Source organism: Chitinophaga sp., from assembly GCF_039596135.1.
GTDB lineage: Bacteria > Bacteroidota > Bacteroidia > Chitinophagales > Chitinophagaceae > Chitinophaga.
In genome coordinates, this window is record NZ_JBCNKH010000001.1 from 115344 (window position 1) to 462613 (window position 347270).

General features: G+C 45.7%; 289 protein-coding genes, 4 tRNA genes and 1 riboswitch. Of the genes, 148 read left to right on the forward strand and 145 right to left on the reverse strand.

The features are described 5' to 3' along the window. Positions 1–21 precede the first annotated feature (21 nt). The 8 genes from ABDW16_RS00515 to ABDW16_RS00550 form a co-directional block, all read right to left on the reverse strand. Positions 22–1857 carry a cbb3-type cytochrome c oxidase subunit I gene (locus ABDW16_RS00515; protein WP_343667155.1) on the reverse strand — a complete coding sequence of 612 codons (1836 nt, stop codon included), beginning with the start codon at positions 1855–1857 and terminating at the stop codon, positions 22–24. Positions 1858–1974: 117 nt separating this feature from the next. After that, entirely contained in the window at positions 1975–3009 is a 1035-nt protein-coding gene (locus tag ABDW16_RS00520) for a cytochrome c oxidase subunit II (RefSeq protein WP_343667156.1), read from the reverse strand. 73 nt (positions 3010–3082) lie between these two features. Next, positions 3083–4291 (reverse strand): quinol:cytochrome C oxidoreductase, encoded by a 1209-nt coding sequence (locus ABDW16_RS00525; protein WP_343667157.1) that lies wholly within the window; start codon positions 4289–4291, stop codon positions 3083–3085. A 41-nt stretch (positions 4292–4332) separates the two neighbouring features. Further along, on the reverse strand, positions 4333–4995 hold the full coding sequence (locus ABDW16_RS00530; RefSeq protein ID WP_343667158.1) for a cytochrome c: 663 nt from the start codon (positions 4993–4995) through the stop codon (positions 4333–4335). 78 nt (positions 4996–5073) lie between these two features. After that, positions 5074–5676 carry a DUF3341 domain-containing protein gene (locus ABDW16_RS00535; protein ID WP_343667159.1) on the reverse strand — a complete coding sequence of 201 codons (603 nt, stop codon included), beginning with the start codon at positions 5674–5676 and terminating at the stop codon, positions 5074–5076. A 59-nt stretch (positions 5677–5735) separates the two neighbouring features. Beyond that, complete coding sequence (gene nrfD, locus ABDW16_RS00540; protein ID WP_343667160.1) at positions 5736–7223, reverse strand: NrfD/PsrC family molybdoenzyme membrane anchor subunit; 1488 nt, start codon at positions 7221–7223, stop codon at positions 5736–5738. A 129-nt stretch (positions 7224–7352) separates the two neighbouring features. Further along, positions 7353–10451, reverse strand: a complete 3099-nt coding sequence (locus ABDW16_RS00545) for a TAT-variant-translocated molybdopterin oxidoreductase (protein WP_343667161.1) — start codon at positions 10449–10451, stop codon at positions 7353–7355. A 127-nt stretch (positions 10452–10578) separates the two neighbouring features. Further along, positions 10579–11853, reverse strand: a complete 1275-nt coding sequence (locus tag ABDW16_RS00550) for a c-type cytochrome (protein WP_343667162.1) — start codon at positions 11851–11853, stop codon at positions 10579–10581. Between the two features lie 424 nt (positions 11854–12277). Here ABDW16_RS00550 and purN point away from each other — a divergent pair, with 424 nt between their 5' ends. Then, a complete protein-coding gene (gene purN / locus ABDW16_RS00555; RefSeq protein WP_343667163.1) occupies positions 12278–12844 on the forward strand; it encodes a phosphoribosylglycinamide formyltransferase in 567 nt (188 codons plus the stop codon). Positions 12845–12884: 40 nt separating this feature from the next. After that, on the forward strand, positions 12885–13550 hold the full coding sequence (locus ABDW16_RS00560; protein ID WP_343667164.1) for a hypothetical protein: 666 nt from the start codon (positions 12885–12887) through the stop codon (positions 13548–13550). On the opposite strand, the gene ABDW16_RS00565 is transcribed toward ABDW16_RS00560, so the two are convergent. Next, positions 13528–15633: a TonB-dependent receptor gene (locus tag ABDW16_RS00565; RefSeq protein WP_343667165.1), complete on the reverse strand. Its 2106-nt coding sequence runs from the start codon at positions 15631–15633 to the stop codon at positions 13528–13530. The genes ABDW16_RS00560 and ABDW16_RS00565 overlap by 23 nt on opposite strands. Positions 15634–15764: 131 nt before the next feature. Between ABDW16_RS00565 and ABDW16_RS00570 the strand changes: the two genes are divergently transcribed. After that, entirely contained in the window at positions 15765–16394 is a 630-nt protein-coding gene (locus tag ABDW16_RS00570; protein WP_343667166.1) for an SCO family protein, read from the forward strand. Positions 16395–16396: 2 nt separating this feature from the next. Next, positions 16397–16825 (forward strand): transcriptional repressor, encoded by a 429-nt coding sequence (locus ABDW16_RS00575; protein WP_343667167.1) that lies wholly within the window; start codon positions 16397–16399, stop codon positions 16823–16825. Between the two features lie 63 nt (positions 16826–16888). Here ABDW16_RS00575 and ABDW16_RS00580 read toward each other — a convergent pair whose 3' ends face one another. The 3 genes from ABDW16_RS00580 to ABDW16_RS00590 all read right to left on the reverse strand — a co-directional run bounded on the left by ABDW16_RS00580 (position 16889) and on the right by ABDW16_RS00590 (position 21107). Beyond that, positions 16889–18610, reverse strand: coding sequence for a M3 family oligoendopeptidase (locus ABDW16_RS00580; RefSeq protein ID WP_343667168.1), 1722 nt, complete (start codon positions 18608–18610; stop codon positions 16889–16891). 324 nt (positions 18611–18934) lie between these two features. Beyond that, the gene (locus ABDW16_RS00585) at positions 18935–19585 is read right to left on the reverse strand and encodes a DUF5606 domain-containing protein (RefSeq protein ID WP_343667169.1); all 651 of its coding nucleotides are present in this window, start codon (positions 19583–19585) and stop codon (positions 18935–18937) included. Between the two features lie 154 nt (positions 19586–19739). Beyond that, complete coding sequence (locus ABDW16_RS00590) at positions 19740–21107, reverse strand: lamin tail domain-containing protein (protein ID WP_343667170.1); 1368 nt, start codon at positions 21105–21107, stop codon at positions 19740–19742. Positions 21108–21318: 211 nt separating this feature from the next. Here ABDW16_RS00590 and ABDW16_RS00595 point away from each other — a divergent pair, with 211 nt between their 5' ends. Together ABDW16_RS00595 and ABDW16_RS00600 are read left to right on the forward strand one after the other, a co-directional pair. After that, positions 21319–22308, forward strand: coding sequence for an aspartate-semialdehyde dehydrogenase (locus ABDW16_RS00595; RefSeq protein WP_343667171.1), 990 nt, complete (start codon positions 21319–21321; stop codon positions 22306–22308). A gap of 288 nt (positions 22309–22596) precedes the next feature. Beyond that, on the forward strand, positions 22597–22848 hold the full coding sequence (locus ABDW16_RS00600) for a hypothetical protein (protein WP_143708839.1): 252 nt from the start codon (positions 22597–22599) through the stop codon (positions 22846–22848). A 318-nt stretch (positions 22849–23166) separates the two neighbouring features. Here ABDW16_RS00600 and ABDW16_RS00605 read toward each other — a convergent pair whose 3' ends face one another. From ABDW16_RS00605 to uvrB, 4 genes are all read right to left on the reverse strand, one after another. Then, complete coding sequence (locus ABDW16_RS00605; RefSeq protein WP_343667172.1) at positions 23167–23832, reverse strand: DUF2461 domain-containing protein; 666 nt, start codon at positions 23830–23832, stop codon at positions 23167–23169. A 35-nt stretch (positions 23833–23867) separates the two neighbouring features. After that, positions 23868–24947 (reverse strand): porin, encoded by a 1080-nt coding sequence (locus ABDW16_RS00610; protein ID WP_343667173.1) that lies wholly within the window; start codon positions 24945–24947, stop codon positions 23868–23870. 253 nt (positions 24948–25200) lie between these two features. Continuing rightward, entirely contained in the window at positions 25201–26583 is a 1383-nt protein-coding gene (locus ABDW16_RS00615; RefSeq protein WP_343667174.1) for an ammonium transporter, read from the reverse strand. 577 nt (positions 26584–27160) lie between these two features. Continuing rightward, positions 27161–29215 (reverse strand): excinuclease ABC subunit UvrB, encoded by a 2055-nt coding sequence (gene uvrB, locus ABDW16_RS00620; RefSeq protein WP_343667175.1) that lies wholly within the window; start codon positions 29213–29215, stop codon positions 27161–27163. On the opposite strand from uvrB, the gene ABDW16_RS00625 reads away from it, so the two are divergent. Together ABDW16_RS00625 and ABDW16_RS00630 are read left to right on the forward strand one after the other, a co-directional pair. Next, a complete protein-coding gene (locus tag ABDW16_RS00625; RefSeq protein WP_343667176.1) occupies positions 29209–29349 on the forward strand; it encodes a hypothetical protein in 141 nt (46 codons plus the stop codon). The genes uvrB and ABDW16_RS00625 overlap by 7 nt on opposite strands. 94 nt (positions 29350–29443) lie before the next feature. Continuing rightward, positions 29444–30241, forward strand: a complete 798-nt coding sequence (locus ABDW16_RS00630) for a S1/P1 nuclease (RefSeq protein ID WP_343667177.1) — start codon at positions 29444–29446, stop codon at positions 30239–30241. Between the two features lie 54 nt (positions 30242–30295). Here ABDW16_RS00630 and ABDW16_RS00635 read toward each other — a convergent pair whose 3' ends face one another. The 5 genes from ABDW16_RS00635 to ABDW16_RS00655 all read right to left on the reverse strand — a co-directional run bounded on the left by ABDW16_RS00635 (position 30296) and on the right by ABDW16_RS00655 (position 47910). Next, the gene (locus ABDW16_RS00635; protein ID WP_343667178.1) at positions 30296–31219 is read right to left on the reverse strand and encodes a PfkB family carbohydrate kinase; all 924 of its coding nucleotides are present in this window, start codon (positions 31217–31219) and stop codon (positions 30296–30298) included. A 56-nt stretch (positions 31220–31275) separates the two neighbouring features. Continuing rightward, positions 31276–32685 (reverse strand): MATE family efflux transporter, encoded by a 1410-nt coding sequence (locus ABDW16_RS00640; protein ID WP_343667179.1) that lies wholly within the window; start codon positions 32683–32685, stop codon positions 31276–31278. A gap of 416 nt (positions 32686–33101) precedes the next feature. Continuing rightward, positions 33102–35111 carry an OmpA family protein gene (locus ABDW16_RS00645; protein WP_343667180.1) on the reverse strand — a complete coding sequence of 670 codons (2010 nt, stop codon included), beginning with the start codon at positions 35109–35111 and terminating at the stop codon, positions 33102–33104. A gap of 16 nt (positions 35112–35127) precedes the next feature. Next, the gene (locus tag ABDW16_RS00650) at positions 35128–36138 is read right to left on the reverse strand and encodes a PorP/SprF family type IX secretion system membrane protein (protein ID WP_343667181.1); all 1011 of its coding nucleotides are present in this window, start codon (positions 36136–36138) and stop codon (positions 35128–35130) included. Between the two features lie 69 nt (positions 36139–36207). Then, positions 36208–47910: a gliding motility-associated C-terminal domain-containing protein gene (locus ABDW16_RS00655; protein WP_343667182.1), complete on the reverse strand. Its 11703-nt coding sequence runs from the start codon at positions 47908–47910 to the stop codon at positions 36208–36210. 748 nt (positions 47911–48658) lie between these two features. Between ABDW16_RS00655 and ABDW16_RS00660 the strand changes: the two genes are divergently transcribed. The 5 genes from ABDW16_RS00660 to ABDW16_RS00680 all read left to right on the forward strand — a co-directional run bounded on the left by ABDW16_RS00660 (position 48659) and on the right by ABDW16_RS00680 (position 56558). Continuing rightward, positions 48659–51223, forward strand: coding sequence for a hypothetical protein (locus ABDW16_RS00660; RefSeq protein ID WP_343667183.1), 2565 nt, complete (start codon positions 48659–48661; stop codon positions 51221–51223). After that, positions 51211–52209 carry a transglutaminase-like domain-containing protein gene (locus tag ABDW16_RS00665; RefSeq protein ID WP_343667184.1) on the forward strand — a complete coding sequence of 333 codons (999 nt, stop codon included), beginning with the start codon at positions 51211–51213 and terminating at the stop codon, positions 52207–52209. The genes ABDW16_RS00660 and ABDW16_RS00665 overlap by 13 nt, the downstream gene beginning before the upstream one ends. Positions 52210–52292: 83 nt before the next feature. Beyond that, entirely contained in the window at positions 52293–54077 is a 1785-nt protein-coding gene (locus tag ABDW16_RS00670) for a chloride channel protein (protein ID WP_343667185.1), read from the forward strand. A 73-nt stretch (positions 54078–54150) separates the two neighbouring features. After that, a complete protein-coding gene (locus tag ABDW16_RS00675) occupies positions 54151–54684 on the forward strand; it encodes an NAD(P)H-dependent oxidoreductase (RefSeq protein WP_343667186.1) in 534 nt (177 codons plus the stop codon). 29 nt (positions 54685–54713) lie between these two features. Next, on the forward strand, positions 54714–56558 hold the full coding sequence (locus ABDW16_RS00680; RefSeq protein ID WP_343667187.1) for a monovalent cation:proton antiporter-2 (CPA2) family protein: 1845 nt from the start codon (positions 54714–54716) through the stop codon (positions 56556–56558). Between the two features lie 7 nt (positions 56559–56565). On the opposite strand, the gene ABDW16_RS00685 is transcribed toward ABDW16_RS00680, so the two are convergent. The 6 genes from ABDW16_RS00685 to ABDW16_RS00710 all read right to left on the reverse strand — a co-directional run bounded on the left by ABDW16_RS00685 (position 56566) and on the right by ABDW16_RS00710 (position 62305). Then, a complete protein-coding gene (locus ABDW16_RS00685) occupies positions 56566–56814 on the reverse strand; it encodes a hypothetical protein (protein WP_343667188.1) in 249 nt (82 codons plus the stop codon). Between the two features lie 55 nt (positions 56815–56869). After that, complete coding sequence (locus ABDW16_RS00690) at positions 56870–57112, reverse strand: hypothetical protein (RefSeq protein ID WP_343667189.1); 243 nt, start codon at positions 57110–57112, stop codon at positions 56870–56872. Positions 57113–57456: 344 nt separating this feature from the next. Beyond that, entirely contained in the window at positions 57457–59034 is a 1578-nt protein-coding gene (locus ABDW16_RS00695; RefSeq protein ID WP_343667190.1) for a DHA2 family efflux MFS transporter permease subunit, read from the reverse strand. A gap of 136 nt (positions 59035–59170) precedes the next feature. Then, complete coding sequence (locus tag ABDW16_RS00700; RefSeq protein ID WP_343667191.1) at positions 59171–60268, reverse strand: HlyD family secretion protein; 1098 nt, start codon at positions 60266–60268, stop codon at positions 59171–59173. Between the two features lie 41 nt (positions 60269–60309). Beyond that, positions 60310–61689, reverse strand: a complete 1380-nt coding sequence (locus ABDW16_RS00705) for a TolC family protein (RefSeq protein ID WP_343667192.1) — start codon at positions 61687–61689, stop codon at positions 60310–60312. After that, positions 61679–62305, reverse strand: a complete 627-nt coding sequence (locus ABDW16_RS00710) for a TetR family transcriptional regulator (protein ID WP_343667193.1) — start codon at positions 62303–62305, stop codon at positions 61679–61681. Before ABDW16_RS00710 ends, ABDW16_RS00705 begins: the two co-directional genes overlap by 11 nt. Positions 62306–62658: 353 nt before the next feature. Here ABDW16_RS00710 and ABDW16_RS00715 point away from each other — a divergent pair, with 353 nt between their 5' ends. The 4 genes from ABDW16_RS00715 to ABDW16_RS00730 all read left to right on the forward strand — a co-directional run bounded on the left by ABDW16_RS00715 (position 62659) and on the right by ABDW16_RS00730 (position 66727). Next, positions 62659–63543, forward strand: coding sequence for a carbohydrate kinase (locus tag ABDW16_RS00715; RefSeq protein WP_343667194.1), 885 nt, complete (start codon positions 62659–62661; stop codon positions 63541–63543). Between the two features lie 90 nt (positions 63544–63633). Further along, positions 63634–64737, forward strand: coding sequence for a carbohydrate-binding family 9-like protein (locus ABDW16_RS00720; RefSeq protein WP_343667195.1), 1104 nt, complete (start codon positions 63634–63636; stop codon positions 64735–64737). Positions 64738–64761: 24 nt separating this feature from the next. Beyond that, positions 64762–65847 carry a family 10 glycosylhydrolase gene (locus tag ABDW16_RS00725; protein ID WP_343667196.1) on the forward strand — a complete coding sequence of 362 codons (1086 nt, stop codon included), beginning with the start codon at positions 64762–64764 and terminating at the stop codon, positions 65845–65847. A gap of 646 nt (positions 65848–66493) precedes the next feature. After that, the gene (locus ABDW16_RS00730; RefSeq protein ID WP_343667197.1) at positions 66494–66727 is read left to right on the forward strand and encodes a hypothetical protein; all 234 of its coding nucleotides are present in this window, start codon (positions 66494–66496) and stop codon (positions 66725–66727) included. A gap of 377 nt (positions 66728–67104) precedes the next feature. On the opposite strand, the gene ABDW16_RS00735 is transcribed toward ABDW16_RS00730, so the two are convergent. From ABDW16_RS00735 to ABDW16_RS00755, 5 genes are all read right to left on the reverse strand, one after another. Continuing rightward, positions 67105–69555 carry a TIM-barrel domain-containing protein gene (locus ABDW16_RS00735; protein ID WP_343667198.1) on the reverse strand — a complete coding sequence of 817 codons (2451 nt, stop codon included), beginning with the start codon at positions 69553–69555 and terminating at the stop codon, positions 67105–67107. Positions 69556–69613: 58 nt separating this feature from the next. Continuing rightward, positions 69614–71158: a RagB/SusD family nutrient uptake outer membrane protein gene (locus tag ABDW16_RS00740; protein WP_343667199.1), complete on the reverse strand. Its 1545-nt coding sequence runs from the start codon at positions 71156–71158 to the stop codon at positions 69614–69616. Between the two features lie 23 nt (positions 71159–71181). Beyond that, positions 71182–74136, reverse strand: a complete 2955-nt coding sequence (locus ABDW16_RS00745; RefSeq protein ID WP_343667200.1) for a SusC/RagA family TonB-linked outer membrane protein — start codon at positions 74134–74136, stop codon at positions 71182–71184. Between the two features lie 378 nt (positions 74137–74514). Further along, on the reverse strand, positions 74515–76119 hold the full coding sequence (locus ABDW16_RS00750; RefSeq protein WP_343667201.1) for a DUF6377 domain-containing protein: 1605 nt from the start codon (positions 76117–76119) through the stop codon (positions 74515–74517). Between the two features lie 59 nt (positions 76120–76178). Further along, positions 76179–77219: a WYL domain-containing protein gene (locus ABDW16_RS00755; RefSeq protein ID WP_343667202.1), complete on the reverse strand. Its 1041-nt coding sequence runs from the start codon at positions 77217–77219 to the stop codon at positions 76179–76181. A 291-nt stretch (positions 77220–77510) separates the two neighbouring features. On the opposite strand from ABDW16_RS00755, the gene ABDW16_RS00760 reads away from it, so the two are divergent. After that, positions 77511–78062 (forward strand): hypothetical protein, encoded by a 552-nt coding sequence (locus tag ABDW16_RS00760; RefSeq protein WP_343667203.1) that lies wholly within the window; start codon positions 77511–77513, stop codon positions 78060–78062. Positions 78063–78193: 131 nt separating this feature from the next. Here the strand turns inward: ABDW16_RS00760 and ABDW16_RS00765 are convergent, their stop codons facing one another. The 4 genes from ABDW16_RS00765 to ABDW16_RS00780 are packed head-to-tail and all read right to left on the reverse strand — an operon-like array spanning position 78194 to position 80715. After that, positions 78194–78694 (reverse strand): phytanoyl-CoA dioxygenase family protein, encoded by a 501-nt coding sequence (locus ABDW16_RS00765; RefSeq protein WP_343667434.1) that lies wholly within the window; start codon positions 78692–78694, stop codon positions 78194–78196. Beyond that, a complete protein-coding gene (locus ABDW16_RS00770; protein WP_343667204.1) occupies positions 78691–78906 on the reverse strand; it encodes a hypothetical protein in 216 nt (71 codons plus the stop codon). Before ABDW16_RS00770 ends, ABDW16_RS00765 begins: the two co-directional genes overlap by 4 nt. After that, entirely contained in the window at positions 78906–79961 is a 1056-nt protein-coding gene (locus ABDW16_RS00775) for a nucleotidyltransferase domain-containing protein (protein ID WP_343667205.1), read from the reverse strand. Before ABDW16_RS00775 ends, ABDW16_RS00770 begins: the two co-directional genes overlap by 1 nt. Beyond that, positions 79951–80715, reverse strand: coding sequence for a nucleotidyltransferase domain-containing protein (locus ABDW16_RS00780; RefSeq protein ID WP_343667206.1), 765 nt, complete (start codon positions 80713–80715; stop codon positions 79951–79953). Before ABDW16_RS00780 ends, ABDW16_RS00775 begins: the two co-directional genes overlap by 11 nt. A gap of 324 nt (positions 80716–81039) precedes the next feature. On the opposite strand from ABDW16_RS00780, the gene ABDW16_RS00785 reads away from it, so the two are divergent. The 5 genes from ABDW16_RS00785 to ABDW16_RS00805 all read left to right on the forward strand — a co-directional run bounded on the left by ABDW16_RS00785 (position 81040) and on the right by ABDW16_RS00805 (position 84967). Further along, the gene (locus ABDW16_RS00785) at positions 81040–81231 is read left to right on the forward strand and encodes a hypothetical protein (RefSeq protein WP_343667207.1); all 192 of its coding nucleotides are present in this window, start codon (positions 81040–81042) and stop codon (positions 81229–81231) included. 60 nt (positions 81232–81291) lie between these two features. After that, positions 81292–81364 (forward strand) — tRNA-Ile (locus ABDW16_RS00790). A gap of 40 nt (positions 81365–81404) precedes the next feature. Beyond that, positions 81405–81890: a ribonuclease H-like YkuK family protein gene (locus tag ABDW16_RS00795; RefSeq protein ID WP_343667208.1), complete on the forward strand. Its 486-nt coding sequence runs from the start codon at positions 81405–81407 to the stop codon at positions 81888–81890. A gap of 494 nt (positions 81891–82384) precedes the next feature. Then, complete coding sequence (locus tag ABDW16_RS00800) at positions 82385–84019, forward strand: carboxylesterase family protein (RefSeq protein WP_343667209.1); 1635 nt, start codon at positions 82385–82387, stop codon at positions 84017–84019. A 198-nt stretch (positions 84020–84217) separates the two neighbouring features. Further along, positions 84218–84967, forward strand: coding sequence for a hypothetical protein (locus ABDW16_RS00805; RefSeq protein WP_343667210.1), 750 nt, complete (start codon positions 84218–84220; stop codon positions 84965–84967). A gap of 69 nt (positions 84968–85036) precedes the next feature. On the opposite strand, the gene ABDW16_RS00810 is transcribed toward ABDW16_RS00805, so the two are convergent. Together ABDW16_RS00810 and ABDW16_RS00815 are read right to left on the reverse strand one after the other, a co-directional pair. Continuing rightward, entirely contained in the window at positions 85037–85696 is a 660-nt protein-coding gene (locus ABDW16_RS00810) for a hypothetical protein (RefSeq protein ID WP_343667211.1), read from the reverse strand. A gap of 232 nt (positions 85697–85928) precedes the next feature. Beyond that, positions 85929–86753, reverse strand: a complete 825-nt coding sequence (locus ABDW16_RS00815) for an alpha/beta hydrolase (protein WP_343667212.1) — start codon at positions 86751–86753, stop codon at positions 85929–85931. A gap of 310 nt (positions 86754–87063) precedes the next feature. On the opposite strand from ABDW16_RS00815, the gene ABDW16_RS00820 reads away from it, so the two are divergent. Further along, the gene (locus ABDW16_RS00820) at positions 87064–87753 is read left to right on the forward strand and encodes a hypothetical protein (protein WP_343667213.1); all 690 of its coding nucleotides are present in this window, start codon (positions 87064–87066) and stop codon (positions 87751–87753) included. 89 nt (positions 87754–87842) lie between these two features. On the opposite strand, the gene ABDW16_RS00825 is transcribed toward ABDW16_RS00820, so the two are convergent. The 7 genes from ABDW16_RS00825 to hflX all read right to left on the reverse strand — a co-directional run bounded on the left by ABDW16_RS00825 (position 87843) and on the right by hflX (position 93985). Next, positions 87843–88526: a dihydrofolate reductase family protein gene (locus ABDW16_RS00825; protein WP_343667214.1), complete on the reverse strand. Its 684-nt coding sequence runs from the start codon at positions 88524–88526 to the stop codon at positions 87843–87845. A gap of 299 nt (positions 88527–88825) precedes the next feature. Continuing rightward, on the reverse strand, positions 88826–89308 hold the full coding sequence (locus tag ABDW16_RS00830; RefSeq protein ID WP_343667215.1) for a glycine-rich domain-containing protein-like: 483 nt from the start codon (positions 89306–89308) through the stop codon (positions 88826–88828). Positions 89309–89615: 307 nt separating this feature from the next. Continuing rightward, positions 89616–90215 carry a nucleotidyl transferase AbiEii/AbiGii toxin family protein gene (locus ABDW16_RS00835; protein ID WP_343667216.1) on the reverse strand — a complete coding sequence of 200 codons (600 nt, stop codon included), beginning with the start codon at positions 90213–90215 and terminating at the stop codon, positions 89616–89618. Between the two features lie 436 nt (positions 90216–90651). After that, a tRNA-Asn gene (locus ABDW16_RS00840) sits at positions 90652–90725 on the reverse strand. A 66-nt stretch (positions 90726–90791) separates the two neighbouring features. Then, positions 90792–92369: a glycosyltransferase family 39 protein gene (locus ABDW16_RS00845; RefSeq protein WP_343667217.1), complete on the reverse strand. Its 1578-nt coding sequence runs from the start codon at positions 92367–92369 to the stop codon at positions 90792–90794. Positions 92370–92428: 59 nt separating this feature from the next. Further along, complete coding sequence (locus tag ABDW16_RS00850; protein WP_343667218.1) at positions 92429–92767, reverse strand: Rieske 2Fe-2S domain-containing protein; 339 nt, start codon at positions 92765–92767, stop codon at positions 92429–92431. Positions 92768–92773: 6 nt separating this feature from the next. Beyond that, entirely contained in the window at positions 92774–93985 is a 1212-nt protein-coding gene (hflX, locus tag ABDW16_RS00855) for a GTPase HflX (protein WP_343667219.1), read from the reverse strand. Positions 93986–94047: 62 nt separating this feature from the next. Between hflX and ABDW16_RS00860 the strand changes: the two genes are divergently transcribed. Together ABDW16_RS00860 and ABDW16_RS00865 are read left to right on the forward strand one after the other, a co-directional pair. Further along, positions 94048–96054 (forward strand): S9 family peptidase, encoded by a 2007-nt coding sequence (locus tag ABDW16_RS00860; RefSeq protein ID WP_343667220.1) that lies wholly within the window; start codon positions 94048–94050, stop codon positions 96052–96054. A gap of 58 nt (positions 96055–96112) precedes the next feature. Beyond that, entirely contained in the window at positions 96113–96889 is a 777-nt protein-coding gene (locus tag ABDW16_RS00865; RefSeq protein ID WP_343667221.1) for an enoyl-CoA hydratase-related protein, read from the forward strand. Between the two features lie 59 nt (positions 96890–96948). On the opposite strand, the gene ABDW16_RS00870 is transcribed toward ABDW16_RS00865, so the two are convergent. Next, positions 96949–97650 carry an outer membrane beta-barrel protein gene (locus tag ABDW16_RS00870; protein ID WP_343667222.1) on the reverse strand — a complete coding sequence of 234 codons (702 nt, stop codon included), beginning with the start codon at positions 97648–97650 and terminating at the stop codon, positions 96949–96951. A 163-nt stretch (positions 97651–97813) separates the two neighbouring features. Here ABDW16_RS00870 and ABDW16_RS00875 point away from each other — a divergent pair, with 163 nt between their 5' ends. Beyond that, a complete protein-coding gene (locus tag ABDW16_RS00875; protein ID WP_343667223.1) occupies positions 97814–98551 on the forward strand; it encodes a tetratricopeptide repeat protein in 738 nt (245 codons plus the stop codon). Between the two features lie 3 nt (positions 98552–98554). Further along, positions 98555–99100 carry a metalloprotease family protein gene (locus ABDW16_RS00880; protein ID WP_343667224.1) on the forward strand — a complete coding sequence of 182 codons (546 nt, stop codon included), beginning with the start codon at positions 98555–98557 and terminating at the stop codon, positions 99098–99100. On the opposite strand, the gene ABDW16_RS00885 is transcribed toward ABDW16_RS00880, so the two are convergent. From ABDW16_RS00885 to gcvT, 4 genes are all read right to left on the reverse strand, one after another. Beyond that, positions 99097–102840, reverse strand: coding sequence for an SNF2-related protein (locus tag ABDW16_RS00885; RefSeq protein ID WP_343667225.1), 3744 nt, complete (start codon positions 102838–102840; stop codon positions 99097–99099). The genes ABDW16_RS00880 and ABDW16_RS00885 overlap by 4 nt on opposite strands. Positions 102841–103072: 232 nt before the next feature. After that, positions 103073–103804, reverse strand: a complete 732-nt coding sequence (locus ABDW16_RS00890) for a 2-phosphosulfolactate phosphatase (protein WP_343667226.1) — start codon at positions 103802–103804, stop codon at positions 103073–103075. Between the two features lie 2 nt (positions 103805–103806). Beyond that, positions 103807–104280 carry an SRPBCC family protein gene (locus ABDW16_RS00895; protein WP_343667227.1) on the reverse strand — a complete coding sequence of 158 codons (474 nt, stop codon included), beginning with the start codon at positions 104278–104280 and terminating at the stop codon, positions 103807–103809. Between the two features lie 25 nt (positions 104281–104305). Further along, positions 104306–105394, reverse strand: coding sequence for a glycine cleavage system aminomethyltransferase GcvT (gene gcvT, locus ABDW16_RS00900; protein ID WP_343667228.1), 1089 nt, complete (start codon positions 105392–105394; stop codon positions 104306–104308). A gap of 280 nt (positions 105395–105674) precedes the next feature. Between gcvT and ABDW16_RS00905 the strand changes: the two genes are divergently transcribed. The 6 genes from ABDW16_RS00905 to ABDW16_RS00930 all read left to right on the forward strand — a co-directional run bounded on the left by ABDW16_RS00905 (position 105675) and on the right by ABDW16_RS00930 (position 112894). Next, positions 105675–107300: a M20/M25/M40 family metallo-hydrolase gene (locus ABDW16_RS00905; protein WP_343667229.1), complete on the forward strand. Its 1626-nt coding sequence runs from the start codon at positions 105675–105677 to the stop codon at positions 107298–107300. A gap of 108 nt (positions 107301–107408) precedes the next feature. After that, a complete protein-coding gene (locus ABDW16_RS00910; protein ID WP_343667230.1) occupies positions 107409–107810 on the forward strand; it encodes a hypothetical protein in 402 nt (133 codons plus the stop codon). Between the two features lie 14 nt (positions 107811–107824). After that, the gene (locus tag ABDW16_RS00915; protein ID WP_343667231.1) at positions 107825–108511 is read left to right on the forward strand and encodes an NUDIX domain-containing protein; all 687 of its coding nucleotides are present in this window, start codon (positions 107825–107827) and stop codon (positions 108509–108511) included. 197 nt (positions 108512–108708) lie between these two features. Beyond that, the gene (locus ABDW16_RS00920) at positions 108709–109620 is read left to right on the forward strand and encodes an NUDIX domain-containing protein (RefSeq protein WP_343667232.1); all 912 of its coding nucleotides are present in this window, start codon (positions 108709–108711) and stop codon (positions 109618–109620) included. 11 nt (positions 109621–109631) lie between these two features. Then, a complete protein-coding gene (locus ABDW16_RS00925; protein ID WP_343667233.1) occupies positions 109632–111047 on the forward strand; it encodes a nicotinate phosphoribosyltransferase in 1416 nt (471 codons plus the stop codon). Between the two features lie 263 nt (positions 111048–111310). Continuing rightward, positions 111311–112894: a transferase gene (locus tag ABDW16_RS00930; RefSeq protein WP_343667234.1), complete on the forward strand. Its 1584-nt coding sequence runs from the start codon at positions 111311–111313 to the stop codon at positions 112892–112894. A 171-nt stretch (positions 112895–113065) separates the two neighbouring features. Here the strand turns inward: ABDW16_RS00930 and ABDW16_RS00935 are convergent, their stop codons facing one another. From ABDW16_RS00935 to ABDW16_RS00955, 5 genes are read right to left on the reverse strand one after another with little or no spacing between them, the layout of a single operon-like run. Then, positions 113066–116245, reverse strand: a complete 3180-nt coding sequence (locus ABDW16_RS00935; protein ID WP_343667235.1) for an efflux RND transporter permease subunit — start codon at positions 116243–116245, stop codon at positions 113066–113068. Between the two features lie 30 nt (positions 116246–116275). Further along, positions 116276–117349: an efflux RND transporter periplasmic adaptor subunit gene (locus tag ABDW16_RS00940; RefSeq protein WP_343667236.1), complete on the reverse strand. Its 1074-nt coding sequence runs from the start codon at positions 117347–117349 to the stop codon at positions 116276–116278. A 37-nt stretch (positions 117350–117386) separates the two neighbouring features. Next, on the reverse strand, positions 117387–118730 hold the full coding sequence (locus tag ABDW16_RS00945; protein ID WP_343667237.1) for a TolC family protein: 1344 nt from the start codon (positions 118728–118730) through the stop codon (positions 117387–117389). A 56-nt stretch (positions 118731–118786) separates the two neighbouring features. After that, a complete protein-coding gene (locus ABDW16_RS00950) occupies positions 118787–119398 on the reverse strand; it encodes a TetR/AcrR family transcriptional regulator (RefSeq protein ID WP_343667238.1) in 612 nt (203 codons plus the stop codon). A 28-nt stretch (positions 119399–119426) separates the two neighbouring features. Next, entirely contained in the window at positions 119427–120032 is a 606-nt protein-coding gene (locus ABDW16_RS00955) for a TetR/AcrR family transcriptional regulator (RefSeq protein ID WP_343667239.1), read from the reverse strand. A gap of 299 nt (positions 120033–120331) precedes the next feature. On the opposite strand from ABDW16_RS00955, the gene ABDW16_RS00960 reads away from it, so the two are divergent. Beyond that, a complete protein-coding gene (locus ABDW16_RS00960) occupies positions 120332–120829 on the forward strand; it encodes a hypothetical protein (RefSeq protein WP_343667240.1) in 498 nt (165 codons plus the stop codon). A 153-nt stretch (positions 120830–120982) separates the two neighbouring features. Here ABDW16_RS00960 and ABDW16_RS00965 read toward each other — a convergent pair whose 3' ends face one another. Next, on the reverse strand, positions 120983–122242 hold the full coding sequence (locus ABDW16_RS00965; protein WP_343667241.1) for a pyridoxal phosphate-dependent aminotransferase: 1260 nt from the start codon (positions 122240–122242) through the stop codon (positions 120983–120985). A gap of 390 nt (positions 122243–122632) precedes the next feature. On the opposite strand from ABDW16_RS00965, the gene dnaN reads away from it, so the two are divergent. The 3 genes from dnaN to ABDW16_RS00980 all read left to right on the forward strand — a co-directional run bounded on the left by dnaN (position 122633) and on the right by ABDW16_RS00980 (position 125058). Then, positions 122633–123751 carry a DNA polymerase III subunit beta gene (gene dnaN, locus ABDW16_RS00970; RefSeq protein WP_343667242.1) on the forward strand — a complete coding sequence of 373 codons (1119 nt, stop codon included), beginning with the start codon at positions 122633–122635 and terminating at the stop codon, positions 123749–123751. A gap of 235 nt (positions 123752–123986) precedes the next feature. After that, positions 123987–124793, forward strand: coding sequence for a sterol desaturase family protein (locus tag ABDW16_RS00975; protein ID WP_343667243.1), 807 nt, complete (start codon positions 123987–123989; stop codon positions 124791–124793). A 4-nt stretch (positions 124794–124797) separates the two neighbouring features. Then, entirely contained in the window at positions 124798–125058 is a 261-nt protein-coding gene (locus ABDW16_RS00980) for a hypothetical protein (protein ID WP_343667244.1), read from the forward strand. A 26-nt stretch (positions 125059–125084) separates the two neighbouring features. On the opposite strand, the gene ABDW16_RS00985 is transcribed toward ABDW16_RS00980, so the two are convergent. After that, a complete protein-coding gene (locus ABDW16_RS00985; RefSeq protein ID WP_343667245.1) occupies positions 125085–125600 on the reverse strand; it encodes a lipocalin family protein in 516 nt (171 codons plus the stop codon). A 35-nt stretch (positions 125601–125635) separates the two neighbouring features. Next, a riboswitch (TPP riboswitch) is annotated at positions 125636–125743 on the forward strand. An 83-nt stretch (positions 125744–125826) separates the two neighbouring features. On the opposite strand from ABDW16_RS00985, the gene thiS reads away from it, so the two are divergent. The 6 genes from thiS to thiH all read left to right on the forward strand — a co-directional run bounded on the left by thiS (position 125827) and on the right by thiH (position 130878). After that, positions 125827–126030, forward strand: a complete 204-nt coding sequence (gene thiS / locus ABDW16_RS00990) for a sulfur carrier protein ThiS (RefSeq protein WP_116852954.1) — start codon at positions 125827–125829, stop codon at positions 126028–126030. A gap of 84 nt (positions 126031–126114) precedes the next feature. Next, positions 126115–127716 (forward strand): phosphomethylpyrimidine synthase ThiC, encoded by a 1602-nt coding sequence (gene thiC, locus ABDW16_RS00995; protein WP_343667246.1) that lies wholly within the window; start codon positions 126115–126117, stop codon positions 127714–127716. A 58-nt stretch (positions 127717–127774) separates the two neighbouring features. Continuing rightward, on the forward strand, positions 127775–128392 hold the full coding sequence (locus ABDW16_RS01000) for a thiamine phosphate synthase (RefSeq protein ID WP_343667247.1): 618 nt from the start codon (positions 127775–127777) through the stop codon (positions 128390–128392). Next, on the forward strand, positions 128389–129021 hold the full coding sequence (locus tag ABDW16_RS01005) for a thiamine phosphate synthase (protein WP_343667248.1): 633 nt from the start codon (positions 128389–128391) through the stop codon (positions 129019–129021). Before ABDW16_RS01000 ends, ABDW16_RS01005 begins: the two co-directional genes overlap by 4 nt. Continuing rightward, positions 128999–129766, forward strand: a complete 768-nt coding sequence (locus ABDW16_RS01010; RefSeq protein ID WP_343667249.1) for a thiazole synthase — start codon at positions 128999–129001, stop codon at positions 129764–129766. Before ABDW16_RS01005 ends, ABDW16_RS01010 begins: the two co-directional genes overlap by 23 nt. A gap of 2 nt (positions 129767–129768) precedes the next feature. Then, positions 129769–130878, forward strand: a complete 1110-nt coding sequence (gene thiH / locus ABDW16_RS01015; RefSeq protein WP_343667250.1) for a 2-iminoacetate synthase ThiH — start codon at positions 129769–129771, stop codon at positions 130876–130878. A 278-nt stretch (positions 130879–131156) separates the two neighbouring features. On the opposite strand, the gene ABDW16_RS01020 is transcribed toward thiH, so the two are convergent. Then, the gene (locus tag ABDW16_RS01020) at positions 131157–131618 is read right to left on the reverse strand and encodes a PA2169 family four-helix-bundle protein (RefSeq protein ID WP_343667251.1); all 462 of its coding nucleotides are present in this window, start codon (positions 131616–131618) and stop codon (positions 131157–131159) included. Between the two features lie 315 nt (positions 131619–131933). Here ABDW16_RS01020 and ABDW16_RS01025 point away from each other — a divergent pair, with 315 nt between their 5' ends. Then, on the forward strand, positions 131934–132086 hold the full coding sequence (locus ABDW16_RS01025) for a lmo0937 family membrane protein (RefSeq protein WP_343667252.1): 153 nt from the start codon (positions 131934–131936) through the stop codon (positions 132084–132086). 19 nt (positions 132087–132105) lie between these two features. Continuing rightward, on the forward strand, positions 132106–133215 hold the full coding sequence (locus tag ABDW16_RS01030; RefSeq protein ID WP_343667253.1) for an esterase-like activity of phytase family protein: 1110 nt from the start codon (positions 132106–132108) through the stop codon (positions 133213–133215). 134 nt (positions 133216–133349) lie between these two features. Here the strand turns inward: ABDW16_RS01030 and map are convergent, their stop codons facing one another. Both map and tmk read right to left on the reverse strand, forming a co-directional pair. Next, the gene (map, locus tag ABDW16_RS01035) at positions 133350–134108 is read right to left on the reverse strand and encodes a type I methionyl aminopeptidase (protein ID WP_343667254.1); all 759 of its coding nucleotides are present in this window, start codon (positions 134106–134108) and stop codon (positions 133350–133352) included. 12 nt (positions 134109–134120) lie between these two features. Continuing rightward, positions 134121–134813, reverse strand: a complete 693-nt coding sequence (gene tmk / locus ABDW16_RS01040) for a dTMP kinase (protein WP_343667255.1) — start codon at positions 134811–134813, stop codon at positions 134121–134123. A 294-nt stretch (positions 134814–135107) separates the two neighbouring features. On the opposite strand from tmk, the gene ABDW16_RS01045 reads away from it, so the two are divergent. Further along, positions 135108–136316, forward strand: a complete 1209-nt coding sequence (locus ABDW16_RS01045; protein WP_343667256.1) for a hypothetical protein — start codon at positions 135108–135110, stop codon at positions 136314–136316. A 44-nt stretch (positions 136317–136360) separates the two neighbouring features. Here the strand turns inward: ABDW16_RS01045 and ABDW16_RS01050 are convergent, their stop codons facing one another. Both ABDW16_RS01050 and ABDW16_RS01055 read right to left on the reverse strand, forming a co-directional pair. Further along, positions 136361–136798, reverse strand: coding sequence for a phosphohydrolase (locus ABDW16_RS01050; RefSeq protein WP_343667257.1), 438 nt, complete (start codon positions 136796–136798; stop codon positions 136361–136363). 44 nt (positions 136799–136842) lie between these two features. Further along, on the reverse strand, positions 136843–138183 hold the full coding sequence (locus ABDW16_RS01055) for an MFS transporter (protein ID WP_343667258.1): 1341 nt from the start codon (positions 138181–138183) through the stop codon (positions 136843–136845). 145 nt (positions 138184–138328) lie between these two features. Here ABDW16_RS01055 and ABDW16_RS01060 point away from each other — a divergent pair, with 145 nt between their 5' ends. Then, positions 138329–138622 (forward strand): helix-turn-helix domain-containing protein, encoded by a 294-nt coding sequence (locus ABDW16_RS01060; protein ID WP_343667435.1) that lies wholly within the window; start codon positions 138329–138331, stop codon positions 138620–138622. Between the two features lie 32 nt (positions 138623–138654). Here ABDW16_RS01060 and ABDW16_RS01065 read toward each other — a convergent pair. From ABDW16_RS01065 to ABDW16_RS01075, 3 genes are all read right to left on the reverse strand, one after another. Continuing rightward, a tRNA-Ile gene (locus ABDW16_RS01065) sits at positions 138655–138728 on the reverse strand. Between the two features lie 108 nt (positions 138729–138836). Beyond that, positions 138837–141251 carry a M1 family metallopeptidase gene (locus ABDW16_RS01070; RefSeq protein WP_343667259.1) on the reverse strand — a complete coding sequence of 805 codons (2415 nt, stop codon included), beginning with the start codon at positions 141249–141251 and terminating at the stop codon, positions 138837–138839. Beyond that, positions 141248–142351, reverse strand: a complete 1104-nt coding sequence (locus ABDW16_RS01075; protein ID WP_343667260.1) for an AraC family transcriptional regulator — start codon at positions 142349–142351, stop codon at positions 141248–141250. Before ABDW16_RS01075 ends, ABDW16_RS01070 begins: the two co-directional genes overlap by 4 nt. Before the next feature lie 85 nt (positions 142352–142436). Here ABDW16_RS01075 and ABDW16_RS01080 point away from each other — a divergent pair, with 85 nt between their 5' ends. Then, entirely contained in the window at positions 142437–143051 is a 615-nt protein-coding gene (locus tag ABDW16_RS01080; RefSeq protein ID WP_343667261.1) for an HAD family phosphatase, read from the forward strand. A gap of 3 nt (positions 143052–143054) precedes the next feature. Here ABDW16_RS01080 and ABDW16_RS01085 read toward each other — a convergent pair whose 3' ends face one another. The 3 genes from ABDW16_RS01085 to ABDW16_RS01095 all read right to left on the reverse strand — a co-directional run bounded on the left by ABDW16_RS01085 (position 143055) and on the right by ABDW16_RS01095 (position 144081). Next, on the reverse strand, positions 143055–143309 hold the full coding sequence (locus ABDW16_RS01085; protein WP_343667262.1) for a DUF4834 family protein: 255 nt from the start codon (positions 143307–143309) through the stop codon (positions 143055–143057). Positions 143310–143425: 116 nt separating this feature from the next. Further along, entirely contained in the window at positions 143426–143779 is a 354-nt protein-coding gene (locus ABDW16_RS01090) for a TM2 domain-containing protein (protein WP_343667263.1), read from the reverse strand. Next, a complete protein-coding gene (locus ABDW16_RS01095; protein WP_343667264.1) occupies positions 143776–144081 on the reverse strand; it encodes a DUF2752 domain-containing protein in 306 nt (101 codons plus the stop codon). Before ABDW16_RS01095 ends, ABDW16_RS01090 begins: the two co-directional genes overlap by 4 nt. Before the next feature lie 181 nt (positions 144082–144262). Between ABDW16_RS01095 and ABDW16_RS01100 the strand changes: the two genes are divergently transcribed. From ABDW16_RS01100 to ABDW16_RS01125, 6 genes are all read left to right on the forward strand, one after another. Beyond that, positions 144263–144727 (forward strand): ribosome maturation factor, encoded by a 465-nt coding sequence (locus ABDW16_RS01100; protein ID WP_343667265.1) that lies wholly within the window; start codon positions 144263–144265, stop codon positions 144725–144727. Between the two features lie 21 nt (positions 144728–144748). Then, entirely contained in the window at positions 144749–145996 is a 1248-nt protein-coding gene (nusA, locus tag ABDW16_RS01105) for a transcription termination factor NusA (protein WP_072358818.1), read from the forward strand. A gap of 123 nt (positions 145997–146119) precedes the next feature. Continuing rightward, positions 146120–149728, forward strand: coding sequence for a translation initiation factor IF-2 (infB, locus tag ABDW16_RS01110; protein WP_343667266.1), 3609 nt, complete (start codon positions 146120–146122; stop codon positions 149726–149728). 110 nt (positions 149729–149838) lie between these two features. Next, positions 149839–151221 (forward strand): peptidylprolyl isomerase, encoded by a 1383-nt coding sequence (locus ABDW16_RS01115; RefSeq protein WP_343667267.1) that lies wholly within the window; start codon positions 149839–149841, stop codon positions 151219–151221. Positions 151222–151303: 82 nt separating this feature from the next. Further along, positions 151304–153151, forward strand: a complete 1848-nt coding sequence (locus tag ABDW16_RS01120; RefSeq protein WP_343667268.1) for an amidophosphoribosyltransferase — start codon at positions 151304–151306, stop codon at positions 153149–153151. Between the two features lie 160 nt (positions 153152–153311). Then, positions 153312–153812 carry a histidine phosphatase family protein gene (locus ABDW16_RS01125; RefSeq protein WP_343667269.1) on the forward strand — a complete coding sequence of 167 codons (501 nt, stop codon included), beginning with the start codon at positions 153312–153314 and terminating at the stop codon, positions 153810–153812. A gap of 23 nt (positions 153813–153835) precedes the next feature. Here the strand turns inward: ABDW16_RS01125 and proC are convergent, their stop codons facing one another. Further along, on the reverse strand, positions 153836–154636 hold the full coding sequence (gene proC / locus ABDW16_RS01130; RefSeq protein ID WP_343667270.1) for a pyrroline-5-carboxylate reductase: 801 nt from the start codon (positions 154634–154636) through the stop codon (positions 153836–153838). 128 nt (positions 154637–154764) lie between these two features. Between proC and ABDW16_RS01135 the strand changes: the two genes are divergently transcribed. Together ABDW16_RS01135 and ABDW16_RS01140 are read left to right on the forward strand one after the other, a co-directional pair. Then, the gene (locus tag ABDW16_RS01135) at positions 154765–155277 is read left to right on the forward strand and encodes a thermonuclease family protein (protein WP_343667271.1); all 513 of its coding nucleotides are present in this window, start codon (positions 154765–154767) and stop codon (positions 155275–155277) included. A 31-nt stretch (positions 155278–155308) separates the two neighbouring features. Further along, a complete protein-coding gene (locus ABDW16_RS01140) occupies positions 155309–158605 on the forward strand; it encodes an AAA domain-containing protein (protein WP_343667272.1) in 3297 nt (1098 codons plus the stop codon). Between the two features lie 77 nt (positions 158606–158682). Here the strand turns inward: ABDW16_RS01140 and ABDW16_RS01145 are convergent, their stop codons facing one another. Next, on the reverse strand, positions 158683–159252 hold the full coding sequence (locus ABDW16_RS01145) for an NUMOD4 domain-containing protein (protein ID WP_116852986.1): 570 nt from the start codon (positions 159250–159252) through the stop codon (positions 158683–158685). 32 nt (positions 159253–159284) lie between these two features. Further along, positions 159285–160355, reverse strand: a complete 1071-nt coding sequence (gene dusB, locus ABDW16_RS01150; protein WP_343667273.1) for a tRNA dihydrouridine synthase DusB — start codon at positions 160353–160355, stop codon at positions 159285–159287. Positions 160356–160700: 345 nt separating this feature from the next. Here dusB and ABDW16_RS01155 point away from each other — a divergent pair, with 345 nt between their 5' ends. The 4 genes from ABDW16_RS01155 to ABDW16_RS01170 all read left to right on the forward strand — a co-directional run bounded on the left by ABDW16_RS01155 (position 160701) and on the right by ABDW16_RS01170 (position 163307). Further along, the gene (locus ABDW16_RS01155; protein ID WP_343667274.1) at positions 160701–161345 is read left to right on the forward strand and encodes a CPBP family intramembrane glutamic endopeptidase; all 645 of its coding nucleotides are present in this window, start codon (positions 160701–160703) and stop codon (positions 161343–161345) included. A gap of 103 nt (positions 161346–161448) precedes the next feature. Further along, positions 161449–162339 carry a phosphatidate cytidylyltransferase gene (locus tag ABDW16_RS01160; RefSeq protein ID WP_343667275.1) on the forward strand — a complete coding sequence of 297 codons (891 nt, stop codon included), beginning with the start codon at positions 161449–161451 and terminating at the stop codon, positions 162337–162339. 45 nt (positions 162340–162384) lie between these two features. Continuing rightward, positions 162385–163038 (forward strand): phosphatidylserine decarboxylase family protein, encoded by a 654-nt coding sequence (locus ABDW16_RS01165; RefSeq protein ID WP_343667276.1) that lies wholly within the window; start codon positions 162385–162387, stop codon positions 163036–163038. Between the two features lie 44 nt (positions 163039–163082). Continuing rightward, positions 163083–163307 carry a hypothetical protein gene (locus tag ABDW16_RS01170; RefSeq protein ID WP_343667277.1) on the forward strand — a complete coding sequence of 75 codons (225 nt, stop codon included), beginning with the start codon at positions 163083–163085 and terminating at the stop codon, positions 163305–163307. A 49-nt stretch (positions 163308–163356) separates the two neighbouring features. Here ABDW16_RS01170 and ABDW16_RS01175 read toward each other — a convergent pair whose 3' ends face one another. Then, the gene (locus ABDW16_RS01175; RefSeq protein WP_343667278.1) at positions 163357–164055 is read right to left on the reverse strand and encodes a YjjG family noncanonical pyrimidine nucleotidase; all 699 of its coding nucleotides are present in this window, start codon (positions 164053–164055) and stop codon (positions 163357–163359) included. Between the two features lie 59 nt (positions 164056–164114). Between ABDW16_RS01175 and ABDW16_RS01180 the strand changes: the two genes are divergently transcribed. The 3 genes from ABDW16_RS01180 to ABDW16_RS01190 all read left to right on the forward strand — a co-directional run bounded on the left by ABDW16_RS01180 (position 164115) and on the right by ABDW16_RS01190 (position 167698). After that, a complete protein-coding gene (locus ABDW16_RS01180; RefSeq protein WP_343667279.1) occupies positions 164115–164819 on the forward strand; it encodes an SDR family oxidoreductase in 705 nt (234 codons plus the stop codon). 108 nt (positions 164820–164927) lie between these two features. Next, positions 164928–166916, forward strand: a complete 1989-nt coding sequence (locus tag ABDW16_RS01185; protein ID WP_343667280.1) for a BatD family protein — start codon at positions 164928–164930, stop codon at positions 166914–166916. Between the two features lie 17 nt (positions 166917–166933). Next, positions 166934–167698 carry an SH3 domain-containing protein gene (locus tag ABDW16_RS01190; RefSeq protein ID WP_343667281.1) on the forward strand — a complete coding sequence of 255 codons (765 nt, stop codon included), beginning with the start codon at positions 166934–166936 and terminating at the stop codon, positions 167696–167698. Here the strand turns inward: ABDW16_RS01190 and ABDW16_RS01195 are convergent. The 7 genes from ABDW16_RS01195 to ABDW16_RS01225 all read right to left on the reverse strand — a co-directional run bounded on the left by ABDW16_RS01195 (position 167693) and on the right by ABDW16_RS01225 (position 173423). After that, the gene (locus ABDW16_RS01195) at positions 167693–168448 is read right to left on the reverse strand and encodes a LytTR family DNA-binding domain-containing protein (RefSeq protein WP_343667282.1); all 756 of its coding nucleotides are present in this window, start codon (positions 168446–168448) and stop codon (positions 167693–167695) included. The genes ABDW16_RS01190 and ABDW16_RS01195 overlap by 6 nt on opposite strands. 138 nt (positions 168449–168586) lie before the next feature. After that, complete coding sequence (locus ABDW16_RS01200) at positions 168587–169381, reverse strand: histidine kinase (RefSeq protein ID WP_343667283.1); 795 nt, start codon at positions 169379–169381, stop codon at positions 168587–168589. 236 nt (positions 169382–169617) lie between these two features. Further along, entirely contained in the window at positions 169618–170325 is a 708-nt protein-coding gene (locus ABDW16_RS01205) for a response regulator transcription factor (RefSeq protein ID WP_072358857.1), read from the reverse strand. Positions 170326–170365: 40 nt separating this feature from the next. Next, positions 170366–171382, reverse strand: coding sequence for an ATP-binding protein (locus tag ABDW16_RS01210; protein ID WP_343667284.1), 1017 nt, complete (start codon positions 171380–171382; stop codon positions 170366–170368). Further along, positions 171363–171851 (reverse strand): gliding motility lipoprotein GldH, encoded by a 489-nt coding sequence (locus ABDW16_RS01215; RefSeq protein WP_343667285.1) that lies wholly within the window; start codon positions 171849–171851, stop codon positions 171363–171365. Before ABDW16_RS01215 ends, ABDW16_RS01210 begins: the two co-directional genes overlap by 20 nt. Positions 171852–171893: 42 nt before the next feature. Beyond that, positions 171894–172769, reverse strand: a complete 876-nt coding sequence (locus tag ABDW16_RS01220; protein WP_343667286.1) for a YicC/YloC family endoribonuclease — start codon at positions 172767–172769, stop codon at positions 171894–171896. A 63-nt stretch (positions 172770–172832) separates the two neighbouring features. Beyond that, a complete protein-coding gene (locus ABDW16_RS01225; RefSeq protein WP_343667287.1) occupies positions 172833–173423 on the reverse strand; it encodes a pseudouridine synthase in 591 nt (196 codons plus the stop codon). A 102-nt stretch (positions 173424–173525) separates the two neighbouring features. On the opposite strand from ABDW16_RS01225, the gene ABDW16_RS01230 reads away from it, so the two are divergent. The 12 genes from ABDW16_RS01230 (at position 173526) to ABDW16_RS01285 (ending at position 186711) form a co-directional block, all read left to right on the forward strand. Then, positions 173526–174206 (forward strand): Crp/Fnr family transcriptional regulator, encoded by a 681-nt coding sequence (locus ABDW16_RS01230; protein WP_233525546.1) that lies wholly within the window; start codon positions 173526–173528, stop codon positions 174204–174206. 112 nt (positions 174207–174318) lie between these two features. Beyond that, positions 174319–176718 carry a heavy metal translocating P-type ATPase metal-binding domain-containing protein gene (locus tag ABDW16_RS01235; RefSeq protein ID WP_343667288.1) on the forward strand — a complete coding sequence of 800 codons (2400 nt, stop codon included), beginning with the start codon at positions 174319–174321 and terminating at the stop codon, positions 176716–176718. A gap of 202 nt (positions 176719–176920) precedes the next feature. Further along, the gene (gene ccoS / locus ABDW16_RS01240) at positions 176921–177142 is read left to right on the forward strand and encodes a cbb3-type cytochrome oxidase assembly protein CcoS (protein WP_343667289.1); all 222 of its coding nucleotides are present in this window, start codon (positions 176921–176923) and stop codon (positions 177140–177142) included. 64 nt (positions 177143–177206) lie between these two features. After that, positions 177207–179315: a cytochrome-c oxidase, cbb3-type subunit I gene (ccoN, locus tag ABDW16_RS01245; protein ID WP_343667290.1), complete on the forward strand. Its 2109-nt coding sequence runs from the start codon at positions 177207–177209 to the stop codon at positions 179313–179315. Positions 179316–179326: 11 nt separating this feature from the next. Beyond that, positions 179327–179491 carry a CcoQ/FixQ family Cbb3-type cytochrome c oxidase assembly chaperone gene (locus tag ABDW16_RS01250; RefSeq protein ID WP_343667291.1) on the forward strand — a complete coding sequence of 55 codons (165 nt, stop codon included), beginning with the start codon at positions 179327–179329 and terminating at the stop codon, positions 179489–179491. A gap of 13 nt (positions 179492–179504) precedes the next feature. Beyond that, positions 179505–180608, forward strand: a complete 1104-nt coding sequence (locus ABDW16_RS01255; RefSeq protein WP_343667292.1) for a cbb3-type cytochrome c oxidase N-terminal domain-containing protein — start codon at positions 179505–179507, stop codon at positions 180606–180608. A gap of 66 nt (positions 180609–180674) precedes the next feature. Then, positions 180675–182057, forward strand: coding sequence for a cytochrome c oxidase accessory protein CcoG (ccoG, locus tag ABDW16_RS01260; protein ID WP_343667293.1), 1383 nt, complete (start codon positions 180675–180677; stop codon positions 182055–182057). A gap of 19 nt (positions 182058–182076) precedes the next feature. Next, on the forward strand, positions 182077–182514 hold the full coding sequence (locus ABDW16_RS01265) for a FixH family protein (RefSeq protein WP_343667294.1): 438 nt from the start codon (positions 182077–182079) through the stop codon (positions 182512–182514). 18 nt (positions 182515–182532) lie between these two features. Continuing rightward, positions 182533–183246, forward strand: coding sequence for a sulfite exporter TauE/SafE family protein (locus tag ABDW16_RS01270; protein ID WP_343667295.1), 714 nt, complete (start codon positions 182533–182535; stop codon positions 183244–183246). A 5-nt stretch (positions 183247–183251) separates the two neighbouring features. Further along, a complete protein-coding gene (gene hemN, locus ABDW16_RS01275) occupies positions 183252–184610 on the forward strand; it encodes an oxygen-independent coproporphyrinogen III oxidase (protein ID WP_343667296.1) in 1359 nt (452 codons plus the stop codon). Between the two features lie 435 nt (positions 184611–185045). Next, positions 185046–185990, forward strand: coding sequence for a UDP-3-O-(3-hydroxymyristoyl)glucosamine N-acyltransferase (locus tag ABDW16_RS01280; RefSeq protein WP_343667297.1), 945 nt, complete (start codon positions 185046–185048; stop codon positions 185988–185990). A 58-nt stretch (positions 185991–186048) separates the two neighbouring features. Further along, on the forward strand, positions 186049–186711 hold the full coding sequence (locus tag ABDW16_RS01285; protein ID WP_343667298.1) for a hypothetical protein: 663 nt from the start codon (positions 186049–186051) through the stop codon (positions 186709–186711). On the opposite strand, the gene ABDW16_RS01290 is transcribed toward ABDW16_RS01285, so the two are convergent. From ABDW16_RS01290 to ABDW16_RS01310, 5 genes are all read right to left on the reverse strand, one after another. Beyond that, positions 186697–187689, reverse strand: a complete 993-nt coding sequence (locus ABDW16_RS01290; RefSeq protein WP_343667299.1) for an SDR family NAD(P)-dependent oxidoreductase — start codon at positions 187687–187689, stop codon at positions 186697–186699. The genes ABDW16_RS01285 and ABDW16_RS01290 overlap by 15 nt on opposite strands. A gap of 19 nt (positions 187690–187708) precedes the next feature. Next, positions 187709–188551 (reverse strand): 3-hydroxyacyl-CoA dehydrogenase NAD-binding domain-containing protein, encoded by an 843-nt coding sequence (locus tag ABDW16_RS01295; RefSeq protein ID WP_343667300.1) that lies wholly within the window; start codon positions 188549–188551, stop codon positions 187709–187711. Between the two features lie 120 nt (positions 188552–188671). Then, entirely contained in the window at positions 188672–189700 is a 1029-nt protein-coding gene (gene pheS, locus ABDW16_RS01300) for a phenylalanine--tRNA ligase subunit alpha (protein WP_343667301.1), read from the reverse strand. A 24-nt stretch (positions 189701–189724) separates the two neighbouring features. Beyond that, positions 189725–190414, reverse strand: coding sequence for a response regulator transcription factor (locus ABDW16_RS01305; RefSeq protein ID WP_343667302.1), 690 nt, complete (start codon positions 190412–190414; stop codon positions 189725–189727). 16 nt (positions 190415–190430) lie between these two features. Further along, on the reverse strand, positions 190431–191813 hold the full coding sequence (locus tag ABDW16_RS01310; protein ID WP_343667303.1) for a HAMP domain-containing sensor histidine kinase: 1383 nt from the start codon (positions 191811–191813) through the stop codon (positions 190431–190433). 239 nt (positions 191814–192052) lie between these two features. Here ABDW16_RS01310 and ABDW16_RS01315 point away from each other — a divergent pair, with 239 nt between their 5' ends. Together ABDW16_RS01315 and ABDW16_RS01320 are read left to right on the forward strand one after the other, a co-directional pair. Further along, the gene (locus ABDW16_RS01315) at positions 192053–192844 is read left to right on the forward strand and encodes a GLPGLI family protein (RefSeq protein ID WP_343667304.1); all 792 of its coding nucleotides are present in this window, start codon (positions 192053–192055) and stop codon (positions 192842–192844) included. A gap of 31 nt (positions 192845–192875) precedes the next feature. After that, positions 192876–195767, forward strand: coding sequence for an outer membrane beta-barrel family protein (locus ABDW16_RS01320; protein ID WP_343667305.1), 2892 nt, complete (start codon positions 192876–192878; stop codon positions 195765–195767). A gap of 185 nt (positions 195768–195952) precedes the next feature. Here ABDW16_RS01320 and ABDW16_RS01325 read toward each other — a convergent pair whose 3' ends face one another. Beyond that, positions 195953–196267, reverse strand: a complete 315-nt coding sequence (locus tag ABDW16_RS01325; RefSeq protein WP_343667306.1) for a hypothetical protein — start codon at positions 196265–196267, stop codon at positions 195953–195955. Between the two features lie 319 nt (positions 196268–196586). On the opposite strand from ABDW16_RS01325, the gene ABDW16_RS01330 reads away from it, so the two are divergent. Continuing rightward, a complete protein-coding gene (locus ABDW16_RS01330; RefSeq protein ID WP_343667307.1) occupies positions 196587–197369 on the forward strand; it encodes a TIM barrel protein in 783 nt (260 codons plus the stop codon). A 12-nt stretch (positions 197370–197381) separates the two neighbouring features. Here the strand turns inward: ABDW16_RS01330 and ABDW16_RS01335 are convergent, their stop codons facing one another. From ABDW16_RS01335 to mqnC, 3 genes are all read right to left on the reverse strand, one after another. Further along, positions 197382–197924, reverse strand: a complete 543-nt coding sequence (locus tag ABDW16_RS01335) for a GNAT family protein (protein ID WP_343667308.1) — start codon at positions 197922–197924, stop codon at positions 197382–197384. Positions 197925–197989: 65 nt separating this feature from the next. Continuing rightward, positions 197990–198598, reverse strand: a complete 609-nt coding sequence (locus ABDW16_RS01340; RefSeq protein WP_343667309.1) for a hypothetical protein — start codon at positions 198596–198598, stop codon at positions 197990–197992. Positions 198599–198719: 121 nt separating this feature from the next. After that, on the reverse strand, positions 198720–199844 hold the full coding sequence (mqnC, locus tag ABDW16_RS01345) for a cyclic dehypoxanthinyl futalosine synthase (protein ID WP_343667310.1): 1125 nt from the start codon (positions 199842–199844) through the stop codon (positions 198720–198722). Positions 199845–199953: 109 nt separating this feature from the next. Here mqnC and ABDW16_RS01350 point away from each other — a divergent pair, with 109 nt between their 5' ends. From ABDW16_RS01350 to ABDW16_RS01370, 5 genes are all read left to right on the forward strand, one after another. Continuing rightward, the gene (locus ABDW16_RS01350) at positions 199954–201174 is read left to right on the forward strand and encodes an aspartyl protease family protein (RefSeq protein WP_343667311.1); all 1221 of its coding nucleotides are present in this window, start codon (positions 199954–199956) and stop codon (positions 201172–201174) included. Positions 201175–201206: 32 nt separating this feature from the next. Continuing rightward, a complete protein-coding gene (locus ABDW16_RS01355) occupies positions 201207–202115 on the forward strand; it encodes an aspartyl protease family protein (protein WP_343667312.1) in 909 nt (302 codons plus the stop codon). Positions 202116–202201: 86 nt separating this feature from the next. Then, on the forward strand, positions 202202–203437 hold the full coding sequence (locus ABDW16_RS01360; protein ID WP_343667313.1) for a pitrilysin family protein: 1236 nt from the start codon (positions 202202–202204) through the stop codon (positions 203435–203437). A 15-nt stretch (positions 203438–203452) separates the two neighbouring features. Then, positions 203453–204736, forward strand: coding sequence for a pitrilysin family protein (locus ABDW16_RS01365; protein WP_343667314.1), 1284 nt, complete (start codon positions 203453–203455; stop codon positions 204734–204736). A gap of 128 nt (positions 204737–204864) precedes the next feature. Beyond that, a complete protein-coding gene (locus ABDW16_RS01370) occupies positions 204865–205275 on the forward strand; it encodes a lysozyme inhibitor LprI family protein (RefSeq protein WP_343667315.1) in 411 nt (136 codons plus the stop codon). Here the strand turns inward: ABDW16_RS01370 and ABDW16_RS01375 are convergent, their stop codons facing one another. The 3 genes from ABDW16_RS01375 to ABDW16_RS01385 all read right to left on the reverse strand — a co-directional run bounded on the left by ABDW16_RS01375 (position 205276) and on the right by ABDW16_RS01385 (position 207758). After that, on the reverse strand, positions 205276–206166 hold the full coding sequence (locus tag ABDW16_RS01375) for a YitT family protein (protein ID WP_343667316.1): 891 nt from the start codon (positions 206164–206166) through the stop codon (positions 205276–205278). A 47-nt stretch (positions 206167–206213) separates the two neighbouring features. After that, positions 206214–207353 carry a formimidoylglutamase gene (locus ABDW16_RS01380; RefSeq protein ID WP_343667317.1) on the reverse strand — a complete coding sequence of 380 codons (1140 nt, stop codon included), beginning with the start codon at positions 207351–207353 and terminating at the stop codon, positions 206214–206216. Between the two features lie 156 nt (positions 207354–207509). Beyond that, on the reverse strand, positions 207510–207758 hold the full coding sequence (locus tag ABDW16_RS01385; RefSeq protein WP_343667318.1) for a hypothetical protein: 249 nt from the start codon (positions 207756–207758) through the stop codon (positions 207510–207512). Positions 207759–208136: 378 nt separating this feature from the next. Here ABDW16_RS01385 and ABDW16_RS01390 point away from each other — a divergent pair, with 378 nt between their 5' ends. After that, positions 208137–209231, forward strand: coding sequence for a glycosyltransferase (locus ABDW16_RS01390; protein ID WP_343667319.1), 1095 nt, complete (start codon positions 208137–208139; stop codon positions 209229–209231). A gap of 91 nt (positions 209232–209322) precedes the next feature. Here ABDW16_RS01390 and ABDW16_RS01395 read toward each other — a convergent pair whose 3' ends face one another. Next, positions 209323–209679: an ArsC/Spx/MgsR family protein gene (locus tag ABDW16_RS01395; RefSeq protein ID WP_343667320.1), complete on the reverse strand. Its 357-nt coding sequence runs from the start codon at positions 209677–209679 to the stop codon at positions 209323–209325. A gap of 71 nt (positions 209680–209750) precedes the next feature. On the opposite strand from ABDW16_RS01395, the gene polA reads away from it, so the two are divergent. The 3 genes from polA (at position 209751) to ABDW16_RS01410 (ending at position 214487) form a co-directional block, all read left to right on the forward strand. Beyond that, positions 209751–212567, forward strand: a complete 2817-nt coding sequence (gene polA, locus ABDW16_RS01400) for a DNA polymerase I (protein ID WP_343667321.1) — start codon at positions 209751–209753, stop codon at positions 212565–212567. Positions 212568–212729: 162 nt separating this feature from the next. Further along, entirely contained in the window at positions 212730–213251 is a 522-nt protein-coding gene (locus ABDW16_RS01405) for a GNAT family N-acetyltransferase (RefSeq protein WP_343667322.1), read from the forward strand. Between the two features lie 87 nt (positions 213252–213338). Further along, positions 213339–214487 (forward strand): C1 family peptidase, encoded by a 1149-nt coding sequence (locus tag ABDW16_RS01410; protein ID WP_343667323.1) that lies wholly within the window; start codon positions 213339–213341, stop codon positions 214485–214487. A gap of 175 nt (positions 214488–214662) precedes the next feature. Here ABDW16_RS01410 and ABDW16_RS01415 read toward each other — a convergent pair whose 3' ends face one another. Both ABDW16_RS01415 and ABDW16_RS01420 read right to left on the reverse strand, forming a co-directional pair. Then, positions 214663–214971, reverse strand: coding sequence for a hypothetical protein (locus ABDW16_RS01415; RefSeq protein ID WP_343667324.1), 309 nt, complete (start codon positions 214969–214971; stop codon positions 214663–214665). 11 nt (positions 214972–214982) lie between these two features. Then, positions 214983–215600, reverse strand: coding sequence for an L-threonylcarbamoyladenylate synthase (locus ABDW16_RS01420; RefSeq protein WP_343667325.1), 618 nt, complete (start codon positions 215598–215600; stop codon positions 214983–214985). Positions 215601–215757: 157 nt separating this feature from the next. On the opposite strand from ABDW16_RS01420, the gene mtgA reads away from it, so the two are divergent. Continuing rightward, entirely contained in the window at positions 215758–216471 is a 714-nt protein-coding gene (gene mtgA, locus ABDW16_RS01425) for a monofunctional biosynthetic peptidoglycan transglycosylase (protein ID WP_343667326.1), read from the forward strand. Here the strand turns inward: mtgA and ABDW16_RS01430 are convergent. The 4 genes from ABDW16_RS01430 to ABDW16_RS01445 form a co-directional block, all read right to left on the reverse strand. Further along, positions 216448–216987 carry an ATP-binding protein gene (locus tag ABDW16_RS01430; RefSeq protein WP_343667327.1) on the reverse strand — a complete coding sequence of 180 codons (540 nt, stop codon included), beginning with the start codon at positions 216985–216987 and terminating at the stop codon, positions 216448–216450. The two genes, mtgA and ABDW16_RS01430, sit on opposite strands and share 24 nt — an antisense overlap. Continuing rightward, positions 216966–217586 carry a nicotinamide riboside transporter PnuC gene (pnuC, locus tag ABDW16_RS01435; RefSeq protein WP_343667328.1) on the reverse strand — a complete coding sequence of 207 codons (621 nt, stop codon included), beginning with the start codon at positions 217584–217586 and terminating at the stop codon, positions 216966–216968. Before pnuC ends, ABDW16_RS01430 begins: the two co-directional genes overlap by 22 nt. A 242-nt stretch (positions 217587–217828) precedes the next feature. Further along, positions 217829–219490, reverse strand: coding sequence for a PNGase F N-terminal domain-containing protein (locus ABDW16_RS01440; protein ID WP_343667329.1), 1662 nt, complete (start codon positions 219488–219490; stop codon positions 217829–217831). 115 nt (positions 219491–219605) lie between these two features. Then, on the reverse strand, positions 219606–220199 hold the full coding sequence (locus ABDW16_RS01445) for a NifU family protein (protein ID WP_343667330.1): 594 nt from the start codon (positions 220197–220199) through the stop codon (positions 219606–219608). 258 nt (positions 220200–220457) lie between these two features. Between ABDW16_RS01445 and ABDW16_RS01450 the strand changes: the two genes are divergently transcribed. Both ABDW16_RS01450 and ABDW16_RS01455 read left to right on the forward strand, forming a co-directional pair. After that, on the forward strand, positions 220458–220910 hold the full coding sequence (locus ABDW16_RS01450) for a methylglyoxal synthase (RefSeq protein WP_343667331.1): 453 nt from the start codon (positions 220458–220460) through the stop codon (positions 220908–220910). A 179-nt stretch (positions 220911–221089) separates the two neighbouring features. After that, positions 221090–222637 (forward strand): family 10 glycosylhydrolase, encoded by a 1548-nt coding sequence (locus ABDW16_RS01455; protein WP_343667332.1) that lies wholly within the window; start codon positions 221090–221092, stop codon positions 222635–222637. A gap of 72 nt (positions 222638–222709) precedes the next feature. Here the strand turns inward: ABDW16_RS01455 and pafA are convergent, their stop codons facing one another. After that, a complete protein-coding gene (gene pafA / locus ABDW16_RS01460) occupies positions 222710–224353 on the reverse strand; it encodes an alkaline phosphatase PafA (RefSeq protein ID WP_343667333.1) in 1644 nt (547 codons plus the stop codon). A gap of 140 nt (positions 224354–224493) precedes the next feature. After that, positions 224494–225381, reverse strand: coding sequence for a glycerophosphodiester phosphodiesterase family protein (locus ABDW16_RS01465; protein WP_343667334.1), 888 nt, complete (start codon positions 225379–225381; stop codon positions 224494–224496). Positions 225382–225647: 266 nt separating this feature from the next. Here ABDW16_RS01465 and ABDW16_RS01470 point away from each other — a divergent pair, with 266 nt between their 5' ends. From ABDW16_RS01470 to ABDW16_RS01500, 7 genes are all read left to right on the forward strand, one after another. After that, positions 225648–226418, forward strand: coding sequence for a DeoR/GlpR family DNA-binding transcription regulator (locus ABDW16_RS01470; protein ID WP_083721900.1), 771 nt, complete (start codon positions 225648–225650; stop codon positions 226416–226418). 332 nt (positions 226419–226750) lie between these two features. Then, a complete protein-coding gene (gene gltB / locus ABDW16_RS01475; protein WP_343667335.1) occupies positions 226751–231277 on the forward strand; it encodes a glutamate synthase large subunit in 4527 nt (1508 codons plus the stop codon). A gap of 29 nt (positions 231278–231306) precedes the next feature. Beyond that, on the forward strand, positions 231307–232782 hold the full coding sequence (locus ABDW16_RS01480; protein ID WP_343667336.1) for a glutamate synthase subunit beta: 1476 nt from the start codon (positions 231307–231309) through the stop codon (positions 232780–232782). Between the two features lie 158 nt (positions 232783–232940). Next, positions 232941–233552 carry a hypothetical protein gene (locus tag ABDW16_RS01485; protein WP_343667337.1) on the forward strand — a complete coding sequence of 204 codons (612 nt, stop codon included), beginning with the start codon at positions 232941–232943 and terminating at the stop codon, positions 233550–233552. Positions 233553–233713: 161 nt separating this feature from the next. Beyond that, entirely contained in the window at positions 233714–238777 is a 5064-nt protein-coding gene (locus ABDW16_RS01490) for a translocation/assembly module TamB domain-containing protein (protein ID WP_343667338.1), read from the forward strand. A 1-nt stretch (position 238778) separates the two neighbouring features. Next, entirely contained in the window at positions 238779–241076 is a 2298-nt protein-coding gene (locus ABDW16_RS01495) for a BamA/TamA family outer membrane protein (RefSeq protein ID WP_343667339.1), read from the forward strand. Between the two features lie 21 nt (positions 241077–241097). Then, positions 241098–241481, forward strand: coding sequence for a septal ring lytic transglycosylase RlpA family protein (locus ABDW16_RS01500; protein WP_343667340.1), 384 nt, complete (start codon positions 241098–241100; stop codon positions 241479–241481). Between the two features lie 64 nt (positions 241482–241545). Here the strand turns inward: ABDW16_RS01500 and ABDW16_RS01505 are convergent, their stop codons facing one another. Continuing rightward, entirely contained in the window at positions 241546–242097 is a 552-nt protein-coding gene (locus tag ABDW16_RS01505; RefSeq protein WP_343667341.1) for a type 1 glutamine amidotransferase domain-containing protein, read from the reverse strand. Between the two features lie 562 nt (positions 242098–242659). Between ABDW16_RS01505 and corA the strand changes: the two genes are divergently transcribed. Continuing rightward, a complete protein-coding gene (gene corA / locus ABDW16_RS01510; protein ID WP_343667342.1) occupies positions 242660–243766 on the forward strand; it encodes a magnesium/cobalt transporter CorA in 1107 nt (368 codons plus the stop codon). Here corA and ABDW16_RS01515 read toward each other — a convergent pair whose 3' ends face one another. After that, positions 243767–244270, reverse strand: coding sequence for a DUF2480 family protein (locus ABDW16_RS01515; RefSeq protein ID WP_343667343.1), 504 nt, complete (start codon positions 244268–244270; stop codon positions 243767–243769). A 130-nt stretch (positions 244271–244400) separates the two neighbouring features. Further along, positions 244401–246524, reverse strand: a complete 2124-nt coding sequence (locus ABDW16_RS01520; protein WP_343667344.1) for a SurA N-terminal domain-containing protein — start codon at positions 246522–246524, stop codon at positions 244401–244403. A gap of 767 nt (positions 246525–247291) precedes the next feature. Between ABDW16_RS01520 and nadA the strand changes: the two genes are divergently transcribed. After that, a complete protein-coding gene (gene nadA, locus ABDW16_RS01525) occupies positions 247292–248299 on the forward strand; it encodes a quinolinate synthase NadA (RefSeq protein WP_343667345.1) in 1008 nt (335 codons plus the stop codon). A 938-nt stretch (positions 248300–249237) separates the two neighbouring features. Here nadA and ABDW16_RS01530 read toward each other — a convergent pair. From ABDW16_RS01530 to ABDW16_RS01540, 3 genes are all read right to left on the reverse strand, one after another. Then, the gene (locus ABDW16_RS01530) at positions 249238–249936 is read right to left on the reverse strand and encodes an SDR family oxidoreductase (protein WP_343667346.1); all 699 of its coding nucleotides are present in this window, start codon (positions 249934–249936) and stop codon (positions 249238–249240) included. 81 nt (positions 249937–250017) lie between these two features. Beyond that, complete coding sequence (locus ABDW16_RS01535; protein WP_343667347.1) at positions 250018–250935, reverse strand: AraC family transcriptional regulator; 918 nt, start codon at positions 250933–250935, stop codon at positions 250018–250020. Between the two features lie 30 nt (positions 250936–250965). After that, positions 250966–251205: a FeoA family protein gene (locus ABDW16_RS01540; RefSeq protein ID WP_343667348.1), complete on the reverse strand. Its 240-nt coding sequence runs from the start codon at positions 251203–251205 to the stop codon at positions 250966–250968. A gap of 130 nt (positions 251206–251335) precedes the next feature. Here ABDW16_RS01540 and ybeY point away from each other — a divergent pair, with 130 nt between their 5' ends. The 4 genes from ybeY (at position 251336) to ABDW16_RS01560 (ending at position 256118) form a co-directional block, all read left to right on the forward strand. Beyond that, entirely contained in the window at positions 251336–251767 is a 432-nt protein-coding gene (ybeY, locus tag ABDW16_RS01545; protein WP_343667349.1) for an rRNA maturation RNase YbeY, read from the forward strand. A 293-nt stretch (positions 251768–252060) separates the two neighbouring features. Then, positions 252061–253929, forward strand: coding sequence for a tRNA uridine-5-carboxymethylaminomethyl(34) synthesis enzyme MnmG (gene mnmG / locus ABDW16_RS01550; protein ID WP_343667350.1), 1869 nt, complete (start codon positions 252061–252063; stop codon positions 253927–253929). A 625-nt stretch (positions 253930–254554) separates the two neighbouring features. Beyond that, positions 254555–255697, forward strand: a complete 1143-nt coding sequence (locus ABDW16_RS01555) for a lactonase family protein (protein ID WP_343667351.1) — start codon at positions 254555–254557, stop codon at positions 255695–255697. Between the two features lie 46 nt (positions 255698–255743). Beyond that, complete coding sequence (locus ABDW16_RS01560) at positions 255744–256118, forward strand: hypothetical protein (protein ID WP_343667352.1); 375 nt, start codon at positions 255744–255746, stop codon at positions 256116–256118. A 4-nt stretch (positions 256119–256122) separates the two neighbouring features. On the opposite strand, the gene cls is transcribed toward ABDW16_RS01560, so the two are convergent. Beyond that, positions 256123–257601 carry a cardiolipin synthase gene (cls, locus tag ABDW16_RS01565; RefSeq protein WP_343667353.1) on the reverse strand — a complete coding sequence of 493 codons (1479 nt, stop codon included), beginning with the start codon at positions 257599–257601 and terminating at the stop codon, positions 256123–256125. Between the two features lie 145 nt (positions 257602–257746). Here cls and ABDW16_RS01570 point away from each other — a divergent pair, with 145 nt between their 5' ends. Further along, a complete protein-coding gene (locus tag ABDW16_RS01570) occupies positions 257747–262516 on the forward strand; it encodes a DUF3320 domain-containing protein (RefSeq protein WP_343667354.1) in 4770 nt (1589 codons plus the stop codon). Positions 262517–262554: 38 nt separating this feature from the next. Here ABDW16_RS01570 and ABDW16_RS01575 read toward each other — a convergent pair whose 3' ends face one another. The 8 genes from ABDW16_RS01575 to ABDW16_RS01610 all read right to left on the reverse strand — a co-directional run bounded on the left by ABDW16_RS01575 (position 262555) and on the right by ABDW16_RS01610 (position 272571). After that, positions 262555–263685: a VWA domain-containing protein gene (locus ABDW16_RS01575; protein WP_343667355.1), complete on the reverse strand. Its 1131-nt coding sequence runs from the start codon at positions 263683–263685 to the stop codon at positions 262555–262557. A gap of 4 nt (positions 263686–263689) precedes the next feature. Beyond that, positions 263690–265915 carry a DUF5682 family protein gene (locus ABDW16_RS01580; protein WP_343667356.1) on the reverse strand — a complete coding sequence of 742 codons (2226 nt, stop codon included), beginning with the start codon at positions 265913–265915 and terminating at the stop codon, positions 263690–263692. 9 nt (positions 265916–265924) lie between these two features. Then, positions 265925–267001: an AAA family ATPase gene (locus ABDW16_RS01585; protein ID WP_343667357.1), complete on the reverse strand. Its 1077-nt coding sequence runs from the start codon at positions 266999–267001 to the stop codon at positions 265925–265927. Between the two features lie 23 nt (positions 267002–267024). After that, positions 267025–268500: a DUF5691 domain-containing protein gene (locus ABDW16_RS01590; protein WP_343667358.1), complete on the reverse strand. Its 1476-nt coding sequence runs from the start codon at positions 268498–268500 to the stop codon at positions 267025–267027. A 16-nt stretch (positions 268501–268516) separates the two neighbouring features. Further along, a complete protein-coding gene (locus ABDW16_RS01595) occupies positions 268517–269812 on the reverse strand; it encodes an SWIM zinc finger family protein (protein WP_343667359.1) in 1296 nt (431 codons plus the stop codon). Positions 269813–269828: 16 nt separating this feature from the next. Beyond that, positions 269829–270167 (reverse strand): hypothetical protein, encoded by a 339-nt coding sequence (locus tag ABDW16_RS01600; RefSeq protein WP_343667360.1) that lies wholly within the window; start codon positions 270165–270167, stop codon positions 269829–269831. 20 nt (positions 270168–270187) lie between these two features. Then, positions 270188–271102 (reverse strand): carotenoid biosynthesis protein, encoded by a 915-nt coding sequence (locus ABDW16_RS01605; RefSeq protein ID WP_343667361.1) that lies wholly within the window; start codon positions 271100–271102, stop codon positions 270188–270190. 155 nt (positions 271103–271257) lie between these two features. After that, positions 271258–272571 (reverse strand): MFS transporter, encoded by a 1314-nt coding sequence (locus ABDW16_RS01610; RefSeq protein ID WP_343667362.1) that lies wholly within the window; start codon positions 272569–272571, stop codon positions 271258–271260. Positions 272572–272649: 78 nt separating this feature from the next. On the opposite strand from ABDW16_RS01610, the gene rpiA reads away from it, so the two are divergent. Genes rpiA through ABDW16_RS01635 form a run of 5 tightly spaced genes read left to right on the forward strand, consistent with a single transcriptional unit; the run spans position 272650 to position 275869 of the window. Beyond that, positions 272650–273324 carry a ribose-5-phosphate isomerase RpiA gene (gene rpiA, locus ABDW16_RS01615; protein WP_343667363.1) on the forward strand — a complete coding sequence of 225 codons (675 nt, stop codon included), beginning with the start codon at positions 272650–272652 and terminating at the stop codon, positions 273322–273324. Positions 273325–273364: 40 nt separating this feature from the next. After that, the gene (locus ABDW16_RS01620; RefSeq protein WP_343667364.1) at positions 273365–273919 is read left to right on the forward strand and encodes an isoprenylcysteine carboxylmethyltransferase family protein; all 555 of its coding nucleotides are present in this window, start codon (positions 273365–273367) and stop codon (positions 273917–273919) included. A 14-nt stretch (positions 273920–273933) separates the two neighbouring features. Further along, entirely contained in the window at positions 273934–274767 is an 834-nt protein-coding gene (locus ABDW16_RS01625; RefSeq protein ID WP_343667365.1) for a sulfurtransferase, read from the forward strand. Between the two features lie 16 nt (positions 274768–274783). Continuing rightward, positions 274784–275146 carry a DUF1304 domain-containing protein gene (locus ABDW16_RS01630; RefSeq protein WP_343667366.1) on the forward strand — a complete coding sequence of 121 codons (363 nt, stop codon included), beginning with the start codon at positions 274784–274786 and terminating at the stop codon, positions 275144–275146. Between the two features lie 21 nt (positions 275147–275167). Beyond that, positions 275168–275869: a class I SAM-dependent methyltransferase gene (locus tag ABDW16_RS01635; RefSeq protein ID WP_343667367.1), complete on the forward strand. Its 702-nt coding sequence runs from the start codon at positions 275168–275170 to the stop codon at positions 275867–275869. Positions 275870–276024: 155 nt separating this feature from the next. Here the strand turns inward: ABDW16_RS01635 and ABDW16_RS01640 are convergent. From ABDW16_RS01640 to recQ, 3 genes are all read right to left on the reverse strand, one after another. Beyond that, positions 276025–276097, reverse strand: a tRNA-Phe gene (locus ABDW16_RS01640). A 75-nt stretch (positions 276098–276172) separates the two neighbouring features. Then, the gene (locus ABDW16_RS01645; RefSeq protein WP_343667368.1) at positions 276173–276946 is read right to left on the reverse strand and encodes a DUF3050 domain-containing protein; all 774 of its coding nucleotides are present in this window, start codon (positions 276944–276946) and stop codon (positions 276173–276175) included. 10 nt (positions 276947–276956) lie between these two features. Further along, a complete protein-coding gene (gene recQ, locus ABDW16_RS01650; protein ID WP_343667369.1) occupies positions 276957–279158 on the reverse strand; it encodes a DNA helicase RecQ in 2202 nt (733 codons plus the stop codon). A gap of 294 nt (positions 279159–279452) precedes the next feature. Between recQ and ABDW16_RS01655 the strand changes: the two genes are divergently transcribed. The 3 genes from ABDW16_RS01655 to ABDW16_RS01665 are packed head-to-tail and all read left to right on the forward strand — an operon-like array spanning position 279453 to position 282660. Further along, on the forward strand, positions 279453–280427 hold the full coding sequence (locus tag ABDW16_RS01655; RefSeq protein WP_343667370.1) for a KpsF/GutQ family sugar-phosphate isomerase: 975 nt from the start codon (positions 279453–279455) through the stop codon (positions 280425–280427). Positions 280428–280431: 4 nt separating this feature from the next. Further along, entirely contained in the window at positions 280432–281523 is a 1092-nt protein-coding gene (locus tag ABDW16_RS01660) for a mannose-1-phosphate guanylyltransferase (RefSeq protein WP_343667371.1), read from the forward strand. A 3-nt stretch (positions 281524–281526) separates the two neighbouring features. Next, positions 281527–282660 carry a methionine aminotransferase gene (locus ABDW16_RS01665; RefSeq protein WP_343667372.1) on the forward strand — a complete coding sequence of 378 codons (1134 nt, stop codon included), beginning with the start codon at positions 281527–281529 and terminating at the stop codon, positions 282658–282660. A gap of 38 nt (positions 282661–282698) precedes the next feature. On the opposite strand, the gene ABDW16_RS01670 is transcribed toward ABDW16_RS01665, so the two are convergent. From ABDW16_RS01670 to ABDW16_RS01680, 3 genes are all read right to left on the reverse strand, one after another. Next, positions 282699–283379 (reverse strand): carbonic anhydrase family protein, encoded by a 681-nt coding sequence (locus ABDW16_RS01670; RefSeq protein WP_343667373.1) that lies wholly within the window; start codon positions 283377–283379, stop codon positions 282699–282701. 47 nt (positions 283380–283426) lie between these two features. Beyond that, positions 283427–285076 (reverse strand): SulP family inorganic anion transporter, encoded by a 1650-nt coding sequence (locus ABDW16_RS01675; protein ID WP_343667374.1) that lies wholly within the window; start codon positions 285074–285076, stop codon positions 283427–283429. Between the two features lie 182 nt (positions 285077–285258). Further along, entirely contained in the window at positions 285259–285549 is a 291-nt protein-coding gene (locus ABDW16_RS01680) for a hypothetical protein (protein WP_343667375.1), read from the reverse strand. A gap of 288 nt (positions 285550–285837) precedes the next feature. On the opposite strand from ABDW16_RS01680, the gene ABDW16_RS01685 reads away from it, so the two are divergent. From ABDW16_RS01685 to ABDW16_RS01700, 4 genes are all read left to right on the forward strand, one after another. Further along, a complete protein-coding gene (locus ABDW16_RS01685) occupies positions 285838–286164 on the forward strand; it encodes a PadR family transcriptional regulator (protein WP_343667376.1) in 327 nt (108 codons plus the stop codon). A gap of 40 nt (positions 286165–286204) precedes the next feature. Then, on the forward strand, positions 286205–287980 hold the full coding sequence (locus ABDW16_RS01690) for a PspC domain-containing protein (RefSeq protein WP_343667377.1): 1776 nt from the start codon (positions 286205–286207) through the stop codon (positions 287978–287980). Between the two features lie 152 nt (positions 287981–288132). Beyond that, the gene (feoB, locus tag ABDW16_RS01695) at positions 288133–290268 is read left to right on the forward strand and encodes a ferrous iron transport protein B (protein ID WP_343667378.1); all 2136 of its coding nucleotides are present in this window, start codon (positions 288133–288135) and stop codon (positions 290266–290268) included. Positions 290269–290335: 67 nt separating this feature from the next. After that, positions 290336–291238 (forward strand): M28 family peptidase, encoded by a 903-nt coding sequence (locus ABDW16_RS01700; protein WP_343667379.1) that lies wholly within the window; start codon positions 290336–290338, stop codon positions 291236–291238. Here the strand turns inward: ABDW16_RS01700 and ABDW16_RS01705 are convergent. After that, positions 291233–291808 carry a hypothetical protein gene (locus ABDW16_RS01705; protein ID WP_343667380.1) on the reverse strand — a complete coding sequence of 192 codons (576 nt, stop codon included), beginning with the start codon at positions 291806–291808 and terminating at the stop codon, positions 291233–291235. The two genes, ABDW16_RS01700 and ABDW16_RS01705, sit on opposite strands and share 6 nt — an antisense overlap. A 51-nt stretch (positions 291809–291859) precedes the next feature. Between ABDW16_RS01705 and paaA the strand changes: the two genes are divergently transcribed. The 5 genes from paaA to nadD are packed head-to-tail and all read left to right on the forward strand — an operon-like array spanning position 291860 to position 295113. Next, the gene (paaA, locus tag ABDW16_RS01710; protein ID WP_343667381.1) at positions 291860–292861 is read left to right on the forward strand and encodes a 1,2-phenylacetyl-CoA epoxidase subunit PaaA; all 1002 of its coding nucleotides are present in this window, start codon (positions 291860–291862) and stop codon (positions 292859–292861) included. Positions 292862–292881: 20 nt separating this feature from the next. Beyond that, positions 292882–293247 carry a 1,2-phenylacetyl-CoA epoxidase subunit B gene (locus ABDW16_RS01715; RefSeq protein WP_146968425.1) on the forward strand — a complete coding sequence of 122 codons (366 nt, stop codon included), beginning with the start codon at positions 292882–292884 and terminating at the stop codon, positions 293245–293247. Positions 293248–293252: 5 nt separating this feature from the next. Next, positions 293253–293996: a 1,2-phenylacetyl-CoA epoxidase subunit PaaC gene (gene paaC / locus ABDW16_RS01720; RefSeq protein WP_343667382.1), complete on the forward strand. Its 744-nt coding sequence runs from the start codon at positions 293253–293255 to the stop codon at positions 293994–293996. 24 nt (positions 293997–294020) lie between these two features. Continuing rightward, positions 294021–294497, forward strand: coding sequence for a 1,2-phenylacetyl-CoA epoxidase subunit PaaD (gene paaD, locus ABDW16_RS01725; protein ID WP_343667383.1), 477 nt, complete (start codon positions 294021–294023; stop codon positions 294495–294497). 46 nt (positions 294498–294543) lie between these two features. Continuing rightward, a complete protein-coding gene (nadD, locus tag ABDW16_RS01730) occupies positions 294544–295113 on the forward strand; it encodes a nicotinate (nicotinamide) nucleotide adenylyltransferase (protein WP_343667384.1) in 570 nt (189 codons plus the stop codon). Here nadD and ABDW16_RS01735 read toward each other — a convergent pair whose 3' ends face one another. Then, positions 295114–296148: an AI-2E family transporter gene (locus tag ABDW16_RS01735; protein ID WP_343667385.1), complete on the reverse strand. Its 1035-nt coding sequence runs from the start codon at positions 296146–296148 to the stop codon at positions 295114–295116. A 241-nt stretch (positions 296149–296389) separates the two neighbouring features. Here ABDW16_RS01735 and ABDW16_RS01740 point away from each other — a divergent pair, with 241 nt between their 5' ends. Genes ABDW16_RS01740 through ABDW16_RS01750 form a run of 3 tightly spaced genes read left to right on the forward strand, consistent with a single transcriptional unit; the run spans position 296390 to position 297442 of the window. Beyond that, entirely contained in the window at positions 296390–296587 is a 198-nt protein-coding gene (locus tag ABDW16_RS01740) for a YtxH domain-containing protein (RefSeq protein WP_343667386.1), read from the forward strand. Positions 296588–296613: 26 nt separating this feature from the next. Then, a complete protein-coding gene (locus tag ABDW16_RS01745; RefSeq protein ID WP_343667387.1) occupies positions 296614–297042 on the forward strand; it encodes a hypothetical protein in 429 nt (142 codons plus the stop codon). Positions 297043–297070: 28 nt separating this feature from the next. After that, positions 297071–297442 carry a hypothetical protein gene (locus ABDW16_RS01750; RefSeq protein ID WP_343667388.1) on the forward strand — a complete coding sequence of 124 codons (372 nt, stop codon included), beginning with the start codon at positions 297071–297073 and terminating at the stop codon, positions 297440–297442. Here the strand turns inward: ABDW16_RS01750 and ABDW16_RS01755 are convergent. Continuing rightward, on the reverse strand, positions 297439–298464 hold the full coding sequence (locus ABDW16_RS01755; RefSeq protein ID WP_343667389.1) for an SPASM domain-containing protein: 1026 nt from the start codon (positions 298462–298464) through the stop codon (positions 297439–297441). The genes ABDW16_RS01750 and ABDW16_RS01755 overlap by 4 nt on opposite strands. A gap of 146 nt (positions 298465–298610) precedes the next feature. On the opposite strand from ABDW16_RS01755, the gene ABDW16_RS01760 reads away from it, so the two are divergent. Further along, entirely contained in the window at positions 298611–299390 is a 780-nt protein-coding gene (locus tag ABDW16_RS01760; protein WP_343667390.1) for a glycoside hydrolase family 25 protein, read from the forward strand. Further along, positions 299390–299671, forward strand: a complete 282-nt coding sequence (locus tag ABDW16_RS01765) for a hypothetical protein (RefSeq protein ID WP_343667391.1) — start codon at positions 299390–299392, stop codon at positions 299669–299671. Before ABDW16_RS01760 ends, ABDW16_RS01765 begins: the two co-directional genes overlap by 1 nt. Positions 299672–299732: 61 nt before the next feature. On the opposite strand, the gene ABDW16_RS01770 is transcribed toward ABDW16_RS01765, so the two are convergent. Beyond that, positions 299733–299942 (reverse strand): general stress protein CsbD, encoded by a 210-nt coding sequence (locus ABDW16_RS01770; RefSeq protein ID WP_343667392.1) that lies wholly within the window; start codon positions 299940–299942, stop codon positions 299733–299735. Positions 299943–300441: 499 nt separating this feature from the next. Between ABDW16_RS01770 and ABDW16_RS01775 the strand changes: the two genes are divergently transcribed. Further along, positions 300442–300639, forward strand: a complete 198-nt coding sequence (locus tag ABDW16_RS01775) for a hypothetical protein (protein ID WP_343667393.1) — start codon at positions 300442–300444, stop codon at positions 300637–300639. A 126-nt stretch (positions 300640–300765) separates the two neighbouring features. Here ABDW16_RS01775 and ABDW16_RS01780 read toward each other — a convergent pair whose 3' ends face one another. Next, on the reverse strand, positions 300766–301188 hold the full coding sequence (locus ABDW16_RS01780) for a nuclear transport factor 2 family protein (protein ID WP_343667394.1): 423 nt from the start codon (positions 301186–301188) through the stop codon (positions 300766–300768). An 81-nt stretch (positions 301189–301269) separates the two neighbouring features. On the opposite strand from ABDW16_RS01780, the gene ABDW16_RS01785 reads away from it, so the two are divergent. The 3 genes from ABDW16_RS01785 to ABDW16_RS01795 are packed head-to-tail and all read left to right on the forward strand — an operon-like array spanning position 301270 to position 304284. Continuing rightward, positions 301270–302460, forward strand: coding sequence for a DegT/DnrJ/EryC1/StrS family aminotransferase (locus ABDW16_RS01785; RefSeq protein WP_343667395.1), 1191 nt, complete (start codon positions 301270–301272; stop codon positions 302458–302460). Beyond that, entirely contained in the window at positions 302461–303189 is a 729-nt protein-coding gene (kdsB, locus tag ABDW16_RS01790) for a 3-deoxy-manno-octulosonate cytidylyltransferase (protein ID WP_343667396.1), read from the forward strand. A gap of 18 nt (positions 303190–303207) precedes the next feature. Beyond that, positions 303208–304284, forward strand: coding sequence for an iron-containing alcohol dehydrogenase family protein (locus ABDW16_RS01795; RefSeq protein ID WP_343667397.1), 1077 nt, complete (start codon positions 303208–303210; stop codon positions 304282–304284). A gap of 72 nt (positions 304285–304356) precedes the next feature. Here the strand turns inward: ABDW16_RS01795 and ABDW16_RS01800 are convergent, their stop codons facing one another. The 4 genes from ABDW16_RS01800 to ABDW16_RS01815 all read right to left on the reverse strand — a co-directional run bounded on the left by ABDW16_RS01800 (position 304357) and on the right by ABDW16_RS01815 (position 309141). Beyond that, a complete protein-coding gene (locus tag ABDW16_RS01800) occupies positions 304357–305583 on the reverse strand; it encodes an MFS transporter (protein ID WP_343667398.1) in 1227 nt (408 codons plus the stop codon). Positions 305584–305881: 298 nt separating this feature from the next. Further along, the gene (locus ABDW16_RS01805) at positions 305882–307843 is read right to left on the reverse strand and encodes a thiamine pyrophosphate-dependent enzyme (protein WP_343667399.1); all 1962 of its coding nucleotides are present in this window, start codon (positions 307841–307843) and stop codon (positions 305882–305884) included. Continuing rightward, positions 307843–308193 (reverse strand): phage holin family protein, encoded by a 351-nt coding sequence (locus tag ABDW16_RS01810; protein ID WP_343667400.1) that lies wholly within the window; start codon positions 308191–308193, stop codon positions 307843–307845. The genes ABDW16_RS01805 and ABDW16_RS01810 overlap by 1 nt, the downstream gene beginning before the upstream one ends. Before the next feature lie 30 nt (positions 308194–308223). After that, entirely contained in the window at positions 308224–309141 is a 918-nt protein-coding gene (locus tag ABDW16_RS01815; RefSeq protein ID WP_343667401.1) for a TIM barrel protein, read from the reverse strand. A gap of 99 nt (positions 309142–309240) precedes the next feature. Between ABDW16_RS01815 and ABDW16_RS01820 the strand changes: the two genes are divergently transcribed. From ABDW16_RS01820 to ABDW16_RS01830, 3 genes are all read left to right on the forward strand, one after another. After that, positions 309241–310209 (forward strand): formylglycine-generating enzyme family protein, encoded by a 969-nt coding sequence (locus tag ABDW16_RS01820; protein ID WP_343667402.1) that lies wholly within the window; start codon positions 309241–309243, stop codon positions 310207–310209. Positions 310210–310230: 21 nt separating this feature from the next. Beyond that, positions 310231–311553, forward strand: a complete 1323-nt coding sequence (locus ABDW16_RS01825) for a Gfo/Idh/MocA family oxidoreductase (protein WP_343667403.1) — start codon at positions 310231–310233, stop codon at positions 311551–311553. Positions 311554–311635: 82 nt separating this feature from the next. Further along, positions 311636–312904, forward strand: coding sequence for a D-alanyl-D-alanine carboxypeptidase (locus tag ABDW16_RS01830; RefSeq protein ID WP_343667404.1), 1269 nt, complete (start codon positions 311636–311638; stop codon positions 312902–312904). Here ABDW16_RS01830 and ABDW16_RS01835 read toward each other — a convergent pair. The 3 genes from ABDW16_RS01835 to ABDW16_RS01845 form a co-directional block, all read right to left on the reverse strand. Further along, positions 312901–313524, reverse strand: a complete 624-nt coding sequence (locus ABDW16_RS01835) for a hypothetical protein (RefSeq protein WP_343667405.1) — start codon at positions 313522–313524, stop codon at positions 312901–312903. The genes ABDW16_RS01830 and ABDW16_RS01835 overlap by 4 nt on opposite strands. 104 nt (positions 313525–313628) lie before the next feature. Continuing rightward, entirely contained in the window at positions 313629–314732 is a 1104-nt protein-coding gene (locus ABDW16_RS01840) for a carboxypeptidase-like regulatory domain-containing protein (protein ID WP_343667406.1), read from the reverse strand. Between the two features lie 117 nt (positions 314733–314849). Then, positions 314850–316298, reverse strand: a complete 1449-nt coding sequence (locus ABDW16_RS01845) for a Gfo/Idh/MocA family oxidoreductase (protein ID WP_343667407.1) — start codon at positions 316296–316298, stop codon at positions 314850–314852. A 117-nt stretch (positions 316299–316415) separates the two neighbouring features. Here ABDW16_RS01845 and ABDW16_RS01850 point away from each other — a divergent pair, with 117 nt between their 5' ends. Then, positions 316416–317873 (forward strand): gluconokinase, encoded by a 1458-nt coding sequence (locus ABDW16_RS01850; RefSeq protein ID WP_343667408.1) that lies wholly within the window; start codon positions 316416–316418, stop codon positions 317871–317873. A gap of 37 nt (positions 317874–317910) precedes the next feature. Here the strand turns inward: ABDW16_RS01850 and mutL are convergent, their stop codons facing one another. Beyond that, positions 317911–319794 carry a DNA mismatch repair endonuclease MutL gene (gene mutL, locus ABDW16_RS01855; protein WP_343667409.1) on the reverse strand — a complete coding sequence of 628 codons (1884 nt, stop codon included), beginning with the start codon at positions 319792–319794 and terminating at the stop codon, positions 317911–317913. A 281-nt stretch (positions 319795–320075) separates the two neighbouring features. Here mutL and msrB point away from each other — a divergent pair, with 281 nt between their 5' ends. After that, positions 320076–320516 carry a peptide-methionine (R)-S-oxide reductase MsrB gene (gene msrB / locus ABDW16_RS01860; RefSeq protein WP_343667410.1) on the forward strand — a complete coding sequence of 147 codons (441 nt, stop codon included), beginning with the start codon at positions 320076–320078 and terminating at the stop codon, positions 320514–320516. A 70-nt stretch (positions 320517–320586) separates the two neighbouring features. Here the strand turns inward: msrB and ABDW16_RS01865 are convergent, their stop codons facing one another. Then, the gene (locus ABDW16_RS01865) at positions 320587–320874 is read right to left on the reverse strand and encodes a YciI family protein (RefSeq protein ID WP_343667411.1); all 288 of its coding nucleotides are present in this window, start codon (positions 320872–320874) and stop codon (positions 320587–320589) included. 244 nt (positions 320875–321118) lie between these two features. On the opposite strand from ABDW16_RS01865, the gene ABDW16_RS01870 reads away from it, so the two are divergent. The 4 genes from ABDW16_RS01870 (at position 321119) to ABDW16_RS01885 (ending at position 325131) form a co-directional block, all read left to right on the forward strand. Then, on the forward strand, positions 321119–322858 hold the full coding sequence (locus ABDW16_RS01870; protein ID WP_343667412.1) for a DUF4836 family protein: 1740 nt from the start codon (positions 321119–321121) through the stop codon (positions 322856–322858). An 83-nt stretch (positions 322859–322941) separates the two neighbouring features. Beyond that, on the forward strand, positions 322942–323592 hold the full coding sequence (locus ABDW16_RS01875) for an ATP-binding cassette domain-containing protein (protein WP_343667413.1): 651 nt from the start codon (positions 322942–322944) through the stop codon (positions 323590–323592). Beyond that, positions 323589–324788 carry an FtsX-like permease family protein gene (locus ABDW16_RS01880; protein ID WP_343667414.1) on the forward strand — a complete coding sequence of 400 codons (1200 nt, stop codon included), beginning with the start codon at positions 323589–323591 and terminating at the stop codon, positions 324786–324788. The genes ABDW16_RS01875 and ABDW16_RS01880 overlap by 4 nt, the downstream gene beginning before the upstream one ends. Before the next feature lie 40 nt (positions 324789–324828). Continuing rightward, entirely contained in the window at positions 324829–325131 is a 303-nt protein-coding gene (locus ABDW16_RS01885; RefSeq protein WP_343667415.1) for a Dabb family protein, read from the forward strand. A 44-nt stretch (positions 325132–325175) separates the two neighbouring features. Here ABDW16_RS01885 and ABDW16_RS01890 read toward each other — a convergent pair whose 3' ends face one another. Genes ABDW16_RS01890 through ABDW16_RS01900 form a run of 3 tightly spaced genes read right to left on the reverse strand, consistent with a single transcriptional unit; the run spans position 325176 to position 330114 of the window. Beyond that, positions 325176–327746 carry a DUF3857 domain-containing protein gene (locus ABDW16_RS01890; RefSeq protein ID WP_343667416.1) on the reverse strand — a complete coding sequence of 857 codons (2571 nt, stop codon included), beginning with the start codon at positions 327744–327746 and terminating at the stop codon, positions 325176–325178. Between the two features lie 7 nt (positions 327747–327753). Further along, complete coding sequence (locus ABDW16_RS01895; RefSeq protein WP_343667417.1) at positions 327754–328860, reverse strand: DUF2891 domain-containing protein; 1107 nt, start codon at positions 328858–328860, stop codon at positions 327754–327756. Between the two features lie 3 nt (positions 328861–328863). Then, a complete protein-coding gene (locus ABDW16_RS01900) occupies positions 328864–330114 on the reverse strand; it encodes a geranylgeranyl reductase family protein (RefSeq protein WP_343667418.1) in 1251 nt (416 codons plus the stop codon). Positions 330115–330180: 66 nt separating this feature from the next. On the opposite strand from ABDW16_RS01900, the gene ABDW16_RS01905 reads away from it, so the two are divergent. Both ABDW16_RS01905 and ABDW16_RS01910 read left to right on the forward strand, forming a co-directional pair. Beyond that, the gene (locus ABDW16_RS01905; RefSeq protein WP_343667419.1) at positions 330181–330489 is read left to right on the forward strand and encodes a YbaB/EbfC family nucleoid-associated protein; all 309 of its coding nucleotides are present in this window, start codon (positions 330181–330183) and stop codon (positions 330487–330489) included. A 213-nt stretch (positions 330490–330702) separates the two neighbouring features. Continuing rightward, entirely contained in the window at positions 330703–331827 is a 1125-nt protein-coding gene (locus ABDW16_RS01910) for a hypothetical protein (RefSeq protein ID WP_343667420.1), read from the forward strand. On the opposite strand, the gene ABDW16_RS01915 is transcribed toward ABDW16_RS01910, so the two are convergent. Next, positions 331824–332486, reverse strand: a complete 663-nt coding sequence (locus ABDW16_RS01915) for a DUF2306 domain-containing protein (RefSeq protein ID WP_343667421.1) — start codon at positions 332484–332486, stop codon at positions 331824–331826. The genes ABDW16_RS01910 and ABDW16_RS01915 overlap by 4 nt on opposite strands. Beyond that, complete coding sequence (locus tag ABDW16_RS01920; RefSeq protein ID WP_343667422.1) at positions 332483–333223, reverse strand: hypothetical protein; 741 nt, start codon at positions 333221–333223, stop codon at positions 332483–332485. Before ABDW16_RS01920 ends, ABDW16_RS01915 begins: the two co-directional genes overlap by 4 nt. A gap of 132 nt (positions 333224–333355) precedes the next feature. Here ABDW16_RS01920 and ABDW16_RS01925 point away from each other — a divergent pair, with 132 nt between their 5' ends. Next, a complete protein-coding gene (locus tag ABDW16_RS01925) occupies positions 333356–333949 on the forward strand; it encodes a collagen-like protein (RefSeq protein WP_343667423.1) in 594 nt (197 codons plus the stop codon). Between the two features lie 40 nt (positions 333950–333989). On the opposite strand, the gene obgE is transcribed toward ABDW16_RS01925, so the two are convergent. Both obgE and ABDW16_RS01935 read right to left on the reverse strand, forming a co-directional pair. Next, entirely contained in the window at positions 333990–334997 is a 1008-nt protein-coding gene (gene obgE / locus ABDW16_RS01930; protein WP_343667424.1) for a GTPase ObgE, read from the reverse strand. A gap of 101 nt (positions 334998–335098) precedes the next feature. Further along, complete coding sequence (locus ABDW16_RS01935; protein ID WP_343667425.1) at positions 335099–335671, reverse strand: adenylate kinase; 573 nt, start codon at positions 335669–335671, stop codon at positions 335099–335101. Between the two features lie 405 nt (positions 335672–336076). Between ABDW16_RS01935 and ABDW16_RS01940 the strand changes: the two genes are divergently transcribed. Next, positions 336077–339049, forward strand: coding sequence for a glycoside hydrolase family 3 N-terminal domain-containing protein (locus ABDW16_RS01940; RefSeq protein WP_343667426.1), 2973 nt, complete (start codon positions 336077–336079; stop codon positions 339047–339049). A gap of 135 nt (positions 339050–339184) precedes the next feature. On the opposite strand, the gene ABDW16_RS01945 is transcribed toward ABDW16_RS01940, so the two are convergent. Next, complete coding sequence (locus ABDW16_RS01945; protein WP_343667427.1) at positions 339185–339607, reverse strand: hypothetical protein; 423 nt, start codon at positions 339605–339607, stop codon at positions 339185–339187. Between the two features lie 156 nt (positions 339608–339763). Between ABDW16_RS01945 and ABDW16_RS01950 the strand changes: the two genes are divergently transcribed. After that, positions 339764–340810, forward strand: coding sequence for a COX15/CtaA family protein (locus ABDW16_RS01950; protein WP_343667428.1), 1047 nt, complete (start codon positions 339764–339766; stop codon positions 340808–340810). A gap of 74 nt (positions 340811–340884) precedes the next feature. After that, positions 340885–343131 carry a patatin-like phospholipase family protein gene (locus tag ABDW16_RS01955; protein WP_343667429.1) on the forward strand — a complete coding sequence of 749 codons (2247 nt, stop codon included), beginning with the start codon at positions 340885–340887 and terminating at the stop codon, positions 343129–343131. Here ABDW16_RS01955 and ABDW16_RS01960 read toward each other — a convergent pair. Further along, positions 343094–344095 (reverse strand): alpha/beta hydrolase, encoded by a 1002-nt coding sequence (locus ABDW16_RS01960; protein ID WP_343667430.1) that lies wholly within the window; start codon positions 344093–344095, stop codon positions 343094–343096. The two genes, ABDW16_RS01955 and ABDW16_RS01960, sit on opposite strands and share 38 nt — an antisense overlap. A 177-nt stretch (positions 344096–344272) precedes the next feature. Here ABDW16_RS01960 and typA point away from each other — a divergent pair, with 177 nt between their 5' ends. Beyond that, complete coding sequence (typA, locus tag ABDW16_RS01965; RefSeq protein ID WP_343667431.1) at positions 344273–346087, forward strand: translational GTPase TypA; 1815 nt, start codon at positions 344273–344275, stop codon at positions 346085–346087. A 132-nt stretch (positions 346088–346219) separates the two neighbouring features. Then, positions 346220–346618 (forward strand): META domain-containing protein, encoded by a 399-nt coding sequence (locus ABDW16_RS01970; RefSeq protein ID WP_343667432.1) that lies wholly within the window; start codon positions 346220–346222, stop codon positions 346616–346618. Here ABDW16_RS01970 and ABDW16_RS01975 read toward each other — a convergent pair. Next, positions 346615–347040 carry a VOC family protein gene (locus tag ABDW16_RS01975; protein ID WP_343667433.1) on the reverse strand — a complete coding sequence of 142 codons (426 nt, stop codon included), beginning with the start codon at positions 347038–347040 and terminating at the stop codon, positions 346615–346617. The genes ABDW16_RS01970 and ABDW16_RS01975 overlap by 4 nt on opposite strands. Positions 347041–347270 lie beyond the last annotated feature (230 nt).

Consider the following 347270-nt stretch of genomic DNA (forward strand, 5'->3'; position numbering starts at 1 on the left):
AGGGCAACCGGCAGGTCAGGATTAGTGACCGCCCTGAGCTTGTTCTTCAGGAGACAGTGGAACGGTCTGAGGAATGAAGTCCTGACCATCCTTGCTGTAATCGTAAGGCCAACGATGAACTTCAGGGATTTCACCAGGCCAGTTACCGTGACCAGGATTGATCGGAGTAGTCCATTCCAGGGTAGTTGCATTCCATGGGTTGGTTGTAGTCACCTTACGACCTTTGAAAATGCTATAGAAGAAGTTAAATACAAACAGGAGCTGAGTAGCAAATACCAGGATCACCACGATAGAGATGAAGTGGTTCAGATCAGCGAACTGTTTGAATGACTCCCAGTTAGAGTAGTCGTAATACCTTCTTGGCATACCCACCAGACCTTCGTAGTGCATTGGCCAGAAGATCAGGTAAGCACCACACAGGGTGATCCAGAAGTGGATGTAAGAAAGGGTATTGTTCATGTAACGGCCAAACATTTTCGGGAACCAGTGGTATACACCGGCAAAAGTACCGAAGAAGGCAGATACACCCATTACTATATGGAAGTGCGCGATTACGAAGTATGTATCGTGCAGGTGAATATCGATAGAAGAGTTACCCAGCCAGATACCAGTCAGACCACCGGAGATGAATGTGCTCACGAAACCGATAGAGAACAGCATACCAGGAGTAAAACGGATGTTACCTCTCCAGATCGTAGTGATCCAGTTGAACACCTTGATAGCGGATGGTACCGCAATCAGCAATGTCAACAGTACGAAGAAGGCACCCAGGAATGGATTCAGACCAGTTACGAACATGTGGTGCGCCCATACCAGGAAGGCAAGGATAACGATCGCGAACATGGAACCCACCATCGCCAGGTAACCGAAGATAGGTTTGCGGGAGTTAACCGCCATTACTTCAGATACCATACCCATTGCAGGCAGGATGATGATGTATACCTCAGGGTGACCCAGGAACCAGAATAAGTGCTGGTACAGGATGGCAGAACCACCTTCGTTGCTCAGTGCTTTACCATTTACGAACAGTTCGCTCAGGTAGAAGCTGGTACCACCGTGGCGGTCGAACAGCAGCAGGATGAAACCTGACAGTAATACAGGGAAGGAAAGTACGCCCAGTACAGCGGTGAAGAAGAAGCCCCATATAGTCAGCGGCATCTTGGTCATAGCCATACCTTTGGTACGCATGTTCAGAATAGTAGAGATATAGTTCAGACCACCCAGCAGCTGAGACACTACGAACAGTGCCATAGCCGACAACCAGAGGTCCATACCTATTTTAGAACCGATAGAAGCATCGCCCAGCGCACTCAATGGCGGATAAGAAGTCCAACCACCGGATGCAGGACCAGTCTGCACGAACAGGGAGCTCATCATCACCACGCTGGCCAGGAAGAAGAACCAATAGCTCAGCATGTTCATGAATGGAGAAGCCATATCGCGGGCACCTACCTGCAAAGGAATCAGGAGGTTGGAGAAAGTACCACTCAAACCGGCAGTTAATACAAAGAATACGAGGATTGTACCGTGCATAGTTACCAATGCATAGTAAGCTTCGTCAGTAATACGGCCACCTTTAGCCCATTTTCCCAGTATGCTTTCCATCCAGGGGAAAGTAGCATCAGGGAAACCCAGTTGCAAACGGAACAGTACAGAGAAGAAAGCACCAATGATAGCCCAGATGATACCGGTTATCAGAAACTGCTTGGCGATAGTTTTGTGATCCATGCTGAAAACATACTTCGAAATGAAGCTGCCTTCATGGTGCGCATGATCGTCGTGACCGTGGCCATGATCGTGCCCATGGGCGCCGTGCATTACCTCCTGTTGACTGTGCAATGTTGCTTCGTTACTCATAATCGGTGCTATTTATATAAAACTGATGTGCGTTCAGTTTTTCTTACAATTATTAAATGTCCTGTGCGTCTTGTGTGCGTCTAAAAATTTTTCTCTGGCTACAAAGTTACTACTTCACTAGTTTTTAGCCACCGCTTTTTGAGTGCTGTCGGCAGCTGCAGCGGCAGGAGCGGGAGTCGCGCTCTCATGTGCAAGATCATATTGAGCTTTCTGTTTTGCAGCCCAGGCATCGAATTCTTCCTGAGTTTCTACCACGATATTCGCCTTCATAGAGTAGTGACCTTTACCGCACATCTGATCGCAGGAAAGTTCATACACATAATCAGGATTGTCCATCTTTTCTCTCATTTCCTTTGTGGTATACTTTGGAGTTACCCACAGGGTAGTAGGGATACCCGGAACAGCATCCATCTTCATACGGAAAGCAGACAGACCTACGTCATGGATTACATCGCGGGAACCAATGATGAATTTCACAGGCTTGTTTACCACCAGGTGAATTTCGGTAGCCATATAGTCATCCTTATTCAGCTGATCATCCCAATCCTGACCCACAGGGTTGTTGGCATCGTTGATGTTCTTGAAGAACTTACGGCCCAGCTGACCATCTTTACCAGGGTAACGAACCAGCCAGTTGAACTGCTTGCCAGTTACTTCTACCACCATTGCATCTTTCGGTGCATCGGAGGTAAGGCGGAACCAGTGTCTTAAGCCGATTGCTACCAGGATTGTAAGAGCAATAGCAGGAATTACGGTCCAGATTAATTCCAGTTTATTGTTGTGAGGAAAATAGAAGGCTTTCTGACCTTCTTTTTCCTGAAATTTAAATGCGAACCAGAAAAGGAGGATCTGGGTGATAACGAATACGATACCAGTGATAACCAGTGTCCACTTAATCATGTTGTCGATACCTTCACCCTGTACAGATGCTGACTCAACACCAATCTTACCTTTCAGTAACTCATTACAGTAGTAAACACCTATCAGGCCTACCACCAGGAACACGATCATCAGGAAGCCGTTCACCTTGTTAGATTGCTGGCGCGACTTCTTTTCTCCCTTTAATATCGACACATATTCGCTGGCCTTCGCAATCTGGAAGATGACTACGAATATGAGCACAACTACTAAGACTGCTAAATATCCTGACATTGCTATTTTGAATAATTAAGTTATCTAATGCTTTACGATTTTACCTAAATCTATCTCCCGGTACTATTACCAATTAGGTGTGGTGGATAATACTTTCTTTCAGATAAGGGTGGTTCTTAGGAACCAGCGGAGCTTTAGTGAGCTGTCTTGCTACGAGGAAGATGATCAGACCAACAAAACCTACGCCCAGCCCCAGCTCATACCATGGGAACACCAGGTGCTGATATGTACCAGGACCTACCATCTGCCAGAAATCCATCCAGTGACCAGCGATGATCAGCACAGTGATGAAAGTCATGGAAGACCAGTTACGTTTAGTATCCCTGCTCATCAGGAACAACAGCGGCGTGATGAAGTTGATGATCAGGTTCAGGAAGAAGATAGGTCTCCACTCTCCCCACAGACGAGGTTTGAAATAAATAATTTCTTCAGGCATGTTAGCATACCAGATCAGCATGTACTGGGAGAACCAGAGGTAAGTCCAGAAGATGCTGAAACCGAAAGCGAATTTACCCAGGTCATGCAGGTGCTCTTCATTCACCATAGGCAGGTAGCCCTGGCGTTTCAGATAAATAACCCACAGTGCGATCAGGGAAATACCAGATACCCAGCTGCTCACGAAGGTATACCAGCTATACATAGTAGAGTACCAGTGTGCATCGATACTCATTAACCATAACCAGGGAGTAGTAGAACCCACGCTGAGTGCGTAGATAACTACGAAACCACCGCACATTACAGTATTTCTCCAGAGAATGCGTTTACCGTTTTCTTTGGAAAGATCCCATCCATCTTCTTCGATGGACATGTTGCGGAGTTTAATAGTAAACAGAATCCAGAGACCGATAGTCAGGATAGCTGCCACTGTGAAGAAAGTTGGATTGAGGAACGCGGATTTCCAGCTCAGGATTGGATCGTGAGCTACATGTTCTTTGTCAAGCCAATGGTAAATATGACCTGCCTTACCATACACCAGGCACATCAGGATTACGAAAAAGATACCACCCAATACAGGAACAGCCATAGAGATGGCCTCCGGTACGCGACGGAAACCAACCTGCCATGCACCATGTGCCAGGGTAGTGGCACCAATAAAGAAGGTACTGGCTAATACTACAAGTAGAAAGAATGAGCTGTTCTGCAGGAGGCCAGCCCAGAAACGTGTGGAGCCATGCTCACCACTGAATGCGAAAAATCCGATCAACAAAGTCAGCAAGCCAATCCCCATTAACACGAAGCTGGTCGTCTTTAATCTTGCCGGTACTACAAATTGGTCCTTCATTACTGTATATTAAAATACTTGATTAATGCTATTTTATTCAATTACTTGGTTGCAGTGCTGTCCGAAGTAGGAGCGGCTGCTGCAGAAGCAGGTGCAGGAGCTGCAGCTGGTGTGGTTGCATCACCGTCCACCAGAGCAGGAGGATTAGCGCCACCATTCTGCACGCTGCGGATATATGCAGCTATTTTCCAACGCTGTGTTCTGTCCAGCTGGCTGGCATAGCTACCCATCACGTTGTAACCATAAGTCATTACGTGGAACAGGCGGCCTTCGCTGTAGCTGGCTTTTGCACCGCTGGCCAGGTTGGCAGGAGCTGCTACATAAGGACCAGTTCCGTCCTTATACAGTGGACCATTACCATCCAGCTTAGCACCATGGCAAATAGCGCAATAAATATTGAATAAACGTTTTCCTTCCTCCAGATCCGCTTTCGCCAGAATCAGTGGATTTTTAACACCGTTAGCTAACGCAGTATCTTCTGCTTTCAGATGGTAAGGCAATAACTCTCCTCTCTTCACGGTGCCATCCACAGGTTTCATAGATGATACCTTCTCATTATAGAACTCATATGCACGGGATTCATACATGTCGGGCATGTAAATCCTACCGGGCTTTCTGTTATGCTCTCCCCTGTTGCATGATACCGATACCAAAGCTCCACTTACCAAAGCAGCTGCGATCAATATGTTGGAAGTCCTTTTCATCTGTTTATTATAATTCAAGCTTATATTCTGTATACTTCCCTGTAAGTCTGCTTTACAGCGAAGTTTTAAAATCGTTGTTTACGCGTTTACAGGTGCAATCTGTGCGTTCTTGTACAGGGTAGCTTCATCATCCTGATCGAAGCGACCATACCACCATCCTGCTTCCGCACGCTGCTCGTTGATTTCCAGACCACCAGCTTTTGCCAGCAGGGCTTTCACTTCTTCAGCGTTTGTTTTAGCAGTTACCTCGATAGCCATTACAAACAGATCATCTGTCTGACGTGGATGGAAGATGTGTTTCTTCACACCTGGCATCAGGTTACACAGGTAGCAAAAGGTCATTACCATACCTACCGCAGCGAACAGTACTGTCAGCTCGAAGGTGATAGGAATGAACGCTGGCAATGGGAAGTGTGGCTTACCACCAATGTTCAGCGGCCAGTCTGATGTAAAGATCCAGCTCATGCAGGATAATGCTGTCGTAGTACCACAGATACCATATATGAAACCGGCAGTATGCAGGCTGGTTTCACGGAGACCCATTGCATGATCAAGACCATGCACAGGAAATGGTGTGTACACATCATGGATTTTGTAGCCCGCAGTTCTTACTTTCTTAACTGCCGGAAATAATACCGCCTCATCATCAAAACTTGCTACAACGAAATTTTTAACCGCCATATGTTTAAAAAAATTCTAAGTCTAAAATGTCTATGTCCAGATTTCTTACAGCTATCAAATTAATTGTGAGCTGCATGTGCTACGGCATGACCTGCATGTCCGTGGTCGTCATGATGGCCATGAGCTACGTGCTCAAATTCTTCAGCAGAAAGTGGCTCCAGTTTCTCCATGTTGTCTCTCTTGAAGCTCTCACCGGAAGTTTTCAGTACGAACTTGATTTCCGCTACCGCAATTACCGGGAAGTATTTAGCAAACAGGAAGAAGCAGGTGAAGAACAGACCGAAGGTACCCATGTAGAAACCAACTTCTGGCCAGGATGGACGATAGTAGCTCCAGCTGGATGGCAGATAGTCACGATACAGGGAAGTACAGATGATTACGAAACGCTCGAACCACATACCGATGTTTACAATGATAGACATCACGAAGGTAACTACGATGTTTCTTCTCATTTTACGGAACCAGAATACCTGCGGTGTGATTACGTTACAGGTCATCATGATCCAGTAAGACCAGCCCAGCGGACCAGCTGCACGATATTTATAGAATGTTGCAAACTCGTAAGGTACAGCTGCATACCATGCCATGAAGAGCTCAGTCAGGTAAGCACAACCTACTACAGAACCAGTCAGTACAATTACTTTGTTCATGGCTTCCATGTGGCCCATGGTAATGTAATCTTCCAGTCCTAATACTTTACGTACTATGATCAGTAGGGTATTTACCATCGCAAATCCGGAGAAGATCGCACCCGCTACGAAGTAGGGCGGGAAGATGGTAGTATGCCAACCAGGTATTACTGAAGTTGCAAAGTCAAAAGATACGATGGTGTGTACAGAAAGTACCAGTGGGGTAGACAGACCTGCCAGTACCAGGGACAGGGCCTCATGACGCTGCCAGTGTTTTGCAGAACCGGTCCAGCCGAAAGATGCTACACCATACAGCAGCTTGCGCAGTTTGGTCTTTGCCCTGTCACGTACAGTTGCAAAGTCAGGCAGCAAACCTGAATACCAGAACAGCAGAGATACTGTGAAGTAAGTAGAGATCGCAAATACGTCCCAGAGGAGTGGAGAGTTAAAGTTCACCCACAGTGGACCACGGGTGTTTGGATAAGGCAATACAAAGAAGGCCATCCATACACGACCCATGTGGAAGATCGGGAACTGACCGGCACACATTACCGCGAAGATCGTCATCGCTTCTGCAGCACGGTTTACCCCTGTACGCCATCCCTGGCGGAACAGCAGGAGGATCGCAGAGATCAGCGTACCCGCGTGACCAATACCTACCCACCATACGAAGTTGGTAATATCCCAACCCCATCCAATTGTTTTATTCAGGTTCCACACACCTGTTCCATAATAAACTTCCCAGGTCACGGAGAAAACACCCCATAACAACAACGCTACGGAAATGAAAAAGCCAGCATACCACAGTTTACCAGGCTTCCCTTCAATCGGGCCGATGATATCTTCTGTTACCTGGTGGTAATTCTTCTCCCCATCAACTAATGGTTCTCTTAGTGTGGATTCGTACTTTAAATGCATAATTCTTTAAGCTTTTACCCCTAACCTTGGCTCTCGCTTCAGAATAAGGAGCTTTTATTGTTCTAAACTTAAAACTTTATCTCTCTGTTTATCTTTCGTTCTCTTTAGCAAAAAGCCAGCTTACGCTGACTATGCTTCGTGATGAGCAGCTTCTTCCTTCTTACCTTCTGCCTTAGGCTCAGCATCTTTGTTTCTGATCTTAGCCAGGTAGTTGATGGAAGGCAGCACGTGCAGTTGTTCCAGTACATAGTACATTCTGCTCTTCTGCTCTTCGTTACGCACTTTATAGATACGGCTTTCTTTATCGTTCACGTTACCGAATACGATTGCATCTGCGGAACAAGCCAGCTGACAAGCTGTTCTGGCTTCACCATCCTTCATCGGACGACCAGCTTTCTTAGCAGTCAGTTTAGCATCCTGCAATTTCTGTACGCAGAAAGAACATTTTTCCATTACACCACGGCTACGAACCACTACGTCAGGGTTCAGTACCATACGTGTCAGATCATCGTTCATACCACCTACATCGTACAGGTTGTTCTCGAAGCTATCTGCACCATTCCAGTCTCTCCAGTTGAAGCGACGTACTTTGAACGGACAGTTGTTAGCACAATAACGGGTACCAATACAACGGTTATAAGCCATCTGGTTAATACCTTCAGAGCTGTGGTTGGTAGCTGCTACCGGACAAACGTTTTCACAAGGAGCGTTGTCACAGTGCTGGCACAGCATAGGCTGGAACACTACTTCCGGGTTGTTCTCATCACCGCTGAAGTAACGGTCGATGCGGATCCAGTGCATTTCGTGCGCCTTGATCACCTGTTCTTTACCAACTACAGATACGTTATTTTCAGCCTGGCAGGCAATGGTACAGGCACCACAACCAAAACAGGTGTTTAAGTCAATTGACATACCCCATTTGATACCATGATACTGGTGAACATCCGGGTAGAGAGTACCATTCTTAACGAAGTTGCTGGTAGTATCCTTTGGATTGGATGCATCATAACCAAACTGATCCAGCTCTTTCCTGTCTTCGTTTACTTCCTCTGGGTTCTTGATGAACTCTTCCAGGGTAGTTTCTTTTACGATAGGACGGCCTTCGTAGCTGTTGTGAGTCTGGGTTACACCAATCTCATAAGTCTGGTTTGTTTTCTCAACTGCAACTTCAGGAGAGAAATAATCGCGGGTTGTACCGTTGAAGCTTACGAAATTGTAAACATTCTTACCTACACCAGCAGCAGCTTTACCTGCATTAGCGTTACGGCCATAACCTACTGCGATAGCGATCACTTCAGGATGGATACCTGGCAGGATCAGCAATGGCAACAGTACTTCTTTGCCATTTGCTTTTATTTTCAGAACGGTCTTATCGTTGTTGATTTCGTAATCATCACCCAGCTCACTACCAAAAGTTTTAGCGAGGGTGTTGGAGATTACAGCGTAGTTATCCCAGGTAGAACGGGTGATTGGGTCAGGCATTTCCTGCAACCATGGGTTGTTGGCTTCCTTACCATTACCGATTGCTACTTTTTCGTACAGTACCAGTTCCAGTTTACCGCCTTTCTTCGCATTGCTGATTTTAGCAGCTGCATCAGCTACATTACCAGCAAAAGAAGCACCACCTAATGCAGGAGCAGTAGCTGGTTCGATAATACCATCCTGCAGCACTTTATCCCATGCTTCCTGGCTACCCAGTTTGGAGATCCACTCGTTTTTCAGGAAATCTTCCCAGGCAGTAGTGTTGCCACTCCATGCCAGGAGGGAGGCTTCGAATGCACGTGTTTTGAACAGCGGCGCAATGGTAGGCTGTATGAAGGAGAAATATCCGGTGCGGCCTTCAGCATCACCCCAGCTTTCGAGGAAGTGGTGAGCAGGAGCAGCGAACTTAACGTTCTCGGAAGTTTCGTCTTTGTGAGAGTTGAAAGAAACAGTCAGTTTGGTTTTCTTCAGACCTTCGGTGAAAGCCGGAGCATTGTAGTAATCGTAGCTTGGGTTCACACCGTAGATGAACAGACCGCCCACAGCACCTGCGTTCAGATCTTTCACCAGTTGTTCCATTTCGCTATCGATACCCTGACGGTAATTAACGGTAGTGTTCCAGTCGATAGTAGTACCGTTAGCGCCGATCTGGCTGTTGATCGCATTTACGATAACCTGTACGTTTACATCGTTGGAGCCTGCTACTACAATGGCTTTACCATTGTTTGCCAGCAGGGCTTTAGCAGCTTTCTGAATACCATCTGCCAGGCGCTTGTCAGCAATGGCAGGAGCGCTTACTGCACCACCTACTGCATTCAGCAGGGCGAGGGCAACAGCACCGGTTTCAGAAGGCTTGTGGGTATATCTTTCGTCAGCATTTGCACCGGTTACACTCATCATGCTCTCGAAGTGGAAATGTTTGCTCATTTCCGGCTTCTTCTCATCGATTTTACGTGTAGAACCGTATTGCTTGCTATACTCAACAGGGTTTAACCAGGTACCCAGGAAGTCTGCATTCAGGCTCACGATCACTTTGGCATTTTCAAAGTGGTAAGCAGGAAGTGCACGCTTGCCATAAGAGGCTTCGTTAGCCAGCAGCATACCGGAGTAAGAAACTGCATCGTAAGTGACGTGACGGAAGCTTGGATATTTAGCCTGGAAACCAGCGATTACTTTTTTAGTAGAAGGGCTGATGATAGTAGAAGTCAGCAGTACAATTGGTGCACCTGCCAGACCGGCGAGGGCAGCGCCTACCTGTTTGTCCAGTTCGGACCAGGTAGCCTCAGCGCCTGCGATAGTTGGGAAACGCAGACGGGCCGCATCGTACAGGCTCAACACTGAACCCTGTACTCTTGCAGTTGAGGAAGTACCGGTGATAGAAGACAGTTCGTTACCATCCACCTTAATTGGACGACCTTCGCGGGTTTTTACCACCAAAGGAACGAACTCACCATCAACAGCGTATGTAGAAGCGTAGTAGTTAGGTACACCTGGAGTGATTTCCTCAGGCTTATTTACATAAGGTATTGCTTTCTTCACAGGTATTTCACAACTGGCAGCGATGGTAGCCGCTGCAGTAGTGAACCCCAGATATTTCAGGAAGTCCCTGCGTGGGGTAGTAGCATTCAACAGGCTTTCACTCTCCTCAAAAGGCAGATCCTCTCTAAATTCGTTATTCACAATCTCCTGATGTTCCTTGGTATTGTGCAACTCCTCCAAGCCTTTCCAATACTTTTTTTGCTCCATGTTATTTATACTAACGAGTTACGGATTATAATTAGCACTATGAAGAATGATGTATGAAGCTGGTATAACGATCTGTTTTACGCTACTACTTTGCTTCCTCCACCAGATTTTATCTTCACTTCTTATATTAATAGTGACATTTCTGACATTCAGTACCACCGACCATTTCAACAGTTACGCTGTCGATCTTGCCATCTTTAACATCCTGGTGGAACTTCTCGAAAATGCTGTAGTATTTGTTGTCAGCAAACTGCACCTTGGTAGTACGGTGACAGTTGATACACCAACCCATTGACAGGTCCGCGAACTGATGAACTTCATCTTCTTCGGTGATAGGACCATGACATGTCTGACATTGTTGCTTACCAGCTACTACGTGTTGAGAGTGGTTGAAGTAAACGTGGTCTGGCAGGTTGTGGATCTTAGTCCATGGAATTGGTTTACCTGGTTTGGTGTAAGCTTTAGCTGTAGCATCCCAACCTACGTATTCATATAATTTGGCGATTTCGGCTGTACCGTTGATCTTCTTGCCTTCAGCATTGAACAGATCACCACCACTGTATTCGCTGATCACTTTGTGACAGTTCATACAAATATTCTCAGAAGGAATCATTGCGTGCTTACTCTTCTCAGCACCAGCGTGGCAGTACAGACAGTTGATCTGGTTCATACCAGGGTGAACTTTGTGAGAGAAGAAGATTGGCTGCTCAGGCATGTAATCTTTTTGACGACCCAGGTTGATCGCACCATTGATAGTGAAATAACCACCAACGATGAAGAGGAGCAGGATCACCAGTGCGATGTATGCTTTGTTCTTGTAGAAAGGAACAGGTTCTGGAACTGCTACGCCTTCTTTATCAGCAGCAAGTTTGTTCAGGTTGCTGTTGATCTGGAGGAGAATCAATGCTACTACTGCAAGGATCAGCGTGATGATACCAAAAAGGAGACTGTTGTTAGCACTGCCTTCTTCAGTAGTCCCGGTTTGCCCAGCTGGAGTTGCACCACCTGCTTTCGCAGTTGGATCATTCTTTTCCTCAACTGCGATCCAGGCGAGGATGTCATCAATATCAGCATCGGACAGACTTGGGAAAGCAGTCATCTGAATTTTGTACTCATTGAACAACGCATTAGCGTATTGGTCACCAGTGGCCAATACAGCCGCTGAGTTATGAATCCATTGGTGTAACAATTTCTTATCACTCCAACGGCCTTCAACACCCGCCAGGGCAGGACCAGTTAGTTTCTTATGGACATTGTGGCAAGATGCGCAGTTGCTCTGAAACAATGCTTTACCCTTGGAAGGATCGGCAGCCCTTACTGAGAAGGAAGCAATCATACCAACGCATAGGACAAGAACACTCACAAAATGCTTACGCATACGGATGGAAACACGACGATACACAGCCTATTTAGTTTAGATTTGACCTTAAGTTTCTTTAAAAAGTGCCAGCAAAAATAAGACACAATATTGACAATTTATCAACAATTATAAAAAAATCTTACTTGCTTCACTAATTCCTTTTTCCTATATATGGCGCGGCAAAGCGCGTAATGATCAGATACTTTTGCATAAGAAAAAACATGATAAATGTCATAAACTACATACCGGTTTCTGAGTTTCCTTGCAAACCTATATATTATCATGTATTATAATATGGTAGAGGGAGGGAAATATAACTCCAGAGTTGTGCTTCAACCTATTTAACCTCATTTCCCTGTGATTGGTTCAAATATACTCCGAAAATTCTGTGATCAAAACAGGCACTGCCAGACATCTGGCGATATTTATCTAATTTTGCACTTTATTTAAGTAAATAAACATCTTCTTGAAAAATATAGCCATCTTCGCTTCCGGTGCAGGTAGTAACGCGCAAAAGATCATAGACCACTTCAGAGGCTCCGACAAAGCCGCCATTACCCTCATCCTGTGCAATAAACCCGGGGCCGGAGTATTTACGATTGCTGAGAATGAACACATCCCTTCTATATTAATAGATAAAGAACGCTTTTTCAGAAGCGATGACTATATTCAGATATTAAAGGAGGCAAAGATAGACCTGATCGTATTAGCTGGTTTCCTTTGGAAAGTGCCGGGCAACCTGGTACAGGCATTTCCAGACCGTATTATTAATATACATCCGGCACTGCTACCTAAATATGGGGGTAAAGGTATGTATGGTCACTTTGTGCACGACGCTGTGATCACCGCCAAAGAATCTGAAAGCGGCATCACTATCCATTATGTCAATGAAAAATATGACGATGGCGCCACTATCTTACAGGAACGTTGTACCATCACCCCGGATGATACCCCGGAAACCCTCGCAAAGAAGGTACAGGTGCTGGAACACAAGTATTATCCATTAATTGTGGAACGATTATTGACTTTATAATCAGTCATACTTTCAGCTAAGAAGCTGGTAACTAAACTTTATGAAACAACCACTGCTTGTTACATGCCTGTTTCTCCTGGGCGCGCTTTCTGCCGTTGCCCAGGATAGCAAATTCCCCTTTCGCCGGTCTACCTACATCAAGGTAAACCCTACTACACTTATTAATGAACTGGATATATCCATCGAACAGGAACTGAGCGAAAAGCTGAGCCTCGAAATCGGTGTATCAGGTATCTATACAGATTATCCCGATTACATCCTGTCTAAAAAAATAGACATCGGACAAAAGAAGCCGGATATCAGCACCGAACAGTTTGTAGATGGACGAGGACTGGGGTTCAGGGCCGGCCTGCGGTGGTACCTGTTTTCTGCAAGAGATGGTTTATACAGGGCCATGGGTACCTACTTCGAACCTGTTTTATTATATAAGAAGGTATTTTACCCCAACCAGGATGTAGACATCAATGACAATAAATACAAACGCTCTGCCACCAAAGATGTATATGGTTTCCAGATCCTGCTGGGCCGGCAGATTACAAAAGATAAAATCATCTTTGATCCTTACGTAGGGCTGGGCATCCGTACCAAGGTCTATCGCTACCAGAACTTCACTGAAAATAATGGGGCCACCCAGTCGAATGATGGCAGACTCGTGAGTGTACTGCCAAGCATTCAGTTGGGTATTAAAATTGGACTGAAACTTTAATACTGCAATTCCGACCCATATTATAGATACCTGATCGCCCATTCGGCGAAGCAGTATAATACTCAAAATATTTTAAGCGGTTCATATTTGCCTGGTACGCAGTGTTCAGCACATTGTCTACCTGGAAGAACAGGTCAAACTTTTTGGCAATAGTGCCTCCCGCTCCCACATTCAATAATACATATCCATCTGTAGCCGTCTCGGTATTGTCTACTGCGTAAAAGTGATTTTGCTTTGCGTAGCCGTCTATTTCCACCCTGCCATACATTTTCGGGAACACCGCCTTCCACTCTGAACGCGCATGCAGCGGGGGGATGAAAGGAAGGTACTTTGCCTGATCGCCATGTTCCCTGATTAACGCTGAATTTTGATTTAACCCGGTTGTATACGCAACACTATTATTGATTTTTAGCCAGTTGATAGCACGGGGATGGAGGTTAATACTGAATTCTCCTCCATAGAGCCTTGCCTTTGACTGCTGGTATTGATAAGTCGCATTGCCTGGTACAATCACTACATCATTGAGACGGGCCTGGTAGATGTAGTTGGTAATATTATTATTGAACAACTCCACACTGATATCCACATCCTCCAGGTAGGCGAGGAAACCAATGTCTTCCTGCAAACTGAATTCAGGATTAAAACTGCGATTACCCAAATACACAATATGTGCACCGGGATCAAGACCATTTGATCCGATCTCTGTAATGTTGGGTGCCCGGTACCCCCTGGCAATATTAGCCTTCAGCAATAAGCGCTCGCTGAGGTTGTAAGTAGCGCCCAGGCTGCCGGAGATGCCATTATAACTATGGGCAAAGGCGGTAAACTGGCGAAAATCGTCCCAGTATATATGGCGATGATCATAGCGGATACCACCAGATAAATCTACAGGGCCAAATGATTTTCTCAGGAAATAAAAGGCCCCGATATCAAACAGGTTGTAATCGGGGATCGGGAAGTCAGTGGCATTTTGACTACGATTGGTTTGATACATCCCATTGGCACCCACTGTCATTTCTATATTATGTACGGTGGGGAGGTTGTAACGAAAGTCGTAGTTCAGGGTATTCAAAATTAAATCCAGCCCCGGCTGTTTAGGTTCAAGGGGATGATTGTACTCCTGGCGAACACTTTGTTGTAAAGCGATGGAAGAAAGGAAGTTACCTATCTTAGTGCGGTTATATAACCTGTAATGACGGATGTGCTGGTGAAGGTCCGCAATGGAATAGGTCTTTAATAAATGATCAGGCACTATAGGACGGTTTTTGATGTCGTCATTTTCACCTTCCGCCACCTGTATGGTGAATTTACGGGTGAGGGAGTCACGGCTGCCATCCGGAATTTCCTGTAGATTATTATATAAGGTGGTGGCGAGCAGGGAATAACCCCATTTTTTGTCTACACGCGCCATGGCAGTACCGTTTAATTCACGAAAGGCAGTGCCGTACACATAGCCATCCACGGCATTGCGGTAGTTGTGGGCTATCTTGCCACTAAGGCGAAAAGCATAATGCCAGTCATTTTTGTGATAGGAGAGGCCGAGAGAGGAGCCAATCATACCATTATTGGATTGGTACTCTGTCAGAAAATTGCCTTTGAGTTTTCCATCTTCGCCATTGGGCAGGTCCGGAATCATGTTAATCACACCGGCGAGGGCATCGGAGCCGTAAGTGAGACTAGCCGGGCCTTTTACAACTTCAGCACGGCCTATACCATATTGGTCTACTTCAATACCATGTTCATCTCCCCATTGCTGCCCTTCCTGCCGAACCCCATCATACAAGGTAAGTACCCTGTTATAGCCCAGCCCCCTGATAAAAGGCTTTGAGATGTTGGGGCCGGTGGTTACAGCAGACACCCCGGGAATGGATTTGGTAATAGCATCAATAAGATTGGTATTGAGATGGGTGATCATCTCTTTTTTTGTGATGATAGAGATAGGGACGGGATTCTTTCTTACGGTAGTGGCACGGGTCACACCGGTCACGATCACCTCATTGAGGTGGGTGGTCTGGAGCGAATCCGTTTGGGCAAAAGTAGCCATGCTACAGAGTATGAGCACTGCAGTTAGAAATCGAAACATGTAGCTTGAATTTTTTACGAAAGTATTTTTTTAATTTTTCATTGCAATAAATAATTTTTAGATAAGCCTAAATTATAGGGTAATAAAGAAAACCCCTACCTTTGCATTATACAAATAACAGATCGGCGATTATGTCTAAGAAGAACGTCTTTTTAATCACTTTTTTCGTGCTACTGGCCATAGCCTTCATGGGATATTCCGGCTATGTGATCAAAGGAGAACAGGGTGATTTCTTTGGCAGGGAAAAACTGCCAGTGCTGGGAACAAACGGTCATATTGTAGGGGGCTTTTCATTTACTAATCAGGAAGGGCGTACCATCACAGCCAAAGATGTGGAAGGCAAAATATATGTAGCAGAATACTTTTTCACCACCTGTACCGGCATCTGTCCTAAGATGAACAAGAACATGGAGAAAGTATATGCCAGATATAAAACCGAACCCAGGTTCAGAATCCTCTCCCACACCGTAGATCCTGAAACTGATAGCATCCCTGTATTAAAGAAATATGCTGAAGAGCATGGCGCAGACCCATCCAACTGGTGGTTCCTGACCGGTTCTAAAAAAGAATTATACAAACTGGCACGACAAGGTTATCTTGTAGATGACGGTACCTATGCCGGAGACGAAGACTTTGTGCATACCCAATGGTTCGCCCTCGTAGATGGGAATGGCCGTATCAGGGGATTATACGAAGGCACCAAAGCCGCTGACGTTGACAAGCTGATCACTGATATAGACAGGCTGCTAAAGGAGGAATAATTATGGACATCACACACAAAACACATATCACGGAATTGTTGAGAGCAAGCAAACTCAGCATAACAGATACGCGGTTAAAGATCCTGGAGCTGTTCATGGAGAGCAGTGGTGCACTGGAACATAGTAGTTTTGAAAAACTCGCCGGTCAGTCTTTTGACCGTGTGACCGTGTATCGCACATTACAAACTTTTCTTGATAAGGGACTGATTCATACCATTCCCACTACCGATACCAGTATCAGGTATGCCCTGTGCAAATCTGACTGTTCAGAACATGATCATCACGATCACCATATTCATTTCAGATGCGAGCATTGTGGCACCACGATTTGCCTGGATGAAACGGAGATTCCTGTGATACAGCTACCGAAAGGATATGCTGCACATAATATAGATGTAGTAGTAAGTGGAGTATGTAAAGAATGTAAATAATAATTACGCCCTGCAAAAAAGGATCGCTATGCGATCCTTTTTTGCAGGGCGTAATATCTATAATCAGATCTTGTCTATTTCGGCCTGTACAAAATCTGCCAGCTCCTTCACATAAGCAGGAGAGAAGTCGAACTTAATCCCCGCCGCTTTGTACAACTCCGGCAATGTGCGGGTACTACCCAGGCTCAATGCCTTTACATAGTTATCAAGTGCCTGCTGTTTATTTTCCTTGTATTGTTTCCACATCGCAATCGCACCCAGCTGCGCAATACCATATTCGATATAATAGAAAGGCACTTCAAACAGGTGCAACTGGCGCTGCCAGCTAGCCGCTCTTGACTCTTCCAGCCCGGTGAAGTCTACTACATTTGTTGAAAACTCCTCCAGTATAGATAGCCATGCAGCTGTACGCTCTTCCACTGTATGCTGTGGATGCTCATACACCCAGTGCTGGAACTTATCGATAGTGGCAATCCATGGGAAGATCACAATGGCCCTTTCCAGCTGTTGCAGTTTAGCACGACGCAGTTCTTCCGGATTACTGAAGAAGATATTCCAGTGATCCATGGTAAACAGCTCCATACTCATACTTGCTACCTCAGCAATCTCCATTGGATACTCCTTAAAGAAACTCAGTTTCAGGTTATGGCTCAGGAAGGAATGTACCGCATGGCCACCTTCGTGTACCATGGTTGTCAGGTCCTTCATCTGCCCCGCTGCATTCATGAAGATGAAAGGTACCCCGGTTTCGGCCAGCGGACAGTTATACCCACCCGGTGCTTTCCCTTTACGGCTTTCCAGGTCCAGCCGGCCCATTTTCTGCATTACGCGCAGGCAATTGCCAAAGAACGGTCCCAGCTCATCGAAAGTTTCGATGGCTTTGTTAATCAGTTCTTCCCCGGTATGGAAAGGTTCCAGTGGTTTCACACCTGCAGGTTCTGCCTCACCATCCCAGGGCCTCAATACGTCCAGCCCCAGTTTCTGACGTTGTTTTTCCTGGAAGTTCTTTACCAGCGGCAGGATGTGCTCCTTTACGGCTGCGTGGAACTGGAAACAGTCTTCTTTGGTATAATCGAATCTGCCCAGGTCTTCAAATTTATAATCCCGGTAGTTGGCAAAACCGGCATTCTTTGCTACCTGGTCGCGTTTTTGTACCAGGGTGGTATACAGCTGGTCCAGCTGATCCCTGTCCTGGAGGCGGCGGGCAGAGGTTTTGCGGTATACATCTTCCCTGAGGGCGCGGTCGCTGCTTTCCAGGAAGCGGGCAGCCTGCTGCAGGGTATACTCCTGGCCATTTACATTGATGGTCATTTTGCCTACAATCGGGCCATATTGCTGGGATTGTACGCTCAGTTCAGCCAGCAGGGGCACATTTTCCTCCCGGAACAGTTTTACCTGTTTCTTTACGCTGCGCAGGTAAGTAGCATACAGGTCCTGGTCCAGCTGGTTCAGGTATTCGCTTGCCAGCAATTTTTTGTTCAGCGCGTCTGTATAAGGCTGCAACTGGGGCTGTATTTCCATACAGAAGTAGGCGAATGCCTCTTCCAGGGATTTGTCGGTGGTATCGCAGGTCATGCGGATCTGGCGCCAGGCCACGTCTTCGCTGATCACTGCATCCAGTTCGCTGATGTCTTTCAGCCATTTTTCCAAAGTAGCCACACTATCTACCGGTCTTGCTAATAATTCGTCAAAATATGGCTTCAATGCGTCCCACGTAGTCACTTTAAAGTCTTCAGACAGAAGTGTACGTGGCTGTTTATCAATGTTTGCGTCTAATGTCTTCATAATACTAAAATAAGAAATTAATATCAGAGCCATACCTTACTCTTAGCATAGATAGTGCATCAAAAGATCACCAAAAGGGCACTTCAATATCCCCGGGGATAATGAGGTGCCCTTTTGGTGACCTTTTGGTGATCTGTTAGCAGTGAACCTATACTATAGCTTAGTCGAAGAAGCGTCGAAGAAGCGTCGAACAACAGTCGAAGGAGATTCGAACAACAGTCGAAGAAGCGTCGAACAAGACGTGGACCTATAACAATAAAAATGCCTGACGGAAAACGCGATTGCGCTTTCCGCCAGGCAACATTTTATTCCTGGAAGGAAATACTATTCCTCAGTCTTCTTTTTCTTAGGAGCAGCCTTCTTTTTAGGCGCTTCCTCGCCTTCAGCAGCAGGCGTTTCTTCCTTCTTAGCCTTAGTCGCTTTTTTAGGTTTAGCAGCTGGTGCTTCTTCACCTTCAGCAGCGGGTGCTTCTTCCTTAGCTGCAGCTTTCTTAGGCTTCGCCGCCTTCTTAGCAGGTTTGGCTGCTTCTTCTTCAACAACCGCAGTTTCGGCAGCTACTTCTTCAGCAACTGCTTCTTCCGGCTGTTCGTCGAATTTCAGCAGGTCATTGTTTTTGAGGATGGTATACCATTTTACCATCTTCTTCATATCACTCACATACACCCTTTCTTCATCGAATTCAGGGAATACGCTTTTGAAGTAAGCTTTGATCGCATTATTGTCGGCCTTAGCATCCACCAGGGCCGTTTTACCATCTTGCTCCTGCATAGCCTTGAATACTTCCGCCAGGTTTACATTTTCACCTGTTGTAAATACTTCAATGCTTTCCAGGGGGGTAAAATTATGGATGCGCGAACTCACAAAACGCGTACTCTTGTCTTCCAGAGATCTTACAATGGCACCATCCTGTTTGCTGGCGATCAACTGAAATAAACCGCCCAAACCGGTTACTGCAACTATTTCTCTATACTGCATGTTCAAATTTTTAAGAAGCGCAAATATAAAAAATCGTTTTTATCCGACAAATTGATCCTACTTATACTTTAATTTTCTTCCTAATGATCAACTTCCCTGACTATTAATATATTAAAAAAATATTTGCCATTAGCAACTATAAAAGTTGACAAAATCAGGCATTTTTTCTCTTTGCCAATACCAACGGGAGCTTCCAGCGCTGCACATCTCCTTCAGGATCAAGGAGGGAGGCAAATACAACATATAGGCCAGCTGGAGCTAAATTGTGTGCATCATCTGTCCCATCCCAGGTAAAAAATCCTTTTGGAGGGAGTAAAAAACTATTGCACACCGTTCTGACTAACCTGCCCGCAGCATTATATATAAATATATCTGCTACCGATCCGGCACCATTTAGTGCATAACTGATCAAGGCCACATCATCTATTCCATCATTATCGGGTGAAAACACTTCTGGGGTCAGGGTCAACTTGCCGGTCAAATCTACTGCGTTTAACTGCTGGGAATTTTCAATTCCCGGTGTCGCATATCCCACCGTTGCGGACGCAGAATGCCAATTAGAAATTTGTTGTGTCGGTGCATTTACATCGAGTCGTTCCAGAGATACCCCTTTTGTGCTTTTTGCCAAAGGAAAATGCATCGCATCTGAATAGTGTAATGCATCTATTGTATCCCCACTTTTGTCTGTTATAAATATATCCCCACTTTCATTTGTCAATGCAGGCAGTGACATCTTATATACATGCATGCTATGATACTGTTGATTCAATGCATCGGGGTCACTTGTGAATGCAGCATATGCACCCGGCTCCAATGTGCCCGAAGGAAATGCAACCGGGTCTGTCAACCCTCCATTTGTCTTTCTTCTGACAAAAGATAATTGTGAAAGTGACACGGGTGATACACCATTATTATATAACTCTATAAACTCAACGACTCCATCATATAATATTTCATTGATCACGACCTGCATTTTTCCGGGTGTACCCACGATCACGTCATCGAAAAAATGCTTGCCTGCAAAAGAAGCAGTGGATTGCCGTACTGCAAATCCCATCACAGTTGCAGCAGCGTACGTGCTATCTGTTGCATTACCTTCTATTACATCATTGACCTGTAGTGTCCATTCATATTGTTCATTGCATGTCACTTTTACATTTAATATATTAGTTGTATGGTCAGTGACCCCATCTCTGCCATCGATGAGTAGTACAGGCGTTGTATGCGGATCTTTCCGGTATAAACAGACTTCATCTTTCGTGTTACCTACCCTTACGAAATACCCGCTGAGTAAGGAATCCAGCAGGTCACGTTTATCGGCACACAAATATGCATCTACATAGTTTAAAGATGAAGTATTGAAGTTGAGCTGCATGTACCATTGCCAGGTATTACCTGCGGGTGGTGATGAAATAGTGGATATATAAAAATTACTATTAATCTGTTCGAAGTTACTTTTCAATTGTCCGTTTTGAATTGTCCACGCGGAGTCAGTGCCGTACCATCGCGAGGCATCTTTCATATCTTGATAATTAAAATATTCTTCGAATTGGGCATGAGCGGAAAGAGCATGCAAAAGCATGCAAACACAAACAATGGGAAACCTCATTTCTTAATAATTTACAAATGATTCAGGGCCAAAATTAGTGATTTTCTATGATTCATAGAGATACATTGAAAACCGATAAGGTTGTAGTAAATTTGCATCTCCAAAAATTTAAAATGTAAATACAATGAAAGTTGCCGTAGTAGGAGCTACCGGACTGGTAGGCTCAAAAATGTTACAAGTGTTAACGGAAAGGAATTTTCCGGTTACAGAACTCATACCCGTAGCGTCTGAGAAGTCAGTAGGTAAGGAAGTAACATTTAAGGGCAAGCAGTATAAGGTAGTCAGCGCAGATACGGCAATTGCCATGAAGCCAGCAGTAGCACTATTTTCTGCAGGTGGCAGCACTTCCCTGGAGTGGGCACCTAAATTTGCTGCAGCAGGTATTACTGTTATTGACAACTCTTCTGCATGGAGAATGGATCCTACCAAGAAACTGGTAGTACCTGAGATCAATGGTAAAACACTGACTCCTGAAGATAAGATCATTGCCAATCCAAACTGTTCTACTATCCAGATGGTACTGGCATTAAATCCACTGCATGAAAAGTATAAAATCAATCGTGTAGTAGTATCTACCTATCAGTCAGTAACCGGTACTGGTGTAAAAGCAGTAGAGCAGTTAATGAATGAGCGTAAAGGAGTAGAAGGCCCTAAAGCTTATGCACACCAGATAGATCTGAATGTGATTCCGCAGATCGATGTATTCCTCGACAACGGATATACGAAAGAAGAGATGAAGATGGTGAATGAGACTGTAAAGATCATGGGGGATAGTAACATTCGTGTCACTGCTACAACTGTTCGTATTCCTGTAGTGGGTGGTCACAGTGAATCTGTGAACGTTGCCTTCGATAATGAGTATGAATTGAGTGAAGTGCGCAGCATATTGGAGAAAACGCCGGGTATAATTGTAGTAGATGATCCTACCAATGCAAAATATCCAATGCCAAAAGATGCACATGAGAGAGATGAGGTGTTTGTAGGCCGCCTGCGTCGCGATGAGACCCAGGAAAAGACCTTAAACATGTGGATTGTCGCAGATAATTTGCGTAAAGGTGCAGCTACCAATGCAGTGCAAATAGCAGAATTTTTACATGCACAGAAATGGATCTGATTAATACGTCCATGATATTCGCTAACGTATATACGTTATAACATAAACTATTGAGAGCAAGTGACCTATCACTTGCTCTTTTTGTATCAATTAGTATTATTCTGATGAGAAATTTGTATCACCGAAACAAAAATTACACAGAAGTAGTATTGATTAATGAAGGATAAAATTCAATTTTGGTATCAATAATCCTATGCCAACTTACTTCTGCCAAAAAAGTTCAAACTTAAAGAAAGTAAGGTGCTGACAGAACTAAAATTCACAAATCCGTAAACACCCTTAAGTCCTATGAAAACCAACGCCAATCGTGAGCTTTTATTGATGCACAAATTTACTGAGGAGTGGAGCAACAACTTTTCTTCACAGGTATCACGCATCATGAACATTGTAGATCAACATGATACACTGGATGGCATTATCCCAATCATTGAGGTAGCCAACGTGTATAACCAACGTTTTGCGCATACTAAAACGGACAAAGAAAATCTGTTGAAGAATCGTAAGGCAAGGCCATTTGAGTTCCTGATCCACAAAAACTAGCCTGCAAAGTACTTGTCCCGTATTTATCTGTTGGCCGCTTTAACATGTGTATATGTCAGGTATACATATCCGGCAGATAGGACTACAGACGAGTTTATTTTGTAATGGGGATTGTCTAAGAAATCGAAGAGTGTATTGTAGATGAGCGTTAATTGCCTGTGCCCCGAGTATTGCACAGGATTAGAATTTTTTGTCCTAATGAAAATGGTGTTTTGAACGGAAAAGGGCTGACTAAAAAGCCAATACAGTGTCATTGCACAGTGAGTGCAGCAACCATAGCTCTTTAGTCAGCCCGGAGATTGGGTGAAAATGGAACCATTATTCCAGGTCCAGTGCCCGATCCATGAATTTTACAAAAGGCTGCATGACAGCAAAGATTTTCAGAATTTCTCTAACAAGTGCAGGCTGTAAGGTAGCATCGTCCTGGATGTGGTGCCATACGGTGAAACTTTTTAGTTTCAGGTAAGCTATAGCCGGATTGTCTGGCTGGTACCCCTGCGGCACGGTCTTAAGTGCTTCTCCCTCTATTTTCCCAAAGTAGCGGATGAATTCCTTATTGGATATAATCTGCTGGAATTCCTCAAAATTGTAGTCTATTTCCTGTCTTACTTTCTTTAATACCGAGGCTTCGGGCATCCAGAGGCCACCGCCTGCAAAGCTATTGCCCCCTGGCTCCAGGTGGAAATAATAACCCGGACGGGGTGTTTTGCGACCACCAGGAGCAAATGCTGCCCCCATATTCGTTTTGTAAGGGGTTTTGTCTTTTGAGAACCTTACATCTTTGTATATACGGAATGTACAGTCCTTTACCTGTAGCCCGATCAGCACAGGATCCTGTTTGCAAAGGCCATCCAGGATCTGCTGTACCACACTATCAAAGTCAGACTTTGCCTGCTGATAGTCCCCTTTATGGTCATCGAACCATGGTTTATTGTTATTCTTGCTAAGTGATTTCAAAAATTTCAACGTGGTGGGCTGTAACATGTATCAGATTTTGTACACAAAATATAAAATAGCTTCTAAAAATGATACGTTGCAGCCACTAAAACATTGGGCGATGTGCTCGCAGGCGCGCCATCGTGTTTGTTAAAAATATCTACAGATGCTTTATCGAGTCTGAATTCAGGGATAATAGTCAGGTTCCCTACTTTATAGTTCATAGAGACCGTACCTGCCATTACATGTCCACCACTGGTGCCGGCAAAGGTTTTGAGACCATCGGCATCGTCAAAGTATTCACCCCTCAGCGTTACACCCAGTCTCTTGTTGAAATCAATGTTCATATATATAGCTGATCCCCACCATTTGGCTGTGTTGTCGATCTCCTCTTTTTCACGGGTATTCTTGTAGGTGCTGATGGTACCATTGTAACCAAAGCCAATTACATCGCTCACGTTATAGAGCGCTACAAAGTCCAGCTGATGGTTCTGAATACCAGCCGTATCGCGTCCTTCCAGGTAGTTCAGGTACAGCTTGAGCGGCGTGGTATTGGCACTATACCCAACCTGTGCACCAATATATTTACTGTTCGACCACGAAGCAGATTTGAAATCGGTTGGATTGAATACCCCGATCATGGCAGACAGGTGATCATTGATCGTGATGTCGGCCTTTACACCTGTATTGAAGAACGGACCATTGCTGAACATATAGCTCATGCTGTAATTCCTGTTCTGATAGGCGTCTACAAGCTCATAACCTACGTGTGTGGCAAAACTACCCATGCTGATCTTCAGCTTATCCAGTACCTGGTAACTAAGGTAAAGTTGTTTGATGGCCATTTCCATACTTCCTTTATCATCAGGATGCTCATTGTACGAAAACTCCGCAGCTCTTCTGCCAAATCCAAGATCGGCTACGATGCTACCCTTCTGAAATGTATGCTCAGCCTTGAGCGAGAACATACCTAGTTCAAAACTATTTTGCGAATTAGTGAAACTTGTCTTATTGTCCGTGCTGTTACCATTGAAATTATACTTGTAATAAACATCTGCTGAACCAGAGATATTCACTAATGGGGCTTTGGTAGTATCTACCGTTTGAGAATAGGCAAAAGAAATCTGGCTGGCAGCAAAGGCTGCCAAAAAAAGTTTTTTCATGCAGTAAAATTTGGATGATAAAAGAGTGTGCTAAATCTACGTGGTAGCTGCTTCTAGCAATAGGAACAATAAGGCAATAAAAAAGAATAGCTAATAATTAACCTCGGGAAAGGAAAATTTTTCACACGAAACGAATAAGAAATTGGTTGATAAAAATACTTGGTTGATAAAATGATACTATCTACAATTTCCCGTGTTAATTATTAGCTATTCTAAATGTTTTGGGTATTTCAAACGCACTATATAATCTTCATTAGTCTACTATCGGCTCTTCCTTGAGCGTGCCGTTGTCGTATACGCTCATCATATTTGGATGGTAGCTTTCGTTGTGCTGTGTAGCATCCAGACCCAGTGCTTCTTCTTCTTCGCTTACACGGAGAGGATGGAATGCATCAATCAGTTTGAAGATACCGAAAGATACAACGAAGCTGTATGCCACTACGATTGCCAGACCGATGAACTGAGTTTTGAACAGGTCGAAGTTACCATAGAACCAACCATCTACTACGTTCACAGCTTTGGTAGCGAATACACCTGTCAGCAGCATACCTACCATACCACCGATACCGTGACAAGGGAATACATCCAGTGTATCGTCGATAGCGGTTTTAGATTTATAGTGAACCATCATGTTGGAAACGATCGCAGCAAGGAAGCCAATGAAAAGGCTCTGTGGGATACCTACGAAACCTGCAGCAGGCGTGATAGCTACCAGACCAACTACGGCACCGATACAGAAGCCCAGTGCAGAAGCTTTACGACCACGAACTACATCGAAGAAGATCCATGACAGACCAGCAGCAGCTGCAGCAGTATTAGTAGTAGCGAAAGCAGAAGCAGCCAGACCATTTGCAGCTACAGCAGAACCGGCGTTGAAACCGAACCAGCCGAACCACAGCAAACCAGTACCTAACAGTACAAATGGAATGTTTGCAGGTTGCAATTCTTTCTTTTCAATATGATCTTTACGGCGCTTAAGTACCAGGGCACCAGCAAGTGCAGCACAACCAGCAGAGATATGTACCACTGTACCACCTGCAAAGTCAACTACACCGAGCTTGAAGAGGAAGCCATCCGGATGCCATGTCCAGTGTGCAATAGGACAGTACACCAGTAAGCTAAAGAGCACCATGAATAATACATAAGATGTGAACCTGATCCTTTCAGCAGTAGCACCTACTACCAGGGCAGGTGTGATGATCGCAAATTTCAACTGGAAAAGCGCGAACAATAATAAAGGAATGGTTGGAGCGGCAGCCCATGGTGCGCTGGATGATACCCCCTTAAAGAAGAAGAAGGTAGACGGATCTCCGATGAAACCGTTAATAGATTTACCAAAGGCAAGGCTGAAACCTACAGCTATCCATAATACACTGATCAGGCCCGTAGCTATGAAGCTCTGCATCATGGTGGAGATCACGTTTTTACGGTTCACCATACCACCATAGAAAAATGACAAACCAGGTGTCATAAAAAATACCAGGCAGGTTGATACCAGAATCCATGCGATGTCACCATAATTGTATTTTCCCTCAGCATCTACAAAAAGCGGCTCATTTTTCATGAATAGACCAATAATTGCCACTAATCCCAGAAAAAGAAAGGGTAAATAGTCTTGGAATGATGTTTTCTTCATAGCAATGCGATTTTAAATTTCTTCAATAAAAGTATGAATAAATTTAAATCATCAAATAGAGCGGGTCAAAAATAGAAATGATCGAATAAATACCCGTGAATAACGGTCAAATACTAACTATATTATAAATAATAATAATATCAATATTAATTTTGGCTATTCTTTGAGTGGAAGATTGGTCTATAATAAACTATAAGTAACTGTAAATGAATAAATTGATTGGTACTTAAGTAGGAATTAACAATTTTCTAACACAGGGCTTTTGAGTATTACAGCAATTTAGCAACAAGGCTTATAACAATATAATAAACAGATAAATAGATATTAAGTCAATTTTTTTATATAGTCCAGGAAAGAGGAAAAGTTCATATCACATATAATTAAATTTAATATCAATTTCACTACTTAATGGTTTCCTGCAGGAAGTGACTTTCACTTTTGGGTTCATTTTTTAACCTTTTTTATGACAATGATCCTTAAAAAAAGGTTTTGCTGATAGCAAAACCTTTTTTTAGGAGCGAGAGATTCAAAAATTTAAACAATATCCTCAAGTAACTGTCGTATTAAAATAATTTAACTATGACTCTTTCATAGCATCCAGCTCACGCTGCAAAGCAAACATCTGGTCGCGGAGTCTGGCTGCTTCCATGAAGTCCAGGTCTCTTGCTGCCTTCTCCATATCCTTCCTGACTTTGACAATTGACTTCTCCATTTGAGGGATGGTCCTGGCCGCTGCTTCCTGCCTGGCGTAGTCCACGGCATTCTCTGCTACCAGGGTTACCTCATCGTGCACTGCAATCGGAGAGTTTTCATCAAAGTTCTTGATTTCCAATACGGAAGTCTGCCCCAGGATCTGTTCCTTACTCTTCAGCACCGTTCTTGGCGTAATGCCATGCAGGTGGTTGTAGGCAATCTGCTTCTCTCTACGGCGATTCGTTTCGTCTATAGTACGCTGCATACTGTCTGTAATCTTGTCGGCATAAAAGATTACCAGACCATCTACGTTACGCGCCGCCCTACCTGCTGTCTGGGTCAGGGAGCGCTCATCACGGAGGAAACCTTCCTTATCCGCATCCAGGATAGCGACCAATGTCACCTCAGGCAGGTCAAGCCCCTCACGCAGGAGGTTCACACCAACCAGTACATTAATATTACCTAAGCGCAGGTCGCGGAGGATTTCTATTCTTTCCAGGGTATCCACTTCGGAGTGGATATACCTTGACTTAATATTAATACGGTGCAGGTACTTGTCCATTTCCTCGGCCATACGCTTGGTGAGGGTGGTGACCAGTACGCGGCCGCCATTCAGTACACGTTTGTCAATTTCCTCCAGCAGGTCGTCTACCTGGTTCATACTAGGCCTTACTTCGATAGGGGGCTCCAGCAAACCGGTGGGTCTTACCACCTGTTCTACCACCACACCTTCTGTCTGGCGCAGTTCGTAATCACCCGGGGTGGCACTTACAAAGATGGCCTGGTTCACCAGGTTCTCAAATTCGAAGAAGTTCAGCGGCCGGTTGTCCAACGCAGAGGGGAGGCGGAAGCCGTAATCTACAAGGGTGAGTTTACGGGAGCGGTCGCCACCATACATACCGCCAATCTGGGGAATGGTCACATGGCTCTCGTCTATCACCAGCAGGTAGTCTTTCGGGAAGTAATCCAGCAGGCAGAATGGGCGGGTGCCAGGTGTACGTCTGTCCAGGAAGCGGGAATAGTTTTCAATACCACTGCAATAACCCAGTTCCCTGATCATCTCCAGGTCATAATTAACCCTTTCTGAGAGGCGCTGGGCCTCAATATGTTTGCCTTCTGCCCTGAAATAATCTACCTGGGCTTTCAGTTCATCCTGTATTTCGAATATGATCTGCTGCATCATATCCTTAGGCGCCAGGTAGAGGTTGGCGGGAAAGATAGCGGCATTTTCCATGGTGCCGATCCTTTTCCCATTCTGTACATCGAAACTTTCGATTTCTTCTATTTCATCACCAAAGAAGGTAATTCTGTAGGCATAATCTACATAAGGCAGGTTGATGTCGACCGTATCTCCTTTTACGCGGAAATTACCACGGTTGAAATCGCCGGTGGTACGGGTATATAGTGAGTTGACCAGGCCATGTAAAACAGTATTACGACTAATCGTCTGACCTTTGTGCAGGCGGATGATACCGTTTTCGTAATCAGTAGGGTTACCCATACCATATATACAGGATACACTTGCTACCACGATAATGTCTCTGCGACCGGAGAGCAGGTTGGTAGTAGCTCTGAGGCGCAACTTATCCAGCTCTTCGTTGATAGCGAGATCCTTTTCTATGTAAGTATCACTTACCGGCATGTATGCTTCAGGCTGGTAATAGTCGTAATAAGAAACGAAATATTCAACAGCATTGTCGGGGAAGAACTGGCGGAATTCTCCGTAAAGCTGAGCTACCAGTGTTTTATTGTGTGTGAGCACGAGGGTAGGGCGCTGTACTTGTTGGATCACATTGGCGACGGTGAAGGTTTTTCCGGAACCGGTTACACCCAGCAGGGTCTGGTAAGGAGCTCCATCCTGCACGCCTTCCACCAGTTGTTTGATTGCTCCCGGCTGATCGCCGGAGGGAGCGTAAGGTGAATGAATTTTAAATGGCATATTCAAATTTACTAAGAAATGTACAAACGATCGCTACCGCCTTCGGCATCAGCGATCGTTTGTATGGCGGGGCCTGTGGCCGGCTGGAGATGGGAAATGGATCACTGGCTGTGGGTAGCATAAAATGGTTTTGAGGGTCGCTGATGAGAATTGGATGACTGGTCGGTAGTATCAGTGATAAGTCATTACCTTTATCCTTTAGTGACTTAACCAGCTCATTTATTTTTTATGCTTAAGAAGTTATACCTGCTAGGTCTGGGCCTGATATTACCGCTCATTCCGTTATCTGTTTTTGCCTGGGGCGTGACGGGACATCGCATTGTTGCTGAAATTGCTTACAGACACCTTACACCTAAAGCTTTAAAAGCCGTACAGGCGATTCTTGGAAAGGAAAGTATGGCAATGGTATCTACATGGCCTGATTATATCAAGAGCGATACAACACATACTTATGATCATCGCTATAGCTGGCACTTTGTAGATTTTCCTGCACATGTAGATAAAGCAGGGATGGAAGCGACTTTGAAAACAGTGAAGAAAGAGAATTTGTATGATGAGACAGAAGCGTTGATCAGCGAGTTGAAATCCCGTAAGGGCACGAAAGAAGAACAGTGGCTGGCCATGACTTACCTGATTCATATGATAGGCGATATGCATCAGCCTTTACATGTGGGCAGAGATGAAGACCAGGGAGGAAATAAGATCCAGGTGATGTGGTTTGGGAACCCCTCTAATTTACATAAGGTGTGGGATGAGCAGCTGATAGATTTTCAACAGCTGAGTTATACAGAATATACAGCAGCGCTGGATACAGCGGATGCAGGACAGATAAAGGTGATGCAGGGTGGAAGTGTGAAGGATTGGTTGTTTGAGTCTAATCAGTTAGCAGATAAGATTTATGATAAGACACCAGCAGGGGAGAAGTTGAGTTATAAGTATAATTATCTTTTTGTGAGGGATTTGAATAGCCAACTTTTAAAAGGAGGTTTAAGATTAGCAGCTATCCTGAATGAGATTTATAAATAGCAAAAAAAGCTGGTCACTACGTGACCGGCTTTTTTTTGAGATGCCTGTGGCAGACTATACTAAATCGATGTCGAAGTTTACTAATTCTACAAACTGATCCAGTCTGGCTGCAATATCCTCCTGCGTAATTGTTTTCAAACGATCTGCCCCGAACTTCTCCACACAGAAAGAAGCCATTGCAGAACCTACAATAATTGCAGTCTTCATATTTTCAAAAGAGATATCTTTTGTTCTTGCCAGATGGCCAATGAAGCCCCCGGCAAATGTATCGCCAGCACCGGTTGGATCATATACATCTTCCAGTGGCAATGCAGGTGCAAAGAATACATGGTTCTCATGGAACAGCAATGCACCATGCTCACCCTTCTTGATGATCAGGTAACGAGGTCCCATTGTCAGGATCTTACGCGCAGCTTTCACCAATGAATATTCACCAGACAGTTGACGAGCTTCACCATCATTCACCAACAGTACATCTACTTGTTTCAGTACTTTTTTCAGATCATCCAGCGCCACTTCCATCCAGAAGTTCATTGTATCCATTACAATCAGCTTAGGCCGGGTCTTCATCTGGTTGATTACAGACATCTGGACCTGTGGTGTCAGGTTACCCAGGATCAGGAACTCACTACCCTGGTAGCTATCCGGAATCACAGGGTTGAAATCGCCCAGTACATTCAGCTCAGTGATCAGGGTATCGCGGGTATTCATATCCATATGATACTTACCGGACCAGTAGAAGGATTTATCATCTTTTTTTACCTGAACACCTTCCAGTGCTACACCCTTGGCTTTCAGGGATTCCAGTTCTGCTTCAGGGAAATCCCCACCTATCACAGATACCTGGTTAATAGGTTGTACGAAGTTGGATGCCGCCCATGCAATATAGGTAGCAGAACCACCTACAATTCTTCCGGACTTTCCAAATGGGGTTTCTATATCGTCAAATGCCATAGTGCCTACAACTGTGAGCGACATGCGTAAATCGTTTTTAAATGAGTTTAGTTAGATATTTTGAACAGGCGCAAAGGTAATTAAACTTTTACCCGCTTCCACCATCCTTTCCGGAATATGATGATTGACGCTACCGCCATCACGGATTCCGCGGCTGCTATGGCTGTGAAAACCCCGGCCGGGCCCCATTCCAGGTGTACTGACAATACCCACGCCAGTGGCATCTGCAGCATCCAGAAGCCAAAAATATTGATGATAGTAGGCGTACGGGTATCGCCTGCACCATTAAATGCCTGCGACAGTACCATGCCATAGGCATAGAAAATATAGCCCAGGCTTACTACCTGCAAGGTCTGGGCACCGTAAGCCACAACCGCCGCTTCGTGCGTGAACAACAGGATGATCTGCCTGGCTGCCAGTATGAAAAAGAGCGATACACAACCTAAAAAGATCATATTGAAATACGCCGCTCTCCATACAGAACGCTCTGCCCGCTCAGGCTGCCCTGCACCCAGGTTCTGCCCCACCAGCGCAGCAGCGGCATTCGCCATACCGCTCGCCGGCAGCAGGGTAAAAATTACCACCCTGATGGCGATGGTGTACCCCGCCACCGCCTCCTCGCCAAAACGTGCGATCAGGCGTACCAGGAAAATCCAGCTGGTGGTATTAATCAACAACTGGGCAGTACTACCCGTGGCTATTTTCAGCAACCTGCCGATCAAAGGAAAATCCAGTTTCAAATGATGGGCAGATATCTTTATCAATCCCTTGCCACCAAAAAGGTTATATAATTGATAACATACCCCCACACCACGGCCTATACAAATAGCCAGTGCCGCGCCCATTAATCCCATAGCCGGTATTGGGCCAAAACCATTGATGAATAACGGACATAAAATGATGTTCACAATATTGGCAATCCAAAGGGAACGCATTGCCATAGCGGCATCACCCACACCTCTGAAAATACCATTGATCAGGAACAATAATACGATCACCAGGTTGCTACCCATGATCATACGGGTATAAATATTACCATGCTCCGCCACTTCAGCAGGAGCGCCCATCAGTGTGAGTAAATCCTTTGCAAATACGACACCTGCGATACTAATCAGCACGGAAAAACCCAGGGCAATGTACAATGACTGCACCGCGCTATGCGCTGCCGCATCCGGGTCCTTTTCACCCGTACGCCGCGCCACCACTGCCGTGGCCGCCATACTCATACCAAACGCAATGGTGTATACCAGTGTCAATATAGATTCAGTTAACCCTACTGTTGTGATAGCATGGGTACCCAGTTTGCTCACAAAAAATATGTCTACTACTGCCAATAGTGATTCCATCACCATTTCCAGTATCATGGGTACCGATAATAAAAAGATGGCCCGGTTTATACTACCGGTCGTAAATTCAGTCTCTGTGCCGGATACTGCCGATATAAATAACCGGAATACCCTGCGCAGACGATTGTCAGCTGCCTGCTGCATTGTCAGATTGTTAAAAAAGTTAGCAATGAAAGTTGGTACGGCTGTACCGCAAAATTTGGAGGTCGAAAGAGGGATCACGGACGTACCGGATCGGGAATTACATTTTCATAGTTCGTAGATTGAAGACTGCGAAGGTAGTTTTTTTCTTCTAAAGCTGATAAGAAGACTATCATATTTAAAAACAAGATAATCTTGTGATACTGTAACTTTTTATTCCTGTATTCGTTTTACTGATACTTTACGGAACCATTTAACCTATATTTTTTTCTCTCTAACCCTGACATAAGTGCGGGAATCATGCTTTACACTTTATATAAAAACAATGGCCGGTCTTACAACCGGCCATTATTATGATGGTCCTCTTATCTTTAGGATATGGCTCCCACCTCGTGATGGGTTTAACCGTCTTTATAAGATTACTGCGATAACTGGGTTACGCGCAATACCTTGAATTCTGTTCTTCTGTTCAGCTGTCTTCCTTCCGGATTATCCTTACCATTAGGCAGGGTATTCGGTGCAATCGGCCTGGATTCACCATAACCTTTCGCGATCATACGGGAAGACGGGATACCTCTGCTGATCAGGTAATCAACACAGGATTGTGCCCTGCGCTGGGACAACTTCATGTTATATTCATCCTTACCCTTACTATCTGTATGGGCGCTCATTTCTATGATAATATTCGGATTATCCTGCATAATAGATACTACTGTATCGAGTACAATCAGTGATTGCGGACGCAGGGTCGCCTTATCAAAGTCATAATAGATATCCTTCAGGATAATTGGCTTTCCTATTTCGTAACGTTTCAGGCAGATGGTGGCACTTTCCATGGAATCCACCTTCTCCAGCTGGTCTGTATTGATATAGATTGCTTTGGAGAAGTAATTTTCTTTCTCTGCCATGATCTTATAATTCATTTTCGGCTCTACCTCAAAGCGATAACGGCCTGTTTCATCCAGGGTTACCTGTTGTAGTACTTTTTGCTGAATGGTATCGATCAGGGTGATCTTTGCACCTGACAATGGCAGGTTATTATCACAATCCATCACCATACCATGTATAGACTTGGATATTCTCCTTACGTTAAACAGTTCCAGGCAGCATACTGATTCCCTGTCAGAGCTGATGTAGCCGCTATTCATAGGATGTGCCCAGTCAGAAGTTGCATAGTAGATATCATCCTTTGGAGAGTTCAGCGGGGCACCTAAGTTTTTAGGCACTGCCCAACTGCTAAAATCACCTTCGCTGGAATAGAAATCCAGCCCACCCAAACCTACTCTGCCATCTGAACTGAAGATCAGCATATGCCTGTCTCCATCGTAAAAAGGGGACTGTTCTTCATCGCGGGTATTGATACCGGTGCCCATATTTCTGGCAGGACCCGGATTATTTCTATCCAGCATGCTATACCAAAGGTCATTCTTACCCATACCGCCTGGCCTGTTGGAAGCGAACAGCAGGTACTTGCCATCTGCAGTTACAAAGGGCTGCATAGAGCTATAACCATCTACGTTTATATTTGGGCCTAATGTCTTTGGCTCTGACCATGCAGTGCCGGTACGGGTACTTGAATAGATCGCCGCTGCTTTCACCCCATTTTTATTCGTCCAGCGAGTCAGGAAAATGGTATTGCCATCTGGCGTAATCGCAGCCACACCCTGATCTACACCCTTTACTTCGGGTATTGCCAGGGGTCGGCTATTGCTGAATGCAGCATCCTTTCCATCGGCCTGAAATAAGCTGTTGATATAAGGATTCTCCTTTTTCTTCTTTTCCAGTACAGTAGTATCGGGGCGGGAAGAAGTATACAGCAGCACATTTTTCCCCAGCAGGGCAGGGGCATAGTTAGCACCACCTACGTTTACATCACCATTCAGTTTGGTGACGATGTAACCTGGTGCATGGCTGGCTTCTGAGATCGCAAATTCACAGCTGGCTATTTCCAGCGCTACACGTGCACTGATATCGTCCACCTTGGTATACTTGTCTTTAAATTGTTTGAACTGTTCAATAGCTTCGGGATACTTACCATTTGCACGCAAACATACTCCATACCAGAAGCGGGCAAGTGGAAACAACTCATTGTTGTTATAGCTCACTACCTCTTCATAATACTTTGCTGCATTGCCAAAGTCATTGTACATGCGGTAAGACTCTGCCAACCTGTACTGAACTGTTTCATAATCTTTGATCTTTCCGGTCTCTTTGCTTTTGGTTCCCGGCTGATAGGGCAGAATTTCATTAGCATTTATCTTAAACGTACCCAGTGCTCTGTTGTAATACTGCGCAGCAGAATAATAGTCTTTGGCTTCATAATACACATCGCCTGTTCGCTTATAATCGTAAACGTACTGTGCTTTTAAAGAGTTAACTGTAAATAAGCAGCAAACGATGGCCAGCCAATAGTGTGCAATTTTTTTCATCCGTTATTTTTTTGTTTTACAACCGTGGGCATATGAAGTATTCCTCTCCATACACTTTCTTCTTACGGCTGATGAAAGACAAAGAGATTTCGAAACTGTTGCTGCCATTTACCAGTCTTCTGAGATTGGAGGTGTTGATATCGTAACTGAGGCCCAGTACGAAATTTTTGAAGTGAAACCCGGCAAATGGAATAGCAGAATCATGCCAGCGGTAGTTGCCTCCTATAAGAAAATCGAAGTCTTCATTTACCAGGACGGTTCCATATACACCTGCTACTTTTTCTTCGGCATTGCCCTGTCGCAGGTACATTCCATTTGGGGTAAGGCTAAACACATCATTCACTTTGATACGGGTACCACCATGAGCCAGGTAGCGGACAGGCAATTTGCTGTTAGCCCCTGTCACGAATGGATCTGTCGGCTGTGTAAGGTGGGCCGCAGAAACCCCTACGAATGGGTTGAACTGGTGATTGGGATTACCATCAAAGAACATTGCACCGGCTGCCGCATCAAATACATTGGAAGAAGTAGTATTGATATTTTCGCCGCTGACTTTGGAAGGGTCGAAGCCAATCACAGGATCATACTGGCTACCCAGCTGCCACTTGGAAGGATCAATACGACGATTGATCATACCTGCCTGCACACCGAATACCAGCTGGCTGGTACCGGTAGCGCCAAAACGTACGCCCCTGTAGGAGAAACTGGCCATTCCATTAAAGTAATTGTAACCGGCATCACCTGCTTTCATGTTCGTCACATTGATACCAATCCCTACATTGTTCGCAGCTGCTGCATCAATTGAGAAGCCCATAGTAGAGAAAGGTTTACCAACAGTCACCCATTGGTTACGATAATTGGCACTGGCTCTGTAGTCTCCGTCTATTACACCTGTCAGTGCAGGGTTCAGCCACAACGGATAGGCATAGTATTGAGAAAAATGGGGATCCACCTGCGCCCTGGTTACTCCTGGCAGGAACGCTGCAGCCGCCATTAATACAATAGCGAGTATATTCTTATTCTTCATGGGAAGAGGTTTATCATTTGGTATTAATAACCGGGATAGTGTCTGCCACTATCCCGGTATCTGTATTAGTTATCGTACAATGGTTACGGTACCTTTCCTGTTAACAACTGTACCATCCCGCAGGGTAGCTTTCAGTACATAGATGTACACGCCTACCGGCTGCATACGGCCACTCATCGTACCATCCCATCCTCTTGCCTGATCCTTGGTTTCAAAGATCAGCTGACCATATTGGTTATAGTACATCATTACAATAGAGGCGATCGTATTGCCATACACATAGTGGATATCGTTGACGCCATCTCCATTCGGTGTGAACACATTCGGAACGAAGATCTTGTTGCCTTGCGGGTTCTCCGATTCACCGGTTACAGCATTGGAAAGTGCACTTGTTTCACAACCTTCAAGGCCCAGCGCTCTTACCTGTATAGTCACTGTCTGAGCAGGAGCAAGGCCAGATATTGTATGTGTAGTACCTGCACTGCCGGAGCTTGGTGCGGTGTAAGTTGTACCATTGTCAGTGGTCACTTCATAACCGGTAGCACCAGGTATAGGATCCCATGTGAATGTCACAGCATTGGCAGTGGTGAGTGCAGTATCAACACTTACTACCGGTGCATCCAGCGGTTGTATTACAGTTACTGTAGCTGCCACCCTGGTACCGCTTGTACAACCACCTGAAGAAGCTACTTCCACATAGTAAGCAGTGGTCGCGCTGAGGGCAGGAGTGATGAATACGCTGCCGGTTGCTATAGCTGTACCGCCGGTAGCCGTGGTATACCAGCTAAAGGTTGCACCTGTTGTAGTAGATGTCGCAGTCAGCGTTGCAGCCGAACCAGGGCATATACCCACTTCTTTGCCGGTGACTACTGCATCGTTACCAGGTGCGCCAACGGATACTGTCACTGCCGTACGTGTATTGCTTGCACAACCGTTCGGATTCTGTGCTTCTACATAGTACATGGTAGTACCTGTGATAGCAGGTGTAGTGAAAGTAGATCCTGTGCCCACAGCAGTTCCACCTGTGTTGGTAGTGAACCACTGGTAGGTAAGACTTGCATCCGGATTTTCTACCTGCAGTGTTGCAGTAGCATTTGCGCAGGTTACGACTGCGGAATTTACTACTACTGGTGCCGCAGGTGTAGTATTCACCGTTACCTGTACTATCGTGCGGCTTACGCTTACACAACCACCGGTTGCTGCTTCCACATAATAGGTTGTATTAGCGGTGAGCTGCGGTGTGGTGAAGTTTGCACCAGTGAATACTGGTGTGCCACCGGTAGCGGTTGTATACCATTTATAAGAGTAACCTGATACAGGAGTAGTCACAGCGAGTACCACAGAGTTGCCGGAGCATACTGTAGCACCACCTGCCACCGGTGCATCGATCGTATTCACGATTGTCACCGTTACACCTCTGCGAGCCAGGCTGCTACAGCCGGAGCTATTCAGCGCTTCTACATAGAAGGTAGTATTGGTGCTGAGTGCAGCCGTTGTATAATCAGGACCTGTAGAGAGCAGGTTACCACCGGATGGTGCATCGTACCAGCGATAGGTGAGAGATGCATCCGGATTCTGTACAGAGAGGGTAGCAGTACCACCTACACAGGTTGTTACATTGGCAGATACCACATCAGGAGTTGTAGCAGAGTTGTCTACTACAATGCTGCCTGCTGTACGGGTGGCGCTTACACAGCTTGTACCGATCAGGGTCTGTACATAGTAAGTCGCATTTGCAGTCACTGCCGTTACATTGAATACAGGACCGGTGAATACCAGGGTACCGCCAGTAGCAGCGTCATACCATTGGTAAGTAACACCTGTCTGTGGATTGAGTACAGACAATGTACCGTCGTTGCCAGCACATACTTTCACACTGCCAGACACCAGGGTTGGTGCATCTGGTGACGTGCCGACTGTTACAGTAGCACTTACCCTTGCACTACCGCTGCCACAACCCGCAGTGTTCACCGCTTCTACATAGTAAGTAGTAGTTGCTGTGAGCTGTGGTGTGGTAAAGGCAGGTCCGGTGAATACAGGTGTTCCACCAGTTGCTGCTGTATACCAGTTATAATCTACGCCGGTAGTAGTAGATGTTACACGCAGGGTAACGGACGTACCGGAGCAGGTAGATACATTATTTGATTCGAGGGTCGGAGTCGGTGGCGGTGTTGCCACGAGCACACTTACTCTTGCTCTTACTGCACTGCTGCAGTTACCATTGCTGGCTTCTACATAGAAATCAGTATCAGTGTTGATGGCTGATGTAGTGAATGTAGTGCCGGTACCCAGCGATGTACCACCGGTAGCGGTGCTGTACCAGCGATAAGTGAATGCTGCATTCGGATTCTGTACAGAGAGCGATGCGGTGCTACCCTGACATACGCTTACTGAAGCAGCGGTCACAGTTGGTGTACCCGGAGATGCGATGGCTACTACGCTCACTTTTGTACGACCACCGGTGTTCACACATCCGCCGGTATTTACAGCTTCTACATAGTAGTCAGCGCTGGCTGTTACATTTCTGATAGTGATAGCCGCGCCTGAACCAACCAGGGTGCCTGCTGTAGCAGCATCATACCATTGGTAGGTCACTCCGCTCTGTGGTGTAGATACAGACAATACTGCATCCTGACCTGTACATACATCCACGCTTGTAGCGGAAACTACCGGTGCTGTCGGGTTCAGCGACACATTTGCCGTAGCAGCTACTCTTGCAGAGCCTGTAGTACAGCCTGATGCTGTGTTCACAGCTTCTACATAATATACTGTAGATGTAGTGAGAGCGCCGGTGGTGTAAGTTGCACCTGTGAATACAGGAGTACCACCGGTAAGGGCAGTATACCAGTTATATGTAATACCAGTTGTGCTGGATGTTACGGTAAATGTAGCCTGCTGGCCGGAACAGATATTTACATTGTTTGCCTGCAGGGTTGGAGTAGGAGCACCTCCACCAACAGTTACAGTCGCCTTCACTCTTGTAGCAAGTGTACAGCTGCTGTTGCTGGTTTCTACATAGAAAGCAGTATCTGCTGTCAATGCATTGGTCACATATGTAGTACCGGTGAACAGCAGGGTACCTCCTACAGGAGCGCTATACCACTTAGTTGTGATATTGGAACCTGTCACTGTAGCAGTGAGGGTGGCTGTTTTGCCGGAACAGATATTGGCGCTGGTAACTGTAGGCACGGTCAGCGCCGGTACTACATTCACAGCTACGGATACCCTGTTTGGATTCGCGCAACCATTGGATGTACGTACTGCCTGGGCATAATAAGTGGTATTGGCAGTCAGTGCCGGTGTAGTGAAGGTTGGACCATCGCCTACCTTAGTGCCGGCAGCATTGTACCATTCTATAGATGCTACCGCGCTGGCTGTAGCAGTAAGGGTAGCAGTAGCTCCACTACAGATAGTCATGCTTCTGACAGCAACCACTGGTGCAGATACCTGGCGGGAAGCATAGTAAACGCGGAGGTTCACCAGTGCGGAGATCGCACCACCTTTTACTTTCACCTGTACGCGGTCGTAAGTTGCACCTGGCGCAAAAGCTACGGTGAACTTATTGCTGCCGCTCAGCATGGATACATGCAGGTTGCTGCTGTTGAGCAGGAGTGCATCATTGTTTGCAGTAGCCCCATTGTAGCTGGATACTTCTATCGCACCCAGCAAGGAAGCGTCTAACACCTGTGCAGGCAGTTCCAGCACCAGTCTTACGCTATCGCCCGCAGCAGCAGTGGCCGGGAAGATGAGGGATTGCTGTACGCTTCCTCCACCAGCAGCCAGTGGCACTGACAAAAGGGAATAATTATCAGTATTTGCATCTGTCGTATTTGCAGCATCCTGTACAGAACACAGTACGCAGATAGCAGTTGTGCTATTAGTTTGTGCATTTGCAAAGTCGCACGCAGTATTTGGTACTACTGTCACTGTGAGCGGTACAGCGGTACGCTGGCTACCACAGGTAGCAGAATCTGCTACGGCTTCTACATAATAAGTGACATCACTGGTCAGTGCCGGTATAGTGAATACATTGCCTGTGAATACAGGAGTACCACCAGCAGCATCTGTATACCAGTTGTAAGTAACACCTGTAGCTGCAGGAGATACTGTCAGCGTAGCTGTCTGGCCGGATACAACCTGGCCGCCGGCTGGTGATACATTCACAGTTGGTGCAGCCGGAATTGCATTCACTTTTACAGTGGCTGCTGTTCTGGTAGCACTTGCACACGCACCTGCTGCCGCTTCTACATAATAGGTAGTAGTGGTATTCAGTACCGGTGTAGTGAATGTAGGACCTTCAAATACAGCTGTGCCACCTGTTGCAGTGGTGTACCAGCGGAATACTACGCCACTGGTAGCAGCAGAAGCCTCGAGTTGTACAGAGCTACCTGCGCACACCTCAACAGATCCTGGCGTTACAGTCACCACTGCTGGTTGTGCAATGACATTTGCAGTCACCATGGTGCGGGTAGTATTGGAGCAACCTGCGGAATTAGAAGCTTCTACATAGTATACTGTAGTTGCGTTTAAAGCAGGAGTAGTAAATGAATTGCCTGTAGCAATAGCCGTACCACCTGACAATGTGGTATACCAGCGATAGGTTACGCCTGTTACCGGTTTCACATTGAAGGTAGCTGTACTGCCGCTGCAAACGGTGATGCTGGTTGTATCCAGTGCCGGTGCATCCGGAACTGGCTCTACCACAGCAGTAACTGGTACTCTTACAGGATTAGGACAGGTCAGGCTTGTCTTCACTGCCTCTACATAATAAGTAGTGGTGGTATTCAGCGCTGGTGTCTGGTAGCTGGTGCCAGTGAAGATGGCTGTACCGCCTACAGCTGTTGTATACCAGCGGAAGCTTACGTTCGAAGGACCGGCTGCCATAAGGGTAGCACGGTTGCCAGCGCAGATCGTATCTCCCGTTACCACTGGCAAGCCTACCAGGCGGCTGGCGTAGTGAATATTCACTGCGCTCAGGGCGGTGACCAGACCAGAGTTGAGGCGTACTACGATCCTGTCGAAGAGCGCTTTAGGCTTGAAGCCTACCCGCGCCTGTGAGTTGCCACTGAGCAGACTTACATTCACCCCGGCAGCATTCAGCGCTACAAAATCATTGTTGGAAGTAGCTCCGTTATAAGAGCCGATCTGTATAGTTCCCAGCAAACCTGCATCTGCCAGTGAACTAGGGAAGGACAGGCTAATCTGTACGCTGTCATTCAGTTCACTCACCTGCGGGAAGATCAGGGTCTGCTGTACATAGCCACCAGTCAGGCCCAGTATCACATGCAGGGTTGAGCTGGTGCTGGTACTGTTGTCTACAGACAGGGCCGGGTTTTCTACATAGCAACCTATGCAGATACCATTGGCCGTGTTGGTTTCTGATGTAGCGGCATCACAAGGAACGTCGTTATTACCAGGAATCACGGTAGCGGTAACAGACACGCGGGATGGGGTCTTACAACCAGCAGCATTTACTGCTTCTACAGTGTAGGTAGCTGTTGCCGTGAGGGCGCCGGTATTGAATACGGCACCGGTGAAGATAGAATCACCAGCGGCATTATACCATTTATAAACCAGGTTAGTTCCGGTAGCATGCGCAGTGAAGGTTGCACTCTGACCACTGCTGATGGAGGTACCCATCGGTGTTACAGTGAGCCCGGTTGGTGCTGCATTCACTGTCACAGCTACACGGGTCCTTGTTGTGCTGACACAACCGTTATTATCTGCTCCCACATAGAAAGCAGTATCAGCTGTCAGTGCATTCGTCGTATAGTTTGGAGTAGATGCCAGCAGGGTGCCACCTGTAGCAGCAGTATACCAGCGGAAGGTAGCTCCGGATGGTGCTGTAGCCAGCAAGGTTACCTGATCGCCTGCGCAAATGCTCTTAGCTGCAGCAGTGGGCGCCACAGGTGTATTACCTACGCTCACCATCACAGGTACCCTGGTTGGGTTTGCACAACCAAAGCGACTGGCTTCTGCATAGTAAGTTACCGATGCATTGAGGGCTGCTGTAGTAAAGGTGTCGCTGGTAGCTACAGCTGTACCACCCACTGCACTGGTGAACCAGGCAATGTCCGCATCATTGGCAGATGTTGCGATGAGGGTAGCGGTATTACCACTACATACATTCATGGCAGATGCAGATACATCCGGTCTTGGTGTCACTACGGCTGCCACGTAAACATTCACAGAGGTGAGTGCTGTGAGCAGACCATTGATACTTACCAATACACCATTGAAGGATTTAGTGGTAGGTATGGTTACCCTGAACTTATTGCCGGTGTTCAGCATGATGAAGCGAATCGGGTTATCACCGAGATAACGCGCATCACCATTTGCAGTAGCACCATTATATGTTTCTACCCTGATACCACCCAGCAGCGTAGCATCCACTACTTTGCCAGGGACTTCCAGATCCAGCGTGATGCTGTCACCGGCAGGGTAAGTATTGTTATACCTCAACAGCTGACCGATGTAACCGGCAGCACTTAAGGTAGCATTGATAGTGGATGCAGAGTTCGCATTCTGATCTACTGCCAGTGCAGGATTGCTCACAGAGCACAACAGACATACACCGCTGATAATAGGACTTTGCTGTGAAGTAGCATAGCTACAAGGTGTTGGCTCTGTAGGCAGATTGATATCTACCCTCACTGCTGTGCGGGCAGAGCTGGTACAATTATTCACCGGATCTTTTACTTCTACGTAATAGATAGCGGCTGCAGTGAGTGCACCTGTAGTGTAAGTGGTAGCATTTGCTTTCACAAGATTACCACCTGCCGGTGCATCGTACCAGTTATATTCGTATGCGGGGTTAGGGCTGACTACCGTGAAAGTAGCCGTCTGACCGGAGTTGATAGTTTGAGTTGCCGGGTTCACCAATGGCTGTGGCAGACCAACTATTACGTAAACTGCTTTACGTACAGGGTTTGCACAACCACTGCTGGATACGCCTTCTACATAATAGATCGCATTGGTAGTTGGTGTTACAGTATAAGTAGCACCGTTAGCCAGGGCTGTACCACCCGTAGGCTGGCTATACCAGCGGAAGGTAGTACCAGGGCCTGTCGCTTTCAGTGTAGCTGCAGAACCAGCACATACATACACCGTATCTTTTTCAACAGTAGGCGTGCCTGCAAATATTTCGGCAGAATATACTTTCAGTGCTGTGAGTGCAGTAGCTGCCCCATTCAGCCTGATATTCACCCTGTCGAAGGCGGCACCTGGAGCGAATGTATAAACCAGGTCCCTGTTTCCATTCATCCATTGCAGGTTCACGAGACTACTGTTCAGGGTTACCGCATCATTATTCGCAGTTGCATTGTTGGAAGAGGATATCTGGATACCAGATAATGCGCTCAGATCTGTCAGGCCTGTAGTGAAGCCCAGCTTGATCCTTACACTGTCGCCCTTCACACCAGGTGCAGGGAAAATAAGGGATTGCTGTACATAAGAACCTACACCCAGGATGGTGTGGATCACAGAAGCTGTGGCAGTACTATTGTCCACCGCAGAATCCTGTTTCTCTACATAGCAACCTACGCAGATACCACTGGTAGTAGATACCTGTGAGGTAGCACCACCACAATCAATATCACCCGGAGGCGTTGGGCCACCGGTGCCATTCAGTGTGATAGCAACTGGTGTACGCAGGCTCTTACAGTTTGCATCGCTGAGGGATACTGCTTCTACATAATAAGTAACATTAGCAGATACCGGAGGCGTTGTGAACTGAGGCCCTACATATACAGGAGTACCGCCGGTGGGCACTGTATACCAGTTATACTGATAAGCAGCATTTGGCGATACGACATTGAAGGTAGGAGTAGCACTTTCTGCTACAATAGCAGAAGATGGTGTTACATCTACACCTGGCAGACCTACTTTTACCTGTACAGGGGTACGTTTTTCACTGCCACAACTATCGGCGCCCACGGTACCTACGAAATAAGTAGTGTCTTTGGTGATAACCGGTGTGGTAAAGGTGGCACCATAACCGACAGGAGTACCACCGGCGTAGGATGTATACCAACGATAGGCATAACCAGTAGGACCAACAGCTGTTAGTGTAGCAGATGTACCACTACATGCATATACGGTTGGTGCCGCCACCTGCGCAACCGGAGTTACCACCTGTGCATAGTAAACATTGATAGTAGAGAGAGCGGCCAGTAAGCCATTCAGGCGAATTTCGACACGATCAAAATCTTTGGTAGCCACAAAGGTGAAGGCAGATTGCTGCACCCCGCTGAACCAGCGGAGCGTCAACATATCAGGAGTCAATGATACCATATCTGCATCGGCAGGACGTGCACCATTACCCGTACCTACGCTTAAACCAGCCAGCAGTGAAGCATCCAGCAGACCAGTGGTAGTACCAAGGCCGATGCGGATTGAGTCGCCCGCTTTACCTGATGTAGGGAATATCAGGTCCTGGTAAATACCGGCAGCCAGGCCAACATTGACACGCAAACTGGAAGCCGTAGTCGGAGAAGCATCTACAGCATTGGCTGCATTGGTTACACCGCACAACAGACAGAGCAGGCCAGTGACGCCATTGTTCTGAGTAGTAGCACCGCTACAACTCAGGGCACCATTGGCGGTAGTATCCGTTACATTGACCGTAACAGCTGTGCGCTCAATGCTGACCAGTCCATCAGAAGGCGATAGTGCTTCTACATAGTAAGTCTTGCCGGCATACATGGGTGGTGTAGTGAACGAGCTACCTGTATGTACAGGAGCACCACCGGTAGGTACATCGTACCAGTTGAATACTGCATCAGGAATAGCAGGAATGCTTGCATTGAGCGTAGCCGTTTCACCTGCATATACGTTGGCAGGGCTTGGAGTGACCGTTACCGGTATCATCGCTGCAGCCTCATATATATATAATGCATTATCAGCCGCCACCAGGCTGCTGAGGTCTATTGTAGCTGCATCGAAGGTGGTGGTAACAGGGATTGCCACGCGCACCTTGCTGATCGTATCAGTTGACAGGACATTATATGCAAACAACGAAGAATTCAATGTTCTGCGGTCATTGTTGCTCACATTGTTCAGGGAAGTAGTGACACCAATATTTCCCAGCAGAGATGCATTGGCTATCGGATCACCTTTCACACCCAGTACCAGGATAATACTGTCACCAGGATGATATATACCAGGGAAGGTGATCTTCTGACCTACAGAAGTAGCAACGCCCAGTGGCAGAGACAAACGGGAAGCTGTAGTCGTATCACCGTCTACTGCCAACTGTGGGTTCTGTACATAACACAGTGCACAGGCTACCCCGGAAGTAATAGGAGAAGTCTGATCGGTGCCATAAGTCCATAATGGGCCATTACCACCACCTATGGTTACAGGAACTGCTGTACGCACAAAACTAGTGGTACCGGCAGGGTCCTGTGCTTCTACATAGTAGGTTGTATTGCGAATGAGAGCAGGACTTGTGAATGCACCGGCACCGCTATAAACCGGAGAACCACCCGTAGGGGTAGTGTACCAGTTATAAGTAGGGTTTGAAATTCTGATAGCAGGTGTTAAAGTAATGCCCGTGTTGTAAGCAGTTTTTGCCGGGTTAGGCGTTACTGATACAGGGATCATGGCAGCTACTTCGTACAGCTTGAGCGAGCCGGATACTCCCAGCAATCCGCCAAAGTCGACCTTCACACCATCAAAGGTATTGGTAGCAGGAATGGTAACCCGGAATTTGCGGGCGTTATTCAATCCGCCGCCAAGCAGTTGTAGTTTCACGGCTGCATTGTCCAGTGTTCTGGCATCATTATTAGACGTAGCAGGACCCGCAATGCTGTTCTGGTAAGTGGTCACTGTAACACGTGGCAATGCCACACCCGCTATATCTTCGGTAGGCACTTCCAGGAACAGAACAATACTATCGCCTGCCTGGTATACGCCTGGCAGTTTTACCAGCTGTCCTACAGTAGACAATACACCTAATGGTACAGTCAGTGTAGAAGCAGTAGTGGTATCACCATCCGAAGCGAAAGCAGCATCTGTCACAGTACAGGCAGCGCAGGCAATACCACCGGTAATGGGGCTTTCCTGGTCCTGACCATAGCTCCAGAGCGTACCCGGGCCACCCGCAACCTTGATAGTGACAGGAGTTCTGACATAGCTGCTCAGGTTATTAGCAGGATCATAAGCTTCTGCATAATAAGTAGTTGTTCTGGACAGCGCTGGCGTTGTAAACGGGTTACCTGTAGATATCGGAGATCCGCCCGTTGGGGTGGTATACCATTTAAATGTTGGGGTGCTCACTCTTGCATCGATGCTGGCAGTCAGGGTCGCTGTATTGCCGGCAGTAATAGTAGGTGCTGCCGGAGAAACAGTTACAGGAATCATGGCTGCAGCTTCATAAATGCGCAAAGCACCATAGGCAGCAAATGCGGTAGTAAGGTCTACTCTTACGCCATTAAAATCTTTAGTAACGGGAATCGTTACCCTGACCTTTTGTGTACCGCCCAGTCCAAGGCCGGAGGCCTGCATACGTACCAGGCTGTTATTGAGAAAAACAGGATCATTATTAGAATTGGTGCCAGAATAAGTAGATACCTGGATGGCTGATAAAGCAGTTCCGGATATTATCTGGCCGGGTATATCCAGGTCCAGCACAATTTCATCGCCGGCTTTGTAATTGCCGGGGAATGCAATGTACTGACCTACGCTGGCAAGTGCACCCAGCGGCATGGATAGGGTAGAGGCGGTAGTTGTATCCGCATCTACGGCATTATCAGCATTGTCTACCACGCAAAGCGCACAGGCCACACCGCCCGTCAGGGTGCTTACCTGCTGGTCGCCATACATCCAGAGCTGGCCGGCGCCACCGCCTACCAGTACTTTAACCGGTGTACGTACAGGGCTTACCAGTCCATCGGCAGGATTGGTTGCTTCGACATAGAAAGTAGTAGTACGGTTTAAAACAGGAGAGGTGAAGTTAGCACCACTGCCAACAGCACTACCACCTTCTGGTGCAGTATACCACTGGAAGGTAGCTCCTGGAATACGGGGCAAAGACGCAGAGAGTGCAACTGTACCACCAGTGACTACTGCAGGAGAGGCAGGGGTCACTATTACAGGCTGAAAAGCCCGCACCTCATAAACACGGAGTGAGGCGAAGGTGCTTATTACAGCACTTAAGTTCAATTGTACCTGGTCGAAAGTATGGGAGACAGGAACCACCACTCTGAATTTTGGGGTGCTGCCCGTGCCCAGTCCCAGCATCTCGACTCTGGTTATACTATTATTCAGTGAGATCTGATCGTTGTTGCTCACCCCAGCATTGAAGGTGCTCATAGAGATAGCACTCAACATGGAGAGGGTTACATTCTGATCGGGGATTTCCAGGTCAAAGGCAATAGCGTCACCTGACTGGTAAGTGCCGGAGAATGTGAGCTGAAGCCCTACGCCGCCTATGGCGCCGGCAGGCAGATTCATTGTTGCAGCAGTACTCGTGTCACCATCTACAGCATTTGCTGCATTGCTTACACTACAGGCAGCACAGGCCAGACCGAAGGTGACTACATTCGGATTCCCTCCGGAGCTCCAGAGGGGACCATCTGCGAAATAAGTACCTGAGGTAAACCAGGTTTGCCAGAGCGATCGCTTTGGTGGTACAGGCGCATAGGGGTGTAGCGCGGTGTACGCCTGTAACCATGACAGGGCGTGGTTGTTTTTAATGTCGTTGCTAAAGTTGGCAGCAACCGGCGTAGAAGTTTTCTCCGCAAAGGAAACTCCTGCCGGTAACCCAACCATGCAGAGACATGAAAAAACAGTAAGAATAAAAGCTTTTAGGGAGCCTTTAAGAGTAGCGTTAAGATGCATAGAAATCAATTGGTTCGGGTTATAAAGCGTGTATATTTTTCACAGTTTTTGTTTTCATCTTTGTTGTTTCGGGAATTCAGGTTAGCTATGCATCATATTGAACCTGGCGGCCAATGGCCACCCAACAGGATACACAACACAATAGTTATCATATTAGTGTCTATGCATTGGCAGGGCTATGAAGGGGATAGCAATAAATGATGATATGGTTAAAACAGGGGTAGTCTGATTCGGTTGATATATTCACGAACACACATTATAAGCATCTTTTTTCGGTCAGAATACGATGCGAATTTATGTTGATAGGGTGGGAAACTAGCTGTTCTTTTCGTTCAGTATTTGAACGTTATTCATTCTATTCATTTCTTAAATCTGAAAATCTTTTTATTCAGTCCACTCAATTCGATGACAAAATTTATTATAGTAGTATGATTCACAACGCATTTAGTTGGCAGTACTAATATGAAATCAAACTGATAAAATAAAAATTATTTTTAATTACTCCTTGTCGTCCTATTGTACAACGCTACTTTACAGCAATTTTCAAATTATGTTCATTTATATATATCCTGTTCATTTTGTTCATTTTTGTAAGAAAAAATCTAAAGTAAAAATCACTACGTAAGTTTATTCTTGATTACCAAAATCCGTTTACAAAAATCCATTCCTTGTCCCCATTATGATAGATCTCTCCTATGACTTTATCGTTACTCTGCAGAAAGAAGTTTCGAGACGTTTTGGTGTTGACTCAGTAACAGCTAGTGACTGCAAACGATTGTCGCTAGCCATATCCGACGAGACAGGCAAATTGGTTAGTGAGACGACGCTTAAGAGAGTTTTTGGGTTTGCTGTGACACAGCATAGTTTTTCGCGCTATACATTGAACACCCTGGCGCAATATTGTAGTTATAAGGACTGGGAAGATTTCCAGACACGACATTTCACGCAGTCCACTCCCGGAGAAGTAGTCAAAGATGGTAAATGGGCAGAACTCAGGAGCAAAGGAGCTGCCGTATCTCATTATACCTTAGTAACCCTGAAGAACCGCTCTGGTATTCCTTTTCAAAATACAGTATCAAGGGCATTCGGCGTTGCCCACATAGAGCGATTCCTGGAAGGAACGTATCCTGCTACAGCCCTCATCGCGCCAAGCGGATGGGGTAAATCAACTACACTCGTACACCTGGTAGAACACTTCTGGTATAGTAAAGAAGCAAGATATCCGCACGACATCTGCTGGTTCATCCACGCACATGCCGCAGGCAGTTTATTTCTGCGTGGCCTCAATCTCAGCAACTGGCTGGATGATCAGCTTAGCCTGGGACAGCGGGAAAATTTCAGGGAATACTTCAAAACACATTTTGATAAAATAGGAGGTAGGCTCATTCTCATTATCGATGGATTTGATGAAATCACCATGTCCAGCGATAAACTGAAACTGATGTATACCAAGCTGGAAGAATTTGTCTACTCCAATGATGAATTCCCCTGGATAAAAGTGATTCTCTCCGTTCGTAGCAATACCTGGTCAGAAATTTTTCATAATGACCAACGCATGCCCCCATTCGGGCGCTATTGGTACCTGGGTCCTGAAATGGATGAAGAAACCAATATCAACATTCCCCGCATGACGGAACAGGAAGTGAAGTCCGTGCTTTACAATCATCGCATGGACCCGGCTGTGGTACGTACTTTCAGCGAAGTTTTTCTGCAAAAACTGCGGTACCCTTTTTACCTGCAACTTTTCTGTCAGCTCAATACTGGTGAAAATTCATTTATTAATGAACACCTGAGCCTTTATGAAATGGTCTCGCGATTCGTGCAAATGAAAGTATTCAGCACGAACAACAATAATTTTAAAATCAATATCATCAATAAGCTGCTGGAGCTGCTGGACTATGGCAAAAAGGGACAATATGCAGACAAGAGTGCCCTCCTCAATAAGAATACTGAATTATTCTCCGCTTATAAAGAACTCCTCTCTGATAATATACTGGTAGAAGAAAACCTGAGCCAGGACATCATGTTCTATGTGAAGGTGCGCTTTGCCCATCAGTTCCTGATGGAATATTTCATGGCGATGCACTTTGTAGCACAAGGCCAGCACCAGACAGGTGAAAGGGTGTTTATGGACGTGATTAACCATCTACCATCTTCAACTTTCCGTACTGGCATCTTTAAATGGATGTTGCGCTATGCCGTCAACAACGGGCAGCAGGAAAACATCCGGCAGATGTTCCACCTTTCGTTATCTGATATTGAGAAATCACAATTGCTGGAATACCTGGCAGTGCATTATCAGCAGGAAGAGAACAAGGAAATGTCGCTGAAATCTATCTTCCCGACTGGCTACTTCAAAAGATATCCGCTCAGCAAAATCCTGAATGACAATTTTATTCATTTTGGTAAACGGAAAGTACTGGTAGCCTTGTTAGACCTGGCAGAGCTGCCGGAAGATAAATTAAAGATCAGGAGCATCCTCTTCATCATGTCACTCCTGCAGCTGGATGCAGAGCAATGCGAACAGGAACTGCATTTCATCAAAAAGATCGTTCAACGCGAAATGACGGAAGAAGAGCTGTGGGTCACGCCATACGACCTCTTTCTCTTCATATATGAATACCTGAAATTTGGCATCGTCAACGAAAGTATCAAAGATAAGCTCTACAGTTACGCACGATACCTGAATGGTAGCACCAGGCAGGCCCCCTCTGTGTCGCATGAACTGGTATTCCGGTTTTCCGGATTTGCCTTTGCACTGCTGCAGGACTATGGCCATATGGCGAATTATTCCAGACGAATTTTTGAATGCTATCCGGCACTGGTATATCAAAAACATGATCCGGTCAGACTGTCGTTGCTGAGCTGGCAGGCGTATGCAGCCATTGGAATACAGGATCTGAAAACCGCTTTCAGGATCAGCCGGCATGCGGAGCTGTTGCTGAAAAGTTATTCATTTGATCATATCAATGGCAGACACCTGGAAGTATTGAATAAATTGATACAGGGATATGGCTATATGCTTGAAAATGAGCTGAACAAAGCGATCCGGCTGACGGAAACTGCCATGGAGATCTCCCAGAAAATGGATTTGAAATTGCTGATGCTGATGGCCCTGCAATTATTACAAAAGATCTATACAGCTCTCAAAGCTGAAAAACAGTTATATATTACGCGGCAACAGCTGCAATTAATAGGGACAAGTACTTCATTTAAGCAGCTGGATAAGCTGTGGGGACAATAAAAAGACGGGTAGTATTCTCTCCGCCCGTCACATCGGCTTTCATTATCTGGCATAATTTTGCGTTATTGCATACCGTAATGGCCATAGATGAAAGTAAATATTCTTCTTTCCAGCAATTTCTGCTCAACCTGCTGAGCCTTTTGACGATTATTCCGCTGGCACCATATCTGAACCGGTACATTCCCCCACTGGTTGAGGATGGCTGGCACCTGGACATGCTGCTGGCTGTACTCGCCGCCTTCCTGTTCACCCGCCTACTGCTCTGGGTCTTCAAGCCGCTCATCATTCCTGCCTTTGTGCTGGTTATAGGCATCTTGTCTTTCAATTACTTCGCAGACAATTATTCCTTCAGCAATGTGCTGAATGATTATAAAGGCATGGTACAGGGCAACTGGGGCGCCAAAAACTATAAACAACTGGATATCCTCAGTTTATATCCCCGCCGTGTAGAAACCTACAGGGATAAAACGGTGCGTGGTATCCGGGATAAGGTCAACTATAAAGATTCCCTGGTACGCAACTTCTCAATTTACCACTCTGTAGAAGACTTTGACGAATATTTCCCCAAGTACGGGAAAGTAGCCCGGTACCTGGCATTGTTCAAATACATCAACAAAAATTTCCGCTGGGTACCCGATACCCGTCGTGATGAATATTTTGCCACTCCACAGGAAACCATCCAGAATGGCATGGGCGGAGACTGTGATGACCATAGTATCCTGATGGTATCCTGCCTGCAGTCTATCGGAGCGCGTTGCCGCATTGTACTGATCCAGGGACATGCTTACCCTGAACTCTATTGTGGCAACAAAGAAGATTTTGAAGTCATCAAACAGGCGATTATTACCTTGTTTCCACATCCTCCAATTAAGGAGGTCCACTACCACGAGATGAAAGGAGAATATTGGATAAACCTTGACTATTCTGCGCGCCACCCCGGTGGACCGTATCTGAATGATAAGGTATATGCGTTGATAGAAATTTGATAAAAAAACTAATGAGTCAATTTAAAAATATAAAGAAGTTTCACTCATTTTTGCGGTTTAAACGCGATTTTGAGCGATACAGCATGCGAAGGGTTCGAAGTTATGAGATCATTATTCACTGGCTGCATAGCAAAATGAACAGAAACCAGTTTCTCGTGCTTTCGGGTATCCTGGTTGGTCTGGTCGCTGGTTTAGCCGGTGTAGTTTTGAAAACACTGGTTCACTATATTCACTACTTTATTACCTACAAGGTTCACTTTAGTACACAGGTCTTCTTTTACGCAGTATTCCCTTTTCTGGGTATTGTAATCACTACACTGGTCGTTATTATATTTTTTAAGGGCCAGTCCCGCAAGGGGGTAGGGCTCATTCTTTACGAGATTGCACAAAATTCCAGCCTGATACCACCTGTTAAAATGTATTCACAGATCCTGCAAAGTGCCCTGACAGTTGGGTTAGGAGGCTCTGCGGGCCTGGAAAGTCCCATCGCGGTGACAGGGGCGGCTATTGGTAGTAATTATGCCCGCAATTATCACCTGGGCTATAAAGAAAGAACGCTCTTACTGGCTGCCGGCGCTACTGCCGGTATTGCGGCCTCCTTTAATGCACCTATAGCAGGGGTCATGTTTGCATTTGAAATTCTGCTTACAGGAGTCGTGTTTTCAGATTTCCTGCCTTTGATATTGGCGGCGATCTGTGGCAGTTTGCTGTCAAAAATCATCCTGCAGGAAGACGTGCTGTTTCACTTCGAGTCCAGGCAGGCATTCAACTATCATAATGTTCCTTATTATATCATCCTGGGATTATTAAGTGCTTTTTATGCGCGTTATTATATTGTCATTTCTCAGAAAGTAGAACATTTTTTTCACGGTCTTAAATGGAGCGCGCTGCAAAAGGCCATACTTGGAGGCGTGATCATTTCTATTCTTTGCGTACTGATGCCACCATTGTTTGGAGAAGGCTATTCCAGCATCAAGCAAATGGCCAACGGGCAAGCAGATGAGATCATTGCTCATAGTTTCTTCCGGTATATTCCAGCCAAAAACTGGGTATTACTGGCTTTCCTGGGATGTACCTGCTTACTGAAAGTATTTGCATCCTCCATCACCATTCAAAGTGGTGGTAATGGCGGGAACTTTGCACCTTCTCTTTTTGCAGGTGGCGTATTGGGATTTTTCTTTGCTATGCTGTGTACACAACTGGGATTTCAGGATGTACCTGTTACCAACCTCGTAATTGTTGGCATGGCAGGTGTAATGAGTGGTGTGATGTATGCCCCGCTTACGGCTATCTTTCTGATCGCAGAGGCCAGCTCGGGATATGACCTGTTTATACCACTCATGATTGTATCTTCCACTTCATTCCTGCTGGCAAAATGGTTTTCACCTATCTCGCCAGAACTTAAACTACTGGCTGACGAAGGCAAGATCTTTACAAAAGAACATGACAGGAACATCCTCTCCCTGCTTCGTACAGAAGAACTGGTGGAAGACAACATTCACCGCATAGACATGAATGCCAGTCTGCGTCAGCTCATAGAACTGGTGAAAAAGAGTACACGCAATGTCATTGCTGTAGTAGGCCCTGAAGACAAACTGGAAGGTGTGGTGACCCTGGATCGTATACGCCCCATTATGTTCAATCAGTTGCTCTACGATACCGTGACCGTAAAAGAAGTGATGCAGCCAGCACCAGCACTGATAGGCCTTCACGACAATATGGTAGATGTAATTGCCAGGTTTGACGAAATAAAAGAATGGATTCTTCCGGTAGTGGAAAATGAAAAATTAATAGGATTTATTTCCAAATCAAATATCCTGAATCAGTACAGGCTGCTATTGCAGGAGTACTCCGGCGAGGAAGTATAGAGGGCCGAATTATGTTTTACAAATCATCGATGAAAATCAATTTGTAAAACGTAATTCGTAATTTCCATCTTCTATGTCTAGAATTCTGATTTTATTCGCGCACCCCGCCTTTGAAAAATCAAGGGTTCATAGTCAGCTGCTGGCCACTATCCGCGGTATGCAGGGCGTGACTGTGCACGATCTGTACGAAACATATCCTGATCTCAACATCGATGTCAGACAGGAGCAGGGACTATTGCTGCAACACGATGTTATTTTATTTCAACATCCTTTTTACTGGTACAGTGCTCCCGCCATGATTAAGCAATGGCAGGACCTCGTATTGGAGCATGGCTGGGCCTACGGGCATACGGGTACGGCTCTCCGGGGCAAGCGGATTACAAATGTAATTTCAGCAGGCACCATGGAAACGGCTTACCAGGAAGATGGCTGGCACCAGCATCCATTGACCGATTTCCTATTGCCATTCAGGCAGACAGCTGCACTCTGTAATATGCAATACCTGGACCCATTCGTAATATATGGCACACACCGGATGGATGCCACCGGCATCAGTGAACAGGCAATCAGTTACAAACAATTTCTGGAAAACTTAAGGGACCGATAACTATGGAGCATTCATACTTTTTTATAACCATGATCTATCTCGCAGCGGCAGTGGTATTTATTCCCATTGCCAGGAAGCTGGGCCTGGGCTCTGTACTGGGTTACCTGCTGGCAGGGGTGGTGATTGGTCCTTCTCTCATGGGGTTTATTGGTAGTGAAGGACAGGATCTCATGCATTTTGCAGAGTTCGGGGTGGTGATGATGCTGTTTCTGATCGGGATAGAGTTGGAACCAGCTTTACTCTGGAACCTGCGGGCGCCGATATTGGGATTAGGGGGATTGCAGGTGTTGATCACCACCGCAGCAGTAGCGGGTTTAGCGCTGTTGCTGGGGCAACCACTCAATGCTGCACTGGCCTTGGGAATGATCTTATCGCTTTCTTCCACGGCTATTGTGCTGCAAAGTCTGAAGGAAAAAGGGCAGTTATCATCTGCTGCCGGACAAAGCGCTTTTTCAGTATTACTGTTCCAGGACATTGCGGTCATTCCAATGCTGGCAATCTTTCCATTACTGGCAGGTACATCGCCGGAAAGTAGTCACCAGGAATCTTCCTTAAGAGATAATTTACCTGCATGGGGGCAAACGCTGGTGGTGCTGGGTGCTGTGGTTGTGATTGTGGTAGCAGGCCGGTACCTGTTAAGACCCTTACTGCGCATCATCGCTGCCACAAGGGTAAGAGAATTGTTCACGGCGTTTTCTTTATTACTGGTAGTGTCTATTTCTGTGTTGATGTCACTGGTGGGATTGAGTCCGGCACTGGGTGCTTTCTTAGGTGGCGTAGTGTTGGCAAACAGTGAGTACCGGCATGAACTGGAAAGTGATATTGAGCCATTCAAGGGACTATTGCTAGGGCTGTTTTTTATGGCCGTAGGCGCGTCTATTGACTTCAGGCTGATACTGAGTATGCCCTGGGTGATATTAGGTCTTGTAGTGGGCTTAATGGCCCTAAAAGCGCTGATACTGTTAGGATTAGGAAAGATCTTTAAGATCAGGATAGAGCAAAACCTGTTATTTGCCGTAGCCTTGTCGCAGGTAGGGGAGTTTGCATTCGTTTTGCTGTCTTTTTCCAACCAGAATAATATTCTGCCACAGTCTACCGTAAGCATACTTACAGCAGTGGTCGCGATCTCCATGGCGCTGACACCATTGCTGCTACTGGCATATGAAAGATTGATCCAACCCCGGTTCAATGTACAGCCAGCAAATACCCGGGAGGCAGATGAGATCCAGGAAAAACATCCTATCATCATAGCCGGCTTTGGCCGCTTTGGAAATATCGTAGGCCGTTTTCTCAGGGTAAATGGGGTGAAGGCCACCATCCTGGACCTTGATTCTGACAGGGTAGATGCCTTGCAAAACCTGGGTGTGAAGGTATACTATGGCGATGCCTCCCGCCGGGATATGCTGGAATCAGCAGGAGCTGCAGAGGCTAAGGTGATCATCGTAGCGATGGATACGGTAGAACAGACACTGGAGGTAGTACGTGTAGTGAGGAAACACTTCCCACACCTGCAAATGCTGGTGAAGGCAGAGAATATACCGGATACTTTTGAACTGATGGACCTGGGGGTACTGCACATTTACCGGGAGACACTGGATACTTCCCTGCGCATGGGGGCAGATGCCTTGCAAATGCTGGGTATCAGGGCGTACCACGCGTACAGGAATGCAGGTACTTTTCGCAGGCAGGACGAAAAGGCCATGAAAGGTCTATCCGCTATACGCGACGATAAAAAGCTGTATATCAATACTGTGAAGGAACGCATTGAGGAGTTGGAGAAACTGATGTCCGGCGAAAGAACAACCCGGTTTAATCCATCTGGTTTAGGCTGGGACGAGCAGTCATTAATAGATGAAGCCAGGCAGGAGGAGTAAGGAGCCCTTACCCTGCCAGCGCCTCTTCAATCTTTTCAGCAATGAAGGCAATGAGTCCGTGATCAATATCTTTGGAGGAGTGTGGTACATCACTGATAGCACGCAGCCGTCCTTCTTCATCCTGTTCGAACGTGATATCGTGTTCTTCTACTGTAACTTTAAATGCAACTTTATAAGTCTGTACCCATGGCCGCACTTCAAGTATGTGCGGCTTTCCTTTGTACTCAAATTTCAGAATAAAATTCAAATCCTCCATCGAACTATTTCCCGGTGTTTAATGATGGCGTCGGTTAACAAAGGCCAGCAGCCGATTACACATCTATGCTTCCATCTATGTCCATAGTACGGTTGCGCATTCTTACTTTTTCATCTCTGGAAAGCTGATGTATGAACATCAGGGAGAAGAAGGCAGCAGCACTAATGATCAGGATGTAGCCGATGAAGCCCAGGGTATGAAATACCCGGAACCAGGCCCAATCGTTAGTGATAGCATACTGGGCTAATACGGCGAATACTGTTCCTATTGTAGCAAACGCAAATGCAATTCTCTTCATAAAGGTAAATTTTGGGATCCGGTTTTTGATCTTTTTCCTTTGGATTTACAATACTGTTCTGATTCTGTTAAACAATGACAATGCTAATGTTTAATATTTGGGGCAAACCCAATGCCACGGCATTAGATAGCACAAAGGTACTATACCCCTGTATTTCTTCGAGTATATTTTTCCACATTTGTGGTAAATAGTGAAAATGTGGATAACTATTATTGGCAAAGTGTACACATATGCGTATAGAAATTAATATGTCAGATCGAAATAAAAAGCCGGAGTAAGAATACCCCGGCTCATTACCTAAACCTACAACTGTTACACTGTTAGTAACATATCTTTAATATCTTTTAGTGCATTGCACTGGCGTCTAGTTTACCTTGTTGTTTGTTCCCTCTTACCATCAGTACAAAGGGTACACAGATGAGGAACAGGATACCGAGGTACAGGAACACATCCATATAGGAGAGTACTGTTGCCTGCTTGATTATGCTGAATTCCAGCCCCTGATAAGCACTACCCATCGCCGTTTTTGTATCCATGCCTTTGCTTGCCCAGTTACTTGCAGCAGATTGGACCCTGTGGATGACATCCGGGTTGTTCACATCCAGTTTACTCACCAGGTCCATACGGTGGAGTTCATTACGTCTTGAAACGAAGGTCGTAATCAGTGCCACCCCGAAGGAACCTCCCAGCTGACGCATCATACCTGTGAATGCAGCACCCTGACCAATCTGTTGTCCTTTCAGGGTAGAAAGAGACAGCGCTGTGATCGGGATAAACAGCATACCCATACCAATACCACGTGCCATCAACATCCAGAAGAAGTCATCTGCACCTGTATCAGGCGTAATGATCTTGTAACCCCAGAAGCTGTATACAAAGAACACCACCATACCGCCGGCTACCAGGTACTGATTAGGTATACCTTTTTCAAGGAGCTTACCGATCAGCGGCATCATAACAGCGGTCATCAATGCTGCCGGGATCATGAGCATACCTGACTGAGTAGCGGTCCATCCAAGCAAACCCTGTGTGTACAGTGGGATGATGAAAGTAGAACCGTAGAGACCGAAGCCCAGGAGAAAGGAGAGTAATGTACCTACCCGGAGGTTTGGATTCTTTAATACTCTTAGTTCTACGATTGGATTTTTATATACCAGTTCTCTCCAGATAAAGAAGAAGAACCCTAAAGCTGCGGCAATACCCAATACGAGGATGGTAGTATCGTTGAACCAGTCATCTTCCTGTCCGCGTTCCAATACATATTGCAAAGAACCAACGGCCATTGCAAGGAAGCCAATACCCCACCAGTCAATTTCATTCACTGACTTCTTCTCTGCATATTTAGGGCTACGCACAAACTGCAGGGTGAGCAGTGTAGCAATCACACCGATTGGAATATTGATGTAGAAGATATATGGCCATGCGAAGTTATCTACGATATAACCACCCAGGGGAGGGCCGAGGGTAGGGCCAATGATCACTCCTAAACCGTAGATGGCCTGTGCCATACCACGTTTTTCAGGCGGGTAGCTTTCAGTGATGATAGTTTGAGAAGTCACCAACAGTGCTCCACCACCTACCCCCTGTATGAAGCGGAACAATACCAGTTCCCACAATGCGTTGGCGTTACCGCACAGGAAGGAGGAAACGGTAAAGATGATTATGGAAACTGCGAAGTAGTTACGTCTGCCAAATTGCTGTGACAACCAGCTGGTCATCGGAACCACGATTACGTTACCAATCGCATAAGCTGTGATCACCCAACCGATCTCACTCAGGGTAGCTCCCATATTTCCGCGCATGTCATTCAGGGCCACGTTCACAATGGTGGTATCCACGATCTCCAGCAAGGCGCAAAAAATGGCAGTGATTGTAATGATGACCCTGCGGGCACCATATTCTACCAGATTTTCTTGTTGCATGATGTTAATTATTTTATAGTGATCAATCCGCAGATGTTCAATTACGAATTACAGCCAAGCGAATTATATATCCAGTCTAAAGAATTATTGTGAGTCTTTTCCCGTAATTCGTAATTGATCACCGGCGATTGAAAAATTAGTCGAGGTGAACATCAACCACCACGTTCATACCGGGGCGGAGTTGCTTAACTTCTGGCTGTGAAGATGGATTTTCGAATTCGATCTTAACAGGCAGACGTTGTACCACTTTCACGAAGTTACCAGAAGCATTATCCGGAGGCAGCAGCGCGAAACGTGCACCGGTAGCAGGGGAGAAGGAAGTTACTTTCGCTTTCAGAGATTTACCCGGGAAAGCATCTACATGTACTTCTACTTCCTGGCCCAGTTTCATTTTATCCAGCTGAGTTTCCTTGAAGTTAGCCACTACCCATACATCGTTGGACAATACTACGCTGAACAGGGATTGACCCGCCTGAACCAGCTGACCTGGCTGTACATAAATTTTTGAGAGTTCACCATCTTCAGGAGCGAGGATGATAGTATAGCTCAGTTGCAGTTTTGCATTATCTACCTCTGCCTGACGTTCTTTGATGGTCGCTTTAGCAGCATTGATAGATTCAGCAGTAGCATTTGCCTGGGAACCAACAGCGCTGGTCTGGCGGGCAGCTACTTCTTTCTGCTCCTGCAGTACTTTCAGCTGGCGCTCAGCAGTTTGCTTGGTAGCAAGTGCCTGCTCATATTGTTGCTGAGTGATAGAGTGATCTTTGATCAGGTTGTTGTAACGCTCGTAGTCCTGGTTTGCACGCCATACGTTTACTTCGGCAGCTTTGATCTGTGCATCTACTGCACCGATGTTAGCAGAAGAAGAAGCGATGTTGGAGCGGGCAGCATTGGTATTGGCAGTAGCTACTGATACCTGAACTTCGGAGGCAGCCAGTGCAGCTTCAGCCTGTTCCAGTTTTATTTGCAGATCCCTGTCATCGAGGATAACGAGGGTATCACCTTTCTTTACTCTTTGGTTATCTTTTACACGTACTTCTTTCACATAACCGGTTACACGAGGGATAACAGGACTCACGTTTGCTTCTACCTGGGCGTTATCTGTTTCCTCATGATGTTGTGCGTGGATATATTTAGTGATACCAAATGCACCACCACCTATTACCAACACGGCCAGAACGATGATGAAAGTGGAGTTCTTTTTCTTAGGCGCTTGATTTGATTGCGTTTCCATATAATGCGATATATGATATTAATAAGTTGTTACTGTGATAATTATTTACCGGTTGTAGTTCCTTCTGAACCTGCTTCATTTAGCACGCCTGCTGTTTCCAGTAATTTGGAGTAGGCAACCATGGCATCTGCTTTTGCGAAGGCATAGTTCAGTTTTGCCTGGATATTAGCTACGTCAGCTTCGAGCAGATCGGTAGTGGTAGCGAGGTTATTTTCCTGCTTGTTCTTTACGATCTTGTAGTTTTCTTCAGCCTGATCGATCGCTTTCTGGTACATATCGATCTTCTTATTATTTACCAGGTAATCCTGGTAAGCTCTGTTGATGCTGATATGAATGTTATCCTGCAGCATCTCCTCATTTACACGTACCTGCGCCAGCTGAATTTTAGCATCATCAACTTTCGCGCTGTTTTTCCAGAGGGAGGCAATATTATATTTTACGCCTACACCTGCATTCACCGCATTCATTACAGAGAAAGCATTTGGAATGGTCAGTGCTACATAACCACCGGTGATTGCTACGGAAGGATAGTATCCACCTTTTGCAGCTTTCACACCTGCAGTAGCAGCTTTTTCACGAGCCTGCAGTGCAGCGTTATCTGTACGGTTGGTCATTGCTACCTGCTCCCATTCTGCTACACCCTTGCTACTTGCTGCCACACCCTGATCGTAAGTATCAGCTACTGCTTCGAGATCAGTGGATTCCGGAATACCCAGCAGCAGGTCCATGGTGATGTTTGCGATTTTCAGGTTGCTTTCTGCTTCCAGCAGGGAAACTTCTACATTCGATTGCTGCAGTTGCACTTTCAGCAGGTCGTTTCTTGCTACCAACCCGTTTTTTTCAAGGTTAGTGAAATCACCCACACGCTGTTCCTGTTGTCTCAGGTTTTCCTTTACCAGGGCTACAGCCTGCTGTGCTTTGTACAGGTTGCTGTAGGCATTGATAGTGTTCTGAATCACCGCTTCACGATCTTTTACTGCATCCAGTCTTGCCGCTTCTGCCAGATATTTGGCTGATTCTTTCTGGCTCTGGATCATAAAACCGGAGAAAACCGGGATAGATACGGAGGCCATAGCATAAGCGACAGAGTTTACATTGGAAAAAGAACTACCGCCGCCTGAGCTGTCACTACCACCACTTAAGAGTGGACCATATATGTTTGGTGAGTTAACTCTGAGGTAAGAACCGGATACACTGGCGTCGGGTAACTGTGCATTTTTAGCTTCTTTAACTGAAGACAACGCTGCATCTATCTTCGTCTGGCTGAGTTTTAATTCTTTGCTGTTCTGAATACTAAGCGATATGGCTTCCTTCAAAGACAGGGTTCTCTTTTCCTGCGCCTGACTGCCAAGGTATGGCAACGTCAACAAAACTCCCACTGCCAGAGACCATAACCGCCTGTATGTGCTATTAAGCTTCATGGATAAGAATGGCTTTTAACAAATTTTTTAAATGATTACTGATATGTATAACAAGGTGCTGCTGTAATTGCTCATCTGTAAGATGCTCAAGCCCGGATATTCTCGCAAAATGATGCCTGGTTGACATTATATGGTTGGTTGTACCTACCAGCGTATTGACCATCATCAATATATCGACGCCCTCATTGAACACCCCTTTTTCCTGCCCTGCCTTGATAAAGGCGCTGATGATTCCGTGCACTTCCAGTTTATTTTGGTGGATCAGATCGTTCACCCCAAGATCTGCCTGAATCTGCGCGCGCATCATCATCAGATTAAAACAGGGGTTATTGAAAATCCGTCCAACATATGTTTCCACCAGCCGGTCAAAGCGGGTTTCAAACGAAAGTGACTCATCCTTTAAAACAGTTTCCAAAACTGATTTCCACCCTACGATCCTTTTCAGAAATATTGCTTCAATCAATTTTTCCTTTGAACCGAAGTAATAAGAAATCATCGCGATGTTCACATCAGCGGCATGAGCAATATCTCTGACAGAGGTTCCGTGGAACCCCTGGGAGGCAAACAGCTGTTCTGCTGCATCCAGGATTGCTAATTGCTTGTGATTGTATTCCATCTTCTACCGAATTGTGAGCACAAAGTTAAACAAACATTTAATTTAATCAAACGATCGTTTAAATATTTAGAAAAAAAAGGTGTTTTTAAGCTGATTTTAAGGTTCCTAACGGGATTGTGGGTTAATATAATATGACTAGGCACGCGTGAACAAAGTGGTCGGCTGGAAATCAAAATGAACGGAATGATTTAGTTGAGCCTGGTTAACTTAGAAAAAAGAGCTTATTTGATCATATCCATGAAAGTTCATTTTTAGAACATCCATTGATTGAACGTACCAACTCCGGAGCATTGTCCAATGCTCTGGCTTTTTAACTTAAAATCATTAATATGCGCCAGCTTAACAGAATAATCATGAAACCATATCAGGTAGCCTGCTTTGGAGAAGTATTATGGGATATACTCCCCGATCAGAAATTGCCGGGTGGAGCCCCGATGAATGTGGCTTATCACCTGCAGAAACTGGGAGTACATGTCGCGATGATATCGGCGACAGGTAATGATGCAGATGGAGACAACCTGCGGCAGGTCATGCAACAGCTACAGCTGGATACCACCTTTGTGCAGAAAGATCCGGTACATGAAACAGGAAAGGTATATGCCCGCCTGGCAGCTACCAATGAAATGCAATACGAAATCGTACAACCAGTAGCCTGGGATTTTATACTACCCTCGGCTGCCCTGCAGGAAATAGCAAATACACCGGGGTACCTGGTATTCGGAAGTTTAGCTTCAAGAAATGAAGTAAGTAAAAGCACCCTGTTCTCCCTGCTGGAAGGAGGTCGTACACTGGTGCTGGATATCAACCTGCGTCCACCCCATTTCTCACAGGAATTGGTAGAATTACTATTACAACACTGCCAGATTCTGAAAATCAATGAGGCAGAACTGGAATTGATAGGCAACTGGTACCAGCTCCCGGCTAATATGGAAGAAAGAGTCCGTGCACTCAGCCAGAATTATAATATACCTACCATCATTGTGACATTGGGTGATAAAGGGGCGGCCTTGCTCATGGAAAATACCTTTTACCAACATCCCGGATACCAGGTAACGGTGGCAGATACTATTGGGAGTGGCGATGCATTTCTGGCAGGCTTTCTTTACAACAGAATTATCAATACACCACCAGCAGTAACACTGGCATATGCCTGTGCACTGGGGGCATTGATAGCGTCCTATCCTGGTGGCTGTCCGGAATATAATCCGGACGAGATCATCGCCCTGATAAACAGATAAAATGATAGAATTTTCTTAATTCATCAACAATTCCTACCATCCATTAAGTTTACCGGGAAAACCCCGGTTGACTTTTATTATATTTAACTCATGTCTCAACTTATCCGTCATGTGATTGCAGGATTGGGATTGGCCTGTCTGAGCCTCCCTTCTTATGCACAAAAGAAAGCCGCCTACCTGGCGCCAAGGCAATATCAAGTTTATCAGACCACCACACCCATTAAACTGGATGGGAAACCAGACGAAGCAGCCTGGCAAAAGGCTGAATGGAGTCAGGATTTTACAGACATAGAAGGAGATAAACAGCCAGCTCCCGCCATGCGTACCAGGCTCAAAATGCTGTGGGACCAGGACCATTTGTACATCCTGGCAGAACTGGAAGATGCCAACATCTGGGCTACCCTCCACCAGCATGATACCATCATTTATCATGACAATGATTTTGAAGTATTCGTAGATCCGGATGGTGACACCCACCAGTATTTTGAATTAGAAATCAATCCATATAATACCGTGATGGACCTGTTCATGCCCAAGCCCTACCGCGAAAACGGAGATGCCCTCATGAACTGGGATGCACAAGGCATGCGCACCGCCACATATATCGATGGTACACTCAATAAACCAGGCGATAAAGACAAAAAATGGACGGTAGAAATGTCTATTCCATTCAGTGCATTTGGTTTCTTCAACCAGCACATCAGGATCAAAGACAGTACCATGTGGAGAATTAACTTTTCCCGGGTTGAATGGGATACTGATATCGTGAACGGGAAATACGTAAAACGTAAAGACAAAGCTACCGGCAAACCATTACCAGAACATAACTGGGTATGGTCTCCACAGGGCATCATTAATATGCATGCACCGGAGAAATGGGGTTACCTGTTCTTTGTACAACGCCCCGCAGGCAGCACACCTGTTAAAATGTCTATCCCTGCTATTGAAGAAGCAAAAGAAAATCTTTGGGAAGTATATTACAGGCAAAATACTTACCGCCAGTCACATGGTCATTACGCTGCGTCTCTGGGTGAACTTGGTATCACTGAAACGACATTTACAGTCAATGATATTACTTATACATTGTCTATCGAAGCAATTTCCGGGCAATATACCGCTACAATCAGCGACAAGACAGGCGCGCACAAAGCCAGTATCGATCAGGAAGGGAAAGTAACAACCACAAAACACTAACAACATTATTACAGGTCCAACATTATGAACAAACGTAATTTCCTTAAATCAGTCGGCCTTGGCAGCGTAGCCATGATGGGCGCCGGACTACCTGCTATCGTGAAAGCAGAAAAAGCAGCAGCTACTGCTGCTACGAAAATCAAACACCGTGTCTGGATCAATCCTGATGAAAAGGATACGGATGCAGACATTCGTCAGCGCTATGCGGCTTACCAAAAAGCAGGCATCGGCGACATCATGTTTGAAGCAGACAGCGAAAGACATTTCAGAATTGCGAAAGAAAATGGCATCAAAGCACACCGCTGGATCTGGACTATGAACAGGGGAGAGAAGGAGTTGCTGGCGAGCCATCCGGAGTGGTATGCGCAAAATCGCAAAGGAGAAAGTTGTGCTACTCATCCTCCTTATGTAGATTACTATCGCTGGCTCTGTCCTAGCAAACCAGAGACAATAAATTACCTTAAAGAGCAGGCAGAGGCAACCTTGTCAAAAGATTATGTAGACGGATTACACCTGGACTACGTGAGATATTGTGATGTGATTCTGCCGGTAAACCTGTGGAGTAATTACGGTATTGATCAGTCTAAAGAATTGCCGGAATATGATTTCTGTTATTGTGAAACCTGCAGAAGTAAATACAAAGAGCTGCATGGCAAAGATCCGCTGGACCTGCAACATCCTGATCAGAGTCCTTCCTGGCGTAAGTTCAGGTATGACCGCATTACAAATGTAGTGACCAACCTGGCAGGTGTAGCTAAGAAGCATAAGAAACCTATTTCAGCAGCGGTATTCCCAACACCTGAAATTGCGAAACGCATTGTAAGACAGGATTGGACTAACTGGCCATTGAATGCAGTATGCCCCATGATTTATCATGGATTTTACCAGGAAGATGTAAGCTGGATAGGAGATGCGGTGGCAGAAGGTATAAGAGGATTGGACGGTAGGTTCCCACTGTATGCAGGCTTGTACCTGCCGGATTTTCATGATAACATGGCTGATCTGGAGAAGGGTATCCGACTGGCGATTCAAAATGGTGCAGCTGGCGTGTCGCTGTTTGGCGGTGTCACACCCGATGTATTGAAGGCATTGCAAAAGGCAACTGTGTAAATATTTCATCCTGCATTTGGTAAAAAAAAGAAAGGTATCAAAAATAAACTCATAAGAATTGCTTAAACGGCTACCTGTTTCCATCAGGTATCTAAATAAAAAGGGGACTCTTTGCAGAGCCCCTTTTTTTAATTACCATAGAAAAACGACCCGTAATTTCAAAGACCAGAACTAGTCTCCGCTGTGATTAAATATGAGCCTTTGTATGTAACAATTCCTTTTCTCTCATTGGATAAATTACCTTTCTCTCATTGGATAGATTAAAACAGGAACCAGGAATGGTCCCCGGTTATATGGTCCTCGATTTTGTTACTTTCTGTAAAATATAGACACTACCCTATACCAGGAATGGTGTAAGGACTTCCCTTATGAGATTATATATGTTCATCGAAATATTTTTTTGAATAGTATTTAAAATAGCCGGATACCAGGATTAGTACCCGATAGCATATGAATTATCCCCTAATTTTAATTGTATTACTACCCTCAAAACAAATATCATCATCGTTAGAATAAATATCATCGTCATTAGATCATCCATTCGACCGAATACAAATTAATAGGAGGCCAGGTTTCAGGAATGAAGCCCGGGTTATGATCCATTAAGCTGTTGTTAATAGTTATTGCTATTAATAACATGTTTGTTATGAAAACATCTGTGTATGAACCCAAAATAAAAATCTATGCAAAACATGCGGGCGACAATACCCATCCCGCACTTCAGCGCCCAAAAAAGTTAGCGGTAATAGTCGTTCCCCTCTTCAACGTCAAAAGAGCAAGAGACATCACTCATCCCTCTTCTCAGCCTCAAAGGCGACAAGCGGTAAATAGCCTCCCCGCTTCAACTTCAAAAGAGTTAAAGACCAGGCATCAGGAATAATCCCCGGGATTTATTTTTATACTATACCCTATGAGAAATCAACCGACTTGAAAAACATAACAATGATATCAACATTCTTTTAAAACGCTGTTTTGGCAAATAATGCGGAACCGGAAATTTTGTGTATAAATGAATAAGCTGTGTCATTTTTAACATAGGTTTGGTTAACATTAACAATTATCAATCTTACAATACGAATTTACATCCTACTTTTCGGTTTTCCTCACACCATTTCGTTCATTCCTCCATGTTAGTGTTCATTCTGTTCATTCCCAAACTCAAAAAAAGGCCAGCCGGTTCAAACCGGCCAGCCTGTAATCTTGCCTGATCCCGGTGGAGGTAACCAATACCTACCCCCAACCGGGCAACAGGCTGCATCAAAATTCCACCACAATCCTATCCGCACTATTTTTCATGCTCAGTGTCTGCACCTGGCAAACAGCTGTTGTGGCATACCCACCCTGTGGATCAAAACGGGAAATAGGAGAGAGGAAATTGATGCGGGAAGATTGTATAGGTCGTACCCCGCCATTGACTTTTACCTGCTGCAATGGCCCAAATCCATGCAGTATCAGGCTGATATTACCAAACTTTGATGTATAGCTGCCATCAACTTTGTCAAGGACCAGTTGATGATCATAATGTATGGTACGCTTGTAATAACCACCTTTTTCGTAATCGTATGTCTGTCCATCATCTTCATAATAAACAATTGCATTGGCAGTATCACCTTTATACACATGCAGGTACAATGTATCGTTCGGGCGTTCCGCAGTAGTTTGCACCAGCGATTGCATCGGTACTATACTGCCCGCTTTTACATATACTGGTAGCTCATGCATTCCCAATGTACTCATCTTTATCTGCTCACCTGCTATCTGCTCATCTGTATACAAATCATACCATCCTCCCCGCGGAAAATAAATTTCTCCATACTGCTGGTTGCTTTCAAACGGTGCGATCATAAACGCACTACCCAACTGGAACTGCTGCTGGAAGCGGGAATCATACACATGTACATCCTGTGTGTAATCGATAGCCAGTGACCGCATCACCGGCATGCCCGTCTCCATCGCTTCATAAAATACACTATAGATATAAGGCAATAACCGATACCGCAGGTTGATATAGTTCCTCGATATCTCCAGCGCCTCTTCGCCAAATGTCCATGGCTCTGCAGACCTGGTATTGACAGCCGTATGATTACGGAAATAAGGCAGGAAAGCACCCACCTGCATCCATCGTGTATAAAGACCAACAGTCGCATTGCCTGTAAACCCTCCGATATCCATCCCGGTAAACGGTACACCACTAATGCCAAGACTATTCATAATACGTATACCGGCCAGCATATGGTCATCTTCCGACCTGTTATCGCCAGTCCAGATTGCAGAATAGCGTTGTAAACCTGCATACCCCGCCCTTGTGAGGATGAAAGGCCGCTTATTCATAGCAGCCCGCGCACCCTCATAACTCGCCCTTACCATCTCTAATCCATATACATTATGCGCTTGTTTGTGTGTGGTGCCATGTCCATCAAAATCAAACAACACATTATCCGGCATCTTTTGTCCCCAGGTTGCGATCTCATTCATATCATTCCAAAATCCGGCTACGCCTACATCTGCATATGACTTCAATTGCTGCTTCCACCAGTTACGTCCTTTCTCGCTCGTAAAATCAGAGAAGTGGCACCAGCCAGGCCATACCTGTCCGGTATACAATTGCCCATCCGGATATTTAATGAACACATCCGCCTGCACACCACTTTCATAAGCGGCATAACCCTTCTCTACTTTGATACCCGGATCATTGATCACAGTCAGTTGAAAGCCCTGTTGTTTTAGTTTACTGATCAATCCTGCAGGATCTGGGAAACGGACTTTATCCCAGGTGAACAGTTTATAAGAATCCATATAATGGATATCCAGTGTAATCCCGTCTGCCGGAATCTTCTTTTCCCTCAATGTCTGTGCAATACGCAATACCTCCTGATCAGGATAATAGCTATACCTGTTTTGCTGATAGCCCAAACTCCACAGCGGCGGCATATGGATCCTCCCCGTCAGCCCTGTATAAGCCTGGATGATACCACCTACTGAAGGAGCATGAATAAAGTAATAATTCATTTCACCTCCTCTCGCCGCAAACGAAGAAAAGCGATTGTTACTGGCGCCGAAATTGAAATCTGACTGATAATTATTATCCAGGAAGATTCCATAATTCAACCCATGATGAATACCTATGTAAAAAGGAATGGTACTGTACAGCGGGTCCTGATCCGTTCTATAACCAAATACATCCGAGTTCCAGTTTGTATACGCAGTACCAACCCTATCCAGTGGTCCGTTCTTTTCTCCCAATCCAATGAAGCGTTCTTCTGATTGCATTTTTCTATACGCCGTCACCGTATTATCCACCCATGAAGTCGTCAATCCGTTTTCCTCTTCGTTAATGGACTGTCCGTCCTGGGTATAAAACGAAATGGAGAAAGGCCGTTTACTGATGCGGGCTTGAATGAGTGCGGTGGTAACAATGATCTGGTCATTGGTCGTTTTGATAGTAGCTGCCCCCGGAGATGGATGGGCGATCACTGCATAAGAAAAATCATCACCCAGCGGCTGCCGGTCCATTCTTACCCTGATCACGCTATCATTGTAAACGCTTATCTGTATATAAGCATGTGTGGTAGTAAGGTTCACTTCACCTTTGCCAATACGTACCTGTTTTACATCGCCCGCATTCACGACACCATTCTGGGCAATGGCCGCCCTGCCGCCTGATAGCGTCATTAACACTACCATAGCAATCCAAACTAATCTGTTCATATAATTACTTTAACAACATCAGCTGACGGGCTACAGATCCGTCAGCTGATGTATATAATTAATAACCTGTATTCTGAACCAGGTTCTTATTAACCGAAAGGTCGCTGGTGGGAATTGGGAATAATAAATATTTAGGATCGTCAGATGGTTTCAGCTGCCATGTATCAAGGAATTTACCAAAACGGATCAGGTCCTGTCTGCGCCAGCCTTCCCAGTACATTTCACGACCTCTTTCGTCAATCAGGTTATCCAGGGTCAATGTAGTAAAGGCCGAAGCTCCACGTTTTACACGCAGATTATTCACGATGACCAGTGCTCCGGCAGCATCACCTGTGCGCAACATGGCTTCTGCTTTCATGAGCAATACATCTGCATAACGCAGGAATACGTAGTCATTGCTTGCATTGTTACTATTCCTGGATTCTTTGGAAGTCAGGTCCGGCGGATATTTCACCACACGAATACCCGTTACCTCCAGGGTATTGGGATCTGTTTCCTGTAGTTTCAGTTCTCTTGTAAATATGAGTGCATTGCCTTTTCTATCTTTCAGTGCCACACCGCCAGCACCATATTGCTGCCCCAACAGGAACCCCACTTTCAGACCTGTTACATCTGTCACACCTGCATAACTGCCCCCTCTGCGGGTATCGCTGTCTTCAAACTTATCATAGAAATCAGAAATAGTGGTGAACCCATTCCATCCGCTTGGATCCTGGTTATAGTGCAGGGTGGGCGCCCAACGGCAGAAAGAAGAGTTCCCGCTCCTGGTAGTGCTATAGCCGGGTCCATTGCGCTGGGTGAAGATGTTTTCTGTACCAATTACGTCATTATTGTAAGCGAAATTGGCAAAGAAATTATTTGCCAGGCTATATTTACCTGAGGCGATAATCTGATCGGCCAATGTAATCACCTGTTGCATATCCGCCGCATCAAAGGTGGGTGATTGCCTGTTCAGAAAAGCCCCCCGGTTCAGATACGTTTTCATGAGCAGCGCTCTTGCGGCATTTTTATTGGCAGTATAAGCATGTGCACTATCAGATAGTGTTGGAATAATCGCTTCCAGCTCACTGATAATAAAATTAGTTGCCTCATCTGCCTTCAATACTTTAGGTGCATTCAGCAGGGTATCTCCCGGGTTACGGAAAGGGACCTGTCCCCATCCATCCAGGGTAGCGAACATAGAAAATGCGCGCAGAAAACGGGCTTCTGCCGCCTGGGCATCACTTGGATGAAAGTTCAACACGTTCGTAGCCAGGAATTGCAACTGAAGGATATTGGAAAACGAGTTGCCGATAAATGTATGGTCTGCATTCCAGTTGTGCAGTTTCAGCGCACGCCATACGCCATTGTCATCCCAGTCACCACCACGGGTTGGAGCTACTGCTTCGTCAGCCGTCATTTCGCATAAAGCCCAGTAGTTGGATTGGTCCTGAAAAGGCAATTGAAGTCCATCATAAGCCGTCACCAGTAGTGCAGCTACTTTGATCACAGAATCTGCCTGTGACTTGGTTAATGTGGAACCTAATTTCTCGTCCAGTTTTGTACAGGACGCCATTCCACCTATTACCAGTACTAATATGATATATGCTATTTTGGATCGCATGTCAGTAATTTTTGGTCAGTGATTTATAACGAGAAATTGATACCAGCGAGGAAGCTCCTGGCTGTTGGATAAGGTGAGTATTCAATACCCAGAGATGTAACCCCATTGATATTCTTATCGGTGTTTACTTCAGGGTCAAATCCGGTGTATTTGGTAATGATAAAGAGGTTCTGGCCTGTTAAGTACACAGAAGCGCCCTTGATCACCTTTCCGATGTTCCCGATCTTATAGCTGAGGGTGATGTTATCCATTTTCATAAAATTGCCTTTTTCCAGGTAACGGCTGGATACTGTGATGGGGTTGGACAATGCCTCTTTGGTACCCACCAGTTTTGCTGCAATGTTCCTTGAGCCCAGGTTCCCGATAGGCAATACTGTATTGGCTGTGTTATTATAGATATCGAATCCGAAAGCACCGTGCATATTTGCACCAAGTGTCCAGTTTTTATAATTCACGGAGGTTATGATACCCATCATGGTCTTGGGGTTAGGTTGGCCCAGGAAGTACATGCTGTTACCATTATCCTTGTACACACCCTGACCATTGTCGTCGAAGCCTTCGAACTGCCTTACATAAAAAGAGTTCAATGGCATGTTGTTCACCAGGCGCTGTGCATAGGCATTAGACACACCCTGTCCGCTGATGGAACCTGTCAGCACAGGAGGACCATCGTAGTTTTTCAGCTCGTTGGTCAGGAAGGTAGCATTCACTCCCAGATCCCAGGTAAAGTCTTTAGTAGCCACCACATCACCACGCAGTACGATTTCAAACCCTTTGTTGATCACATTGGCAGGCAGGTTGATCCAGTAATTGGATGCTGGTGCCGGCTGAATGGCAGGGAAGTTGAAGAGCAGGTTCGTAGTATTTTTATTGAAGTAGTCTATGCTACCATACAATCTGCCGTTGAAGAAAGCATAATCAATACCGGCATTCAGCTGTTTAGAGCTCTCCCATTTCAGATTAGGATTTGCCACATTGCTCAGACTGGCGCCTCCGTTGGAGTTGAGGGTATATTGTTCCTGTGCGGCACCGGCAGGAAATTCCTGGTTACCGGTAATGCCCCAACCCACACGCAATGCCAGTTGAGTGACTGTTTTATTATCTTTCAGGAAAGGTTCATTGGCGATATTCCATTTTGCAGCGAAAGAAGGGAAGTAACCATATTTATTGTTCTCACCGAACTTGCTGGAACCGTCTGCCCTCAGGGTAGCGGTCAGCAGGTATTTGTCAAAGAAGTTCAGGTTAACCCTGCCAAAGAAGGATTGCAGTTCTGACTTCGGATTTTTGAAGGAAGAAATGAATGTATTGGTCTGAGTAGGGTTCTGTAAAATATCTACATACTTCAGCTCATCGGTAGTGAAACCCAGGCCACCCATGCTACGCCCTTTGTAGTTAAACTGCTGGCTTTCATAACCTACCACTGCGCTGAGGAACAGGGCTTTGATCACCTGTTTATTATAATTCAGGGTATGGGTGAACAACTGGGAAGTAAGGGTATTCACACCATAATAAGCCTGTCCGTTATCCTGTACACCTGTAATGTTAATAAAGGAAGCGATCTGCGTTTCCCTTTCTCCCACCTGGTGATTAATGCTGTATACAAAGCGGTATTCCAGGTCATCGGTGATTTTGATATAAGGGGAGAGGTTTGCCAGAATGCTGTTGATATTTACATCGTCGTCATAAGCCGCAGACATTGCTTCCGGGTTGATGGCAGAACCAGCACCCAGTAAATTAAAGGAGCCATCTGCCTTGCGAAGCGCAAGGGTAGGGTTCCATTGCAATGCCTGGCCGATGAGGCTACCGGTAAAACCGGCGTCATTGGTAATAGGCGCTATCTGCTCTGTAGTATGTGCTGCCTGAATTGAGTAGTCAATCCCTATTCTTTGATTGTCCAGGAGTTTAAACTGGCCATTCAGGTTCGCAGTATACTTTTTCAGACCGGTTTTCTTCACGATACCCTGCTGATCCAGCATACCAAAGGAAGCGCGGTATACACCATTTTCATTCCCACCGCTGAGGCCCACATTCACATTGTGGGTGATACCTGTACGGAGAATGCTGTTCATGGCATCTACACTGCTGCCTTCATCGCCTGCTGTGAGGTTATATTGTTTCAGGGCCGACCTGTACCCTGCGGCATCCAGTACATCCAGTTTTTTCAGGATGCTGCTGGCACCAACCGAGTAATTGACATCCAGTTTTGGAGGACCTGATTGGCCTTTCTTGGTAGTAATGATCACCACGCCATTGGCACCCCGGGCACCATAGATAGCAGTAGCAGATGCATCTTTCAGTACATCCATAGACTGGATGTCAAAGGAGTTGATAAAATTGAGCGGGTTGGCATCCGGCGTCTGGCCTAAACCATTTGCATTTACAGATGGCTTGGCGGTACGGCCATCGAGCGGCATACCATCTACTACGTACAGTGGCTGGTTCCCGGTTCTTACAGAGGAGTTACCACGAATTCTTACGGTAGTGGCACCACCTGGAGCTCCACTATTATTCATGACCATGAGACCAGCTACCTTACCCTGGATCAGCTGGTCCGGGGCAGTAACAATTCCCTTGTTAAAATCGGCAGACTTGATCGAGACGACAGAACCAGTCAGGTCTTTTTTGCGGGTGGTACCATAACCTACTACCACCACATCGGTGAGGGTAGTGCTGGTAGGCACCAGTGAAATGGAGAATTCAGATTTTCCGGCGATGCTCACTTCCTGGTTTACATAACCGATGAAGGAGATAACAAGCGTGTTCGCGTTGGCAGGAACATTTAATTTAAAAGTACCATCTGCCGTGGCAGCAGTACCAGTGCTCGTACCTTTTACCTGGATAGTAGCACCTGGAACCGGGTTGCCATTCTCGTCTGTTATTTTACCGGTAACTGGCCGGTTCTGGGCGCTGGCTATACCTGCTACTAGCAGTAATAACGAGCATAATAGCCGCACCTTACAAAACAGAAGATTGTTCATAGATCAGTTTTTATTGGTTTGTGGAATATTGATGCCGAATAGAATGAAATAAATGGAAGTACGGTCAGGCACGCTGACGTACGTAGGTCCATTAAATAAAAGAGAAAGACTAGTTTCAGTCCGCTACAGGACTGTCATCACAACTTGTTCTTTCATAACTGGAATTTTAAAAATGCTGCGCGTCCGGGTCACTACAGGTTACAATAAACTACAACACAGGCTTTGGTTGATGATTCAAAATAGTACGGATTAAACAGGCCGGCAATTTATATGGCCCTGATATAGAAAATAAAGCCTAAAATAGGTTTCCCTGCATAACAAATAAGTTAATAGTCAATTACTTGCGAACGAATTATTAATTTCTATATATAATGGTTATTATAGCGCTTTTATGTCCATTAACCGCTCTTCGAACTCCTCTTTTGGAATGATTGCCTTGTTCTTGATCTTGGTTTTATAAGTGTAAATCGTGTTAACTGAGTATTCCAGAATCTGGGCAATTTTCACATTGTCATTAATACCTATCCTTATCAAGGCAAAAATACGAAGATCTGTATTGAGCAGTTCATCTTCTTTTAGTTTGATCTGGTCTTCTTCTTTGAAAAAGGAATTAAATACGGTGACAAAGTTGGGGAAGATGCGGAGGAAAATCCGGTCAAAGTTTCTGAACAGCTGTTCTCTTTCATCCTTCAGGTCTATATTATTAACCAGGTATTTGACCTCACTATATTTATTATCTGACAATTTCTGGTCGGCCAGCTTCTTGAATTTTTTGATTTTGTCCAGGTAGGCAGAGTTAATCTGGAAGCAATAACCAATATATTCTTCTTTGATTTTATTCGCCTCCATCAGTTTCTCGTTAATTTCCTGTTGGGCGGCATGTGCTGCTGTGATAGCCTGCTGGGCAGATTGTAACTTTCTATATTGCCTGAGGATAATGATACCCAGCCATACCAGGGCCAGCAGCAGCAGGGTCACAATGGCAGCATATACGAACAGCATTTTTTTCTGTCCTTCCACCGTGTTTATTTTTTCGCCTTCTATGATGGGGAGGATGGCGCTTAACTGCACTTTTCTGAGCCGGGCGCCGTAAAACGAGGCATCGGCAACAGCATATTCTATGTACCGCGAGGCATTCTTTACATCCTGTTCTTTAAAAAGAAGGCTCGCCAGTATAAACATGGCGGTGGTTTCCTTGGTACTGGATTTAATATCCGCCATGGCAGCAGTAGCCATCATAATAATGGCGCTATCCTTTTTGCCGGTACGAATGAAAATGTTTCCCAGGGAGGAAGTAGCAATTGCCGTTTGGTGTACGGTCAGGTCTGTATGGGCCACCGCTAACCGATAATAATAGGCAGCGCTATCCAGGTTACCCGCTTTCTGATACATCAATCCATAATTATAGTCATAACTGAAACTATGGGGTTTAAAAAGTATCAATGCTGAATCTATACAGGCGCCCCCCAATTGTGTATAACCAGGGGCAAAATATTGGTCACTACTATAATCAGTAAGGTCATAATAATACCTGCTCTTCAATGCATAATATTCCGCCCGGGCGCTGTCGGGCAGTTTGTGCACATCAATCACCGCCAGGTAATCGCCGGTTTCTTTAAACATGCCTGACGACAAAAGAACAAATCCCAGCTTGACACCCGCATAATTGATCCGGCTGGAATCCTTCATTTTTTCTGCCAGCGATTTTAGCTGCTGGGCATATGCAAATGCAGAATCGAATTTAAAAACTTTGAACTGCTCATACAGCTGTTGGCAAATATCGAACTGTTCTCTGAGGGAGAGGGAATGTGTGCTGACCAGTTCAGCTCTCAATGCATTGATCTGCCTAAGCTTGTCTGCATCATATACAGAAGCCTGTTCAATGGTATGGTTTAACCGTTCCAGCAGGCTGTCATTTTGGGGAAACGCGTGGAGCAGCCCATAATGCATGAGCAAAAACAGCAAGATGATCTTACACTTCATTCGTTCAATTTTGTGGAATCGGGTAGGGGAGTATGGTTACTCCAAGGCACTACAATTTTCTACGAAGCTGCGCCGGCTTCCTTATCTTCCTCATCATAACCGGATATTCCATTTTTAAACTTCCAATATATGCGCTTTCTGAGACCTTCAGGTGCTAACACCCTCATTCCATCTCCATAACCCAGTATTTCCCTTTCAAGTTCCAGGTTCAGCTGTACCTTGATTTTAATTACAATACCATCCGCTCTGTGTTCAAGAATTTCCTGGGAATGGTGCATGGGTTTAGTGGCAATATAAGGCGCGTGCTCCTGGCTAACAAATAGTTTTACGTTTCTGGCACTTTTTTCATTAGAAACCGTCACGCCGACTACGTCCTGGTAAAATTCTGCAGGAGATATACGGCCATTTTCAACATAGAGCGCTTCCGGGCAAAAGCAGATGGATTCAATTCTGTCCAGCGCCAGGTTCTGGATTTGTGCATTTTTGTTTTTCACACCTACTGCAAACCACCTGTTTTTAAATTCTTTCAGCCACCATACATGGAACTCAAAAGTACTCTCTGACCTGGCTTTGAATGACTGGTAGGTAATGGTGACAGCCTTTTGCTGAATGATGGATTGATATATTATTTCCAGGTGTTCCAACCCTTTCAGTCTTTCGTTTTTTTCAAAATCAATCACTGACTCTGTATGGTTAGCAGCAGAGTAAACGTGGTCTTCCAGTTTTTGTACTACTTCATTCAGGTTAGTAAAATGGGAGAAGCCTTTAAACTGTTTCAGAATTTCCACCGCTTCATTCATCCTTCCCAGGTCTTGTTCACTTAGCGGAATGTTTGTGATGCTATAGTCAGCATCCTCATATGTATAATATTTTTTACCAACTACTATAATCGGTGCATTGTATCCCAGTTTGTCACTGCGCATAGTTTGAATATCCGCCTGAACAGAGCGACGGCTGATACCTTTATCAATCCCTTCATAATCGTACAGCGCGTCAGATACCGCATTTATCAGGTCTTCCAGGGTCCACTTTCTGCGGCGGTTTCTTAAGCAGGCATCAATAGTTTTATATCGGATTAAAGCATTTTTATTAGCAGGCATTTCCGGGATTTTTTCAAAAAGTAGGAAAAATAATTTATTGCGCAAAAAAACTGCGCAGTAGCTATAGACATTTGTATTGTCGAATTAACAATAACGACAACACGAACTTTTACGGCTTTTCGTCCATTAGGACCACTTTTCAAATTTGTGTCTTTTGGTTTAGGAGTGGCTTTTTTAGGCCGCTCCAATTTAACCCCAATCATATTAATAATCAGCCACTTACATCTCAAAAAAACAAAACCCCTGTTTTCAGGGATTCTCAGGGATCGTATTCCGACCTACTTTTACATCATGATCAGGTACGGCAGTATAGCACTAGTAATCTTGGCCCTGGCCATCGGAGGCTATGTTTTACTTGCCTACAAGTTCGACACAATTATCGTATATGACAGGGAAGCAGCATACACTACTGTTGGCCAGCACCTGTCAGTACAGCCGGAATTCATGATCAATGCCAACCAGGAAGTGCGGGTGAATATCAACTTCGAAGATATACACGAATCTGCCTTGCTGAAAAACCTGGAGGTGAGTCTTACACCAGCGGGAGACACCACTAAAACCATTCCGCTACTTTCTGTCACAGTCAGCGACTGTAATCCTGGTAAAGGAGCTACTACATTCACTGAACTTTCAGAAAATTGTAAGCTGCTACAACCGGGGTACTCAACTCCAACCAAATCTTTCACATTCGCCTTTGATGCGAATACCGTGCGCCGAAATGCTTATCTCGTAAGGATACGGGGTGACATTAACACTGATGGCAGCAATGCTGCGACTCCTTTCACAAAGGAGATCAGTATCGAGAAGGAAACGGTGCTGCGGGAAAGAAGCTGGTTGTATTAAACAGGAACGATTCCTATGCCTATAAAAAACCCGATTTTGAAATTATTCCAATCTATCCTATGACAACTACGCAGGTATTCTCTACTTTTCCTTCAATATCTGATCGGCGCCCTGACCTGCCAGGTCGCCGGTCAGCCTGGTAGGTTCACTCTTTCTGACCAGTGCAAAGGCAGCGGTAACTCCAGGCTGCTGAATTCAATATGAATGACCCGGCGGGGATGCTGATTGGTAGTGCGGCTGGACGCATGTAATAATAATGGCCGCATAATCATCAAGCCCCCCTTCTGTACTGCACACGTTTCCTCCACTTCTTTTTCCCAGTCAATCGTTTCCGGTCTGTATATTCCTTTCAGATGAGAACCGGGTACCACCCGCAATGCACCATTGTTTTCATCTGTGTCATCCAGGTGAATCCTGATGGTAAAATTATTTTCCAGTATAGACAAAGGAGGTTGTACAGCATATTGCTCCTGCTTTACCGTCCATGGGGCATAACCTTCCACAACAGCTTTTTCCTTTACAGAAATAGTCAGGTCCTGGTGATAAGAAACAAACCAGTTTGATCCTCCCGGCTTGTCGAAGTAGATAGACTTTACTACATGGTAGTCTTTTCCAAACAAAGTATCAATCACCTCCTGCAATGCCGGTATGAATACCAGCGGCAGGGCAGCGGGTACTTCTTTGAAGAATTGCGGATAGCAAAAAGATCTTTCGTTCGGCGAAAAGTATCTTTTACACTATCTGCCTTTTCTATGCATGCAATCAATGCATCTACAGCAGCAGTATCAAATACATTATTAATAACCGTAAATCCTTTCTCTGCGATGGCTGTGCTATGATTCATTATTGATAGAATTGTGTTCTGATAGTAACCAATAGCTCGTTGGTCTTTACCTCATCCGGCATCTCCGGCAGGTCTGACTGTTGGTAAAGTTGCTCTATCCGATCCAGTTTTTCATCTACCATATCCAGGAGATCGTTGTATTCAAAACCCCCGCTTTTTATTTTTAGCAAAAACTCTCTGTCCGGCCTTTCTACAATAACCTTTTTATGTACAGCAATTTCCTCCGCCATATTCAGCAGGCGGAAAGTATGCATCATATTCTTTGCATCATAGTTCTTACCATGGGAAAGGGTATTTTGGAAACGCACATCGTTCCTGTTGTCTACCCATTCCTGATATTCCTTGTATTCCCGGCAGTAAACGGAGTAACCATCTTTATTAAACTGCATCACAGCAACTGGAGACAGGCCCTTCGGGATACTGCTCAGGCGAACGTCATTGGCATCTTCGCCGGATATAATACCTTTTAAAGTACCTCCCTGTTGATGATAAACCAGGTACACATCCCGAAAGTGCGGTACACTGGTCAATCCACAGTCTTCCTGTTTATAATGATACTTTTCTAACCATGTAGCAAGTGGAATGCTGCCATTTTCGTCAATAACATAACAGAATTCGGGCACCCCCTTTCTCACTTTTTCCGCTGGGCGGTTGATCATTTTATTTAGTCCCTTTGCTTTTTTGATCTGCGAAGCAGCATAACCGGCAAAAGTATCCTTGCATAATTTAGAAAGAAAATCTTCAGGTTTGATAAGTTCCATGAGCGGGTGCCGGAATAGCACACAGCTTTCCGGCGTACCCAATAATTCCAGGATATTGGGATTATTCTTTTGTAATAGCTCCAGGAATCTCCCTATTTCAAAATATACTTCGTCGTTCGTTGCATTGTAGACCTGTGGCGTATAGGTAAAACCATACAACTCATATTGAGGTAATACATAGATACCTTTCAGGTCTGTATCTGAAGTGGCAGAATGCAGTTGTTGGGAGCGACTGCCGCTAATGGCCTTCAACAACAGGTGTTGAGGCTCATTCATTAATTGCTCAAAAGTCATAGTTACGAATATATTTTCTGAACAACACATCCAGTTCAATCGTATCGTTCTTCAATGGTAGCAGGTTGGCTGCTTTTTCATTACAATATTGAATAGTATCGGCTATCCATTGTTGAAGGGGATGGACAGGTGAAATCAATGTTTTCTCATCAGCTGCCTGTTTTTGTACCAACAGTGCATCGATGGTTTCCTGCCATTGTGCATCGGTGATCAATGTTCTCAGTATATGAAATTCCATGGGAGGCACCTGTCTTTTTTCTACAATCCATTTTGCAGCCAGTAGTGGCCGCAGTGCATAAAAATACTTTTTGATCCTCACTTTGTCTCCCTGCAGGTCATTCTCAAAAGTATTTTTTGCCATGGAAATGTAGTGATGACAACCCGCTCTTTCTGAGAAATATTTATTCGCCAGCGCCAGTAATTCAGTTTTAAATTCTTCATTGGCGATATACAATATAGGTGATTGCATCCATTCATATAGCGGCGCGTTCGACTTCAAAAAGAGTTGCAATGCTTTGCGTAAATCCCAGCCGCCAATGTCCAGTACTTCATTTACCGGCAACTCTATTACATCTCTTCTGTCTGCTATGCTTAGGTAATCATTTAACGGACGAATGTAAATGAACCGAACATCATAGTCACTGTCAGGCGAAGCAAATCCCCATGCTCTACTTCCTGACTCACAGGCATATATGATTTTTACGCCTTGACTTTTTTCAATCATTGACAATTGTTCTGCGATGATTGTTCTCATTTTTTTTCTCCTATTTTAAGGTCAACAACAATTTAATTTTCTGTTAATTAGCTACAGGAAAGCAATTCAAGCTAAAAAAATCTTTTGAAATATTTGTGTAGAATGAAAAATTTATTTCATCTTTGCATCGACAAAATTATTTAAACAAATCACATATGCAGCACCTCGTATTAAAAAATATAGACACAGTCGGTCTGGAGATCGACACCGTGCGCGGGGTGTGTTATGTTACGAAGTAGTATAATCAACTAATTCAATATAACAAGAGCCCTGCAAGCAATTGCGGGGCTTTTTTCATTTTTAAACCGACAAAAACTAATGCGCATGCAAATGCAGTTGTTATCCATACAATTCAATATGCTGGCCGGTCTGCGAGGATCAGGCATAGGGGAGATGTGTGCGTATACACCAGCAGTTGGGAAAAGTGAAAGTATTGGATTTGATGCGCCAGTTGGTGATGATCGTAAAGACAATTATAGCGCGACATATAAACGACTTAGTTATATCTGGACATAATTAACAATTATGTGTTCAGTAAAAAAACCCGGTCGTTACCAAACGGCCGGGTTTTTTTATTGGCCTGTGGCGCAAGGGTTAGCGCAGTTGCCTTATACGCAAACGGTTACTGGTTCAAGTCCGGTCAGGCCAACAAACAAAAATTAATAAAAAGGAAAAAACATGACGTAGCCATGGAAACTGTAAGAAGCTGGAGAAGGCTCAATGGAATGGAAATCAAAAGCCCTATCGAAGATGAAATCGAGCACGTACTGTCTGCCGAAAGTGGCGATGGCAATACACTGAAAGTGTGCATAGGTACAGATAGTCAGAAGAAGGGAAGGATCGTGGAGTTCGCCACCGTGATCGTTTTCCTGCGGAAAGGTAAAGGCGGATTTATGTATATACTGCATGATACTTCTACCCGCAGGATGAGTATAAAGGAAAGAATGCTCGCAGAAGTAGGCAAGAGTATAGAAGTTGCTTACTCACTGTGTCACCTCTTTACTAAATACAGTGTAGATATGGAAGTACACGCTGACATTAATACGAATCCAGCTTTTAAAAGTAACGATGCGCTGAAAGAGGCAATGGGTTATATCACAGGAATGGGATTCACCTTCCGGGCTAAACCACATGCTTTTGCAAGTACAAGTTGTGCAAATAAAATTGTTCATTAATCAAATCAGTATAATGATCTACCTAACTAACTTTATTTATGTAGACCTGAGTTTCGCTGGGAACGAAACAGTTGATAAACTTACTGCCAGGACCGGATCCGACCCCAGATCAACTGATGGATCCAAGCTGGCGACAACAAGCACGCACTGGGGTGCAAGTCTTGTTGATAACGGTGGAGTACCAATACCTTCAGGGTATAGGACTCTACCTATCCCCAAGTGGTCTGGATAGTAGTTTATCAGGCAAGTAATGTTGCTTCACCTTTAAAATAAGTTTTACTTATATGGTGAATGGCCTGAATGCTGGTACCAATATCCTGTAATATATTGGGCCAGGATTCAGCGCCTTTGCCCCCAATTTATACTGCTGCCAATACAAGCTATTGGAGTAGAATTTTTTTTATCTCATAAAAAGCATATACGCCGGCAAGAAATTTTCATACAATCGCGTTCATTAATTACGTACATTAAGTCTACATTATAACCCAAGCAATATGAAAAGAGTTCTTTTGACACTAGGCGTACTGGTACAATTGGCCTCTCTGAATTCATTTAGTCAGATAAAAGATCAGATCACTACCAGCAATGGTATCGTTCAGGGAGTACGGGAACCGGGATCATCTATTTTAATCTTTAAAGGCATACCTTATGCCCAGCCACCTGTTGGCCCTCTCAGATGGAAAGAGCCACAACCCGCTAAAAACTGGAAAGGCATCCGCAAAGCAGACCACTTTGGGCACAATGCGATGCAAAAAAACCTCTTTGGCGATATGTCTTTCCGCTCCTCAGGCATGAGCGAAGATTGTCTCTATCTCAATGTCTGGACACCGACCAAAACAGGTAAGGAAAAACTGCCTGTATTAGTCTATTTCTATGGCGGAGGCCTCGCTGCCGGCGATGGTTCGGAACCACGTTACGATGGCGCCAGTATGGCCCAAAAAGGCATTGTATCCATTACAGTCAACTACCGCCTCGGTATCTTTGGCTTCTTCTCGCACCCAGACCTGACGAAGGAATCTCCGCATCATACTTCAGGCAACTATGGCTACCTCGATCAGCATGCCGCCCTGGAATGGGTACGTGACAATGTCGCTGCCTTTGGCGGTGATCCCAATAAAGTCACCATCGCAGGCGAATCAGCAGGTTCTATCTCCGTATCTGTACAAATGGCCTCTCCACTGTCCAAAGGGCTCATTGCCGGCGCAATAGGGGAGAGTGGCGCTGCCATCAACCCTACATTGTACCCTGTACCCCTGGCAGAAGCGGAAGCACATGGTACCACATTCGCAGAAAAGATGAATGCCAACACGCTGGACGAACTCAGGGCTATTCCCGCAGAAAAACTGCTGGACTCTGTATTCTCCGTAGCCACTCCTTACTCCACTGCTACCATCGACGGTTACCTCATTCCCCGCTCACTACCTGAAATTTTTGAAGCAGGCGAGCAGGCACATGTCCCTCTCCTGGTAGGATGGAACTCCGCCGAAGTACCTTTTCAGGCAATTATGAGAGCAGAAGCTCCTACACCTGAGAACTATAAAAAAGTAGTAGAACAAACCTTCGGCGACAGAACCTCCCGCATCCTGGAACTCTATCCGGCAGGTAGCGAGGAAGAAACCATTCGCTCTGCCACCGCATTAGCAAGCGATCGTTTTATTGTATACAGCACCTGGAAATGGGCTGATTTGCAAGCCAAAACCAGCGGACAGCCTGTATACCGGTACGTATTTTCACGTATCCGTCCGGCAATGACGCCTAAAATGGGTAATGCAACCCCTGGCCTGGCCGGAGGCGTACAAAAAGGCGACAATGCCAAACCGGTACCACCTAAATATCCAGCCGTAGGTGCATCTCACGCTTCTGAAATTGAATATGCCCTGGGTAACCTTTATAGCAATAAAGTATATGCCTGGACAGCGGATGATTACAAAGTATCCGCCACCATGCTGGATTACTTTGCCAATTTCATCAAGACCGGCAATCCCAATGGTAAGGGCTTACCTCAATGGGAGCCCATCACCAAAGACAGTAAGCGCATCAACTATATGGATATCAATGTAAAGAGTGAACAGAAAGAAGAAACAGACAGAGAAAGATATCTATTCCTGGATAAGATTTATATGAAATAAAAAAAGAGGCTGTATCATAAATACGATACAGCCTCTTTTTATTCGGGTACCCGATGGAAATAAACGAATCTCTGGATGTTATTTTATTTTTGCTATATCCTCTTTTTAATTCGGATACCTGATTGTAGGCAGGTCATCATTTGAGCGATTCTCAGGAGGTTCATTTATTTTCGAAACAATCTCTTTTATCTTCGCGCCATGAAATTCCGCTACCTGCTACCTTTCCTTGGAATCCTCATAGCTTGTGGACATACTTCCAATCCACCGGAGGAGGTGTTCGCCTTTGATTATGAACTGTTGGAAAATCTATACTATCGGGCTGATTCCGTTATTGTACATGGCGATACAGTAGAGACGATCAACTACTCCCTGGATACCACTGTCATTCAGACGGGGATCTTTGCTTATATGCAGCACGATTTTGAGCTCTTTGCCCCCCCGAAACTGATCATACTCACCAGGCGGGCGCAGGCCCTCAAAAACCAGGGGAAAGACGCCACAGATGCGTTCAGGGAAATAGCGGCCGCCTATCCGGCTGAATTGGAGGAACGGCTCTATGAAACCTCAGATATGAACGACGTCTGCCAGATTTCAGTCAATGCTGCTATGCTGGGGGCTTATGCCAATGAACAACTCAATGAAATTGATTCTGCCATCAACATATTAAAACCACAACTGGATAATGTGGAATCCTGGAGCTCGAGAATCCACGAAATGTATATCCGATTATGTGTACAACGCTATGGAAAGGAAAGAGTGATACAGGAGCTGGAAAACTGCAAAGCGACACTACAGCGTACCGATACGCAGCCAGAGGTTGCGGAATGGGCTGTGTCGGTATTCGGGGCAAGGATAGGAGATACGGGTATGAATGGGATGGGCCCTGAAGAAGCACAAGCATCTGTCGATGAAATAGTGATCAATGATATCTGTAAACTGGTGAACTGACCTATGAATTTTCATATCAATGCCCGTCAGTTATATCTAAACCAATAAACTTTCTTATTTGCAGGCAACTTATGAGCTTTCAAATATTGTTCCTTTCAGCCAGTAACTATAGCCATCAATCGCCATCAACATTTCCTTTTTCAACTGCAAAAATTCTGCTGTATCTATTTCGCCATTCAACCGTCTTTCCTCCAGCGCTTCCATATCCAATTTCTTTTGTCTGCGCTTTTTTGCATATCCATACAATTCTGCCTCTTTCTTTCTTCTTGTTATATACTCTTCATGCTGCAAATAATGATTGGGTTGATCTGTGATCCTTTCGAGCGTATAACCACCTCTTTCAATACCAATAAAATGCCTATATTGAAAAGTAGGCTGCTGCCGTACGAACTGTTCATAGCCCTCACTTACAAAAGATATATCTCCATTACGCGTAACAATAGTCCAGCGATCACCTGATCTTTCAATATAATCGATTTGAAACGCATCACTCCTCACCACATCCAGATCGAATCTCAGATTCCTGATTTGTTTAAACACAAGCGTACAGGGCGCTATCCAGAAAGTAAACATACATCCTTTTACCTCCGGTTCATTCCATTTGAAAATATAATCAATATCAAATTCCAGATCCCCCTTCATGGCCATCTCGTATATCTGCACATCATGCCAGTTCATTGTGTCAAAATCAGCCTCGGTCCAGATTGACTTTTCTAATGTATATTCCATGCTGTATATTACCACAAAAATTAACCCATTGGTAAAAAAATTACTTACCCGGCCTTATCGCCTGTTTCTATACTCCTTGTATACTGTTTCCATACTCATTCTATACTGTTTCTATACTATTTCTATACTCATTCTATACCGCTACAAGCCTGCTACAATACTCCTTCTATACTCAAAACAAAAAAAGGCAACCATTTCTGATTGCCTTCTTCTATTGAACTTGATTCTTCTATTATCCCTTAATAAATTCTAATATATCCTTATTAATAGTAGCCGCCTCTGTCGTTGGCATACCATGCGGGAAACCTGGATAAGTAATCAGCTTACCATTCTTCAACAGTTTAGCTGCCTTTAACGCAGTAGTCTGGTAAGGTACAATCTGATCATCTTCCCCATGCAATACCAGCACAGGCACTTCTACGCTCTTCAGATCTTCTGTAAAATCAGTCTCTGAAAAAGCTTTGATACAGTCATAATGAGCTTTAATACCACCCATCATACCCTGGCGCCACCAATTGTCTTTCACACCTTGCTTTACATCTGCTCCTTCGCGGTTGTAACCAAAAAATGGAGTAGGAAAATCATGAAAATACTGTGCTCTGTTAGTACCAGTACCTACACGAATTTCATCGAATACTGATAATGGAATACCATCAGGATTGTTTTCAGTCTTCACCATGATAGGAGTCACAGCACTGATCAATACAGCTTTCGCTACGCGACCGTTACCACCGTGTTTTGCAACATAACGGATTACTTCACCACCACCTGTAGAGTGACCAATGTGGATCGCATTTTTCAGGTCAAGCGCTTTAGTCAGTTCTGCCACGTCTGCTACGTAAGTATCCATTTCGTTACCGGTAGCTGTCTGTGTAGAACGGCCATGTCCTCTACGGTCATGCGCAATTACTCTGTAACCTTTTTCCAGGAAGAACATCATTTGTGCATCCCAGTCGTCAGATGATAAGGGCCAACCATGATGGAATACAATTGGCTGTCCGGTGCCCCAATCTTTGTAATAAATCTCTGTACCGTCTTTAACTATAATCTTACTCATATACCAGTTTTGTTTAGAGTTTTTGTGATAATTAAAGTTACTTCGATATTCGATTATGGAAAGACCAGGTTAAATGCCATATTATCGGTTTTCTTGTCCGATTCATGGCTTATCTTAAAATAAATAATATGTAGCACCTGTAGACTTCCAATAAAGAACTTTGTAATATTTAGCTTCCTAATCCAGACAGCACTCAATACCAAACAGCATCCGACTGCTTATTGTTTATTCATGAATAAAAAACAGGACGACAATCATGATCCATCACTCGTGCAAATAGGCTAAATTTAGGCCCCCTAATACCTATGCTATGTTTAAGATAAAGGAACCAGAACGTTTTGAACTCGTAAACATTGATCCAAACGACATCTCCCTTTTCATTCCGGAAATTGAGGCTTATTTCAGGATTAAATTTTATGATGAGGAATTGCGCAGGATATTTACATTCGGTAATCTCTGTGATCTTATTATCAATAAACTGGAGGAAAAGGAAACAAATGACTGTACAAAACAACAGGCATTTTATAGAATCCGGAAGGCTCTCATTGAGGGGCAACTTTTTGATAAAAATATGTTGAGTCCCAATACCAGCCTGGAAGATATATTCCCTCTCAAACAAAGGCACCAGCTGATTGAAAAATTTGAAACTCATTTAGGCTTTAAAGTACAGCTGCTTGAGCCAGGAAAAGGCTGGCCATTATTTATATTCCGGCTCACATTCCTGGTATCCCTTGTTACCCTATTCTGTTCAATACCAGTCGGACTTTCGGGCCTGGTACTTTCTGTGGCAGCCATCGAACTGGCAAAAATGCCCAGGAATGAACTGGCAATAAAAACTATCAGGGAACTGGCAGAAAAGATTACAAATGAAAACTATAATCATATAAGACAGGCTCCTTCCGCCGTTAATCAGAAGGCGGTAGTCCTTAAGGTGAAGGACCTCTTTAAGAAAAAATTTGACCTGGATGATGATGCGCTCAGAAGAGATACAGTATTTTAATCTGCAACCCTCATCCGTAGTTTTTGCTTAGATATCACCAATCGGTTTCGTTTTATCTCCAGGTCAGCAATTCGTCATTATTTTTTTATTTATCCATTTCTTCTCTCTACTTTTTCTTCTTCCTTCCATTTCTTCCTCCTTTTCATTTCCGCCTCACTCGCCTCATTGGATACATACGATCCCAACCTCACCTCACCATCCGGCTCATATTTCGCAACAATAACACCGGTTGTAGAAATCGCCGACTCCGTCATTTTCCATTGCTTTGCAGCAGTCCCGTCTGCAAACAATTTCTTCCCCTTTCCCAAAGTGATTGGATATATCCATGTACAAAGCACATCCACCAATTGATTTGCAAACAATGTCTGTGCCAGCCCACCACTACCATGCACCAGCAAATCAGGGCCTTCCTGTTCTTTCAACTTTTTCAACTCATTCACCACATCTTTACTGATCAGTGTCGTATGCGCCCATGAGGTATCTATTGGAGTGGTCGCCACTACATACTTATTGATTTGATTGAACTTCTCACCAATCGGGTTATCGCCATTATAAGGCCAGTACGCGGCAAATATTTCATAAGTCCGGCGTCCCAGTAACAGATCAAATGGCGCTGCCATTATCTTAGTCATTTCATTTCTTATCAGCTCATCCGAATACCCAAATTGCCAGCCTCCCCATTTGAATCCATTCGTAGTATCCTCTTCCGGCCCACCTGGGCTCTGCAGTACACCATCCATGGTCAGAAATGTGGTTACAATTATTTTACGCATAGCTTATATTTTTATTTACCCAAAGCTAACTTTCTTCAAGGAATGGAATAGGGTAGAAGTGCGACAATAATACTGGGGAGTTGCGACAGAACAGGGTTTTCTACTTCTTATTCCCTGCTAATGTATAGGACGATAATAAGGACAGATACAGAGAGGTCAACTTAACCCAATAAAAAAAGGCCACATCTCTGCAAGCCTTTCCTTTTCGCGCTCCAAATGAGACAATTATCTAACCAATTTCTTCCAGATTTACTTGAATTTAACTCCCTAATTATAAATGCGCTAACATGATTTTCCATCTATTTACACTTAACAGGCTTACACTGTGTTCTACATTTCGGAGCGAGACACCTTTTAGGTTTCGTTGGCTTGGCTAAATAATCCACATTGAAATTGTCAAAATAGAGCTGTTTAGTTTCTTCAAATGCATTCTTTAGGTTTTGTTCATCCTCAGGTCCATTCATTCCAAAATAAGGAAAATGGTGCAGGAAGAATCCGAAAATCGCCTCACAATCTTTTGCATATTTTTCTGTATCAAGAATATGCTGATGCCAAAAAATATCAACATCGAGGTGTGGTACTATATCCTTTTCTGGATATTTCCTTTTCAAGGCTAGAAATCTTTTATATTCGATTTCTGCTATATCGGTTTGCGATGCAGACCAACCATGTCCTTCATAAGGCGGTTCCTGTAATTTTAATTTTACCATGCTGAAATCAATCGCATTGATATCCTCCATAAACGGAGTTTTCTCTTGTTTTAAAGATACAACTGTTTCCATTTTGAATTTGGTTTAGGGTAAAAAACGGCACGTCATATCCCTAAATTAAATGAAAGCCAGATCAATAATCGAAAAGGGTATACAGGAAAAATCCTGTTTTTATAATGCATGTGCTTGTTAAATAATTAGTAAGGCAAGAAGCTGGATGATTAACCTCCAACATAGCAAAAGAATAGCCAGCATTTCGCTTGTAAAAGCATCAAAAATTATTGCTCCAAGGGAAAAGGCTCATTAGTATGCCGATGACATCTACTTATTGTTTCATTTATAAGTTGTTTATAAAAAAAAATAGTACCTACAGTTGGTATTATATAAAATTGCTAGCTACTTTACTCATTTCTAATTTTATCTCTTCCCAACTTTTATTCTTGTAACAAATCGGGTCTGGCATTTGGTCTGCAATCGTAAAATCTGAAAGTCCTTTTAATACATCTTCTATTTCAAACCAGGGATACTTGTTTTTGTAAACTTCTAATAGATCATGAAATCTATGCGTCTCCAAGATCTCAGATAAATCCCAAAAATCCTTTTTGCGTCCACCTCTTGAAATTGTATCAAGCTTCATTGCTGCAATATCTTCTATGGTCGCCAATCGTATCCTTTCTTCTTCTATAGGTGGAAATAAAAATGGTGCATCCCAATAAAGAATATCTGTCTTAATTGCACTCTCCTCATCCTGCCCAATAAATAAATTAAATCCCCGGTTATTTACCAGACCAATAAATGGACTCGTATCTTCTACATATCGAAATTGAAGTTTTAACACTTCCAGTATATGATCAAAAGGAATCTCTCCATAAGGGCCGTCGCAAAACAAATCTATATCCACAGACTCTCTGTGTCCTCTTAACAAACTCAAAGCCGTACCCCCAACTAATCTGAAATCAGATAGCTCAGGTAAACTCATTAACCGACTTAAAACATTGAATAATTCTTCGCTCGTTGTGTTCCGGTAGAGCATTTAAAATCACTATTGTGAAGGTGGAAAAGCCTGCGTGAAATTACTTGTGCCCTCGGTAAAAGGCGTTCAGAATTGATAAGAATTAATTTTACTTTATCCCTGCCATAATAACGAATAACCTCTCTGATATCACTTAGGGTTCCCCTTTCCATGGCTCTAACAACAGTAAATTCCGGATAGCGATCAAAATCTAATCGCTTCAGGTCCACATCCCAGAAAGCTCTACGGGACAAGGCTGGTTTTGCTATGTTAGAATCCGTTTGCACCAATCAAATATACTAAAAACAGCGCAGACTAATACTATAATACTAGTACTATAGCACTAGTTAATATCTAGTAAAAACAAAAAAGGCCTGCATCTCTGCAAGCCTTTCCCTTTCCGCTCCCCCTGCTGGACTTGAACCAGCGACCCTCTGATTAACAGTCAGATGCTCTAACCAACTGAGCTAAGGAGGAGTGTATTTCCCGTTTCGGGATTGCAAAGATAGACAATTCTTTATTCCTGCAAAATATTTTTTAAAATTATTTTACCAAAACCAACAACCGCTCTCCCACAGCCCCCCTCCGCGTAGAAAAATTCACAAACTCCCCATCCAGCTTCGTCACCGGAAAATGCGGAAACACCTTCACCACCTCACACACATGCCCCTCCAACCCCAACGAATCCACCTGCTCCCTCGTCGTATATACCAACACCGGCGGCTGCATCAACGTATCCGACCTCAACACCGGCGCATCCAGGTAAAAATTAAATGCATAAGAATTCACCTTATACATACAAACCGCCCCACCCCTCAAATGCTCATTCGTATAAAACGCCGCCGAACTCCCACTCTGATACCCCAACACATCCGGATAAAACAACCCATTCAAAAACAAATTCAACACCACCGACATCAAACACGTCCTGAAAAACACCTTCTCTACCTTCACCACAAAAAACAATACCACCACCGCCGCCATCAACCCCACAAACACATAATTGATCTGAGGCCGATATAAAGCCCATAATCCAACTATCGCCACCGCCATAATACTCATGATCACCCGCTGCGTAATCACGAAAAATTTCGGCTTATTTAACGAAAGTATATACTGCGCCGTGAGTATCGCAAAAAATGGGAAAATGATATTCAGATAATGCGGCAACTGAAACTTCGACAAACTAAACAATAAAAACGTCGACAACGCCCCGCTAATGCAATAAAACTCCACCGCTACCTTACGCCTCCTGATAAACTGTACCACCGCCGCATACAACATCACCGACCACGGCAAAAACGCCCACAACACCGTATGGAAAAAGAAAGAAGGATCACCCGAACCCTTTATAGGCCCCGTATTCATAAACCGCCCAAACTGACTATCCCAAAAGAAAAACCGGATTCCCGATACCCCCGTTCGCCCAAACACCACCTTCTCCGGATGCGCATCAAACTGTATATACAATGCATACAACTCCGGCGTAATAAACACCAATACCAACACCCCCACTATCAACCACCGATAATGAAACAACTCCTTCCACTGCTTTGTAAAAATATACTGCCCAGCTATCGCAAACCCCACCGGCACTAACGCAAACGGCCCCTTCGTCATCACCGCACATGCCGTAAACAAAGCCCCCAACAGTAACCGGCGTTTATAAAGAAAATACACCGCTCCAATGATCAGACCCGTCAGGTAAGGCTCCGCCCGCACATCCGTACTGGATATCACCAGGTGCTCCGCCGTCAGTAAGATACATACCGACCACCGGGCTACCTTCTCCCCATACAGGTCAAAGGCAAACCGATACGTAAAGTACACCCCCATCATCAAAAAGAGGAAGGCAGGCAACTTATAAGCAAATGTGTTAATCCCGAAAATCTGATAGCTAAAAGCCATCATCCAGAAAGGAAAGTGAGGTTTGTCCAGCCAATCCTGGCCATCCGCAAACAGGTTCAGATAATCATGATGCTGCACCATATACTTTGCAATACCAGCATACAATGCGCCATCGGGCTCCATAATTGTAACAGACAATCCTGTAATGTGCATGAAGATAAGCAGGCCAATGATCCACCAGCTTATCTTCTTCTCAGAGAAGTTATCAGACATGCGCAAAAATTACATCGCCGAATCTGAATAGCAAGGTCTTTAATAGAAATTTAACACCGCTACCAGCCAAACAACCCGGACTTTTCCAGTCCCAGGTACAACCCATCCTCCCGCTGTTCTATCGGGTAGGTCTTCAAAAAATACCCCTCTCCACTGGTATTCCGCCCATTCTTTACACTAAACCTATACCTATGCAGCGGACATACCACATTCCCATCCTCATCCACCCAGCCATCCGCCAATATGCCGCTGGCATGGGGACACTTATGCGCAAACGCATACAAAACACCTTCATACCTGGTAAAAGATATCTTTTTCCCCTCTATTTCCAATATAGTCAGGTCCTTCTCACCAATTCCCGGATCAACAAATCGGTGCCATGTATACGTCTTCGCCATAAAATATTAATAGAAGAATTCTGATTTGTAAGGGTAACGCTCCCGGTACAGCTCTACCACCTTCTCCATGATCGTCTTACGCAGCTCATCTATGTTCCTGCGCTCCAGCGCTGAAATGAACACACAATTACCATGGGTCCTGGTTTCCCAGTCAGTCTTCAGCTGGTTCAGGATATCCTGCTTTACATCGTCCGCCAGCCACTGGTCAAAGGTATTCTTCTCATACAGGTCCATCTTGTTAAAGATCATGATGGTCGGCTTGTCAAACGCTTTCAGCTCATGCAGGGTGCGGTTCACCACCTCTACCTGGTCTTCATACTGCGGGTGAGAGATATCTACTACATGCAGTAAGATATCGCTTTCCCTCACTTCATCCAGGGTAGACTTAAAGCTCTCTACCAGGTGGTGGGGGAGTTTACGGATAAACCCTACCGTATCACTCAGCAGGAAAGGCGTTTGCTCAAATACTACCTTACGGGTAGTCGTATCCAGGGTTGCAAACAACTTATTTTCTGCAAATACCTCACTCTTACTCAGCGTGTTCATGATGGTACTCTTGCCTACGTTGGTATACCCCACCAGTGCCACACGAATAAATTCCCCACGATCCTTACGCTGCGTAAGTGATTGTTTATCAATCTCCGCCAGCTTCTTCCTCAACAGGGAGATCTTATCCTTTACAATACGACGGTCCGTTTCTATTTCCGTTTCACCCGGACCACGGCTGCCTATACCACCACCCTGTCTTTCCAGGTGACTCCACATACCTCTCAGCCTTGGCAGAATGTACTGGTACTGGGCCAGTTCTACCTGCACCTTTGCCTGTGCTGTACGTGCCCTGCGGGCAAAGATATCCAGGATCAGGTCACTGCGGTCAATAACCTTTATTTTCAATACATCCTGTATATTAGATATCTGGGAACCTGTCAGCTCATCGTCGAAGATGACCAGGTTGATATTTCTTCCTGTAATAAAATCCCTGACTTCTTCCAGCTTGCCCTTTCCAATAAAAGTAGCCCTGTCAGGATGCTGCAGCTTTTGGGTAAACCTCTTCACAGTCGTAGCGCCGGCCGTCTCCGCCAGGAACACCAGCTCATCCAGGTACTCCTGCACCTGGCGCTCAGTCTGCTCCTTATGTATCAACCCCACTATAACCACCCGCTCTTCCTGCTCAACAATTTGTTTTTTCTCAATCAATGTCTGTAATAATTTCGGCAAAGGTAAGAAAAGCCATCAGACTAACATTTTTCCTAAATTTAGCGTCCAAACAAAATCTGAACATGCATAAACCTCTTTTGTTAACATCACTATTCATCACAACTATGGCAATGGCCCAGGAGAAAATGACACCTGAACGGCTCTGGCAACTGGGCAGAGTGAGCGGGGAATCGGTTACAACAGATGGGAAGTCTGTAATTTTTGGCGTGTCCAACTACAACATCGCCGAAAACAAAAGTGAAAAGAACCTCTGGTCCATCCCCGTGACCGGTGGCGCTGCCAAACAGCTGACCACCTCCCCGGGCGGAGAAGGAGACGTAAGTGCCCTGCCAGGCAACAAAATCGGCTACTCCCTCAAAGGACAATGGTGGGAAATGAATGCCGACGGCAGTGGCGCTACCCAGAAAACACACGGCGAAGAAGCACTGTCCAACATCCGCATCTCTCCCGATGGCAAATACATCCTCTTCTCCAAAGAAGTAAAATTGCAGAAAGTAAGCGGCGCAGACCACTATCCCGACCTGCCTAAATCAAATGTGCAGATCTACGATAACCTGAACTACCGCCACTGGGATTTCTGGGAAGATGGTAACTTTCAACACGTATTCTACGCCACCTACGAAGATGGAAAAATCGGCACCCCTGTCGATATTATGCCAAACGAACCTTACGATTGCCCTACCATGCCATTCGGCGGTGCAGAAGATATGATCTGGAGCCCCGACAGCAAGAGCATCATCTATGTTACCAAAAAGAAGGTCGGCAAGGAATACGCCCTCAGCACCAACACCGACATCTACGAATACAACCTCGCTGACAAAACCACCAAAAACCTTTCTGAAGGTAATAAGGGGTACGATGTGGCACCGGCTTTCAGCCCGGACGGTAAGTCCCTCGCATGGCTCTCCATGGCCCACGACGGTTATGAATCTGATAAAAACGACATCACCATCCTGGATCGCAGCACCGGCACCAAAACCAATCTGACCAAAGACTGGGACAACACCGTCGCTTCTTTCCACTGGAGCAACGATGGCAAACTGCTCTTCTTCCTCGCAGTGATCAAAGGCACTGAACAGCTACACGAGCTCACCCTGAGTTCAAAAGCGATCCGCCAGGTAACCACCGGCGACTTCGATATCTCCGCCATCGTAGGCCAGGCCGGCAATACCCTGGTAGTAGCCCGCACAGATATGAACCATGCTGCAGAACTCTTTACCGTAGCCCTGCCAAAAGGGACCATTACCCCGCTTACCAGCGTGAACAAAGCCATCTATGACAACACTGCTATGTGTAAAATAGAAAAGCGCTGGACCAAAACTACCGACAACAAGGATATGCTGAGCTGGGTGATCTATCCGCCCAACTTTGATCCAAACAAGAAATATCCAACCCTGCTGTATTGCCAGGGCGGCCCTCAGTCTGCCGTATCCCAATTCTATTCTTTCCGCTGGAACTTCCAGCTCATGGCTTCCCAGGGCTATATCATCGTAGCGCCTAACCGCCGTGGTATGCCTGGTCATGGTGTGGAGTGGAATGCAAGTATCAGTAAAGACTGGGGTGGTCAGCCGATCCGCGACTACCTGAGCGCGATCGACGATGTGAGCAAAGAACCATATGTAGACAAGAGCCGACTGGGTGCAGTAGGCGCCAGCTACGGTGGTTACTCTGTATACATGCTGGCAGGTGTACACGAAAACCGCTTCAAAACCTTCATTGCACATGATGGCCTCTTTGACCTGAAAAGCTGGTATGGCACTACCGAAGAACTGTTCTTCGCCAACTGGGATATAGGGGCATACTTCGATCCTGCAAATGCCAATGCGTACAAGCAATTCAATCCAAGCGAGTATGCGAATAAGTGGAATACCCCCATCCTCATTATCCAGGGTGGCGTTGACTTCCGCGTACCGATCGAACAGGGTTTACAAGCTTTTCAGCTCGCACAGCTGAAAGGTATTAAGAGCAAACTGCTCTACTTCCCTGAAGAAAATCACTGGGTACTGAAAGCGCAAAATGCCCTGGTATGGCAACGTGAATTCTTCAAATGGCTCACTGAAACTTTATAATACTATTAGCCCTCCCTACATGAAAAGGGGAGGGCTATTTTTTTAAAAAACCACCCCAATGAACACAATTCTTCTCCACGTACAAGACAGTATTGCAACCATCACACTCAATCGCCCCGACGTTTACAACGCATTTAATGACGAACAAAGCTATGAGCTGCAGGACGCCCTGAAGCAGGTAGAGAAAGACCCGCAGGTGAGGGCCGTTGTCCTCACTGGTGCAGGCAAGGCATTCTGCAGCGGACAAGACCTGAAAGCTGCCATGGAAGCCGGCGACCGAAAGCTGAGTGAATCATTGCATAAGCGGTACAACCCCATTATCCGGGCCATCCGCAATATGCCCAAACCCGTAATCTGCAAACTCAATGGCGTAGCCGCCGGCGCAGGATGCTCGCTGGCACTGGCCTGCGATCTGATTATTGCAAGCGAAACCGCTTCGCTGATCGAGATCTTTATCAATATCGCATTGGTGCTGGATTCGGGATCATCCTATTTTCTGCCCCGTACTGTAGGCTACCACAGGGCATTTGAGCTGGCCACCAAAGCGACTAAACTCTCTGCCACCGAAGCCATGGAACTGGGACTGGTCAATAAAGTTGTAAAAGGAGAGGAGCTGGATCAGGCTGTGGCAGTTGAAGCATCGTTTTACGCCAATGCACCTACCAAAGCCATCGCATTATTAAAGAAAATGCTGACCAAAGGAATGACTGAAGACCTGGATACCGTATTGGATTACGAAGCCTACTGCCAGGAAATCGCCGGTAAAACTGAGGATAATAAAGAGGGAATCAAGGCATTCATCGAGAAAAGAAAACCCGCCTTTAAAGGAGTATAAAAACGCATAGCGGTCTGACCAAAGGCCAGACCGCTACAAAATAAGATATAATTATACGACTAGAGACCGCTCACGCTGATACCAAAGGAATAAGCGTTCACCGCAAATGAACTGTTGTCTTTGAACATGCCATTCAGGGCATAAGTACCAAACAAAGCCCAGTTGCCATAACCGATTCTTGCTGTACCTACAAAACGGAAAGTATTGAACCAGTACTTACTGCTTTCTTTTTCAACTACTTTAAATCCACTTTGGCTACCTACTGTGCGGGTATGTGCATTTAGCAGATACCCTGCTTTCAGACCCACAGCAGCCTTGAAGCCCTTGTTAGCATTCTCAGGCACCTGGCGAAAGCGCAGTTCCAATGGAATCTCCAGGTAAGTGGTAGCCAGTTTGGACTTTTTATACGCATCTGTAGACGTCCTGGAAGGAGCACTCGTATTCGTAATGTCCAATGTCATATTATTGAAGATATAGTTATCAGACCCTATTCCTAAACCCGGAGCCAGACTGAAATTACTACCAGTCAGCGGAATGTCGTACATCAGGGCAACATTGAGGGTCCGGTTAAACTTGGTATCGAGGTTACCAGCACCAGTACCGGTCAGGCCAACATAACCCAGCTCGATCACCAGAAAATCCTTAGAATGCTGAGTAGCACTCTTTGCTTTTGTCGAAATGAGCGTGCCGGCAGTGTTGTCCTGGGCAAAAACTCCGTAAGAAAGGCCCAGTAATCCAAGCGTAAAGAATATTTTCTTCATGTTTAAGTATAAAGTCTTGAAAAAGAATATTAGGCAAATTTAATGGAATAGGAATAAAACAAAGGGTTAAAATATTCCCAAAAATCCGATTCCACCTCAGACCACCCTTTTGTAAAATGAATTTTAATATATAACTTTTGCAGTTTAATCTGCTTAGCTACCTATGATCGAGAATGCCCCTCATGAACAGGAGCAGGATTACCCGGATGCCTGCTTTCAATGTAATAGCCCGGATTATGAACCCGGCTATGCCGTCAGATTGTGCAAAACATGCCGAAAACGACTTAGCCGCTACCCGTTAAAGAAAAATATCGTACTGGGAGCCGTCGGCTTAGGTATCCTCTTCGCCTTTTCTTTATACAGGTTCAAGGATTATTATAAAGCTGCTATCTCTTACGAAAAAGGAATCTCTTATGCTGATAACCGGGACTTTGTGTCTGCCGAAAAAGCATTTAAATACATACTGGATCTTTACCCACAGCACGAAGCATCCAAAGTACATTTACTCACTGCCTGTTACTACAATAATAAACCAGGAGAGGCTTTGGCAATAGGAGAAGATTTAGATAAAAATCCATCTTACAGGTATAAAGACGCCCTGGCAGAAGAAGTAGCAACAATAAGAGATCTATGGGCAAAAAACCAGCAGCAAAATGAAGATCTGACCACTGCTTCAATATACCTCCGGGATAATCGCCTGCAGGAAGCAGATAGCTTATTAAATAAAATCGCCCGCGCTAACCCCACAAACTGGGAGGCTTCCCTACTGCTCTCCAGATGCCTGAGACAGGAAAAAAAATACGCCGAAGCACTATCCGTATGTAACCACATGCTGTCTTATAATCACCAACTACCAGCTGCGCTCGCAGAAAAAGCGATCCTGCTGAAAACAGTAAAATAACTTATGATCATTGTACCCGGTATATACATCATGCTCATCACCTTCCCAGGTGTAGTCGTTCACGAATTCGCCCACCAGTTATTCTGCCGGATCTTCGGCGTTGCAATATTTGAAGTAAAATATTTCCAGATGGCTAACCCCGCTGGCTATGTCAGCCATGAACCGGTACATAATCCCGTTCATCAGCTGTTCATCTGCATCGGGCCATTTCTGATCAATACCCTATTGGCCCTGGCAATCGCCTTTCCGGCAGCTGTTCCGGTTTTTATTCTTGGAGAAGGTAATTTCCTGGATTTCGTTATGCTGTACTTTGGGTTCTCTATCGCCATGCATGCTTTTCCCAGCATCGCAGACGCCAAAATAATATGGGAAACCGTCTGGAACGGTGAAAACACGCCTTTATGGCTCAAAGTCCTTACCGTTCCCATCGTAGCATTGATCTACCTGGGTGCAGCAGGATCTATGTTCATGCTGAATTTACTGTATGGAATGGGAATAGCGTTTGGCCTGCCAGTGCTGATTATGAAGTTCCTGGCTCATTACTACTAACTGAAAAGGTACAATACATCTTCTTTCGTCAGCTTCTTGATAAAGCCGGTATCGTCAGCAATGATTTCCTTTACCAGCGATTTTTTACGCTCCTGCAACTGAAGAATTTTTTCTTCTACGGTATCCTTACAGATCATGCGGTAAGCAAAGATGTTTTTCGTTTGCCCGATACGGTGCGTACGGTCTATCGCCTGTTGCTCTACAGCCGGGTTCCACCATGGATCTACGATATATACATAGTCTGCCGCAGTGAGGTTCAGACCCACACCACCCGCTTTGAGAGAGATGAGGAATACACGGCAGTCTTCATTGTTCTGGAAATTCTGGATCGCCCGCTCACGCTCGCTGGTAGAAGTGCTACCATCAAAATACTCAAATGGTACTTTCATGTGCTGCAGCTTTTCCCTGATCAGTCCCAGCATGCCGAGGAACTGGGAGAAAATCAGCACCTTGTGGTTACTGATGTTCTCTGACATTTCGCGGGTCAGCTCATGCAGCTTCACGGAATGATTAGGATATTGCTCTGCCTCATTGAGAATAGCAGGAGAGTCACAAATCTGGCGCAGCTTCATCAAACCTTGCAGGATGGTGAGCTGTGAGCGCTCCATACCCTGATCTTCTATCACACCCAGGATCTTGCTACGATAAGAGTTGCGGTAAGCATCATAAATATGCCTTTGCTCCGCATCCATTTCGCAGAAAATCACAGTCTCAATCTTCTCAGGCAGTTCCTTCGCTACCTGCTCCTTGGTACGGCGCAGTATGAAAGGATAGATCAGTTTACGCAGGTGATCCTTACGCTCCTCGTCCTGGAACTTGTCAATTGGCGTGGCAAATTCATTGCGGAAGAAATCCACACTACCCAGCATTCCCGGGTTCAGGAAGTTCATCTGGGCATAGATATCAAAGGTGTTGTTCTGCATCGGGGTACCACTCAATGCCAGCTTATTGCGGGTGTTGAGCAGTTGTGCAGCCTTGGTCACCTTACTCTGCGGGTTCTTGATAGCCTGCGATTCATCCAGTACTACATAGTCCAGCGCCAGTTTCATCAGCAGGGTGATGTCACTGCGCAAGGTACCGTAGGTAGTGATCAGGATATCGAATTGTTGTAACGTTTCTGCATCCTTCAGCCGGGCAGGGCCATGATGAATATGATATTTCATGGAAGGGGTAAACTTCCTGATTTCATTTTCCCAGTTATAGATCAGCGTGGTCGGACATACTACCAGCGCCAGGCATTTACTTTCGTTCTTATTTTTGTAGTGCTGTATAAAGGTCAGCGCCTGAATGGTTTTACCAAGCCCCATATCATCTGCCAGGATACCGCCCCACTTCACTTCGTCGAGGTAGTTCAGCCACTGAAAACCACTTTCCTGGTAAGGACGCAGGGTCGCATGCAGGTTGTGAGGCAGGTCGATGTTGCGGATCTCGTCGAACTGCAACAGCTTTCTACGCTTAGACTCCAGCTCCATCAGGATCGCTTCGTCATCAATAAACTCATAGAGCTCATCAATTACGCTAAAGTTGTACTTGCTTAGTTTCAGCGCTCCCCTGTCTTTTTCTTCCCCAATCTTGAAGAGCAGGGAATATTTTTTCAGCCATTCTTCCGGCAACAGTCCCAGGGAGCCATCTGCCAGTTGTACATAGTTCTGCTTGTTGTTCAGGGCTTGCTTGATGTCGCGAATGCTCACCTTCTGGTCGCCATACAATACCTCGATCTGCGCATCGAACCAGTCGATACCGGAGCTGATCTGCAGGTTGGTGACTGGTTTGTAGGCACTGAACTTAAAGTTCTTCAGGTTGTCAAACCCAAATACCCGCACATTCATTTCCTTCAGGGCATCGAAGAAGAGGAAGAACCAGTTGTTCTTCAATGCCTCTTTTGCTCTCAGGAAGAAGTAGTTGTTATTGGTAGGTGTGGAGAAACTGGTATGCAGGGAAGACAGCTTTTCTACGAATTGCTGTTCCGCCTCTTTGTTACGGTGAATGATCAGCACCTTGTTCCCTTCCTGTACCGTAATCTTCGCATCATCATTCCACTCTACTTCCTGCCCATGATAGGCAAAGCCCGGCTGGATAATGAAGGTTTCACCTACTTCCCGCAGGAACACCCTGGCCTCAGGCACCACATCGTCTACTTCGGCCAGCAGGGTATGATCAAATTGTATATTATACTGTTTGCTCAGTGGCAACAGGTAATCTTTCAGGTACATACTCCACTCTGCAGCCTGAATGCGCAGGCGGCCCTGTTCGCGGAACAGTTCTACATGCAGTGCATCCTGTGGATTTTCGAACAGGTACAGCACCCCGTTTTTCAGGAACAGGATAGGGCTGTCCCACTCATTTTCCGATACATTCATCAGTTCACCCTGTATAGACACATGGCAGGTAATTTCAATGAACTCTTTGCCTGCATGGGTCTTGAAAATAGGTTGCAACCTTTCACCTGCCAGTTGTATGGTCTGAAGGTTCTTGGTTTTGAACTGCTGCCGGTTAGGTAACAGGAACAGTAATCCATGGGCGGCTATCTGCGGAAACAGTTTGGCAAGCTTGGGATGCAGGTATTCCAGCATCAGCTCCTTGGTTTCCGTAGGCAGGGCCGACTCGTTATTGTCGTGGGTGATGTTTTCCCAGATGCCCGCAAAAGGGGAATTCTTGCTCAGGAACTTGCTCACTTCCGTACCCTGCACCTTGCGGATAGGGGTAATGAGGTCACGATCAGGTTCTTTATATTGGTAAAAATCAACGTACTTGGTCAGGTCCAGTTTATTCACCAGCGACACAAAGGCATCCCCCTCATCGTTCACTTCCCCGCTCACCAGGTCAATCCGGAAGAAAGGGTACAGCGGTTCGTTGGCATTGAATACGATGCCCAGTCTATGGGTGATCACAGCCGCGGTTTCAGTAGGAGATGGCGGTGCTGGCTGGCGGCCGGCATTCAGTCCATCCACTCTTTTGATGCTGGGATCCAGTACCCGCAGAAATGGTTTCCCTTCCATGTAAGAAAAGGTAAACTTACCATCCAGGTCGTCGCTCAGAGAGTATCCATACAGCGCCAGCAGTTTGTTCTTCTCCTTATCCCAGTTGCGCAGACTATCGAAATAGTAAGGGCCCTGGGTATTCAGCAGGTGCAAAAAGAGGGCTGTTTTGTGCTTACAAATGGCATGTTCCGACTCATCGCAGGTACAGCTGGTATCGAAGAATCGCTCTTCGTTTCGCTGCAGAATAACAGGATATTCAGTACCGTTGTCTTTAACAATCGCTTCTACCTTCTCATCTTTGGCTGCCTGAATTTTGATGGCTTTGCTTTGTTTAGCCAGTTTCTCCGCTTCCGTGAACAGGTCGTTGGAGGTAAGGAGCTTCAGGGCCTTTATATCAATCGACTTAATTTTTACCAGCGTATGCTGCTGGTTATATGTAGTATCGAAACTTTCGAACTGGTTTTTATCCAGCATTTCCTGCAACTGGAACATGGCAGCAGCCTCATGGCGGCAAATGTCTCCCAGGTTGTAGGGGCATTGGCAGCGCACAGACATGTTGCTGGTCTCATGATATTTGTTGATGGAAACGCGATAGTAGTTAGCGTGGGTATCGCTCTTTACACGAAAAGTAGCCGATTTCAGAATAGGGTCGGCCTCAATCAATTCCACACCTCCGGTAGCAAATATGCGTTTCCCCCTGCGGATCACCTCATCGGTTCCGTTATTGTACACATATTTGAGCAACTGGGGTAGCGACATAAGTATCAGCTTGCCTTATTTTATTCTGACCACTTGCGGGTTAAAAACTAAAATATTTAGCAGATGGCTAGAAGGCAATTCACAAAAGTACACAGAAAAATCGTAAAAAAGATAGGCGAAAGGGATGCAGTGAAGGGGCAATAAAGGTTCTTGCATTCAAACCCCTGAACAGAAGAGGGTTTCAATAAAATAAGGAGTCCCCGGCAGTAAAAATCACCGGGGACTTTAAGAATTATTTTGCAATTACCAGCTCTCCATTTTTATAAATCGGAAGCACATTTGCCCCGTCGGGAGTCAGGCAATACTGAATGTCTTTTTGCAGACCAAACTTCGCCAGCCGCTTATAGTGCGATGCCTGGGTCATCATTTCCTGAATGTTGTCCTTATTGGAGGTATACAGCAGTTCTGCAGCCAGGGCAGCGTCGTCATTAATATGGAAGTGCTCCCTGATACGGCTGATCACAGCCCCGGCAAAGAGGGTATCTTCCAGGTTCACCTTATCTTTCCAGGCAGCGCAACCCAGTATTACAGGGCGCTTTTGCGCCACCAGGTAATCGCACACCGCAGAGAGGTTAGGAAAGGAACCTGTAACGATCTGTTCCGCATCCTTAGCCATATGCAACAGCTTGGTACCATTGGTAGTAGTCAGCACCAATGTTTTGCCCCCTATAAACTCACGGGAGTATTCAAAAGGGGAGTTGCCATGTTCCAGCCCTTCGGCTACCTGCCCATCTCTTTCACCGGCAGTGATAGCGCCCAGTTCGGCACCGATCCGGATGCAATCCGGCACGGTGGCTACCGGTATTACCCTCGCAGCGCCATTATACAGGGCAGTACAAATGGTGGATGTGGCTCTCAAAACATCGATAATCACTACGATACTACCTTTTACCTCATGCAGGTGCAGTAAAGCAGGCGATAAACATACTTCTAAAGATGGTAACTGTATTTCTTCTTTGCTCATTATCAATCTAGTATTACTCTCCATTTTTCGGTCTCCGCATAGTCCTTGATGACGTCATTGCGCATTTTCAGCAATTGGGTCATGTACCTGTTCAGGTAAAGCTTCTCAAACCATCTGCCCAGCCGCCCGTAAGGGGTACCAAATTCAAATACATCAATAGCGATCGTAGCATTCTCGATTTGCTTAAAATGATGCTCATGCTTCATATAGGTAAAGTCTCCTTCTACCATCTCATCACAGAAATACTCCTTGGGGCGCATCTCCGTAATGCGGGTGGTCAGCTGCCTGATTTTACCCAAATGTTTAGCTTGCCAGGTTACTGTTTCGTCAGCTTCAATCAGACCGTTTACACGGCCTTTTATCGCGTCTTCCTGCAGGTGCGACATGCTGCGCTTGTGCAGGGTAATGCTCCGGCTCAGGTCAAAAACCCTGTCCATTGGAGCACGAATAACAGTAGTCAGATGAATGGTAGGCATAGCGATATGGTTTTAAAAAGGTGTATTAGCTTAAGAACGGTACTTTCACCACCTTGGCTTTCAATAGCTTATCCCTTACAGCAATAAAGATCTCGGAATCCAGCGCGGCAAAAGGTGTTTGAACATAGCCCAGACCTATCGCTTTCTGCATAGAAGGCGATTGTGTACCGGAGGTAACACGGCCTATGACCTGACCATTGGCATCCTTTATTTCATAATCATGACGTGGAATGCCCTTGTCAACCATTTCAAAACCAACCAGTTTCTGTTTCACACCGGCTGCCTTTTGCGCTTCAAAGATACTACGTGCCGTAAATTCTTTTGTAAATTTCGTGATCCAACCCAGCCCTGCTTCAAGCGGAGAAGTACGGTCGTCAATATCATTGCCGTACAGGCAGAAGCCCATTTCCAGTCGCAGGGTATCTCTTGCACCCAGACCAATGGGTTTCAGACCTTTAGGGCCGCCCACCGCGAAGATGGCATTCCAGATTTTGTCTGCGTTGTCATCTTTATCTTCAAAATAGATCTCAATACCACCCGCACCGGTATAACCTGTAGCACTGATAATTACATTGGATACCCCTGCAAATTCACCTTTGGCAAAGGTGTAGTATTTCTGGTTTACCAGGTCTACACTGGTCAGGGATTGCAGCATGCTCGCAGCGTTAGGGCCCTGAATAGCCAGCAGACAGGTACGGTCAGAAATATTCTGCATTTCCACACCCTGGGTATTGAATTTGCTGATCCAGTTCCAGTCCTTCTCAATATTGCTGGCATTCACCACCAGCATATAAACCTTGTTTTCCTCAAGGCAGTACACCAGGAGGTCATCCACAATACCACCTTCTTCATTAGGCAGACAGCTGTATTGCGCTTTGCCAGCCGTCAGTTTGGAGGCATCATTGCTGGTTACCCGTTGAATCAGGTCCAGCGCATGCTCCCCTTTTAACATGAACTCACCCATATGGCTCACGTCAAATACCCCTGCATTCGTACGCACTGCCTGATGCTCATCATTAATACCAGTGTAAGAGATAGGCATATTATAACCCGCGAACGGTGCCATCTTAGCGCCCAGCGCTATGTGTTTGTTTGTAAATGGTGTGTTCTTCATAATCTAATGATCGGTACTTGTTTTGGGTATGCTTTTAGTTTAGTTTTTGTTTAAGCCCCGCAAAAATAGGCTGATTTTCCAAATTCAGCGAAATTGGACCAATAATTGCCTTTTCCGTCACAATAGTTATGCTACAGCATCATAATTTTGAACCGGGAATCTAAACAACGTATTGGTTATGACTGTTATTATCCCACAGTATGTGATTTGCTAACCAACAACTTAGATACCGGGTTATCTCTTGCTTGGAATGACTATCGTCTCTTGACCTCTTAAAAATATGCATACAACTGTGAAGCACACCATCTGGCTGCTGGCGCTCGCTTTGCCATCTGCGCAACTGACCGCCCAAAAGAAAGCCGACCGAAAAACATTGGGAAACCTACAGGCCCACATTACCTACCTGGCCAGTGACAAACTGGAAGGACGCCTCACAGGCAGTCCCGGTGAACAATTAGCTGCTGGTTATATATCAGCACAAATGAAACAGGCCGGCCTGGCCCCAAAAGGAGACAATGGCTACCTCCAGACTTTCCCTGTCAATGAAGGCAAAACCATCGATCCTGCCAGCTCCCTGATCATCAATAACAATACGCTGACTCCCGCTGAGCAGTACATTCCATTGCCCTTCAGCGCCCAAAAGAGTGCAAAAGGCGAGGTAATGCCAGCGGTAAATGAGCCGGACAATATCTGGTTGCTGAATGTGAAAGACATTGAATCAGATCCACATACAGCTCCGTTAGAGATCTACCGCCAGGCAGCGGCCGATGCAGCCAAAGCCGGTGCTACCGGGGTTGTTTTCTACAATGGCCCCGAATCTGCTGCCGATGTACGCAAATGGCTGTCAGGCGAAACCACCCCACTCACCATCCCCGTAATGTGGGTAACAGACGGCATCAGCAAAACAATGGAAAATGCAGATGAAGTAAAGGTGAGCATGAACGTGGCTTTTGGCACCGGTAAACGTACAGGTACCAATGTGATTGGTTTTTTGGACAATAAAGCTCCTTCCACTATTATCATAGGCGCTCACTTTGACCACCTGGGCAAGGGAGAGGACCATAACTCACTGGCACCCAATGAAAAATCTATTCACAACGGTGCCGATGACAATGCAAGCGGTACTGCCGCCCTCATTGAACTGGCCCGCTTACTGAAAGGTGCACATTTCAATAAATACAATTTCCTGTTTGCCGCCTTCTCCGGCGAAGAACTGGGACTTTTTGGCTCCAAATACCTCGCAGATCATTTACCTGTAGACCTGGGAACTGTGGATTATATGGTCAATATGGATATGATAGGTCGCCTGGATACTGCCAAAGGCTTACAAATAGGAGGGGTGGGTACTTCCCCCGTATGGCCGGAGGTCGTAAAGGCCGTAGCCCCGGCAGGTCTCAAACTGACTTATGATTCTTCAGGCACAGGCCCTTCCGATCATACCTCCTTTTACCTGAAGAATGTACCCGTGCTGTTCTTCTTTACCGGCTCCCATGCAGATTATCACAAACCTTCTGATGATGCAGATAAGATTAACTATAATGGAGAAATCATGGTGATAAAAATGGTGTATGATATTGTAGAGAAGACGAATGGCATGACCAAACTGGCATTTACCAAAACCAGGGATAAGCAGATGGGTACCAGCGCCCGTTTCTCTGTTTCCCTGGGTATTATGCCTGATTATACCTGGCAGAAGAATGGAGTGCATGTAGATGCAGTAACCGAAGGTAAACCCGCATACAAAGCCGGTTTGGCAGTGAACGACATTATCATCCAGTTAGGTGCACATCACGTTACTAATCTTGAAGATTACATGCAGGCCCTGGCTGCCTTCAAAAAAGGCGACAAAACAACTGTATTAGTAAAGAGAGGTGCTGCCGAAAAGAAATTCGACGTCCAGTTTTAGCCGGCCACAGGCCATACACGCTCACAAAAAACGCTTTTGCTATATGGCAAAAGCGTTTTTTGTGATGTTTTTTTTAAAACCGGTATCTTGCAGTTTCAATATCGTGATATGAAGCCTGTTTTGTTGATATTAACGGTAGCCGCAACTTTCTTTTCGTGTAATCAGTCGCGTAACGACAACCGGGATGCCTCCGCGTACGACGTCGTGACCGAGAAAAGCTATGTCCTGCGCAATACCCAACCCGTGAGTAGCGACTCCCTTACTAATATCGTCTTACAACGTCAGGAAGAAATGGCCCGTATCCTGGAAAGACATGGGTTCAAAAAACACCTCGTCACCAACGACAGCCTTCTCTTTCGCCGTGCAAACGGGCTGGAAGTAATGCTCGAACTGCCGGCCCCCGAAGATGCCTGGCAGGCAAATGCCATCATCGCATTTGACCCGCAGAAAAGCCCGCTGTTCATCAACCTGAAAAAGGATAGCACGCAGGTGACCAATTATATTAAATAACCCTCTTTCATCATTTGGGAACTAGACAAGACATACGACTCTGTGTTGATGCAGTTGTATTTGGTTACACTGCCAAAGAAAGCATATCCGTATTGCTAATCAAACGGACTATTGAACCCTTTATACATGACTGGGCACTACCCGGTGGCTTCGTGCTGAATGGCGAAACACTGGAAGACGCCGTGACCCGCGAACTGCTCACCGAAGCCGGTGTACACATCAACTACCTGGAACAACTATATACCTTCGGCAAACCAGATCGCGATCCCCGGGGCAGGATCATTTCCATCGCCTACTTCGGCCTCGTCAATCCTACCAACTTCAAACTGGCGGCCAGCTCAGATGCTGAAGACGCCCGCTGGTTCGATATAAAACATCTGCCTGCACTGGCTTTTGACCACGGCGAAATCGTATCTACCGCTGTCAAAAGACTGCGTAATAAAATCCGGTACGAGCCTATCGGCTTCGAACTGCTGGATAGAAAGTTCCCCATCTCTGACCTGGAAAAACTGTATGAAACTGTACTGGACCGCCCGATAGACAGACGTAACTTCCAGAAAAAGATGAATCACTTTGGAATCTTAATGGAACATAATGAAAAACTAAAACACCCTTCCGCCGGCAGACCCGCCAAGTTGTATAGCTTCAATGAAGAACGGTATTTTCAGCTGAAACAGGAAGGAATCATGTTCGAGATATAATCTGCCCATCCCTTTAAATTTATTCCGAACCGCCTTCAAATGAGTGACTCATTTGAAGGCGGTTCGAATTTTTTTTAAAAATCAAATAACTGGTAATCAATACATAATTCATATTTGCGTATTTTTTACCAAAAATATTTTGTGTATATAAAATAACCCTTTTATATTTGTGTAGAAGTTACACAAAACACTGGTATATGACAACGCTAAAACCGACAGGAGTCATCATCGCCCGCTTTCAAACACCCAGCCTTCATGAAGGTCACCTGGAACTGATCCGGCAGGTAAAGCAAAAGCATAACCGCCTTATCATCGTTCTCGGCGTAAGCCCGGTGAAAGGCAGCCGCAAGAACCCATTGGATTATTATACCAGGGAGAGAATGATCAAACAACTCTTCCCCGATGTCATCATCCTTCCGGCGAGCGATCAGGCAGATGATAAAGTATGGTCCCACAAACTGGATGAATTGCTATCGACTAACTTTCCCCACGAATCGTTCGTGCTGTACGGCAGCCGGGATAGTTTCATCCCTTACTATCATGGCCGTTACCCCACCAATGACCTGCCGCCTGTAAAGGACTACAATGCCACCGCCCTGCGCGAAGCTGTGTCTGACAAGGTATTCGATACCGAAGAATTCAGAGCCGGCATCATCTACAATACATACAACCAGTTTCCCAAAGTATACCCAACCGTAGATATCGCCGTATTCAGGCACAATCGTACCGAGCTGCTGCTGGGTCGCAAACCTGCCGAAAACGCATGGCGCCTGCCAGGAGGCTTCTCTGATCCGACAGACGAAAGCTTCGACATCGCTGCCCGCCGCGAACTGCAGGAAGAATGTGGTCAACTGGAAACCAGCCCTATGCAATACGAACTTTCTATGCAGATGGACGACTGGCGCTACCGCTCCGAAGTAGACAAGATCATTACCACCCTGTTCAGCACTGACCTGGTATTCGGAGAGCCCCATGCTGCCGACGATATTGCCGCCCTGCGCTGGGTACCGGTCAACAAAATCAGGGAAATGATCACTAACGGTGAAATCGTACCCGTTCACATCCCATTGCTGGAAAAACTCGCTGATAAATATTCTACTAACGCCTAAATCAAAGAATCATGACAAAGGAAAACCTCATCCTCTTAGCCGATGCCTATAAATACTCCCACCACAAACTGTACATACCCGGTACTGAATATATCTACTCCTACCTTGAAAGCCGGGGCGGCAAGTTCAACGAAACTGTATTCTATGGTCTCCAATACCTGCTCATGGAATACCTGCAGGGCGTAGTGATCACAAAAGAAAAAATTGACGAAGCAGAAAACGAATTGAAAGAAGTATTTGGTCGCAACGATGTATTTGACCGCACCAAATTTGAATATATCATCGAAAAACACGGCGGTCGCCTGCCAGTGAGAATCAAAGCGGTTCCGGAAGGAACAGTCACCGCCACACACAATGTGCTGATGACGATCGAGAACACCGATCCAAACTGTTTCTGGCTTACCAACTTCCTCGAAACACTGCTCATGCAGGTCTGGTACCCAAGTACCGTAGCTACCATGAGCCGTGAAATCAAAAAAGTCGTAAAGAAATATTACGACGAAACCGCCAGCAGCGCATCTTTCGCCGGTATCGACTTCGTGCTGAACGACTTCGGTTTCCGGGGCGCCAGCTCTGTAGAAAGTGCAGGATGGGGCGGCAGCGCACACCTCATCAACTTTGCAGGTAGCGATACCCTGATCGGTTCTACATTTGCCAAAAGATATTATAATGCACCTACCGCTCCCGGCCTCTCTATTCCTGCTACTGAGCACTCTATCATGACCTTGTTAGGCGAACCGGGAGAAAAAGAGATCTTCAAACACGTACTGGACACCTTCCCAACCGGCACCATTGCCTGCGTATCTGATTCTTACAACATCATCAGGGCTTGCTGGGAATACTGGGGTACTGAACTGAAAGAACAGATCCTGAAAAGAGATGGTACACTTGTAATTCGCCCTGATAGCGGCGATGCTGTACAAACCCTGTTGAAAGTATTCGAAGTACTCACAGAAAAATTTGGCTATACTGTCAATGAAAAGGGCTACAAAGTATTGCCGCCACAGGTTCGCGTAATACAGGGTGACGGTATCAGTTACTCTTCTATCCCCACCATCTACGAAGCATTGAAAAATGCAGGTATCAGCGCCGAAAACCTCGCATTGGGAATGGGTGGTGCACTGTTACAAAGAGTGAACCGGGATACACAGGAATATGCCTTGAAATGTGCTTATGCAGTTGTAAATGGAAAAGGTATCAACGTACAGAAAAATCCACTTGAACTGGATGCTAATGGTAACACCCGTATATCTTTCAAGAAATCCAAATCCGGTAAACAGGCATTAGTGAAGCAGGATGGCGCCTTTGTAACCATTCCTGAAAGCGAAGCTGCCGGCCTTAAAGATGAGTTGATCACCGTGTTTGAAGATGGAGAAATAAAAACTTCATATACATTTAACGATATCAAAATCAGAGCACAGATCTGACCTTTCATTCATTGTTTGTCACTTCATCCGGCCTGCGGCAAATCCTGAAATGCCCGCCGCAGGCCTCGTCCTTAGCAAAAAGAAACGCTTCTATACAGAGCTGGTACAACATCGCTCCCCGGCCGGCTTTTCAAATAGTTACTCCAGCATGGAGGCGTTGCTGCAAAAAAAGCCGGCTGTTGACCTTATTCACACCCTCTCCCTTACCTGTGTAAGGGAGAGGGTGTCTTGTCTAAATACTCACTGTTTTGTAATTTCCCTCCATGTTTTTACTTATACCGGGTAGACATCACCTATTGTCCGACTTTCAGTTCAAATACCTGCACAGATTATTGCAAAACCAACTGGAAGGCGAACAGGATGTTCAGGGTCAACCCATGCCAGCTTCAGCTATCACAGCGGTTATCTTTGCCGTTACTTCCGCCAATCACCTGGGTACCAAGCGTAACCCGGTTCCATTCTATCTCCGCTCCATGATCATCCAGGAATTTTCCAGCTACCTGGACATCCCTGTGTTTGTATATGGAATAGACGATGTGGGCGAGATCAATGACTTTGCAGGCTATACACTCAAAAGCATCCGTCATAGCAGCGAAGGATTGCACCAACTCACCCCGGAAAACACCGTGGTCATTTGCAGTACAGCCGTGAAGGATATGTACACTTCCCTTGGCTACAAAGTACTGCCAGCGGAACTGGATATCACCACCGGCAACCTGGAACATCCGCTGCCCTGGGACATTGTTCGCCTCATTGCCCAATCTCCGGACTGGCAAAAGGATAAAACGGTATTAGATCTCATCCATCCCGCCTCTTTCAAAATCTGGAAGCAGTACAAAATAGGAGAGAAGGTGCAGCACATTCTTAAAGACCCTATTATCGGGGCCGATGGCGACCTGACCGCTACCCGCGATTACAATGCCTATGTAAAACAAATGGACGAAATAGCTGCCCTGAAATACCAGGAAACAGCGCCGTATATACAACCCGGAAACATCGGTGACATTGGTTGTGCCGCCGGGTCATGGATCAAAATGGGATGCGAAGACGATCGCCTGCATGAATGCGATTTCTATGGCATAGAAGTGTCGCGCCACCTTTTTGAAATATGCTACCAGCGTAAGCACAATGGCGATTTCGCAAATCCGTCTGTATTCTTTTCCCAGAAAAATGCAGTGACCAGCCTCGTATTCGACGCCAGCAGCATGAATACCATTCACACCTCTTCGCTCACCCACGAAATTGCCTCTTATGGCAGTGAGCAGGATCTGCGTGAGTTCATTGCCAACCGTTACCAGGAACTGGCTCCCGGCGGTGTATGGATCAACAGGGATGTGGTAGGACCTGAGAACAAAGAAGAGATCGTGTTGCTCTGGCTGGATCACACTGATGGTGAAAACAAACTTCCCCCACAGGGCATCACTGACAACCAGGAACTGGCAGCCGCCCTGGAAAAACTCTCTACCCGTGCCAGGTTCATTCGCTTTGCCCAGGATTTCCGCCACCAGGAGGGCTATAAACTGGCCTACGAATGGGTCACAATCGGCGGGCAAACCTATTGCCGACTGCGCATGCAGGATGCCTGTGAATTCCTTTTCACAAAAGATTATACTGACAACTGGTTGAGTGAAATGCACGAAACCTTCTGTTTCTGGAGCTTCGCCGACTGGCAAAAGGAACTGGAAAGTGCTGGCTTCAGGGTAGATAGGTTGTCTAAGCCATACAGGAATGAATGGATTGTAGAAAACAGGCTGGAAGGCAGGACAAAACTTTTCCGGCAGGAAGAAGATCACCTACAAGAAATACCATTTCCCGTATCACACATGCTCCTCTTAGCAAGAAAATAATTCAGCCGGCCGCAGGCCCAACCGCCGCCCGCGAAAAAATCGCTTTCGCCTACGGCGAAAGCGATTTTTTCGCAATAAAAAACAAAAAGGCCGGAGTACGACTACTCCGGCCACTTCTTAAACCTACAACTGTTACACTGTGTTTGTAACGTATCTTAAATATCTTTTAAACTAATTCAATGAAGCCTCTTCAATCTCCGCTGCATAAGGCGCCACCAATCTCTGCCTGATCAATCGCTTAGCAGAAGGCTTATTCCATCCAAACCTGTCCATAAACCCATCCACAATCTTGTATACCACCGGTACCACAATCAGCGTCAGGAACATAGAACTGATCAGACCACCAATGATCACCCACGCCAAACCATTCTTAGTCGCAGATACACCGCCCGTTGCCAACGCGATCGGCAACATACCAATCACCATCGCAATCGTCGTCATCAGGATCGGACGCAGACGGGCATTGTTCGCATGAATCAGTGCTTCGTTCGTACTCTGTCCCTGCTCTTTCATCTGGTTCGTAAAGTCGACCAGGATGATCGCATTCTTTGCCACCAGACCAATCAACATGATCATACCCAGGATGGTAAAAATGTTCAGCGTATTATTCGTCAGCGCCAGTGCCAGCAAGGCCCCGATAATCGCCAGCGGAATAGAGAACAATACCACGAAAGGATAAATGTAGTTGTCATACAGCGCCACCATGATCAGGTACACCATCACAATAGAAATCAGCAATGCTGCACCCATTGTTCCAAATGAATCTCCCTGGTTCTCCGCATCACCAGCCCACAGGTAACTTACACCCACTGGCTTACGCAGTGGCTCAATCTTCGCTGCAAACGTTGCCTGCACTGTACCTGATGGTACACCTATCACCTGAGATTTTACAGATACTGATGTATTTTTATCCCTTCTCTCCAGCTGACTTGGGCCGGAACCTTCAGAAATAGTGGCAAACTGCGATAACTTGATCAGCTGTCCTTTATTATTTACAAACTGAATGTTTGATACATCATTCAGATTCTTTCTGTCAAAATCATCAAAGCGGATGTTGATATCATACTCATAATCTCCCTGCCTGAACTTAATCTTACTATCATCCGCCGTACCGCTGAAAGCAGTCTGCATAGTACCACCCACATTTTCCAGCGTCAACCCCAATGCTGACATCTTATCGCGGTCTACCGCTACATTGATTTCAGGGTTACCTTCTTCTACAGAGAGCTTCACATCGCTGGTACCATCGATGGTTTTCAACACAGCCATTGCCTCTTTTGCAAACACCATGGCACTATCCAGCTCTGAACCCATTACCACCAGCTCAATCGGCGCCGCTTCTGCAGTACCCAGGATGCTCACATCCATGGTTTTTACTTTCACACCCGGTAGTACCTTACGTAACTCCACTTTCATTTTTGCCGCATAGATATCTGCACTCTCCGCACGCTTATCAGCATCTACCATCATCACGGTGATCTCTGATTTATAGGCGGTAGACTGAGAAGTACCAAAACCATCCTCACTGGTCTGACCTACTGTTGTAATCAAACGGGTCACTTCTTTCTGTTTGGAGAGTAAGGCTTCTGCCTTGCGGGTAGCCTGGTTACTCTGTTCTACAGATGCATCTTTTGGCATTTCCAACACCACGATAAACTGTCCGCGGTCACCTTTGGGTATAAACTCACCCCCGATATAACCTTTACCTACCAGCATGAAGGAAGCTATCAACAACACAATTGCAGCCAGGATCGTCCAGCGCTTATGCGTCAGCGCCCATTTCAATATACCTGTCATCCACGCTGTAAAATTTGCCAGCTGACCTTCAAACCACAGGATGAATTTTTCAAACCAGTTCTTACCAGTAATATGTTCCAGCTTACCAAAGCGGGAAGATAGCAACGGTACGATCATGAAGGATGATAATAAACTCAACATCGTAGAGATCATCACCACCACGCAGAACTGGCGTACAATCTGTGATACCATTTCATTCGTGAGCGAGATCGGCAGGAACACCACCACGATTACCAGGGTAATGGAGGTAACGGTAAACCCAATTTCTTTCACTCCATCAAATGCAGCTCTTACCCTGTTTTTACCCATCTCCATGTGACGGTAAATATTTTCAAGTACCACAATCGCATCATCCACCAGGATACCTACCACCAGCGATAAACCCAGCAGTGACATCAGGTTCAGGGAAAAGTCCATCAGTTTCATACCGATGAAGGTGGCTATCAGGGAAGCAGGAATGGAGATCATCACGAAGATGGCACTCCGGATGCTGTGCAGGAACAACAGCATCACCGCAGCCACCAGCAGGATCGCGATCATCAGGTCATGAATCACAGAGTCGGCAGATTCCAGTGTAAAGTCAGAAGAGTCGTTCGCAATAAAGATCTTCAGGTGATAAGGTGCATAATCCTTTTCGATACCGGCAATTGCTTTTTTCATCTCTTCACTCACCGTTACTGCATTCGCATCAGATTGCTTCTGCACCATCAAAGCTATCGCACTGGAACCATCCACACGTGCAATGCGGTCTACATCTTTCTGTGCATCCTGTACATCGGCCACATCTTTCAACCGGATCTGTGTACCATCATCAGTTGTAGTCAGTACGAGGTTACGCAGCTGATCTACATTTTTATATTTACCTGCCAGGCGGATCAGGATCTGCTGATCCAGCGTCTTTACTTTACCGGTAGGGAAGTCGAGGTTCGCATTCGTCACTACAGAACGTACAGTATTGATAGACATCTTATAAGCTTCCAGCTTATGAGGATCTACGTTGATCTGTATTTCTCTCTCCTGACCACCGATCAGTGATACCTGTGCCACACCACCCAGGCGGGAGAGTAATGGCTGGATCTTTTTATCTACCAGGTCGTAGAACTGTTTGCTATCCATATCAGCGGTAGCAGACAAGGTCATAATTGGCAGGTCATCGAGAGAGAACTTAGACAGTGACGGCGTTTTTGCATCAGAAGGCAAATCAGACAGGATCGCATTCACTTTACGCTGAGCATCCTGCAGCGCAATGTCCACATTCGCATCATTACTCAACTGTACAGTTACGGTAGATAAACTTTCATTGGATTTGGAAATGATCTTCTTGATCTTTTCCATAGAGGCCACCGCATCCTCAATTTTCTTGGTGATGGTGCTTTCCACCTCCTTAGGCGAAGCACCGGGATATACGGTAGCAATCGTTACCACCGGTTGACTAAACTTAGGCAACAACTCGTAGTTGAGTGACTGATAACTCATCACCCCCAGCAAGGTAAGGATGGTGAATACCACGACTACGATAGTAGGTCGCTTGATGGATATTTCTGTAATCTTCATTGTTTTCTTTTTTTACCCGGAATGTCCTGATTATCCTTTCGCCTGTTGTTGCACGGTTACCTTAGCACCATCTGTCAGGTTGATCTGACCGGCAGTGATCACCGTTTCACCTTCATTCAGTCCTTCCCTTATTTCTACCTTTTCGCCGAAAATGCGGCCTGCTACTACTTTGCGCAGTTTGGCAGTATTGTTATCCAGTACGTATACCTGGTTGCTGTTCACACCACCAACAAAGGAGGTACGTGGAACCAGGATCATTGGCTCTACATTTTTGATATCGAAATGAGCGGTACCATACATACCGGCACGCAGTTGCTTACCGCTGATGTTGGTCACTTCCATTTCTACAGGATAGTTCAGGGTATTATCACCTTTGGCAGCAATGAAGGTGATTTTACCTTCATAGTTTACTTCAGGGAAAACATTGGTCGTTACCTTTACTTTATCGCCTTCTTTCAGGGAGACTACCTGGATTTCCGGTACAGATACAGCCAGTTTCAGGCGGCTTACATCCACGATGTCGAACAGTTTGTTGCCAACGGAGAGGTAAGCACCCTGTTCTATATATTTCTTATTGATGATACCGGAGATCGGTGCTTTGATATAAGTATCGCTTACACGGCGGGTAGCAGCAGTGTAGCGGGTTTGTGCCAGTTCGTATTGCAGGGTGGCATCGTCCACCTGTTTCTTTGTCACACCACCGGTTTTGAAGGCAGCTTCATATCTTTCTTTATCTACCCGTAGTTGTTCCAGGTTCACTTTGGCTGATTGCAGATCCGTACCCAGAATTTCGCCATCTACATAGGCAAGTACCTGCCCTTGTTTCACCACGCTACCTTCGTCTACCAGCAGTTTGGTAATACGGCCGGAAGTTTCCGCCAGGTACTCCAGCTCACGTACCGGATCAAAGTTCCCGTTTGCGAGGAAACCCTGTGAAAAATCTTCTTTGCTCACCTTTTCAGTCAGTACTGGTATCTCGCCGGAGTTGCTTTCTTTTACAAAATTGGTTTTGGCTTCGTTGGCTTTTTTATTGGCACCCAGTTTCCACATGATCAATATCACAGCGGCGATGGTCACTAAGGTCCAGATAATAATTTTTTTCATATAGTTCCAGTATACGGTTTTAAAGAAGGTGATTGTGTTAGTTCAACAGGGATTTAAGATTCCCGTTGGATTTGATAATGTCCAGTTCAGCCAGTTTATATTGCAACAATGCTTCGTTGTAGTTATTCTGAGCTTCTGTCAGGGATGTTTCTGAATCCAGCAGATCTGTAAGGCTGGCCAGACCCAGGTTGTAGTTGTTCTGGGTAGAGGTGTATACCTCATTCGCCAGTTCCACGTTTTCCTTTTGTGCACGGATGGTGCTCAGGTTGTTCTGGGCCTGCAGTTTAGCATTTTCAAACTGTGTGTTCAGGGCCAGTGCAGTTTCTTCTTTCTGCTTGCTCAGCTCTTTCAGTGTCACATTTGCCTGGCTTACCCTTGAGCGGCGTGCAAAACCATCGAAGATGGGCACCTTCAGGGTGAGGCTTACAGAAGCCATATCGTACCAGCTGGCAGTAGAGCCACCTGATTTGGATTTTAGAAAGTCGAACTTATTGCTGATACCATTGTAAGAATAGTTGCCGCCCAACTGCAGGGTAGGGTAGAACTGCGCGATGTACGCTTTCTTCTGATAGTTTTGCAGTTCCTCCTGCTTGGTCAGCAGTTTATATTCAATCCTGTTGTCCAGGGATACGGTTCCGAAATCGGCAGCAGTCGCTGTTTTGCTTTCGATTTCCTTGAAAGAGGTCGCAGGCAGTTCCAGCGCAGTACTCATAGACATACCCATTTGCATTTTCAGCTGGTTGGCCTGGATCAGGAATTGGTTTTGCGCATTCACGCGCTGAGTTTTATAGTTGGTGAGGTTTACACGCATTCTGTCCAGGTCTATCTTGCGGGCAAGGCCGTTTTCCACCTGGGTAGCAGTAGTGTTTACCAGTTGTTGCAGTTTGTCAATATTTGCATCCAGTACAGTGGTTTTTTCACGGCTTACCAGTGCTGCATAGTAAAGGCTGGTCACGTTGTAGATCACGGTTTCTTCACTCTGCGCGGTTTGCATACGGTAATATTCTTCCCCTGCTTTCGCGGCTTTGAGGCCGGTGAATACTGACTGGTTGTACACTTCCTGTGTTACAGAGCCGGAAGCTGCCAGATTGTGGGTCACACCTGCAGTGAGCAGTACGGTTTTGCCTGGCTCGCCAATGAGTTCACCGGGGACAGGCAGTACCTGTTTCTTGATGTTGTTGGTATAACTTCCGGTGGCATTGACTTGCGGCAGTGCCTGACCTCTTACTTCACTGGTCTTGAACCTCCCCATATCTTCTTCAAGCCTGGTGCGGGCCAGGGCCTGATTGTTGGCGAGGGCATATTTCAGGCATTCCTGTAAAGTCAGTGCAGATTGCGCATAGGAAGCCCTGATCCCCGCCAGGAGGACAAGTGTTAACATGATTTTTTTCATCCGTATGTTCCTTTGAATTACTTTTTTAGGTAGCAGATTCGGTTTTAATGAATGATGCCGGTTGTAGATGCTTCGTTTATATTTAAATATTGTGCTGCCTGTTTTCTTCCTTCCAGGGTAGCTACCCCCAGAATAAAATGTTTCGTCAGCTGTTCCAGTACCTCATGCATATCGAACTGCATGACCGGGTACTGTTCAGGATCGAATACGGTTTCGAGCTGTAGCTGCCGCATACGGCTTATGATATTCATATTCAGATCGCTTCTGTACACCCCTTCTTCAATGCCACGCTGTAAATTTTCTGTGATTCCCTGCAGTACACAATCCTTCTTAAATTCTTCGATGCGCTTCCAGATAGCCGGATGGTATTTTTGTATTTCGTACAGCATGACGGGGTTGATTGTTTTGCCCATCATCTCCATGTATTCCACTTCTCTGATCAGCTGTTCAATGGCATTGGCAGATTGCTGGCGAAAGTTCTGGAAATGTTCGATGTGACTGTTCAGTACGAATTTCATGCCTTCCAGCACCAGGTCTTCCTTGTCTTCGAAATGCTCGTATACCGTCTTTTTGGATACGCCGGTTTCTTTTGAAATGTCAAACATCGTTACGCTTTTGATGCCGTATAGCCGGAACATCCTTAGCGCCGTCTCCATGATCCTTTCTTTTACGCCCATGTTATGCTCATTGCTTTATGCCTTTAACAAATATCTCGGTGAGTAACCGCTGTTTATCTATAATTTTTTCTACTTCTTCCGGATCCATATCATATTTAGGACTGACGCAATCTATTACAGAAAAGCGCAATCCCTCCATTGCCTGGCTATACAAGGCTGCTATGCCACTGATATTGTCTATTTTAAACTCGCCTGCTGCTACCCCTTTTTCCATGATGCGGGTCATCATGGCCAGTTCTCTTTCTTTTATGATAGTCATGGCACGAATGGTCTCTGCACTATTATCATTCAGGATCTTGAACATTTCCAGGCGACAGTATTTGAGTACAAACTGGCGTTTTATTTCGAGGAGGTTCAGGAGAATGCTGGTGGCAGGCAGGTCTTTCTCCGCCTCTGCTTCCTGCTCTGATATGAAATACTCCCCGATCTTTTCGAGCACGGCAAAATGCAGGCTCTTTTTGTCGGAAAAATAATAATATAACGAAGCCTTTGAACAATGCAGATCGTCCGCAATCTCATTCATGGTAGTCTTGGAAGCAGTGTAATTAGAGAATCTCTTTAACGCTGCATCCAGGATCTTATCCCGCATTTCATCCTTGGTTTCTGCGATCATTAACTTTTTGACTTTTTTAGTTTCGAAGTCAAAAGTAGAAAAGTTTACGCAAATAGAGAAGAAATGGTGTCTTTTAACAATTGATTAACTTTTCGAACTAAAAAGTCAAAAAGTTAGACCAGGGGTTATTCAACTACAATTCAACTAGTTATATGTATCATAATATGTAATTGTTACAGGAAGACAGTTTATCAGGAGAATTTCTGGTTTAGCCGACACATTTCGACTATACATCTCAATAAATGAGATTTGTGCGCTTAAGGCATTCCTTTTGCCTTACATCAGGCAAATCGATCTATATGAAAAAGTTAATGTTCCTTTTAGTAGCAGTGATAGGTTTCACTGTAGCCAGTAAAGCCCAGGTAAATGTTTCTATCAATATTGGTGCACAGCCGGCATGGGGTCCTACCGGTTATGACCACGTAGATTATTATTACCTGCCAGACATTGATTGTTATTATGATGTACCAAACAAGGTATATGTATATCCTAATGGCAACAGTTGGGTAAGAGCGAAAACCTTACCTGCCCGGTACCGCAATGTGGATCTGTATACTGCGCACAAGGTAGTGATCAATGGCGATAACAGACCTTATCAGAATGCTGCCAGATACCGCCAGGAATATGGTGGGTTCAAGGGTAAACACGACCAGACACCGATCCGTGACAGCAAGGAAGAAAAATATTTCGAGAGCAAGGGACATCCTCAGCACGCACAGTGGAAGAAGGATCATGGTAAGAAAGGGAATAACAACCGTAACGACAGAGACGACCGCCCAGGTCCCGATCGCCACTAAGGCTGCCTTTTATCCCCCTAAAAACAAAAGCTTCTGCCATAAGGCAGAAGCTTTTGTTTTATAAAGAAATATTATAAAGAAAGGCCGTCCCGCTGGGGTGCAGGACGGCCTTTTAATTTGTAATGCTTGCCATACAAAATATCTTCTAAAAACTTAGCTCAGTTTCTCGAGCGCTGCTTTCAGGGTAGCCAGCATAGCTGGAATTTCTTCTTTTACACAGGTACCTACGCTCAGGCGATACCAGGGTGACTGCTTGCTTGCACCGAATGCATAGAAAGGAACCAGGCCCAGTTTCGCTTCGTTCAGCAGGTAAGATGTTACAGCAGCCTGATCTTCCAGTACTTTACCATCAGCTGTTTTCTTGCCTTTCAGATCGATCTTCAGGGTCAGGTAAATAGCAGCCTGAGGAGCAATTGCTTCTACAGAATGACCCGCTTTTTTCAGCGCATCGAAACCTTCATAGATCTTTTCCAGCCTTTCTTCAACTTCAGCCTTGAAGCTCTTGAGGTAAGTGTTCACTTCATCTTTACGACGCAGGTAGCGGGCAGCAGCATTCTGTTCTGCCATAGGGCTCCATGCACCTACGTGAGACAGGATGGCTTTCATCTTGCCAATTACGTGTGCAGGTCCCAGTGCCCAGCCCACTCTTACACCGGTAGCGGCAAAAGCTTTACTCATACCATCTATGAAGATAGTGTAGTCTCTCAGTTCAGGACGCAGCCCAATAGGAGTGTGGTGGTGAGTCTGACCGAAAGTGAGTACCCAGTACATCTGGTCAAACAGTATGTACAGTGGTTTCTCGTCAGCGCCACGGCTCTTGTTTTCAGCAATGACCAGGTCGCAGATTTCTTCCAGCTGCTGCTTGCCAAAAGCGGTACCGGTTGGGTTCTGCGGAGAGCAGAGCGCCAGCAGGGTAGCACCTTTCAGCAAAGGTTTCAGTTCAGCTGCTGTTGGCATGAAGTCATTTTCCGGCTTGGTTTCCAGTACTACGTGTTCAGCCTCCAGGAAGTGAGTATAGTGATTATTGTTCCAGGATGGAGTAGCATAAACTACCTTTTCACCCCGGTCCAGGATTGTTCTAAAAGTGGCATAAATGATAGGACGACCTCCACAGGAAATCACGATCTCTTTGGTCGGATCGTAGGTCAGCTGCTCATGTTCGGCAATGAACTCGCTTACTGCCTTTCTTAGTTCCAGGATACCATCTGCTGGTGGGTAGTTAGTTAATCCTTCCTTGTAGGCAGCAATAATCTCTTGCTCAAACTCAGCCGGAATGGGGAATACTTTGGGGTCAAAATCCCCAATCGTAAAATTGTAGATTTTCTCACCCTTGGCCTGCTTCTCCTTTATCTCACCGGCCAGCTTAATAATTTCAGACCCGATCAACGTTTCGGCTAAATGAGACAGTTTCATAACCCAAAAGATTTTTTAGTGTTTAATAGATTTTTTGCGCCCGCAAAGCTAACGGATATGCAACTCATTTAAAACAAATGCCGGATTTTTTCATAACATTCCAAATTAGGTCCATTATTTTTAATTTAATTCAATAAAACAACCATTTTACCGCATGTTATCTAACATAACATTTTGTTATAATGTAGCATGGTTTATAGAAGAGTACACATTGACATAGGTCTTTTCCACATACCCATGCAGGTTTCATGTGGAAAAAAGCTATAGAATGCTTGATTCTAACGCTGTTCGTAGATTGACAATTCTTTCTATCTTTGTTTGCTCAGGTTGTATAACCTCACCGCCTTCACAGCGGCAATTCCTTAGTAAGCATAATAACAACATATCAACATGAAGTTTATCGTTTCTTCCTCTACTTTATTAAAACAATTGCAGCAGATCAGCGGGGTTATCAACTCCAATACGGTATTGCCTATATTGGAAGATTTCCTTTTCATCATTGACAGGAACGAACTAACAGTAGTTGCTACAGACCTGGAGACTGTTATGAAAGTGAAGCTGGAGGTAGAAGCCAAGGAAACCGGCCGTATCTGTATTCCGGCCAAAATCCTGATGGACTCCCTGAAAAATCTGCCTGATCAGCCACTGACTTTCCACATTGACCTGAACTCTTACGCGGTTGAAATCACATCCGACAATGGTAAGTACAAGGTGATGGGCGAAAATCCGGAAAACTTCCCGAAAGAGCCGGCAGCAGATGATACTACCTCCTTTACACTGACCTCTACCGCACTGGTAACAGCGATCAACAAAACCCTGTTTGCCGTGAGTAACGATGACCTGCGCCCTGCTATGACAGGTGTGTTCTTCGAACTGACGCCAACCAGCCTCACTTTTGTAGCTACCGATGCTCACCGCCTGGTGAAATATGTAAGAACTGGCGTGGAATGCCCTAAAGCAGAGACCTTCATCGTGCCTAAAAAGCCTTTGAACCTGCTGAAATCAGCCCTGCCAGACAATGATAGCGAAATCAAGATCGCTTATAGCCAGAATCACTTCTTTGTAACACACGATGGTGCACAGATGATCTGTCGCCTGATCGATGCCCGTTTCCCCGATTACAAAGTGGTTATTCCAAAGGATAATCCTTATCGCCTTACCCTGGTGAAAAGTGATTTCCAGAACGCACTGAAACGTGTAAGTGTATTTGCAAACAAGAGCACTAACCAGGTAGCCCTGAGCATTACCGGTAGTGAACTGCAACTCTCTGCGCAGGATGTGGATTTCTCTTTCGAAGGTAATGAGCGCATGAGCTGCTCCTACACCGGCGATGATATGCAGATTGCTTTCAATGCGAAGTTCCTCATTGAAATGCTGAACGCTGCAGAAGGTGATGAAATTACAATCGAGCTGTCTACACCAACCAAAGCAGGTATCCTGAAACCTTCTGAAAAAGAAGAAAATGAAGATCTGCTGATGCTGGTAATGCCGCTGATGCTAAATAACTAACTGTTTTTATTTCTTCCGGCTACCGCCGGAAGAAATAAAACAAATCGCGAAAAAGTCACTTCTGCCGAAGGCGGAAGTGACTTTTTCACTTGATGAATAATTTTCTTTTAATACATAACCCCATCACCCACATAAGTCTGCCTAAATTATTGTCCCACAGCCACTTTCAGCCTTTTTATTCCCCAAATATTTCGTAATTTAATATAGCCATTGACCCATAAATAAATTCCCGTATATGGAATCGTTCTTCAATAACATTCCTTCTTACTACCGCACCGCAATACTTGTGGGTGGCCTGGTCCTCCTCTGGCTCTTCGAAGGCGCTTTCCCCAGAATATATTTTAAATCCAACCGCTACCGCCACGCCGGCACCAACCTCTTCTTCACCCTTACCACCGCCGTCGTGAACTTTACCCTCGCCTTCCTGATCGTCAAAGCATGCACATTTACATCCAACAACCATTTTGGCCTTCTTTACCTTATACCGTTACCTAACTGGCTGCACGCCATTCTCGCCATCCTCATGATGGACCTGATCGGGGCTTACCTCGTTCACGTTATCCAGCACAAAATAGCCTGGATGTGGCACTTTCATAAAATCCACCACATCGACACCGCTGTAGATGCTACCACCGCCCTCCGGCACCATCCCATAGAAAGCATCTTCCGCGTCGTCGCGCTCTTTGTTGCTGTCATCACCATGGGTATTCCCATCTGGATGGTATTCCTGTACCAAACCATCTCTGTATTCATGTCCCAGTTCAACCATGCTAACATCCACCTTCCTAAATGGCTGGATAATGCCCTGAGCTGGATCATTGTATCACCAGACATGCATAAGGTACACCACAGCCATTTCCAACCGGAAACGGACACTAATTACGCTAATATATTTTCAATCTGGGACCGCCTCTTTGGCACGTTTAAGAAGGTAAATGATACCACTTCACTGAAGTATGGACTGGATGAATACCAGGACGAAAGGTATCAACAGATAGGGGCATTACTCAAAGCACCATTTGACAAACCTTTAAATCAATAAATATATGCAACAGCACACCACCTCTTCCACGTCCACTAAAGTTGCCTGCTTCATTTCCCTGTTCGCAGGCGTATCTTCCGCTGTATATGCATTCGTGGCAAGAAACCCCAAAACAGGTCTTGTCTTTGCTATTGCAGCCATCATCATGGGTGGACTGTCAGATATAAAAGCCCGTAAGAGTATTGACGATATGCAGGTCGCTACTGCCGGTATATTCATGGCCGTTGTAGCCCTCGCTGTCACCTTATGGCAAATGTATAGCTGATAAACTCCGGAGGGAGATTCGTGAACTTACTTACGTGACTTCACTTTTTTCCCTCCCTTTTCTTTCCTGTATTTTTCAAGATACCCCTCTGCGGCTTTCACAGGGAACAATACCAGCGAAGTATCTGTGAGATCCCTGATAATAGCAGTATCTATGGTTCTTGTACTATCCGATGATTTTACTCCTTCTGCATGATTCCACAATAACAACGTATCATGTTGTAACTTCCATTTTTCATACACCAGCGAATACATGTTGATCGCGATCGCTTTCCTGTTCTTCTTCAATTCCATACCCTGCCACTCATTATCCTTCCCGGTTACAGGCTGCAACCACTTACCAATCAGTTTTGCCGAGTCGATCACAATTGTATCGGCTATGACCGTAACCGTTGAGTCTTCTACAATCGCAGGCGTAGTATCCACAGCAGGCGCATATGCCGGCGTATCTACAACAGCCTCCTCCTTCGCAGATGTACGCGGCTGATGACAGGCAAATGAAAAGAAGGTGATCATACCCACCAGCAAAATGCTATTTTTCATATGCTCAAAGATATGGACTTTTTCCCCTACCTTTATGCTCACTTTAGGGGTGTTTTCCAGGCCATCATACCCGGAAAGCTGAGATGAGACCCTCAGGACCTGACGCAGCTCATACTGCCGTAGGGAAAAGTACCTTCACAGCCCATATTGCTGTAGGGAAAGTATCTGAATCCTCACATCTTCTACCATCCTTAAAGTTTATTGTTTCACCTTAATTCATGCATTCATGGAAGTGACTGTAAACAATAAACTTTATGCGGTGCAGCAGGGAACAACCATCGCTGCACTCTTACAGTTTATTCAATTACCATCTGACAAAGGACTGGCCGTTGCCATCAACAGGGAGGTAATCCCTAAGCCCGCATGGCCGCAACATGTGTTGCAAACCGCAGATAGTATTACTATCATCCGCGCTACACAGGGAGGTTAATTTTTCCATTCAAAAATTTATGTGCACTGCAGGGAATCCCCTCGCAGCAAGACTTCCCATTTCTTCACCTATCATTTTTGTTGTATGAAAATCGAAAACATTTCACGCAATCCACTACCCGCATCCAGGAAAATCTACATCAATGGCGTTGCCATGAGAGAGATAATGCTAACACCTACACGCCTGCATGGCAGTAAGGGAGAAACCACACCGAATGAACCTGTTATTGTATACGATACCAGTGGCCCCTATACCGATCCGGCTATTGAGATTGACGTACACAAAGGGCTGCCAAAACTACGCGCAGCATGGGCGCCGCAAAAAAATGCCACACAGCTTCACTATGCCCGCAAAGGCATCATCACCCCCGAAATGGAGTACATCGCCATCCGTGAAAACCAGGGCGCCGCACAACAACATATTACACCAGAATTCGTGAGGCAGGAAGTAGCCGCCGGCAGAGCCATCATCCCTGCCAATATTAATCACTTAGAATGTGAACCAATGATCATAGGACGCAACTTCCTCGTAAAAATCAATGCCAATATCGGCAACTCCGCCGTTACCTCCAGCATTGAAGAGGAAGTGGAAAAAGCAGTGTGGGCCTGCCGCTGGGGTGCTGATACCATCATGGACCTCAGCACCGGCAAAAACATTCATGAAACACGTGAATGGATCCTCCGCAATTCCCCCGTTCCTATCGGCACTGTTCCCATTTACCAGGCATTGGAAAAAGTAAATGGTAAAGCAGAAGACCTTACCTGGGAGATATTTCGTGACACCATTATCGAACAGGCAGAACAGGGTGTAGACTATTTCACCATTCACGCCGGTGTACTACTGCGCTACATTCCACTCACCGCCAATCGTATGACGGGCATCGTCTCCCGCGGCGGCTCCATCATGGCCAAATGGTGCCTGGCACATCACCAGGAAAACTTCCTGTACACCCACTTCGAAGAGATCTGCGAAATCATGAAAACCTATGATGTCTCTTTCTCATTAGGCGACGGTTTACGTCCCGGTAGTATTGCCGATGCGAATGATGCCGCACAATTCGCAGAACTGGAAACCCTGGGCGAACTCACTAAAATCGCCTGGAAACACGACGTACAGGTTATGATCGAAGGCCCCGGCCATGTGCCCATGCACCTGATCAAAGAAAACATGGACAAGCAGCTGGAACATTGCCACGAAGCACCTTTCTATACACTAGGCCCGTTGACGACTGATATTGCGCCTGGTTATGATCATATTACTTCCGCCATCGGCGCAGCCATGATTGGCTGGTTCGGCACAGCTATGCTCTGCTACGTTACCCCCAAAGAACACCTGGGGCTACCAAACAAAGAAGATGTACGACAAGGCGTAATTACCTACAAGATAGCCGCACATGCAGCCGATCTTGCCAAAGGCCATCCTGGTGCCCAACACAGGGACAATGCACTCAGCAAAGCCCGCTTTGAATTCCGCTGGGAAGACCAGTTTAATCTTGCCCTCGATCCGGACACAGCCAGGTCTTATCACGACGAAACCCTGCCTGCCGAAGGGGCTAAGGTGGCTCACTTCTGCTCCATGTGCGGACCACATTTCTGCTCCATGAAAATCACACAGGAAATAAGGGAAGCCGGCATGGCAGAAAAAGCAACGGCATTTCGCGAACAAGGCAGCACTATTTACTCATAATCTGACAGTTATATAATCGCGGTACAGTTTTGGGATATTTTAATCAAACACCATTACTTTGATACAGATCATCACACACACTGGCAAGATCAATCACGAAACAACGCTCTGGTCACAACTATTACAGGAAGGTGCAGACAGCATACTGGTACGTAAACCAGGCTGGGAAGAGGCGGATTATGAGATGCTGTTGCTCAGGGCCGATCCATCCTGTTATCCTCACCTCATCATAGCCGATCATCCAATTTTATGTGAGCGATATGGCCTGCTGGGGATACATTTTGGGGAGGCCATCAGGGGATCGGTATCGCAGGAAGAGCTGCTTCGGTTCCAACAGTTGGGTTGCATACTCAGTACGAGTATTCATAGTGTAATGACCCTGCCCCTGGTGAGTAATCTCTGGAATCAATTGTTGCTAAGTCCGGTGTTTGACAGTATTTCCAAAGCTGGATATAAATCCGCGTTTGATACCAACTTCCGGTTGAACAAAGATGGGTATACAGGCAATGTCATTGCGTTGGGTGGCATCAATCAGCATACTGCTGACAAAGCCCGGGCAATGCGATTTGATGGCATTGCACTGCATGGCGCCATCTGGCAACACCCGGAACGTGCATTACGGAACTTTATCAGTATCCGTGATGCATGGTCAGGTAATTCATTCAGCTCATCATGATTCCTATTCAGTACATTTCGCAACAGACAAACACCTGCTCACATATTGACAATATCCGGATGGCCTGTGCAGCAGGTTGTCAATGGATACAATTGCGCATGAAAAATGCGGATATTCCGACTCTTACAGCGACAGCAACGTTGGCAAAAGAAGTGTGTGACGCATATGGTGCCACACTTATCATCAACGATCATCCTGACATTGCAGCCATGGTGGACGCACACGGCACACACGTGGGTAAAGAAGATATGACAGTCGCAGCAGCGCGGCGTATAGTAGGCCCACATAAAATAGTAGGCGGCACAGCCAATACATTGGAAGATATTTTACGGCATGTGGCTGATGGCGCCGATTATGTAGGCCTGGGTCCTTATCGCTTTACAACCACCAAGCAAAACCTGAGTCCAATACTAGGGTTGGAAGGGATTCGTCGCATCCTGTCTCAATTGCCGGTCCGGATACCAGTTATAGCCATTGGCGGCATCATGCCCGAAGATGTTCCTGACTTGTTCAGTACAGGTATTCAGGGCATTGCCGTGAGCGGACTCATTACACATGCGCCCGATAAGCGACAGTTGTTATCTACACTTTATCAAACCATCACACATGCAGGCACTTCAAATAGCTGATCATACATTTAGTTCCCGGCTTTTTACGGGTACAGGAAAGTTTTCTTCTTTACAATTAATGGAACAGGCCCTGCTGGCTGCTGCAACGCAATTGGTGACTGTAGCGCTCAAGCGGGTAGACATCCATGATACCGGCGATAACATGCTTCGTCAGTTGCAGGCTTTTAAGCTGATGCCTAACACCTCAGGTGTGCGTACAGCCAGCGAAGCGGTATATGCTGCACAACTAGCCAGGGAAGCACTGGAAACAAACTGGGTCAAATTAGAAATACATCCTGATCCAAGATACCTGATGCCGGATCCAATTGAGACACTAAAAGCCGCAGAAGAACTGGTAAAACTGGGCTTTGTTGTTTTGCCTTACGTACATGCGGACCCAGTGTTGTGCAAACGCTTAGAACAGGTAGGCGTAGCGGCAGTCATGCCTTTGGGCGCTCCCATTGGCAGCAACAAAGGCTTGCGCACAGCAGATTTTCTTGAAATTATTATAGAGCAGAGTAATGTACCTGTCGTAGTAGATGCGGGCATTGGTAGCCCGTCAGATGCTGCAAAGGCGATGGAAATGGGGGCCGATGCCGTACTGGTTAATACAGCGATTGCAATAGCGCACGATCCGGTAGCAATGGCCCAGGCATTTGCAACGGCGGTGGTGGCAGGCAGACAGGCTTATGAAGCTGGACTGGCGCCGGTGTATAAGCAGGCAGTAGCTTCCAGTCCCCTTATTGGATTCTTAGATGAAGTATAAGTATGGCAGATTTTAAATCACTCTTTTCCCAATATGATTGGGAGCAGGTCAAATCAGGCATCTATGCTAAAACGGCTGCCGATGTCGAACAGGCTTTGCATAGCAGGCGGCGTACACTTGAAGACTTCAAGGCTTTGATATCGCCGGCGGCCATGCCTTATCTTGGAGATATGGCAGCTTTGAGTCAACAGCTCACCAGGCAGCGGTTTGGCAATACCATGCAGTTGTACATCCCGCTTTATCTGAGCAATGAATGCCAGAATATCTGTACCTATTGCGGGTTTAGCCTTGACAATAAGATTGCCCGCAAAACACTGAACAGGGCAGAGGTACTGGAAGAAGTAAAGGCGATAAAAAAAATGGGATATGACCATGTACTATTAGTAACAGGAGAGGCCCAGCAAACGGTAGGACTTGCATATTTTAAAGAAATGCTGGAACTGATCCGGCCTCACTTTGCCAATATCTCTATGGAGGTACAGCCTATGGATCAATCAGATTATGAGGCCCTCATCCCTTTGGGACTACATAGTGTATTGGTCTACCAGGAAACCTACCATGAAGCGGATTATAAATTACATCATCCCAAAGGCCGTAAGTCCAATTTCGATTATCGCCTGGGTACCCCTGATCGTTTAGGCAAAGCGGGTATTCATAAAATAGGGCTTGGGGTATTAATCGGGCTGGAAGACTGGCGGACGGATAGCTTCTTCACTGCTTTGCATTTGCAATATTTAGAAAAAACGTACTGGCAAACCCGGTACAGTCTATCTTTTCCACGCCTGCGCCCATGTGCCGGCGGCCTGGAGCCAAAGGTAGTGATGAATGACAGGGAACTGGTACAGCTCATTTGCGCTTACCGGTTGTTATCCCCTGAAGTTGAGTTAAGCCTCTCCACACGCGAGTCTCCGCGCTTCAGGGATCATGTGATTCAGCTGGGTATTACTACTATGAGTGCGGGATCGCGTACCAATCCGGGAGGGTATACAATTGATGCTGATTCATTGGAGCAGTTTGAAATTTCGGATGAACGTCATCCATCTGCAATCGAAAAAATGCTTAATGATAACGGGTATCAGGCAGTCTGGAAGGATTGGGACAAAGCCTATTGATTATGTTTTCCTTAGCCCGCCGCAAGCATTGCGCCCTCGCGGGAAACTGCTTCTGCCGAAGGCGGAAGTAGTTTCCCGCCAGTTCGCCCCTTAATACAACAGTCCCGCCAGCAGGCAGGACTGTTATTTTTACCTAAATCCATTACTGAAATTTGTTACTTATAAACATAAGTAGCCGCTTATTCTTTGAATTCAAATGTAAGTTGCCCATAATGAACAACAGCATTACGCTTCATTTTGAACAAAAAGAACAACCATGTTTATAATGAACAACCTGTTCAGTGAACAACTTTTTCCAGATCACGATAAGTCCGTACAGTATCATGCGCACTTTTCAGCGCCCTGCGCTGATTTGCCACTAACTCCCGGATACTATATGGCATAGAGATATTAGACCCCAGCACATCTTCATAAGTGCGTTGTGTTGCATTTTCCCCATACTCACAGGCAGACAAAATAGAATGTCTGTCATGCCCTGAAAAAGTAGCTTTCACATCCATCCAGGTCCTGTACAGCTTACCATAAATAGTAGTATCGTGGGTAGGTTCGGCGCCCCCATCCTGCAATGTGCTATTCAGTTGATTTATATATGCAATGCTTTCTTCTTTCATTCTCTGGAACAGTGCTTTCAGATCGGCATCCTCCGTCTGATCAATGGCCTTACGATATCCTTCTACTCTGTCGTTATTGATCCTGATCAGATCATTCAGGGCTTCTATCAGTTTCTCGTTCAATTGCATGTTGATAGTTTTAAATGAATGAAGAATGTGTGTTCTTTAGATTCAAAAATGCGACCAGCCTTTTTCAGATACCGTGGTTGATGAGCTGGTCCGCAATGAATATACTTACTGCCGACGGAAAGCACTTATCAGTAGCGTACATTTTACCTCCCTCCGGGGAATATGTTCTACAAAGCCTTTTGGCCGCAAATGCAGTATGTATAAGGATTCCGGGGCGCTAAAACGGTTTATTCCGCTGTCAGAAGCACTTCTCAAAGCAGAGCTGCTTAACTGGCACAAAGTTTCTATTCCTTAAGTTAACTAAATCTTTTTGATATGAGCGGCTTACTTTATTTGATTGCGGTTATTCTGATCATAGGGTGGATTTTGGGCGTGTTTGTTTACTCTGCAGGCAGCCTGATTCACGCCTTGCTGGTATTGGCGATTATTGCCATCCTCGTAAATATAATACGCGGCAGAGCTGTTTAAACAGACTACCTTTGCCCGCATGAGAAAATATCTTTTGTTTAGCCTGCTCTTAGCAGCCTGCAGTACCTCCCGTCAATCTGTGCATACTTCGGATGTATCTCAGCTCAACCTCCTTCACAAGCACGTTGTTCCTTACAATACACCCTTCAACGGTACGACAATAGGAGGGCTCTCAGGCATCGACTACGACAGCGCCCGCAATGTATATTACCTCATTTGCGACGACCGATCCGAACATGAAGCAGCCCGTTACTACACCGCACAGGTACCTGTAAACGGCGATAAGGTGATCTTCACCACTGTGAATACACTTCCTATGCGCGACGGCCATTCTTTTCCCGCTACAAAAGACCTGGCACCAGATCCGGAAGCCATGCGTTACAACCCACACACTGCTCACCTTATATGGAGCAGTGAAGGTGAGCGCATCGTGAACGCCAAAGACACTATACTAAAAGATCCGGCCATATATGAAATATCCCCCGATGGACATTTCATCGATACCTTTCCTATCCCCGTGCAAATGCACATGCAGGCGACCAACAATGGTCCCCGCAAAAACGGCACTTTCGAAGGGTTGGGCTTCACCCCCGATGGCAAATACATGTTCGTCAGCGTGGAAGAACCCCGTTATGAAGACGGCCCCCGCGCAGGGCTGAAAGATACCACCGCCTGGATCCGCATTATCAAATACAACCTGCAAACCAGGCAACCCATTGCTCAGTTTGCCTACAAACTGGCGCCTATTGCAGCCGCACCGGTGCCCGCCGATGCATTTTCCATCAATGGCATTCCTGATATCCTCGTCGTCTCAGAAAACCAATTGCTCATTATGGAACGTTCTTTTTCCACCGGGGTAAAGAACTGTACTATCCGCCTCTACAAGGCGGACCTTTCCCATGCTACAGATGTATCGTCTATTCAGTCTTTGCAAACAGATACGCACTTTACACCTGTAGTCAAAAAGCCTTTGTTCAATTTTGAAAGTCTGCATACCTATGTGGATAATGTAGAAGGCATGACTTTTGGCCCCCGGCTGCCAAACGGCCACAGAAGCCTTATTTGTGTAGCTGACAATAATTTCTCAGACAAAGAAGAAACGCAGTTCTACATCTTCGAAATAAAATAACAATAGTATTTTACCAATGAGTGATATCATCTGGTTGTATAGTTGGATATCCAATTATTGTCAGCTATATTAGAGAATCATTCTAATTTTTGAATGTATAATCTATGCCAATTTTTAGGCTATCCGTGAAGACCCTATATTCCATTTGACGCAGTCAAAATAATAGGCTCCCCACTCGTTACGAGCACAGTGTGCTCATGCTGAGCCACGAAACTACCATCTTTGGTCACCAGTGTCCAGCCATCCCCCAATGTTTCAGCATAGTTAGCCCCGGTAGAAATAAAGGTCTCAATCGCTACCACAGAATTGCTGCGGAAACGGGTTCTGTTGAACCGGTCATAGAAATTAGGGATCTCTCTTGGTGCCTCGTGCAGGCTTCTGCCTACGCCGTGGCCGACCAGGTTCCTGATGACCCTGAACCCTTTTTCCCTGGCGGCATCTTCTACAATGCGGCCGATGTGGGCAAGGCGGATGCCATCGCTGATATTGCTGATGGCTTTGTGCAGAATTTCGATAGAGGCTTTGACAAGATGTGCATGCTGATGAATATCTTCTCCTAAAACAAAAGAACCGCCATTGTCGGCATAGTATCCGGCCAGTTCTGCGGATACGTCAATATTCACCAGGTCGCCGGGTTGTAATATTTTTTGAGCAGAGGGTATGCCGTGGGCAACTTCATTGTTCACGCTGATGCAGGTAAAACCAGGGAATCCATAAGTGATTTTTGGTGCTGATCTGGCGCCCATTTGTTGTAACAGGGCCCCGCCATACTCATCCAGTTCTTTCGTAGACATGCCTGGGGTGGCATATTGGCGCATCTGCTGTAACACTTTGCCGGCTACTTCACTGATGGCCTGCATGCCGGTTAGTTCTGCTGTGGATGTAATGGACATAATTCCTTCTTTTTATATCAGTTGTTCAAGGCTGGCTATGATACTGGCGTGGATATCAGCAATGGGCCGCATCCGGTTTGCCTCATCATAGCACACTATTTTGGTAATGGCAGGGTCTGTATCTGCCAGGATTTCGTATTCTTTTTTTACCGCGAGCTGGAGGGAGAAATCCTTTTCATGGATGTCTTCCTTACCGTTCAGGTAGCTGCGGTCTTCATTTTTCCTTCTTTTGGTCAGGGCCTGCTCGGTGTGGGAGAAAGGCACATCCAGGAAAACAGAGAGATCCGGCTGGGGAATACGGTTGTACTCATATTCGAACATATTGATCCAGTCCCGTAATTCCTGTTTTTCGGCCTCTGTGCTCAGTTTAGCGCACTGAAAGGCGATATTGGACAACACATACCTGTCTACTAATACAGTATAGCCACTGGCCAGCCATTCATTGATGGTGCTGGCAAAGTCTTTCCTGTCTTCTGCAAAAATGAGGGCCACCAGCTGGGGGTGTACATTTTTCACGTCACCGAACTCACCGCGCAGGAATTTGGCTACCAGGTCGCCAAATACACCTCCGTTCTGACTTCTTGGGAAGTGTACGAAGCGGGTTTCTATGCCCTGCTGGTGATAGTAATTGGTCAATAAGTTAATCTGTGTCGATTTTCCTGCCCCATCTAATCCTTCGATGGCTATAAATCTGCTTTTCTGCATTGATCTGGTTTAGGGAGTAAAGATATTACATCCCGTTCAGGTATAGTGTATCTGGCCTGCAACTATTGAGGTAACCCCAGGGTAATTTGCATATAAGCCGTAGATATCCCGTATCTATATAGATACGGGATATCTACGGCTTATCTACGGTTTATATACGGCTTATATACGGGATACCTCCGGGAAAGCGCTATGGTTATGGTATAGAGACGATACAGTTATTTTCTCTATAGGCTTTAACATAACCTTAAGGGAGTTAAATATTACTTTTAATGTCAATAACCCAATGACTGTATGCCCTTTATAGAAAAAGAGATCATCCGCTTATTTGACTATACCATACACCCTTCATCCAGTGAACGGCTGTACCAGATCTTTTCCGGCCCGCGATTGTCGCTTTCTGCCGCTTTGGAACGACAGCAGCTATTACAGGCATTCCTGTTTTATTGGGAGCGGATACAAGGGTTTACCTATCATAAGGCCGACTTGCAGGAGGTGTACCAGTTCACCACCTACATTGAGCAGCCTGAGAGTTCTCTTTCTCAGTATTTCGGGAAGGATAAGTACCAGTTGCAGGGGAGGTGTTTACAAACGATTCGCCTGCTTAGGAATATTTATGGAAAGTACCTGCACCCATTGCACAGCACTCCATTACTGGAGGATTTTGCAGGGCCGGCAAAGGAATTGTATGAGGCATTGGAGATAGACAAACTGCCTAAGGAGCTCACCTTTCAACAGACATTCGCTTTTGCCCGTAAGCTGGTCGTGTGTAGGGAAAGGAACCTTACCGGCAGGTTCTGGGATTCGCTGTTCGAATATGAGGCATGGTGGTCGCTGGCGATGGGTACGCGCAAGCATGGGTTCACTATTCCGTCTTTTTCTGCTGATGATTTTGTAATAGCGCAATTCTGGCATCCATTGGTGACGAACCCGGTCAAAAATAACCTGCAAACGACCAGTAATATGATCGTATTGACAGGGCCAAATATGTCGGGAAAATCGACTACGCTGAAGGCAATAGGGCTTTGTGTGGTTTTGGGGCATTTAGGACTGGCAGTACCAGCAGAAAATTGCCGGATACCATTTTATGACCAGGTATTGGTGGCCATTAATGTGACAGATGATCTGAAGAATGGATTTAGTCATTTTATGCAGGAGATTGTACACCTTAAAAACACGGCGTTGCAGGCAAAGGCGGGGCAGCGGTGTTTTGCAATTTTTGATGAGATATTCAGAGGGACGAATATAGACGATGCGATGGAAGTAACGTTTACTACAATTAAAGGGTTGAGCCAGTTTAGGCAGTGTCAGTTTATCATTTCTACGCATTTGTACCAGCTTCAAGGCTTACTACCTTTGGATTTATATGAGCCGTACCAGTTACGGGCAGGGATAGAGGAGGGGGTGCCAGTGAATTCGTATCGGCTGGATAGGGGATGGTCTGATCTGAAGTTTGGCAGGGTTATTTTTGAGCGGGAAGGGTTGAGCGAGTTATTGGAGTAGTTGATTTTGTTTTTGCCTTCTATTAGGGTAATACAGTTGCATGCTCAATTACCAATTCTCTTGGCTGCTATTTTCCGGTAAGCTTTCAGGTATTTATTGAGCCTGGCTACATCTTTTTCAGTTACTTCCGGAATGCGTTTTATATCCATATTATCCGTGAGGTCGTTCATTTTCACGGCACATGACAGTGGGTTTTGCAAGGTACGATTTACGAAGTGATCATAGTCTTCATCTTCTGATAATTTGGTAACACCTCTTAATGCTTCAATTAGTACAGGCGATAATCCCTCAGCAGCGAGCATTTCAAAAGTCCAGTCTGTATCTTCAACTACATCATGCAGCACACCCACAATTTTTTCTTCGGGTGTAATGCCCATATTCATGACTCTTAATACATGTTCGATGTAAGGGGCTCCGTACTTGTCTTTCTGGCCTTGATGAGCTATTACAGCTATTTCAATGGCTTTTTCTAATGTCATCATAAAATAGTTTTTCAACAATCATTCAGGGGAAATACACCCTTAAGTTAGTGTAATTTGCTTAATAAGTAACTCACCAGCAGCAGGAAGAAAATATTCATGCCTGTAGCACATCTATAAGCATGTAACCATTGTTGCCAACCGGGCACATCACCTGATATTTGTAAAAATAAACCACCTGTAATACATACACCTAATGCGATAGATATTTGTTGAAAAGTGACATAAGTACCAGCAGCAGTACCTGCCAGGGACAATGGTATCTTTCTCAATGCCAATGTCAATAGCGATGGTAATACAGCTCCACATCCTAATCCATATAAAAATAAAATAGCTACAAATAAATAACCTGTAGTTTTTATGAACAGTATATGCATGCATAACATCACAATCATCAATAATACACCTGTTTGCAATACTCTTTTTCCATACAATGCGACTAATTTTATAGAATAAAGTGCTGCAATGACAAACCCGATTCCCTGTGCTACAAAATAATATCCTGTGATGATGGAACTCAGTCCCATTCCTGATTGTAGCATCAGGGTATTAATGAAAAAATAAGAATCCTGCACAATGAAATATGCAATGACTGTACCGAGGCCAATATTAAAATCTCTGTTACGAAATAGTTTTAAATCTATGAGGGTTCCCTTTTTACGCTGGCTATTTGTAAAAACTATCAACAATAAAAATGATACAGGAATTAATGCTATGCTCCACAGCGGCCAACCGGTTTCTCTTCCCCTGATAAGTGGATAGATCAATGCCATTAGTCCTCCACTGAGTAACAATATGCCGGTATAATCCGGTTTGCCTTTTACAGTTTGCTTTGGTTCTTTCAACCAATAGTTTGCTATAATAGCGGCTATCAATCCTATTGGCAAATTCACGATAAACAACCATCGCCAGTTAGCCACTGCCGGCAGTATTCCTCCTAATGATTGACCTATTACAGAAGCGATACCGCCAATAGCACCATAGATACCTAATGCTTTTGATCTTTCTTTTTGTTCTATGAATAACAATTGAATAAATGCAATACTCTGCGGTACCATAAAAGCAGCAAAAGCACCTTGTGCAAACCGGGCTATGTTTAACTGCATTGCATTTCCTGCAGCAGCACAACAACCGGATGCAATGGTAAACAGTAACATCGACCGGATAAAGATCTTTTTATGTCCATAGTAATCCCCCATTCTTCCGCCTGTAACAAGGAAGATTGCATGTCCTGATAAATACAGTGCCATTACCATCTGGCTATCTCCATTTGTGCCATGGATTCCTTCTCTTATCGATGGCAAGGCAACATTTACAATGAATAAATCAAGTACAGATAAAAAACTGGCAGTGCATACGATCAACAGCGACACCCAACGATACGACATAATGAGTTACTTTTAGGTTGACAAAATTGGGCTGGGCCTGATTGTTAATCAAGTAGTGTTGAAGAATGTATTAAGTATGAAAAAAGATACTATTACTAAGAGTCAGACAGTTATCCCCGGAAGAAATATTGATTTTGACAATCCAATGATGAATGCGTTGCAGGCGATAGGAGGAAAGTGGAAGTTGTTATTGTTGGATAGTATACGGAAGGAGTGTCCCAAACGGTTTGGCGTGTTGCGCAGGGAGCTGGAATATATCACTCATTCTACATTGACGGCGCAGTTGCGGGAGCTGGAACGGGATGGGATATTGGTGCGGGAGGTATTTCCGGAGGTGCCGCCGCGGGTGGAGTATAAATTGACGGAGTTGGGAAAGAAGTTGATACCTGTGATGGATGCGTTGTGTTTGTGGGGAGAGGAGTATAGGAGGGGGAAATAAAAAAAGCAATCCTTGCCAGATTGCTTTTTTTGTGCTCCCAACAGGGCATGATCCTGTGACCCCCTGATTATGAGTCAGGTGCTCTAACCAACTGAGCTATAGGAGCTGTTCTTTTCAGAACGAAATTATATATGTAAACTTTCTCGGGTCCCTTTGCGGGACGGCGAAATTACTTAAAATTTATTCAATTTACCCAAACCTAAGGTAAAAATTTTTATTCTACCTCCTCCGTTTCTATATAGAACTCCTCGTCATCTATGTCGAAATCCGCTGCTGTCTGATTTTGAAGGACCAGCGTTTTCCATTCAGGACCAGGATAAATAAATCCCAGTTTTTTTACTTTCACCGGCATCCGGAAATCTGGCACATCGGCTACCCAACGATATCGAACGGTGAGGGTAGTGCCTTTTTCGGAAAGGGAATATTGCAAAAGAGGGATGCGCGTATAATGGAGGTATTGATTGAATAAATAATGGTAATCTTTTCCTGTAAAATCACAGATAAACTGCACCAACTCATCAGCAGATAAGGTCTGGTAGCGAAAATGTTGCTGAATAGCCAATAGTAACCGCTGCCAGAGCGAGGCGTCATTGATTACGTTTTGTAAGGTGAACAATAGCAGACTTCCCTTTGTGTACATGTCACTGATATCATAAAAGATGTTGTTCACATTGTACACCCCGGTGACCGGCCGTTTGTTTTGTACCTGCTCCCGCTGATCGTATAAAAACTCACGGGCGGCAGTTTCGCCATCACGGCAACCATAATAGATACCTTCTGCATAGGTGGCAAAGGCTTCATGGATCCACATGTCTGCCATATCTTTGCAGCTGATGTTGTTGCCCCACCACTCATGCGCCGCCTCATGCCAGACTACGGAGGCAAATTCGGGATGAGGGTCATTGGGAATCCGGCCTACACAAACACCGCTTTGGTGTTCCATGGGGTAGAGACTTTCCACTAAAGTAAATCCGTCTCTGGCAAAAGGATAGGGACCAAAATGCTGCTCATAACAAGAGAGCATCGAAGGAATTTCTTTGAAGTATACTTTTGCCTGTTCCAGGTGGTAAGGCATGACGTAATAATTCACTCCCTGATCAGTGTAATGAGTATATTTTCCAATACTAAAGGTCACGTTATAATTATTAATAGGGTAGCTGACCGACCATTCAAACCTGGTTTTCTGATCTGAAAGAGAGACCTGGCGTAGTAATCTGCCATTGGAAACTTCGGAAAAACCTGTAGGCACCGTAATCCAGATCTGCATACTATCCGGTTCATCTGATAAGTGATCCTTGCATGGCCACCATAAGCTAGCCCCCGAACCCTGGCAGACTACCTGCGCCCAGGGATTGCCCAGATCATCTTTGTCCCATATGACACCGCCGTTCATACTGATGCTTTTATCCGGGATTTGAGGGGTACCTTCGTAATAGATAGTGATTTCCGCTATGGTTCCGGCAGGTTGTACTCCAGGAAATTTTATAAAGACAGCATTCGCTTCGCGGGTAAAGGTCAAAGACTGACCCCGGAACAGGATTTCCCTGATTTTCATATTTGCATACAGGTCTACCTGCATTATATCGAAGGGGGATATGACATTGTAGCGGATCTTATTGTTCCCGCTAATGAAATGGCGATCCAGGTCGATAGCTGCATCCAGGTGGTAGAAAGTAACATCATAGCAGGTGCGGAGGGGGGACAACATTCCCCTGAGTGTATCCGCCCGGGAAAAATTTTGCTGATGGATAGCAACAAGTGTATCCTTTTGTAAAGCCCTCGATTTTACTGATAAAGAAAAATCTGCTCGCCAGGGCGCATCTTTTAAATGCCGTTTGTTACTATTTATAACCGTTTCCCAATGCCGCTTCACCTCCTGCAAATAATACTTCCCATTTTCCTGCTGATAGGTAACCATCATCCGGATCTGCTCAAAATCCATAGACGCTTTTATAAACTTAGACATCAACGTATACCTGATGCCTCCTCTACCATGTTTATTTACATGCCTGATCCCCGCAGGACTGGCTACCAACTCACACCTCACCAGCGCCAGACTCGCGGTATCAATATATAACCGTCCACTCACAAGCCCTTTCCTGTTATTGTTTTTAGGCACCACTGCTATCACCAGCTGATTCCCCCGCAAAGAGTCTACATAGTAATTATAATATCGGAAATAACCGGGGTTCAATATGGAGTACCTGGTATTCACATGCTTAATGAGATCTTCCCTGAGCGCACCGGCAGGCGCATTGGCAATATTACTTATCCAGTTATAAAATTGAAAATCAGGGTTTGAAAACATCTTCTTTCGGCCATATTTCGTCACCTTCCACTGGTCACCCTTTACCTCTAACTCGGATTCATTGTAGTTGAGCGTGTCATCCGCCAGCCGGATGTATTCCTTGTAAAAAGCAGCCATTGTCACATTGCTGGTATCGTAATTCTGAGGAATAGCTGCGATCATTTTTTTGACTATCTCCAACCCCTGGCCAGGGTGAATGGCTACCTCTTTAAGGTTAACTACCTGGGCGAAAACGGATGTGGGGAATAGCAGGAGAAACAAATACTTCATAGCGTCTTTTTCCTGCAAAACAACCGGAATCTCCGCCACCAGTCTACTCAAATCCGGATTTGATCAGTCATTTTGATGTATTCTTTTGGGGTCATCCCCACCATATTTTTAAATGCCCGCTGAAAAGTAGGGAGGGAGTTAAACCCACATTCCAGTGCGAGGCCCATGATAGTAAGATGCTCAAAAGACGGATCTGATACCTTTTCTTTGAATGCTGCTATGCGGTAATTATTGATAAATTCATTGAAGCTTTTATTCAAATGCTGATTTAAAACTGCCGAAATAGTTTTGGAGGGGAGCCCGGTATGCGCTGACAATAACCCAAGGCTCAGAGATGGATTCAGAAACACCCGATCCTCTTCCATGGCTTTTAGCAGGAGAGGTACGGCTGTGGTAATTAATCGTTCTTCCAACGGGGCTGGGGTAGCCCTTACTTCCCGCCCGGGCATCAACAAACCTTTTATTCCTAAAAAGTACACCATCCCCACCATCGGAATATACACCGGGTACCAATCTACCGCATTCAACACAGTATCAGTCAGTTGCGGAATCGTATAAGGTATTAAATACAGCAACCACACTGCCTGAAACCCCAGGAACACTCCTGTAAACTGCTTCATCCACTGCAGCTGGTCTTTGTGGAGGTTGAACCCTTCCAGGTAACGATATGAACGAAACAGGTAAATAGTGATGGTCAGCCAGCGGGGAATATCAGCATACACATTGTAAGTATCAATAAAGATAGCCCAGGAGCGGTTATTGTTCACGAACAGTCCTGTCACCACACCTACTACAAAAATCAGTGCCGTCAACTGGGGCACCACATCCACCACCACTGGCCAGAAATGCAGGCGATCCCGCCGCGTCAACCGGAAATCCGGATCGGTAACTGATCGGACGTAGAAATATAATAATGGACCAATGGGCATGATAATGACCAGGGGCACAAAATTTAACAGGAACCGGATTGGAAAAGGCAACCAGGATACCCCGCCCAGGTACATATTCAAACATGCCAGGGTAATACACAAGATCAATCCGCCCAACAACCGGTTGGCGTACTTATTTTTAGAAGCGTAAAAAAGCAATCCGCACATGATGAACCCCTGCAGGGTTCCCAACAACATCAAGGTATTGAAAGCGAGGTGCATGGAATCAGGTTAAACAACCTGAAAATAAATAAATTTTTCCGGCATAGACATTAATTTGCAACTGCACAGCAATAGCATTCAAAGTATGAAAGGCATTAAAAACATTATTTTCGACCTCGGCGGCGTCATTCTGAATATCGACTATCAGGCAACGTACAAGGCATTTTCAGATCTGGGTGTGGCAGACTTTACCAGCCTATACAGTCAGTTCAAAGGAAATAGATTGTTTGACGATCTGGAAACTGGTCGGGTAAGTAACGAGGAGTTTTTGAGAGAAATGCTGAAGCATACCCCCGAGGGTACCACTGAGCAGCAGATTATTGATGCCTGGAATGCCATGTTGCTTGATTTTCCCCTGCGCAGACTACAGTTATTACAGCAACTGAGACAGCATTACAACTTGTACCTGCTGAGTAATACAAATGCCATTCACCTGGCAGCTTTCAATAAAATTCTGGAAGAGAGCAGGGGTATCCCATCGCTGGGTGCTTTTTTTGACAAAACATACTATTCCCACCTGATTGGCTACCGCAAACCAGATAAGGAATCATACCAGCTGGTGTTGGATGAGAACGGGTTGAAACCTGAAGAGACCTTATTTATCGATGACACCCTTCCTAATATAGAAGGAGCTACAGCGGTAGGTGTGCAAACCATTCACCTGCTTGCACCCAGAACCATCACAGACATTTTCAGATAGGAATTACTTGATTTCCTCAAAATCGAGGTAATCCCCCTTATCTACTTTAGGTTTAGCCTGTTGCTGGCCGCTGAAATTATTCGGCTGTTGTTGCTGATAATACTGTTGTTCCTGTTCATATTGCTGGCGCATACGGTCCTGGATGTCTCCCATCTGGCGGCGTACCTGCCTGGCTGTCTGGTACATTGGTAATACCAGGTTGAATACGAACTTGTAAAGTATATAGCAAATAAATAATAAAAATATAATCTTGAACATGGAACAAAGGTAGCCCTTAATCCGGTTCAGGGGCTGAAAAAGGGGGGTATTTTAAGATTCCTTTAACAGGGTTAAGGTAATATAATAGCGCCGGCAGGTGCCGGCGCTATTATATTTTAATACATTTTCAACAGACTGGCGGCTTCCATAGCAGCTCCTTTATTAAATTCCCACGCCAGTTTGCGGTGATTAACAGCATCTACAATGGTTCCAATCAGGCACAGTCCGCCTGTGAATAAGTACAGAATACCCATTCCCACCTGGTTAAGAATGAAGCGGTGTATACCCGATACGCATACTAATCCCAGCAGGCAGCAGATGAGTACTGTTTGGGGATCTTTGCGGCGGGATTGATATAGGGCAATAAACTTCCGTTTATTGTCCTCGCTATAATCTTTGGTAAGTTCCTGTAGCCACAGGATCTCTTCCTGGTCGACGCCAGGTAATACGGCAAAGGAGAAATCGGTCATGTATGATGGTTTTTAAGTCTCAACTGTGATCTTCCAAGCTGAAAAGTTCTATGCAACAATACTGCAACAGCAAAGGGGCTTAACAGGTGATGGTGGATTGCATTCTTCCAGTCCCCATGTAATAAATAATGAATGCCATGTCCCAATCCACATCCCGGGCACCAGGTAAATCCGAGCCATTTGAACGGGCAGAGGCTAAAGTTGCCATCTGCTGCCGGATTCATACAGTACAGTAAGATTAACGCTACCGGCCATATGATCAATTCTTTATTAATTCGTTGTATGTGGTGAATAATTGACATATAACAAACGGCCCCACGAAGTTATTAGATTTTGTCGTAATCTGTACAGATAGTGGATTTCCTTGTCTAAATTATTTTGTACAAGTTAAAGAAAATGTGCTTGGATAAAAATAAAATCCTAATTTTGCATAGGAAAATGATTCTAACGAAGGGGACTGGAAGTCCCCTTCTCGTTTTTTGTATGGCAAACGAACAAGTGATAACAAGCATCCGGGAGCATGCTGACGCTATGCTCGCTGAATATCCGGAATATTTTGTGGTCGACATCAGGATTAAGCCCACTAATAATGTAAAGCTATTTGTGGATGGTGACAATGGTGTACCTGTAGATAAGCTGGTCTCATTCAACCGCAATTTGTACGCAAGGCTGGAAGCCGCGGCATTATTTCCTGACAACGATTTCTCCCTGGAAGTCTCCTCTCCCGGACTGGACGAACCGCTGAAACTGCACCGTCAATTCGTAAAGAACATAGGAAGAAAGGTAGCTGTAACCCTGCTGGATGGTTCCGAGAAGGAAGGCACCCTGCTGGCGGCTACAGAGGAAGTACTGACGATAGAAGAGACGATCGGCAAGAAAAAAGAGAAAAAAACTACTGACATAAACCTTAACGAAATCAAGCACACCAAAGTGTGCATCGTGTTTTAAAATATATAATATAAGCAAAACATGGCTAGTATTAATCTGATTGAGTCATTCACGGAGTTTAAAGAAGCGGAAAACATTGACCGCCCTACGTTAATGAAGGTGTTAGAAGACGTGTTTAAAACGCTTCTCCGTAAAAAATATGGCTCTGATGAGAATTTTGACGTGATTGTAAATACTGAGAAGGGTGACCTGGAAATATTGCGCCGCCGTACCATAGTTAACGATGGTGAGGTAGAAGATGATAATGCACAGATCGCTTATTCTGAAGCCATTTTAGTAGAACCGGATTACCAGGTAGGTGAGGATTTGTACGAGGAAGTTGAGATCATGGATTTTGGCCGCAGGGCCATCCTGGCTGCGAAGCAGACCTTGTCTGCCCGTATCGGAGACCTGAAAAAGAACATTTTAGTTAAGAAATATGCGGATAGGGTAGGTGAAATTGTAACAGGTGAAGTTTACCAGGTTTGGAAAAAAGAAGTTTTATTGCTTGATGATGAAAGGAATGAGTTAATTTTACCTAAATCTGAACAGATTCCTACCGATTATTTCAAGAAAGGTGAAAATGTAAGGGCAGTAGTAAAAAAAGTGGAGATGAAGAACAATGCTCCGCTCATCATTCTCTCCCGCACCCATCCTACCTTCCTCGCTAAATTGCTGGAAATTGAAGTTCCGGAGATCTTTGACGGCCTGATTGTAATTAAGAAAATCGTTCGTGAGCCCGGAGAAAGAGCTAAAGTGGCAGTAGAATCTTATGACGACCGTATAGACCCTGTAGGCGCCTGTGTGGGTATGAAAGGAAGCCGTATCCATGGCATAGTACGTGAGCTGCGAAACGAAAATATTGATATCATTAACTACACTGCGAATATTCAATTGTTGATCCAACGTGCGTTGACACCTGCGCGTATCAGCCGTATGGAAATAGATAATGATAATAAATACGCATCCGTTTTTTTAAAGGCAGATCAGGTATCCCTGGCTATCGGTAAGAAAGGGGTAAATATCAAACTGGCCTGTGAATTGACGGGATATGAAATAGATGTATTCCGTGATGAGGAACAGGAGCAGGCTGAGTACGATATTGACCTTTCCGAATTCTCAGATGAGATCGAAGAATGGGTACTGGATGAACTCAAACGTATTGGTTGTGATACCGCCCGCAGCGTATTGGACCTGACTGTTGAGGAACTGGTACGTCGTTCTGATCTGGAAGAAGAAACCGTAAAGGACGTGAGAAGGATCCTGCAGGAAGAATTTGACAAAGAGTAAGACCGCACCACCACTTCCCCGGGATGTGGGCTTACTTGACAGGATTTTTTTTAAGTTATTGTTAATTGTTAAAAAGGAGTCCCGTTGATAAACGGGAAAAAAGGGGAGGCCCGAGATTACAATATGCCTGAAGTAACAAACAACACGCCGCGATTGCTGGCTGCAGCGAAAGAGTTTAATATTGGAAAGGAAACGTTGATCGACTTCCTTTCTAATAAAGGCTATGACATGGATGGATTCGGTTCACCCAATGCCCGCCTGACCTCTCAGATGTACACAGCTTTGCAATCTGAATTCCAACAGGACAAGGCTAACAAGCGCAAAAGCGATCAGATAGCCCTGCCCAAAGGAAGCGTGTTAGATGCAATGAAGAAGAAGGAAAAAGAAGAAGCAGAAGCAGCCGCTAAGAAAAAAGAAGCAGCTGCCAAGGAAGAGCAGCCCACAGCCCCGGTAGCAGAGGTACCAAAACCAGAAGCTAAACCAGAACCAAAGCCTGAGCCGAAGGTGGAACAACCTAAAGCCGAGCCCAAGCCCGAACCAAAACCGGAGCCAAAGCCTGAACCTAAACCAGAGCCTGTAAAGGCCCCTGTAGCTGAAGTTCCGCCAGTAGCGAAGGAGGAAGTGAAACCGCAGCAACCGCCTGTAGCCCCTGTCGCTGAAAAAGCGCCGGAAACAAAGCCACAGCCGGAACCGCAATCTGAAAAGAAACAAGATGCACCAAGGATCAATGGCCCTAAAATCATGGGTTCCATAGACCTCGATGCCCTGAACAGACATAATAAAAAACCTCAGCCTGCAGCGGCCAAAAAGCCTGAGCAGGAAGAGAAACCACCGGTTGCCAAACAACCGGAACCGGTAGCTAAGGCGCAAGAGCCTGTACAGGCACCTCCTGTACAACAGCAGACTACTCCTCCGGTTCAAACTCCTGTAGCGACAGAAAAAACTGCCGAACCAGAAGTAAAACCTACTCCGGTGCAACAACAACCAATAGAAAAAGAAAAAATTACAGCGCCTGCTGCTGAAAAAACTGCTCCAAAAGCTGTAGAAGAGAAACAGGCGCCAGCTACCGAAAAACCGGCAGCTGCTCAGGAAAAAACAAAAGAACCGGCTGCAAAAGAACCAATTAAGCCGGCCGCACAGCATATGGACGTAGTTGCAGCAGCAGATATTACATCTGAGCAAGATGACAACACCGGTTCTGCCGTGATTGAAAATATTCAGGCAGAAAAATTAACCGGTCCTAAAGTCATCGGTAAAATCGACCTCCCCGTTCATCAGGAGAGGAGAGATCGTGATAACAAAGGCAATAATAACTTCAACCGCGGTGGCAATAATAATAATGCCGACAACAACCGTAAACGTAAGCGTATAATTGTCGAAAAGAAACCTGAGCCAATCCAACCAGGTGATGAAGCCAACAAGGGTGGCGAAGGTAACCGTGGTAGTCAGGGTCACCAGGGTGGTAACCGTGATGGTAATCGCAACTTCAACAGAGATAACCGTGGCGGTGGCAACCGGGATCACGGCGGCCATAATAACAACAATAATAATAACCGTCCAGGCGGTGGTCCTAGCAGACCACATACCGCTCCTAACCGTGACAACCGCCCAGGTGGTGGTCAGGGACACCAGGGTGGCAACCGTGGTCCGGGTGGTCAGGGTCATCAGGGCGGCGGCAATCGTCCAGGTGGTCAGGGACACCAGGGTGGCAATCGCCCGGGTGGACAAGGCGGAGGATATAACCGCCAGGGAGGCGGCGGCCAATACGGCAATCGCCCAGGTGGACAAGGTGGAGGATATAACCGCAACGCTAAACCTGAAGAAAAGGAAATCGACAAAAACGAAATCCAGAACAAGATCAAGGAAACCATGGCCAAAATGGGCGGTGGTGGAGGCCGTGGCAAAAACATCAAAGCCAAACAACGCCGTGAGAAACGTCATGAGCTTGCTGAGCAAATGGCAAATCAGGCCGGCGAAAACAACAAGCTACAGGTGACTGAGTTCGTTTCTGTAAGCGAACTGGCCAACCTGATGGATGTAAGCTTTGCCGAGGTGATCTCAAAATGTATGGGACTGGGTATCATGGTATCCATCAACCAACGTCTGGATGCGGAAGTAATCGAACTGGTAGCTGGCGAGTTTGGCTATGAAGTGGAATTCATCGGTGTAGATGAATCCGACGACATGGAAGAAGAAGAAATTCATGATAATGAAGAAGATCTGGTACCAAGAGCACCGATCGTTACCATCATGGGTCACGTTGACCACGGTAAAACTTCATTACTTGACTATATCCGTAATGCAAACGTAGTATCCGGCGAGGCCGGCGGTATCACCCAGCATATTGGTGCTTACCAGGTGACTACTGCAGGTGGCAAGCGCGTTACCTTCCTCGATACCCCAGGTCACGAAGCGTTTACCGCGATGCGTGCCCGTGGTGCCAAGGTTGCGGATATTGCAATCATCGTGATCGCTGCGGACGATGCTATCATGCCTCAAACGCGTGAAGCAATCTCCCACTCACAAGCTGCTGGCCTGCCAATGATCTTTGCGATCAACAAGATCGATAAGGATGGTGCCAACCCTGAAAAAATCAAGGAACAACTGGCAGGTATGAACCTGTTGGTGGAAGATTGGGGTGGTAAATACCAAAGCCAGGAAATTTCAGCGAAAAGCGGTCTGAATATCGACATATTACTCGAAAAGATCCTGCTCGAAGCAGAACTGCTGGAACTGAAAGCTAACCCGAACAGGGAAGCTTCCGGTAGCGTGATCGAAGCCTCGCTCGATAAAGGTCGTGGCTATGTAGCTACCCTGCTCGTACAGAGCGGTACCCTGCGCCAGGGCGATACCATCGCTTCCGGCTCTAACTTCGGTAAGATCAAAGCAATGTTCAACGAACGCGGTCAGCGTGTGGATGCTGCCGGCCCATCTACTCCTGTACAGGTGCTGGGTCTGAACGGTGCACCACAGGCCGGTGAGAAATTCAGAATGTTTGAAAATGAATCTGAAGCGAAGGAAACTGCAAACCGCCGTGCACAGATTATACGTGAACAGGGTATCCGTACCAAGAAACATATTACACTGGATGAAATTGGCCGCCGTCTGGCACTGGGCAACTTCAAACAGCTGAACGTTATCATCAAGGGTGACTTCGATGGTTCTGTAGAAGCGCTGAGCGACTCCCTGCAGAAACTGTCTACCGAAGAAATCGTGGTGAGCGTGGTACACAAGGCCGTAGGTCAGATCACCGAATCCGACGTATTGCTGGCTACCGCATCCGATGCGATCATCCTTGGTTTCCAGGTTCGTCCTTCTTCTCAGGCTAGCAAACTGGCAGAGAAAGAAAACATCGAAATCCGTACTTACTCCATCATCTATGACGCTATCGATGAACTGAAGAGCGCGATGGAAGGTATGCTGGAACCGAAGATCGAGAAGAAAGTGGTGGCAAACGTGGAAATCCGCGAAACCTACCGTTTCGACAAGGTTACCGTTGCAGGTTGCTTTGTACTGGATGGTAAGATCACGCGTAACACCCGTGTCAACCTGGTACGTGAAGGTATTGTGATCTACACTGGCGAACTTGCCTCTCTGAAACGCTATAAGGACGATGTGAAGGAAGTTGCTTCCAATATGGAGTGCGGTCTGAGTATCAAGAATTACAGCGACCTGAAAGTGGGCGATATCGTGGAAGGTTTCGAAGAAGTAGAAGTTAAACGTACGCTCTAATGCAGCCTGCACAAGGCTTTTACAGCAATAAAATTTTGTTAAAAAAATAAGCCGCTCCTATGCGGCTTATTTTTTGGTTATTTTTGAGACTCACTGTGCTATTAAATAATATGAATAAATTTTTGGCTTTTTCTGCAGGTGTGATGCTGCTCGGTCAGGTTGCTTCGGCGCAGCAGCGAATGGTGGCGGACAAAATTGCCGCTATTGTGGGAGATAAGATCATCCTGAGCTCTGATGTAGAAGGGGAACTGGTGAATATGCAGCGCCAGATTCAGGACGGTAACCTGCCTCCTGATGCGGCCTGTACCATTATGGAACAGATCATTGCCCAGAAAGTAATGGTGATTCAGGCAGAAAGAGACAGCTTGCCAGTAAGTGAATCTGATGTAGATGGTCAGATCGACAATCGTATCCGTTACTTCGAACAGCTGTACGGTAGCCGTGAGAAAATGAAAGAAGTAACCGGTTATTCCGTATACCAGCTGCGTGAGCGCTTCCGCCAGCCTATCAAAGAAGGGCTGCTGGCCAAGGCTATGCAGGACAAGATTACCAACGCTGTGAAAGTAACACCTTCTGAGGTGAAAAGATATTTCGACGGGATTCCTAAAGACAGTCTCAAATTCTATGAGTCTGAACTGGAAATCGGTCAGCTGGTTATCATTCCAAAGGCAACCAAAGAGATGGAACAATACACCATCGACCGCCTGAACGGGTTCAAAAAAGATGTACAGGAAAAGAAAGCCGACTTCGGCCGCCTGGCTATCCTTTACTCTGAGGATCCAGGTACCAAGGAAAACAATGGTATCTACATCCTGAACCGTACGGACAAACAGTGGGATCCTGAGTTCCTCGCAGCTTCTTTCAGGCTCAAAGAAAATGAGATCTCTTCTCCTGTAAAAAGCCAGTTCGGTTATCACCTGATTCAATGTCTGAAACGCCAGGGTGATAACATCACCGTACAGCACATTCTGCTCAAACCAAACGTTGGCAAGGCAGACATTGCTGCAGCAAAGACTAAACTGGATAGCATCCGTCAAAATATCGTAAACGGTAAAATGAGCTTTGGCGACGCTGTAAACAAATACAGCGATGAGCCGATGTCTAAATTTACCGGTGGTATGCTGCAGAATAATGTAAGCGGCGGTACCCTGATCACCATGGACCAGCTGGACCAGCCTTCTGAAAGAGATATCGTGCTCATGCTCGATACCCTGAAACCAGGCGGTATATCAGCTCCTGTACAGTATGTAGACGACGAGAGTAAGGCTACCCAGCTGCGTATTGTATACCTGAAAACACGTACCAACCCGCACCGCGAAAACCTGAATGATGATTATGCACGTATTCAACAGCGTACACTGGCCATCAAACAGGCAGAAGCAAGAGATAAATGGCTGAGAGAAACCATCCCTACATATTACATTCATGTTGATAATGAGTATAAGAAATGTGGGCATATAGCCAGGTGGATGGGAGCAGTTGCACAGAAGTAATTACTGAAAAGGCGGATCGATTTGATCCGCCTTTTTTGTTTAGGTTTTTTCAACGTAACTTTGCGCCTTCAATTCTAATGGGATGAGCGAAGCCATAAAACATGAATGCGGATTAGCATTTATAAGACTTAGAAAGCCTTTTTCTTATTATCAGCAACAATATGGAACGGTTTTCTACGGCCTCAACAAATTGTACCTGCTGATGGAAAAGCAGCATAACCGTGGACAGGATGGTGCAGGTATAGCCACGGTGAAGTTGAACACCGAACCCGGGGTTCCCTTCATGCACAGACTCCGAAGCAGCGCTCCCCAAGCCATAGGAGACATCTTCGGCAAGGTAAGAGAAGAAATCGACGAGATCGAAAAGTACCAACCCGAAATCACCAAGTACCCCGGCCTCATGAAAGGCCACATGCGTTTCCTCGGAGAGCTCATGATGGGTCACCTCCGCTACGCCACCCAGGGTAAAAACAACGTAGAACTCTGCCACCCCTTCGTAAGATATAACACCATCCCTGCACGCAACCTCTCTATCGCAGGCAACTTCAACCTCGTAAATGCTGATGAACTGTTTAAGTTCGTAAATGTAGACCCGGGAGAAACTCACCGTAACAGTGACCTCGCGGCGATGCTGGAAGTAGTACATCACTTCCTGTGCAAAGAGGACGAAGTACGTCAGAACGGACTGGATGTGAAAAAAATCCTGAAGGATGCTTTTTCTATGTTCGACGGTGGTTATCATGTATGTGGTCTGCTGGGTAGTGGCGATTCTTTCGTGATCCGCGATGCGCACGGTATCCGTCCTTCTTATTACTATGTGAACGACGAGGTGATCGTAGCCGCTTCTGAGCGCGCTGCTATCCGTACCGCATTCAACGTAGGTGAAAATGAAGTACTGGAACTGATGCCAGGTAACGCCCTGATCGTAAAAGAAAATGGTGAATACAGCATAGAGCAGATCCTGGAACAGAAGGAACGTAAGGCTTGTAGCTTTGAGAGAATCTACTTCTCCCGTGGTAACGACGAAAAGATCTATAAAGAGCGTTCCCGCCTGGGTTATAACCTGGCAGAGCGCGTACTCGCTGATATTAATAACGACCTCAAGAATACCATTTTCTCCTTCATTCCTAACACCGCTGAAATTGCTTTCTATGGCATGATCAAGGGACTGGAAGATTACCTGAATAAGATCAAGGTAGAAAGGATCATATCATGGGGCAAAGACTTTGATGAGGAAAAGCTGACCGAAATGGTGAACCGCCGCATCCGCATCGATAAGATTGCCATCAAGGATGTGAAGATGCGTACGTTCATCACTGCCGATACCAGCCGTAATGAGATGGTGCAGCACGTGTATGACATTACTTATGGTACAGTTCGTCCGGGTGTGGATACACTGGTGGTGATCGACGACTCTATCGTAAGAGGAACTACGCTGCGTGAAAGCATCATTAAGATGCTGGACAGACTGGGGCCAAAACGTATTATTATCGTTTCTTCTGCTCCGCAGATCCGTTACCCTGACTGCTATGGTATAGACATGAGCAAAATGGGTGATTTTGTGGCCTTCCAGGCGGCTATAGCCTTGCTGAAAGATCACGGTAAGGAACATATACTACAGGAAGCGTATGGTTTGTGCAATGAATTACAGCGTACAAACACATTGCATGCACAGAATGTGGTGAGAAATATTTATAAACCATTTACTACTGAGCAGATTTCTGCAAAGATTGCAGAGATTATCACACCGAAGGGAATAGGAGCAAAGGTAGACGTGATTTACCAGTCTATCGAAAGCCTGCATCAGGCTTGTCCTAATAACTTAGGGGATTGGTACTTTACCGGCAATTATCCGACACCGGGAGGGAACAGGGTAGTGAATAAAGCGTTTATGAACTTCATGGAAGGAAAGAACGAAAGAGGATACTAAAAATAAAGAAATAGCCCGTCGCTTCGCGACGGGCTATTTCTTTTGATAGCATGTATTAAATTTCCTTTAATTCCGCACTTTGGCCACAGGCCGCACCACGTAGAGATTCAGTAAAATCAGTAAATTAGTAAGTAACTAAAAGTCAATTATCAATTTAAGGATGAAAACGTTACTGCTGATCCGCCATGCAAAATCAAGCTGGAATGATCCGGATGTAGATGATTTTGACAGGCCACTCAACAAACGGGGCAAACAAAACGCACCAGAAATGGCTACCCGGCTGCGTTCCAGGGGAATCGTACCCGAACTCCTCATCGCCAGCCCCGCCAAGCGTACTAAGAATACTGCCCGTCTCATGGCCAAAGAATGGCACTATGACAAAGATGCCATCCTGCTGGAAGACGAACTTTATCTTTGCTATGCCTCCACCTTTCTGAAAATGATTACCAAAATTGACGATGATATAGACACCGTCGCCATCTTCGCTCACAATCCTGGTATTACCGACTTCGCCAACTACATCACGCAGGAAATCAGGATAGACAATATCCCTACCTCCGGCGTTTTTGCTGTAAAAGCTAACATCGATTCATGGAAAGAGTTTGACAGTGCCACCAAGCACTTTCTATTCTTTGATTACCCCAAAGCGGAAGTAGTCTAAGCCCCGTCCTGTTTCTCCCTATTTTAGTCTTTCTGAATCTTATTGTAGGATACTGTAATCCCTTTGATCAGCGAAGAGCTGAATCCCTGGTGTTCCATCTCGTTAAGACCCGCAATTGTACATCCTTTAGGGGTAGTCACCTTGTCGATCTCTTCTTCCGGATGGCGTTTCTCACGGATCAGTAATTCTGCCGCACCCTTTACGGTTTGTGCCGCAATCAGGTTTGCTGTGCGTACGTCAAAGCCTATTTCGATACCACCCTGGATACTGGCCCTGATAAAGCGCAGTGCATATGCAATACCACAGGCACCCAGTACTGTGGCCGCATCCATCAGTTTTTCGTCGATAGCAACAGTTACCCCCAGCTGATCGAACATGTCTTTTACATAATCCTGCAGCGCAGGTGCCACATTTTTATAGCACACACAGGTCATTGATTCCTGGATGGCAATAGCTGTATTAGGCATAGCACGTACTACGGCAATACCAGCACCACCTACCTTTTCAAGGTCATCCATAGACACCCCTGTCATTACGCTGATCAGCACCTGCCTGGATGGATCGAATGCGGTCTGCACTTTGCTCAGTACATCTTTCCAGTTGTACGGCTTGAGGGCGATGACAACGATCTCCGCACTGCGGATAGCAACTTCGTTGTCAGCAGTTGTATTGACACCAGCTGCCTGAAACTCTTTCAGGGCTGTCACGTTTCTCCTGGTAATAGTCAGGTCTGCAGGTTGTGAAAACCCACTTTTCAGTAAACCTTGTGCAATAGCAGCACCAAGATTGCCACCACCGATGATAGCTATTTTTTTGCTTGACATGTTGTTCACTATATGCTTTAAATCAAGGGGAAGGTATAACAAGATATGCAGATGTGCAAATGAATCAGGCACAATGGTTAGGCTCTTCGGGGGAAAATTTGTTACTTCGCATCCCTAAATCCTATGCAATGCCTACATTTCTTTTTAGAGTGATCATGTGTATGCTCCTATGTCTGTATACGCAGACGATAGTTGCCAGCCCTCCGAAGAAAATAAAAGGAAAGGTAGTGCGAATCATAGATGGGGATACATTTGAAGTGCTGGTAAAAAAAGAGACGTTCCGCATCAGGCTTTCAGCGATCGATGCACCGGAAAAGGGACAGGACTACTACCAGAAAAGCAAACAGGCATTGGCTAATTTGTGTTTCAACAAGATCGTAACGGTCGAGTTGTTACGAAAAGACAGGTACCAGCGGTGGATAGGAGATGTCTATAGCAGCAAAGGTGAATATATTAATGGCTGGATGATAGCCGGAGGTCATGCCTGGCATTATACAGAATATTCTAAAAGTGCGCCATTGGCAGCAGCGCAGGCCACTGCCAAACGTAATAAACTAGGACTCTGGAAGCAGGCAAAACCTATTGCTCCATGGGAGTTCCGCTCAGCCAAAAACAAAAACAGGAAGAAAAAGGCTGCCTGACCATGGCAGATAAATAGTTAACCTTCCAATTATGTCAGTGAATACCAGCGATAAGGCCCTCACCGGCCATATGTTGTATATGCGCCTGCTGGAGGCCGGAGATGGGCACCAGCCGCTAGCCACCCTGCGATTTTTGCGGGGTGTACTCGAGCAGTTATTCCGGCATCTCACCAAAAATGAAGCCCGCAGCTTCAGCAACCTGTTTGCCCGAATGCAGTTCTACTTCGATAAGCATGGGGTAGCGGCTGATCAACGGCGACAACTGACCATTCTGCGCATTCTTACCACTAAGGCCATGACGGGCGGCCTGCGCGCCGATCGGCAGGATGCGCTGCTCTGTATTAGTACACTGGCCAATGTAATTGAACAATATTACGAGGTTCCGCAGCCGGAGGCACTGCTGGAACGCTGTGCTGCTGTGGCAGGAGAAACCCTGACACAAGGTCCGGTCGATGATAATCCACTGGTACCATTGCTCAAATGCCTGGTCACCGGTGTAGGTCCTTTGCAAAAAACACCTGATGGGGTGGAGTCGTTTGTGCTGCAAGGCAAAGATGATGAGGCGGGGGAGTTCCTGATCAATATCTCCTCTGTATACCAGCCACATACCAGTGCCCTGCACAAACAGGTACGGGTATATGATACCCTCCATATTCTGCATGCTGACCGGCATACCAGCACGGGTCAATACGAAGCAGTGAAAGCTACCCGTTTTATACTGGAACCTGACCTGCTGATTGATATCAGTGACCTGGCAGAATGCTTTGGCCGCAGTGGACCCAATCCGTATTTATATTTAGTTAAAAAACTGGTTCCGCAAACGACAGGGTTACCTGCTTTTAAGGGGAATATTGTCAATTCCCTGTTGGACAATGTGCTGCGTCATCCGGAAATGAAGCTCAGGGAATCCTTTGTGGAAGCGGTAGCCGAAAATGTACTACAGGCTGCCGGCTATGGCAGACAGGAACTGAACAGCATGTATGCTGACATCAGGGAAACCCATTGGCCGAATTTATTAGAAGCATCCAGGGAACTGAAAGACCGGCCTGTGAGAATAGAGCCCACGTTCTTCTCTGCCTTGTATGGTTTACAGGGGCGTCTGGATATTCTGGCAGAAGATGATACTGACCCCGCCCGTAAGGAAATATTTGAACTAAAAAGCGGCAGGGCCCCGGATTACGGCGCCTGGAAGAACCACGAAATGCAGGTAACCGGCTATAACCTGCTGCTGCAATCTACTTTTGGCGATGAGCGTTGTGGCAGTTCTGCTATTCTTTATTCTTCTGCGTCCAATAGCCCGTTGCGCAACGTGACGAATAACCGGCCTGCAGAAAATGAGCTGCTCGCCCTGCGTAACGAAATCGTCTCCCAGCTATTAAGACTCTCTGCCGGAGAGTATGACATACTTGAAAAAATCACAACTCCCGCTGCCGAAGGTTTACCATCCTTCAGCGCGGTGCACTTTTCCAACTTCGAAGAAACCTATGGCAAGGCCAGCCCACTGCTGAGGAGCTATTACCAGCAGTTCCTTTCTTTCCTGCTCAGAGAGTTCCTGCTGGCCAAGTGTGGCATGTATGCCTCCATGCACCGGGAAGAAGATGCAGAAGGCTTTGCCGCCCTGTGGTTACAACCGGAATCGGAAAAACTGTCCCGGTTTACAATCATTCCTGGTCTCTGTTTTCAGAATTTTGACGAAGCGCAGAGTAGTGTGGTATTCACCATCCAGGAGCCGGTGAATCACAACTTCCGCCCGGGCGATACTGCCATCATTTATCCGAGAGATACGACCGGACTGGCCCCATTGCAGCACCAGATCCTGAAAGGCAGGGTAGATGAACTGCAAAAAGACAGGCTGACTTTTTCACTGAACAACCGCCAGATCACGCACGATTTCTTTGCCCACCAGCAACAGTGGGTGATCGAACACGATATTTATGAATCCAACTTCTGGACCTCAGCCACAGCGCTGTTTCATGTACTGGAACCCCGTTTTGCCGGCAGGATGGAGTTGTTACTGGGTATGCGGGAACCTGTAAGGGCGCCTTTTCCGCTGCCTGCTCCCACTATGTTCAACAGCAACCAGCAAGAGATTTTGCAGGCTGCGCTGGATGCTAAAGATTATTATCTGGTACAGGGCCCTCCCGGTACGGGTAAGACATCGTCTTTGCTCACAGCCATGGTGACTTCGCTCGCTGCTGCAGGTACCCAGATGATGATCGTAGCCTTTACCAACAAGGCAGTAGACGAAATTTGTAAGAAGTTGGAAGGTAAAGGTGTACAATACCTGCGGTTGGGCGGACGTCGTTCGGCAGCCGAGAACCAGTTGCGCACCTATTGCCTGGAAGGTGATATTGCACAGGCCAGGGAATACATTGCCAATCAGCAGATTTTTGTAGCTACGGTGGCCACGATGGCGACCCGCTTACCCAACCTGCAATTGCTGGGGGTTAAAACGGATACACTTATTGTAGACGAAGCTTCACAGCTCACAGAGCCACAGCTTTTAGGGTTGGTGTTGCCTTTCCGGAAATTCATCCTCATCGGCGATCAGAACCAGCTACCACCAGTGGTAGCGCAGGCAGATAATTTCTGTCTCACAGCAGCAAGCCTCTTACACAGTGTCGGAATTACCGATCTACGCTGTACACTGTTCGAAAGACTGATTCAGGCCTGTAAGCAAAACGGCTGGCACCATGCCTGGGGCATGTTGAATACCCACTTCCGCATGCACAATGACATTGCAGACCTGATCAATCACTATTATGCTCACCAGTTATCACCGGGTCAACCTTTACAGGCAGCTCCTTTTAAAAAACCGGATATGGCCGATGGCAACTGGGGGCAAATTCTGGCGCAGGGCAGAACGATCTTCCTGCCCAGTCCTATGGAGCCAACTTCCAAAATGCACATGACGGAGGCACAGCAGGTAGTATCGCTGTTGACCTATTTACAGCAGAGCAGGGGAGCGGCTTTCAACAAAGAAACAGTGGGCGTAGTAACGCCATGGCGCACCCAAATCAGCCTGATCAGGGAACTGATAGGGGCCAATGAAGCACTACAGGCCATCAATATAGACACCGCAGAGCGCTTCCAGGGTGCAGAGAATGATATCATTATCATATCCCTGGCGGTATATCATCCTACCCAGTTGAATATGTTGCAAAGCCTGGGAACTTTCCGATGGGAGGAGCATACGATAGAGGTAGACAGAAAGCTGTTGGTCACGTTATCCCGGGCGCGGCAGCAGGTGATACTGATGGGATATGAGCCGGCACTACGGAGTAGTCTGCATTATGGGAAGGTGCTGGATAAGATCAGGGCACAATAAAAAATAAAGCCACCCGCCGTAAGGCAGATGGCTATATGTCAGACAACATCATATGATCATTCCTGACTAGTCAGGCTTTAATCCAGAGTAACATGGCTCCAGTTTTCACCGCTTTTGATACGGTATAACTGCATTTCGCTGATATCGAATTGTTCAGCGATCTGTTTCATGGTCTTGCGACCAGGTTTAGCCAGTAAGCGCTTGATGCTCTTTACTTTAGTAATGTTCAGTTTCAGCCCTTTGACGCGGTTACGTTGTTTTTCCTTGTAAGCGAGTTTGGCGGGGCTGAATTGCTGGTGGGCTTCCATTTCTTCTTTGGTGGCCCATTGAAGGTTTGTGGCTTTGTTGTTCTTCTTGTCGTAGTCGATGTGAATCACATACTTGTGAGAGCGACCGGGTTTCTTGTTGAATAATTTCGCTACTTCTCTGTGGAGGTACAGTGACTGGTAACTATCAGCGGGTTTTACATTTAGCACGGTATAACCTTCGACGGTAGAGCCTGAGAGCAGCTTGCCGTCTGTTATATCTTCGTAATAGCTAATCACTCTTCCCATGTTAGATACTGCATACTTTTTACGCAGGGCAGATTTGTTTTTGATCTGCAAGTCTTTCCAGACTTCATTTTTCAGATTTTTAATCGTGGCCATGTGAAAGAAAATTTAATAGTTGAACCTGGGGTTTATCCGTAAACGTTACAATCTGCTACTTCATTGTCTAAGTTTACTGGCAGGCTGGAATTATCAGGAAGGGGAGAGGCCCTTTCTATAATGTGACCTTTGTAATGTTCTGCTATTGTATCTAAAACTTCTTCTACTGCTGCCAGTGTACTGCAAGTTACTAATTGTTGCCTGAATTCTTTTATGTGCGGTAACCCTTTGAGATAATTCGTATAGTGACGACGCATTTCGAGGATACCTACCACATCGCCTTTCCAGCTAATAGACTGGTACAGGTGTTTTTTACAAACATCGACCCTTTCCTGAACGGAGGGAGGGGCCAGGTGTTTGCCTGTAGCCATAAAATGCTTGATCTCATTGAATATCCACGGATATCCTATTGCAGCGCGACCTATCATAACGCCATCTACGCCATACTTCTGCCGGGCAGCAATGACTTGTTCGGGCGTAGTGATATCTCCGTTGCCGAATATAGGTATGTGGATACGGGGGTTATTTTTGACTTTACCGATGAGGGTCCAGTCGGCATGGCCTTTATACATCTGGGTGCGGGTGCGCCCATGTATGGTGAGGGCCTGAATACCTACATCCTGTAGTCTTTCGGCTACTTCCTCAATGTTTTTGGTATCGTCGTCCCATCCCAGGCGGGTCTTTACTGTTACCGGCAGTTTAGTAGCTTTTACTACTGCGGCGGTCAGTCTAACCATTTTGGGAATATCTTTCAGGATACCGGAACCGGCTCCTTTGCAAACTACTTTTTTAACGGGACATCCAAAGTTGATATCCAGCAGGTCGGGGTTGGTAGCTTCCACGATCTGGGCGGCCATGGCCATAGGTTCTTCATCGCCACCAAAGATCTGGATACCTACCGGGCGTTCTTCGGGGAAGATGTCCAGCTTTTGCCGGCTCTTGATAGCGTCACGTATAAGACCCTCCGAAGAGATAAATTCTGAATACATCAGGTCAGCACCCTTATCTTTGCACACTGCACGAAAGGGCGGATCACTTACATCCTCCATGGGAGCAAGTAATAAAGGGAAATCGCCCAATTGTATGTTACCTATCTTTACCATCTTTTTCTGTTAAGGGCTGACCAAGGTGCCGGAATTTCCCGGATTGCAATTGCCAACTCAATTTCACGCTGTAAATTTACGCAAAATTAATCTAAGACAGGTTATATGAAGCAGTATCCACCGTCCTTTCAATTTGTAATATTCATTGGCTTTTTCATCGGTTTCTACCTGCTTTACTTTCTATTTTTAATTATCGTTTTTCCTTATATCAGCGGGTATACCATTTTCACGCTGCAAAGTCTGGATTCGTCAGTTCCTAAAGTTCTCGGCTATAGGAAATTAACGCAAATACTTTACACTTTAGTCGTTTATCTTTTGCCGGCCTTAATTTTTGCCAGATTAGCTATGCCAAAACCCATGGAATATCTTTCCATGAACCGTGCGCCAAAGGTGGTACCAGCTATATTAGCTATTTTGATAATCCTTGTAAGTCTGCCAATGGTGGACTTTTCCGCTCAATGGAATCAAACCTGGCCTGTTTCTGAAACGATGCGTATGCAGGAAGAGGTAGCTGAGAAGATGACCCGCGATCTACTCAAAATGGATTCATTTTCTACTCTATTAGTGAACATTTTGTTTTTTGCTGTGATGCCGGCTATCGCGGAAGAAGCATTTTTCAGAAGCATTGTACAGCGACTCATGATCAAAATGATGCCGATAAAAAATGGAGCATGGATCGGGATACTGATTACAGCGCTGCTATTCAGCGCTGTACACATGCAATGGTTATCTTTTGTACCAAGAGTAATACTAGGATTTCTGCTTGGGGTGATTTATTATCTCACCGGGAACCTGTGGTTGTCCATTCTGGCGCATACCATCAATAATGGGTTGCAGGTAGTGCTCATGTATCTGTTCCAGATGCACCTGATGCAAACCGACCCGATGGCAAGCGGGCAATCCAGCTGGCTGGCGGCCATGGCAAGCCTGGTAGTGACAGGCCTGTGGGTGTGGGTATTACAGCGCCGATCAAAACCAGCAGTTCAATAGCAACCTGTTGAGTATAAGACACATTTAATTGGTAATTTTACAGATACCATTTGCATGGACTGTTTATTTTACCCATTTTTGTACAAACTATTCTCATTCATAGATGAAAACATTCTTTACCCGTACAGCTTCGGCGTTAGTATTTGTAGCGATCATGCTGACCGGGATCTTATACAGTCCTTTTACCTTTTTTCTATTATTCTTCCTGGTTAATTTCTTTGCCTTAAAGGAATATTTCAAACTCATCAGGCATATTGATCCCGACTATGGTGCTGTTTCCGGATGGCACAAAAACGGGGTGCTGGTAGCCAGCTGTGCGCTGATTATGTCCTTTACAGGTGAGCACTTTGCTCCCGGCGGCATTTCCCTTGGTTTTCTGGGCTGGTGGACTGCCATTCTTTTCCTGATGGTATTGCCCATCGGCGAAATCCTGCTCAGCAATGAGTTTTCCCTGAAAAATATCGGTTATTCCGCCCTGGGCCTACTGTACATCACAGTCTCCCTGGGATTGCTCATTCACCTGTGCCTGAATTATGACACCATTCGCTTTAAACCCGGACCAGATGGTGTAGGAACCGGACCTGGCTGGCTTATTCCTTTGCTCCTGATCATTTTTATCTGGATCAACGATACCATGGCCTACATTGTAGGTTCCCTGATAGGCAGAACTCCTTTTTTCCCTTCCATTTCTCCTAAAAAGACCATTGAAGGTACTGTAGGTGGGATGATCCTTGCCATTGCCGCTGCTGGTGTATATGGTTACTATTGGGGTAGTCAGTGGCTGGCTCTGCAACATTGGATGGCGCTGGCAGGCCTGGCGGCAGTAGTTGGCACTGCCGGCGACCTCATGGAATCTAAACTCAAGCGGATGGCGGGGGTGAAAGACTCTGGCAACATTATGCCCGGGCATGGGGGATTCATGGACCGCTTCGATTCTCTCATTCTGGCGGCGCCTTTTGCATGGATCTACATCCATTTCTTCGCAATGATTTAACTTTGTATTCGCTTTAACCAAACTATATCATCTAACAATTACAGCATGAAGATTCATCGAGAAGGATTGGCCAGTATTCTGATCGCCTTTGTTGTACTTGCACTGATAAGCAGTGCAGTCATTTATTTCCTCCCCGGTATGCCGCTCGTAGGCAATATCGTAGCTGCCTTTTCCGTGGTTTTGTTCCTGTTCATCGTTTCTTTCTTCCGCATTCCAGCCAGAGAAATGAAACTGGGAGAGAACCTGGTTATGGCTCCCTGCGATGGTAAAGTAGTCGTAATCGAAGAAACGTACGAACCTGAGTACTTCAAAGACAAGCGCCTGCAGATATCTATCTTTATGAGCCCTGCGAATGTGCACGTAAACAGAAACCCAATCAGCGGAGAAGTGAAGCTGTCTCAATACCATTCAGGGAAATACCTGGTAGCATGGCACCCCAAGTCTTCTACCGAAAATGAACGTCATACCGTGGTAATCGGCAACGGAAAGGCGGAAATCCTGGTACGACAGATTGCCGGTGCACTTGCCCGTCGTATTGTAAACTATCTGAAACCAGGTATGCAGGTAAACCAGAATGAGGAGTTGGGCTTTATCAAGTTCGGTTCCCGTGTGGATCTGTACCTGCCTATCGGTACTAAAGTAGATGTACAGCTGGAACAGGTAGTTCGTTCCGGCCAGACAGTCATCGCTACTTTATAAGCAGAAAAAGGTTAACTTTAAAAGGTAACTAAAATCATCCAGCCATGAAGAAGATGTTATTCAGTGCAATGACCTTGCTTTTCCTGACAGGTGCCGCAATGGCACAGGACAAACAAAAGGCAAAAGCCAGCTGTAAGAAGGATGCTACCGGAAAAAGTGCCTGCTGCAAGCAACCAAGTAATACGGCCAGCCTGCGGATGAAGACGGCCAAACCCGCTCCAGCTACCGCACAGGCTACGCCCGCAGCAAAACCTGCCAACAAGAAATAATTAAAAAAAGCCGGCTAATGATAGCCGGCTTTTTTTATGGGGAAATACCCTATAAAATATCTTTCAGCTCATGCAATCCCTGGATCACATAAGTCGGTTTTAATGTTCCCGTCACCGGCACCAGGTTATTAAAGTACACCTGATCCATCCCAACATTTTGCGCCCCGACAATATCAATATCCAGTGCATCGCCAATCATGATACTACTTTCAGCGGTAGCGCCTGCCAGTTTAATTGCATAATCAAATATTTCGCGGTAAGGTTTGAGGCTGCCCGCTAATTCTGAAGTGACTACGTGGGTGAAAAAATGGTCTATCCCGGAGCTCTTCATCTTAATCAGCTGCGTTTCTTCAAAACCATTTGTGATCATATGCATCGGGTAGTTCTTTGCTGCCAGGTATTCCAGTACTTCTATGGCATTGGGAAATAAGGCGGTTTTGTAAGGCAATATTTCCAGGAACTGGGTTCCCATGGTATGCGACAATTTATCATCGCCAATCTTGAAATCCAGCAGGGTCATGCTGAATCGCTTGAACCGGAGATCATTGCGATTAATGAATCCTTTGCGGAAGCGATCCCACAACTTATCGTTATGGATCATATAGGTGCGGTGGAATACCTCAAATGAGGGAACTCCTCTGCTGGCCAGCGTATGTGTGTGGTACAATTCTTCTAAGACCTGGTAAGCATTGGTTTCAAAATCCCATAATGTGTGGTCCAGATCAAAAAATATATGCTTGTATTTCATGTGCTGCAAAGATACGAAATCCACATTTTTTACTATTTTCCAGCTTCTAAACAGGATTTATGAACGCAGTAGTCACAGGTGCCAGTAAAGGTATAGGGAAAGCCATCGCCGAAAAACTGGCCATGGAAGGATTTAATGTAGCTATTTGTTCCAGGGATGCAGCCAAACTGGCTGCTGCCGCTGCAGACATTAAAGCAAAAGCGCCACAGGCAGCCGTATTGACATTCCCTGCTGATATGAGCAAAAAAGAAGACGTACTGGCTTTTGCCAACAAAATAAAAGAGACATTCCAGACGGTAGACATCCTCGTAAACAACGCAGGACTATACATTCCCGGCGCCCTGCACGAACAGGAAGACGGACTGCTGGAATACCTGATGGCCGTAAATGTATTCAGCGCACATACCATCACCCGGCAATTATTACCCTCAATGATCGCACAACGTAAAGGACACATCTTTAACCTTTGCTCGACCGCCAGCTACAATGCCTATCCCAATGGGGGGGCTTATAGCATCACCAAATTTGCCCTGCTGGGCTTCTCCAAAAACCTGCGTGAAGAGCTCAAATCTCACAACGTGAAAGTAACCGCCCTTAGCCCCGGGCCAACCCTCACTGCATCCTGGGATGGATGGGATGGCCCTGCGGACCGAATGATGGAGCCTGCTGATATAGCGAACCTGCTATGGGCAGCCTACACGCTCTCTGCTCAGGCCGTTGTGGAAGAAGTGGTCATGCGCCCGATTTTGGGAGATATTGGCTAAAACCCTTACGAGCAAGCGTTTAAGCCCTCATATCACTATTTTTTTAACTAACTTTTAACCGCGACAGCCTCGTTAAGGGGCGCCGTTTGGTTAAATTTGTTACACATTATGAAGGTCATTACTGTTAGTATAAAGAGGTCGCTACTATCCCTGCTGTTTTTAGTGGGTATAGTATCCAGTCTGCGAGCGCAGGAATTTAAATTCACTACCACTGTATCAAGTAATAAAGTGGCATTGGATGAACCATTCCAGATCCAGTTTATGCTGGAAAATGGCACGAATGTAACCCAGTTCACACCACCGAATTTCAACGACTTTGAACTATTGCAAGGCCCTAACCAGATGCAGGGTACTTCGATCGTCAATGGCAGACGTTCGGATTATATCGCATTGATCTACCTGATCAGGGCAAAACGGGTAGGTAACTTTACCATTCCCGCCGCGGCTGCACGCGTAAATGGTGATGTTGTGAAATCCAATCCTGTCACCATCGAAGTCATGAAGGGCAACAGCAATGCAGCTACCCAACAGCAACAACCACAACGCCAGCAGGTACCAACAAATCCGTTTGCAGGCATGGGCCAGCGTAGTGCTCCCAGTCACCAGGCAGAAGAAATGGAAGGAGTGATTAAAAATGGAGAAGACATCAATGCCAAGCTAAAAAAGAACATTTTTGTAAAAGTGGATGTTGACAAAACGTCCCTCTACGAAGGTGAACAGCTGACCGCAACCTACAAGCTGTACACCCGCCTCCCGACTAATGCCAGTGTGACCAAGGTACCCGCCTTCAAAGGCTTTTCAGCTAAAGACATAGAACTGCCAAACCCGCCACAGGCCAGTGAAGAAATGGTGAATGGCATTCCCTACAGGGTATTCGTGATCCGTAAAACCATGTTGTTCCCCATGCAATCGGGAACGCTGGAACTGGATCCTGTAGAGGTAGATAACCATGTAAGACTTGTGAAACTGGTGAAGAATGGCAAACGCAGAGACCCATTTGCAGATATCTTCAATGACCCGGCTTTCAAAGACGCGTTCAATGATCCTTTCTTCGATGATGTCTTTAATCGTCCGGAAGTAGAATACCAGGATGTACCTTACAAGATACAGACGGCGCCTGTAAAAGTAACTGTAAAACCGCTGCCCCTCGATAGTCGCCCTGCGAGCTATAATGGAGCAGTAGGTAAATTCAATATGACCGCTACCGTAGATAAGAATAGCCTGTCTACTGATGACGCGCTCACCCTGAAGGTGACCATCTCCGGCCAGGGGAATGTGAACCTGCTGAATCCTCCCAAAGTTGACATACCTGCCAGCTTTGATAAATATGATCCAAAAGTGTCTGACAATATTGAAAAGAACAGCAACCCACTGTCTGGTAGCCGTACTTTTGAATATGTGCTGATGCCGGTAGAAGCCGGGGAACAAACCATTCCACCGGTGGAATTCTCTTACTTTGACGCCGCTTCCAAAACTTACAAAACCGTTAGCTCCAGGCCTTTCACCATCCATGTAACGGCTGGTAAGCAAACGAAGAGAGACAAGGAAGACTTTAGTCTCAACAAAAACGCTATCACTAACAATAGCAATAGTGTGCTGAATTGGGTAAAACACAATACTTTCTTCATTACGTCTGCCTGGTTCTACCTGCTCCTGGCATTGCCACTGCTGCTGCTGATAGGTGCATGGCTGTATCGCCGCCGACTGGATTACCAGCAGAATAATGCTGCCTTCCTGAAACACCGCTATGCTAACAAGGTGGCACTCAAACGCCTGGAACTGGCCGCCCGCTATCTGAAAGAAGGTAAAGACAAGGCATTCTACGAAGAGACTTCCCGCGCTGTATGGGGCTATCTGAGTAACAAACTGCATGTACCATTCGCTGACCTGAGTAAACAACTGATCCAGGATAAACTGGCGCAGCAACAGGTAAGTGAGCAATATACCTCCGACCTGTTTGACCTGCTGGATAATTGTGAAATGGCGCTGTATACGCCGAACCACAACAACACAAAAATGCAGGGTACCTATCAACAGGCCGTGCAGGTAATCAGTAAACTGGAAGATGAACTGACAAAGGCGAAGAGCGCCGTTTAATTAAAATCGTAGTCAAATTGAAAAAGATCGTAACCGCTATACTTTTATGCATACTGATGAGCAGTACCCGCCTGCTGGCGGCAGCCGCTCCCCAGCAGCAGGATTTTGAGAAAGCCAACGCCCTTTTCAGACAGAAACAATACACTGAAGCTGCGGGTATCTACCAGCGACTGGTAGATGAGGGCTTTGATCAGCCGGAACTACTCATCAATACCGGCAATGCCTGGTACAAAGCTAACCGGACCGGTCTGGCTGTGTATTGCTATGAGAAAGCCCTGCTTGCAGATCCTTTCAGCAAAGCGGCGCTGCACAATCTCTCCATTGCCAACCAACGGGTGGAGGGATATGTTAATGAATTGCCCCAGCTGTTTTTCCAGCAATGGTGGACGGCTATTAAATACATGCATACTCCTGATGGATGGGCTACCGGCGCCATTATCTTTTGCTGGCTTACGGTGGCAGGCGTCATCTTACTGCTGCTGCGGCCTATGCTGCTGCCAACCGTTGTGAAGAGTGCAACAGGGGTATTGGGCATACTGTTCGCCTTTTACCTGTTTATGGGTATCACCACTTATGTAAATGCTACTACGCATGACAATGGCATCATCATGGGTAGTGTGGTAAAAGTTAAATCCGCTCCCGACCAGGATAGCAAGGATCTGTTCGAACTACACGAAGGCGTAAAAGTGCAGATTATTGACGGTACCAGTGAGTTTTGTAAGATTGAGTTGCCAGACGGCAAAACCGGCTGGATGGCCTGTGGGGATATCAAAAAACTATAAGCGCCCGATTCGCTCCATGAAATCCTGTTTCCTGTGCCGGGAGACAGGAATACAGCTTCCATCGTTCATAATAATCTCACCACCATCTCCTTTCACGTAACGGTCCATGTAGTTCAGATTGACTACATAGCTGTGGTGCACCCTGAAGAATCCTTTGTTTCTCAGTATATTTTCTATTTCCTTGAGGGATCGGTATACGATGGCAGGTGCAGGTGCAGACAACAGGTGCATACGGGTATTGATTCCATCTGCCATGCAATAGAGAATGTCTTTTACCAATATCATTCGTAATCCTTCAGGGCTGGGCAGTCCCAGTCGCTCACCGGGATGCAGGTGCTGGTGCAGCAGTTCCATGGCATTGCCTGAGCGGGTAGGTGATTTCTCTGTACGATGTGCCTGCCGGACCATGGCTTTGTCCACCGCTTCCTGCAGCTCTTCTTTGAGAATAGGTTTCAGCAAAAAGTCGACTACATTGTGGCGGATTGCCTGTATAGCATAAGCTTCGTGAGAAGTGGTGATGATGATTGCTGTATTTATATGGCCGCAGGCTTTTATCACCTCAAAACCATTCAGACCGGGCATTTCCACATCCAGGAAAAGCAATTCAGGCCGATGTTTTTCTACGGCTTCAAGCGCAGAAAGGCCATCCGCACATACAGCAACGACGTTAACAGAGGGGCAATGTTTTTCTAGTAATAGCTTTAATACACTCCGGCTCAGCTTTTCGTCATCGACGATGATGGTACGCATGATCAATTAATAATTCTTGTCCCTATGTATTTCCTCTATTTAGTTCAGGGCCAGGTAGTATAACGACTGGTTATTATTCTGCGTTGAAAATACAAAATCTGGTGACATTGAAACTATTTTTAATTTAACAGCTAAGCGTTAACCCTCATGAGAAGATGGCATTATACGGCTATTGACATGGAGCATAGAAATTTTGATACGATGGCCGGATGGGTCTTCTTCTTCGGCTATCTGGGCCTGGATGTGATATTTTTCATTAATTGCCTGTAATCTTTCGCCGGCAATGATGATGCCTTTGGTCAGGTAGGACTGCTGGTCCGGGTCGGGTGCTTCCTGGGGTACGCCATTATCTTCTATATACACGGCAATAGTATCTCCATCGCGGCCAATGGTGATATTGAGCATACCACCTTTGCCCGGCCTTAACAGCAGACGGCGCCAGATGACATCCTGTACATATGGCTGGATAAGCAGGGGAGGCACAAAAGTAAGCTGTTGAGACACAGCAGGAAGTACTTCCAGCTGGTAATCGAACTGTGGGCCGAACCGAAGCTGTTCCAGCTGCAGATAAAGTTCCAGCGCCTCCACATCTTCTTCCAGGTTCACCCATTCTTTGTTACAATTACGGATGATGAGCCGCATTAAGCGGGCAAAACGTGTAAGGTACAGGGATGCAAGATCCGTACTGGTAGTAAGGATGTAGTGGTGTATAGCATTCAGGCTATTAAAAATAAAGTGAGGGTTCATCTGGGCCTGAAATGCATGCATTTCAAGATGGATGAGTGCCTGCTGCCTGCTTATCTCTTTTGCCACATCCTTTCTCAGCTTATTTTCCCTGCTTCGGAACAGAATCAATACCAGGGTCAGGCTCAACAAAAAAAACAGCCAATATTGCCAGCCCGCTGCATTGAATAAATCAAAGCAAAAACTCACGCCTTATCGGTTTACTATTCCAAGGATACAATTAAATGCAACTTTGTCTGACTATGATTAACAATATCCGTTAAATCTCCCGAAGGTGAAAGCAACACTTCTTACAAGGCAGTAATTATGCTAAAACCGGTGTGATTTGGCAGGTAAGTGGTAGGGGAAGTAGGGGTTATAAAATAAAAAATTGCGAAATACGTGATCCGCACTTCGCAATTAATATAATTGGCCAGCTGAGGGGGCTATTCTGTAAACTTATAGCCTACGCCTCTTACTGAATGGAAATACCTGGAGTTTCGGCTGTCTTCTTCAAAGTATTTGCGGAAGTTGAGGATAAAGTTGTCGATCGTACGGGTGGTAGGGTATACGTTGTAACCCCATACTACCTGGAGGATTTTTTCCCTGGTGACTACTTCTCCTTTATTCTCGATCAGGAGTTTCAGGAGCATGGTTTCTTTCTTGCTCAGCTCATAATGTTTACCATCTTTGCCAATACATTCCTGTGCAGCAAAATCGATCTGGTTGTCACCGAAACGATAAACGTTCGAGACACTGTCCTTGTCCTGGATCTTCTTATTTTTTAAGATCAGTTTTTCTACACGCAGCAGCAGCTCTTCGAGGTTGAAAGGCTTGGTCATGTAGTCATCGCCTCCTTTTTTCAGGCCCAGCACGCGGTCTGCACTGCTGTTCTTGGCACTGAGGAAGAGAATGGGCACTTCATTGTTCTGGATACGGATGTTTTCGCACACGGCGATACCATCCATTTCCGGCAACATTATATCCAGTATAATCAGGTCGAAATACTCGTTCTTCACCGCCTTTAAAGCAGCGGTTCCATTATCTACAGCTGTTACTTCATAGCCTTCCAGCTCCAGGTTCAGCTTGAGGGCTTCCTGAAGATTCTCTTCGTCTTCTACCAGTAGTATGGATGCTTTTGTAGCTTCCTTCATAGTTTAAATTTCGATAAGCTTAAATTACTGATAATGTAATTTACGCCGTTTGTACGGAATATACCGGCCATGTGATTTCAAAACATGCCCCGGCAGGTACATTATCCTTCACGATGATAGTGCCTCCATGTTGCTGTACGATCCTCCTGGTAAGGAATAGGCCCAGCCCGGAGCCTTTGGCTTTGCGGGTATTTTCGTTGCCAATGCGGTAAAATTTGAGGAAGATCCTTTCCCGTTCATCGACAGGGATGCCCGGCCCTTCATCTTTCACAATCAGTTTGAGCTGGCCGGCGGTTTCCTCTAACCGTACGTCTATGACCGTATTTCTGGGTGCATATTTAGCAGCATTCTCCACGAGGTTGTTCAGCGCGATCTGCAGCATGAACTTGTCACCATTCAGCCATACATCAGGCAAAATATGTGCCTGTATGGCGTGCGTGGCTATTCTGCTTTTGATTTCCTTTACGCCGGTGGCCACCAGTTCAGAGAAATTGAGGTCTTCGCGGAACAGCTTATAACGGTCTGATTCCATCTGGGATGCCAGCAGTATATTATTACAGAGCTGATCAAGACGATTGGTTTCGCGAATGGTATTGTCTAGTAGTTTGAGCCGCTTTTCCTCATCCAGTCTATGTTTACGAAGCGTTTCCAGATTGAGTTTGGCGGCAGCGATAGGAGATTTCAGTTCGTGTGTTACAGCCATCATGAAGTTCTGCTGCTGCAGTGAGAGTTTCATTTGCTTGTATATGGAGCGGTATACAAAGAACCCACCCATTAAAATGATGGCAAGAAAAATAATTCCTTCCCCGATAAACATGACAGTACGGCGGTATTCTGTCGTTTGTATCCGTGCCAGTTCCTGTTGATATTCTACCGGATGTGCAACACTGTCAGTTCTCAGTACCAGGTTCTGGATTTCGAAGCGGGAGATCTGTTCGCTTTGCATAAACAGGAGTACGCCCCACCATACGAGTGCCAGGATCGTGTATGCAAGTACAAACAGATAGATGACGGAAATGGCTTTTCCGTCCTGTAGTTTATTGAGTAGCTTTTTCATTGGTCCGTAAACCGGCTTTCTCCACCCGTAAGCCAACATTCATGATATCCGGAAGCGGATTTTGCCGCATGTTTTGTTCAAAAGTAAACTTGTAAACACCTGGTTTGTTCAATATTGCATGTTGCTGAATGGGAATCTGGTGTTCATAAATGTCGTCCAGTCCACTACCCAGCCATTTACCGGTCATATCAGCCAGGGGCAGTTCTACCCTTTGAGGTACTGGTTGTTCGCCCGGAAACTGGGTATTTATCAGCAGGTAAATATTACTATAGGGGTATGCATCTTTGTGGCGGATATTCACATAGATGTTATACAAATAAGCTGTATCTGCCGGTTGCAGGGTGACCTCAAATGCTGGCTTATAGTTGTAGGCCCATTCATGCCCCGGGATCTCCAGGTTCTTTTCATAGGTGTCCATCTTCATGGGCTCGCAGGAAGCTGCTACCAGCAACATTCCTATAGCCATCATCCGGAAGAATTTATTCATATACTATTGCGATACGGTTATTTATTACAACACATTCAGCACCTGCTCTTTCGCTTTCTCCAGTTCATCTTTCATGAGTACCACCCATTGCTGGATGTTGGCATCATTGGCTTTGGAACCGGTTGTATTGATTTCACGGCCTACTTCCTGTAACACGAATCCCAGTTTTTTACCTTTTGAAGGCTCTGCTTCTCTCAGAATTTCCTTGAAGTAACGGCAGTGGTTTTCCAGTCTTACCAGTTCTTCGGAGATGTCCAGTTTTTCTAAATAAAATATGAGTTCCTGTTCCAGTCTGTTTTCGTCTACGTTTTCTTTACCTACATATTCTGCCAGCAGGGATTCGAGCCTGGTTCTTACCCTGTCTTTACGCTGAGGATCCAGTTCTCTTACCTTGATGGTATAGTTTTCAATGTTCTCTATACGCGTGAGCAGGTCGGCAGCCAGTACCTGACCTTCGTCCAGGCGATGGGCGTCGAGGTCAGAAATAGCCTGCTGCAGCGCTTTTTCGACTTCCTGCCATTCTTCTTCTGAGATTTGCTCTGTAGCGGGGCTTACTACTTCCGGAAGCTTCATCAGCACGTTGAGCATATCTTCTTTAGGCAATTTCAGTTCATCGGCCAGGGTGGTAATGGACTGATGGTAGTACTTTGCCAGATCTGTATTAATGACCACCGGACGGCTTGCACCGTTTTGTCTGATATTAACACTGGCGTCCAGTGTACCACGTACTAACGTTTGTTGCAGCTGGTTGCGTATATCAAACTCGTAGGGCTTTAACAACGGGGAAATTTTCAGGTTGACTTCAAACTGTTTTCCATTCAGTGATTTTATTTCTACCACTATCGTTGTCTCTCCCCGGGTAATTTCAGCCCTTCCGAAGCCGGTCATTGATTTCAGCATAATAGAGATTTGTAAGCAACAAACCTACCTAAATTAGGCCAAAGCACAAAGAAACGTTCAAGATCAGGCTTTAAAGAGCAGGTCATAAAGTTCCTGCCTACTGTATTCTTTCATGTCGCCCGGCTGTAAACCGGCTATGGTAGCCTTACCTATCCGGTAACGTATAAGTCTCAACGTAGGGTTACCTACAGCAGCGGTCATTTTCCTTACCTGCCTGTTTTTCCCTTCCTTCAGCGACAATTTTATCCAGGGGGCAGGGATGCTCTTACGGAAACGGATAGGAGGGTTACGGTCAGGAACCAGGGGATCTTCCGTAAAAAGGGAGGCCTTACAGGGACGGGTTTTGTACATTTTGCCATCTATATTGATAGGCACGCCCTGGCTCAGCTGTTGGATAGCGGTATCAGTAACCGCACCATCCACCTGAACCCAGTATTCCCTTTCGTGTGCAAATTTCGGATCGAGGAGACGGTGATTGAGGGCTTTGTCATTCGTTAGCACCAAGAGCCCTTCACTGTCGTAATCTAAACGTCCCACCGGGTAAACATCCGGGGGAACTTTAAAAAAATCTCCCAGACTGGCTTTTCCTTCTTCTTTACCGAAGCGGGTAAGTACCTGAAATGGTTTATATATTATATAATAATTAAATGCCATAAAGAGCGCTCCCGGAATTGATTTTTTGCAGGTTTTAATTTACTAAATTAGTAATTTTGGGGATCGAATACTATGTGTACGACTTTCCATAATGCCTCGTGTATGAACTGTCAGGATCGTTTTGGGTCAATTTTATTCAAAGCGGAGAAGTGCAATCTGGAAGAGATAGACGCCGCCAAGGTCTGCTCCACCTATAAAAAAGGAGAAGTAGTATTCCAGGAAGGCACCTATCCCTTCGGCATTTACTGTGTAAATACCGGCAAAATAAAGCTCTCTCATTCCGGAGATGATGGCCGCGAACAAATTGTCAGGTTGGCTAAACCAGGTGACATTATCGGCTACAAGGCACTTCTATCTGCGGAAAGGTACACTGCTTCTGCCATCGCACTCGACGATTCTTCGGTGTGCTTTATTCCCAAAGATCTTTTCATGAGCATCCTGCAAAAAGACGCCAACCTCTCTTTTGAGATGATGCGCATCATTGCCAGCGAGCTCCGTAAGGCCGAAACCAAGATTACCCACCTGGCACAGAAACCTGTGCGGGAAAGGCTGGCCGAAACCCTTCTCTTCATCAAGGAAACTTACGGCGTAGAGCAGGATGGCACTACCCTCAATGTGCGCCTGAGCCGTGAAGAAATTGCCAACCTGGTAGGGACTGCCACCGAATCGGCCATTCGCCTGCTTTCCGAATTCAAAAAAGACGGACTGATTGAGCTGCAGGGCAAGAAAATCCGCCTGCTCAACCAGGAAGAAATCACCCGCACCGCCAACCTGCAGGACTAATTATCACCGTCCTGTCATTTCCTTTATTTCCTGATTGTTGTCACTCCCGCTCTTGACTCTTGTCATTTTTCCCCCTTTTCATTGCCGGTATTTTTGCACCAAATCCTTTATCATGGCTACATTTACCGCCGTCCCTGGTATAGAAGTAGAGTGTGAACATTGCGGAGAGGCCTGTGCTGATACTACGATCACTATTGGGGATAAGATTTTTTGTTGTCAGGGATGTAAACTGGTGTACGAACTGCTCAATGAGAATGACCTTTGCGAATACTATAATTTAAATAATAAACCCGGACTTGCTCAAAGGATTCCTGTGAGGAAGGACAAATTTGCCTTTCTTGACGATAACAAAATCCAGCAGCAGCTGATTCAATACCGGGATGACGATCATACACACATCACTTTTTACATTCCACATATTCACTGCAGCTCCTGCCTCTGGCTGCTGGAGAACCTGCACAAGCTGGATAAGGGAGTTGAAAGTGTGACAGTGACATTTACCCGCAAGGAAGCGCGGATTGTATATCAGCAGGCGGAAACCTCCCTGCGCCGCATTGCTGAAATACTGACCAGTATCGGGTACGAGCCCTATATCAGCCTGCAGGACATGCAGAAAAAGAAACCCCGCGTTCAGCGGGACCTGGTTTACCGGCTGGGAGTAGCCGGTTTTTGCTTTGGTAATATCATGTTGCTCAGCTTTCCTGAGTACTTTGGTAACTATGGCTATTCCGACGCGAAAATGAATGTGATGTTCAGAATGCTGAATGTGAGCCTTTCGCTGCCGGTGTTCTTTTACAGTGCACAGGTATTTTTCAAATCGGCGTGGAGCGGCATCAAGACTGGCTTCCTGAACATTGACGCCCCCATTGTATTGGCCATTGTAGTCACCTTTGTACGTAGCCTGGTCGATGTGATTTCAGGTACGGGCTCCGGTTATTTCGACTCCATGACCGGCATCGTGTTTTTCATGCTGATAGGCAGGATCCTGCAGGACAAGACTTACCAGGGATTATCATTTGACAGGGATTATACCTCTTATTTCCCGTTAGCCATTACAATTATAAAAGATGGAAAGGAAGTGCCTACTGCACTTCCTGACATCAAAGTAAACGATACCTTACTCATACACGACAATGAGCTGATACCTGCAGATGGTATCCTGGTACGCGGTACAGCCCTCGTAGACTACAGCTTTGTAACCGGGGAGTCGGTTCCAGTGAGCAAATCGATAGGCGAAATCGTGTATGCAGGTGGTAAACAATTAGAAGGGAACATCGAAATTCTGACCATCAAGGAAGTGGCGCAAAGCTACCTGACCAGTCTTTGGAACAGGGATGAACTGAAGCAGAAAGCTACCCGTCAGGAATCGTTCATTCACCTGGTGGCGCGCAATTTCACCTGGGTTTTGCTGGCGATCGCAGCGCTGTCTGCGCTGTACTGGTGGAAATTCGACCATACGAGGATCTGGCCGGCAGCCACGTCTATCCTGATTGTGGCCTGCCCGTGTACATTACTGTTAGCTGCTTCTTTCACCAATGGCCACATTCTCCGCATCCTGAGCAGGCATAAATTATACCTGCGTAATGCAGGCGCCATTGAAAGGCTGGCGGATATCACCGACATTGTATTTGACAAAACAGGCACGCTGACCGGCAACAAGGATATTCCTGTCACCTGGCATGGGCCTACGTTATCCAGGGCACAGATCATGAGCATCGCCTCTGTAGCCGCTCAATCTACCCATCCACTCAGTAAACTGATCAGCGCTTTTTATCACAACATTCCCAGGGTACCTGTAAGCGGGTTTAAAACTACTACAGGCATGGGCGTAAGCGGTTACATCCAGGAAGATGCAGTCCTGCTGGGCAATGCCGCCTTTACAGGCGCTCCAACAACCGTTCAGCACAACGATGGCAGCATCGTATACGTAGCTATCAACGGGCAACCACTGGGCTACTTCCTGATCGGCAACCAATACCGTGAGGGCATCAGCACCTTACTGCAAGGCCTGAGAACAAAAGGGTACAGGCTCTCCCTGCTCTCCGGCGATAATGACCGGGAAGCAGGCTATCTGAAATCATTGATGGGAGAAGATGCTACGCTGCGCTTTGCCCAGCAACCACAAGACAAACTAAACTACATACTGGACCTGCAAACAAAGGGCAGGCGCGTGTTGATGATCGGCGATGGTCTGAACGATGCAGGTGCACTGAAACAGAGTGATGTAGGTATTTCATTAACCGAAGACAGCAACAACTTTACACCCGCCAGTGACGGGATTTTAGAAGCAGGGCAACTGACGAGACTACCAAAGTTTATCAGGATCTGTATAGCGAACAAGCGGATCATAGTCATCAGCTTTGTCATTTCCCTGATCTATAACGTGATTGGGCTATCATTTGCAGTGCAGGGTATCTTATCACCACTCACAGCGGCGATTCTGATGCCGGCCAATTCTATCAGCATGATATTACTCTCATATGGCCTGAGCGAATGGGCCGACAGACGCTAAAAACAGGCCATCACCTTTTTCAAAAACCTGCTTTTGTCCTTTAGGGCAAAGGCGGGTTTTTGAAGGTTCTTCTAATCAATTTATTAAACAGGATACTGCTCAAGGGGTTCGCTGATTTATATCAGCGTATCGCTTGAGCGGCATCATCGTCCCCGCAAGCGTAGTAGGCTAGCTTTGTTCATGGAAATTAAAACAACTCACCATGAGCGTGATCATTTTATTACTAGGAGCCAGTCTACTGGTAGCGTTGTGCTTCCTGGCGGCCTTTATCTGGTCGGTACGAAGCGGACAATTTGAAGATCATTTCTCGCCGGCCCATCGCATTCTTTTTGAGCACAAGCCAACCGAACACGCCAGCGGATCTACACCACCAGCAACACCTTGTAACAACAGCACTGCCACTCCACCGAATTGTAAGCAATAAGTAATCAGCAACAGGAAGTTTAATTTTTTTCTACGATCAACTCGTCATCCGTAATCGCACAAATATGTCTCTTGAAAAATTTGCGTACGACAACCGTACCGTGAAATGGTTTGCATATGCCAGTATTGGCTGGGGGCTTATTGGTATGCTGGCAGGTCTTTGGGCTGCGCTGGCGCTGGTACTTCCAGACATTAATTTGGGGTTTGCACCCACGACCTTTGGCCGTATCCGGCCCGTTCACACCAATGCCGTCATCTTCGCTTTCGTAGGTAACGGCATTTTCATGGGTGTGTACTATTCGCTTCAACGCTTGTGTAAGGCGCGCATGTACAGCGACCTGCTGAGCAAAATTCACTTCTGGGGCTGGCAGACAATCATTGCCTGTGGTGCCCTTTCACTGTTCATGGGTTATACTACCGGTAAGGAATATGCCGAGCTGGAATGGCCACTGGATATTGCTATCACACTCATCTGGGTGGTATTTGGCGCCAATATGCTGGGTACGATTCTGAAAAGGAGAGAAGCCCACCTGTATGTAGCCATCTGGTTCTACATTGGTACATGGGTAGCTATCGCCATGCTGCACATCATCAACTCTTTTGAGTTACCGCTGAGCTTCATGAAGAGTTACTCCTGGTATGCCGGTGTGCAAGATGCACTGGTGCAGTGGTGGTATGGTCACAACGCAGTGGCGTTTTTCCTGACTACTCCTTACCTGGGCCTCATGTACTACTTTGTGCCTAAAGCTGCGAACAGACCTGTGTATTCCTATCGCTGGTCCATTATCCACTTCTGGGCGCTGATCTTTATTTACATCTGGGCTGGTCCGCACCACCTGTTATATACTGCTCTTCCTGAATGGGCACAATCACTGGGTACTGTATTTTCTATCATGCTGATCGCTCCATCATGGGGTGGTATGCTGAATGGTCTGCTCACCCTGCGTGGTGCCTGGGACAGGGTAAGGGAAGACGCGATACTGAAGTTCTTCGTAGTAGCACTGACCTGTTATGGTATGGCTACCTTCGAAGGTCCGATGCTCTCCCTGAAAAACGTAAACGCTATCAGCCACTATACCGATTGGACCATTGCCCACGTACACGTAGGTGCACTGGGTTGGAATGGCTTCCTGACCTTCGGTATCCTGTACTGGATGCTGCCACGTATTTTCAATACTGAACTGTACAACCGTAAATGGGCGAATACGCACTTCTGGCTGGGTACCCTGGGTATCATCTTCTATGTAATCCCAATGTATTGGGCTGCTTTCACCCAGAGCATGATGTGGAAAGAATTTACTGCCGAAGGACAGCTGAAATACCAGTTCCTGGAAACAGTGCATACTGTAGTTCCGATGTATGCGCTGCGTGCGGTGGGTGGTGTATTCTACATCTCCGGTGTGATACTGATGATCGTGAACCTGACCAAAACGGTAAGCCGTGGTACGTTCGTAGCTGACGAAGCTGCAGAAGCACCAGCACTGCCTAAAGTAATTGAGGTACATGGTAAAGCACACTGGCATAACTGGATCGAACGTCGTCCTATTCAACTGGCCGTATTCAGCCTGGTTGTAGTAGCGATTGGTGGTTTACTGGAACTGGTGCCTACCTTCCTGGTAAGAAGCAACATCCCTACTATCTCCAGCGTAAAACCTTATACTCCGCTTGAACTGCATGGCCGTGATATTTACATCCGCGAAGGTTGTTATACCTGTCACTCCCAGATGATCCGTCCTTTCCGTGATGAGGTAGCCCGTTACGGTGAGTATTCCAAAGCAGGTGAGTTCGTATACGATCACCCGTTCCAATGGGGTTCAAAACGTACAGGTCCTGATCTGGCCAGGATAGGTGGTAAGTATCCTGACTCATGGCACTACAACCACATGCTGGACCCAACCTCTATGTCTCCGGGTTCTATCATGCCTCAATACCCCTGGTTATTTGAAGACAGACTGGATAAGACCAAGACACCAGCCATGATTACAGTAATGCGTAAACTCGGTGTACCATACGCGCCAGGATATGAAAATCAGGCAAACGCAGACCTGGAAAAACAGGCAAATGAGATTGCCGGTTCCCTGGAAAAAGAAAAACTGCATGTAGGTAAAGACCGTGAAATCGTAGCGTTAATTGCTTACCTGCAGAGAATGGGTAAGGATATCAAAACGAAATAAACTGATTTATCATGAAGTTCATTAACTATCTGCAATCCATCGCCGGTGTAAGCATTTACCCGATGATATCGCTGGTCCTCTTCTCGCTGTTCTTTGTAGTAGCGGCCATCTGGGCTTTCAAAGCGCCCAAAGGCATGGTGAACCACATCAGTAATATCCCATTAGACGAAAGCTGAAACCTGACCAACAATGAAGAAAAGACTTTTTAATACAACACTGTTGTTCTCACTGCTGGCCAGCTTACCTGCGGCTGCGGAAGAATACACCTCCTACAAGCCAGATGGTCCATCAGAACTGGGCCACCCGGTAGCTATCGTACTCCTCACCGTAATCGTAGGCCTGTTCATCGCTATCTTAATATTGGGTAGTGCTGTTATCGGTGCCATGGACATCTATAAGGAGCGGCTGAAAAACAGTAAGGCACTCCTGATAGGGGGGTTACTGGTAGGTTGTCTCTTTTCAGCTTCTGGTGCTATGGCACAGGAAGCTGTGACATCAACAGCAACAACAAACACGATCAGCGGTCTGTCCAAATCCTCCTTTTACCTGCTGATTTCTGTAATCGGCCTTGAACTCCTCGTTATCATCGCTCTGCTGTATGCGCTTCGTATCCTGGTGGGTATTAAGAGCAGACGTAAAGTAAGAGCTGAGAAAGCTGAAAAAGAAGTAGCTGAAGGCAAAAAACGTATTCACTGGCTGGAAAAACTGAATGATACCAAGAGCCTGGATGCCGATTCTGAAGCAGAAGCAGACATGGGCCACGACTACGATGGTATCCATGAGCTGAACAATCCAACCCCGCCATGGTGGAGATACGGCTTCTACATTAGTATCGTCTTTGCAGCAGTATATCTCTGGCGATTCCAGGTTGCCCACTCAGCACCTTCACAGATAGAAGAACTGGCCATTGCCAATGCGAAAGCGGATGAAGCAAAAGCTGCCTATCTGAAAAATGCAGCGAACAACGTGGATGAGAATACAGTGAAGCAGCTGACCGATCCTGCCGACCTGGCTGCTGCCGCCAAGATCTTCGCGAGCTCCTGTGCTCCCTGCCATGGCCCTCAGGGTCAGGGTGTGGTAGGCCCGAACCTCACGGACGACTACTGGTTACACGGTGGCACTATTAATAAGGTATTCACTACCATCAAGTATGGGGTACCTGAAAAGGGGATGAAGTCATGGAAAGATGATTTCTCTCCTGTACAGCTGGCACAGCTGGCAAGTTATATAAAAAGTATCCATGGCTCCAATCCTCCTAATCCGAAGGAGCCACAGGGTACATTGGAAAAATAACCTTTCACGGGCCGGACTGACCGGTTAGACGGAAACCAGTCCCGGCCCACTTTTTAACGCGTTACAATGGATACAACGTTTCGAGACAGTTTGGCGACTGTGAATAAACAAGGGAAACGCAACTGGATCTATGCACAGAGACCTAAGGGTAAACTTTATAATGCGAGAAGTATTCTTAGCTATCTCTATTTCATTGCGTTTTTCGCCGGACCGTTTATTAAAATAAACGGCCGGCCCCTTTTTTTGATTAACGTAGTTGAAGGCCGTTTTATCCTCTTCGGCGCTATTTTCTGGCCCCAGGATTTCTTCATCTTTGGATTGGCAATGGTTGCCTTCATCCTCTTTATAGTCATCTTTACGATGGCCTTTGGCCGCCTTTTTTGCGGTTGGGCATGCCCCCAGACCATCTTTATGGAGATGCTGTTCCGAAAGATAGAGTACTGGGTAGAAGGTGATGCGGCTGCACAGCGGGTATTGAACCAGGCCCCCTGGAATACAGACAAGATTTTCAAAAAGACCAGTAAACACGTGTTATTTTATACGCTTTCATTCCTGATTGCCAACACCTTTCTGGCTTACATTATAGGTATAGACAACCTTTCGCGCATTATTACGGAACCTGTAACAGAACATATTGGTGGCCTTACAGCCATCCTCATTTTTGCAGGCATTTTTTATGGAGTCTTTGCCTTTTTCAGGGAGCAGGTATGTACTATTGTCTGTCCGTATGGCCGTTTACAAGGTGCATTGCTGGATAAAAACTCCGTTATCGTAGCGTACGATTACTCCCGGGGAGAACCCAGGAGTCACTTTAAAAAACAACAGGATGCCGCTTTCGGGGATTGTATTGACTGTGCACAGTGTGTGAAGGTGTGCCCCACAGGTATAGACATCCGCAATGGTACCCAGCTGGAATGTGTAGGCTGTACCGCCTGTATCGATGCCTGTAACTTTATGATGTCAAAGGTGAACAGACCTTTGAACCTGATCCGTTACGCATCTGAAGATGGTATTGCCAACAAAAAACCGCTAACCATCACTGCCCGTATGAAGGTGTACAGTACCATCCTGGTACTGATTATAGCAGCCATTACATTTATGCTGGCCAGCAGGCAGCCGGTAGGGGGCGACATTATCCGAACTGCAGGTATGCTGTACCAGGAGAGAGGGCAGGATAGCGTATCCAACCTGTACCGCATAAAACTGATCAACAAGACGACAAGCGAAATTCCGCTGACGTTGAGACTGGAAGGCACTGCAGGTCGTATACAATCAATTGGTGATCCTGTGATTAAGGTAAAAGCGGAAGCACAGGGAGAAGGTACCTTCTTTATCGTATTGCCCAGGAGTGCAATCGGGAAAAGAAAAACCGTACTGCATGTAGCACTATATGCAGGCGACAAGAAAACGGGTTCCATCAAAACTACTTTCCTGGGACCGATCCAATAACTATTACAAACTAATCATCATGAACTGGGGACATGGCATCATCGTAGTATTTGTTCTTTTTGCCGCCGGTATACTCACATTGGTTACCAAGAGTATGCATGCGCATGTGGAAATGGTGAATAATGACTATTACGCAGAAGAGCTGAAATACCAACAGGTGATAGATGGACGTAAAGAAGCAGCACTGCTGTCGGCACCGGTGAAGATCGATCAGGCCGGCGATCATATAGAAGTGACTTTCCCTCCTGAAATGCAGGGAACACCACTGAGCGGTAAGATCCTTTTCTACAAAGCAGCGGATTCACGCCAGGACGTAACAGTTCCTCTCCGCGCTGGTGTAGAAGGTACTGTAAGCATCAGCAAACAGAAACTGACAAAGGGCTACTACCAGGTTCAAATGGAATGGGATGCCAATGGCAAACACTACTTCCAGGAAGAGAATATATCGGTGAACTAAATTTAATCATCACACACCATGTTCCTGACATTTCTTTATGCGCTTTCGCTGGGTTTTATAGGCAGTTTTCACTGCATAGGTATGTGCGGGCCAATAGCGCTTACCCTGCCGGTTCAGCACCTGGAAGGTACGCGTAGGCTGGGAGGCATCTTACTGTACAATGCAGGACGTGTGAGCGCTTATACCGGCCTTGGCATCTTTTTCGGATGGCTGGGCAGGCAATTTTATCTGGGTGGCCTGCAGCAATGGCTTTCTATTACAGTAGGAGGGTTATTGCTGCTGGTCATTTTTTTTCAGTACGGATGGAGGTCCTTCCGTCTTCCTGAAATAGGAGGATTTTATACCAGGAGAATTAAATCGATTCTTGGCAACCTACTTCGCCAACGTCGTTTCAGTACACTTTATGCAATCGGTTTTTTCAACGGCTTACTGCCCTGTGGGTTGGTTTATTTTGCCATAGCAGGAACCATAGCTACCGGCGCTACCTGGCAGGGAGCACTGTTTATGACAGCTTTTGGAACAGGCACTTTGCCGGCGATGGTAGCGGTGAGCTGGTTCACAGAGCTGATCAGTCTGCGCTTCCGCAACCGCATCAGGCGCTTCATACCCGTTATAGCAGGCATTATGGCCATCCTGCTGATCATGCGTGGCCTGAACCTGGGCATTCCGTATATCAGCCCGGTTCTTTCTCCCCAGGAAGAGCGGGTTTCTTTACACTGTATTAAACCTTGACTACAATGACGCTTATTCAAAAATATAATACCGCTGCACCACGGTATACCAGTTATCCTACCGTTCCCTACTGGGATGAATCAACTTTTGAAGCTACGAGATGGAAACAATCCCTGCAGGAGTCTTTCAGGGCTACTAATTCAACCGAGGGTATCAGTATTTACATACATCTTCCTTACTGCGAAAAGTTGTGTACCTATTGTGGATGCAACAAGTATATAACCGTCAACCACGGGGTAGAAAAGCCCTATATGGACGCTATTTTACGGGAGTGGGGCCTCTACCTCAAACTGTTTGAAAAACGCCCGAGAATCCGCGAAATTCACCTGGGCGGAGGTACGCCTACTTTCTTCAGTCCGGACAACCTGGCGGTGCTCATCAGTGGCATTTATGAACATGCTGACCTGATCTCTGACGCCTCTCTGAGTTTTGAAGGACACCCCAACAATACGACTGTAGCACATATGCAAACCCTGTACAACCTGGGATTCAGGCGTATGAGCCTGGGTATACAGGATTTTGATCCTAAGGTGCAGGATATCATCAATCGTATACAACCTTATGAAACGGTAGAGCGGGTCACCAACGAAGCCAGGGAGATTGGATATACTTCCATCAACTATGACCTGGTTTATGGGTTGCCTTTACAAACCATGGCAAGTGTACAGGATACCATTAATAAGATTATCAACCTGGGGCCGGACAGGATCTCTTTCTATAGCTATGCGCATGTACCCTGGATCAAGGGGAATGGTCAGCGCAAATATTCTGAAGCAGATTTGCCTAAGGATGAAGAAAAGCGTGCCCTGTATGAGTTAGGCAAAACTATGTTTGCAGAAAATGGGTATACGGAAATAGGAATGGATCACTTTGCCCGTCCACATGATTCCCTGTACCGCTCAGCGCAGGAGGGTACCTTACACCGCAACTTTATGGGCTATACAGATCATCATACTTCCCTGATGATTGGTTTAGGTGCATCATCTATCGGCGATAGCTGGTATGCTTATACACAAAACGAGAAGACGATTGACCGCTGGATGGAACGGGTAAACAAAGATGAGTTTCCGGTAGTAAGAGGACATATTCTGAACAACGAAGACCTGTTACTGCGCCGCCATATTCAGGCACTGATGTGCAATTTTGAAACTACCTGGAACAAGGCAGATGTGCAGTGCGATGCGATTGTAGAAGGCTTGCAGCGACTGCAGGAACTTGAAAGGGATGGGTTGGTTGCTGTAAGACCCAGGAAGGTTTTTGTAACTGAAAAAGGACGTCCTTTTATCCGTAATATCTGTATGGCATTCGATGCTCGTTTATGGCGCAGACAACCACAATCACAGCTATTCAGTAGTGCTATCTAAATCTTATTGACTTCATTCTTACTGCTTTACGTTGAAAGCGCATCCGGAGATTGGAATTTTTTCCAAAATATGGAATAATCATAGTGTGATAAATTACCACATTATTGCGAGTTAATGATCAGCTGAAACATTGATGAATAAAGGGCTTTAGCGGGCATAAAAAAAGTCTGACCGTTTTTTACAATCAGACTTTCTTGTTATGTGAATGGGTTAGTAAGTACAGGGAACAAAAATTCCCTACACAATATTAAAAAGAATTTTATCACAAAAGAAAAAAAATGCAAACTTTTTTATTCACACCACTAAAAAAAGTGTGGATAACAACAGTTAAAAAGTACGGCTGAAAGATTTTTTGCACCGACAATCAAACCAAATTTACACAAACGATAATATCCCGATTCTCACCTACCTTTGTTGTACTAAACAGCAGAATATATGAAGTTCAATGCTCCGATCCCGGTAACCGAAATCGCCGCATACATAGGCGCAGCGCTGGAAGGCAACGATCAGCAAATGGCAACCGGCATTAACGAAATACATAAGGTTACTCCAGGTGATATTTCATTTGTAGACTTTGAAAAGTACTATGATAAGTGTCTGCGTTCCGCAGCAACAATTATTATCATCAATAAAAAAGTTGACTGCCCTCCCGGTAAAACACTGCTTGTGTTACCTGATCCTTTCAGTGCATATGTTAAAATTGTGAAAAGGTTCCGTCCTTTTGAACCAGCGACCAAACCCATCAGCGATACTGCGGTAATTGGGAAGGACACTATCATTCAGCCAAATGTATTTATTGGCAATCATGTTACCATCGGAGAGAACTGTCTTATTCATCCCAATGTTACGATCTACGATCACACTGTGATTGGCAACAACGTAATCATTCATGCCGGTACCGTGATTGGCGCAGATGCATTCTACTTTAAGAAAAGAGCGGACAGGGAAGTGATGTATGACAAGATGGAAAGCTGTGGTCGTGTGATCATTGAAGACGACGTGGAAATAGGCGCTGGTTGCACCATTGACAAGGGTGTAAGCGGGGATACCATCATTGGTCGGGGTAGTAAGTTTGACAACATGATCCATATCGGTCATGGTACCGTAATTGGTCGTAACTGTCTCTTTGCTGCACAGGTAGGAATCGGTGGTAAAGCACATATCGAAGACAACGTAATCCTGTGGGGTCAGGTAGGTGTATCCAAAGACCTGGTAATCGGTAAGGGAGCTGTAGTACTGGCACAAAGCGGTGTACCCAGTTCGCTGGAAGGAGGCAAGACGTACTTTGGCTATCCTGCCGAAGATGCACGACAGAAGATGAGAGAGGTAGCATGGATTAAACGCATTCCTGAAATATGGGAAAAACTGAAGGGTAAATAAACACTTTTGTAAATAGCTTCTGCCACCCGCAGAAGCTATTTTTTTATACATTTGGAACATGCTTTTCCGAACATTATTTCTCCTGTTTTCAACCCTGACTGCCGTAGCCCAGAAAGGGCTCACAGAAGTACCCGTCACTATCAAAGACGGCTGGTTTACCGCCAAAACGATTTCTTTCGATAAGTATACCACCAGCGATCGCAAAAATGGCATCGATCAACCTGCTTCTTTCTCCTTCATAAAGAACCCCATTGACGCCTTTAATTTCCTGCTCCTATGTGATACCTGCAAACACGATAGTAAGGCTCATATTCAGGCGCTATATACGCCTCGCATCGCTTTTTCAGATCGTTCGTTACCATCCGTGCTGGAACATGTTGATGCGAATAATAAACTGGCTTATATAGTCATCCAGGTTGCCGATTCTGCTTTGAATAACTGGGAAATGATTCTCCGGAATATGACTTACCTGGACCTGAACGACAACAAACAGGCAGGTATACTCCGCTCCTCACAGGGGGAGTTCAAAGTCACTGCCAATAACCATTTTGGTATCGTAAATTCTTATGAAAACATCCGGTATGAATTTGTGTACCGGAAGAGGGTAGTGGCGGCCGTCATACCCGGAAATAATCCCCGGGTATGGTTAGACCTGAGTAATTTAAAAGAGGAGCAACGCATTGTAGTTGCAGCAGCGATTGCTGCATTACTGCTGCGATGAGGGCTGCATCTTTTTCAGCCAGGCTTTACTCATGCGGGCAATCGTTTCTTTCATTGGGGTAAACGCAAAGTCTGGCAATGCTTTCCTGATCTTCTCGTTGTTGTAATATACCTTCAGCTGTGCGGTATGTGCTGTTTCTTTCGTTAACACCGCCTTTTTTCCTGTGACCTTACTCTTCAAGGTTTCTATGCGCCATATTATTTCTGCCTGCCACGGTTTCACCAGTTTATGCGGCGGCTTTTTGCCCAGCTGTACCGCCATTTCTGTAAACAGATCTACGTAGCTCCAGTTGTCTGCAGAGATTACAAAACGCTGCCCGGTTATATTGCTTTCCATCAGGCGGATCATTACTTCAACTACGTCTTCCACATCTGTAAAGCCAGTGATGCCTTCTGTATAATAAGGGAATTCTTTCCAGGCATTTTTGATGAGCAGACCGGAACCATCTTCCCAGAAATCTGGTCCCAGGATGATGGATGGATTTACGATTGCAGCAGGCAATCCTTCTGCAATACCTCTCCAGACTTCCATCTCTGCCCTGTACTTACTCACGGCATACTGTGAGTTGTGATGACTATCCTGCCATTCAGTATTTTCATCGATCATCTGCCCGGTCTTTGCACGACCCAGGGCAGCTACGGAGCTTACATGCACCAGTTTTTTCACACCGGCATCCAGCGCCAGGTTCACCACATTGGCAGTACCATCTATGTTCACTTTCATAATCTGCTCACGCGCTTCGGGGCGGAATGATACCACACCTGCACAGTGATAGACTTTCTCAACACCTTCCATGGCATCTTCCAGTGCACACACATCCAGTACATCTCCTTTGATCCAGGTGATTTTGTCGGCAATGTCTCTGAGCTGTTCAGGAATTTCCTTGCGGTATAATGCCCTTACAGGTATGCCTGTTTTCACCAGTTTCCGTAATAAATGACTGCCTAAAAATCCGGTTCCTCCTGTTACTAATATCATGTAATCTTGTTCCGTTTGTCTAAAGATAATTATAAAACCCTTTCCCGGTTTTCTTTCCTAAATCGCCGGCCTGCACACAGGCAATCTGTAATGGGCTCGGCGTAAAGCGGGGCGCCTTTTCAAATGCATCGTACAAGGATTGTGTCACTGCCAGGTTTACATCGTTGCCGATCAGGTCCATCAGGGTAAAAGGTCCCATTCGGAAACCTGCACTTTCCAACAGGCGATCTATTGTTTTGTACGGCGCGATTCCTGCTGCAGCTACCTGCATGGCTTCTAAATAATAATGCCTGGCCACCCTGTTTACAATAAACCCCGGGGTATCCCTGACCTGTACCGGCGTCTTACCCATTTTAGCGGCCAATGCATGCAACAGTTGTGCAACATTAGCCGATGTTTTTTCACCACTCACAATCTCCACCAGTTTCATCACCGGTGCAGGATTAAAAAAGTGCATGCCCGCTACCCGTTCCGGATGAGGCACTGCCGCTGCAATGGATGATATGGAGAGAGAAGAGGTGTTGGAGGCAAAGATCGTGTACTCATTATTCACAGCTGCTAATTCCCTAAATAATGCTGTTTTAATATCAGGTTTTTCTACGATGGCCTCTATGATCACCTCTGCCTTTACATCGCCGGTATGTGCCGTAAAATGCAGGCGCTGCATGATCCTGTCCGCCATTCCCTTCTCCAGCTTTCCCTTTTGCTCCAGGGTGGATAACTGACTACTGATCTGTTGTCTGGCTTTGTCCAGCATGGCTGGTTGTACATCGAACAATACTGTGTTGAAACCGCTTGCTGCGGCTACCTGTGCTATGCCGGCGCCCATTGTGCCAGCCCCGCATACAGCGATCGTTTGCATTTGTTCCAGGTTGATCATCTTCGTCTTTTGGGGTAGAAATGAAAACAGGAGAAAAGGCGTATGGATGATTCAGTTGCGCGCTTTTCTCCTGTCTGTAAATATATTCAAATATGCCTGTTACTAGACCGTTCCTTCAAATTGTTCCAGGAACCGAACATCATTTTCTGAGAACAACCGCAGGTCCTTCATCTGGTATTTCAGCATGGTGATACGTTCTATACCCATACCGAAGGCAAAACCGGTGTATTTTTCAGGATCGATGCCACAGTTTTCCAGCACTTTCGGATGCACCATACCACAGCCCAGGATTTCTACCCAACCGGTATGTTTACATACGTTACAGCCCTTACCGCCACAAATGAAGCAGGAAATATCCATTTCTGCACTTGGTTCGGTGAATGGGAAGTAGGAGGGGCGGAAGCGGATACGGGTATCTTCACCAAACAGCTCTTTCACGAAGTGATAGAGGGTTTGTTTCAGATCAGCGAATGAAACGTTTTCGTCGATGTACAATCCTTCTACCTGGTGGAAGAAGCAGTGTGCACGGGCAGAGATAGTTTCATTGCGGTATACCCGTCCCGGACAAATGATACGGATAGGCAGCTTACCCTTTTCCATCTCCCTTACCTGTACAGAAGAGGTATGGGTGCGCAGCAGCCAATCCGGTGCTTTGCTGATGTAGAAAGTGTCCTGCATATCCCTGGCCGGATGGTTTTCAGGCAGGTTCAGTGCGGTAAAGTTATGCCAGTCATCCTCAATTTCAGGCCCTTCTGCTATAGCAAAACCCAGGCGCTCAAATATGCTGATGATGTTATTTCTTACTATGCTGACAGGATGACGGGTACCCAGGCGGTGAGGTTCTGCCGGCAGGGTAAAATCGGCATCGGTAGCGGCAGCACCGGCACCATCTTTCAGGTGTTCAAATTGCGCATAGCGCTCCTCCACGAATTGCTTAAATCCATTGAGCAGTAAGCCGAATTCTCTTTTCTGCTCTTTGGGCACGTTCGCCATTTCTCCGGATATAGCTTTTACAATCCCTTTGGTTCCAAGGAATTTGATACGGAATGCCTCCAGGTCGGCAGCTGTGGCCGGTTCAATTGCCTCGATTTCCTGTTTGTAGGCAGCTATTTGCTGTTCTATGTGATCCATAAGACAGCAAAGATAATGATATACTCAGAAAATTAATTTATAACCCACGCCCCGGATGTTGACAATTTGCACCCTTGGGTCGTCTTTCAGGTAGCGGCGTAGTTTGGTGATGAAAACATCCATGCTGCGGGCGTTGAAAAAGCTGTCGTCGCCCCATAAGTCCAGCAGTACGACCTTCCTTTCTATCACCTGGTTCAGGTTTTCTGACAGGCGCCGCAGTATCTCTGCTTCCCGGTGGGAGAGGAAGGCGGTTTCCTGGTTGCGGGTCAGGGTTTGCTTGGTATAGTTAAACTGGTACTGACCGATCTGGATCACATCGGCACCAGAGGCTTCCTGCGCCGCCGGCTGATCAGCGAACCGCTGCAGCAGGGCTTTGATTCTTACAATCAGTTCATCCATACTGAACGGCTTTTTCAGGTAGTCGTTACCACCCAGTTCAAACCCTTTTACCACATCTGCGGTCTGGGATTTGGCCGTGAGAAAGATGATCGGGGTCACCTTGTCCTGTTTCCTGATTTCTGTAGTAACAGTAAACCCGTCCATGTTTGGCATCATGATATCCAGCACTACCACATCCGGTTTGTGCTGCTGGTACAAATCCAACCCTTCCTTTCCGTCTGACGCGTAGAGCATTTCAAAGCCACGCATTTCCAGGCTATCCTTTACGATTTGTCCCAGTTGCCATTCGTCTTCTATCAATAATACTTTAGCCATAGTAACAGATTTAGTCTCAAACAGGTATTTGGATGATAAATTCGCTGCCCTTGTCTGGTTCACTATGTACAGTGATACGACCACCGTGCAGTTCTACGATTTTTTTGACATAACTGAGTCCCAGTCCGAATCCTTTCACATTGTGCAGGTTCCCGGTCGGTACCCGGAAGAAAGTATCAAAAATACTTTCCTGGTATGTTTTAGGAATACCTATCCCATTATCTTTTACCCGAATGATTAAGTTACCGTTTTCTATGGAACTACGGATATGTACCACAGGCAATTCTCCCGAGTATTTGATGGCATTGTCCACGAGGTTGCTGATCGCATTTGACAGGTGAGTACGGTCTACATTCACAAGCCGGTCGCCAATCAGGTTATCATACCTGAACTGTACTGGCCTGTTGGTTTTGAGCTGATGATTGGTAATGATCGTATCCATGATCTCGTTCATATCAGTTTCCTCCCTGTACAGCTCTATTTCTTCTCTTTCTTCCGATGCTATGTGCAGTACCTTTTCTACCAGGTCTGACAGTCTTTGCAACTCCTGCTTGGAGATATCGAGATACGACTGCGTTTTGCGCTGGTCGTTGAGGGCGTTGAAATTCTGCATGGCTTCCACAGCTGCATATACAGTGGCGATAGGTGTTTTCAGCTCGTGCGTCATGTTGTTGATAAAATCATTCTTTACCTCTGACAGTTTCTTTTGCTTCAGGATGGTACGCAACATGTAGATAAAGCAGATGGTCGTCAACACAAGCAATACAAAAGAACCAACCAACGTCCAGACCATCTTGGCCAGGATATAAGGCATAGGAGATTCAAACACCGCCTGAACAAAAAGATTGCTCGCAGGGTTAAATGGTATCTTGCTTGTCTTTTGTGGGCCACGCCTGCGCAAGCTATCGCGGAAACTTTCCCTGGCAAAACCGTCAAAGTTGATGTGAAAAGTATCCAGGTGGAAGTCCGTTTTGATCTGGCGGCCGTGAAGTTCTGCACTGAAGATAGAATCCAGCTTTACCAGTTTGACACTGTCGCTGGTAATATTGTTCAGGAGCAGGAAATCAGAAATTTGCCTGGCCAGGGTATCGGCATATATACGATTGGGATTCTGACGCGGACCATTATGATCGTTCGAATTGATCATCATACGCTGGCGTCCTTCCCCTTCTTCAGGACCGGGAGGGGGAGGAATATCGCCACCAGGGCCTCTCAGGCTATCACCGTGCTCTCTGCCAAAGCGTCTAAAATAGCGGCGAACGTCGGCAAACTGTTTGTTGTAAACAGCAGTACGCAATGATTCGTTAATATCTTTACTGAACTGATCTAATTGTATGTGATAGGAGTTATATAACCAGTATCCCTGGAACATGTAGATGCCTAGAATGCATATACACATGAGTATCAGAATGTTTCGGATCCGCTGGCGCATTATTTCAATGAATTTATCATGCAAAGCTATTCGATTATGGGATTATCATGGCTATCCCCTTAACAGTAATTAACAGTAAATAAGGAACCTTAACCATTGCGCCCATATTATGTTCTTTCCTTAACAGTAATTAACAATAAATAAAGCTAATTAACCTGAATATGTGTGCTGAATAATGACTTTTGTGAGAGCAAAAAAATAAACACATGAACCATTTATCAAAAACCCTCTTTGGTGCCGCCCTGATAGCCTTCACTGGCTTTACGGCACAGGCACAGGACAAGAACAGCGGCGTGATCGACTATGAAGTGAGTCAAAAAATGCCTCCAAGAGGCGGTGATGGCGGCGATGAAGACGGACAGGTAATCACTATAAACCAACATTTCTTTTTCGCAGCCGGTCACGGTAAGCTGGAAACAGAACGTCCTAATTTTGGTGGCAACCGGGCCCCTCAGGGTCCTCCTCCAGGTGAAGGTGGTGAACAGGGACCTCCTCCGGGCGGCGGTCAGGGCGGCGGTGGCCGTTTTCGTGGTGGATTTGGAATGGGCATGATGGGTGGCGGATTTGTAGATCTGCAGAGCCATAAATACCTGCAAACATTTACCAAACCAGACGACTCTACTAAAACATTCTTTGCAGAAGAGGACTTCCGTCCTGCAAAAGATGTAAAGCCTGGTGATAAAACGAAGAAGGTTGCCGGCTACAATTGCAAAAAAGCAACTGTGACTGTAAGAGATGAAACTTACACTGTATGGTATACAACTGAGCTGCCTTTCAGCTACAGCCCTGTAAATGGCCTGCTGCCTGAACCCAATGGCGTAGTACTGGCAGCTGAAAGCAGTAACCGTTCTTTTACTGCAAAGAAAGTAGACTTTAAACCAGTACCTGCTGAAAAAGTTTCCCTGCCTGGTAATGCGGAGAAAGTGAGTGAAGAAGACCTGCGAAACATGCGGCGCGAAGCCATGCAGAAATTCCGTGACAGACAAAACAGGAATTAACAGACTACTTCTTTTAACTTACATCCTCCTCATGAAAAGGATCCCCCTTATGACTTTATGCCTGATCCTGGTTGCGCTTATATCCAAGGCGCAATCAGGTCAGGTTAAAGGACAACTGACTGATTCAACCGCTTCCCATCCCTTGGCTGACGCCACCGTTGCTTTGCTGAATGGCAAGGATTCTTCTCTTGCAGCGACTGCATTTACTGACAAAAAAGGAGGCTTCAGCTTTACCGGTCTCTCCGCTGGTGGTTACCGGGTATACATCACTTACCTGGGTTATAAGCCAGTCTTCAAAAGCATTACTATATCTGCTACACAACCTGTAGTGGATATGGGTACCATTCACCTCCGGGGCAAAGGTATCACCCTGGGTGAAGTAGAAATCATCCAGGAAGTACCACCTGTGGTAGTAAAAAAGGATACGCTCGAATTCAATGCAGATGCCTTCAAAACCCGCGAGAACGCAGTGGTGGAAGACCTGCTCAAAAAACTGCCCGGTGTTACTGTGGATAAAGATGGAGTGATCACGGCACAGGGCGAAACAGTGAAGAGAGTATTGGTAGATGGTAAGCCATTTTTTGGTGACGATCCCAAACTCGCTACTAAAAACCTGCCAGCCGAGGTAATTGATAAAATTCAGGTGATAGACCGTAAATCTGATCAGGCACAATTTACAGGTATCGATGATGGTAATACAGAAAAAGCCATCAATATCACAATCAAAAAAGATAAGAAAAAAGGTGTATTCGGAAGGGCTTCTGCCGGCTATGGTACTGATGATCGCTTTGCTGTAAATGCCAATGCAAACGCCTTTCGCGATAACCGTCAGCTCTCTTTCCTGGGTAGTGGTAATAACGTAAATAACATGGGCTTCACCATGCAGGATGTGTTCAACTTCTCCAGCAGCAACAACGGCAGTGGTGGTAGTAATGGTCGTAGTGGTGGCGGTGGCAGAGGTGCTGCTCAATCCACTATCAGCAACCTGGGTGGAAATAGTACCACAGGTATCACCACCAACTGGAATGCAGGTTTCAACTATAATCAGGACTTTGGAACGAAATTAAAAATCAATGGTAGTTACTTCATCAACGATGTAAAAACCGAAACTAAAAATCAGAACGCAAAGCAAACTTTTACATCTGATAGTTCTTACTATTACAACTCTACTACCGGTTCTCTTACTGAAAATAAGAACAACCGTCTCAACATGCGGATCGAGTATGAAATTGACTCTTTCCACTCTGTGGTTTTTACGCCCACATTCTCCTATACTGACGGTAGTACCAATTCAACCAGCTACTACCAACAGCAGGATATTAATAAAGTGACCTCTATCGATGGTTCCAATACGAACCGCAGCGGTGCTTCTTCTCCAAACTTTTCAGGCTCTGCATTGTACCGTCAGAAATTTCATAAAACCGGTCGTACCCTGAGCGCCAACTTCACGTTTGGATATAATACCACCGATCGTCAGAACTATTATAAATCGCTGGACACATACGTAGCTACAGACACTACAGATGCTTACAGCAGCGGGTATGACAGGAAGACGAATGCAAATAACCTCGGTAGAAATTATCAGGCAGCACTCACCTACACGGAGCCTTTGATGAAAGACAGGTACCTGGAACTGAACTATACATATAGCAATAATTACAGCTCTTCCAAAAACCTTACTTACGATGCGAATGCTTCCGGAAAATATGATGTGCCGAATGATAGTCTGAGTAACATTTTTGAGAACACATTTTCTACTAACCAGGCAGGTGTGAACATCCGTACGAACAAGTTTAAGTACGATTATACCTTCGGTATGAACGTGAAGTGGAATAGCCTTGTGAATGACAATGTGAGCAGAAATACACACATCTCTCAGTACACTGTGAACTACTTTCCATCTGCAAGTTTCAACTACAACTTTGAGCAGGGCAGAAGGTTCCGCTTCCGTTATAATGGAAGCACTACTCAGCCAACTATTTCACAGTTGCAGCCACTGCCGGATCTGACCAGTTCACTGTATGTGCAACAAGGTAACCCTAACCTGAAGCCCACGTTTACACATAGTCTGATGGCAGGTTACAACGCATTCAACAGAAGTTCTTTTCGTGGTATTTTTGTAAATGCAAATGCAACGTTTGCCAGCAACCAGATTGTAAATGCGAACCGCACTGATGACTCTACCGGTAAGCAATACACTAAACCGATCAATACGAATGGTGTGTATTCACTGAGTGGTAATATGGTGAATACTATTCCCATCAAAAATCATGTAACATCTCTGAACATAAGTACGAATGTTTCTTACAAAAGAGATGCAAGTTTTACCGGTGAGGATGAAAACTTTAGTGACATCAGGAAATACTATACCAGGAATTTCAGCCTGACTGAAGGCATTACATTCAACTACTTCTTCAAAGAATTATTTGATGTATCCACATCTGGTAGCGTACAGTATGCAGCAGCACGATACGACATCCTGCCAAGCAACAACACAAATTATTTCAACTATTCATTCTCCCTGGACTTCAACATCAATCTACCAGCAGGATTTCAGCTGGGCAGTGATATGACATATACATTGAATGCCGGCCGGGCTGCGGGTTACAACGTAGATTATACTTTACTGAATGGATATGTATCTAAATTTGTTGGGAAGAAAAAACAGGGGCAATTTAAATTTTATGCTTACGACCTGCTGAAACAAAATGTAAGCATCAGCCGTACTACGGGTGAGAACTACATTCAGGATACGCAGAACATGGTACTGCAACGTTACTTCATGATCAGCTTTACTTACTTCCTGCGTAAGTTCGGTACGAACAATAATAATAACCGCGAAGGTCCGCCACGCGAAATGCGATTTATGCGTCCTCCGGGTGGCGGTATGCCGGGAGGTCCTCCGGGTGGCGGCGGAATGTAAAACAGAAAAGGAGTGCGAAATGCACTCCTTTTTTTATGTATTATACATGTAAAATGACTCCGGATTTTTTGAAAGGTTGAAAGGAAATAAAGGTGACGGTGAAACATCTCCCCTCGTACCTTCAGCTTTATAACCTTACAACCTTAATAACTTTGTCGATTGACCATAAGGGTAGTACCATTGGATCATGCAACTTTATATTGCTGTACCTTTTGTGCCGGGGTTTTGCGATCTCTGACACCGTTAGTAATCCTGCGAACTATCCAGCTAAGTGTAAATGTCGGAATAAAGTCCAAACCGGGGAATAACTCCTCCATAAAGTTGAACACGCCTCCGAATGCGCCCATACTGCCACCAAACATCCTGTAAAATATGATAGCGGAAATGGGAGCCCAAATTACATCACTTACTTCGCCTAACACTGGTACCGCATAACTGGCACAGCCAATCAGGTCCATCAGTATACAAATCCATAAGGCAGGAGTAAATCTTTTTTCCATATTGACCTCCGCTTTAAATTGTGAACACAATAGTATAATCAAATAGCTTACCAATTTCAATTACGTGTGGTAGTATAGTAATTACGGAGTCGATGGTCGGGGTACTTTTTGGGAATAATGATTTGTGATACAATCCTTTAAAAAATGCTGATTTTTCCTCTACCTGGAATTACTCGTAATTTCTTCTTTAACTCAGGCGTAACTGTACTTCTTTAACGTTTGGTACTACTATAAAGTTACGAATTTCACCCCGGATTGGATGTACGCATTTCAAAAATGCGTAGTTCCACGCTATATTTATGAAAAATTCTATTGTTATATGTCCACTCCGCTCAAAGGTCGTATCCGTCATTCCGTGTGTGCCTGGCCTTATGAATCCATTCCACTGGAAACTTTTTGTAAAGGTGTTAAAGAAATAGGGCTTGAATCTATCGATCTTCTGTATCCTCATCAGTTTGATACGGCCAGGCAGTTCGGCCTCACCTGTGCAATGGTAGCATCTGTGAGCGACGAATGGAATATCACCAGGGGGTGGAACCGCGTGGAGCACCACGATGGCCTCATTACTTATTACCAGTACCTGATCGATGAAACTGCCAAAGCCGGCTTCCCATCCGTAGTCTGTTTCTCTGGCAACAGAGAAGGGCTGGACGACGAGCAGGGTATTGAAAACTGTGCCAAAGGATTACAGCGCTTACTGCCATATGCTGAGAAAAAGAAGGTGAATATCGTGATGGAACTACTGAACAGTAAGGTTGATCATCCTGATTATCAATGCGATCATACAAATTGGGGGGTGGCCCTGAGCCAAAAAATAGGCGCTGACCGTTTCAGCCTGCTCTATGATATTTACCATATGCAACTCATGGAAGGCGATATCATCCGTACTATCCGTGACAATCATACTTATTTCAGCCATTACCACACTGGCGGGGCACCGGGCAGAAATGAGATCAATGACAGCCAGGAATTATACTACCCGGCTATTATGAAAGCGATTTATGAAACAGGTTATAAAGGCTTTGTAGCACAGGAATTCATTCCTACCAGGACGGATAAACTTTCTTCGCTGAAAGAAGCGGTGCTGATATGTGATATCTGACCCTTACTTATATTAGTATTTCCAGTCATTGCGCAGCATGCCCATGACTACCATATCTACAAAATGTCCATGCAGCTTGGCATTGTGACGTAAGATACCCTCTTTCGTAAATCCCAGCCTGATAGGGATGCGGGCACTGCGATCATTTTCCAGCGCAAAGCGTATTTCTACTTTGTTGAGTTTCAGGTTTTCGAAAGCAAAAGAGATGAGCACCCTGCAACAGGCTACAGCAATGCCTTTGCCACGGCAATGTTCTGCCAGCCAATAGCCGATTTCAGCTTTTTGCAGCAGGTGATCCCAGCAATGTAAATCCAACACTCCGCACAGCTGCCCATCGTACCAGATACCAAAGGCAATGGCTTCCTGGTCTTCTGCTTTGCGCAGCATCATCTCTATAAAACGAAGGGAATGATCTTCATTTGTATTGTAATCCACCCATGGGAGGAACCGGCGCAGCGCCTTACGGGATGTATCGAGGGTGCGATAAAGCACCGGTGCATTTTCAGGTTGTAACTGCCTGAGTAAAATATGATCGTCTACGGCTAACTCCAGCATAAAAAATTAAGGTTTGGCCCTTATACCGGTTCTGGTATATTGGCCAAACCTCAAATATAGTAAACTTAACTTTTTGCAAACAACTGTTGCCGCTGCATATCCCGAACTATCTGGCGAGCGAACTGAGATGCCTGTTTGTAAGCCGTAGGCGGATCTATTGCTTCTGACTGGGCATTGTAGATCAGTTTTTTCTGTCCCAGGTCGTACAGGTTTGTATCCCATTCATACCGCACATTCGTGGTATAATATCCGGGAGTAAACATACCGCCGTACCATCCCCGGTAATAAGGGGTGTAAGGGTAGGGGGGCACATAACCCCTGGATTTTGTTTTATCTATCATGGCGATGGTGAGCACCTGGTCTACGTCACCATTCCTGAATTTATGCAGGGCAGCCTTCTCGTCGCCAGTTTTCGACAGGGCATCGTCCGGACCGTATTTGGCAAATGAAGATACTGCGTTGAACCCTTCCTTCTGTAGCTCATTTACCAACTCATTTTCCATTAAAATGCGCAGATTTTGATCCCTGGGGGGAACAAGGGCTATCACAATCATTTTTTTGCCGGTATCAAGCTTGGCATCCGGTGTTTTCCAGGACGAAGTTAGTTTGGTACTGGTGCAAGCTGTGATGGCCAACAGCCCTATACATAATAACAATACTCCTAGCCTTTTCATAATCTCCTCCTTTTAACTGTTGATTAGACGGGAAAAAAAGAGGAGAGTTACATTGACCTGTTAAAAATAATAGCGGCTTGCGACGATTAGTCGCAAGCCGCTATACATATATACATCAGTATTAATAATTAATCACCTGCTCCTGGATACCTGCCGGGATTTCCCTGAACTCGTACAACTGGGTTCTCAGTTGTGGCTCAAAGCCAGCTTCCCTGATCGCCTGCTGCATAGACCTGTAGGTAAACCTGTGCGGTGCACCGGCAGCACTTACCACATTTTCTTCAATCATAATAGATCCGAAATCGTTCGCACCGGCGTGGAGACAGATCTGAGCGACCTGCTTACCCACTGTAAGCCAGCTAGCCTGGATATTCTTAATATTAGGCAGCATGATACGGCTCAATGCGATCATACGGATATATTCTTCTGAGGTGGTCATATTGTGTACCCCCCTGATCCTGGACAACAGGGTATCTACATCCTGGAAAGTCCATGGAATGAAGGCAGTAAAGCCATAATGGCCTTCCGGCTTTTCGCTCTGCACCTGCCTGATGTCTGCCAGGTGTTCAAAACGCTCCAGTACAGTTTCCACGTGCCCGAACATCATGGTAGCGGAGGATGCGATATTCAGCTTATGCGCTGCACGCATTACATCCAGCCACTCCTGTGCACCACATTTCCCTTTGGAAATGAGCCTGCGCACGCGGTCGTTCAGGATTTCAGCCCCTGCACCTGGTAAGCTGGCCAGACCAGCTTCTTTCAGTGCCTTCAGGACTTCTATATGTGTACTTTTTTCCAGTTTTGTGATGTGTGCTACTTCCGGGGGGCCGAGGGCATGCAGCTTAAGGGTAGGATACAACTGTTTCAGCTGCTTAAAGGTATCCACATAAAAGGCCAGACCCAGATCCGGGTGGTGGCCACCCTGCAACAGTAACTGGTCACCGCCAAATTTCAGGGTCTCCTCGATCTTTACCTTGTACTCTTCAATTGACGTGATGTAAGCGTCTGCATGGCCCGGGATACGATAAAAATTACAGAATTTGCAGTTAGCCGTACACACGTTGGTGGTGTTTACGTTTCGATCTATCTGCCAGGTAACTTTCCCGTGTGGAACCTGCTGTTTACGAAGCTCATTTGCGATGTGCATCAGCTCCGTAAGTGGCGCTTTTTCAAACAGATATACCCCTTCCTCTGGTGTAAGCCACTCAAAATTTAATGCTTTCCTATATAGATCTTTCAGTTCCATGATAAACAAAGGTAGCAAAAAACAATATCCCGCCATTGGTGGATTTTTAAGCGGTAATCGGCTTTTTTAATCCTACATTTATGCAACTGTTATTCTGTCATTCTCTTGTATGCAAAAAGCAACATTGTCAAAGCACTGTTGTATCATTTTATTAGCGCTTTCTCTATTCCACGCCGCAACTGCTCAATCACAACTGCCCCAGGAAGAAGAAGGTACGCTGATCTGCCGCTTTCCGTTCAAACAATACTATGGAGGCGTAGTGGTGATACTCGCACAGATCAAAGGTTTTTCTGATACACTCCAGTTCATCCTCGATACCGGTAGTGCTGGCATTTCGCTGGACACCAGCACCTGTGTTCGTTTGGGTATTCCGCTCACCCCTACTGACAAAGTAGTGCGTGGGGTGGGAGGTTCCAAAAAAGTGGATTTTGCTATGGACCGGACACTGCTGCTCCCCGGGGTGGAAGTAGATAGCCTCAATTTCCATGTCAACAATTATGAGCTGATCAGCCAGGTCTATGGTTTACAGATAGACGGCATTATTGGCTATAGCCTGCTGAGCCGTTACAATGTACTGGTAGACTATAATACTGAAGAGATCCTGCTCTTTACCAAAGGGAAATTTAATTATCCTAAGGGAGGTTCGTTATTACATCCCACACTCACCCAGATACCTATCGTCACCGGCCAACTCCGTAATGGTTCAACCCAGCGTGGCAGCCGGTATTATTTCGATACAGGTGCCGGTATGTGCCTCCTCTTTTCCAAACAATTCGTGAGCGACAGTGCCGTACTTTCTACCCGGAAAAAAAAGCGGAAAGTGATTCAAACAGAAGCCCAGGGACTGGGAGGCAAAATGACCATGGATGTAACCACTATCGGAGAATTCAAAATCGGCAGTTTCAACTTCCGGAATGTGCCCGTATATGTATTTGATGATCAGACAAATATCACAGCTTATCCTTTTCTTGGCGGTATGATCGGCAATGATCTCCTGCGCCGTTTCAACATCTATCTCAATTATAGTAAAAAGGAGATCTATCTGCTGCCCAATAATCACTTCAGGGAACCTTTTGATTATTCCTATACCGGGCTGGTCATCTATATGATCGATGGAAAAATTGAAATCACAGACATTATCAAAGGATCCCCGGCAGAAAAAGCGGGTTTAAAAGCCGGAGATATCATCATAGCAATCAATAACCTCTTCACTAATAACATACAGGAGGTGAGAGAGCAGCTTAAAAATGTAGGTACCCGGCCCATGTTACTCATCAGCAGGAACAATGAGCTCATGCTGAAAAAAGTAGCCATCAAAAGTATTTTATAATACTTTGCACTATCTTTCGTTTGATGTGTAACGTGAAAAAGATACTGTTCTACATACTTACTGCTTTGCCGCTCCTGGCAGCCGCCCAGGCACCGCCTGTCACCGCCGAACCGGTAGTCGTTCTGCCATTCCGGGAATACAACCACTCTTTGATTATCAGTGCTTCGCTGAGTAGTACGGAGGATAGCCTGTATTTCATATTTGATACAGGTGCCGAAGCAACCACGCTGAGTAATGAAACAGCCAAAAAACTAAAACTGGAAACCAAAGAAGACGGAGGACTGAGTGGTACTGACGATATTGTGGTGCGGGTACCTACATCCACTATCAACCTGTTGTATTTTGGCAAAGCCCGGTTACCGCTGGTAAAAGTATATTTAGAGCCCCTACAGGAATTCAAAAAATCGCCTATTCATATCGACGGCATTATAGGAGTGGACCTGATCAAAACGTACATCGTCCAGATCGATTATACCCGCTCTCAGATTTTACTGTACCGTCAGGGCAAAACACCGATGAGCGTACCCGGCAAGCGCCTGGCCATGACCCTGAATTTTGATACCCCTGTTATAGAAGCTGTGATAGAGTTGCCGGATGGTCGCTCGCTAGGGAGCCGTTACCATTTCATTTCCGGTGGGGATTATGGTATCCTGTTCAACTGGCCTTTCGTTGAAAAGTATCACCTGAGAGAGATCCTGCCTATTGTTGGTACAGACAAGGTAGGGGATCTGTACCAGGAACTCACTTACCTCAATACCATCATTCCTTACCTGGCTTTTGGCACCGTCCGCATGGAAAAGGTCTCTGGTAGTTACTGCAAAGATGTGAATGATGTGGGCGGATTAACGGAAGTGGCCGGTTCTATTGGATCCTACATTTGGTCACAATTCCGCACTATTACCATCAACTATAAGCACCGGGAAATCTACCTCGATAAATAAGGGTTTAGCCTGCCTTTGGCAAAATCAATATGGACATTCCTCTTTATTTTTAATACCTTAACTTGCAGTTCTCATAAATAGGAATTATGATCCATTATAATAAATTCACTTTAGCCAATGGCCTGCGTGTAATTGTGCATGAAGACCATACCACGCCGATGGCAGTGTTAAATGTTATGTACGATGTGGGCTCCCGGGATGAAGATGCAGACAAGACAGGATTTGCGCACTTATTCGAACACCTGATGTTTGGCGGCTCTGTCAATATTCCGGACTATGATGAACCCCTTCAGATGGCCGGCGGCGAGAACAATGCCTACACAACCAGTGACCTGACCAACTACTATATTCAACTTCCCGCAGAAAATATAGAAACCGCCTTCTGGCTGGAAAGCGACCGTATGCTCTCCCTGGCGTTCAGCGAAAAAAGCCTGGATGTACAGCGCAAGGTTGTATGTGAAGAGTTCAAGGAACATTACATCAACAAACCTTACGGCGATATCTGGCACAAGATGCGTGACCTGGCTTACTCCGTGCATCCCTATAAATGGATGACTATTGGTAAGGAACTGGCGCATATTGAAGAGGCGAAGCTGGAAGATGTAAAAAACTTCTTCTTTAAATATTACCGCCCGGTAAATGCCATCCTGGTAGTAGCCGGCAAAGTGACCACCTCCCAGGTAAAAGCCCTGGCAGAAAAATGGTTCGGCGATATACCGGCAGGAGAACCTATTCAACGCAATATTCCGCAGGAACCTGCACAACAGGTGGCACACAAACTGGAGGTAAAAGCTAATGTACCGCTGGATGCCCTGTACAAATGCTACCATATGCCAGGCCGTGTGGACAAAGACTACTACGCAATCGATCTGATCTCTGATATCCTGGGTGGTGGCGCATCTTCCCGCCTGCACCAGGTGCTGGTAAAAGAGAAAAAACTCTTCAGCAATATAGATTGTTATCATTTCGGCACACTCGATGCGGGCTTGTTCACTATCGAAGGCAAGCTGGTAAAAGGCGTCAAAATGAAGGATGCCGAAAAAGCAGTACAGGAAGAGCTGGATAAAGTACAGCAGGAAATCATCCCTGAAAGAGAGCTGCAAAAAGTGAAAAACCGCGTGGAAAGCATGCTCGCTTTTGAAGACATGGGACTGTTGAACAGGGCGAACAACCTTGCTTTTTATGAGCTGATGGGCGATGCCTCTCTCATGAATGCGGAATTCAGCAACTACGAAGCTGTAACTGCTGAGCAAATGCACAAGCAGGCTGCAATACTCTTTGACGAGAAGAACTCAAATACTATTTACTATTACGCAGGCTAATATTCACTAAGATTAATGATAAATCGTAAACTCGCCCCTGAGATAAAAGATGCCGTTGATTTTGAAGTCACACTGAAGCCGTATGAGAAATTCACACTGGATAATGGCATCCCTGTCTACGTTATTGAATCGGACGAACAGGAAACCTTGCAGCTGGAAATGGTATTTCCTGCAGGTAGCTGGTACGAATCAGAAAACCTCATTGCATCTGCTTCCAACTTCCTGATGAAAAACGGAACCGGTAAGCATTCTGCATTGGAAATAAATGAAAGTATCGATTATTATGGGGCTTACCTGAACAGGAGCTGCCACCATGAATTTGGTACTTACACCCTCCACTGTCTGACCAAGAGCTTTAGCGCCCTGCTACCTACACTGCAGGAGGTGATCCTGGATCCTGCCTTTTCTGAAGAAGAATTGGCCATCTTCCAGCAGAACATGAAGCAAAGACTGGCGGTGAATCTGCAAAAATGTGATTTCGTAGCTAACAGGCATATTGACAAGTACCTGTTTGGAGAATTCCATCCTTATGGCCGCGTGAGCAGCATGGAGGCATACGATGCGCTGCAGACAGAGACACTGAAGGCTTTCTATCAGCAACACTACACTTACAATAACTGCCGCATTTTTGTAGCAGGTAAACTGCCGGATCAATTGATTCCTCAGCTGAACCAATACTTTGGCACCACCAAATGGAATGGAGAAGCAACAATCATCAAACCGGAAATATCTATCATGCCGGCGGAGGAAAAGAAATTCCGCATCTTCAATGATGAGAATGGAGTACAGGGTGCTGTGCGTGTGGCGCGTCATTTCCCTAATCGCTACCATCCTGATTATCCGAAAATGATGGTATTGAATACCATCTTTGGTGGTTACTTTGGTTCCCGCCTGATGAGTAATATCCGTGAGGAGAAAGGATATACCTATGGTATTTCTTCACAGGTATACAATTTCCGCCAGGCCAGTGCTATCAATATTCATACGGAAGCAGGCAGAGATGTGTGCGAGGCAACAATTGAAGAGATCTATAAGGAGATGCGCATTCTGCAAAATGAAGTAGTGGATGAAGAGGAAATGGCACTGGTACGGAACTTCATGATCGGGTCTATTTTGGGGGACCTGGATGGGGCTTTCCAGATTATACAGCGCTGGAAGAACCTGATCCTCAATGACCTGGATGAGAATTACTTCTATAATAATATCAGGACTATCAAGACGATTTCTGCTGAGGAGCTGCAGGTGTTAGCCAAGCAGTATTTCTCGCCGGAAGATTGGTATGAACTGGTCGTAATATAAATGGCTGGTCCTAAGGACCAGCCATTTTTTTGTGGGTGAATAGGAGATCATGCTGATGGTATGGCCTCCTATTCACATTTTAGTTATTATTGTTTTTTGCTATATTTGCGCACTTTAATCCATATCCTATGAAATTACTTTTACTATGCCTGCCATTGTGCATAAGTCTGACCGTGTTTGGACAAACTTCAAAAACTGCTGTAGACTCTATTGAAATGCGCTACCAGCAATGCCTGAGTCAGGGCGGAAGCTCTTACAACTGCGCGCTGGCCTACTACCAGCAGATGGACAGCCTCCTTGCCGCCGTTTACAACCAGATCTACAATAACCTGGACAATCCCCGCCGCGAAACATTAGAACTTGCTCAGGCTCAATGGACTGAAAAGAAAGAAGCCTATTTCAAAGACATCGAAGTCCGCGCTGAAAAGAAAAGACCTATGACCCTTGCTGGTCTGGACGACGATATGATCCTTACAGACAATAAAGCTGCCTACCTGAAACACAGGGTGATGGAGTTGCTCAAAAGCATTCACTCCTGATTAATGATGGGTGGCACGGCGCTTGATCATGCCTCCTTTTGTATCATTGATATTGTGTTGCACTATAAATGCTTTTTCATCTATTTTCTCTATTTCGTCAATGATTTTGTGCACTTCCAGGCGGGTGACAACGGTGTAGATAATGTCAATATCCTTATCCACGGCACCCCGCTTGCCATAACCGCTTTGCCCTTTGAATACGGTCACTCCTTTCTTCAGGGATAGCGTTAACGTTTTGCGTACCAGTTCACTTTCATTAGAGATTATCGTGAGCGCGATATATTCTTCAAAACCGGAGATCACATAATCTACCGTCTTTGATGCTGCCAGGTAAGTCAGTATCGCATACAGGGCGGTTTCAATATTAATGAGAATCGCCGCCACACTGAAGATAACCAGGTTGAAGTACATAATCACTTCGCCCATGGACAATACTGTCTTGCGGTTGATGTAAAGCGCCAGTACTTCCGTACCATCCAGTACGGCGCCACCTCTTACGGACATGCCTATGCCGGCACCCAGGAAAAAGCCGCCGAAAATAGCAATCAGCAGGCGGTCGCTGGTGATGGTCGGTACTTTGATAAAAACCAGCGCACAGGCCAATCCCACAATGGCACACATGGCCTTGATGGTAAATTCAACAGACAGCTGCCTGTAAGCAAGTAATATAAAAGGGATGTTTATGATGACCAGGAGTAAGGAGATATTCCAACCGGTCAACCTGTTGATAAGCAGGGAAATACCTGTCACCCCTCCGTCCAGAAATTCATTGGGCAGCAGGAATCCCTTTAGTCCAACGGCTGCCAGCAGTACCCCAATGGTAATCAGGGCGATATCCTGCAGGTTCTGGATCAGGTTAATTCGGGCGCGGGTCTCCTTTTTGTTCGGCATGATAGATACTATTTAATGACTGTTATATCCTTTGCCGTTCGTGGTGTTTACATCCGCTCCTGGTGGCGTAACCATCTCTCCGGGATCTCATTATTGCTCGCCAGCAGGTAATCGTTATAGGCACAGGGTAAGAATTCTTTCCCAGGCATCTGCATCCACCAGCGCCCGGTCTTTTTACTTTTCAGGAATACGGTTTCAATGTCCCCGCATACAATATTAAACTCCCAGAATGCTTCACGATCCTGTAACACGGCTTCCTTTTCCCGAATAGCCACGCCATCCATAAAGTACCACATCATCTGGGCGATCTGTTTAGCTGTCAGCTGGTTTCGATCCCTTTCAGGCCGGTAACCATAAATACCGAAGGAGCTCAGACGCGCGCTCATGCCTGCATAGCGGGAGAGCACACAGGCTTCATCGCCAGCCAGTCCGTTAGGGGAGAGGGTATTGGCAGGGGCATCTGAGTTTTTAATAATATTGATGTCCAGGCTCAGCATGTCTGTGTTCCGCAATACCGGTTCCATCTCATCCATGTTTTCTCTTACCTTGCCCAGGCGGTAGCAATCAAACCGGAGTTTATCTAATGTTTCCAGCATACGGGGATGTACAAAGAAACTCTGGAAACCAAGATGATTGTAATGGCGGATATAGTTGGGTTGTTCGGTGAACATTTCCATAAGGAAGCTGTCTGCCGGGATCGTTGAATCTTCTTTGAGGTCTATCAACGCATCTGCTACGGTGGCTTCAATCACATATTTCTGTGATGCGTAGGCCTTGTATTGTGCATAGGTCAGGTCGTGGGATCCTCCCAGTATAATAACCGTTTTATGAGAATTTACCAGTTCGGCCAGTACTGTTTTCAGGCCGGCATAGGTATCAGTAAGCGTAATACCAGGGCGAAGGTTGCCGATATCGGCAATCTTTACCTCTTTGTGCCAATAGAAAAGGTTAAAAAATTCGCGGCGGATGGCGTCTGCAGCATCGGGGCCTTTTTTGCCCGGGCCATATCCGCGCTCTTCTGAAGCTCCTAATAATATGATGTCAGCGGCGTCCAGATCAGGAATGTTTCCTTCTTCATAGCAATCACATAAGGCACCAACCTGGTATGCATCATATTCCTGTTCATTATTCAGGTCTGCTTTTGAGATGGGAATCAGGTAATCGTGAAGTTGCGCGAAGTCTGCCATCAATAGTAATTTGTTTGCTCGCAAACCTACGAATCAATTGTGAATTAACGACAAACGTGAATAAAGATAGTGGTCGGGTGTGCTACTGATAGGCGTAGCGATGCCTGACTGATAATATCAGGGAGTGTAGTGATGACCTGTCAGCCACCATATAAACTAGTTCTTATGTATGATGAATTCAAAAGGTTTGACATCCTTTCTTGACAACGCTTTTTGCAGTACCGGACGTTTGCTGCTGACTTTGTTCCTGTTACAATCAGCCACTTCCATTACATTACATAGATAGTCCATTTTTTCCACCACGGAAAGCATTTCGTTGATCTGTTTTACTGCATTTTGAATTTGTTTTTCGCTGTACCTGTCTTCATGCAGTACAAACAATAAATCCCTTTCAACCTGTTTCATTAGAATAAATTGATTGTTCCCCTAAATGTTGTTTAAAGGCGTTTTCAATAGGCGTAAGTGATTTGGTGTGCTCAACAACTGGATGTACAAGGTCTTTAAATTGCGCGGGAACGAATCCGGCTACTTTTCAATAAAGATCAGTGCATGCGTTTTTTATTCATAGTAGGACATCCGCAATCGTTTTTCTTTAAAACTTTACAGCTCTGTCCGATAATACTAATTGTGGCGCAAAGAAGAAAGATAGTCAGCCATTTATTTGATTTCATACTCTATGTTGTTTCCTCAAAGATGTTATTGATGCCAGTCTGTACGAGAGTTTACCTTTTCTTAACAGTGCGCATTTCTAAATTAAGCTAATTTCGTAAAAATTTCAAATATTTGCCTACAAAATCTGCGCGTAAAACAGTTCTGGTAGTCCCTCTGGACTGGGGGTTAGGTCATGCAACCAGGGATATCCCTATCATTCACGAATTATTAAACGCAGGCTGTAATGTAGTTATTGCAGCCGAAGGGAAACATGCTGCGCTGTTAGGCCAGGAGTTCCCACAGCTAACCATCCTGCCCCTTCCCGGATACCGCATCCAGTATGCTCAAAAAGGCTGGTTTTTTGGCCCTAAAATTATCCAGCAGATCCCTCAGATCATCAAGTCTATCAGGTATGAGCAACGATGGCTGAAACAGGTAGTGAAAGAACACAACATCGACGCTGTCATTTCCGACAACCGCTTCGGCCTCTATCACCGCGACATCCCTACTGTTATTATCTCTCACCAGTTATTGATCAAGACCCCGTTTGGCGGGATCATTGAAACAATTCTGCAAAAGATCAATTACAGCTACATCCGCAAGTATGGCGCCTGCTGGATACCGGACTATGCTGGTTCCAACAACCTTTCCGGCGTATTGGGTCATCCCAAAAAATTGCCTCCCAATACCACATATTTAGGTTGCCTCAGTCGTTTTGAGAACAGGCCAGATGTACCTAAAAAATACGACCTGCTGGTCCTGATTTCAGGCCCGGAACCACAGCGTTCCAACCTGGAAAAAATGGTGCTGGAACAGGTTGCGGAGTTGCCAATCAGCGCGCTGATTGTAAGTGGTAAACCCGGTACGCCTGAAACCAAACAGGTCACTGCACGTATCCAACAGGTAAACCACCTGAATGCAAAAGAATTGAATGAGGCCATGCTCGGTACTGATATGGTGTTAAGCCGTTCTGGTTATACCACCCTGATGGACCTTGTAAAGCTGAATAAGAAAGCGATATTAATTCCTACCCCAGGTCAGTCTGAACAGGAATACCTGGGTAAGTTCCTGATGAAAAAAGGGGTCTTCTATAATGTGAATCAGTCTGAATTCCGGCTGAAGCAGGCGTTGGAGGATATCAAAACATTCCCGTTCAAATCTTTTGAACATGAGGAAGATATGGAGCAATACAAACAGGTAGTAAGAGATTTTGCTGCCTCTTTATAAAATCAGGATTTGAGACGTTTGCCTTCGGCAAACGTCTCAAATCCTGAGGATCCGATAATTATTGCGACCGCTGGTCGCAATAATTATCGGGTTATTTTTTTGCAGCCGCTTCCAACCCCTCTACATTCTTCTTGTCACTGCCGATAAAAATCTCTTTCCCTACTATAGCCACCGGTCTCTTCAAAAAAGAGTACTCCTGCAGAATCAGATCACGATAATCTTTCTCTGTCAGCTCCTTTTCATGCAACCCCATAGGACGATACTTCTGTGATCTACGGCTAAACAATGCCTCATAACTTCCCGCCAGTTTATGCATCTCTTCCAGCTGCGCTGGTGTTATCTTCTCCGTCTTTATATCCTGCAACTCAAATCCATTCTCTTTTGCCTTTACCCCGTCAATAATCTTTTTGCAGGTATTACAGGTCGACAGATGATATATTTTTTTCATGTGCATTTTCTTTGATCGCAAAGATCCTAACTCAGGCGATAAATTTCACAATTCATAGTTATTTTTGGCAGATGCAAAAGAAACTTTTTTTACTGGATGCCATGGCTCTCATATATCGCGCTTACTATGGCCTGATCCGGAACCCTCGCCTCACCAGCACCGGGCGTAACACCAATGCCCAGTTTGGTTTTACCAACACGCTGATCGATCTGATCAAAAAAGAAAACCCCACACATATGGCGGTGGCATTCGATACACATGCCCCTACCGAAAGACATACCACCTTTGTCGATTATAAAGCGAACCGTGAAGACGCTCCTGAAGATCTGCTCGATGCTATTCCTGATATCAAACGCATCATCACCGCTCTCAATATTCCCTGTGTGGAATTGGACGGTTACGAAGCTGATGACGTGATTGGTACCCTTGCCTGGCAAGCCGCAGATGCTGGTTATACTGTATACATGGTAACCCCCGATAAGGACTACGGACAGCTCGTAAAAGAAAATGTATTCATCTATAAGCCACCTTACATGGGCAGCAAAGAAGAAATTCTCGGCCCTAAAGAAGTGTGTGAAAAATGGCAGATCAAAGATGTACACCAGGTGATTGACATCCTGGGTCTTATGGGAGACGCTGTCGACAACATTCCTGGTATACCCGGGGTAGGTGAGAAGACCGCTATGAAACTGTTAGCTGAGTACGATACTATAGAAAATGTACTGGCCAATGCTGATAAAATTGGCGGTAAAATGGGAGAGAAGATCAAAGCCGGTGCAGATAGCGCCATCCTCTCCAAACAACTCGCTACCATCATTACCGATGTTCCCGTGACTTTCCACGAAGAAGACTTTTGCCTGAAAGACCATAACAAGGAGGCACTTACAGAGGTATTCATCGAACTGGAATTCAAAACCCTGGGCAAACGTATCCTCGGCGATTCCTTCGGCGGCGGCAGTGAAACCGTTGCTACCGGCAAGGTACAACTGGACCTCTTTGGCAACGCTACCAGTGCTACCGTAGTTGTTACGCCTGAAGATAACCCGGAGCAGGTGGTAAGCATCCTCGTAGCTGAAAAAAATATCAACAATACACCACATACCTACCATCTGGCTGACACGGCTGAAAAAAGAGCAGAGCTGCTGGCCACCCTGCTCTCCAAACAGGAAATCTGCTTTGATACCGAAACAACCGGTACGGACGCAAATGCCGTAGACCTGGTAGGTATGAGCTTTGCATTTGCTGCCGGTGAGGCCTGGTATGTACCCGTACCTGCTGACAAAGCCGGTGCACAGGCCATTGTAGATGAATTCCGTCCCCTCTTCGAAACCACTCACATCGTATTCATCGGTCAGAACCTGAAATACGATATGCTGGTGCTCAAGTGGTATGGCGTAGAGATCAAAGCACCTGTTTTTGATACCATGCTGGCACACTACCTCATAGAACCGGAAGGCCGTCGCAGCATGGACCTGCTCAGCGCCCAATACCTGCAATATGAGCCGGTTTCCATCGAAACCCTTATTGGCAAAAAAGGCAAGGGCCAGGGCAACATGCGCGATGTGGAGATCGAAAAGATCAAGGATTATGCAGCAGAAGATGCCGACATCACCCTGCAGCTGAAAGAAAAGTTCGCCCCGTTGCTGCCAGCTAAGAATGTAGAAAAGGTATTTTACGAAGTGGAAAACCCACTTGTGAAAGTCCTCACAGATATGGAGTTCGAAGGGGTGGCCATCGATACCCAGGCCCTGGCAGACTACTCCCGCGAACTGGATGTCGAAATCAGAAGGGCGGAAGAAAGCGTATACACCCAGGCTGGTGTGCGTTTTAACCTCGCTTCTCCCAAACAACTGGGTGAAGTGCTCTTCGAAAAACTGGCACTCGATCCTAAGGCAAAAAAGACCCGTACCGGTCAATACGCCACAGGAGAAGATGTACTGGCAAAGCTGGCCAGCAAGCACCAGATCGTAGACGATATTCTCGTATTCAGGGAACTGAGCAAGCTGAAATCTACTTACGTAGACGCGCTGCCAACCATGCTCAATAAGCGTACAAACAGGGTACATACTTCCTACAACCAGGCGGTAGCGGTAACCGGTCGTTTGAGCAGCACTAACCCGAACCTGCAGAATATTCCAATCAGAACTGACAGGGGCCGGGAAATCCGCAAGGCATTCGTACCCCGCAGTGAAGAGTATACCCTGCTCTCTGCAGATTACTCACAGATAGAACTGCGCATCATTGCCGCCATCAGCGAAGATCAGGCCATGATAGACGCTTTCCGCCAGGGCATAGATATCCATGCTGCTACTGCCGCCAAGGTATACGGCATTCCGCTGGAAGAGGTGACCTCCGATATGCGTCGCAATGCCAAGAGCGTAAACTTCGGTATCATCTATGGGGTGAGTGCATTCGGCCTCTCCGAAAACCTGGGCATTGCGCGTAGTGAAGCCAAAACGCTGATCGACAACTACTTTGCGCAGTACCAGGCTATCAAGAATTACATGGATAAACAGATTCAGTTTGCACAGCAGAATGGCTATGTAGAAACCCTGCTGGGGCGTAAGCGCTGGCTAAAAGATATCAACAGCTCCAACGCAGTGGTAAGAGGCTATGCCGAGCGAAATGCTATCAACATGCCTATACAGGGTACTGCTGCCGACATGATCAAGCTGGCCATGATCTCTATTCACAAAACACTGAAGGAACAAAACCTGCGTTCAAAAATGATCCTGCAGGTACATGATGAATTGGTGTTTGATGTGTATAAGGATGAAATTGAAATTATCAAGCCCATCATCCTGGAAGGTATGCGCAACGCGCTGCCGCTGGCGGTTCCGGTAGAAGCTGAAATAGGCGTTGGTAGCAACTGGCTGGAAGCCCACTAATTACTAACAAAGTGTTAAAAATATACACAGCAGGGCCGGGCAATTGACCATTGTCCGGCCTTTGTTCATCATGGAGATTATAAGAAAAGACACTGCATTGCTGCCGCACTGGGTACTTACACCCCTCTTGTGTTTTCCAAATTCGTTTACTAGCTTTCGGCCATGATCCTGACCTCAAGGTTGCAAATATTGCCTTGTACCCTGCAGTACTTCGAAGCGCTATTACAAGGAAAAGAAACATTGGGCCATTTGTTGGATATTGATATACCTCTATTCTGGACAGAGTTTCCTGAAATTGTACTGGTATCGTACGACAAATTGCGCAACGACCCCTCAATGCTCGGCTGGTTTTTGTACCTGGTGATTCACCGGGAAGATAAGCGGCTAATAGGTACCGGTGGCTTCAAAGGCCGCCCGGACGCTGATGGCGTGGTGGAAATTGGCTATGAAATCACAACTGCCTACCGCGAACAGGGGTTTGGCACAGAGCTGACCCAGGCCCTGATCCGTTTCGCCTTTGGCCACTCCTACGTGACCCGGGTGGTTGCCCATACAGAAGAGGAATATACCGCTTCTGTAAAAGTGCTGCAAAAATCAGGAATGTCTTTTGCCGGCGAAAACCCCGACACGCAATTATGGCGCTGGGAAATATCCCGTGCACAATATGAACTCCCCCAGGACTAACAACCGTTTACCTCAACTTTCTTTCTGAGTATAATTGGTTTGGCTTACATTTGAAACCTCGTTTCCAAATCAAAACACCAAACCAAAATGAAGAAATGGATCTTATGCCTGGCCGTGTGCTATTCCACCACGACTGCCATGGCGCAAACCACTAACAAAGAAGGCAGCAAATACCAATTTACCGTAATCAGGAACTTAGATGCAGGTGATGTAGAGAACCAGGGTCGTACTGGTACCTGCTGGTCCTTCTCTGGTCTGTCCTTCTTTCAGGCCGAAGCTCTGCGCAATAACAAGGGCAAGGGCGTAAACCTGAGCGAAATGTTTGTGGTAAGGAGAATGTATCCTCTCAAGGCGGCGAACTACGTGCGCATGCATGGTAAAGCCAACTTTGGTGAGGGTGGAGGATTTCCTGACGATCTGCTCTGCCTGCGTGAATACGGCCTGGTCCCCCAGTCAGTATACGACGGCAACCGCGATAAAGTATATAACCACGCCGAAATGGTGTCTGTACTGGAAGGTCTGACCAAAACCATTGGCGCTGCTGAAGGTACCATCAATCCTAACTGGAAGAAAGCCGTTGATGGCGTGCTGAATGGCTACATGGGCGATGCTCCTGAAAAATTCGATTACCAGGGCAAATCCTACACTCCCCAATCCTTTGCAAAAGAACTGGGTCTGAATGCTGATGATTATGTACTGGTTTCTTCTTTCACTCACCATCCCTACTACCAGCAGTTTGTACTGGAAGTACCGGACAACTGGAACTGGGAAAGAGTATACAATGTACCGCTGAATGAATTTACTGCTATCGCAGAAAATGCGATCCAGACTGGTTATACCATCGCATGGGCATCTGACGTATCTGAAAAAGGTTTCAACTTCGGTGAAGGACTGGCTGTAGTTCCGGAAACTGACTGGAGCGATATGACCGCTGACGAGAAAAAGAAAGTATTCGAAGAACCAGTAAAAGAGAAAACCATCACTCCTGAACTGCGCCAGAAAGCCTTTGATAATTTCGAAACACAGGATGATCATGGTATGCATATCGTAGGTATGGCCAAAGACCAGAATGGTAAAGTATATTTCCGTGTGAAAAATTCATGGGGTACTACCAATCCGGGTAGTGGTTACTTCTATGCGTCTGAAAATTTCTTCGCTTATAAGACAACCTGCATCATGCTGAACAAAAAAGCACTGCCTGCCGATGTTGCTAAGAAACTGGGTATCAAACAATAGTCTTATATATCACCATAAAAAAACCTCTTTTCCCTTCGGGAAAAGAGGTTTTTTTATGGAATGATTTCTCATTAAAATTAATTGACAAAAGCAAACAATTTAATTGCTTTTGTCAATTAAAATTAGCTTGTTTCGCTATGAAAAAGGCTTTTCAGCCACAGAGAAAGTACACTTGTTATTTACCTTCAATACGTTGTGCCTCCTGGTAGGTCCCTAACCGGAACTTCAAAGGCAATTTTGTTCGCTGCTCAAATTGCCATTCCTTTTTGCAGAAATAACCGAAGCACTGATCATAATAGTCATGAGGAGTTAGGGGAGGAGTTGCTTTTGGAGTGAAAGCTACAACAGTAGCGGGTTTAGTAAAAGTAATTGACGGCGTCATCTTTTTTTGAAGCGGATATAACGGCGCTACAGAGAGCTTATTTTGCCCTTTCGCAACATTAAACCCTAAAAACAATAGCAGGAAAAAGCTACTTATTTTCATACTCAGAATGTTTAGATGATCTCTTCAAAGCTGCCAATGCCTTCTCTGATCAGTTCGGGTTCAGCGCCAGTGCAATCAATCACCGTAGAAAACTGCATACCACCAGGACCACCATCGACAACGATATCCACAATGTTTTCAAACTTCTCATGAATGATCTCCGGATCGGTATATTCTTCCACGTAAGTTTCAATCGGCAGCGACGTACTCAGGATAGGATTACCTAATTCCTTTACGATGGCTCTGCTGATATTATTATCGGGCACGCGTATACCGACCGTATCCTTCTTTTGCTTCAGCATTCTGGGTACCTGTCTGCTGGCGGGCAGAATAAACGTATAGGGTCCCGGCAATGCCTTCTTCAGCATCCGAAAGGTAGGTGTATCTACACTTCGTGCGTAGTCAGACAAATGACTGAGATCGTAACATATAAACGAAAACTGGGCCTTGGCAGGATTAATATGCTTGATGCGGCAAATGCGTTCTACAGCTTTGTGCTGGGAGATGTCACAGCCCATGCCGTAAACGGTATCGGTCGGATAGATAATCACGCCTCCATCTTTCAGACATTCCACGATCGTCTTTAAATGACGGGGATTCGGGTTGTCCGGGTGTAAAGTTAAAAGCATACTGTAAATTTACGATTATACCACCAATTACCAGACCAGCCCTTCTTATTTCCTTACAGCTAATGCACAATATTTGTGTTATTTTATTATACACAGCAAGGCGGACATTAAATAATCTTACTATCTTTCCGCCCAATTTCCAAAAACCATTTTCTGGATGAAGTTGAAAGGAATCGTTCCGAGAGTATGGCGGCGCCTGAAGAGAATTTTCCTGATTTTGTTTATCGCGCATCTGGTTTACCTCATCGCACTGAGATGGGTCAATCCCCCTATTACAGTCACGATGATTTCAAGCTGGATTGGCACATGGGGTAGTGATACAAAGTTTCACAAAACATGGGTAAACTATTCAGAGATCTCTGAATTCACCAAGCTGGCCGTGCTGGCCAGTGAGGACCAGTTATTTCCTGATCATAATGGCTTTGACTTTAAGTCAATCGAAAAAGCCATGAAGCATAACCAGAAGAGTAAGAAGATCCGTGGGGCCAGCACCATCAGCCAGCAGGTAGCGAAAAACGTATTCCTGTGGCAGGGGAGAAGCTGGTTCAGAAAAGGATTAGAAGTCTATTTCACCTTCATGATTGAGAAGCTGTGGGGCAAAGAGCGCATCCTGGAAGTCTACCTCAATGTAGCCCAGACAGGCGATGCCGTATTTGGCGTAGAAGCCGCTGCCCAGCAGTATTATCATAAAACAGCTGCGAGCCTCAATAGGGAGCAGTCTGCCATGATTGCCGCCTGCCTGCCTAACCCTGTTAAATATACGGTGGTTCCACCGGCAAGGCCTACCCTGTACAGGCAAAAGAAAATATTGGTGCAAATGCGCTTACTGGCCGGCGATCCGGATATATCAGAGCTGATTAGCGCCAAGTAACTGGTCTACTACCTTTACAGCTGTTTCCTGCCTTTCCTCAAATGTACCACGGATTTCTGCCCAGGGCACACCTGAAGATTGTACAATCTCTTTATAGACATTATAAAAGTATTCACGCATAACCGGGTCAGGGTGTTCCCTTTGTGGGTCATCTTCCCATGGAATATCAATATAGGTGAGCAGGTAAAGGTCGTATCTTCTCTCTGCAATAGCAGCCAAAATCCAGGGATCACATTCTCCATACTTATGTTCGCTCCATACTTTGATCACATGCAAATCGGTATCGCAAACCAGCAGGCGATTTGCCAGCTTAGCTCTTTCTGCTTCAAGTTCCAGCTGCCCCTTTGCAATAGCCAGCAGGTCGGATTGCTCATATGAACGCGGCAATTCTTCTATATACTGACGGGCAAACTCAGGCACCCACATCGTTTCATAATGCGACGCCAGGAACTCACTGAGCGTACTTTTGCCCGTGCTCTCCGGACCAATAACCACTACTTTGTATAGCTCTTCCATATCTTCTTCCAGGTGAAATAACCCATCACTGCTACAATAAACAGGAAGATGGTCAGTACCGCTGTCGCGACTAGTTTTTTATGAAATAATAATGGGACCGCTACCAGGTTGGATATATTCAGTAAGATCCAGTTTTCAATTTTCCGTTTGGCCAGCAACCACATACCTGCGCACGCTGTGGCGGATACAAAGGCATCTATCACCGGTACGTCTGAATTGGAGAAATGACTCAGCAGGTAATAAAACACTGCCCACCCAATCAATGCAATTGCCACTGTTATAACCCATTCCATCCTGGATGCCCAGGCAATCGGTACTTCGGGTTCAGCAGGTTTCTTCCTGGCCCAGTGATACCAACCGTAAACACTCATTATAAAATAATAAGCATTCAATGTCGCTTCCGCATAGAGCTTAAACTGCTCCCGGGATAACAGGTATACATAAATGCCGGTGCTGATCAGACCTGTAGGATACAACCAGATGCTGTTCTGTTTACTACATACCACGCTGATGGCCCCAAATATCGCTGCCAGGATTTCCAGCCAGCTCATGGCTTTTACTCCTTCTATCAGCGCCTGGTAAAATACATCCACATTCATGCCGCAAAGATAAGTGTACCAATCCCCTAAAAAAATCGGGGGGTAGCTGTTTGAAAATCAGTTTTTCGATTATAGAAGCGTCGAAGAAGCATCGAAGAAGCGTCGAACAACGATCGAAGAGCAGTCGAAGAACAGTCGAAGAAAGCTTATAGAATGGTGATGCAACATAATGACAACCAATCAATAAGTGTAGTTTAAATAAAAAAACGCCTATGCAAGAGGCATAAGCGTTTTTCAATACGTTATTTTTTCTCTCCCATTAATACCCCCGACACATTCCACGCACTGAACGCGGTTCCCTCTCTCTTTCCTAATGGGATCGCTACTTTAAATTCATGTACACCCGGTGCCAGATCTGGTAATGGGATATACACAGCCGGCGTCAGACTACCCGGGCACCAGTTGGACCTGCTAAGATCAGAAGATGATAACCCGTTTGAGAAATTGCCGGAAGATGGATTCAGCAGGCGGTAAGTACCACAATCCGTTCTCCATGGCACAAAGTGATATACACGCTTGCCATCTACGAATATTTCATTCAGCTTAGGCACAAATTCATCGCCATTGCCCCAGCCACCATGGCCAGTAGTGATATAGCGGAGCTGTAAGTTCGTAACCCCTTCCGGAATATTTACTTTCACCGTCAGGGAATCATGGTCGAACATAGTACCATATTCCTGCCCTGCCATCTCCATCACGTTAGTAGTATTGAAGATCGGCTGTAAATAGGCTGGCGCATGTAATCCTTCGTCCTCATTACCTTTAAAGTACTTCAGGCGCAGACTTACAATATGGCCCCCTTTATCATAGTTACCGATGAAGACCCCTAACCATACATCACCTTCCATTCCTGGCTGTAGCTCTGTAATCTCCTGGCGGAACACCGCAGAATCAGCCCAGTTATAACCGGCGATCTGGCTTCTTTCATTATAGTGATGAATGCCAAAAGGCGTAAAGAAACGGAGCAGCTCCATGGTAGGCAGGTAATCGTCAGTAGCGACTACGCCCTGGTATTTCTCCTTATAAACAGGTAGATCCTTCACTCCATTTTGCAGGCCATTCAGGAAAGAACGCTGTTTATTCATAGGAATCATAAATACAGAGCCGGTGCGGTCATAAGCATCCCCGTTTGAATACTGGGCCAGTTCTACAAACAGCTGGCGACCTGGTTCGTATTTAGGCAGTTTTACTTTTTTCAGAATTACGGTACCTCCGGCATAGTGATAGGTCACATCACCCTGATTCGCAGCTGGATTAGGTTTATCATATCCAAAGGATACCTGTTCTTTACTGAATACCGGGATGGTGGTATACCGGCTGTCTATTACCTCGCGGGTATAATTAGCCTGATCTACTAATTTACCCATGGTGCCGGCGTCGGGCCAGTTCAGGTCTTTTGGATTGATTTTGCCCTTTTTTACCTCGGTAGCCACTACCTCCATTTCTCCGTTTCTCACCGTCTTCAGCACAAGTCCCAGTCCGGGAGCCGTACCCAAACCCGGTGTGCCCTTTACATTCAGGGCATTGGTATACCATACTTCCACGGTATTGGAGCGGATGATTACTTTGGCTTTTTTGCAGAGATAGCCTGCGATAGTCGCTGTATCGGGCAATAGTTCAGGCTTTTCATAATCTTCGATTTTCTTTTTGAAGGTCACAGCGCTGCCATCCAGGCGTAGCACCTGCATGGTAACATTCTCTGAGTAGTCGATGTATTGCTGTTCTCTGGCATTCCGGTCCTCATCGTTGGTGATGTGAACTTTATTGCCATCAATGAACAATGTCGATGCATTCTTTTTTAGTTCTTCGCCATGATAGCGCACTTTGTAGTGAACCGTCAGGGCATTTTGTGCATGAATTTCCGTTGTAAACAGCAAGCTGGCTGCTATAATAAGATATTTCATAAGTAGGAGGCCTGATTTTGTAACGTTTGCAATATAGTCGCAAATAGAATAAATAAAAAAGCACAGTCAAAAAGACTGTGCTCATTTTTAACACTATCATTCTCTCAACTATGGCTTATTCCGCTTCAGCTACCACTTCCTTCACTTCCGGGATCATGCGCTTCATCATGCCTTCGATACCGGCTTTCAGTGTGATCATGGAAGAAGGGCAACCTGAACATGAGCCTTGCAGCATCAGTTTCACAGTTCCGTCTTCGTAGTCTTTGAACTGAATGGCACCGCCATCCATTTCAACTGCTGGCTTCACGTAGTTTTCAAGCAATTCTTTAATACGCTTTACCACATCAGTATCATCTGCACTTACTTCATTTCCGGCTACTGGTTTGTCAACGATTTCGTCTTCGTTAACTACCGGGCGGTTATCTTCCAGGTACTCTTTCAGAAAAGCTTTTATAGTAGGGATAATATCATTCCAATCAGTTTCAGGAGTCTTTGTCAGCGTGATAAAGTTCGCCATAATAAACACCCCCCTGATGAACGGGAAGCTGAACAGTTCAGCTGCCAGCGGAGACGGTTTTGCACTTGCTTCATCCGGGAAATCGATATGCTTACCTGGGTACAGGAGCTTGTTAGCAACAAACTTCATGGTTTCCGGATTCGGCGTCATTTCCGTATATATGCTGATAATGGGATTTCCTGTTTTAATCATGGTATTCTAAACTTTTGATGGAACAAAGGTAACTACTTTCAACTAGAATCTGAGGGAATTCAGCCCTTTTAACTATTACTATTTTCAATAGGGATATAGACAAAATCGTATTGATAAAAGTCGAATTATCAATGCCAAAAAGATACCGGTCCCGGCCGGTAATCAGGCCATGAGAGATTCTCTTTATTGTGTAAAAAAATATTACATGGCACATTATTCTATATATTAACTTTATGGAAAATAACGCCATCACTGAGTATGCCCACTATCAAAACATTGCATGCACGCAAAAGAATAGCACTGATCGCACACGATCACAAGAAAGCAGAGCTCATAGAATGGGCGCTCTACAACAAAGCCGTACTCTGCCGTCATGAACTATACGCTACCGGTACCACAGGCAAGCTCATTGAAGAAAACCTCGACGTACCTGTTAGAAAATTATTATCCGGACCGCTTGGTGGCGACCAGCAAATAGGCTCTTTGATCGCCGAAGGCAAAATCGATGTCGTGATCTTCTTTTGGGATCCAATGGAAGCGCTCCCGCATGACCCGGATATCAAAGCCCTGCTCCGCCTCGGTGTGGTATGGAATATCCCTATGGCCAGCAACCGGACCTCTGCAGACTTCCTACTTACATCTCCGCTCATGCACCAGGAATACGAAGTACGCTTACCTGACTATTCACAATATCTCGGTAGAAAAGTATAGTAATCATTTCGTCCTCATCTGACCTTATCTTTTCAATAATCTGTCTTTCTTAGAAAGATCGGCACCGTTTGTGCTGCAAAGTACTCCTTACTAACCAGTTAGGTGTTTTCACACACCTCGTTGGAGAGTAATCGGGTTTCCTTATTTTCGTAACTTTTCAGGTCTTAACGTATTGTAGAATGGTGAAACACTTATTAGTGGCCGCTTTCCTCCTGGCAGGCTTTTTCAAACCGGTTCAGGCACAGCTGCCACCCAAACGGGAATTGAGAGCGGTATGGATAGCAACAGTAGAGAACATCGATTGGCCTTCCCGCAGAGGGTTACCTGTTGAACAACAGAAACAGGAATTTATCAACCTTCTCAATACACAGCAGCGCAATGGCATGAATGCCGTGGTGGTACAAATCCGCCCGGTTGCAGACGCTTTTTATGCATCGCCCTTTGAACCCTGGTCCGAATACCTGACTGGCACACAGGGACAGGCCCCAAATCCTTATTATGACCCACTTCAGTTTATGATTGAAGAGACGCATAAAAGAGGGATGGAATTTCATGCCTGGTTAAATCCTTACCGCGCAGTATTCAATGCCAGCCGCAACAATGTGACGCCAAACCATATTTCCAGGATGCGCCCACAGTGGTTCCTCACTTATGATAACAAGAAGTACTTTGACCCCGGGGTACCCGAGGTGCGTGAGTATGTCACCCAGATCGTTCGCGACGTAGTACGTCGTTATGATATAGATGCTGTTCATTTTGACGACTACTTTTATCCATACCGGGTACCGGGCAAGGAGTTTCCTGACTATGCCTCTTACCGTCAGTATGGGCAGGGAATGGAAAAAGACGATTGGCGCAGGTATAATGTAGATACCATCATCCATATGGTGAGCATTGCTATCAAGCAGGAGAAAGCATGGGTGAAGTTTGGAATTAGTCCGTTCGGCATCTGGAGAAACAAGAATAAGGATCCGGAGGGGTCTTATACCAATGGCGGTACCACCAATTACGATGACCTGTATGCTGATGTGCTGAAATGGTTAAAGAATGGCTGGATTGATTATGTGGCGCCGCAGCTGTATTGGGAAAGAGGTCACCGGGTTGCAGACTATGAACTGTTGCTAAACTGGTGGGCACAGCATTCCTACGGACGTAATTTATACATCGGGCACGGGGCGTACCGGATTAATAGTAACGCGGCATGGAATAATCCGAATGAACTACCTGTGCAGATTACGGAAACACGGACCCTCAATACGGTGCAGGGCAGCATCTTCTACAGTGCTAAGTCCTTCAATGGTAATCCAAGAGGGATCGAAGATAGTTTGCGGAATCACTTCTATCATTATCCGGCTTTACGACCTGTGATGTCATGGCTGAATTTCAGCGCGCCGGAGTCGCCGTACTTTGCGGATGCTTTTGAAAGGGCCAATGGATTACATCTGCATTGGGTAGACGGAGATACTACCAGTCGTACCAATCAGTATGTGTTGTATCGTTTTGAAGGGCGGGAGGTGATCAACCTGAATAACCCGGAGAAGATCCTGACTATTCTGCCACAGAGTCCGGATCCGCAGTATGTGGATAGTACTTATCAGAAAGGGAAGGAGTATACCTATGTTCTGACCTCCCTGAATAGATTGCAGAATGAGAGCCTGGCGAGCGATCCGATGTATATTAGAATAGTAAAGGGGAAGACGAAATTTTATTTTGACCCTGAACCATAAAAGCTAACAGGGGGCGCCGTTGGCACCCCCTGTTAGCTTTGCAAAGAACATCCCCGGGGATGTTCTTTGCAATTATTTATAGACCTCCATCACCGCTCTTCCCACACAACCACTCGGCATCTGTATCTTCAACATTGCCGCCACTGTAGCCGCTATATCCGTCATACTCGTCTTCTCATTAGTATACCCATGCTTCACATGCCAGCCCATGAACACCATTGGAATATGTGTATCATAAGGCGCCCATGTACCATGCGTGGTTCCTTTCAGGTTACCTTCATACCATCCCGGATCGGGAATCATAATCACCGCACCATCGCGCTTAGGATAATATCCATTGATCGCCATTTGCTTAATTGGCTCAGGCAATGCACTGTTTCCAATATTGTCCAGGTCTGCGGCAAATTGAATACCCGGTACTGTTTGCAGGTAGTATACCGCTTCTTTTTTCACTGCATCATAATCCAGCTTCGCAGCTTTGATCTTCTGAACATCGAAGTCAACATGATAGTTGTTAGTACCTTTTACCAGGCTATCTGCACCGAATACATTTTTCAGATCTGCAGTCAGGCCGGATACTATCGCCTTGTCATTCACCAGTCCTGATGGAATATCATACTCTTTCAGGAAACCTACAGAATGAGAAGCACCATGATCTGCTGTCAGGAATACCAGGTAATTTCCCTTGCCTACTTTCTGATCGAGGAAGGTAAAGAATGCGGCCAGATCCTTGTCCAGGCGCAGGTAAGTATCTTCTACCTCAATAGAATTAGGCCCAAACTGGTGGCCTACATAATCGGTAGAAGCACAGTTGATAGTGAGGAAGTCGGTTACCGGACCACTACCCATGTTATACCCGTTCACAGCGGCTTTTGCAAAATCCAGTGTGAGGGTATTGCCACCTGGCGTAGAACGCAGGCTACCCTTGCTTACTTTATAGATAGCAGGCAAATCGTGGGGAAACTTAGGGCTGGTTTCGCCTTTGTAAGTATTCTCCCAGGTTACGTCGTCTTCAGAGCTCTGTACGTATGTATTGATAGGGTAGAGGGTTTCCCAGGGTTTGGACATCAGTGCTGCCGGTTCGTTTTTAGCATTGAACTGTTTTACCCACTCAGGGAGTTCTTTCATATAGTAACTGCTGGTCACGAAAGAAGCATTGCTGTCGTCCAGCCAGAAAGCACCGTTTGCAATATGGCCTGCAGGCAAGATGGAAGCGCGGTCTTTCAGGGATACGCCCACTACTTTAGAGCGGAAGTTAGTTGCCAGTCGCAGTTCGTCTGTGATCGTAGATGCAAGCAGACTGCGTGGAGACATTTTTCCTGCGTCGGTGGTAGTACCTACAGGGGTCACGGTAGAATCTTCTGTGCAATAGAATTCTCGGCCGGTGGCCTGGTCTGTCCAGCCATTGCCGGTGATGCCATGGATAGCAGGCACCGATCCGGTGAAAATAGTGCTATGACCTACGGCAGTGTAAGAGGGAAGGTGGGTAATGAATGCGTTTTCACAGGTGAAGCCTTCACCCAACAGTCTTTTAAAACCACCGGTTCCGTAGCGGTCAGCGTAACGGTATAGGTAGTCCCAGCGCATCTGGTCTACGACGATACCAACTACCAACTTAGGGCGGGCGACTGCTGGTTGTGTCTGTGCCATTACAGTATCTTTCTGGCCGAAGGTACAGGTGAGTACCACCGCCAGGGCGGATAATGTTTTGTTCATATTGCTCATAATATTGATAATTTCCTGATTGTCATCCGCAAAGATGTGTATTAATTAGGATAAACGACATCCATTCATCAAATGAACGAGGCGATCCTGTGGATCGCCTCGTTCATTTGAATTTCACAATAATGATTTATTTATATCTTATTGATCCTATCCGGATAATCCGTTATGATCCCATCTACTCCCATCGCCTTCAACCTTTTCATATCCTCTACATCTACCACGGTCCACGGCACAACTTTCATTCCTTTATTATGACAATAATCCAGCAAATCTTTCGTCACCAAAGAATAATGCGGGTTGTAGAACGTGGGCAAAAATCCCAGGCCATCCAGCTGCTGTGTAAATGTTACATTCTTATCGCCTGTCAGGAATCCCAGGGCCACCTTTGGATATTTTTTGTGCAGCACCTGCAATGGCCGCATGTCAAAAGACTGAATCAGTAACCTGTGCCCCAGTTTTTTCAGTTGTTTCACTTCCATCAGTTTCTGCACATATTCTTCCGGTGCAGGTTGTTCCTTGCCATCTGTCTTTTCAGAAGACTTGATTTCAAGTAAATAATATACTGGTTCCTTATGGTTTTTCTTATTATATGCTTCTACAGAATCAATCATTTCAGACAGTAATGGGGCATAAGTCCGCAGTCGTTGTTGCTGTGGAAATTTTGGATATGCCTTTTCTCCTATTCTGAAAGGTCTGATATCACTATAATTCATCTGGTAGAAAATATAGTTCCCTCTTTCGGAGGGCTGAATTTCGCTGCCATCGGGTTTAGTTGTATACGCCGGGTCAAATGAAGCATCGTGGTACACCACTACTTTTCCGTCTTTTGTAATGTGTACATCGAACTCTAAGGTATTGGCTTTATCTTCAATAGCTCTATACATGGCGGGAATCGTATTTTCCGGCATCATTCCCCTTGTACCTCTATGTCCTACCTTAAAAAACGTTGGCAGGGGCGAAGCAGCCATCACCGCGGGCATCACGGCTGCTGCCATCAACAATGTCTGTAAAGATCTCATCTTATTCATTTGATTTAATAACATTCTCTTTTCAAATCTTTCTTTTTATTTCGCCCTTTCTCCTGGTCCACTTTCGTTTCGACTTTCTATTCGGTGGCTGAAAATAATATTTTGTTAACTAGTTTTCAACACACTATGCCTCAAAAACGCTTTTATACATCAAAAAGCGCACTTTTTCCTAATATTTTTTTCTGTTAACATGTGTAAAATTCAACAACATGAAAGTAATTTTGTAACCAATTGAAGCAACAAAATCTTTTGCGCGTATGTCAATGATAAATATCGCTGAGCGACATAAATATATATTAGACCGGTTAGCGGAAAAAGGGTATGTAAATGTAATAGACCTGTGCAAAGAGCTTGATGTATCTGGAGTAACCATCCGGAAAGACCTCAAGTTACTGGAAGACAAGGCCTTACTGTTCCGTTCGCATGGCGGCGCTACAGTTAATAATCCTTATATCAACGACAAACCTGTAAATGAAAAAGAAAAACTGCGCCGGGATGAGAAGAATCTCATCGGTGCAGCTGCGGCAACCCTCATCGCACATAATGACGCTATAATTATTTCCTCTGGCACAACTGCCCTGGCCCTTGCCAGGAATATTCACCCCAAAGGCCATCTCACTGTCATCACCCCCGCACTCAACGTAGCACAGGAACTGCTACGCTATCCGGAAATAGAAGTATTACAACTGGGAGGCATTGTCCGCAACAGTTCTTCTTCCGTGACCGGTAACTATGCCGAACGCATCCTCGCCGATTTCTCCTGCAGTAAACTGTTCCTCGGCCTCGAAGGCATAGACATTGAATTCGGACTCACAACCACAAATCTAATGGAAGCGCAGCTAAATCAACGTATGGTGGCTGCTGCACAAAAAACAATCGTCATTGCCGACTCGTCTAAATTCGGTAGGAGGGGGTTTGGTAAGATATGTGGCCTGGAAGATATCGATGAAATTATCACCGATAGCGGTATCTCAGCCCATATTGTAAAAGCCGTAGAAGAAATGGGGATCAATGTGACTATCGTATAGTCCTGGTCACCCACTTAATATATTATATAACCCCATTCTATTGGTTGCTATAGCAACCAGTGCGGATTTTCTATGCATATATTAAACTAATTCTCAACACGATCTACTTCACTGAGGGTAAAATACGTACACTTTTACCGCCCGCACTTATTATATTCTAACAATTGCCTATACTTTTTTAATCTTTTCTAAATTTTTAGTGTTATACGAATGTTTTAATAAAAAATACCGGCTTCCTTTAGTATCTTTATACCGTTCCCGAAACAATTACGGTACCTCCACCGCGCCCTGAGAAGGGTGAAGTGTGTGCCAAGGTCAAAAAATCTAAACGAATGCAAGAAGTGAAGCAATTGCAAGGACTGTACCACCCGGATTTTGAACATGATGCATGCGGAACAGGCTTTACTGTCCATATTAAGGGCCGTAAATCGCATCAGATCATCCGGGATGCGCTTACCATGTTGGAAAATATGGAACACCGCGGTGCATGTGGCTGTGAACAAAACACCGGTGACGGGGCAGGGATTCTTATCCAGCTCCCGCACGAGTTTTTGTACGACGAATGTCTGAAAATAGGCATCAGTCTGCCGGAATTTGGTAAATATGGTGTGGGTATGGTCTTCTTTCCAAAAGAACCACGATGGAGAGAAGAATGCCGCGAGATCCTGGCCCGGGCGGCGGAAAAACTTGGCCTCGATATTCTTGGATATCGTAAAGTTCCCGTTCGTCCCGATGGCATTGGAGAAAGCGCCCTTTCAGTAGAACCTGAAATCGAACAGGTATTTATCGCCTGTCCTCATCATATTGCCGACAACGACGAGTTTGAACGTAAACTCTTCGTGCTCCGTAATTATGTGTCCAAAACCGTTAGGAATACTGTTCCTAAGGAAAAAGCACTATTTTACTTTGCCTCCCTCTCTACTAAAACGATTGTATATAAAGGCCAGCTCACTACCTACCAGGTACGTCATTATTATGCTGACCTGAGCGACGAGAAGATGGTATCTGCCTTTGCAGTGATCCACTCCCGTTTCGCTACCAATACTTTCCCAAGCTGGAGACTGGCTCACCCTTACCGCTACATCGCGCACAATGGTGAGATCAATACCCTGAAGGGTAACCTCAACTGGCTCCGCGCCGGCGAAAAGGACTTCGTGTCCAAATACTTCTCCCAGGAAGAAATGGACATGCTGCTGCCTATCGTGGAAGAAGGTCAGTCCGACTCCGCCAGCCTGGATAATGTTGTAGAACTCCTGCTGCTCACCGGCCGTTCCCTCCCTCATGTTATGATGATGCTCATTCCTGAAGCATGGGATGGTAACGAGGATATGGATCCGGTAAGAAAAGCATTCTACGAATACCACGCTTCTATGATGGAACCATGGGATGGACCTGCCTGTATCTCGTTTACAGACGGTAAAATCATTGGTGGTACCCTGGATCGTAACGGTCTCCGCCCTGCACGCTTCGTTGTTACTAAAGACGATCGCGTTATCATGGCGTCCGAAGCCGGCGTACTGCCCGTAGATCCTAAGAACATTAAAGAAAAAGGCCGTCTGCAACCAGGCAAAATGTTCATCGTGGACATGGAAGCCGGCAGAATTATCGGCGATGAGGAACTGAAACAGAACATCTGCTCTCAGCAACCTTACGGCGAATGGCTGAACAAATACAAAATCCGTCTCGAAGAGCTGCCTGAACCACGTGTTACTTTCAGTCACCTGGAACCAGAACAGATCTTTAAATACCAGCGCGCCTTCGGTTATACCACCGAAGATCTCAATACCATCATCGCTCCAATGGCCCTGGATGGTAAAGAGCCGATCGGCTCCATGGGTACAGATGCTCCCCTGGCTGTGCTGAGCGATCAACCACAGCACCTGACCAGCTACTTCAAGCAGCTGTTCGCACAGGTGACTAACCCACCAATCGATCCGATCCGCGAAAGACTCGTAATGTCACTGGCTACCTATGTAGGTAACAATGGCAACCTGCTGGACGAAAATCCCCTGCACTGTCATGGTGTGGCCCTGCGTCACCCCATCCTGAGCAACTATGAGCTGGAAAAGATCCGTAGCATAGATACAGGTCTGTTCCAGGCGAAGACCCTGCAAACTTACTTCCGTGCCGACGGCAAAGCCGGCTCCATGGAAAAAGGCCTGCAACGTCTGTGCCGCTATGCTGTAGATGCTGTAGAAGATGGTTACGAAGTAATCATCCTCTCTGACAGGGCGATCGACTCCGAACACGCTGCTATCCCGTCTATCCTCGCTGCATCTGCCGTACACCACCACCTCATCCGCAAAGGATACCGTGGCCAGGTAGGTATCATCGTGGAAGCCGGCGATGTGTGGGAAGTTCACCACTTTGCCTGCCTGTTAGGGTTTGGGGTAACTGCTATCAACCCTTACCTGGCACTCAGCACCATCCGTGATATGAAGCTGAACGGCAAACTGGAAACTGAATATGATGTTGACAAACTGAAGAAGAATTATGTCAAGGCTGTCTGCGATGGTCTGCTGAAAGTCTTCTCCAAAATGGGTATCTCTACCCTGCAATCTTACCAGGGTGCACAGATATTCGAAATATTAGGTATCAACCGCCAGGTAGTAGATAAATACTTTACCGGTGCAGTATCCCGTATCCAGGGTATGGGCCTCGACGAGATCGCCCGCGAAACCCTCGCTAAACACTGGATGGGTTATGGCCGTAAAGAGACTCCTGTATCCCGCCTGGGTGTAGGAGGTATCTACCAGTGGAAGAGAAAAGGGGAGTTCCACCTTTTCAACCCAACCACTATCCACCTGCTGCAGTTATCTACCCGTATGGGCGACTACAGCATCTTCAAGAAATATTCCAAAGCGGTAAACGACCAGAGTGAAAAAGCTGCTACGCTGCGTAGCACGTTCACCTTCAAGCGTAACCGTCCGTCTATTACGCTTGATGAAGTAGAATCTGCAGAAAGCATCATGAAACGCTTCGCTACAGGTGCGATGAGCTTTGGCTCTATCTCTCACGAAGCTCACTCTACACTGGCAATCGCTATGAACCGTATTGGTGCCAAGAGCAATACCGGTGAAGGTGGTGAAGATGAAATGCGCTACGAAAAACTGCCTAATGGCGATAGCATGCGCTCTGCTATCAAGCAGGTTGCAAGTGCACGTTTCGGCGTGACCAGCAACTACCTGAGCAATGCAGACGAATTACAGATCAAGATGGCACAGGGTGCTAAACCCGGAGAGGGTGGCCAGCTGCCCGGCCATAAAGTGGATGACTGGATCGCGAAAGTACGTCACTCTACACCTGGTGTAGGTCTGATTTCTCCGCCTCCGCACCACGATATCTACTCTATCGAGGATCTGGCTCAGCTGATCTTCGACCTGAAAAATGCTAACCGTGCTGCACGCATCAGCGTAAAACTGGTGTCTAAAGCAGGTGTTGGTACAATCGCTGCCGGCGTAGCCAAGGCAAAGGCAGATGTGATCCTCATCGCTGGCTTTGACGGCGGTACCGGTGCATCTCCGATCAGCTCTATCAAGCACGCTGGTCTGCCATGGGAACTGGGTCTGGCTGAAACTCACCAGACACTGGTAAAGAACAAGCTGCGTGGCCGCGTAGTCGTACAGGCAGATGGTCAGCTTAAGACAGGCCGCGACATCGCTATCGCTACCCTGCTGGGTGCGGAAGAATGGGGTGTAGCAACTGCTGCACTGGTGGCTGAAGGTTGTATCATGATGCGTAAATGTCACCTGAACACCTGCCCTGTAGGTGTGGCGACACAGGATCCTGAACTGCGCAAACGCTTCAACGGCGATCCTGAAAACGTAGTGAACCTGTTCAAATTCCTGGTAGAAGAGTTCCGTGAAATTATGGCTGAACTGGGCTTCCGTACTGTAAACGAAATGGTGGGTCAATCTGACTGCCTGCAGGTACGTGAGAACATCACCCACTGGAAATATAAAAACCTGGACGTATCCCAGATTCTGTACAAAGAACCTGCTGACGAAACAACAGCGCTGTTCAAGTCTGAAGAACAGGATCACGGTATCAGCGAAGTGATTGACTGGCAGCTGCTGAAAGCTGCACAGGCAGCCCTCGACAAAAAAACCAGGGTATTCCAGCAGTTCAATGTTAAAAATACTGACCGTTCCGTAGGTACAATTCTGAGCAATGAGATCTCTAAACGTTATCAGGGCCCAGGTTTACCAGAAGATACGATCCACTTTAAATTCGTTGGTTCTGCCGGCCAGAGCTTCGGGGCATTCAACACCAAAGGTGTAACTCTGGAACTGGAAGGTGAGGCAAATGACTACTTCGGTAAAGGTCTTTCCGGTGCTAAACTGGTTCTTTATCCAAATGCGGAAGCAGGCTTCAAAGCGGAAGAAAACATCATCGCTGGTAACGTAGCCTTCTATGGCGCTACCTCTGGTGAAGCTTACATCCGTGGTAAAGCAGGTGAACGTTTCTGTGTACGTAACTCAGGTGCTACCATCGTATCTGAAGGCGTGGGAGACCACGGCTGCGAATACATGACCGGTGGTAGAGCTGTCATCCTCGGTGAGACCGGCCGTAACTTCGGCGCTGGTATGAGTGGTGGTATTGCTTATGTATACGATGTGAAAGGCAATTTCGCCGGCCGTTGCAATAAGGAAATGATCGACCTCGATCCCCTAGATCAGGAAGATGCTACCGCACTGCACGACCTGATCACTAAGCACCACGCTTACACAAACAGTACTGTGGCTAAGTTCATCCTGAAAGATTGGGAAAACCAGCTGCGTCACTTTGTGAAAGTATTCCCGAAAGAATACAAAGCAGTGCTGACAGCCTCCCAGGCAAAGGAGAAGGTAGAGAAGTAGTAACATTAACAATCTAACGACAACCAAAAATGGGCAAACCAACAGGATTCCTGGAATTTACAAGAGAGCTGCCTGGAAAGAAAGCTCCTCGGGAAAGAGTCCAGAACTATAACGAATTCGTAGAAAGACTTTCAGATACCAAGCTGAATGAACAGTCTGCGCGCTGCATGAACTGTGGTGTTCCTTTCTGTCACAGCGGTTGCCCGCTGGGTAACGTAATTCCTGAATTCAACGATGCAGTCTATCACAAAGACTGGAAAGAAGCATATGAAATCTTAACCAGCACTAACAACTTCCCTGAGTTCACAGGCCGTATCTGTCCTGCGCCTTGCGAAAGTGCATGTGTGTTGGGTATTAATCAACCTCCTGTGGCGATCGAAGAAATTGAACGCCACATCATCGAAATCGCTTTCGACAAAGGACTGGTACAGGCTAAAACGCCTCGTGTACGCACCGGCAAGAAAGTAGCAGTAATCGGTTCCGGCCCTGCCGGCCTGGCTGCTGCCGCCCAGCTGAACTATGCGGGTCACCTGGTAACCGTGTTCGAAAGAGACGATGCTCCCGGAGGCCTGCTCCGCTACGGTATTCCTGACTTCAAACTGGAGAAATGGGTAATAGACCGCCGTGTGAAAGTAATGGAAGAAGAAGGCGTAACCTTCCAGTGCAATGCCAATGTAGGTGTAAACGTAAGCGTGAACGACCTGCTCCGTGAATACAATGCGATCGTACTGGCTGGTGGTTCCACCATCCCCCGCGACCTGAATATTCCCGGCCGTCAGCTGAAAGGTGTACACTATGCAATGGACTTCCTGAAACAGCAGAACAAACGCGTAAGCAACCGCGCAGTGAGCGGTGAAGATATTCTGGCTACCGGCAAGCACGTTGTAGTAATTGGTGGTGGTGATACTGGCTCTGACTGTGTAGGTACATCCAACCGTCATGGCGCTGCAACCATCACCCAGCTGGAACTGATGCCAAAGCCACCCGGAGAACGTACTCCTTATATGCCATGGCCTACTTATCCAATGTTGCTGAAAACAACTACTTCTCACGAAGAAGGTGCTGACCGCCACTGGGCTATTGGTACCAAAGAGTTTGTAGGTGATGGCAAGGGCAACCTGAAAGGACTGAAACTGGTAGATCTGCAATGGAGCCTGGGCGTAGATGGTCGTCCCGGTGGATTTACAGAAGTACCTGGTTCTGAAAGAGAGGTTGCCTGCGAACTGGCTTTCCTGGCCATGGGCTTCCTGCATCCGCAGCATACCGGATTGTTAGACGATCTGGGTGTTGAGAAAGATGAAAGAGGCAACGTGAAAGCAGGAGAGAAGGCATTCCAGACTTCTATACCTAAGGTGTTTGCAGCAGGCGATATGCGCCGTGGACAATCACTGGTGGTATGGGCTATCAGTGAAGGCCGTGAATGCGCGCGTAAAGTAGATGAGTTCCTGATGGGTACTTCCCAGCTGGAAAGCAAAGATGCTTCTTTACCGGCAATGGCAGTGTAAACACATAGTCTAGATGTGAATGTGCGTATCTTTTTTCAAACCTGCTGATCGATACAAACACACATTAGTAATAAAGATTCTCATAAGCAGGTTTAGATTTTGTTGTAACCTTCAGCCGGGCCGGGTCTTTACCCGGCCTTTTCTTATTTTTGTTCATCATGAAAAAGATATTCATTTTTCTCCTTGTTCTCGGAGCCACACATACCGCCTTCGCTCAGATAGGTCATACTATCTACGACACTCACAACTATAAAAAAGGCATTTACAAGTCCTTCGAGGAGTTCCGTAACAACGAACCTTCCGAGACAGGCAATATTGTAATAAAAGGTAAAACCACTGCCGCCCAGGTTTATCTCATGTCTGCCCCCACAGAACTGATCGCCATCGACAGCACCGGAAAGGAACATAAAATAAAAAAATACTGGGGCTACTGCGACGGTACTAACTTATATGTCAGGGACAATGGGCTTCAAAAAATTGAGGAAGTTGGCTATTACTGCTTATACCAGGTTCGCGCCATTTCCTCCGCCACTCCTAATCGCGCCACCGACGGCATGGTATTCAGTAATACCCCGCCGGCCGCTGTAAACAAAAAGGTTATCAACCTCGTCACTGGCAACTTCTACGACCTGACTTTATATAATATGAAGAAATTCATCCTTCCACAGGATACCGCTTTAACAAGGGAATTCTACCAGGATCCTAAAAACAAAGAACGCCTGGTCTACTACATCCAGAAATTTAATCAACGGAATACCCCTAATTGGTAATTCCACCTATAAATACTCATAAAAAGCGCTTTTATCGACGGTAAAAGCGCTTTTTTAATTAAACCCCTGCTGTAGGTATAAATTTTGTTTAATAACTCTATGTTTAAACAAGGGTCCGCCTAATGCGTTTTAACTCAGTATTTTCTATGTAATCCTTTTAAATGACAGCACCCGCAACTAACGACGAAAAACATCACGGCCGGCCCTGGTGGCGTTGGCTTATATGGGGAATTGTTATCCTGCTGATCATACCGGTAATGGCTGTACTTGTATTGCAGCTGGAATCTGTACAGGATTTCATCCGTCGGCAGGGAGAACAGTATCTCCGGAAAAAATTGCATACAACTGTTCGTATCGGCTATCTCCGTGTACGCGGATGGCAGTACCTGGAACTCCGTAATGTATATGTAGCAGATACTTCTAACCAGGCATTGTTCTATTCTGGAAATCTGAAGGTCCGCTACAATTTGTTGGCTTTTCTCAACAATGAACTGCGGGTGAACGGCCTTGAATGGGACTCCGTCACGGCCAACGTATACCGTAACCCCCAGGACACTGTTTTCAATTACCAGTTCATTGTAGACGCCTTTGTGACCAAAGACTCGATCCCAGACACAGTGAGCACAGAAACAGGAACTACACTTCAGTTCCTTATCAAAGATGTAACCCTGAAACATGTATCACTTCGCTATGCAGATGCGCCCGGAGGTATGACTGCCGTGGTCACCTTTCATGAACTCCATATAGACCCGGATGACCTGCTCGTCAACCAGGGATTGTACGCCGTTCGCGGATTGAAGATCGATGGGCTCAAAGGTTTCTTCAGGCAGGATTACCGGCCCAAAGTGCTGGCTGCAACGGCGCCACCACCAGCCAAAGATACTGCCAGCTCACCCTTCCATCTCATTCTCAAGAAATTAGAAATTGAAAATAGCTCCTTCCTCTACGCCGACCAGGGTAGTGGCCTCAGCACCGGTTGGAAAATAGGCAAGTTACAACTCCTCAATTCCAGCATCGACCTGGATTCCACACTTATACAGGTAAGTGAACTGTCCATTAAGAATGCGGGAGGTATGCTCACCATGAATACCCCTAAAGATACTTCCACACCGGCAGATAGCTCTGCTCCCAATACCTGGAAGGTGCTGGCTACCAAAACAGAGCTGGAACACATCAACCTGCGATATGATAACAATACCGCACCTGCTCCAAGAGGCGCCGGTAAAAATGATCCCGACTATAACCACCTGTTCCTCAAAAACTTCGTTGCCCACGTGGGCAACATTAGTTATAATCCAGACACCATCAGTGCCGTATTGCACAAACTGTCCGTTCAGGATAAATCAGGTTTTGGCATCAGACAGGGCCACTTCGATGTATTGTATACCCCAACTACTATCGCCCTGCACAACCTCCTGCTCGAAACAAACCGGAGTATTCTGCGTAAACAGATTGTACTGAACGCTCCTGACTGGTCTACCATCTCTGACAATCCTGATCTCTTACAACTCCAGGCCAACCTCGACTCTACCCACATCACCCTGGCTGAGTTTCTGCCTTTTGTACCGGACAGCCGTAAGAGCCCGTACATGAAACCCCTGTGGGACAAGGAAATCCTCCTGACGACTTCCCTCAAAGGCAGCCTGGGAAAACTGATGATCGAAACGCTCAATCTCACTGACAATAAAGGCAATCGTATCAACGCCAAAGGGGAAGTTGGCCATGTGACAGATGTAGATCACTTGTACGCTAACCTGCCTTCGCTCTACATCCTTTCTGGTAATAAGGCACTCCGTTCATGGCTACCTCCGGGCACTATGCCGGATACCCCCAGACTGCCGGAGCAGATGATTATCACTGGCAGCTTTCTTGGTGGCATGAAAGACATGCAGGCGAAGCTGGACCTAAAGAGTAATGCCGCCAATGCCAGTCTGACTGCTCACCTTATCAACATCACCGATAGTATCCATAGCAGTTATGACCTGAACCTTGCCTCCTTCCGCGTGCAGCCAGGTTATTTTCTCTATGATACGACCATCGGCTGGATCGGTGGCCGTATCGTGGCCTCGGGCAAGGGATATACCTTCCCGGGTATAGTTGCCAACGCAGATGCTCATATCAATGAAGCAACTTACAACAAGTATACCTACCACGATGTAACCGTCAAAGCCAATATTGACAACCAACAGCTGCATGCCGAAGGCCAGAGTAACGATTCCAGTATCAATCTCACCTTCAATGCTGACGGTACCCTGAATGATACAACCCTTCAGTCTCTGAAAGCCAATGCCCGGATTATACGGGCAGACCTGTATACCACACACCTGTACAGCGATCCGTTTGAGCTGAAAGGAAATATGGATATGGATTTCAGCAGTCTTACCCCCAATCGACTGGATGGCAATGCTTTCCTGACTGGATGGCAACTGGCGACCAACGGCCAGGTCTTCGTATTGGATACTATCTCTTTATTAGCTGAATACAAAGACCAACAATACCTGAACCTTACCGGCCCTTTTGGTTTTATTAATGCTAATGGCAATATCGATTATACCAAAATTGGCGCTGCCTTTGGGCAGATTATCAACAAGCCATTGAGCCCTTATGATAGCGCCAGGCTGGTACAGGTGCCTGCTGGCCAGCTGTTATCATGGAATGCTTCTTTGACTTTTCCACGTAGCCTGCAGGCAATGGCGCCGACCTTGCGCATGGAATATCCATTACTCATAAATGGCCGTCTGAATTCTGACAGTAGCCTGCTGGTGCTCAATGCCGCTCTGCCTAAGCTGAGTTACGATTCTCTCTTACTGGATAGCCTGGCTATCAGCGCCAATATCGTAGATACCTCGCTCAGGGCACAGGTATCCCTGGCAGATATTCATCATAAGGTTATGCCCCTGTATCATACCTCCCTGACCGCAGCTGCCACAGGGGGAAAAGTGAACTGGGACCTGCTGCTGGATGATGTAAAACGCCATCCGAAATATAAAGTAGGTGGCTTCGTGGAGTTCCTGCCGGACAGTGCCCTGGCACTTTCGCTAAAACCAGACCTGCTGCTGAACCGCCAGAAATGGCAGGTGGATGAGAACAACCGGATCCACATCCGCAATGGTGGCCCCGATACAGCACACATCCAGTTATCTTACAATGACCAGTCCATCACCATCCAGACAAGATCTGATAGTAGCAGTGCCAATGGCAAACTACCCACCCTTGAAACCAATATTAAGAACTTCAAGCTTTCTACCATTACCGCATTGCTGGCTGCCGACACCTTACTGGCCAATGGCGTTCTGAATGCCCAGGCCACTGTGCGCAACCTGGATCAATCCCCGCTGATCAGTTCAAAACTCACCGTCGATAGCCTGACCTTCCGCGCTTCCAGCCTGGGTACGCTCACAGCAGAGGTGACCACGCCACAGGCAAACCAGTATGACCTGGATATGAGCCTCAAAGGTAATGACAACGACCTGCAGGTAAAAGGTACCTACGACTCTACCATCAATGCCACTTTGGATATCAACCAGCTGAACATGAAATCGCTGGAGTCGTTCACCTTTGGCAATATGAGCCGCATGCATGGTACCGCCGATGGCCACTTCACCATCACAGGTACTACCGACCAGCCGAAAGCAACCGGTAACCTGCACTTCAATGATGCGGGTGGTACTATTACCTACATAGGCGCCAGTATGACCATGCCTGATGAGAACATCATCCTGGATGAAAAAGGTGTACAGTTCAACAAATTTGTAATAGCAGACAGTTTACAGAATGAGCTGGTACTCGATGGTCGTATCAACACAACAGACTACGCTAACTATAACTTCAACCTCAATATCAACGCAGACAACTTTATGATCCTGGGTAAGCAGGTAGACCCTCAGCAATTATATTATGGACCAGCCTTTGTAGATACCCGTATCAGGGTAAGGGGCAACCTGGATCTGCCAAGAGTAGATGCTTACGTGAAGCTGCGCGACAAATCGAATGTAACCGTAACACTGCCTTCAGAAGAACCGGGTGTAGCCAACAGGGAAGGGGTAATCATATTCGTAGACAAAGACAATCCGCTGGATTCCTCGCTGGTGAAAAAGGTAGATAGCACCCGGCTGGAAAACCCAAGATTAAAAGGCATCAACTTCTCCGGCAATGCTGAGATCACACCCGAATCTATCATCCGCATCATCATTGACCCGGTGAATGGAGACTTTGTAGAGGCGAAAGGTACGGCCAGCCTTAACGCTACCCTCGATGCCAGCAGCAAAATGAGTCTGACAGGCCGCTACGAAATCTCTGAAGGTAAGTACGAAATGTCCCTGAACCAGCTGATTAAACGCTCCTTCTCCATCGAAAAAGGAAGTGCCATTACATTCAGCGGAGACGCTACTGATGCTGACCTGGACATCACTGCAAGGTATACCGTGAATGCAGAAGCTGCAGACCTGGTGCAGGATCAGCTGACCAGTCTCTCCCAGACAGACAGGAACAAGTACAAACAGAAATTGCCATTTTATGTATACCTCCATATCAAAGGCAACCTGATGAAACCAGATATCTCCTTTGAACTGGATATGCCTGAGGCAGAACAAAATGCATTTAGTGGTAGTGTATATAACCGTATCAAACAGATTAACCAGATTCCTTCTGAACTGAACAAACAGGTAATGGGTCTGCTGGTACTAAATAGTTTTATTCCTGAAGATCCCCTGGCCGGCGAGGGAAGCAGTGACTATGGCGTGAGCAATATGGCCCGTCAGAGTGTGAGCAAGATCCTTTCTCAACAGCTGAACAACCTGGCAGGAAACCTGATCAAAGGTGTGGACCTCAATTTCGACCTGGAATCGAACGAAGATTATTCTACCGGTTCTGCGCAGCAAACCACCAATCTGAAAGTAGGAGCTTCCAAGAGCTTGTTCAACGATCGCCTTTCTGTATCCATTGGTTCCAATGTGATGCTGGAAGGAGAATCGCAGGCGAATCCCAGCACCCTTGTAGGCGACGTATCAGTAGAATACAAACTGACTCGTGATGGCCGCTATCGTGTAAGGGTGTACCAGCGCCAGGATAATACCACCGTGATCGAAGGTCAGGTAGTAGAAACCGGCGTCGCCTTTGCATTAATTATGGACTATGACAATTTCCGCGAGATATTCCAGAAAGCGAAAAAAGATAAGAAATCGGAAAAACTCCGTAACCGGAAGAAAACCAGTACTAAGAAATAAGATGGTTAAAAGCTATAGACATATAACATCCCCAATCCTGGCGGCATTGTTCGTTATGGGCTTTTATGCCTGTAGTACTACTAAGTCTGTACCCGAAGGCGATCGCCTGTATACCGGTACAAAAGTGAAGTGGGAGGGCAAAAAGCCCAGGGATTACAGTACGCTAAGTGCCAGGCTGGAAAGCAGTGTAAGGCCAAAGCCGAACAAGAAATTCCTGGGGATGCCCATCCGGCTCTGGCTCTATAACTTAGGGAAGAAACCAAAAGGCAAAGGTCTCAATTACCTGCTGCGCAATAAATGGGGAGAAGCTCCTGTACTGTTAAGCACTGTAAAAGCGGATTATACTGCCAATGTGCTGGAACAATACATGGTAGACAATGGGTTCTTCCAGGCGCAGGTCACTTCGGAAATAAAAACTTCAGGAAGTAAAAAAGCGTCGGGGGTATATACCGTGACACCCAATCATCGTTACCGCATTAAGAGTGTAACTTACGAAACCGATAGTAGTGAGCTGGGTAAAGCCATTGCAGCAGCTTATAAAGGAACATCCCTGAAGATCAATCGTCCTTACAGACTGGATAGTGTTAAAGCTGAAAGGGTGAGAATCAATAATATACTGAAAAACAAGGGCTACTATTACTTTACCGCCGATCACCTGCTGGTGGAAGTAGACAGTACCAACAATGGCATGGTAGATTTGTACCTGAAGGTGAAAGACGAAACGCCACCGCAGGCGAAACGGCCGTACACGATGAAGAACATCACGCTATACCCCGATTATTCACTGGACCAGGATTCGCTCGCCCGCAGGGGTACACCGGTGATATATAACGGTATCCGTATTATAGATTCCAGCAAAAAGTTCAGGCCGAGTGTATTTGACCGCATGGTGTTCCTGAAACCGGATAGTTTGTACAGGTTGCGTAATCATGACATTACCCTGCATCGCCTCACAGACCTTGGTACGTTCAAATTTGTGAAAGGACAGTTCCGGCAAGTGAGGGGAGACAGTACCCGGCTCAATGCCAGTTTCTTCCTCACACCGTATCCAAGACGCAGTTTATCTGCCGAATTGAGAGGTACTTCCAAATCCAACAACTTTGCTGGTTCTGAATTGAAAATCACTGCCAAGAACCGTAACTGGCTCCATTATGCAAATCTGCTGGAAATATCACTCTCTGGCGGCCTGGAATGGCAGGTAGGTGGTAAGGGTAATACCACTGCGGTAGGTGGCAACTCATATAACCTGAAGGCGGAAGCGGCGGTAACTATTCCCCGCTTCTACCAGCCATTCTGGAACCTGAATGTACACACCCCATATGTACCCCGCACCCGTATCAGTGTGAGTTACGAACTGTATAGTCGCAGTCAGTTATACAACCTGAATGCTTACAACTTCCAGTTCCAGTACATCTGGCGCAAGACCCAGTACCTGGAACATAAGTGGGCCCCGGTATCCATCACTTATGTACTGCCTACCAAAACGACAGCGGGGTATGACAGTATATTACGGAATGACCCGAGCCAGCGTGCAGCAATTGAGAAACAATTCATTCTGGGCGGCAATTACGACATTACCTACGATAATAAAGCGTCCAATAAGGTACATACCTTCTACATGAATGGCAACATTGATTACTCTGGTAACCTGGCAGGATTGATCATTCCCAGAAATGATACTGGTATGAAGACCATTTTCGGTAGTCCATTTGCACAATTCATTCGTTTATCTGCCGATGTACGCCATTACTGGAAACTAAACCGGGGACTGACCTGGGTGAATAGATTTTTTGCTGGTTATGGTATGCCTTATGGCAATTCTACAACCTTACCATTTGTGAAGCAATACTTCATTGGTGGTAGCAGCAGTTTGAGGGGGTTCCGCGCCAGAACCCTGGGTCCCGGAAGCTATCGTGACACCAGTAGTAAATACCTGGCTAATGAAGCGGGAGACGTGAAACTGGAATATAATTCCGAAATACGTGCCCATCTTACCGGTATATTCAATGCTGCCGTGTTCCTGGATGCAGGTAATATCTGGTTAAAAAAAGAAGTACCTGAGAAACCGGGTAGTCAGTTCAGCACCGGCAAATTTATAAGTCAGATTGCGGTAGATGCAGGTGCAGGTTTGCGCGTGGATGCGTCTATTCTTGTGGTGCGACTGGATCTGGCCTTCCCGTTGCGCAAACCATGGCTGCCGGAAGGAGAGCGATGGGTTATGAAAGATATCAAATTCGGAGATCCGGACTGGCGCAAGGAGAATCTGATACTGAACATTGCAATTGGTTATCCGTTTTAATTATTGGTTTAACTTAGCGATATGCCTATGATTACAAAGAAACAGACCAGACGGATGTTCGTGCTGTGTAGCGCGATGCTTATTTTATTTTCATCCTGTAGCAGGAAAATTACTGAAAGTGGAAAAGCATCTTATTATGCTGATAAATTCGAGGGAAGGAAGACCGCCAGTGGCAGTATCTTTCATCAGAACAAAATGACTGCTGCACACCGTACCTTACCATTTGGTACCAAGGTAAAAGTGGTGAACATTGCCAATGGCCGCAAGGCAAAAGTGACCATCACAGATAGGGGACCATTTGCAGAAGGAAGGGTAATAGATGTATCAAGGAAAGCCGCAAAGAAACTGGGAATGATCAGTACTGGCGTGGCGCCTGTAGAAATAAAATATAAAAAGAAGAAATAAAAAATGTGGGCAGTAACAAAGAGGAATCCCTCCCGTACTGCCCACATTCTTTTTACATGCCTGCTTAGGCGTGAACACCTTCTCCAATCTCCTCCACCATTTTCCTGCAAAAAGCAGGCAGATCATGTGGGTTACGACTGGTAACCAGCCCATTATCCACTACTACCTCCTCATCAACCCAGTTGGCACCAGCATTCACCAGGTCCGTTTTTAAAGAAGGATAGGAGGTGACCCTTCTACCTTTCAGTTCACCTGTTTCAATCAACGTCCACGGACCATGGCAGATAGCAGCTATTGGCTTGCTATCATCAAAAAAGCCGCTTACAAAGTTTACGGCCTCCTGATTTTCCCGTAAATGATCAGGATTCATCACTCCGCCTGGCAATACCAGGGCATCGTAGTTTTTTGCATTGGCACCACTTACAGTCACGTTAACGGGATAGCTATTACCCCAGTTTTTTTCTGCCCATGCTTTTACTTCTCCATCATGGAGAGATACAACATCTACTTCCGCACCAGCATTTTTTAATGCTTCCATGGGTTTGGTAAATTCTACTTCTTCAAAACCATCTGCCACCAGGATGGCCACTTTCTTATTACTGAGCTTGTTTTCCATAATTCATGTTTTAAAAATGATGGTGTTTAAGTACTAATTATGCCAATACAAAAACCCTTCCTTTTAGCTATCCGCTACCAGCCTGACTTCAAACGGATGATTTCCCCATTTGAGTTGTCCACATTTTTACTCACATGCAGGTATCGTTACTCATTTTTCTTACATTTTTGTAGTATTTATTCTATTTTTTTTGGAATTCTTATGACAGTATTGTTATTTGCAATACAATCAGTGTGACCATATACCTTCTGAGAATGACGAGAAATACCATCACAACAAAATGGATGTGAGTGTCATGGGATGTGTTTGAAACTGACTTTTAATTTTTACCCAATCTTTATTTGTAATTCCCTTTTTTGGTACTGACGTATTTGTTGTTCCGTAAATTTTACGGAAGCGGAAGTATTATATTACCTGGTCTCCATATCCTATCTTAATAACCAATCTTTTGCTGCCGGTGGAACGTTCGCCGGCAGTACCTTTTACAAAGGAAAGGCACAACCATTATCTTTAGAAGCGCTTTGCTATATAGCAGAGCGCTTTTTTTGTTTACATTTATAACATGCGCAAGTCTAAGTCCATCATACCCATTCCCATTCCAGATGTACTGAACCCTTTCAAGGTAAGGAAGCAACGGATTATGAACTATAACCCTGTGACAGGCCCTGCTTCACGCCCGCCGGGAAGATGTGAGAAAGTAACAATTTTTGATTATACGCCTGTTCATGTTACAGAGAGTTCCGGCGAAGACCATCGCATGATCTTCAAATATATTGATACACCCGAAACGACATGGATCAATGTAGATGGAATCAATAAGGAAACAGTGCATGAGATCTGTACTAAAATAGGCATTCACCTGCTGCTGGAAGAAGATATCATGAGTATCGGGCAGCGCGCTAAGATGGATGAGATAGGGGTACACCTGTTTGCCTTGCTGCCCATGGCGTATTACAATATAGAAGCAGCAGCGATAGAATATGAACAGGTAAGCATTGTAGTGGGAAAAAATTATGTCATTTCCTTCCAGGAGGAAGCCACCAGAGACGTATTCGATCATGTAAGAGAAAAACTGCGAATAGATAATTCAAGAATCCGCAATGCAGGGGCGGATTATTTATGTTATACCCTACTGGATGTGATTGTGGATAGTTACTTCCTGATTCTTGATAAACTGGGTGACCGTATAGAACTGATGGAAGACCTGGTGCAGCACCAGCCGAATACCCGCACGCTGGCGCGGATCAACTACCTGCGCCGGGAGTTATTATTGTTTAAAAGAGCGATCTCCCCGGTACGGGACCTGATCAATGGATTTATGAAAAGCGAAAGTCCGCTGCTGGATGAGCGGACTATGAAATATTTTAAAGACGTGTATGACCATATCATACAGGCCAACGACCTGGCGGAGAACTACCGCGAGGCACTCCTGAATGTGCAGGAACAGTACCATACCCAGATTAACCTGAAGATGAATGAGATCATGAAGGTACTAGCGGTAGTGACCACCCTGATGGCGCCATTGACCCTGGTAGCAGGAATTTACGGGATGAACTTTGAGTACATGCCAGAACTGCATACGCATAACGGGTATTATATTGTATTGGGCTCTATGACCTTCATGCTGGTGGGCATGATTATCTTCTTCAGAAAAAGAGGGTGGTTCTGATTATTTCTTTTTGAAGATGGGTACGGTAGAGCAGGGTTCTCCGTACATGATACTTTTTGCCACCGGGCGCAGCAGACGGGTGATTTCCACATAAGCAGCTTCACCTGCGCCTTTATCTCCACAACCTTTTACAACTACTCGTTTGTCTTCGTAGGCAGTCATGTCTATAGCATTCAGGCGCTTCATGAACTGGGTTTTGAAGACTTCTTCTTTAGAACCAAAGGCAGCGTAGTGTGCAATAGGCTCCAGGTAGGTCATGACCAGCATGTAGGCCCAGAAGGGAATTACGGCATCTGCGGAGCAAATGATGGCGACATTCTTATTTTTATATTGTTCCCAGTCTAATCCTTGAAGGGCGGCACGGAAATCTTTTTCTTTCAGGATCATCTCCATGAAAAGATATTGTTTCAGGTCGAATACAACAGTTTCTTCCTGAGGATAGTAGTCTTCCAGATCTAATGTGAGGAGTCCACTTTGCGCTACTTTGTTTACTATCTCTTCCATGAATCAAATTTACTAAAATAATCGCGATGCAAAGTTTCGACCCCGGCAGAGCCGGAATCGAAACTTTGTCCAAATAAAAAGCCCCCGGTAAATTACCGGGGGCTTAATATCTATCAGTTATTACTATTCCTTAAAAGAATTTAGCACGATTGTCTTCAATCTTATTCAGTTTCTTCAGCACTTCATACAGCTGACCACCCTGATCCAGTGTACCTTTCACAGTTTGCTCATACTGAGTTGCGATAGAAACAGGATCCAGACTCTGCGTATTTGGTACGAAGTTGTCAACCTTCACTACATACACACCCGCGTTACCTTCAATTGGTGCGGTTACTTTACCCACACCCCATGCTTTATTGAAGATAGCACCTACTACTCTTGGTTCAAAACCCATAGAAGCAATAAATGGAGTAGAGAAATTTACATTGTCAGCTTTCAGCTGAGGCTGATTTACAGCAGCGGCAGCAGCTTCCAGGGTAGCTGGAGATTTCAGCTTAGCAATCAGCTGCTCAGCTTTCTTCTCTTTCTTCACCAGTCCTTCTACTTCCGGTCTTACTTCATCCAGCGTTTTAGTACCTTCTGCACGGATACCAGTCAATACAGCTACTACATATTTACCATCGAAGGTGAACACAGTGCTCACATCACCTTTCTTAGCATCGTAAGCCCAGCGAACCAGTTCACGTGCCTGGCCAATACCTGGAATTACGAAATCCATCGGACGGAGATTATCAGCAATACGTTTGTTCAGACCTTTTTCCTGAACAGTCTTTTCGAAAGTCTTTGCATCGTGGTTCTGTGCAGCAAATTCATTGGCTGCAGCATAAGCTTTGCTATCAGTTTCATTGCTCGCTTCAACTGGTTTACCCAGGTAAGCTACTTTCAGCGCAGGGCCAAAGTTCTTCTGGCTCATAATCTGGATCAGGTGATAGCCAAACTGAGTTTTTACCACTTTCAGTTCGCCAGTTTTACCATCCAGCGCAAAGTTTTTGAATTCAGGAACGAAGGAAGAAGACGGAGTTACATCATATTCACCGCCATTTTCTTTGCTACCTGGATCATCAGAGTACTGAGAAACCAGGGCTTTGAAGTCTGCGCCGCCTTTTACAGCTGATTCGATGCTATCGATACGGATCTTAGCCAGGGAATCAGACAGACCACCAGGGTTCTGAGGATTAGCAGAAGCAATTAATATATGACGCACCTTTACGCTATCTGGTAAAGTTTTGCGATCCATCATCTTTGCGTATACGATCAGGTTGTTGTCGTAATAAGGTCCAAACGTGCTACCTACTGGCAGACTAGCGATGGTATCTTTCTGAGGAACCATCAGTGCGGATTTAGCAACATAACCATCAAAGTATGGAATATCGGAATTGCGTTTTACGAAGTTTTCGATGCCCGCAACACCGGTAGTATCCATTTCATCTTTTGCTTCGAGCAATACTTTCAGTGCAGCAGCAGTATCCTGTGCGGAAGGCAGTGCATTGAAAGAGATATAGTCTACACGACGACCTTCTTCTGATTTGAAGTTAGCCTTATGTTTATTAATATATGCATTCAGTTCGCCATCGGTTACCGCGATAGTAGAATCCGGGATAGATGCATATGGAACAGATACATAAGATACGTTTGCAAACTGTGAATTATCTTTTATCTGAGCTTCAGCCAGCCATTTAGGATAATATACGCCACCTTTAATGAGGGATACATATTTTTCCTGCATTCTCGACCTTACAATATAGCTTTCCATTTGTTTCAGCGCATTTCTCATTCTGCCGGTCTGATCCTGACCTACAGAAGACAGTGCCTGCTGTAAAGCAGCGCGGTCAAACTGACCAGTTTTTCTGTCTGTGAACTGCTGTAATACAATTGGGTTCGGTTCTTTACCATTGAACTGATCTACCAGTTCATTTTCAGTTACCTGAATACCCAGTTTATCATACTGGGCAGTCATGATTTGTTCGCTCACGAACTGGTTCCAGGCCTGCTCACGCGCATACTGCTGAACTTGTTCATTCAGGGTACCGGTTGGGCTTTGCTGACGTGCAGCAGCTTCGGCATCCTGGATCATTTGCTGATACTGGGTGAAATCTAACTCTTCACCATTTACTTTACCCACTGTAGTAGAGCGGCGCATGAGGGAGTTTCTGCCGAAAAAGGCATCCTGCAGCAGGAAACTGACAATAGCCACGCAGATCACTACTACGATCACCACGGCATATTTATCCCTGATCTTCTGAATAACTGACATATATTATATAGTCTAAATTTTTTAAGGAAAGCAAAAATAGAATAAAATAACTGTAACTACAAAACAGTTTTTTTTGGCTCAAACCCAATACAGTAAAGGGTTTCATCGAAAATTACGGTATAAGTATTTTATCTTTCATTCACAGGTTATCCACATTAAGGTTAAAAAAGACAGTATTGTATACACTCTAAACCAGCTCCCAGAGGTCCGCTACTGACGTTTATTTCGGGCTTAAACCACTTAACGATTTTAAGGGTTCAATATTCACATTTTAGATTGTCCAGATTCTTGATTCACATCTAAATGTGTACAAAAGTGAAAGTAAAACTAAAAATGGGAAATGCATAGAGAAATAATTTTTGAGCTCGTTTTATCCACATGACCTGTTAAAAAACCGGCCTTTTGTGTTCAATAACCTCTGAAAAACCCAGGTTCGATGACCGTAAAACTAAATTTGTTATTTCTTTAAATGTTGGTCTGAAGAAAAAATGGCTCGTTTTGTGAATTGTTATACCCTGTAGTTAACATTTTTTTAATACTGGATACTCAAACAAAATATTCACGCAATACGAAATCCACCGATGTGGATATAAGTAGCAAAAATCAATGCTATGGCCGAAATGGGCTGTTAATTTCATGTGAATAGAACAGGCAAAAAGAATAACAACTACATTTGTACACGGTGGCAAAAATTACTTTCCCCATATTCACAGCCCTAATAGTAGTGGGTTTTTCTTTTTTAAAAAGAATAAATTATAAATATAGATATGATAAGGGAGCTCGAAATCGCAAAAAAAGATTTGCAACGAAAAGGTTTTTTGGATTTGCCGGTCAATTCGCATTTAGATCTTTTTGAGGAAATCGAAAGATTGAAAAAAGAAAAAAATGCAATCGTCCTCGCGCACTATTATCAGGAACCAGATATTCAGGATGTAGCAGATTATATCGGTGACAGTCTCGGACTTAGTCAACAGGCTGCCAAAACCGATGCTGACATAATCGTTTTTGCCGGGGTGCACTTTATGGCCGAAACCGCAAAAATTCTGAGTCCGCAAAAAAAGGTGCTCTTACCCGACCTGAAAGCGGGTTGTTCACTGGCTGACAGCGCACCTCCGGAGCTGTTCCGCAAGTTCAAAGAAAAACATCCGGACCACCTGGTTATTTCCTACATCAACTGTTCTGCCGGGATTAAAGCACTCAGCGACATCATTTGTACCTCATCTAATGCCGAAAAGATCATCGAGAGCGTACCGAAGGACCAGCCGATCATTTTTGCCCCCGACAGGAATTTAGGGGCTTATTTGGCCAAAAAAACGGGTAGAAACATGTTGCTCTGGAATGGTGCCTGCATGGTTCACGAGATCTTCTCCCTGGAAAAGATCTCCCGACTCAAAATTCGCCATCCAAAGGCCAAGGTGCTGGCACATCCGGAATGTGAGGCAGCTGTACTGGAAGTAGCTGACTATATAGGCTCCACTACCGGTATCCTGAACTTTTCCAAAAAGGATGACGCCAGGGAATACATCGTGGTGACTGAAACAGGGATCCTTCATCAGATGCAGAAAGAAAATCCGGGCAAAACTTTTATACCGGCACCGCCCAACAATGCCTGTGCTTGTAATGACTGTCCGCACATGAAACTTAATACGCTGGAAAAGCTTTACCTGTGTATGGAATACGAACAGCCGGAAATCACTATGAACGAACAACTCCGTATAGCGGCCAAAAAGCCCATTGAAAGGATGCTGGAGATTAGTGCCCAGGCTGGTTTATAATTTAAAATATTGAAATTCAAATAGTTACGAAATAATTATTTGAATGGAAGACCCGGTTATTCATTTAACCGGGTTTTTTTGTGCCCATGAATGCCCTGTAGTTTTACTATACTATATATAATGGTGGGGATATCTATGGGATTAAATTGTGGAAGGCTTCCTGAATGAACCGCTTGAGAATTGAATAAAATTTCAATGCCTGGGGGTTGGTAGGGTATATTTAATTCTCAGGGCCTTCACAAATGCAGATTATATACCCCTTTATCCACAGTTCATTCACAGAATGTGAAAATTAAGACTGAAAATAAAAATGAAGGCGCTGAGAATCGCGTAGAATTATTCTGTTCCGCCCATTGTCGACTTCGCTTCATTCTAAAGCCCTTCAATTACAATTTTACTTTTCTTATTAACAAAATTCTTACACGTCCCCTATGTGTATAATGAAATCAATAGGTAATTGACATATGATGTGTATTACCCTATAATTAAATGTGAAAGTATTGTTGAATGAAGGCCCTGAGATTTTAATGGAAAACGCAAACAAGGGTAGGGTAGTGTTTGTTTAATTCTCAGGGGCTTTAAAAAAGAAGGCTTTATAGTTGCGATGAAATTTGACTATCTGGGGTGCAATAAATGTCATTAAATTCTCAGGGTGTTCGTGTATAAAGGGCGTGAGAATTATGTGGAAATGTTAATAATGGGAATTGAAGAGGTCTATTTAATTCTCAACGCCTTCATAAAAGCAGATATTTTCCACTATTATCCACATTAAATTAACAAAGCGCGAGAAATAAATTGAAAATAAAAATGAAGGCCCTGAGAGTTACGCACAGTATGATCAACTGGGTATAACCCGGACTATTTGATTCTCAGGGCTTTCAAATATGAAATTAGTCAGTGCCTTTTTCCACAAATGTGGGTAAATGCCTATTCACAATTCACAAAAGTCCACCGTTTACATTGAGCACTGTACCGTTTATGTATGAATTATGCACAACTGTTTCGATGAGGTTAGACACATCCTGTGGATTACCTATTCTGCCTACAGCGATACCCTGTGCGTAGTTTTCAAAGGCAGCGCTTTTCTCCTCCTTGTTCAGAAAATTCCACCAATCGGTGTCAATTACACCTGGTGAAACGGCATTGATGCGTAATGGTTTCAATTCCTTGGCGAGGATAGGTACCATCAATTCCAGGGCGCCGTTGATGGCTGCCAGACCGGCTGTACCTGGTAGTTTGGCTGTGGAAGATGCTGCTGTGATGATAGTAATGCTCCCATTTTTGTCTAGCCAGGGAAGTGCGGCCTGAATTGTTTGCAGGTGTGGCCAGAATTTGCCTTCAAACCCGGCACGCAGATCCTCCAGGTCTAATGTGGCGAATGGGCCGCCTCCTTTGGCACTGCTCAGGGTAAGGATCAGGTGATGAAATTGGCCATTCCGGGTAAAGAACTCTTTCAATGCAGTAACATTAGCACTATCTAAAGAGACAGCAGTGATACCGGGGGCTGCCGTTCTGGCTGCAGCTAGTTTTTCTTCACTACGACCGGTGACTGTTACTGATGCACCTTTATCGGCAAGCAATTTTGCGGTAGCAAGTCCAATTCCGGATGTACCACCGGCGATGATTATTTTTTCCATTTGTACGTATTGTTTGTTTCAACCGTACAAAGTTGCAAAAGGAAGGAGGGAAGAAATTGTTCGGATGATGCGGAAAATTGATCAGATCATGCTTCTGTAATGAAGTGGGGTATTCCCGGTCAGTTTGCGGAAGAAATGATTGAAGGCAGCTGGTTCGCTGAAGTCTAACTGATAAGCAATTTCTGAAATAGAGAGGGCGGTATTTTGTAATAATACTTTTGCTTCCTGTACCAGCATTTCCTGGATAGCATCTGAAGCGGTGCGGCTGGTAGTATTTTTTATCACCCGGTTTAGGTGGTTTGGAGTAACGTGAAGCATACGGGCATAATCGCTCACTTGCCGGTATTGTAAGAAGTGCTGGCTCACCAGTTTATAAAATCGGGTGACCATATGGGTAGTTGCCGGGCCATCATTAACAGGTAATTGTCTTTCATAAGATCTCCTGGCGGTCAAAAGCAGAAGGTAAGCGTACATTTTGATAGCGGTCAGTTTACCTGAGTGGTCCGCCTTTAGTTCAGCATCTATCTTATTTATAAAAGTTACTATTTCGTTGATTTCCTGTTCGTTGCATTTTAATAACTGGGAACCTGAATAGTTATAGAACGGAAATTCAGCACCCATTTGTACATGTGGGAGCAGATCCTGGAGAAAGGAGGGTTCGAATAATATATAATAGCCAAAGATATCGGCACTGGCATTGGATTTACTGTGTACCTGTCCTGGGATAGAGAAGGTTAGACTAAAAGGTTCCACATCGAAATGTTCCAGCCCTAGTTGCATATGGATATTTCCCTGCAGGATAATACCAACTCTGTAGAAAGTAGATTTTGCCGGACCATAATCCGGAATCATGCCTTCGGATGAGTACAATTCAAATCCAGGGATCTGCTGTTGTACTGGTAGGTTGTTATATCCAAAGATCACATTGGAGGAGGTGCGGTGACGTTCCTTATGGAATGGATCCAGGTGATGGGTGGGCAAGGAATTGGATGAGGGCATGGGTCGATATTTTTGAGAAGAAGGATATCTTTAGGAGAGTTCTTCTACCCAGATATAATCTGCTTCTGTTTTACGGAGGGAAAGATTATATCCAGCAACCATGATTGAGATGGGATCTCCAAGAGGTGCAATTTTTTCAATCTTTACTGTTTCACCGGGCACACATCCCATTTCCATTAATTTGATATGCAAGTCATCACTTTCGAAAGCAGTAATTACGGCACTTTTTCCTATGGCAAGGGTGGACAATTTAATCGCACTTTTTTTCATCTCATGTGGTGTTTAATCGATGGTGCAAAGGTACTGGCTACTGGGGAGACCCCCAAAGATAGTGTGCTGTTAATCAGAAATTTCACTATACTTTTACATATAGAATTACATTATAAAACAGCGGTGGTATATGGCGATCAATTTTACTTCCCATGAGGTAAAGGTAAACCTAAAAAATAAGACCAGGTTAAAGGCTTACATTAAGGAGAAGTTTGCAAGGGAGGGGCAACAACTTAAGAACTTGCAGTATGTGTTTTGTTCAGATGATTATCTTTTAGAGATCAATCAGCAGTTTTTGCAGCATGATACTTATACAGATATTGTAACTTTTGAATTGGGTACTGATCCAAAGGTTACAGAAGGGGAGATCTATATAAGCATAGATAGAGTAAAGGATAATGCAGAGAAATTTAAGGTACCTGTGGAACAAGAGTTGCACAGGGTGATTTTTCATGGTGCACTCCATTTATGTGGGTATAAGGATAAGTCAAAGGAGCAGTCGGCTACTATGAGGGCAAAGGAAAATGAATGTTTGACGGAATATTTGGGTGTGTTACTATAGATGTTCCACGTGGAACATTTTAAAATTTGTTAAGGGCTACCTCATAGAGGTAGCCTTTTTTATTGCAACTTCAACATAGCTATAGTCTGGTCTTAGTGCCGAAAGATCACCAATAGATCACCAAAAGGTCACCTCAATATCCCCGGGATATTGAGGTGACCTTTTGGTGATAGGTTAGTGCGCTAGTTATGGTAAGACTATGCTATAGTTAGCATATAGTTTTAAATGTTCCACGTGGAACATAATATGTGCGTCCTTGGTTGTACCTTTGCATTTCTATTATAAATAAAGTTATGTTTCCATCTTACGATGTTATAGTGGTAGGCGCAGGACATGCCGGTTGCGAAGCAGCGGCGGCTGCCGCGAATATGGGTTCAAAGGTTCTTTTGGTAACCATGAACATGCAGACTATTGCCCAAATGAGTTGCAACCCAGCTATGGGTGGTATAGCAAAAGGGCAAATAGTAAGAGAGATCGATGCTATGGGTGGATACTCTGGTATCGTGACTGACCAGTCCATGATCCAGTTCCGTATGTTGAACAGATCTAAGGGGCCTGCTATGTGGAGCCCTCGTACTCAAAATGATAGAATGCTCTTTGCTGCCAAGTGGAGAGAAGCATTGGAACAAACACCCAATGTAGATTTCTATCAGGATATGGTGAAAGGTCTTCTTGTAAAAGATGGCATTTGCTATGGTGTAGTGACAGGCCTTGGACATGAAATCAAATCAAAAAGTGTAGTGCTCACCAACGGAACTTTTCTGAATGGGGTAATGCACATAGGCGATAAACAATTTGGTGGAGGTAGGGTTGCTGAAAAAGCTGCAACCGGAATCACCGAACAGTTGGTTTCTCTTGGATTCGAAAGTGATCGCCTCAAAACTGGAACGCCTCCCCGCATAGATGCCCGAAGTTTAGATTATTCAAAGATGGAAGAGCAAAAGGGTGATGATGTCATCACCGGTTTCTCTTACTTGGATATTGAGAAGATTAAACCTGAGCAACAAAGAAGTTGCTTCATTACCTACACCAGCGATGAAGTACATGAAATGCTGAAGACGGGTTTCGACCGGTCACCAATGTTCCAGGGTAGAATACAGGGTAGGGGACCCCGCTATTGTCCAAGTATCGAAGACAAAATAAATAGGTTCGCCGAAAGAGACAGACACCAGTTGTTCGTAGAACCGGAAGGTTGGAACACCGTAGAAATTTATGTAAACGGATTTTCCACTTCCCTTCCTGAAGATGTACAATATAAAGCCCTGCAGTTAGTGCCGGGTTTTGAAAATGTCAAGATGTTCCGTCCGGGTTATGCCATCGAGTATGATTATTTTCCACCTACCCAATTGCAGTTTTCGCTGGAGACCAAACATATTCAAAACCTGTTCTTCGCAGGTCAGATCAATGGTACTACCGGTTATGAGGAAGCAGCTTGTCAGGGTTTGATGGCAGGTATCAATGCTCACCTCAAGGCAACCGGCCAGGCACCTTTTGTACTGAAAAGGAGTGAAGCATATATTGGGGTTCTCATCGATGACCTGATCAACAAGGGTACAGATGAACCTTACCGTATGTTTACCTCCCGTGCAGAATTCAGAACAATACTCCGCCAGGATAATGCAGACCTGAGACTAACTGAGCAGAGTTATAAAATTGGTTTGGCAGGAGAGAACAGGATGGAAAAAGTGAGAACGAAATCAGAAGGCGTAGAAAAAATTAAAGCTATTCTGAAAGAACTACCGATCGATCCTGAAGATATTAACCACTTCATGGTAGAGAAAAATACCTCTCCACTGACTCAAAGGATTCGTGCTTACCAGATTTTGTTACGTCCATCTATGGATATTTTCTCTATGAAAAACAATGTAACAAAAATGAAAAATGCACTCGCAGCATTCGATGATGAAACTTTGGAACAGGCAGAAATCCAGATCAAATACGAAACGTATATCGAAAAGGAAAATGAACTGGTAAAAAGAATGAGTCAACTCGAAGACCTGATAATTCCAGATAGTTTTGATTATACAAAATTGGTATCTCTGAGTGCAGAGGCAAGACAGAAATTTAATAAAATCAGACCCCGTACATTAGGGCAGGCATCCAGGATTAGTGGGGTAAATCCAAGTGATGTACAGATCCTGATGGTATATATGGGGAGGTAAAACTCGTATTTTAAATTTTTATTTATAGAATAAAAAATACATGCTTTTGTCGGGCATGTATTTTTTTTTGACTATATTCGTTCTATAAGTACTGAATCATATCCCTCAATTAAACGACATAACTATGAGCACTGGACCAAAACATATTTTTCCTTTAGTATGATTCCTGCTTAAACCTTATGAAATTATCCACCTTTAGAAAATAATACTGAACATACGTTTTTATAAATTCCTGTATTCGTAGCTTAAGAAATTTGTCATGAAAGGTAAGGTATTGCCTTGCCTATATATTACTTAAAGTGAAGGTTAAATTAGAAGTATAAAAAACACCCGGTCCGTTTCTTCGGACTGGGTTCTTTTTTTAAAGAAGATCTATGAAATTCATAGTCGCCACCAAAAAACAGGACTTTCCCGAAGGAAAAGCCTTGTTTTTTTGTAATTAATTGAAAACCAATTTGTTGTATTTAATAAAGTCGACCTCATTATCTCCTTAAATTTCGACGATCATTGAATCGCCTTTATCTGAGTTCCAAAATAAGGGTCGAATTAAAATTACCCCCTTAAAATGCGTTTTCCTGATTTTAGATACTTTTAGTAATTTGTTTAGGCATAACAATTCCCGAATATGATAAAAATATTACTCACCAGCACAGCTCTACTACTTGCTTCTACTTTGCTTGCTCAAACTGATACATCTGCCGCTGAAAAGTATTTACTTATAGGTGCCTATACCAAAACACCGGATGAAGGTATCAGCGTCTATGCTTTCAATACCAAAACTGGTATCTTCCGTTTTGTAAGCACTGCCAAGAATGTAGAGAACCCTTCGTACCTCGTTATCTCCCCGGATCATAAGTATGTGTATGCGGTGAATGAAACCAATGGTAATAATCCGGGCAATGTGAGTGCATTTGAATGGGATACTATTTCCGGCCAACTTACTTTCTTGAATAAACAACCTTCAGGCGGTGACGACCCTTGTTACCTTACTACCGACCAGGATGGAAAATATGTGGTAGTTGCAAATTACTCAGGAGGTAGTTTCTCTATCCTGCCGGTAAAACCAGATGGGCGCCTGGAAGCACCTGTGCAAACTATTGAACACACGGGTTCCGGACCTAATAAAGAGCGACAGGAAAAACCACATGTACATTGTGTGTATTTTAGTCCGGACCATCAGCAACTATATGTATCCGATCTGGGCATCGACCAGGTAGCGATCTACAATTATCGCCAGGGCGATGTGCAACCACTGGTACCTGCCAATCCTGGTTTTGCACCGTTCCCTCCGGGTTCCGGTCCCCGTCACCTCATATTTCATCCCAATGGAAAATGGGTTTATGTAGTACATGAACTGGATGGAAAAGTCACTGCTTTCCATTATGACAAAGGCAAGCTAACACCTTTCCAGGCAGTGTCCATCCTGCCGGACAATTTCAAAGGCAAGCCATGGGCTGCTGATCTCCACATCTCTCCGGATGGGAAATTTTTATACGCTACCAATCGTGATCCCCTCAATAATATTCTGACTTTTTCTATCAACTCCAAAACGGGGAACCTCTTGAAAAAGGGAGAGACGGGGACAGGTGGAAAAACCCCGAGAAATTTTGTGATCGACCCGAGTGGCAACTATCTGCTGGTCGCTCATCAGAATTCAAATAATGTGACTGTTTTTAAAAGAGATAAAGTCACCGGGCTCCTCAAAAAACAAAAGGAAGACTTAAAGACACCAGCCCCGGTATGTTTGAAATTCATAGGCAGTAATTAAATCGCATTGGCATAACTTTTTCGGTGAATACTTAAAAGATCAAGCCATGAAAAATAAAGACTTAAAAAATAAAGCAGAAAATGAACACATTCCAAACCAGGATGAAATAGCAGCGAAAAGAGAGCAGACATTTCCGGGGTATCCTACTTATCCTGCCAGCGAAGACATTATGAACCAGGAAGAGAGAGAAGAACTGGATGTGGAAGGTGTAACAGGATCCCGTAGAATCAACAATGAAATAGCCCGGGAAGAAGGCTCCATTCCACAGGAATTTGATGATGAAGATGACCTGGATGTACCAGGCGGTGAGCTGGATGATGAAGATGAAATAATTGGTGAAGAAGATGAAGAAAATAATTATTACAGCTTAGGTGGAGACAGGCATGAAGACCTGGATGAAACGAACGAAGATGATATTTAATCACCTACAATAATGGTGTCAGCAATCTGCACACTGCATCTATAAAACGCTGCCAGATAGAACGGTGTTTCCAGGTGCGCCGATCAATTTGAACGGCATCCTGTAAATCCTGTTCAAAAGCAGCGTTTAACTTATGTACTATCGGTCGGTCATATAATACTACAGCAATTTCACTGTTTAGATAAAAGCTCCTGTTATCAAGATTGACGGTGCCTATTATGGCCAGGTTATCATCGACAACGATGGTCTTGGCATGAATAAATCCCTTTTGATAAAAATAGACTTTTGCACCTGCGTCTAACATGGGTTTCACATATGATTGTGCCGCATGTTGTACAAAAAAGGAATCACCTTGTGAGGGCAATAGCAACTCAACATTTTTTCCTGCCAGTGCAGCCATTTGCAATGCACTCAGAATCTGATCATTAGGAATGAAATAAGGATTACTGATGCGGATACTTCTTCTCGCTACATTGATTGCCATGAGAATAGTTTGCATTGACATGGGGAAATCTGAATCAGGTCCGCTGGCTACGATATCCGCAAAGCAATGTTCTTTGATACGGGAGCGATGAAAGTAAGGATCACTGAATGGAAATGTATTCTTACTGCAATAGCGATAACTCATCATAAACTGTAACTGCAACAGGTTAACCACATCGCCTTCCAGTTGTAAATGTGTGTCTCTCCAGAACACAGGATGCTTGCCATTGTTAAGATAGCGGTCATCCATATTAATACCACCCGTGAAACCGATATTGCCATCTATGACAATGATCTTGCGGTGATTACGATAATTTGCATTCAGGTAGAAGTTGATGAGTACAGGCGAAAACTTAAATACTTCTGCACCATGTTCTTCCAGCAGATCGGGGATGTCGCCGATATCACTGCAACCCAGGTCATCGTATACAAATCTGACTTCTATACCTGCTTTCAATTTCTCTACGAGTATGTTTGCTACCTCATTGCCTACATCATCTGCGGCAAAGATGTAGTACTCCATGTGTATATGGTGTTTGGCTTCCCTGAGTGCTTTCATCACGGCAGGAAATTTCTCTTCACCATTGAGTAAGATCTGTACTTTATTATTCTGAGACAGAACGGAGTTCCTGGTATTCAGCAACATAGCAGAGATTTCCTGTTTGCTGGCTACGTGATTGCGGAGAGCGAGCTGCATATGCTCAATTTCTCTACGCTGTGATTCCCAGTATCTTAGCATCAAAGTCTCGTCTTTACTGCCTTTTAGGGTAAAGCGGCGACGTTTGCGCAGGTCACGGCCCAGGTAGTAGTATACAATTAATCCGAGGATGGGGACGAACACCAGTAACATGATGTACGCCAATGCTTTAACAGGGTTGCGATTTTCCAGCAGGATAGTACCAACTACCCCTATAAAAGAAAGGCTGATCAATACATAGCCCATGATCTTGATGGCAATATGCCAATCCGTGCCCCAAAGAAAGTATAATACCTGATACACGTGTGTTGATGGTTATGTAATAAAGGTAATACTGAAAATTATAAAGTGTTAATTTTCTATCTCATCAGGTATTGTACCAAATAATTATTAATATCATTCGTTCTAAAATAATTAGTAATTTTTTTGTTGTAATAACAAACTGTACATGCAGGAATCAATCCTCTCCAAACTGGAAGCCTCAAGAAGGGAGCTACTCGACCTGGGACTGCGTAACCCTTTATTAAACTACCGCTTACCGGTTAGTCGTGGAGTTCATATCGATCAGGAAAAGAGTGCCAACGTATATGAAGTGTTGGTGAAGCAGGGAAAGGCGATGACGTTTTTACCCAAACCAGGAAATAAAGAAAACAAGGAAAAAGCTATTACCCCGGAAGATAATACAGCCAGTATGCTGGACGACCCCAATGCATTTTTGAAAGAAGAAGTATTGGTAACTCCACCTGCTACTGACAATGCAGAACTTCCGAAGGAAGAGCAAAAAGAAGGATCTACCGCGCTACCTGAAACAGTAGTGTATGATACCCGTTTGCAAACTACTGAAGCTGCTGCCGCACTACAAAACAGATTGCTCAATACTTACTATGCTGCACGTACCAGTTTGGAAGAACAAGGTGTGAATATTCTCTTCCTTACATTAGGTATGCTGCAGTGGTATGAAAAAGATAATACCAAAGAAGCAAGACAGGCGCCTTTGATATTGATACCGGTATCACTGGAAAGAAGTAGTGCCCGGGAACGTTTTCGTTTGCGCTATACCGGTAGTGATGTAGAAATGAACTTAAGCTTACAAACCAAAATTAAAACTGATTTCGGAATTGTGTTGCCTGACATGCCGGAAACGGATGAAATTTCTATTAATGACTACCTGCAGGAAATAGCAGATGCGGTATATGGTATGCCGAAGTGGGAAGTGAAAATGGATACTGTTGAATTAGGATTTTTCTCCTTCGGAAAACTAATGTTGTACCACGACCTGGATAGTGAAAACTGGCCTGCAGATGAACAACCGGTTGTACATCCTGTATTACAGAGTTTATTCGGTGCAGGATTCAGTGAAGGGGAATCTGGTGTAAGTGATGAAACATTTATCGACACTGAAACCAATGCCCATGAAATGCACCAGGTAGTAGATGCAGATGGTTCACAATTGCTTGCCATGCTCGCTGTGCAGGAAGGAAAAAACCTGGTGATACAGGGACCTCCCGGTACAGGTAAATCACAAACCATTACGAACCTGATTGCAAATGCAATTGGTGAAGGAAAGAAAGTACTCTTCGTTGCAGAAAAAATGGCAGCGCTGGAAGTGGTGAAGAGAAGGCTGGATAGTATTCAACTGGGCGATGCATGTTTAGAACTGCATAGTCATAAAGCAAATAAAAAAGAACTACACCAGGAACTGCGTCGTACACTGGAATTAGGTAAACCAGCAATCATGCAACTACAACAGGAAGTTGCGTTACTACATGAGTACAGACGTGAGTTGAATGATTACTGTTTAGCAGTGAATGCGCCTGTTGGTAAAAGTGGATTGACACCGCAACAACTGATGGGTTACCTGTTGCAATTAAAAGAAGCAGCAGGTGATCTGATTTTACCACGTATACCTATTCCTGACATTGCAAACTGGGAAGCCAGCAATATGCAACGTGCAGAGAATATGGCGAACAGAATCACTGCGCGATTAGGTGAAACAGGAATGCCGTCTGCATTATTGTTCTGGGGAAGTCAGCTAACTATATTAACACCATCAGAACAGGAGAAGCTCATACCACTCATGCAACAAACTGTTGCCACTATCAAAAGCCTGCAACATGAAAGTGCAATGATTGCTGCGCAGGTAGGTATGCCCATGCCATTGAATAAGAAAGATACAATGGATCTTTCTTATGTAGTGCAGATGGCTTCTGTACGTCCTGATCTGGCAGGTGTGAATATTTCGAATGTAGCCTGGCTGCAAAGAAAAGAAGACATCAAAGAACTGTTGCAGACAGGAAAAAGATTAGCACAGATTCGCCAGGTGTATGATTCAATACTGATACCAGAAGCATGGGAACAAAATGTGTTGGAGATCAGACAAAACCTGTTAGCATATGGTGAGAAATGGTTCAAGTTTGCTATTGGTGATTACAATCGAAGTAATCGCCAGCTGGCTGCTTTGTGTAGAAATGGTGCGCCTTCTGATGTGGCTGCGAAACTTGCTTGTGTAGACGCTATTATGGAAGCAAAGCGATTGGATAAACAGGTGCAGGACTACGAAACACTTGCCAGGGATTTGTTTGGTCAGCGCTGGCAAAAAGGATTCAGTAACTGGAATGAGCTGGAAACAATCTCTAATTATTTAAGTGATGTACACAGACAGGTTAATATAGGTTCATGCGATAAAGTGATTCTCTCTTATCTTGAAAAAAATGAACCGGTTGCTGCGGCAAAGCAATACCTGGATACGCTGTTAAAATATTTACAGCAACATGGTACTGCTATCGAACAAATAGTTACAGCGACTGCATTCAATGAACAGATTCGTTACAAAGAAATCACTCCTTTATTACAACGTTCTTACGAAGATCAGATTGTACTGTTGGAATCATGGATAGCAGGGTTGCCAGAAATCCATCTGATGATATCGTGGAATAATTTAGCAACATCTGCTATCAATGAAGGATTGGAATCTTTGATAGATGCAGTGGTTTATTGGCCGGAAGCACAGAAAGGATTGAAACCGGCTTTGCAAAAAACATGGTATGAATACCTGTATGAACAGGCATTGGTGAAGCATGCAGCACTGAGAAAATTTGAAAGAGCGAGTCATGAATCATCAGTGAAGCAGTTTGTAAAACTGGATACACTCGATCTGCAATATAATCGTGCGCGTGCTGCGTTGAAACATTGGGATGGTATACCACCATTAGATGCGGGTGGACAAGTGAATGTACTACGTACTGAATTCAATAAGAAAGCAAGACATATGCCTATCCGCAAACTGGTACAGGTAGCAGGATTGGCAATACAGGCTATCAAACCGGTATTTATGATGAGCCCATTGTCTATTGCTAACTTTTTACCACCAGGATCATTGCAGTTTGACCTGGTGATTTTTGATGAGGCTTCGCAGGTAAGACCGGTAGATGCATTAGGTGCATTGCTGAGAGGAAAGCAATTGGTTGTAGTTGGTGATAGCAAACAGATGCCACCAGGCAGTTTCTTTGATTCATTATTGAAAGAAACTGATGACGAAGAAAATGTAACTGCCGATATGCCAAGTATATTAGGGATGTGTGATGCACAGGGTGCACCACAACGTATGTTGCGCTGGCACTATCGTAGTCGTCATGAATCATTGATCACATTATCTAATCAGGAATTTTACGAGAACAAACTGGTGATCTTTCCAAGCCCTGGTGCTACACATCAGATGGGATTGATTTATCATCACCTGAAAGATACTGTTTACGATCGTGGTAAGACGCGTACCAACCCGCAGGAAGCAAATGCTATTACAGAAGCAGTGATCAGGCATGCAAAAGAACATCCTGATTTAAGCTTAGGGGTAGTAGCATTTAGTACGGCACAGATGCAGGCGATACAGGAATCGCTGGAAGCAGCGAGAAAGAAACTGCCTGAAGTAGAATCATTCTTTAAAGCACATCCGCATGAACCATTCTTTGTAAAGAACCTGGAAAATGTACAGGGGGATGAGCGTGATGTTATTTACATCAGTATAGGATATGGCCGTACGGCAGATGGATCTGTAAGTTTAGCATTTGGTCCTTTGAATAATGAAGGCGGTGAGAAGAGGCTGAATGTATTAATTACGCGTGCAAAACAGAGATGCGAAGTATTTACGAACCTGACGGCTGATGACATAGATCTGAACCGTACGGATAGTGAAGGTGTGAAAGCGTTGAAGAACTTCCTCTACTTTGCACAGCATGGACAATTGTATACATCATCTGCTGATGGATGGCCGGCAAGAATTCCTTTTGAGGAAGAAGTAGCGAAACACTTGCAGGCAGCAGGATATACTGTACATAAACAGGTGGGTAGTAAAGGCTTCTTTATTGATCTGGCTATTTCTGATCCTGAACATCCGGGTAAATATATTATAGGTATTGTGTGTGATGGTGAGGGGTATAATTCTGCACGTTCCGCCAGAGACAGAGATCGGTTGAGGCAACAGGTAATGGAAGATATGGGATGGAACTTGTATCATGTATGGAGTACGGATTGGTTCAGGCATCCTGCCAGGGAAATTAAGCGATTATTAGCTGCGGTTGAACAGGCAAAAACGAATGAAGTAATTCCGGAACCGGAGCAGGAGGTAGCAGAAGATTTTACTATGGTGAGAGAAGATGAAGATATGACGATGCCTGAATTACCATTGTATGAAACTGCCATACTGCCGATGGAAATATCTACGAAAGAATTGCATGCGCATGGGTTGGATAAACTAAGAAGCTGGTTAGAAAAAATTGTGCAGGTAGAGAGCCCGGTGCATACAGAAGAAGTAGCAAGAAGATTGATTGAGGCGGCAGGTGTAGCAAGAGTGGGTAGCCGTATACGTGAAACGTTGAAGCAGGCAATATCAAGTGCGGAGGAGAGTGGTAGTATAGTGGTGAAAGAACCATTCCTGTGGGATGCAAAAATGGAAGTACCGGTATTGAGGAATAGGGCGAATATGCCTGCGGCATCAAGGAAAGTAATGTATATAGCACCGGAGGAAATGACGGTAGCAATAGAGAAAGTAGTGAGAGATGCGGTAGCGATTACAGAAGAAGCCGTGATACCGTTAGTGGCGAAGGCATTAGGTTTTACAAGGGCGACGGAAGATTTGAAAACGGAATTATCAGGTGCGATAAAACAAGCGATTGAAGCAGGGGTGATACGTGAGGACGATGAATGGCTAAAAATAAATTAACAAAAAGGTCCTGCCAGAGGCAGGACCTTTTTGTTAATTTATTTTTTTAATACAAGATCTTCTCTTGCTGCCCAGGTATTTATATCCTGTTTACTCAACGCGGCTGCCATCATATCGGGAAACTTATCCGGCGTACATGCAAATACAGGAATACCCAAATTGGAAAGGAACTGTGCATTGTCATGATCGTAATAAGGTGCACCATCATCATTCAATGCGAGTAATACAATGACCTGTACACCAGCGGCTACTAATTCGGCAGCGCGCTTACGCATACGATCATTACTACCCCCTTCAAATAAGTCAGTGATTAACACTAATACGGTATCTGTTGGCCTGGTAATAATCTGCTGGCAATAATTTAGTGCTAACTGTATATCTGTGCCACCACCCAACTGTACACCGAATAACAAATCGACCGGATCTTTCAGTTCTTCTGTCAGATCAGCCACAGATGTGTCGAAGACCACCATCTTTGTTTTGATAGCAGGAATAGATGCCATTACAGAACCGAAAATACCGGAGTATACAACTGATGTACCCATAGAGCCACTCTGGTCCAGGCAGAGCACGACGTCTTTTAATGAGGTCGTTTTGCGGCCATAGCCAATGCGGGTTTCAGGAATAATTGTTTTATACTCAGGCTGATAGTGACGCAGGTTTTTTAAGATGGTCGCATGCCAGTTGATTTCATTATGTTTAGGACGACGATTCCTGATACTGCGATGTAAGCTACCGGTGATTGCCTGTTGTGTGGGCTGTGTGAGTTTCTTCAATAGTTCTTCCACGACCCTGCGTACTACCTGTCTGGCAGTATCTTTTGTTTTGTCAGGAATGGCGTGGCGCAATGTTAATAAGGTTGCTACCAAGTGAACATCAGGTTCTACATTTTCCAGCATCTCTTTTTCAAAGAGCATCTGTGTAATGTTCAATCGCTGCAGTGCATCGCGCTGCATGACCTGCACCACAGAAGCAGGGAAGAATGTACGGATGTCACCGAGCCAACGGCTTACGTTAGGAGAGGAGGGACCGAGTCCGCCTTTCTTTTCACTATCGTAGAGTGCTTCCAGTGCCTGGTCCATTTTCAATTCGTCGCCAGTGAGATTGAAACCTGTGCCGTCAGATTCTTTACCACCGAGTACGAGTCGCCATTTATGTAAGTTGTCCATTGATTTAGTTTTTAAAGCCCAGCATTTTCATCACAATCGGAATACCTTTTTCTGCACGTGTTGCATCAAAATGCACTTCGGCAGTTGTTGATACAGCATTGCCTGTAGTAACACCGCTCTTTGCTTTTTCACCGAGCTTTCTTCTTTCAGGTTTACTGAATCCTGAAAATGTTCTTCTCAGTAAAGGTAGCAATTGAGTAAATGTATCCTGGTTCAGCTGATTCATCCAGTTGTTTACCACTGTCCACAGATCATTGTCTACTAACAATAATGTGCCACTGCCTTTTAAGAAGCCTTCCAGCCATGCTGCAGCTACTGCAGGAGGATTGGCGGTAGACATGGCATAACTGAATGCTTTCACCAGCTCTGCACCTGTAATTTGCCTGTGATCAGACAGTAAGCGGGTAGCATATCCACCGATCACGGCGGAGGTGTTATTATTATGAGCGATATAAGATAATGTCTGTTGCCATTGTGTGCTAAGATCATCCTGTTGCAATAAGAGAATCGCATCGTTCATGTTGTAGAATAACTCCAGCAATTGTAATGCGGCATCTTCTGCAATACTTGTACAGGCAGCAGGCAAACTGATGCAGGTGCGGGTGATCATACCGTTAATGATACCTTCTACCAGCGCTGCGTCTGTTTTACGTACGTTGCCATATCTGCTTATTTGTACCAGGTTTGGTAGTACCGTCATTAGCTGCATGACATCGCCGGTAGCAGCAGCGAGGTTATTGATTTGCTGGATCAATAAGTCGATAGCAGCATCCAATTCGGCGGGAATAGCGCTTTCCAGTAAGTCGCATACTTCTTTCAGGGTAGTAGCTGATTGTGCCCGATATTTTACATAACTGTTGGTTGCCTCTTCTACAGTGTTGCCCCAGCTACCCCGTTCAATGATATCAATGGATAAAGACGGATCCCATTGTAAGCGCCATTGTTCCTTGAAAGTGCCTTTGCCGGATACATCGTATCGGTCCCCCCATTTGATACCTAGCAATTCCAGGCGGTGCAGGAAGATGCTTCGCTCCAGGTCATTTTCTTTTCTGAGGTCTAAAGTGTAATCTTTGAAATCGGCGGTCTGTGGTAAGCGCAGTTTCTTTTGCAGCTTTTCAATGTCTGTCTGTAATGGTGGACGAGGTACATCGATAGGTACTTCACCAATCTTATCACTGACGATCAATGCTTTTTCAATCAGTTTGACCAGGATGTCTTCCCCATTACACAATACACTCAACGTGGCTTCATTCAGTTCTTCCAAACCGGGTCTTGGTAAACCACGTAAGGATGCTAATGCAGTTGCCAGACGAACAGCTTCCATCACATGTGCAACAGAAATATCTTTTTGTTCTTCCCTGAAGAGTCTTGCTACGCGTGCCATCCAGCGGGAGCCATCATCGGTGGGATAGTGCCACAGGTGCTCATACCAACCGGGTGAATTGATGCCTGCACCATAACCACTGTTGTAACTCAAACGGTTATATGTCCAGGGTACCCACGATACCGCCGTTTTTACTTTGGGCAATCCTTTCAGCAGTTCATTGTCATCTTTTGCTTTGGGCATGTGCGTGAGTGCTGGTGCATGCCATGCACCACATACTACGGCAATTTCTGTGTACATTTCCTTTTCTGCCTGCCGGATGGTTTTACGCATCCAGGCTTCACGCAATTGTTCTTCCCTGTCGTAGGGGAGCGGGAGGTCTGTACGCAGGGCATGCATGCCTTCGGTAATGGCATCGAATACCTGCTCTTCATCCTGCCGGTATTCAAATTCATGTTCCCACCAGGTTTCTTCTTCTTCAAAACCGGCAGCAGCAGCCAGCCATGCAATAGGATTGCGCCTGAGCGTTTCTGCATCCGGAATAGCAATGCTATTATTTAAAGAAGAATCAGCAGTAGGTTGATGACGCAGGTCAAACTGATACGCCATTGGCAGATCCATGAATTTAACAGGAATCTTATTTTGTCTTGCATATAGTATTGCCTGCCACTCCGGAGAGAATTCCGAGAATGGATAGAACACTGCTTTTTTTGGATCATCGGGTTGGAATACGAGAATCGCTACCGGAGGTTTCAATTCATCATGTCCCACCCATTCCAGTATACCATCGGCATCTGGCGGGCCTTCTACCAGCACGATGTCCGGTTTGATCTTTTCCAGGGCAGCGCGCACTCTCCTGGCAGAGCCGGGACCATGATGCCGTATGCCCAGTATATGAGTTGACATAATATGCGTTTACAGGTCCCGGAATGCCCGGTAAATATCTTTCCACTCGTCTCTTGTTTTGATGACAGTTTCGAGGTATTCCTGCCATACAATTTTATCCTGCACAGGATCTTTGATTACAGCGCCGATAATACCTGCTGCAAGATCTGCTGCTTTGAGCGCGCCATCCCCAAAGTAAGCCGCCATTGCCAGCCCATTGTTCACTACAGAAATAGCTTCGGCAGTGCTGAGTGTTCCGCTTGGTACTTTGATCTTGGTCTTGCCATCGGCAGTAATACCGCTACGCAGTTCACGGAAGATGGTAACGATACGACGAATCTCTGCCAGTGCTGGTTTTTCGGCCGGGAGGTCCATTACTTTTTCATAGCTTTCTACTCTTCTCTTCACGATGTCGATCTCTTCTTCCATATTGTCAGGAACAGGAAGAATAACGGTATTAAAACGGCGTTTTAAGGCGCTGGAAAGGTCGTTTACACCTTTGTCCCTGTTATTGGCTGTGGCGATGATATTAAAGCCTTTTTGGGCCATTATTGCTGTGTTCAGCTCAGGGATAGGGAGTGTTTTTTCAGAGAGGATGGTGATGAGTGTATCCTGTACATCTGCACCGATACGGGTCAGCTCTTCAATACGGGCGATCTTACCATCTTTCATAGCGCGCATCACGGGTGTTTCCACGATAGCGCCTGTGGTAGGACCTTCTGCCAGCAGGCGGGCATAGTTCCAGCCATAACGGATGGCTTCTTCACCGGTACCGGCAGTACCCTGTACGATCATGGTAGAATCACCGCTAATAGCTGCTGCAAGATGTTCGCTCACCCAGCTTTTGGCAGTACCTGGCAAACCGTAGAGCAACAATGCCCGGTCGGTAGTAAGGGTTGCTACGGCGATTTCCATGAGACGGCGGTTACCAATGTATTTAGGTTGTACTTCAAATCCATTTTTCAGGGTACCACCAATGAGGTAAGTAACAACAGCTTGTGGAGATAGTTTCCACATATAAGGACGCTTTTCAGTATCCTGCTTTTGCAGTTCTTCCAGTTCCTGTGCGAACAGCTGTTCCGCGTGTTGACGTAAAATGTTGGACATTTTTTATCTGCTTAAAAAGGTGATCATTTTGTATTCAAGAAAGCTTTATTGATCGCTGCTTTGCAGGTCAATAATCTTTTGATATGTTCTGAGGTATTCTTCCAGGTGGCCTGGTAGGCGGGTAGTTCAGGGGTAAAGCTTTCCAGTTCGCCTGCGATTAACAAGGGTATATTCTGTACCTGCTTGTCAAAGAAGTTGCGGTTGTACTGGTAAGGGTTTTTAGCAATCCATTTGAACAGTTCCCTGGTAATGGGCAGGCCCCATTCATAATCGCGTTCGCTGAGAAAGCGGATCATGAATTGTGGTTCTTTTTCAAAGTATTTGAGCGCATAAGCTTCCTGTTCGTGAACGGGTAATGCCTCCAGCGCATCTTTGAAAAACTCTTTACTTTCTTTCAGGATCAGCTGTAGCCATTCCAGGTCTTTGAAGCGGATAGCTGCTAAACCTAATGCCTGCATGAAATGCTGTGTGATCTCTGTATTATTAAAATAAGAGAGTACGCCTTTTTTATCAGTGTCCAGGTAGTTTTCCCACCAGGCAGGAGGTACATAAGTCGTGAGCTGAAAGAGAATGAAAGCATCGTCGCTCACACTTTTGGAACTACTTAATAATTGAATACCGGAATCAGCAATCCGTTTATCAGAAGGGAGTTGCAATGAGATGTCCAGCGACTTTTTATTCAGCAATCCTTTTTTAGTAGGGGTGATGCTTTGTTGTAATAACTGCCAGTAAGCCTGGATGATAGAAGACGTGGGCAATTGTTTGAGCAATGTCCAGGTTTCGTCTTTTACTTTTGAGCTTTTGTCAGTGAGCAGTGTTTCCAGCCAGGGCACATCTTCTTCGCCGGCATTGATTTGCAACACTTTCAGGAGTTCGGCACGGGTGGCAGCGTTTTCCTGTGACCATGTTTGCTGCAGCCATTCCCTGGCTTGTGCGGGGTTTTCCTGTCTTATAGTAGACAGTACCTGTTTGCGATCTTCCAGTGATCCTGTCTGCCAGTGATCTTCGTTGGTATCTGCTTTTTTGAATGCCCAGGCAGGATTGAGTTGCCCCAGCCATTCACCTCTTTTACCACAAACGGTGACAGTCAGACTTCTCCATTGTTTTTCCCTGATAGACATATCCATCAGGATAGGAATGAATTCAGGTGGCGCCAGTTGTTGTGCTGCTGCGCAGGCTTCCATCCAATAGAGGATCAGTGCCTGCAGACCCATGTCGATGGCAGTGTATAATGCCTGCCATGCAGCAGCACTGCAATAGGGCAGTACTTCGGCAGGTGCAGCTTCGAGGGTGACGCTACTGTCCTGCAGGGCAGTGACGCCGCTCTGGCGATAGTTGAGCGCAATAGCGGCAAGGTGCAGAAACTGTGTTTCCACATCCAGCGATTTATCTCCCAATACGGTATCAGCTACAGCAGATAATGCAGGGGGGAGATCGTCTTTGCGCAGTTGTTTTTTGCCTGTACCTAACAGGACGGTGTTAACAATATTATTCCACATAAGTTTTGTCCCGCGATTACAATAGTTTATAAGAGCCGTTGTGCCATGCACCTAAAGGTTCGTATTGTTGTTCTTTGCCCAGCAGCGCCATGTTCAGCGGTTGACCGCCGCTGAGGGCGAGTAGCTTCCAGATGTTTGCATAGCCGGTTTTCAGTGGCATCAGTCTTTCTTCCTGGTCTTTGAGCCACCATTGCAAATTGTGTTGTACAGGGGTTAGTTGCTGTACAATGTAAGGTCGCTCGCTGCGCACAGGCATCAGTTCGAACAGTGAAGTTTCTGTATCTGTGACCTGTGTCCAGCCTTGCATACCTGTTACTTCAGGCAGGGAGATGTTGGAGACAGGATATTTAATGATAGCTCTGAGTGGCGTAGGTGAAGGGAAGTAGACCAGTTCGCCCAGTAGTGCAATACCCGGTGTAATCAATACTTCGGGCCGGGTCTGGTTCTTGACATAAAATTGTAGTACCAGGGCAGACCGCTGACTATGCTGACCATAGAGCCAGTAGCGCTCTGTGACCAGGTTTTCTTCTTCATTGATCTGTTTACTGAGTACCAGCCAGGTATCTTTGATGCCTGTTTGTTGCTTGAGGGCTTCCTGGTTCTGGGTAAAGCCGATTAACGTGCGGAGTTCCTGTTGTAGCGGTTCATTCAAACCAGCACTTTGGGTATACCCCTGTACTACAAGATAGATGCGTAGCAGCTGATCGAGAAAGGCATTCTGCCAGCCTTCGCTATAGAAGTTCGTTTCGCCAAGGGCGCGTACCATTCCGGCAAGACCGGATGCCTGTGCATCGACCATTCTCCTGGCCATATTTTCCCAGTAAGCGTCTCCTTTTTCAGGGATCTGCAGCAGTCCATTGCGAACAATGTCTTTCATCCAGAGCATGAGTTCTGTGATACCATCAGCTACTTTTTGCTGGCGTGCCTGTAGTCTTTTGGCCTGTGCATTTTCGTCTACGGGTTTATCAGTTTTTTCTACTTTCTTTTCAGCCCGTTTGGATAGCCATTCACTCACCCATGCAGGAGGGGTATTGTCTGTGAAGGTATCTTTTTGCCGGGCATACAGGAGCATGAGTCCAATACCGTGTTTGCAGGGGAATTTACGACTGGGGCAGCTGCATTTGAAGGCTACGTTTACGATGTCTACCTGGGTTTGATACGGCTTGCTGCCGCTACCCTGGCATTCCCCCCATAAGGCGTCGGTGTTGGCGCCTTTGCTTACCCATTTTCCCGGACTTGCCAATGCGGATCCCGCTTTTCGGGAAGCGTCGTCCGGGGCTAAACCTATTACATGTTCTTCTGTCAGGAGCAATGGAGTAGATATTTAATTATACAAAGATGAATGAATACAGCCGGACGTAAATCATGACGATGTACGCCAGCAGGATGACTGCGTTCAATACCAGCAGCCAGTTGTAATCAATGACGGAGTATTTCTTTTTGATCACAAGAATGATCAGGGTAAGCAGACCTACAAAGAGCAGGGCAGGAGCAATCAGGGTTAGTTTATTTGGGATGACGAAGTGTGCATTTTCCAGTCTTTTGCTCCACGGTTGTTCGCCGGTGATAAAAGGGAGTGCGCCTACAAATACGATGATGACAAATAAACGGATAGCCGATTTTGCTGCGATTTTGCTGATCTTAAGAGCCCTTGTTTCCTTTTCCATGATTGATTAATTAGTGGTCACTAAGTTCGGGATTTAGTATTTAAAATCAATAGCCAATGGATAAGCGTTCCTGCGAATAGGCTCAGTACGCTGAGAAGGGTCATCCATGTATTTTCTTCGGCAAAGCCGCCAATGAATAGCCAGCAGAAAAAGTAGATGTGGAACCATGCGGGCACCAGCCAGGTGATAAAGGGTAGTTTGAACGGTTGTCGTTTCATTTTAATGATCTCAATTGCGGTTAGTATTGCAAAGAAAAGGAGGGTAAATACCAACTTATCTGCGCTCAGAATATTAAAATGATTTTTTAGAAAAAAAGATATGGGAAAAAGGGTAACATATAAGGCGACTTGTGAAATAAGGATGGCGAATATTGGAATGGCTATTTTCCAGGTGCGGGTCTTTTCGAGATAGCGGGAAAAGAGGGAATAGAAGAATACGACACATAACCAGCCGTAGAAATTACCCCAGGGTACACCGAAGTATTGAGCGGTAAGGGCAACGGATGGATTGATGATGGTTTCCCAGTTCCAATGCCACATGTGCAGGCGGTAGGCCACTACATCCATGCTCCAGTCAATGTTCAGGGCGAGCAGTGCTTCCATAGCGGCGGCGGGCCAGATGCGCATGTTCATACTTTCGGTGATCAGGCGGGAGGTGTACATGATGATGCCCCAGCCGGCGCCGATGCCTACCGGGATGTCACCGATCATGAGGAGGAAGTGACCGTATCTGTAACCGGCATTGGCTCTTACATTTATATATTCCAGGAGGAGGCCGAAACCAAGCCCGCCGAGGAGGTAAGCGAGTTTGGAGATGCCTTGTTTACAGGCGTGGTACAGGCATAATAAAAAGAGGATGTACATGCAGATTTCGGTAAGGGGATAGCAGATGGCGGGGGGATAGCCGTAAGGCATATCGGCAAATGGACGATTCATTATAGTAGATTTTGATTGGCCTGCGGCAGCAAGGAAGAACCATTTTTTTAGGCAGACGCCTGATGTGAGATTTTCTTTGGCAGCAGCGAGGATTTTTTTTAGGTTAATGCCTGTGGCAAGTTTTCTATGCAACAGGGAGGAAAATCTTTTTTAGGTTAATGCCTGAATTGAGATTCCTCTTTATTCATATAAGAAGTCTGCCTGGTATCGCGCAGGAACACATATACTACCAGGGAAATGAACACACAGATCGTCACATACCAATAATACCAGGGTTCATGCCCAATTTTTTTACAATACAGTGCAATGTATTCCGCAGTGCCGCCAAAGATAGCGACCGTCAGTGCATAAGGTAAGCCTACACCTAATGCCCGTACCTGCGAAGGGAATAATTCTGCTTTCACCACTGCATTGATAGAAGTATATCCACTTACTATCAGCAGGGCTGTCAATAATAAAAGGAATGCAGCCGTCTCCGAGCTGGCATGACTCACCGCAGTGAGGATAGGTACTGTAAATAAGGTACCTGCTACCCCAAATGTTATCAATAAAGGTTTCCTTCCTATTTTATCACTCAGCAGGCCACAGAGTGGTTGTATGCAGGCGTAAATAAGCATGAGCCAGAAGGTGAGTACAGTTGACCTTTCTTTGGTAAGGTGTACTGTATTCACCAGGAACTTTTGCATATAAGTAGTGTAGGTATAAAATGCCAATGTACCACCCATTGTCAATCCCACTACAGTCAGAATTGCTCTTGGATGTTCATTAAACAGTACTTTCAGTGAACCGCGTTTTACATCATCTTTCTTTACGGAGATGGTTTCCTCCATATGGCGGCGGATGATTAGTGCAAAAAGGGAGAGGAGTGCGCCGATTACAAATGGTATACGCCATCCCCAGGTATGCAGTTGATCGGGAGTAAGAAATACTTTTTGCAATACTAATTGTACTCCCAGTGCGATGAGTTGTCCACCGATGAGGGTTACATATTGAAAGCTGGAATAAAAGCCTCTTTTATCGGGGGTAGATATTTCACTCAGGTAGGTAGCAGAAGTTCCATATTCCCCACCCACGCTCAGGCCTTGTAATAACCGTGCCAGCAATAATAATACAGGGGAAAACAAACCAGCAGTCTGATACGTAGGAGCGACGGCAATCATGAGGCTACCCAGTGACATGAGTAATACAGACAATGTCATAGCCGTTTTGCGGCCTGTACGATCAGCTATAGTTCCAAAGAGCCAACCACCTACCGGGCGCATGAGAAAACCAACGGCAAAGATGGCTGCAGTATCCAGTAGCTGAGCAGTAGGATTCCCTTTGGGAAAAAAGGAAGGAGCAAAGTAAATTGCAAATGCAGCATAGGCATACCAGTCGTACCATTCTACGAGGTTGCCAATGGAACCGGTGAAGATAGCCCTGATACGAAGCAGTGTAGTCATTGATCCCTTGTGCGAGTCGATATTCATAGTGTGGTGTAAGGTGGATCGTAAAAATAAGGCTTATATTGCTGTACACTAGCATTAAATTTCAAAAGAGTCATACACATGGATGCAATCACAAAAGCAAAGAAAGCCGCTGGCGAAAAGGCCGCTGCTTTGGTACAACCAGGTATGCTGGTAGGATTGGGTACAGGATCTACCGCTTACTGGGCGATCGAAAAGATCGGTCAAATGGTAAAGGAAGGATTGAATATTCAGGCAGTGGCAACCTCCCTTGCTTCGGAAAAACAGGCGCTGGCACTGGGTATACCGATTACTTCGTTTAGCGAAATCCAGCAGCTGGACCTGGATATTGACGGGGCGGATGAAATCAGCGAAGAGGGACAACTGATAAAGGGTGGCGGTGGTTCCCTGCTCAGGGAAAAGATTGTGGCACTGGCCAGTAGAAGACGTGTGATCGTGGGTGACGAAAGAAAATATGTAAAGACGCTTGGAAAATTTCCATTACCGATAGAAGTCGTACCTTTTGGCTGGGAGCTGGTGTTTAAAACACTGCAGGCCCTGCAGGGACATCCTACCCTTAGAACGAAAGACGATCAGCCTTATATTACGGACAACAGCAATTACATTATCGATTGTTCATTTGGCATAATCCGCGAACCGGAACAGCTGCATCAACAATTAAAAGCGCTTACCGGCGTTGTAGAGACAGGCCTGTTCCTGAATCTGAAACCCACTGTGATCATTGCCTATGAAAACGGAGATGTAAAAACCATCTGAGAAGATTGAGCGCCAGACCTTTTGAAAAACCTGCATCTTTATGTTATACACAACAATTGTCGCTATCTGGCTGGCTTCGGAGATTTTTCTGAACCGTATTTTCCGTTCCGGTCCCCAGGAAAGACAGAAAGCAGACAGAAAATCGTTGCTTTGGATATGGGTGACGATTATGGCTACGCTGCCACTGGGATCTTTTGTAGCGGAGCATACAGCAGCCCCGATCACGAGCTATCGTTATATTTCTAAAGTCGGCATAGCGGTGATAGTATTAGGTATGTTGTTCCGGTTCTGGTCGATCTATACGTTGGGACATTATTTTACGGTAGATGTAGCGATCCGGGATGATCACAGGATAATACAACATGGAGTGTATAAATATTTGCGGCATCCGGCGTACCTGGGATCGCTGGTATCTTTTGTAGGGAATGGAATTGCGATGAATAATTACATTGCTTTTCTGATTACCGTATTACCTGTCACCGGTGCATTTTTGTATAGAATGTATGTAGAGGAACAGGTGTTGATTAATAACTTCGGAGAGGAGTATCTACAGTATAAAAAGAAAACATGGCGACTGATACCGTTCGTGTTTTAAAAAATAAAAAGAATATGAGCTATACTACTTTCATTCAGCCGAAAGAGGCCCTTGAAAATTTACATGATCCTAACTTCCTGTTTGTTGATTGCAGCTATTCCCTGGCTGATAAAAAATGGGGTATAGAGGAATATAAGAAAGCACACATTCCGGGTGCGGTCTATGCTGACCTGCATTATGACCTGTCCGGCGAAATTATAGCTGGTAAAACCAGCCGGCATCCATTACCAAAGAAAGATGCTTTGGTAAAGACTTTTTCGAAACTGGGTATTGATGCAGATGTACAGGTAGTGGCATATGATGCGACTGCGGGTTTCATGGCGGCTGCCAGATTGTGGTGGTTACTGCGCTGGGCAGGGCATGAGAAGGTAGCGGTATTGAATGGTGGTAAAGGAGTATGGGCAGCGCAGGGATATCCGTTGACGGCTGATATTATGCCTACGCAGCCAAAGCAGTTTGTAGCGCATTTTAATGATAATATGCTCGCTTCTGTGAATGAAGTAATGGCTTCTATTGAAGCTGGTAATACCTGCCTGGTTGATAGCAGAACTGCAGATAGATATGCGGGTCAGAATGAAACGATCGACCCGGTAGCAGGTCATATTCCAACCGCTATCTCTAAACCATTCAATGCGCAGATTGGTACAGAAGGTGTAGCAGCAGCTGCTGTATACAAGGAGCATTTCAAAGATGAATTTGCAAAAGGGAATGTGGTGTTTTATTGCGGCTCTGGTGTAACGGCAGCCTACAATGTATTGCTGTCGGTATATGCAGGGTATCCTATTCCCAAACTGTATGCGGGTTCATGGAGTGAATGGATCACAGATCCTGCACGCCCTGTAGCATAATCAAAACAACTGTAATATGGTCATTATTGCGAAGATCTTTGTAGGCCTGGTCGCACTTGAGCATCTGTATATTTTATGGATGGAAATGTTTGCGTGGGAAACTGCCGGGAAACGAACTTTTAAGCAGTTGCCTGCTGAGCTATTTAAACCAACCAAAGGGCTGGCAGCTAACCAGGGATTATACAATGGATTTTTATCGGCAGGGTTAGTCTGGTCATTCTTTATCAGTGATCCTGAATGGCAGAAAAATGTAGCGGTGTTCTTTTTGAGTTGTGTGGTAATCGCTGGAGTCTTTGGGGCCCTGACGGCGACTAAGAAAATCTTCTTTGTGCAGGGGCTACCGGCATTGATTGGATTGGTACTAACTTTGTTAGCCTAAAGATGTATTTTTGGTGTCACTATGAGAAATGTAAGCAAAGATTTCAATCCGACCATCAATCAGTCGTTCTACATAACCCGTAATCTGTTGATCAGTAATCTGAAGAAACATTTTAACGTGCTTCATGGCCGTATGTTGGACTTTGGTTGCGGTAGCAAGCCTTATAAGACCCTTATTAACGTAGATGAATATATAGGCGTAGATTTTCAGGGTGAGGGACATAGCCATGAGAATGAGCAGATAGATGTGTTTTATGACGGCCTTACATTGCCGCTGGAAGACAATTCGTTTGACAGTGTATTGTCGACCGAAGTGTTTGAGCACGTATTCAACCTTGAGGATATGATTTCTGAGTTGCACAGGGTAATGAAGCCGGGCGCCACAATACTGATTACGATGCCGTTTCTGATTGCTGAACATGAGGCACCGAATGATTGCAGCCGTTATACTTCCTATGGATTAAAGAGCCTGCTGGAGCGTAAGGGGTTTGAAATTGCTTACTACGAAAAGCTGGGTACTTCTATTCAGACACAGGCCCAGATCAGGATGTCGTATATAGATAGTTCTATTTTGTCCAAGCTGAATTTCTTTATGCCATTGAGGAAACTGGTGACTAATGTTACTTTTGCTCTGATGAATATATGGGTAATGGTGTTGAATGCGATTTTGCCGAAACGATATGATGCGTTTTTGAATCATATTGTGATCTGTAAGAAGAAATAAACTACTGATATAAGGGCCATCTGCAAGATGGCCTTTTTTATTTTTGAAGGTTGGATATAGAGGTGTCGAACTAGCATCGAAGAAGCGTCGAAGAAGACGTGGACCTATAATAGACATAAAAAAAGCGATTACTATAGTAATCGCTTTTTTTTCTGTGGTGAGGGCCGGAATCGAACCGGCGACACAAGGATTTTCAGTCCTTTGCTCTACCAACTGAGCTACCACACCATCTCTTTTCTCACATCCTTCTCTCGAAGGGAGTGCAAAGATAACAAAATATGATTTTAAAATCCAAATATTATTCTAAGAAATTGTTGCAGTTGCACGAATTTCCTCCAAAATTCCTGTCCACAGTGCATTTCGCTGCTCCAATGCTTCGCGGCATGCGATAGCAGCTTCTTCCCATTTGCGGCTATCATCGCCACAAAGCTCCTGTACCATCTCCATTCCGAGGTGACTGTGGTGATCGCCATCCACTTCAATATGACGCTCCAGGTAATACTTGAACAGGCTGATCTGTCCGGGGAACTGCTTGTCCAGATCGTTTACCAGTGCTACGAACATATCAGGGATCAGGTCTTCCCGCCCAAAGGTGAAGACAGCGGCCTGCACATGTATCGGGGCTTTTTCGATCAGGTCAAATGTATGCTGCACAAATGCTTTGGCAGCAGGAGGGAAGGTGTTGAATATATCGCTAAGGGCTATATCTTTTTGCAGGGACAGCAGGGCATTTTCCATTACGGATGTATCAGCGCCTACCTGTTTCATGGCATCCAGGTACAGTTCAAAATGGCTCACCCGTTTGCCATCAGGATCTATATCACTCTCCTCGCCGGTAACGATCTCATTGATCAGAAAGCGGGTGGCAGCACTCCCTACGGGTACCCATGGCAGGTTGGTACAGGTGAGGTTGCGTTGCAATGATTTTAAGAGTGACATGAAATCCCATACGGCAAATACATGGTACTGCATGAAAGACCGGATGTCGTCCATGCGTTGCATTTCAGTGTATAATGAATGTTGAATAATCTGTTCCCTTACAGGAGCAATTGCTGCCCTGATAATATTATGTCCCATAGTTGGTTTTTTAGTTCCCGTATACAACGAGGAACTTAATACGCATCAATTTCAATTGTTCAAGAGTGTAGTCGCTATCGATGAGTTCTTCGCGGGCCAGGGCCAGACTGGAAGTCTCACAGCCTTTGAAGTAGTCCATTATTTCGTCCTGGGCGTAGTCGTCCAGTTCCTCGTCGATGCAGTAGTCGAGATTAAGTTTGGTACCGCTTGCCACGATAGTTTCCATTTCGTCCAGCAATTGGGGAATAGTGAGTTCCTTGTTGCGGGCGATGGTTTCCAGCGGCATTTTCTTATCGATATTCTGGATAATGAACACTTTCAGACCGCTCTTATTGACCACGCTTTTCATGACAAAATCGTCCGGTTTCACGATGTCATTTTCCTCTACATATTTAGAGATAACATCTACGAACTGTTTGCCATAGCGAACGGCCTTTCCCTTGCTCACACCCTGTATTTTTTCCAGTTCCTGTACGGTAGTAGGGTACTGGGTAGCCATATCTTCGAGAGAGGTTTCGAGGAAGATGACGAATGGCGGTAGGTTCTTTTCTTTTGCTACCTTTTTACGGAGCTCTTTCAGCATTTCGAAGAGAACAGGATCGGCAGAAGCCTGGGCTTCTGCGGCTACTTCGTCTTCTTCATTGCCTTCTTCTTCAAATTGGTGGTTGAGTGAGACCATGATAGAGTAAGGAGTTTTGAGGAACTTTTTACCCTTATCAGTGATCTTTAGCAGGCCATATTCTTCGATGTCTTTAGCGATCAGGTCTTCCAGCATCATCTGACGGATGAGGGAATTCCAGAAATGTGCATCGAATTCTTTACCCTCGCCGAACACTTCCAGCTGGTTGTGCTGGTAGGTAGTGATCTGCGGGTTGATTTTGCCGGTGATGATATTGACAACGTAGTCAGTGCCAAAGCGTTCTTCCAGGGACTGGATGGCTTTGAGTACAATGACTACGCGGTTTTTGACTTCTATTTTCTCTTTTGGATTGCGGCAGTTATCGCAGGCGCCGTTACACTGGTCTTCCTGGTATTTTTCACCGAAGTAGTGGAGGATTACTTTACGGCGGCAGGCAGAGCTTTCGGCGTAGGCAACGGTTTCGTTGATGAGCTGGGCGCCCATTTCCCTTTCGCTGAGTGGCTTGTCGCGCATCAGGTGTTCCAGCTTCTGCACGTCTTTGTAAGAGTAGAAGCAGACGCAGATACCTTCCAGTCCATCACGACCGGCGCGGCCTGTTTCCTGGTAGTAGTTCTCCAGGCTCTTAGGAATGTTGTAGTGTATAACGAAGCGAACATCTGGTTTATCGATACCCATACCGAAAGCGATAGTAGCCACGATAACCTCACACTCTTCGTGCAGGAACATATCCTGGCGCTGTGCGCGGGTGCTTGCATCAAGACCTGCATGGTAAGCGACGGCTTTAATATTATTGGCCGTCAGCATATCTGCCAGTTCTTCGGTGGTTTTACGATTCAGGGTATAGATGATACCGCTTTTACCTTTATGCTGGTGAATGAATTTGACAATTTCGCGGATGGTTTGTTCCTTTTTCCTTTTGGGGCGGATCTCATAATAGAGGTTGGGCCTGTTGAAGGAGGAAAGGAATACCTGGGGATCGCGGAGGCCCAGGTTTTTGACAATATCGCTTTGTACTTTAGGAGTTGCGGTGGCGGTGAGGGCGATGATAGGCAGATCGGAGTTAATCATTTCTATCATTTCCTTGAGGCGGCGATATTCAGGGCGGAAATCGTGTCCCCACTCTGAGATACAGTGCGCTTCGTCCACTGCTATGAAAGATATTTCCAGTTCCTTGAAGAACTCCAGGTTTTCGGCCTTGGTCAATGTTTCCGGGGCTACGTACAACATTTTAGTCTTTCCGGAAAGGAGATCAGTTCTTACTTTCTTGATTTGAGCTTTAGAAAGGGTAGAATTCAGAAAATGCGCTACATTATCCTTGCTACTGTAGGAGCGAACAAGATCTACCTGGTTTTTCATTAAAGCTATGAGCGGAGAGACGATCAGCGCACATCCTGGACTCATTAATGCCGGTAGCTGGTAGCAGAGAGATTTTCCACCGCCTGTTGGCATTATTACAAAAGTATCTTTGCGGGCAAGAATGCTTTTAATGATAATTTCCTGATTCCCTTTGAAAGAATCGAATCCAAAATGTTCCCGCAATGCATCTATCAAACTTACCTTTACAACAGCCATTGCATTCAAAATTTAAAACAAATAAACTCTAAAGAAAGTAACAAATTATGGATATTGTTTATGTGTTTTTTAGGGGACACGAAGTTAATTAAAAATGCATTGACACCCAATTAAATTTATCCGAAATGAGGTACAGTATTGCTTTAGCATGTGATTTTGTGGCAGGGTCAACAGGTAGGGGCTGCGGCAGGTGTAGGGGGAATGGGGTAGGGGAATGATTCAGCACAACTCATTATAAAATAGGTCCATGTATAGGACTTAATCTCCCTAATACTGGTTAACTTTGCACTGCTCATGAAAAACAGAACGGATATTAATATAGCAGCTATAGCAAAAAGGACACTTCAGGTTGAAGCTGCGGCGATAGACAATCTACAGAAGTTTATCAATGCTGACTTTGAGCAGGCGGTGGCACTCATAGCCGGTTGTACCGGCCGGGTAGTCATCACTGGTATAGGCAAGAGCGCTATCATTGGCCAGAAAATTGTGGCTACACTTAATTCCACAGGTACACCTGCCCTCTACATGCATGCAGCTGATGCTATTCATGGAGACCTGGGTATGATCAGGGACGAAGATGTTATTCTTTGTATTTCGAAAAGCGGCAATTCGCCGGAGATCAAGGTACTGGTACCATTGGTCAAAAGTTTTGGTAACAAGCTGATTGCCATGACGGGCAATATTGAGTCATATCTTGCCCTGGAGGCAGACCTTTTATTAAATACCACCGTTGACCAGGAGGCCTGTCCCAACAACCTGGCGCCTACCACGAGCACCACTGCCCAATTGGCAATGGGGGATGCGCTGGCAGTGTGTTTAATAGAATGGCATGGTTTTACGGCAGCTGATTTCGCAAAATTCCATCCGGGGGGTACACTTGGTAAAAAATTGTATCTCAAGGTATTGGACCTTTGCCGTCAGCACGATGCTCCCAAGGTATACCTGGACAGTTCATTGAAAAATGTAATCGTGGCTATTTCTTCCGGCATGCTGGGAGTAACGGCCGTTTTGGATAGCAATGATCAACTTAGTGGGATTATCACAGATGGTGATCTGCGCCGTATGTTGGAAAAAAGTATGTCGACTGACAATGTGACTGCCAGTGATATTATGTCTCGCAACCCTAAAACGATTCAATGTGATGAACTGGCGGTAAATGCCCTGGAGTTGATGAGACAACATGATATTACGCAGTTGTTAGTGCTGGAAGACAAGAAGTATATAGGTATTATTCATTTACATGATTTAATCCGGGAAGGAATTATTTGACACGATGACTTACGTGAACAGGCATTTTTATGTAGCCATTATGGCCGGAGGTATAGGTAGCCGGTTCTGGCCCTTTAGCCGGACTGAATACCCAAAGCAGTTCCTTGATATTTTGAATACCGGGAAGAGCCTCCTGCAATGGACATATGAGCGATTCTCCCAGTTTATTCCGCGGGAAAACATTTTTGTAGTTACGCACCAGCATTACATTGGCAAGGTGCAGGAACAGCTGCCGGACGTGATTGTCGATAATATTGTCAGCGAGCCATCCCGCAAGAACACTGCACCCTGCATTGCATATATTTCGCACAAGATCTATAGACAGGACCCCAAGGCAAACATCATTTGTGCGCCGGCCGATCACCTGATCATGGATGCGACCGCATTTACCAGTACCTGCCTCAATGCCCTGATGTTCGTACAGAAACACAGCGCACTGGTGACCCTGGGTATAAAACCAACGCGCCCTGATACGGGATATGGGTACATACAGTTTGAAACCCAACAGGTTGCAGACAATGTATACCCCGTAAAAACCTTCACAGAAAAACCTAACTTAGAACTGGCCAGGACCTTCATGCAAAGTGGAGACTTTCTCTGGAATGCCGGTATCTTCGTCTGGAACGTGAAAACGATTCTCGCTGCCCTGAAGACCTACCTGCCAGAGGTAGACGAACTTTTTGAACAATACAGCGCCGCCCTGAATACCCCTGAAGAAAAAAAGGCCATTGAGACCATCTACCCTCAGTGTACCAATATCTCAATAGATTACGGTATCATGGAAAAGGCTGATAACGTGTACGTGATTCCTGCCAATTTTGGATGGAGCGACCTGGGTACCTGGGCATCTGCCTATGAGAACCTGGAAAGGGACGAAGCGGGCAACGCCATCCAGGGAAAGAACGTGATGATGATCGATGCAACCAACTGTATGGTAAAGGCTCCCCACGATAAATTGCTGGTATTACAAGGTCTCGATGATTTCATCGTGGTGGATACCAACGATGTATTGTTGATCTGTCGCAAAGACAACGAGCAGGCAATCAAGGAATACGTGGCAGAAGTAAAGCGCAACAAAGGAGAGAAGTACCTTTAAGATATGTCCAAATTACCCAATGTAGGAACGACGATTTTCACGGTCATGTCGGGCCTGGCGGCGCAGCATGCTGCCATCAACCTGTCACAGGGCTTTCCGGATTTTGATTGTAACGAAACCCTGAAGCACCTTGTAAACGAAGCCATGGAAGCAGGCTATAACCAATATGCTCCTATGCCGGGTATTCTGCCCCTGCGCGAGGCGATTGCTGAAAAGATCCGTTCACTGTACGGGCAGACCGTTAGTGCAGATACGGAAATCACCGTGACCCCGGGAGGTACATATGCGATCTTCACCGCCATTGCTACCGTGATTGGCCCTGGCGATGAGGTGATTATCTTTGAACCAGCCTATGACAGCTATATTCCCAATGTACTGGTGAATGGCGGTGTTCCGGTTCGTATTCCCCTTTCATTTCCTGACTATCATATAGACTGGTCACTGGTACGGAGTAAGATTACGCCCCGTACTAAAATGATCATGCTGAATACACCACACAATCCAACAGGCAGCATTCTCACAGCGAATGACATTGCCGAACTGGAAAAACTGGTGGCGGAGCACAATATCCTCATCCTCTCTGACGAAGTATATGAGCACCTTGTATACGATGGCAGGGAGCACCTGAGCATTCTGCGTTATCCTTCTTTACTCAGAAACAGTTTTGTTACTTTCTCATTTGGGAAGGTATTTCATAATACAGGCTGGAAAATGGGTTATTGTGTAGGCCCGGCTCACCTGATGGCAGAGTATAGAAAGGTACATCAGTACCTCTGTTTTTCTGTGAATACACCCATGCAGTATGGCCTGGCTAAGTTTCTGCAACAGCCGGATCAATACCTGGGCCTTCCGGCATTTTACCAGGAAAAACGGGATTACTTCCTGTCGTTGATGAAGGATACCCGGTTTACGCCCTTGCATTCTTCAGGCAGTTATTTCCAGTTAATGCGGTATGATCGTATTTCTGATGAAGGAGATAAGGATTTTGCAATTCGTATTACCAAAGAATATGGGGTTGCGAGCATTCCGGTATCAGCTTTTTATGAAGATGGCAAAGACGATCATGTAGTCAGGTTCTGTTTTGCCAAAAAGAATGAAACACTCGAAAAGGCTGTAGAGCGCCTGAGAAAGATATAAAAAAAAGCCGCCCTGTATCAGGGCGGCTTTTTTTATGACTACACGGTCACGACTTCCAGTTGCTCTTTGGCCACTTTTTCACCGATAATCAATGTATTGTCCAGGAAGGTAACCACGCCCGTTTCCACATCATACAGGGCCCCGATTATACCTACTTCGCCAGACAGGATCAAATCGCGTAAAATGTGACTTTGTTCCATAATAGCCTGTACAGAACGTTCTGTATGAATATGTGTTACTGCCTCCACGAAAGCAGGGTTATGAGAAGTTCTGTCTTCTTTGATGGTTTTTTCCGCGTATACGGCAGGGGTGATTTTACCCAGCAGCGCTGTCAGGTTACCCATTTCTACTTTGTCGCAAGCACCTTTGATAGCGCCGCACTTGCTGTGGCCCAGCACAACGATGAATTTGGAACCAGCTACTTTACAAGCATATTCCAGGCTACCCAGTACGTTTTCAGAGATCACTGCCCCAGCAAGGCGGATACTGAAGATGTCGCCCAGGCCCTGGTCAAAGATCAGTTCAGCAGAAGTACGGGAATCCATACAGCTCACGATGGCGGCCATAGGCCATTGACCATCGCTGGTTTCATTGATCTGATCCAGGTGATCACGGTGCAGGCGAAGGTTTTCCACAAAGCGTGCGTTACCGTTCTTCAGCAGTTCCAGGGTAGTAGCTGGAGTCAGTTTGTCTTGCAGAGATTTATTTAAAGTTTTCATTCTATTCACGGTTTTAATTGGTTTTTAATGGCGGATTAACAATAGAATTAATTCAGTTGCAATTCCTTCAATAATTGTTCATGATTACCGGTGGATATTGTATGTACATGTCCGGAAGCAATATTGGCCTGGTAATCAGCTGGAATATTTTCCGAATTCTGTATTTTATATACATCTTTAAACCCCGTAAGCACCACGTTAATATTCTTCTGAGCCGCTTTTACATCTTTAAATTCCCGAATAGATTCCAGGACGTCGAAATCTATATAGGTTGTATTGCTTGCATCGATCACCACAGTGGTATTTTCAGGCAGGTGATCCAATGTGAGCAGGATACTGGCTTTATTCAGGAAAGATACTTCCTGTGCCAGTTCCAGCTTGATGCTGTCTCCATTGTGGTACTTTTCTTTACGGAAGTAATAAGAGCTACGCATGTTACCTCTCAGAATAGCAATCACACTTACCGCCATGCCAAGTGCGATGCCGATCAGTAGGTCAGTAAATACGATAGCGACTACGGTTACCACGAAAGGCACCCACTGGTACTTACCATTTTTGAACATCTCTTTGAAGATGGAGATTTTGCAGAGCTTATAGCCGGTCACCAGCAGTACGGCGGCCAGGGTAGCCAGCGGAATCTTGTTCAGGATGGTAGGAATCAGGGCAGCACATACCAGGAGCAGTGCACCATGAGTAATGGTAGCGAGTTTGGTACGGCCACCTGCATTGATATTGGCAGAGGAACGTACGATAACGGAGGTGATAGGCAAACCGCCGATCAGGCCACTTACGATGTTACCGATACCTTGTGCCTGCAGTTCCCGGTTAGGAGGCGTGTATCTTTTCAGCGGATCCAGTTTGTCAGTTGCTTCCACATTAAGTAATGTTTCTACCGAAGCGATGATTGCGATAGTGACGCCTACGATCCATACATCCTTGTTGGTGATGGAGCTGAAGTCAGGAGTGGTAAATTGTCCTATAAAATCTCCGAAACTCTGAGGCACTGGCAGGCTCACCAGGTGAGAGGGAGCGATGGCCAGTTTGCTGTCCAGGGCAATGAAAATACCATTCAGTACTACACCGGCAATTACGGCTACGAGTGCTGCGGGAATCATCCCTAGTTTAGGAATTTTGTTCCAGTAGAGGATGATCAGCACGGATACTATGCAAATCAAAGTCGCACCCAGGTGAATATGGTTGATAGTGGACAGCAAAGCAGTCAGACTGTTATGGCCGTCTACCTGGATAAAGGTAAAGTCTCCTTCAGAATCAGCATCATAGCCAAAGGCATGAGGAAGCTGCTTAAGTATAATAATGATACCGATGGCGGTAAGCATCCCTTTGATCACATTGGAAGGGAAGTAGTTAGCTACAGAACCTGCTTTGAGGAGCCCCAGGCCTAACTGAATTACGCCACCGATCACAACTGCCATGAGAAATACGTCGAATGCGCCAAATTTGGTGATGGCAGAAAGCACGACAGCGGTAAGGCCGGCGGCAGGGCCGCTTACGCTCAGCTGTGCGCCGCTCAGGGAGCCAATCACCAGGCCCCCGATAATGCCGGCGATCATACCGGAGAACAGGGGCGCTCCGGATGCCAGGGCGATACCAAGACATAAAGGCACCGCAATCAGGAATACAACAAGACCCGAAGAGAGGTCGCCTTTGACATTCGAAAATATATTTTGCCTGCTCATCGTCAATAGGATTTAATTACGCTTGCGCGTGGTTGGTCACAGGAATAGTGATGCCGGGGTGCCTTGTGGCACGGGCATGACATTCCCATTGGAATTTTGTGTTTGAGTAGTAAATGTGTAAAAGCGGCATCCAGAGGCATATTATGCCTGATGCAATAGAAGAATTAAAGAAAAATGAGCAGTTAGCAGTTTGGAGGGGGGCAGTGTATTTCCCTGGCGGGTCCTTGGGGAACAGCTTCCATTACTGTATAATGGATCTTGCTGAGATAAAGGGAAGGTTCGTGGAGAGAGTGATCATGGTGCTTCAGCCATTTTAAGTCTTTGGCGAGCTTTACTCCATCATCACCCGAGCATCCATCTGAGGGGTGTTCCTCCACAATCTGATTATTAAACAATAACCTCCCCATCTCCTTTATTGGAAGGAGTTGGATACACATTAGTGTAAGAAGGAATATGCCGATAATCTTTTTCATGTCTTTACAAAAATAATAAAAGCTCAGACGTATCGTAAATGTACGATTTAAAAATATGTTAAAGCGTGTTTTTTCTTACCACTCATCATTATTTTTTTATTACCAGAAAATATTAAATCATTGAATATTAAGTGTTTATTTCTTTTTGGGTAATAAACTAAGCAAATTATTTTGTTTTAAAAGGTATTGTGTATTGCATAGTAGTATAAAACCCCTTATCTTTGTATTGTAAATATCAAAAACCAATCATTATGCAAATAGTAAGACAAATAATAAAGCTCACTTGCCATGAACATAGATAACACACAATCACAGATGCGAAAGGGCGTGCTGGAATTCTGTATCCTGAGCATCATCAAGCAAGGAGAAGCTTACCCTTCAGATATCATAGAAAAGATGAAAGAAGCGCAGCTGGATATCCTGGAGGGCACTCTTTATCCTTTATTAACACGGTTGAAGAACGCAGAATTACTGAAGTACAGATGGGAAGAAAGCAGTTCAGGTCCCCCAAGAAAATATTTTTCCATGACCGACAAAGGGGAGAAATTCTATCTGGAACTGGAAAAGACCTGGAATGAACTGGCAAACGCGGTACATCAGCTCACAAGTAAATAACAAATCATCCAAACTAAAATCTAAAAAATAGCAAACAGTAATGAAAAAGATTATTAACATAAACCTGGCCAGCCGCCTTATTCCCATTGAGGATAGCGCATATGAGATATTGCGGCAGTACCTGGACAGTCTAAAAAAATACTTTGCGAGGGAGGAAGGTGCGGATGAAATTGTGAGTGATATTGAAGGTCGTATCGCAGAGATATTCCAGGATAAAATAAAAAAGGGTGCTCATTGCATCACAGATGATGATGTAGTAGCCGTGAAAGCGGTGATGGGTACACCTGACCAGTTTGAAGAAAGCGACGATACCAATACCAAACAACAGGCAGCTCCTGCCAGTGACCCTATCTACGATAGCTTCCGTACCCGTAAGCGTTTATACCGCGACCCGGATGCGAAGGTACTGGGAGGTGTATGCGGCGGTCTGGGTGCTTACCTGAACGTAGACCCGGTTGTATTCCGCATCATCTTTGCCCTGCTGGCGATCGGTGGTTTCGGTTCCGGTATCCTGGTATACTTCATTCTCTGGGTTGTAACACCTGAAGCTAACACTGCCGCTGAAAAGCTGCAGATGAGAGGAGAGCGCGTAGATGTGAACAACATCAAAGCTGCTGTACAGGATGAAATTAACGCCACCAAGGCCCACTTCAAGAATATTGGAGATGAGATGCGAAATTTTTCTCAGGGCCGGGGAAGACAAGTTGGAAATGATATAGAACGTTTTGGCCGTAACTTATTTGACGTGTTGGGCCGCATTCTGATCGTTCTGACTAAGGGCTTCTTTTACTTCCTGGCTGTAGTCATTCTTCTCATCCTGCTGTTAGTAGGTGTAATGATCACAGTTGCTTCTCCGGTCCTTCTGCCATTTAAAGCCCTGCTGCTGGCAGGCACACTGCAAAATCTGCTCTTCTGGCCAGCTGTATTCCTGCTGTTAGGCGTACCGGTTGTAGGAATTATTATATTCCTGATCCGTAAGCTCACAGGTGTAAAACAGACTAACCGCTATGTGGGCTATACCCTCAGCTTTCTCTGGTTTACCGGCCTGGTGTGTGCCATACTGGTAGGGGTGTCTGTGGCCAAGGATTTCAGATTACGTAATACTGTAAAAGAAAATTTTGCCCTCGTGCAACCTTCTAAAGGGAAGATCGTCTTTAAAGAGGCAGAGAACCTGGTTCAGGTAGAAGAAAGCTTCTTCGATGACGACCTGAAACTGGCAGACGACACTGTAATTATTAATAACTATCGTTTAAGTGTCGAGAAAAGCAACAATGACAGTTTCTATGTTGAAGTTCAACGTAGCTCCAGAGGACGCAGCATTGCACAGGCCAGGATGTTGGCAAGAGAGATCTCTTATCCGATCGCTCAGCAGGACACCGTTATTTACCTGCCTGCTGGTATCTCTATTCCAAGAAACAGCAAGTTCCGTGACCAGCGCGTACGTATCATCGTACGGGTACCGGTCAGCAAACAGATAGAAATGGACGACAAGGTCCGTGACCATTACCACAACTGGAACTGGGATTGGGATAACGACTGGGATGATCACCACCGTTGGGACGATAATGACGACAACGATGATGACCATGGCGTACATGTGCTGAAAATGACACCCGACGGGATCGATAAGAAAGACAACAACCGTGCAACAGACAAAGATTCTTTAGAAAATAATTATCGCTACAAAGGAAAACAGGAGCGGAACACGACCCCGGTAGAAGATACCAGCAAGTCAGCGGCCGCTACTGGCAAAGGAAAAGTAGCCTTTGAAGGTGGAGATGCCATCAGCTACAGCCTTTTCAATCTTTTGAGCTAAATTTTTCATCACAATAAGTTCAATAGTTAAAGAAATGAAAATTACCACGGTCTTCACCGTGGTTTTTTTATTTAACCATCTTTTTCCCGAATTGATCAAACAGCTGCCATATAAATGCCTAGTTTTGTTTTTTTAACCGGAGACGATAAGGAATGCAGGCTATAAAAAATGGAAAGATCAATATTGCGCTGGTAGGGAATCCGAATAGTGGCAAAAGCTCGTTATTTAATGCTTTGACAGGACTGAACCAGAAGGTTGGTAATTTCCCGGGGGTGACTGTTGACAAGAAAACCGGTGCGGCAACCATTTCGGCCACACTACAAGCCAACATCATTGACCTGCCCGGTACCTACAGCCTTTATCCCAAGAGTGCCGATGAATTAGTAACGTACGATGTGCTGGTAAATCCTCAGGGCGAGGAGCTGCCAGACATTATCCTCATTATTGCCGACGCTTCCAATCTGAAACGCAACCTCCTCTTTTGTTCCCAGATCATAGACCTGAAAATACCTGTTATCATAGGCCTGACCATGATGGACATTGCCCGTAAAAAGGGTGTGGAAATTGATGAAGCTGGCCTGGAAAGAGAATTGGGTGTTCCCGTGGTATCCATTAATCCCCGCAGGAACAAAGGGATCCCGGAACTGAAAAAGATTATCGAACTCGTAACCCGGGAAAAGCTGTCTGCACCTCCCCGGGATTTTATAGATAGCCGTGCATTGGCCCCCGAGCTGATCACCGATATCAAAAAGGTAGTACCTGTAAAGAGTGATTATGCTGCCATGCACATAGCAGTGAATCACAATGAATTGTACTTCCTGGACAAGGCACAGAAGCAGGCCATTACCCAGGCAGTTCAGACCCACCAGTTCAATAAGACCAAAGTACAGGCAGACGAGATCATGCAGCGCTATGCGCGTATCAAGCATATCATGCGCAACTCGGTAATAGAGGCAGATCCTTTGCAGAAACAGTTACAAACGGAGAAGATCGACGACCTGCTCCTGCACCGTTTCTGGGGATATGTGATTCTGCTGGCGATTATGGCCATCATGTTTCAGAGTATTTTCTGGCTGGCATCTTTCCCGATGGACTGGATTGAAGGTGGTTTTGGCGCACTGAGTGGCTGGCTCTCTGACGTGCTGCCTCAAAATCAAATTTCCGACATCTTTATTAATGGTATCATCGCCGGTTTGGGAGGAATTGCAGTATTTGTACCCCAGATCATGATCCTCTTCGGGTTTATTACCATCCTGGAAGATACCGGCTATATGGCCAGAATCAGTTTTCTTACAGATCGCCTGATGCGCCAGGTGGGATTGAACGGAAAATCGGTGATGCCACTGATCAGTGGAGTGGCTTGTGCTGTACCTGCTATTATGGCGACCCGTAACATCGAAAACAGGAAAGAAAGGCTGATTACAATTCTGATTACACCGCTCATGAGTTGTTCTGCCCGCCTGCCTATTTATACTGTAATGATTGCCCTTGTGATTCCTGACAAACCTGTATTGGGATTCCTCAATTTGCAGGGGTTAGTGATGATGGGGTTATACCTGTTAGGTTTTGTGATGGCACTGATTATCGCAGCGATCCTGAAACTGTTTGTCAAAATCAGGGAAAAAAGCTATTTCATCATGGAACTGCCCGTATACCGCGCACCACGGTGGAAGAATGTAGGTACGACCATGGTACAGAAGGCCAAAATTTTTGTTACAGATGCCGGTAAGGTAATCATGGTTATTTCCATCATCCTCTGGTTCCTGGCATCGTATGGGCCTTCGAAAAAGATGGAGGCAGTATCTACAAAATATGAACAATTAAAGGCAACACAACCAGATAAGACGGAAAGCCTGGATAGGGAAGAGGCCATGGAAAAACTGGCGAATTCCTACGCCGGAGGCCTGGGACATGCAATTGAACCAGCTATTCGTCCATTAGGTTTTGACTGGAAGATCGGTATTGCATTGATTACCTCCTTTGCCGCCCGTGAGGTCTTTGTGGGTACGATGGCCACCTTATATAGTGTAGGTGAATCGGAAGAAGACAATGACGCGACCCTTCGGCAAAAGATGAGCAGCGCCACCTGGCGGGATGGCCGCCCCGTGTACACACTGGCCAGTGGCATCTCTCTGATGTTGTTTTATGCCTTTGCCATGCAGTGCATGAGTACACTGGCCATTGTAAAGAGAGAGACCAAGTCGTGGAAAATGCCCGCCATTCAATTTGTATATATGACAACGCTGGCTTACCTGAGTAGTTTGCTGGCATTCCATCTGTTGAGTTAATACTTTTTTTCGGCAGGGTGATAGCGCAGTGAAATAGTTTATATTGCGAACTATCATCCAGCTGATTATGAAAACAACCATACTTTGTTGCCTGCTCCTGACAGGCTTACTTGCGAAAGCGCAGACCAATATCGACTCTGTTCAACTCATTAAAGACATCCGCACTTTATCTGCCGATAAATTTGAAGGCCGCCGCACAGGTACCAAAGGCAGCCGGATGGCCCAGTTCTATCTCATAGATCGTTTCAAACAATCTGGTTTACAACCCTTTCATCATACCTACGAATATCCGTTTTATTTCAGGGAAGCAGACAAACAGGTAATGGGTACCAATTTGTACGGCTATATCAAAGGCAAGTCAGATTCCATTATCGTGATCACTGCACACTACGATCACTTAGGTATTAAGAAAAATCAGGCAGGGAAGGATAGTATCTACAACGGTGCTGACGATAACGCTTCGGGTGTAGGTAGTTTGCTGGCCCTATTGGGATACTTCAAGAAACATACTCCTCAACATACTCTCATCTTTGCAGCCTTTGATGGCGAGGAAGAAGGACTGAAAGGGGCAGAAGCTTTTCTGAAACAGCCTCCTGTACCAGCCAATCGCTTTATCCTGAATGTGAATATGGACATGGTGAGCCGCAATGACAAAAATGAACTGTATGTATGCGGATTGACGCCCTATCCTGCCCTGAAAGATTTTGTCAGTATTGCTGCGGCAAAATCCAGCTCAGTAAAACTGATAGCTGGTCATGATCGTAAGGAAGACGCCGGCCAGAACTGGATTAGCCAGAGTGATCAGTATGAATTCCATAAACTGAAGATTCCATTCTTATATTTTGGGGTAGAAGATCATCCTGACTACCACCAGCTCTCTGATGAATTTGACCATATTCAACCATCTTTTTATTACCAGGCTACGAATTACATCCTGAATGTGGTGCTGGCAGCGGACAAGGGGTTATAAGGTTTTGAGCGAATCAGTAATCGCCTCCCGCCACCGTAACTGGGCGGCATGATTCAGCCCATGGCTGGTTTCGTTGTCATACGCCTCCTGTAGCCGGTTCATTTCCCTGAAGGATTCGATGTATTCGTATTGAATCATACTGTCGTAGTCATCGGCAGTGAGTTCCATATTAGTGATCTTTTTTCTGAACCGCAGGGCTACCAGCCAGGTGATGTCGAAGTGAAGTTGCTCATGAGCCAGGCTATAATCGTCCCGTACTGCAGGAGTAACCCAGGAGGCGCTTTTGATATGAAATGCCTGCAAGGTGAGGTGGATGTAAAGGGTATCTTTTTTCCGGATACTACCTCCTACATAAGCAAAGCTGCTATAAGATACAGCGCCGCTTTTGGGATGGGCCGGTGGAGCGGCCTGAAAATCGGACCATTGTAATTTTCTATCAGATTGATAAAAGAGTGTATCAGATTGAGAATTCTCTGGCCTGTTGTCAGGTACGAAAACTACTTTGATGACTGGTGGGGTACTCATCAGCGATCCCAAAAGGCAACAGGTCCATATGATTTTACTGGGCACACAATAAAGGTACATTTTTCGTAACTTACAGGTTACCAAAACAATCACACTATGTACGGTGGTGGATACATCTTTGAAGAGCCGAAACGGCAACCCCAGTCTACACAAGACCAAGACGACCCCGAAAAACTGGCCGCTTTTGAGAAGCGTATTGCCAACGGGGAAAAAATCGAACCCGGCGACTGGATGCCGGCCGAATATCGCAAACAGTTGATCCGGCTCATAGAGCAGCATGCTCATTCCGAAATCATTGGCGCCCTGCCAGAAGGCACCTGGATCACCCGTGCTCCCGGTTTCAAACGCAAACTGGCACTCATTGCCAAGGTACAGGATGAAATCGGTCATGGGCAGCTGCTATACAATGCAGCAGAGACCCTGGGTAAATCCAGGGAAGCCATGATCAATGACCTGCTCAGCGGCAAGTCTAAATACTCCAATGTATTTAACTATCCGGCAGAGACCTGGGCGGATGTTACTGTGATCGGTTTCCTTATTGACGCGGCGGCTATTGTGAACCAGGTGGCGAATGCCAAAGGTTCTTACGGCCCTTACTGTCGTGCATTGGAACGCATTTGTTATGAAGAAAGTTTTCACCTGAAGCAGGGATATGACGCCTTTATAACACTGGCAGCAGGTACGCCTGCGCAAAAAGCGATGCTGCAGGATGCGCTGAACCGCTGGTGGCAACCGATCATGCACTTCTTTGGCCCGCCTGACAAAGCTTCTAACCACAGCGAAAAGCTGATGCAATGGAAGGTGAAGATGGCGAGCAATGATGATATGCGTAACCAGTTCCTGGATACATATGTTCCAAAGATATGGGAGCTGGGACTAACCCTGCCAGATCCATTATTGCGAAAGAACCCGGATACCGGCAAATGGGAATATTCCGACCCCGACTGGGACCTGTTTTTCGAAGTGATCAAAGGCAATGGCCCGTGCAATAAAGAAAGGCTGGGCGTAAGAAAATGGGCAGAAGAAAACGGTCGCTGGATCAGAAAAGCCCTGATGCGACCAGAAGAAAGTAAACGACAAACAGCCCCTGTAGCTTAACAAGTATTTTTTTCACGATTATGACTGACTCATTAGATCCACGTGTCAACCGGCTCCGGTTGAATAATATTGACGCTCCCTTTACCATAGAAGAAGGAGAAAACTGGCAGGCCTATGAAGTATTTCATCAGGAAAAACGCGGCGCCCACCATGAACATGTAGGGTGTGTACATGCGCCGGATCCGCAGATGGCGCTCATCTTTGCCAAAGAACAGTTTGGAAGAAGGAAGAAGTGTGTGAACCTCTGGGTGGTACGTAGTGCCGACATTCTGGCTTTTGACCTGGAAGACGAAGACATGTTTGCCAACAATATGGAAAAGACCTACCGCGATGCCAGCGGATTCAAGGTGATGGAAAAGATCAATAAGTTCAAAGGTAAGCCCTGACAATAATGGAACACTTAATAAAAGAACTCGTCACCAAAATGGCTGACGACGCCCTGATACTGGGCCACCGCAATTCAGAATGGACAGGACTCGGTCCTGTGATGGAAGAAGACATTGCTTTCTCTTCTATGGCACAGGACAAGATCGGACATGCCTGGGCGCTTTATCGCATCCTCCAAGAAATGCCGGGAGGTCAGGATCCAGACCAGTTTGCATTTCTCCGGCCTGAAAGTGAATACAAATGCTGTCATCTCTCAGAAATGCCCATCGGCACGTATGAATTCAGCCTGATGCGACATTTTCTTTTTGACCATGCAGAAACAGTGAGATACAATAGTTTGCTGGAAAGCAGCTTTGTACCACTGCAACAGCTGGCAAAAAAAGTAAAAGGAGAACTGAAATATCATACGCTCCATGCGGCTGCCTGGATTTTGCAGCTTGGTAAAGGAGGAACAGAGAGCCATGGAAAAATGCAGGCGGCGCTGGACAATTGTTTTCCGCTGGCCTGCGGCATTTTTGAACCAGGCCCGGACGATGTGCAATTGAGCGATATATATCCCGGTGAGCGGGCGCTTTATGAGCAATGGCTGGATAATATTAATCCCATTCTTACCAAAGCTGCCCTGAAGCTTCCTGAAAATGTAACGCCGGCTTACGGTGGCAGATATGGTCAGCACACGCCTCATCTTCACTCTTTACTAAAAGAAATGGGAGAAGTATTCAGACAGGATTCCGCGGCAGCCTGGTGACCATTTAACCGGAAGTATATGGATATGATCAAGATCATTTATCAATCTCTCGAAAAGGTCATGGACCCGGAAATTCCTGTATTGAACATACTGGAAATGGGAATGATCACAGATGTACAGCAGGATGAAAAAGGGATTCATATAAAAATGATCCCTACTTTTTCGGCCTGTCCGGCTATATCACTGATCAAACAACAGATCAGCGATACAGTAAGTAAAGATTTGCAGTTACCGGTAGAAGTTACCGTAGATACTGCTATACAATGGAATAGCAACCGGCTAACCGAAACTGCGAAGGAAAAACTCCGCGGATTTGGCATAGCGCCGCCACCTGTGCATCATGGTGAAATAGATGCAGAGATGCTGATACATGTGACCTGCCCATATTGTGGAAGTGAAAATACATTCATGCGTTCTCCCTTCGGAACGACGCTGTGCAGGGCTATGCATTTCTGCCGTCAATGTGGAATGATGTTCGAACAGTTTAAGCCCCTTACCTGATTTTTCCTCATATTTATTTACTTTCACGCTTCAAAAAGCAAGGGGCATGAAGATAGGCTTGTATTTTGGATCCTTTAATCCTATACATACCGGTCATATGATCATCGCGAATTTCGTGGCATATCATACGGATCTGGACAAAGTGTGGCTGGTCGTTTCTCCACAAAATCCATTAAAACCATCGGCAGCATTACTCAATGAACATAACCGTTTCCACCTGGTAGAACTGGCCATACAGGATGAGCCAAAGCTCAGGGCCAGTAATATCGAGTTCTCGTTGCCAAGACCATCTTTTACTGTCGATACTTTAGCTTACCTGACTGAGAAGTTCCCGACGCAGGAGTTTGCGATCATCATGGGGAGTGACAGTTTTCAGAACATTACCCGCTGGCGCAACTATCAGCACATTGTGAGGAACTATCCTATTTATATATATAAGCGGCCGGGGCATGAGGTGACAGAGACACATGGTGCCACGGTAAAAATACTGGAAGCACCTATGCTGGATATATCAGCAACTGATATACGGAATTGGATCAAAGAAGGAAAATCAATCCGCTACATGGTTCCGGACAGCGTAGCAGCATATATTGCCGCCAATAACTACTACAAGTAATTACTTTTCTATCCTTACTTCCCGCTTTTTCACGAGGAATTCATTAGAATAGATTTCCAGCAGCAGGATGAACATAGATATCAACAGAGGTCCGAAGATCAGTCCTATAAACCCGAAAAGGTTCACGCCAACCAGCACACCGAATACGGTAATCATCGGGTGTACATCACCAATCTTTTTAGCCAGTAAAAGTCTGAAGATATTATCTGACGTACCCACTATGGCAAATCCGTAGACGAGTATGGCTACGCCCTGCCAGGTATTGCCGGTACCCATCAGGTATATTCCCAAAGGAACATATACGGCAGCTGCGCCCACTACAGGCAGCATGGCGGTACAACAGGTGACAGCAAACCAGAAAATAGGTTGGGGTACTTTGAAAATAAGGTATCCTATGAGGGAAACAATACCCTGGATGATAGCAATAAGTGGAATTCCCACCGCATTGGCAATCACCAGTTTGCGGAATTCTAAGCCCAATCTTAGTACATTTTCATCTTTCAGCGGGATATATTCATAAAGGTAGGCTTCCATTTCCCGGGCGCATACCAGCATAAAGTAGAGAATAAAATAGAGGATGGCGATAGTCGTGAGTGTATTGAAGGTCGCACCCAGCAGGCGGGGAAGGACAGCGGCGAGGTAACCTTGCAGTTGTTCCAGTTTTACCTGTGAGAGGATGTCTATTTTGGTAGAATGATGTATGCGGTCATTAAGTGTTTTGAGGCCAGTGATCAGTTCTGAGGTGTGTCCGATAGCATATCCTACTTTGTCAGTGAGCATATTGATCATAAGACCAACTGGCAGTAAAATGATAATGAAGGAGAGTACCATTAGCATGGCAGCGGCTAAAGGCTTTTTCCAATGGCGCTTTTCAACCAGTCTGAACATGTAATTGCGGCTGATTACATAGAGCGTGACGGCGCCCAGGAAGCCGGGAAAAAATGAATATAGCTCCATGAAAAGGAGGGTAGCCAGCAAAATGATGATCAACAGGAAGCAAATCTGTTTCAGGCGTTCGTTGTCAATGACGCTCATAAGGTTGATAAGTTAATGTGATAGAAGGTGATACAAAAAGAATACCGTTCGCTGCCATTTTGTTCATTCATAGACTCGCAGGTTTAGCAACTGCCTTTGGCTGTTGCCAACCTGCTCACCACAGGGCAGTATATATTTTTTAACATGTATTTTTCCTTAATTTTTAATTCTTGGAATAGTGTTTGTACCTCTCATATTCCAATTATGTTAATCTAATTACTCACCTTAAAAACCAGAAATTATGGCAAGCAACGGTTCAAAAGCGGTTGTATCATTCATTGTTGGCGCAGCAGTAGGTGTTGCTGTAGGTTATTTCCTGAACTCTGACAAGAAAGATGAACTGGTAAACAAGCTGAAATACCAGGCAGACAAACTGAAAGATAAACTGAAGAAGAAAAAGGAGCAATATGAGGATGCCCTTGAAAATGAGCTGGCTTAATCCCTTATTGCACTAAAATCATTTGCATGGAAGATAATTTCAGCAACTATTTTAACCAGACAGGTAAGGTTGCCAAAGAATATCTGGAAACCCGTCTGGACCTCATTAAGCTCCAGGCAGCAGGAAAGCTATCAAAGGCCCTTGGGCTTTTTTTCTCTTTGATACTGGCTTTCCTGCTGTTCTTTTTTGTCGTTGTATTCCTTGGAATGGTAGTGGGCTTCTGGATAGGAGAAATGACCAATAGTTATACAATTGGCTTTTCCTGTTCTGCAGGGCTTTTTATCTTTTTACTCCTGATCATCTTATGGTTTCGCGAGCCGCTCATTCAGCGTCCGCTGTCTAATATGCTGATCAAAGAACTGGTGAGTGAAATGGAGATAGACCCCAAAGAAGAAGCGCTGGAAAAGGAATTGGACAGGATGGAGGAGGAAGAAGAATATCATGAGCAGTTATAATTTAACCATCATGAAAAAATAATTACACATGCCCAAGGTGAAGATCACCAACTCAACTACACTACAAAGTGAGATCCTGAGATTAAAGAGAAAATCCCGTGCGCTGGAAAATGAGCTGGGAGACCGCGTAGATCATTTCAGAAACAATTATGGCAAGATGGCCCTCAATTCTGTCATACCCGGCAGTGCGAAGCATTCGGGATGGATGGGTATTGCAGGCAAGGTAGCGAAAGTAGTATGGCAAAGTAGCAGTGCCAAATCGTTCGCTACCAATGCCCTGATGACGGCATTAGAATTTGTTGGTGTCAGATTGGGAATCAATCTCTTTGATAAATACCGCAAGAGCAGGAGCAAAAAGAAAAAGGCCAGGATGGCGGCTACACCTTCCGAAGAAGATTAGCCCCATACTTTGGTACCTTCACTACAGTTTGCACAGATGTCAATATTTGCCCGGCCCTTCATAATCTGGGTACGGAAACGAACATACTGATCGTTGTGCCACAGTTCTTTCATGGACTGTTGCTTTAAATCGCCCAGTTTATGCTGGGCGTCCTTATCAAAACAACAAGGTACAACCAGGCCATCCCAGGTGATAACGGGTGCATGCCACAGGCGCCAGCAGTGATTCCCCATTTTATTCTTGATCTTGTAGGTACCGTCTTCATTGCGGCGGTAGCGGCTAAACTTATCGATGGTCGGAATCAGTCGGTTTCCTTCTTCATAATCATATACTTGCGCTGTTTTAAAGCGCACCTGGTCTACCCCAATTTCCTTAGCCAGCAGTTTGATATCCTCAATCTGGTGCTCATTTGGCTTTACTACCAGGAACTGGAAAAATACGAACGGCTTTGTGGAATTCAGCGCTTTTTTCCACTTCACAATGTTTTTAGCACCCTGAATTACTTTCTCCAGGTTACCGCCTACCCGATATTGGGTATACACATCCTGTGTGGTACCATCTATAGATATGATCAGGCGGTCCAGACCGCTTTCTACCGTTTTGCGGGCATTTTCGTCCGTCAGGTAGTGGGCGTTGGTGGAAGTTGCCGTATACAGACCTTTGCTGGATGCATATTTTACCATGTCCAGGAATCCGGTATTCAGGTAGGGTTCCCCCTGAAAATAAAATATAAGGTAGAGGAGATCTTTGGAGATCTCATCGATGGTCTTTCTAAAAAAATCCTGGTTCAACATTCCCGTAGGACGGGTAAATGCACGTAAGCCACTGGGGCATTCCGGGCACCGTAGGTTACAGGAAGTGGTCGGTTCGAATGATACGGAGATGGGATATCCCCACTGCACTGGTTTCCGAGTCCATTTACTCACAAAATAGCTGCTCAGTACTTTTCCGGCATTCCATCCACGACGCAGGGTAAATTTAGAAAGCAGGTTCAACGAATCATTCCAATTAAAATCCGGCATAACACAAACACTTTGGAGATTGTAAAAATAAGATAACTATATCGGTTATGGATAATAATATTATACTTGCTATAAATTTGACATAGTCAATACGTAGCGGATACTCCAAAAGCAAAGGCTATGCTAAAAGCAGAATAATTATTATCGTGGCAAAGTTCAGAGTTAAAAAAGCGTGGCGCCTGTCTCTCATCATCCTGATTTTGATGGGGGGTACTATCGCCGGACTGATATGGTACCAGGAGAAAACAGGAGGGCTCAACTTTGTAAGATATGAGGAGTTTGGTATTGATATGCCTGTTGACTATGAAATACATGGGATCGATGTCTCCAAATTTCAGAAGAATATAAACTGGGAAGCGGTAGAGCAGATGCAGGTGGAAAATATCCATATTTCATTTGCGTTCATCAAGGCAACGGAGGGTATCACCCGCCAGGATGCCAACTTCAAACAGAATTGGTCCCGCGCCAAAAGGGCTGGTGTGGTGCGTGGCGCTTACCACTTCTTCTATGCTACCCGTGACCCGCTCAAGCAGGCCATCAATTTTCAGAACATCGTGCAGCTGGAGCCGGGTGACCTGCCACCGGTACTGGACATCGAGGTGAGCAACAACCAGCCGGCTGCTGTAATCAGGAGTACTGCCAGAGTATGGCTGGAAGAAATGGAAAAAGCCTATGGTGTAAAACCCATCATTTATACTAACGTACATTTTTACGAAACCTACCTTGGCGATGAATTTGACGATTATCCACTGTGGGTCGCCCATTATTACCAAAAAAAGAAGCCGGCGTCAGCAAGGAACTGGCTTTTCTGGCAGCATAATGATGGGGGCCGGGTCAATGGTATTAATACTACGGTAGACTTCAATGTATTCAGGGGAGATAGCCTGGCATTCAGTAAGTTATTAATTCCCGCAAAAAAGCACTAATGGAAAATCAGGAGCCACCCCGACAGGAAGATGAGAAGCCACCAATGGATATGCGGATCGTGTATTATTTCGTGCGCATTATCCGGACGGTTTTTTTGTTTTTATTCTGGGGAATTATCAATGTTTTTCTGGGATTATATCTCGGATTTGCTGTGCCGGAGGAATCTACGCCCGGCCGCATGATCTTCTTTTATAGCTTCGCCTTCATCACCCTTGTGGCATACCTCTTCATTGTGTGGAAAACGTGGAGGAAACAAGGCCACACTACAGATAATTATTAAAGAAAAATGGCGAACAACGTTTTCCGTTATTCGCCATTTATTGATGATAAGATTAACTGAATTAAAGGAGGGCTTGTTGCAGATACGCCTGCTGCATCCCCTTGATAATACGTGCTAAGTCTTCCTGAGGCATGCCTATTTTACGTTCCAACCGTACATACAACTCCTTCTCCTTGCCAGTTTCAAACACCAGGTCCTCATCTGACAACTCTGTGAAACGTTGTTTTAGCAATTTCTTCAGTACCGACCACTGGTAACTACGGATGTTCATAGTAAAACTTAATTTTTATGGTGTTATACAATATTTGACGTATTAATCCATCGTTCCAGGGTAACAGGGAATCCCCTCCCATTGAGGTCTAAATCAAACAGTTATCTTCAAGAACGTAATACAATAATATTCAACTTCTGTGCCATTTGGCAGCATTTAAGGGCAAAAAAGCAAACCGCATTGATCAATTGTAACCTATAATGAAAAACAGTTTGAAGGGGTCTACCTACTAAATATAGGAACAAAAAATCTGCTAAAATTGTTCAAATCCCATTTTAGCACTTCAGATGCAATCTATTGCAGCATGCCCTGCGAGGGTCGATTTGTGGAGACCAGAGAAACACGTTTGTTGTCGCATTACGCAATGTGTGGAGTCATTTACTCATAGAAGCACTATGAAATGCCCTATTGGCAAGTATTTCGGGATGGTACATACTTTGCAAAGGTATATACGTATTGATTGATAAAAAGGAACTGTTAACAATTAAAACGGAACACCATGCTACATGATAGCGATAAACCGGATAAACAGCCTCCTCGTGAAGAACATAAACAACCTTTACAGCACAAAGCTGAAATTCTAACAACCGATAAAGCCGATACCAGGACCAACCCGCTTCATGAGAAGCTTTCCGAAAAACCGGAAGACGAAAACCTAGCGGTAAGGGATCAGGATCGATCAAATAATAAAAACTAATTCGTTTGCCATAGTTTATTGATTAACCTATTATGGATATCAAACGATTAGTAAGATTCTTCTTTAATGTTGTGGTGTATAGCAGGCCGTCCCATTCATGGGATGGTTTTCTTTTTATAGCCATTCCTAACTGCTATGATCAGCAATGATCTTCCAATGTCCCTTTATTTTCCTTATCAATAAGGTATAAGCCCCCTGCAGATCGCCCACGCTTCGCTGCAAATGCCACTTACCTACCACAAAACAAAGATCTTTTGCCAAAGGTCTGATTTCCAGGATCTTGAAATCCAGTTTGCCCATTGCTGCGGTATCCGGGTAGGATTTTTTGTACCTATCCAGGGTAGCCTGCCAGCCATAGGTAGGGCCGTGGCTGCCTACAAATAATAAAGAATCTGATTGCCAATACGTTTGCATAAAGCCTTCTATATTCCCCTGGTTCCAGGTACTGGTTTGTACTGCCAGCAGCTGACGGATCTCGCTATCCGGATGTTGCGCCCGTGCTGCTATAGACGGGATTGTCAACAGGATAAGATACAGGATAAAACGCATGGTAATTTTTAGTAAAAGATAAACAGTTTTTCCGAGGGCCGAGTACTTGATTATACTACCTTTGCAAAAAATCAACAACTTATGCCCGGATATGAATTTTTTGGACCGGAAGAACGCAAGGAAGTAAATGACGTGCTGGAAACCGGCATCTTTATGCGCTATGGGTTTGATGGCCCACGCAAAGGCATCTGGAAAGCAAAGGAGCTGGAACAAGCCATTTCTGAAAAACTGAATGTTGGATACACCCAGCTGGTATCCAGCGGTACGGCAGCCCTGACCACCGCAATGGCGGCATTGGGCATAGGTGCAGGAGACGAAGTGATTATGCCGACCTTCACATTTGTGGCAAGTTTTGAGTGTATCTTCTCGGTAGGCGCCACCCCGGTGCTGGTAGATGTAGATGATACCCTGACCCTGGACCCTAAAGCCGTTGAGGCAGCAATCACTCCACGCACCAAGGCGGTAATGCCTGTACACATGTGTGGTGCCATGGCTGACCTGGATGCGCTGAAGGCCATCTGCGACAAACACAACCTGATTTTACTTGAAGACGCCTGTCAATCATTTGGCGCAACTTATAAAGGTAAAGCTGTAGGCACTATTGGCCAGGCTGGCGCCTTCTCCTTCGACTTTGTAAAGACCATTACCTGTGCAGAAGGTGGTGCCATCGTTACCAACGACAAGGATATATGGACTAAATGCGATGGTTATGCTGACCATGGCCATGACCACCTGGGTGTAGACCGCGGTGCAGACCTGCACCCATTCGTAGGGTACAACTACCGCATTTCTGAACTGCACGCTGCAGTAGGCCTCGCGCAGGTTAGAAAACTGGATACTTTCCTGGGCATCCAGCGCAAAACCAAAAAGATTTTCAAAGATGCACTGTCTGCTATTCCACAGGTGAGCTTCCGCCGCCTGCCGGATGCAGAAGGAGATAGTGCTACCTTCCTCGCCTTCTTCCTGCCGGAAGAATCACAGGCCAGAGCTGCTGCCGCTGCTATGAAAGCTGCCGGTCTGCCTGCTTTCTACTGGTACGATAACAACTGGCATTATATCCGCAACTGGGAACACTTCAAGCAAAGTACGGTGTTAAGCCGTTTTGCACCAGGCCTGCAGCAGGCTATGGAACTGTACAAAGTAAAACAATTCCCTGCTTCTGACGCCATCATGAGCCGTTGCATCTGCACACCTATCAACTTAGGCTGGAGCGATGCTGAGGTAACTGAGCGTGCTGAGAAACTGGTAAATGCAGTAAAAAGTGCCCTGTAAATGAAAAAAGTAGCCTTAATACCTGCCCGCTATGGCGCTACCCGTTTCCCGGGCAAGCTGATGGCTAAACTGGGAGGTAAGTCAGTAATACTGCGTACCTACGAAAGCACCGTGAAAACAGGTGTGTTCGACGAAGTAATGGTCGTAACAGATTCCGATATTATCTACCAGGAGATTGTGAACAATGGTGGTAAAGCAGTCATGAGCCAAAAGGAGCATGAGTGCGGCACTGACCGTATTGCCGAAGCGATCGCCGACAGGGAAGATGTAGAGATCATCGTAAATGTACAGGGAGACGAACCTTTTACCCAGAAAGAGCCGCTGGAAAAACTCCTCCAGGTGTTCGAAGGCGAAGCTGGCCAGAAGGTACAGGTGGCCTCCCTGATGCAGGAGCTGAAAGACTGGGCATCCATCGAAGACCCTAACTATGTGAAGGTAGCCGTAGATAAACAGTTCAACGCTCTTTTCTTCTCCCGTTCCGTAATCCCTTATCCCCGTGATAAACAGGTGAAAACCGTTTATTATGAGCACATCGGTATCTATGCATTCCGCCGCAACACCCTGCTGGCCTTTACCCAAATGCCGGTAAGCCCGCTGGAAGCCGCTGAAAAAATAGAATGCCTGCGCTACCTGGAAAATGGCATCTCCATGAAAATGGTGGTGACTGAGTACATGGGTGTGGAGATAGATACACCAGACGACCTGGTGAAAGCAGAAAAATTATTATAACAATATTAATAGACCGAGATGAAATTCAGGAACTTTAAGATGGTTGACTATGTGGTATATGGCCGCGGATGTTTTGACCAACTGGATGAAATATTGGCTCCCCGCCGTAAAGGAGATGCTCCCATGATATTTTTCGTGGACTACTTCTTCCAGGGAAACGACGTTTTCGCTAAGCGTATCCCAGTGAGAGGCAAGGACAAAATTGTATATATTGACGTAACTGACGAACCTAAAACCAAATACGTAGACAAACTCAGAGATGAGCTGAAAGCTGAATTTGGAGAAGTGAGCGGTATTATCGGTATCGGTGGTGGTTCTGTAATGGACACGGCCAAAGCGGTATCTCTGATGATGACCAACCCAGGTTCTTCTGCTGACTATCAGGGTTGGGACCTGGTAAAATATCCTGGCGTTTACAAGGCCGGTATTCCTACTATTTCCGGTACCGGTGCTGAAGTAAGCCGTACCTGTGTACTAACAGGGCCTACCCGCAAGCTGGGTATGAACTCCGACTTTACTCCGTTCGACCAGATTGTACTTGATCCTGAATTAATCAGGGGCGTACCTAAGAACCAGATGTTCTATACTGCTATGGACTGCTATATCCACTGCATAGAATCCCTGACGGGTACCTACCTGAATGCTTTCAGTCGCTCTTATGGTGAAGAAGCCCTGCGCCTGTGCCAGGAAATCTTCCTGCAGAAGTCTGAGTGGGATGACGATGCTGACGAGAAACTGATGATGGCATCTTATGCCGGTGGTATGAGTATCGCCTATTCCCAGGTGGGTGTAGCACATGCTGTGAGCTATGGTCTGGCTTACCTGCTGGGTACCAAGCACGGCATCGGTAACTGTATCGTGTTCGACAAGCTGGAAGAATTCTATCCTGAAGGCGTAGTGGAATTCAAAGAAATGGTGAAGAAGCACAACATCGACATTCCACAGGGTATTACCAAAGGACTGACAGATGAGCAATTCAACATCATGATCGATGTGTCACTGGGTATGGCTCCATTGTGGGAGAATGCGCTGGGTAAGGATTGGAAAGAGAAAATGACAAGAGAAAGACTGAGAGCACTGTACGAAAGACTATAATCAGACTTAATATTAAAAGAGAAATCCCGGTCGCCTTGCAGCGCCGGGATTTTTTATTTTACTAAGCATGAATTATCGTTGAAACCACTTGCCTGGTGAAAATACAAATTGTTTTACAGTTTGCATCCGGCGATTTTGATAAATAAAGATCAAATAGACCGTAGCCAGCAATGTCACTATAGCGGTAGAGTAGAAGGTGATCGGGAAAAGCCTGGAATCGTTATGATAAACAAAGGCTGACAGGTAAGCGCCTATACCGATTCCTGCTTCCTGTGCAATGTACATAGAAGCCAGTGCTCTTCCTTTGTGTTCCGGTCTGCCAAGGTCGATGGTCCACGCTGTCACAGCAGGAGAGTTTAACCCTACAGATATGCCATAGATCACAGCGGCAGTAAGCATAAGCGCAGGCGTGTTGGCCACACCCAGTGTAAATACCCCGATAGCCATAATCACGGTCGCGATCTTCAATACCGGCAATCTGCCATACCGGTCAGAGACCTTACCCGCTAACAAACGGATGCTGATAGAACTGGCAGTGAAGAAGGTATAAAACAGGCCTTTGCTCGCTGGCGGCAGGCCTACATATGCACTGAAATCAGGAATGATAGTGAACAATACGCCGTAGCTATAGTAGGTGATAAATGTAACAATCACCGGTGCCAGTACCAATGGCTCAAATATTTCGGATTTAGAGATCTTGAGTGAGGAGAGGCGGAAGCCTTGTTTATTCGGCAGGGTTTCTTTCATACCGCCTACCAGGATCACTACCGATAACAGGGCGAACACGGCAGATAACTGAAACATGACGTGAATATCCCAGATAGAGGTGACGTATCCGCCTATGGCCGGGCCAAGGGCCATACCAATAGTGCTGAAGAGTCCGACCATGCCCATTGCCTCTGCTCTGCGGGTAGTGGGTACGATATCGGCAACATATGCAGCGGTACCGGTGGGCTTGAAGCCTGTGGAGAAACCATGAAAGAACCGAAGTAATAAGAAGGCGGCTACAGTGCTAACCAGGGGATAGAGCAGGCTACAGATCACACAGATCACGGAGCCGAAAATCATTACCGGAACGCGGCCAACGGTATCTGTCAGTTTACCGCTAAAAGGGCGTGACAGGCCTGCCATGAGTGTAAACAAAGCGAGAATATAGCCTTTGTATTGTTCGCCGCCCATGCTGCTGAGGTAAGCAGGCAAGTCTGGTAGCATCATGTTGTAGCTGGCGGAAAACAGTGCATTGCTAAGGCATAGCATAATAAAGTGGAAGGTATAGATTCTTCCGTGCGACTGATCCATGATGCAAAGGTAGTGAAGGGCAATAAAAAAGCCGTCTTAATTATTTAAGACAGCTCTTTAGTATCATGAAGAAGTTGAATATTAGCGTTTTACGTACTTAAACGCAGCAACCAGGAACATTGCAGTAAATAAACCGATTACTACATATGTAGCGTAATGAGCAAATGCATCTCCAGCTCTGAAAAAATCTGTGGTTTCTACGTTATTAACTACGGCAAGCAACATAAAAAAATTGTTTAATGATCCGGGGTGCAAGTTAGCACATTCATTTTAGAAAAAGGAGGAAAATTTCCGAAGCTTAATATTCCAGTAATGTCTGTACACGTTCATGCAGTCTTGACTTCGCAAGGAAATTTGCTTCCAGTTCTGCAGCAAAAGGTACGGGAGTATCCAGAGATGCACAGCGCATAACGGGAGCATCCAGCTGCTTGAAGCAGTGTTCGCCTATCCATGCGGCAATCTCACCACCGAATCCGCCGGTCAGGGTCGCTTCATGTAGCACCAGGACCTTGCCGGTGGCAACCACCGCCTGGTGAATAGCATTAAAGTCCAGTGGTTGCAGAGATCTCAAATCCAGGATGTATATAGACAACTCCGGGTGCTGATGCGCATATTCCAGTGCCCAATGCACTCCTGCACCATAAGTGATGATGCTGACATCGTCTCCATCCTGCACTACCTTTGCTTTCCCTATCTCTATTGTATAAGGTGCATCGGGCACGGGGCCACTGATGCTCCTGTACAAGGCTTTATGTTCAAAGTACAATACCGGGTTGGGATCTGCCAATGCTGCCAGCAACAACCCTTTTGCATCTTCAGGGGTAGCGGGGTACACTACCTTCAATCCCGGTGTATGCGTAAACCAGGCCTCATTACTCTGTGAATGGAAGGGGCCTGCCCCTACACCGGCCCCTGCAGGCAGTCGAATAACCACATTGGCATGCTGGCCCCAGCGGTAATGAATCTTCGCGAGGTTGTTTACAATCTGGTTAAATCCGCAGGTAACAAAGTCGGCAAACTGCATTTCCACCATACTTCTATAGCCCATCACTGACAAGCCCAATCCGGCACCTACTATAGCACTCTCACACAAGGGAGTATTGCGTACCCGTTCCTTACCGTATAAGCCCACCAATCCCTCTGTGATCTTGAATGCGCCACCATACTCCGCTATATCCTGGCCCATGAGAATAAGATCAGGATGCAGGTCCATAGCCTGATGCAGGGCATCGGCAATAGCATTAATAAACCGTTTTTCTGATACAGCACCAGTAGGAGCTATGGGGGCCGGTGCTGGCGCATACACATCAAGCGGCTCCTCATCTAAATTAAAAGTATGCACAGTTTCGTGCAATACCGCCTGTATATCGTGATCAATTTCCTGTTTTAGTGACTCCCGGATGGAATCATCTGCCAGGTTCAAAAACTGTAAGAACTTTTCAAAATGTAAGATCGGGTCCTGTTTCGCCCATTCCTCCAGCAGGGCAGGGGGAACGTATTTTGTGCCACTGGCTTCTTCATGCCCCCGCATTCTAAAGGTCATGGCCTCTATCAATACTGGTTGCCTTTCCTGCAAGGTATGGCGTTTTGCTTCGCGCACCGCATGGTATACCTCCAGGATATTATTCCCGTTGATGCGCATGCCCCGCATGCCATATCCTGCTGCCCGCTGTACCAGCTGTTCACAGCGATATTGTTCTGCTACCGGGGTACTCAGCCCATAGCCGTTATTTTCAATTAAGAAAATCACAGGCAGGCCCCACACTGCTGCCACATTCAGCGCTTCGTGAAATTCGCCTTCGCTGGTACCGCCTTCGCCCGTAAAGGCCAGAACCACTTTATCTAAGTTTTTGAGCTGAGCAGCCAGTGCAATACCATCCGCCACGGATAGCTGTGGCCCGAGGTGAGAGATCATCCCAAAAATGTGGTGCGCTGTGCTGCCAAAATGAAAAGATCGTTCCCGGCCTTTACTATATCCCAGCGGACTACCCTGCCACTGATGAAACAACTGTTGCAATGGCATCTGCCTCGTTGTAAATACACCGAGGTTACGATGCAGTGGTAATATCCATTCATCTTCATCCAGGGCTAAAGTGGCGCCTACGGCAATCGCTTCCTGCCCTATACCGGAAAACCATTTACTTATCTTTCCCTGCCGCAGTAGCAACAACATTTTCTCCTCCACCAGCCGGGGGTAAAGTAAGGCTTTGTAAAAGCCCAGCAATTGGTTATCACTGATATGTGTGCGGTCGAAGTACATCAGTCTTCATGGCTGGTCCCTGCCAGGCTATTCATAATGCCTGTAACGATTGTGAGCACAAGGCTGAACAGCAATGCCCATATAAATCCATCTACCTTGAATCCACGCACCAGCGAGCTGGCTATCATGATGATGACCGCATTGATGACTAACAGAAATAGCCCAAGAGTAATGATGGTCACGGGCAATGTGAGCAGTATTAAGATAGGTTTTACCAGCAGGTTCAGTATCGCCAATACAATTGCCAGTACAAGAGCGGTAGTGAAGCTGTTAATATTTACACCAGGCAACACATAAGCCGTAACCATGGCTGCGATGGCGCTAATTAACAGGCGGATCAGGAAATTCATACAGATAAATTTGAATGAAAGGTAAGGAAATTACAGAAATGCATCGCTTTCCCTGTAAGCCTTTATCAGTGCTATCTCTCCTTCTTTTCCGGGGTGGGCATTACCATGCTCCATGCCCAGTACGCCCTTGTATCCTTTGGAATGTAAATGTTTGAAAATGTTCTTGTAGTTGATCTCGCCGGTAGTGGGTTCTTTTCTGCCGGGGTTGTCTCCGATCTGAATATAGGCGATCTCGTCCCAGCACAAATCCATCACAGGTATCAGGTTGCCGGTATTGCGCTGCATGTGGTAGATATCATAGAGTATTTTACAACTGGGGCTATTCACCGCTTTGCATATCATATAGGTTTGTTCTGCTGTACGGAGAAAGAGGTCTGCATTGTCGCTCAGGGGCTCCAGCACCATCACGAGGCCTTGTGACTCCAGGATGGCGGCGCCGGGGCGAAGCGCTTCAATGACGTTGCCTGTTTGCACGCCGATAGGGAGGTTGCGCTCAAAGTAGCCGGGTACGAATGTAGCCCATTTGGCATTCACTCGTTTTGCGGTTTCCAGTGCCTTGCGGCATACCTTTACAAAGGTATCCCTGAACTCTTGTTTGCCGGTAGTGAGGGAGGTCTTCCAGTTGTCTCCACCGTCTATCACAAATACGCCCATTTGCATACCCAGTTTCGCCAGCAGGTTGCCAATCTTTTCCTGTTCGGCCACATCGCGGTTCATAAGGCCATTGTCTTCAAAAGACCGGAAACCCTGGTCGTACATAAATTGAATCTGGTCCAGTACATTGTTGCCGGCGCTGTTTTTAAACATCCCATCATGGGGGGCATAGTTCAGGTTAAAAGGCTTTCCAGCCTCGGTTACCGAGGGAATGGCTGCGGCAGTGGCAGCATTGAATGCAAGGGTTGACAGACCTGCCAGGGTGCCCTGCTGCAAGAATTTTCTTCTTTCCATAACGTAATGTTTATTGCATGAGATTATTAAATGTATAAAAAACATTGCTTTGCCGCAATCGATTTAATAAATTCACTATCGATTCTTTAAACCGGTGTTATGAAAAACAAATTGCTTGCACTGTCACTCGGCTGTTTGATCACCCAATGGGTATCCGGCCAGGACAATAGTCCGCCCAACCAGCCATATACGGCTACCCTTCCTGGTACTACAGTGTCTTTTAAGATGGTGCCTATTCCTGCTGGTTCGTTCAGCTGGGGGAGCCCTGTCTCGGAAAAAGGCAGGAAGGAAGACGAAGGCCCCCGCCAACAGGTAAAGATCGGGGCATTCTGGATGGGCGCACACGAAGTCACTTTTGATGAATACGATGTGTATGCCGATGCAGAAAAGGACAAAACCCCCGTTCCGGATGGTATGACCCGCCCCAGCCCGCCATACATAGACCTCACCCTGGGTATGGGTAAGCAGGGAGGCTTTCCGGCAAACAGTATGAGCCAATACGGAGCACTGATGTACTGTCGCTGGCTATATGCGAAAACCGGCATTTTTTACCGCCTGCCTACAGAAGCAGAATGGGAATACGCCTGTCGTGCAGGAGCTGCTACTGCTTATCCATTTGGCAAGGACAGCGCCAGCTTAAAACAGTACGCCTGGTATGCAGGCAACAGCGATGGCAGGTACCACAAAGTAGGGGAATTGCAGCCCAATGCCTGGGGACTGTACGATATGCTGGGCAATGTAGCAGAATGGACACTCGATCAGTATGATGTTCACTACCTGGAACAGGCGCCCGACACAGATCCATGGAAGCAACCTACTTCCAAGACGCCCCGTAGCATCAAAGGGGGCAATTACCAGGATAATGCGGCACAACTGCGCAGTGCGGCCCGCCTGAAATCTGATCCGGATTGGAACAGACGCGACCCCCAGATACCTAAAAGCAAGTGGTGGAATGCCGATGCACCTTTTATCGGATTTCGCATTATCCGCCCTGTAAAGCAACCCACAAAAGAAGAAGCCGAGCAGTTCTTTGCTGACGTGCTGGATAAATATATTGGTTCCAGATAACATGTTAAAACACTCACTATCATGCAAAAAAAAGAATTCCACTCAGGTCGTCGTGACTTTGTAAAGCAATCCTCGCTGCTGGCAGGAGGACTGTTAACCCTGCCTTTAATCAGTCAGGCCAATTTTTTCTCCGGCGCCAGCGATGTTATTAAGATCGCTGTGATTGGCTGCGGAGGCCGCGGTACAGGTGCTGCTGTACAAGCCCTGAGCACAAAACAGAATGTACAACTGGTAGCTATGGCCGATGCCTTTGCTGACCGGCTGAACGAAAGCTATGAAAACATAAAAGGGGAGCTAGGTGATAACCCTGGCCGGTTGAATGTAAAAGAGGAACATAAATTCGTAGGCTTCGATGCTTACCTGAAAGCCATTCCGCTGGCAGATGTGGTAATACTTGCCACCCCTCCGGGTTTCAGACCCATTCACTTTGAAGAAGCGGTAAAACAGGGCAAGCATATCTTCATGGAAAAGCCGGTGGCTACAGATCCTGCTGGTATCCGAAGAGTATTGGCTGCTGCTGAAATAGCGAAGGCAAAAAAGCTGAACGTAGTAGTAGGTCTGCAACGCCGCTATCAAAACTCTTACAGAGAACTGTTTAAACGTGCGCAGGATGGCATTATCGGGGATATTACTTCGATGAATGTGTGGTGGAACCAGGGTGCCCTGTGGGTAAGACCCCGCAAACCTGAATATACAGAGATGGAATACCAGATGCGCAACTGGTATTATTTCAATTGGCTCTGTGGAGATCATATCGTAGAGCAGCATATTCATAATATAGATGTAGGCAACTGGTTCATGAATGAATACCCGGTGACAGCCGTAGGCATGGGTGGGCGCCAGATTCGCACAGGCAAGGAATTTGGTGAAATATACGATCACCATGCTGTAGAGTATCGCTTTGCAAATGGCGTGGCCATGAATAGCCAGTGCCGTCACTGGAAAGATAGCGCCAGCCGGGTAGATGAAGAGATCTCAGGCACCAAAGGCCGCATTATTTGCGACAGGGCTGTGATTCAGGATCACAAGGGAAAGGTGCTGTACCAGTTTGACAAGAAACAGGAGAACCAGCCGTATCAGTCGGAGCATGATGAACTCTTTGATGCAGTCGCCAAAGGAGTATTCAAATACCAGGACGCAGAGCGGGCTGCGAAGACTACGCTTACTGCTATCATAGGCAGATTGGCTACCTACTCCGGGCAGGTCATTCCTTTTGATCAGGCATTGAAGCTGGACCTGAATTTACAACCAGCTACATATGCATTTGATGCGAAACCGCAGATATTGCCGGATGCAGATGGGAATTATCCTGTAGCAAAACCTGGTACTACGAGATACGTTTAACTTTCGCATAGTCCGGGCCTTTAAAAGCCCGGACTATTTATTATATTGAAGCATGAGGAATTGCAGAATCTTATTTGTTGTCATGTTGTTGTTCCTTTTGCAACAACCCGTGTTTTCACAGTACACTAAAATCCGAACCTGGTCAGAAAAAGAATTGCTTGCCAGCAAAGCGTTGAAGCAGGCGCACGTGGGCATTTGTATCTATGAACCTGCTACTGGTAAATATTGGTATAACTACCAGGAGGACCACTACTTTACACCCGCCTCCAACATGAAAATATTTTCTCTGTACACAGGTTTGTTGCTACTCGGAGATTCCCTTCCTGCTATCAAATACCTGGATACTGACTCAGTGTTGTATGTACAGGGCACAGCGGATCCGGCTTTCCTGCATCCGGATTATACACTGCAGCCAGCTTTCCGGTTGCTGCAACAAACCAGTAAGAAAATAGAAATTGTTCCGGCCCAAAATGAGAATGCGCGCTTTGGCTATGGTTGGTCATGGAACGATTATGCAGATTACTATCAATCAGAGCTGAATGAATGGCCTATGTATGGCAACGTAGCCAGACTACGTCATCATGGAGATAGCCTGTACATCATTCCAAAGATGTACGAGCTCACTACCAACAAAAATAATCAACTCACTGAGCTGGAAGTAAAAAGGGATGAGCGTAGCAACCGCTTCTCTATGGGCTACAATAGTACTGTAAATAAGTTGGAAGAGGAGGAAGTGCCATTCATTACCGGCGGTTTGCAAGACCTGGCTTTCCGCCTGCAGGATACCCTGCACAAGCCCGTGTACATTGCTCCCCAGGCCCCTGCCGGTTTGCAGCTTATGCACGGTATTCCCGCTGATTCTCTCTTTCTGCCCATGATGCACAGAAGCGATAATTTCTTTGCAGAGCAAACACTCATGATGTGTGCGGGGAAACTCTTTGACACGATCAGTACACAGCACATGATCAGCTACATGTTGGATCACTATTTAAAAGGACTGCCTGATACCCCTAACTGGGCCGATGGCAGTGGCTTATCACGTTACAATCTCTTTTCTCCGAGAGATTTTGTGTATGTACTCTCCGACATGTATAAAACATATCCTACTTCCCGTCTTTATAGCCTGTTTGCCACAGGAGGTAAAGGCACGCTGAAGAATTATTACAAGGAGCAGTTTGTACATGCAAAGACCGGTACCCTCACAGGCGTAGTAGCCCTGAGCGGATACCTTGTCACTAAGAAAAATAAAACACTGGTGTTCAGTGTGCTCGTAAATAATCACAACAATAGCTCCTCCACAGTCCGAAGGGAAGTGGAGCATTTCCTGACGCAGGTGTATGAAAGCTACTAGTTTTTTAAAGAATAGCTGATCAGGCGTATCGTATCAGTAGGAGAATCTTTTTCAATAAGTCCTACACTATCTGCATAATAATAATTGCCGATGGTGCCCAGGCTATAGGCTTTCCCTTCAATAATAATATAGCTGTCCTGCTTTACACCTATCACCTTCGAATAGGTAGTGCCCAGAACAGTTTTGGGTGTTCCTTTTTGAATAATATGATAATCCAGTAGAGCTGTTTCCGGATTTCCTGAAAAGGTAGTGGCTTTTACCGTATCGGACCAGTGTCCGTTTAGCGGATAATAGTCATACAATACCGGGCGAACGGCTGCCGGATGACTGGAGGTCGATGATGTATAAGCAGGTTCGTAGTAATAATAAATACCCCCGCTGTACCTGTTGTATTGCAGGTTATAACCATCACTTTGTATGAAATAGGTGTTACCCTGAATAAGGGTATCGCCGGTGATAGTCAGGGAATAATAGGAGGTATCGGTTTGCGTATTATACATGTAATGGTACACAGCGCCTTTAGTATAGGGGGCGTAATCGACGGGTACTCCCGGCATTCCTTCCAGGCTGTATTCTTTTTTACAGGCTGTCAGCATGCACAGCATCAAAATTATGGGCATAAACCCCCGAATACAGTACAGCATAATGTATCACTCTTTTATAGTTGGCAATCGGTCACAGGAATAGTCGTCCTAATTAACGTATTTGGGACACCTATAGATTTTCAGGGAGTACAAATAGCCAGATTACCGGTATTCAGGTCTAGGGTGGTATATGCGCTATAGGGGCCGATTTCTTTCTGGAACACGAGGTTACCACAGGGATCAGTGAGGGTAAGAACTAATGGCTGATTGGCGGCTACTCTTCCCAGGTAGCGGCCAGCGGAATTGGTATAACTGTAGGTGGGAATGAAGTCAATTTTGGTCGCTATTGTAGTGAGCAGATTGCCAGCCGGTACACCAACTTGTTGCAGAATATTTGCATCCAGCGTCACCTGCGGATAGGTAGTTGCAAAAAGCCAGCGGGTACCGTTCCGGATATTGCCGGTAAATTCATTGCCTTGTTTATACCCCAGTGTTTCCTGTTTCCAATATCCGCTGACGGTATCCAGGTAAAAGAGGCCAATTTGGGCAGGGGCGTTTGCCCGGTAAGGACCCGGTATCGATACAGTAAGATTGACGGGGTGCTCACCATCCGGGTGTAATGCCACATGGCTGGTATCCAGCAGGTCAACAGCCACCTGGCCATAAGAGATCAGCCCCACTACATTACCATTGTTATCAATCCCTCTCAGATCGCCCGCCATGCGGGTTGGATGGTCTGGGTCGGAAGGAACAATGATATCTACAGCCACAGCTACTGTGCCCTTATAGACCTGGTTACTGGCAGTATGGATCTGGTTGGGCGAGAATACGATATTCGCACCTGTAAAGCCAATATTGCCCACCGCACTACCGGAAAACGAAGTTGTAAGATCCCTGGCCTTCAGGGTCACCTCCAGGTATTGCTGGCCGTAAGCATGCGCCATCAAGGTACGGAACCCATTGATATAACCATCTTTTTTAACAGAGATAACAGCAGCATTCGTATCGACCGTGACATTGGAAAGCGAAAAGTGACCACTGGAATCAGTCGTGGTGCTTAGATCGCCGCAAAATACCATTGCGTTGGGAATGGGGTGCCGCTCATCATCTATGATCAGGCCCTGAAATGAGGAGGGGGCTGTGGGCTTCTCTTCTACGGGATTGACTGTTTCGGAGAGAATAGTCTTTTTACATGCAGTTGCGACCAATAGTAACAAAAGAGGGGACAATCTTAACCAGTACATAGTATCAGGAAAAAAGCGGGATTAGCACTTCCGATAAAGGTATAGTAAATAATTGATTTACAATACATGAGGCTGACCTGCAACTACAAGCCAGCCTCATTAAGGTCAAAAAAAATCTTATACTCCCAGGCTCCATCCCTGACGATAAGTTCTCTTCACGAACTGATTTGCATCGTCAAAGTTGGTCACCTTCATATTCTTATTATCCCAGAGCAGTTTTACATAACGGCCCGGATAAGTGGTTTTACCATTTTCTTCCTTGCGGATGTCGAAGCTTCTGATGGCCAGGTTTGCCATCAGCAGTGCTTCAGTCAGCGGACCTGCAATAGAGAAAGGAGAGGAGATCGCCTTGTCTTTATCACTGTTATAACCAGCTATAGCAGCATTTACCCACTGTACATAGTGACCTTCCGGCACGCGTGCATATTTCTGTGGTACTTTCACCTGTTGGGTGCGGCTGGTAGGCAGCAATTTAGGATCGCGACCATAGGTACCACACATCATTTTACCTTTTGTACCGATAAAGATAGCGCCGTTACCACCGTCCCCCATTACTTCATTGGGGCCCAGTTCTTCAGGTCTTTCAGGTTGGATACCACCGTCCATCCAGTGAAGGGTTACTTCCTTGCCTTTGTGATCTTCGAATTTCAGGATTACGTGAGAGGATGGAGGGCAACTTTCAGGGAAGTAGCCTCTCTTGAATTCATCTACATATACGCTACCAACGCTACATTCTACTGACTTGGGAGAGCCCAGGCCCAGGGTACGGAATGGCGGTTCGATGATGTGGCAACCCATATCGCCGAGGGCCCCGGTACCGTAATCCCACCAGCCACGCCAGTTGAACGGAACGAGTTTATCAATGTAATCTTTGTAAGGGGCAGTACCCAACCACAGGTCCCAATCCAGTTCTGCAGGTACGGGAGCTTTCATGTCTGACCAGGGAATGCCTTGTGGCCATACAGGTCTGTCGGTATAGCAATATACGGTGTGTACATCGCCAATAGTGCCGGCATCGTACCATTCACGCAGTTGGCGTACGCCATCGCCACTGGAGCCCTGGTTGCCCATCTGGGTTACGACTTTGTACTTTTTGGCTGCTTCGGCAAGCATGCGTGCTTCGTAGATGTCGTGGGTGAGGGGCTTTTGCACGTATACGTGTTTGCCCAGCTGCATGGCGGCCATAGCAGCAACAGCATGCTGGTGGTCCGGTGTGGATACCGTCACCGCATCTATGTTCTTATGCTCCTTGTCGAGCATCTCCCTGAAGTCTTTGTAAAACTTAGCCTTTGGAAAGCGCTTTACACTATTCGCAGCACGGCGGGTGTCTACATCGCACAGGTAGACTATGTCAGAAGGGCCTTTTGCAATTTCCTCCAGATCGCTTTCTCCTTTTCCGCCAACGCCAATACCAGCTACACGCAGGCGGTCACTGGGTGCAATGAATCCTTTTCCACCTAATACATGACGCGGCACGATCATAAATCCGGCAGCTGCAAGTGCGCCATCTTTCAGAAACGATCGGCGGGAGACCTGATTTCCCGGGGTGTTTTTTTCGTGGACCATATTAACAATGTTTATTTAGTTGAGACTGATTTATACCATATCGTGGATCGCTATTTGCGTCTTATACGGGTTTTAAATTATAAATTTATTTTTAAAGAAAGAAGGTAAAATATAGCAATGGCATACATCATCGGAGTAGATATAGGAACCAGCAGTGCCAAAGTGATAGCGGTAACAGAGGATGGGAGCGTAAAGGCGCACTGCCAGCATGAATATACTATACGGCAACCCAGGCCGGGATATAGTGAACAAGACCCTGCCTACATTCTGGCAGCAGTGAAGAGTGGGATCAGTAATGTAGCTACTACTATGAGGGAGGCGCCGGCGGCTATATCTTTCAGTAGTGCCATGCACAGCGTGATGATGATGTCGGAACAGGGGGAGCAACTGACGCCATTGATCATCTGGGCAGACAACAGGAGTGAGGCCGTTGCAGACAAGCTGAGAGGTACTCCGCAAGGATGTAAAATTTATGAGCAGACAGGTACTCCTATCCATGCCATGAGTCCATTATGCAAGATTATTTGGTGGAAGGAGAATGAAGCGGAATTATACAAACAGGCTGCCTGCTTCATCGGCATTAAAGAATATATCTTCTATCATTTCTTCGGTAAGTACATCACCGATCATTCCATTGCTTCTGCTACAGGGCTATTCAATATCCATGAACTTCGCTGGAATGCAGATTCCCTGAGTCTCGCGGGCATTACTGAAAAACAATTGCCGGAGGCGGTGAGCAGCGATACCATTCTCACTGGCTTAGACCCTATTATTGCGGCAGAGCTGAATATCCCTGTGGATACAAAATTCATAGCCGGCGCCAGCGACGGTTGCCTGGCACAACTAGGCAGTAACGCCCTCGATGCCGGCCATGCGTCCCTGACTATTGGTACCAGTGGCGCCGTGAGAATGGCAATACCTGCTGCCATGACGGATCAGTACAGCAGATTGTTTACTTACATCCTGACCCCGGGCCGTTTTGTAATAGGGGGTGCTATCAACAATGGAGGTGTATTGCTCCAATGGTACCTGGATAAATTTCTGAAAGCAGGGATGAACATAGATGCAGGTTTACAACAGGCCTTTGCTACCCCTGCGGGAGCAGAAGGCGTAATCTGCCTGCCTTATCTACATGGAGAAAGAGCACCTGTATGGGATGGACATGCAAAGGGTGCTTTTATTGGTGTACAACCACAGCATACCCAATGGCACTTTATGCGGGCGATACTGGAAGGGATGGCTTATGGGTTATTAAGTATTACGAAAGCCCTGGAAGAAACGACGGGGGAGGTAAAGAAGATCTCAGTGAGCGGTGGGTTTACAGCCTCAAAAGAGTGGGTGCAACTACTGGCAGATGTGTTCCAGCAACCCATGTATATGACGAAGGAGAGTGATGCATCTGCAATGGGCGCCGTGATGCTGGCGGCTGCCGCTACGAAATTAAAAATAGCCCTTACTGCGGGGGAGGAAACCGTTTTTGAACCGGACACGGCCAAAGCGGAACTTTATCAAAAAGGGTATGAGGTGTATATAAAACTATACGAGGCCCTGAAACCCGTATTCCCTATTATGTAAAACGTCATGCCGGGAGGCATGACGTTTTGTTTTTTTATCAACCGCCGAACATCTTAGCGAGGTCGGTCAGTTTAAATGATATATACGTATACTTTCCACCGGGTGCCGCATTTGGCATGGCACAGGCAAAAAGTTCATCTATAATATTCTGCATTTCTTTTGTGGTCAGTGATCTGCCGGAAGGGATGGCATTGTTTCTCGCCATAGATCGCACGAGTTGTTCCCGTTTATTAACCTTCAGTTCACTGCTGTAGTGTTTGAACTGTTCCAGCAGTCCTTCGATGCTAGCCTGTTCGTTGCCACTCTGGATATCTGCCGGTGTACCTCTTACTACAAAGGTATTGTTGCCAAAAGGTTCCAGGTCGTAACCCAGCACCTGCAGGTCAGGGAGCATTTCACTGATCAGGGCAGCATCGGCTGGTGGCAGCTGCAGGGTTTGTGGGAACAGGCTTTGCTGGGCCGGTACCGGTGTTTCCTGCAGGGCACGCAGGTAACGTTCATAGAGAATGCGCTCGTGTGCAGCCTGCTGATCGATCAGGATAAAGCCTGACTTGATCTGTGACAGGATGAACTGCTGGTGTACCTGTACGGGTACTTTCTGATCGATGGTATTGTCCTGCCAGCGTTCGTCAATCACAGAAGCGGTAGATGACCGGCTTTCGAAGCCCACAGCCGGTGATGGCTGTGTCAGGGGTGCTTCCCGCTCTTCCCTGCTATAAGAATCGGAGGATTTGCCAATATCGTAAAGGTCTTTCCAGTGTTTCAGGTTACTGCTGCTCTTATCGATCACGTGTGCCTGGTTGGCCTGGGTAAAGCTCTTGTACAGTGAAGTAGTGGCGGACTGTTCCTGGCGCTCAGCGGTAAATGGCTGGCTCACGGCATCCAGTTGCTGAATATCGGGATCCAGTTCAAAGTTGAGGGTGGGCATCACATTGAATTGTGCCAGTGAATGCTTGATAGCTGACTGTACAAATGCATACATCACCTTTTCGTCGTCGAACTTGATTTCCTGCTTGGTCGGGTGCACGTTGATATCCACATGCCCCGGATCGAGGTCTATAAACAGTACGTATAATGGATAGCTATCTGCCGGGATCATATCGGCATAGGCCGTCATGATTGCATGGTTCAGATAGGGGCTCCTGATAAAGCGGTTGTTGACAAAGAAGAACTGGTCGCCCCTGGTTTTCTTGGCGGCATCCGGTTTACCTACGAACCCGTGAACGTCCATATAGTCAGTACTTTCCTTTACAGTTACCAGCTTTGAGTTGTAGTGCTGGCCGAGGATAGCAATGACACGCTGCTTCAGGGATCCTTTTTCGAGGTAGAAGAGCTGTTGTGTATTGTTGAGGAGGGTAAACTGGATTTGTGGAAAAGCCATGGCTACCCGGATGAACTCATCTACGATGTGTCTCATCTCGGCGGCATTGCTTTTCAGGAAGTTACGCCGGGCTGGTACGTTGAAGAAGAGGTTCTTCATTGCAATAGAGGTTCCTTCCGCCGTTTGGCAGGGTTCCTGTTTCCTGACGGCACTATTGTCGATCTCGATATAAGTGCCAATGTCTGTACCGCGCATACGGGTCTTCAGTTCGACCTGCGATACGGCGGCGATTGAAGCCAGCGCTTCACCCCGGAAGCCCATCGTTCTGATCTGGAACAAGTCTTCAATGGTCTGGATTTTAGAGGTGGCATGCCTCTCGAAACACATGCGGGCATCTGCTTCACTCATTCCTTTACCATTATCAATTACCTGTACCAGTTCTTTTCCGGCATCCCGGATGATTAGTTGAATTTCCGTTGCACCAGCGTCCACCGCATTTTCCAGCAGTTCTTTCACTGCTGAAGCTGGCCGTTGGATCACCTCACCTGCTGCGATTTGATTGGCTATGTTGTCTGGTAATAGATTGATAATGTTCGCCACGTATAATGTGCCTTTATGCCGTAAAGTTAGGAAAGTTTACTGTTGATTCCGGAGGCGGGGATAAGATGCTGGCAAAATGTGAACTAGCGTTTTGTTATTTCCACAAAGTGCTGTATTGGCGGGCCTTTCGGCGCTTTGGGGATAGTGTGGATATGTTATTAACATTTCCACCTTGTTAACAAGTCGTTAATCGCCGTGATTTTCAACCATCTACTGTGGGAATCTGATAATTTTGACCCTCGCAGTATAAAAACGTATTTGATTAGGGAAAAAATCAGCATATGGAAGACGAAAAAAAGAGTGATGTATATTCCCGGACGGATACCAACAAGGTGAGTCTGACTAATGAAGAATGGCAAAAGCGCTTAACTCCCGAAGTGTATCATATAGCACGGGAAAAAGGCACAGAATGGGCTTTTACAGGCAAATACTGGAATTCAAAAGATAATGGCACTTACTATTGTGCCGCCTGCGGCAACCCACTGTTCGTATCCAATGCCAAGTTTGAGAGCAGCTGCGGCTGGCCCAGCTTTTTTGAACCGGTGACCAAAGGCAGTGTCATCTATGCTCCTGACAATTCGCACGGTATGCACCGGACCGAAGTAATGTGTGGTCGCTGCAAAGCCCACCTCGGACATGTATTCGACGACGGCCCTCCGCCAACAGGCTTACGGTATTGCATCAATTCTGTTATCCTCGATTTCGAGGGTGACAAGCAGTAAATGTATTACATACAGGAAAAGGACTGACTGAATAGACTTTGGTCAGTCTTTTTTGTTGGCATAATAGTAGTTACGACAGATAAGCCTGCAGCTCGTTGACATAGGAGGTAGGCTCAAACTCGATGATTTCATACAGCGCCAGCTGGAACTTGTCCAGCGGATCTTCGCTCATGATTTCCTCTACTTCCTTGCGACTCCCTGCTTTGCATATGATCAGGCCACCGGATTTAGGTTTCCTGCGACCTGCCAAAATAAATTTACCACTCTTATAGTACTTGTCAAGAAATGCTCTATGCTGCTCCATATAGTGTTCTATGGCAGCGACAGGTCTGATATATTGTAACAGGATCAGGTACATGATAGCGTTTCAATAATAGGATTTAGTGATCATGATTGGAAACCTTAGTGCAAAGGTATAAAACTATTGCAGCATTTAATTTTATAATACTCAATATAAATGAATGGATTGCGATATCCCTGAAAACAGCCACATATCTAAAAAAGCTGTAACTTAATATTATCCACTCATAGCTTTACTAACGAAAAACAAAGTACTTTAGCATCCAGTATATCTATATTATTAAATTTCAGATCCCCTTTTTATGACAAAAATGTTTTCCAAAGTTTTGTTAACTGCTGTTACTGCGGCAGTTATATTGTCTGCATGTTCGAAAGTACCTGATCAAAGCAAATATATCCCTAAAACCGCAGGTGTGGTGCTGAGCATCAACAGCAAGCAGATCACAAATAAACTGGTGACCAACGGTCTGACCATGGAAAAAGTGATTTCCATATTGCAGGATAAGGATACCGCCAATCCTGCTATGAAAGCATGGAAAGATGCTGAAAACTCGGGTGTGGACCTTCAGAATAATTTCTTCGTATCTGTTGTATTCAACAATAACCAACAGTCTTACGTGACCCTCACCGGTGGCCTGAAAGATGCTGGCAAGTTCGAAGCTTACCTGAAAAAGACCCTGCCGAACTTCTCCCTGAAAAAGAAGACTGACTTCCAGTATGTATGGGAAGCTGACCAGGATGCTGTAATCGGCTGGAACAAGGAAACTGTCATTTACATCCGTGGTGTAGATGCCAACAAACTGAAGAATGGTGGTATACCAGGCGGTATTCCCGGTGGCGGTTTCGATGAAAATGAGGATGACAGCAGCGCTGTAGATAGCGCCGTGGCTACACAGGTTCGTTACGAATCGACCGATGCCGAAGCTACCTGGGTAGCAGAGGCCGATCACCTCTTCCACCTGAAAAAAGACGAATCTGCAGCTGACATCACTGCATTCCATGACCTGCTCAAGAACAATGCTGACCTGAGCGTATATGTAAACCCTGAACCAATGTATGCTTCTCAGGGTTCCGCTATTCCTGCAAACCTGAAGAAACTGCTGGAAGGTAGCTACTATACCGGCGCCATAAACTTCGAGAAAGGTAAAGTGGTAATGGACGGTGTATCGTATGCTGGTAAAGACCTGTCTGAGATCTACAAGAAATATGGTAAATCAGAAGCAGACGTAAAACTGCTGGAACAATATCCTTCTGACAATATCCTTGGCTTTATGGTATACGGTTTCGACTTCCGTATGATAGGCGATATCGTAAAAGCAACCGGCCTGGATGGTATGGCAAATATCAGTATCCGTATGTATTCCGGTAATCAGAACCTGACATTGGACGATATCCTGAACGCCTTCAACGGCCAGATGTTCTTTGCAGCTTCTGACCTGAATGTAAGAAAAGCACCAAGCACTATCGTACCGGAAGACTCCGTAACCAGGACTGACCTGAAATGGGTGTTTGCCATGAAAGTAGGGGATAAGGCAGCTTTTGAAAAAGTAATGAGCATACCTGCCCTGCAGACATTTGTAACCAAAAAAGGAGACAAATATGTACTGGCAGAAATGGCTCAACAGCCAGGTATGCCAGCAGTGTCTATCGACGATAAACTGATTGCTGTAGCAAACGATCAGCCTACGCTGGATGCTTACCTGGGTGGTAGGAGCAAAGCCGGTGGACTGGACAATAGCTTCGTCAGCAAAATCAATGGCAACCCAATGGGTGCTTATATCAACTTCGAAAAGATAAGTGCTGCTATTCCTGACAACCAAATTCCTGAAAGCGGCAAAGCCATTGCCAGCCAGGTAAAAGACCTGCTGAAAGATGCCACTGCTATTACCCATCCTTTCGATGGTAAGACACAGCATTCTGAAGTAGTACTGAACTTTAAGAAACAGGATGAGCACAGCCTGGTTCAACTGGTGAATCTTGGTACCAATGTTGCCAAAATTGTACAGGAAGAAAAGAAGGCAGATACATCAGTAGTATATTAAAGACACAGAAATTTTAAATCAAAAGATCATCCTGCTCATTCGGAGCAGGATGATCTTTTGATTTAAAAAATATGAATCGCAATATGCAGTTACAACTAGAAAACCTGGTTCCCATTCCCCTCAGGGACAAAATCCTGCAGCGTACTTCGGAGATCTGGAACCAGGCTGTTACATTTACTCCCGGCACTTTTGTGAAAATAAAAGCACCATCGGGTACAGGCAAGACCACCCTGGTCCACTACCTGTACAACATCCGGAACGATTATACCGGACGGGTGCTGGTGGATGGCCAATCCTGGGATGCATACAAGAAAGAACAGATTGCCCGCATGCGCCAGCAGCAGGTCAGCGTCGTCTTCCAGGACCTCCGCATCTTTGACCAACTCACCGCACAGGAAAATATAGAGCTTAAGAGAGTAATGCTACCCAATCCATTTTGCACCGCTGAAAAGGTTGCAGAAATGGCAGCCCGCCTGAGCGTGTCCCACATCCTGAGCCAAAGCGGCAAAACACTCTCTTACGGAGAACGTCAGCGCATCGCCATCATCCGTGCACTGGTACAACCATTCGAATGGCTCATCATGGATGAACCCTTCAGCCATCTGGACGATGCTAATGCACAAAAAGCAGCTGAGCTGATTGCAGAAGAATGCCATGCCCGCAAAGCCGGGTTTATTTTAACAGACCTGGACAATGACAGCAGGTTTGCCTACGACATACATTTCAATCTATGAAACAATCGTTTTTTGGCTTACTCAAAAAGATTATTCAGACCGGCATAGGCAAAGGCCGCCTGGTGATGGCTACTGCCGGCCTGGGTATTGCCATGTTCCTGTTGCTGCTGGCTATACAGATGCATACAGACTTTGATCAGTTGCTCTACAACCAGCAGAACCAGAATGAAAGCGCAGACTTTCTTGTTATCAACAAGAAGATCACCAACGATATGATGGGGCAGCCGGAAAAAAGTGTGTTCACCCCTGAAGAAATAGCCGATATCAAAAAGCAGCCATTCACCGCTGCCTTTGGCTTTATTACCTCCAACCAGTACAAGGTTACTGCCGCTGCCCCCGGCGATATGCACTTCTATACCGATATGTTTTTTGAAGCCGTACCCGATACTTTCATTGATGTAAAAAATGAAGACTGGAAATGGCAACCGGGGGATAATACCATTCCTATTATTCTGCCAAACGATTTCCTTAATCTATACAACTTCGGCTTTGCGCTGAGCCAGGGATTGCCACAGATTTCTCCCGAGACGATCAAAGCACTCCCCATGAAAATCACGATTTCCAAAGGGCTGCTTACACAGGAATTCACGGGTAGAATCGTTGGATTTTCAGACAGAATTTCTTCCTTCCTCGTGCCAGGTAGTTTTATGGACTGGGCGAATGGAAAGTTTGGCAGCGGACAGACTACTGCCCCCAGCCGCGTGATCATCAAAACAAAAGATCCTTCCAATCCTGTACTGGTCAAATACCTGGAAGATAAAGGGTATAGCACTAACCAGGACAAACTCAAATACAGCAAAACAAAAGTAATTTTGCAAACCATCGTTTCTGTAATCGGCTTCTTTGGTTTGATATTATTGCTCTTTGCGTTGTTAGTCTTCAGCATGTTCATACAGGTAGTGATTGCCAGTTGTAAAAAAGAAATACAACTGCTGGTCACCTTAGGTACTGCACCCCGCCAATTGCAGCGATACCTGATGCGGCAATTCGTGCCTTTGTATATATTTACAGCAATCATTGCACTGGCATTTATTGCGGTATTGCAATGGAAAGCAGCTGGTATACTTGCAGCAAATAAGATGTTTGTACCTTCATGGATAAGCCCTGGCACCGCCGGAGCAGCCGTACTGGTGATCATACTGGTATACATCGTGAACCTGCGGAGTGTAAGGCGATATATCAACGAGATCAGTTAATTCAATCTATTCTTTCTAACATATAAAATGCAAGTTGAACATGTTTGTACACGTTGTAAATTTTTATCTGAAAGCAGATCTTTCGGCAGCTGATATCAAAACATTTGAAGAGGGCGTGAAGTCCCTCAGCGCTGTGGAAACCCTCGTGACGTTCAATGTAGGCAAACCTGCAAATACTGACAGGCCAGTGATCGACAAGAGCTACAGCTATTGCCTGCTCACTGCGTTCAATGACGAGGCCGGACACGACACCTACCAGGTACATCCGGTGCACCTGGCATTCGTAGAAAACTGCAAACACCTGTGGGAAAAGATAGTGATCTTCGATTCAGAGTCTTTCTAAAAACAGCGCCAGCTACATCATTAAAAGGGTATTGAGCATTTGCATCAGTACCCTTTTTCTTTGCTGATCACTGAGCGGTGTGGCATAATAAAAGTTTCTTTCACCTGCTGTGATTGCAGCAGGTAAGGGGTGAACAATATGCCTTTTACAAAAATGTATACAATACCTCCAATCTCCACTATTTCCCAGTTTGTTTTGTATAGATAATGTGATACACCTGTATCTATCACCTTGAAGAGCAGACTTGCCAGCATAAAATACACCATCGCATTCGGAAATGTATCCCTGCGGTTGAGGAATAATGCAATCAGCAGAATGCTATATACAAAGAAGAATAATGCTGTCACCATCCGGAATATAAACCAGAGTTCCAGGAAGGAAGTATTGCTGATGACATGTGTAGACTTGCTTAGCTGCAGCCATGCTTTAAAACTGAAAAAATCGCTGTTAAAAATGCCTTGTAACATGGCCAATGGGGTAATGAATACAAAGAAGGCGATAATAAACAGGAACCCTCTTAGTTCAGCAGGTATCAGCACGTCCTGCACAGGATAAATGGAATATTGATTATACTTCCATGCTATCCAGCCAAAGAAGGCGAGGAAGAAAATAGCGAGTGAGAGTGTCACCCAGTTCACCGCATTATCAGCTGGCGCTGCCATTGCTGTAGGATTGTCCGGCGACCAGAAGAGACTAAAAGAAAGAACATCGTCCATTTTATTCCTGTCGCTTTCATACTGCGCTATATAATCGGCTGGAATGTTGTCCTGGAAAGTTTTGAATGTATAATTCAATGTCACATGTTTGCCTTCCACTGTAGGTGTAAATGAAAAGGCATAATAAGCATTGCTGATTTTGATAGGATCATAGCTTAAATCCCATTCTACAGGCATGTCCATGTCAATGGTATAATCCAGTGAATAAGGATAACGCAAAGACAGTGGTGCGTGCGATGTAGTATTTTTCTTTTTGCTAAGCTTAGGTAATGCTTCCTGTAAAATACCTGCCGTCACAGGAATTTCAAGTTGTCCCGGTTCTTCATCACCCGTTTTCCAGGGTTCTTCCAGTTCATACTGTTCTATTACGCTGAATTGATTCTTTACAGGGTTGTCAATCGTTTTCAGTGCAGAATCGGTATGTAATTCTCCATAAATATTCTTGTAGTAGTCCAGGTAGGTTTTCTCCTGTTCCTTCATACTGTTGTTGGCAAATACATCGCGCTGCTGATCGGCAAATCGCAATGTGTATACACTGTGAACAGTGAGGGTACCTTTTTTGCCTTTGGAATCAGGTAGTGTGAAATGCTCTTTAATGGTCTGCGTTCCTATATTATGTTGCGGAATATTGGAGAGTTTATCACTGCCATCAGTTTTGATAATAAGTGCCTGCTGGTAATCGGGCACAGAATGCTGGCTCAGTGGTCCGCGCTGATAACTGATAGTAGGATCAATCCAATAACTGCTGTCTCCCAATTGTGCATATACAATCACATGATTGAACATAAATGGAGAGGGCAGATAGTCTGATACGTGCGCCTTCAGATAAGTGTTGGTATATGCCATGCTGGCATTGATACCATCAGCCCGCAGGAGGGTAGTGAGCAGCAGGGACTTGTCTTTACAATCGCCGAAGCGTTGATTTAAAATCTTGTCGGGGCTGTTGGGGCGATGGGAATATTCACCCATTTCAATACCCATGTATCGGATGTCGTCCTGTACAAAGCGCATGGCGTTTTGCAGGTACAATGTTTTGTCGTTGCCGGATTGTTTTTTCAGTTCGGCGATCCTGCTTTGCAGGCTGGCACCGGGTGCGGGCGGTGTATTGATCTTTGCGCCCCAGTTGATGATTTCTGACCATGATTTGTATTCACTGGCTTGTACAAAAGGTATGGTGGTATACCATTCCGGTGCATTGTCATCTTCATCGGCAGGCATCACATCGGCTATTTTCCATTCATACAATTGCATGCCGTTCCAGCTACTCTTTGCCGGCAGTCGTGCGCCATTAAAAGGTTTGAAGCGTATGTTCCTTGTCGGCGCTGCAATGAGTGCTTTGTAATAGTTGACGATGGGATCGTAAGAAGTGAAGTAAAATGTATTCGCGTATTTGTGTTCAAAGATAGGATTCGCACCTTCGAGTGTGTAGGCGTATTCGATCTGATCACCTTTGCGCACATCTTCGAGTATGTAGTAAGCGGTGAAGGTACCGCTGTAAATAAAGCGGGAGAGTTCTTCTTCCTTTTGCAGGAAGCGAAAGCGGGCGGGATCCAGTTTGCTGATCACCTGTCCGTTACGGCGGATCACCAGCTGGTGAAAATGTAGTTTTTCGTAAGTAGGATCATATTCCACTGAGATCTCAGCACCATTCTGAATACCGGCTTCCGATACTATCTGCCTGATAATATGCCTGTACACCGCATCTTTCTCTGCATGGTGTTGTTCTTCCAGCAGGAGCAGAAAGTAGCCGTTACTCACTTCCCGTGCATCCGGTGCTTTGCCGAGGTCCGGCTTGTAAGGTGCCAGCCAGTCAGGCGTTGGGGACACAGAGAAGTTTTTTTGAGCCATCAGTCCGGCTGGCAGTATGAACAGGAATATTATCAGGAGAATGAATCGCATATTGAAATTAGTTATTCCCGACGGTCAGCGCGTACACCGCAAAGGATGCGAGCCAGTGTTCACCGGCATAATCGCCGCTGGCTACATGCGGGATGGCGGCTTCCAGGTGTTGGTTGGCCAGCGCCTGAATGGCGGCGTTATTCTTTCCTGCATGACGGGCAATGCCGTAGAGGCACCATGCACGGCTTAGGTTCAGCCCATCCAGGTGTACCAGTTTACCATCGGTACGGTCTTTTACCTGTGCAATGGAAAAGAGTGTAATATTTTTTGCAAACAGTCCTGGCAGGAATTTCTGGATCCATGACTGGTATTGTGCAGGGGGCAGTATTCTCCACATCAGGTCTGCTTCTTCCAGGCAGGGAGAAAGGAAGTCGTAGCCGCCTGGCTCATAGCTGACAGGACCGTTTTTGTCTGCCAGGTAGAAACGGATAGCAGCAGCTTTGATTGCATCCTGCAATGGCTGATCTTTTGCGGTGACCGCATAGTCCCACGCGAGGCAGAGGCCGAAGGCCAGGTTGGTATGTTCACCTACGCGGATGGGGTACATGAGTTTACCCAGGAAGTCGATGTAAGCTTTGGAGAACTGTGTAGCCAGTGGTTGTACGTTGGTAGCCAGTGCTTTCCCTTCAGGAGCATTCCAGGTGAGCAGTTCTCTTTGCAGCTGCAGCAGCCAGCTCCAGCCGTAGATGCGTTCAAAACCTTTGTTCTCTTTGTTGGTAAACAGTTTTTGTTCCTGCTGAATGTGTTCCGCCGTCAGGTTTTGCTGCAGTTTGGTCAGGATCAGTTCGTGCTGTGGCAGGGCCGGGAACGATTTGAGTAACCTTACCAGCATCCAGTGACCGTGCACGCTGCTATGCCAGTCGTAGCAGCCATAAAAGGCGGGATGGTAATTCCGCGGATTGGTCACCAGTGAGGTATCGGTAAATACCACGCCTGTTTTGTACGGAAATTCCAGCTGCATGCATTTCAGTGGCAGTTTTGACAGGTGGGCCGCACCGTCGATGGTCAGTTCCAGGTGGCCGGCACTGTTATGCGTATAGAGTGGTTGTTGTGCAAAGGCAGCAGACATAAAAGTACTGATTAAGAGTGCACCCGATATGATGGACTTCTTCACGTGTTATCTGTTAAGCAGTAGTTTGAAATAAAAGGATGGTTTGGTGAGTCGCTTGCGCAGGTCTACCTCGTAGAACATGCAGGAGAGGAGTTCCTGCAGTTGTTTGTTGCGGCTGCTCACCTTCATGAGGGTATTGAACAACCAGGGGTAGCGGATCAGCTTTTGTAGGCGGTAACTCAGTTTCAGCTCAGGGCCCATCACACGGTATACTTCTGCATCATATTTCGCCAGTTGGGCAGCGGAGAAATCATTTGCCTGCAGGGCTTCGTGCGCCTGCAAACCAGCTATCCTGCCGGAGTAGAGTGCATTGCCGATACCTTCGCCGGTAAACGGATCGATCAGGTAAGCAGCATCGCCAACCAGCATATAACGATCGCCGTGGAGCACACGTACTTTACTACCCAGTGGCAGGCCATAGCCTTCGATATTACTGATCAGCTCTGCATCTTTGAAACGCTCTTTGAATACCGGATCATTAGCGACAATATCCAGCATTTCCTTTTTCAGGTTGATCTTCTTTTTGCGTACCGTTTCGCTCAATATACCTACGCCCACATTGGCTTCACCATTTGGCAGCGGGAAGATCCAGAAGTAGCCGGGGAGCAGGTTTTTGAGGAAGTGCAGTTCTATAAAGTTGTCAGGATTGTTGCCACTTACGTTTTTGTAATAGGCCCGGATTCCGGCTATGTAGTGGTCAGGCTCCATGCTGATGCCAGCTACATCTTTGGTAAAAGAAGAGTGGGCACCGTTGGCAATGATGAGGAGTTTGGCTTTTACCTGGAATTCGCCTTTGTTGCCGCTTACGAGGTAGCCGTCTTCCTGCAGTTCATATTTATCTACGTTTACATTTTCGTATAAACTGATTTCTTTGCGACGTTTTATTTCGTCAACCAGGAAGTTGTCAAAGTCCATGCGTTTGCACACATAGCCGATAGGGGTTTCCTTATGGCCTTCGTTTTTACTGTTGTAGTCAGGGCGATACCCAACGTCCAGGCTGTGGCGGCCGGGCGAAACGAAGGTGACACCCCAGCTGTTTACTTTGAATTGAGCCTCTTTGAGGCGGGTTGCAACGGCTGGGTCGATACGGTTAAGCGCCGTGATAACTTTTCCACTCAATCCATCTCCACAAACCTTATCACGGGGAAAAACAGCTTTGTCTACTACTATACATTCAACGCCTAGTTGTGCAAGTTGCAGGGCTGCTGCGGCACCGCCAGGACCGGCACCGATAATACATACTTTGGTTTCCAACATGCTGTTGATTTAGGGTGTTAAGATAAAGAAAAGTGAAATATCTTCGCGGCCTAAAATCATTCTACCATGTTTGATATGTTTGGTAAGCTGCAGGAAGCGCAGCAAAAAATGAAAGAAAGTAAACAACGTCTGGCCCTGATCACAGTAGATGGTGAAGCTGGTGATGGTGCGGTAAAAGTAACCGTGACAGGCAACAGGGAGGTAAAAAGCCTGGAAATAGCTGAAAGACTGCTGGAAAAAGATAATAAAGAAGAGCTGGAAGACCTGGTGATTACAGCGCTGAACCGTGCGCTGAAGGCGGCGGAGAATACCTGGGAATCTGAGATGAAGAGCGTGGCGGGCGGCATGCTTGGCCCGCTTGGAGGGCTATTGTAATCAGGGTGAAGCCTTAGTGCTATAAGATCACCAAAAGGTCATCAAAAGGGCACCTCAATATCCCGGGGATAATGAAGTGCCCTTTTGGTGATCTTTTGGATTACTGGTTACACTGAGGGCATGGTCTATCTTAACCTTAGTTTTACCCCTTTGTTAACTCTCCTCGTATTATAAAAATCTTACATTATCTTTAGCTTTATAAAGTATTCTCGTATGCGTCAATTGTTATTGTTTGTAACAACAGCCACACTATTTGCCTGTAATGGGCCCTCGCAAAGCAAAAAGGGATCAGCATCAGATATCGCATTGACTGACCGTAACCTATACTCAGCCGATACCGTATTGATGGTGGCCAATGCCAGTTCGGGTAAGAGCAAGGAAGCAGACAAACTGTTCCTGCAGGCCATCGATGTTTACCGCAACAAGAAGAACCCGTCACAGGCCGTGACCATCTTCAAAAAATCCATCCTGGCACAACCACAGGCCAAGGCTTACTATGAACTGGGAAATGCCCTGGGCGATGTGGGCGAACTGCGCGAAGGATTGCAGGCGTATGATATAGCGGATGTACTGGACTATAAACCGCTGAATAAACTGCTTTACAACAAGGCCTGTTACTATTCCAAACTGGGAGACCAGGACAAGGCGAAAACGTATCTCGTATCCGCCATTGAGTTTGGTTATGGCAATTTGAAGAACCTGCAAAAAGATCCGGACCTGGACAACCTGAGAAATGTAAATGAAAATGATTTCAAGGATCTCATTATGACTGCTATGTCCGGGGCAACAGATCCGGATAAACTGCAATGGGCAGTGTTCAGCCATGAATTTACCCAGGTAAAATTCCCATTGTTGCTGGATATGAAATATGCATCCAACATGACAGAAGATAAAATCATTTCTTACGACAACGAACGCTATGTACCGGAAATGCGTGACTATGCATTTTCCAGGGATGTAGGTGCTGAATATTACAGGGTAGGACTGGTCAGGGCCAATGATAGCAACCGCACCCTGATTTATGGTGTAGTCGATGAAATGGGCGACAATACACTGCCGGTATATTACATTGCCAGCTTTAACAACAAAGGAGTATTGATCGATAAATTACTGATTGGCGGTCAGAAGATTCTGAAAGATCCTTTCAAAGTAGCCACGATCAATGCGAACTATGATATCGAAGTATCCAACTATCAGCTCACGTATGAAAAAGATCCTGAAAAGGAAGGATATGAGGATAACAAGATCAAGGAGCAGAAGGCATTAGGAAAAGACACGTATGCAATCAAAGATGATGGTCATTTTGTGAAGAAGGATATTGTATTGGGTATGCGCTAAGCCTTTTTGATGGGGTATATTTTAGCCAGCTTTCTGATGATGAGTTCTGCAATGAGCAGGTTCAATGTCCAGCTCAGCCAGGCAATGAGAATGTAGGAAGCACGTGGATGAATAGGGATATTGAACACATCTATCAGGTACGCATACAGGCGCAGGCTCACGGCAGACAGGGTGAGGGCATAGCTCCGGAGCATCATCGCACCATGTAGCATCCACTGATGCTGCCTGGCATAATACCAGCCCATGGCAGTGGTATATAACCACAGGAGCGCAAGGATAACAAAACTGATACGTGCCGGTAAGCCGCCATTTGCGTAGAATGCCATTACTAAACCACTGGGCCCACTGAAAAACAGTACTACCGCTGCATATATTGTCCCCGATCTGCGATGCAGACGGGGATATTTTTTTATTACATACCAGCTGAATTGCAGCAGGCCGGTGAGCATGACTACAAAGCTGATGAACACATGTATATAGAAGCTGAACCGCCAGGGCCGGATATGATATACCCGTTGTTTGGTCATCAGGAAATCGGTGTACCTGTCAAAGGCAAGATAGGGGATACTCAGCCTGATGAGCAGCCAGGTCGCAAACAGGATGCCGGCGGCTAATAAGGTAATACCCCCTTTCTTTAATATTTGTCGTGTGATAATCAAGGCCCTACCCAATAGCGAATACTGTCAGCGGTTTCTACGCCGGTTAAGAAGCGGTTTTCACCCTCACCTTCATAGGTAATGGTATACGATGTGGCCGGGGTAGTGATGTCGTTTCTCTTTTCCCAGGTCACGAGCACCGCGTTTCCTTTTCTTTCCCAGGTACCTCTTACGGTGATCATTTGCTGGGCAAAAGTTGAGTCACTGAGCATCTGGTAGTAGTTCAGGGTACAGCTACCATCTTTGGCGAAGAGAATGTCCCGGTGCTCGCCGGATAATGGATAGCCATATTCGAAACCAACGCCATCATCACCGGTCAGTGAAACCCTGGTGAGCTCAAATGATTTGGAGCTCAGGGTGGTGCTGTTCAGGGGAACCCATTTGCCGGTTCCTTTTTCTCCATTAGCGGAGAGGTGAACGGTGAACTTACCATCAAACGGATGGTCGCCAGGTTCACTGAGGGTGATATCAATTCCGTTATCGGTTACCTTATAGCTACCGCTCACATTACGGCGCAAACCCAGGTGGACGTTGTACCCGGCGAGGTGGTTGTTTTGGGCATAATTGATCGTGATATAAATCTTTTTGCCATCGAAATCGCCGGTATACAGGCCGGTCAAACTATCGGCTGGTGATGAAACAGCTACAGCAGTGCTATCCGAGACTGGTGGCGAGGAGGTCGACGACTTGCAGGCGCAGAATAATGCGGCGCTAAGACAAACTTGGATTAAGTACTTCACAGGGTAATTTTTTGTAAAGTAAGACAAAAAATTTTAGTGATGAAAGAGGGCGCATTTCGTATATTTAGTTGACGTGATAATCCAAGCCCCTGCATCCCCAATTTTAATTTATAACAACCAAAATTTTTGTACATGAAACGAATCTTCTGTTCTGTTAATGCAATCCCTTTCTTATTGGCTGTAGCCTTCATTGTATCGAGTGTATCCAGTTGTACCAAAGAGGGTAAGACTGGTCCCCAGGGGGAAACGGGTGCTACCGGCCCCGCTGGTCCCGCAGGCCCCAAGGGCGATGACGGTACTGCAAATGTTATTTATTCTGACTGGCTCACGGTCGCTTTTTTACCAGATACCATTCATAATACCGATGGTACGATTGATACCCTGGGGTATTATGCGGATATCGATATCCCTAAGCTGGATGAAACCCTGATCAGCACCGGCGAAATGAAAGTATACCTGAACCTGGGATCACCCGTCGATCCTGTGGTAACGGCATTGCCATACCTGAATCTTTATTCAGGGTGGAATATAATGGCAACTTTCTTTACGGGTGGGGTAGAACTATACGCGAATGGGGACGCCGGTACCTGGACGGATGGCAGCAATAATAAGAGGTGGCAGTATCGGTACGTATTAGTGCCAGGAGGTACGGCAGCGAGGAAAGCGAAAACGGTGGATATGAGCGATTATAAGGCAGTGAAGGCCTGGTTGGGACTGAAAAATTAATTGTATAAAAAAGCTTCTGTCGCAGACAGAAGCTTTTTTATTATTTTTCTTCAGTAGTTGTATTCAAAGCCTTCCACAACATATCTTTCAGCTGTGGCAATCCCTGTTGCGTCACAGACGAGATAAACACATGTGGTACATCGTTCGGCAGCTCTGCAGCAATTGCTTCTTTCAGCTCATCGTCCAGCATATCGCTTTTACTGATGGCCAGTAAAAACTGCTTATCCAGCAATTCAGGATTGTACATCTCCAGCTCATTTACCAGGATCTCAAAATCCTTCCGGTGATCGGAACTATCTGCCGGAATAAGGAACAATAATACCGGGTTTCTTTCAATATGTCTTAAGAAACGGTGACCTAATCCTTTTCCTTCGTGTGCGCCTTCAATAATCCCTGGCAAATCTGCAATACAGAATGAACGATCATTTCTATATGGTACCATACCCAGTTGTGGAGTCAGCGTAGTAAACGCATAATCCGCGATCTTGGGGGTGGCTGCTGTGATGGTAGAGAGCAAAGTAGACTTTCCTGCATTGGGGAATCCTACCAGGCCCACGTCTGCCAGCATTTTCAGTTCCAGCGCTTTCCAGCCTTCTGTGCTGGGCATACCGGGTTGTGCGTAATCGGGTGCCTGGTTAGTGGCTGTTTTAAAATAAGCGTTACCACGACCTCCCTGGCCACCTGGTATCCAGATCACTTCTTCCCCGTCGTGAAGGATTTCTACTTCCAGTTCCCCGGTTTCCTCATCAAAAGCCTGGGTACCCAACGGGACTTCGATGATCACATCTTCACCGTTACGGCCGGTACTGTTATTGTCCCGCCCGTTACCCCCATCTTCTGCGACTACGTTCTTGTACCAGCGCAGGTGTAGCAAGGTCCAAAGCTGGGAATTGCCTCTGAGTATGATATGGCCGCCACGACCACCGTCGCCGCCATCGGGGCCGGCTTCGGGGTTGTATTTGGTACGCATAAAGTGGGCGCTGCCGGCGCCGCCTTTACCCGATTTGACGGATATCCTGATATAGTCAACGAAATTGCCTCTTTCCAATGTGATTAAATTTAAAAACGCAAAGATCGTGAAGTTCATCCACTTTACATGGATGGTTACTTACGATCTTTGCGTCTAATATGATAAGATCAGCCTGCCGGTTATACTTTTTCTTCTACCAGCGGGTCGATTTCTTTGCTTAAGCGGGCGAATATTTCATCAACAGAACCTTCACCATTCACCTTCTTAAACTTGCCGAAACGGGCATAGTGGTCAGCTACAGGAGCAGTTTTGTTGTGATATTCTACGAAACGCTCACGGATGGTTTTTTCATTATCATCCGGACGTTTTCTGGCCAGCAGGCGCTGCACCAGGTTATCTTCATGTACTTCCAGGGAGAGTACGTTAGAGATAGCGGTTTTTTTCAGGTCCAGCAGTTTGTCCAGTGCTTCTGCCTGGGCAGTAGTGCGGGGAAAGCCGTCAAAAATAAAACCTCTTGCTTCCGGGTTGGCTTCGAGTTTCGAACTGATCATACCAATCACAACAGCATCAGGTACCAGTAAGCCCTGGTCCATCAGGCGCTTTGCTTCCAGGCCCAGCGGAGTCTGAGCAGCAATTTCTCCACGCAGCAGATCACCGGTAGACAGGTGAATCAGCCCGTATTTTTCAATCAGGTTCGCACTTTGTGTGCCCTTTCCACTACCGGGAGGGCCAAATAGAATAATATTGACCATGTGTTTAAAAAAACTTTAGCAAGACTGCAAATATAGCAAACAATTGAATGTATAGGTAACAAAAATTACCCTTGCTTGAATAACATGAAATATTTAAGAAAATCAGTAGATATGTTTTAATGATTTGGTGGAAATAATGGATTATTTTTAAGCAGATTGTTCCATAACGAAGAAAAAAATGGTTGTTCGGGTATCATAGTCGAAAGATATTTTGTTAAGTTTATGGATTACAGGTCATTTGTTCCTACCTCCTCATGTAAATATAAGTATTTATACTGCCGCTTTACAGCCGTGAATCTGTAGGGTAGCATAATAGTTGGGACTCAAAATGTAATTAGGGCGCACCTCCCTGGGTTGGGAGATAATTTCCCGTATGATAACTTTTTATTGACAAGCAGAAAGACTATGAAGCAGTTATTGATCTTAGGACTCTCAGGATTATTGTTCGCAGGCTCGGCTCATAAGCCAGCTCCACAGCAAAGTGGGCCAGTGCCCAAACTATTAACAGCAGATGCTGCCGCTACGCATTGGGTGGACAGCGTATTCGAATCGCTCAGCAATGACGAGCGTATTGCTCAGCTTATTATGATCAGGGCACATTCTAACCTCGGCCCCGATCACGTTAAGAAAATCACCAAAGACATTCAGGACAACAAAGTGGGTGGCCTGATCTTCTTCCAGGGCGGCCCGGTACGACAGGCCCTCCTCACCAATTACTACCAATCCATTTCCCAGACGCCGCTCATGATCGCCATCGATGGCGAATGGGGGCTGGGCATGCGCCTGGACAGCGTAACCAGCCTGCCCCGCAACCTCATGATCGGTGCGGCACAAGACAGTACCCTCGCCTACAGGGCAGGTAAGGTACTGGGCCAGCAATGCCGCAGGCTGGGCATACATGTAGACTATGCCCCGGATATGGATATCAATAATAATCCTAACAATCCTGTTATCAACGACCGCTCTTTTGGCCAGGATAAATACCAGGTAGCCCGCATGGGTGTGCAGATGATTAAAGGGATCCAGGATGTGGGTGTCATGGCTGTAGCCAAACACTTTCCCGGTCATGGTGATACGGACACGGACTCTCACCTGGATATGCCGGTGATCCGCAAATCCAGGGCTCAACTGGATTCACTGGAATTATATCCTTTCAGACAAGCCATAGACGCCGGCGTAGCCAGCATCATGATGGCACACCTGTACATTCCTGCCATCGACAGTACGCCAAATACGCCTACTTCCATTTCTCACAAAGCCGTAACCGACCTGCTCAAAGGTGAATATGGCTACAAAGGCATCGTGATTACCGATGCGCTCGAAATGAAAGGGATTGCCAAATTTTACTCCGGTGGGGAAGAAGCGGCCCGCTCCCTGGTGGCTGGCAACGATATGCTCATGCTGCCCTCTACGGCTGAAGGAAGTGTAGACGCCATCAAAAGAGCGATCCGCCGTGGCGAGGTGACCTGGAATGATGTAAACGAAAGAGTGAAAAAAGTGCTGCTGGCCAAATACAATCTGGGGCTGAACAAGCCACAGGTCGTAGATACCACCAACCTCACTGCAGACCTGAATGCTGTAACCGATACCCTGATCAAAGATATTGGCCGCCAGTCGCTGACTTTACTGAAAAATGATAACCAGCTTATTCCTTTCAAGCAACATACACCTGGCAAAGTAGCTGTGATAGCCGTAGGAGCAGATGTAAACAACGCCTTCCTGCAAACTATCAAAGCCACCCGTCCGGATGTGAATTCATTCATCTTTACCTCCCGTCAGTCAGAAGCACAGGTGGCACCAGTGGTAGATAGATTAAAGAAAGAATTTCAGGCAGTGATCATCGGCGTACACAACTACGGCCGCAGGCCTGCCAACAATTTCGGAATCAGTTCGGCAGAACGCTTGCTGGTACAACGCCTGCAACAGGAAATGCCTTCTGCCACCGTGGTATTTGGTAATCCATATGCGATCCAATACTTCTGCGATGCGCCTACTATTGTAGCGGCTTATGAAGACGACGATGCGACACAAAAAGCAGCAGCACAACTGTTGTTTGGACAACTGGCGCCGGCAGGCCGCCTACCGGTAACGGTATGTCCGAACTTCACTTACGGCGCTGGTATCGTACCGCCTACAGCAGCACCGGCGGTAGCATTGGAACCATTGGAAGAAGTAGCACCAGCTAAAGTGGGCATGAACGCAGCCGCACTCACAAAGATTGACAAACTGGTAGCAGAGATGATCTCGAAAGGTGCTGCCCCGGGATGTGAAGTACTGGCCATGAAAGATGGGAAGGTGGTATACAATAAAGTATTCGGGCACTACGATTATAGCACCAATGAACCTGTCACGCATTCCAGCATCTATGACCTGGCTTCTGTAACTAAAGTATGTGCGACGACTATCTCGGTTATGAAACTTTATGACGAAGGAAAACTAAGTCTGGATGCGACATTGGGCGATTACCTGCCATGGGTGAAAGGCAGTAACAAAGCTGGTTTGAAAATCAGGGACGTACTGTTGCACCAGGCAGGCCTGGTATCATTCATTCCGTTCTACCAGAGTGTGCTCATGAAGAGTGGTGCGCCTGATACTGCTTTGTTCCACAGCTATGCAGATTCGGTGTATTGTAAGCGTGTGGCAGAGCACCTGTACATGAAGGATAGTTATGTAGATACCATGTTGCAGAAAATACTGGATAGCCCGCTGAAACCGCAGCAGGGATATGTGTACAGCGACAATGATTTTATTTTCCTGGGCAAAGTAGTAGAAGCTATCACGGGTCAGAAACTGAACCACTATGTGAGAGAAACTTTTTATGAACCACTGGGCATGAATACCACCGGGTTTAAGCCGAGAGAGCGTTTCCCGCTTTCACAGATTGCACCTACAGAGAGTGAGCGTACTTTCCGCATGCAATGGATCAGGGGCGATGTGCATGACCCGGGTGCTGCTATGTTTGGCGGGGTAGCCGGGCATGCAGGATTATTCTCCAATTCTGAAGACCTGGCCGTACTGATGCAGATGTTGCTGAATGGTGGTAGCTATGGCGGTAAGCGCTTTATTAAGGAAGAAACGATCAAATTATTTACTGCTTACAACAGCAATATCAGCCGTCGTGGTCTGGGCTTTGACAAGCCGGAAAAAAACAACGGTAAGCATGGTGAGGCGTATCCGGCTAAGAGCGCGTCTCCGCTTACCTTTGGACATACAGGCTTTACAGGCACCTGCATATGGGTAGACCCTGAGTCTAAGCTGGTGTTTATTTTCCTGAGCAACAGGGTTTGTCCTGCGGGTGGCGACAACAAAAAACTGATCACCATGCATGTAAGGGAAAATATAATGGAAGTGCTGTACGAGGCAATGAATGAGAAGTAGTGCCAAGCGTAGAGCTCCCTGATGCGAGAGCTCTACGTGCACGTGTATTCAAATAAGATAAGGAACTTTCATAGGTTAGGCAATAGTGGCAAATGAGGTATGCACGAACGTGCCACTCATTTGTCACTATTTTTTTTATTGGACAGAAACAGTTCTGTTGATGCTGGTTTCGGTTTTGATACCGATGATTTTTTCTGCCAGGCGGGTTTTACCTTTTCTGATTTCGAAGGTATAAGAACCATCCTGCAGATCTGCCAGGTTAAAACGGGCTTTGTAAACCAGTGTAGCCGGCAGAGATTCCTGGTGCAATGTGGTGTTGTTGGCATCCTTGATGCTCAGGATTATTTTGTCGCTACCTGGATTTTCTACGGTTACGCGAAATACCAGGTCACTGCCGGTTACCTGTGCCACATCCAGTTTGAAATCGCTGGGAACAGTAGGCTGTTCGGTATTGGAAGCAGTTTGTTTTACTTTGTTTAACGCAAAGTTCTGGGCTGCGGCAATGGATTGGCTTAAAAGGATAGTAGCAATTACTGCTAAAGATTGTATGTGTTTCATACAAAAGTTTGTTTTATTGTTTTGATGTTTTTTCAGGGTCCCTTTTGTCGCCGCAAAGATCAGCAGGTCTTGTTAAGGGAATATTATGGAGATGTTAAGAAAGCATTACTAATGTCATACCTCAAAGTACTAACTTTGCCATCGATTTTTTGATTTATGGAAAAACTGACAACACAACAGCAAAGGCCGGTAGCTATCTGGTTATATATAGGGGTGGGTATGCTTATTATCCAGGTATTATTGGGCGGTTTGACCCGGCTCACGGGTTCCGGCCTGTCTATTACCGAATGGCAGCCCATATTGGGAGCTTTCCCTCCTATGAACGAAGCAGCCTGGCAAAAAGCGTTTGATCATTACAAAGAAATAGGGCAGGCGAAATACATCAATAATCATTTTACATTATCTGATTTTAAAGGAATTTATTTCTGGGAGTGGTTGCATCGTGACTGGGCCCGCCTCATGGGATTAGTGTTTGCAGTAGGGTTTGTGTATTTTTTAATTAAGAAAAAGATAGACCGGTCTATGATACGTCCTATGGTAATCCTGTTTTTACTAGGCGGATTGCAGGGAGCTATCGGATGGATTATGGTAATGAGCGGACTGAATGAAGAGAACCTGTATGTAAACCATATACGACTGGCTATACACTTTCTGGCCGCATTGTCGCTACTGGTATATGTGTTGTGGTTTGCGCTCAGGTTGAGTACGCCGGTGAAAGAAATACTGGTAGTGCCGGGATTGAAAAAACTGAATGCATGGTTGCTGGGCTTATTGACTGTGCAGCTGTTCTTTGGTGCATTGATGGCTGGATTACATGCGGCGCTGGCTGCGAGTACCTGGCCGGATATCAATGGCGTGTGGGTACCTGGCAGTATGTTTACGCAGGGTAATTTTTTAGAAGACCTGACGCATAATACACAGACCATACATTTTGTACATAGAAACCTGGCTTACCTCATTACTATACTGGTAGTAATCTGGTGGTGGAAAGCAGCGTCTGAAACACCGGAACATAGCCTGCTGCATAAGGTACGTTATCTGCCTTTGCTGCTGGTACTGGTACAGGTGCTGCTGGGGGTACTGACGTTGCTGGGTAGCCAGATTCATATTCCTATTTTGCAGGCGATATTGCATCAGTGTGTAGGCATGTTGTTGTTGCTGGTGTTAGTATGGACATATTTCCTTAGTTACGGTAAGAAATAAAGCGGAATATACCCGATACCTAATTTGTAACCATATTACAATTTTTCGTAAGTTTAGTTGTAATTGCGTTACGGATGAAAGTGAAATATCTGCCGGTCAAATTTTTCTATTCTTTCCCGATCCAACTATTGTTGCTCCACTTCCGGAAGTACCAGGTACTGCTCATATTCTGGGCGATTTTATTCAGTACCATTAATGGAGGCTTCGCAAAGGTATTTGGTGGCGATGCGTTATATCTGGCACCTGAATACCTGGGACAGGTGAATTTTTACAGCACCACTATACTGGGGCTGGCCACCGGCTTGTTTACTATGAGCTGGAACATCACTACTTTCATTCTTCATACCGGCCGTTTTAAATTCCTGGCTACCACTTCTCAGCCATTCTTTAAATACTGCCTAAATAACTTTATCGTTCCGGTAGCGTTTATCATCAATCTGCTGATTCGCTCATGGGAGTACCAGCGTTACCAGCAACTCAGTAGTGTAGCGGATATCATGCTGCTGACAGAAGGTTTCATCTGTGGATATTTGTTCGTTATCTTTTTCTCGTTCTTCTACTTTTTCAACGCCGACAAAAACATTGGCCGCAGGCTGGAAAGAAAATTCGGAACACCCCGCAATTTCCTGCGACTGGTGCTAAAACCTACGCAGGAAAAAGACGAAAACGCACTTCCCGTTACCAACTACTTTAACTCTCCCTGGCGGATTCGTCGAGCCAGGAATGTAGATCATTATAACAAGCATTACCTGGACAGTATTCTTAAGCAGCATCACTATGCAGCGATGATCACCGTTGTCTGCGCCCTTTTCTTTCTCGTGATGCTGGCGTATATGATGGATTATTCTTTCTTCAGAATCCCCGCGGGCGCGAGTGTGATGATCTTCTTTGCTTTCCTCATCGGCATCGCGGGTGCATATGCGTACCTGTTACAGAGCTGGGCGATCCCGCTGGCATTGGTGCTGATGGTAGGCATGAACTGGATGGTGGAGCATGACCTGCTGGACAACCGTAATAAAGCCTATGGTTTGAACTACAAGCAACATGATCAGCGACCTGAATACAGTACCGTTGCGTTGCAGAAATTCTTTTCTGAAAAACGCATGGCTGATGATAAACAACAAACCCTGCAAATACTGAAAGCGTGGCGCGCACAGTTCCCCGCTAATCAGCGGCCCAAGCTGATTATACTGAACTTCAGCGGGGGGGGATTGCGTGCTGCTAGCTGGAGCATGAATGTATTGCAACGACTGGATTCCATCATGGGCGGTCAGCTCATGAACCGGACGGTACTGATGACAGGTGCTTCGGGAGGTATGATTGGGGCTACCTACTTCAGGGAATTGTATCTTGAAAGAGAAAATGGCAGAAGTCTGAACCTGTACGACAGTAGTTTTACAGAGCGCACCAGCCGTGACCTGCTCAATTCTATTTTCACCTCCATGTCCGTGAATGATTTTATTACGCCATGGCGGAGTTTTAAGATCGGCGATAACCGTTATGCAAAAGATAGGGGATATGCATTTGAAATGCAGTTGAATGTGAATACAGACTATGTGCTTTCCAAAACAATCGGGGAGTACAAACAGCCGGAGCTGGAAGGAAAAATTCCCATGCTGATCTGGAATTCTACTATCAATGCAGATGGCAGAAGACTGATCATCTCACCACAACCCGTGAGTTACCTTTGTGCACCTGCTTATCCCAAAGGGAAACAAACCTGGCAGGATGTGGATGGGGTAGATTTTGCACAGTATTTTGCCAGGCAGAATCCGATGCAGTTAAGGGTGACGAGCGCCATCAGGATGTGTGCTACATTCCCTTATGTATTGCCGAATGTATTTCTGCCCAGCGACCCGATAGTAGATGTGATGGATGCAGGTATCAGGGACAATTTCGGACAGGATGTATCTATGCGTTACCTGTATACATTCAGGGAGTGGATCAATGAGAATACCAGTGGAGTTATATATATCCAGATCAGGGATACGCGTAAGAATGATATTCGCCCGATCGGGAAAACAAAGGTATTGACAGACCTGATGTTTGATCCGTTGTTTACCATGCAGCACCATTGGAGCGCCATGCAGGACTTTGGGCAGGATGACAAATTGAGTTACCTGGAAGGTTATTTTCCTGCAGGATTTCACAGGATCATCCTGCAATATGTGCCTCAAAAAGAAGATAAGGCGGCGGCACTGAGCTTCCATCTTACCTCCCGTGAAAAAATTGATATTGCCGGGGCATTGGACAATCCTGCCAACCAGGCTTCATTTGATAGTATCATGAACCTGCTAAAAAAGCCAGCACCGGTTGAATAAACTGTGGAAAAGCCTGTATATGTGGCAGGTGGCCTACACCAGGAATTGCGACCAGTTTACAGCCTGGAATTCTTTTACTGACCTGCGGACCTAAAACCGGGTAGTTGCCCAATGTCTTTCTCACGTCTTCAGGCACATTGGCCTTACCCAGGGCAGTACGGTCATTGAGCCCAATGATGAGCAGGGTAGGCACCCTGATATTTTCAAACTCGTAAAATACCGGTTGGGTAAAGATCATATCGTAGGTAAGGGCATTGTTCCAGGCTATGCGTTTTGCATCCGGTCCCTTGGTCCAGCCTGCCAGCACCATCACCCATTTATCATAAGCGGGTTTCCATTGCCCCCCATAGTAGCCGTCCAGTTGATATTTTTTGATATGCTCATAGTTCTGGGTCAGTTCTCCCTGGTACCATTTATCCACGGATTGGTAGGGTACTTTTACTTTCCAGTCTTCCAGGCCGATGGGGTCTTCGAGAATCAGTTTTTCTACCACATCGGGATACATTAATGTAAAGCGGGTAGCCAGCATGCCACCCATGGAGTGACCGAGTACGGCGACTTTGGAGAGGTGCAGGGTATCCAGCAGGGCTTTGGTATTCTGTGCCAGCAGCTGAAAGCTGTATTGCAGGTGTGCTGGTTTGGACGATTTGCCAAAACCAACCTGGTCAGGCATGATCACCCTGTAGCCACTCTTGCCCAGTTCGGCAGCGGTGCTATCCCAGTAGGCAGCCGGAAAATTCTTTCCATGCAGGAGCAGAATGGTACTACCATTGGGTTTGGAGGGCTGTAAGTCCATATAGGCCATATGTAACTGCTGGCCTTGAATTTGTAGCTGTATAGTATGTACCGGGTAAGGGTACTGAAAAGTGGTGAGTTCCGCATCCATGGCGGGAATCTCCTGCGCATGGCCGGGCGCTGAAATAGCGACGAATAATAGGGCGGTTAAAATCGGTCTGATGAGCATGGTTTCGTCTGTTGAATGAAATAATTTTAATGGTTCGGCGCAAAAGTAATGCCGGCGCGGGTGCAGTCAAAGATCACAATAATTTAAAGGGATTTCCCCACTTTTTCCACAATTTGTTATAACTTTGCGCCTTCTTTTGGCTGGGGACCAGCTGGCCGAAGTCAACTAATTTGATTTATGAATATCCGTAACATAGCAATTATTGCGCACGTAGACCACGGTAAAACCACCCTGGTTGATAAGATCCTCCATTCTACCAACGTTTTCAGGGCTAACCAGGAAACAGGTGAATTGATCATGGATAACAACGACCTGGAAAGGGAGCGTGGGATCACCATCTTAAGTAAAAACGTTTCTGTTGAGTACAAAGGGGTGAAAATCAACGTGATCGATACTCCGGGCCACGCCGACTTTGGTGGTGAGGTTGAGAGAGTACTGAGAATGGCTGATGGTGTGATCCTGCTGGTAGATGCCTTTGAGGGCCCGATGCCGCAGACACGCTTCGTGCTGCAAAAAGCGCTGCAGCTCAACCTGAAACCTATCGTTGTTATTAACAAGGTAGATAAGGCAAACTGTCGTCCTGACGAAGTACATGACGCAGTATTTGAGCTGTTCTTTAACCTGGATGCTACGGAAGAGCAGCTGAACTTCCCAACCTATTATGGTTCCGGTAAGAATGGCTGGTTCAACGATTCATTAACTCCATGCGAAGATATCACCCCACTGATGGATGGTATCCTGAAACATGTACCAGAGCCTCAGATCGCTGACGGTACCCTGCAGCTGCAGATCACTTCCCTGGATTACTCTACTTTCCTGGGCCGTATCGCTGTAGGAAGAGTAGCGCGTGGTTCCATCAAAGAAAACCAGCCAATTTCCCTGGTGCAGACTGATGGTTCTATCAAGAAATCCCGTGTTCGCGAACTGTATACCTTCGAGGCATTAGGTAAGAAGAAAGTAACCGAAGTACAGGCAGGTGATATCTGTGCAGTGGTAGGCCTGGAAGATTTCGGTATTGGTGATACCATCGCTGATTTCGAAAATCCTGAAGCATTACCGGTTATCAGTGTGGATGAGCCTACGATGAACATGTTGTTCAGCATCAACAACTCTCCATTCTTCGGTAAAGATGGTAAGTTCGTAACTTCCCGTCACCTCCGTGACCGCCTGGTGAAAGAAACTGAAAAGAACCTCGCATTGCGCGTAGTTGATACTGACAGTGCTGATAGCTTCCTGGTTTATGGCCGTGGTATTCTGCACTTAGGCGTACTGATCGAAACCATGCGTCGTGAAGGATTTGAGTTGACCGTAGGTCAGCCACAGGTAATCCTGAAACAGGTAGATGGTAAGAAATGTGAGCCATATGAAAACCTGGTAGTAGACGTTCCCCAGGAATTTGCCAGCAAGGTGATTGACCTGGTGACCCGTCGTAAGGGTGAAATGCTGATCATGGAAACTAAAGGCGACATGCAGCACCTGGAATTCGAAATTCCTTCCCGTGGCCTGATCGGTCTGCGTACCCAGATGCTGACTGCTACTGCTGGTGAAGCTGTAATGGCCCACCGTTTCAATGATTATAAACCATGGAAAGGTCCGATTCCAGGACGTAGCAACGGTGTACTGATTGCTAAAGAAGCGGGTACTACCACTGGTTATTCTCTTGATAAACTGCAGGACAGAGGTTTCTTCTTTGTCGATCCGGGAGAAGATGTGTACAGAGGTATGATCATCGGTGAAAACAATAAGCCTGGTGACCTGGTGGTGAATCCTAATGAAGGAAAGAAACTGACCAACATGCGTGCAAGTGGTTCCGATGCTGCTACCAGCATTGCGCCTAAGACGCTGATGACCCTGGAAGAATGTATGGAATATATTCAGCACGATGAGTGTATAGAGGTAACGCCTAACCACATCCGTATGCGTAAGACCATCCTGGATGAGGAAGAAAGAAAGCGTTTCCAGAAGACCATGAAAGCTGATGGAGTAGCTTAATTTTAATATAAGTTCCAAGTATAATAGCCGTCCCACCATATTGGAGGGGCGGCTTTTTTTATGTAATTACCATTTTTCAGGGTAATAAAGCCAATGGTTTGATTTTTGATTTTCTACTCGAAAACCAAGATTATGGGAGCCAAAATAATCCTGGGGCTGGTCATTCTGATGGCCTGTACCTCTCTCAAAAAGATACCGGATTTAGGCAGCCACCGGTGGAGCCTTGTGCAAATCCAACATGAAAAACTGGATTCCTCGCCGGTCTATATACAGTTTGATACCGCTGCCCACCGTTTCAATGGAAATGCCGGGTGTAATAAGATGTCTGGCAACTATTCCGCTACAGGTAGCGCATTGACATTTGCGGAAGTCATCAGTACCCGTATGGCCTGTGTGGATTTTAAAGCTAATGAAAGGGAAAGCCAGTTGCTCCGCTTACTGAACAATCACACGTATGCATATGACATAAACGGAGCGACCCTGCAACTGAAAGACAGCGGCAAGGTCATCCTGGTATTTAAAGGTTATTAAGGCAGGATGATATTGTCTTTTTCATCCAGTTCCCAGAAGGGATTGTGTGCTACTTCGAAAAGAAATCCTTCGGGATCCCTGAAATAACCGCTATATCCACCCCAGAATACCTCTTCGGCAGGCTTTACAATTTCTGCACCGGCTTTGGCAGCCTGTTCCAGTACGCTATTTACTTCTGCCCTGTCTTTTGCATTCAATGCCAGTGAAAAGGCGGGGAATCCACTGCCTTCTTCGGGCACATTGGCATCAGCAGCCAGGTCTTTTCTGCCAAAGAGGGATAAGACCATTCCATTCAGCTGGAAAAAGGCTACACCTTCCTGGCTGGCGGAAGAACGTTTCCAGCCTAGTCCGTCTTCAAAGAATGAAATAGATTTTTGCAGGTCTCTTACACCCAGGGTTACCAGTGTTAGTTTTTGTCGCATGTATGTGAATATTAGAATCTAAAGGTACATGCAGAACGTCTGTCGTTATTTGTATAAAAACGACAAATATTCGCTGGGAGCCTCACCGGTAATATGCCTGAACTTCTATGTTGAAAAACAAGGCTTGAGAAAAAAAGAATAAAAAAAGATCTATAAGGGCTGGTTCTGCGGAACCGGCCTTTATTATTCCTATAAAAACAATCTTCTCTAAGCAGACATTGCCCTGCAAG

What these genes read in the sequence shown, in the direction of transcription:
- ABDW16_RS00705 (WP_343667192.1), bottom strand. Translation starts at nt 61,689, where the DNA reads ATGAAGCTTAATAGCACATACAGGCGGTTATGGTCTCTGGCAGTGGGA.
- ABDW16_RS01450 (WP_343667331.1), top strand. Translation starts at nt 220,458, where the DNA reads ATGCCCACTATCAAAACATTGCATGCACGCAAAAGAATAGCACTGATC.
- paaC (WP_343667382.1), top strand. Translation starts at nt 293,253, where the DNA reads ATGGAACACTTAATAAAAGAACTCGTCACCAAAATGGCTGACGACGCC.
- ABDW16_RS01685 (WP_343667376.1), top strand. Translation starts at nt 285,838, where the DNA reads ATGAACATAGATAACACACAATCACAGATGCGAAAGGGCGTGCTGGAA.
- ABDW16_RS01055 (WP_343667258.1), bottom strand. Translation starts at nt 138,183, where the DNA reads ATGTCGTATCGTTGGGTGTCGCTGTTGATCGTATGCACTGCCAGTTTT.
- ABDW16_RS00645 (WP_343667180.1), bottom strand. Translation starts at nt 35,111, where the DNA reads ATGAAAAAAATTGCACACTATTGGCTGGCCATCGTTTGCTGCTTATTT.
- ABDW16_RS00870 (WP_343667222.1), bottom strand. Translation starts at nt 97,650, where the DNA reads ATGAAGAAAATATTCTTTACGCTTGGATTACTGGGCCTTTCTTACGGA.
- ABDW16_RS01820 (WP_343667402.1), top strand. Translation starts at nt 309,241, where the DNA reads ATGAAAAACAAATTGCTTGCACTGTCACTCGGCTGTTTGATCACCCAA.
- ABDW16_RS01535 (WP_343667347.1), bottom strand. Translation starts at nt 250,935, where the DNA reads ATGCCCTCATCCAATTCCTTGCCCACCCATCACCTGGATCCATTCCAT.
- ABDW16_RS01365 (WP_343667314.1), top strand. Translation starts at nt 203,453, where the DNA reads ATGATAAATCGTAAACTCGCCCCTGAGATAAAAGATGCCGTTGATTTT.
- ABDW16_RS01195 (WP_343667282.1), bottom strand. Translation starts at nt 168,448, where the DNA reads ATGCGTACCATCATCGTCGATGACGAAAAGCTGAGCCGGAGTGTATTA.
- ABDW16_RS01875 (WP_343667413.1), top strand. Translation starts at nt 322,942, where the DNA reads ATGCAGTTACAACTAGAAAACCTGGTTCCCATTCCCCTCAGGGACAAA.
- ABDW16_RS01100 (WP_343667265.1), top strand. Translation starts at nt 144,263, where the DNA reads ATGGCAAACGAACAAGTGATAACAAGCATCCGGGAGCATGCTGACGCT.
- ABDW16_RS00515 (WP_343667155.1), bottom strand. Translation starts at nt 1,857, where the DNA reads ATGAGTAACGAAGCAACATTGCACAGTCAACAGGAGGTAATGCACGGC.
- ABDW16_RS00650 (WP_343667181.1), bottom strand. Translation starts at nt 36,138, where the DNA reads ATGAAGAATAAGAATATACTCGCTATTGTATTAATGGCGGCTGCAGCG.
- ABDW16_RS00845 (WP_343667217.1), bottom strand. Translation starts at nt 92,369, where the DNA reads ATGTCTGATAACTTCTCTGAGAAGAAGATAAGCTGGTGGATCATTGGC.
- ABDW16_RS01670 (WP_343667373.1), bottom strand. Translation starts at nt 283,379, where the DNA reads ATGAAAACTTTAAATAAATCTCTGCAAGACAAACTGACTCCAGCTACT.
- ABDW16_RS00825 (WP_343667214.1), bottom strand. Translation starts at nt 88,526, where the DNA reads ATGCGTAAAATAATTGTAACCACATTTCTGACCATGGATGGTGTACTG.
- hemN (WP_343667296.1), top strand. Translation starts at nt 183,252, where the DNA reads ATGACGCTTATTCAAAAATATAATACCGCTGCACCACGGTATACCAGT.
- ABDW16_RS01560 (WP_343667352.1), top strand. Translation starts at nt 255,744, where the DNA reads ATGAAAAATAAAGACTTAAAAAATAAAGCAGAAAATGAACACATTCCA.
- ABDW16_RS01380 (WP_343667317.1), bottom strand. Translation starts at nt 207,353, where the DNA reads ATGGCAGACTTCGCGCAACTTCACGATTACCTGATTCCCATCTCAAAA.
- ABDW16_RS00775 (WP_343667205.1), bottom strand. Translation starts at nt 79,961, where the DNA reads ATGACTTTTGAGCAATTAATGAATGAGCCTCAACACCTGTTGTTGAAG.
- ABDW16_RS01955 (WP_343667429.1), top strand. Translation starts at nt 340,885, where the DNA reads ATGAAAGTGAAATATCTGCCGGTCAAATTTTTCTATTCTTTCCCGATC.
- ABDW16_RS01885 (WP_343667415.1), top strand. Translation starts at nt 324,829, where the DNA reads ATGTTTGTACACGTTGTAAATTTTTATCTGAAAGCAGATCTTTCGGCA.
- ABDW16_RS01810 (WP_343667400.1), bottom strand. Translation starts at nt 308,193, where the DNA reads ATGAATTTCCTGATCCGCCTGTTAATTAGCGCCATCGCAGCCATGGTT.
- ABDW16_RS01315 (WP_343667304.1), top strand. Translation starts at nt 192,053, where the DNA reads ATGAACCATTTATCAAAAACCCTCTTTGGTGCCGCCCTGATAGCCTTC.
- ABDW16_RS00720 (WP_343667195.1), top strand. Translation starts at nt 63,634, where the DNA reads ATGTCTCAACTTATCCGTCATGTGATTGCAGGATTGGGATTGGCCTGT.
- ABDW16_RS01795 (WP_343667397.1), top strand. Translation starts at nt 303,208, where the DNA reads ATGAAATTCAGGAACTTTAAGATGGTTGACTATGTGGTATATGGCCGC.
- ABDW16_RS01415 (WP_343667324.1), bottom strand. Translation starts at nt 214,971, where the DNA reads ATGAAAATAAGTAGCTTTTTCCTGCTATTGTTTTTAGGGTTTAATGTT.
- ABDW16_RS01805 (WP_343667399.1), bottom strand. Translation starts at nt 307,843, where the DNA reads ATGTACTTCGACCGCACACATATCAGTGATAACCAATTGCTGGGCTTT.
- ABDW16_RS01480 (WP_343667336.1), top strand. Translation starts at nt 231,307, where the DNA reads ATGGGCAAACCAACAGGATTCCTGGAATTTACAAGAGAGCTGCCTGGA.
- ABDW16_RS01285 (WP_343667298.1), top strand. Translation starts at nt 186,049, where the DNA reads ATGCTTTTCCGAACATTATTTCTCCTGTTTTCAACCCTGACTGCCGTA.
- ABDW16_RS01780 (WP_343667394.1), bottom strand. Translation starts at nt 301,188, where the DNA reads ATGCGTTTTATCCTGTATCTTATCCTGTTGACAATCCCGTCTATAGCA.
- ybeY (WP_343667349.1), top strand. Translation starts at nt 251,336, where the DNA reads ATGGCGATCAATTTTACTTCCCATGAGGTAAAGGTAAACCTAAAAAAT.
- ABDW16_RS01970 (WP_343667432.1), top strand. Translation starts at nt 346,220, where the DNA reads ATGGGAGCCAAAATAATCCTGGGGCTGGTCATTCTGATGGCCTGTACC.
- ABDW16_RS01175 (WP_343667278.1), bottom strand. Translation starts at nt 164,055, where the DNA reads ATGAAATACAAGCATATATTTTTTGATCTGGACCACACATTATGGGAT.
- pheS (WP_343667301.1), bottom strand. Translation starts at nt 189,700, where the DNA reads ATGGATCACATAGAACAGCAAATAGCTGCCTACAAACAGGAAATCGAG.
- ABDW16_RS01665 (WP_343667372.1), top strand. Translation starts at nt 281,527, where the DNA reads ATGTCCAAATTACCCAATGTAGGAACGACGATTTTCACGGTCATGTCG.
- ABDW16_RS01225 (WP_343667287.1), bottom strand. Translation starts at nt 173,423, where the DNA reads ATGGCATTTAATTATTATATAATATATAAACCATTTCAGGTACTTACC.
- ABDW16_RS00565 (WP_343667165.1), bottom strand. Translation starts at nt 15,633, where the DNA reads ATGTTTCGATTTCTAACTGCAGTGCTCATACTCTGTAGCATGGCTACT.
- ABDW16_RS00880 (WP_343667224.1), top strand. Translation starts at nt 98,555, where the DNA reads ATGATCATTGTACCCGGTATATACATCATGCTCATCACCTTCCCAGGT.
- ABDW16_RS01185 (WP_343667280.1), top strand. Translation starts at nt 164,928, where the DNA reads ATGAAGGTCATTACTGTTAGTATAAAGAGGTCGCTACTATCCCTGCTG.
- ABDW16_RS01910 (WP_343667420.1), top strand. Translation starts at nt 330,703, where the DNA reads ATGCGTCAATTGTTATTGTTTGTAACAACAGCCACACTATTTGCCTGT.
- ABDW16_RS01230 (WP_233525546.1), top strand. Translation starts at nt 173,526, where the DNA reads ATGAACTGTCAGGATCGTTTTGGGTCAATTTTATTCAAAGCGGAGAAG.
- ABDW16_RS01445 (WP_343667330.1), bottom strand. Translation starts at nt 220,199, where the DNA reads ATGATTAAAACAGGAAATCCCATTATCAGCATATATACGGAAATGACG.
- ABDW16_RS00585 (WP_343667169.1), bottom strand. Translation starts at nt 19,585, where the DNA reads ATGCAGTATAGAGAAATAGTTGCAGTAACCGGTTTGGGCGGTTTATTT.
- ABDW16_RS01960 (WP_343667430.1), bottom strand. Translation starts at nt 344,095, where the DNA reads ATGCTCATCAGACCGATTTTAACCGCCCTATTATTCGTCGCTATTTCA.
- ABDW16_RS01635 (WP_343667367.1), top strand. Translation starts at nt 275,168, where the DNA reads ATGAGAAATGTAAGCAAAGATTTCAATCCGACCATCAATCAGTCGTTC.
- ABDW16_RS01255 (WP_343667292.1), top strand. Translation starts at nt 179,505, where the DNA reads ATGAAGAAAAGACTTTTTAATACAACACTGTTGTTCTCACTGCTGGCC.
- polA (WP_343667321.1), top strand. Translation starts at nt 209,751, where the DNA reads ATGCAAAAGAAACTTTTTTTACTGGATGCCATGGCTCTCATATATCGC.
- ABDW16_RS01905 (WP_343667419.1), top strand. Translation starts at nt 330,181, where the DNA reads ATGTTTGATATGTTTGGTAAGCTGCAGGAAGCGCAGCAAAAAATGAAA.
- ABDW16_RS00910 (WP_343667230.1), top strand. Translation starts at nt 107,409, where the DNA reads ATGAAGCCTGTTTTGTTGATATTAACGGTAGCCGCAACTTTCTTTTCG.
- ABDW16_RS00520 (WP_343667156.1), bottom strand. Translation starts at nt 3,009, where the DNA reads ATGTCAGGATATTTAGCAGTCTTAGTAGTTGTGCTCATATTCGTAGTC.
- ABDW16_RS00810 (WP_343667211.1), bottom strand. Translation starts at nt 85,696, where the DNA reads ATGGAATATACATTAGAAAAGTCAATCTGGACCGAGGCTGATTTTGAC.
- ABDW16_RS00730 (WP_343667197.1), top strand. Translation starts at nt 66,494, where the DNA reads ATGAAAACATCTGTGTATGAACCCAAAATAAAAATCTATGCAAAACAT.
- ABDW16_RS01270 (WP_343667295.1), top strand. Translation starts at nt 182,533, where the DNA reads ATGTTCCTGACATTTCTTTATGCGCTTTCGCTGGGTTTTATAGGCAGT.
- ABDW16_RS01515 (WP_343667343.1), bottom strand. Translation starts at nt 244,270, where the DNA reads ATGGAAGAGATAGTAAACAAAGTAGCGCAAAGTGGACTCCTCACATTA.
- ABDW16_RS01465 (WP_343667334.1), bottom strand. Translation starts at nt 225,381, where the DNA reads ATGAGATCTTTACAGACATTGTTGATGGCAGCAGCCGTGATGCCCGCG.
- ABDW16_RS00745 (WP_343667200.1), bottom strand. Translation starts at nt 74,136, where the DNA reads ATGAACAATCTTCTGTTTTGTAAGGTGCGGCTATTATGCTCGTTATTA.
- ABDW16_RS01770 (WP_343667392.1), bottom strand. Translation starts at nt 299,942, where the DNA reads ATGAACATCCGTAGTTACCAGTGGTCGGTACTGAAGAAATTGCTAAAA.
- ABDW16_RS00625 (WP_343667176.1), top strand. Translation starts at nt 29,209, where the DNA reads ATGGCATATTCAAATTTACTAAGAAATGTACAAACGATCGCTACCGCC.
- kdsB (WP_343667396.1), top strand. Translation starts at nt 302,461, where the DNA reads ATGAAAAAAGTAGCCTTAATACCTGCCCGCTATGGCGCTACCCGTTTC.
- ABDW16_RS01570 (WP_343667354.1), top strand. Translation starts at nt 257,747, where the DNA reads ATGCAGGAATCAATCCTCTCCAAACTGGAAGCCTCAAGAAGGGAGCTA.
- ABDW16_RS00945 (WP_343667237.1), bottom strand. Translation starts at nt 118,730, where the DNA reads ATGTTAACACTTGTCCTCCTGGCGGGGATCAGGGCTTCCTATGCGCAA.
- ABDW16_RS01405 (WP_343667322.1), top strand. Translation starts at nt 212,730, where the DNA reads ATGATCCTGACCTCAAGGTTGCAAATATTGCCTTGTACCCTGCAGTAC.
- msrB (WP_343667410.1), top strand. Translation starts at nt 320,076, where the DNA reads ATGGAAGACGAAAAAAAGAGTGATGTATATTCCCGGACGGATACCAAC.
- ABDW16_RS01120 (WP_343667268.1), top strand. Translation starts at nt 151,304, where the DNA reads ATGAGCGAAGCCATAAAACATGAATGCGGATTAGCATTTATAAGACTT.
- ABDW16_RS00525 (WP_343667157.1), bottom strand. Translation starts at nt 4,291, where the DNA reads ATGAAGGACCAATTTGTAGTACCGGCAAGATTAAAGACGACCAGCTTC.
- ABDW16_RS00605 (WP_343667172.1), bottom strand. Translation starts at nt 23,832, where the DNA reads ATGTTACAGCCCACCACGTTGAAATTTTTGAAATCACTTAGCAAGAAT.
- thiC (WP_343667246.1), top strand. Translation starts at nt 126,115, where the DNA reads ATGAAAATCGAAAACATTTCACGCAATCCACTACCCGCATCCAGGAAA.
- ccoS (WP_343667289.1), top strand. Translation starts at nt 176,921, where the DNA reads ATGAGCGTGATCATTTTATTACTAGGAGCCAGTCTACTGGTAGCGTTG.
- ABDW16_RS01085 (WP_343667262.1), bottom strand. Translation starts at nt 143,309, where the DNA reads ATGTTCAAGATTATATTTTTATTATTTATTTGCTATATACTTTACAAG.
- ABDW16_RS01095 (WP_343667264.1), bottom strand. Translation starts at nt 144,081, where the DNA reads ATGTCAATTATTCACCACATACAACGAATTAATAAAGAATTGATCATA.
- ABDW16_RS01645 (WP_343667368.1), bottom strand. Translation starts at nt 276,946, where the DNA reads ATGGGACATAATATTATCAGGGCAGCAATTGCTCCTGTAAGGGAACAG.
- ABDW16_RS00560 (WP_343667164.1), top strand. Translation starts at nt 12,885, where the DNA reads ATGAAACAACCACTGCTTGTTACATGCCTGTTTCTCCTGGGCGCGCTT.
- ABDW16_RS00710 (WP_343667193.1), bottom strand. Translation starts at nt 62,305, where the DNA reads ATGGAATACAATCACAAGCAATTAGCAATCCTGGATGCAGCAGAACAG.
- ABDW16_RS01335 (WP_343667308.1), bottom strand. Translation starts at nt 197,924, where the DNA reads ATGCTGGAGTTAGCCGTAGACGATCATATTTTACTCAGGCAGTTACAA.
- ABDW16_RS01440 (WP_343667329.1), bottom strand. Translation starts at nt 219,490, where the DNA reads ATGAAATATCTTATTATAGCAGCCAGCTTGCTGTTTACAACGGAAATT.
- ABDW16_RS01850 (WP_343667408.1), top strand. Translation starts at nt 316,416, where the DNA reads ATGGCATACATCATCGGAGTAGATATAGGAACCAGCAGTGCCAAAGTG.
- ABDW16_RS01020 (WP_343667251.1), bottom strand. Translation starts at nt 131,618, where the DNA reads ATGCAATTGAACGAGAAACTGATAGAAGCCCTGAATGATCTGATCAGG.
- ABDW16_RS01500 (WP_343667340.1), top strand. Translation starts at nt 241,098, where the DNA reads ATGCCTATGATTACAAAGAAACAGACCAGACGGATGTTCGTGCTGTGT.
- ABDW16_RS01655 (WP_343667370.1), top strand. Translation starts at nt 279,453, where the DNA reads ATGAAAAACAGAACGGATATTAATATAGCAGCTATAGCAAAAAGGACA.
- ABDW16_RS00530 (WP_343667158.1), bottom strand. Translation starts at nt 4,995, where the DNA reads ATGAAAAGGACTTCCAACATATTGATCGCAGCTGCTTTGGTAAGTGGA.
- ABDW16_RS01755 (WP_343667389.1), bottom strand. Translation starts at nt 298,464, where the DNA reads ATGCCGGATTTTAATTGGAATGATTCGTTGAACCTGCTTTCTAAATTT.
- ABDW16_RS01750 (WP_343667388.1), top strand. Translation starts at nt 297,071, where the DNA reads ATGCCCAAGGTGAAGATCACCAACTCAACTACACTACAAAGTGAGATC.
- ABDW16_RS00780 (WP_343667206.1), bottom strand. Translation starts at nt 80,715, where the DNA reads ATGAGAACAATCATCGCAGAACAATTGTCAATGATTGAAAAAAGTCAA.
- ABDW16_RS01090 (WP_343667263.1), bottom strand. Translation starts at nt 143,779, where the DNA reads ATGACCGATTTCTCCTTTGCCGTATTACCTGGCGTCGACCAGGAAGAG.
- ABDW16_RS00850 (WP_343667218.1), bottom strand. Translation starts at nt 92,767, where the DNA reads ATGGCGAAGACGTATACATGGCACCGATTTGTTGATCCGGGAATTGGT.
- ABDW16_RS01690 (WP_343667377.1), top strand. Translation starts at nt 286,205, where the DNA reads ATGAAAAAGATTATTAACATAAACCTGGCCAGCCGCCTTATTCCCATT.
- nusA (WP_072358818.1), top strand. Translation starts at nt 144,749, where the DNA reads ATGGCTAGTATTAATCTGATTGAGTCATTCACGGAGTTTAAAGAAGCG.
- ABDW16_RS01420 (WP_343667325.1), bottom strand. Translation starts at nt 215,600, where the DNA reads ATGCTTTTAACTTTACACCCGGACAACCCGAATCCCCGTCATTTAAAG.
- ABDW16_RS00830 (WP_343667215.1), bottom strand. Translation starts at nt 89,308, where the DNA reads ATGGAAACAGTTGTATCTTTAAAACAAGAGAAAACTCCGTTTATGGAG.
- ABDW16_RS00815 (WP_343667212.1), bottom strand. Translation starts at nt 86,753, where the DNA reads ATGAGTAAGATTATAGTTAAAGACGGTACAGAGATTTATTACAAAGAT.
- ABDW16_RS01295 (WP_343667300.1), bottom strand. Translation starts at nt 188,551, where the DNA reads ATGCAAACGATCGCTGTATGCGGGGCTGGCACAATGGGCGCCGGCATA.
- ABDW16_RS01385 (WP_343667318.1), bottom strand. Translation starts at nt 207,758, where the DNA reads ATGAAACAGGTTGAAAGGGATTTATTGTTTGTACTGCATGAAGACAGG.
- ABDW16_RS00575 (WP_343667167.1), top strand. Translation starts at nt 16,397, where the DNA reads ATGGACATCACACACAAAACACATATCACGGAATTGTTGAGAGCAAGC.
- dusB (WP_343667273.1), bottom strand. Translation starts at nt 160,355, where the DNA reads ATGGTAAAGATAGGTAACATACAATTGGGCGATTTCCCTTTATTACTT.
- ABDW16_RS00890 (WP_343667226.1), bottom strand. Translation starts at nt 103,804, where the DNA reads ATGAGCAAAGAAGAAATACAGTTACCATCTTTAGAAGTATGTTTATCG.
- ABDW16_RS00630 (WP_343667177.1), top strand. Translation starts at nt 29,444, where the DNA reads ATGCTTAAGAAGTTATACCTGCTAGGTCTGGGCCTGATATTACCGCTC.
- ABDW16_RS00725 (WP_343667196.1), top strand. Translation starts at nt 64,762, where the DNA reads ATGAACAAACGTAATTTCCTTAAATCAGTCGGCCTTGGCAGCGTAGCC.
- ABDW16_RS01050 (WP_343667257.1), bottom strand. Translation starts at nt 136,798, where the DNA reads ATGATGACATTAGAAAAAGCCATTGAAATAGCTGTAATAGCTCATCAA.
- ABDW16_RS00700 (WP_343667191.1), bottom strand. Translation starts at nt 60,268, where the DNA reads ATGGAAACGCAATCAAATCAAGCGCCTAAGAAAAAGAACTCCACTTTC.
- ABDW16_RS00640 (WP_343667179.1), bottom strand. Translation starts at nt 32,685, where the DNA reads ATGCAGCAGGCAGCTGACAATCGTCTGCGCAGGGTATTCCGGTTATTT.
- ABDW16_RS01575 (WP_343667355.1), bottom strand. Translation starts at nt 263,685, where the DNA reads ATGGACAACTTACATAAATGGCGACTCGTACTCGGTGGTAAAGAATCT.
- ABDW16_RS00895 (WP_343667227.1), bottom strand. Translation starts at nt 104,280, where the DNA reads ATGCCTACCATTCATCTGACTACTGTTATTCGTGCTCCAATGGACAGG.
- ABDW16_RS01505 (WP_343667341.1), bottom strand. Translation starts at nt 242,097, where the DNA reads ATGGAAAACAAGCTCAGTAATAAGAAAGTGGCCATCCTGGTGGCAGAT.
- ABDW16_RS00610 (WP_343667173.1), bottom strand. Translation starts at nt 24,947, where the DNA reads ATGAAAAAACTTTTTTTGGCAGCCTTTGCTGCCAGCCAGATTTCTTTT.
- ABDW16_RS01520 (WP_343667344.1), bottom strand. Translation starts at nt 246,524, where the DNA reads ATGTCAGTTATTCAGAAGATCAGGGATAAATATGCCGTGGTGATCGTA.
- ABDW16_RS01290 (WP_343667299.1), bottom strand. Translation starts at nt 187,689, where the DNA reads ATGATATTAGTAACAGGAGGAACCGGATTTTTAGGCAGTCATTTATTA.
- ABDW16_RS01975 (WP_343667433.1), bottom strand. Translation starts at nt 347,040, where the DNA reads ATGCGACAAAAACTAACACTGGTAACCCTGGGTGTAAGAGACCTGCAA.
- ABDW16_RS00875 (WP_343667223.1), top strand. Translation starts at nt 97,814, where the DNA reads ATGATCGAGAATGCCCCTCATGAACAGGAGCAGGATTACCCGGATGCC.
- ABDW16_RS01395 (WP_343667320.1), bottom strand. Translation starts at nt 209,679, where the DNA reads ATGAAAAAAATATATCATCTGTCGACCTGTAATACCTGCAAAAAGATT.
- ABDW16_RS01590 (WP_343667358.1), bottom strand. Translation starts at nt 268,500, where the DNA reads ATGTGGAATAATATTGTTAACACCGTCCTGTTAGGTACAGGCAAAAAA.
- ABDW16_RS00905 (WP_343667229.1), top strand. Translation starts at nt 105,675, where the DNA reads ATGCATACAACTGTGAAGCACACCATCTGGCTGCTGGCGCTCGCTTTG.
- proC (WP_343667270.1), bottom strand. Translation starts at nt 154,636, where the DNA reads ATGTCAAGCAAAAAAATAGCTATCATCGGTGGTGGCAATCTTGGTGCT.
- infB (WP_343667266.1), top strand. Translation starts at nt 146,120, where the DNA reads ATGCCTGAAGTAACAAACAACACGCCGCGATTGCTGGCTGCAGCGAAA.
- pnuC (WP_343667328.1), bottom strand. Translation starts at nt 217,586, where the DNA reads ATGAATGTGGATGTATTTTACCAGGCGCTGATAGAAGGAGTAAAAGCC.
- ABDW16_RS01045 (WP_343667256.1), top strand. Translation starts at nt 135,108, where the DNA reads ATGCCCTTTATAGAAAAAGAGATCATCCGCTTATTTGACTATACCATA.
- ABDW16_RS01305 (WP_343667302.1), bottom strand. Translation starts at nt 190,414, where the DNA reads ATGGCTAAAGTATTATTGATAGAAGACGAATGGCAACTGGGACAAATC.
- ABDW16_RS01630 (WP_343667366.1), top strand. Translation starts at nt 274,784, where the DNA reads ATGGTCATTATTGCGAAGATCTTTGTAGGCCTGGTCGCACTTGAGCAT.
- corA (WP_343667342.1), top strand. Translation starts at nt 242,660, where the DNA reads ATGCGCAAGTCTAAGTCCATCATACCCATTCCCATTCCAGATGTACTG.
- ABDW16_RS00785 (WP_343667207.1), top strand. Translation starts at nt 81,040, where the DNA reads ATGCAAATGCAGTTGTTATCCATACAATTCAATATGCTGGCCGGTCTG.
- ABDW16_RS01005 (WP_343667248.1), top strand. Translation starts at nt 128,389, where the DNA reads ATGATTCCTATTCAGTACATTTCGCAACAGACAAACACCTGCTCACAT.
- ABDW16_RS01680 (WP_343667375.1), bottom strand. Translation starts at nt 285,549, where the DNA reads ATGAAAAAGATTATCGGCATATTCCTTCTTACACTAATGTGTATCCAA.
- ABDW16_RS00805 (WP_343667210.1), top strand. Translation starts at nt 84,218, where the DNA reads ATGAAATTCCGCTACCTGCTACCTTTCCTTGGAATCCTCATAGCTTGT.
- ABDW16_RS01865 (WP_343667411.1), bottom strand. Translation starts at nt 320,874, where the DNA reads ATGTACCTGATCCTGTTACAATATATCAGACCTGTCGCTGCCATAGAA.
- ABDW16_RS01140 (WP_343667272.1), top strand. Translation starts at nt 155,309, where the DNA reads ATGTCAGTGAATACCAGCGATAAGGCCCTCACCGGCCATATGTTGTAT.
- ABDW16_RS01880 (WP_343667414.1), top strand. Translation starts at nt 323,589, where the DNA reads ATGAAACAATCGTTTTTTGGCTTACTCAAAAAGATTATTCAGACCGGC.
- ABDW16_RS00965 (WP_343667241.1), bottom strand. Translation starts at nt 122,242, where the DNA reads ATGAAACTGTCTCATTTAGCCGAAACGTTGATCGGGTCTGAAATTATT.
- ABDW16_RS01585 (WP_343667357.1), bottom strand. Translation starts at nt 267,001, where the DNA reads ATGTCCAACATTTTACGTCAACACGCGGAACAGCTGTTCGCACAGGAA.
- ABDW16_RS00835 (WP_343667216.1), bottom strand. Translation starts at nt 90,215, where the DNA reads ATGAGTTTACCTGAGCTATCTGATTTCAGATTAGTTGGGGGTACGGCT.
- ABDW16_RS01495 (WP_343667339.1), top strand. Translation starts at nt 238,779, where the DNA reads ATGGTTAAAAGCTATAGACATATAACATCCCCAATCCTGGCGGCATTG.
- ABDW16_RS01620 (WP_343667364.1), top strand. Translation starts at nt 273,365, where the DNA reads ATGTTATACACAACAATTGTCGCTATCTGGCTGGCTTCGGAGATTTTT.
- ABDW16_RS01375 (WP_343667316.1), bottom strand. Translation starts at nt 206,166, where the DNA reads ATGCCGAACAAAAAGGAGACCCGCGCCCGAATTAACCTGATCCAGAAC.
- ABDW16_RS00570 (WP_343667166.1), top strand. Translation starts at nt 15,765, where the DNA reads ATGTCTAAGAAGAACGTCTTTTTAATCACTTTTTTCGTGCTACTGGCC.
- ABDW16_RS01170 (WP_343667277.1), top strand. Translation starts at nt 163,083, where the DNA reads ATGAAGAAGATGTTATTCAGTGCAATGACCTTGCTTTTCCTGACAGGT.
- ABDW16_RS01610 (WP_343667362.1), bottom strand. Translation starts at nt 272,571, where the DNA reads ATGAATATCGACTCGCACAAGGGATCAATGACTACACTGCTTCGTATC.
- typA (WP_343667431.1), top strand. Translation starts at nt 344,273, where the DNA reads ATGAATATCCGTAACATAGCAATTATTGCGCACGTAGACCACGGTAAA.
- ABDW16_RS00940 (WP_343667236.1), bottom strand. Translation starts at nt 117,349, where the DNA reads ATGAAAAAAATTATTATCTGGACCTTAGTGACCATCGCCGCTGTGATA.
- ABDW16_RS01485 (WP_343667337.1), top strand. Translation starts at nt 232,941, where the DNA reads ATGAAAAAGATATTCATTTTTCTCCTTGTTCTCGGAGCCACACATACC.
- ABDW16_RS00670 (WP_343667185.1), top strand. Translation starts at nt 52,293, where the DNA reads ATGCGAAGGGTTCGAAGTTATGAGATCATTATTCACTGGCTGCATAGC.
- ABDW16_RS01940 (WP_343667426.1), top strand. Translation starts at nt 336,077, where the DNA reads ATGAAGCAGTTATTGATCTTAGGACTCTCAGGATTATTGTTCGCAGGC.
- ABDW16_RS01080 (WP_343667261.1), top strand. Translation starts at nt 142,437, where the DNA reads ATGAAAGGCATTAAAAACATTATTTTCGACCTCGGCGGCGTCATTCTG.
- gcvT (WP_343667228.1), bottom strand. Translation starts at nt 105,394, where the DNA reads ATGAAGAACACACCATTTACAAACAAACACATAGCGCTGGGCGCTAAG.
- ABDW16_RS00925 (WP_343667233.1), top strand. Translation starts at nt 109,632, where the DNA reads ATGACAAAGGAAAACCTCATCCTCTTAGCCGATGCCTATAAATACTCC.
- ABDW16_RS01785 (WP_343667395.1), top strand. Translation starts at nt 301,270, where the DNA reads ATGCCCGGATATGAATTTTTTGGACCGGAAGAACGCAAGGAAGTAAAT.
- ABDW16_RS01580 (WP_343667356.1), bottom strand. Translation starts at nt 265,915, where the DNA reads ATGTCAACTCATATACTGGGCATACGGCATCATGGTCCCGGCTCTGCC.
- ABDW16_RS00820 (WP_343667213.1), top strand. Translation starts at nt 87,064, where the DNA reads ATGTTTAAGATAAAGGAACCAGAACGTTTTGAACTCGTAAACATTGAT.
- ABDW16_RS01360 (WP_343667313.1), top strand. Translation starts at nt 202,202, where the DNA reads ATGATCCATTATAATAAATTCACTTTAGCCAATGGCCTGCGTGTAATT.
- ABDW16_RS00675 (WP_343667186.1), top strand. Translation starts at nt 54,151, where the DNA reads ATGTCTAGAATTCTGATTTTATTCGCGCACCCCGCCTTTGAAAAATCA.
- ABDW16_RS00740 (WP_343667199.1), bottom strand. Translation starts at nt 71,158, where the DNA reads ATGCGATCCAAAATAGCATATATCATATTAGTACTGGTAATAGGTGGA.
- nrfD (WP_343667160.1), bottom strand. Translation starts at nt 7,223, where the DNA reads ATGCATTTAAAGTACGAATCCACACTAAGAGAACCATTAGTTGATGGG.
- ABDW16_RS00795 (WP_343667208.1), top strand. Translation starts at nt 81,405, where the DNA reads ATGGAAACTGTAAGAAGCTGGAGAAGGCTCAATGGAATGGAAATCAAA.
- ABDW16_RS01235 (WP_343667288.1), top strand. Translation starts at nt 174,319, where the DNA reads ATGGCTACATTTACCGCCGTCCCTGGTATAGAAGTAGAGTGTGAACAT.
- ABDW16_RS01555 (WP_343667351.1), top strand. Translation starts at nt 254,555, where the DNA reads ATGATAAAAATATTACTCACCAGCACAGCTCTACTACTTGCTTCTACT.
- ABDW16_RS01135 (WP_343667271.1), top strand. Translation starts at nt 154,765, where the DNA reads ATGCCTACATTTCTTTTTAGAGTGATCATGTGTATGCTCCTATGTCTG.
- nadD (WP_343667384.1), top strand. Translation starts at nt 294,544, where the DNA reads ATGAAGATAGGCTTGTATTTTGGATCCTTTAATCCTATACATACCGGT.
- mqnC (WP_343667310.1), bottom strand. Translation starts at nt 199,844, where the DNA reads ATGGAACTGAAAGATCTATATAGGAAAGCATTAAATTTTGAGTGGCTT.
- ABDW16_RS00600 (WP_143708839.1), top strand. Translation starts at nt 22,597, where the DNA reads ATGAAAACCAACGCCAATCGTGAGCTTTTATTGATGCACAAATTTACT.
- ABDW16_RS00680 (WP_343667187.1), top strand. Translation starts at nt 54,714, where the DNA reads ATGATCTATCTCGCAGCGGCAGTGGTATTTATTCCCATTGCCAGGAAG.
- ABDW16_RS00885 (WP_343667225.1), bottom strand. Translation starts at nt 102,840, where the DNA reads ATGTCGCTACCCCAGTTGCTCAAATATGTGTACAATAACGGAACCGAT.
- feoB (WP_343667378.1), top strand. Translation starts at nt 288,133, where the DNA reads ATGCAGGCTATAAAAAATGGAAAGATCAATATTGCGCTGGTAGGGAAT.
- ABDW16_RS01835 (WP_343667405.1), bottom strand. Translation starts at nt 313,524, where the DNA reads ATGCCCATAATTTTGATGCTGTGCATGCTGACAGCCTGTAAAAAAGAA.
- ABDW16_RS01325 (WP_343667306.1), bottom strand. Translation starts at nt 196,267, where the DNA reads ATGGAAAAAAGATTTACTCCTGCCTTATGGATTTGTATACTGATGGAC.
- paaD (WP_343667383.1), top strand. Translation starts at nt 294,021, where the DNA reads ATGATCAAGATCATTTATCAATCTCTCGAAAAGGTCATGGACCCGGAA.
- ABDW16_RS00735 (WP_343667198.1), bottom strand. Translation starts at nt 69,555, where the DNA reads ATGAACAGATTAGTTTGGATTGCTATGGTAGTGTTAATGACGCTATCA.
- ABDW16_RS00975 (WP_343667243.1), top strand. Translation starts at nt 123,987, where the DNA reads ATGGAATCGTTCTTCAATAACATTCCTTCTTACTACCGCACCGCAATA.
- ABDW16_RS01935 (WP_343667425.1), bottom strand. Translation starts at nt 335,671, where the DNA reads ATGGTCAATATTATTCTATTTGGCCCTCCCGGTAGTGGAAAGGGCACA.
- ABDW16_RS00770 (WP_343667204.1), bottom strand. Translation starts at nt 78,906, where the DNA reads ATGAATCATAGCACAGCCATCGCAGAGAAAGGATTTACGGTTATTAAT.
- ABDW16_RS01330 (WP_343667307.1), top strand. Translation starts at nt 196,587, where the DNA reads ATGTCCACTCCGCTCAAAGGTCGTATCCGTCATTCCGTGTGTGCCTGG.
- ABDW16_RS01765 (WP_343667391.1), top strand. Translation starts at nt 299,390, where the DNA reads ATGGAAAATCAGGAGCCACCCCGACAGGAAGATGAGAAGCCACCAATG.
- ABDW16_RS01815 (WP_343667401.1), bottom strand. Translation starts at nt 309,141, where the DNA reads ATGGAAAGAAGAAAATTCTTGCAGCAGGGCACCCTGGCAGGTCTGTCA.
- pafA (WP_343667333.1), bottom strand. Translation starts at nt 224,353, where the DNA reads ATGAACAAAACATTATCCGCCCTGGCGGTGGTACTCACCTGTACCTTC.
- ABDW16_RS00865 (WP_343667221.1), top strand. Translation starts at nt 96,113, where the DNA reads ATGAACACAATTCTTCTCCACGTACAAGACAGTATTGCAACCATCACA.
- ABDW16_RS00955 (WP_343667239.1), bottom strand. Translation starts at nt 120,032, where the DNA reads ATGATCGCAGAAACCAAGGATGAAATGCGGGATAAGATCCTGGATGCA.
- ABDW16_RS01925 (WP_343667423.1), top strand. Translation starts at nt 333,356, where the DNA reads ATGAAACGAATCTTCTGTTCTGTTAATGCAATCCCTTTCTTATTGGCT.
- ABDW16_RS01660 (WP_343667371.1), top strand. Translation starts at nt 280,432, where the DNA reads ATGACTTACGTGAACAGGCATTTTTATGTAGCCATTATGGCCGGAGGT.
- ABDW16_RS01845 (WP_343667407.1), bottom strand. Translation starts at nt 316,298, where the DNA reads ATGGTCCACGAAAAAAACACCCCGGGAAATCAGGTCTCCCGCCGATCG.
- ABDW16_RS01320 (WP_343667305.1), top strand. Translation starts at nt 192,876, where the DNA reads ATGAAAAGGATCCCCCTTATGACTTTATGCCTGATCCTGGTTGCGCTT.
- thiS (WP_116852954.1), top strand. Translation starts at nt 125,827, where the DNA reads ATGGAAGTGACTGTAAACAATAAACTTTATGCGGTGCAGCAGGGAACA.
- nadA (WP_343667345.1), top strand. Translation starts at nt 247,292, where the DNA reads ATGATAAGGGAGCTCGAAATCGCAAAAAAAGATTTGCAACGAAAAGGT.
- ABDW16_RS01370 (WP_343667315.1), top strand. Translation starts at nt 204,865, where the DNA reads ATGAAATTACTTTTACTATGCCTGCCATTGTGCATAAGTCTGACCGTG.
- ABDW16_RS01180 (WP_343667279.1), top strand. Translation starts at nt 164,115, where the DNA reads ATGAACGCAGTAGTCACAGGTGCCAGTAAAGGTATAGGGAAAGCCATC.
- ABDW16_RS00655 (WP_343667182.1), bottom strand. Translation starts at nt 47,910, where the DNA reads ATGGTTGGGTTACCGGCAGGAGTTTCCTTTGCGGAGAAAACTTCTACG.
- ABDW16_RS00980 (WP_343667244.1), top strand. Translation starts at nt 124,798, where the DNA reads ATGCAACAGCACACCACCTCTTCCACGTCCACTAAAGTTGCCTGCTTC.
- thiH (WP_343667250.1), top strand. Translation starts at nt 129,769, where the DNA reads ATGGCAGATTTTAAATCACTCTTTTCCCAATATGATTGGGAGCAGGTC.
- ABDW16_RS00545 (WP_343667161.1), bottom strand. Translation starts at nt 10,451, where the DNA reads ATGGAGCAAAAAAAGTATTGGAAAGGCTTGGAGGAGTTGCACAATACC.
- ABDW16_RS01700 (WP_343667379.1), top strand. Translation starts at nt 290,336, where the DNA reads ATGAAAACAACCATACTTTGTTGCCTGCTCCTGACAGGCTTACTTGCG.
- ABDW16_RS01625 (WP_343667365.1), top strand. Translation starts at nt 273,934, where the DNA reads ATGAGCTATACTACTTTCATTCAGCCGAAAGAGGCCCTTGAAAATTTA.
- ABDW16_RS01125 (WP_343667269.1), top strand. Translation starts at nt 153,312, where the DNA reads ATGAAAACGTTACTGCTGATCCGCCATGCAAAATCAAGCTGGAATGAT.
- ABDW16_RS00715 (WP_343667194.1), top strand. Translation starts at nt 62,659, where the DNA reads ATGAAACCATATCAGGTAGCCTGCTTTGGAGAAGTATTATGGGATATA.
- ABDW16_RS00695 (WP_343667190.1), bottom strand. Translation starts at nt 59,034, where the DNA reads ATGCAACAAGAAAATCTGGTAGAATATGGTGCCCGCAGGGTCATCATT.
- ABDW16_RS00800 (WP_343667209.1), top strand. Translation starts at nt 82,385, where the DNA reads ATGAAAAGAGTTCTTTTGACACTAGGCGTACTGGTACAATTGGCCTCT.
- ABDW16_RS01215 (WP_343667285.1), bottom strand. Translation starts at nt 171,851, where the DNA reads ATGATGGCTATAGGAATGTTGCTGGTAGCAGCTTCCTGCGAGCCCATG.
- ABDW16_RS01745 (WP_343667387.1), top strand. Translation starts at nt 296,614, where the DNA reads ATGGAAGATAATTTCAGCAACTATTTTAACCAGACAGGTAAGGTTGCC.
- ABDW16_RS00690 (WP_343667189.1), bottom strand. Translation starts at nt 57,112, where the DNA reads ATGAAGAGAATTGCATTTGCGTTTGCTACAATAGGAACAGTATTCGCC.
- ABDW16_RS01715 (WP_146968425.1), top strand. Translation starts at nt 292,882, where the DNA reads ATGACTGACTCATTAGATCCACGTGTCAACCGGCTCCGGTTGAATAAT.
- ABDW16_RS01900 (WP_343667418.1), bottom strand. Translation starts at nt 330,114, where the DNA reads ATGTTGGAAACCAAAGTATGTATTATCGGTGCCGGTCCTGGCGGTGCC.
- ABDW16_RS01265 (WP_343667294.1), top strand. Translation starts at nt 182,077, where the DNA reads ATGAACTGGGGACATGGCATCATCGTAGTATTTGTTCTTTTTGCCGCC.
- mnmG (WP_343667350.1), top strand. Translation starts at nt 252,061, where the DNA reads ATGTTTCCATCTTACGATGTTATAGTGGTAGGCGCAGGACATGCCGGT.
- ABDW16_RS01010 (WP_343667249.1), top strand. Translation starts at nt 128,999, where the DNA reads ATGCAGGCACTTCAAATAGCTGATCATACATTTAGTTCCCGGCTTTTT.
- ABDW16_RS00960 (WP_343667240.1), top strand. Translation starts at nt 120,332, where the DNA reads ATGAAAAAGTTAATGTTCCTTTTAGTAGCAGTGATAGGTTTCACTGTA.
- ABDW16_RS01950 (WP_343667428.1), top strand. Translation starts at nt 339,764, where the DNA reads ATGGAAAAACTGACAACACAACAGCAAAGGCCGGTAGCTATCTGGTTA.
- ABDW16_RS00930 (WP_343667234.1), top strand. Translation starts at nt 111,311, where the DNA reads ATGTTTTTACTTATACCGGGTAGACATCACCTATTGTCCGACTTTCAG.
- ABDW16_RS01115 (WP_343667267.1), top strand. Translation starts at nt 149,839, where the DNA reads ATGAATAAATTTTTGGCTTTTTCTGCAGGTGTGATGCTGCTCGGTCAG.
- ABDW16_RS01025 (WP_343667252.1), top strand. Translation starts at nt 131,934, where the DNA reads ATGAGCGGCTTACTTTATTTGATTGCGGTTATTCTGATCATAGGGTGG.
- ABDW16_RS01740 (WP_343667386.1), top strand. Translation starts at nt 296,390, where the DNA reads ATGGCAAGCAACGGTTCAAAAGCGGTTGTATCATTCATTGTTGGCGCA.
- ABDW16_RS00615 (WP_343667174.1), bottom strand. Translation starts at nt 26,583, where the DNA reads ATGAAGAAAACATCATTCCAAGACTATTTACCCTTTCTTTTTCTGGGA.
- ABDW16_RS01030 (WP_343667253.1), top strand. Translation starts at nt 132,106, where the DNA reads ATGAGAAAATATCTTTTGTTTAGCCTGCTCTTAGCAGCCTGCAGTACC.
- ABDW16_RS01470 (WP_083721900.1), top strand. Translation starts at nt 225,648, where the DNA reads ATGTCAATGATAAATATCGCTGAGCGACATAAATATATATTAGACCGG.
- map (WP_343667254.1), bottom strand. Translation starts at nt 134,108, where the DNA reads ATGTCCATTACATCCACAGCAGAACTAACCGGCATGCAGGCCATCAGT.
- ABDW16_RS00595 (WP_343667171.1), top strand. Translation starts at nt 21,319, where the DNA reads ATGAAAGTTGCCGTAGTAGGAGCTACCGGACTGGTAGGCTCAAAAATG.
- ABDW16_RS00750 (WP_343667201.1), bottom strand. Translation starts at nt 76,119, where the DNA reads ATGAAGTGTAAGATCATCTTGCTGTTTTTGCTCATGCATTATGGGCTG.
- tmk (WP_343667255.1), bottom strand. Translation starts at nt 134,813, where the DNA reads ATGCAGAAAAGCAGATTTATAGCCATCGAAGGATTAGATGGGGCAGGA.
- ABDW16_RS01210 (WP_343667284.1), bottom strand. Translation starts at nt 171,382, where the DNA reads ATGAAAAAGCTACTCAATAAACTACAGGACGGAAAAGCCATTTCCGTC.
- ABDW16_RS01455 (WP_343667332.1), top strand. Translation starts at nt 221,090, where the DNA reads ATGGTGAAACACTTATTAGTGGCCGCTTTCCTCCTGGCAGGCTTTTTC.
- rpiA (WP_343667363.1), top strand. Translation starts at nt 272,650, where the DNA reads ATGGATGCAATCACAAAAGCAAAGAAAGCCGCTGGCGAAAAGGCCGCT.
- ABDW16_RS00660 (WP_343667183.1), top strand. Translation starts at nt 48,659, where the DNA reads ATGATAGATCTCTCCTATGACTTTATCGTTACTCTGCAGAAAGAAGTT.
- ABDW16_RS01280 (WP_343667297.1), top strand. Translation starts at nt 185,046, where the DNA reads ATGAAGTTCAATGCTCCGATCCCGGTAACCGAAATCGCCGCATACATA.
- ABDW16_RS00950 (WP_343667238.1), bottom strand. Translation starts at nt 119,398, where the DNA reads ATGGAGACGGCGCTAAGGATGTTCCGGCTATACGGCATCAAAAGCGTA.
- ccoN (WP_343667290.1), top strand. Translation starts at nt 177,207, where the DNA reads ATGTCTCTTGAAAAATTTGCGTACGACAACCGTACCGTGAAATGGTTT.
- ABDW16_RS00635 (WP_343667178.1), bottom strand. Translation starts at nt 31,219, where the DNA reads ATGTCGCTCACAGTTGTAGGCACTATGGCATTTGACGATATAGAAACC.
- dnaN (WP_343667242.1), top strand. Translation starts at nt 122,633, where the DNA reads ATGAAGTTTATCGTTTCTTCCTCTACTTTATTAAAACAATTGCAGCAG.
- ABDW16_RS00535 (WP_343667159.1), bottom strand. Translation starts at nt 5,676, where the DNA reads ATGGCGGTTAAAAATTTCGTTGTAGCAAGTTTTGATGATGAGGCGGTA.
- ABDW16_RS01530 (WP_343667346.1), bottom strand. Translation starts at nt 249,936, where the DNA reads ATGGAAAAAATAATCATCGCCGGTGGTACATCCGGAATTGGACTTGCT.
- ABDW16_RS00685 (WP_343667188.1), bottom strand. Translation starts at nt 56,814, where the DNA reads ATGGAGGATTTGAATTTTATTCTGAAATTTGAGTACAAAGGAAAGCCG.
- ABDW16_RS01310 (WP_343667303.1), bottom strand. Translation starts at nt 191,813, where the DNA reads ATGTGTATATGCATTCTAGGCATCTACATGTTCCAGGGATACTGGTTA.
- ABDW16_RS01775 (WP_343667393.1), top strand. Translation starts at nt 300,442, where the DNA reads ATGCTACATGATAGCGATAAACCGGATAAACAGCCTCCTCGTGAAGAA.
- ABDW16_RS01600 (WP_343667360.1), bottom strand. Translation starts at nt 270,167, where the DNA reads ATGGAAAAGGAAACAAGGGCTCTTAAGATCAGCAAAATCGCAGCAAAA.
- ABDW16_RS01250 (WP_343667291.1), top strand. Translation starts at nt 179,327, where the DNA reads ATGAAGTTCATTAACTATCTGCAATCCATCGCCGGTGTAAGCATTTAC.
- uvrB (WP_343667175.1), bottom strand. Translation starts at nt 29,215, where the DNA reads ATGCCATTTAAAATTCATTCACCTTACGCTCCCTCCGGCGATCAGCCG.
- ABDW16_RS01340 (WP_343667309.1), bottom strand. Translation starts at nt 198,598, where the DNA reads ATGAAAAGGCTAGGAGTATTGTTATTATGTATAGGGCTGTTGGCCATC.
- recQ (WP_343667369.1), bottom strand. Translation starts at nt 279,158, where the DNA reads ATGGCTGTTGTAAAGGTAAGTTTGATAGATGCATTGCGGGAACATTTT.
- paaA (WP_343667381.1), top strand. Translation starts at nt 291,860, where the DNA reads ATGTACGGTGGTGGATACATCTTTGAAGAGCCGAAACGGCAACCCCAG.
- ABDW16_RS01945 (WP_343667427.1), bottom strand. Translation starts at nt 339,607, where the DNA reads ATGAAACACATACAATCTTTAGCAGTAATTGCTACTATCCTTTTAAGC.
- ABDW16_RS01205 (WP_072358857.1), bottom strand. Translation starts at nt 170,325, where the DNA reads ATGAAGGAAGCTACAAAAGCATCCATACTACTGGTAGAAGACGAAGAG.
- ABDW16_RS00985 (WP_343667245.1), bottom strand. Translation starts at nt 125,600, where the DNA reads ATGAAAAATAGCATTTTGCTGGTGGGTATGATCACCTTCTTTTCATTT.
- ABDW16_RS00920 (WP_343667232.1), top strand. Translation starts at nt 108,709, where the DNA reads ATGACAACGCTAAAACCGACAGGAGTCATCATCGCCCGCTTTCAAACA.
- gltB (WP_343667335.1), top strand. Translation starts at nt 226,751, where the DNA reads ATGCAAGAAGTGAAGCAATTGCAAGGACTGTACCACCCGGATTTTGAA.
- ABDW16_RS01155 (WP_343667274.1), top strand. Translation starts at nt 160,701, where the DNA reads ATGCCAAAACCCATGGAATATCTTTCCATGAACCGTGCGCCAAAGGTG.
- ABDW16_RS01145 (WP_116852986.1), bottom strand. Translation starts at nt 159,252, where the DNA reads ATGGCCACGATTAAAAATCTGAAAAATGAAGTCTGGAAAGACTTGCAG.
- ABDW16_RS01160 (WP_343667275.1), top strand. Translation starts at nt 161,449, where the DNA reads ATGAAAACATTCTTTACCCGTACAGCTTCGGCGTTAGTATTTGTAGCG.
- ABDW16_RS01825 (WP_343667403.1), top strand. Translation starts at nt 310,231, where the DNA reads ATGCAAAAAAAAGAATTCCACTCAGGTCGTCGTGACTTTGTAAAGCAA.
- ABDW16_RS01220 (WP_343667286.1), bottom strand. Translation starts at nt 172,769, where the DNA reads ATGCTGAAATCAATGACCGGCTTCGGAAGGGCTGAAATTACCCGGGGA.
- ABDW16_RS00580 (WP_343667168.1), bottom strand. Translation starts at nt 18,610, where the DNA reads ATGAAGACATTAGACGCAAACATTGATAAACAGCCACGTACACTTCTG.
- ABDW16_RS01410 (WP_343667323.1), top strand. Translation starts at nt 213,339, where the DNA reads ATGAAGAAATGGATCTTATGCCTGGCCGTGTGCTATTCCACCACGACT.
- ABDW16_RS00760 (WP_343667203.1), top strand. Translation starts at nt 77,511, where the DNA reads ATGATCAGGTACGGCAGTATAGCACTAGTAATCTTGGCCCTGGCCATC.
- mtgA (WP_343667326.1), top strand. Translation starts at nt 215,758, where the DNA reads ATGAAGTTGAAAGGAATCGTTCCGAGAGTATGGCGGCGCCTGAAGAGA.
- ABDW16_RS00590 (WP_343667170.1), bottom strand. Translation starts at nt 21,107, where the DNA reads ATGAAAGATGCCTCGCGATGGTACGGCACTGACTCCGCGTGGACAATT.
- ABDW16_RS01350 (WP_343667311.1), top strand. Translation starts at nt 199,954, where the DNA reads ATGCAAAAAGCAACATTGTCAAAGCACTGTTGTATCATTTTATTAGCG.
- ABDW16_RS01675 (WP_343667374.1), bottom strand. Translation starts at nt 285,076, where the DNA reads ATGAGCAGGCAAAATATATTTTCGAATGTCAAAGGCGACCTCTCTTCG.
- ABDW16_RS01830 (WP_343667404.1), top strand. Translation starts at nt 311,636, where the DNA reads ATGTTGTTGTTCCTTTTGCAACAACCCGTGTTTTCACAGTACACTAAA.
- ABDW16_RS01890 (WP_343667416.1), bottom strand. Translation starts at nt 327,746, where the DNA reads ATGCGATTCATTCTCCTGATAATATTCCTGTTCATACTGCCAGCCGGA.
- ABDW16_RS01060 (WP_343667435.1), top strand. Translation starts at nt 138,329, where the DNA reads ATGATGAATGCGTTGCAGGCGATAGGAGGAAAGTGGAAGTTGTTATTG.
- ABDW16_RS01075 (WP_343667260.1), bottom strand. Translation starts at nt 142,351, where the DNA reads ATGCACCTCGCTTTCAATACCTTGATGTTGTTGGGAACCCTGCAGGGG.
- ABDW16_RS01165 (WP_343667276.1), top strand. Translation starts at nt 162,385, where the DNA reads ATGAAGATTCATCGAGAAGGATTGGCCAGTATTCTGATCGCCTTTGTT.
- ABDW16_RS01840 (WP_343667406.1), bottom strand. Translation starts at nt 314,732, where the DNA reads ATGTACTGGTTAAGATTGTCCCCTCTTTTGTTACTATTGGTCGCAACT.
- ABDW16_RS01540 (WP_343667348.1), bottom strand. Translation starts at nt 251,205, where the DNA reads ATGAAAAAAAGTGCGATTAAATTGTCCACCCTTGCCATAGGAAAAAGT.
- ABDW16_RS01735 (WP_343667385.1), bottom strand. Translation starts at nt 296,148, where the DNA reads ATGAGCGTCATTGACAACGAACGCCTGAAACAGATTTGCTTCCTGTTG.
- ccoG (WP_343667293.1), top strand. Translation starts at nt 180,675, where the DNA reads ATGGATACAACGTTTCGAGACAGTTTGGCGACTGTGAATAAACAAGGG.
- ABDW16_RS01430 (WP_343667327.1), bottom strand. Translation starts at nt 216,987, where the DNA reads ATGGAAGAGCTATACAAAGTAGTGGTTATTGGTCCGGAGAGCACGGGC.
- ABDW16_RS01490 (WP_343667338.1), top strand. Translation starts at nt 233,714, where the DNA reads ATGACAGCACCCGCAACTAACGACGAAAAACATCACGGCCGGCCCTGG.
- ABDW16_RS01800 (WP_343667398.1), bottom strand. Translation starts at nt 305,583, where the DNA reads ATGGATCAGTCGCACGGAAGAATCTATACCTTCCACTTTATTATGCTA.
- ABDW16_RS00860 (WP_343667220.1), top strand. Translation starts at nt 94,048, where the DNA reads ATGCATAAACCTCTTTTGTTAACATCACTATTCATCACAACTATGGCA.
- ABDW16_RS00935 (WP_343667235.1), bottom strand. Translation starts at nt 116,245, where the DNA reads ATGAAGATTACAGAAATATCCATCAAGCGACCTACTATCGTAGTCGTG.
- ABDW16_RS00755 (WP_343667202.1), bottom strand. Translation starts at nt 77,219, where the DNA reads ATGCCTGCTAATAAAAATGCTTTAATCCGATATAAAACTATTGATGCC.
- ABDW16_RS01870 (WP_343667412.1), top strand. Translation starts at nt 321,119, where the DNA reads ATGACAAAAATGTTTTCCAAAGTTTTGTTAACTGCTGTTACTGCGGCA.
- ABDW16_RS01605 (WP_343667361.1), bottom strand. Translation starts at nt 271,102, where the DNA reads ATGAATCGTCCATTTGCCGATATGCCTTACGGCTATCCCCCCGCCATC.